Source organism: Coxiella endosymbiont of Amblyomma americanum (assembly GCF_000815025.1).
Classification (GTDB): Bacteria; Pseudomonadota; Gammaproteobacteria; order Coxiellales; family Coxiellaceae; genus Coxiella.
This window is the reverse complement of the sequence record NZ_CP007541.1, coordinates 230686-656901: the sequence shown is the minus strand read 5'-3', so window position 1 is coordinate 656901 and position 426216 is coordinate 230686. Positions and strand designations below refer to the sequence as shown.

Below are 426216 nucleotides of genomic sequence, written 5' to 3'. Positions count from 1 at the left end.
ATGATTTTCTATAAAAATGCCAAATGCTAGTCCAATTAGTTCATATAAAATTCCCGCAAGTATTGTAATTTTCTAGGATATTTAATAAACAATGCTGGGAATTCCTGAATACCCGATCCTATAAAGAAACATGTCTACTCAATACTTTCCACTAATTTCATTTTAAAAAACGTTTTATTGATCATATTCTTTATAAAGTAACTACTATATCTTTATAAATATTAAAAATTATTTAATGAAATTCGTTTACTCAAAGACAAAAACCCCACTGATCAATCATCAATGAAACATTTATAATCATTCATTAAATCCGTAATCAGGAAATGGGCAGTTGAATATGACTAGAAAAGGTAAATTCTTTTTTTAATAGAATTGTTCAGTGTACCTTAAAATTTCTACTAAAAGCATAATCTATTCTGTAAAAATTTACTAGCATAGTAGAATTCTAAGATCGCCATGCGAACCGCTACTCCATTTTTTACTTGTTGTAAAATAACTGACTGCTGACTATTTGCAACTTCTGAGGTGATTTCAACACCTCGATTAATAGGACTCGGGTGCATAACAATTGCATTTGTTTTAGCTAATGCTAATCTTTCGGATGTTAAACTATACAACCGATAAAAAGTATGCAATTCCATAGGTTTATTATGTCTTTCTTTTTGAAAACGTAGAGTAACAATAACGTCACTATTAATTAAACTTTCTTCTATCATCGAAAATTTTTTGATTTGTGGACTTGTGATTTTCTTTGGCAATAACTGGAGAGGACCAGCAAGTCTTATTTCAGAAACTCCCATTATTAGTAATCCATCTATCAAAGAATTTGCTACTCTGGAATGATAAATATCACCAATAATAGTAACGCATAATTTCTTCCAGTCCGATTTGTATTGCTGAATAGTCATTAAATCAATTATCCCTTGCGTAGGATGTTGATGGGTTCCGTCTCCAGCATTGATAACTACACTATGATCTAGTTGTTCTGCTAATACTCTTAATAATTTTTTTGCAGTATGACGAATAATGAAAAAGCGCACCCCCATAGCTTGTAAATTTTTAACCATATCTAATACTGATTCTCCTTTGTTTAAGGACGAAACTGTAAGGTCAGGAGTTAGAACGATAGCGCCTAATCGTTTTGCTGCAATTTCAAAAGAATTACGTGTACGCGTACTAAATTCAAAAAATAAATGGGCAACCACTTGCCCATTTAATGTATTAAAAATTTTGTTATTTTTAATATCAATAAGTAAATCATTCGCCCGTTGTAGAATTTGGTCAATGTGACTGCGAGTCAGTGACTGCATATATAATAAATGATGAAAATCTTTTTTATTCATTATATTCAATACGCGTTTTCTTGTAACCATTGTTCTAAAATAATCTTCGCGGCATAGCTGTCCAATTGTTGAGAACGTTTTCTTTTTTTTTTGAACTTCTGGTCGAACCATAATAATTTTTTAGCTTCAACAGTCGTAAAACATTCATCTACTGTGTGAACGGGAAGTCCTGAGTTCAATTGCAATTCATCTGCAAATTTACGCGCAGCACAAGTAATGTATTGCTTGGTATCATCCATATTATAAGGAATGCCAACAACAAGAATATTAACTGCCCACATCTTAATAATTTTTTTTACCTGTTTCCAATCAGGAACTCCATTTTTAGATTTTAAAACAGTGTTAGGATTCGCTGATCGAGTGAATGTCTGCCCTACAGCTACTCCAATGCGTTTTAAACCAAAATCAAATCCTAATGCTAAACAATGAGAAAATTTAACCATGATTTTTGCGCAAAACCATATGTAACACCATGTTAGGCATGACCTACTTGATTAGAGAGTTGATTGATGTTAATTCCAATTAACGATGCTGCTTTTTGCCATCTCTGTTTTAAAGGGGTTTTAAATAAAATTATTTGATTATAAGGAACAATTAACCAATCATTCTGTGAAATTTCTTGTTCTAATTGACCAGATTCCCATTCAGAATAACCCAATGCAACCAAAAAATTACTAGGGCCCTTATTATTCGCAATAGCTTCTAGTGTTTCTTTAGAAGTAGAGACAGAAAGCTGAGCTTTTCTATTTTCAACTTGTTTTTCATAAATAATAAAGCCATTTTCTTGACTGATCGGACCACCCATTAAAACAGGACTCCTTCCAATATCAGGAGCATTAAGTTTAATGTTTAAATGTTCTAATACGTTATCCAAAGTTACTTGCAGAGGTTTATTGACAATTATCCCTAGTGCTCCTTTATCATCATGTTCAGAGATATACACAACGGATTGGGTAAAATTAAAATCATTCAATTGTGGCATGGCCACTAAAAAATAATTTGATAAAAAATTCGCTTTTAACATACTAATACTGATGTAAAGTATGCAGGGATATTTCTTAAGTCGCAACTTCTCTATTCAATATATCAATAATTTGCCATAATAAACTATCTTAGCACATATAGAGGAGATAATATAATGAGCCAACTTACTTCCCAAACTACTTATGTGAATCTTTCTATTAATAAACTTATTGAGCTCGCTATTAAAAATGGCGAGGGTAAACTAAGTTCGACTGGGGCTTTAGCTGTTATGACAGGTAAGCGAACAGGGCGATCTCCTAAGGATCGCTTTATTGTTAAAGATATAGAAACTGCTGACAAGATTCAGTGGGGAGACGTTAATCAACCTGTTGAACAATCTGTATTTGATCGGTTATGGGATCGCGCGAATATTTATCTTTCTAAGCGCCCCAAATATGTTTCTTACTTACAAGTAGGCGCAAATCAACAGTACGCCCTCCAGATACAAGTGGTTACTGAATTGGCTTGGCATAATTTATTTGCTTGTAATCTTTTTATTCGATCTAATAACACTGACAAAAAACAACCGAAATGGATTATGTTAAATGTACCTGGTCTAAAAACGAATCCAAAGAGGGATAAGGTGAACAGTGATGGTACTATTATAATTAATCTTTCACAACGTCGTGTTCTTTTAATAGGCTTGCTCTACGCAGGTGAAATGAAGAAAGCGATGTTTACAGTTCTAAATTATCTTTTACCACCTTATGACGTTTTACCTATGCATTGTGCTGCAAACTCTAATAAATTTGGAGATGTCGCTCTATTTTTTGGACTATCTGGAACCGGAAAAACAACTTTATCTGCAGATGTAAATCGGCTGTTAATTGGAGATGATGAACATGGATGGAGTCGTACAGGCATTTTTAATTTTGAAGGTGGTTGTTATGCCAAATGTATTGATCTAACAGAAAAGCAAGAACCAATGATTTGGAAAGCCATTCGCCATGGTGCTATTATGGAAAATGTTATACTGCGAGCTGGCAATCATGCCGATTATAGTGATGCAAGTTTAACTCAAAATACACGGGTTGCTTATCCTTTAGAATATATTTCCTTACGAGTTAGGGATAATGTTGTGCACTCACCCAATTCAGTAATTTTTTTGACTTGTGACTTATATGGCGTTTTACCCCCTGTTGCTTTGCTTACAAGTGAACAATCCGTATATTATTTCTTAAGTGGTTATACAGCTTTAATAGGTAGTACAGAGATTGGAAATGGAAAAAAAATTACACCTACCTTCAGTACTTGCTTCGGAGAACCGTTTTTTCCTCGTCCTCCTATGGTATATGCTGAATTACTTGCAAAGCGTATTAAAGAAACAAAATGTCAAGTTTATCTTGTTAATACAGGTTGGATGGGAGGTGCTTATGCAGAAGGTGGTATTCGGTTTTCGATTTCTATAACCCGTACCATTGTTAATGCTATACTTTCTGGAAAATTAATAAATCATCCTACAGAAAATTTACCAGGATTTAATTTGGCAATTCCTACATCAGTCTTTGGAGTAGAAGATAGGATTTTAAATCCCAGACAGGCATGGATGGATGTTAAAGCGTACGACACCAAAGCTGTTATACTAATGAAAAAATTTCAAGAAAATTTTGCTAGATTTCAAGTGGCAGATGTTATTCGTCAATCAGGACCAATGATCAGTAATAGAAAACTCTAGCTATGTAAGAAAATTCTCTAATCATGAATATTAAAAATATCAAGAAAAGAATTCGTGCAGCGGAAAAAAAATATGGGAGAAAACCTAATTCTGTGATTTTATTGGCCGTTAGCAAATCACAACATATTGATAAATTAAAGACAGCAATTTCCGAAGGACAAACTTGTTTTGGTGAAAATTATGTACAAGAAGCGCTCATTAAAATGAGTGCTTTACGGAATTACGCATTAGAATGGCATTTTATCGGTTCAATTCAAACAAATAAGATTCCAGTTATCGCGGCCCATTTTGGGTGGGTGCATAGTGTTTCCAAGTTAAAAACAGCAGAAAAACTAAATAAATACCGAATTCCAGAGTTACCTCCTTTGAACATTTGTATTCAAGTCAACGTTAGTATGGAAGAGAGCAAAAATGGCATTAGTCTCGTTGATTTGTCAAAATTTGCAACTGAAATAAGTAATTTTAAGCGATTACGATTACGTGGTGTAATGGCTATTCCAGCCTATAATTTGGATTTCTGTGCGCAAAAATTCAACTTTGAAAAAATAAAGAACGCTCAGCAGAAATTAATAAAGCAAGGTCTATCATTAGACACCTTGTCAATGGGTATGACACATGATTTTCAAGCAGCTATCGCGGCAGGAAGTACAATGGTACGTATTGGTACGGGTATTTTTGGTTCTCGGGATAATTTACAACAAAAATTTTTTTATTTTTAAAGTATAAGAAAATAGGTATATGAAGATTAAACAGATGAAAAGAGTTAATATTACTTTCATTTAGTTGTATTTGTCGAGCTAGGATTTAAACAACCTATTGTTTTTTCAAGAAAAATACAAAGTTTGCACAACAACAAACAATTGCGATGGAACAAAAAAAGCTGATGTTTATTTTAATTATAAAATCTAGTCCAATTAAAGGAATATGTGAAGAATTAAAAGATATAATCTTCGTTCGTCGTCCTCTTGTTATCTCTATAGCTGTTGGTGTTTCTATTAGATTGATCCAGAAATAGGTACAAAGGTTCTAGTGTAAGAGCAATACCCAAATACATCAGCCTCTACAGGAGCGAGTGCACAACAGATTTATTTTCTAATAAACGAATAACTGAAGCAGAGAAATTTGGCAAAATCTATTCTTTATGCCATTTGGCTAGTAGTTGGCTGTCTATAGAAAGTCAAATTGACGAAAGTAGCTGCTCTTTCTGGTTCTGGACCTGCGTATATCTTTTTTATCATGGAAGCCTTACAAAAGAAGCCACAAAAGTTTTAAAGCTACCAAAAACAGTACAGTTACTAACTGCCCAATATTAGGCCGTGAAAATATCATTGAAAGCTGAACAAGATGTGATGCAATTACGCCGATTAGTCACTATTCCAGGTAGTGTAACTGAACAAACGATGTAAATATTAGAGTCAGAAAATTTGACGATGTTATTTGCCAATGCACTAAAGCAGCTGTTCAGCGTGCTAAAGAATTACCCAAGGTATCAGAAAATTAATTTAATCTTAAGAATTAGTCACTACTTACAATTAATAACAAGACTGTAGCTTTGCTTTATCCTTTATTCATGATATAAGTTGGCTATCTTTTTATTTAGTGTATCCTCAGTAAAATGACCTTTAAATTATTACTGAGATTTTTATTTTTTAGAAAGTTTTACCTGACAGTAGGTTAATTTTTTATTTCTGTGTTAATTTTATTACAATTAAATTTTTTTTACTTATAATGTAATAGCCGATTTCTATAATAAGGCTTTTGCAGCATGCTGTAGAAATAGTTTTGTCGAAAGGAATCATATCTTTTACAGCAGTGTAGATTACAAGATGTTATGTCAAGAGGAACAATACATGAGCGAGAAATATATATTTTCTACTTCTGACGAAAATTTCGAAAAAGACGTTCTTGAAGCAGACGTGCCGATACTCGTCGATTTCTGGGCAGAATGGTGTCAACCATGTAAAATGCTTAGCCCGATTTTAAAGGAGATAGCTAAAGAATATATTAACCATATTAAGGTATTTAAAATGAATGTAGAAGATAATACTAAAATTCCAAATAAATACGGAGTAAGGGGCGTACCTAGTCTTTTTATCTTTTACAAAAAAGAAGTAATAGCTAAAAGAGTAGGCGCATTAAGTAAATCTCAGTTATCTGACTTTTTAGACGAGAACTTGCATTATTCATAATAAACTACTAGAATTTCTTATGTATCATGATGACCTGCCACAACACAGTAGATCTTGTTATCTCCAGTAGAGGTTCCTAGCCTTAGTGTCACAATCGGAGCGGCTTTATTTAGAAAAGTTATTTACTCCCCAGAAATAGCAGACTACTCCTACCTTGGTCCATCTGAACTTAAAATGAAGAGGTTTGATCACAAGTTATGAACTTGACTGAGCTTAAACAAAAATCAGTTGCGGAATTAATGGAAATTGCCCATGTGATGGATTTAGAACACGTATCTCGTTCTCGAAAACAAGATATTATTTTTGCAGTCTTAAAATCACACGCTAAAAAGGGAGAAGATATTTTTGGTGATGGTGTATTAGAAATTCTCCAAGATGGTTTTGGATTTTTACGTTCCTCTGATAGTTCTTATTTAGCTGGTCCTGATGATATTTATGTTTCTCCTAGTCAAATTCGAAGGTTTAATTTACGCACTGGAGATACTATTTCTGGAAAAATTCGACCTCCTAAAGAAGGAGAACGTTATTTTGCTTTATTGCAAGTTAACCAGATCAATTTAGAAAAACCAGAAGCTTCTAAAGGAAAAATCCTGTTTGAAAATCTTACACCACTTTTTCCAAATGAAAAGATTCAAATGGAGATAGGAAATGGTAGCACAGAAGATATTACGGCTCGAATTATCGACTTAGTAGCACCCATTGGGAAAGGTCAACGTGGTTTAATTGTATCACCACCTAAAGCAGGCAAAACCATGATGTTGCAAAATATTGCTCATTCTATTACTGGGAATCACTCTGAATGTATACTAATCGTATTATTAATTGATGAGCGACCTGAAGAGGTAACGGAAATGGATCGTTCTGTAAAAGGAGAAGTGGTAGCCAGTACTTTTGACGAGCCTGCTGCTCGTCATGTACAAGTGGCAGAAATGGTTATTGAAAAAGCAAAACGTCTTGTAGAGCATAAAAAAGATGTCGTCATTTTACTCGATTCCATAACTCGACTAGCACGTGCTTATAACACCGTAATCCCAACTTCAGGGAAAGTTTTAACAGGTGGTGTGGATGCAAATGCATTACAGCGTCCAAAACGCTTCTTTGGAGCCGCACGTAATATCGAAGAATGCGGTAGCTTAACGATCATTGCAACTACCTTGATTGAAACTGGGTCCAAAATGGATGATGTAATTTACGAGGAATTTAAGGGCACAGGAAATATGGAAATCCATTTAGATCGTCGTATTGCCGAGAAACGAATATTTCCTGCTATTAATATTAATCGTTCCGGAACACGACGAGAAGAATTAATGATGAAACAAGATATTCTACAGAAAGTATGGATCTTACGAAAAATTCTACATCCTATGGATGAAGTAGCAGCAAGCGAATTTTTAATCGAGCGATTAAAACTAACAAAAACAAATAACGACTTCTTTGATTCGATGAAAAGTTGACGCATCTCTCAAAATTTAAGAAGTTATTTTTCTGAGAAAACATAAATTTAATCAGTGATTACGTTTTATAATACAGAGTGTCTATTTTCCACGCTGCATAAGATGGAGTTTCATAAGGATGAACGCGTATTAGTTCTTCTATTACATCTTTAAAGTGTTTGTCTTCGCAAATCATCTCTACCAAATATTCTTTTATAGTTTCGAGTCGACCTCGCAGGCCTATATAAGGTTGACTGCCATTTAAAGGACGATACTGACCAACTCCCAATGTTTGCCATGCACAACAATCGTAATTACCTAATTGGCCAGCTCCTACTGTAAACAAAGCGTTTTTGACTTGTTCAACATAATTTTCAGGGACATAAAAGGCTAGTTTATACATACGAACCCCCTAATAAAACCGATCTTAGAAAGTATCATAATAATATAGAAAATTATAGATTTAGGTAACTACAAGGCTTTAATAGTATAAAATTTCCTGAAAATTATTATAAAATTTTTCCATTATTTGATAAGGAATCTGCCCTGGTGCTGCATGTGCCTCTTTAAAAGTGGAAAGAGAAGAAAAAGTCAAATATCCTCCAAAAAATGGAGTCAGTAACCTGACGATTTTACCTTTTTTGCCCATTCCTAATACAATCATATTCTCATTTTCTCTCTTATTAAGTAAGAATCGAAACAAAGTTTTAATGTCGTCTCGGCTGTTTATCATAACTGAAAATTTTAAAATATCCGGCTCATAGTTTCGCATACGCATTGCAATCTTCTTAAGTTCCCCAAAATTTGGGGTCTCTACAAAGTTATGATAAGAAATAATAAATTTAGCTTTTTTGTTTCGAATAACAATGTTTTTAGCAATCAGCAGATCGATATCGAGATAATTAAACCCAAGTGTATTTCCCATTTGCAAAATTTCATTTTGCTCTTTCACAGTACCTTCAAAATTTCCTCCATCTTTTTTAGAACGACAACACAAAATGGATTTTTTTTTAGTATGTTCTGAAATGACGCAAAGCATTTCTAAATTTATATTCTTAATACAGTCTACACGCAATTCTATAATGTCAACCAAGTGTTGAGATTGTTTAAGTTGTAACAAAAACGTCTCAAGGGTTTTTCCTGTTACTGAAATACATATGTTTACATTACTCATCTTCTTTATACTTTTTCAATTTTTATCGAAATTACGGAAATACGTATAATAAATCCAGACCACATTCTTGTGTAACTTTTCTGATTTATTTTCTATTTTTCCTGTTGTATTCACAGTGCGATAATCTTAATTCTTTATTTTAACTATTTAGTTTATTGAATATGCTTTAAACTATTTTACAGTAGAATGCCTTTCGGCATATTTCATATAACACAAGGATTGTTAATTTCTACATAATTACTATTACTTTTTATTGTCTTCTTTCGCTGATTGCAATTGTTGTGCAGATAACTTTATACACAATGTATTTTATCTATTAACAAATCCTTACGTTTCCAAACTGCATTTAACCATCTTTGAAAGTAAAGGCGAAAGTTACGATCTTTATGGTAATCACCAATAAGATTGACAGTAATGGGCAACAATTCATAATGCACAGTAATAGTAGAAAGATCACCACAAAAATATTTCCACAATGTAACAGACTTAGAATAATGAATAGTTACATTTAATATACCGTTTAACTCTCGTCTTAATTCTTTTATAACAACAGCAACCCCAGCTGATTTCGGTTTTAATAAATGTAAATAAGGAACAGACGCATGTTGTTTTTTAATTGCTGTAAAACGAGTACCTTCCACAAAATTCACTATTGTTGTTGGCAACACTTTTAATTTTTCACATGCTTTTTTTATAATTTTTATATTTTTCTCTCTTAATTCCGAACAATTACGTATCTCATGTCGAGAATAACGATAAAGAAAAGGATAATCTAAAAACCAACAACTCAAACCAAGTATGGGTAACTCCCATAATAATTTTCTTTTCATAAAGAATTTAATTACAGGAATTTTTCGACTAAAAACATGACCAAGCACTAATATATCGAGCCAAGTTTGATGATTACTAATCAAAAGATACCAATGATGAGAAGAAAGATGACTCTCTCCTACAATATTCCAATGATAATTACGTAAAGTCAAAAATTTTCCAGAAATTATGAACCATAAAACAGGAAAAAGTAGAGCAATCTTCATGAATTTTCGGTGCCAAGATTTAATAAAAATGGCATGAGCTAATAAACCAAAGATAAGCGCAAGCACTCCTAAAGTAAAAGAAGTGATTGTGTAAAGGAGCATAAGAACAGCTCCTAACAGAAAATTAAAAAGATACCTTATTTTCTTCAATTTTCTTCTTATAAATTTCTATATTTAATACAATAAAACACAACACAATTACTTTTGTATTTGCATTGTGTAAAGCAGAATCCATATTATACTTTATAAAATTTTTACTTACTCCTCTTAGATGCAATATTTTGTTTTTTCATAATTACTAACTGACAATTCGGTCAAGTTCCCCTGTGTTTAAGATTAACATGAAAAGCAATAGAAATAGGCCGAGATATTCCTTGCGCGAATCGAGTTGAGTCGGTCAATTGCAAGGGAATTTCACTTAAAAACCTTGAAGGTTGATTAAATTTTTCTAATCCATACATATACCGAGATTCGGTACAAGTTAAGATTAATTTTTCCTTAGCACGAGTAATCCCTACATAACACAATCGTCGCTCTTCTTCTAATTCATTATCGCTACTTACAGACATATGATGAGGAAATATATTTTCTTCTAATCCGGTGATAATAACTAATGGAAATTCTAATCCCTTAGCAGCATGCAGAGTCATTAAATTTACACAATCACCGTACAAGCTTGCTTTTTGCTCTTCACATTTTCCCAGAGCAACATGAGAAAGAAAAGCATTCAATGGTGATAAAAACACTTTTTCACTTTCTACTATTTCCGTAGTAAATTGTACAGTAAAATTAATCAACGTTTCTAAGTTCGCGACACGTAAAGTTCCTTTTTCACTTCTGTCTTTTTTATAAAAAGCGAATAAACCACTTTGATGTATCGTTTTTTTCGTTTGTTCTGCTAATGACAGGCTTTTCGTTTCTGTTGCAATTAATTCGATTAAATCTAAAAACTGTTGTAAAGAATTAAGGAGGCGGGTATTTAGACTTTTGCTATTAATTAAGTGCATCGCAGCTTTCCACAAAGAAATACCTTGATTGTAAGCCACAGTGCGTAGTGCCATCAAGGTAATGTCACCAATACCACGTGTAGGAACATTAATAATACGCTCAAAAGCCATATCGGCATGGCGATTATCTAATAAACACAAGTAAGATAGAGCATCCTTAATTTCTATTCTTTCAAAGAAAGCTAGATTACCATAAATTTGGTAAGGAATTTTACAGTTAAAAAGCAGTTCTTCTAATAAACGAGATTGGACATTTGAACGATAAAGTACTGCGATATCACCATATTTTCCTCCCTTGTGTATCCAAGCTTCAATGCAAGAAACGACATAAACAGCCTCTTCACGCTCATTAAAAGCTGTATGTATAGTAACTCGTTCGCCAATATCACCTAATGTCCATAATTTCTTTCCAAATCGATGTACATTATTTTTAATAACAGCATTAGCAGCATCAAGAATAGTTTTTGTTGATCGGTAGTTTTGTTCTAGACGTATCATTTGTACATCAGAAAAATCTTTAGAGAAACGGTGTATATTTTCTATTTTAGCCCCGCGCCAACTATAAATGGATTGATCGTCATCTCCCATTATCATTACTCTCGTGTTATTGCCTATAAAAGCTCGTAACCAAGTATACTGGATAACACTTGTGTCTTGAAATTCATCCACCAGAATATGAAGGAAACGTTGTTGATAATGGTACTTTATCCAAGACACATTCTGAAGCAATGCAAGTGAACGTAGTAATAATTCCGGGAAATCAATCAAACCACTTCGATAGCAAATGTCTTCGTAAGCTCGACTGATTTTCGATAATACTCTCTTGAGTCTGTTATTGCTTTTATCCGCCATAAGATCAATAGGTATATTTTCTTCTCTCTTTTTGTTAATAAACCATTGAGTCTTTTTAACAGGCCACTGTGTTTCTTCTAAATAGAAATTTTTTTGAATTCGGTGAATTAAACGATATTGGTCTTCAGAATCAAGAATCTGAAAAGATTGAGGTAAATTTGCCTCCTTCCAATGTATACGAAGTAAATAATGAGATAAACTATGAAACGTACCTATCCACATCATCGCAGTGGGAATACCCATAGATTCAATACGTCTACGCATCTCGTTCGCTGCTTTATTAGTAAAAGTTACTGCTAAGATACTATAAGGAGATACGTTTTTTCTCTGAATAAGCCACGCTATACGATGAATTAATACACGAGTCTTCCCACTACCTGCACCGGCTAATACACAGATGTAAGGAAACGCTGAAGTAACTGCTTCTTTTTGTCTAGAATTTAATGATTCCAAAGCTTGAACCCTTTTCCGTTTTCATTATATCATTGACCGCATAATGTTGACAGAAACCTTTAAACTAGCGATGATTAGAATTGGTATGTCTATTATTTCTGAGTTTATACAAAAGAAGCCTCGACTTCTTAGTGGAGATATGCCTACAGGGCGTTTACATCTAGGACACTGGGTAGGTTCTGTAGAAAATAGAATTTCGCTACAGGATAAGTATGAATGTTATTTTTTGCTTGCTAACACTCACGCGTTTACTACACAAAATGTTAAAAAACCTAAATCGATTCACCAAAGTACATTGGATATTGCTCTCGATTATTTGTCAGTTGGGATAAATCCAGAAAAGAGCACAATTTTTATTGAGTCAGAAGTTCCAGCTATTTTTGAATTAATGGCATATTTTAGTATGCTAGTCCCATTTTCTCGATTAATACGAAATCCGACCATTAAAGATGAAATTCGGGAAAAAGAATTAGGAGATAACTATTCAATGGGTTTTTTGCTATATCCAATTATGCAAGTAGCTGATATTCTGTCAGTTCGCGCCGAAGTTGTTCCTGTAGGTGAAGATCAAGTACCTCATATTGAGTTAACTAGAAAAGTAGCTAGGCATTTTAATCAATTATATTGTGGAGTTAATACGCATATTGATGATAGAGATCATCTGCAAGCTAGTGGCTTATTTCCAATACCAGAAGCTAAAATTGGACGGATACGGAGATTAGTAGGCACTGGAGGGCCTGGAAAAAAAGGTCAATTACTGAAAATGAGTAAATCATTAAATAATGCGATTTTTTTAAGTGACTCTATAGATATAGTGCGAAAAAAAGTTATGGGTATGTACACCGATCCAAATCGTTTACATACAACGGATTGTGGCACTATCGAAAATAATCCTTTGTGGGTTTTACATGACGCCTTTAATCCAGATAAAATATGGGTAACAGAAGCAAAGCAACTCTATTGTGAAGGAAAGATTGGAGATGTGGAATGTAAAAATCGTTTAGTAGAGGTGCTATTAGAGTTTTTATCTCCCCTACAGCAACGTCGTGCTGAATATGAGACAGATTACACCTACGTGCGTAAAATTTTGCAGAATGGTACAGAGCGAGTTAACGCTATCGCAGAAGAAACACTATGTCTTGTAAAGAGGGCAACTTATCAAAATTATTTTTGAACATTGTAATCATTAGTGAATAATACAATACTTATTATTCACTGTGCTTTTGGCTAAACTAAGAAATATAATTACGACTCTTTTTATCAAGGTTGGTTTGATACAATAGAGATATCGGGAGATGTGCTAAATAATAAGTGTATTCCGTCATTTATGATTTATATTGTTGTGTGATGTTCAACCTTTTTCTCGTGAATAATTTATAAAAAAATTTCTCAATTGAAAACGTCAGATTAAGTGTTTCTTGGCAACAGCTGTTTACACGATTAGTAGTAAATCACTCTTATCTATAAGAGGCAAACACTAAGTGTTTACTTATTATAATTAATAACGATAGCAGTCAAACTTAAACGGTCCATTGCGGCAATCTACATTAATATAAGAAGCTTGTTTTTTCGTTAATTTTGTCAACTTAGCTCCTACGTGCGATAAATGGAGATACGCAACTTTCTCATCTAGATGTTTAGGCAATACAGATAAACCAATGGGATATTTTTCGGAATGTTTCCATAACTCTATTTGTGCTAACACTTGGTTAGTAAAAGAAATCGACATAATAAAGCTGGAGTGTCCTGCGGCACACCCTAAATTAACCAAGCGTCCTTCTGCTAAAATTGTCAATCGTTTTTCATTAGGAAGAATAACTTGATCAACTTGTGGTTTAATAGCGATCCATTGATATTTTTTTAAAGAATTGACGTCAATTTCCTTATTAAAATGTCCAATATTACATACAATAGCCTGATTTTTCATTTGAACCATATGTTCATGTGTTATAACATCAATATTACCAGTCGCAGTGACGAAAATGTCAGCAATTGGTGCCATCGCTTCCATAGTTGTAACTTGATATCCTTCCATAGAAGCTTGTAGAGCACAAATAGGATCGACTTCAGTAATGTAAACGATAGCGCCATACGAGCGTAGAGATTGTGCACAACCTTTACCTACATTTCCGTATCCACACACAACAACTCGTTTTCCTGCGATCATAATATTAGTTGCCCGTTTAATAGAATCAACAAGAGATTCACGACAACCATAAAGATTATCAAATTTTGATTTAGTCACAGAGTCATTTACGTTAATCGCAGGAAATTTTAGATTTTTTTGCTTGAACATTCTATAAAGTCGATGCACTCCTGTAGTCGTTTCTTCAGATACACCTCGAATCTCTTGGCACAATTTGGGGTGATTGTTTAGAACACACATAGTCAAATCTCCACCATCATCCAAAAGCATATTAGGTTTCCATCCACTAGGTCCCTCTAGAGTGGCATTGATACATTCCCAATACTCTTTCTCAGTTTCTCCTTTTCGGGCAAAAACAGGAATACCTTTTTTTGCAATAGCTGCAGCTGCGTGATCTTGAGTAGAAAAAATATTACATGATGACCATCGCACTTCAGCGCCGAGATCAATCAAAGTTTCAATTAAAACAGCTGTTTGAATAGTCATATGTATACAACCTGCAATACGAGCTCCTTTTAATGGTTTTTTTTCTTTATACTTTCGACGTAGAGCCATCAATCCAGGCATTTCTACTTCAGCGATTTCAATTTCTTGTCGACCCCAATTTGCTAAATTACTGTCGGTAATCCAAAAATTTTGATTCATTGTTATTTCCATGTTTAGAAATGTTAAGTAGTAACTAAAAATAAGCCAGCAGCTTCTCGCAGTACTTCAGCTTTATCTGTCTTTTCCCAAGTAAATTCTGGTTCTTCTCGTCCAAAATGACCATACGTAGCAGTGGTTTTGTAGATTGGTTGTAATAACCGCAGTTCTTCTACAATACGCCCAGGTCGAAGATCAAAGAATTCAATAATTAATTTCTGAATACGATCCTCATCAATCTTTGCAGTCCCAAAAGTTTCAATGCTAATTGAAGTAGGTTCAGCAATACCTATTGCGTAAGAAATTTGAACTTCACAACGATCTGCTAAGCCAGCAGCTACAATGTTCTTGGCAACATAACGAGCTGCATAAGTAGCTGAACGATCTACTTTTGAAGGGTCTTTTCCTGAAAAACAACCACCCCCATGACGAGCTACTCCCCCATAGGTATCAACAATAATCTTACGTCCTGTCAATCCACAATCACCAACGGGGCCACCAATAACGAAACGTCCCATAGAATTTATTAGAAATCGAGTTTCCTTACAAATCCAAGTCTGTGGAACAACTGGTTTAATGATTTCTTCAATTACAGCCTCTCGCAAATCTTTTTGATGAATATCTGGATGATGTTGTGTAGAAAAGACAATACAATCTATTGCCACAGGAACATCATTTTTATAACGAAGCGTAACTTGTGATTTAGCATCTGGGCGCAACCAAGAAAGAATACCTTCCTTTCGCAGCTTGGCTTGTCGACGAACTAATCGATGAGCATAAGTAATTGGGGCAGGCATAAGTACATCGGTTTCTGTAGAAGCATACCCAAACATCAAACCTTGATCTCCCGCGCCTAATAATGCTAAATTGCTAAATCTATTCATCCCTGCTGCAATATCTGGAGATTGTCTTCCAATAGCTGAAAGTACAGCACAAGTTCTTCCGTCAAAACCAATGTGAGGATCGTCATAACCAATCTGCAAAACTGTATTGCGAGTAATATGCTCTATGTCAGCCCAAGCACTAGTGGAGATTTCTCCAGCGACAAAAACCATGTCTGATTTTACGATAACTTCACAAGCGACTTTAGAATAAGGATCTTGACTGATAAGGGCATCTAAAATGGCATCAGAAATTTGATCAGCCACTTTGTCAGGATGGCCTTCCGAAACGGATTCTGAAGTAAACGAAGTCACACGCATTATACGCTCATAACCTGCTTAGTTAAATCTCATGTAAAGTTCGCAATAATATATTTTCAAAATAAAGGATTCATATTAATTTTTAATTAAATTCTAAATGAATTAGAACGATTAAGCATTGAATTTATAAAGAAAACCACATACGATATTATCACACTTAGTATTAACTAAATTTTCTTTAAACACTTCTAATAAAATAACTTTTAGCAATTTGTAAATCGCTGAAATTTTATATTAACATCTAAAAAATTTATCACTATCTGATAATCCTGTACAAAACGATGGATGGGAATTTTTGTAGTTATTTTTCTTTACTCTCAAAAGCCGTACTATTCGTACATGTTTTCTCGTTTTTTTCAAGGCAATTTCTATTAATATCAATTTTCTTCAAATATTCTTTGGAATAATCGGGTTTAATATTTATATAAGGTGTAAGATTTGAAGGGGAAGGGGAAGTGGAAGAAGATGGTTTAGGTAATTGCTTGATATCAACTACCATACTGCTACTTACTAATGTAGCGGCAACTGCACCATCCGATTTCTGAACACGATGTCTTGAAGAGTAATCTACTTTGACACCACCTCGATAACAATTTCGATAGCCTCCATTTCGAGACGCTCTACGATATAAACGCCTTCCTTCACTGCTCACATCGCTTTCGTTGTTTTTACTACTACCTTGAATATGATAACGTTTATTAGTCTCTTGCTGATTTACAGATGATGGAGATTTGATAGTATGTGATTCTCTTACACGATGATGTCTCCTTTCATTTTTTCTGCAAGATGATTGAATTAATCGATGAGGATTAGATGATGATACCCTAGAAAAGGGCGATTTTATGATTTCTTCGGTTCCAAACATTTTTGCCATCAATCGCTTGAATAAACCGCCACTAAAAGTCTTACGAGGAAAGCTCGATGCTGTCAATGGAGTTCCTGTGGACAAGAATTGCTGAATCACGGGTTCTGATGATGGTCTAATTTCTTGTTTTTTTGATGTTTCAGCTTTAAAAATTTTGGAAAGTTTATAACTAGGTATACCTTTACCATGTTCTAAGTTTTTTAGATCTATTCTAATTTGCTTCATCTGATAAAGTGGTGTTTCCATGTATTGATTAGGAATAATAGTTATTTTTACAGGATAATGTTTTTCAATAACACTTAAAGTTTCTCGTTTTTCATTAACGAGATAAATTGCCAAATCCACAGGTGCTTGTACCTGAAAATGAATATTTTTAACTTTAGAAGCTTGTTCCTGAATTAAATGAATAATAGAAAGTCCAAGAGATTCTATACTACGAATAGCACCCTCCCCTTCACAACGAGGACAAGTTATTTGAGTTGATCTATTTAGAGAAGAACGCAACCTCTGACGAGACATCTCTAGTAAACCAAATTTTGAAATCCGACCAATCTGAATACGAGCACGATCTTGTTTTAAAGCGTTACGTAAATAATGTTCAACTTCACGTTGATTACGAATAGGAGTCATATCAATAAAATCTATGACAATAAGTCCTCCGATATCTCGAATACGTAGTTGACGAGTAATTTCTTCAGCGGCTTCCAAATTTGTCAAAAGTGCTGTTTCTTCTATGCTTGCTCCTCTAGTAGATCGTGCTGAGTTAATATCAATGGCTACTAGGGCTTCACTATGATCAATAATTAAAGATCCTCCAGAAGGGAGACGAACTTCACGATGATGGGCATTTTCAATTTGTTGTTCAATTTGAAATCTACTAAAAAGAGGTAATTGATCACAGTAAAACTTTAAACGCCCAATAAATTGAGGACGAACCTGGCTAATATAGTGACAGGCATTTTGATAAGACCGCTCATTATCAATAAGAATTTCTTCAATATCTTGACGTAGATAATCCCGAATTGCACGAATGATAACATCACTTTCTTGATGAATAAGATAAGGTCCTGGTTTAGCAATTGCCGCTCGTTTAATAGCTTCCCAATAGCGCAATAAGATCTTTAAATCCCATGCAAGTTCTTCCTTTGCACGCCCGAGACCAGCGGTGCGCACAATCAAACCCATCCCCTCAGGAAGATTGAGTTGATTAATGGCTTCACGCAGTTGGTCGCGCTCTTCTCCTTCAATGCGACGTGAAATGCCACTTGCTTGTGGATTATTAGGCATTAAAACTAAAAAAGAACCTGCTAAACTGATAAAGGTGGTTAATGCAGCTCCTTTTGTTCCACGTTCTTCTTTCCCAACTTGCACAACAAGTTCTTGGCCTACTTTAAGCACTCGATTAATATCAATAGACTCAAACTCTTGAGACGAATCTTGGAGAAAATATTCGTGAGAAATTTCTTTTAATGGTAAAAATCCGTGTCTTTCACTACCATAATTAACAAATACTGCTCCTAAACTTGGTTCAATTCTAGTAATAACGCTTTTATAAATATTGGATTTTTTTTGCTCTTGACCGGGAATTTCGATATCAAGATCAATCAATTTAGAATCTGCAGTAATCGCTACACGCACCTCATCAAGTTGAGTTGCGTTAATCAGCATTCTTTTCATTTTTACAATCTATCCGATGGACAATTAACCTGCATTGCCTCAAAGTCCAAAATTACATAAACAATCTACTCATTATGCATTGGCACTTATCAAAGTTCGTATATCTTTTAGACCTTTTTAAAAAGATAATTTGAATAAATCTAATAAATTCATTGAAATTTTCATTAAACATTGAACATCGTATATTTTCTAATTTAAAGAGATTTGATAAGGGTATTATAAAACCTCTTCTGCACCAACACATGCCCTTATGCTCTATATAACATAGTAAAATCCACACTTAACTATATCAGGCTTTACTGCATAAAACCATATTATACAGTTTCAATTGAAACGATTTTTTACATAAAATATTATCTAGTAACGACGAATTAATACCCTCTGTTAAGGCTATAAAAGTGTTTCTTTTTCGAAAATAAATTAGCGAAGTAAAATAATTACAAGAGTCTTTTAAGTTAAATCTGTCATAACAGTTCTATAGCATTCTACATGCTACGAATAATACAGTTTCAATTAAAAACAGCGGCATTAGAATGATTGCTTAGTTATATGTTAAACAGCAATCTATTATCCCATATTGTAAGTAACGAGGATGTAATTGTAAGAGCAGTGTGTTATCACGCATTAAATCCGAAACTATTTTTCAAGCATTTAAATATAAACTACGATCTTTGATCGATAAAAACACGAAGTTTATTCACTGCATGATTTGAAAAGCAGACAACATTAATAAGCTAAGAAAAATATAAGCACAAAGTCATTGTTTATAACATTATTTTCTACTACTCTATCGAAAACTTTCAAGATATATCGCATAACATTAGGAGTATTAACTGCAACGTGAACGATACTTTATTATCTATTAGAGTCAGAAGAATTGAGCCCTCCGCTACAGTAAAAGTTACTGGTACAGCTATTAAACTAAAAAATCAAGGTCGTGATATAATTAATCTTGGAGCCGGTGAACCAGATTTTGATACGCCGTATCCGATCAAGCAATCAGCAATAGCAGCGATCCGTCAAGGGTTTACTAAATACACTCAGGTTGGAGGCACTGATGTTTTAAAAGAAGTCATTATCCAAAAATTAAAACGTGATAATCACTTAGATTACGAACCCAATGAAATCATTGTAAGTAATGGAGCAAAACAATCTATATACAACGCTGTTATGGCTGTATTAAATGCACGCGACGAAGTGATTATTCCAGCACCTTATTGGGTAAGTTATCCATCTATAGTAAAAATGGCTGAAGCAGTTCCAGTTATTGTAAAAACTACTTTTTTACAGAATTTCAAATTGACTCCTCAGAAACTAAAAAAAGCTATTACTGAAAAAACTCGTTTAATAATTTTAAATAGTCCAAGTAATCCTTCTGGAGCGGCTTACAGTCGGTTAGAATTAGAAACTCTGGCAAAAATACTGTTGCAGCATCCAAAGGTGTTTATTCTATCTGACGATATTTACGAATACATTTTATGGGGACAAGATTATTTTACAAACATTATCAATGTATGCCCTAAACTGCGTGATCGAACTGTTGTCATTAATGGTGTTTCTAAAGCGTTTGCTATGACAGGGTGGAGAATTGGTTATGCTGCTGGTCCTAAAATCATTATACAAGCAATGGAAAAAATACAATCTCAAAGTACTTCTTGTCCTAACACAATTGCTCAAGCAGCTGCAATTACAGCTCTAAAATACAACCGTAATGACTTTAATTATATGTACAAGGCTTATAAAATGCGCCACGATTTAATATTAAACAAACTAAACGAAATGAAAAATGTAAGATGTTTGTCTGCAAGCGGCGCTTTCTATCTTTTCCCAGACATGACAGAGGTAATTAAGCGACTAGGCTTTCTATCTGATATTGAATTCTCTACTTATTTACTCGATAAGGCTAATATAGCCGTAGTTCCTGGAAGTGCTTTTGGTTTTCCAGGCTATATTCGACTTTCTTGTACTGCCAGCAATGCCATACTAAGAAAAGCGATGAATCGATTAACAACTGTTCTGCAATAAATAAGTTGATTGATTATCATATTATTGACTAGTAATATACGAGACGATTTTATCCTAATAGCACTCCTCGGTAGCTCAGCTGGTAGAGCGGGTGGCTGTTAACCACTTGGTCGGGGGTTCGAGTCCCTCCCGAGGAGCCAGTGTTTTAGAATATAACGTTACTAATAACATATAGAAAAGATTGTTTAAAACCTGACTTTATAAAAAATTAAACTAAATTTTTATACAATTTCTCTGTCAAAGAAATTTTCTTATCTTAATTTAAAAAACTACCGTATTTTCCCATTCTTTTCTATTCCCAATACATCAGTCATAATTCGAGAAAATATAATCTTTTGTATAATTCATGGTTAACATTTAACAAGTACACCAAAAATTGGGATCTGAATCTCGTACTTATTTAAACAAGTAGAGTGTTTTACACGTTATATCTAGAAATTATCTTTATCTCTAGAAATCTAAAAATTCAATTAAATGTTATAGACAGATACATTTTTCTCAATGGTTAAGCAACTGAATATGATCTATTAAAAGTTGTAGTTTCTTACGTCCTCGGAATTCATTTATATCTAATCGATAGACTAACATTACGTACTGAAAGTAAAAATTCGGCCATTTTTGTAAATTAGCATGAAAAATAATTCCATCTATATAATATTTGCTTTTAGGCATTTGTAAAATTAATCTTAAATGTTGTTGACCTATAATGCGTTGATTAACTATTTTAAAACATCCATCAAACATAGGTTCAGGAAATCCATGCCCCCAAGGTGCAGCTTGCTCTATTAGTTCAGCAAGCTCAACGGTTAATTCTTCTGTAGTTAACGCTCCATCGGTTATTAACTTCGGCTGTAAATCTTCTTTTTTGGAATTTTTTCTCACTTCTTCAGAAAAAGCCCGTTGAAACTCTTTGTATCGACTTAAAGGTAAGCTAAGACCAGCTGCCATAGCGTGACCTCCAAATTTTTCTATCAGATTTGGATATTTAATTGAAATAATCTCTAACACATTACGTATATGTAGTCCATCAACAGATCGCGCAGATCCTTGTAAAATTCCTTTGCTTGTTTTTGAAAAAGCGATAATAGGTCGATTGATTTGCTCTTTTACTTGAGAAGCCACTAATCCTATCACACCTGGATGCCATGCTTTATTATATAAGCAGATACCGGGTGGTAATGGTAAACGATTTAGATAAAATTGATTGATAGAATCAAATGCTTCTTCTCGCATTCGAGAAGCAAGAACACGTCGTTCTTTATTTAAATCATCTAATTGACGAGCAATATATAAAGCTGTTTTTTTATTATCTGCTAAAAGACAATTAACACCTAGACTCATATCATCCAAACGTCCTGCTGCATTTAATCGTGGACCAACGGCAAAACTAAGATCAGTAGTACGTATTTTTTCTCGTTTACATCCAGCAATCTGCAATAACGCCAATATCCCTTCATGAGTTTGTCCTAATCGAATACGTTGTAGTCCGTGATATACCAATATACGATTATTTCTATCTAAAGGCACAACATCAGTTATAGTACCAAGAGCAACGAAATCAAGAAATTGCGCCATATTAGGATAATTGATATTGTGTTGTTTAAACCAATCATTTTTTTTTAGTTTTGCTCGAAGCGCTAGCATAAGATAAAAAGCTACTCCCACGCCAGATAAGCATTTGCTAGGAAATTTATCTTCTTTGCAATTAGGATCTATAATCGCGTAAGCGGGAGGTAATTGTTCGCTTGGTAGGTGATGATCAGTAATCAATACATCGATTCCTAATTGATTGGCTCTTACCACACCTGTATAACTTGAAATCCCGTTGTCAACCGTAATTATTAAGCTAGGTCTATTTTTTGAAGCTTTCTCTACAATGTCTGTCGTTAGTCCGTACCCATGAATAAATCGATTAGGAATTAAATAAGAAACGTTTTTCATTCCAAATGCACGCAAAGCTCTCACTACTAGAGCAGTACTTGTCGCACCGTCTACATCAAAATCTCCGACAACTGTAACATATTGTTGTGCTTTTATAGCCTGTATTAATCTTTCTGTTGCTTTATCGACACCAGATAATAAAGAATAGGATAATAAATTTTTCAATTCTCTAGACAATTCGTCTAGTGAACCGATATCTCTTGCTAAATAAATACGCTGTAAGACTGGATGCAAGTACTCAAGATCCTTATTTAATTTTGATACCTTACGTCGTATAATCTTTTTATTCACAATATTTCCTTTTTAAGGCTGGACTTTCATTTATCTAATTACAAAAATAATTATTGATATTTATAAAACTGTCTAAAATTATCACTATCATAAGTAGAAAATAAGGTATCCTTCACCGGTCTTTTTTCTCTTTTAAGAAAGATTAAGACGGAAACTCTCTTAAATCATTAGATAAAAATAGATCATAGTAATTCTTAGTGGTTTTCTTAGCGGTTTTGCTTAAGGAAATATTTTTTAGCTCCGCAACACGCTCAGCCGTGTAACGCACATATTTTGGTTCATTTTTTCTACCCCTAAATGGCACAGGGGTCAAATATGGAGCATCTGTTTCAATAAGCATTTTTTCTAGAGGAACATACTTGGCAACCTCAACAATATTTTTAGCATTTTTAAAAGTCACAATGCCAGAAAAAGAAATATAAAAACCCAGATTCATTGCCTGCCTTGCTGTTTCTATATCTTCCGTAAAACAATGCATTACTCCATTCACTGTTTCTGCTTTTTCTTCTTTCATAATTTGAATAGTATCTACTGAAGCATTGCGAGAATGAATAATCAATGGCTTAGAAAGTTTTATAGCGGCTTGAATATGGCAACGAAATCGATTTTTCATGATATCTACATTAACTTTACTATTATAATAATCCAAACCTGTTTCACCAATGGCAACTATCTTTGAATGGCTCGCTAATCTGATTAATTCTATTACAGTAGGTTCATGATCCACTATTTCACTAGGATGCAATCCTAAACTAGCGGAAATATTATCAAATTTTTCTGAAATTTCTATAATTTTGAATGCATTGATTAAATTACAACCAACACAGAGTATATGTTCAACACCTACGTTTTTTGCTTCTTCAACTAAAAGTTCTAATTTTCCTCCATAGGGAGTTAAATCAAGCATATCTAGATGACAATGGGAGTCAACTAACATTTTGTGTTTCTAACATTAAAAACAGTTCTTCTAAAAGCAATTGTGAATTCACGCTATTTAAACTTACGGTCACTTGCCATATTTCTTGTAACTTCTGTAATATGGTAAGTAACTTATCTCGAGATAAGACCAAGGAAAACTTCTGCAAAATTGAAAAGCAATCTGTGTTAAGCACAAAATCTGGACAATAAATTTGGAGACGAAGAACATCCATAAAGATAGTTGTTATAATATATAAAATTAATTTAGTATCTTCTTTTAATAAGAATTTTACAACATCTACAACCGATGTGCGTTGTGTAATTGTATTCATTAGTAATATTAATAGGCAGTCTCGTAACGGAAAATAATTTAACATTTCTAGTTTTATCGCCTCTAATGGAGCATGATATGCTAAAGCTAAAAGTTGAGATGCTTTACTTTTTTCTCTAATGCGTGCTTTTACCCATCGTAACATATTTTGATCAGAAGACGCTGTAAATACAATGCGTTGACATCGACTACGAACAGTTTGAGGAAGAACCGCAACTCGGTGAGTCACTAACATTAAAAGTACTGGTCCTAGGGGTTCTTCTAGCGTCTTTAAAAAAGCATTCGTTGCCGATATATTCATTGCTTCAACAGATGTTAAAATTACCACTTGACAACGACCTCGCTGTGAAGTCTTATTAAGTGCGGCAGTTATTTCACGAATTTGTGCAACTTCAATAGAACTATTTTTTTCTTTTATATCAATTATAAATAAATCTGGATGATGACCCAGACGAAATAATTGACAATCTCGACATACCTTACAAGCTTGTGTAGTATTTCTCTCACAAAGTATTAACTCTGCCACGGATTGGGCGAATATTAATTTGCCTAATCCACGGTTACCTGTTAAAAGTAAAGCATGTGGCATACATTCTTTCTGGTAATAAGACACAATGATATCCCACTGTTTCTGTTGCCATGGATAAATCATTTTCGGTTTTTAATTCTTGTACATGTTCTTTTTAAAGTTTTTTAATAATCGATTGATTGCTTTTCGTAGTCTCTTTTTAATTTTCAACAGATTTTGATTCGCGCAAATTACTTGAAAACGTTTTGGATCACATGCTACCTGAGCAAAATAACCTTCTCTCACTCGTTTAAAGAAAGCTAAACTGTCCACTTCAATACGGTCTTTTATCGCACGGCTCTTTATACGATTTAAACCAACTAAAACAGGAGCGTCTAGTAGAAAAGTAATATCAGGCTTTAAATTACCTTGAATCCATTGTGTTAATTCTTTAATGTATTTAATTGGAATACCACGGCCACTGCCTTGATAAGCAAAACTTGAATCAGTAAATCGATCAGACAGTACCCATTTTCCCTGAAGCAAAGCTGGCAGAATCACCTGTATAATATTTTGTGCACGACTAGCAAACATTAGCAACAATTCAGTATTTTGACACATCATCTCATTATAACATTTGAGCAATATGTCACGAATAGCCTCAGCAATAGGAGTGCCACCTGGTTCTCTAGTAACAACATAAGAAATATGGGCAACATCTAAATATTCACAAACATACTCAAGTGCAGTAGTTTTTCCCATGCCTTCAATTCCTTCGAAGGAAATAAAACGTCCTCTTTCACCGCTCATACTATTTTTATCTGTCATGAATTTCAATATTTACATATATAAAACAACGTGTTATAAAGAGAGAATTGTTAGTGACCCTCTTATGCATTTCGTTGATATTTTCTTACTGCTGTAAGATGAGACTGATAGGTAACCGAAAATTCGTGACCTCCATCTCCTCGAGCTACATAATATAAATCAGCGCTTCTTAAATCAGGATTTAAAGCAGCCCAAATGGATCTGTATGATGGCATATCGATTGGAGTTGGAGGTAATCCATGATTGCGATAAGTATTATATGGAGTATAAAAAGTGAGATCTTTTTTAGTAATTGGATTATTGTACGGCAAGCCCAATCCATACAGCACTGTAGGATCTATTTGTAACAACATACTTTTCTTTAGACGCCGTAAGATCACTCCAGAAATTTTGGCGTGCTCCTTTGGCAATGTGGCTTCTTTTTCTATTAAGGAAGCAACAATAAGTGCTTGATAAGAATTTTTATAAGGTAAACCCTTTTCTCGATTTTTCCAGATTTTCTTTAAAATCATTTGCATCCTATCATAAGCTCTATGCAATATCTGAAGGTCAGTGTCTCTCCAAGTAAAAAAATAAGTATCGGGAAAAAATAATCCCTCAGGATATCGGTTGTCTCCTAATTTTTCCATAATTTTTTGATCACTTAATTTATTAATTGTATGCCGAATATAGGAGTTTTCTTTTAACGTTTTTCTAACTTGATGAAAAGTCCATCCTTCAATAAAAGTAATACTTCGTTGTTTCGTATTTCCTGTGACAATATCGTTTAATAATTTTCGTAAGGTCGTGGTTTTTGTAATTTGATATTCTCCTGTCTTTAACAAAGGTGTATTTTCCATAAATCGAGTGCATAGAATAAAAATTCCTTTGTTTTTTATTAAACTGTGCTTCAACAAAAGATGTGCTAAATAACGAATACCTGTTCCGGACGGCACTTTAATAGTAATCGTTGATTGTTTGGTTTTTGCTGCTTCGCTCATGGGTATACGAGTAAAACGATACCATAAAATGGCAATCCACAACGCTAAAATTAGAACAGAAGTAATAACGATAGAGAAAAGAATTTTTCTAAGTAATGACATGAAATTAAGATTCAGGTTTTTTTAATACCAATGTACTATTGGTTCCCCCAAAACCAAAAGAATTTGACATCACTGTAGTAATTTTCATTTTACGTGCTATCTCAGGAACAAAATCCAAGTCACAATCTTTATCTAAATTCTCTAAATTAATTGTTGGCGGTACCACATTATCGCGAATTGCTAAAACCGAAATCACCGCTTCAACTGCACCCGCAGCTCCTAACATATGACCCATCATCGATTTCGTAGAGCTCACAGCTAATTTATAAGCATGACGTCCAAAAGTTTTTTTAATAGCTAATACCTCAAGATGATCTGCTGCTTGAGTAGAAGTACCGTGAGCGTTAATATAATCTATTACTTCAGGAGAAATCCTAGCATCGAATAAGGCATTCTTCATACAAGCATAAAAACCCTTTACATTTGGGTCTGGTGTCGTTATATGAAATGCATCACTACTCATACCAAAACCAATTACTTCTGCACAAATAGGAGCACCACGCTTTTTTGCATATTCTAACTCCTCCAACACTACCGATGCCGCTCCCTCACCTAATACAAACCCATCCCTATCTTTATCCCATGGACGACTAGCTTTTTCAGGCTCGTCGTTTCGTGTAGAAAGCGCTCGAATAGCTGAAAATCCACCAATCCCTAAGGCAGTTGTAGCCATTTCACTTCCTCCTGCTATCATTACATCTGCGTCATTATACGCAATAATTCTGGCGGCATGTCCAATATTATGAAGACCTGTAGCACAAGCAGTAACGAGAGAAATATTAGGACCTTGTAAATTATGATTTATAGATATTATCCCTGGTGCCATATTAATAATAGCACCAGGGATAAAAAAAGGAGAAACTTTACGCGGCCCATCGCGCAACAACACCTGATGATACTTTTCAATCCAAGGCATACCGCCAATCCCAGAGCCAATAGCGACACCTATTCGAGAAGCATTACTTTCATTGATAATAAGACCAGAGTCTTCAATAGCTTGTCGAGAAGCTTCTACGGCAAACTGAACAAAGACATCAGTATGACGTACTTTTTTGGAATCTAAAGACAAATTCGGATTAAAATTTTTCACTTCCGCTGCAATTCGTGTAGGGAATGCAGAGGCATCAAAACGAGTAATACGAGCCACTCCGCTCTTTCCTCTTAAAAGTGCGGTCCACATTTCAGGCACACTGTTCCCTATTGGGGTTACAGCTCCTAATCCTGTGATTACAACACGCCTCTCCCCTATCAACCTTAGTTTTCCTCGAAAGCATTAAAAAACATACTAAAACAATTAACTAATATTCTTACTTGTGGAATGCAACTTAACATAATCAATTGCTTGTTGAACGGTCGTTAGCTTTTCTGCCGCTTCGTCTGAAATTTCAATATCGAATTGTTCTTCTAACGCCATTACTAACTCAACCGTATCTAAGGAATCGGCACCAAGATCATCTACAAAGGAGGCATCGTTAGTAACCTCTTCTTCCTTTACTCCTAATTGCTCGACGATAATCTTTTTAATACGCTCTTCAACTGTTGCCATATCTCGGGCTCCCTTTTCAAATACTAAAAAACTGTAAATAATACATGCTAATAAAAATGTTCATTACACTACTTTCAAGCGTTATACCATACACATTCCACCGTTAATATGCAATGTCTCTCCTGTTATATATCCTGCTTCTTCAGAGGATAAATAAACTACAGCTCCAGCAATTTCTTTTGGAAGTCCCATACGCTTCATTGGAACTCTAGATAAAATAGATTTTTGTTGCTCTATTGATAAAGCTTCCGTCATTTCTGTTTTAATGAATCCTGGAGCAACACAATTTGCCGTAATGCCATAGATAGCATGTTCCATAGCAACAACTTTTGTGAGTCCAATAAGACCAGATTTAGCAGCTACATAATTTGCTTGTCCAAGATTTCCTGTTATCGCCACAACAGAAGTAATATTGATGATTCGACCCCATCGATTTTTAATCATCGGCTTCAAGCAAGCTTTTATTAAATGAAAAACACCGTACAAATTGGTCTCAAGAACAGATTTCCATTCTTCATATTTCATGCGAAGTATAATATTATCTTTAGTAATTCCAGCGTTGTTAATCAAGATGTTTGGAAAGTCAAAACTGTTTCGAATCTGTGTCAAGACAGTTCTGATAATTTCCTTCTGATTACAAACGTTTAGAATATACCCCCTTCCTTTAAAACTTCCTTTAGACAGAAATTGGGTAATTTTATAGGCGCCTTCTTGAGAAGTAGCAGTTCCAAGAACAACAGCACCTCGAAGACCAAAAGCTTTGGCAATTTCTAATCCGATACCACGAGATGCACCTGTAATTAATACCACTTTTCCCTTTAAAGACATATCATTTCTAGTTTCCTCATTTGCTGTTAAAAAGCTTTCTTTACTTGATCAATAGCAGATAAAATTAGTTTTGTAGCGGTGAGTGGAAACGTTTTACTGTGGCGCTCTATACAACTGTTTAATCCTGCTAATTTATTATTCGGACCGCATTCTCCAAATAGTTTTATCCCACGTCCCGTCATTTTCTGTATAGTTTCTACCCATCGTACAGGATCCACGAGTTGTTTTACTAGAGCACTACGAATTGATTCAGTGCCTTGATGCTCTAATACATCCACATTATGAATTACAGGAATTCTCGGTGAAATCACTTTTACTTTAGCTAAGTCATACGCAAGACGTTCAGCTGCTGGTTGCATTAAAGAAGAGTGAGATGGAACACTAACAGAAATATGTTTAGCAATTTTAGCACCTTTAACTCGAGCCAAAGCAAGAGCACGATCCACCGCCAACGTATCTCCTGATATTACAGTCTGAATAAGAGAGTTTAAATTAGCAGGTCTAACTATCAAATTTTTCGACGATTCTTCACATATGTCTTCGATCTGTGATTTACTCAATCCAATAATAACTCCCATTGATCCTTTTCCAATAGGCGCTGCTTCTTGCATATAAATTCCCCGATTTTTTACTAATGCAACAGCATCTGTAAATGTTATTGCCTTTGCACAAACCAAAGCCGTATATTCTCCTAAACTATGACCGGCCATCATTTGAGGTTGAGGTCCGCCTAGAACTTTCCAGCATCGAAAGACAGAGACACCAGCTACTAAAAGAGCTGGTTGTGTGAATTGAGTTTGGTCTAGTTTCTCTTTTGGTCCCTTTTGTGTTAATAACCACAAATCATACCCCAAAACAGAAGACGCTTCGTAAAACGTTTCTTCAACGATAGACTGCTCTTTCGCTAATTCTTTGAGCATGCCCAAATACTGCGACCCCTGACCAGGAAATATCAAAGCAAACGGCTGAGACACTCTAACTATTTTCCTCTAATACCTCAATAGGGCAGCTCCCCATACCAATCCTGCCCCTAAAGCTTCTAACAATAAAGTTTCACCACGTTTTATCTTCCCGGACCGCACAGCAACATCTAAAGCCAAAGGAATAGAGGCAGCGGAAGTATTTCCATGTTCTTGAATAGTTAAAATTACTCTTTCTAGAGGTAAACTAAGACGTTTAGCCATTGCTTTTATAATCCGCATATTTGCTTGGTGTGGTATTAACCAATCAATATCTGATTTTCTAAGGCCACTCTTTTTTACAGTTTCATCAATAATCTCGCCCAATTTAGTTACAGCTACTTTAAAAACTTCACTACCTTGCATTCGTAATAAAAATTTGTTCAGTTGATGATCCCATATAGGATTTTTAGAAGTAATTAAATCTGAATAGTTTCCATTGGCGTGCAGAATAGTCTTAATAAATCCTGGTTCTCTATCAGCTTTTAAGATTACAGCTCCTGCCCCATCTCCAAATAAGATACACGTGCTGCGATCTTTCCAATCTACTATTTTTGTTAACGCATCTACTCCAATAATTAAAACGGTCTTAGCGTCTCCTGTGCGAATGTATTGATCTGCAACGCTTATTCCATATACAAACCCTGCACATGCAGCATTCAAATCAAATGCAGAAATATCATTTCTTAGGTTTAAATATCTTTGCACTAGACAAGCTGTGCTTGGAAAGTAATATTCTGTGGTAGTAGTTCCTACAATAACCATGTCAATGGTGGCAGGGTTAATTCCAGACATTTCTATAGCACGCTTAGAAGCATCGACCGCCATTGTTGTGGTACTGTCAGCACTGGTGCCAATAATATGACGTTCTTTTACTCCAACTCGTCTCATTATCCATTCGTCTGAAGTGTTTACCATACGCTCTAAATCTGTATTACTGAGAACTTTCTCTGGAATGTAACTGCCAACTCCTTGAATGCGCGAATACATCATGAGATCTTAGATTCCTCTAAGAAACTACCAACTCTTTCTTTTATAAGTTTGGGGATATTTTTATCAATCTCAAAAATAGCTTCTTCTACCGCTGAAAAGAAACCATAAATATTGGCGCTTCCATGACTCTTTATCACGATCGCATTTAATCCTAAAAAAGTTGCTCCATTATAACGTTCCGGATCTATTTTTTGTATTAAACGTTTAAAAATAGGAATGGCAGGAAACATCATTAACTTAGTCCACCAAGCTTCTTTAAAAGCAGAACGAGCGTATTGAGTTAACAACTGTATTACTCCTTCCATAGCTTTTAATACAACATTTCCCACAAAACCATCACAAACTACTACATTAGCAATGTTATTGAAGATAGAGTCACCTTCTATATATCCAATGTAATTAATTACCTTGCTTTTCTCAAAAAGTCCGTTAGCCTTTTTTACTAATTCATTTCCCTTAATCTCCTCTTCACCTATATTTAACAACCCTACTTTTGGACGCTGAAGATCATCAGAAGCTGTCACTAAAATTGATCCCATTACAGCGAATTGGTATAAATTTTCCGGACTGGAATCGACGTTAGCACCTAAATCTAAAACTCGGACTTCCTGTGCATTCTTGGTAGGAAACGAAGCAACGATAGCTGGCCGATCAATACCAGGCAACGTTTTTAAAACATGTCGAGCAGTTACCATCAAAGCGCCTGTATTTCCAGCGCTAACACAAGCTTGTGCTCGACCTTCTTTGACTAAATTTATAGCCACTCGCATAGAAGAATGTTTCTTTGTTCGAAGAACTTGAGAAGGAATTTCATCCATGGAAACTTCCTCGTCAGCATGTATAATTCTCCATCGGTCTCCTACTGTATCACTCTCATCGTTCACTAATAAAGGGCGCAACTGCTCCTCTTTGCCTACTAAAAGAATCTTTACATCTGGATATTTTTTAAGAATCAACAATGCTGCAGGAACAACAACTTTAGGACCGTGATCACCACCCATAGCGTCCAATGCAATCGTCTTCATTGTACAATATTACTCTTCACCCTTACGAGACTTTTCCAAAATAACAACTCTACGACCCCTATAATACCCTGTTGGACTAATATGATGTCGCAAATGCATTTCACCAGTCAAAGGATCTTGAGATATTAAAAATCTTTGTAAAGTATCGTGTGAACGACGCATATCGCGCCTTGAGCGAGTTTTACGTCTTTTCTGTACTGCCATACCTAATATACAATCTCCAAATTTTACAGATATTGATTGTTGTATTGATCCCGCTTATACAATTACTTTTCTGTATATTGAGGTTTTACCTAATTCTTTATTTACATATCCCTTTCCTATTATACGTAGAGTTCTACGTTATACCATGCCCGATTGCTTTACTACAATGTTTTTCTAGATATGCCTAGAGATAGTTTGAAATTAATAAATAAAATCTAGAATCACTTTTAAATAAACTATTATTTTAACAAACTGTTTGTAGAGAACGTCGCGATTCTTATTTAGAACTCGTACTTTCTAAAAATTATCTAACAAGCGTTAGAGTTCAAGAAAACATTAGTTCTTCACATGACGTTGTGTATTGAGGTTTTATTATACATAGTAATATTTTATCCTAAAATTGGGAACGCATATTCTACATACATATACGCTAACTATATATTTTAATAATACCTAATGCGTTTTCAAATACAAGATTATGTACTTAATTTATGGAAAGATAATAGCGTTAAACACTGGGAAAAAGAAGTAAAGAATATTTCCCTTATCTTTAAAATAAGATATGATGTGACGTTAATGATTCATTTTTAAGAAAAATAGAGTCGTATCGTATGATAGAACTTGCACGCGAGATTATTCCAACTGCCATCGAAGATGAGCTACAACAATCTTATCTAGATTACGCAATGAGTGTAATTGTCGGTAGGGCGTTGCCTGATATACGAGATGGATTAAAGCCGGTACATCGTCGTATCCTCTATGCAATGAATGAATTAGGAAATGATTGGAACAAACCGTATAAAAAATCAGCTCGTATTGTAGGAGATGTGATTGGTAAATATCATCCTCACGGTGACGTTGCTGTTTATGATGCAATTGTAAGAATGGCACAAGTTTTTAGTCTTCGTTATTTGCTTATTGATGGTCAAGGTAATTTTGGTTCAGTTGATGGTGATGCACCCGCAGCCATGCGTTATACAGAAATTCGTTTATCTCGATTTGCCCATGCTTTAATGGCAGATATTGAAAAGGAAACTGTAGATTATACGCCTAATTACGACGAGACAGAAATGATACCATCAGTACTTCCTGCACGTATTCCAAATTTACTGGTTAATGGCTCTTCAGGTATTGCAGTAGGAATGGCAACTAATATTCCACCTCATAATTTAAACGAAGTTATCAATGCTACTTTAGCATTGATTAATGATGCAGATTTAACTGTAGAAGAACTTATGTACCATGTGCCAGGACCAGATTTTCCAACCTCAGGAATTATTAATGGTCACAGTGGTATTGTCCAAGCTTATAAAACTGGACGAGGGCGAATCTGTGTACGCGCAAAAGCTGACATAGAAACAATAAAAGGCGGTCGTTCGCAAATCATTATCTCTGAGCTTCCTTATCAAGTAAATAAGGCCCGTTTGTTAGAAAAGATAAAAAGACTAGTACAAGAAAAAAAAATTGAAGGAATCTCTGTATTGCGCGACGAATCTGATAAGTGCGGTATGCGTATAATGATTGAAGTAATTCGAGGTGATCACGCTGAAGTTGTTCTCAATAATTTATATTCTCAGACTCAATTACAAACTGTATTTGGAATTAATATGGTAGCTTTGGATGAAGATGGTCAACCACGCGTTTTAAATTTAAAGCAACTACTCAGTGCTTTTTTACAACACCGTCGAGATGTCGTGATGCGTCGTACTCTGTTCGAATTACGGAAGGCTCGTAAAAGAGCGCACGTTCTAGAAGGACTCTGGATTGCACTAACAAACATTAATGAAATCATTAATTTAATCAAAGAAACAAAAACTCCAAAGATTTCTAAAGAAAGATTATCAACAAAAGTTTGGCAACCTGGAAAGGTATTAAATTTATTAAAAAAGTTTGGAAACAATCGTACTCGTCCAGAAAATCTGGATGCAAAATACGGATTACAAACTGATGGTTATCGTATATCACTAGTGCAAGCACAAGCTATCCTGGATTTGCGTTTGCATCGTTTAACTAGACTTGAAAGTAATCAAATTTCTGAGGAGTACATTACTTTAATAGATCATATTAGCACATTAACCTCTATTATTTCCGACTCTGATAAATTGCATCAAGTCATTCGAGATGAGTTAATTGAAATAAAAGCTCGATTTGGTGATGAGCGTCGAACTAAAATCTTCGATGTGCAATTGGATTTAACAAACGAAGATCTAATTCCTGAAGAATCTTTAGTCGTAACGTTATCCTACAGTGGTTATATTAAATCTCAATCATTAAGTAGCTATCAGGCTCAACATCGAGGAGGAAGAGGTAAGATGGCTACAGCAGTAAAAGATCAGGATTTTGTTAAAAGTATCTTAGTAGCAAATTCGCACGATACAATTCTGTGTTTCTCAACTTATGGCAAGGTGTATTGGCTCAAAGTTTATCAGGTACCACAGAGTAGCCGGGTTTCATATGGACGACCGGTCGTTAATTTACTCCCTTTATCTGATGACGAATATATTTCTGCTATATTACCTATACGCTATTGTAATAAATCTCATTTTATTTTTATGACTACTGCTAAGGGTTCTGTAAAAAAAGTCGTATCGTCTGAATTTTTTCAATCTAGAATGAATGGAAAAATTGCATTGACATTAAAAACAGAAGATCGATTAGTAGGAGTTGATATCACAGATGGCAATAAGGAAGTAATGTTAATAACTGATGCCGGTAAAGCCATCCGTTTTCATGAGAGCGAAGTGCGTGCAATGGGGCGTACAGCACATGGAGTATGTGGAATTAAATTAAAAGAAAATCAGAGCGTTATCTCTTTGATTATTGTAAAACCAGGTGGATATATTTTAACAGCGACTTCACACGGTTATGGACAACGTACCGCTATAGAGAGTTATCGCTCAACAAGTCGAGGTGGCCAGGGTGTTATCGCTATTCGAATTAATCGTCGTAACGGAAATGTAGTCTCTGCTACTCAAGTATTTAATAATTATGAAGTGTTACTGATTAGTAATAAAGGTACTTTAGTTCGAATTCGTGTCAATGAAGTTTCACAAATGGGAAGAAACACTCAAGGAGTTCGACTGATACAGTTAGCACAAGAGGAAATACTGGTTGGAATGGAAGCTATTTCAGTAGAGGAATTAATCAAACAATAATAAAGTAGTAATAAAATCGTATTTTACACTATTTTTATGTCACGAATTTATAATTTTTCAGCCGGCCCAGCTATGTTACCAGAAACGGTTCTTTCTACAGCAAGTGATGCGTTGTTAGATTGGCATGGTATTGGCATGTCGATAGCAGAAGTTCCACATCGTGGTATAGAATTTAAAGAAATCATGGAAGAATCGAAGCAAAATCTTAGGGAACTATTAACTATTCCAAAAAATTATCGGATTTTATTTATGCAAGGTGGAGCGCGATTACAATTTTCTATGGTACCAATAAATTTAACCGATAAATGTGAAACGGCAGTTTATGTTGACTCGGGAATTTGGTCTCAAAAAGCCATAGAAGAAGCAAAACGACATTGTAATCTCCATATCGCAGCAAGTGCTAAGGAATCTAATTATACAACTATTCCTAATCAAAACGATTGGGATGTCTACAAAAAAGCAGCGTATTTATATTACGTAAGCAATGAAACAGCAAATGGGTTGGAATTTTCTTTTATTCCAAAAACAAACTTAACTCTAGTATGTGATATGTCATCAAATTTATTATCTCGTCCTTTTGATATATCACGATACGGATTAGTCTTTGCTTGTGCTCAAAAAAATATGGGCATTTCTGGGTTAACGATTATTATTATTCGTAAAGATTTATTAAATCGAAATTCTATTTTAGAAACCCCTAGTTTTTTGCACTATTCTTTGCATGATAAAGAAAATTCATTGTGGAATACACCGCCAACTTTTACTTGGTATATTACTGGTTTAGTTTTTAAATGGATAAAAAAACAAGGTGGTGTTTTAGCTCTTTCTAAACGTAATAGTCGAAAAGCGAAGAAATTATACGATGCTATTGATAGCAGCGGATTTTACCATAACATTATTGACCCTGATTATCGTTCGCGGATGAACGTTATTTTTACATTAATAGATAAGAACCTTAATTTGCTCTTTTCTAAAGAAGCTTTAAAAAATGGATTAGCTAACTTAAAAGGTCATCGTTTAATTGGAGGTATGCGAGCTAGTATTTACAATGCAATGCCAGAATCTGGAATCGATAACTTAATTGATTTTATGCAATATTTTGAAAAAAAACACGGATAAAGTAAGTAAATACATTAAGATGAACTGTTGCATTATCCCATCAAATAATTTAAGAGGAATAATCGATGTTCCTGGTGATAAATCAATTTCCCATCGGGCTGTGATTCTAGCCGCTATTGCTAAAGGAAAAACACGAATAAAAGGTTTTTTAATGGGCGAAGATAATCTTGCCACAGTACGAGCTTTTCAGCACATGGGTGTCGTCATTAAAGTGATTAAAAATAAAAATGTATTATTGGTAAATGGAGTAGGAAAAGACGGATTAAACGCCCCGCGTTACAATATAGACTGTGGAAACTCAGGAACTTCTATTCGTTTGTTAGCTGGATTATTATCAGGCCAACCTTTCGTTACTAACCTAACAGGTGATCGTTCTTTAAGGAATCGCCCTATGAAGCGTATTATTGACCCGTTAGTGAAAATGGGTGTGCGTATTGATTCAAATAGAAATTTTCCTCCTCTTAAAATCACTGGAAATCCTAATTTAAAGGGAATACATTACCGTCTACCTATAGCAAGTGCTCAAGTAAAATCTTGCTTATTATTAGCAGGATTGTATGCGAAAGGAGAAACTTGTATTATAGAATTAACTACTTCTAGGGACCATACTGAACGATTATTAAAGCAAGTTTTTAAATATCCTATACGAATTAAAAATTTGCAAACCTGTCTCTCTGGTAATGGACCAACGCTTAAAACAAGAAAAGATATTATTGTACCTGGGGATATTTCGTCAGCTGCTTTTTTTATCGTAGCAGCTACTATTGTTCCTGGTTCTTCTATCTGTTTGCGCCAAGTGGGCATTAACCCTACTAGGATTGGTGTTATAAATTTGTTAAGGATGATGGGTGCACAAATTAAAATTGTACAACGTCATATAAAAAACAAAGAACCTACAGGAAACATTCTTGTACATTATGCTCCTCTTAAGGGTATTGATATTCCTAAAGAACAAATACCGCTTGCCATTGACGAATTTCCTATTTTGTTAGTTGCAGCTGCTGTTGCACAAGGTAAAACTATATTAAGAGGTGCAAAAGAACTGAGAGTAAAGGAAACCGATCGTATTGCCGTTATGGCAGAAGGGCTGAAGAAATTAGGAATTAATGTGCAATTACTTCCTGATGGTTTAATAGTACAAGGAGGAAAATTTCAAGGAGGGACAATTTCTAGTTACCATGATCACCGTATTGCTATGGCGTTTTCTATCGCGGGTATTCTAGCAAAATCTGCTGTTTGTATTCAAAACTGTGAAAATATCAACACCTCCTTTCCTAATTTTATCACACTAGCAAGAAGAATAGGAATAAAATTAAAAGTGTTTTAATGTTGTTGTATTGATATGTAATTAATTATTAGATTATAAATTACAAAATTATTATGTATGACTTAGTAATACAACCTCCAGTTATTACAATTGATGGTCTTTCTGGTTCTGGAAAGGGAACTATTGCTCTTCGAATCGCAAAAGCTTTGCGCTGGAATATTTTAGATAGCGGAGTCATTTATCGTGCAGTAGCTTGGGCATTATCTCGTTATAAAATTCCTATAGAAGATAAAGAAAAGGTAGTACAATTAATAAAAAAACTCCGAATAGTTATAAAGAGTCAACTTGTGGTTAACAATCTTAAATTGAAAATAATTTGTAATAATCACGATATTACAAAAGTTATTCGGAACGAAAAATGTGGTAATTTAGCTTCTAAAGTTGCAGTGCTTTCAGTAGTGCGTAAAGCCTTTCTTCAATACCAACGTAATTTTCGTCGATGGCCTGGATTGGTATCTGATGGTCGAGATATGGGAACAGTTGTTTTTCCGTGCGCCACATTGAAATTTTATTTCAGTGCCGATATAAGAGAACGTGTTTATCGACGTTATAGGCAGTTGCAAAAAAGTGGAATTAATGCTAGTATTCATAGTCTTCGAGGAGACTTAGAAGAGCGTGATCTTCGCGATGTTAACAGGACTCTCTCTTCTGCTAGACCTGCGGTGGATGCTTTGGTTATTGATACCACTGCACTAAGTATAGAAGAGGTTTTCATAACAGTCATGCAATATATCAGAAAATGTGCCAAATTTTCTTTATCAGCATTTTAGAATGAATTTTTCTGATGACTATTATTAGTATCGGGTATTTAGTGTTATAACACGGTGAATGTTTTATGGGCGAAAGTTTCGCTGATTTGTTTGAAAAAAGTTTGGAAAAGACTAATCTTCGATCTGGTGCTTTGGTTAAAGCCACTGTTGTGGAGGTAAAACCAAACTGGGTTGTTGTTGATGCTGGTCTTAAATCAGAGGGCGTAATACCTACTGCCGAATTTCACTGTGAAGAAATACAGGTGGGTAATAAAGTGGACGTAGTGATTGATACTCCTGATAATGGTTTCGGAGAAACTCGTTTATCACGAGAAAAAGCACGTCGCATAAAGATGTGGGAAAAATTGGAAAAAGCTTATGCGACTGAAGAATTGGTTAGAGGAAAGATTGTAGAACGGGTTAAAGGGGGATTCACCGTAGAAATCCAAACGATACGTGCTTTTTTACCAGGTTCTTTAGTAGATACAAGACCTGTTCGCAATCCTGATTCCCTTAGAGGCACTGAATGCGATTTCAAGATCATTAAAATGGACCGACATCGGAATAATGTAGTTGTTTCACGACGGGCCGTCGTAGAAGCCGTATCCAATGCCGGACGGCAAGCTCGATTAGAAAATCTTCAAGAAGGTCAAGAAATTAATGGAGTCGTTAAAAATATTACAGATTATGGTGCTTTCATTGATTTAGGAGGTATCGATGGTTTGTTACATATTACGGATATAGCTTGGAAACGTATTAAACATCCTAGTGAATTGCTTAATATTGGTGATGAAGTGCGTGTTAAGATACTCAAATTTGATCGAGACAGAGACAGAGTATCGTTAGGAATGAAACAATTATCCGATGATCCGTGGTTAAATATTGCGCAACGTTATCCTATAAACACCAAAGTATTTGGCAGGGTAACTAACGTCACTGATTATGGATGTTTCGTGCAACTAGAAGATGGTGCGGAAGGATTAGTCCATGCTTCTGAGTTGGATTGGACTAATAAAAATATTCATCCTAGCAAAGTCGTACAGTCTGGTACGGACGTTGAGGTTATGATTCTTAGTATCGATGAAGAGCGTCGCCGTATTTCGTTAGGAATCAAGCAATGTAAGCCTAACCCATGGAAAGAATTTGCAAAAAAACACCAAAAGGATGAAGAAATTATCGGCAAAGTGCGTTCCATTACTGACTTTGGTATTTTTATTGGATTGGAGGGTGATATTGATGGTCTTGTGCATATATCTGATCTTTCTTGGTCAGAAAATACTGAAGAAGTCATTCGTCGTTATAAAAAAGGTGATGATGTGAAAGCTGTTATCTTGGCAATCGATCCTGAGCGTGAGAGAATTGCTCTTGGTATTAAACAACTTGAAGAAAATCCTACAGAAGAATTTCTTAAAAAATACGGTAAGGATACAATTATACAAGCTAGAATAAAAGAAGTAGAAAGTAAACAAGCTATCTTAGAGTTGGATCATCAAGTGTTTGGTAGAATGCATGTATCGGATTATGCGTACGATCATGTGCAAGATTTGACAGAAAAGCTTAACGTTGGTGACAAGATTGCGGTAAAAATCATCAAGTTGGATTACAAAGATCATCTCATTCAAGTATCTCATAAAACTGCAGTAAAACTTTCAGATGAGGAAAGTCAAGGAGCAGCGATGACAATAATATCTCCTGATATATCGAAAGGGACTACTACTTTAGGTACTTTGGGCGATCTTCTTAAAGAGCAGATGCGAAATAAGGAATTGGATAAGTGATATCACCGGTTTGTAAAAACATCTAAAACTTTACGATATTATTCGGATTCTTTCATTCTCCAATCTTTTTTTTGAAGCAGGGCCTTTTATTTTATTCTTTCTCATCGTGCGTTATTGCTGATTACTATTCGAAAAGACGAAATCAATTTTCATCTGTATAATTATTTAAAGGGCAGTAAGAGTTTATTCAAAAAACAAATTTTTAAATGACAAAAAAAAAAGAACCTAAAATTATTGTAGCTATTGATAGTAATACTCGCGAGGAGGTCGATGTACAAATACAACAATTAGATCCTACGTTATGTCATCTTAAAATTGGAAATATTTTATTTACACGGTATGGTCCTCCTTTTATAGAGGAGTTAATCCAAAAAAATTACAGAATTTTTTTGGACTTAAAATTTCATGACATCCCAAAGGTAGCCGCGAGTGCTTGTCGTGCTGCTGCTCTTTTGGGTGTTTGGATGGTTGATGTGCATATTTTAGGAGGGCGTATTATGTTAGAAACAGTAATGGATACATTAAAAAATACAATAGGAGGAGGGAAGACAAGACCAATAGTTGTTGGAGTTACTGCTCTAACTAGTCTAGACGCTTCTGATTTTAAAACTCTAGGGATTCATAGCAATATTACCTCTTTGGTGGCTCGCATGGCGATACTTGCTAAAGAATCTGGCCTTGACGGAGTAGTATGTTCAGCTAAAGAAGCAGCTTTTTTACGGAAACAACAAGGTAAAGATTTCTTATTGGTAACACCTGGTATTCGATTATCTCACGAAGAAAAACAGGATCAAAAACGGACTATGACTCCTAGGGCTGCTATTAAGGCAGGCAGCGATTATTTAGTCATAGGTCGATCTATCATGCAACTTCCGAATCCGCGAGAGATTTTACAAAATATTACTTATGCAATTTTCACTGATCTCACTAACTCTTAAAAAGATTGTCTTTATAAAAATCGTTTTGTTTTTCCAATCAGAGTGTTTCAGGTTTTTTGACAAAAAAGTTCGCGCTTACACACTATATTGTATAGTTTTTACATTTTTCTATTTTGTTGGATTTTTAGAAGAATCTGTATATAGTGACAAACCGGTGATCAATTTCACGAGGAGTATGCGTGTCCATTAAATCTTTGACTGCTCAACCCAAGTCTTTTTATCTTATTTTCTTTATTGAAATTTGGGAGCGATTTGGATTCTATGGTGTACAGGTATTGTTGGTTCTTTATATGGTACAACAATTAGGTTATCAAGATAGTCGTGCCGATTTTTTGTTTTCGGCTTTTAGCGCTTTAGTTTTTCTACTTCCCTGTTTGGGTGGGTATATTGGCGATAAAGTATTAGGAACTAAACGAACTATTCTATTAGGCGCAGTAGTTTTAGCATTTGGATATCTAATATTATCTTTACCAAAGGTCTCTAGTCAGCATTTTTCACTCCCACTAGCCTTCATTGCTGTGGGTGTAGGACTATTTAAAGCTAATCCTTCGAGTTTACTTTCAAAAGTTTATGAGGAAACACCCCATAATTTAGACAGTGGTTTTACTTTATATTATATGGCTATTAATATAGGTGCGGCGGTTTCTATGAATCTTACTCCTATCTTAAATAATTTTTTTGGTTGGCATATAGCTTTTTCTGTTTGTTGTATTGGGATGATGCTTGCTATTTTGAATTTTCTTATTATGAGAAAGACTATATTTAGTATTGGCTCTAAACCAGATCAAATTCCTCTTCGATGGGATTATTTTGGTTATGTGTTATTGGGCATCATAGTACTAATTTTTGTAAGCAATTTCTTACTTAACTACTACCAAGCTATTTCCTGGCTCCTGTTTGGTAGTACTATTGTTTTATTCTTTACTTACTTGATATTAATTTATAAAGCAACTGCAGAAGAACGAAAAGGAATGTTGTTATTCATAATTTTATTTTTTCAAGCTGTTATCTTCTTCGTGTTGTATTTTCAAATGCCGACATCATTATCATTGTTCGCTTTGCGTAATGTTCACCATGCAATACTTGGTATTCCCATTCAACCAGCTCAATTTCAAATGCTAAATTCGTTTTGGGTAATGATAATGAGTCCAGTAATGGCATGGTTTTACCGGCGGTGGCATAAAAATAATCGAGATTTATCATTGCCAGCTAAGTTTTCATTGGGGACGCTGTTAGCCGGATTGAGTTTTTTATTTCTACCATTAGGTGCTTTCTATAATCATCATGGAGTAATTTCAGGCGTATGGCTAGTCTTTTCTTACTGGTTACAAAGTACAGGAGAGCTTTTAGTGAGCGCTCTTGGTTTATCTTTAGCCGCTCGATACGTACCACAACGGTTCATGGGATTTACTATGGGTCTTTGGTTCCTTTGTGCCTCAATTGCAAGTATTATTGCAGGCAAAGTAGCCAGTATCGCCAGTATTCCAGCCAATATCTCCACAGATCCAAGTTTGTCGTTACCTATTTATAATCACTTATTCACGAAAATAGGTCTAATCACAATTTTCATTTCTCTCGCTATGTTTACTTTAATTTCTCCTCTAAAGAGGCTAACAGAAAGCGACCGACAAGTATAAAGTATAAAGTGCAACCTAAAAAGCACAGAAAGGGAAAAGAACCCTAAAATAATGAAAGATAAATATGGTTAACTTGTATTTTGTATTATTATACTGTTTATAACGTCCTTAACTCTTCTACAGTTTTATTAACTCGTGCAATCACAAAAAAGATAAGACAAGGGAAATCGTAATCGGTTTCTTTGTTGTTTCCTCTATATTATTAATTTTGATGAGGATGAGAGTGTGTGTCGATTTACAACGTTTATTTTTCTATGATAAAGAATCATAGAAAACAGAGATTATCATAATTTTTATAAAAAACGTTTTCATGATCATAAAATTAGGTAATTAATTGCACCTTTCTTCTGTTTAATATTATCCGTCACTTTTTCACTTTTAATTTCGTATTGTTGCAATCATTGTTTTAATAATGTCAAAAAGACCTTTTCATTGATAATAGAAATATCTAATTTTTTTGCCTTATCGTATTTTTTATCACCCGGATTTTCTCCAACAACTAAATAATCAATATTTTTAGATACATTATTATTGGTTTTTCCTCCGAAAAGTTTAATTTTTTCTTTTGCTGTGTCTCGCGTCAAACTTTCTAATTTACCAGTAAGAACAAAAACCTTTCCAGAAATTTCTGACTGTAAATTTGTTCTCTCTTTTACAAAAGAAATGCCGAGGTGAATTAATGCGCTAATCAGTGCAATATTACGGTCCTGTTGAAAAAAGTTTCTAACATTCTTTGCAGTAATTGGACCAATATTTTTAACAGCTAAAAGTTGTCTATCAGAAGCTTCCATTAAAGGCCTAAGTTCTTGAAAATGCTGAGATAAAGCCCTTGCACTCGTTTCACCAACTCCAACAATCCCTAATGCATACAAAAACCGTGTTAAAGTAGTCTTTTTGCTTTTCTCAATAGCCGCTAGTAAATTTTCAGCCAATTTTTTTCCTATTCTAGGAAGCGCTATGAGAGAATTTATATTAAGTTTATAAATATCCACTATGTCTTTAATTACTTTTTCTTTAATAAAAGTCGCTATCCATTTATCACCCAATCCTTTGATATTCATTGCTCGACGTGAAACAAAATGTTTAATTGTTTCTCGTAATTGAGCTGTACAAGACAAACCTCCTATACATCGAACTACAACTTCGTTTTCTAATTTTATCACTTTCGTTTGACATATAGGACAAAACTTAGGAACATTTACCTGCTTAGTATTCCGTGGTCGTCGTCCTAATAAAGGTGCGATAATTTCTGGAATTACGTCACCAGAACGGCGTACAATAACTGTATCACCTACACGAATATCTTTTCGATGCAATTCATTAAAATTATGTAAAGTAGCGTTCTTAATTGTTACTCCTCCAATGGAAATAGGTGCCAATCGGGCTATAGGTGTTACAGCACCAGTACGCCCTACATAAAATTCAATACTCTTTACAGTTGTTATTTTTTCTTGAGCTAAAAATTTATAAGCAACCGCCCATCTAGGAGCACGTGCAATGTATCCCAATGCCTCTTGTAAAGCAAGCACATTAACTTTTATTACCATACCATCAATATCAAAAGAAAAGGTGTCACGTATCTTCTGAAAATATTCACAATAATGAAAACAGTTTTTTATACTTTTTACCACTACTGTTTTAGGAACAATGGGAATCCCCCATTTTCTGAATTTTATTAGGACGTCGCTGTGTTTCTGTGGCAAAATACCGCCTCTAACAGCACCTAAAGCATAACCGTAGAACGACAACTGCCGTTGTGCTGTGATTTGTGGATCTAATTGACGTAAGCTTCCTGAAGCAGCGTTTCTAGGACTTACAAATGCCTTTGTTCCTAATTTTTTCGATTCTTCATTAAGTTTTTTAAACTCTTTGCGGGACATCAACACTTCTCCTCGTATTTCAATCAGTTGAGGAAAGTCCTGACCCCTTAACTGTAAGGGAATTGTTGTAATCGTTTTAGCATTCTGAGTAACATCTTCTCCTATAACACCATCGCCTCGCGTAGCAGCACGAACCAACTTGCCATGTTCATAAAGTAAATTCAATGCTACTCCATCCATTTTAGGTTCACAAGCGTACTCAATAGGTTGATCTAACTTTAATCGCTGTTGAACTCGTTTCTCAAATGCCAGCAATGCCGATGTATTAAACACATGATCCAGGGATAACATAGGCATCTTATGAAAGACAGTTTTAAATTTTTTAAGAGGCAATGCTCCTACTCGCTGAGTGGGAGAAGTGGGTACCACCAACTTAAAATATTGTGTTTCTAATTGTCGTAATTTAGAAAAAAGTTCATCATAGGTTTCATCAGATATAATAGGTTCTGATAAAACATAGTATTGATAGTTATGTTGATTAATTTCTCTACGTAATTGTTCAATCTGTCTACGAATCTTTTCAAGAATTATCATATTCTTGGCATCTCTATCTTTTAAAAAGAAATAACTTTATGTTACTGATTATATGACTCTGAGCAGTAGAAACAATATTAGAACGTAACAATATAAAATTTAAGTGCACATCGATAAATCAAAATTATTTGATATAAAGTAACACTGTTTTGTAAATAGCATGCTGTTTCTATTTAGTATTTTTTGCTCATAGTAAGGGATTTACACGTGTATTTGCTGTATATATTTTTTAGAAGTGATAAATTTGCGAATTGACTAAGCTCTAAGTTATAATGTCAAAGTAAAATATATTTAAAAAGGGGAAAGACCATGAAGTTCTTTATTGTTATCCTTATTTTGCTAGTGTTACTGGGTGTCTATGCTATAGCGGCTTACAATAGTCTGATTGTTCTAATAGAGTCTATCCGCAACAACAATAAACAAATTGATATCCAATTAGATCGACGGTTCAAAGTATTTGAATCTTTGATTGATGTTGTGAAAAAATATATGGATTATGAAAGATCCACTTTGAAAGATGTAGTAGCGCTACGTAATCAAGCGCAAACAGCGAAACAAGAAGGAGATAATAGCGCTCGTATGAAGGCAGAGAATAAAATATCTATGATTTTTAGTGGACTGCGTGTTGTATTTGAACAATATCCTAATCTAAAGGCAAATCAAAATGCAATGCAATTACAAGAAGCGATAGTTAATACAGAAAATAAATTAGCCTATGCAAAACAAGCTTATAATGATAGTGTAGAACGTTACAATGCTAAAAAAAACATGGTTTTTCCTTCAATTGTTGTCCGAGCTTTTCCTAAAAAGTTAGATATTCATTTTCCTTATTGGGAATTATCTTCCGATAAAATTCAGAATCAAGAGAACTACACGATAACATTATAGATCTTTGATAATTTTATAAAACTATGAATTGTATTGAAGATTTTAAATCAACTACAATCGATTGGCGGGCTTCTATAAAAAGAAATCAGCAAAAAACTTTGTTGGTTATTTTTACCTTCGTGTTGATCTATTTGCTAGTAGGGCTTCTTATAGATTTGTACATTTATGCAAACCATTTCCCTATAGCTACAGTCTGGCAGCTTTTCGTAGCATTGATCAGTTTAAAGATATTCCCAATTGCTACTTTTGTTACAGGATTATTTGCATTATTTTCTCTATTTATAACATTTACTTTTAATCACAAACTAGCGCTCCTTGGAACTCATTATAGAGAAATTACTTCGGAAACCGCTATAACTTTTCGAGAAAAAATGCTCTACAATATCGTAGAAGAATTAAAAGTTGCTGCAGTGCTTCAATTTAGACCAAGAATTTATATAATAGACGCTCGCTATATGAATGCGTTTGCCAGTGGTTTTGATGAAAAATCTTCGATGATTGCTATAACTAGTGGGCTTTTAATAAAACTGGATCGTAGCGAATTAGAAGCTGTTATAGCGCACGAAGTTAGTCATATTCGTCATGCAGACATACGATTAACCCTAATCGCTTCTGTGCTTGTTAATTCTCTTTTAATGCTAGTTGATATTCTTTTCTTCAGCACTCTTTTTAGAGAGCGCTCGCGAGACAACGAAACTCGCAATCAATTATTCTTTTTTATACTAGTATTACGTTATTGCTTGCCTTTGATTACAATACTATTAATGTTATACCTTAGCCGGACTCGAGAGTATATGGCTGATGCGGGTTCTGTGAGATTGATACGTGATAATGAACCTTTGGCTAGAGCGTTATTAAAGATTCAAGACGACCATATGCAAAACAAGGAGGAATACTCTTTCACATATAAACACACCCCTCATGAAAGCGTTCGTCAAGCGGCTTATATCTACGATCCTATAAAAGCAGGTATTGAAATAAGAAGCTCATTAAATGAGCTCTTTTCTACACACCCTTCACTTACAAAACGTTTATCGGCTATTGGGTGGAATAGAAAACCCCCCGAAAGGAAAATGTGAACAATTCTCTCCAAACACAATTCAAATTTGTAAAAGAAAGAGTATAATCAGAGCTTTTTGACTTTCTACAAAACAGCCTATCTTTTTTAGTTCGTTAGCTTATTGTATTGTTCACGAATCGCTTGGCTTAATTGATAAACAGCCATAGCGTACATCACGTGCGGATTATACCGCATAATCACGTAAAAATTTGGAAAAAGAAACCAAAAATATTTATGATTACTTTTTATTTGACATGGAATCGATGACTTTATCTCAATGATCGAAGAGATGTCTGTATTTCTTAAATAAAAATAAGCTTTAAGTTGCTTTTTTTTAATAGAAAGCAATGCTTTTTTATCCGCTATTAAAATGTGTGGGTGATTGACAATGTAAGCAACAGGTTGATTTTTTTTCCATCCATGGATGTGTAAAAAGTTGGCGACACTGACAATAGCATCGTTGTTATGTCTCATAAGATTGAGATAGTGGTTCCTTGGGTATTTTGTAGCATAATGTCGATAAGTGCTAGGCATAAATTGAGAAATACCAATAGCTCCTGCATAAGAACTTCTAATTAAGTAAATTGGTAAATCTTGTTCTTTAGCAAGTAAAAAAAGTTGAACAAGCTCAGATAAAAAAAACTTAGTACGAAATTGATGATAAAAAGCTAACGTAGTAAGAACATCTAAAGCGGAGTAATTCCCTATGCATTGGCCGTAGTTAGTTTCAATCCCAATGATAGCTACGATAATTTCAGAAGGAACACCGTATATACGGTATGCATATTTTAAAGCTTGTTGATGAGTTTTCCAGTAATGAATTCCTTTTTGTACGCGAATGTCTGTAATAAAATAATCTCGATAAATTTTCCAAGGTTTCTCTTCGTACGGATGCGTGATTTTATAAATGATTTCCTGATTACACTTAGCATGGGCAAGAATATTAATAAGTATTTTTTGTTTAAATCGACAGTGTTTTACCATATAATGAACGAAAGAATAAGCTTTTTGTGGTAACGATGGCACCCCAGCCGCCTCCATAGAGGAGGCTGTTGTACTAAAAAAAATCAAAGTGAATAATAATATTTTCCGATACCTGTTTAAGGATAACATAATATTATAGTTCCATTATATCTTTAGATAATAGACCACAATTTTTTATGTGTGTATATCGACATGATAATGCCAAATTCAGCCATAGTTGTAATAATAGAACTACCTCCGTAGCTTATAAGCGGCAAAGGCACACCAACAACAGGTAAAATACCAATGACCATTCCTATATTAACCAATGCTGACAAAATAAACGTTAAACTTAAGCTTCCGCTTAACAAGCGATCATAAGTATTTTGCGCTTTATTACTCATATACAAAAAACATCTAGCAAAAACAATTAAAAAGAGGCCAATTAAAACAAGACAACCAAGAAAACCAAATTCCTCTCCGATTACCGCAAAAATAAAATCAGTCACATGGACAGGCAAGAATTGAAGGTGTGACTGCGTTCCATGTAACCATCCTTTTCCAAATAAACCACCAGAACCAAAAGCAATTTTTGACTGAATAATATGATAACCTTTTCCTAAAGGATCTCTCTCTGGATTTAAAAAAATTAATACTCTATCCTTTTGGTAAGTATGCATAAAATGCCAAAGAGGTATGCTCAATCCAATAATTAAAAAAAGTAAAGTAAAAATTAATTGCCAACTTATTCCTGCCAATAACAGTACACATAATCCTGAAATCTCCATAACCATAGCTGTTCCTAAATCAGGTTGTTTCGCAGTTAACACTGCAGGTAGTGTTAAAAGTATCAAAGAACAAAATAAAGATTTTATTCGAAGGGGAAATTTTTTATTACTACAGTAGTAAGCGAGCATCATGGGTGTAGCAAGTTTCATAATTTCCGCGGGCTGAAAATGAAAAAATCCCAAATTAAACCAACGACGCGCGCCCCTTCCGATATCTCCAAAGACTAATACAATAACTAATAAAAATAACCCAAAGACAAATATCAAAGGCGTCCATTGATAATAAAATTGTGGGGGAATGTTAGCAAGGATAAACATTACTAAAAAACCGATCAGCAACCAAAACAATTGCTTGGTTACAACGTTTATATTTTGATTGCTAGCACTAAACAAAATAAAAAGACCAAACAAGACGAGAATAGAAATCAAAACTGTTAGTAAAAGATCAACGCGTAATAGCCACCAATTCAGTGGGACTGGAGCACGTTGTTTAATCCACATTTCATTACTTAATTGACTAGATATGAAAAAACATTTCCTCATTTATGATTTATATTTTTGGCATGTTCAAAATAATATTGCATGATTTTCCCCGTTATTTTATCAGCTAAAGCACTATGTTCAACAACTACTGCAATAGCAATTTTTGGACACTCTGTTACAGGAGCAAAAGCAACAAAAAGATGATTATTGCGTAGTCGTTTAGGAAGCACATTGTATCGTGTTTTATCTTCACGCTGATGTTTATAGATCTGAGCTGTCCCAGTTTTCGCTGCAACGGAAAATCCTGGATGTCTTCCAAAGAATTGGGCACTTCCCCAAGATTTATCAACTACATCTTGCATAGCATGGATTATAATATCCCAATTGTGGGGATTTTTTAATATCACTGGTGATCGCAAAATCGATGGTGACACTTGTATTCTTCCTGTTGGTGTAACGACTTTTAGTAATAATGATGGACGATATCCCCTACCCCGTTCGGCTAAAATACTGACAGCTTGGGCCAATTGTAAAGGCGTTACAAGAAAAAATCCTTGTCCTATACCTGTCTCTATAGTATCTCCTGTGTACCATGGATAACCTCTATTTTTCATTTTCCAATTCGGGGAAGGCAAAAGTCCAGAAACTTCTTCTGGTAAATCAATGCCTGTTATACTTCCAAAACCAAAACGATGTAATATATCATCTATTCGGTAAATACCTAGCATTACTGCTAGATTGTAAAAATAAACGTCACATGAAACTATGATAGCTTTTTTTACATTAATCCATCCGTGACCTTTTGATTTCCAATCATGATAAATATGATGGGTGTTCGGTAATTTAAACCAGCCAGGATCATAAATTTGGTAGCGTGAAGTGATAATTTCCTTATCTAGACCTATTAGGGCTAAAAAAGGTTTTATAGTAGAACCAGGAGAAAATTCTCCTTGAATAGCTCGATTATAAAAAAGATGCTTAGGTGAACAAAGAAATTTCTGATATTGTTTCTGGCTTAAGCCTAATATAAGAAGGTTGGTATTAAAGCTCGGATTTGTGACTAGCGCTAAAACCTGTCCTGTGCCTGGTTGTATGATAACAACAGCACCGTTTTCGTTTCCTAAGATCTTTTTTACTTCGGTTTGTAATGCGCTATCAATCGTTAAATAAATATTATTTCCGGACATTGGAAGAGTCGTTTTCAAAACACGCACAATCCGATTGTTTGCATTGATTTCAACTGTTTTAAAACCAATTTTTCCATGTAATTGTTTTTCATAGTATTTTTCAATACCCGCTTTTCCGGTTATGTCATTAGATGTATAATTACTTGAGTCGACTTTCTGTAATTCACTAGGACTGATTTGTCCTACGTAACCTAAAACATTGCTAACAGTATCAGAAAATGGATAACAACGCACCATATGTGCTGCAAGACGTACATTAGGAAAACGATAGCTATTAACATAAAAATGCGCGATCTCTTCGTCAGTTAATTTATATTTTATGGGGATTGATGGGTAAGGATGATATCGATACAATTTAGAGTGAACTTTTTTTATTTCTCTAGGAATGGAGATAATTTTCGATAATTGTTTTACCGTTTCATTAAAGTTTTTATAATTACTAGGTATAATCATCAATGTATAAATTGGAATATTACTTGCCAAAGGAATGCCATATCGATCAAAAATTAAACCCCGATCGGGATGTACAGGAATGATACTTAATAAATTACGTTTAGCTAATGTAGAATAAAAATGGTGATTTTTTATTTGTAAAAAACTTAATTGTCCTATTAGGACAAAGATAAAAAGAATTATCAAAAGAAATACACTAAAACTACGATTTTTAAACAATTGTGCTTCGAGTCTGGTATTATTAGGAGGCATATGCAATACAGCGGCCTTTTGCGTATTTTACGTTGCTTCACTTTTTGATGATAAAAGACTCTTTTCCTGTATTTGATTGTATAGGCAATAAAAATGCTATTTAGAGTGCACTCTAAAAAAAGACGCAAACCGCCGCATTTATTTTTTTATAAACTAAAAAAATCTATAGGATTTTAATTTATCATTACAAGCAAGCATGAAAACAATAAATTTTCTTTTATTACATGCTCCACAATTCCTCTAGATTATAAAAATTGCGAACATCGGGAAGCATGATATGAACGATAATATCAAGAAAATCGATGAGGATCCATCCTGATTTAGCATTTCCTTCCACTGAAAAACATAATGTTCCACACTGTTTCATTTGCCAAACAATCTTATTAGCTAATGTACTAGCATGACGTTCCGACACAGCACTACAGATTATTATATAATCAGCTAAGGTGGACAAGATTGTGGTATTGAAATTATTAATCCGTAGCCCATCGTGCTTTCGCATAGTATTAATAATTATTTTAACAAGTGCATTACTCATTATTAGATGAGTTGTTTGCTCCTTTCATAATGTAAGAGTTAAATTATATAGCTAGATTCATATCTTATACAAGTAAGAAATACCTCCCTCTTTTATAGTCATACTGTATCTAAAAATAACTATAAACACTTTTGTATAATTATTGATAAAGATTATGTCTCTTAATATACTCAACTACTGTTTTAGGCAACATGGATTGTATGGCCGTATAATTACCTTGTACTAAATAATCTCTAATCTTAGTAGCACTAATCGGGCAAGCAGACAGTTGTTGAAAAAATATTTTGCCCGAGATAAATCGTTTAAGATCATTAGGATCTATAGTCTGATTTTGCAGTAACGTTTCTAACCATGTATCCATAGACAAACAATAGGTTGTTCGGTTAGTGACAATCAAATGACAATAATTCAAAATTTCTGCATAACGGTACCAGAGATTAAATCTAGCAAAAGCATCGGTAGAAAGAATAAAACAAAGAGAATAATTTGGTAACAGATTCCGCAAAAACTGTAGTGTATAAATAGTATAGGAGACACCTTGCCTCTCAATTTCAATGTCATTAACAGTAAGCATTGAGTAATCAACGATGGCTAACCGAATCATTTCTAATCGATCTAGCGAATTCGCCATTAGTCTTTTTTGATGAGAAGATTGATAACAAGGAATTAATTGGATAATTTCAAAAGGAAGCTTTTCTATTAACTGACTAAGAACAGATAAGTGTCCGTTATGAATTGGATCAAATCTTCCACCAAATAATCCCAATAATGGAAAACTCATCGTAGCATTTTTCCCGCAAGAGCTAAACCTAGCACCTCTAGTTCTTGCCAAGCATTTCCCGGTATTACTCCTTTTATCACCCAATCTACTTGTTTTGAATATTGTAATAGTCTAGAAACAACTTTCGGGTTAAGGCGTGAGCGTGCTATTTGTATAGGTTTTTTATAAAGTAGCCATTGTGATGAAAATAATTGTGTAGAATATTTACTGTTTTTAGATTGCTGAAAAAAAAATGTATAAATGTTTCGTAATTCTCGGGTTAAAGCCCATAGTACTAAAGGAGCAGATTCCTTATCCACAAATTTTAAGTTTGACAAAATTCGTGTTACTCGTAATTGATTTCCTAGTAATGCAGCCTCTACTAAATCGAAAACTGTAAAGTATGCATTGTCGTGAATAACGATACTAACGTCTGCAAATTTCAGCGGTTTTTCTTGAAAAATTAAATACAATTTTTCTATTGTTTGTTGAGCCGCTAACAAATTTCCTTCGGTAAAGGCGGAAATAAGATTTATACTTTCTATATCGGCGACCATATTGAATTTTTTTAAACGTTGTTCAATCCATTTTTGTAGCTCTTTTTTGGATAAAGGCCAAAACAAAACTACAACTCCCGATTTAGAAATCTCCTTATACCATATTGCCTTTTTTTGTACAGTCGTCAATTTGTCAGTGATAATTAATAATTTTTTGTTAGGTGGTGGATTCTGCACATATTGCGATAGTAACTGAATTCCTCTTTCGCTAAATTTTGCTTGGGGATTTCGAATTTCAATGAAAGTTTTTTCACTAAAAATATCAAAATTATTAACAGCAATATCCAATGCTGTCCAACCATATTCGCTGTCAATAAAAAACAATTCTCTTTGCAAAAAGCCTTTCTGATAAGCGGCTTTTCGAATACTGTCTCGAGCTTCTTGTGCTAAAAGTGGAACATCTGAACATATAAGATAAATTGGCAGAAGAGGTTGGTTTATTAAATGCATGTCAAGCTTCTTATATGATATTTGCATTTATTTTATTTTACCTCCGTAAACAATTAATACTCTGTAAATCAAAGACACCATGGCTTCAACCATTTCTTTTTTCATTAGTTGATTGGCATTAGGAGTGTATACTTGACTGATATTCTGTATTAAATGACGTTGTAAGGTTATATTTTTAGGACCTATTAGTATTTTCCCGTTACGAGTTTCTAAATCAAAATCAACACTCAGTAAGTAAATATAAGATGTAGTTCCATTACTGTACAAGATATTTGGTATAAGTGGCTTCCAATGAATGTCAATAATGCGAAGAATAACAAGAGCAGTCTCTTTTTGTTTAGTTATATGAACTGTTAATGCTTGAAGAGTTTTACGCAATTGAATGATCAATGGATCACAAAATTGAGAAGAATCTATGTAAATAGAACGCAGACAAGATGGAACATCTCCAGATAATCGTGGTTGAAATCCACAACCCACTAGGGCATTACAGATAAGAACACTAATCAGTATTAAGAATATCACCCTTATTTTATCTAACACTTTTCTTATATTACTATATTAACTAATCTTTGATGAACGATAATAACTTTTTTAACTCTTGTACCAGAGATATAACGTTGAATATTGTATTGACTCAATGCAAGATTTTTAATTACTTTATTCGAAGTGTCCGCGGAAACTCGCATACGAGCCCTCAATTTTCCATTAATTTGGACAATTATATCTATCTGTAAAGTTTTTAAGACCCTAAAATCTACTTTAGGCCAAGGAGTATCTAAAATATTTTCCCCAAATCCTAATAATCGCCAAAGAAAATGGGTAATATGAGGAGTAATAGGTGATAAAAGACATAACAATATTCCTAATCCTTCATGAATTAAGAGAAATTTTATTTCATCGTTCATAGTAAGTGTTGTTAATAATAGATTCAAAATTTTCATCGACGCAGAAATGACTGTGTTGAATTGATGACGTTCCATATCATTATTAGCTTGAAGCAAGTATTTATGCATCATTTGTCGTGTATATGTGTATTTAGAAGTTTTGGATTGATGATATCGTCTTTTTTTTTGATTAATACCTAACAAAATATCTTTAACTTGATGAGAAAAATCCCATAATCTTCTTAGAAAACGATGAGCTCCTTCAATTCCAATATCTGACCATTCTAAATCTTGTTCTGGAGGAGCTGTAAAAATTATAAAAAGCCGTATGGCATCGGATCCATATTTTTTTATTAATGGTTGTGGTGTAACGACATTTCCTTTAGATTTTGACATTTTCATACCATCTTTTAATACCATTCCCTGAGTAAGTAATCGTAAAAAAGGTTCATTAGAATCCAGAAAACCTAAATCTCTAAGTACTTTATGAAAGAAACGAGTATAAAGTAGATGCATAATAGCATGCTCAATGCCTCCAACGTATTGATCTACAGGTGTCCAATATTTAGCACGATCATCTAACATAGCATTTTCTTGATCAGGACAAGTATAGCGAGCGTAATACCAAGAGGACTCGACAAAGGTATCCATTGTATCTGTTTCTCTTACAGAAGTCTTACCGCAGTTAGGGCATTTTGTTTTATAAAATGCTTCATCCTCTTTTAAAGAGATACTATATCCAGTAGGAACGATGTATTCTGGTAACAGAACAGGAAGCTGATTTTCAGGAACTGGAACAACACCACAATTTTTGCAATAAACAACAGGAATCGGTGTTCCCCAACAACGCTGACGGGAAATACCCCAATCACGTAGGCGATAATTTATCTGATGGTTAGTGCAACGTCCATGAGAGCTTAAATAATCGATAATAATATCAAACGCTTTTTTTACATCTAACTCATTAAACATTCCCGAATTAAAAAGTTTTCCAGATCTGCTGGTATAAGCAATTTTCTCATAATTCCATTGGCCATTGGCCGGTCTAACAACCGGCTTGATAGGCAAGTTATATTTTATAGCAAAGGCATGATCTTGTTGATTATGCGCAGGAACTGCTGCTACAGCCCCTTTCCCACTAATTATATCCTCCTGACAGAGAGTATAATCTGTTAGGAAAAAATTTACGATCCAAATTGGTAATTCTTTTTTCGTGATCGGATGAATAGCACAAAGGTCTGTTAAAATACCCTCTTTTTCTTGAGTGGCTATATCAACTTCTGCTACACGCGTTTTTTCACATTTTTTTACAAAATCAATAGTTTTTTTGCTTTGCTTAGCATACGCTTTTGCAAGAGGATGCTCTGGAGCTATCGCAATGTAAGCAACTCCCATAATAGTATCAGGACGTGCGGTGAAAATTCGTAATTCATCTACTCTATCTTTTAAAGAAAAAATCACCGTGGTGCCGTGAGATTGACCAATCCAATTTTTTTGCATTGTAATTACTCGTGCAGGCCATTTACCCTTTAGCGCATTCAAACTTTTAAGAAGTTCTTCGCTATAATCGGTAATTTTCAGAAACCATTGTGAAATTTTACGTCTTTCTATGCAAGCACCTGAACGCCATCCTCGTCCATTAATGACTTGCTCATTAGCTAATACTGTTTGATCAATAGGATCCCAATTTACAACAGCATTCTTTTTATAAGCAAGACCTTTTTTATACAATTGGAGAAAAAACCATTGTTCCCAACGATAATATAGAGGATCACATGTAGTGATTTCCCGAGACCAATCGTAAGCGAATCCTAATTGTTTAAGTTGTGTTCGTATTTTTTTAATATTTTTATTAGTCCATTCTGCCGGAGATACTTTATGTTGAATAGCAGCATTTTCAGCAGGTAATCCAAAAGCATCCCACCCCATAGGTTGTAAAACGTTTCGGCCTTTATGCATTTGATAACGCGTTATTAAATCTCCGATAGTATAATTTCGAATGTGCCCTATATGTAAATCTCCGCTTGGATAAGGCAGCATCACTAAGCAATAAAATTTTTCTCTGTTCAAATCTTCTTTAACTGAAAAGCATCCTTTTTTCTCCCAATAAGTTTGTACAGCTTTTTCAATACTAGATGGATTGTATGGTATATTACTCATAACAATTAAGAATACCTTAAGAACTAAATTGATGGAAGCACACTAGCATTCAGCAAGGGAAAATAGGGAAAATATTGAACTTAACTAGAATTAATCAACAGTACTCCGTTTGTAAACGTTTAAGTTACAAATGCTATTTTAAAACGACTGTTCAGAAAAGTAGCAACGTATATATTAAAGATTTTAAATAGATTTTTTGTATTAAAAGACTAGTAAAAAATAAGAATTATATTGCTTTATAAAAAAATAATAAAAAGCATAAACTTTCAACTACAAAAGTTACAACTAATGATATTCCATAGATTCTAGTAATAAAGCACTTAATTTTTCTTTAAAAGAACAATCAAGGTTATAAGGTTTATTTTTAGAAATTAAAAGGCAGAGGAAAATCTTGTGTATTACAAAGAAATAAAAAATTAGTATTTTCTAACTCAGAGGTTCCAATTTTAAAAATACTCAACCACATTATTGGCTTTCTATATAGAACTTTGAATAAGAGTACAGTGCTTTCAAATGTAAAATTTGAAAACAATAACGATGAAAAATCAGTCTGTTGTACCGAAACTAAGACAACAAAATACCCTGAGAATACTTTAAAAAATCTCTACATTAAGTGTAAAAATTCATGCTAGAAATAAGTGTACAATTTATTTTAAAGTTTTCTAGTGATAATTAGATAAAACAATATATCAGTCTTTATACGGATTTTTATATCCAAATTGAGAAAGAACTGCTATTTCTAATGTTTCCATTTCTAAAGCTTCTTGCATTTTAACATGATTGTATCCTAGCAAATGTAGAACCCCATGAACGACAAGATGAGCAAAATGAGCTTGTAAAAATTTTTTTTGTGTTTTCGCTTCTTGAAAAACTAAAGGAGAACAAATGGCTAAATCTCCAATTAAATCTTCGGGAAATCCAGGAATAGTCCCATAGAAAAAAGATAGAATATTTGTAGGACCTCTTTGGTTTCTATAAATTTTATTTAGAGTAGCACTCTCATTTTGATCAATAAAACGAATTGTTAATTCGGATAAACCATTATCTATGGTAACGGGAATACATTGGAAAGTAATACCTACCCATCTTCTCAATTCTAGAAGAGAAGGCACAGAAAATTTCGTAGCATTTTGAACGCTAATGCTTAGTTTCATATTTAACAACAATAAGCAACATCCATTGTGTTTGCTGAAAGTATGTTCAAGTAAATTCGCAATCAATGTTCCATTACTATAAAAAAGTTTTTCCAATATTATCGTCCTTATTAATATATTTCCTATTATTTCAAATTAAATACTTTTGCTGCAAATACTGCCTCGAAAAGAATTTAACTGTATCTCTTCAACATTGATAAAAACTATTTTCCCAATTAAAGACATTGCTCCTGCAAAATTTACGATTCGGTTATTTTCAGTACAACCACTAAGTTGCTTAGGATATTTTTTTGAAGGCCCCATCACTAAAACACGTTGTCGAGTTCCTAACATTGATTGACTGATTTTTAATGCTGTCATTCGTAGGCAATTTTGTAAAATTGACAAACGTTTTTTTTTAACTTTTATGGAGATGTTATCAGATAATTGAGCAGCAGGAGTTCCCGGACGAGGACTATAAATAAAACTAAAAGAATAATCAAAGCCAATTTCATGAATAAGGTCTATAGTGTCCTGAAAATCTCTTTCAGTTTCTCCTGGAAAACCAACGATAAAATCCGAAGAAACGCTAATATCAGGTCTGATCTTACGCAACCTATGAATTTTATATTTAAATTCTGATACAGTGTAATTACGTTTCATTATTTGAAGAATTCGATCGGAACCACTTTGAATGGGTAGATGAAGGTGGTTTGCAATTTTAGGTTCTTGAGCATAAGAATTAATCAAGATTTCGGAAAAAGCAGAAGGATGGGAAGTAATAAACCGAATTCTTTTTACTTTTTTAATAGCAGTTAAATAATGAATAAGTAAAGCTAAATTAGCTAATTTTCCATTGTACATAACACCTTGATAATCATTAACATTTTGACCAAGTAAAATAATTTCTCGAACGCCCTGTTGAGATAATTTAACAACTTCAGCTATGACGTCGTCAAATGGTCGACTAATTTCTTCACCTCGAGTATAAGGCACTATGCAGAAAGTACAATATTTGCTACATCCTTCCATAATGGAAACAAAGGCCGAGAGTCCACTTGCGCGAGGCTCCGGAAGATAATCAAATTTTTCAAATTCTGAAAAGGCAACATCAATAACTGATTTTTTAAATTGGATAACTGTATCTAATAATTTTGGTAATCGATGCAAGGTTTGTGGTCCAAAAACAATATCCACAAAAGGAGCGCGTTTCAAAATACTCTCTCTTTCTTGACTTGCTACACAGCCTCCAACACCAATAATTATATGAGGCCTTTTTGATTTGTAAGCTTTCCATCGACCTAATTCAGAAAATACCTTTTCTTGAGCTTTCTTTCGTATAGAACATGTATTCAGCAAAAGAACGTCTGCGTCTTCCGGTTTATTAGTAGTCTCTAATTGATGAGACATATACAAAACGTCTATTATTTTCGTGGAATCGTATTCATTCATTTGACAACCATGTGTTTTTATGTAAAGTTTTTTCATAAGACGTCGAATTTTAAGAGAATGTTAATTAAACAGTTTGCTATTTTTCTGTTTTTACTGTGATTCTTCACTTTTAGTCAGGGACAGTAGATGGAATACCAGTCATGACTTCTTCTTCAAAACTATTAAGTGTAACCCTTACATGTTTATCACTAGCCCGAAATACAACCGCTAAATAAAGAGCGACAATAGACAAAATACCAAGATATAAAAAATCCCATCCAAAAGAAATTTTATCATGACCTCCACCATAAGATCCTAAATAAGAAATAACGCTTAGTCCAAGTAAATATGGCCACATCCAAAGAGATGCACGCCAATTCATATGAATACCTCTAGGACGTGTGGACAATAATCGATAAAAAATAAAAAGCATAAAAGAAACCACTAAGCTAATTCCTAATTTTGAAACTACACGCCAACCTGTCCAATAAACAATGAGAGTACAAATATAAAATCCAATAAAACTCCATATTGTAATCAAGGGTAAACGAAAAACTCGCTTTTGCCATGGTAGCTGATAACGCAACGATAAACAACAAATCGGCCCTGTAATATAAGAAAGGGCGATAATTGATGACATAAATTCAGCCATCTCGTACCAACCTTGAAATGGCAAGAAAAATGTCATACTTACTATAAAATTAACAATGACAGCCTTAGCAGGAATTCCTCTCTCATTTACTTCGTGTAAAAATTTAGGTAACTGGCGATTGGCACTTAATCCATACAAAGTTCTAGCTGCGCTAGTGCTATAAACTAATCCTGCAGCACCAGTGGCAATTAAAGCATCAATATAAAGTAAAACAGCCATCCAAGTAATACCCAATGTCATCAAGAGACCAGCTAGAGGCCCCGCATCACCTATGAAATGTATGTATAGCCAACCCTTCGACAAACTGTCAGCACTTAAAGCCCCAATAAAACCAATTTGTAGTAATAAATAGATAATTAATACGATTATTAAACTACCTAGAATAGCAATCATTATAGTTCGGCCTGGATTATCTGCCTCTCCCGCAAGCTCTACTGCCTGTTTAAATCCGTTAAAAGCAAACAAAATTCCTCCTGTTGCTAATGCAGCGAAGACACCCTTCCAATTATTAGGCATAAATCCACCATATTGTAGATTAGAAAAATTACAAGGATGAAAAGCAACTATTATGAGCACAAAAGCAGTTAAAATTGGTACAATTAATTTCCAGAATGAAAAAACATTATTAAGACTGGTAGTAAATCGAATGGAATAAATGTTAATTAAACTAAAACCTATCATTAACAACGTGGCGATAAGATAACCCTCTAAACTTAATCCATGTTGTACACTGTTTCCATTTTGTCGAATCAAATCAGGCCAGTAATTAGCGGCATATTGAATCATCGCTTGAACTTCTGTAGCTGGAGCTGTCATTAAATTAAACCACGTAATCCACCCAAAAAATAAACTAACAAAAGTGCCATGAGTTAACTGCGGAAAACGGGTACTACCTCCAGTAATAGGTAACATAGTTGTAATCTCTGCATAGGTAAGAGCTACAATGACTACTAATATTCCACCAAACATCCAAGCAACAACAGAAGCAGGTCCCGCTAGACGACCGACATACAATGAACTAAATAGCCATCCAGAACCAATCATAGCGCTTACAGAAGACATCATTAGACCAATAGGCCCAATACGTCTCTTATAAGCATTAGTAGTCATAATATCTCCATTTAATACAATAAAATCAGAAACACATCCTGCTTAAATTCTCGGCATTTAGTTGCTAAATTGTAACTGTTTTTCTTGATAGACTCAATCAATCTACACATCCCATCTAATATTGATCTGGAAAAAATTGAAGCAACAGAAAAATTTATTCAGATTAAAACGTATTAATGACTAACACGACAAATAAATTTTTTGACAAGAAGTTGTTCGAGAAGAAAATACTTCATTTACCATTTTTTTTTGGCCATTCACGTTCTAAATATTGCAATTTATTTTGTATATTTATCCAATCGTCAGCACCTTCTAAAGCTTTTTTTCCGGAAGCAATGACAGGCCATTTTTTTGAAAGCTCTGCGTTGAGTCTTAAAAAAGTTTGCTTCTCTTTAGGTAAATCATCTTCAGAAAATATAGCGTCAACTGGACATTCTGGTACACAAAGATTACAATCAATGCATTCATCTGGATCTATAACTAACATGTTAGGTCCTTCGCGAAAACAATCCACCGGACAAACTTTTACGCAGTCTGTGTATTTACATTGTATGCAGCTATCGGTTACAACAAAAGTCATGTCACGTTATTCTCGTAGCGATAAATATATATCAATATAATAAAAAGCGCAATTAAAGCCGCTGATTAAGGTAAAAAGGTAATTACACACATGTAATATGTCATCTTACTAAGCAAATCAAAGTTTTACAGGATTGCGAGCGTCGCAAAGTTTCTGTAAGATTGGGATTGTTACGTCTTGCACACGAGGTTTCTTTTTACAAAATGACATCTTGTAAAAACAACAGCGCTCATATTCTAACACACTTGTATCTTAGAGATAATTGAATATTTAAGGAAACTTTAAAAATGAACATTCATCAGGTAATTCAAAAACAAATAGAAGATAATCCCGTGGTACTATATATAAAAGGAACCGAAGATTTTCCTCAATGTGGATTTTCGGAATATGTAGTTCGTATTTTACGCCAATGCGAAATTAATTTTAAAAGCTTTAATGTTTTAGAATCAGATGAGCTGCGTCAAGGAATTAAAAATTTTTCTAAATGGCCGACTATCCCGCAACTTTATATTAAAGGAAAATTTATTGGTGGAAAAGATATTGTCAGTGAATTGTTTAAAAATGGAAAGTTAAAGCAATTGCTCAAATAAGATATAGATATATTATAATATTATTAGAAAGCTTATAGAGAAGATTTATTATCTGAAAAATTCCACAAGGATTTTTTTTTTATAACAGAGCAAGAGTTATCTCGAAAGCAGAAGATCTGTTTGTGTTTTTTAATTTCAGAAAGTTGGTCGGATAGAAGGACATGACTCCGATCAAAATCAGACAGGCTCCTGTCGATTTCACTGGTGTATGCTCCGGAAATCTTTTTATAAGGTTTTCTTTTATTGCTAAACACGGTTAAAACAAAAAACATTCTCTGTATGGACAATCTATCAATAAATCAAACGGAATTCAACTTTTCAGAACTATTGACAACAAATGGACTTAAAAAGCTGGATACTACGTTCCTAACTTTTTTGAAAGAAAAAGACGAGATGGTATACGAACAACTTCTTTGTTATCGAAAGAAGGAGCCAAAATTTTTAAAACTTAAATCAACTAGCGAATTGATTATCGCTTGTGGAATCATATTAGAGTCCTTTATTGCTGATCTTTTCTTGATTAAAACGCAAGTTGATCGTTTGCGCCTCACGACTTTAAGAGAAAATATTATTTTTGATTTCAAAAAATTCTATATTTTACGTCAAGCAAAACGATTGCTAAAAAAATCGGATTTAATAGAAGACTTTTCATTATTAGATCAATGGGTAAATACTCAATTAGAAAAAAGTAGATTAGATATGTCTGATCGAGAATGGGCTATTGCTTGTTGGGGACAGGATTTATTGAAAGCACCTAAAGACAATGCAAATTTTATTGAAAAACTGATCTTGTGGTGTGTTGCGGCCTTGACTCAATCAGAAGGTAAAAAAGCAGTAAAAGGGTGGGAAAGTTTTTATTTACCTAAATACTTAGACTACGACAATCTAGTAAAAACGATTGCGATTGCTAAAGATAACATAAAACGCTTAGAAGGACCTACCGAATTACATCGTTATAGGGACGGATTTACTTTAACGGATTCTCGAATGAATCGACGCCAAGTAATGCATCATATTAACTATTGTATTTATTGTCACAAAACTAATAGTGATTTTTGTTCTAAAGGGTTTCCTGTAAAGAAAAGTGATTCTCATCAAAAAATGAAAATTAATCCTTTAGGTGAAATACTAACAGGATGCCCTTTGGATGAAAAAATTTCTGAAATGCATTTCTTGAAAAAAAAAGGTTATGCAATCGCTGCTCTAGCTACTATTATGATTGATAATCCGATGTGTCCTGCCACTGGACACCGCATTTGTAATGATTGTATGAAAGCTTGCATTTACCAAAAACAAGAACCTGTCGATATTCCTCAGACCGAAACACGAGTTTTAACGGACGTACTTGAATTACCGTGGGGAGTAGAGATATACGATTTACTGACGCGCTGGAACCCTCTAAGACAGAAGCAATATCTCCCTAAAACTTATAATGGAAAAAAAGTTTTAATTGTTGGCATGGGACCTGCTGGCTTTACATTAGCACATTTTCTCCTAATGGAAGGATTTGCTGTCGTAGGAGTAGATGGTTTGAAAATCGAGCCTTTGCCTTCTAAACTTGTTACAGAACCTATTCTGCATTATATTGATTTACAAGAGCAGTTAGATATTCGAACCATAACTGGCTTCGGAGGAGTCGCTGAATACGGCATTACTTCACGTTGGGATAAAAATTTTTTAAAACTGATTTATATTAGCTTATTAAGACGTCCTTATTTTCAAGTATTTGGTGGTATTCGTTTTGGCGGTACCTTATTAATTGAAGACGCATGGCATTTAGGCTTAGATCACTTAGCAATAGCTGTAGGCGCTGGATTATCTAGAGAACTAAACATTCCACATAGTTTAGCTCCTGGAATGCGTCAAGCCAATGATTTTCTCATGGCATTGCAATTGACAGGCACCGCTAAATCTTCGAGTTTAGCGAATTTACAAATTCGTTTACCTGCGGTAGTCATTGGAGGCGGATTAACGGCTATTGATACGGCTACAGAAGTTCAAGCGTACTATATTGCTCAAGTAGAAAAAGTAATACAACGATATAAAAAGCTTATTGCACACTTTGGCGAAGAAATATTAAGATCTCGCTTTGATACAGTATCTCTAGAAATTTTAGATGAATTTCTTAATCATGGAAAAGTAGTTGGTGAAGAACGTCAAAAAGCAAAAGAGGAAAATCGTCCAGTTAATTTTATGAAACTTATTCGAAAATGGGGTGGAGTAACTGTAGTTTATAGACGGACTATGAAAGAATCTTCTGCTTATAAACGAAACTACAATGAAATAATAAAAGCTTTAGAAGAAGGTATCTATTATGTTGAAAATTTAGAACCAAAATCTGTACAAACAGATAATAATGGCTTAGCAATGGATTTAGTATGTAAACGGTGCATAGCAAGCGATGAAATTTCTGATATGACAGATAAAGAACAAGTCTTACCTGCTCGTTCTATCTTTGTGGCAACAGGTGCTAGACCTAATATAGCTTATGCTTATGAACATAATAATGCTTTATCTCGTGAGGGATTTAATTATAAAAGATTCGAGTTAAAAGCTCATCAATTAAAAGAAGTTACTGAAAGCAGTCATTGTAAAATTACAAATTTTGGACCTTTTACGGATTATAATATGAACGGTTATTTCGTGAGTTTTTTAGGTGATACACATCCTATTTTCCATGGTAGTGTTGTAAAAGCCATTGCTTCTGCTAAGAAAACCTATCCTAAGATAGTCAAAGCTTTACAATGCGATAATCAAGGAGATGAAATTGAATATAAAAAGTTCCGTAATAGAATAGCTACGCTTTTTGAAGCTAAGATAGTGACAGTGCAAAGGCATTCACCTACACTAGTAGAATGTCAAATTCGAGCCCCAATGGCAGCTCGTAATTTTAAGGCGGGTCAATTTTATCGATTACAGAATTTCGAATACTTATCACCACTTGTTAATGGTACGCGCTTACAAACTGAAGCTCTAGCCGTTATTAGTGCAAATCGGTGTATTAGCGATCCGGATGTGATGGGTTTTATGATTTTAGAACGAGGAGCTAGTTCCCGGTTGATAGCCACTTTACAACCGGGCCAACCAATCTCTATTATGGGGCCAACGGGTTGCTATAGTAAAATTCTTAAAGATGGAAGTAAAAAGAATATAATGGTTGTTGGAGGATTTTTAGCCGCTGTGTATTTACGTTCTTTAGGACCGGTATTACGACGATCAGGACATCGTGTATTTTACATAGCTCTAGTAGAAGAAGTTAAGGAATTTAATTACTGCCAAGAAGAATTAGAATCAATAAGCAATGTAATTTTTTGGATATTGAAAACAACCAATGGAGAAACCATTAAATTAAAACGTTTACAAGATAGAGTAATACGCGGGGGGGTCTCTTCCTTTTTACGTTTCTGCATGACAGAGATACTACCCATTTCGTTATATGATATAGACCTTGTCTATATTATCGATTCAACCGATTTGCTAAAGCAAATTCAAAAAGGTCTGCAAGGTAGTTGGAGAAAATATTTTAAACCAGAAGCAGAGTTCTTTGCTGCAGTTTATGGCCCAATGCAATGTATGATGAAGGGAGTATGTGCTCAATGTTTACAGTGGCAAATTGATCCTCGTACCGGTTGGAGAACAAAAGCTGTTTATTCTTGTTCTTGGCAGCATCAACCAATAGAATTAGTCGATATTAAGAATATTGAGGAACGTTTATTTCAGAATCGAACTCAGGAAATTTTATCCAACTTATGGTTGGATTATCTGTTTTCTACAGAAAAAATTGAACGAGTGTAACGGACTCGCTATAATTCTCTATTTATTTGTATTGTAGCGAAACAGTATAAAAAGAAGGCTTGAAAAGTTATGAGGATTTTTTAGATCTTTTCTCAAGTGGCGAAACATAATTTTTATTATTATTGCTCGTGTCTTTTCAGCCAAGAGGAATGGTTTTGAAAAACCAATATGATGAAGGTATTAATTCAATTGCAAATTGGATTATAGTCGATTGAAATGAACATATGCTTATCCTATTTGGCGGATTTAAGATAAGGAAATATAGTCCTTATTGTAAAATGAACAAATTTTATGTTTTCGTTAACTCCTAAACTTAATCAAAATATCATGCGTATTACCAATCTGCTTATGAAAAAAAAAGCTGCAGTAATCGCTCATTATTATACGCCTCCTGAAATCCAATTTTTAGCAGATAGCACAGGAGGTTTCGTTGGAGATTCTCTGGCTATGGCCCAGTTTGGTATGAAGCAACCCGCAACGACATTAATAGTAGCAGGTGTTCGGTTTATGGGTGAAAATGCAAAAATACTAAGTCCGAAAAAACGAGTATTAATGCCTACACAAAAGGCTACTTGTTCACTCGATCTTTCTTGTCCTATTGAGGAATTTTCTAAATTTTGCGATAAACATAATGATCGGACTGTAGTAGTCTATTGTAATACTTCAGCAAAGGTGAAAGCACGAGCAGATTGGATAGTTACTTCTTCAAACGCATTAGCTATTGTCAATTTTCTTGACCAAGACAATAAAAAGATTCTATGGGCTCCTGATCGTTACCTTGGAAATTATATAAAGAAGAGAACGGATGCCGATTTAATTTCGTGGAATGGAGCTTGTATTGTACATGAAGAATTTAAAGGAGCGTCTTTAATGGCTTTACGAAAAGAATATCCAAAAGCAGCGGTTCTTGTGCATCCAGAATCACCTGCTTCTGTTATAGAACAAGCTGATATAATTGGTTCCACTGCTCAGTTATTAAAGGCATCACAAGAGTTGCCAAATTCCATTTTTATAGTAGCAACCGATTATGGAATTTTTTATAAAATGCAACAGCAATCGCCATGCAAAACTTTTATTAAAGCACCTACTGCTGGAGAAGGAGCAACCTGCCGAAGTTGTGGTTATTGTCCCTGGATGGCTATGAATACGTTGTTAGATTTAGAAAAGTCTTTGCTTACTGGTGACAACGAAATTCTAATCGACGCTGACATTATAGATAAAGCTAGAATCCCACTTCAAAGAATGTTGGATTTTCAATTGTAATTATTTAAAGAGTTGTTCTTTAAATTTTTACTATTTAGAATTTTTTGTAGAAGGAGATACGATATTTAATAATGATTATTCATAAAAACGAAAAATTACAGTGTAAATTAAATACTTTAAAGTTAGAAAAAATTCGTCATCATATTTTTTTATGTTGTAATCAAACCAACCCTCGGTGTTGTTCAAAGAATACAGGAATGGCATCGTGGGAATATCTCAGAACACGGCTAAATGAATTAAATTTAACAGGTGTGGGTGGTATTTACCAAACGAAAGTGGATTGTTTAAGGATTTGCTATCAAGGGCCAATCGCAATAGTGTATCCGCGTGGTATTTGGTATCATTCGTGTAACTTAGATGTTATTGAGAAAATTATTCAAAATCATTTTATCGGTGGAAAGCCAGTGGAAGAAAATATTCTGTTTAAAAAAAATGAGAATCAATATCCGTTTGAGAAAATTAACAAGTATTCTTAAGATTCCTATTGAATATTATTTCATACATCCAAAATATGGAAATATTTTATTAAATAACTGGTTAGGTAAATCCGTTACGCTCCATTATACGGGGCTAATTTATTGTATACAATGCGGACGAGAAACTAACAGAAGCTTTCAACAAGGATTTTGCTTTCCTTGCCTAAGACGATTAAAAGAGTGCAATTTTTGTATTATCCATCCAGAACGTTGTCGGATAGAAACAGGAGGGTGTACTGTTGACGATTGGGCACACGCTCATTGTCATAGCAGTCATGTAGTTTATTTAGCTAATTCTTCAGGTCTAAAAATTGGAGTTACTCAGAAAACACAATTACCAACTCGTTGGATTGATCAAGGTGCTGTGCAAGCAATACCTGTTTTTCAAACGAACAATCGATACCAAGCAGGAATGATAGAAGTTAGTTTAAAAACTTTTATTACCGACCGTACTAATTGGCGACGGATGTTAAGAAATGATGTTAAAAAAGTAGATCTAATATCTGAAAGAAGTTCTTTATTAAAAGAAACTGATTATGTTCTCTCTAAAGTAATTCGCCAATTTAAAACGAGCGATATTCATAAACTTAAAAAAACTATAGTCACTTGGTTGGATTATCCTGTGCTGCAATATCCTAATAAGATACGAATGCTTTCGTTTGAGAAAACGCCTGTCATTACAGGGTCTCTTTTAGGGATAAAAGGGCAATATTTTATTTTGGATACAGGAGTTGTGAATATACGAAAATATTGTGGCTATAATGTTGAATGTACGATTCTATAATACAGTTCTAATGTAATGCTAATTATTAGGATGTAATATTATCGGAATTAGTGGATCTGTTCTGATTTTATTAACTTGTCGATGATTACACATAGATAAGATGCATAAGATGAAGTGTTATTTTTTCTCTTTTGAATTTTGTGTAAGTTCAGGATTTATTTTATTTTCTTTGTATTTTTTGCACGTAATATATTTTGTCTCTGTAATAAAAAAGGAGGATTTTACTGCGCACTTTTCGTTTCTATTCTCTCTGGATGAAAATCCATTATCTTTGTTTGTATCAATCAATAAATTAGAAATCGAATATATCGATTGTGTGTAACCTAAATTCCTTAATAAAATATCAAAATGTTAATGAGACATTCGAAAAAAGCACTAATTTGCAACAAAGACAAAAAGCTGTTTACAATTGTATAGCTTTATTTTAAAAGCCTAAGAATTTGCTAAACTAACGGCGTAATGTTCTATGTTTTTATAGATTTTTTAAGGATAAAAAATAAACCGTTGAGGAAGATAGGTGTAGTGGTTGAGATACATGCATGTTAAGACGGTGATGCATAAGCTAAATTACAATATTTACACACTGCTTTATTTTATTGAATAAAGCGTCTATTTTTTCTTAGCATAAAAAATAATATGCTAGAAAAACGAGATTATTGAACATGAATAAAAAACCAGTTATTCTCGATAAGGCCGTTATTGCCAAGAGCAAGTTATTTGAAATAGAAGAATTGCATTTACGTTTTTCCAATGGGAAAGAATGTCGTTTTGAGCGTATTTGTGGGCGTGGACATGGCGCTGTAATGATTATTCCTTTGTTAGACAATAAAACGATTTTGCTAGTACGAGAATACAGTACAGGTTTAAATGAGTATGTATTAGGTTTCCCTAAGGGAAGTATTAAAAGAGGAGAAAAGGTTTTATTGACGGCTAATCGTGAATTAAAAGAAGAAGTGGGATATGGTTCACACAACATGTCAATTCTTACTTGTTTTAGTACTTCCCCTAGTTACTTAGATTCTGTAATGTATGTTGTCCTAGCAACGGATCTGTACTCGGAATCTATCCGTGGTGACGAACCGGAACCTTTAGAAGTTGTTCCTTGGAAACTCTCACAAAAAAATGAATTGCTTTCCCATCCTGAATTTCATGAAGCACGCAGCATAGCTGCTCTGTTTTTTCTAGAACGTCATCAATATTCATCGTAATTAATCTAAATGCATTTGAAAAATCAGGCTATTTGGCAAATATTATTTCATAATTACCTATATTATTGATATTTTCACAGAACGTACGTACACTAATGAAATCTTCTATATAAATCTGTGTTTAAAAAATAGAACAATATTTGTATTAAATCTTATGATAATTTATTATTCTTTTTTGAAAATAGCGTCCTTTACGTAAAAAAGGAGGGTTAATGAAACAGCATATCAGAGTCGCAATAACTGGTGCTGCCGGACAAATCAGCTATGCTTTATTATTTCGTTTAGCTTCAGGGCAAGTTTTCGGTCTAGATACTACTCTTGATCTACGTTTACTTGAAATTGCACCAGCATTTTTTGTTCTTAAAGGAATCGTCATGGAATTGGAAGACTGTGCTTTTCCTTTATTACGTAATATCGTAATAACTTTAGACCCAAAAATCGCTTTTAACAATGTTAATTGGGCGTTTTTAATAGGTTCATCGCCCAGAAGAAAAAACATGGAGCGTAAAGATTTACTAGAAAAAAACGGTGAAATTTTCGCTATACACGGAAAAGCTCTTAACGAGAATGCAGCAAATGATATCCGCACTCTTGTTGTAGGAAACCCTTGTAACACTAATTGTTTAGTTGCTATGCATCATGCCCCTGATGTTCCTAACGATCGTTTTTATGCCATGACTAGGCTTGATCAAAATCGCGCCGTGTATCAATTAGCGCTTAAAGCTCAAACCGAGATAACGGCAATAAAGAACATGATTATCTGGGGTAATCATTCTTCTACTCAATTTCCAGATTTTTATCATTCCCTAATTAATGATAAATGCGCTATGGATGTAATTAATGATGAAAAATGGTTTATTGAAGAATTCATTCCTATAGTTCAAAAACGTGGTTTCGCTGTTATTGAAACTCGAGGTTCTTCTTCATCTGCCTCAGCAGCCAATGCCATAATTGATAGTGTATGGAATTTAACGCACCCTACTTCTATTAATGACAGTAACTATTCTATTGCTTTATGCTCGAAAGGAGAATATGCAGTAGACGCAGGATTGATTTTTTCGTTTCCTTGTTATACGGAAAACAGCAGAGTTATTAAAATTGTTAAAGACATTAAGCATAATGCATTCGGTCAAAAAAAATTAAAAGAAACCGTAAACGAACTTCGAAGAGAACGTGATGCTGTGAAAGCGTTAAAATTGATTTAGTATATTATGCTTAAAATATTTTTTAAAACTAAAATACATATTTTCTTTTTCTTATAGATTTTTCGGTTTTATATGGTTAAAACGATACGTCAAATTTTTTCTTAACAAATATTTAATAAAATTTTTATAGTCGACGGATTTGCTAAACGGTTTTTAAAAAAAGTGTTAGAGCAATAATTAAAAAAGATATGTTTTTACTATGAAACGTACGGCGATTCGATACGTTCTCGGTATAGAGACGTCATGCGATGAATCAGCAGTAGCTCTTTTTGATGGAAATAAAGGACTTCTTGCAAATCATCTCTGTAGTCAGGTACCATTACATGCTCCATACGGAGGAGTAGTGCCGGAACTCGCATCTCGTAATCATATTAGAAATACTTTACCTCTAATTAAAAAAACATTAAAGGACACTAAGTTGGTAGCGAGTGATCTTCATGGTATTGCTTATACTAGGGGTCCTGGTTTAGTTGGCGCGTTAATGGTAGGGGCTTCTATTGCAAAAAGCCTGGCTTATTCTTTAAGATTACCAGTTATTGGTGTTCATCATATGGAAGCGCATTTAATGGCGGTGCAATTGGAAAAGAAAACTCCCAAATATCCTTTTACTGCACTATTAGTTTCAGGAGGACATACAATGTTGGTTTGGGCCAAGTGTCCTGGTCGATATAAAATTTTAGGTGAAAGTATTGATGATGCAGTGGGTGAAGCGTTTGATAAAACTGCGAGATTACTAAGCTTGCCTTACCCAGGAGGGCCTGCTATAGCACAATTAGCTAAAGAAGGTGACCAAAACCGATTTTATTTTCCAAGACCAATGATTAATCAATCGCATCTTAATTTTAGCTTTAGTGGTTTAAAGACTTATGCACTTAACTGTTTTAAAAAATATGGGCACGATAAACAAACGTGTGCTGACATTGCTTATGCTTTTGAAGAAGCAGTTGTTGATATTTTAGCGTGTAAATGCCTACGTGCTATCAAAAAAACTTACTCTAATGCTCTCGTTTTAGTGGGAGGTGTTGCAGCCAACAAAAAATTACGTGAACGTCTAGATAGTTCTATAAATAAATTAGGTAGGAGAGTTTATTATCCTCGTCAAGAATTTTGTACTGATAATGGCGCTATGGTAGCTTATACTGGATGGCTAAGACTCAATGCTGGGATGCATGACGATACAACAAGTATTCAAGTTAAATCTCGCTGGCCAATAAACGAACTTAGTGAAATTTTTTTTACTTAAAATTGTATCTTTTTTTCAACACCCTTTTGTAAATTCTTAATATTTTCTAGATGTTTCCAAATTATAAGTATCGAAATTAGAAAAACCGGAAAAAAATAATCAGAATGAGAGCCAATAGTGACCATGTATATAGGTGCTGCAACAGCAGTAATCAATGCAGCTACAGAAGAGAAGCGGCAAAAAACCGCCACAATGAGCCAAGTTATTATAAGGCATAAACTGACTGAAAAAGATAAACCTAAAAAAGCACCGAACATTGTGGCAATACCTTTTCCTCCTTTAAATTCAAAATATAAGGGAAAAATATGTCCAATAACAGCCGCTAGTGCTATAAAAGATAGATATATACCGCATACACCTAAAAAAAAATGAGAAATGACAACGGCAAATAGCCCTTTTAAGCTATCACCTAATAACACAAGAAATGCTAATTTCTTCCCAGATGTACGTAACGCATTAGTAGTACCAGGATTTCCTGATCCAACTGTTCTTGGATCAGGAAGATGCGCTAGTTTTGAAAAAATGACCGCACAGGAAAATGAACCAACACAATAAGCCATTATAAAACTGACAAAAAATCCCTTTATCATTATACTATTTACTAAATATTACTTTTAGAGTCATAATCTATGTATTCAAAATGTTCATAAAATCTTGTATAAGTCTTGTATAAACCTTACGGAAAAATATAATTTATATTCTCAAAAGATGCTTTCGATAGTAACGTAGTTCTGCAATAGAATCTCGTACATCTTGAGAAGCCGTGTGCTTTGATGATTTGTTTTCAGCATTTACTGTTATCTGAGAAAACCAACGCTGAACAAAAATTCTTATAGTTGTTACATCTAAATGTCGATAATGAAAGAATTCGCTCAGACTAGGCATATAACGATATAAAAATCTTCTATCTTGACAAACAGAATTACCACATAATGGTGATTTTTTAGGAGGAACATATTTTTTAAGAAAATTCAATGTTTCTATTTCAGCTTGACTATCGGTAACTTTACTTTTTTTAACTCGTTCAATCAAACCAGAAGCGGTATGATGAGAGATATTCCAATGATCCATTTTTTCTAGCCACTCATTAGACTGATGAATAGCAAAAACAGGTCCTTCTGCAATATAGTCAAGGTCATTATTGGTTACTATGGTTGCAATTTCAAGAATTCGATTTTCGTCTGGGTTTAATCCTGTCATTTCTAGATCAAGCCAAACAAAATTGTTTTCATGAAACATCATAAGAATAATTTAGTTATAATCTAATACCAAAGTATGAGCTTATTTGATGCTGTCCCTTCATATCCTTGAGCTCTCATTTTGAAGAGGTATAGTACACGCCAGTTATATATAATATAATGTTTAACAAAAATAAAACATCTACAAGTAGTACAATTACATTCTTATTTAAACGTTCTGAAGTACTTTTTAATCCTACAACAGAAAACGACAAAATAAAAGTTTATCAAGAAAAAATTATCAGTAGTTCCGACATACAATCATTTAAAATTTAAGTACTATACTACCATGGAATTTCAGTCAGTATTGGTTATCGGATTTTCTACTGTTATTGTAATAGGAATCGGTATGCTAATTTATCAAGCAATAAAAAAGCAATCTCGTATTCAGAAAGCAATTGATCAACAATTAATCGTTATTCAAGACCGATTAAAACAAGTAGATGAACAGAGAAGTTTTGTCCAATTTCTTGTTAGTAAGCAAAAAAAAGAACAAGATGAACAACGACAACGATTTGATGAATATCAAATAAAGAGTTTAAAATTGATACAAGATAGTTTAATACAAAATATACACAGTGTGCGTGAACAAGTGGGCGCTTCACTTTCTGTGCACATAGAAAACTTAGGGAATCGTGTGGATAAACTTACTTGTAAGACTCAAGAACGTTTAGAAGAAATTAGTGGACATGTAGACTGTAAATTAACAGAAGGATTTGAAAAAACTACCGAGACATTTACGGATGTTATAAAACGGCTCACAATAATAGATGAAGCACAGAAAAAAATTAAAGAATTGTCCAGTGATATTGTGAGTTTACAGGAAATATTATCTAATAAGCATGCTCGAGGCACTTTCGGAGAAATACAATTAACTCAATTAATTCATAACGTGTTACCAGAATCCAATTATGCATTACAGCATACTTTAACAAATGGTAAACGTTGTGATTGCATATTATTTTTGCCAGAACCAACAGGAAATATCGTAGTTGATGCAAAATTTCCTCTTGAAAATTACCAAAAAATTTATAACACTCAGCTATCGGAATACGACCGCGCCAATGCCGAAAGACAATTCCGTTCTGATATAAAAAAGCATATTCGAGACATAGCTGAAAAATATATTATTCCTGGAGAAACAGCTGATGGAGCTGTTATGTTTATTCCAGCGGAGGCAGTATTTGCTGAAATACATTCAGCTAATTATCCAGATCTAGTAGCAACCGCTTACCAATCCCGTGTATGGTTAGTATCTCCCACAACTATGATGGCCATACTTACTACCGCTCGTGCAGTTCTTAAAGATGTGGCCACTCGTAAACAAGTTCACATTATGCAAAAACATTTAATTGCTCTTAGCAAAGACTTTAATCGTTTTCAAAAAAGAATGGATAATTTATCAAAACATATCAAGATAGTGCATGAAGGTATTTTAGAAATACATAGGTCTTCTAAAAAAATTACTAGTCGATTTCATAAAATTGAAAAAGTAGAAATACCTTTAGATGTAGAGGTTCTTACTCTTGAAAACGAAAAAAATTTAAATGTATAAGAAAATGAACTAGAGTCATGTTAATTACTATACGATATTTACTAATATGTTTTTCATTCTTCTTTAAGATTTTACGCTACTTATCAAGATACTTCTTGCGCAAAAATTATAGAACTAAGTTTTTGAATTGACGCTGAACAATAAACTTTAAGCAAGTAATTTTTTAGTCATGATATAACAAGAAAACAGAAAAGTAATAAAATTAATATTTTTTCTATAAATTACAAAAATCAATTTTATACTGATTTATCTTATAATAAGAAGTATGAAAATCGTAAAAAAGTAAAGAATATATGTCAATAGCCTACTTTTTGGCATTTGCCGCCAAATGAAAAAGCTCGCGAATAGCTACGAATAGAATAGCAAAGTCTTTCTCATCCGTGTTGTGCATAGCTGCTAAAATTGCTTGCCACCGTTGAGTTATATCATCGTGCCTTGCAAGCCATTCTTTGATCTTTCCCGGAATACTGCGCGAGTTTGTATCTAGTAAAACACGAACTGTAAGTTCTTGTTGAATCCAGTCTAAATCACCTTTATATCCAGATCTTGCTAAAGCTGACCATCGATTATCAACCGGATAAGAATTTATCCTATTGCGGAACCAACATAAATCTAAACGGTCTACTAGCATAAAGTAAATTTTTGCTACACGAAAAATTTCCTCATGGTAAGTAGTTGCTGCTTCTACAATATTTAACGCATGAAAGAGCGGAGTTATACCTGCTATGCGTAGCGCTAATGCTGGTGGTACATTTTGACTGATTAAAACGTTTTTTTGTTCATCCATTGTTAGCTTATCAGCTCCTAGTAATAATTTAGGCAAACGCATGTATATTGCTGTAATATGATCTTGAAAATGCAAAATAGTAGAAGAAACATTAAAAGCGTCCCTACGATGACGCAATAACCAACGTGTTGCACGACGAATTAGACGGATAACATCTACGTTAATTTGATATTGAACGGTAGAATTCACTTTGTAATCTAAAGCATCAATTTCTTTTAATAAACCTTCTATCTTAAATATTTTTAAAGCCGTTACAAAAGCACGTGTAATCAAAGAAACGGAAACACTCATTTCATCTTGCATTTGATAAATGAAGGTAATTCCCATTATTGAAACAAGTTGATTACTAAGTTGTGTAGCAATAATTTCTTTAGAAAGATAATGGTTTTGCATTTGATTAGAGAATTGACACCGTATTGGTCTAGGGAACGCATAACTTACATACTGTGATAAATAAGGATCTTTTACTAATTCAGTTTTCTTAATTTTTGCTTTTAGAATATTCTTACTATATGCGAAAAGAATACTTAATTCTGGCCGAGTTAGTCCCATACCTGATACCCGACGTTCAAGTAATTCATGATCATCTGGAAGAAATTCTAATGCTCGATTAATTTTTCCTTCCTGTTCAAGAGTATTAAGAAAACGTATGTTTAAATTTAAATCTTGTATTGTTAAATAAGACGCTAAACTAATAGCTTTATTTTGAAAATAATTGTTTTGTAAAACTAATTGCGCTACTTCATCTGTCATACTAGCTAATAACTGATTGCGTTGCCTTTCTGTCATACTTTTACTAGCTACTATCTGATTCAATAAGATTTTAATATTTACCTCATGATCGGAACAATCTACACCAGCGGAATTATCGATGAAATCAGTATTAATTTTTCCTCCTATTGATTCAAATTCGATACGACCCAATTGAGTCACTCCTAAATTTCCACCTTCACATATAACTTGTGCACGCACACTCCTCGCATTTACACGCAAATTGTCATTACTTCGATCACCAACGTCACTATTTTTTTCACAACTTGATTTGATATAGGTACCAATACCCCCATTCCAGATCATATCTACTGGAGCTTGTAAAATAAAACGAATTAACTCATTAGGCACTACTATTTCTTTTTCTATATTTAAGAGAATGCGTATTTCTTTTGATAATTTAATTGCTTTAGCTGCTCTAGAATACACTCCTCCACCTGTTTTTACTAATAAATCTCGATCGTAGTCGTCCCAACTAGAGCGCGGTAAATGGAAAAGTCGTAATCTTTCTTGATAACTAGACCTCATATGAGGATTTGGATCTAAAAAAATATTTCGATGATCAAAAGCTGCAACTAATTTAATGTATTTTGATAATAACATTCCATTACCAAAAACATCTCCACTCATATCTCCAATTCCTACTACAGTTACTTCGGATTCATCTAAATTTATCCCTAGATCCTGGAAATGCCGTTTTGCCGCAACCCAAGCACCTTTTGCGGTAATACCCATTTTTTTATGGTCATAACCAGTTGATCCTCCCGATGCGAAAGCGTCTCCCATCCAATATCCTTTTTCAATTGCTATGCTATTAGCAATATCTGAAAATGTTGCCGTACCTTTATCAGCAGCAACTACAAGATAAGGATCTGGGCCGTCATAAGAAACTACTTTGTTGGGCGGAATGATTACTCCGTCCTTTAAGTTATCTGTTAAATCTAAAAGACCGCGAATAAAATTTCGATAACAGAAAATTGCTTCTTGTATAATTTCTTCTCTACCTTCTTCCGGTAAGCATTTTGGATAAAATCCTCCCTTCGCTCCTGCTGGCACAATAATAGAATTTTTAACTTGCTGAGCCTTCATTAAACCTAGTATTTCTGTTCTATAGTCTTCTCTTCGATCTGACCATCGAATTCCTCCCCTCGTCACTTTAGCAGCACGCAGATGTACGCCTTCAAACCGAGGTGAGTATACAAATATCTCGTATTTTGGCAGTGGTAAAGGTATATCTGAAATCTTAGAAGAACTTAATTTAAAAGAAAGATAAGGTTTTGGATTACCATTTTTTTCCATTTGAAAATAATTAGTACGTAAAGTAGCGTGAATTAAATCAAGGTATCGCCTTAAAATTCTATCTTCATCAAGCACAGCTACAGAATCTAATTCTTTCTGAATATTTTTTTCAATATTTTCTATATTTTCTTGCCTTTCCTTAAGCTTACATGTTTGTTCAGGATTAAAATAACATTTAAATAGTTCAATAAGAAGTCGAACAACTCGCGAGTTTTCAACCAAAGTATCTGCTATGTATCCTTCACTAAAAGTGAAAGCTATTTGTCGAAAATATTTCATGTAAGCACGAAAAACCGAAATTTCCCTCCAGGTTAATTGAGCTGCCAACACCAATCGATTGAGACTGTCATTCTCAGCTATTCCTGACCAAATTTTTTCGTAGGCTTCTTGAAAAATAATTTTAACAGTTGCAATATCAAATTTGGGCTCTTTAGCATAAGTCATAAGAAAATCATTAATCCACACTTTACGTTCATTCGAAAAAGTTAGTTCATACGGTTGTTCTCCTACAACACGTAATCCCATATTTTCCAACATAGGTAGAGCATCTGATAAAGGCACAGTAAAATCTAAGTGAAACAACTTAAATCGAATGACGTCTTTAGTTGCTCCACATGGCTGATAAAAACTCATTTCTAACTGATGCAATTTTGATAGTTTTTCAATACACAATACATCAAATACCGCTTGTTGAGCTTTAAATTGTTCTCGATAACTAAATGGAAAAGCATGACGATATCGGAAAAAAATATTGTTTCCGCGTTCTTCGCCAAAATACTCTAAAGCATATTTATAAAACTCATCTTCCCAAGAAACACCAATAGCAACTAATTTTTCTTCTAGTGTCTTAATGTCATATTTGAGCGAACGTCGTGGATTAATTCGAATTACAAAATGGACGCGAGCCAATATTGATTCGGAAAAATAGGTAGTAAACGTAACGTCTAGACCGTGAAATGCTTTTACTAAAATATTCTGCATTCGCATCACTAAATCCGTAGTAAAATTATCACGTGGTACGTAAACTAAACAAGACATAAAACGACCATAAGAATCCTTTCGTATAAACAGACGAACGCGACGACGTTCTTGCAGATGTAATATCCCTATTGCCCACGAAAACAATTCGTCAACAGTTGCATGAAATAAATCATCACGTGGTAAAGTAGCTAATATATGTAATAAATCTTTTCCGCTATAGCTTTTAATAGGTAATCGAGAGCGTTTTAAAACAGCATCTACTTTAAGGCGAATCACTGGTATCGCTCTCGGATCTGACTTATAAACATTTGAGGTATAAAGACCAATGAATCGGCGTTCGCCAATTAATTCCCCGGCTGTATTAAAGCGTTTTATTCCGATATAATCCGTATAAATAGGTCGATGAACAGTTGACATAGTATTTGTTTTTGACAGTATTAATATACGATTCGTGGATAAAGCCATATTACGAGCCGCTTTTGGTAAGTTAGAATATTGTCGCAGCATTTTACTATGAGCATAATCACGTAATACACCCAATCCAGAGCCGGAAACTAATTGTAAAGCTCGTTCTTTCCCTTCACCAACCATTTCATAATCACGAAAACCCAAGAAAATAAAATGATTATTAATCAACCAAGTTAAGAATTCTTTAGTTTCCATAATTTCCTCTGGTTGTTGCATCATTACCATTGGATCTAAAGTTAAAACAGACTCTCTTACTCGCTGTTGCATCAGTTCCCAATCTTCAACAGCCATTCGCACATCTCTTAAGACTCGACGAATATTTCGTTGAATATCCATTAGTACTTTAAGGTCTGTTTGTCGATCTATTTCCATATAGATTGGTGCTTCTAAGGTATTTTCTTTATAAGATTCAATATGATAAGCAAAAATATTATTAACCTGATACTTTTTATTTCTGGAAATTTTAACGCCTCCCATATGGACCATTAAATGGGTAGTAAGACCTAATCGATTAATTTCCATACGAATAGAATCAACTATAAAAGGCATATCGTTAGTTACAACTTGAATAATTGTATGAGTAGATTGCCAACCGTCATTCTCATAATTAGGATTAAATACACGAATCTTTGTTTCTTTCGGTCGACGGTGAAACATTAATTCCCATTGAGAATAAATCATTCCGTATACATCTTCTATAGCACGTTCCTGCATGTCTTCTATTGACAAATTATTACAAAAAAGCTGAATAAATAAAGTAAGTAGGTTATCCGTATTTTTTGTTATATGCTCTTTGGCGTAGGATATTACGTTTTCTATTATCTCCTCAGAGGAAGATGTATAATCATATACCACGGATTGGACCCCTACTTTTAATAGAAAATAAAAACAGACCAGAACGATATTTGTATTCAAAAAACCGATTAACGCATTTTATCATGTAAGATGCAGGAACGTAATTAGCAAAGTGTAATTTAGAGCAATCAGTAAAGCGAAGCGTAGACTATTTTTTATGAGAATAAAAAATACAGTTAAGAAAAAACTCAATACACAAACCACTTTACATGAATTTACGAAGCAATATCCATATGAATAACTTTAGATAAAATTATTAGTAAATAAATGATTGTTAGTAAAAAAATAAGCATATACGCTGTGTATAAAGTGGTTAATAATTTGACGTTTATAACATAAAAATGTAATTAAAAAAGTTTATTCAAGGCCTAATCATCTGCTTTTATTGAATATTGCGATTAATACAACAATCTGTCATGATAATTAGCAAAAATTACTGATGATTTTTGGAAATGTAATGTTCGGCGGAAGTTTAGTTGCTATTGTAACTCCTATGACAACAGGTGGAGAAATTGATTATAAAAGTTTTGAAAAACTCATTGATTGGCAACTAGTAAATAATACCGATGGATTAGTCGTTTTAGGATCGACAGGTGAGGCTTCTACAATTACTTTTTCAGAACGAACTAAAATTATTCAACGAACAGTCGATCAAGTTAACAAAAGAATACCGGTACTTGTAGGTACTGGCTCTAATTCAACTTCTTATACCATCGAGCTTACTCGACATGCAATGGAAATTGGTGCTAACGCCGCATTAATAGTCACTCCTTACTACAACAAACCTACTCAAGAAGGGCTGTTTCGACATTTTGAAGCGGTAGCAAAAGCCGTACCTATTGCTCAAGTATTGTATAATGTGCCTTCTCGCACTGCCTGTGATTTATTATCTGAAACAATATTGCGTTTGGTGAAGCTATTTCCCAATATAGTAGGTATTAAAGATGCAACTGGGGATATTAAACGAGTTAAGAGATTGCTGAAAATACAAGGAAATAACCAGTTAGATTTGATTAGTGGAGATGACAATACTGCGATGGATTTTATGTTATCAGGTGGCAAAGGCACAATTTCTGTAATTGCAAATATTCTTCCGAAACAATGTCACGATTTGTGTACAGCAATAGCTTCTGGAAAAATTGAATTTGCGAGAAAATGTAATGAAAAGTTATTTCCTTTACGCAGATTACTGTTTATTGAAACTAATCCCATACCCATTAAATGGGTATTATCTCAAGTAGGAATGATTAAGGAGGGTATTCGTCTGCCTTTAACTTTTTTTGATAAGAAATATCACGATGCAATGCGAGAAGCTATGCATCAACTTGGTATCGAAAAATCGTCTGTGTTTTAAACTGATTTACATCCACTATAACTTTTAAATATAAGAAGTCTTTACGATGTGCAAGATTTCATTAAAAATACATTATGTTATAATCCGCTTCTGCTAAGAAGCAAGGCGCAACTGCTCTAAAGAGATAGTTATAATCGTTTACAAAAAAAGATAAAGAGAAGCAATACAGAGTAATGCAATTGATTAAACGTAAATTATTTTACAATGGTAAAGCCAAATCCCTTTATGAAACGAATGATCCACAATTTTTAATTGTAAAATTTCGAGATGATATCACAGCGTTTGATGGGGAAAAACATGAAAAATTACTTAGAAAAGGGGTAATAAACAACAAAATTAATGCATATTTTATGCGAATATTAAAAGACTTTGGTATTCTCACTCATTTTAAAAATATGGTATCATCCAATGAATCCGTTGTTTATAGACTTACAATGATTCCTTTAGAATGCGTCGTGCGTAATATGTCTGCCGGTAGTTTATGTCGGCGTTTAGGTATTTCGAACAAATTACAATTAAATCCACCTTTATATGAATTATTTTTGAAGAATGACGTTCTACATGATCCGATGATTACTGAAGATCACGCTCTATGTTTTTTGTGGGCAACGAAACTGCAGCTTGATTATATGAAAGCCTTATCTTTAAAAATTAACACAGTGCTTTCCACTTTGCTATCAGATGTTAATTTAACTTTAGTAGATTCTAAATACGAATTCGGTATTAGAAATAATGAAATTTATCTAGGCGATGAAATCAGTCCTGATTCTTGTCGTATTTGGGATACACATACGGAAAAATCCTTAGATAAAGATAGATTTCGTAATAATTTAGGTCAGATTGTTGAGTCTTACGAAGAAATTGCCTATCGTTTAAAAATCTCTTTAGATTAGTTTTTATTTTTTTCTTTATATTTTTAGAAAAGTTTATAGAAAAGATATTTGTAGTGAAATGGTTCAGGAAGTTGCAAATAACTTCTTTTCATTTATAGAATGACGTTTCTCTTAGGAGAGGTACCGAAGTGGATATACCGGCACCGACTCGAAATCGGTTGAGACTTTTATTAGTCTACGCGGGTTCGAATCCCGCCCTCTCCGCTGGAAAACAAGTATAATCAAAATAAAACATGACGGTTATTTCACTGTTATGAAGTATGCTCTCTACTAGAAGAAAGGAGATATTGTGAAAGTGTATCAATACCAATACATTCATGTTCCCAAAAAAGGTGAAAAGATTACCCTTAACAATGACGGAAGTTTATATGTACCGAGCAAACCTATTATTCCTTATATAGAAGGAGATGGTGTGGGTGTGGATATCACACCGGTTATGAGAAGGGTTGTAGATATAGCGATAGAAAAAGCTTATAAGGGAAAACGTAAACTTATGTGGATGGAAATTTATGCAGGCAAAAAAGCTAGAAAGTTGTATGGAAAAAAAGTTTGGTTACCTGATGAAACTTTAGAAGCAATTAAGACATACCGAGTAGCTATTAAGGGTCCTCTCACTACACCTGTTGGCGAAGGAATACGTTCATTAAATGTAGAACTGCGCCAAAAGTTGGATCTCTATGTCTGTCTTCGCCCCGTTCATTACTTTAAAGGCACACCGAGTCCAATAACAAATCCAGAAAAAGTAAATATGGTTATTTTTAGAGAAAATTTAGAAGATGTGTATTCTGGTATTGAATATAAAGCAGGGAGTTTGGAAGCTATTAAACTTATCGATTTTTTACAAACAGAGATAGGCATCAAAAGCATTTGTTCTCTCAATGTAGGTATCGGTATTAAGCTTGTTTCTAAAGAAGGAACAGATCGACTCGTTCGTCGTGCCATTCAATACGCTATTGATAATAATCGCGATTCAGTAACACTTGTTCACAAAGGTAATATTATGAAATTCACGGAAGGAGCGTTTAAAAATTGGGGATATGAAATAGCCATTAAGGAGTTCGGTGCACAACCATTGGACGGTAGTTCTTGGTTTGCCTTTAAAAATCCAAAATTCGGGAACACCGTGATTATTAAAGACTTAATCGCTGATGCTTTTTTACAGCAAATTCTTCTGCGGCCAGAAGAGTATAGTGTAATTGCAACTCTTAATTTAAATGGTGACTATATTTCGGATATCTTAGCGGCAGAAGTCGGCGGTATTGGTATATCTCCTGGTGCGAATTTAAGTGACAGTCTTGCTGTGTTTGAAGCAACCCATGGAACAGCACCTAAATATACAGGAAAAGATAAAGTTAATCCAAGTTCTTTGATCCTATCAGCAGAAATGATGTTACGTTACCTTAATTGGAAAGAGGCAGCGGATTTAATCATTAAAGGAATTACAAACGCTATTAAAAATAAAATAGTAACCTATGATTTTGCTCGTTTGATGAACAATGCGGTAGAAGTAAGTACTTCACAATTTGGAAAGGCTGTTATTGACCATATGTAATGAAAATTTTTCGTTCTAGTAAAAAATTTAAAAGAATTCTATAAATAAATTAATAGAAAGAATAATGCGTTAAAATTTGTAAATTAGAAATAAAAAGTTATGACAGTATAAGTGTATCTCCAAAAAACTGTGTGTTTAGAAATACACAACAAAGTCAGGGTTTTTAAAAGAATAAAGAGCATAAAACATCAGATTTTCACTGACTTATAGAGAGTAATAGTCTCTCCAATTCAATTGTAATAAGAGCCATCCAAATAAAGTAACCTAGGTAAAAATAAGAAAAATGCATTAAACTAGAAAAAGTCAATTAATAATAAAAACAAATTGTCATTCTCTATAATGAAGAGTGAGCTTCACGGTAAACGATTCGTCCTCTAGTTAAGTCGTAAGGCGTTAGTTCCACGATTACCGTGTCACCTGTTAAGATACGAATGTAATGTTTACGCATCCGTCCAGAAATGTGTGCCGTCACGACGTGACCATTTTCCAACTTAACTCGGAAAGTTGTATTAGGAAGTGAGTCAACCACCACCCCTTTTATCTCCAGGGGTTCTTCTTTTGACATAATATTTTCACTTTATTAACAGTCAGATTCTCATAATGCCCGAAATTGTGCCTTTAATCAATAAATTCTCGGTAATAATCAATCCATATGAATCACTTTTTATTAACTATATAAAACTGTGGCATTTGAAAATTGCATCTTTAGAGCCGAAAAACTCTACTTCACGGCTATGGCTGGATTTTTCAATTAAATTCTTTAATTAATACTGTAAATGATAAAAGCAAAATTTAAAAGATTGTTTTATATTGTTACAAACTATCTAAGTAGCGCTCAGCATCTAGAGCAGCCATACAACCCATACCTGCTGCAGTAATAGCTTGCCGATATACACGATCGCTTACATCACCAGCAGCAAATACTCCAGGAATGCTGGTTATAGTCGTTCTCCCTGCTGTTAATTTTGATTGGGTGCGTATATATCCAATTTCATCCATATCCAATTGTCCTTTAAATATTTCTGTGTTTGGATAATGACCAATTGCTACAAATAAACCGTCGATAGAAAGTTTATGAGTTTTTTGATTTATGGTATCTTTCAGTAAGATTCCAGTGACACCTTGATCATTCCCAAGAATCTCATCGACTATACAATTCCATTTAATGGAGATATTTTGCTTTTTCACTTTCTTCATTAGTTGCGCAGTAAGAATTTTTTCAGCACGTAACTTTTCACGTCGATGAATAAGTATCACATGAGAAGCAATATGAGACAGATAAAGAGTTTCTTCCACGGCAGTGTTCCCTCCACCAACAACAGCTACTGTTCTTCCTCTGTAAAAAAATCCATCGCAAGTAGCACACGTTGACACCCCTTTGCCTAGATATAGTTTCTCTGAAGGTAATCCTAAATATTTAGCGGAAGCTCCTGTAGCTATGATCAACGCATCGCATGTATACACGTTATCTCGACTGCCAATGAGGACAAAAGGATATTTTTTTAAATCAACTTTATGAACGTAGTCGAATACCATGATAGTACCGACGCGCTTTGCATGACTTTTCATTCTTTCCATAAGCGCTGGACCTTGTAATCCTGATATTTCACCAGGCCAATTATCTATATCTGTTGTAGTCATTAACTGACCTCCTTGTATAATTCCGGTAATTATAACTGGTTTCAGATTAGCACGAGCTGCATATATAGCAGCAGTATAACCTGCCGGACCTGAACCTAAGATAACAAGAGCATGATGTTTTTGATTAGTCATATTAGTATTAGCATTTTCTTTGCTATCAAATTATTGGTCTGTAATACTAACTATAATTGCTTGGCAATACCAGTATTGTTAATAAGTAATAAGTTTATAAAATAATATGAAAACCAAAATTTAATTATTAATACTGTAATTCAAATTTTAAGAAGTTCTAAATTATAAAAAGAATAGTGTGTAAGAAATCTAATAAAGAAAAAGAAATCAACCAACGTGTGCATCTACGCTATCGTTTACTTGAAGGTTTTTTTGTTATGACGCTCAGCTTTTCTGTTTTCCTTTTTCTTTCTCTCGTAAGTTATCACATGAAAGATTCTTCTAATTATTTACACCATATGACAATCAAAAAAGTAGATAATATTACAGGAAGAATAGGGGCAAAACTTTCTAATTTTTTTTTATATATAATTGGATATACAGCTTATTTCTTTCCTTTAATGCTCGTCTTTTCCGCATGGACTTTCTTCAAAAATCAGTACGCTCAACAGTTCAGATTTCTTATAACATGGTCTTCACTTTTTCTATATTCTTCGGGTTTTTTATTAATATTACTGGCAAGCTCTGCACTGACTGTTGTGCTCTTTCCTCATCTACCTTCTCACTTTCCTTTTAATTCAGGAGGAATACTTGGCTCTATTATAGCAAAAATACTGTTGTCTATTTGCAACAAAGTAGGAACGGTATTAGTTTTAATCTCTTCTTTAATGACTGGGACTACGTTACTCACTGGCTTATCGTGGTTTAGATTTTTAGAAATTTTTTGGTATATATTTAAATCAGAAAAAGAAAAATCACAAATGATTTCATGGAGAAATTTATTTCCTGAATTATTACCTAGAAATACAAAAGAAGTAATTATTGTTCCTAAAAATAAACTTACTCAACCTATTATTATTTCAGACCTTCAACCGAATAATAGAAAAAAAATTACTGTGTGTCGTAAAAAATCAGAGAATGTAAATACAAACTATTATAAAGATTCATTTATTGTTCCAGATCTTACTTTGTTGGACAAGCCTATTAAGAAAAATTATCAAGCTTCTTCTTTTAAAGAAGAGTTACAACAAAGATCAATGGAACTAGAATTGCATCTACTAGATTTTGGCATTCGATCTCGGGTGCTGGCTGTACATCTTGGTCCTGTAATTACTCGTTTTGAATTAGCATTAGCTTCTGGGACAAAAGTTAATCGAGTAACCAATTTAGTGAAAGACTTAGCTCGTTCTTTATCGGTAGCTAATGTGCGAATAGTAGAAGTTATCCCAGGAAAAGCAACTATTGGTATTGAAATTCCAAATAAAGTTCGAAAAATAGTCACCTTATATGAGGTCTTATCTACTAATCAGTATAAAAATGCAAAATCCAACTTAACATTAGCATTGGGAAAAGATATTAACGATCAACCAATTATTGTCGATCTAGCCAAAATGCCGCATTTGCTAGTAGCAGGTACAACCGGCTCTGGAAAATCGGTTAGCCTAAATGTTATGGTTTTAAGCTTACTTTATAAATCTACTCCAAAAAAAATAAAATTAATCCTCATTGATACAAAGATGCTAGAACTTTCTACTTATGATGGTATTCCGCATTTACTTAATCCTGTGATAACTAACGTAGAAGATGCTGACTTAGCATTACAATGGTGCGTAGCCGAAATGGAGAGACGTTATCGTCTTATGGCTGCGTGTGGAGTAAGAAATATTCTTGGATATAACACCAAGGTGCAAGAGGCAGGTAGATTGGAAAAACTGTCTCGCTTCAATTCTTTACCAAAATTAGAAAAAATGACGAGGAGATTGCAAGAATTACCACAGATTGTAGTCATTGCAGACGAATTTGCCGATATAATGTTAGCAATTAATAAAAAAATTGAAACGCTTATCACTTGTTTAGCACAAAAAGCTCGAGCAGCAGGTATTCACTTAATTTTTGCAACTCAACGACCTTCAGTAGATATTATTACTGGATCAATTAAAGCTAACATTCCTACAAGAATTGCTTTTCAAGTTGCTTCAAAAATAGATTCTCGTACTATACTAGATCAACAAGGTGCAGAGCAATTATTAGGTCATGGAGATTTGCTTTATCTAGCACCAGGTTCAGGCATTCCAATTCGTGTGCATGGTTCTTATGTTAGAGACGAAGAAGTACATCGTGTAGTAGAATATTTAAAACACGCTAGCACTAAAAAAATACCGTGTAAAAAGATTTTTCATCGATAAAAAAATTACAACGAATATTATAAAAATATGCGATTAGGTATAGAAAAATTGTTATATTTTAAATACAAATTTCCTATAAATCATCGGCTACGTTGTTCTACACGTGTTGCTTTTAGATAGCATGGCATGGTCTATAAATCTCTATAAAAACTTTTTATGGAAATCATCTATTATTATGCTACAAAACACAAGCGAAAACTGTTGTGCGTACTACACAAAAACTGTAAAGACCTACATCTTTACATAATTAATTTGCATACAATTAAGTAATCTTCTAAGAAAAAAAGTTTTACATTCTATATAACTTCATAAAACTAAAAGAGTTTAACTATAAAAAGTAATATGTATAATGTGTTTTATTCAAGTATTTTCCACGCATTATAAGAAAAATTGTAGTTTTCTTAGAAAGACACATAACTGTTTGACGAAATTAAATAAAACAAATAAATAAAGACGAATAAAATGTTGATAATAAAAGAATTCGCTAAATTAAGCCGTATTAATTAATAATGATAAAAATCTTCTATCTTGACAAACAGAACCACCGTGTTCTTTATAGTGAATTGATAGAATATTGTAATTTTTTTGACCAATGTAAATTTTACTTTTCAGATGGCAAGTAAAAGTTTTCGTACATTTTGTAAAACATTTTAGGCAAGACTGCTATAATTTTTTAAATGCAGATTTATCATTTTCTTATTTTACATTAAAACCAATAGTATCATTATGATCCCTAATGATTGATATTAATGTCATTGTATATATTCTAAATTGGATGACTAAGGAGCAGCTATGTTGGATCCTAAGTTATTACGTAAAAACTTAGATGAAGTAGTACAAAAACTGTGTCTCCGTGGTTTTGTACTTGATAAAAAAACTTTTCTGAATCTTGAAAAGAAGAGAAAAACTTATCAAATAGTAACTCAATCATTACAAACTCAAAGTAATCAATTATCCAAATTAATTGGAATAACTAAACTAAAAAATGAAGATATTACATTGTTAGTGTCCAACGTTTCTTATTTAAGAAAGCAATTAACTCAGTATAAAGCTTTACTTGAAGTTGTTCAGAAAGAATTATTAAACTTCCAATTATCAATTCCTAATTTACCTCATGATTCTGTTCCGAAGGGAAAGAATAGACATGATAATCAAGAGATTCGCAGGTGGGGTGAATTTACTCCTTTCGACTTCTCCCCTAAAGACCATACTTCTTTAGGAAACAATCAATTAGACTTCGAATCTGCAGCTAAGTTATCAGGTACGCGATTCGTTGTTTTACGTGGAGGATTGGCTCGTATGCAAAGAGCTATAGAACAATTTATGCTGGATTTACATACCAGATATCATGGATACCAAGAAATATACGTCCCTTATTTAGTTCATGAAAAGTGCCTGTATGGCACAGGACAACTTCCTAAGTTTCGAGAAGAGCAATTTAAAATATCAAGTGGAAAATCAGAATTTTTTTTGATCCCAACGGCAGAAGTACCATTAGTTAATTTAGCAAGAGATAAAGTTTTTGACAATAATCAATTGCCTGAAAAATGGGTGGCTCAAACCCCATGTTTTCGCAGCGAAGCCGGATCTTATGGAAAAGATGTCCATGGAATGATTCGTCAACATCAATTCCAAAAAGTAGAGCTTATTCAATTAGTAAAACCAGAAAACTCTTATCAAGCCTTAGAGGAATTAACTAAACAAGCTGAAAAGGTATTACAATTTTTAAACCTTCCTTATCGAGTAGTAGAACTATGTACTGGTGATTTAGGCTTTTCTGCTGCTAAAACTTATGATCTTGAAGTTTGGTTGCCAGCGCAACGACGTTATTGTGAAATTTCTTCATGTAGTAATTGCGAGTCTTTTCAAGCCCGTCGAATACAAGCACGATGGAGAAACACCAAAACAAAAAAACTTACTTTTCTGCATACAATTAATGGCTCAGGTCTTGCTGTAGGACGTACTTTAATTGCTGTGATGGAAAACTATCAGCAAGCTGATGGCAGTATTCGTGTACCAAAAGCACTAAAACCTTACATGGATAATATGGATTTTCTGTCGGTATCTTCATAGTCTACCAATAAACTTAACTATTCAGACATGTATTCTATACTTTTATTTTAAATTAAAAGATAGCCATACTTTTAGTTATTAATTTAATATTACACTAGAAAGTGTTCATGCTGTAAGATACTACAAAATGAAAAAGTTAAAGATTTTCTTAGTATTTACCCCAAATTATATCGGCCTAATCCTATTTATAGGATGGAGAGAAATAGTTTTACGCATTGGAGAGATGGCAGAGTGGTTAAATGCGACGGTCTTGAAAACCGTTAAGGAGAAAATCTCCTTCCAGGGTTCGAATCCCTGTCTCTCCGTTTTAACGCTAGCCATCACCAATCACCATATCATTATTTGTAAAATTTCTTTATCTTCGAAGAATTACAACACACTATAGTGCATGTTCAACAAAATATTTTATAAGACAATCCGTTTTATATTGTGTGACTATACACCGAAAGAAAAATCATTAACTTGACACTTTTTAGAAAAATTTTTTAATACTCTTTCTCGAGATATTATCACTTTTATATACTCTTGTTGTTTGTTATTGTGTATAATCACTTGGTGATATTCATGTTAAGATTTTATAGGTGGAGTTTTTACTTTTAAAAAAGAACACCAATCCTTTTTCTAAACGGTTTTAGCAAAGCTACGTGAAATAAGTCCTAAAAAATACAGAAATGTAAAAATAGGCAGGTTTTTTGGTGTAAGTGGTAAACGTCCTGTTGTCTATGATCCTTCTATTTAAACTATTAAAGCGTTTTACAAAACTGTTAAGAAACTACCGTAAAAGGAAATATTAAAGTGCTGAATGCTAAATTAGCCAAGACAATCTCCAATTTCCAATAAACTCTTCTGACTAACTAAACTTTATAAGTGATTACCCTGTGGAGTTATTATGAATATTGCGATTTTTCTTACCTTAATTCGACTATCTTCTATTCCTATTTTCGGTCTTTTTTATTACTTACCTTCCCAATGGGCACACCCCATCGCTGCCATCATTTTCGTATTTGCAGGAATAACAGACTGGTTAGATGGTTATATAGCTCGTAGTCTTTCACAAACAACAGACTTTGGTGCATTTTTAGATCCTGTAGCTGATAAATTATTAGTAGGAGCAGCATTGGTAATGGTAGTTGGTGAATGTTATGTAGATTATTTGGCAATTCCTGGAGCTATTATAATTTGTCGAGAAATAATTATCTCCGCTTTACGAGAATGGATGGCAGAACTAGGGAAACGAACTAGTGTAGCTGTAACTCTTCTATCAAAAACTAAAACTACTCTCCAGATAATGGCCTTAATTTTGCTAATCTGGTATGCACCTAAAGCATCATTATGGATATTAGTAAGTGGAGTAACATTACTATGGATTACAGCTCTTCTTACAATTTGGACAATGATAATTTACTTAAAGATAACATGGCAAGACTTGACAACTTCTCATGAAAAGTAATAATAATTACACACGATGTAGAGTTATTTATCATGACGTTTATCCATCTTTATAATGAGAACTGGATTTAAAAAAAGCGGGGATAGCTCAGTTGGTAGAGCGCAACCTTGCCAAGGTTGAGGTCGCGAGTTCGAATCTCGTTTCCCGCTCTAGTATTCTACTAATGAACATTGTGTGTATCATTCAATTTGCATCTTTTTACCACTTTAGGTTAAGAGCGTTGTCAAAAACAGTGATGAATCTTTTATTTAATCTCAAGAGAATCTTAACTTGCAATAATTCTAAATTTGGAATAGATTTTTATACGAATAATTACACTCTCAACTAGATATTGAAGACTTGAGTAAAATCAATTTTTATAATTGAATTAAATTTAGATTTTCAAATTTTAAACTATTCTACCTTTTATGAAGAATATTGATTTATTCATGTAAGTATTTAGAATATTTTCCTGACAAAGATTGGAGAAGCAATGCGATAGGAAATACAACGGTTAATATAAGAGAATATGCACTATCAAGGATTTATAAATCTAAAATTTTAGAGAGAAAAATGGCTGGATGGCAGAAAGTGGTTATGTAACGGCCTGCAAAGCCGTCTATGCCGGTTCGAGTCCGGCTCCAGCCTTTTTCAAATAAATAAGTAAAACTTTGGAAGCTAAAAAGCCCAGGTGGCGAAATTGGTAGACGCAAGGGACTTAAAATCCCTCGGAGGGAAACCTCCATGCCGGTTCGAGTCCGGCCCAGGGCATTGGGCTCTATTTTCTTTTTTACTGAAAAACGTAAAAACTCTTAAAATACTTCCTGTTTTCATAATTTTTGAAATCACAATAAACGGTTACAAACGTTTTTTATCGCATCAATAGTAATATCTCTTAATTCCTCTATCAACGGAAGTTCAATATTAAGCGGTGGTAACCAATAAATTGTGTTTCCTAAAGGGCGTAGCAGAGCGCCTAATTTTATAGCTTCTTGACAGATTTCGTATCCTAATCGTGGATAAAAACGGTGACGCAAGTCTGCTGCTACTATAGCACCAATATTTCGAACGTTTATTAATTGATCTGTACTTTTAGCAACGACTTTCATATTTTCATATAAGATTTTTTCAAGCACAGAAACTCTTTTACAAAGATTTTCTTTGTAAAGAATTTTTAATGTCGCAAGAGCAACACTCGCACCTAATGCGTTTCCTGAATAAGTATGGGAATGAAGAAAAGCTTTGTCAGTTTCATAGTCATCATAAAAATAGTTATATATTTCTTCACTGGTTAAAATTGCACTGAATGGTAACCAGCCTGAAGTGAGCCCTTTAGAAAGACAAACAAAATTTGGAATAATGTTAGCATATTCACATGCTAACATTTTCCCCGTTCTTCCTATACCTGTCATTACTTCATCTGCAATTAAATGAATGTTATGTTTCTTTGTCCATTGTGATAATCGAAATAAAAAATTTTTACTATAAATTCTCATACCGACCGCTCCCTGCACGATAGGTTCTACAATAACGGCTGTAGTGTTTTCCGTATATGGTTCAAGTGAATGTTCAATCGTTTTCCATTGGGAAGCACAATCGTACCATTGGGCGCTATTGGTATTGGCAACATAAGGAATGTCAATAATAAAAAAAGGCTTAAACAACATGGTAGCATATGGAGATCGATACAATCCGAGGTCGCTTACACTAAGCGCACCTATAGTCTCTCCATGATAACTATTTTTTAATGCGATAAATTTTGTTCTTTTTTTATCACCAGTAATAATTCTTGAATGTAAACTCATCTTCATTGCAATCTCTACAGCACAAGAACCATCACCCGCGTAGAATATCTTAGTTAGAGAAGGCATTAATTCAGCTAATTTGCAAGAAAGCTCAACAATAACTTCATGAGTTGTATTTACCGGAATAACGTGCTCAAACCTTTCTAATTGTTTTCTTAAGGCTGTCTTTAATAAAGGGTGATTATGCCCTAATGATTTACACCACCAGCTAGAGATAGCATCAATTAGTTTTTTTCCATTTTGGAGCTCAATATAACTTCCTAAAGCGCTTTTTATTATTAATGGTTTAAATTTCTCATAATCTTTCATTTGTGAACAAGGATGCCAAATATGTTTTAGATCTAATAATTCAATTTCCATCTGTGTTGACCATTATAATTTTAGTTGACTGATCAAAGAGACTATTATAGACTCTTTACCCTTAATCTACAAAGGGGGTTTTTAATGGAAGATACCACTTGGACTCAGTCGTCTATTGCTTGTTTATTCGAGATACCATTTTTCGAGTTACTGTTTAAGGCGTACAGTGTGCATCGCACATATTTCGATATTACAGAGATGGAACTTTGTACTTTATCGAGTATAAAAACGGGGACTTGTCCAGAAGATTGTGCTTATTGTACCCAAAGTGGACATTACAAAACTAACCTTAAACGAGAAAAGTTGATCGATGTTGATGCAATTATTCAACAGGCCAAGATTGCTAAAAAAAGTGGTGCTAAACGTTTCTGTATGGGCGCTGCTTGGAGAACTCCACCAAAAAAAGATCTACCGAAAGTTCTTGAAATGATTAAAGCGGTGAAATCCTTAGGATTGGAAACTTGTGTAACGCTAGGAATGCTTGATTCGGAGCAAGCTAATGATCTAAAACAAGCAGGATTAGATTTCTATAACCACAATTTGGACACTTCCCCTGATTTTTATCAGAAGATTATTACTACTCGTACTTATCAAGACCGCATTAATACATTAGAAAATGTTAGAAATGCTGGCATTAATGTTTGTTGCGGTGGTATTTTGGGAATGGGAGAATCTCGAAAAGATCGAATCGCACTGTTATTACAACTTAATCAATTATCGGAACCACCGACAAGTATTCCAATCAATCAGCTTGTTCCTATAGAAGGTACACCTTTAGAAGGTGTAGAATCTTTGGATCCTTTCGAATTTGTAAGGACTGTTGCGATAACTCGACTGATATTTCCAAAGTCAATCATTCGTCTGTCTGCAGGACGTGAAAAAATGACCGATGAGTTACAAGCATGGTGCTTCATGGCTGGTGCAAATTCCATCTTTTATGGGGATAAATTACTAACAGCAAAAAATCCTGAGAAAAATCGAGATTTTCATCTGTTAAATCGTTTAGGAATGAAGACTCCTCTCTCTATACACGTTTAGAGTTACAACGCTGTGATTGAGAAAATCCAGGACCGGTTAGGTCGATATGCACAGAATTTCCTGTTAAGAAAGCGAGTTGTCGTTACGAAATGTAAGGACAGTTATATAAAAGTAGATGGTCAACCTTGTATCAATTTTTGCAGTAACGACTATTTAGGTTTATCCAATCATCCCTTAGTAAAAGAGGCTTTTATCAAAGGAATTCAGTCTTATGGGGTAGGCAGTGGGTCTTCGGCCTTAGTCTCTGGATATTTTGAATCACAAAAATGCTTAGAGGAAAGATTTTCCGAATTTTTACTTAGAGATCGATCAATTTTTTTTAATTCTGGATATACGGCAAACTTGGGAGTTGTTACTTCATTAAGCAATCGCCAAAGTATCGTTCTTTCAGATAAATACTGTCATTCTTCATTGCTTGAAGCTGTCCGCTTATCTAGAGCCCGGCATTATCGTTTTAAGCATAACGATTTAGAACATTTTGATTATCTATTGTATTCAAAAAAACCTGATATAGTAATTACAGAAGGCATCTTTAGTATGGATGGTGATTTTTCTCCATTATTATCTATTAGTCATCGTATTTTTAAGAAAAATATTTTATTGATAGTAGATGATGCTCATGGTGTTGGGGTTTTAGGAAAAAACGGTGGTGGCAGTTGTGCACAATGGGGATTAACCCAATCGGAAGTGCCATGTTTGATTGCCCCTTTAGGAAAGGCCTTCGGTTGTACTGGTGCTGTTGTATCAGGTAGGAAAAATATTATAGAAGCTATTATTCAATTTTCTAAAAGCTATCGTACTACCACAGCTTTACCACCTGCTATTTGCATGGCTATTTTAAAATCAATGGATATTATACAAATGGAAAGTTGGCGTCGAGAACGACTTAATGAAATTATTAATTTTTTTATTGAACAAGCAAAAAGTAAAGGATTAGAGCTAGTATCTTACGATAAAACACCTATTAGGTGTTTTATCGTAGCGGATAATGAAAAAGTACAATGGATTCAAGAAAAAATGCTCGAGAGAGGTTTTTTTATTGCTTCTATTCGCCCACCAAGTGTTCCTAATGAGAAATTGACTAGGATTCGTATTTCTTTAAATTGTTTACACACTAAGAAGCAAATTATTCAACTTCTTTGTCATCTTTCTGGTTTTTTATGCTAACTAAATCTTCAATAGCTTGCATACCAGGATGGGGATTTAAGCCTTCTCTTTTGAAAGATGGTTTGTGTTTAAAAGAATCTATACTAATTAATTTGCCAGATATTAAAGAATTAACATTAAATAGAGTTGCACAGAATGTGTCTTATTTAATACCTAACAACACGACAATAATAGGGTGGTCTCTTGGAGGATTAATTGGAATCATGTTAGCTGTCTATTTTCCAAAGAAAGTAAAAAAATTAGTTTTACTGTCATGTTCCCCTAGATTTACACAGAAAGCGAGATGGATAGGAATGTCTTCAGTAGAAGTTAATAAATTTATAGAATTAGCAGAAAATAATATAGTTAATCTATTTGATTATTTTCTTACACTAGTCAATTATCCTAATAGGGCAACCTGTTATAGACATTTACTACTCAGTCATTCTTTAAATTGCTTAGAGCATCGTAAAGTGTTACTTAGATACTTGAGAATCTTGTTTAAATCCGATGTTAGAAAGATTTATAAAAGCATTACGGTACCTCTTTTTCTTGTTTTCGGAAAACAAGATCCTGTCGTACGATTAAATTTGGAAAAACTTTATGATTTAAATCCGAAAGCTATAATGCACGCTATTTCAGGATCCGGACATCTGGCTTTTTTAACTCACAAAGAAAGTTATTATAGTCAATTAATAGAGTTTATTAATTATGCTGAGTGAGAAGAAAATACGCATACAGCGATCTTTTAATAAAGCGTTTAAAACCTATGATAATTATAGTGACATACCAAAAAAAATTTGTAACACACTACTCAATCAACTGAAAAAAATTGATTCTCATTATGAAATTATCGCTGATTTTGCTTGTGGAACTGGGATTAGTACCCAAGCAATCAGTCTAGCATATCTATATAAAAATTTATATGCAATTGACTTTTGTAATAATCTTTTAAATACAGCTAGAAGAAAAATCGAGAATTCTAACGTTATGTTTATTTTAGCAGATTTTGATGATTTTTTATTTTTTGAAAATTCAATTCATCTTATTTTTTGTAATATGGGATTACAATGGTCTTTAAATTTAAAAAATACTTTTAAAGTTTTTTCTTATCAATTAATACGATCAGGGATAATGGCTTTTTCCATTCCCTTAAAAGGAACATTTGACGAATTGGATGAAAAATCTCGTAATCAATTTTATCAACCTAATGTTATTACTAACTTGCTAGTATCAAGTGGTTTCTCAATGCTTTCTTGTCAAGAAATAAATTTCACTGATACATTTAATACTGTACAATCCGCAATTCGCTCTATAAAATGCATCGGGGCAAATTGCCTGATTCAAAAGCAAAAATCTAGTTTATCGATTAAACCGATATTAAAACCACAGTCTATCAATAAACAACCAGTTAAGTTAACTTACCGAATCGGTTTCTTTATTTGTAAAAAAATTTGAAAATGAATAATCTTACCACGTAAATATGACTATAAAAATTTTTGTAACTGGAACAGATACTGGTGTTGGGAAAACCTACATAAGTGCTGCTTTATTGCGCAAGTTCAATAATATTGGATATTCTACTTTTGGTATAAAGCCTGTCGCCTCTGGTTGTTATTATAGTACTAATAGCAATGAACTGCATAACGAAGATGCTCTTACTCTACAAAAAATTTCTTCAATTAAAACAAGTTATGCATTTGTTAACCCAATATCTTTAAAAGCACCAATTGCACCAAATATTGCTGCTCAATTAGAAGGTTTACATTTATCAACCACTGTTTTGATAGAAAAAATAAACAAATCCCTTGCGGTTTCCAGTGATGTTTTTATTATTGAAGGAATAGGCGGTTGGGCGGTGCCGTTAAATGCAACAGAATCAATGGCTGATTTTGTTGCATTGTTAAGAATTCCAGTCATTTTAATAGCAGGGATTAAGTTGGGTTGTTTAAATCACACGATTTTAACAGCGCAAGCAATAAAACAGAAAGGTGTACCATTTTTAGGATGGGTAGCAAATTGTATAGAACCTTACACAGAAAAAGTTAATGAAAATATTGAGACTTTAATAAAATGGGTAAAAGCGCCGTGTATAGGAGTTGTACATTACAAAAAAGACCCGATAGAGCAGTTTAGTCTTCAATCGATACTTAATTTTTCAAAAATTAATATGTAATTCTTTCTAGTATGAATCACAACGAACAAATAAAGAAACACATTGTTTGTGTGATGGGTCCTACGGCTATTGGTAAAACCCGGTTAGCTATTGAGTTAACGAAATTGTGGCCTTTTGAAATTATCAGCGTAGATTCAGCGATGGTATACCGCGATTTTGATATTGGAACCTCAAAACCAACTATCCAGGAATTGGAGATTACACCTCATCACCTGATTAATATTCGTAATCCCAATCACCCTTATTCTGTTGGTCAATTTTATAAAGACGCTTTAAAACAGATTAAATTAGTTCATAAAGTGAAGAATCGAATTCCTTTGTTAGTAGGTGGAACTATGTTGTATTTCTACGTTTTACAATATGGGTTGTCTGATTTACCTGTTGCTCATCCAATGATTAGAAAAAAAATTCTTAAAGAAGCAGAACAAAGTGGTTGGACCACTTTATATAAGAAATTGAAAAAAATCGATCCAAAATCCGCATTGCAAATTAATCAACACGATACTCAGCGTATCCAACGAGCGTTAGAAGTATTTGAGATAACAGGACAACCTTTATCAAATTACCAAAATTTAAATCGATTAAAAGCTATTTCTCATTGCCAATTTATTAATATTGTTTTAACTCCTATTGACCGTAAAATTTTACATGAAAACATAGAAAAACGTTTTGATCGAATGCTAAAAGATGGCCTTTTAAAGGAAACAAAGCAGCTATATAAACGATATTTAAATCCTAATCTACCAGCATTTCGCACAGTGGGTTATCGGCAAGCGTTACAGTATTTAAATGGTTATTGCAATTACGTAACGATGCGCTATAGAGCCGTTGTCGCTACCCGTCAATTGGCTAAACGGCAATTAACTTGGCTTAAAAGATGGTCTCAAGCAAAATGGTTTAGTAATAGTTTTGACGACAATAATATGGAGGACTTAATTAAAAGTGTAATGATCTACTTAAAAACTAGGCTTAAATAAGAATTAAAATTCAATTCCCTCTTGTAATTTCACTTTTTTGAATTTTTAAATGTAAAATACGAAGACACAAGCAATAATACTCCCTTGTTAGATTAATAATATTCTAATTTTAATCGGAAGATTTCTTATTTTGAACGTCGTGGCGTAAATTAATGATAGAGATCTAAATCACCTAAGAAGGTTTTTAAATTTATATTCCATCGTTATAATAATCAATTACTTAATACTTTTTTGCAGAGATATTTTACTTTTGAACAATGCAATTTCAAATAAGTATCTTATGACTAATTAAAATTTTATCTAAATAAACCATAAAAACGCAACTGTTTTGAGGTAATAATGGAAGAAAGACAGAGAATCTATAGAGTCATTTTTAATCAAGATGAAAAAGTTTATGAAATGTATGCTAAATATATTTCTGAGGAAAGTTTGATGGGATTTATTGAAATGGAGAAATTGATTTTTAATGACGCTGCTTCAGTGGTTGTTGATCCTTCCGAAGAAAAATTAAAGACTGAATTTCAAGGAGTAAAAAGAACTTACATTCCAATGCACATGATTTTAAGAATTGACGAGATGGAAAAACAAGGGTTTGCCAAGATTAAAGGGGCTGTAGAAAGAGGAAACGTACATCATTTTCCAGGAATATTGAATAGGCCAATAAAAGAATAACAATGAATTAAGAAAAATTCTCTATAGTATAAAATGTCGTTGAAAACTAAACACAATATAGTTTTCCTTATGATAACGGGCCGATAAAAAAAGTAAATAAACTAGTTTTTAAAGTCAATGGACGAGTCACATCATAAAAACAGTAATTGTTAAACGTTAGAAACACAAACAGATTTCACTATGCAAAAGAATAAAATTAAATACTAAAAACCTTTAATTAATAAATACAACGATCACTGAAATTTGCCAGTAATCAGCAAATCTGTTATTTTCAGAAATACTTAATAAAAAATAAATTAGATAAACGGCCATGATTTTAATGGAACGGTAAAAGTTTGATTTAATGTATCACAAATGTCCGTCTTATATTTAACGTTGTTCATTTTAAATAATCTATAATTTTTCTACATAAATGATATAAAAATCGGCAGTATAATGATTGAAAAGAAAAATGCAATTTTTTTACTTTTTAAAAAAACGTTAAAGCTCTTGTTGTGTGGAATGATTATTTCTAGTACGTTCTTTTTAACCGGTTGTCATACAGCAATAAAGGGTATTCTTAATCCTACAGGCAGTATAACCTATAAAGAAAAACATTTATTTTTCGATGCTCTTTTTCTGATGCTGATTATAGTGATACCAGTTTTCATTATGAGTGTTTACTTTCTTATTCGTTATCGTGCAGCTGGTAACTATACAAGCAGTGGTGACCGTAAAATTTCAGATTACTGGCCAAACTGGAGCCATAGTGCTTTTCTAGAAGTAGTTTTATGGGGCGTTTCAATAATCATAGTCTCTATTCTCGGAGTAATGGCATGGACAACGAGTCATAAATTAGATCCTTATCTTCCCATACAACAGGATAGAAAACCAATGATAATAAAAACTATAGCCTTACCTTGGAAATGGCTCTTTATTTATCCAGAACAAAATATTGCTACAATCAATTATCTAGAAATAGCTCAAGGACAGCAGGTAGAATTCATTTTTACTAATGACAATGTTCCAATGAGTGCTTTCTTTATTCCACAATTAGGAAGTCAGATGTATACTATGGCAGGTATGCGAACTCGACTGTATTTAATTGCTGAAAAATTAGGTACTTATGTGGGGTTCGATAGCCAATATAATGGGAAAGGTTTCTCTGATATGCGTTTTAATGTAAAAGTAGTAAAACCAGACGAATTACGACATTGGTTTTATAAAGTTAAACAGTCCGGTGAAAAGTTAATTCCATCGGTATATCAGAAGCTTATTCAACCTTCCATTAAAGTGCCTGCGCGCTGTTATGTTGTAGTAATGCCGAATTTATTTTCAAAGACACTTATGCAGTATAAAAAGACAACTATCAATAATTTTCAATAGTGTAAAGGTTGAGAAATGTTAAGAGAACTTTTTCTAGGTACATTAACGCTCGATGCAGTGCCAATTCATACTCCCATTATTGTGGGAGCTATTATTTTTATGGCCATATTCTTTTTTGGAATTGTCGCATTTATTACTTTTACCAAAAAATGGGCGTATATTTGGCGCCAATGGATAGTCTCTGTAGATCATAAAAAGATTGGAGTCATGTATGCTCTCTTAGCAGGAGTTATGTTATTACGAGGGTTTTCGGATGTTATATTAATGCGCTCACAACAAGCCATTGCAGCGGGTACAAATGTTGGTTTTCTGTCTCCTGAACATTACGACCAAATTTTTACAGCTCATGGTGTGATTATGATTTTCTTTGTGGCTATGCCATTGGTATTTAGCTTGGCAAATATTGTTTTACCATTACAAATTGGTGCTCGAGATGTTGCTTTCCCTTATCTTAATTCTCTTAGTTTTTGGATGACTTTTGTAGGAGCGATGTTATGTAACTTTTCTCTTGTGATAGGTGATTTTGCAGCAACAGGTTGGTTAGCCTATCCACCTCTTTCTGAATTATATTACAGTCCTACAGTAGGAGTAGACTACTTTATCTGGTCATTACAAATTTCTGGGATAGGAAGTCTTTTAGGAAGCATCAATTTTATTGTTACTGTATTCAAGATGCGAGCTCCAGGTATGAATTTCATGAAAATGCCTATCTTTGTTTGGACGACATTTAGTTCAATGATTTTAGCTGCTCTTGCTTTTCCTATTTTAACCGTTAGTCTGGCTTTATTGACACTCGATCGCCTATTAGGGATGCATTTTTTTAGTCAGTATGCTGGTGGTAACATGATGATGTATATCAATTTAATTTGGGCTTGGGGGCACCCAGAAGTGTACATATTAATTTTACCTGCTTTCGGTGTATTTTCAGAAGTTGTAGCGACATTTAGTCGAAAGAAATTATTTGGTTATACAACTATGGTATACGCAACGCTTGTGATTACTTTTTTGTCTTTTATTGTTTGGGCGCATCATTTCTTCACTATGGGCAGTGGGGGAGATGTAAATGCTATTTTTGGAATTACAACGATGATTATTGCCATACCCACTGGGGTAAAGATTTTTAATTGGCTCTTTACCATGTATAAAGGTAGAATAACCACACGCACTCCTCTGCTATGGGTTTTTGCCTTTTTTTTCACTTTTTCTATAGGAGGAATTGCAGGTGTATTAATGGCTATTCCACCTATAGATTTTCAGGTTCATAACAGTTTATTTTTAGTAGCACATTTTCATACCGTAATTATTGGTGGTGTGCTTTTTGGACTTTTTTCTGGATTTATTTATTGGTTCCCGAAGGCTTTTGGTTTTCGACTTGATGAACAATTAGGTAAGTGGTCTTTCATTTTTTGGGTGATAGGTTTTTACATTGCATTTATGCCTCTTTACTTTTTAGGATTGATGGGAGTCATGCGACGTCTTTATCATTATACAGACATTACCTTACAACCCTATTTCGTTGTTGCAGCTATTGGTGCCGCATTGATTATGATCGGTATTCTACTACAAATTTCTCAGATTATTGTTAGTATAAAAAATCGTCATCAATTACGCGACAATACTGGAGATCCTTGGGATGGACGAACCTTAGAATGGTCTATAGCTTCACCAGCGCCTTCTTATAATTTTGCTTTTATTCCAACAGTAAAAGAAAGAGACCAGTTTTGGGCTGATAAACAAAAAGCTAAAGAGCAAAATTGCTCATGGCGGGTTAATCCAGAAGATGTTCAATATGAAAATATTCATATGCCAAAGAATACTGCTGCAGGTTTTTTGATCGCTGTATTTTCCGGTATTTTTGGATTTTCTATTATCTGGCATATGTGGATTCCAGCCGTTCTTGGGTTGTTTAGTATAATTACAACAATCATTGTTCGGACTTTTAATAGAGAAGTTAACTATTATATTGAAGCTTCAATAGTGAAAAAAACCGAATTACATCACTATAAGGAAGCATCATCGTGAACGCAAAGACAACAGCTGACGATTTCAGTGACACAGACAAGATAGACATTTTCGGTTTTTGGCTTTATATAATGACTGATTGTATTTTGTTCGCTGCATTGTTTTCCACTTTTTTAGTATTACATTATCGAGGAGCAACAGGCCCTGTATTAAAACCATTAATTGATTTACCTTATGTTCTCATTGAGACTCTCTTTCTATTACTGAGTAATTTTACTTATTTTCTAGCTATATGCGCAATTAACAAAAATAAGTTATCTACAGTTATATTTTGGTTAATATCAACTTTCATATTAGGTGCTGGATTTCTTATTATGGAATTAAGAGAGTTTATTCATCTGTATTCTAAAGGTTATTCTTGGAATATAAGTGGATCTGCTTCTGCTTTTTTTACTCTTGTAGGAACACATGGTGTTCATGTAGCTGTAGGTCTGTTGTGGATATTAATCATAATTGTTCAGTTGCCAATTTTTAAAATTAATCAAAATGTAAAGAGAAGAATGGTGTATCTAAATCTTTTTTGGAATTTTTTGGATATTATTTGGATTTTTCTTTTTACGATTGTTTATTTAATGGAAGTAATTTGTGAATAATATTTCTTTCGAAAAGATAAGTAGTACCGGTGAAAAGAAATTAGGTGTTTATGTTCTTGGAATAATTCTGTGTATTGCTCTTACTTTTGTTTCTTTTTTGATAGTAATAATGAATACATCATTTTCTAAGATCGCAATGTTAAATGTTGTTTTCATCTCTGCTTTTGTTCAATTTATAGTTCAAATTGTATTTTTTCTGCAATTAAATACGAAAAATGAACATAGTAAAGTGAATTTAATATCTTTTGTATTTACTATGGTAATATTAATTGTACTCATAGGAGGTTCTTTATGGATTTTATGGAGCTTACATTATCGAATGATTCGTTAATCGTTGTTTGTGCTAAGATTAGAAGTTAATACCGCTTAATTATTCGCTAATGACAACGGAAATAGGCGCTATCTTTCTTCTTATGTTTCGATTATGCGTCATTGATTAGAAAAGTGTTTTCTTATTTTTTTTTAAAGAGTTAATACTGCTACTTTTCAGCAGATTGCGCCCGTAGCTCAGTTTGGATAGAGTACCTGGCTACGAACCAGGAGGTCGGCGGTTCAAATCCGCCCGGGTGCGTTAAAATACTAACATCGTGTCGCAGTGGCATCTTCCCTTTAGCATTTATTGCTTCACGAAATGTAGCGGTTATATCATTGTTTTTTTTCGGAATTATATCGTATAATAATCTTAAAGCCGAGCATAGATTCGTTTGGGCTTCTCTCCATGTGACGTTCCTAACATTCTTGCAAAAGCATTTTATTTCTATAACTGAAGGGAAATGACGATGAGTCAAAGTAAAGTCTATGTGGGGAGTTTGTCATATGATGTGACAACTGATGATCTTCAATCTTTTTTTGGACAATATGGTGATATCGAGGAAACCAGATTGATTACAGACCGAGAAACAGGGCGTTCTAAAGGTTTCGCTTTTATTACTTATACAAACCAAAGTGGAGCGCAAGCTGCTTTAGTTGCTAATGGTGTTGAATTGCAAGGACGTAAAATTCGAGTCAATATTGCACGAGATGGTATCAGCTCTAATAGCAACAATAGTGGCAATCGTCGACGAGATGGTGGCAATCATCCAGGAGGAGGGGGCAGTAGTCGACGAGTTCGATTTTAGTTGCCCATTCCTTTTGTCTCTATATATGATTAAACAAAAGCGAGGTTTCCTCGCTTTTGTCCGGTGCTTATTTGTTTTTTAGTTAAAATTAGCTAATAGGTTGGTACTATAACTCATAACACATAAAGCAGGCAGTCTGATTCAGTTTCTTATTCTTGTAGAGAATAAGGTCTAGTCTTTAGGTTATTTTTCTGAGTTAAAAATAAAATTAGGCCTACCGTACTGAATAAAACGGCAGACAATGCTAGAGGTAAAGCAGAAGAAATATTTTTAGTTATAACCAGTGTACTAGTAAAAGCCGAAAAAAAACATCGAAAAGAACCGCTTAAAGCAGCTGCCATGCCAGCCATATTTCCAAAAGGTTCCATAGCACCACCAGTGCCAGCTCCTAAACTAAACGTCCCTCCAACACCAATTAAAAGCATTGGATAAATAAAACCACTAATAGTAAGATTAGCAATTAAATACCAAGCTATCATAACAATTCCACCAAAGCATGAAATTAAAAACCCTACAGTGACTGTTTTATAGACACCAATTTTTCCAATATAAAAGCTTGACAATAGGCTTCCTATAAAAAAAGAGAAACCCATGCAAGCAAAATAATATCCATAATGCGATTCAGGAATATGCAGTAATCGCATGATAATATAAGGTGAAATTGAGCAGAAAATGAAAAGATAACTAAGACCTATTGCAGCAGCAAATGTATAATTAAAAAAAATTTGATTAATAAAAATATTTTTATATTCGCGAAATATCTTAGAATTAAGCGGAATGCGTTTATTTTTTGGCAATGATTCCGGTATAACTAATAAAACGTTTAAAATAGCCCATAAAGAAGTAATTAATAAAAAAAGAAAAGTAGATTGCCATCCGAAATGAATGTCTAAATAGCTTCCAAGAAACGGGGCAATCATAGGAGAAAATGCAATAATACCGTTTAAATAACTATAGGTTTTGCTACTTTTTTCTCCATGATAGAGATCTCGAGTAATAGCAAAACTTACTACAAGCATTCCTACTGATCCGATAGCTTGAATGATGCGATATATGATTAATTGTAATGTTGAGGTAGCGTTCGCACAGAGAAACGAACCCAGCGTAAAAATTACAATAGAAAGAATACCAATCGGTCGACGTCCGTATTGATCAGACAGAGGACCAATGATTAATTGAGTTATGCTGCAAGTAAGCATAAAAAGACTCAGCGTAAGTTGCATTTCTCTAGAAGACACATGAAATAAAATTGACATGCTGGGGACAGCTGGTACATAAATATCCATAGATAGTGCTAAAGCTATTACCATGGGTGTTAAAATCCACACGGTTTTGTAAATAGAAAGGGATGTCATGTGCAACCTTATATAATATCAAATAACAATACATTCTATCTGTTAAGATAAAGGAATAACAGATGTTTCAATGTTTAAATGGAAGTAAATATATGCATAATATTAAAAGTAATGATAACGCTAATAACGTATACCTCGATTCACCTTGTATGCTGTGATAGGATACTGTTTCTTTGTTTAAGTGCGCCCGTAGCTCAGTTGGATAGAGTACCTGGCTTCGAACCAGTGGGTCGGGGGTTCGAGTCCCTCCGGGCGCGTAGGAGTAGTGTTCAGGATAAGAGTCAATTTGAACGCTGCTTGCCATTGAGTCAAACGAGTGCATTTTTTATAAAAATTGCACAATAAAATATTTACCGAGTTTAACTATTTAATTGTTTTTTAATTGCTTTTCAATAATGCCTCCGCCTAAACATTCATTTCCTAAATAAAAGACCACGGACTGACCAGGTGTTATTGCCCATTGTGGATGTCTAAATTTCACTCGATAAAGGTCCTTAGTAAGCAATGCGATGCTACATAATTGGTCTACTTGTCGATAGCGTGTTTTAGCTTTACAAAAAAAAGGTAGTAAACGTGGAGGTGTGCCTTGAATCCAATGCACGTTGGAACAAACAAGTTCTGTGGTATAAAGTAAAGGATGATCATGTCCTTGACCAACGATTAATGCGTTGCGTTTAACGTCTTTATCGACAACATACCAGGGTTGAAAGTTACTATCGGAGCGACCACCAATGTAAAGACCTCTACGTTGTCCTATAGTATAGAACATGATACCATCGTGTTTACCAACAATTTTTCCTTCTGTAGTTTCCATATTTCCAGATTTTGCTAGTAAAAATTCACTCAGTAATGTTTTGAATCTGCGCTCTCCAATAAAGCAAATACCAGTACTATTCTTTTTTGCGTGAACAGTTAAGCCAGCTTGTTTTGCTATTTTTCGAACATCGGACTTTTTGTAGTTACTTAGTGGAAAGAAACTGTGAGATAGTTGATATTGATTGAGAAGATATAAAAAATAACTTTGATCTTTGTGTTCATCATGTGCTTTTAGCAATTTGAAATATCCATTTTTTTTTTGTAGATTTGCATAATGGCCCGTAGCAAGAAAATCCGCTCCCATTTTTTTGGCATATTTAAGTAAAAACTTAAATTTGATCTCCTTATTGCATAAAACATCAGGATTTGGTGTTCTTCCTTTAGAGAATTCATCTAAGCAGATCTGGAAAACATTGTCCCAGTATTCTCTACTAAAATTAATTGTGTATAAAGGCATTCCAATATAACCTGCAACAGCTTTAGCATCACTTAGATCTTTCTCCACTGTGCAAACAGGATCTGCTATATCGAATTCCCAATTTTTCATAAAAAGACCAAAGACCTTACATCCCAGTTTTTTCATGGTAAACGCAGCCACAGAAGAATCTACGCCTCCGGAAAGACCAATTGCAACTACATGATTTTTCTTAACATTTAACACAATTAACGTATAAAGAGACGAATAAACAAAATTAAAAAAATATTACTTACATAGTAAATTTGCGTCTTTAATTTGAAACATGTACATTAAAGCATTTTTCTATTGTGTCAATCCTAAACAAAGGAGTCATTATGAGTCTTATTAATAGTCTATTAGGTATCGGTACAGTCTACGCTGCACCTTCAATTGCCGCGCTACAATCTTCTCATCTTAAGGGTTTTTGGTCGATGTTATGGTTACCTTTCTTATTAATTCTTATTTTCTATTTTCTGTTAATTCGACCACAAACCAAACGGGTAAAAGAACATAAGCAATTATTAGAACGGATTTCTCTCAGAGACGAAGTTATAACGACCGGTGGTATTTTAGGGAAAGTGACGCAACTGAAAGATGATTTTGTAGTACTTGAAATAGCTAAAAGTACAGCAATTACTATACAAAAGGGATCCATTGCTTCGGTATTGCCTAAAAATACTATAGACTCACTTTAAAATTTTAAGATGAGTATAAACAACCGATACTCTCTACGGCATTATATTTTACTTGTCCTGCTTGTTCTGGGAAGTGTAGTGTATGCTATGCCTAACATGTACGGTGAAGATCCAGCTATTCAAATTTCTTCAAAAGAGGGAGAACCTATCGGCGTTGATTTGGAAAAACAAATTATGTCAAATTTAGTAACTCAAGGTATCCCTTATAAATCTTGTCAGAGGACTAAAAATACAATTTTAATGCGCTTTCATAACATGGAAATCCAATTAAAAGCGAAAGACGTTATTCAGAAAATTGCAGATGAAACACGCTACTCGGTTGCATTGAATTTAGCACCTTGTACTCCAAAATGGCTTCGAGTGATTGGTGCTAAACCTATGCGATTGGGATTAGATCTGCGAGGTGGCATTCATTTTTTGTTAAAAATAAATACTAGTACTATAGTTGCTCTTAAAGAAAAGAGAGATTTTTGTAATATGCTCACTACACTTTGCAAAGCAATGCGTCTGTATGATACGAAAAATATAATATTACAGAAGAAGAGCAGCATCATTTGTTTTTGTAATGTAAAAGCCCGTGAATACGGTATGAGTTTATTACAAAAACACTTTAAAGATTACCAGTTTATTAAGATTCATCAACTAGGCATTCAGGGAATTCTTTCAAAAGAAGTTGCATATCAAACCCGAAAAAATACTGTTAATCAAGTAATTGCAATTCTTCGAACGCGAATCAACGAACTTGGTGTTTCTGAATCAGAAATTCAACAACAGGGAGAGAATTATATCAGTGTCGATCTGCCAGGTATTCAAGACACTGCTTTAGCAAAAGATATTATTGGTAAAGTAGCTACTATTGCTTTGCAACTAGTTGATACAGCACACAATGCGCAAGCAATTGCAAGAACAGGCACAGTACCTCCTGGTTTAATGTTATACAAATACAAAGGTAAACCTGTTTTATTAAAGCAAGAAGTGATTTTAAGAGGTACTTCAATTGCTAGCGCTGTAAGTACTATCGGAGAAAACGGTCAGCCGGCTGTACAAGTTCGTGTTAATGGCAACGAAATACCCTCTTTTAATCGCATCACCAAGAAAAATATAGGTAAACCACTAGCAGTGGTATATGTAGAAAATCAAACCAGTCATTATCATTTAGACAGCAGAAAAACAACTCACCGTCAAATAGAAAAAATAATCAATATAGCGACTATACAGACAACTTTAGGAAATAATTTTCAGATTACTAATATTGCCAACATGGAATACGCTAACAATTTAGCGTTACTATTGCGTTCTGGTTCTTATCCAGTTCCAGTAGATTTTGTTCAGGAAAAAGTTATTGGTCCTAGCCTTAGTCAAGAAAACATTCATATTGGAATTACTTCTATAAAAGTCAGTGTATTATCAATGATTTTTTTTATGGCGTTTTATTATCGTTTATTCGGCGTTATTGCAGATATTGCATTAATGTTAAATATCGTTGTTATTATTGCTATTTTGTCAATTTTAGGCGCAACGCTAACATTACCTGGCATAGCTGGAATTGTTTTAACTATGAGCATAGCTTTAGATGCTAATGTGTTAATTAATGAACGTATTCGAGAAGAACTTCGTAATAGCATGTCACCTCTAATAAGTATTAGAACAGGCTATGATCGTGCATTTACCACTATTGTGGACTCTAATGTAATTACATTAATTGTGATGGCCATTGTATTTGCATTAAGTTCAGGATCTGTTCAAGGATTTGCAGTTACTACTATGATTGGTTTACTATCCTCTATGTTAACAGCAATTTTTTTTACTCGTGCAATTGTCAATTTAATTTATGAAAGACGAAGTGTTTCTCAGTTATCCATTGGAATTAGAGTTAAAAAATCACATTGAAGCGAATAAAATGAAGTGAATAATATATGGAATTTTTTAAAACTAACATCAACATTCCATTTATGCGTCAACGCAAATGGGCGAGTATTTTTTCTATTACTATTTTTCTGCTTTCTATTATTTCGCTCTTTATTAATGGATTAAACTTAGGAATAGATTTTTCAGGAGGTACTCAAATTGAGGTTAGTTTTATGCATTCAATAAACACAATCGAAATTCGTAAAAATTTATCAGAACAAGGTTTTCCAAAAGCTATAATTCGGTCTTACGATAGTCATCATATTCTAATTCGTATTGCTTTACAAAAAGAATTGTCAAGAGAACGACTGAAAAAAAAATTAATTACAGCAACAGCAGGAGGTACTGTTAATTCGATAGACTATATTGGACCTCAGGTAGATCAACAACTTATAGGACGTGGAACCTCTTCTGTTATTGTAGCCTTAATCGCTATAATAATTTACATTACTTTACGTTTTGAATTTCGTTTTGCTATAAGCGCTGCTATTGCTTTAATTCATGATCCAATATTGATCTTAGGCATCTTTTCTTTTTTCCATTTAGAATTCAATTTAATTACATTAGCAGCAATTCTAACGGTCATGGGTTATTCTCTCAATGACACTATTGTAGTTTACGATCGTATACGTGAAAATTTTCGTAAGTGTCGTCATAACACTTCCATAAAAATTATAAATTTGTCTATAAATCAGATTTTATCCAGAACTATAATAACTTCAAGTTTGATTTTGACTGCCGTTACAGTGCTATTTATTTTTGGTGGAAATACTTTACGATTGTTTTCTCTAGCCTTAATTATTGGAATTATCGTTGGTACTTATTCGTCTATCTATATAGCTGGTTCCTTAACCGTTGCTTTTGGTCTTAAACATCAACATCTTGCTTGTCCAAAAAGAAAAATTGAAAACAATTCTATTTTTCTATAAATGTATTTGCACATTTTAGTAACGCTATGCTCTTAGCTAAGTCATGTTTTATTATAACTTCACCTTTGGAAATATATTAATCACCCCTTAAGCTCTAATAAAAATTTATTCCGTTGTTGTTTATAAGGAGCACGGAGAGGGTTAACAACAATGCTATTTTGAATCATTTTCTGTTTTTAAAAGCAATCCTAATAGAAATTTGTGGATTTTAGCATTACCGGTGATTATATTTCCTTTCATGTAATCACTTCCCCCTTGAAAATCACATACAAAACCACCCGATTCTATAATGAGCAAAATACCCGCAGCTATGTCCCACGGTTTTAAACCTATTTCCCAACAACCATCTAACCTTCCAGAAGCAACGTAAGCTAAATCCAAAGCTGCGACTCCAGAATGACGAATACCAATAGTTTGAGAAACAACGGTTTCTAAAAAATTATTATAAGTTTGAGACAATGCTGTTCTTTTGAGAGGAAAGTTAGTACCAATAAGTGCTTTGTCTATATTCATACAAGAACTGACTCTAATTCTACGGTTATTTAACTGAGCACCATTACCACGAACAGCTGTAAATAATTCTTGATACAGAGGATCGTATATGACCGCTATAACTAACTCATTACGATATTTTAGAGCAATAGATATTGCCATTTGTGGGACACCGTGAATAAAATTAGTGGTCCCATCTAATGGATCAATGATCCAAACAAAATCGTCTCTGAATTTATGTAAACCTGATTCTTCGGCTAATATGGTATGGTCTGGGTAAGCTTTGCGAATAGTGTGTATAATTTCTTTCTCAGAAAGTTGATCTACTTGCGTAACGAAATCGTTTCTATTTTTTTCTCTAATTTCGACAACATCTAACCTATCTATAAAATGAACAATGATACGAGCTGCATTACGCGCAGCCTGAATAGCAATGTTAAGCATTGGATGTATCGTCATTGTTTATTAAATACCTTTATAGGATGCTAGATGATACTAACACGGTGTTTTATAGTAAAATAGTCGACGACGATTATTAGGAATTCTATAACACTTGTGCGTAGAAGATAAACATCTTTCCTAACTATAATAAAAATTGATAGAATACCTAAGAGTTTTTTGAAATACTAAATACCGTTTATAAAGAGACGATTACTGAAAAAATTACATCAGGAAACAGTGATGGTTCCAAATAGAGAAAATATGCCTTTGATTCCAGCTTCTACTCAACTGCCAGAATTTACTTTTAAGGCGGTTGTATTGTCTATTTTACTTGCTGTGGTTCTATCGGCAGCCAATGCTTATCTTGCCTTAAAAATTGGAACTACCATTTCTGCTTCAATACCCGCATCAGTTTTTGCATTGGGAATTTTAAGATTATTCAAAACACATAATGTTTTAGAAAGTAATTTAATTCAAACAGCGGCTTCCGCAGGAGAAGGTATCGCTGCCGCTATAGCTTTTGTGCTACCAGCTATGATTTTTTTTCATATTTGGAAAAATTTCCCTTATTGGGAGACTACTATTATTACATTGATAGGGGGACTCTTAGGAGTACTGTTTGCTGTTCCTTTGCGTCGGGTTATATTGAATCTTCCAACATTGCATTTTCCAGAAGGAACCGCTATAGGCAATGTTCTTAAAATGAGTGTTCAAGGAAAGTCCGGGGTGAAGCTGTTAGCTCAAGGCAGTTTGGTTGGCGGACTTGTGACTTTTGCACAAATGGGTTTAAAGATTATTGCTGACAGTGTAAAAATGTGGATATTTATAGGTAAAACTATTTTTGGTTTTTCTGTAGGTTACACTCCAGCCATTTTAGCTGCAGGATTCATTGTTGGTTTTGAGGTGTCGTCAAGTTTATTTATCGGAGCCATTATAGGTTGGTTAGTTCTGTTACCTCTTATCGGATTATACTATGGACTTCCCATTCATGCAACTTCTGCTTATGACGCGGCTACTAAATTATGGGATTCACATTTGCGTTTTGTTGGTGTAGGCACAATGCTTATTGGTGGTGTATGGACATTGTTGTTGTTATTGAAGATGATTATAAAAAGAATGCAATTCTCTTTTACTGATTTTCGAAAAAGTTTAAAAAGTATACAAAAAGAACGCTTACGAACTGAAACGGATATATCTCCCTTTTGGATTACTATTGGTGTTGCAATTCTAGCGATTTCGTTATTTTTCTACACTTTTTACTATTTATATCAATTCCATATTGTAGCAACTACGCATTATCTATGGATTATATCCTTCGCTTCAGTTGTTTATGTAATAATCATCGGGTTTCTTTTAGCCACTACATCCAGCTACTTTTGTGGATTAGTTGGATCAAGCAATAATCCTCTATCAGGTCTTTTAATTACTGCTATTTTATTACTTTCATTTTTGTTTTCAACGATATTTCGATTTTTCAAGACAACGCAAATACATTATATTGCCTCTTCCGTTATTATAATTGCTACTGTTCTTGCTGGTATTGGCTCAATTACAGGAGAAAATATTCAAGATTTAAAAGCGGGGAAAATGATAGGTTCTACACCCTGGAGGCAACAATTAATGATGGCTGTTGGTGTTAGTGCTTCGGCTTTTATTATTGGTCCAGTACTCCAACTGTTGTTTAATGCTTATGGTATTGGGGGCATTTATCCACATGAAGGAATGGATCCAACGCAAATGCTGAGTGCACCTCAAGCAAGCCTCATGGCTGCGGTTTCTCAAGGAGTATTAGATCGTCATCTTAATTGGGAGATGATCGTTGTAGGTGGAATAATAGCTGTAATTATCATTGTAATCGATATTTTTTTAAAACGACGAAATTTTCGATTACCTGCTTTAGCGGTTGGTTTGGGTATTTATTTGCCACCGGAAGTCATTACCCCAGTAATTATCGGAGGTTTTATAAGTTTTTTGATTAAAAAAACTCGGACAATACAAAATTACTCAGTAAAAGAAATGAGAGTTACCAAAGCCTATCAAAATGGGATATTGGTGGCTTGCGGTATGGTAGCCGGTAGTGCCTTAATGGGGGTAATTTTAGCGATTCCTTTTGTTATTATAGGAAGTGCTGATGCGCTATCATTAATTGGACAAGGATTTTCTTCCATGTCAAGTATATTAGGCATTATTATATTCTTGTTATTATGCGTTTGGTTTTATTGTATCGGTATCAAGAAACGATAATGGAATTACCTATTTATTTAGACTATATGGCCACAACACCTATAGATCCTATTGTAAAAAAAGAAATGATAAATATCTTAATTCAGAAAGGGACTTTTGGTAATTCTGCTTCAGAAAGTCACGCTTACGGGTGGAATGCTCAGGCATTAATTAGAAAAGCAAGAAAATCTATTGCAGAATTAATCAATGCAGACACTAAGGAAATCATTTGGACTTCTGGAGCTACAGAATCGGATAATTTAGCTATTAAAGGAGCTGCTTATTTCTATCAACGCAAAGGTAAGCATATCATTACAATGAGCACAGAACACAAGGCCGTACTGGATACGTGCTCCTATTTGTCTTCAAAAGGCTTTGAGATTACGTATTTAAATCCTCAACATAATGGTCTAATAAATTTATGCGAATTTAAAGAAGCCATTCGACCCGATACGATCTTAGTCTCATGTATGCATGTTAATAATGAAACCGGTGTCATACAAGATATAACCACTATTGGTGAAATTACACGTAAACACAATATTCTTTTTCATGTAGATGCAGCACAAAGTGCAGGGAAAATTCCTATTGATTTACTGCGTATGAAAATTGATTTAATGTCTTTTTCAGCGCATAAGCTTTATGGTCCAAAAGGTATTGGAGCTTTGTATATACGTCGTACTCCATTTCGTGTTCATTTAGAACCTTTAATTCACGGCGGTGGTCATGAAGGTGGATTACGTTCAGGAACACTAGCTACACATCAAATTGTAGGCATGGGTAGTGCTTTTGCACTGGCTAAAGAATGTATGGTTGAGGACGAAAAAAAAATTATTAAATTGCGCGATTGTTTATGGTCAAAATTATCTCAGTTAGGTGGCGTGTATTTAAATGCAAAAACGGCTCCACGTATTCCTGGGTGTTTAAATATTAGGTTCGATGGAATCGAAGGTGAATCTTTAATGGTAAGATTACAACAAATAGCAATTTCAGGTGGTTCGGCATGCAATTCCTCAAATCCTAGTCCTTCTTCCGTGTTATTATCAATGGGATTAAGTCACGAGGAAGCCTATAATTCTATCCGCATTAGTCTTGGACGATTCACTACAGAAAAAGAGATTAATAATGCCATTATCCATATTATCGAACAAGTAAACCACTTGCGTCAAATATCTCCACTGTGGGGAAATATTAAGAGAAAATTAATTGATGAAAATAAGTAGTTGAATGTGAATTATTCTAAGGAAGTTTTAGATTGTTTTTTTAGTGTCAGACATTCTGGTGTATTAATGAGAGAACATTCTCAGATTAAAAGAGGAGAAATTGGAACTCGCGACCAAGGATATGTATGCAAATTACATGTTCGTTATGAACTTGATGAAATAAAAGAAGCTAAATTTCAAGCCTACGGGTCTGTTTTGGCTATTTCGGCATGTGAATACGTTTGTCGTTGGCTTGAAAATAAAACTTTTAAAGACGCTAAAAAATTAACAGCAATTCACATATGTGAAAAGCTAAATTTATCCGCATGTGAAACTTATGTAGCGCTAATTATCGAACGTTTATGCAAAAAAACATTAAAGGATTGACCCGTTTTCTAAATTTAGATTTAGCTCTTACTAAATATATAAAAATTTTCCTCAAAATTTTTTCTCGTAAATTTTATGATTGTATGGTACCCTAAATTGTAACTTCATACAGGAGGTTCGTTTTTTGTATACTCAAAAAGTTGATTATCAAGACGATAGTACTGTTTTACAAGCTTATGTAGCTTACGAAGAGAAGGATTTAATCAAACCTCGTCACAACAGTCCGGTAGTTCTCATTGCGCATGCGTGGTGTGGTCGAGATAGTTTTGTTGAAGAAAAGGCACGTAGCTTGGCTAAACTTGGTTATATTGGTTGTGCAATAGATGTTTACGGTAAGGGAGTATTAGGCGATTGCCCAGAAACTAATCGAACATTAATGCAGCCTCTTATGGAAGACCGTAAAATGCTCCTTCGAAGATTGATAGCTGGGCTAGAAGTAGCTAAAAAAATAGAGATGGCAAATAATAATAAAATTGCTGCTATAGGATATTGCTTTGGAGGACTTTGCGTTCTTGATCTAGCAAGAAGTGGCGCAGATTTAAGAGGAGTAGTAAGTTTTCATGGTTTGCTACAAGCATCAAGGGCTATTTTGGCAAAAAATATGAGGGCAAAAGTTTTAGCTTTGCATGGTTATGAAGATCCTATGGTTCCCCCCGATGTTATGCTTGAATTTGCAAAAGAGATGACAGACGCGAAAGCAGAATGGCAGTTGCATATTTTTGGAAAAACTATGCATGCTTTTACTGATCCAAAAGCTAATAATTCTAACATGGGTACCGTGTATAGTCTCCGAGCAGATAAATATTCTTGGACTGAAGCCGTACAATTTTTAGAAGAAGTTTTTAAATAATTTTACTGTAGTCGCTTATTTATTTTACGGGTTAATATTTTTTCAAATCTTGTTTTGACCTTCATTAAAGAAGCGAGCGCTTCTTCAGAGTTAATTTGATTATTTTTTGCTTATTGCATCTAGAGAAGTTATGTAGGACAGGAAAATTCCACCATTTTTTTAGGGTCAATGGCTTTATCAAATTCTTCATTGGTTAAGTAGTTTAACTGTAACGCAGCTTCCTTAAGAGTAAGGTTATCCGCGTAAGCTTTCTTTGCAATCTCAGACGCTTTATCATAACCGATTATTTGGTTTAAAGCAGTTACTAGCATTAAGGAATGTTTAAGGTAGAAATCAATTTTTTCCCTATTTGGCTCAATACCAACAACGCAGTGGTTGTTAAAAGAACGACAACCGTCTGTCAATAAATAAATAGATTGAATTAAATTATATGCTATTACTGGTTTACAAACATTTAATTCAAAATTACCTTGAGATCCTGCAATTGCAATCGTTATATCGTTCCCCATCACTTGTACACATACCATTATGAGAGCTTCAGATTGAGTGGGATTTACTTTTCCAGGCATGATAGAGGAGCCAGGTTCATTTTCTGGAATAAAAATTTCTCCAATACCACAGCGAGGTCCTGAGGCTAACCATCTGATATCATTAGCAATTTTTACTAAAGAACAAGCGAGAGTCTTTAACACACCACTCATGAGTACTATTTCATCATGCGCTGCTAATACAGAAAATTTATTAGGAGCAGGATAGAAAGGCAACTTCGTAAATTTTGCGATATGTCCTATTGCTTTCTCGGCAAATTGGGAGGACGCATTTATACCGGTTCCAACAGCGGTGCCGCCTAATGCTAAGCGATAGAGAACAGGCAAAGCACTAGTAATTGCCTCTAAATTATGTTCCAACTGTGCTACATATCCAGAAAATTCCTGCCCTAAAGTTATAGGAACGGCATCTTGTAAATGCGTACGCCCTATCTTAATAATTTGAGAAAAAGCATTGGATTTTTTTTGCAAAGTATCACGTAATACTTTGATAGACGGTATTAGTTGATGAAAAATCATATCTGCGCAAGCAATATGCATAGCTGTTGAAAATGCGTCATTTGACGATTGAGATTTATTTACATCATCATTTGGATGAATTGGGTACTTACTTCCAAGTTCTCCTCCCATTAATTCAATAGCTCGGTTACTAATAACTTCGTTGACGTTCATATTAGTTTGAGTACCACTGCCAGTTTGCCATATTTTTAAAGGGAAATGACTATTAAGTTTGCCATCAATAACCTCATTGGCCGCTTGAATAATATACTTTGACTTTTTTGAGGAAAGTGTTCCTAAATTCTCGTTAGTAAAAGCAGCTGCTTTTTTTAGAATTCCAAAAGCTTTTATAAGTTCTAATGGCATAGTTTCTCGTCCAATGACGAAGTGTATTAATGAACGTTGGGATTGTGCTCCATAATATTTACTAGCAGGGACTTTGATTACACCCATACTGTCTTGTTCAACTCGCATTTTCATTTTTTAACCTATTTTTATAGTGCCCCGGACAGGATTTGAACCTGCGACCTGTCCCTTAGGAGGGGACTGCGCTATCCAACTGTGCCACCGGGGCTTGTTGTTGATTATATTAGTATTCACGTGATATTACTATTTTATATAACTAGAGAGCTCTTAAATAAGAACCGTGATTGTAACGCACGAAATTACTAATGAGAAAATGCTTTAGTTAAAGAGTATTCTCTATTTACTTATGTTAAATCTTTTTAATGAGATTTTAGTATTGCATAATACCACATAAATAAAATAAACAGGCAAACCAATTGCATAATAAATACCTAATTAAAGAAGGGTATAACTATTTAGATTATTCTTTATATAATTAAACTCTCTCTTGAATAAAGAAAATATTTCCATATACAAATTTTAAAAATCTACGAGCGTTTAAGTTTTAATTGACAAGTGGAGGAGACTTAATATTATGATGAAAAAAGATCGATTAAAACATTGAATATACGTTAAATATATAATAGATCTAATTTTTAGCGTAAATGAATTTTGATAATTGTAATCAGTTATTATTCGAATGTTTTTATGATAAAGCTTTATAACAGTCGTCAAATTCACGCATTAGAAAAATTAGCAATTTTATCAGGTATAAATAAGTATGATCTTATGCTTATGGCTGGTAAATCTGCTTTCGAAACCTTAACAAAACGCTGGCCAACCATTAAAGAAATCATAGTTTGTTGCGGAAAAGGAAATAACGGCGGGGATGGATTAGTTGTTGCTTGTCTGGCACATCAAAAAGGTTTGAACGTTACTATTTATTCTCTGATTCGAAGTACTGATTATTGTGGTCCTGCAGCACAAGCAGCTGAAGATTGTACAAAGGAAGGTCTTACGATTCAGCATTTCCCAGTTCCACTTTACTTTAACAAAGGATTGATTGTAGATGCCCTCTTAGGAAGAGGCTTACGAGGCGAAATTAAATCACCTTACAGTGAAATTATTACAGCAATTAATGCAGCTAAACAACCAGTATTGTCCCTTGATGTTCCCTCAGGTGTTAATATCGATACTGGAGCAGTGCATTCAAAAGCTGTAAAAGCTGATGTAACAATTACTTTTATTGGATTAAAACAAGGATTATATACTGCTCAAGCTCCAACTTATTGTGGAGAACTTGAATGGAATTCGTCGGGACTTTCTAATTATTTATTTTCTAAAATAAAAACACATAATTACTTATTAAATTGGTCTCAAGTACATTGTCTATTTCCTCCAAGACGAGAACGTGATTCTCATAAAGGTAACTATGGACACGTGTTGGTAATTGGTGGTGACTATGGTATGGGAGGAGCCGTACGTATGTCAGCTGAAGCGGCCGCTCGGGTAGGAGCAGGTCTTGTAACTGTCGCAACTCGCCCTGAGCACATTCCTATTGTTAGTGGATCTCGTCCAGAATTAATGTGTTATCAGGTAGATAAAGCTGATGATTTAGATAACCTTCTTAAATCATCAGTTACAGTTATAGTAATTGGCCCAGGATTAGGAAAATCAGTTTGGGCAAAATCGTTATTAAATAAAATATTATGTACTAAAATTCCTAAAGTGCTTGATGCCGATAGTTTAAATTTATTAGCGGAAAATCCTACTCAACGAGAAGATTGGATATTGACACCTCATCCTGGTGAGGCGTCTCGGTTATTACATGTACCTTGTCAAAAAATTCAGAGTAATCGATTTAAAGCTATTCGACAATTGACCAAAAATTATTCAGGAGTAGTAGTGTTAAAAGGCGCTGGAACCTTAATTAAAGGAAAAAAGAAGAGAATCTCAATTTGTCCATCTGGAAATCCAGGTATGTCTACCGGAGGTATGGGCGATATTTTAAGTGGCGTTATTGGTGGTTTATTGGCACAAAAGTTAAATTTAACAGCCGCTGCACAGGTAGGGGTATTTATTCATTCATTAGCTGCGGATCGCGCCGCTAAAGAGGGAGGGGAAAGAGGGCTGTTAGCCACTGATTTATTTCCACATTTACGGTCTTTAATGAATTCTATTGCACAGTAAATGTTTTAATTATGCATTATTCTTCTATAATTATTCGAACCGGCAAATCCACGCGTCTATTAGGTATGCAGGTGGCTAAAATACTATCGTTCTTCAAAAGGCGCTGTTATTTATTTATCAGGGGCAATTGGCTCTGGAAAAACAACTGGGTTACGTGGGTTCTTACGGGGTTTAGGGTACACGGAATTTGCTAAAAGTTCTAGCTATACTTTAAGAGATTTATGAATTACTAGATATAAAGGTTATTCATATGAATCTGTATCAATTGAAAAAATCAGAAGATTGTTGGGACTTAGGTTTAAGTGATTACCTAAAAAGTAATTCTATTTTATTAATAGAATAGCCAAAAGATCATCGTTATTTTTTATTCCTGATGATATATGAATCACAATTGACATAAAAGGTAAGCACCGCATTGTTAACTTGATTGCTTGAATAATTCTAGTTTAGAAGATGCAACCTCTGTTGCAAAGAAACTTTGGATGCGCGCATGAAATAATCGTTAAGATGAAATACATCACACGTCAGGTTTTGGTGCATTATTGCATTATGCTTTTCGTGTTTCCTTTTCCGTGTTTCTTTTACAGAGATAAGGACAGTTTTAATATTTTAATTTATTTTATCATTTATTTATTAGATTAATATTTCCAGAAGAAAAGGTTTTTTTAGATCCATCAGATAACTTTAGTATTAAATTTCCTTGGTCATTAATTCCTGCTCCGACACCAAAAAAATTTCTTTTTCTTGATTGCATAAGGTGTAGTTGTTTGTTGAAGAGATAATCTTTTGTTTTCCAAAGATTCTGAAAGAAAGGACCGAAGTGATGCTGTTTAAAATCTTCTAAGTAATGTATTAGATTATCAATTAATATGGAACAAAGCTTATTTCTATTTTGATAACATGCAGTAAGATTTATTAATGATGTCCAATTCTGACTAATTTTTCTCTTAACATCGTCTGTCATATTTGTATTGAGACCGATACCAATGATAGCAGAGTGTAATCCCGTAATTCTAGGTTTTATTTCAATTAAAATGCCAGCTAGTTTTTTATGCTCACATATAATGTCGTTAGGCCATTTAATAAAAATTGGAGAAGGTAAATGACAAATCATTTCAATAGTGCGACACACAGCAAGCCCACACACCAAGCTTAATCCCTCTAATTTTCTCATATTTTTTTTAAAAAGATACCGTAGAGATAAATAGATATTTTGCCCAAACGGTGAATGCCAAGTTCTAAAAAATTGGCCTCGTCCCTTTTTTTGCATCTCTGCAATACAAATTACCGGTCTATCTGTATAGGGTAGTATTTTTAAGTAAGTATTTGTAGAATCTGTATATTCCAATAGTTCCAGTTGAATAGACTCTGTTGTTAGAGTACTAATAATTTTTTTTTATTTAGCAAAACCAACGGCCGATTAAATAAGAACGCCGAGTTTTTATAGACGTTTGACATTTTTCTTTTTACTTTTGAAGTCTAATCAATCATACAAGCGGCTTTGAACTTTCGTATAAATCTTCAGGTATTCTACCCTTTAGATTAAATGTTGGCAAGAAATTATATAATTTCCTAATACATTAATAATAATCGAATAGATGTTGCTATTTTTTGAACATTAGAGAAGTTCTTACTGTGGTTTTTATTGTTTATGAAGTATAGTAAGCTTCTACCTACTGGATATATTTTTAATTCATAAAACTGCGCTAGAAGCAATAAACATTGCTCTATTTATAAGCCGGAAAAAGCATTAGAACCAGGAAATCGAGAGGAAATCAATTTTTTTGATAAGTAAATCGACGATCGGTCCTTCAATTATTTTCATCTGTAGTAATTTACTCTTGCATGTGGTGTTGAAATGTTTGTAGAAATTATCCTGTCTTTTGATAAAAATTTAAACACAGCTGTCGATAATCAGTCACTTTATAATGACTGCAGAGATTAGTTGATGAACATAGTTATTTTAGGAACTCAATGGGGGGATGAAGGAAAAGGTAAGATTGTTGACATGCTTACAGAAAAAGTTTCAGCAGTTATTCGTTTTCAGGGAGGTCATAATGCCGGTCACACTTTAACTATTGACGGTAAAAAAACAGTTCTGCGCTTAATTCCTTCAGGAATTTTAAGAAAAAATGTACTGTGTTTAATTGGTAACGGAGTTGTGTTGTCTTTACCAGCGCTAGTAGAAGAAATTAAGGAGTTAGAAGATAGAGGAATTTCAGTAAAAAATCAACTTAAAATAAGCACATACTGTCACTTGTTGTTACCCTATCATGTTACGCTTGACAAGGCACGTGAACATGCATTAGGAAATAAAGCCATCGGGACAACTTGTCGAGGAATTGGACCCGCGTATGAGGACAAAATAGCGCGTCGAGGTATTCGAGCGATAGATTTACTATATCCCGATTCTCTTCTAGAAAAGATAAAAAAAACCACTGATTATTACAATTTTCAATTGCAATATTATGAAAAAAAACCCTTAAACTATATCATGATCTATAAACAGCTTATTAAAATAAGAAAAAAGATAAAATATCTAATTGGAAATGTCACCGCATTATTATTTAAATTACACCAAGAAAAAAAACACATTATCTTTGAAGGAGCACAAGGGACGCTTTTAGATGTCGATTTTGGCACTTATCCGTATGTAACTTCTTCAAACACCACAGCTGGTGCTGCTGCTACGGGCAGTGGTTTTGGTCCACTTTATTTTGATTTAATATTAGGAATTACTAAGTCTTACGTGACTCGAGTTGGCTCTGGACCTTTTCCAACAGAACTAAAAAATGCAGATGGAATAAAAATGGCAAAACGAGGAAACGAATTTGGTGCGGTAACTGGTCGCCCAAGACGTTGTGGCTGGTTTGATGTGATCATTGTACGACAATCTATTCAAGTAAACAGTCTAACATGTATCGTATTGACAAAATTGGATGTTTTAGACGAATTTGAAACTATTCGATTATGCATAGGTTATCGTTTCCACGGAGAAATACTGTATGAAGCAATACTCGATCAGTCTCTTTTAGAAAAATGTGAACCTATTTACGAAGAAATGTCTGGATGGAAAACATCTACTTATGGACTTACTGATTATGCAAAAATGCCTAAAGAAGCGCGTAATTATGTTACACGCATTGAATCATTACTCGGAATTCCTGTTGTTATGATTTCTACGGGGCCTGAACGTAAACATACTATTGTGCGAAAAAAAATCTTATAGAAGAAGCAGTGAAAAAGCAAAAAGGTTTCTTTTACGGTTCATTTATAATAAAAGATGATGAAATAATGATCAATAAACAGTACTAAAAATAAAAGCGTAAGATACAAAATACTGTAGCGAAAAACTCGAATAGGCACCTTAGGGTTATTACTTACGTATAAACGAATTGCCCAGTAAATAAAAACGATATTTAAAAGAAAAGCACTAAGAAAATATATCCATCCAGACATCCCAACAACAAAAGGTAATAAACTGATTATAGAAAGCAAAAATGTGTAAATTAAGATATTCAATTTAGTATAAAAAATACCATGAACGTTGGGTAACATAGGAATATTTACTTTGTCATAGTCATTAATGCAATGAATAGCAAGTGCCCAAAAGTGTGGAGGAGTCCAAATAAAAATAATTAGCGAAAGAATTACGCTAAAAAAATTGATATGCCCTGTGGCAACCACTCCTCCTAATAAAGGAGGAGCAGCGCCTGCTAAACCTCCAATTACTATATTTTGTGAGGTGATGTGTTTTAAAAAGAGAGTATAAATGCCTGCGTAACTAATAAGAATAATTAGAGTTAAAAGGGTCGCAAATACATTAGTATAACTCATTAAAATTACTACGGATAGAATACATAAAATACTAGAAAAAATTATTGCATTCCGCAGACTAATTTCTTCTCTTACAATAGGACGAAGGTTTGTGCGATGCATGACGCTATCAATACGATGTTCTAAAATCTGATTCAGTGCAGCTGCAGAAGAAGCGGCGAGTGCAATACCCAAATTACCAAACAATAGCAAACGCCAAGATATAATACCAGGGCTCACGAGACACATACCAACTGCTGTAGTAAGTATTATTAACAACACGATACGCGGCTTACATAATCTCAGATAGGCTTTCCAATGATTTTCTTTAAACAATCGTGATGATTTTTCTGTATAATAATTTCCCATCTCGTAAGATTACAATTTCAGATGATTCTTGATTTTGATAAAAGATTATTTGCGATTAATCGTTTATTGATTCGATTACGTTGACGTAACGACAGATAATCCAGGAAGATTATACCATTTAAATGATCCAATTCATGTTGAATACATCTTGCCATAAATCCATCTGCTTTAAATTCTAATAGCTTGCCATAACGATCTTGCGCGCGTATTTTAACCTTGGCGGAACGAGTAATTTTTTCATAAATATTTCCACCTACAGACATACAACCTTCTTCTTCTGTACACTTTCCCGAACTCTCAATAATTTTTGCATTAACAAGACATAAGGGTTGATTTTTCTCGGGAGAGAAATCAATAACAGTGATGTGGTTAGGTCTTTCTAAATCTAGTTGTGTAGCAGCTAGAGCCGCACAGTTCTTGGTGTTGTAATGTGTTAAGAACATTGCATCGATGATCTTTTGCACTGTATTGTCAAAAACTTCAACCTGTCTCGCTATTACTTTTAATCGAGGATCTGGGTATTGTAAAATTTCAAGCATATAAAACCTTTTTATAAAAAAATGCCAAGGAGAGGATTTGAACCTCCACAGGGCTTATTTTTCCCTACAAGTATCTGAAACTTGCGTGTCTACCAATTTCCACCACCTCGGCTTGCAAAACGTAAGACTCTATATTTCAAATTAGAAAAAGTCAAATCAGACACAATATAAGATCTTTACGTACACAAAACAGATAATCTTTCTGATAAAAATTTCCAATTTCCTTCTTTTTTATTATAGCGCCCAGTTAATTTCTAATTGTTTCACTGTACGCAAGTATGTATTAGTTTTAGAAAAATGTCGACACCCAAAAAAACCTCGATTCGCCGATAATGGAGAAGGATGCGAGGCTTTCAGAATTTTATGATGAATGTTAGTAATTAAATTAGCTTTTTGTTGTGCATAAGTTCCCCATAATATAAAAACTATCCTTTTAGGATGACTATTTAAACTAGCAATAATACGATCAGTAAAGCGCTGCCATCCAATGTTAGCATGAGATTGAGGTTTTCCCGCTTCAACAGTAAGAATTGTATTTAACAGCAATACCCCTTGCATGGCCCATTTTTCTAGATTTCCTTGAGTAGAAATAGGCACTTTTACGTCTAAATATAATTCTTTAAAAATGTTTTGAAGAGATGGCGGGGGAATCACTCCATGACGAACGGAAAAAGCCAGTCCATGCGCTTGATGTGGTTTATAATAAGGATCCTGTCCCAAAATAACCACTTTTACTGCTTCGTAAGGTGTTAATTTTAAAGCATTAAAAATATCTCTTTGGGAAGGATAAATAATTTTTCCAATTTTACGTTCCTTTTTAACAAAATCCAGGATCAATTGAAAATAAGACTTTTTTTTCTCATTACTCAGAACAGTTTTCCAAGTAATTTTTTCGTTCATATGTGTTATTAAAATCTGTATTATTATCCAATTAGCTTATCGATAATGTTAAACACTATATCTTACTGTTGGTTATAATTTCCAAAACTAAATCAGTCCTCTTCAAACACGATTAACGAGTATAATACGAGTATAATGAATTTTCTTAGCTTCAAATAAGTACAGTTCTTTTATTCAACATTAACCTAACTTTTAGTAGATTGTGTGAGGTAAAAACTGCAATCATCATTTTATAACAATAAAAAAATAAACAAACACTAGACTGTCTAACTATTGCTGGCATAATCATAGAATTCGTGTATTGTAGAAAATTGTCCGTGAAGTTTAATGCTGTGAGTATACCACAATTTTTGTACCTATAAATTGATTGTAAAATGCGCTAACATTAAAAACCAATTAACATGTAATATAAATAGAAATTTTCTATGGAGTTCATATCGTGTACATTTTTTTAAAAGAATTGGTTTGTACCATTTTATTTTGTATATACAAAAAACCAAGCGGTCGCAAATCTTGATCAAGGAAGTAAAAAAATCAAATGTGGATATTGAATACTCGCGTCGGACATTGAATACTTTATCTGTGAAACATCAGAAATCAGTAATTACTAAGTGTAAAAAAAATTTAAAAAGTTTTGATGAACATACGTTGCAGAACATAATAAAAAATCGCGAAAATCCAATATTGTTATTAATTCTTGACGAAGTAAAAGATCCTCACAACTTGGGCGCTTGTTTTCGAAGCGCGGAAGCACTAGGCGCGCAAGCTATTATCGTACCTAAAGATCGAGCGGTTGGAATAACTCCCACTGTTCGAAAAGTGGCGTGTGGTGCAGTTGAAACATTGCCGTTTATTCGGCTAACAAATTTATCGCGCGCTATTCGTTGGCTACAAGCAGAAGGAGTATGGATCGTCGGCACTACGACTGACGCAAATTCTTGTATTCAAGATATTGATTTAACAGGAGACATAGCTATTATCATAGGTAGCGAGGACAAAGGGATACGTTGTCTAACCAAAAAACTCTGTGATTTTATAGCACAAATACCCCTTCGGGGTAATATGGAAAGTTTAAATGTTTCTGTAGCGTGCGGCATCTGTCTATACGAAGTTGAACGACAACGAATGTTATCATCTTCTTAAGGTTTCACCTTCTTCTTTTGTAAGTAAATTAAAATCTCGTATCTTTTACAGTAAAATTAAAAGTTTACCCATATTTTAAGTCTTAGTGCCCTTTCTTTTTTCATTCTGTCTACGTCGAACAGTAACAGCTTTAGCTAATTTGCTAAGCGCTGTCTCTGTAGTATCCCAAGAAATACAGGCATCAGTGACGCTTTGCCCATATTTTAGAAGTTTACCAAATTTTAGAGTTTGTTTACCCTCGACTAAATTACTTTCAATCATAGTCCCAAAAATTGAAAAACTTCCTTGATGAATTTGATCACAAACTGAATCTATAACTTGCATCTGTTTTCTATGATCCTTTCTACTATTACCATGACTACAATCGATCATTAGTAAAGGAGGTAAATTTACTGATTGCAATTTTTTTATAGTTGTCCTAATTGTCAAAGCGTCGTAATTAGTACCTCGCATAGAACCACGTAAAATAACGTGACTATCTTGATTACCCATAGTGCTAATTATAGAAACAATGCCTCGCTCAGATATACTTAAAAAATGATGAGGATGGTGAGCAGCGAGAACAGCATCAATAGCGATTTGGATATTTCCTGTTGTCCCATTTTTAAAACCAATAGGCATAGAAAGTCCTGAAGCAAGTTCTCTGTGAATTTGGCTTTCAGTAGTTCTAGCTCCTATAGCCGACCATGTGATTAAATCAGCTATATATTGTGGAATGATGGCATCTAAAAATTCACTACCAGTAGGTACTCCCAATTGATTTATATCTAATAGCAAATGTCTAGCAATTCGAAGCCCTTGATTAATTTGAAAACTGCTATCTAGATAAGGATCGTTTATTAATCCTTTCCATCCAATAATAGTTCGAGGTTTTTCAAAATAGGCTCGCATGATTATAAATAATTCAATTGAGTATCGAGAAATACAGTCTTTAAGTCGAAAAGCATATTCCATAGCAGCTCGAGGATCGTTTATAGAACAAGGGCCAACTACAACTAACAATCGATCGTCTTCTCCATGAATAATTCTTTTTGTGGTTATTCGCGCGTGATGTATTTTAGAAGCAATTGTGTCTGTTAAAGGTAATTCTTTAATAAGAAGCGCTGGAATTATCACAGGTCGTATGGTCTTTATTCTTAAGTTGTCTATTTTTTGCATAGTAGTATTAATTTTAAACGTCTTTAGACTTCTACGATAGTTTTAAGGGAGAAAAGAGATCAGTGCTTTTTAAATATCTAAGAAAAAATAAAGAAAGTAAAAGATCATTAATGCTCATTTATCATCTCTTGTCGTTAAATTGTCAAGCACTCTTTCTAAAATTTTCTTAGAAAATGTATTGTTACCACAATATTCGTAAAGGCTTATGAAGACTCATAAAAAGATGTATGATTTTGATGTATGATTTTTCTGTATAAAATAATCTTTACGGAAGAAAAGTTTTCGGATTTTTTGCATCGGCACAGCTTGTGTGAAAACAATATTACAAACAGTTCACTTTCTAGTGATTTAGATTACTACATATTGTTGTTGTACGAAAAAATTTAGAGCAGCATATTATATGCTTTACCTTATTAATATAAATTAATATCGCAGACTGGGCGCGGTAAGAACATTTCGTGCTTTTTATTGTAAACGCATATTTAATATGTTTCTCACACACTTTATTATATTAAACTAAAATGAGGTTTTTTGAATAGACACATTAAGGCTCACAGAAATACAAAGACCTAAAATACGACGAGTTTCACAAGGATCGATTATACCGTCGTCCCATAGTCGCATACTAGAATAGAAAGCACTAAGCTGGTCTTTGTATTTTTTTTGAATATCGGACCTAAATTGAGATTTTTCATTTTTAACTTTTATATATGACGCATTAGGCCACATAAATAAAAACCGTGGATTGTAAGCACGACCACACATGACATAATTTCCTACGCCATAACTGCTTCCAATAATAATGGTAAATTTTGGAACCTCTGTGCACGAAACGGCATGCATCATCTTGGCATTATGTTTAAAGGTCTCTAAATTTTTATGTTCTTCGTCCACTATATCAATGATATTTTGTAAAAAAATTAGAGGAATTTTACGTCTATTGCACAGTTCAACGAAATACGCGCCTTTAAGTGCGGATTGAGAAAAAACAATACCATTATTTGCAATAATTCCTATTGGATAACCGTGGATATGCGCAAAACCACAAACCAATGTATTCCCGTACCACGCTTTAAATTCTTCAAAAGAGGATCCATCGACTAATCGAGCGATAATTTCGCGAACGTCGTAAGATTTGCCAGTAGGATTTGTATTAATTAGACCTAATAGTTCTTTTACAGGATAAATAGGCTCTTCAGGAGTACGAATTTTAAGAGAAATACTTTTTTTACGATTTAGATTATTTACAATATCTCGCACTAACGACAGTGCTTGCTCATTATCTTGGGCTAAATAGTCACCTATTTTAAGACAATCATCAACGTTTTCCCATTCTCCAAATTTTGAATTCTTTACCATAATTACTTCATCTGCCATTGCAGAAATATAAGTGTTTACAGAGATGCTAGTTTTTCCCATGAGGACAACTATTTGTGGAATATTTTGAACAGATAAACGCGCCTGGTTATAAAAAATACGACCAAAATCTCCATCGGGAAACATTGTATCTCGTTGAAATAGATAAAACCCACCAGCATCCATAAGATATACACACGGAAGATTATTTTCCTTTGCAATAGTTTGAGCTCGTAAATACTTTTTCACACCAATAAGATTACAAACACCATTATTTACAGTAGCATCATTAGCTAAAATCATACATTCTTGTCCAGAAATCAACCCAACTCCACTAACAACACCACTTCCTGCAGATACATTATTGTTATGAAGTGTATAACCAGCAAGAACAGACAGTTCTAGAAAAGGTGAACCTGAATCTAATAAGCAATCTATATGTTTGTATACTAATAATGATTCACTTTCCTTTTTACAATTTCCGGTTTTTTCTAAATGTCCTTGTCTAATTTCATATAAGATCTTTTGCAATTTTTGAATGCGTATTCCCATGGCATCGCTGTTATTTTTAAATACCTTACTGTTAGTTTTTATTTTTGAAATGATTGTTGGCATTATTACTACCTTTTAACTACCCTCTGGCTGCACATATTTTAGATACAAAATATATTTTTGCAATGTTATTTGTATACTAAATGCAAGCGTAATTAAATGTATGCACAAAACAACATTTTATACTAAATTAAACGTATCTTTTTATTAATTCTAACTTTACAATTTAGCGTTATATGAATTAGTAAACCAACGTGTTAATTTTTAAAAAGTATCTGTTCTTTATTGATTCTTGATAAGAAAGAATATTGCATACACAACACATATAATTAGAGCTATTTTGAAACTTGAACCAAGTTGTAATGCTATGATATCCTTCTTTCTATAACAAGGGATTTTTACGCTTCTTACGCAATCACTACCTGCAACTGGTGGCGCGATTGTTTATAGTAGGAGAAGAATGGTTAATTTATCAAAATCCTTATAGAGTCTCTAACGCATTAAAAAGTTTTAAGCGATTATGAAAGCGTAAGTATTGGCAAGATCCTCTGATTTTCTTCTATTTCGTGCTTTTTACTAAAACCGAAATAGACTCAGTCGTTCTTACTAAAAACGTACTTGTTAGGATAATATAAAATTGTTACGTATTAAATATACGTTAAATTAAAAGAATTAGAAGAGATTAAAGATTCAAAAGTTAGTTTTAAAGTATACTAAATAGTGTAAAACAAGTATGATTTATAAATTTTTCCGCCTTTTATCTTCTCCATTTGATCCAGAGAAAATACATTGTTTGTTTTTGAATACTTTAAAGGCGTTTTATCGCCCTTTAATAATTAAAAAATATCTAGAGTATTTTCCAAAGAAACCTGTATCAATACTTGGATTACGTTTTACAAATCCAATAGGGCTTGCAGCAGGTTTAGATAAAAATGGTAATTATATCGATGTATTACTTGGGCTTGGATTTGGTTTTGTGGAAATAGGCTCTATTACTCCTAAACCTCAGCCTGGTAACCAAAAACCGCGTTTATTTTACTTATGTAAAGATCAAGCATTAATTAATCACTTGGGATTCAATAATTTGGGTGTAGACTATTGCGTAGAGCAACTTAAAAAGAGGAAAATGCATCACGGTATTGTGGGAGTTAATATCGGAAAAAATGTAACTACTTCGTTAAAAAACGCCTACAAAGATTATCAATATTGTTTTGAAAAAGTCTATCGCTATTCTGATTATATCACGATAAATATATCTTCTCCCAATACCCCTAACTTGCGAGAACTACAATCCGGTCAATATTTTTCAAAATTAGTCAACCAACTGAAAGAGAAACAATATCAATTAGAAAATCAATATCAGCGACATGTTCCTTTACTTTTTAAAATATCTCCAGATTTAACTCAAAAACAGTTGCAAGTCGTTGCATCGTTATCTTTGGAATATCACATAGAAGGTTTAATTGCTACAAATACAACCAACAGATTCCAAGGAATAACGGAGAAATTTAAAAAAGATGGCGGTGGTATTAGTGGAAAACCACTTTTTTCTAAAGCACTATTTGCCGTTCAACAACTTCGTATGTTAGTAAAAGATACTGTTCCCATTATCGGCGTTGGGGGAATCTCTTCTCCTAAAGACGCCATCGCTTTTTTGAAAGCAGGAGCCTGTTTAATACAAATTTATACAGGTCTAGTTTACAAAGGTCCTAGTTTGATTAAGTCAATAGTTCATTCGTTAGAAGAATGAACTATTGACTTAATAATTCTCAATCGCGGTTTGCTTTATTAACTTGTTATATGTTGTGCTACACGGTGATCATTATCAGCTTGGCCAGAGACAGAATCGAACTGCCGACACAAGGATTTTCAGTCCTCTGCTCTACCGACTGAGCTATCTGGCCAGAAGTTACGTTCTTTTAAAAAAGTATACTCACAATCCCGATACCGAAAAGCCTCTTTTCTAATCGTAAAAATTAAATAGCTTGATTAATCCACATAAATGTTATCAATCACGCTCAGGTGATTTTTTACTTATTCCAAAGAGAAATTTTTTCATTTCTTTTTCAAGAAAACAACGAGCATCTGGATCAATAAGATTCAAACGATACTCATTGATTAGCATAGTTTGATATTGGAGCCATAATTGCCAAGCTTGCTCAGAAATCTGATTATAAATACGCTCTCCTAGTTCTCCAGGATAAGGTCGATAATTTAGAGCATAAGCTTCCTTATCCAATTTTATACAGAAAATACGGCGACGGTCCACTTTTTCTCCTAATTTTATTATTTTTTTAATTTTTCAAGCAATCGAAATATTGGTGCAGAAACACCACCAGGCAAAGGTGAATTCTTTCTATACCAAATTTGAAATTTATTATCCGTAATCATACACGAATTTCGCACGTAAACTTGTAATAAAACTGGGTTAATTAATAGATTGAGATGACTAAATGCGTGAAGAAATGGATCCCATCGTTCAATTTTCACGATATTAATAAAATTAAATTTCAACTGACACCAATGTTCTATATTTTTTATTATATCACCGGAACATTCAGGAAAACTCCATAATCCACCCCATACCCCTGTCAAAGGTCGTTTTTCAAGCAATATATAACCTTTAGAATTTTGGATGATAATCAGGCAAATGCTTTTACACGGACGATTTCTTTTTAGCTTTTTAACAGGAAATTTTGCTTGACTGGAATTTTTATAAGCAGAACAAGAGAGCTGTAGAGGACAGATTACACATTTAGGTGTACGAATACAAATCATAGCTCCTATGTCCATGATAGCCTGATTATAATCCCAGCAACGTACCTTCGGCGTGTATGTTTTTGCTAAATTCCATAACGCGCCAATCCCATCTGCTTGATCAATTGGAATATTTAAAGCATGATAACGCGCTAGCACTCTTTTCACATTACCGTCTAAAAGTATAGCGTATTTATGCATACTGAAGGATAGAATAGCACCTGCCGTTGATTGACCAATTCCAGGCAATTTTACTAAATTGTCTATTGTGGTAGGAAATTCTCCTTGATATTTCGAGTAAAGAATTTGAGCAGTTCGATGAAGATTACGAGCACGAGAATAATATCCCAGACCTGACCAATAAAAAAGAATTTTATCAACATTTGTTAAAGCTAAGGTTTTAAGAGTTGGAAATCTTTTTATAAAACGTTCAAAGTAAGGAATTACTGTTGTAACTTGCGTTTGCTGTAACATAATTTCAGAAATCCAGACTCGATAAGGAGTTGTATCCTTTTTCCAAGGGAGATTATGACGACCATAATATTGAAACCAATGCAGTACTAATTGAGTGAAAGTTTGGGCGCTTTTATCCACTAGTACATACTGTCTTTTTATTTTCATACGTACACTCTTGTACACAAAGTGCTATAAAATAATAATGAAAAAACTGTTTAGCTACAAAGATCACCTTACAATTTTAATTTTAAGTCGCAGAAAAACCAATGCCTCAACCAAACATACGAGAAAAACCAACTAAGAAGGAAACTCTTTATAAAAACCTTTTTTCCATAGTCTTTAGACTTGTTTGTAAAAGAAGAAGCAGAAAGTCTTAAGATTGATGTTATTCACAAAAATTCCTTAGAAATAAAGATCAAATCGCGCAGTGATAACATTATCATTCTTATTCGCACCGATAATAATGCTAGCGGGAATAGAATTTTTAATCCCACCGTTAACGCTGCTAGTGATTTTCGTCGAATAGTTAGTATCGTGACGGTATTCTAAAGCAAAATTAGTATCTTTCCAAATGCCAATATTACAGAAAATACTATAACGATCTTGAGGAAAACCAAGCATCATAGCCTGAGCAGTATGATCATAGCTAATACCAATACTAGATCTGGAACCTACAGATCGAAGTGCATAATTTGCTTCAGTATGAAAGGCAGAAGGACAAGCACCTCGTCCCTTAAAGCTAATATCAGAAATATCAAAACTACTCAAAGCCCCAACGTACTCAGCAGTGAAGGTCATAGGATTAATGGTAAAGTTACCGTATAAATCAATCGCTTGTACAGCATGATGCAAAATCTTACCTGGCAATAAAGAAGAAGAAAATGCAGCAGCCTGCATCCCTTGAGAATCTGCAAGATTGGAGACTAAGCTCGCCCCTATCTCACTATTGACTCGACTTCCAGTGCTAAACTTATAACCAAAATCTATACCCCATTGGTTGCGTTTGTTACCATGCAACAAATTGTTAGTTAATCCCTTGTAAACAAGCAATTCAGCATGCAAAGCATTATCATCTGTTTTTTGATATCCTATAGTAATAGCTTGAGATCTGATTCGTCCAAGTTCTAACGTAACCGGTGTAGTAATCATTAAGCTACTATAATGACCAAAAGGTATATACACCTGTCCTATACTGATGTAGACAGGTAATTGATTCAAATCCCCTATAGCAATAAACGCGCGATCTAAAAACACCGGTGATCTACCATTGCTCAATGAGTCGTTATTGGAGTCGTAATTTAAAGCCATATAACCAGATACCCATGGATTGCCGCGAACGTAAGTATTCAATTCCACGCTGCTGAAATCAATATTTGAAGTTTTAAATCCAGAATAGCTTCCATAAACCAGTTGACCTTCTAACTTTCCACTAAAAGTCACTTGGGGAAAAGAAGGCACGGAAATACCTAATTCTTGACATTCTCGTTCTAGCTGATATTGGCGAACAAGTATACTGGCATCTTCTCGGATTGCGGGAATATTGACAATCAATTCTGATGGATCATTTAACGTTCTTCGAACATTAAAATAAGAATCAATTGGACCGATTTTTAAATTAGGACAAGCGTACTCACGAAAAGCACAGATACATGATTTTCTTTGGCTTTTCTTCTGTTGCGTTGTTTGAACTGAAAAATGGGAAGCCACCTGACTCTTAGTGGCCGCCAACAAGGGAGTAAAAAAACTAATGATATATAAAATTATTGTTGATATTAGGATTAAGAATCTAGACGACATCGAAATTAGTTCCTTATTCTATATAAACACAGCTAGGGAAATGCATTTTGTTGTAACTACTTATCATACGATACTCTTACTTCTTAATTACACATACTCCAAAACCATAAAAATTCTAACATACTTTACTGCCTTTATGCAAGACATACTACTATAGATTTAAATGGTATTCGATACGTGTTTACGTCATAATACGTTGTATCTGAAAGCTTTTTCTGTGCGCTAGTATGTTACAAAGTCAACTCTTGACTTTTAAGTATGATTATGTAACCTTTCTTGCAATTTTGAGTTGTGGTTTTATGCCGATTTCTATAACAGAATAGTGTATGAGTAGTATTAGTTTTAGTGTATTGCTAATAACAATACACTAAATCCAGCGCGGTGACAGCACACAGCAGAACGTTTTTATAATGTGAGTATCTTTTACAGTTTATAAAACTGCTTTAAAAAACTGCAACTGAACTCACGGATTTTTCTTTACGCGGAGCGCGGCTGGTTTGTCTGTTCTATGCTTTGGAGAGTAGGTGTCCTTTTAGCCTAACTGAAATAAGTAATCTAAAAATTGCCTTACCGAACAATATCGTCAAACTTTTCTTGTTGTAATGAGATGCATAACAAGTAAAAAAGCATTCTTTATAGAATTGTCAACTGGTTGAACAGTGTTCTTATATACGTGAAAGCACTTATTATCGAAAATTTAAAAAAGATATACACAAATCGCCTACAAGCACTGAAAGGTATCAATTTTTCAGTAAACACAGGCAATTTTTTTGCACTTCTTGGCCCCAATGGCGCTGGGAAATCAACAACAATAGGCATTATTACTTCTTTGGTGAGTAAAACCAGTGGTAAAGTGATCGTATATGGTCATGACATCGACAAAGACTTTGCAGCAGCTAAGTCTTACATCGGAGTTGTTCCTCAAGAGTTTAATTTCAATGTTTTCCAATCAGTACTAGATATTGTGCTTCAACAAGCAGGATATTATGGTATTTCTCGTAAAGAAGCGATGCCACAAGCAGAACAATATTTAAAACAATTAGGATTGTGGGAAAAACGTAATAGTATAGCCCGTCAACTTTCTGGAGGTTTTAAGCGTCGATTAATGATTGCAAGAGCTCTTGTGTCTAAACCACGTATACTAATTTTAGACGAGCCAACAGCAGGTGTAGATATTGAAATTCGGCGTTCTATGTGGCAATTTTTTCAAAAACTGAATCAACAGGGTACCACGATTATTTTAACCACTCATTATTTTGAGGAAGTCGAGTGTTTGTGTCGAAATGTTGCTATTATCGATCATGGTAAAATCATAGAAAACACAACTATGTCAGATATTTTAACAAAACTTGATACAGAACGATTCATCTTTTACCTCAATCAACCACTGAAACACATACCGAAAGTCAATGGCTACCAGTTCTGGATAAAAGATCCTGTAACTTTAGAAGTCGAAGTTCCTAAAGAACGGAACTTGAACACTTTATTTGAGAAACTAAAAAAGCAAAAAGTTGAAGTAACCAGCATGAGAAACAAAGCTAATCGACTGGAAGAATTATTTCTTAAATTGACAGCAGAAAAGTGATGAATTTAAAAAAAGAACGAATAGCTTATCAAACGATTATTGTGACAGAGTTGAAACGCATAACGCGTATTTGGTCTCAAACACTACTACCACCTGCAATAACAAGCTGTCTCTATTTTATTATTTTCGGCCGAGTCATTGGAACTCAAATAGGATTTATAGAAGGATACAAATACATTCAATTTATTGCACCTGGCCTTATTATGATGCATATAATCACCAGCGCTTATTCTAGCGCAGCATCTGCTTTTTTCGGAGCTAAGTTTCAACGACATATTGAAGAAATTCTAGTTTCTCCAATTTCTAGTATAACTATTCTTTTAGGCTTTATGAGCAACGGTCTTTTACGAGGAATTTTTGTGGGAATGATTGTATTCATTATCGCTCTTTTTTTTGCACACTTGCATATTCATTCATTCATTACTGTTTTACTAACGACTTTCTTAGCATCTAGCATTTTTTCACTGGCTGGACTAATTAACGCTATTTACGCGAAAAGTTTTGATGATATTGCAATAATCCCCACCTTTGCTTTAACTCCTCTAACCTATTTGGGTGGCGTCTTTTATTCTATTGGTTTACTACCAACTGTATGGCAATACATTTCTTATATTAATCCTATTAGCTATATTGTGGATAACTTTCGATATGGATTTTTAGGAATCACGGATAACCGACTTGCGGTATCTTATCTTTTAATGTTAATCTTCACTGTTTTTTTATTTGCTATTACCTATTTTTTTGTAAAAAAAGGAGTGGGTCTGCGAGATTAGTAATTATTTACTAATTAAGCGATAACGTAGTTTTTCAAATTTTTATACTGATTCTAACTAATGAGATAAATACTTTTTGTATTATAGAGACTTAGCGTCACCGGTAAAACAGGTTCTTAGTAGAAGTGATCGTTGCGATTTTAGAGGAAGTTTTCAAGAGGAAGTTTTCAATATGTGTCAATTGCATTTCTTAGACGATCCTTTAGAACAGTTTAAATTGTGGTATCAAGAAGCCGTACAAAAAGAGCATCATCCGGCGGCAATGACTCTGGCTACTGCTAATCTAAAAGGAAAACCTACTGCGCGTACTGTTCTATATAAAGGCGTCACCAAAAGTGGGTTTCTCTTCTTTACAAATCATCGCAGTCGAAAGATTAGGGATTTATCTGAGAATCCTTATGTAGCTTGGGTGTTTTATTGGCCAAGAATTTATAGACAAATATGCGGAGAAGGCTGTATTAACAGCCTAACACGTGAGGAAACGGAATCTTATTTCAAAACTCGTTCATACGAAAGTCAAATTAGTGCGTGGATTTCAGAACAAAGTCAAGAAATTCCTGATAGGAAATATTTATTAGATCGCCAGAAGCAGTATCGGAAAGCATTTCCAAAAGAAGTACGTTGTCCAAATTTTTGGGGAGGTTTTCGTTTAATGCCAACTCGAATGGAATTTTGGATTGGACGGAAACATCGTCTGCACGATCGTTTTTGTTATACAAAAAAAAATAACGGGCAAGGATGGAAGGTAACCCGTCTAGCGCCTTAATAAAAATGGGATATAACCTTTTTATCCTAGGAAACACTTATTTTAAAAATTTTCAGAATAAACCACGTCACAGTTTATTTAACTGTTAACATTGTCTCTCACTTGTTAAAAAATATTCTCCCTGGCTCTTTTCTCTTTCTCGTATGACAATTTAAACAACGGAGAGAGAGGGATTCGAACCCCCGATAGAGGTTTCACTCTATTCTCCCTTAGCAGAGGAGCGCCTTCAACCAACTCGGCCATCTCTCCCACGATATCTCTTCCTACTTTAAAAAAAGCAAGTACGCATCTGCCTATACTGCGTCTGAAAAAGACCAGAATCTCTTTTACACTGAGTGATTAAATTATCTTAAAAGCCTTGATAAATATCAAGTATTAGCACGATCAAGATTGAAAGCTGAATGCAGTGTTCTAATACCCACTTCTAAATATTTCTCATCAATTAAAGCAGAGATTTTAATTTCAGTAGCGATGATTAAATATATATGAATTCCTTCTCGTCCTAAAGAACTGAACATTCGAGAAGCTACTTCCACATGAGAGCGCATGCCGACACCCACCAAAGAGATTTTAGAAACATTATCATTAACTAATACTGCTCTAGCACCTAGTTCTTCTGCTATCACTTGTACGATCGGACATACTTTAGGATAATCGTCTCGCTGTAAAGTAAAGCTAAAATCGATTTTGGTATCTAAGGCAGAAACATTCTGAATAATCATGTCTACTTCGATATCAGTTTTACTAATAGATCTAAGGATATAACTAGCTAATTCTGGTTTTTTAGGAATTCCCTGGAAGGTTAGTTTCGCTTGACATCTTTCAAAAGTAACACCAAACACGAGCGGATGCTCAACATTATCTTGTCCATAAGTGATTATAGTTCCAGGTCCTTTACGAAGACTGGATAATACTCGAATAGGCACTTTATACTTTCCAGCAAACTCAAGACAGCGGTTTTGCAAAATTTTAGCTCCTAAGCTAGACATTTCCATGATTACGTCAAAAGTAATCTTCGAAATACGTCTGGCAGTGGGAATATCTTTGGGATCACTAGTATACACTCCATCGATATCAGTAAATATTTGACATTCATCTGCTTGTAAAACAGCAGCTAAAGCGACTGCAGTAAGATCAGATCCTCCGCGTCCTAAAGTAGTAATTTCGCCATTTTCGGTAATGCCTTGAAATCCAGCTACTACAGGGGTATAACCTTTTTCTAAATCAGTTAATAGCATCTGAGGATTAATATCAACAATTCGTGCTTTTGAGTGTTCATTAGTGGTCTGCAGGTGAATCTGAGCGGCATTATAAGAATGAGCAGGACAGTCTCTAGCCTCTAGCGCCATACTTAACAAAGCAGCAGACATTTGTTCACCCGTTGATATTAAAGCGTTATACTCTCGAAGGTTGATATTAGAACAAAGATTATTATTAGAGATGGTACGTGCTAGTTTAATAAGACGATCTGTTTCACTATGCATTGCTGACACCACAGCGACTACTACATTTCCTTGTTGAAGAGATTCCGAAACGATACGAGCAGCGTTTTTTATTCCATCCACGTCCGCAACAGAACTACCACCAAATTTTTGCACAACTAATGCCATATTGAAGACCTCAATTTTAACCCCCATTCATATCTTCACTAATTATGTGGTTATTTCTTATCATATGCATATCTACTTCAATTAAGTATTACTGTAATTTCTCTTTTATCCATTGATATACTGATTGTAAAGCTTCGTTTAGTTGTCCCAAAGATTTTCCTCCTCCCTGAGCCATGTCAGGACGACCACCACTATGTCCTCCAATTTTAATAGTGACAGACTGTAATAATTCTATAGCATTAAAATAATCTAGACAGTTTCTTGTTACTCCAGAAATCAGACGAATTCCACTCTCCTCTACTACCGCAAGAACAATGGCTGATTTTTGGAGTCTACGCTTCAGCTCATCGACTATGTCACGTAGAGTGTCATAATCTATTTTCTCTACCTGAGATATTAAAACCTTTACTCCTCGAATATCAATTGCCTTATGTACTAAGTAAGAAATATTCTGTAAAGCTATTTGTTTTTTTAACTCTATTAACTTTTTTTCCAAACTACGATTATTTTTTAATAGATTATTCACTTTTAAAGTCAATCCATTATAATTTATTTTCAATAAATTACTTAATTTCTCTAATTGCTGTTCTTGTAATTCAATATAAGATAATGCTTCTTGTCCAGTAACTGCTTCAATGCGGCGAACACCCGAAGCACAAGATGATTCAGATACTATTTTAAATAAACCAATTTCTCCAGTGCGTTTAACGTGTGTGCCTCCACAAGCTTCTACAGAAAAATCTCCTATATTTAATATTCGTACTACATCTTCATATTTTTTACTGGTATCAGAAATAAATAAAGCCCCTAATTTCATTGCCTCATTAGCATTCATAGTACTAGAAACAGTTTTTAAATTATCCCGAATTTTCTCATTAACCAATCTTTCTACAGAATACAATGTTTGAGCAGGAACAGGTCTTAAATATGAAAAATCAAAACGCAAACGTTTTTCTTCAACTAAAGATCCTTTCTGTATAATATGTTGTCCCAATACACGACGTAACGCTTCGTGTAACAAATGTGTAGCTGAATGGTTTCTCGTGATATCATGGCGAGAATGCTTGTTAACTTTTGCTTCCACTTTATCTTTAACATGCAATTTTCCTTTAATCACCTCGCCGAGATGAAGATACACAGTACTACTCCTTTTAGTATCTTTAACAAGAAACTTCCCAGATGGAAAAAACAAGTAACCTCGGTCTCCGATTTGTCCTCCAGATTCTGCATAAAATGGAGTATGATCAAGAACCACTGCCCCACTTTTTCCTTCATTTAAAATAGTTGTTGGCCTATCGTTTTCTAATAGAGTAGTAACAACAGCTTCTGTTTCTAAGGTTTCATAACCAACAAAATTAGTCACATTACTAATTTTATATGCTCTTATGTGGTTAACCGCAATTTGTCTCGATTTTTTAGATTGCTCACGCTGATGTTTCATTGCTTTATTGAAACCTATATAATCTATCGTGAAATTGCGTTCTTTAGCAATATCTAACGTTAAATCTGGAGGAAAACCGTAGGTATCATACAATTGAAATACTATATTTCCTGGGATCTCATAATGAGATAGATTTCTAATTGCTTGGTCTAGAATTTTTAGACCTCTGGATAGCGTCTGAGAAAATTGTATTTCTTCTTGGCGAATAACTTGTTCAATGTTAAATTTTGCTCTGTGCAATTCGGGATAGGCATCCCCCATTACTTTGATTAGGGGGGTTATTAATTGATAAAAAAATAACTCGTATCTCCCTAATTTATAACCATGACGCACGGCACGACGAATAATACGACGTAAAACATAACCTCTTCCTTCATTAGAGGGAAGAACACCATCAGCAATAAGAAAAGCCGATGAACGAATATGATCTACAATTACTTGCATAGAAGAAGTATCGCAAGATTTCTTAATACCAAGTAACGATCTCAAGGACTTTAAAAGATATTGAAACAATTCAATATCATAATTATTTGAAACACCTTGCATTACTGCAGTAATGCGTTCAAGTCCCATGCCAGTATCTACAGATGGTTCATCTAAAGAATGAAGTTTTCCAAGCAAATCTTTGTTGTACTGTATAAATACTAAATTACAAATTTCTATACGATGATCATCTGCCGTGGATTCATGATTATAAAATATTTCCGTACAAGGACCACAGGGTCCATTGTCTCCCATTTGCCAAAAATTCTCTTTTTTTCCACAACGAGAAAGGTGTTGTGGATTAATTTTCATTTCCTTAAGCCAAACAGCTTCGCTTTCGGAGTCATCGCAAAATACGGTAATCCACAGACGTTTTTCTGGTATCTCTAAAACTTCTGTTAAAAAACGCCAGGTATAGCTAATGGCTTCACGTTTAAAATAATCTTTAAAACTGAAATTTCCCATCATTTCAAAAAAAGTATGATGACGAGATGTATAACCTACATTTTCTAAGTCATTATGTTTTCCACTCGCTCGCATACATTTCTGTATAGATACAGCTTTTCGATAAGGACGTGTATCGATTCCTAAAAATACATTTTTGAATTGCACCATACCTGAATTTGTAAATAAAAGAGTTGGATCATTTTCAGGAATTAACGAACTACTTGAAATAATTTCATGGTCTAATTTTTTAAAGTATTCCACGAAAATCATCCGCAATTGATTACTATTCATGTAATTCAACTTTTATATTTACCAGTAAGATATGCACTTTAAATGAATTTTTTGTATAAAAACCAGAAAATATTTTCTCAACCAATCACACGATTCATTTTATTATTCTGTTTATTGTGTAAAACCATACAATACGTTTCTTTAGAATCTTAACATTTTACAACCCAAGACGAAACTCACTTTCTTGTTGGAAAACGACGATTTGTCACAACACAAAAATCACAAAAACAGCGAAATATAAGAAAAATAACAAAGGCATATTTGTGTTTACTGAGCTTAAGGCTACATTATACAATTTTTTGGTCATTTTTTTCTACGTGCTTACGCGTTGACAACAATTTTTCTCGCAAACGCATTGCAATTTCTTCTGCAATCTCTTGTTTTTCTAATAAGAATTGGCGAACATTTTCTTTTCCTTGTCCAATATTTTTTCCATTATAACTATACCAAGTGCCTGATTTTTCAATAAGCTTATTTTTGACACCAAGATTAATCAATTCACTTTCACGCGAAATACCAAGCCCATATAAAATATCAAACTCCGCTTGACGAAAAGGTGGCGCCACTTTATTTTTCACTACCTTAACTCGTGTTTCACTACCCATAATTTCTTCACCATTTTTAATCGATCCAATGCGACGAATGTCTAATCGCACAGAAGAATAAAATTTAAGCGCATTACCACCAGTAGTAGTTTCAGGATTACCAAATACAACACCAATTTTCATTCGAATTTGATTAATGAATATCACCAATGTATTAGATTTCTTAATATTAGCAGTAAGTTTACGCAGTGCTTGCGACATTAATCGTGCCTGAAGTCCTATATGCGCGTCACCCATATCCCCTTCAATTTCAACCTTAGGTGTCAAAGCAGCCACTGAGTCAATTACTATTGCATCAACAGCACCTGAACGTACCAACATATCAGTAATTTCTAGGGCTTGCTCTCCAGTATCTGGTTGTGATATCAATAAATCGTCAACTTTAACTCCAAGTTTTTCAGCGTAAATTGCATCTAAAGCATGCTCAGCATCGATAAAAGCTGCTATGCCTCCCACACGTTGGCAAGAAGCAATAGTTTGAAGCGTTAAAGTTGTTTTTCCAGAGGCTTCTGGTCCATAGATTTCTATCACTCGCCCTCTGGGCAAACCACCGATACCCAATGCAATATCTAAACCTAATGAACCAGTTGAAATCACATCGATATCTTTAATAATTTCAGCGTCACCGAGTCGCATAACCGAACCTTTGCCAAATTGGTGTTCAATTTGTGATAGAGTAGCATTTAATACTTTCTCACGATCATCCATTTTAAATTCCTCATCACTACGATGTAAAATGAAAAAATTCACACAGATAGAGTGTTTTTAAAAAAATCAGTCAAGTACGTTGTTATTAGTTACGGTATACATATTTATTAGATTGCAAGAATGTAATTAAACACCTTAATCCATAAACAATTGCTGAATCCTGAACGTGTTTTCGCCCGCTATTAAAGCAAGCATTGTAGCATTGTATTATACCTGTTTTTTTTGCGATTCCACACCAAATAGTTCCTATAGATTGATCATGAGATTTTCCATTTGGTCCTGCAATACCTGTAATGCTTATCGCAATGTCCGCATGACTCTTTTTTAGAGCTCCTACAGCCATCTCACGCGCTATAACTTTACTTGTAGTACTTTCTTTTTTTATCAATTGTGGATCTATATCTAAAAGTATCTCTTTTGCTCTGTCGCTGTACGCTATAAAACCACATTCAAACCAAGTAGAACTGCCTGGAATACGAGTAATAGCTAGACACAATCCTCCACCAGTACAAGATTCTACTACTGCTAATTTCATATTTTTCTTTTTTAATATTAATCCAAGTCGACGACTTAAGGGATAACTATTAACGTCCATAATAGCCTTATTATAAGACGAATGAACAAAAGAATAACATGCAATGATTCAGTTGCATATGTTACCACTCCTTATTAAGAGCACAAAAATCGAGTGCAAATTTACTGTCGAAATAAAAAAAAGACACTCTAAAATCTCTGATTAAAATTGCACGTTGTTATAAAAATAAACCTTAATCTTAAGTAACCAAGGACACCTTTCTTAAAAAGAGTTTTGAGAAAATAAAAATAAAAATCAAAGTATATTTTATGCGAAGCTACTCTCATAACAATTTAAAGAATTGTCATCTTCTTGATTGTAATGATTTTACGGATTTAAGCAAACGCAAAGACTTTATTCTTTATTTAATTCTTTATTTAATAAAGAAAGCCATATCTCTTTTCTGTTGTACACTGCTTTAAAAGTCAAAAGCGTACGTGCTGCTTCGCGCTCTGCTATTTTAGTATCTTTATTTGCAACAAAACATCTTAAATTATACAATAGCCAATTGAGCCATACTCCCATTGCAGCCTCAAAAGCTAACGATATGTGATTTAAAATACCTCCAGAATTTACATATGCTTGTACTAGTCTTTGATAACGAAGTATATCAATTTGTGTTGGATGTACAATACTCCAATCGAAAGCTGCACCAATTACTTCAGCAGTAGGGTGAATGAGTCCCGCTAGCTCCCAATCTATAATAATTGGTTTATCTTTTTGTTTCCAAATAACATTGTTAGGACTAATGTCTCTATGACTAATAACACAAGTTGACGATAACTGAGCCGCAGAAACACTACTCCTTTCAGCTATTTTCACCAGAAGAGGCGATAGAGATTTTAATTGATTGTATTCATTTACTTTAAGAGAAACAGCTTTGTGTAAGACACTTACCCATAAGTCCATGTCATAAGACATAGTGTAATTATGAAAGGAGTTATTCAATATAGTTACATCTAACTGCGTGGACTGTAAAGAAAGGGAATGAAAACGCGCCAATAAATTACCGACAATTTCTACTTGTTTTTCCGTGATTTTATCAGGTGTCAACTTTTTTCCTTTTATCCAGTCAAATAGTTGAAAACAATACATACCATAAAGATACAATCCTTTAGGATGCATAGTAATGACAGGTAATCCTACGTTCTTGAAATTATTAGCAATCTTGTCAGTTTCTTCATAAGCGCTTTTAGAAAATACGCATTTTAAAGCATATAAACCGGTTTGAGTGCTTAATTTCCATACTTTATTTAATCTTCCAGTGGATACAAGAATAGGGTCCATAAGTAAATACCCTAAGGAAAAGTGTGAACAAAGTGCACTAGCAAACGTATTAGTTAGAATGAATAAGGTATTCGACATTGAAATTAGATTTTAGCTGTACTGCGAAAATGTCCTGTAACTTTTTGGAAAGTTAAATGCCAATTAGTGCATCGTTAACGATTTAAGATATCACATGCACAGCGACAGCACAAACACTTGTCTTCTTTGAAAGAGTTATACTCTATACTAATTTTGAGAAATATTCTAAACGAGTAAAATACAGACTATCTTTTATTTATCAGGAATTTCATAATATTCAAGATAAAGAAGTTGCGCAATTATAAAAATTCAGAGACAATGGTGCGTAAAGATTATGGCAATTGCGTTTTTAGTTTTATAAGCGATCAATATGACTTTAACAAGTTTTCTGATTTTGAATTTATTGTAGAGAACTGTCTGTACAAAATGCTATCTTTTCAAAAAAATCGAGTGATGCAAATTCGAAAACGACTAACTGAGGTCTTTCATCCGGAAAAGTTGATAGTGCTTGATGAAAGCAGTCATCACATCAATCACGTTAATGAAAAAAAAGGGCATTTTTCTATATCTATTACAGCGGAAGTATTTAAAAACAAAGATCTTGTTGACTGTCATCGAATGGTCTATGATGCATTGCACGATTTAATAAAAACAGATATTCATGCTTTGAGTATTCGAGTGAAAGCATCGTAGAATATTTAATTCTGACGCTTATACTTATACAATAAAGAAATTTATAGATAAGCAATTATAGGTTATTCATTACAGTGCTTTTCTTCTTAATCTTTTCTTTTTTGAAGTTATCATAAAACTGCTCTAGAGTTATAAAGTATTTTAGGCTATAATATAAAGTGTCTATGGCTATACAAAAAAGGGAGTGTTTGTTGTGAAAAAAGAGATTCATCCATTCTATCAAAACATTAAGGTAGTATGTGGTTGTGGGAATGTTTTTTCTGTAGGATCTACTTTAAATCATGATTTGCACTTAGAAATTTGTTCCGAGTGTCATCCATTCTATACTGGACAACAGAAAATCGTTGATACAGAAGGTCGTGTCGAAAGATTTCGAAAGAAGTATTCTAAACCGGTCAGATTGTGATAATAACACTGGTTAAGCGTGATACAAAAGGAGGTTAGAAGCTTTCTCTTTAAACACCTAACCCCACCGATCGACAAGTGTAAGCACAGAGTTTTTAAATGAATACCTGACTGAATCCCTCTTCTTGCTTATTAATTAGATTTTCGTCGTTTTTCTGTCTTCGTAGTATCATTACGTAAATTTGCTAACTCATTTAAATATGTTTTGGTAATTCTTCCAGAAATATAATCTCCAGTAAACATAGAATCTTCAAATCGTGTAATTTTTAGCTTTCCTGGAATGATTGCATTGTTCACCGCTCGATACAAACTATTAAGATCTTGATATATTAACCAATCTGCTTTAATAGATTCGCAAATATCATTAATTGATTTTTTGTAAGCAATTAACTCTTCTGCTATAGGCATATCAATTCCATACACATTAGGATAACGAACTACAGGAGCCGCTGAAGCAAAATATACTTTTTTTGCTCCTGAATCGCGAGCCATTTGAATGATTTCTTTCGCAGTAGTTCCTCTAATCACTGAATCATCTACCAACAAAACTGTCTTGTTAGTAAATTCAGTTTTTATTGCATTCAATTTTAAACGAACAGAATTTTGACGTAACGCTTGTCCTGGCATGATAAACGTACGTCCAATATAACGATTTTTTACAAATCCTTCTAAATAAGGAATTTGTAAAACTTGAGCTAAAGCATGAGCGGCATTACGACTGGTATCAGGAATGGGAATGACCACATCAATGTCGTGAGTAGGTTTGTCTCGTAAAATCTTTTCAGCTAAACTTTTACCCATGCCAACACGCGCTTGATATATAGATATATTATCCATAATAGAATCAGGACGTGACAAATAAATATATTCAAAAATACAGGGAGAAAGGCTAATCTTTTTAGCGCATTGCTTTCTGTGAATTTTTCCATATTGATCAAAATAAACTACTTCTCCAGGATTAACATCACTTAAACGTTCAAATCCTAATACGTCTAAAACAATACTCTCAGAGGCTAATATAAATTCTGACATAGTTCCATTATCTCGTTTACCGTAAATCAATGGTCGAATAGCATTTGGATCTCGAAATCCCACTATACCGTGACCATTAATAATCATTACTGCTGCAAACGCTCCTTCAATTCGATTATATACTTTTGCCATGGCCTTAAATAATTGTTCAGGAGAAAAACGCATATTTCCAAAGCATTGGAGTTCATGAGCTACCACATTAAGTAAAATTTCTGAATCCGAAGCAGTATTTAAATGGCGTAAATCTGTACGAATTAAGTTATGAGTTAATTCTTTAACATTTACTAAATTACCATTATGCACTAAACCCAAACCGTAAGGAGAATTAACGTAAAAAGGCTGTGATTCGGCGGGACTTTCTGTACCAGCTGTGGGATAACGGACGTGTCCAATTCCTATATTTCCTATAAGGCGGAGCATATGAGACTTACGAATTACATCACGTACTAATCCATTGGATTTTCTCAAAAAAATTCGTTGACCGTCACTAGTCATAATGCCAGCTGCATCTTGTCCTCGATGTTGCAAAACAGTCAAAGCATCATAAATATCTTGATTTACAGGGTTACAGGCAATAATACCCACAATGCCACACACTAATATTATTCTCTCCTATCTTCTCTGAAATTTAATTTGAAGCGGCTTCTTCTAACCATTGAAAAACATTTTTAAGTTGGGACGGGAGCAATTGATGTAACCATATTACTATTGGCTGAAATTTAGGCGCTAACCTTGATTGAGTAATTATATTCCTATTTCCACCAATTCCTATCATATTACCAGAATCAAACAGTGCCAAAAAAATAGCAATGATAAACAAACCTCTACCCATTCCAAAAAAAATACCTAGCGTATGGTTAACAACAGTAAGGCCCATTTTTTTTACTATCGTATGAACAACCGAATTAATAAAAATTCCAAAAATAAAAACAGTTAAAAACAAGCCTCCAAAGGTAATTGCATACCGAAGAGATTGTAAATTAATCCATGGGTATAAATAAAGTTGAATAGATTTTGAAAATTTGAAAGCAACTGTAACTGCAGCAATCCATATCATCAACGAAATAGTTTCTCTTACAAATCCGCGAAAAAGGCCAATAACAACTGAGAAAGTAATGACACTAACAATAGTACAATCAATCCAATTCAAATAAGGAACAATACCAAAATTCATTCTTTCGCCTCTAAAATAATTGTTGTAGTTTCTTATACAGTCAAACAATACAGTTACATTTCTTGTTCTATAAATTGTTTTTTAATTTTAATTCTTTAAACCATCTCTCATCTAATCGAGAAAAAGAGATTTTTTAGCCATAGCTACCGTATAGAAAGAACCAAATACTACAACGCGATCGTTTTCCTCACATTGTGCAATCGCTTGCTTAAAAGCTTGATCAATCGATGTAAAATTATAACAATTTTTTACACCTTCTCTTCTTAGGAGATCTGTTATTTTTTCACCTGCAGCACCTCTCATCTCTGGCAAGCTGCCTACATACCAACGATCAACACAAGTAAGCATAGGTTCGATAGTACCTTGAATATCTTTATCCTTTAACATCCCTATCACTGCAAAAGTTCGCCCCGAATGAGGTGAACAACAAAGCTGCTCTGCTAAATAGCGAGCAGCTTGTGGATTATGTGCCACATCAAAAATAAGAGAAACGGGTTGATTCACTTTTTCAAAGCAATTAGGTAAAAAAGCTTTTCGAATACCAGTTACAATAGATAATTCTCTTACAGGCAGCCAATCTTGTAACTGATTGATTACCATTAAACTAGTAGCTACATTTTGAATTTTTAACTGTGGTAAAGGTAAATTGCCATAATTGACATTACGAGGACCTAGCCATTTCCATGTTTTTTTACTTTCGATTACTGAGAAATCCCTCATAAACTGAAAAATAGGAGACTGTAACGGTTGAGCTACTTCAAAAATACTCCTTGGTGGATTAGGGTCACCACAAATTACTGGATGGTGTGCTCGAAAAATTCCTGCTTTTTCTCGTCCAATAGATTCTCTATCATTTCCTAACCAATCTGTATGATCAATATCAACGGTAGTAATAACAGAAATGTCAGGATCAATAACATTAACAGCATCTAAACGTCCTCCTAGTCCTACTTCTAACAACAAAACATCTAATGCTAATTTTTTGCAAATATAAAGACATGCTAAAGTAGTAAATTCAAAAAAACTAAGTGATTGTCGGTCACGGTTCTTTTCAATAAGAGCAAAAGCTTCAATAAAATTTCTATCTAACATCGGCTTACTGTTAAAACGGAGCCTTTCATTAAAAATAAAGAGGTGGGGTGACGTATACGCTGCTACTTGATAGCCAGAAGCAAGGTAAATACTTTCAAGTAATTTGATTACAGATCCTTTTCCATTAGTCCCTGCTACTGTAACAACAGGACACGAAAAGGTAGATACTCCTAATTTCCTTGATAAGTCTATAATTCTAGACAAACCTAAGTCAATTTCACGATAGTAGAGAGAATTAATATAATTTAGCCAAGCGTGCATATTTCTCTGCATTACTATTTTTTCCTGTATTTTAACGAATACTTACTAATCGACATACTAATCGGACGTGTATTCTGGCATTTTATTTTTTACATTTGCAACAGTTAGAACATTATTTCTTTTTCATATGTTTCTTTAAATTCTCTTTTAGGTCGTTTAGTTAATTTATCGATAAGAGATGCTATTGTCTTTCTCAACTTACGACGATCTACTACCATGTCAATAGCTCCATGCGCTAACAAAAACTCACTACGTTGAAAATCTTTTGGTAATGTTTCTCGAATGGTTTGTTCAATCACTCTTGGTCCTGAGAATCCAATTAACGCATTAGGTTCTGCAATAATGATATCACCTAACATAGCTATACTAGCAGAAACTCCCCCCATAGTAGGATCTGCTAATACCGAAAAAAATGGGATACCTTTTCTTACCAATTGTGTTAAGACGACACTTGTTTTAGCCATTTGAAATAAAGAAAAAAGACCTTCTTGCATACGAGCACCTCCACTTGTTGAAAAGCAGACCAAAATTCTTTTTTCATCTATTGCTGTTTCTACACCTTTTACAAACCGTTCACCAACCGCAACTCCCATAGAACCACCAATAAAAGAAAAATCAAACGCAATGGCAACAATAGGAATATTATAAAGATCGCCCTTATATACAATAAGCGCTTCTTTTTCACCTACTTCCTTTTGAACGCTATGTAGTCGATCCCTGTATTTCTTTGAATCTCGAAATTTGAGACGATCTATCGAGATTATATCTTTTCCTATTTCCTGTTGTTTCCCTCCTGGATCCAAAAACTGCATTAAACGCTTTCTGGCACTAATACGAATATGATAATTACACTTAGGACAGACTTCTAAATTCCGTTCTAATTCAGCACGATAGAGAATTGACATACAAAAAGGACATTTATCCCAAATACCTTGCGGTACCCCTTTTTTCTTGGTAGAAGCTGAAATTTTCGGTAATAACTTTATAAACCAATTCATTGTTTTTGTTGTAAGCTCTTAATACATTTAAGGTAAAAATGGTTTTAGTTGAGTTTGAGGTAATTTAAATTTTCGAGGATATATTACATCTGTTAAATATAATCCGTTGGGTGATACTGCCATGGTTATCTTTCCATGACAATAATCTCTAGATTTTAAGACAAAATCTGCCCATTCTGGTTCTTTCCGCCCACTTCCAACAGCAATCAAAACACCTACTATATTTCGAATCATATGCAGTAAAAAAGCATTGCCCTGTACTTCAATGACTATCATGCGTTGAACTCGAAAAATTTTAATCTGAGAGATAATGCGTACTGAAGTTTTTGATTGGCATCCCTTGCTTTGAAAAGACCGAAAATCATGTTCTCCCAAAAAATATCGTGCTGCAATTTTCATTCGATTTTCATCTAAAGGTTTAAAATACCAGCCAACTGCATTGTGCAAAATTCCAGGTCGAGTTGCATGGTTATAAATTACATATCGGTATCGTCTAGCCCGCGCAGAAAATCGAGCGTGAAAACATTGCTCTACTTCCTTAGCCCATAACACACTGATATTTGGGGAAAGCCTGCTATTAACACCAAAAACCCATGAACGCACACTACGACAAGACGTTGTGTCAAAATGCACCACTTGTTCGCTTGCGTGTACTCCAGCGTCAGTCCGCCCAGCACAAACCACAGAAACAGCATGATTAGCCACCGAAAACAAAGCTGCTTCTAATTCTCCTTGAATTGTCTTCAGGCCTTTTTGTGCTTGCCATCCACGGTAATCGGTTCCATCATAACTTATACCAAAAGCAATACGAAACATAACAATTATGATTATAGAACAGACTTCTCTAAAACCAATCTTTCTATTGCTCTCTCTGTAAAGCTTCTTATTACAAGCATATTATCTAAATAGTGAGATACAAAATTAACCAATATTCTCTTTTTATTCAACGTTCATTACATTTATAATGCGTATTAAAATTTACTTTTTATACTGCAAATGAAAGTTCTCAGCAATTAATCTCATCAAATTAATTGCCAAGTGCGATTTCCTTTTTAAAGAAAAATTTTTTATTTCTCCTAATCTGTTAATCACAGTGACGGCATTTTTGTCACCCTCACACGCTTTTTCCGAATTAAGCACGATCATATCCATATTTTTTTGCTTCAATTTTATTTGTGCATTTTTTAAATGATTTGCCGTTTCCAAAGCAAAACCTACAATAAAAGGTTTGTTAGGTAGACACGATACTCTTGATATAATATCAGGATTTCTTATTAAATTAAGAGTTAAATTAGTTTTATTCCTTTTTATTTTTGTAGTTTCTATTAACGTAGGACGATAATCGCTTACAGCTGCAGCACTAATAAAGATGTTACATTGTGCAATTTCGTGCATAACTGCTGTAAACATTTCTTGTGCAGTTATGACATTAATACGATTAATTTTTTTAGAAGAAAGAAGATTGGTGGGCCCACTAATTAAAGTAACTGTAGCTCCCATTACAGTAGCCGCTTCTGCTAAAGCATAACCCATTTTCCCAGAACTTCGATTGGTAAGATAACGTACAGGATCAATAATTTCACGCGTTGGACCTGCTGTAATAACCACTTGTTTTGTAGTAAGAATTTTCCTGATAGTTTTCTCTAAACAATTTATTAATTTTTTGGGTTCTAATAATCGTCCAGGGCCAAAATCTCCACACGCTTGTATACCTGTTTCTGGCCCAAATATTTCGATTCCATATTTCTTTAATCGATGAATATTCGCTTGAGTTATTTTATTGCGCCACATTTTTTGATTCATAGAAGGAGCTATTGCAATAGGCATCTCTGTTGCTAAACAGAGCGTTGTCAGTAGATCATTCGCCTGGCCATAAGCTAAACGCGAGATGAAATCAGCACTAGCAGGAGCGACTAAAATTTGTTCACCCCAACGGGCTAAATCAATGTGCTTTATTCCCGAGATGTCTTTTACAGAAAATAATTCGCTTGACACAGAAAATCCTGATACTATTTGAAAAGTCAATGGGGTAACAAAAGCTTTTGCTGCTGATGTCATTATTACTCGAACCCATGCTCCTCTCTTTCTTAATTTACGTACTAGTTCAATACTTTTATAAGCAGAAATGGCACCTGTGATACCAAGAAGGATTTTCTTATTACGTAGCATAGTATAAATATAACACGACACTCTTGATTCCTGATGCTAACTTAAAAACATTTTTACTAAAAAAATATTATAATTTAGTGAATAATTATTGCATTAATGCTCCTTTATATTTTTAAACGAAGGTACAAGATTTTGATTAATTAATGTCTCTGCTATTTGAATAGAGTTAAGCGCAGCACCTTTTCTAATATTATTAGCCACTATCCACAAATTCAATCCGTTTGTGCGAAACAGATCCTTTCGAATTCTTCCAATAAAAACTGAATTAGTATTAGAAGTATGAGTAACGGCGGTTGGATAGGAATTATTGTCATCTATTACAACAACACCTTGGGCTTTACTAAGACATTCTTTTACTTCTTTAAGATTAATAGGGTGAACAGTTTCAATATACACAGCTTCGGAATGACCAAAAAATGACGGAACTCGCACAGCCGTCGGATTAATGTGTAAATTAGGGTTACTCATTATTTTTTGTGTTTCCCAAACCATTTTCATTTCTTCTCTTGTATAGCCATTTTCATAAAAAATATCAATATGAGGAAGAACATTAAAGGCAATTTGTGCAGGAAAAACAATCGGCTTTTCTATAGGTTCATTGTTTAATACATGAGTGGTTTGCTCTGCTAGTTCTCGAACAGCTTTCCTTCCTGCTCCAGAAACAGATTGATAAGTAGCAATATCTACACGTATAATCCCTACTGCATCGTATATGGGTTTTAAAGCTATTACTAATTGAATAGTAGAACAATTCGGATTAGAAATAATATTGCGATTACAGTAATTGTCTAAATCAGAGGCATTTACTTCTGGTACTATTAGTGGGATGTTGTTGTCATAACGAAAGCAGGAAGTATTATCGATTACAACGCATCCTTTTTTTGCAGCATGTGGTGCATATTTAGCTGAATATTCTGTTCCAGCAGAAAAAAAAGCAAACTGCACTTTGGAGAAATCAAATTTCTCTAAATCATATATCTTTTTTTTCTGCGTACCAAAAAGTATATTTTTTCCTTCTGAACGCTTACTTGCTACTGGATAAATTTCCCTTACAGGAAATGTTCTTTCATAAAGAAGTTGAATGATCGTTTCGCCAATTATTCCTGTTGCTCCTACTACAGCGATGTCATACATGAGGTTTTCTCTTTTTTATCTATATATCTTATAAATTTTGAGCTTTGTGACGTAAATAATGATCCATTAACACCAGCGCTAGCATAGCTTCAGCGATAGGAGTAGCGCGCAGTCCTACGCAAGGATCGTGACGGCCTGTAGTAATTACAGCTGTTTCCTTTCCATTAACATCAACAGTTTTTCCTGGAATGCGAATACTTGAGGTAGGTTTGAAAGTAAGCCTTACCAAGATATCTTGACCAGAGGAAATCCCAGCCAATATTCCCCCAGAATGGTTAGATAAAAATCCTCTTTTTTGAATTTCATCGCGATGTAATGATCCTCTTTGTTCAACTACTGAAAATCCATCGCCAATCTCAACTCCTTTAACCGCATTAATTCCCATCATAGCAGAAGCGATTTCAGCATCTAATTTATCAAAAACAGGTTCTCCTAATCCTACAGGCACTCCTTTTGCAACTACATTAATTTGAGCACCAATCGAATCTCCTTGGCGTTGTAATTTCATAATACACTGCTCCAGTTCCGAAATCTTATTTTTATCAGGAAAAAAAAAGGGATTATGTTCCACGAAAGATAAATCAATTTTTTCTGCTCGAACAGAGCCTATAGCAAAAGTATAACCTTGAATACTGATTTGTAATTTTTCTCGCAAATACTTTTTTGCAATAGCGCCAGCAGCCACTCGCATAATAGTTTCTCTAGCAGACGCTCGACCTCCACCTCGATAATCTCGCAATCCATATTTTTTGAAATAAGTGTAATCCCCATGGCCTGGGCGAAATAGTGTTTTTATTTTTGCATAATCTCTTGGATGTCGATCATTGTTTTGCACTAATAATGCAATAGGAGTCCCTGTGGTTTTCCCTTTAAAAATTCCTGAGAGTATTCGTATTTTATCAGACTCTTGACGCTGTGAAGTAAAACGAGATTGTCCAGTTTTACGTCGATTAATATCTGATTGAATATCTTTTTCACTTAGTAAAAGTCCAGGTGGACAACCATCAACAATAGCAACTAGCACTAAACCATGGCTTTCACCAGCAGTAGTTACAGTAAAAATTTTCCCAAATGTATTTCCAGACATTGTATATTTTAATCCAGATAACTCAACAAGCAGTCAGAGCTTTCTAACTAGAAAAGAAAACCGATCTACAAAACTCTAGGAGTAAATAATTCGAAAACAAAAAAACAACTAAAATACATAACAAACAAACAGCCAATCAGCCAATCTTCCGCAAAGTAATATCTCTATAAGATTTCTGCCAAAAAACACCACAAACCATTTTAAATTATATTCAATTTATGAAAGTTTCCTATATTGCTACTTTTATCTATTGTCCATTTCTTCAATAATATCTATTCTTCACAAATTATTTTTTCTTTCTTGCGTATCTTGTTGGAATAAACACTACAGTCTTTATAGTGAATATGATATTTTTCTAATCAAGTCTTGTAACTGAAAGTCTTTAGCGATTTTGTTGCCAAGCAGCCAATCATAGAGCAAAACATCCGATTGATCGAGGAGATAAGTAAATAGTTTTTTTTCCTTAGCAGTCAAGGTATGAAATTGACTGTCATAAAATCGCTCTAAGAGAATATCTAATTCTAGAATACCTCGACGACACTTCCACTTGATTTTTCTTTTCAAAAAGTTATCTATTTCTCTTTTTCTCTAAACTCAATGCGTTGATTTATTTTACATAATAATTCATATCCGATAGTACCAATCCGCTTAGCTATTTTTTCAACAGGCAAACCATTTCCCCATAAAATTACTTCATTGCCAATTCTGGCGTTCGGTGCAAGACTTAAGTCAATAGCTATCATATCCATAGAAACTCGACCAATTAGTGGACATAACTTTCCGTTTAACAACGTTGGCGTTCCGATAGGTGTATGACGTAAATATCCATCGCCATAACCAATACTAACGATACCAATAGGCGTATTATCTGAAGCACACCATGTACATCCATAACCTACTGTATCTCCAGGACGACAATTTCTAATCGATATTATTTTAGCAGACAAAGTCATTACAGGTTTTAAATCTCGTGTAATTCCAGTCTCCCAAGAAAATGGAGATACACCATATAACATAATACCGGGACGAACCCAATCAAAAAAAGCTGTTGGATAAGCTAATAAACCTGCTGAATTCACTACACTTTTAGGAACGTATTTATCTGTAGTAATTTTAGCAAATTGACGAATCTGCCATTCAGTGAATGATCGATCTTTACTGTCAGCATTAGCCAAATGTGTCATTAATCTAATTGGTTTTCGCACAGAAAGACAAGCAAACAAACGATTATAAGCACGTTCTACATCTTTTAAAGAAAAACCTAACCGATGCATTCCAGTATCAATTTTTAACCAAATTTGTACAGCCGAGAAATTTTTATTTTTTTCTAAAAGATTTATTTGATGAAAATGGTGAATCACTACTAGTAAATCATGACGAATACATTCACTTAATTCCGTCTTGTCATTAAATCCACGCATAACTACAATTGGCACTTTAATTCCATTATTCCGTAAAACCAATGCTTCATCAATACACGATACCCCAAATGCGTTAGCAAGTGTAAGTGTTTTGGCGACTCGAACCAACCCATGACCATAACCGTTACTTTTAACCATAGCTAAAACGGAAGACTGAGGAGCGATCGCTTTAACTCGAAAAAAATTATACTTAAGCCCTTGTAAATCAATAGTGGCTAATACTCGATTCATATACGTATTCCAAAAGGTGATCGTTGTAGTGGAACGTCTTCATAAGAGAAATTATCAAAGCGAGTATATTGTCCACGAAATGTGAGCACTATTTTTCCGATTGGACCATGCCGGTGTTTTGCAATGATGATTTCTGCTTTACCTTTATCTGGAGAATCTTCATGATAGACTTCATCACGATAGATAAAAGCAATTAGATCGGCATCTTGTTCAATTGCACCCGACTCTCGTAAATCAGGCATCATAGGACGTTTATCAGTTCTCGCTTCTAAGCCACGGTTGAGTTGAGATAAAGCAATAATAGGGATATTTAATTCTTTGGCTAGTGCTTTTAAAGAACGAGAAATTTCAGATATTTCTATACTACGGTTTTCTCGATTACTTGGAATGTGCATTAATTGAAGGTAATCTACAGCAACTAAACCTAAGTTTCCATATTCACGCATTAAACGCCTTACCCTTGAGCGAATTTCCCCGGGAGTTAACGCTGGAGTGTCGTCAATAAAAAATTTAGTTTCTGAAAGTATTTTCACTGCGTGTGTAATTCTAGGCCAATCACCATCTTTAAGTTGACCAGTACGCACTCTGCTTTGATCAACACCGCCCAGAGATGAAATCATACGCATAACTAGTGCTTCAGCAGGCATTTCCATACTAAAAATGAGTACTGGAACGTTATTTTTTATCGCTACATGCTCAGCGATATTAATCGCTAATATGGTTTTTCCCATGGAAGGACGACCCGCAATTACGATTAAATCGGAAGCTTGCAAGCCAGAAGTTAATCTATCTAAATCGGTAAAACCAGAAGATAGTCCAGTAATAGTTTTCTCGGAATGATACAACATGTCAATACGATCAGTTGCTTTAGCTAATAAGATATCGATAGGCAGAGGACCAGATCCTCGAGAGCGACTTTTAGAAATGTTAAATACCCTCTGTTCTGCCTTATCAAGCAATTCTCTAATATCACGACCATCGGGATAAAAACCATCTCGTACAATATCTGTTCCAGTTTCAATTAGTTGTCGCAAGATAGCTAGTTCCCGTACAATATCTGCGTAGGCTACAATATTTGCAGCGCTGGGTGTATTTTTGGCTAATTCATAGAGATAAGCCGTCCCAGATACATTTAATTGATCTCTTGCTTTAAGAGCTTCTGATACAGTTAATACATCCAGAGGTTTGCGTTGATCAATTAAAAAAGACATTGTTTCAAAAATTACTTGATGATCAGATTGATAAAAGTCTTTTGTACTTATACGATCCACAATATGATCCCATGCACGATCATCCAACATTAATGCTCCAAGCACAGAGCGTTCTGCTTCCTGCGAATGAGGTAGGATTTTAGGAAGTAAGGGTTGCTTTTTCTTGTGTGGTGACATGAAAACCAGTGTAATGTCTCTACATTATCAGCAAAATAAACACATAAAAGGAAAGCACATCATAAATTAGGTGGAGGAAGATACCACAATTTTTGATTTAATGGAAACTTTAGCGTGAAACTGAATTATAACTTCGTATTCTCCAATTTGTCGAATGGATCTTGTTGGTAATTTTATTAAATATTTTTTAATATTAATGCCACTATCAGAGCAGATTGCCTTGGAAATTTCGCGCAATCCAATAGAACCAAATAGCTTTCCTTTATTACTTGCTTTTGCTGTGATGTAGAAGACCTTTCCCTCCAATCTTCTTGCGTACATCTTAGCCTCTTTCAATTGTTCTGTTTCTAAAGTCTGCAAAGCTTTTCGATGTCTTTCTAGTGTTGCGATCTTTTCTGCTGTAGCGAATGTAGCTTTTCCATACGGTAATAAAAAATTCCGTGCATAACCTGGCTTTACTAGCACTTGATCACTAACATCGCCCAGATTATCTATTTTCTTTAGTAAAATAACTTTTACCATGCTTTTGTAAATACTACCGACTTTGAAATAATATGCAATGCTTTCGAAAATTATAAAAACTGTCAACAAGTCCTATAATAGCCAAAATGATTGTTGTAAAAAACGTTAGTAAAAATAAAGCAATATAGACTATTGCTATCAGTAATACCATTTCTCGTTTATTCATGACTAACAGATGCAGAAGACTTAATCCTCCTATCATAAACGGAAATAATAATACAGGATAGATATCCGTTAGCCAATTTGATTGCCATATAAGACCAACACTAGCAATTATTAACAAACTGGCACTTGCTTTGCTAATACGAATCCTAGTAAATTCCAGTTGTAATGTTCCAGGAGAAAAAAGAGTTGTTTGCCACCATCGAGCGAGAATTAATAAAATAATTATATCAAAAAAAACAAAAAAAATAAATCCACCAGTAGCAATAGTAGCTAAATGTTGTACAAATTCTGTAGAATAAGTACTTAAATGAAAAGTTGATGTCCAGGTATTGGTGAGAAAATAGTCGTTAATAAGTCCTACCCATGTTCTTCGAATATCGGGAAATATGATATGTATCATACCAATTAATAAAACCCCGACTGCGGCTGCAACTTCTAAAACTAATTGCCAGGAAGCAGTGTAACGTAGGATAAGAGCGAAAGTAAAAACTATGCTGCACTGAATGAGTAATAAATTAAATCTATAAAAAAAACTAAAATGTTGAGTGACTACTAAAGCAATGGCGGGCAGAAGAACAAAGGCTAAAATAACCAAACTTGCCTTATAACCCTTCTGGAGGGTAACTAATCCTAAAATTAAAGTAACAATAAACCCAATCGGGAAAAAAAAAGCCAGAAGTGCGCAACCCAACGCAAACATAGCCGCACGAACATTATCAGCTAGTAAATACCTTCCTGTACTTTGAATTAATTTGCTCAACTTTTAACTCCAAAATTGCCTTAGCCTTCTTTTGTTTGTATTTAGCAATGTGTATCACAGTATGGTAACAAAGCTAAATAACGAGCTATTTTAATAGCATGAGACAATTGACGTTGATACTTAGCACTTGTCCCTGTGATTCGACTGGGTACCATACGACCAGACTCCATAATATAACCTTTTAATAGGTCAATATCTTTATAATCAATTTCTTTTATATTTTTCGCTTTAAAAGCACAGAACTTTTTTCGGTGAAACACCATAAACAATATTCTTCTAGTTTTCTTCCAATGATTCAGTGGTTACTATAGCATGATTGCCTAATTTCTCTTTGCGAATTTTTTCTTTTTCAAGACCCTGCATAACAGGAGAAGGTATAGTAATAGCATGACTACGTTTTAAAATTAGGCTGCGCATTATAGCATCATTATAATGAAAAGCAGTCACCAGATCACTCAAAACGATACCACTACACTCAATATTTATTAAAATATAATGAGCCTTATGTACTTTTTTGATAGGATAAGCCAGCTGCCGTCGTCCCCAGTCTTCCAAACGGTGGATTCTAGATCCACTTTCCCTAATCATAGACTGGTATCGTTCAATCATCTGCAATACCTGAGAGCTTTGATTAGGGTGAATCAGGATGACGATTTCATAATGTCGCATATTATTTTCGCAGTTTAAAAACAAAAGACCCCTTGTGGAATTGCACCAGTGCAATAAAAAATGTTATTCTAACCAATTCTACAAAAAATATCAAATACAGTTTATTCAAACTAAGATTTTAGTGAAAAAATTGTAGTTTCTTAAATGCTGTGGTTGTAGAAGTTGGTTGTAGAAGTTGGTTGTTGATATATGTTACTTACCGAAGATTTTAGCGTTGGGAATTATCATATTATAGCTTATGACGCTGGGTCAGTTACGATTAATAAGAAATTGTATACTGAAAATGTGATTGTCTCCCCTTTTGGTCTTATTGAAAACTGGGAACCAAAATCTTTAGAAGACATACAGCCTGAACATTTTTGCGATGTATTATCTTTGAATCCTGAAGTAGTAATTCTTGGCACTGGAAAAAAATGTGTTTTCTTAAGTCAAGAAAAGTCTAAATTATTTCTTCACCAGAGAATTGGAATTGAATGTATGGATACAGGAGCTGCTTGCCGCACTTATGTAGCACTAGTGTCTGAGGGAAGAAAAACAGTAGCAGCTCTGATCTTATGATAGTGTAATTAATGAAAAATCTGGTTCTCGTAGCTGCTCAAGTTAATTTGTTCGTTGGAGATATCGAAGGTAATACTCAGCTCATCATCGATATATCCAATCGAGCTTACTATGAGAACCAGGCAGATATTGTATTATTCCCAGAATTAGCTATTACAAGCTATCCACCAGAGGACTTACTTTTTCGACCATCACTTTATCAGCGTGTACATCAAGCTCTTAAACGAATTATTAAAGAAATTAAATACCCTATTGTTATTGTAGTAGGATATCCAGATTACCAAGGAGGTTGTTATTACAATAAAGCAGCAGTTATTTCTAAACATAAAGTAATTGCAACCTACAACAAACGCGCACTGCCTAATTATCAGGTTTTTGATGAGAAACGTTATTTCTCTTCTGGCAATCAACTTTGTGTCATTGAGATTAGAAAGATAAAAATTGGGCTATTAATTTGTGAAGATCTATGGATAGAAAGTCCTTTGGAAGATACTGTCAAAGCAGGAGCACAATTGATTGCTTGTATTAACGCTTCTCCTTTTACTAAAAATAAATCGCGTCATCGCTACGATTTACTAGAAAAACGCACTAAAAAGTATCATGTTCCTATTATTTATTTAAATTTAATTGGAGGACAAGATGAACTCATTTTTGATGGTGGTTCCATGATATTTAATCAAAATGGATACTGTATTCAACAAGGAGCCTATTTTAAAGAAGAATTAATGACTGTTGAAATTAATCTCAAACATTGGTTAGATGTTCAGCCTGTTGTATCATCAGAACTATTGGATGAAGAAAAAATTTATAATGCTTTAGTGTTAGGCGTTCGCGATTATATCAATAAAAATAATTTTCCTAGTGCTATTATTGGTCTTTCTGGTGGGGTTGATTCTGCTTTAACACTAGCCATTGCTGTTGATGCTATTGGATCATCACGCGTGAGTGGAGTACTTATGCCATCTTTATTCACTTCTAGCACAAGTATCGAAGACGCTCAATTAGAAGCCGAGGCATTAAAAATCTCAACATCTACGATTGATATTAATCCTATTTTCGAAACTTTTCTTCGAAGTTTATCTTCAGAATTTTCTGGTTTTCCTCGAGATCTTACTGAAGAAAATCTACAAGCCCGCATTCGAGGCACTTTATTAATGGCCTTATCTAATAAAAAGGGGGCGATTGTGTTATCCACTGGAAATAAAAGTGAACTATCTGTTGGATATACTACGTTATATGGCGATACAATTGGAGGCATTAGCGTATTAAAAGATATTTATAAAACAATGGTATATCGTTTATGCAAATACCGTAATACTCTTTCCCCTATCATTCCGAAACACGTATTAATGCGGGCACCTTCTGCAGAGCTGGCTCTTAACCAAAAGGATCAGGACACGTTACCACCTTATTCAGTATTAGACGAAATCTTGGAACGCTATATTGAACAAAACGAGGATACAAATACTATAGCGACTACTATCGGTGTTAATATTAAAACAATTAATCAGGTGATTCAAATGGTTAATCGTAATGAGTACAAAAGACGACAAACACCTATTGGTATTCGTATTACAGAATGTGCTTTCGGCAAAGATCGTCGATATCCCATTACTTCTAGATTTTCGAAAAATTTTTAAAATATTTTTCGAGTTTCTGACAAAAATCTCGTAAAAACTTCTTAGGAACATCTAAAGTGACAGACAAACAAAACAGCCGTTCATCATTAAAATCTTTACATTTAACTGCATCCTTCTCTGTCATAAGTATAATCTTATCATCTGAAAATTGGAAATCCTTTCTCTGATAAAAATAATGATCTGGAAACGCATGCTGTATTACTTTTGCTCCTAACAACTCGAGCTGACAAAAAAAACTTTCTGGATTTCCTAATCCAGCAATTGCATGAATGATCTTGCCCTTTATTTTTTTAAAATGTATTTTTTTTTCTGGATTTTTTAATTGATAAATTTCAACAGGGCGAAATTTCTTAGTAACAAGAAAATCTACTAAATGTATTCGTGATTTCGGTTCCCTCAAAGGCCCTGCTGGAATACATAATCCATTTCCAAATTTACGATCAGGATCTATTACAACGATTTCAATGTCTCGTGGTAATGAATAATTCTGTAATCCATCGTCACTGATAACAATATTGCAAATAAAGTGTCTTAATAAATATGCTATAGCAGATAAACGGTCCGTTCCTATTACTACAGGGCAATTGGTTTTTGCCAGTAAAATGGCCTCATCTCCAACAAATCGAGGATTACTGTTCGATGTAACTACTTGAAATCCATTCCTAGTCCTTCCACCATAACCGCGACTAATTAATCCAGGTTGAAAACCTTTCTTTTTTAATTGATTTGCAAGCCAAATAGTTAAAGGAGTTTTTCCATTACCGCCAACAGTAACATTTCCAATCACAACAATTGGAACTGAAAATGGTTTATTGTTCTTAAATTTAAAAGTATAGAAAGTTTTTAGAAGAATTGTAATCAATCGATATAATAAAGCAAAAGGAATAAAAAACCAACTAATCAAAGATTGTGAGCTATACCAAAACTGTGGAGCTTTTACTTTCACTAATTTCTCTGACAACCGAAACGGTATTTTTCGAAGATTGCTTCTGGTGCAATTTAGCGTACATCCCCTGTAGGGTTAGAAGCTGTTGATGAGTTCCTGTTTCTACAATTTTTCCTTTATCCATTACAACAATCCAATCTACTTTTTCTAAAGTAGATAATCGGTGAGCAATTATTAATGTGGTTCTCTGGCGCATTAAATTTTCTAACGATGCTTGAATATGTCTTTCTGTATATGTGTCTATAGCAGACATTGCTTCATCAAGAATAAAAATTGGAGCATTTTTAAATAAAGCACGAGCGACAACGATTCGTTGTTTTTGCCCTCCAGAAAGAAGCACACCATTTTCTCCGACGATGGTATTTAAACCTTCTGGTAATTGTTCAATAAATTCCATTGCATACGCAGCTCGAGCTGCTTCTATAATTTTTTTCTTATTAATGCGTCCTACTTGACCATAAGCAATATTATTCAAAATAGTATCGTTAAATAAGACAGCATTTTGAGATACTAAAGCAAATTGATTACGTAACTCTTTCAGATGGAATTCTTTAATATTAATACCGTCAATTTTAATAACGCCCCGTGAAACTTCATAGAACCTTGGTAATAAATTAATTAACGTAGATTTCCCAGCACCAGATCGCCCTACTAGCGCAACCATTTGCCCTTTTTCTATAGTCAGATTAATATTTGAAAGAGTGAACTGTTGATTCTCATCATAAGAAAAAGAAACATCAGAATATTCTATAGTACCTTTTGTTTTCAACAGGCGACGATTTCCTTTGTTTTTTTCAACACTTTCATCTAGCAATTTGACGATACTGCCAACACCAGAAATACCCTTTTGAATATGACTATTCACCGTGGTGAGTCGACGCATAGGTCGTAACATCATAGTCATTGCAGAGATCACAGAAGCAAAACTTCCAGCAGTCATATGTAAAGAAGACTGAGTAGAAAAAAATAAAATAGTTGCAATCGGAATAGCTATCAATAATTGCACTAGCGAGTTATTAATACTATTAGTTACTGCTACCTTTAATTCATGTTGTTGATTTTCTTTAGTGGCGCGATGGAATTTCTCATTTTCATAAGTTTGTCCACCAAAAAGACGAACTACTTTATAAGATTCTATAGTTTCTCTCGCAATATGTGCGACTTCAGCTACCGATTGCTGTACATTAGTACTTAATCGACGTAAGCGCATACTGCAAATTTTCATTACCAAAATAATAATTGGAATACTTATTAAAAAAAACGACGTTAATTCCCAATTAACTAAAAACATTACCATTAATAAGCCGATTATTAACGAGGATTCTTGAAATATAATTACCAAAGCATCAGAGCTGGCTTGAGCAATTTGTTCTACACTGTAGATTACTGTAGATAACAGATAGCCAGAACTATTTTGATCGTAAAATTTAGCTGGTAAACATAATAAATGATTAAAAATCGTTCTTCTAAAATCCATTACAACACTACGGGCTACTCGACTGATAAAATAGGTCGACAAAAAACCTGCCATTCCACGAAATAAAAAGATAGTCAATATTGCAAATGGCAAAAAACGGACAAATTTAGTGTTGCGAATAATAAATCCACGATTAATAATCGGTTTTACCAGCCAAGCAAATCCAGCATCGGTTAACGAGATTACTATTGTACAAACAGTTCCAAAAACAAAAATCATCCAATGCTTTTTAGTAGCCTGTAAAAGATGCTCATAGGTTTTAATACTATCCTGTTTGATTTTTTTCAATCCGAGATCTCTTTACAAACATAATAAGATTATTTTTCTTTTGCTCTCTCATTGCACTAAGTATTTTATAACCCAACGTTGCCTTTACATATCCATAATCATACGTACTTTTAAAAATACACATGTAATCAACTACTTAACTATACTAATGCTTTATAATTTTGGCGCGTAAATTCTTTGAAATAACGAAAAGTAAAACGTTACATTCACCAACCTCTTATTTGTCTTTTAAATTGGTCTCATACAAGTAACGAGGACTTAGCGACATTTCAAAACATCAAACCAGTTTGGAATATTTATTAAAAACTACAAACAACCACAGAAAACCCCCACAGAAAACCTTTACCTGCAAAAACTAAATCAATTATACCAACATTTTACTCACTCGCTAAGCTTGGGAAACACTCCTTCCTTTTTTTACTATATCTTTAATCTTATTCTCATTCTAGACAATTATATAATAAAAGTCATACGTATGAGTATAATTGTAATTTCTCTTCTTATTTATCAGCTTGCTTCATACTAAGGCGTACTCGACCTTGTCTATCGATTTCAATAACTTTAACACGAACTATTTGCCCTTTCTGAAGATAATCTCGCACGTTTTCTACACATTCAGAAGTAATTTGCGATATGTGAACAAGTCCCTGATAATTAGGCAGAATTTTAACTACTGCTCCAAAATCTAAAATCTTAACAACCGGGCCTTCATACATTTTACCCAGCTCCACTTCGGCCGTTAATGCTTCAATTCGTTTTTTTGCGGCTTCTCCCGCTTCCGCAGAAAAGGCGGCAATTTTAATACTCCCATCATCAGAAATATCTATAGCACAATTTGTCTCCTCAGTAATCCCTCGGATCATTACCCCACCTTTTCCTATAACGTCTCGGATTCTTTCTGGATTGATTTTCATAGTAAAATAACGTGGTGCTAATTGAGAAACCTGTGAACGAGGCCGTGAAATGACTGCATTCATCATTTCGAGAATATAAAGACGACCTTCTTTTGCTTGGTCAAGGGCGCATTTCATAATGCTTTCGGTAATACCGCTAATTTTGACATCCATTTGTAATGCTGTCACGCCTTTTTCTGTACCAGCTACTTTAAAATCCATATCACCTAAAAAGTCTTCTTCTCCAAGAATATCTGATAGAATCTCATATCTCTCTCCTTCTTTAATTAATCCCATAGCAATACCTGCAACGGCTGTCTTAATAGGCACTCCAGCATCCATCAGTGCTAAACTGCTTCCACAAACACTTGCCATAGAACTGGAACCGTTCGATTCAAGAATCTCAGAAACCACGCGAATCACATAAGGAAATTCTGATAAAGCAATGGGAAATACAGGAATAATCGCCCGCTTAGCTAAGCGACCATGACCGATTTCTCTTCTTTTAGGGCTACTTATAAAGCCAACTTTACCAACACAAAAAGGTAGAAAATTATAATGAAATATAAAATCCTCACGACGATCTCCATCTAAGTCATCTACCATTTGACCATCTCTTTCAGTTCCTAAAGTAACGGCTACTAGAGCTTGAGTTTCTCCCCTAGTAAATAGGGCTGAACCATGAGAACGCGGTAGCACACCTGTCTGAATGGTAATGGGGCGTATAGTTTTAGTATTTCGCCCATCAATGCGTGATTTTCCAGATAGAATCCTGTTACGCACAATGTCTCGCTCTAAATTGTGAAAAATAGACATTAATTCACAAGAATTAATTGAATTTCCTTCTTCAGTCACTAAATTCAACTCAGCTAAGAGATTATCACGAATAATTTGAATGCGATCTTTTCGAACACTTTTTTCTGTAATACAATAAGCCTCTTGAAGAAAAGATTTTGCTTTTTTAGTCACCAAAGATTCTAATTCCTTATTAGACTGCGGTGGACACCATTCCCATCCGCTACGAACAGAGTTACTAGACGCTTTAACAAATTCATCAATGGCATGCAAAACAGCTTGCATAGCATTATGTCCATAAAGTACGGCATCTAGTATAATAAATTCCGGCAATTCCTTAGCTTCCAGTTCAACCATTAAAACCGATTCTCTTGTACCAGAAACAATCAAGTCAAGTTGAGATTTCTTTAATTCTTCTAAAGAAGGATTTAATAGGTACTCACCTTCTTGATAACCGACCCTCGCTGCTCCTAAGATGGAATGATATGGAATACCAGATATACCTAAGGCTACCGAAGCTCCTAAAATGGATGGAATATCTGTTGGCACTTCTGGATCCATGGAAAGTACGGTAGCAATGATTTGTACTTCATCGGAAAATCCTTTCAAAAACAGAGGTCGTAGCGAGCGATCAATTAAACGAGAAGTTAGTGTTTCTTTTTCTGTAGGACGACCTTCGCGTTTAAAATAGCCACCAGGTATTTTCCCTGCAGCATACGTTCTTTCTTGATAATGCACAGATAATGGTAAAAAATCATATCCTTTTTCAGATGTTTTTTGAGCAATTATCGTTACTAAGATAACCGTATCTCCCATTTGAATCATCGTTGCTCCCATTGCTTGACGTGCTATATTCCCTGTTTCAAGTACAACACGATGTTTTCCATAATGGAAAGTTTTACTAATCTTTGTCATGATTTTTCCTACAATTTATGATCTTAGTTTTAATTGTTCAACCAGTCTATAATATCGTTCTACATCATTATTTTTTAGATAATTAAGCATCTTTCTCCGCTGATTAATTGCTCGTAGTAGACCTTGTCGTGAATGATGGTCCTTTTTATGACTTTTAAAATGCTCAGTAAGTTGAGCAATCTTAGCGCTTAAAATAGCCACCTGAACTTCAGAAGACCCAGTGTCTCTCTTATCTCGTTGATATTTCTCTAAAATTATTGCTGTTTCTTTAGAAGTCAATGACATATTTACCTCATCAGCAGAATACTTACTAAATCATCTACGAAACACCGCAGATCCAAAAGCGAGAAATTGTATTTGGAGAAGTATGTGGACACAAATAGTACATTCCAAAAGATATTCAAAAGACCACATCTGCACCTATTGAGACACACAGAATCGCTTAAAAACAGATAAAGCAGACGTCTATAATCCTGAATATTCAAATTATTTGTTTTAAAGCACCACACAATCATATCTCACTAGCCTCTATCGACAAAAGACCAATAAAATAGCTCAAACGAACAATTATAACAAAAGTCATTCCTACTGTCACCTAAGATGTTCAAAATTAAAATCACAACGATCAACTTGTTTAATAATCTTAAATTAAAACATAATCTCACAATTTTTGTATCTCAACCTTTAATTACTTAATTGTAGATTTTAATCGACAAATTTGTTCTTAATAGATTTTTATCCTTAACTATCTAGCATAACGATAGTTTAAATAAAAAATTAAGTGCAAATACTGTTTAAACAACATGCATCATTCTGTGAAAATTTTTTAAAAAACTTAAAATATTTATAGTTAAATTAAGATTGTCCTTAATAGCTCTTTACAAATATAATCAACTTGTTCTTTAGTTAAATAGGGATGAAATGGAAGACTTAATACCTGCTTACTTGCAAATTCTGCCTCAGGATAATTTCGTTTCTCTTGTAAATAATTCCAAACAGCTGGTTGTTTGTTTAACGGATAAGGATAATAAACGGCCGTTGGAATACCTATATTCATCAGAGACCTTCTAATCTCTTCTCTGCGTTCTACTCGAATAGTATATTGAGCAAAAACACTAACATTGCCATTTTCGATATAAGGCGTAACTAAATAATCACTCAATTTTTGAGAATACCATTTTGCTACTCGTTGGCGACATTCTAATTCATTTTGAAAAATTTCTAGCTTTGCTAACAAGATAGCTGCTTTTAAACTATCAAACCGCATATTCAAACCTATTTTCACATGAAAACAACGCGTTTTTTGTCCATGATCACGGATTAAACGCATTTTTTCAGCTAAAATATCGTCATTTGTAAAACAAGCACCACCGTCACCATAGCAACCTAATGGCTTAGACGGGAAAAAACTTGTACATCCTATAGTAGTCATGCCACAGGATTGACGCCCCCAATGTGTAGCACCTAAGCTTTGCGCACCATCTTCAATAACTGGTATCTCGTAACGATGAGCAATAGCGTTAATTTTTGTAATATTAGAACATTGTCCATACAAACTAACAGGAACAATTGCTTTTGTCTGTTTAGTAATCATAGGTTCAATTTGGGATGGTTCTATGTTATATGCATGAGGATTAATATCGATAAAAACTGGTTTAGCTCCTAAGAAAATAATGGCTTCTGCAGTAGCAAAAAAACTAAATGATGAAGTAATTACTTCATCCCCAGAACCGATTCCTAATGCCAACAAAGCAACTAATAAGGCCATTGTTCCATTAGAAAGAGTAATACAATGACGAACACCTACCCACGCGGATAAACGTTGTTCTAGCTCTTCCACTTCTGGACCCATAATGTATTGTCCATGATTTAAGACGTTCTGAATTTTTTTATTGACAGTATTTTTTATCTGATGATATTGTCGACTTAAATCAATAAACTTCATGCTTCTATTTCTTAATAATGTTTATGAATGAAAGGTTACGAGACGAGATGTATATTATATCTACTATCTCTTTTTCACAACATCCTGTCAGACTAAAGTTATATTTTTAAAAACGTAATATGATATGTTCTCAATTTATTTATTTAAGGACAAAATATGAAATTAAAGCCTCTAACAGCTTTATCGCCTCTCGATGGCCGATATCAAAAAAAATTGAGTGATTTGCGACCAATATTCAGTGAATATGGGCTTGTAAAATGCCGCGTTTTCATTGAAATACAATGGCTACTTTTTTTATCTTGTGAAAATTCTTTTTCAGAAATTCCAAAATTAACTGCATTAGATCGTAAAAGATTGGAAGAAATTTCGAAAAGTTTTGACATAAAATCTGCAGAAATTATTAAGAAGATAGAAAAAACTACCAATCATGATGTCAAAGCAGTGGAATATTATTTACAACATCAGCTAAAAAAAGAAAAAATATTTTCAGATTTAATTTATTTTGTTCATTTTGGTTGCACCTCAGAAGATATAAACAATCTCTCCTATGCTCTTTTGATAGATGAAGCACGAAAAAAAGTACTAAGTCCTATTATCAGAAAAATTGGATTATATTTACAAAATATGGCAATAAATTACGCAGACCTTTCTTTACTAAGTCACACACATGGTCAACCAGCTTCTCCTACCACATTGGGCAAAGAATTTGCTAATACAGTAAAACGAATACATACTCAATATCAATATTTTATAAATATGAAATTATCAGCTAAAATAAATGGTGCTGTTGGAAATTTTAACGCCCATCGAGCAGCTTATCCAGATTTTGATTGGCTAAACTTTGCTAAGCAGTTCGTAGAATCTCTTGGGCTGGAATTCAATGAATATACTACTCAAATTGAACCTCATGACCGACTGAGCGAACTCTTACAATCGCTCATTCGCCTCAACAATGTTTTAATCGATTTTTGTCAAGACATGTGGGGATATATAAGTATTGGTTATTTTTTTCAAAACACTATAAAAAATGAAGTTGGTTCTTCAACAATGCCTCATAAAGTAAATCCCATCGATTTTGAAAACGCCGAGGGTAATTTGGGACTTGCTAACGCGTTAGCTGACCATATGGCAAATAAACTGCCAATATCACGTTGGCAAAGAGATTTAACAGATTCTACAGTTATGCGCAATTTAGGCAGTGTGTTTGGTTATTCGCTTGTTGCTTATAAAGCTTTATTTAAAGGATTAACAAAAATAATCGCTAACGAGAATCGTATAAAGGAAGATCTTAATGCTCATTGGGAAGTACTAACAGAAGCAATACAAACCGTTATGCGCCGATATGGCATACCGGGTGCTTACGAACAATTGAAAACGCTGACTCAAGATAAATTTATTAATAAAAATCAATTAAAAAAATTTATCGATGAATTACCCATTCCTCAAGAAACAAAAGAATATTTGAAATCCTTAACCCCTAATTGTTATACCGGTTTTGCTTCTTCGCTAGCGACTAAAGTACGCCATTTACAATGGAATTAATTTGAAAATAAATTTCGAATAATGAATGAGTCAAGCGAAAGAACAGCCTTGTTTTGTTGGCTGTTTGCAAAACAACACCAGGGAGTTTTTATTTTACGCATTGAAGATACCGATGTGAAGCGTTCAACTCAGAATTCTACCGATGCCACATTAGAAATTAGGAAAGTTTTAATTAATTTTAAGTAAGTCTTTCTCTTCATAAACTCTTAATTTTCTGGTAATTCCTCTTCTGTTCATTTATCACAGTTTTATCTACATACTTCTTAATCTCTTTTTGGTAAAGTATATCTTGCCAATAACATCTTGATCTGTGAAGTCTCTATCGTCGTAGATAGCACTGTAAAACAATATAAACGACAGTGAACAATATAGTAGGCATCAATATTATTAATATTGGAGACAATTGATAAACTACCGAAAAGAACTCTAAAAACCGGTTTAATATATAAAAAGTGAAACCAATAGCGATGCCTGTTAATACTCGAGAACCCATACCGTATTGACGAAATGAACCGAAAACAAATGGTATTCCTAAGAAAATCATTATCATAGTAGTCAATGGTTGAGTAATTCTTTGCCAAAAATAAAAAGCAAACGTATTGGTTTGCAGTCCTGAACAGCATCGCATTGTATAATAAAGGCTAATAATTGACCGATCTCCAATTGTGCTCCGATTTTTTCTCAGTTGTTGAAGATTAAATGTAATTTTAAATGGCATTTGACTCATCGTAATTCTTCTTATTTGAGTAGGAGTAAAGAAAGATTGATTAGCATGACAAAGTGTCCAATGTCCTTTTTTGTAATAACCCTCAGGAGAAAAGGTAGCTGATATTAATCGGTTTTGATTGAATTGAAAACAACTTACATTTCTAATTTTATATTTTGAATCAATAACGCCGATATGTATAAATGCATTTTTATCTCGCAACCAAACTGCATTATTCCTCAGAATCTGATCACCTGTTTGCGAAAGTGCAAGAGATTTCATTACTTTTCCCTTTAATTCTATTTGAGGAGCAATAAACTCTCCAATAAACGTTATTACTACAATCATGGGTGTAATAGCTTTTGCAACAAAACCTATCAAACGAACAATAGAAACTCCTACCGCTTGCATTACAATTAATTGATTACTAGAAGCTAAACTTTCTAAACCAATAAAACAACCTAAAAATCCAGCTGTTGGAAATAATTGATACAAGTCAGCAGGTAATTGGGTTAATACATAAAGAAAAGCTTTTTCTAAACCATAATTAGCGGAATTTACTACAGATAATTGACCTATACTTTCCATAAAAATCTCGATACCTAATAGAACCAACACAACACATCCTATCGTGCTAGTAACGGTTTTATTAATATAATTACTCAGTAAATGCATGATGCATTTTTCTCTAAATCAAACGCAGTAATCGTAACCACCACCGCGATTGAAAAAAACACAAAGCACACGCCAACAACAAAAGAGACCCATTTATCCAGGTTAATCCGATTAGTGGGTTAATCGTTCCTTTTTCAATCCAAACCCTACCTAAGAACATCAAATTGGCATAGATAATATAAATTAAAATAGCTAATAATATTTGAACGAACTTCCCCCTTCTTGGGTCAATTGCACTTAGTGGTACGAGCAATAAAGCAAAAATATAGACAGAGATAGGTATCATCAATCGCCACTGTAATTCAGCAGCCGCTTTTAGACTTATCTTTCTCAATTTCCATAATGTAGTCGTGGGTACAGTTTGTATTTTTTTAGAGATGTTCACTATATGAAATCCATCTAACCGAATGCCGTACTGATTAAATTTAATAATGTCAAATTTTAAGTCTCCCGGCACTCCTATATAACGAAACCCGTTTTTAAATACAATAAAATTAGCATTATTTAATTTCTTGTACTTGTCGGCTTCATCGGCTACAATGAAGTCCCATCGTTCTTTTTTTTTAACAGTTTTCTTACTTCCCACAAAAAAAACACTTTTCATACGCTCATAACACATATTACTAACAACACTATCTGCATAAAAAACTTTGCTACCATCATCACCTAACGATTGAAATTGATGTGGGATAATCCTTATTAAAGACATGTTTTCCATTACCCTATTAAGAGTTTTAATGCGATACAATTCTACACGTGGCTTAACTAATAACATTAACCAACCTACTAACAACATAATGAAAGTAGCTAGTATCATAATTATGGATACAATTCGAGCACGGCTTACTCCACAAGCAGTCAAAACAATCATTTCATGATCTATACTCATCCTCCTTAAAACCAATAAGCCGCTAAAAAATAAACTTAATGGTAGCAAATAACTCAACAACACAGGTACTTGTAATAACATAATTTTCATTACTATATTAATGCTTAGCTTACCAATAACGGTGTCATTGAGATAATGTACAAACTGGTTAGAAGTAAAAATAATTAATAAAACTGATGTTGTCATTAATACAGCATGGAGAATTTCTCTACTTAAGTAACGAAAAATAATCATTCACTGACAAACCAATTTTTTTATGATTGAATACGAGAAATTTTTAGTCACTAAAATCAACTTTAATTGTTAGTATGTATGAAAAAAACTTACGATCCAAAAATTATTGAAAAAAAATGGGCAGACTACTGGGAAAAACATCAATTAAATCGCCCTTCTGGTTCAGGAAATCCTTATTGCATTATATTACCCCCACCTAATGTAACAGGCATTCTTCACATGGGACATAGTTTTCAGCAAACTCTTATGGATGTTTTAGCTCGCTATCACAGAATGCAAGGTAATCAAGTACTTTGGCAAGGAGGAACAGATCACGCAGGTATTGCTACTCAAATAGTAGTGGAACAACAACTCGCCAAAAAGGGATATACCCGACATGATTTAGGAAGAAAATCTTTCATCGATAAAGTATGGAAATGGCGTAATTTTTCTAGAAAAAAAATTACTTGTCAAATGCGTCGACTAGGTACCTCTATAGATTGGACACGAGAACGTTTTAGTATGGACGAAGGCTTGTCTAGATCCACTATCGAAGCCTTTGTTCGTCTTTATCATGAAGGACTGATATACCGAGGAAAACGACTGGTTAATTGGGACCCTGTCTTAAAGACAGCTGTATCCGACCTCGAAGTAATCTCCGAAGCAGTTAATAGTTCTCTATGGTATATTCGATATCCTTTAGCAGAAAACGCTAGAGAACATCTTATAGTCGCTACTACTCGACCTGAAACGCTGCTTGGTGATGTGGCAATTGCTGTTCATCCGGATAATTTGATCTATCAAAAATACATTGGCAAAGCAGTACATCTACCGTTAACTAATCGTATTATCCCCATAATTTCAGACATTTCTGTAAATAATAAATTTGGAACAGGTAGTGTAAAAATTACACCCGCACACGATTTTAACGATTATGAAATAGGTCAGCGGCACCAATTACCTTTAATTAACATTTTTACCACTGAAGGGCGATTGAACGAAAATGTACCCCAACCTTATCGGGGACTTGATCGTTTTGACGCTCGAAAAAAGATAGTAACTGCTCTTAGAGAAAACCATTTACTCGAAAAAATTGAACCGTATCGCGTTTTTGTTCCTAAAGGCGAACGCTCTGGAGTTATTATTGAACCATTATTGACAGATCAATGGTTTTTAAGAATGCAATCACTTTCAGAACCGGCTATGACTGTTATTAAATCGAGAAAATTAAAATTCATTCCAAATATTTGGGAAAAAACTTACTTACAATGGTTAACTAATATTAAAGATTGGTGTATTAGCCGACAATTATGGTGGGGACATCGCCTGCCTGTTTGGTATGATGAGAGGAAAAATTGCTATATCGGATTATCAAAAAAAGAGATTCGAAAAAAATATCATTTAGAAACAATGATACAATTAGAACAAGAAACAGACGTACTTGACACTTGGTTTTCTGCTAGCTTGTGGCCATTTGCTACGCTAGGTTGGCCGAAAAAAACAGAGGTTTATAAAAATTTTTATCCCACTCAAATCTTGGTTACCGGATTTGATATTCTTTTTTTTTGGGTGGCTCGTATGATAATGATGGGATTAAAATTCACTGGGGAAGTCCCCTTTCAAGAAGTTTATGTACACGGGTTAATTTGTGATAATCAAGGAAAAAAAATGTCAAAATCTAAAGGCAATATTATTGATCCACTTGATATTATTGATGGCATTTCTTTAGAAAATCTTATTCAAAAAAGAACACACGCCTTGTTGCAACCGAATAAATCCAAAGAAATTGAAAAATTAACACGTAAAGAGTTTCCACAAGGTATCACCAGTTATGGAACAGATGCTCTACGATTCACTTTTTGCACACTGGCGACAAATACTGGACGTAATATTACTTTTGATATGTATCGAATTAAAGGTTATCGCAATTTTTGTAATAAAATTTGGAATTCAGCTCGTTTCGTTATTATGCATACAAAAGGGCAAGATCTTGATTCTAAAAAGCCTTTGATGTACAACATTTTTGATCGCTGGATTATGAGTTTTCTACAACAAATTATAAAAGAGGTTAGAAAGGCTCTAAATCGCTATCGCTTTGATTTACTTGCGAAAATTTTATACGAGTTTGTTTGGAATGAGTATTGTGACTGGTATATAGAATTTGCTAAGTGTATTCTCCACAACGAAAAAATTACTATCCCACAGAAACGCGGTACTAGAATCACGCTTCTTAGAGTGTTAAAAACTTTGTTACGACTTTTACATCCCCTGATACCATTTATCACAGAGGAAATTTGGCATACGATAAACTGCTTTGAAGAAAAAAAGATCAACAGCATTATGATTGTATCTTATCCTAAATTTAATGAAGCTTACTTTGACAATAAGGTAAACGAAAAAGTTCATTGGTTTAAAAACATTATAACCGTTATTCGAGTTTTGCGGGCTGAAATAAATATTTCTCCTTCTAAAGCTACCACAGTCATTTTTAGCAAAGGAAAAGAGGACGATAGAAAAAATTTACAAGAAATGGAGCAGTATATAAAATTATTAGGAAAAGTTAGAAACTGGCAATGGATTGATACTGATACATTGATACCTGTTAGTGTTGCCGACGTTGTGGATAATCTTGAAATCCATATTCCTTTATCAGGATTAATTCATAAAGGGTCTGAACTTACCAGACTAAGAAAGGAAATTACAAAGCTTACAAAAGAAGAAAAAAAATCCATGGAAAAATTGAGCAACTCAGATTATGTAAAAAAAGCTCCTGAAGAAGTTGTGAAAAATGAACGCATTTTACTAGATAAAACACAAAAGCGATTAAAGAAATTAACATCACGATATATAAATATCGAGAATTTATAATCTCCAAATTTAGAATTAGTTTTTAATGTATTCAGAATGCTACTAACGATTATATTTTTAGAAATTCATTAATCGTATAGCTGTTTTCAAGTCGTTCCACGTTTGAATCTTCAACGTTGTATCTTGCAACAATTCTACTGGAGCATAACTCTTAACTATCTTCACTTGCCCGAGATAATTCAATAAATGAGTAACTTGGGTACCCAAAAAAATAATACATTTCCCAAATTCATCAGATTGTAAACGTCCAGATTGAAACCCGCCTTTAATACGTTTTCTTGTGGCTTCTGCAATTTTTTTTACTAACTGGGCCTCCGCTTCATTTTTCAATATCGCGTCGGCTAATAAAATTCCCACTTGGCAGTCTTGATGATCCAGTAAGTCATAACGATAATATCCGTAGCTATGACGCCGTGTACGAAAACGCCATACATCAATACCCATCATTTGCAAATACTTCATTTCTTAATGTCGTTTAGTTCATAATTTATTAATTTGTTGTCTGTGGTTTCACTTTTAACTAAAAAACTTCTCACTTATCACAATCATCCTCTTGTGTTAAAATATTCAAAAATTAAAGTTTTATGAACAGAATTATTAAAATTATCTTGGCTCTTTTAGTTATTACCACGTTAACTGTTGTTGGTTATCTTTACTGGAAACACGAAAAACGCTATCCTAACACAGATGATGCATATATACAGACAAACGTAATTAATATTTCTCCTCAAGTTAATGGCGCAATTACTAAGGTGTATGTTCACAATTATCAACATGTCAAAAAAGGACAACCCCTTTTTGATATTGATTCCACTCCATTTACTATTGATTTTATTAAAGCAAGCGCACAACTTAAAGATGTTATGCAGAAAATTAAAATTATGGATACAAAGATAAAGCTAGCAAAAATCGTAGTATTAGAAAAAAAATCTGAACTTGTTCACGCTTACGCCGTTTTTCAACGCATGTTAATTTTGTCAAAAAGACAATTTATTCCCTGTGTAGATAGTGATCTTGTTATGAAAAAACTAGATATTGCTAGAAGTGCACTGGCTGCGGCAAAAAATCAATTACAAGCACTAGTTGAGAAACGCAATCAAATTGGTAATGAAAGTCCTCAACTACAATTAGCCAAAGCTCTTTTAAAAAAATCACAACTCAATTTATCCTATACTCATGTAATAGCGCCATCCGATGGATTTATAGTCAATTTTAACATACACCGAGGTAGTAACGTCAATGCTTATCAGTCCCTATTTTCCCTAATTGAAGATAATATCTGGTGGACTATAGCTAATTTTAAAGAAACACAAATCGAAAAAATTCGCCCAGGACAATCAGCCACCATTAGAATCGACATGTATCCAAACCATATTTTTCTCGGTTATGTTGAAAGCATTAGTGCGGGCAGTGAAACGAGCTTTTCACTACTACCGCCTGAAAACACTAGTGGCAACTGGGTCAAAGTGACTCAAAGATTTCCAGTAAAAGTTATTATTACAGGGCGACATCTAAATTTTCCTTTTCGCCTAGGCGCAAGTAGTACAGTTACTATTGATACGCAATCATCTCCAAAATCATGAAGGCTACTAATAATCTACTAAATAAAAATGATGCCTATGCAAAAAGGTGGATTACTGTTGTTACCATTATGATGGTTGCGATATTAGAGGTTTTAGACTCTACTATTGTTAATGTTGCCTTGCCACATATGATGCCTTCACTTGGAGCAAATCAAAATCAGATTACTTGGATATTAACTTCATATATAATTTCTTCAGCTATTATGTTGCCTTTAACGGGATTTTTTAGTAGTCGTATTGGACAAAAACAATTACTTTTAATAAATATCACAGGTTTTATGATCACATCTATTTTATGCGGAACTTCTCGATCCCTTTTAGAGATCGTGATTTTTCGAGTTTTTCAAGGATTATTTGGAGCATCTCTTATTCCACTATCTCAATCAATTTTGCGAGCGACTTTTCCTTTAGAAGAACAAGGTAAAGCGATGGCTATTTGGGGTATTGGAGTTATGGCCGCACCTATATTTGGCCCTACTGTAGGAGGTTTTATTACAGAACACGCGAATTGGAGATGGATTTTCTATATTAACCTTCCAGTGTGCCTATTGGGATTAATATTAACACTGTTTGTAATTCCAGAAACAGAACGTTGCTATTATCAACGTATTGATTGGCTAGGACTAGGATTGATGGTTATTGGAAGTTCTACTTTACAAATTTTTCTTGATAAAGGCAACGAAAATGACTGGTTAAATTCCGGTATAATGTTATTTTTCTGCTCAGTAGCTTTTTTTTGCATAATTTGTTTTATCATACGCAGTCTTACTTATTCTACTCCTGTGATTAAGTTAAAGATCTTTAAAGATTATAATTTTAGGATTTCATGTCTTGTTTTATCTCTATTTTCTGGCGCATTATTTAGTTTTATTACTTTAGAACCTATTTTATTAGAACGTTTATTCTATTATTCGGCTTTAACTGCAGGATGGATCATGGCACCGTTAGGAATTGCCAGCGTAATCGCTATAATATTTGTACCACAGCTAATGAAAAATATTAATATTAAACTCATCCTGATGGCGGGTATGTTATTTTGTGCTTACGGTGTACTTCGATTTACACATATTAATTTAAACTCGCCAATACAAGAGTTTTTATCAAGTAACGCTATTCTTGGTTTTGGTATGGGATTATTAATGATACCATTGACTACTTATTCTTTAGCTACATTGTCTAAAGGGGATATTACAGAAGGTGCTGGTTTATACAGTTATTCACGAATGCTAGGAACCTCTATAGGTATCTCTCTTATAAGTACTCTTGTTACTCGGGTCACGCAAATTAATTGGAATACCTTGTCAAGTTATATTACTATCTATAATCCTAGTTTTTATCAATGGATGAATTCGCATCAATTACCTTTCTTAAGTCCTTTAGGCATAAAACGTCTCGGTTTAATTATACAACAACAAGCAAGTCTACTTGGTTTTTTAGACGGTTTTAGAATTATTTTCATTGTCTTTATCCTATTAATACCGCTATTACTCGTTTTAAAGACCGTTGAATTGCGAAGCAGTGCTGCCCCTTCTGCTATGTTTTCACATAGAAAAGTAAACGGAATATGAAGTGTATTTTCTGTAGAATTTCTAAGGGAAAACTCGGTAAATTAATTTATGAAGACGATCAAGTAGTAGCGTTTCATGATATCACACCACAATCCCCTGTACATATTCTTATCATTCCTCGTCGACACATAGCTACAATTAATGATATATCTTATACAGATAGACAACTTTTGGGACAAATGATAATGACAGCATCTCAATTAGCTAAGGATAACGACATTGCGAACTTTGGTTATCGACTCGTTCTTAATTGCAATCGGGGAGGGGGGCAAGCGATATACCATATCCATCTTCATTTACTTGGAGGTCGACGTATGAAATGGCCTCCGGGTTGATATTTTCAAATAACAGCAGATCTCCATTTATTAATTTTAACATAAAACACCGGAAATTAGAGAAATGAGCAGTGCCATTGAGAAACATATTGAAGCGATCCTGGTGCATCTAGGAGAAAATATTTTGCGAGAGGGATTAAAAGAAACTCCGCGTCGTTTTCAGAAAACTTTAGAATATCTTACATCCGGTTATCAAGATAAATTGTGCAAAATTGTCAAAAATGCTATTTTCCAGTCCGATATAAACGAGATAATTATTGTTAGAAGTATTGAACTTTATTCGCTATGCGAGCATCACCTTCTGCCATTTATCGGCAAGTGCCATGTGGCTTACTTACCAAATGGAAAGATTATCGGAATATCAAAAATTTCTCGTATTGTAGATATGTACTCCAGACGTTTTCAAGTTCAAGAAAATCTCACAAAACAAATCGCAGAATCTATCGCTGAGGTTACCGATGCAAAAGGAGTTGGAGTTATCATTGAAGCAAAACACCTTTGTATGATGATGCGAGGAGTAAAAAAACAAAACCCTGAAATGATAACTTTCTTAATGCTTGGTGCGTTTTGTAAAGATGATCGTGCTCGCACAGAACTCTTAAATTTAATCAAGAGCTAAAAAATTAGGTTATTATCTTATCAGCAAGAAGATTTGCCTTTTGAACTAAGGCCGAGGTGGCGAAATTGGTAGACGCACCGGACTCAAAATCCGGTAGTGATAAAACACTGTGAGGGTTCGAGTCCCTCCCTCGGTATAGTGGGATTGCCTCATTTTGGACTCTTTCTTAACTCAAATTCTCTCTAGAATCAAGCTTACGGAGCCATTTCTCTAGCCTATATAATACTGCAACTAAATGTTCTAAACAAAATTCAAAAGCATAAATATGCACAATTTGACAAGCCTTTTCTGTAGATTGAAAGAGAAATCGTATTACTTTATTAATTACATTATAAATTTCTTGCCTTGGCGGAAAGGAGTGAATAGATGTTTGTTGTGATGATAGAGAATGCAAGAGATCAAATAAATATAATATTCTATGATTCAGCAGTTCGACAAGTTCCTTTTTTTTTACGAAATCTTGAGTTTGTATAGAATCAGACAGAATAGTCTGTCGAAGCATATAAATACTTCTAAGTAATTTTCTTTCAAGTAAAAAAATAGATTGATAAATGAGGCGTTTCTTTTTTACTCTCGGATCTTCGTTTATGGCTTCCTGTAATAAAGTACTTTGTTTTAAAATATCATTAATCATGTGGTTTTCAATTTTTTCTTGCTCTTTTACAGCATCTGGAGTTAATTCCTTACTAATAAAGAACTCAAAAAGTACACGAAATTTCTGTAAGGCGTGCGTAATACTGGCACGAAGAAGTTTTTTAGCATGTTGAGGAAAAACAAAACGACTGACAATGATAGCAATTAAAACCCCTAAAAAAATCTCCGAGGTTCGATCAACAGCCGTTTTTAATGTGGGTGCCTGTACATCCAGTATCATTACCATAGTTGTGGCACCCAGCAAACCAAATTGAGCGATATCCGTTGGACTGGAAGCTAAATAAGCAAAAACTCCTATCAGAAAAATCAATAGAAGATGAATTACATCGGCATGATTTCCTATGAAAAAAAGAGCTAGAGCCGCTAAAAGTGCACCTATAATTGTGCCTAATAATCTAAAGTATGATTTGATGATTGTGCCACCAATTCTAATACTCGTAGCCATAACCACTACAATAGTAATCAAAATCCACTGTGGTATGGCTATATGAAATATCTTCCCAACAAAGATTCCCATCAAACAAGCTAGTGCAGTTTTAAAACTTGTAATGAGTCGCTCTCTTGATAATCTCCTAATCAAAATGGTTAATCTACTACAAAAAGCTTTCATTATAAAATGATAAATTCTACCAACTAAGTTTTAAAAATGAGACGTTTCGATTTTTCAAGAAGATGCCAAGTCGTGTGAAATAAGCTTAAGTCTTATAAGAAATCTTTTTATGTAAAAAACGAGCTTCCTTTTGGAACTCATCGTGCATGTGTTAGAACTCAAATGTACAAAAGTAAGTGAATCATTCATGTTTTTTTGATAAAGATATGTATATTAAAAAACAAAAATTTAATCCAATCTGCTTTAGTATTCTAATTCAATTTTTCCTTTTCCATATAACTGATTAAGGTGATTGAGCAGCTCTGTGCTAGGTTTGACATGCCAAGTTCTTCCAAATAATGATTCAGTCGATACTGTTTTTCCTTGATAAATAAAAAGAATTAAGCACGAACCTTTCGGGTGTTTATCAATTGCAGTAGGAAAACTTATTAACAGCTGATTAATTTCTTCTTCTGTAGTGAGTCGAATCAATATTCGTTTAGCTCGTGTTCTCACTTCATCTAAAGTGCAAATGAAGTGCGCTATAATTTTCAATCTACCTGAGAAATTGTCCTTTTTTACTATTCCGCGTACCACTAGAATGGTATTTTTCTCTAAAACTTCATTTTTTATCTCTTTATAAAGATTACTAAATACAGTCACTTCTATCGTTCCAGTCTGATCTTCAAAAATAAGGATTGCCATCCGACCACCGCTACGCGTTATTAAATTACGTATTTCTAATACCATACCAACTATTACCGCAAAATTCTTTTTTAAAGAATAAGTAACTAACCGATTGACTGGGATAGCTCCTATCGTTTTTATCTCCTTTTCATAAGCTTGTAATGGATGTCCGCTTATATAGAATCCAAGAGTTTCCTTTTCCATTCGCAATCGCTCGTTGTCATTCCACTCTGGAACTTTTTCATAATTATCACAGGATTTTGTATCCAATTCATTGTCAAACAAATCGCTTTGTCCTAATAGGATATTATGATTTTTTTGCTCAGCCAACCGTAGTGCTTTGCTTAGAGATCTTACTAGGGACGCACGAGAAACTCCAAAAGTATCCATAGCACCTGATTTAATCAAAGGTTCTAATACACGTCGACCAATTTTTTTTAAATCCACTCGATAGCACAAGTCAAAAAGTCCCTTAAATTCTCCTGTCGTTTCCCGACAAGAGGCAATATGTGAAATAGCAGATTCACCAACTCCTTTAATTGCACCTAAACCATATTCAATTTGGCCATGAATATTGACTATAAAAAAATATTTTCCATGATTAATAGAAGGCGATAACAACGTTAAGTCCATATCTCGACACTCTTTAATTAAATTAATAATTTTATCCGTGTTATCCATATCTGAGGATAAAACTGCAGCCATAAACTCAGCAGGATAATGAGCCTTTAGCCAAGCCGTTTGATAAGTAATTAAAGCATAGGCTGCTGAATGCGATTTATTAAAACCATAGCCTGAAAATTTTTCCATTAAATTAAACAATTGATTTGCCAAATTAGCGTTGATTCCACGAGATATAGAGCCTTTTATAAAAATTTCTCGTTGTTTGGCCATTTCTTTTGGCTTTTTTTTCCCCATCGCATGACGTAAAACATCGGCGGCTCCTAATGAATAGCCTGATAATACTTGGGCAATTTGCATCACTTGCTCTTGATAGAGAATAACTCCGTAAGTTAATTGCAGAATTGGTTTTAAATCAGGATGGAGATATTGAACGTTCCGCTCGCCATGCTTACAAGAAATAAATGTGTCTACCATTCCAGATTGCAAAGGGCCTGGGCGAAATAAAGCAACTAGTGCCATGATATCAGAAAAATTATCCGGCTGTAGACGACGGATCAACTCCTTCATACCTCGTGACTCTAGTTGAAATATCGCAGTAGTTGCACAACTCTTTAAAAGATCATAAGTTGTTTTATCCTCTAACGAAATAGAACTAATGTCCAATGCAGGTTCTTTTTTACTTTTTCTTCTTATATTTATACTTTGCACTGCCCATTTAATAATTGTCAAAGTACGCAATCCTAAAAAATCAAATTTGACAAGTCCAACTACTTCTATATCGTCTTTATCAAATTGAGTAACTACATGATTACTATTAGGTTCTGCATAGAGTGGAACAAAATCTGTTAATTTGGTCGGTGAAATTACCACTCCACCCGCATGTTTTCCTGTATTACGGACAAGTCCTTCTAATTTCATTGCAAGATCAATGAGATTTTTAACTTCATCGTCTTCTGTATAGCGTTTTTCTAAAATCTTCTCTTGCCTTAAAGCTTTTTTCAATGTCATACCAAGTTCAAAAGGTACAAGCTTTGCAATTTTATCAATATACCCATAAGGCAATCCCAATACACGACCTACATCACGCAGCACTGCACGCGCAGCCATAGTTCCATAAGTAATAATTTGTGCTACAGCGTCATAACCATAGCGTTTCATTACGTAATCAATAACAAGATCTCGTTTCTCCATACAAAAATCAACATCGAAATCTGGCATTGAAACGCGTTCTAAATTCAAAAATCGTTCAAATAGTAATTCATGTTCTAAAGGATCCAGCTCTGTAATACCTAACGCATACGCTACTAAAGATCCTGCTCCCGAACCGCGCCCAGGTCCTACAGGTATTTTGTTTTTTTTCGCCCATGCAACAAAATCAGCAACGATTAAAAAATAACCAGCAAGTCCCATTTTTGTAATAACATCTATTTCTATTTCTAATCGTTCCATGTATTCTCTATTTATTCTGGATTGATCAATGCGTTGTGCCAATCCTTTTTTCGATTGTGCACAAAAAACACCTTCTTCAGTTTGAAAAACAGGAACAGGGAATTTGGGCACAAAAACTTTATTTAGAGAAATTTGTACATTACAGCGTTTAGCAATTTCCATAGTATTCTCCAGTGCCTCAGGAATATCAGAAAACAACTCCTGCATTTCTTCAGTACTCTTTAAATACTGTTGATCGCTATAATTACAAATTCTATTAGAATCATTTAATAAACACCTTTTTTGAATACACACTCGCGTGTCATATGCCTCAAAATCTTCTTGATATAAGAAACGCACATCATTAGTCGACACAACGGGAATGTTATAAGTTAGAGCTAATTTAATGGCTGAATAAGTATATTCCTCTTCTCGATCTCGATGAGTACGATGTAATTCTAGGTAAAATCGATCAGGGAAATGCTCTATCCACTGTAATAATCGTTTCTTTGCTAAAGAATTTCGATTCTGTAACAATGCCTGTCCAACATCACCTTGTTGTCCTCCTGATAAAATAATTAATCCTTCTTTTAATGCAATTAACCATTTCCATTGAACACAGGCTTGTTCATGTTGATATGTCTTATTAACATAAGCTCGAGATAACAGTTGTATTAAGTGATGAAAACCAACTTGGTTTTGACAGAGAACTGATAAATAAAATATCTCCTTCTTTTCTATTACTTTTAATTCGGCTCCAATAATGGGTTTTATTCCTTTGCTTATAGCTCCACGATAAAATTTAATAAGCGCGAAAAGATTAACTTCATCTGTTAAAGCTACAGCTGGCATTTTTAATTCGACAACGCGTCGTAAAAGCTGATCTACACGTATCACACTATTGCCGATTGAATATTCAGTATGAACTTTTAAATGAATAAAAGGATGCATATCATCAATACTTCCATCTCAAATAAACTCCAGAAGAACAGTTACATCGTCTGATACTATAACAATCTATATTTAGAAGCATATTTAATTACGTATCTTATTATTACTTTTGAAGTTATAATGATAAATCAATTTTTTCTGATCTTGATAACGCTCTATTGCCAATTCAATTAAACGATCTAAAAGCGCAGAATAAGATAAACCTGTTGCTTCCCACATTTTTGGATACATGCTCACACTAGTGAATCCTGGGATTGTATTTATTTCATTTACTATAATTTGTTCCTTAGACGTTAGAAAAAAATCCACTCTTGCCATTCCAAAACAGTGGACGACTTTAAAAGCATCTATAGCTACTCTCTGAATCTTACGAATTTTTTCTTGCGAAAGATCATCAACAATTTTTGTAGTAGCAGTTATTTTCTTATCATGGTTTATATATTTTTCTTCATAAGAATAAAAACTATTTCTTGTGGGTATTGCTTCACTTAGTAAAGCAGCTTTTGGATTTTTATTGTTACCTAGTACAGCACATGCAATTTCTCGTCCATATATTCGAGGCTCAACAATTAGTCGATTATCGTAATAAAAAATATTCTCAGCTCCTTTTTGAAATTCTTTCGCATTTCTAATGAAAGCAGTAGCCACAGAAGACCCTAAACTCACAGCTTTCATAAACAGTTCAGTAGTTTTCCACTGATAAACAAGATTTTTATATATCCCTTCTAATCGATTAAATGACCATATTGTATACCAATCGGCTACTGCTATTCCCGCTGCTCGTAATAGACTTTTCGCAATATCTTTTTTAATACAGATAGCGGAACTTTGAACATCAGCACCTACATAAGGTAGACGTAATAATTCTAAAAGACCTTGCAGAACACCATCCTCTCCTTGAGTACCATGAATCATAGGAAACACACAATCAACTCTATAGAGATTCCTCTCTTCATTAAGTGATTGCCATGGTTGCATGTGCATTCCTAATGCAACGGTAATAGGTGTAATTTTTTGAGTATAGATTAAATGCTGAGGCATTTGAGTTAAAAAACTTGCAGTATTATCAATAAGATACCATTTACCATTGCGATCAATAAATATTACAGAAACTTCATATCTATCAAGGTTCAAAGCTATTACTACGTTTCTAGCCGATTGGATGGAAATTTCGTGTTCAGCAGAACGACCACCACAAATTACTGAAATAGCCAATTTTTTTTTCATAATTCTTTATGAAGTTAAATACTTTATTTCATATTATTTATAGCCTTAATTTATTATTAACCATCGGACAGTATAATAAAGAACACGGATCAAGAATATTGTGCTTTCCATTATACTCTGTCTCGTTTAAAAATACTGATTTTATTTACGAATAGCAAAAATTACATTACAAATGCAATCTATATATTTTTTTACGAAACATAAGAAACTCGTTACTCTACAGCGAAAAATAAAAATAATTTCAGTTATTTCTGTCAAAGTAAAATAATAAATAAAATCTTTGTTATTTTATTTTGTTATTCCCATTCAATTGTTGCAGGGGGTTTATTAGTAATATCATAAAGCACGCGTGAGATTTCTTTGATTTCATTTACAATCCTTTGACTAACTTCTACTAAAAAAGCATAAGGCAATTCTACCCATTGTGCCGTCATAAAATCTGTAGTCTTTACAACTCGTAACGCTACTACGTAACCATAATGACGAGTATCCCCTTTAACACCAACCGATTTGATTGGCATAAAAACGACAAAAGCCTGATTTACTGAAAAATAATGACAGTGTTTTTTTAATTCTTCAATAAAAATCGCATCGGCACGCTGTAGTATATTAATATATTTATGTTTAATTTCTCCTAAAATACGAATAGCCAGACCAGGTCCAGGAAAAGGATGTCGATACACTATATTATGAGGTAAATTCAACTCTAACCCCAACTTACAAACTTCATCTTTAAATAATTCACGTAACGGTTCAATAAGCTGCAAATCCATTCGAAGTGGTAATCCTCCAACATTATGATGTGTTTTAATAGGATGATCCTTTTTCCCAGTGTTTGTCTTTGCGGATTCAATAACATCTGAGTAAATTGTTCCTTGACCTAACCACTTAACATTTAATCTTTTAGCTTCTGTTTCAAAAACCCGAATAAATTGTTCACCCAAAATTTTACGTTTGTCTTCTGGTTCCGAAACACCTTTTAGAGCATTTATAAAACGTTCTTTGGCATTAATGCAAATAACTTTTATACCTAATTGCTTGAAAACATATAAAACCTCGTCTAGTTCGTGCAAACGAAGTAGACCAGTGTCTATAAAAATACATATTAATCGATCACCAATGGCTTTATGTATAATAGCTGCTGTTACAGAAGAATCTACACCACCAGATAATCCTACAATAACTCTTTCTTTCTGATGAATTCTATTACGAATATTATAAATACTATCTGCAATAATATTCTTTGTTGTCCATATTACTGAACATTGACAAATATCTTTAACAAACTGCGTTAAGATATTGTCTCCTTGAGACGTATGAGTAACTTCAGGATGGAACTGCACACCGAAGAATTGTCGATTGCAATCAGCTATTGCTGCATAAGGAGAACGATCAGTGCTAGCAATTATTTCAAATCCTTTTGGCAATTCTGTAACAGAATCACTATGACTCATCCAAACGTCCAACAAAGGAATACCATCTGTAGAAGTACGATCACCGATGTTTTTAAACGGTAGTATAGACTTTAGTATCCGCAATTCCTTATGCCCAAACTCAGCCTTGGCAGGCGCAACTTTTCCACCCAATTGATAAACCATTGTTTGCATACCATAGCAAATCCCCAATATTGGACAACCAATTTTAAAAACAATAGAAGGAGCACGCAATGCATGATTTAAAGTAACTGTTTCAGGACCTCCAGAGAGAATAATACCGCAAGGAGTAAAATTACGAATAATATGCTCGTCAACTTTACAAGACATTAATTCGCAATACGCTCCAATCTCACGTATTCTTCTGGCAATCAACTGTGCATACTGTGAACCAAAATCAAGAATCAAAATTTGATTTTGATGTCGATAAATATCTTTGGAAATATTCTTTTTCATGCTTATAATTAAAGGTAAACAGAAATAAAAAGCATTTAAATCCTTACACTCTTCTCTAATGCTTCATTTACTTTTCCAGTGAATAGTTAGGTGATTCTCTCGTTATAGTCACATCATGAACATGACTCTCTTGAATTCCTGCACTTGTTATCCGGACAAATCGAGTTTTTGTTCGCATCTCCATAATTGTTTTACACCCAGTATAACCCATACCAGAACGTAGACCACCAATTAGTTGATGTACCACTCCTCGTAAAGGACCTTTGTAAGGAACACGCCCTTCAATACCTTCTGGTACATATTTTGCTTGACTCTTTTGTGATTCCTGAAAGTACCGATCAGATGAGCTATAAGTTCCAAACATAGCTCCAGTAGATCCCATACCACGATAAGACTTGTAGGAACGACCTTGATATAAAACTTCTTCACCGGGTGCCTCTTCCGTACCAGCAAACAATCCACCAATCATCACGGCATGTGCGCCAGCTGCAATAGCTTTACAAATATCTCCAGAGAATCGAACCCCACCATCTGCGATAATAGAAATGTCATCGTTTTTTAATTCAGAAGCTACCTGTGCAATTGCGGTAATCTGTGGCACCCCTATGCCTGCTATAATGCGGGTAATACAAATAGAACCGGGTCCAATACCTACTTTAATTGCATCAGCCCCAGAATTAGCCAATGCCCTTGCTGCTGCAGCGGTAGCTATATTCCCGGCAATTACAGGTACGTCTGGATAATGCTGTTTAATCCATTTTACTCGATCAATAACTTGTTTCGAATGACCATGTGCAGTATCTACTACTAGAATGTCTACACCCTCTGATACTAAAGCAGGTATTCGGTCAGGATCTTTATCTCCCGTATTAATAGCCGCACCAACTCGTAATTGTCCAGAAACAGTTTTACAAGAATTAGGATTCTTCTCCGAACGAAGAATATCTTTTACTGTAATTAACCCACACAATTCAAAACTTCCATTAACAACAAGTAGTTTTTCCACACTATGTCGTCGAAAGAGATTAATAATTTCTTCTCTTGTGGCATTTTCTTTAATGGTAATAAGGCGTTCTTTCGGGGTCATTAAACTAGCAACTTTCTGTTCCATGTCTAATTCGAAACGGATATCGCGATTGGTTATAATCCCAACGAGTTGTTTATCCTTTACAACAGGAAGTCCCGAAATATTGTACTCACTAGAAATTTCTTTAAGTTCTCTAATGGTACTATCCGGAGAAACAATAACGGGATCAAATACAACAACACTTTCAAATTTTTTTACTTTTCGCACTTCATTTGCTTGACGTTCTGGACTCATATTTTTATGCAAAATTCCCATACCCCCAGCTTCAGCTAACGCAATAGCTAATCGCGCCTCAGTCACAGTATCCATGGCAGCAGATAAAAGAGGAACATTAAGAGTTATGTTACGAGTTAGATTAGTGGTAAGTAAAACATCTCTAGGCAAGATTTCTGAATAGTCAGGTAATAATAAAACATCGTCAAAAGTTAGAGCTTCCTCGTTAATTCTCATGCAATAGCTTTCCTTTAAAAGTTTGGCAGTTTATCTACTTCTTAAAAATTTGTCGCGAGCAATAACAAAATTCCATCTTAACAGCAACTAATAGAGACAAAGAAGCACAGAACGCATGGGGTCCTGCTTTTATTATTGCAAAATAACAAAGCAGGATTTCTAAGAATACAAGATATGCATTTCATTCAATTTTATACAAAACGTTTTTTCTACTGTTATTGCTAATATATCAACAGTTTTTTTTATAATGTCTTTATCATATCCTTCTACCATTACTCGCATGACAGGTTCTGTTCCCGAAGGGCGCACCAATACTCGACCTCTGCCGCTTAGTCTTTTTTTTGCTTCTTCTATTATCGCCTTTCTAATAATTAAGTATTTTGTATTCGGTATATCATTGTTAATAGGAATATTAATTAACGCTTGTGGATATTTAGTCATTACTTTCTTAAGCTCTGATAGAGAACTGTTTGTCTGCTGCATAATTCTTAATATTTGTAAAGCAGTAATAATACCATCTCCCGTGGTAGTAAAATTAAGATCGACAATGTGACCAGAAGATTCACCGCCTAATAACCAACCCTTTTGTCGTATTAACTCTAAAACACAACGATCACCTACTGGCGATCGTTCAAAAGCAATACTGTGTCGCTTTAATGCTTGTTCTAATCCTAAATTACTCATTACAGTGCCAACTACTCCCAACGGACAATGCTCTTTCAAATAAAAACGATTAATGGCCATAATGCACAGTAATTCATCTCCGTCTACTCTAGAACCATAATTGTCTATCATGATTAAACGGTCTCCATCGCCATCGAAAGCTATACCAACATCGGCTTTATATGTAAGAACGCTCTTCTGGAGCTTTTGAGTATTAGTGGTGCCATATCCGTGATTAATATTAAATCCATTTGGTTCATTACCGATGGCAATCACATCGGAACCCAATTCATGAAAAATAATAGGGGCAACAGAATAGACAGCACCGTTAGCACAATCGATTACAATTTTTAATTGTTTTAAAGATAAATTAGAAGGAAAAGTGCTTTTACAAAATTCAATATATCGACCATAAGCCTCATGCATTCTCATTGTTTTCCCTAAACGATCAATTGATACGGTGCGCATTGGCTTATCAATATTCTCCTCAATAGCCAATTCTAATGCATTAGATAGTTTAAACCCTTCCCTATTAAAAAATTTCACTCCATTGTCAGGATAGCTATTGTGTGAAGCACTAATCACGATGCCTGCATCAGCACGAACTGAATGAGTTAAATACGCAATAGCAGGAGTAGGAATTGGACCGGTTAGTTTAACATTAACTCCAGCTGCAGACAATCCAGCTTGTAGAGCTGATTCAATCATATAACCTGAAATGCGTGTATCTTTTCCAATCAAAACAGTTGCTGTACGACAATTATTTGCTAATATTTTTCCTATTGCCCAACCAAGCTTTAACATAAATTCAGGATTAATCAGTGATTTTCCCACTTTTCCTCGAATTCCATCAGTCCCAAAATATTTTTTTTGCATGCTTTCTTCCTCCATATTCTTCCTAAATACAATCTACATTAATCTTCGAGCGTAATCAGCGACGTACACTGCTTCTCGACTAGCTTTAACGTCGTGCGTACGAATAATAGAAGCTCCTTGATAAACAGCTAATACATCAGCAGCGATGCTCCCAAACAACCGATCTTTAGGCGACTGAGTTAACAAAACGTCACCAATCATTGATTTACGAGACCACCCTGATAATATAGGTAATCCAAAAGACAAAAACTCGGATAGATGATTAAGTAAATAAAAGTTTTCTTTTAAACTTTTTCCGTAATGGCCTTGCCCAAAGCCAAGATCAATAATCATCTGGTTTCGTGAAATCCCATGATTTTCACAGCGCTCTACGATAGCTTGTAAATCCTTTTTTACAGTTGTCAAAAAAAAGGTACATGTACTCGAATCCAATCGTTTTGATTCGGAACCAAAATGCATTAGACAAACAGGACTGTTTAACTCTTTGACTGTTTCTAACGCACCCGCATTTTGTAAAGCGCGTTGGTCATTAATGATATCCGCTCCAACATTAATTGCTGCTTTCATAACTTGAGGACGACTAGTATCAACAGAAATTAAAATGTCAAATCGTTTCTTTATTCCTTCGATAGCCGGTATCAAGCGATCAAGCTCTACCTGTAAAGAAGGTGAATCGGTACTAATATTCACTAAAGGATTAGTAGCTTCTCCACCCACATCTAATATATCTACTCCATCATGCACCATCTTTTCCGCTGTATAAAAAGTAGAACTTAAATCAACATAAGGATTATAAAAAGAATTAGGAGAAACATTTATAATTCCCATAATGGCAGGCTTAGAGAAGACAATTTTTCTGTTTCCTCTCAAATATAGACAAAATTTTATATTTTTCATAGAAATCTCCTTTAAAAGAATACTTGTTATATCTTTTCTGTTTTTATAATAATTACACCTCTCTTTATAAAAAACGAGATTTTCTGAAAACACTACGATCTTATTTTAGGTAGATGAAGAATCTTTTCTTACTGACATTAAAGGAACAACCTCATTATCCTCTTTCCATTCTGGTGGTGGAGAAGGTTCTTTACCAATCAAAATTTCTTTAATTTGTGCTTCATTAATAGTTTCATACTTAATTAATGCTCTAGCCATAAGATGCAACTGATCTATATGTTGTTCCAAAGTTTTCTTTGCTGTATTATAAGCTGCATTAATGATACATCGTACCTCCAAGTCAATTTCCTTACTAGTCGCTTCAGAAATATCTTTGTGCTGAGTGACAGAACGTCCTAGAAACACTTCGCCTTCTTCCTCTCGGTAAGTTACAGGTCCTAACTTGAATGACAATCCCCACTTTGTTACCATGTTACGAGCAATATCAGTCGCTTTTTCAATATCATTAGATGCACCTATAGTCACTCTTTCTGCCCCAAAAATTAATTCTTCGGCAATTCGTCCACCGAATAGTCCAGCCAATTGGCATTCTAAAAAGTGTCTACTTACACTATAACGGTCTTTTTCCGGTAGGAACATTGTTATTCCTAAGGCACGACCTCTTGGAATAATTGTAACTTTATACACTGGATCATGTTCAGACATATGCAACCCTACAATAGCATGACCAGATTCGTGGTAAGCCGTTAATCTTTTCTCTTCATCACTCATCACCATTGATCGCCGTTCAGCCCCCATCATAATTTTATCTTTTGCACTTTCAAACTCTGAAATTCCAACATTTTTCTTATTTTCACGTGCTGCAAATAAGGCGGCTTCATTGACAACATTAGCTAAATCCGCTCCAGAAAATCCTGGGGTACCTCGAGCAATGACAGAAGCCTTAACATCAGATGCTAAAGGCAATTTACTCATGTGAACCTGAAGAATACGTTCACGACCTTTAATATCAGGCAATGGTACGACCACCTGTCTATCAAAACGACCAGGACGTAATAAAGCTGGATCAAGTACATCGGGTCGATTGGTCGCAGCCATTACGATAATACCTTCTTTTCCTTCAAAACCATCCATCTCTACCAAAAGCTGATTCAAAGTTTGTTCTCGTTCATCGTGTCCACCTCCCAAACCTGCGCCACGATGACGACCTACAGCGTCAATTTCATCAATGAAAATAATACAAGGCGCTTGCTTCTTTGCTTGATCGAACATATCTCGCACACGAGAGGCACCTACGCCTACAAACATTTCTACAAAATCAGAACCAGATATTGTAAAGAACGGAACCTTTGCTTCTCCGGCTACAGCTTTAGCCAAAAGGGTCTTACCTGTTCCTGGAGATCCAATGAGTAAGACACCACATGGCATTTTCCCACCTAAGCGCTGAAATTTATCCGGATCGCGCAGAAAATCGACTAACTCTTTAACTTCTTCTTTTGCTTCTTCTACACCAGCTACATCATCAAAAGTTATCTTTATTTGATCTTTAAGCAGGCGTGCTTTACTGCGTCCAAAAGACATAGGACCACCACGACTCCCCCCTTGCATCTGACGCATAAACAAAATCCATACAAAAATTAAAACAAGGAAAGGTAACCAACTAATAAGCACATGCAATAGCACGCTTTGTTGTTTTGGTGGTTCGCCTTTTACGTTCACACCTTTAACAATCAATTGATTAATCAGATCTTTATCTTCTATAGGCAAGTAGGTAGTAAAATACTTGTGATCTCTAGTTACACCCTTAATTTCATGATTCTGAATCACTACCCTACTGATTTTATCATTATTAACCGCTTGAACAAATTGTGAATAGCTATAAGGCTGTACATCAAGTTGTCGTACACCAAAATTGCTGAAGACTGTAATCAGAACTATCGCGATTACTAACCAAAGCAGTAAATTTTTAATGATACCATTCAAGATATTCCCTCTTTATTGTATACTTTCTGATTATAGCCTAGAAATTCAGTAGCAAGTATATAAATCTCACTCGATCTAGCATGTGAAGCATGTGGTTTGAGAATCCTAGAACGCCTAAAATAAGGACGCAAATTTATTAAGAAAATGCTAACATTAGGACTTTGGAAAAGTTTTACTAAGAATCCTCCACCTATTCTCAGAAAAATTCTAGCTCGATTCCACGCCAATTCAGCCAAACGTAATGCTTTTGATTGGTCACTATCTTTTATACCGGAAATATTTGGCGCCATGTCAGAAATAACAAAATTTACCAGACCACCTCTGACTTTTTTATATATTAAAGCACTCAACTGACGAAAAGTTGTTGTTTTATTCAAGTCTCCTTGAATAAATTCACCTTTTAGTATTGGATTAATAGGTGTAAGATCTACAGCAACAACAAACCCATGAGGTCCTACAAGATTCTCAACCACCTGAAACCACCCTCCCGGCGCCGCTCCCAAATCAACTACAGACATCCCGGGTTTAAAAAGCTTATACTTTTCGTTAATCTCTAGGAGCTTAAAAGCTGCGCGCGAAACATAACCTTTTTGCTTTGCATACCTAACATAGAAATCTTTATTGTATCCTTGTGGCCAACGATGCTTATTTCGTGTCATGTACTCACATTAACCCTCCACAGGATTTTAATTTTTAATAAAAAAGCCCCAATTCTAATTTAGCGGTATCAGACATCATTTCTCGATTCCAAGGTGGATCGAAGACAATTGATACTTTTGCGATATCTACTTTAGGTATAGCTAAAATTTTTTGTTTAACGTCTTCTATCAATACCGGACCCATGCCACATCCAGGCGCTGTTAAGGTCATTTCAATAATTACACAAAAATTGTTATTTTCTAGTTGTTCAATATTGCAAGTATATATTAATCCTAATTCCACAACATTAACTGGAATTTCCGGATCGAATACAGTGCTAAGCTGAGCCCACACTTTATCTTTTATAGCAGCATTAGACATCACATATTCCATGGAATTCTCCACAGACTTTCCTAAAGCATCTGCATCTTCCGCCTTAATGCGAGCTAAATTTCCAGAAAAAGCTATCGTAAATGTATTTCCTAAACTTTGCATGATAGTTACCTTAGTTCCCTGAGGGATTTTAGTAGATACACCGGATGGTATCAAAATTGACATTGCATCACGATTTAATACAACAACCTCTTTTTTATATTTATTTCTCATTATCATTGGTACCTTCATTTTTGTTCTTATTTTTCTTTAAATGAAAACTTTCTCCACAACCACAAGACCCAATTGCATTAGGATTAATAAAGCGTAATTGATATTGTCCAAAATCTTTTTTTATATAATCTATTACAGTACCTTTAACAAGAGGTATACATTGAGAATCAATGAGAACCATTAGACCATTTGTCTTCAAAAGAAGATCTCCTTGTTTAGGAGCTTGCACAATCTCGGGCTGATACATATATCCAGAACAACCTGTCTTTTTTACCGATAATCGAAATTGTGCATATCCTGCATGTATTTCTATCAATGACCGAAGATGCTTACAAGCTGCATCTGTTAAGTCTATAATTTTTACTTTATCATTCACCATTTATATAATAATTCTTGCACGAGTAAGGTGGTATAACTTAATCACGTAAGGCAGCAAACATAGTATGCCAACATAATGTGGCGCATTTCACCCGAGAAGGAAATGCAGAAATACCTGATAAGGCGGCTAATTTCCCTAATTTTTCCATACTTACACTTTTTCCTGTTGCTAAATCACAAAACTGAGCAAATAAAGTCTTGCTTTGTACAATAGTTTTTCCTTTTAAGGCCTCCATCATTAACGAAGCCGATGCAATAGATATTGCGCATCCTTTGCCTTCAAAAGCCGTTTCTTTTATTATTCCGTCTTCCTCTCGCAAATATACAGTTAGTTGATCTCCACATAATGGATTATAGCCATCATGCATGTACGTTGGATTTGTTAGTCGTCCAAAATTTCGAGGTTTCCGACTATAATCAATCACTATTTCTTGATATAAATCAGATAAATTACCCACTTTAATCTCTTAAAATACAGCATTTTTAAATATTTGGTTGACCTTTGTTAAACCATCAGTTAATCGATCAATATCATTGAACGTATTGTACAGGGCTAATGTAATACGAGCCGTTGCAGGTAATTTAAATCGCTCCATTAACGGCATAGCACAATGATGACCTGATCGAATAGCAATCCCTTCATTGTCCAAAATAGTAGCAATGTCATGAGGATGAATTTTTTCTATGACAAAAGAAATAATGCCAATTTTTTTTTGTGCGTCACCTATAATTTTCAATCCGTGAATTCTCCATAATTTTTTTGTTGCATAATCTAATAAAGCTTGTTCATAAGTGTCAATTCTTTCAAAACCAATTTCCGAAAGATAATCAATAGCTGCTCCGAGTCCAATAACACCAGCTATATTAGGCGTACCTGCTTCAAATTTATGAGGTAATGGACTATATTCGGTTTTTTCAAAAGTGACCTGGCGAATCATATTTCCACCTCCTTGATAAGGAGGCATTTTTTCTAACCATTTCCTCTTCCCATAAAGGACACCAATTCCTGTAGGGCCATATAACTTGTGTCCAGAAAAAACATAAAAATCACAATCTAAATCTTGCACGTCTATTACCATATGAGCAATTGCTTGTGCACCATCTAACAAAACCGGAATATTTTTTTGGTGCGCCAAGCAAATTATCTTTTTTACCGCGTTGATTGTTCCTAATACATTAGAAGCATGGATTATTCCCACAATTTTAGTGCGCTCTGTTAACAAGCCTTGGTATTCATATAAATTCAGGGTTCCATCGTCATTTACTGGAATTATTTTCAACTTTGCTCCCACTCTCTCGCATAATAATTGCCAAGGTACAATATTAGAGTGATGCTCCATTTCTGAAATTACAATTTCATCACCTTGTTGTATTTGCAATTTTCCAAAACTCGTGGCAATCAAATTAATTGATTCTGTAGTTCCGTGGGTAAAAATAATCTCGTGCAAATGAGCGGCATTTATAAACATCTTAACCTTCCTACGAGCGCTCTCATAAGCAACCGTCGCCCGTTCACTGATGGTATAAATTCCTCGATGTACATTAGCATTATCATGATGATAATAATGACTGATAGCACTAATTACTGCCTGCGGCTTTTGAGTTGTCGCTCCGGAGTCTAAATACACAAGTGGTTTCCCTAAAATCTTCTCCTTTAAAATAGGGAAATCGTCTCGCAAAGAGTTAAGTGTACTAATCATGATAACGCTCCAGACAACATAACGCCAAGTTTCTTCGTAAACCTTGCATAAAGGTGCTCTGTAATAATTCTATGAGGTAATTTTTCTACAATTTCACTAGAAAATGCGCAAGTCAGTAAATGTTTGGCTGCAATTCGATCGATACCACGACTACATAAATAAAATAGTGTGTCGTCATTTAAATGACCTATCGTGGCACCATGAGTACATACTACATCATCATTATAAATTTCAATCTCGGGTTTAACATTTACCTCAGCTTTATCTGAAAATATTAAATTTTTATTAGTTTGACGAGCTATCGTTTTGCTAGCTCCTTTATGCACAAAAATTTTTCCATTAAAAACAGCCTTAGAGTCATCACCAATAATTCCTTTATAAAGCTGTTGACTTTCGCATTCAGAAACTCTATGATCAACGCAGGTGTGGCTATCAATATGCTGTGTGTTTTGTGGATGATACAGTCCCAACAGTCGACATGAAGCTCCATGACCTTTCAATGCGCAGTGTAAATCTTCTCGCCCAAGTGCTCCCCCTAATAAAAAATGGCAAGCAGTCACTTGGCTGTTTTGTGCCTGATTAATTTGAGTATTCGCAATATGAAAAGAAAAGCTGTTTTCTTCTTGCAGTTTATAAAGTACCAAATTAGCGGAATCTCCAACTTTGATTTGAGTCACAATGTTGTTAAAATAAGTCATTGTGGAAGAAACTCCACGATACTCTTCTATAAAAGAAGCGTTAGCATTCTCATCTAAGAAAATTAAATGACGAGTTTGGGTCATTGATAAAGGAAAATTTGGTTTCATTAAGTAAAGAAGATGAATAGGTTCTTCAAGCTGAAAATTCTTTGGTACGTAGAGAAACATACCATCTCGGAAAAGACTACCATTCAGCAATGAAAAAGCAGTCTGAGAACTTAGATTATCTGTGATCCGTATTTTCCCTCTCTTTTCTTTTAATATTGCTTTCAATGATGCCAATTGAACTTTGGGTATTAACTTTGTCAAAGTCGATAGAGCTGGTACAAAATACCCATTAATAAACACCATGCGATGAGTACCCTCTATAATAAAATCCTCTATATTAAAACCGATATCATCAGCTATTCTGTCAAATGAAAAAGTCTGAGATGCAATTTGAGTAACATCTGTATATTTCCAATTTTCTATTTTTCGATCTGGAAAACCCATCAGTAAAAACTTTTTTAACTGCTTATGCCGCCATTCTTGTAAGAAACAATTATTCTTATCTTGTAATCCCCTTAATCTAGCTTCGGACCAACCCGCATCAAGCACTGTCATAGCCAACTATATCCTTTTTCTTCAAGTTTACAAGCTAATGACGAGTCTCCTGATACTACAATACGTCCATCAATCAAGACATGTATAAAATCAGGTTTTATATAATTCAAAAGACGCTGATAGTGAGTAATTAATAAAATAATTCTTTTAGAATTACGAAAACTATTAATTCCCATAGCCACTACTTGTAAGGCATCTATATCTAGACCAGAGTCAACTTCATCTAAAATAGCAAGAGAGGGCTCAAGCATTAACATTTGTAAAATTTCATTGCGTTTTTTTTCACCCCCAGAAAATCCTTCATTAACCGATCTTTTTAAGAACTTATCGTCCATACCAACTAAAATCAATTTTTCTTCGACTAATGTCATGATATCCATCGAATCTAATTCTTGTTCTCCACGTGTCTTACGAATGCTATTAACAGCCGTCTTCAAAAAATAAAGATTATTTACACCAGGAATCTCTATAGGATATTGAAATGCTAAAAACAGACCACATGCTGCTCGCTCCTCAGGAGATAGCTCTAGTAAATTTCGATTAAAATACGTTACTTCACCCGCAGTAACAGAACAATTTTCCCGACCCGCTAATACAGACGCCAGAGTGCTTTTACCAGAACCATTAGGACCCATAACAGCATGTACTTCGCCAGCATGGATAGATAAATTCACCCCTCGAAGAACTTCGTGACCATTTGCCATTACATACAAATTTTTTATTATCAACATTAGATACAGTCTTTTTATCGATTAGCTTTTTTACCCAATAGATCCATCTAAACTGACTTCCATTAGTTTTTGCGCCTCAACAGCGAATTCCATGGGCAACTTTTGAAAAACTTGTTTACAAAAACCATTGACTATCATTGAGATAGCATCTTCTTCGTTAATACCACGTTGTCGACAATAAAATAATTGATCTTCTCCAATTTTAGAGGTAGTGGCTTCATGTTCAACGCGTGCCGTAGAATTTTTTACTTCGATGTAAGGAAAAGTGTGAGCACCACATTGATTACCTAATAATAAAGAGTCGCATTGACTGTAATTAAAAGCGTTTGTAGCATTAGATCCAACACGAACTAAACCACGATAACTATTTTGCCCATAACCTGCAGAAATTCCCTTAGAAATAATCGTACTTTTAGTATTCTTACCTATGTGAATCATTTTCGTTCCAGTATCAGCCTGTTGAAAATTGTTTGTTAAAGCTACCGAATAAAATTCACCAACAGAATTATCACCCTTCAAAATAACACTCGGGTATTTCCAAGTAATTGAAGATCCTGTTTCAACTTGTGTCCAAGAAATTTTTGCATTATTTCCGTAACATATACCGCGTTTTGTTACAAAATTATAAATTCCACCATTTCCATGTGCGTCTCCAGGATACCAATTTTGTACAGTGGAATATCTTATCTCAGCATCAGCTAATGCCACTAATTCTACTACAGCAGCGTGCAGCTGATTTTCGTCTCTTTGTGGAGCCGTGCACCCCTCCAAGTAGCTTACATAGCTACCTTCGTTAACGATGATCAACGTTCTTTCGAATTGTCCAGTATTAGCAGCGTTAATGCGAAAATATGTGGATAATTCCATAGGACATCGTATCCCCTTTGGTACGTACACAAATGAACCATCGCTAAATACAGCTGAATTTAGCGCAGCAAAAAAGTTATCGCGATAAGAAACAACGCTACCTAAATAACTCTCAATTAAATCAGGATATTTTTTTATTGCTTCTGAGAATGAACAAAAGATAATTCCTACCGAAGCTAATTTTTCCTTAAAAGTCGTCGCCACTGAAATACTATCGAAAACAGCATCTACAGCAACGTTCGTAAAAGATTTCTGTTCATGCAGCGGAATGCCTAATCTATTGTAAGTTTCAAGTAGTTTAGGATCGATTTCTTGTAAGTTTGTAAGTCTTTTACTTTGCTTTTTTGGTGCTGCATAATAACTAATAGATTGATAATCAATTGGTGCTATACGTAAATGCGCCCATTGGGGAGGATTAATAGTTATCCAATGACGATAAGCTCGAAGTCGCCATTCTAACATAAAACTAGGTTCATTTTTTCTCTCTGAGATAAGTCTGATAACATCTTCGTTCAACCCTGGGATAATTACATCCATGGCAATATCCGTAACAAATCCGTATTTATAGGTTCTATCAACGACTTTCTGAAAATAACTTTTACTAGCCATTACACTAACTCCAAAATTTTAATCAACACTTCAAAGATACCATAATTAGAACTAACTAAACCTCGCTTTATTAAAATTTCACTAAGTAATCGATAAAAGTGGTGTTTGAAACGATTGTTGTTCTGCTAAAGCGCCCTTCTTTGACATTTAAATGTATCATCGTCGTAGCATAATTTTAGTTAAATGGGCTAGTTTTAAACATCTTCATCTTGACTTAAAACTTTTTTCTTTTACATAAAGTTTCTTAATATACTACAAAACCACTGGTATAATATCATAAATTGGACTATTTAAACAACAAACAACTACACAACCATTATAGTGGGTCTTTTTGAAAAATAAAAATCGTCGCCTTGCCTTACTTATAAGAATAGCGCTTGTAAGCGCTGTCACGAATACCGTACTTGCTTTATTGAAAATAAATATAGGAATTATTGGTTACTCTCACGCTTTAATTGTCGATGGAATTCATGCCATATCAGATCTTTTTATGGATGGACTAATAATCACAGCAAGTCTATTAGGAGCTCGTGCACCAGACAAAGAACATCCGTATGGGCACGGTCGTATAGAGACTATTGGGACCATTGCTATCTCTTTTATTTTAATTTTTGTCGTTGTAGGAATCACTTTTAGTACGATATTGCATTTTATGCATCACGTTCATCTTGCTATACCGACTTTTCCTGTCATCACAGTATCCGCCATCTCTATAATTGTAAATGAAATTTTATTTCGTTATACATTAGTAATTGGTAAAAAAATCAATTCTGATCTATTACGCACTAACGCTTGGCATAATCGCAGTGATGCTCTTATTTCATTAGTTGTTTTAATTAGTGCGATTGGGACTCGTTCCGGTATTACTTTTCTTGATTTTATCGGTACCTTAATTATCACACTTCTAATATTGTATGTGAGTGGGAAAATGCTATGGAAAAATATTCAGGAACTTATTGACACCGCTGTTGATGATAAAACTTTTGAAAACATCATTAATACCATCAAAGCTGTTCCAGGTGTTCTATCCATGCATCAATTGCGCTCTCGATTACACGGTAGTAATGTTTTTATAGATGTCCATATTCAAGTTGCTCCAGACATCAGTGTATCAGAAGGGCACTATATTAGTGAAAAAGTTCATCTTAGTCTTATAAACAGCTTTTCTTATATTGCTGATGTTATTGTACATATTGATCCGGAAAATGACACTGTATCAACGTTTTCAATAAATTTACCTAGTCGCGAAGACATTTATCGTATTACAAAAATTCATTGGAAAAAATTTCCAAGTTTTAAAGATATTCGACGGATAACACTTCACTATCTAGATAAAAAAGTTTATATTGAAATTTGCCTTCCATTATCAGCAGTTCAAAAAGAAAAAGAACAACTGGCATCACAGTATCAAAGCATCACTACAAAAGTAAAAAATATTGCTAAAGTATCTCTTTATTTTGAATAGTCTATAAGAAATTAACTATTCTCTCACGAATATAAGTAGGCTCCACTACTTCTTCTGGCGATAAAATATCACCTTTATTGAATTTCTGATGAGCAATTATTGCTACCGAAGCAGCATTAGGATAGATATCTTTTTTTATAGGCTGACAATGCATCGGTAGAATGGATTGATATATGGACCACGCGTTTCCAACATACGCCCATTTTCCTTTTGGAAATCGAATATCTATCGGATAATCTACATGGTCACTAATGATCGTCTGCATAATTTTTTCTGAGTCCACTTTATACACCCCCCAGTAAATAGAATTCATACGGGCATCCCATCCAGAAACTATGCTCTCATTATTTATTTGTTGATAAGCTGCTTGAGCTAACGCTTGTAATGTTGAAACCGGAATTATCGGGAGGTCCATTGCATAGGCGATTCCTTGTGCAATTCCAGTGGCAATACGTACACCTATAAAACTCCCTGGACCAGATCCAAAAGCAATGGCATCAAGATCCTGTAAGGTTATTTGAACATTATTCAGTAATGTATCAACTAAGTTTAAAAGAATATCTGAGTGTCTTTGTGGAGCGATTTCAAACCGCTGAGTAATATCTCCATCTATCCAAAGAGCAACCGAGCAAGCAACGGTTGCGGTTTCTAAAGCTAATAGTTTGGTCATTTTAATGTAGTTTTTCCTTATAGAATGAGTTTTATTAATCACCGTATTGTAAAACCGAAAATATATAATTCAATCTTCTGGAATACTGTAAATAAACTACGAGAGCTTTACCTTAGAAAGCAATTTTCAATTGATTGTTTAAATACAATTTAAGTATTATTCAAATACATTACTACCTCTTTGATTATGAGCTATATTATAAATATAATAATTCAGAAAGACGATTAAAATATGCGGCTGATCTAAGGCCATAAAGTTTTTAAATCAGTTGTCTTTGTATTGATCAATTAGTAGGTTATCCAAAATTAAATGTAGACGTACTTCTCGAGACAGCCGATTTTAATTTTATATGAATTGGCATTCCAATAAAATTAAATGTTTTTCGAAAAAAATTGGAAAGATAGCGAAAATACGGTTGAGAAAGAAATTTTATATTCTTACCATGGATGACAATAGTTAACGGATGTCGATTACCGAGATGTGCATACTGTAAACGTACTCGTCGGTTTCCTTTTACTAACGGTGGTGCGTGTTCCAAAACCGCTGTTTCTAAAGCTTTTGTTAATTGATTAGAGGTCAGTTTTTGCCAAACTGACTGATAGATTTTATCAATTGTTTGAAATAATTGTCTTATTCCTTTTCCTTTTAATGCAGAAATAAAATGAACACAAGCAAAATCTACGAAGGATATTTTTTGATTAATATCTTTTTGTACTGTTTCACGCTTATTATTCTCTAGACAATCCCATTTGTTAATAGCTATAACCATAGGTGTACCAATTTTAATGATCAAATTTAATAATCGTAAATCTTGTGTACATACACTGTTATTGGCATCTAACATAAAGATTACGACATCAGCAACATGCATTGTTTGTATTGATTTAATAACCGATAATTTCTCTACTAAATCGCAAATTTTTACCTTTCTTCGAATACCCGCTGTATCAATTAATGTGTAATTTTTGCTTTCGCGAATATAAGGAATGTAAATGCTATCTCTGGTTGTTCCTGGTTGATTGCAGGCAATAACACGTTCTTTACCTAGTAACTGATTAATAAGAGTAGATTTTCCCACATTTTGTTGACCTATTATTGCCATTTTAATTGTCGACTGTACTTTTTCTACACTGTTTTGTTTCAGTAACATCAATTCATTAGAAATTTTATTTATCAATGCATTAATTCCACTGCCTCGTTTCGCTGAAATCACGTAAAATTCATGAAAACCTAATCGATAAAATTCGTTTTTCACTGATTTTAGTCTATTTGCATCTATTTTATTAATTACAAGAAAAACTTTTCTATTTTTTTTATGCAATTGATTAGCGATCATCTCATCAGAAGTAGTCAGACCTGTTTTTGCATCCACTACGAACAAAATATGGCTTGATTCTTTAATTGCTTGTTTTGCCTGAATCTCTGAGAGAGATTCCACAGTAGATTTTTTTGAATATACTAAACCACCTGTGTCTATTACCAAAATGCGTTGAGATCCGATCATTACTGTTCCGAACTGACGATCTCTTGTAACTCCAGGAATATCAGTTACTATTGCTTTTCGGCTTTTTGTTAAATAATTAAACAATGTCGATTTACCAACGTTGGGTCTACCAATAATAGCAATAACTGGAAGCATTTTTATACCTTTTTCTTTAAAAATTTAAACAATTAAAACTTAATTACAAATCTCTCTTTTAAAAGGAACATTGTAGTTCCATCTTGGATATAAAAGTTTAGTATGTAGAGAGAAGCTTTTAAAAATATTTAATATCTTATACAAATTCGATTTTACAAACCTTAAATAAACACAAAATGAGCAGATAAACCATATTACTGTCTTGGGAAAAAGATATTGAAAACTATTTTAATAGGTTATTCTTCAGATAAGTAATTAATTCATTATCATCAAGCTGTTGTTGTGGTAAAACCTCGCGCAAAGTTTTAACGGTTATTTTGTTTTTTTTCATTTCTTCTTTACCGATAATCAGAGCCCATTTTGCACCACTCTTGTCTGCACGTTTAAATTTATTTTTAAAACTACCACCATTGAGGTGAATCTCTATAATTAAACAAGGTAAGACGTCGTGTAAATGCTCTGCAATTATTAAACCTCGACTCATTGCTCGCTCTCCATCTACTATAAAACAGATATCAGAACGAGACATGTATTCACGCACGTCCCGTAGTAACAAGATTATTCGTTCTAAACCCGCGGCAAATCCAATTGCTGGTGTTGGCTGCCCTCCTAAGTGTTTTACAAGATTATCATAACGCCCCCCTGCGCATAAAGTTATATCGCTTCGAGCATTTAACGGATTACCTGTTGTCCACTCAAAGACAGTATGAGTATAATAATCAAGACCTCGAACTAAATTAGGATTTACAACATAAAAAAGATTTGTCTGATTCAATAGATCTTGTAATTGGTTCCAATGACGATAAGATTCATCATCCAAATAATTCAACAGTTTTGGCGCCTCCATAATAATAGATTGCATATCGGGATTTTTGCTATCCAAAATTCTCAACGGATTAGTAATTAGTCGTCTTTGGCTATCTTTATCTAATTCTGTTTTTCGTGACTCTAAATAATGTATTAATCTTTTACGGTAATTTGATTGACAGCTTTGTGTGCCTAGTGTATTTAATTGTAAAACGATATGCTTCTCTAGACCTAGTAATTTCCAAAAGCGATTACCTATTAGCATTAACTCAGTATCAATAGCAGGATTTGCTATTCCATAAGTCTCTATACCCGCTTGATGAAATTGACGATACCGACCCTTTTGTGGTCTTTCATAACGAAACATAGGCCCTACGTACCATAATCTTTGAATTTGGTTATAGAATAGACCATTTTGAATACCTGCCCGTACACAACTAGCAGTTCCTTCTGGACGCAATGCAACATTTTCACTATCGCGATTTAAGAAAGTATACATTTCCTTTTCTACGATATCCGTAATTACACCAATAGTACGTTTAAATAAAGAAGCTCTTTCCACTATGGGAAAACGAATTTCATGATAACCGTAAGAAGTAACAAGCGTACGAAATGTTTTCTCAAGAAAAGACCAATAAAACACTTCATTAGGAAGAATATCTTTCATTCCTCGAATAGATTTAACCGTTTTCATCAATAGCATAACACCTGAAAAAGAAAAATCTTATTTTCATTGCTTATATTATACGAGGTGCTGATTCATGCGCAGTTTCTTATGCAGGTACATCTTGATTCAGTCTTGCTGTTGCTAGTATTTGCTGATGATTTTGTTCTTCGAAATGTTTTTTCCCATGCCACCAGATGTCAACCAATGCAACTAAAACGGCTAAAGCCAAAAAAGTAACCCAAAAAATCACCTTGCGATTTGTAATCATTCTAGTTGAACGCACAATCACCGGAATTGCTTTATACTCCATAGATTTTTTTTCAAGTGTTCTTGTTTGTTTAAATGTCTCATTTAATGCTAAATTATCAAACGCAGCTATTACTTCTTCAGGTGCAAGTCCAACACAACGAGCGTAAGATCTCAGATAACCTCGTATATAAATTATAGCAGGAGCTTGAGAATAATCGTCCTTCTCTAGATTTTTTATCCATTGAACACTTAAATGCATTTGTTTGGCTATTTCATCTTGCTGAAGATTTTTAGCTTGACGAGCCTCACGCAACAACGTTCCTGGTGTTCTCTTATCTTCGTTAATATTATGAGATACAACATTAATTTTTATATTTTCTTCCGTCATAACAATATTCCTATAGAAGAAAAACACTTAGAAACAGGATACATTATACCTAAATTATTAGCTGCCTAGAAGTGCGTTATGCGTTATTTATAAATTATTTCTGTATAGGATTAAGGATAATAAATATTATTAAAAATGTTTGTTTCATTAATACAGTTGGTAAAATCTTAAAAAATGCAATTAGCAGTATATTAGCAAGACATTAAGGCAACATAATCATCTTCGTGAATGTTTAAAAAACGATCACAATCTGGATTTCGACTTAAAAATCTTAAAAATCTAAAAATTTTTTAAAACTTCTTTAGAGAGCAGGAGTGTGCAAAAAATCGACTATCGAATTAATGAAAGCAATATTTCCATCTAATTTAGACGTTAGATATTTTGCTTTTTTGTATAGTAAATTAATGCGTTCATTAATGATATTATACGTTTTATCTCTAATATCAAATCGATCATTTAAATCATCACGTAATTGGTAAATCAACCCAATAATTGCACCTAATTTGCGCAATTTCCGCAACAAATTTTCATCCACACATTGAGCATAAAGCGCGCTTAGCTCAATAGTAGCACAAAATAAGGCACTGGTTTTTAGATGATAAATGTTTTCATTAATTACATTACTTTTATTTGATAAATCAAGTTGTTGTCCACCAGCCATTCCTAAAGAACCACAAGCATGTGCTAAAATAGCCACTAAATGAGAATTATTTTCTCTAGCCAATATTTCAAAAGCCAATGACTGTAAAGCATCACCAACTAATATAGCTGTCGCTTCATCGAAAGCTTTGTGACAACTAGGTTTACCCCGGCGATAATTATCATTATCCATCGCTGGTAAATCATCATGCACCAATGAATAACAATGAATAAGTTCGACAGCGCAAGCTATATTGTCCATCTGTATCGGATCAGTCCCAAAAAAAAATCCAGTCGCATACACCAATAATGGGCGTAACCGCTTTCCTTTAGACATAACAGAATAATGCATGGCCTGATGGAGAAGTATAGGAGATTGTGTTTGATCAGGTAACAAATTTTCCAGTCGATGATTAATATGACTTTGATATGTTAGAAAAAAATTAAGCATCTATCTACGAATTACTCGAAAAAATTTCTTCCGGCTTAAAGAAAAAAGCAATCTCTTCCCGTGCTGTTTTATGGCTATCAGAACCATGTATAACATTTTTGTTAATAGAATCTGCAAAGTCAGCCCGAATAGTTCCCGGCTCTGCTTCTTTAGGATCAGTAGCTCCCATAAGTTTACGGTTTTTAATAATAGCACTCTCGCCTTCAAGCACTTGAACTAATATTGGACCTTGAGTCATAAACCTAATTAACTCTTTGTAAAATGCTTTGCTTTTATGCACAATGTAGAACCTTTTAGCCTGTTCTTCATTTAGGTATTGCATTTTTACTGCAATGATTCTTAGATGCGCTTGTTCAAAACGCTTATAAATTTCCCCAACAATACCTTTGGCAACTGCATCCGGCTTGATAATTGATAGAGTTTGCTCAATAGACATACAAGCACCTTCATGCTATTTAAAAAAAGAAGCTAATTATACGACTTTAGTTAATCACATTCCATAATACTGTAAATTACGCTAGAATCAGCTAAAGGGTTCTTAAGTATAATGTTAGTGGGGAGAACTTTACAATTAATCCACAATATTCTTTGATTCAATGAGAAGTAGAGTACTTTAAAAAATCTAAAATGCGGTCTTCGTATCCATATGTAAAGTTTATTACTCTGTGTACAATTAGCTTACTTCTCTCTTCTTTTATCATTCCTAATTTAATGGCTAACGCAGATAATATCATCCGACGAGATATAGATGAAGGAATTTCTACTGCAGCTCAGATATTTAAAATACAATCATCTTTGATACCACCTCCTGATAATTTAAATGTAAGAAGTTATGTACTGATGGATGCTAAATCAGGAATTATTATCGCTGAAAAAAATATGAATCTTCGTTTACAACCCGCTAGTTTAACTAAATTAATGACGCTTTATATAACTTTTCAAACATTAAAAACAGGGAAAATTCGTTTATTGGATGATAAAGCAACAGTTAGTACAAATGCATGGCGTACAAGCGGATCTAGGATGTTCTTAAAAGAAGGTTCACATGTGCCAATTAATAGTCTTATTCAAGGTATTGTTGTTGCTTCTGGAAACGATGCTTGTGTAACGATGGCTCAATATATAGCTGGATCAGAAGAAACATTTGCCCAAATGATGAATCAGGTAGCACAACATCTTGGAATGAAAAACTCGCATTACGTAAATTCTACAGGATTACCTTACCCGAATCATTATTCTACTGCTTACGATATGGCTCTTTTAACTCGTGCTCTTATTAAAAACTTTCCTGAATACTACTATTTTTTTTCTAAAAAGTGGTTAACTTACAATAACATTAGACAACCTAATCACAATCGTTTGCTATGGCGTGATATTTCAGTAGACGGCTTAAAAACTGGGTATACTAAAAAAGCAGGTTATTGTTTAGTCGCATCCGCACAACGTAAAGGTATGCGATTAATTACTGTAGTATTTGGGGCACCTACTGATAACGATCGCGCGCTTGCTTCTGAAATTCTATTAAACTATGGATTTCATTTTTATAAAACTCAACGACTGTTTAACGCTCATACACCTATTATTCGAAAACGTATTTGGTTAGGTAAATGTAAATATATAAATTTTGGTACAGTAGATTCTTTGTACATCACTCTTCCTATAGAAAATAATAAAAATCTAAAAGCTACTATTCAATTTTTAGATCCGTATTTACACGCGCCAATAAAAAAAGGTCAATCCTATGGAATAATGAGTGTTACAGTTAGTGGAAATCTAGTTATCAAAGCACCGTTAATGGCATTACAAGAAGATCCGATATCAGGTCTATTATCCCGAGTTCTAGATCATATTGTACTTTTTTTAAAAAAATGTTTAGTAAAACTTTTATAAATATAATCCGGTTTTTAATATAATTTTATTGAGAAAAAATATAATCGCTTTTCGCGTTATCTATAATATTTACGATTAAATATGTTTTTTAGATTATTATGCTTTATGGGGTGATATATACGAAACAAATAATAAAAGGAGAAATTACTAATTTCTTTTTTGTCGTTGCTTATATTTTTACGTTTATAGATTAACGCGTTTTTTATTTTAAATACAACAGTAAAAAGAGTAGAATGTGAAAAGAGTAGTAGAGTTTTTAAAATTAGACTATTTAATAGGAGCTGTAATAATGAGTCTCGGTATTAACTACACAAAATAATTTAAAATAATTGTAGGTAAAATGAAAAGAAAATATTAAACATTTTCACTAATAGAATTAAAGTTTTTCTTACTGTTGCGATACTGTCGCTTATCACTCTTAGTCTTAGGTGTTAATTAAAAACCAAATTTGTTTTCTCTGGTTTTTATAATTCGTTTATGGGTAAAATGTTTTGGTATCTTATATGGATATTATCCTTCGACAATTTGATCAAATAGTATCTTATGAACTAGTGTGGAATGCCATGAGAACGTTTACTTCTCAACGAGATTCCAGTACCATAGACGAGATTTGGATGTTAGAACATTTGCCTGTTTTTACGCAAGGATTGTCTGGAAAACCAGAAAATATATTAGATATACATGGTTTTTCTCTTATTCAATGTGATCGAGGCGGACAGATCACTTATCATGGCCCAGGACAGATTGTTATATATCTTCTGCTTGACATTAATCGCCTTAATCTCAAAACTCGGTCTTTTGTGCGTGTTATTGAACATACTGTTATCGATTTTTTAAAACAATTTGGTATCAACAATGCCAGAGGCAATGAGGAGGCTCCTGGTGTTTACGTGGAAGGAGCAAAAATATGCTCTATTGGCTTGCGTGTGCGCAATGGACGAAGCTATCATGGGTTAGCTTGTAACGTAGCGATGGATTTAACCCCCTTTTCTTATATTAATCCTTGTGGAATGGCAGGATTGGTTGTAACGCAAATCAATGATTATATAAAAAATATTAATCTATCTACAATTCGTCAAACAATCACATCATCTCTCCTAAAAAATTTTAGGTATATACAACCTTTTATTAAAATAGAGCATACATTGGAGTTTTTTACTGATGTTAAAATATAATCCAACTCAAAAATCTCTCGGTAAAGAAAAGTTATCACGCATCCCAATTAAAATAGAACCCACAGGTATTCCACTACAAAAACCTTTTTGGATTCGAACTCGTTTGCCCATTGACAATAAAGTTGAAAAACTAAAGGTATTACTTAGAGACAATAAACTAGTAACAGTGTGTGAAGAAGCCGCTTGTCCTAATCTAAGTGAATGTTTTAGTCATGGTACCGCTGCGTTTATGATTATGGGTGACAAATGCACTCGACGTTGTAGTTTTTGTAATGTAGGCCACGGACGACCTGACCCTCTCAATCCTGAAGAGCCGAGTAATTTGGCTAATACTATACACCTCATGCATTTAAAATATGTAGTTATTACATCAGTAGATCGGGACGATCTACGAGATGGAGGAGCTTTGCATTATGTTCAATGTATTAATGCTGTCCGCATGAAAAACCCAGGTATTAAAATTGAAATTTTAGTGCCAGATTTTCGTGGACGAATGGAAAAAGCCCTGTATATCCTTTCCGAAGGATTACCAGATATTTTCAATCACAATATTGAAACAATTCCTCGGTTGTATAAGCAAGCTCGGCCTGGTTCGGATTACCAATGGTCATTAGCTTTATTACAGAAATTTAAAAAAATCTTTCCTGGCATTCCTACTAAATCCGGTATAATGCTAGGACTTGGAGAGACACGTATAGAGATAAAATCTGTAATGCAAGATTTACGAAAACATGGTGTTGATATGATAACGCTGGGTCAATATTTGCAACCCTCTCGTTATCATATGCAAGTCGATCGGTACATAACACCAAAAGAATTTTACGAATTGGGTAAACTTGCTAAAAATTTAGGATTTATCAGTATTTCTAGTGGTCCATTAGTACGTTCTTCGTATCATGCTGATCTGCAGGCACAACAACACGCAACATAAATTTTTCTTTTTATAATTTTCTTTTTTTAAATTAAAGTTTTATTTTAAATAAAATAAGAAACAGATGATTGAACACTATCTAACGAAAATTGATCATTATCTACAAGCTCATGTTTATATGGGAATATTATTTGCTTTTCTCATATCACTCTTTGAGTCTTTACCTGTGATTGGAACTATTGTTCCTGGTTCTATTACCATGTCGGTTATTGGCATATTAGTAGGTCGTGGAATCATTTCGGCAGACGTTACACTATTTTTTGCTTCAATAGGGGCATTAATAGGAGATACCGTTGGTTTTTCTGTAGGAAAGTATTATAATAAGGACGATCGTCTTTATCTCGTTTGGCCCTTTAAGCGGTATCCCCAATGGTTGACAATAGGAGAAACTTTCTTCAGAAAGCATGGTGGAAAAAGTATCTTAATTGGTCGTTTTTTTGGTCCTGTAAGAAGCTCTATACCTCTAATTGCAGGATTATTAAGAATGAGTTGGTCACGTTTTTTCCTTGCTGCTGTTCCATCGACAATATTTTGGGCAATTGCTTATTTATTACCAGGAACGATCATTGGTGCAATATCACTTCAACTGCCATATCGTACAATAACTATGTTTATATTAACAGGTATGGTTGTTATTATTTTTCTGTGGCTTATTCTTTGGGCTATCCAAAATTTTTTTGGTTTTTTAGTATGCATAATTGATGGTTACGCTAATCGTTTATGGAAATCGATATGTCGTCGCTATTCCTCTCACCCTTTAAGGAAATTGATTACTAATCGTAAAACTCCTAAAGATCATTATCAGTTAGTTATGATAATCCTAGCATGCTTCAGTCTTTGTTTTTTTTGTGCGCTAGTCGTTATTACCATGATTCTAGGATCTTTGACTAACTTTAACAAACCTGTTTTTTATTTTTTACAAAGTTTAAGATTTTCAAATATCGATAAGATTTTTACTATTATTACAATGCTAGGTGATTATCGGGTGATAATAAGTGTTATTTTATTACTGGTAACTGCTCTTTCTATCAAAAAACTCTTTCGCCCTGCTATGTACTTAGCAGGCACTACTCTAATAACAGGATGTCTTATTGTTATTTTAAAAAATTTAGTGCAAGCTCCACGACCTGCAGGATTTTCTGTTTGGCATTATCCTTTCTTTACTTTTCCTAGTGGACATATAGGATTTGGTCTCCCTACTTTTGGTTTTATTGCTTTTTTAGTAGCTCAGCAGATTTCTAAAAAGTGGCAGTGGATTCCTTATACTCTTTTAGTTATTACAATTATTTTGATAAGTTATTCACGTTTATATTTAGGGACACATTGGTTAGAAGATATTTTAGGTAGTTTTCTTTTCGGGCTTACTATTTTGTTGAGTACAATAGTTTTGTACCGACGTTATCCTCAACAGCCTTTTGGCAATTTAAAATGGTTAGCGTTTTTAATTCTTGCTGTTGTGCTTCCTTGGTCTGCTTTTAGTAAAGCTAAGTACCGAACTTTAATACATTGTTATACTCCTATTTGGCCTGTTCGAAAAATCCTAATTGAAACGTGGTGGAAAAATCCTTTACAATATGTTCCCATTTTTCGACCCGATCGTTTTGGTCATTTCATTCAGCCGTTCAATATTCAATGGGTAGATCGATTGGATACTATCGAACAGTTGTTAGAGCAGCAAGGATGGCAAATAGTCCACTCTAAGGCAGGTATTTGGACTATTTTAGAGTGGTTTACAAGTTATAAACCGGAACATCACTTTCCTTTATTTTCCTGGCTGTACCGAGGTAAGCCTCCTATCTTGTTCATGATTAAACACCTGCCTTGCACTACCTCTATTGTCGAACTCAGATTATGGAAATCTGGAGTAAAATTTGAAAATTATTATTTACCATTGTGGGTAGGATCAATAAATTTGCGTGTAGCATCATTGCCACCTAAACATTTGATTATGCTACAACACTGCCTGTATAAAACCATTTGGTTAAACGATAAGGATATCAGTCGCTTTATTGTTATTCCACCTGAACATCGGTGGAAAAAACTAAACATTCACTGCGTACAGAAACATAAAGACACTTGTTTTTATTCTGGTAGATGGCGTGGAACTTTAATACTAATTTTTTAGTAAGAAGCTAACAGAAAAAATGCGTACGGTACTCATTTTTTAAAATGAAAATACCACACATTAACATTACATTGTGTGTTACTGTTACATTACTTATTCTATATATTCTCTCGCGCTAAAAAGCGCTCGTCTTCTTCGCCGATCGTCAGCTTCGGTTCGTCGATGTTGACGGCGATGATCAGCTTCTTCATAACGTCGTTTTTCAACATCTGTTTCGGGTACTACGGATGGTACTTCGGTTGGATGTAGATTTTCATCTACTGCTACAAAAGTAAAATAAGCTGACAAAATATGACGTATTTCTCTTGTCCTTACATTCTCTGCTAGGACTTTTACTCCAATTTCCATAGAAGTTCTCCATGCGCGGTTGAGTGCAGCACGAATTAATAAAATATTTCCCCGAGTCGCTGGAGCTAAAAAGTGCAAAGCATCTACTGATGCTGTCACGCAGGTATGTCCACTATGCCGTTCAGCAACTACTAAAGCAGTTCGATCTAAAATAGCCATCACTAATCCACCAAATACCGTATCTGTAGCATTTAAATCGTTAGGGAAGATTTTATAAGTTTGATCATGAATAGCTGATTCTGATACCTTTTTTTTCTTTTTAAATTCCATCGACTAACACCTCACTCGATAAAATTATTGTTATAATGTCACATAATACGGAGATATTAATCGCTAATCGGTGTTTATTGCGCATGTTAAAACTTAGGGGAAATTTCCTACAATTTATTTAAAGTTGAAGACTGAATTTCTAAAAATAGCTTATTTTTAGCAGTAGCAGATTGTATCACCCTATTAGTTTGGACGTCATTCTTTTTTATAAAAAATTAATATGATAAGAGGATAACATTAAAATGTATCACAGTATTTTAATTTCTGATAATTATCTATACGATACTCATGCTTTGAAAATTAAATAATTTCATGCAATAACTTCTATTTTTACATCTAACAGCTTGAGAAAATATAAAATGATGGAAAGTAAAAAAAATGTATTTTATGCCCAATCTGGTGGGGCAACAGCGGTTATTAACGCTACAGCTTGCGGGGTTATTCAAACTGCAAAAAAATATCCTGCTAAAATCAATAAAGTATTAGCTGGACGAAATGGAATTATCGGTGCTTTGAAAGAAGAACTGATTGATACAAGTTTAGAATCTTCAGAAGACATTGCTTCCCTTCTCTATACGCCTGCTAGTGCTTTTGGTTCTTGTCGTTATAAACTTACCGATATCGAGCAAGATCATAGGCAATACACGCGTCTTATTACAGTTTTTAAAGCTCACAACATAGGCTATATACTTTATAACGGTGGAGGAGATTCACAAGATACCATCTATAAAATTTCGAAAATGAGCCAATTTATGAATTATCCTTTGGTTTGTATTGGTCTCCCTAAAACAATTGATAATGATTTATCATTTACGGATAGTTGTCCTGGATTTGGATCTGTAGCCAAATATATAGCTGTTTCTACACAAGAGGCTGCTTTAGATGTAAAATGTATGGCAGCCACTTCTACTAAAGTTTTTATTTTAGAAGTTATGGGACGACATACTGGTTGGATCGCAGCAACCTCTGCATTAGGTAAACAATATCCTAGTGATGCCCCGCACATAATCTTATTTCCAGAAATTCCTTTACGAATTAAGACATTTCTTAAGAGAGTCAAAGAAATGGTATATAGATATGGGTATTGTGTAATTGTAGCTTCAGAAGGAATTCGTCGTATAGATAATGGTCGATTCATCACAGAATCGGAATGCAAAGATGCTTTTGGTCATAAGCAATTAGGAGGAGTCGCTCCTGTTTTAGCTTGCCTGGTTAAAAAGTATCTTGGATTTAAATATCATTGGGCAGTAGCCGATTACTTGCAACGTGCTGCCCGACATCTTGCTTCGCAAACAGATCTAGATCAAGCTTATGCATTAGGGAAATCTGCTATTGAATATGCTCTTACTAAAACATCCAACATAATGCTTACCATTCAACGTAAAAACAATGAAAACTATCAGTGGCGAGTAGGCACTGCACCATTATCTCAAGTAGCTAATGCAGAACGTAAAATGCCGAAAGATTTTATCACCAAAGATGGATTTGGAATTACCAAATCTTGTCATTATTATTTAAAACCACTAATTCAGGGCGAAGCTTACCCACCGTATAAAAACGGTATGCCTATTTATGTAAAATTAAAAAATCAATTAATTGAAAAAAAACTAGAAGCTTTTACATTATAATTTTCTATTATAGTGTTTTATTTAATCGCTTTTGTGCAGTGCGTATGTATAATTCATCTTATTTAAATCAGTCGGTATATGTTATGGTAAAACAAATGAAAATGTGTCTTAGTGTATCTTTATATCCTTACGCGAGATAAAAGATATAAAACACGTATGAGAACCCCAAACTAATAAATTATTGTATAAATAATAAATACTGCCTTCTATTATTCTTCTTTATGTTATAATATACACGACACATTAGTCGCTTCTTTATGTTGCAATTAGTGAAAGACGGCACAAATATTATGAAGTTAATTGCCTAGGATACATGATAAAAATGAGGTTTTGTGTATGACTTTAACTAATTCTAGAATGATCCCCTTGGGAACGAAGGCTCCAATTTTTACATTACTTGATGTTGTCAGTGGTGAAAAAAAGTCATTAAACCAACTAAGATCTAATGTTGCAACAGTTATTATGTTTATTTGTAATCATTGTCCGTTCGTTCAGCATATTCAAAAAAAATTAATTGAAGTAACAAAAAAATACCAAGCCCAAGGCATTCAATTTGTTGCTATAAATTCTAATGATGTCAATAATTATCCAGAAGATTCTCCTGAAAATATGAAGATTATAGCGGAAAAATTTAAGTATACTTTTCCGTATCTTTTTGATGATTCTCAAGAAGTTGCACGAGCTTACCAAGCGGAATGTACTCCAGATTTTTACGCATTCGATGATAATCTTGTTTGTGTTTATCGAGGTCGGTTTGATGCATCAAGTCCTGGAAAAAATATTCCCGTTACAGGAAATGATCTTAGCAAAGCATTAGATAATATAATCTTGAAGCAACCGATGGATTGCAAGCAATACCCAAGTCAGGGATGTAGTATTAAATGGAAAACACAGTAAAAATAAATTAGAAAATTAAGATTACGTGTCCAGTAAAACTGGACGACTTTACTCTTTAAACAGGGTGATGAATCTTTTCTTTCATTAAAGATACGTGACACTTACGATTTCGTATTTTGTGATACCTTTCGGAGCTTTCACTTCTACGACGTCTTCTACGTATTTTCCAATTAAGGCTCTTGCTAAAGGTGATAATATCGAGATTTTATTCTCTTTTAAAATAGCTTCGTCTACTCCTACAATTTGGTAGATAACTGTATTTTTGGTATTTAAATTTAAAAGTGTAACCGTAGCTCCAAAAATCACTTTCCCATCGTTAGGAATATGAGTAATATCAATTATCTGACAATTGGACAACTTTGCTTCAATTTCTAAAATACGTCCTTCTATAAATGATTGATGTTCTTTTGCGGCGTGATATTCAGCATTCTCCCTCAAATCCCCATGAGAACGCGCTTCTGTAATAGCAGCGATAACCCTAGGTCGCTCAACCGTTTTTAAAAATTCTAGTTCAGAGCGCAATTTAGCCATACCATTTTTAGTTATAGGAACAATAATTCGCATCTCACTGTTTTCTACTATCTTGAAAATTTCAATAACGACTTCACTAATGTCAACATTAATTTTACTAGTTTTTAATAGTAAACTCGTATTTAACGTTTTATCCTGTCCTGATATAAGGAATTTTCCCTTTGCCTACAATTACCTTCATGACGTGGAAATAAGATTTTTTATATAACGTAATTTTCATTCTTCTTGTCGATGAAGTTCTTGCAGAGACTGAAGGTGATTTAAATCACCTTCAGTCCGTAAAGCTAAAACAGTAGCTTCTCCACCTGCTAATGTTGTTGTATAACATACTTTATGTTGAACCGCGCTAATTCGAATAACATTAGAATCTTCAATGGCTTGTTCACCTTCTGTAGTATTAATAATAAAATTAATTTGATCATTTTTAATCATGTCAACAATGTGTGGACGACCTTCAGTTACTTTATTAACAATTGTGCAAAAGATTCCCGCTTTTTGTAATGCCCTAGCAGTACCTCTAGTAGAAATAATTTCAAATCCTAAATCTACTAAAGTACTAGCTACTTTTATAATTTTTCCTTTGTCTGCATCGCGAACACTCAAAAACGCACGTCCTTCTCGAGGCATAGCATCACCACCAGCTAACTGACCTTTCGCAAAAGCTTGACCAAAATTCTCTCCTATTCCCATAGCTTCTCCTGTAGAACGCATCTCTGGTCCTAAAATAGGATCGACACCTGAAAATTTATTAAAAGGAAAAACAGGCTTTTTCACAAAAAAATAACGAGGAAAATGCTCTTGAACAGCTTGTTCTTTTAGAGAAATACTTATCATACAGAGAGCTGCAATTTTGATTAACGGTAATCCTGTAGCTTTCGCAAGAAAAGGAATAGTCCGAGAAGCACGTGGATTAACTTCAAGTACATAGATTTCATTTCCCTGAATTGCAAATTGAGTATTAATTAGACCTATCACATTGAGTTCCTTTGCTATCAAAAAAACCTGTTCTCGCAATTGATCTTGTATCTTCATGTTCAAACTATGCGGTGGAAAAGCACAAGAGGAGTCTCCAGAATGGACGCCAGCTTGTTCAATATGCTCTAAAATTCCACAAATTAAAATATTTTCACCGTCACATACCGCATCAACATCTACTTCTATGGCGTCTTCTAAAAATCTATCTAAAAGCAAAGGCTCGTCTTTTGAAAAAATGACATCTTTAGTCATATAACGAGTCAATTCTTTTTCGCTGTAAATAATTCTCATAGCTCTTCCGCCTAATACATAAGAAGGACGGGCGATCAATGGATAAGCGAATACTTTTGCCAAACGTAAACCTTCTTCTACACTACGTACCGTTCCGTTAGGAGGTTGTTGTAGTCTTAAATCTCGAATCAGCATTTGAAATCGCTCACGATCCTCAGCTCGGTCTATAGCATCAGGCTGTGTTCCTAAAATAGGAACTTTTGCTTTTTCTAATGCTCCAGCTAGCTTCAAAGGTGTTTGTCCTCCAAATTGGACGATAATACCTTTAGGTTTTTCTATTTTCACAATTTCTAAAACATCTTCTAGTGTAAGAGATTCAAAGTATAAACGATCGGAGATGTCAAAATCTGTTGAAACAGTTTCTGGATTACAATTAACCATAACACTTTCATAACCTACATCACGCATCGCTAAAGCCGCATGCACACAACAATAATCAAATTCGATCCCTTGTCCAATTCTATTTGGCCCGCTTCCTAATACTATTATTTTATTTCTCTTTGTTGGAAGGCATTCATTCTCTTCTTCGTAAGTTGAATAAAAGTAATCTGTATTCACCGAAAACTCAGCAGCACAAGTATCTACTCGTTTATAAACAGGTAAAATTTTTAGTTTATGCCTATAATTTCGCACATTTTCTTCAGTAGTATGTGATAAAAGCTGCGCCAAACGCCTATCCGAAAATCCTTTACGTTTTAAATAAAGCAATTTTTCATAGGATAATTCTTTGATTGGTGTATTTTTCACTTTTGACTCTAGCCATACCAATTCTTCTATTTGCGCTAAAAACCATCGATCAATCTGACTTCTTTTGTAGATTTCTTCTAAACTAAAACCTACTCGAAAAGCATCCGCAAGATACCACAAACGTTCAGGACTAGCAAAACGTAGCTCCTTGCTAATCTCTTCACGTAAGGTTTCATCTACTAACTGAAAATCTTCATTTATTTTAGACTCTAATCCGCAAATATTAATTTCCAATCCACGAATAGCTTTTTGTAAAGACTCTTGAAAAGTGCGACCAATAGCCATGACTTCACCTACTGATTGCATTTGTGTCGTTAGTCGAGGCTGTGTCTGAGGAAATTTCTCAAAATTAAAGCGAGGAATTTTAGTTACAATGTAATCAATAGAAGGTTCAAAAGAAACGGGAATCTTACCACCTGTGATTTCATTCCGCAGTTCATCTAAAGTACAGCCAATTGCTAATTTTGCTGCAACTTTTGCAATAGGAAAACCAGTAGCTTTTGAGGCAAGAACAGAGGATCGAGACACTCGTGGATTCATTTCAATTACAACCATGCGCCCATCTTCTGGGTTAATTGCAAATTGTACATTAGAACCACCAGTCTCGACTCCAATTTCTCGCAAGATTGCAATAGCAGCATTCCTCATACGTTGATATTCTTTATCTGTTAATGTCTGAGCTGGAGCAACGGTAATAGAATCCCCAGTGTGGATACCTACAGGATCTATATTTTCAATACTACACACAACAATACAATTATCTTTTATATCTCTTATTACTTCTAATTCAAACTCTTTCCACCCAACAATAGATTCATCAATTAACACTGTATTGGTAGGAGACAATTCAAAACCACGAGTACAGATTTCTAAAAATTCATCCCTATTGTATGCGATACCCCCTCCACTTCCCCCTAAAGTAAAGGATAATCGAATAACTACTGGAAATCCTACCTTATCAAGAATCTGCCAGGCTCCTTCCATAGATCCAGTTAATCCAGAACGAGTTGTCTCTAAGCCAATTTTAGCCATAGCCTTCTGAAATAAAGCTCGATCTTCAGCTTTATCAATTGCTTCTCGAGACGCTCCAATTAACTGCACTTTATATTTTTCTAAAATGCCTTCTCGAACCAAATCTAACGCACAATTTAAACCTGTTTGCCCCCCCATAGTAGGTAGAATGGCATCTGGCCTCTCCTTTTTGATAATTCGAGAAATCACTTCCCAACTAATAGGCTCAATATAAGTAGCATCTGCTACATTAGGATCAGTCATAATAGTAGCAGGATTGGAATTTACTAAAATGACATAACATCCTTCTTCTCTAAGGGCTCGACAAGCTTGAGTGCCAGAATAATCAAATTCACATGCTTGTCCAATCACAATAGGACCAGCTCCAATAATTAATACTCTTTTTATATCTTTTCTTTTTGGCATATTATTTTTCTAACTTATTTTTTCATAAGTTTTCTTTTAATTAATGTAATAAATTCCCTAAATATTCCCTGCATATCTTTAGGCCCTGGATTTGCTTCTGGATGCCCTTGAAAAGCAATTGCTGGCTTAGTAATGTGTGCCACTCCCTGTAATGTACCATCAAATAAAGAACGGTGAGTTACTTTCAATGTACTCGGCAGCCTTTTTTCGTCTACGGAAAAACCATGATTTTGACTAGTAATATAAATACGCCCAGTCAAAATATTTTGAACAGGATGATTAGCTCCATGATGTCCAAATTTCATTTTCTCGGTTTTTCCACCACAGGCTAAAACCAGAAGCTGAAAACCAAGACAGATACCTAATAGAGGAATGTCTCTCTCTAAAATTTTTTTAATTGCTGTAATCGCATAACGACAAGTCATTGGATCACCTGGTCCGTTGGATAAAACAATTCCATCCGGATTTAAATTAAAAACTGTCTGTGTAGATGTTCGAGCAGGAACAATAATTACTGAACAACCATAATTTACTAGCAAACGCACAATTTGCCGTTTCAAACCATAATCATAAACCACAACATTATAATTATTTAGTTGTGTTATTTTATGTTTACTGTCACTATGATTATTATTATTTTTAAGGATTACTGGTTTTTCAATCCAAGTGCTTACACTTGTCACAGAAGCAATTTTAGTTAAATCTTTTCTTATTAACCTACTATAAACACGAGCACGCTCAAGAGCTTTATCTAAATGCTCGTTTTCACCAGATATAATGCATCCATTTAATGTACCTGCTTCACGGATCAACCGCACTAATCGTCGGGTGTCCACTCCTGCAATAGCAATGGTTCCTTCAGATTTTAAAAAATCTTCAAGCGATCGCTCAGCTCGCCAATTACTAACAATACAAGACAGATCGCGGACAATTAACCCAGAAACCCAAATTCTGTGTGATTCTTGATCATCTGCATTAATCCCAACATTGCCCACATGTGGACATGTTAGAGCGACAATTTGTCCTATATAAGAAGGGTCTGTCAAAATTTCCTGGTAGCCTGTCAATGATGTATGGAAAACAACTTCCCCAGTCGTTTGACCATTTGCTCCAATAGCATATCCAGAAAAAACACTACCGTCAGCTAACGCCAAAATGGCTGGACTTCGCCCGCTAAGCGGATTTACATTACTCATCGAGCGAGACCTCTTTTCATGAGAGACTAAAAACTACCAAAAACAAGCAATTTTTAATTATTAGCGCAATAAAAAATTGATTTAACACAAAAGTATTACAAATTTCTAGGAATTTTAACTCATCTTTTTGTAAAGAACGCTTTCACGCTATCAAACCAACTACGTCTACGTAAACTATGATTTTTACCATCTTTTTCCAACAATGTAGAAAAACGTTTTAGCGACTCTTTCTGCTCAGTATTTAATTTTATCGGTGTCTCTACTGTAATATGACATATTAAATCCCCTATTCCTCCACTCCTTAATACCTTCACACCTTTTCCTCTTAAACGAAACTGCTTGCCACTTTGTGTTTCTGGAGGAATCGTCAAACGCACAGCACCATCTAATGTCGGAATTTCAACTTCTCCTCCTAAAGAAGCTGTAACAAAGTCAATAGGAACTTCCGAATGAAGGTCATTTCCTTCTCTATGAAAAACAGGATGAGGTTTTACTTGAATCTGGACATAGAGATCCCCAGATGGGGCTCCTAAAAAACCTGCTTCTCCTTCACCCGAAAGACGAATGCGGTCTCCAGTATCTATACCTGGAGGAATTTTGACGGACAATGTTTTAGTTTGTTGACGACGGCCCTGACCCTGACAGCTAAGGCAAGGATCTTTAATAACTTGTCCTATTCCATGACATACAGAGCATGTTTGCTGTACCTGTAAGAAGCTATGTTGTGTATGCAACTTGCCACTCCCACCACAACGATGACAAACGATTGGATTAGAGCCTTTTTTAGAGCCATTTCCATTGCATGCCACACAACTTACCCAAGTCGGCACTTTAATCGTTTGAGTAATACCATGCACTACTTCTTCTAATGATAAAAGAAGATTGTAATTTAGATCAGCTCCTTGTTGTTCTCGAAGTCTAGATCTTCCTCCTCCACTAAATATATCTCCGAAAATATCACCAAAAACGTCCCCAAGGTCCCCAAAACCAAAACCACCGCTAGTAGTAGAACTACCTCCAAAAGACGACTCTACGCCAGAATGCCCGAATTGATCATAAGCAGTTCGTTTACGTGCATCGGAAAGCACTCCGTATGCTTCTCGTGCTTCCTTAAATTTCACTTCCGCGTCTTTATCACCAGGGTTCCTATCTGGATGATATTTCATAGCCAAACGTCGGAAGGCTTTCTTAATCTCCCCATCAGTCGCTGTGCGACTGATGCCAAGGACTTCATAGTAATCGCGTTTTTCCATGAGATACAGCTTCTTTCGATCTTCTTTTACAATCCGCTTTTAAAAAACGATACTTCCCAGAAAGGATTAGAGAATCTAGCTAAAAAATCACGAGATCGAAGGAATGACCTTTTGACTAATTATTGCCCCTCCTCTTTACCTAGTTATTTTTATCCTTTTGTTTTTCATCTTTTACCTCCTCAAATTCGGCATCTACTACTTTACTATCCGAAGTTTTAGTTTCCTTGGAAAAACTCGTACTGTCTTTTGGAGTAGCGCCTGTTGTAGTGTTTTTTTTAGCATAGATACGTTCCGCTAACTTAGAAGAATGATCTGCCAATGCTTTAGTCTTCACTTCAATCGAATTCTTATCATTACCCTTTATTGCTGCCTTAAGCTCTTCTATCGCTTTTTCAATAGTAGCTTTTTCGTCAGATGCCATCTCACTTTCTAAGTCTTTCATAGATTTTTCAGTAGCATGAATGATTGCATCAGCTTGATTACGTACATTCACAAGCTCATGAAATTTGCGATCTGTTTCCCGATGTGCCTCTGCATCTTTAATCATCTTATTTACTTCTTCGTCCGATAATCCGCTAGAAGCTTTTATTACAATTGACTGCTCTTTTCCCGTCGCTTTATCTTTCGCTGAAACATGCAGAATGCCGTTAGCATCAATATCAAACGTAACTTCAATCTGTGACACACCACGTGGTGCCGGCGGAATATCCGTTAGATCAAAGCGACCTAACGATTTGTTTGCTGAAGCTACCTCTCTCTCACCTTGTAAAACATGAACAGTAACTGCAGTCTGATTATCCTCAGCAGTTGAAAATATTTGATTTGCTTTTGTCGGGATAGTGGTATTTTTATCAATCAACTTAGTCATGACCCCACCTAAAGTCTCTATTCCTAAAGAAAGTGGAGTAACATCAAGTAATAATACATCCTTTACCTCTCCAGACAACACTGCACCTTGAATAGCTGCACCAATAGCCACTGCTTCATCTGGATTTACATCCTTACGAGCTTCTTTACCAAAGAAGCTCCTAACAGCTTCCTGTACTTTAGGCATACGAGTCTGTCCACCAACCAAAATAACATCATCAATTTCGGAAACTTTAAGCCCAGTATCTTTTATTGCTATCTTGCATGGATCAATTGTTTTTTCAATTAAATCCTCTACCAATGACTCTAGCTTTGCTCTAGTGATATGAATATTCAGATGTTTAGGTCCGGAAGCATCTGCTGTGATATAAGGCAAATTAACATCAGTTTGTTGACTAGACGAAAGCTCAATCTTTGCTTTTTCAGCCGCTTCTTTTAAACGCTGTAATGCCAGAGGATCATTATGTAAATCAACACCAACATCACGCTTAAATTCACTAGCTAAATAATCAATCACCCGTAAGTCAAAGTCTTCACCGCCTAAGAAAGTATCACCGTTCGTAGCCAAAACTTCAAATTGATGTTCTCCGTCTACCTCAGCAATCTCAATGATAGAGATATCAAATGTACCTCCACCCAGATCATAAACAGCGATCTTACGATCACCCTTTTTCTTGTCCATCCCATAAGCTAACGCAGCAGCAGTAGGCTCGTTAATAATACGTTTTACGTTAAGACCTGCAATCCTTCCTGCATCTTTAGTCGCCTGACGTTGTGAATCATTAAAATAAGCAGGCACGGTTATTACAGCGTCCGATATAGAATGACCAAGATAATCTTCAGCTGTTTTCTTCATCTTTATGAGTATTTGAGCGGAAATTTGTGGTGGAGCCAAATTTTCCTGACGACCATCTTTTCCGACCACTCTAACCCAAGCATCCCCATTATCCGCCTTGGTAATTTTATACGGAACCATGTTCATATCTTTTTGAACGACCACATCGTCAAAACGACGTCCAATTAAACGCTTAATTGCAAAGAGGGTACGATCCGGATTCGTAACAGCTTGTCGCTTCGCAGACGCACCTACCAATACTTCCCCGTCCTTTGTATAAGCAACAGTCGACGGAGTAGTACGCGAGCCCTCAGCATTTTCGATCACCCGAACTTTCCCACCTTCCATTACCGCAACACAAGAGTTAGTAGTACCTAAATCAATACCAATAGTTTCAGCCATTCTTTTTCCTCTCAACTACTCAAAACAGAACCTATAAACACCCTATCCTGATAAGGTGGGGACAGGGTGTAAGATTTCAAGTGAAACTTAAATTGACGTCATCGTAAAATCGTCATCGCACTCTACATATAGTACTTACCACACTAAACGAGCACCTCACTTAATACAAACAATTCTATGTCACTCATGCTACTTGCTAAATATTAAATCGTTGTAGAGTGACATAATGAAAAATAAGAAAAATAGAAGAAGCATGTTCTATTTGTAACAATCCGTCTTACATGAAAATACTAAATAGAAGTTTCGTGGCCATCATTACAAAGGTCATTTATTGCCTCACAGATTACTAGTTCTTTCTCAAACTAAAACATTTCTTTTGAAAAAGAAAATGCATTTAGCTTTGCTTTTAACTAATTTAAACTAAGTCGATACAATAACTCTTGCCGCTCGTAACACTCGGCCATTAAGCTGATAGCCTTTTTGTATCATTTGAGCAATTGTATTAGATTCAGCATCCGAAATGTCTTGTACGGCTATAGCTTCATGAATATCTGGATTAAACAAATCCCCCAATTTTGGGTCAATAATCTCAACTCCATGGTGTTTGAGCATTTTATGCAACAAACTCAATGTTAATTTTGTTCCTTCTCGTAAACTTTTAGTATGTGGATCCGTTGATTTGTGATTTTCAAGACCGTGAACCAAACTGTCAACTACTGGTAAAAGGTCCACGATTAATTGCTCTACACCATATCTTATGGCATTTGCAACGTCTCGTTCCATGCGCTTCCGTAAATTTTCTATTTCTGCTTGTGAACGAATATATTTATTTTTGTATTCATCTAATTCTTTTTCTAAATTAACTAGTTGAATTTCTAATTTCCCACTAATAATATCCTCACATCTCTCTTTATACTGTTCTTTTTCTTGAACAGCTTTTTGAATAATGTCTTTTTCTCTTTCTTTTGTATCATTTTTTTCTTTTAACTTTTGAGTCATTGTATCATTAGGCGCACTTTCAGATTCAATTTGTTCTTTTGTTTTCATTCGGATCTCCTTAAGTTTATTGTGAGGCTGAAAACTCTATTCTCAACACCTCAATATTAAATAAAATATACGATTCTGTAAAATCCTCGTTATTAAGATATTTCACACAACAGACTTTTTTAATTGACCTCGAAACTCTCTCCTACTAAATGCAAGTAAAGGGGCATATTGTTTTTTACGCGAGTTAAAGAATACCTGATCTTGATAAACTTTATTATTATTTTACTCTATTATACAGATCTAAAAATCCAGTTGAAAGTTGTCACACTTTTCTAGGTTCTGTACAATGGGCAATGACATGACCTGTATAGCTCATTTATTAAAAAATTGTGTGCACAACAGCTAAAAAAATGAAGAATCCACCATTCCATCAAGTTGCCCTCATAGGGCGTAACAAAGTAAAGGGAGTACCTGAGACCCTAAAGGTTCTAAAAGAACAACTTCTGTCTTTAAACAGGAGTATTTTCACCGAAGAACAAACCGCTGGTATGATGGATAATCATAACCTAACTATACTTCCAGCGCATCGATTAAAAGAGAAAGCGGATTTGTTAATAGTAGTAGGAGGTGATGGGAGCTTACTTAGTGCCGCACACATTGCTGTTTCTCAAAAACTTCCTGTTTTGGGAATTAACAGAGGAAACTCTGGTTTCCTTACAGATATTTCTCCTAATGACCTCTTGAAAATCAATACTATTTTGGAAGGAGATTACAAAAGAGAAACACGTTTTCTTTTAGAAATGACTGCCAAATATAAAGGAGACATTATCACGCAAGGAATTGCGTTGAACGATATTGTATTATTCCAAGGAGATATTGCAAAAATGCTTGAGTTCGATATCTCAATCAACGACTATTTTGTATGTAGTCAACGTGCCGATGGACTTATTGTTACTACCCCAACAGGATCAACTGCTTATTCCTTATCAGGGGGTGGACCTATTCTACATCCAGAATTAGATGCTATTGCCTTAATAGCGATGTTTCCACACACATTAAGTAGTCGTCCTATAGTTGTACAAGCTCACAGTAGAATAAAAATAAATATTTCTCCCCGACAAAGAAATATTTCTCCATCCGTAAGCAACGATGGGCAATACCGGGTAACATTAACGACAGGAAGTATTATCTTTATTCGTAAATATAAGCATCTATTGCATCTTATTCATCCCAGTGACTACAATTACTACGATATGTTACGACATAAATTAGGGTGGCAAGAAAAACTTTAACAGTGCAAGTAAGTGTCATAACTCTTTCGTAATCTACTAAGTAGAGAACTATGCAACCAATCTTAAATTAGACAAGATAATATTTTTTAGACAAAATTATTTGATTTCTATATGCTTTGTATTTGTAAAAGAGCATCTTTTACAGGGCTGACAAATACCATAGATTGTTAAACTGTGGTTAGTCATTATAAAATTAGATCTTTTGGCAATCGATACTTGACGACTTTCAATAACATCATCGATAAATTCTTCTACTTTACCACAGATAACACAAACCAAATGATCGTGATGTCTCCCTTGATTTATTTCAAAAACACAATGACCGTCATCGAAGTTATTTCGTTTTACTAAGCCAGACGCTTCAAACTGAGAAAGTACGCGATATACTGTAGCCAATCCAATATCTTTCCCCATTTGGACTAGTGTGCGGTAAATGCCTTCAGCGCTCATATGATGAGGCTCACTATTTTCTAGCACCCCTAATATCATAAGGCGCGGAAACGTTATCTTAAGTCCAGCTCTACGAAGTTCTTGATTTTCCATCAAAATCCTCTTAATGTCTTTAAGCATAGGAAAAGAAAACGATCGTAACCGAACTTTTCAGTTAGCTCTTGTTTGTGTTTCTCATGTTATTTAAGTTTAATGCTTGTTGTATTTTATGGAAAATACACTGTACTCATGAAAAATAATAAAATACCAAACTTTTATGTCTTTCGTGCGAACTAGCTCTTGAGTGCTCTGTTGCGCAGGACAACACCCTAGCCTGCTCTTATCTGCCATACAAAAAAAGCGAAACGCACAAAACCGGGTTTAAAGAGTAGTAGGTGATCTTATATTTGTCAATTTCTTTTCTAAGGTAGAGCTTTTATTCAGATATTTTAAGCAAGACCATCTATTGAATGTAAAAAAATCTTTAATTGCCCTAAATACTTATACTGTTTTTTATAGTTATTGACGGTTTAATAAGCAATATTGTGTTTATCTAAATAAGCTCCACTTAATTCGACGAGCTCGTAATAATCTTGCCAGCTTTGGATCAGTGGGTAAAGAGCGATATATCTCAACACGATCGCCACTCTTAACTTTATCGTATAGTGTAACAAGCCTACCGTAAATTCCTACAGAGGTTTGAGACAAATTAATTTCTGGAAACTGTTGCAAAATACCCGACTGCTCTATTGCTACAGCTACTGTACAATCTTCTACAGTTTTTAGCGAAATTTCTACTTGCTTTGTAGGTGTAGCGTAACAAACGCTGATAATCACAATAAAAAGCACCTTTATATGAAGTAACAGACAATCTATTCATCGATAAAAAACAAATATACTCGTAAATTCAGATATTTTAGTATACTTTAAATCGTTAAAACTTTTGAGTTGCTATACATAACATCAATAATTTATTGACTACTGTTGAAAAAAAGAACAAACTACAAAACAACCTCAATGTCCTTGGCGATTAAAATCTATAACTTATTTTTCTGTGATTCTATTGAGACCCGAAACGTCGTTTTAGTTAAAGTAAAATAAACAAGCAGATGGTCAAATTATGAAACAATCCGCTCTTCGCATTATTGTTTTAAATAAAAAAACGTTTCACGATTATTATATTGAACAAAGATTAGAAGCAGGATTAGTATTAGAAAGCTGGGAAATCAAAAGCATTCGAGCTGGACATATCCAATTGCGAAACAGTTACGTCATATTTAAATCCAGAGAAGCTTGGTTAATTGGAGTACATTGTTCACCACCTTCTAATATAGCTTATCATGTAAAGCCCGATCCTAAAAGATCGCGTAAGTTACTTTTAAACAAGCATGAAATTGACAGACTGTTGAGCACAGTGCAAAAAAAGAGACTTACTGTCGTTCCATTGGATTTGCATTGGTATAAAAACCATGTTAAGACCGAAGTTGCTTTAGTTAGAGGTAAAAGAATGCATGATAAACGAGAAACAATTAAACGTCGAGAATGGGAACGCAAGAAACACGAAACTCTTATACTTGTCTCTTAAAGAAGCTACTAACTACGTCATCCCGATGAATTAATCAGAATATGTTAAAACCATTACTATTTTAGTCGCTCGAAGTCTTTCTTTTTAACAGAAACTGCCTTATAATTTCCAATAATGAATTCCGGGGGTGCATTAGGCTTCGACGTAGGTACTGCAATCGGAAACGCATGCCGAGCCGGCAACCTAGGCTCGTAAATCTGTTGGTTGCAAATTGTTATCTGCAAACGATACACAATACGCTTTAGCTGCTTAATAACGCAGCTTTCCATGGTCGTGGTCTGGCTTGTAGGGTCTCGTCGTATGGTTATAATTTACAAGCTCACCTTTCGAGGATGGTTCTGTCTCCCGAAACGGTGAAATTTTTGGCAGAACTTGTTGACTAACCGCTTTGCACGTCGAGTGGTTAGTACTAATAAAATTGTGACGATGCTAAGCATGTAGTTGTTGAAGATTAGTTGATTTACGGACGCGGGTTCGAATCCCGCCACCTCCAAAGGCAGAAATTTAAGTATTTTTAAGAGGTGAATAGCAGCTCATATACAAAAAGTACGAACTCTGCTCTCTCCTTGTGAAAATTTCCAGCTTTTCTGCGACGATCAGGTGTGTTTTCTTCTTTACGCACGCACAAAAAATTCCCGAATTTTTAAAGGGTATTTCCGGTTGTTCATTTTAAAATTTCCGTTAAAACTTCTAAGACATGTCCTTTCACTTTAACTTTACGCCAAATAGCGGTGATATCTCCTTTTTTATCAATGAGAAAAGTAGTGCGTTCAATACCCTTATATACCTGTCCAAAATATTTTTTATCGACCATAACTCCATACTGTTCACATATTCTTCCCTCCTTATCTGATAGGAGGGTGAAAGGTAAATTATATTTTCTCTTAAAAAACCGATGAACATCGGCGCTATCTTTTGAAACACCAAAAACTGTAGCTCCTGCCTGAGTTATTTCGGTCCACATATCGCGAAACTCACAGGCTTCTTTTGTACATCCAGGGGTATTATCCTTAGGATAAAAATACAGAACAACTTTTTTTCCTTTTAAACTATTGAGTAAAAAAAATTCTTTTTCACCGATTTTTAAAGCAAAATCGGGAGCTATCTGACCAACCCTAATAAGCATAAAATTACACCTCTTTTTACAATACTCCGATTTTATTATACTTCAGATCTTAAAGGTGATTTTTGGAGAAAGTGGTAACTTTAGCTTTAAAGAAAGGCATGACCGTAAATAACTTCTACTGTTACTGGAATAGTATGGTCTTTACTTCTCCACTTTTCATAGGATTGCAGCATACGTTGCCATTGATGTTTCCCCATTAGCCCTCGAGATCGATTCTGAGAAGCATTATGCGCACCTATAGATTTTAAATCTGTCATCAATTGATGAACGGAAAAATAGCGTATAGTTAAATATTCTAAATCCATAACAGGATCTATAAAACACAAACGAGTGAGCATATCACCGATATCATGCATATCATAAAAAAAATGAACATGACTTCCTTTGTCACCAGAAAAACTTGCTCGCAGTTCCTTTAATGTATCAATCCCCACAGTACTAAACAATAAAAGCCCTCCAGGTCGTAAAATACGCTTGCATTCCAAAAGGGTTCTTTGGAGATTTTCAGACCACTGAAACGCTAAGTTAGAAAAAATCAAATCTACTGACTGATCCAAAAATGGCAAAAGAGTATATGTTGACACCAACATTTTTGGAAAGTGGTACCCTTGGTACCATCCTAGAAGATTTTTTCTTGCTTTATTTAGTAAAAAATCAGAAGAATCAAGACTGATAATATCAGCTCGTTTATAATGCTCCAATAAAGCCTTTGTTGTATAACCTGTCCTAGTACCGAAATCCACTATCCGAAAAGGATGAAGACGAATAAAATCCAGCCGTTCCAAAAGTCGATCAGCAATTACATGTAAGACGTATGCTCCTTCTTCGTATGCTTCGGCAGTAGTTTTTTTAAGAGCCTTGATTACCGCTCGATTGTCAATAAAAAAATGAGCTTGTTTCATTTCCTTTCCAAAAAACCACACCTCAACAAATCAAGTAACGTGTTGAGAGAAGAAAAATGCTTACAATATCTCACCTTTGCGGTAAAAACAAATCCGTAGCAGTCCCTTCAAATACTTCACATGCCATCATTATGGTCTCTGATAAAGTTGGATGTGGATGAATCGTAAGCGCAATATCTTCTGCGCTACAGCCCATTTCAATCGCTAAAGCTATCTCAGAAATTAAATCGCCAGCGTTTATGCCAACAATACTACCACCAATAACTACACCATCTTCATCAAAAAGCAGTTTAGTTAATCCCTTGCTGTAATTTACAGACAAAGCACGTCCACTAGCAACCCAAGGAAAAACACTTTTATTGTACTTGATTTTTCTATTCGTAGCTTCGTTTTCCGTTAATCCAACCCACGCAATCTCTGGATTTGTATAAGATACAGATGGAATACAACGAGGATTATTATAGTGCTGTTTGTTAGATATCACTTCAGCTGCCAATCGTCCTTCATAAGTTGCCTTATGCGCTAGCATGGGATACCCAACAACATCACCAACAGCATAAATATGTGGAATGTTTGTTCGCATTTGACTGTCTACTGGAATAAATCCACTGTCATTAACCTGAACACCTGCTTTTTCCGCATTAATTAAACTACCATTAGGATGCCGACCTATAGCTATTAAGATACGATCATATTTTTTCGGTTTTTTGGTCACATTTTCGCCATCAAAAGTCACATATAATCCATCCTTTTTAGCCTCTACTTTTTTAATACTAGTTTTCAATAAAATTTCGTTATAACATTTTTGCATGCGTTGATAGAGAGGTTGTATCATATCTGCGTCTACTCCAGGAATAATACGATCTGTGCGTTCTACTACACTAATCTTTCCTCCTAAAGCATGATAAACTGTAGCCATCTCTAAACCAACAATTCCTCCTCCTACTATTAATAAATGCCCATGAACATCTTCTAATTTTAATGCACTGGTGGAATACATTATGCGAGGATCTTCTGGGACATCAGGAAATTTTACCGATCTTGATCCTACAGCAATAATCGCCTGCTCAAAACGAATAACACCTTTTTGTTCCTTATTAATGCAAGATAACTCATTGTAAGAATCGAATGTTCCATAACCTACAACAATTTCTACATTACGCTTTTTTGCCATAATTTTTAAACCATCTGTCAATTTTTTAATAACATTTAATTTCCATCTACAAATCTTATTTACATCTGGACTCAGTGTCCTAATATTCATACCAAAAAATTCTACATTATTGTGTATATCATCAATAACTTTAGCTACATGTAACAAAGCTTTCGAGGGAATACACCCAACATTCAAACAAACTCCACCAATTGTCTCATATCGCTCTACTAAAACGACTTTTTTTCCCAAATCAGCAGCTCGAAAAGCTGCCGAGTACCCACCAGGTCCGCTACCTAAAACTACAACCTCAGTTTTAATTTCTTTTTTCATCTTCTACTCTCGTCATAATAATCTTACGCATATCAATATTTATACATATCAACTATAATAATAATGTTCTAATGTCTGATAAACGTTCGGATAAATAAGCAATAAATCGTGCCCCTTCCACACCGTCAATAACGCGGTGATCATAGGATAAACTTAATGGTAGTATAAGCCTAGTTTTACAGATATTATCTTTAATAGAATACGAAAGCTTCCATTCCATTTTTGCAATTCCTAAGATAGCTACTTCCGGTGAATTAATAATTGGTGTAAAAAATGTACCACCAGCGCCCCCTAAATTAGAAACACTAAAACACCCTCCTTGCATATCATGCAAACTTAATCTATTAGCACGAGCTTTTTTACTTAAATCCTCTAATTCTTTCGCTAATTCTAATAATCTTTTTTTATCTGCATCTCGAATAACAGGCACTACTAATCCTGTAGGAGTATCAACCGCTATACCGATATGAAAATATTTCTTTAAAATTAAAGTCTCTCCTGCAGAATCTAAAGAGGCATTGAAATGAGGAAAATATTTAAGAGCGTTGACTACCGCTTTGATCACAAATGCTAAGAGAGTTAAACGCACCTTATTTTTTTCCGCATAAATCTTTTGTTTCTCACGAAATATTTCAAGCTCAGTAATATCTGTTTCCCAAAATTGGGTCACATGAGGTATAGTGGCCCAATTACGAGCAAGATTGGTACCAGCGATTTTTTTTGTTTTAGATAGCGTTTCTTTTTCAACGGGGCCAAATTTGGAAAAATCAATATTATGGGCGACAGAGATAGGAGATAGAATTTCTTCTTTTGTTTTAGAGATCTGTAATTGCTGTCTTATATATTTTTGAATGTCTTCTCGAAGAATACGACCCTTCTGACCGGCTCCTTTAACTTTTAATAAATCAACACCAAACTCCCAAGCCATTCTCCGAACACCTGGTCCTGCATGGATAACAGTAGTATTGAAATTTTCATCTTTAGGTATTACTGGTACTTGAAATTTACTCTCTGATTCTCTCTGTATTAACTTTTCTTTCTGTTTAAAGGTTTTTTTTCCAGTTTCTGTAATTTCCTTCTCGTCCTGTGCTTCAATGGTTAAAATTTCGTCTCCTTCTTTAACTATATCTCCCACTTTAACTTTCACATCTTTAATTATACCTGATAACGGTGAAGGAATATCCATGGCAGCTTTATCGCCTTCCACAGTGATTAAACTATCCTCTCTTTCTACTTGATCACCTGATGCTACTAACACTTCAATAACATTAATTTCGGATGTGCCATTAAGATCTGGTACAACAATTTTCTCTACCAAGTTTTTCACTACTTTGTACTTCTTATTTTGTCCACGGGTCAGGTCGTTTTAAATTAATACCTAATTTTTTTACAGCTCTTACCAGCTGATTTTCTGTAAACTTGTCTTGATCTGCTAGAGCTTTCAATGCTGTATACACAATCATTTTAGCATCCACTTCAAAAAAGTCTCGTAAAGCAGATCGCGTATCACTGCGACCAAATCCATCAGTTCCCAATACATAATATGGTCTTTTAATTGCTCGACCAATTTGATCTGCTAATAGCTTTATATAATCCGTAGCAGCAATTACTGGTCCTTCTCTGCCATTAAGACACTTTTCTACATAACTCTTTTTTGGGATCTCTCGAAAATGTAGACGATTGTATCGATCTACAGACTCAATATCATGACGCAACAAATTAAAGCCAGGAACACTCCAAATATCTGCAGCCACATTAAATTGGTCTTCTAAAATTTCAGAAGCTATGATCACTTCTCGAAAAATAGCTCCGGCTCCTAATAATTGCACACATCGAGATAATTTCCTATTACCTTCTTTAAACAAATACATTCCTTTAATAATTCCCTTTTCGGCCCCTGTAGGCATCTGAGGATGTGGATAATTTTCATTCATAAGTGTGATATAATAGAACGTATTCTCCTTATTTTGATACATACGTTGTAAACCATCTTGAATTATCACAGCTAATTCATAACTAAAAACTGGATCGTATGCTCGACAAGTGGGTATCATGCTAAACATTAATAAATTGTGAGAGTCTTGATGTTGCAGACCTTCACCAGGCAATGTCGTTTTTCCAGCTAATCCCCCTAAAATAAAACCGCGAGACTGCATATCCGCAGCAGCCCATACCAAATCACCCACGCGTTGATAACCAAACATCGCATAATATACATAAAATGGAATGAGTAGATAGCTATTATTGGCAAATGAAGTGGCAGCAGCAATCCAACTAGACATAGCTCCAGCTTCCGAAATACCTTGTTGTAATGTTTGTCCCGATTGACTTTCATGATAACACACTAGTTTTTTTATATCCTCTGGGACATATTGTTGTCCTTTTATCGAAAAGATACCAATTTGACGAAATAAGCCTTCTAATCCAAGAGTTCTAGCTTCATCGGCCACAATAGGAACAATTCGTTCTTTGATATTTTCGTCTTTCAATAATAATCCTATAATTCGAGAAAATGCCATTCCAGTTGAAATCGCACGATCATTAGTACTGCTTAAAAGCGAACTAAATAGACTTAAGCCTGGTACTTTCAAAGACGTGTAAAAACTATTTCGTACTGGCAATGGACCGCCTAATTTTTCACGCTGCCTTTGTAAATACTGTAACTCAGGAGTGTGTCTCATTGGTTTATAAAATTTTAAATCTTTTATTTCTTCATCTGATAATGGTAGTGCAAACCGATTACGAAAAAGCTTCAAACCTTCTTCACTGATTGCTTCTAAATTGTGGGTAATGTTTAATGATTCTCCTTCTCGACCATAACCGTAGCCTTTAACAGTTTTTATTAATAAGGCTGTCGGCTTTCCTTTTTCTTTTAATGCTTCTGTATAAGCTGAGTAAACCTTTTGAGGATCATGCCCACCTTCCATTAATTGTTCTAATTCATAATCGCTCACATTAGACATTAATTCTTTCAATTGATAATATTTGTTAAGTAGACAGGCACGCAAATACGCACCACCTTTTGCACGACATGCTTGATATTCCCCGTCTACCATTTCGCTTAAACATTTCAGTAACAAGCCGGATGTATCTTTTTGAAATAATTTTTCCCAATTATGCCCCCAAATGACTTTGATTACTCTCCAGCCTGCTCCTAAAAAAATACCTTCTAATTCTTGAATAATATTTCCATTGCTTGAAACAGGTCCGTCAAGACGCTGTAAATTACAGTTAATAATAAATATAAGATTATCAAGACGTTCGCGACTCGCCACTAATAAACTTCCTAAAGCTTCTGGTTCACCTGTCTCACCATCACCGCAAAAAACCCATACTTTTCGCTTATCTGTATTAACTAATCCTCGATAATTTAAATATTTCAACAATTGCGCTTGATAAATAGCCATTAAGGGACCAAGTCCCATAGAGACCGTTGGAAACTGCCAAAAATGAGGCATCAAATACGGGTGTGGATAGGAAGAAATCCCTTTAGAAAAAGTTTCTTGACGAAAACCTATCAATTCTTCTTCACTTAATCGTCCCTCAAGAAAAGCACGAGCATAAATACCTTCTGATGAATGACCTTGAAAAAAAACTAAGTCGTTTGCATGAAAAAAATAATTTAATCCTACTTCAACTAAAGTGGCCATTGAAGCATAACTAGAAAGATGCCCCCCTAATCCCATTTTTTTTTGATTTGCACGCATTACCATGACTAGAGCATTCCATCTCATGTAATTCGTCAAATTTTGTAAGATCTTTATCTCGTTCTTAGGCAACTTAGTTTCTAAACTAGTAGGAATTGTATTCACATATTGAGTTTGAATTCCATCAAAAATAGGTACACCGATTTTTCTAGCATGTAACCACAATTGTTGTAAAATAAATTGGGCACGCTCTTTGCCTTCGTATTTAATAATTGAATCAAGTGCTTCTCTCCATTCTTGAGATTCTATTGGATCGGTGTCTTGTAAATTTGTATTCTTAATCATAAATTCATAATAACTCCGCCATTTTTATCTCTTCAATTATGAAAAGAGCAGTACAACTCTTGATACATAATGCTAACTAATCCAACAGCTGATTTTGAAAAACGCCATCATCATAAATCCATATTCATAACAATTGATTGATTAATCCTTTAGCGTTATCAGTTCTTTCAACTTTTCTAATCTTTCAATTTTTCTAAAAACAGCACTGATTTTCGTTAATTCCTAACGCAATTAATCCATAACTCAACAACCTGTTTCTGCACAAAATAATTTCTGTACGCATACAAAAGCACCGTCGCTTAAAAGTTTCTGGAAAACGACCTACAAAAGGGAAAATGTAACAATCAGTTAACTGTAATAGAAAACCAATCAACACATTTTCTATTTTTCTGTAGCTAAACAAGTCATTGTCTTTTTCTGGTGCAGAATTTTTTAAAAAACGGTTTAATAAATACTTATTAAGGTATAAACCCACTACAACCGTTATCCAAGTATTAAAAGCCAAAAATCAACGCAAAGAAATTATCGATAAGCTTTAATTAAAATTGCATTAACTGTTGCGTAAACTCCGCCTTTTCTAAAATAAAAGGACAACTGTCCGTATGATACCACAAGACCGTTCCTGTCAGGAAGTAATAATAACGACTACCGTTAATAAATAATGAATAAAAAGAACTAATAGCGTAAGCGATTATTAGAAAGAGAACAACAATATTAACACTACTAATTTCATGCTAAAAAATATGCATATTGAAATTTTTGTTCTATCCACCGAAAATAGACGTTAAACCAACAACATTTTTTGTCATTATGACTATTAAAACAGACACCGTTGGATTAATTACCGTAATAAGGCAATAGCTAAAAAGTCATACCGTCCACTTATTATCTTTACTATAATAATGGCGCACAAATTTTAATTACATATTTCTGTTCATGCTAAAATTATAGCTATATCTATTTATATTACAGAGAATTTACGATTTTTAATCTCTTCGTAAACGATCAGATATTGCCAATGGTGTAGGATATTTAATCACTACCCAATACGAAGAAACAATAAAGGATAATATAGTGGTACTTTCAATTAGATAAGCAGCTCGATCAGAGATAATATGGCTGCTAAGAGCCATGTAAGCAATAATTAAAGAAAATTCACTAATTTGACCTAAACGTACTCCTATTTCCCAAGCTATCTGCTTAGATTCTCCTATACAACGTAGCAATATTTGATACGTAAAAGGTTTAATACCAATGAGTAAAGCAAGTAAAATTAAAGCTGGAACAATAACAACAGACAAAAAATTAAGGTCGAAAGTAGCACCTACGGAGAAAAAAAATAAAACTAAAAAGAAGTCTCGTATTGGTTTTAAACTTTCAGAGATATAAACAGATACAGGCTTTGGAGCTAGGCTAATTCCAGCAATAAAAGCGCCTACTTCTCCCGATAATCCTAACAGGGAAGCCAATTGAGCCATACTGAGACACCAGCCAATTGCCAATAAAAAAAGATATTCTTTAATCCTACTAAATTTAGAAAATAACAAAAATAAAACAAATCGACTAAATAAATAAGAAAAAACTAAAATAGCAGGGAACCCCAATGCCACTAATCCAATATCAATTAATACTTTCCCTGCTTGAGAAGCCCCATGTAATAAAAATAAAACTGCAATGGCGATTAAGTCCTGTAATAGAAGGACACTGATCATAACCTCTCCAATGTGCTGATGATGCAAAATTGTAGTAGGTAATAGTTTAATACCGATAATAGTACTGGAAAACATCATAGCACCACCAATTACCAAACATTCCATCGTCAAATAACCAAAATAATAAGTAACAAAATACCCAACAATTAAAAAGATAAGCGAACTGATTACAGCTATCCACGTGATTTTTTTAAAAGTAATTATCAATTTTTGTGGAGGCAAATTAAGACCTAAGAGAAATAACAAGAAAATGATGCCAACATCACTCACTGTACGAAGCATATCGATATTAGAAATTAGTTTTAATCCCCACGGCCCAAATAAAATTCCTAATAACATATAAGCTACCAGCATTGATTGATGAGTCATCAAAGCAAAAGTTGAAAGCACAGCTGCACCGGAAAAGATGAGAAAAATCGAAAAAATTATATCGTGCTCCATATTTATATACCTTCTGTGCATCTACTGCCTAATTTTCTGTTGAAAAGTTAAGATTATAAAGCAAGATACTACATTCTCACTAAAAGATCGTCACTTTATATGAAAGAATAAAAATTAAAAGCATTTCTACATAAGATCTCTTAAATACTCTTTTTTTCCAAAATAAAAAACGTAAAATTCCACCATTTTCATCTAATGTTTCTATGGACACTATTTAACTGACAGAAACATTATCAATCGACACGATAAACCTTTAAGATCAAGCTCTAATTTGATTTTATTACACATAAAATAATTACGAATATAAAATAAGAAAACTTCTCTTATTTTTCTTTCTTATCTATACTAGTCAAATTGCTTTTCTTAAAACACCTTTATAACCAAGGTAAATCTTAATTACAGTTATTTTGCATTTGAAAAGGTATTTTTATTTCTTTTATTAGTCTGAGTTTCCAGTATTTTTAAAATGCGCTCTTTTACTTCCGATGCAGTGCCAAGACCCGATACACAATAATAACTAGGTGCCAGACAGTCACCAGATTTTTCCCATTTAAGAAAGTATTGAATAAGAATGTCGATTTGTTTTTTATAAATAAGCAAACGTTTTCGAATTACCTCTTCACTATCATCTATTCGCCGTATCAATAATTCGCCTGTTAAGTTGTCTTTATGGAGAATTTCTGGAGGATTGTACTTCTGGTGGTAAATACGCCCTGAAGCAAGGTGCACTAATCGACCAGTCGTACGTTCAATCACTTCTTTTTCTGGTATGTTTATATTAATCACTAAATCAACGTATATCTTCTGTATACGTAACGCTTTTGCTTGTTTTACAGTACGTGGAAAACCGTCTAATATATAGCCTTTTTTATGGGTCAATGAGTGTATAAATTCTTTTATCAGCGTCATTATAATTTCATTTGCAACCAGTCTTCCTTCTTTCATTGCTTTTTTTATCGCAAATTCGAAAGGTGTTTTATTTCTAATAGCAACACGCAAGATATCCCCTATTGATATTCTTGGTATATTTAATTGACTAGAAATAAGGTTTGACTGTGTACCTTTACCTGCCCCCGGGGGGCCTAATAAGACAATCCGCATTATATACTCTCAAATTATTCTGACAGAGCATAGTATATAATATGACTTATACAAAATCACCGATCTCGTTATATACTAAAGAAAATCGACTATACTTTTTGAGCAACTAGACTTTTTAATAATGTATATACTATAGCTTATTATTTCGATAGTTGTTTGGCGCAAACAGTTATAAATTCGCAATTAGTCATATCTTGTAGACAAAAGTTTCTTTTTTCAAAAACATTAAATTATCTTTTACAAGCCAATTTCCCTGCATTGTAAAAACACTTATAAAAAACTCTATTTAAAGTTAGGAAATTTCCTGAAACAAATAGTTTATCTTAATAAAATCAAAACAAATGCAATTGACATTTAAAAAATTTTTATGAAATCGATGGCTTTTATAAATATAAAAACAATCGCTCATTTGGCTTTAGATTCTTGCATCTCATAATTGTTTTGCGTAGAATAACGCTTTCTGCGATAAAAAAGTGAAGGTTGTTCATCGTGATAATTATACGTCTTACCAGAAAGGGTAGAAAAAAGTGTCCATTCTATCAAATCGTAGTAGCTGATAGGCGAGCACCTCGCGATGGTCGTTTCATTGAACAGTTAGGTTACTATAACCCAGCAGTGGCACGACGAAAAAAGTGCAATTCACAATTACAAATCAAACAAGAACGCGCTAGTTATTGGATAACACAAGGCGCTACAGTGTCCGTACGGGTTAAATGCCTTCTCAAACAATTTAAGCGTTTGTCAGAAGATATAACGGAGACTAGTATAAAAAAACATTCTAACCAACTTACAATTGTCAAAGTTCCTTAATGATTCTCTAATGGTTTATAAGAATAATGACGCTTAGATCTTTTAAAGAGAGCCTCTCCAACGATTCTTGATATAAAAACGACACTTTGTAAGTAATGACAAATAAAAGAAACGAAAAAAGACTGAAATATTATTCAGATTTTATGATAAAAAGAACAGGATTGCTTTTTAAACAGAAATGACAGTGTGGTCTTTACTGGTAGAAAATAATTAGGAAAATGGCTTTTTACAAGAAATTATCTATTGGTGTTATTACCCTCTTTCCTAAGATGTTTGAAGCACTTAGGTATGGTGTGATTAGGCGTGCTCTTGATCGTAACCTTTTAACATTGTTTTTTTTGAATCCACGTGATTACACTACAAATATCCATCGTAATGTGGATGATAAACTTTATGGCGGTGGTCCTGGTATGATCATGAAATTTGAACCATTAGCTGCTGCTATACAGTCGGCAAAAGCGACGTTAGGTATGAATACTAAAGTTATTTACTTTTCTCCGCAAGGTAAACTATTGACTCAAGCGATTGTAGAGAAAAAGATACAAGAGTTCCAGTCTATTATTTTTTTACTAGGACGTTATGGAGGAGTGGATGAACGTTTAATTGAAGCTGAAGTAGATGAGGAATGGTCAATAGGAGATTACATTGTAAGTGGCGGAGAATTACCAGCTATGGTTTTAATTGATGCTTTAACTCGTCTTCTTCCAGGAGTTTTAGGAAATACAGATTCCGTTTCTCAAGATTCGTTTGCTTCTGGATTATTAGATTTTCCAAAATACACCCGTCCAGAAAAAATAGCTAATCGTCAGGTTCCAGAAATACTGCTTAGCGGTGATCAAGAAAAAATAGCTCGTTGGCGACTTAAAAAAGCACTTGGAAGAACTTGGAAAAGACGCCCAGATCTAATAAAAAAACGTTCTTTAATTGAACATGAGCGCCAATTGCTCAATGAATTTATCGAGGAGCACAGAGAAGAAAATGAACAAGATTATCCAAATTCTAGAACAAGAACAAATTCGAGATAAGGCTATCCCTGCTTTTCGCCCTGGAGATAGTGTAATCGTGCAAATTAGAGTTAAAGAAAGTGATCGAGAACGACTTCAAAATTTTGAAGGTGTAGTGATTGCTCGTCGTAATCGCGGCTTAAACTCGTCATTTACTGTCCGTAAAATATCATATAGTGAAGGTATTGAACGTGTTTTTTCACTGTATAGTCCATTAATTGTTTCTATCAGTGTAAAGCGCCGAGGTAGTGTTCGTCGCGCAAAACTTTATTATCTGCGTAATTTGCAGGGTCGTAAAGCAAGAATTAAAGAAAAAATGTAAGTTTTACGATTTAAAAAATGAAATGCATTTTAGACAAAAGTTAGAATCTTTCCACTTTCCTCTTTAAGTAAGAAAGACAATGATAGGAAAGCAAAAAATTAAACTTATTGATTAATAAAAAAGATACTTATGTACACCATTCCGTCACGTCTCTTTTCAATTTTAGTCGTTAGTGGCGCCGATTCTGGAACTTTTTTACAGAACCAGGTTACTTGTGATTTGTACAAGATTACAGAAACCTACGGGTCATTTAGCGCATGCTGTGATTATAAAGGACGAGTAATTTCGGATTTTTATGTTGTCTATCAAAAAGGATATTATTGTATCTTACTCCAAAAATCAACAGTTGTTCATACCATTGATCATCTGAAAAAGTATTCTATTTTTTCTAAGGTAGAATTAACGATTACTCACGATTGGTCAATTAAACTTCCACTTAATATTCAAATAATGGAAATGGGAGAAAACTCTTGGAAAGATTGGAATATTCGCATTGGCTTAGCATGGATTTACCCCCAGACTAAAGCTAAATTTATTCCACAAATGCTCAATTTACAAAAATGGGACGCTCTAAATTTTACCAAGGGATGTTATATTGGTCAGGAAGTTATTGCGCGTACTCACTATTTAGGAAAATTAAAGCGTCATCTTTATCGTGCTGAGATTATTAGTCAAATTTCCCCAAAACCTGGAGATGAATTAAAAAATCAGGACGAGCAAAACGTCGGTATTATTGTTGAAGCAGCTTTACAAGAAGAAGAGAGATACAGATTATTGGCTGTCATTCAAGATACCACTATTGAGTATCATGGTCATAGCATTCTTTTTGGTCGTACAGTATTAACAAATATTACATTATGCAAATAATTCAATTTCTGGACATACTTTTAGCCCGCAAAAGTGGAAATAAAATTACGTCTCGAATGGACAGTTTGTCTACAAAGAGCGTTACTAAACGATCAATACCAATACCTTCACCTCCAGTAGGAGGAAGACCATATTCCAATGCTGTAATGTAGTCTTCATCAAGATCCATTGCTTCTAAATCTCCCGCGCTTCGAGCCTGTAACTGTTCACGAAAACGAGTTGCTTGATCTTCTGGGTCGTTTAATTCAGAAAATCCGTTTGCAATTTCTCGACCTCCAACATAAAATTCAAAACGATCCGTAACAAAATTATCAATCTCATTACTTCGAGATAATGGAGATACTTCCTTAGGAAAATGGGTAATAAAAATCGGTTGTTGTAATTTTTCTTCCACGAGTTTCTTAAATAATTCTGTTTGGATCTTTCCTAAACCGTAGTATTTTGGAATAGAAATTTCGTACCGCTTAGCTAAATTGGTAGCTTTTCTAAAATCATCAATCTGATCACTCTTTATGTCAGGATTAAATTGTAAAATTGCTTCACGCAATGATAAACGCAGAAAAGGTTTTTTTAAATCAATCTCAATATTTTGGTAAATTATTTTTAGTCGACCGAAAATTTTATTGGCTAAATATCTTATCATTTCTTCGGTAAGAATCATCATATCTTTGTACGTCGCATAAGCTTGATAAAATTCTAACATGGTAAATTCTGGGTTATGCTGACTAGAAATACCTTCGTTTCGAAAGTTTCGATTAATCTCATAAACATTTTCAAAACCACCAATCACTAATCGTTTTAAATACAGCTCAGGAGCAATTCGTAAATACAAATCCATATTCATCGCATTGTGATGCGTTTTAAAAGGACGTGCAGCTGCTCCTCCTACCAAAGGATGCATCATAGGCGTTTCAACTTCTATAAATCCACGGTCGTCTAAGAAACGGCGAATTTGCGTTACAATGTACGAACGCACTTGAAATAGATGATAGGACGTTTTATTTACAATTAAATCCAGATAACGTTGACGAACGCGATGTTCCTGATTATTTAATCCACGAAATTTATCAGGCATAGGACGTAATGCCTTGGCTAATAATCGAATTTTTTTGGCTTTAACAGATAATTCTCCGGTTTTTGTTTTAAAGAGTGCTCCTTCAATTCCAAGAATATCCCCAAGATCCCAATCTTTAAATTCAGAATAGGTATCATCAAGCAATTTGTCTTGAGAAACATAAATCTGCATACGCCCTGTCATATCTTGGATATGAATAAAACTAGCTTTTCCTATAAGACGTCTAATCATCATACGTCCCGCCATTTTAACATCAATAGTTTTCCGTATCAGAGTTTCTTCTGTGTATTGACCATAAGTAGTATGCAAATGAAACGCTAAACTATCTCTCTTAAAATCATTAGGATAAGCCTGACCTATCGCCCGTAGCCTATTGAGCTTCGCTTTTCGCTTCAGAATTTGTTCATTTTCCTCTTTGACGCAATTTCTTAACTTCACCGTTTAATTCCTAATGCTGCAACAACTTAAATTCTTAGACAATCTAAGAAGTAAAATTTTATTGATAAACAAAATAATATCATAATATGATAATACTACTATTTTTTTCGTTTTAAATACGCTTCAATAAATTGGTCAATATTTCCGTCTAGCACTGCCTGGATATCGCTCGTTTCGATGCCAGTTCTTACATCTTTCACGCGAGATGTATCCAAAATATAAGAACGAATTTGATTTCCCCAACTAATTTCTGATTTAGAAGCTTCTAAGATAGCTTTTTTCTCACGTTGTTTCGTTGCTTCTAGCTCATAGAGCTTTGCTTGTAACTGTTGCATTGCTTGGGCTCTATTTTTATGTTGTGATCGCTCACTTTGACACTGAACCACAATACCAGTTGGTACATGAGTAATACGAACGGCGGAATCTGTGCGATTAACATGTTGTCCACCAGCACCACTGGCACGATAAGTGTCGACGCGCAAGGCATTAGGATTAATGGTGACATTAATATCTTCTGCTACTTCTGGAGAAACGAATACAGAAGCAAAAGAAGTATGTCGACGATTTCCAGAATTAAAAGGCGACTTGCGCACTAACCGATGCACGCCAGTTTCGGTGCGCAACCACCCATAAGAATATTTACCTTCAAACTTTGCTGTAGCTCTTTTAATTCCTGTGATTTCTCCTGAAGAAACTTCCATTACAGTAATAGTAAATCCGTGTTTATTTCCCCAACGCAAATACATGCGAAAAAGCATCTCTGCCCAATCCTGGGCTTCTACCCCACCAGAACCAGCCTGTATATCAAGATAGGCATTTCGTAAGTTTATTTTCTCAGGAAACATCTGTTGCAGTACTAACTCCTTCATTTGATCTTCAAGGTGTTTAATTTCATGGATCAATTCTTTATATAAATCCGCGTCCCCTCCCTCTTTAAAGAGGAGAGAAAATTCAATGACGTCATTAATTCCTTTTTCAATGTTATTGTACTTCTGGAAAAGTATTTCTAAATTAGATCGCTCACGATTTAAAGAAAGAGCCTTTTTAGGATTTTTCCACAAATCTGGATTTTCTAATATGTGTTGAATTTCTAACAATCGTATTTTTTTAGAATTAAGATCAAAGATACCTCCACAAGTCCAAACTGTGGGCTTTGAGATTATCAAGTTTTTCAATTAATACACTAATTTCTAGCATGTTAATTTCTTCTTATAATAAAATTTTACTGCATGAACATAACAAACAGTTTTACGAAAATCTTAGGATAACCGTACGGAACCTACAGAGAAAAATTAATTTTTCCATATAGCAACCTTTTTATCTTTTAATACATTAAAATATTCGGCAATATTTTTGTCTCTTGTATGAGAGACGAACAATCAATTCATGAGTTTATTTTAACCTTTCGTAAAGTATATCTGTAAACAATAACGGTTTCATTAAAATACATACCCTAATTAACGAAGAATAGAATAAATACAATAAACAAGAAGTAAGTTATGTTTTATTAAGAGCTGGCTGTCTCACTTAATTTACATTATGGAATATTCTAGTCAATAACGGTAAATCTAATTAAAAAATTGTTTTACTTTATCTATAAATTCGCAATCAGTCTCTTGCCTTTTTTTCCTTTTAAGTTTATCCTCTGTCTGTTTCTTGCGTTTGTGTATGGAAAATGAAATTTTTCATACGATTCAGACCGTGTGGTTTTGTCGTTTTTTGCCTTTTGTGGGTTCCCGGTTATTGTTATGAAAGTCTATGATTTTCAATCTATGAAGGAAAATGGAAAAAAAATTAGTATGATCACTTGCTATGATTACTGGTCTGCTTTTATTGTCTCAAAAAGTCAAATTGACTGCGTTTTGGTAGGTGATAGTCTTGCTATGGTTGTGTATGGTCATACAACTACTATTGCGGCAACTGTGGATATAATAGCGAAACATATTCAAGCAGTGGCAAAGGGAGTTTCTAATAAATTTATCGTTGGAGATATGCCTTTTTGTTCTTATCGAAAAAATTTAACTTCTAACATGATATCTGCTGAAAAACTTATGCGATCAGGAGCTGACGCTATTAAATTAGAAGGTGTCGATGGAAATTTAAAACTAATTCACCATATTGTAAAGTCAGGAATTCCTGTTATGGGACATCTGGGATTAACACCACAATCTATTCATACCATCGGTGGTTTTAAGGTTCAAGGTAAAGATCGAGAAACGGCTAATAAATTAAAACAGGATGCTAAAGCATTAGAAGACGCAGGATGTTTTGCTCTTGTATTAGAATGCATACCGTATCTTTTAGCTAAAGATGTAACAAACTCTGTTACCATTCCCACCGTAGGGATAGGAGCGGGTCCTTATACTTCTGGACAAATTCTCGTACTACAAGATCTTTTGGGTATGAATAATCAATTTACACCTAAATATCTAAAAAAATTTCTAAATGGTTTTGAACTCATCGAAAAAGCATTAAACGATTTTAATCAAGCAGTGAAATCATCAAATTTTCCTAGCATTGAAGAACACTCTTATTAAGAATATGACGGAGATAGTAAACACAGTTGACAATTGGTTGTTAGTGAGGAAGAATTTTAAAGGAAGCACTTCCTTGGGCTTTGTGCCCACTATGGGTAGCCTGCATGCCGGACATAAAAGCTTACTTCAACTTTCAAAAAAAGAAAATAAATTGACAGTTCTGAGTTTATTTGTTAATCCTACCCAGTTCAATGATTGTAACGATTTTAAAAACTATCCCCGTTCGATAGATGAAGATATAATCCTAGCCACAAATTGTGGTGTTGATTATATTTTTATTCCTTCTTATACAGAACTTTATCCTGATGATTTTACTTATAAAATTACTTATATTGCTACATCGAAACACCAAGAAACATTATTTCGCGTCGGACACTTTGATGGAGTCTTGACGGTTATAATAAAATTATTACTTTTAATAAAACCTACGCGTAGTTACTTCGGTGAAAAAGACTATCAACAACTACAACTTATAAAAGGTTTAGTCAAGGCATTTTTTTTAGAAACTAAAATCGTAGAATGTGCTGTTATTCGTAATGAATTTGGTTTACCTTTAAGTTCTAGAAACAAACGTTTAACAAGAGAACAATTACAATTAGCAAAATACTTTTCTAAAGTTTTTCACTCACCAATGTCTTGTGATCAAATTAAAAAAGCATTAACCCAAAAAGGGATAGATGTTAATTATATTGAAGACTATAAAGGACGTAGATTTATAGCAGTGCAAATCGGTAGCACTCGATTAATCGATAATATCCCACTTTCAACAGAGAAATAGCGTTGTTTATTACGATTATAATCTTTGAGAATCGTTTTTTGGCGTTATATGCTTTTAATATTAAATTTGTTGACCCCTAACAATTAACGATGCGGGATACGAGTGAGGTTTTTCTTCTCACAATCATTAATTTTATTATGACGATACGTTTCTCTTTTTACGTAATATCAAAAGTACACTTTGTGGTAAATTAAGAAATTACAAATCCTAGAAAATAACAAAAAACGTCCATACAGTATAGTTCCATTTTTTTATAACTCTATAAGAGAAAAAGTAAGAATCATCTTTGTTTTTTTCTAGAAATATTAATGCTTATTTGCTGCTTGTTATTTTTTTAAAAGTTATTATTATTTCTAATTTCAGATATTTCTGGGCCGTTAGCTCAGTTGGTAGAGCATCGGACTTTTAATCCGTTGGTCATAGGTTCAAATCCTATACGGCCCACACGGGAATACAATGTATTATCGGCAGAAATGGACCGAAAATAAAAAGAAAAAGTTAGTATATAACAAAACTCAGAGAGAAAAGAAGAAAACGCAATACCCTCTCCTTACATGCAGAGGGAGAGGAATGGAAAATGTTTAACAGTGTCCAACAAATTATGGCATTTTCTTGTCATCAATAATTTGTTAAGAAAAAATACATATAAAGATACGAGAGCGGATGCAACTATTGAATCTTGGAAATTATTCAAGAAAACCGTACGATGTCAGTAATGACACTATTAATAGAAATCCTCCTATACAAATAGTACAATCGGCGATATTAAAGACAGCATAGTGCCAATGTTTAATATGAAAATCAATAAAATCAATTACATACCCAAATCGAATACGATCAAGAAAATTACCAAATGTTCCTCCAATAACTAATGCAATCCAGAAATCTCTCCATTTATTGGAATATTTTATTTGTCCTAACCATATTGTTATAAACAATGCACTGACTATTAACAAAATCAGAAAGAAAAAATACGGATGCCTTTTGCCTACAGTAAAAAAAAATCCAAAAGCAGTCCCAGTATTATAGCGCAACGTTAAATTCAACCAAGGAAGAATTTTAACAGGAATACCATATGTTAAAAAGTACACAGCTAAATACTTTGTTAGTTGATCTGCTATGACAACATAGACACTGGCACGTAACCAAACCGATGTTACCTTTTTTTCTCTAGCTCTTTTCACTACTTTAATTTTTCTCTATATTTTTTCAGAAATACTGATTTTAAGCAAACCAGCGTTCCTCTCCTTCTCCAAAAGCATTACTTACACAACGATTACATAAAGCAGGATACTGCTTAATTTGACCAACGCTTACTTGATGTTGCCAGCAGCGAGAGCATTTTTTAAATGGTGAAACACGAATTTCTAAAGCTAATCCAGAGAGATTCGTTTTTATGGCTACCTTAGGCTGACTATTAATAGGAAACACTGTGGCTCCAGAGGTAATAAAAACAAAACGCAGTTCATTTCCTAACTTTTTTAAAATTGGGTATAAATTTTTATCGGCGTATAAAAAAATCTCAGTGGATAGTGCTGAACCAATTTTATTCTGATTGCGATAGTTTTCCATGGCTTTATTAATCTCGTCACGAATTTGTAATAACACTTTCCACTCCTTGTCTTCCCTTGAACATAATGCAACCTCTGGAAAACCCAAAAACCATTGAGATAAAAAAACAGACACTTCGCGTTCTCCCGGTATACACTTCCACATTTCATCCATAGTAAAACTAACAATAGGAGCCCCCCAACGGACAAAAGCCTCTGTGATATAATACAGTGCAGTTTGTGCTGAACGACGAGGTAGTCCTGTTTTTTTCCCAGTATATAATCTATCTTTTAAAATATCCAAATAAAAACTACACATTTCCCTTGTACAAAAACTATGAATTAACTGGTAAATAATAGAAAACTTATATTGATTATAAGCGGATATGATTTTTTTCTGAAAACGTTGAGTCGTAGTGATAGCCCATCGATCTAACGCAATTAATTTTTCCGTCGCCACTATGTCCTTTTTAGGATTAAAATCATATAAATTTGATAATAAGAATCGCGCAGTATTCCGAATCTTGCGATAAGTGTCTGAGATACGTTCCAAGACTTCAGTAGATACATTGACTTCAGTGGTATAATCCATAGCAGCAACCCATAGACGTAGCACATCGGCACCTAATATTTTCACTATATCAAAAGGCAAAACAACATTTCCTAAAGATTTAGACATTTTGCGTTTCTTTTTATCAACTATAAAACCGCACGTTAATACTGTGTTATACGGTACCCTACCTTGCATTGCCAGAGCAGTTAATAAAGATGATTGAAACCAACCTCTGTGTTGATCTGAACCCTCTAAATAAAGTTCCGCAGGTACACGCAATTCTGATCGTGCTGCTAAAACACTAAAATGAGTTATTCCAGAGTCATACCATACGTCTAGCACATCCATCACTTTCTCATAACGCTCACTTTCTTTTCCTAGTAATGTTCCTTTTTCCAATGTAAACCAAGCATCAGAGCCTTCTTTTTCAATTATTTTAGCTATTTTTTCTATCAAGTAAGTAGTATTAGGATGTAATGCTCCCGATTTTTTATTTATAAACAGTGGAATTGGAATACCCCATAACCGTTGTCGTGAAATACACCAATCTGGACGATCAGAAAGCATTTTTTTGATACGATTTTGTCCCCAAGTAGGTATCCACTTTACTTTTGAAATTTCCGATAGCGCTTGCTTGCGCAATCCGTTTCTGTCCATACTGATAAACCATTGTGGAGTTGATCGGAAAATTAATGGAGTTTTATGGCGCCAACAATGAGGATAATGATGTTGTATTATTTTAGAGTGAAGTAAATACCTATTATCTGACAGTAAAATCGTAATAAACTTATTAGACTTAAAGACGGATCGACCGACAAATGCACTTTCGATGAAATAACCACGTGCGTCCACAAGATTATTAATTGGTAAGTTGTACTTTTCTGCGACTAAGTAATCTTCTAATCCGTGTGCAGGGGCTATATGTACATTCCCAGTTCCCACTGTATTAGTAACATATTCACTTAAAATAATTGGAACATTTCGATTAAGAAAAGGATGCTGTAGTATCACACCTTCTAATTTATTTCCCTTCAAACTACTATATATTATATAATTATTAATGCGATAGCGCTGCATAACACTATCAATCAGATCTTTGACTAGTATCCAATACACAACAATATGTTGATCATGTAACTCGCTTTTTACTAAAACATATAATAAATCAGGATGAACACTAACAGCCTCATTTGCTGGCAACGTCCAAGGTGTGGTTGTCCAAATTGGCACTATTATGCGTGCCTTTTTATTAATTTCATTAATGAGGAATCGGCGACTTATGTCTTTATGATCAATCGCACAAAAAGCTATATCAAGAGACAATGAGCGCTTGTCATAGTATTCTACTTCTGCTTCGGCTAACGCAGAACCACAAGCGATACACCAATGTACAGGTTTTTTTTTACGAATTAAATGCCCATTTTCCACTATTGTAGACAGTGAACGAACAGTATTAGCTTCATAAAGAAAATCCATGGTTAAATAAGGATTGTTCCAGTCTCCTAATACTCCTAACCGCTTAAAATCTTTTCTCTGTAATTCTATCTGTGAAGTTGCATAATCTCGACAAGCTCGACGAAATTGATTTACAGATAAACTTATTTTTCCTAGTTGCTTTTCAACATTGAGTTCAATTGGTAATCCATGGCAATCCCAACCAGGCACAAAAGGTGCATCAAATCCACTTAATGTTTTTGATTTTACAACGATATCTTTAAGTATTTTATTAAAGGCAGTTCCTAAATGAGCGCGGCCATTTGCGTAAGGAGGTCCATCATGCAGAATAAATTTTTTTTTTCCATGACACACTTCTCGGATTTTTTGATATAGATCCAATTTCTCCCAAAGAATAAGCATCTCTTGTTCTCTCTTTGGCAAATTAGCGCGCATAGGAAAATTGGTTTGCGGAAGATTTAAAGTATTTTTATAATTACACGTCGTCATTGATCATACCACACTTCACCGTTTCCACTGTTGTACCGTTTAAAAGCTTAGAACTAACCAAAAGAAGAAATCACTAAATAAAAACCGGATACACACAAGTAACTTAATTTTACACACTAACTGCAATTAACATGAATAACATATATATTTTCTAAATAAATTCATTTTTTAAAAACACTGTATATATCTATATTGTAGCTAATTTATCTTCTTTAAAACACTGCTGCCCCATCATTTGAGTATTTTTAAAATAATCTGCAATAATAATCTTCAGCGCTCGGTCTCCATGCCCATCTTAGCAAATAAAAATCATACTAAATCATGTCACTTATCGTGCATTAAAATTATAAATCAATATGTGTATTTCTAGCGAATATTGTTAGCATCGGTATTTTTTACTTAAAAAATACTTTGCCTTTAGTACATCTTGATGCATCTGCTTTACTAAAGCGTCTACTGATGAAAAATATTCTTCGGATCGCAATTTATATAAAAATTCGACTCGCAAGTAGTGACCATAAATATCACAAGAAAAATTAAAGAGATATGCTTCCAATAAAATGCGAGTACCGCCAAAAGTCGGACGTACTCCTACACTAGCTACTCCTTGAAAAGTTCTATTTTCTAAATATGCTCGAATTACAAAAATACCTGTTAATGGTACCCTTTCTCTACGTAAATCAATATTAGCCGTTGGAAAACCTAATACACGACCTCGTTTTTCACCAACAATCACTTTACCAAAAAGCCAATAAGGATGACCTAGTAAGTTCTGCGCTAAACCCAAGTTCCCTATTTCTAGCGCATGACGTATCCAAGTACTGCTAATTCTTTGATTTTTATATAAAACAGATGCCATTTCTATAACTCTAAAACAATAAAATTTTCCAAGTTTTCTAAGCAACTGAAAATTTCCTGTACGTTTAGCTCCAAACCGATAATCATCCCCTATGACAATAGCTCGTACTCCCAATTGATTTACTAAAATTTCTTTAACAAAATTCTCAGGGGGTAAATTTGCTAATATTTGATTAAAATGAAGACATATAAGAAAGTCAATGTTCCACAATTGAAATGCCGACCATTTTTCGCGAAAACGCATCAATCTTGGGCTTACGTTTTTTGAAAAAAATTCTCTCGGTTGCGGTTCAAAAATAATTACTGCTATGGGTAAATTTAACGCTCGTCCTAAAGATCTTAATTTCCTAAGTAGTGATTGATGCCCTAGGTGCATACCATCAAAATTTCCTAAAGTAACAACGCTATTATTTATATTTTTTATAAGGTAAGGGTATTTACCGCGTATTAGTTTTATCATGCTTTATCTATCATTATCGATGGCTTAAGATCAGAAAATCTTAAGCCCATAATCCACAATGTTCCCAAATAAGTAAAACTACCTAGCAGAATAACACCTAATAAATGAAAAACACGTTCTTCTATGGACCAAGTGAACCACTGCATAATGTTCTCCGAAAATTGAAAAATAATAAGACCCATCATAAAATTAGCCGTTAATAGTTGAAGAAAAAATTTCGCCCACTTTGCAGTTAATTTATAAATTGAACGTCGCCATAAGGAATATAAAAGAAATCCTGCATTAAAAGCCGAAGACAGAGAAGTAGATAAAGCAAGTCCTGCATGAGCAAGAGGATGAATGAGCAATATATTTAAAAAAAGATTGATTCCCATTGCTATTATCGCAATTTTTGCCGGTGTTTTTACATTCTGACGTGCGTAAAAAGCAGAAGCCAACACTTTAACAAACATAAACCATGGCAAACCTACTGAAAACGCCAGTAAGCTTTTCTGAGTCATCAGGACATCTCGTGCCGTAAAAGCCCCATGATAAATTAACGTTGTTAATACAGGACCTGATAAAATAAACAAAGCCACAGCGGCAGGAATACCAATTAATGATACCGTTCTCAACGCCCAATCCAGTGTAGCTGAATAAGAATTTGCAGATTGTAAATTGTAGCACCATGATAAACTAGGTAATACCACAGTCGATAACGCAACTCCAATAATACCGAGAGGTAAATATGTTAATCGATCGGAATAATACAACCATGAAATACTGCCAACTTCTAAAAAGGAAGCAAAAAAATTATCAACTAACAAGCTGATTTGTGCAACAGAAACACCAAGTAGTGTAGGCACCATTAGTTTTAAAACCCGTATTACACCAGGATCATACCACCGCCATTTAGGAATTGGGATAAATCCCAAACGATGGTATAAAAAGAACGATTGAACTGCCAATTGCAAGATTCCACCAACTAACACACTCCAAGCTAAGGCATGAATAGAAGTTGGAGATGGCACATAAAACCATACTGTTATGATCATAACAACGTTTAATAGCATCGGAGTGAAAGCTGATACAGCAAATCGATTAAAAGTGTTTAATACAGCTCCTGTAAAAGTAGTTAAAGTAATTAATAATAAATAAGGAGACGTTATGCGCAACATATGAATGGAACAATCCAATCGTATAGAATCATGTGTAAATCCTGGTGCAAATACCATAGTGATCCAAGAAGCAGTAAGCTCAATGAGTAAGACAATTAGTAAAACAACTGTACTTAAACTGCCGGTAATTGCATGGATAAATTGGTGCATTTCTTTGCGAAAAGAAAATGCTTGATATTCCGATAATATAGGCACAAAAGCTTGAGTAAAAGCTCCTTCACCGAACAATCTACGCATGCAATTAGGAATTTTAAAAGCAACGATAAAGGCGTCAAAATCAGGGCTAGCACCAAAAACCATAGCAAACATCACGTCACGTATGAATCCCAGTAAACGAGAAATAAAAGTCATGCTAGAAACAGTTAGTGTAGATTTAAACAATTTATAACTCATAAAAAAGCTTTTACTGACTAAAATATATTAGAATTTAATGATAAAAGATAATATAGATTTTTTCTATTGACATATGTTATATAGAACAGTACAATTTTACTGAGGTTAGATAAGCACTTCGAGGGTGGTGTGTGTGGCTAATTCCCTGCAAGCAATGAAGCGAGTCCGGCAAAATAAAAGGCGACAGTTGCGTAACGCAAGCAAGCGCTCCTCTGTGCGTACCATTATAAAAAAAACGTTACAAAGTCTACAACAGTTACAAAGTAAAGGTGAAGGTTTGTCAACAAGTTCATCGGCTATGCAAAGTATTTCCCAAAAAGCCTTTCAACTGCTTGACAGGGCTGCAAGAAAGCGAATTGTCCATGCTAATAGAGTAAATCGTTTAAAAGTCCTGCTTTCTGCTAAATCACGAATTATAAAAGGATTAAAAACTGGAATACCCGAAAATCGTAACTAAAAATCCTGAATCAGAAATGTCGTTTTTTACGTTCCATCGTATTTTTCCCATACAAGAATTTGCTCAATTCGTTACAAAGCTGCTGTGTCCCTTCCTTTTTTATAGCTGAAATTGTATAAACCGGGCCACGCCAGCTAAGTCGTTTAACAATTCTCTTGCATTGTTCTTCAATTGCTTTGTTAGAAAGCAAATCTATTTTATTAAATACTAACCATCGCGATTTTTCTAACAGTTTACAATTAAACCCCTTGAGTTCCTCTGTAATTACTCGTATAGATTGGATTACTAGATCAATGTCAGTTACTATGGGAGAGATATCGACGACGTGTAACAAAATATGCGTTCTCTCAATGTGTTTTAAAAACTGAGTACCAAGTCCTACTCCCGTACTAGATCCTTTAATAATACCTGGTATATCTGCGACAGTAAAACTATGATATTTTTCAACATGCGCCATTCCAAGATTAGGGTAAAGAGTAGTAAATGGATAGTCAGCAATTTTTGGAGTAGCTTTTGAAATCGAACGCAAAAAAGTAGACTTTCCTGCGTTTGGTAGTCCTAATAATCCCACATCAGCTAACAACCTCAATTCTAATTTTAGTGTACGTTTCTCGCCTTTTTTTCCAAAAGTTCTTTTTCGAGGAGCACGATTTATACTGCTTTTAAAATGGATATTCCCTAAACCATGCTTTCCCCCTCTCGCTACACAAAGCTTCTGATTATCCTTAATTAAACTACTCATTAACTCCTCTTTTCCTGTTCCTTTATAATACACACCTGTTCCTATAGGAACAGAGACCACTAAATCTGCTCCTCGTTTTCCACTGCAAACACTATTCATACCTGATTGACCATCTTGTGCTTTCAATATTCTTTGATAACAAAATCGCACTAATGTATTTACAGATTTATTTGCGATTAAATAAACGCTTCCACCATCACCACCATTACCACCGTCAGGCCCTCCTCTAGAAATAAACTTTTCTCGACGAAAACTTAAACATCCATCCCCTCCGTTTCCACCTTCTACTTGTATTAACACCTCATCTATAAATTTCATAACTTTTTGGAATAATCGTGTTTTCTTAAAATGATTAAATAAAATTAAACAAAACTTTCTTAGGAAACTAAACCACCTTATTGATGGGTATAACGACAATATAATTGCGACGTCTAATTTTATTAAAAGTGAATCTAATTTCTCCATCAATTAAGGCATATAGGGTATGGTCTCGACCTATACCAACATTTTTTCCTGGATGGTAATGTGTACCCCGTTGTCGGACAATAATATTACCAGAAACCACTTTTTCACCCCCAAACCGCTTTACACCTAACATTTTGGGGTTAGAATCACGACCATTTCGTGTACTACCGCCTGCTTTTTTATGAGCCACTAAATACTAACCTCTTTTTTATTGTTATTTTCCTTTTTATTTTTTTCTTCTTTATCATCAAGGATGATACCGACAACTTTTACGGCCGTAAAATGTTGTCGGTGTCCCATACGCTTCATGTGATGCTTACGACGCTTGAATTTTATAATATTAATTTTAGTCGCTCGACTTTTGTTAACAATTTCTGCTACTACTTTGGCGCCTCGTACTTTAGGTGATCCAATATGCAATTTATTATCTTGTTCAAAGAGCAGTACCTCATTAAACTCCACTAAACTGCCAATGTCTTGAGTTAATTTGTCTATCTTCAGTATTTGACCCTCAGTAACTCGATATTGCTTACCACCAGTCTTCATGATTGCATACATTGCACTAATTCTCCTATAGAAAAATACATTTTACGAAATCTTGCATTACCTAGCAAATGATTCAGAATACAGTAGATCTTGTTAATCTGGAGAAAATTTTTAGTGGTAAGATCCAGAATAGAAATTAATTTTATTTGTATGATTATTAAAGCACTTCTAGTGGCGTATATTTTTTCATATAATTATATACTTGTAACTGTTAAGAATAATACCTTTTGTAAGTTACGGGGTGTAGCTCAGACTGGTTAGAGCACTGCCTTCGGGAGGCAGGGGTCAGAGGTTCAAATCCTTTCATCCCGATTTTAGTTAAAATAGTGTAGTTTATTTCAAAAAATTGAATTTATATGTCTAGGCACACAACGATTAAGTAAATAATTGAATAAAATGTTAGCCTCGTTTCGTTGAAGCAAATCAATGGGAAAAAAAAGAAGTTCATCGCATATTAATAATTGAATCTTATTTTCTTAAACGGATGTTACATAAAAATCGATATTTAGCTTACTCAATAATTTTTAGCGAATTGAAAAAACAAGTTGATTTTCGAAAGAACCAATACTTGCTGCTAAATTTGCAGAAGAGAGTAAGATTACAATGGAAGTTGGTGGTTTATAAATTACTAAACCCCATGTTACTTTGAACGTAATTACAGAAAGAAAGGTTATTGCGTGTGGAGAGTCTACTTTATTGTTGCATTAAGTATTAAACCATCATGACTTTACGATAAGTGATTATATAATTATCAAATAACTACGCACTAATTTGCGATTGAATAAAGTAATACATTGAGTAAAAACTATTACTTTAGAAACATAAAATATATTAATTTAACGATAAATTAAATGAACTTACAACGGACAATTTATTAATGAAACAGAAAGATGGAATTCTTGAAAGAAACCGTCAAGTACAGTCATTAGATCATAATTTAGCAAGGATTATCAACACTTCTTTTAATGTACAAAAAAAGTATTCTGTGTTTTCTTTGAAAGAAATTGTCATAAAATCGTCATTATTACCTGTTATGATCATTTAATTAACGTCAGTATGAGGAATAAATGAGTATTAATCAAGATGAGCGATGGGTACTTGAATTAGATGAACAGAAACTTAATCGACTACATTGGAAGATGGTTGGTACTGCAGGAATGGGTTTTTTTACAGATGCTTATGATTTATTTGTTGTTGGAGTGGTTACTACATTGTTAATGCCTTTATGGCATCTCACTAACAGTCAAATTGCTTTGCTTAATGGAGCTTCCTTGGCTTCAGCGGCCTTTGGTGCTGTGGTTTTTGGTTGGTGTTCCGATGCATTTGGTCGAAAAACAATGTACGGTGTCGAAGTGTGTATTTTATTTATCGGTGCATTGCTTTCCGCTTTCTCACCTTCTTACATTTGGCTTTTAATCTCGCGTATTCTGGTAGGCATTGGTATCGGAGGTGATTATCCTACTAGTGCTGTAGTAGCTAGTGAGTATGCCAATCGAAAGAACCGAGGATTTTTAGTACTCCTTGTTTTTGCCATGCAAGCTGTTGGATTAATTGTCGGCCCCCTTTTTACCTCTTTTCTGATGATCTTACATGTGCCTTACTTGTATATCTGGCGCATATTATTGGCTTTTGGGGCACTTCCAGCAGCTTCTGTATTCTATTTACGAAGGAAAATAGCGGAAACTCCACGATTTTTGCTTAGTAAGCGATATCCCCTTGAAGTAAGTCGAGTTGTAAGTGTTTTAACAGGACATGAAGATAAAATTACAATTGCCGTTGATATACCAGAAAAATTATTTTCTTTAAAATGGCTAAAGTGCTTACTTGGTACAGGTGGCGCATGGTTTCTATTGGATGTAGTACTTTATGGTAATGGAATATCTTCTGTTCTCATTATGAATACTATCAATCCACATACATCTTTATTAGAACACACTTTATTATCGGTTCTTATTTTTTTGTGTTTCGCTGTTCCGGGGTATTTTTTCTCGGCCACTTACGTAGACAAGATAGGTCGGAAATGTCTACAAATAATAGGATTTTCGGTTATGGCTTTGTGCTATTTACTAATTGCGAGTATTCCAAGTATTCGAAGAATCTTGCCTTTATTTGTTGGGTTATTTGGTGTTAGTTTCTTTTTTATTAATTTTGGACCCAATGCGACTACATTTTTAATTCCATCAGAAATATATCCTACCCAAATACGCGCTAGAGCTCATGGTTTTTCAGCTGCTATCGGCAAGGTTGGCGCTTTTATTGGGGCTTTTTTTTTACCAATAATGTTAAAAAACATGGGATTACCAATTATCATGGTTTTTATGGCTATTGCCTCCTTACTAGGTATTTTAGTTACATGTTTAGTGCCTGAAATGAAAGAAATTTCTCTTCAAACTTAATTAAAAAATCTTTATAAAAACAATGTAAAATGGTGCATCGTCCTGATCTTGTATGAATGGTGTGATGTTAAAAACACAAGCAACTTTACATGAGAAAATGACCAATATATAATGCGAAAATGGAATTTTTTATTAATTATGGTTTATTTCTGGCTAAATTAATTAGCACATTAGCGATTATTTTAATTGCTCTCTTTGCGTTGCTTAATATGTTCGCACACGCAAAAGGAAAAGTTAAAGGTCAATTAGAAATTCAAAAGCTCAATGAAAAATACGCAGAATACAACCGTACTCTTTCCCGTGTCGTTAAAAACAAGCATGAATTCAAGTTACAACTAAAATCTCAAAAAAAAGACTACAAACAAAAGAAAAAATTGAAAGAACAATCTGTGAAACGCATTTTTGTTCTTAACTTTCATGGCGATGTGCATGCCTCTTCTGTAGAAGCGTTACGTACAGAAGTAACTGCTTTGCTAACCCTAGCTAATAACCAAGATGAAGTGTTTTTGCGTCTTGAAAGTGGTGGGGGAACAGTTCATCATTATGGATTGGCGACTTCTCAATTGCAGAGAATTAAAGCAGCTAATATAAAACTATTGGTATCTGTTGATAAAATAGCAGCGAGTGGTGGTTATTTAATGGCGAGTGTGGCGGATTGTATTATTGCAGCTCCTTTCGCTATTATAGGTTCCATTGGAGTATTGGCGCAATTACCTAATTTTCATCGATTTTTACAAAAAAAATCCATTGACTTCGAACAAATTGCAGCTGGTGAATACAAACGAACACTCACGCTTTTTGGGGAAAATACTGAACAAGGACGAGCGAAAATACGTCAGGAAGTTGAAGAAACACATGAAATATTCAAAAATTTCATTAAAGAACATCGTAAGTCAGTAGATATTGAGAAAATATCTACTGGAGAACATTGGTATGCTTCTCAAGCCTTCCATTTAAAACTAATTGACAAGTTGATCACAAGCGATGACTATCTATTTAATGCTAGCCGAACGTGTGATCTCTACGAAATCAACTATAGAACAAAATATTCGCTAGGAAAGCGCCTCGCTTATAGTTTTAGACAAGCTTGCTATCAAATTTGTAGTGGGACATTTATTAAATAATGGGTTAAATAATGGGTGTATAGATGCACGCACTCTTTATATATCTGCGTTTTTTCGAATCATATTATGTCTCACACAGAGATATGGTTTTTACTCTTCTTATCTTGCGTACACAGTGTGTAAAAATAGACGTCGTCTGTGTAAAAAGCAGTAGAAAAATTTAGGGGCAAACGTTGTAAATGTATAAAACATGCCAAAATAAATCAAATTATTATTTTCATAATAACACAACAACACCATATTGGACTCTAATTTTAGTAACTTTTTTTATAATAGGATTTTCTATTATCGAAGTAGTGAGTGGCTACACTGCTCATTCTTTGACCCTTTTAGGAGAAGCGAGCCACACAATTTTTGATGCTGTTTCATTGGGCATTACAATTTTAGCTTCCTGGATTAATTTACGTCCTCCATCACCTCGTCACAGTTATGGTTTTGGCCGGTTAGAAGTAATTGCAGCTTGGATTTCCAGTCTACTGATGTTTATTATTTCTTTAATTATCATTGTTCAAGCTATTAAGCGCTTTCACTACCATTCTTTATCTTCTGTTCAAGGTTTTCCTGTAATGGTTATTTCTACAGTGAGCATTCTCCTCAATCTTTTAATTTTTCAGATTTTGCTATCAAGTAATATAAAGTCATTAAATATTCGTGCTACTTTGTTGCATGTAATAAGTGATCTTTCTGGTGCGGTTATCACGTTTATTTCAGGTATTACCATTTTCTTTACCCATTGGACACCAATTGACCCTTTGCTTTCTATTTGTGTTAGCACTTTAATCATGATTTCTAGCATTCGGTTGTTGCAAAAATCTATGACAATTCTTATGGAAAGTGTACCTTGTCATTTAAGCGTTTATAAAGTATCGCAAACTATCAGTCGTTTTAAAGGTGTGAGTTCCGTGCATGATATTCATATTTGGACATTGTCCTCAGTAACAACAGCACTTTCTGCTCATATAAATATTAAAAATTTAACAGCTTGGGATGATCTTTTAATAGGTTTAAAGGCTATTTTGCAAAAGAAATACCGCATTAATCATATCACTTTGCAACCAGAAATAGATACAGAAGATTGTAATTCTTGTTACAAACTTTGAACTGTTCCTGAATATTCAATCTCGTATTAGTTTTATCTACTTCAGAATATTAAGAAACGTACGACATTACCGATGGGTAAAAATGTATACAGTATAGATGTTAATCTTAAATTAAAAATACGAATCCGCATTACCTAAGCTTTTCATAATAATTTCATAAGCATTTGGTGATAATTTTTTTGCGGTTTTTACAATCCGATTAAGTTCCGCTTTCATCAATTCCTGACGATTTTTATCCATCATTTCCCAATGCAGAAGTGGCTGTAATACTCGCACAGCTACTTGAGGATTTATTAGGTCAATTTTAAGAACACAATCGGCAATTAAACGGTACCCTGCCCCACTTTTGTTATGAAAACTAACAATATTCGTTCCAAAAGTCACTAATAGCGCATATACACTATTGGGATTTTTAACGTTGAAAACAGAACACTGCATTAATCCCTTCACATTTTCTATAGTAGATGACAATCGAGACGATGCCTGTAGCGCCATCCACTTATTAATTACTAAAGGCTGACCTTTCCACCGTTGGTAAAATGCATCCAATGCAAGATAGCGTTCTTCACATTCATGATTGATTAAAGCAGATAGAGCTCCCATAGTATCAGTCATATTGTTACTGTCTTTAAACTGTTGGTATGCTAATACGTATTGTTTTTCCCGTTCATTTTCAGTTAAATAGTCTAAACAACAATCTCTTAATGCTCGCTTCCCTGCACTAATCCAACTGTACGATGCACAAGGTGATCGACAACTCTTGTAGATTTCGGTTAATTCCGCTATTAAGGTAATCGCTAATTTTCTTCTTATAAATTGACGAACATTATATATATCCTCGATATTTATATGTTTCATAAATTGCATTAAATACGTTTCTGAAGGTAATAGCATTAGCATAGCTGCGTATCCGTAGTCTTTATGCGATTCTTGAATAATTTTCCGAAAACTGTCCATGAATCGATTATCTAATTTTAACGATTTCTTTTGTCGATAATCTTCAACTAGATTCAATATCAAACGTCTCACAAATATCTGTCCTGCTTCCCATCGGGAGAAAGAATTGTTATCGAATTGAAAAAGCCATAAAAGCTCTTCATCGCTATAAGGATAATTCAGACGTACTGGCGCTGAAAAATCCCGTAAGAACGATAATATTGGCTTTTTTTTCACATGAAGAAATTTAAATACCTCTTTGCATTTTTTTATTTCCAAAATGCGTGTGCCACGAATAACATTACTTTCTATTCCAGCCAACTGAGTTGGCATATCTTGCTGTTCTTCTGGATCCAAAAGGCCAAATGCTAGCGGAATATGCAATGTTTCTGACGATAATTTTGGCGCAGAGAGAGTATATTGTCTTACCTCTACAGTCAGTATTTCCTTATCTTCATCATATTCACTTTTTATATCAAGTACCTGGGTACCAACATGGTCGTACCATCGCGTAAATTGATTAAAATTTTTACCGGATGCTTCTTCCATGGCGTGAATAAAATCTTCAATGGTAATCGCTTTTCCATCATAACGACAAAAATATAGATTCATCGCTTTGTAAAAAAGCTCAGAACCTAATAAAGTTTTCATCATCCGAATAACTTCTGCACCTTTGTTATAAACTGTACTTGTATAGAAATTATTCACTTCAACATACGCATGCGGGCGAATAGCATGGGCGGTTGGGCTTGCGTCTTCTAAAAATTGTACATTACGCAAATAGTCTACGCTTTTAATACGAGCAACGTCTTTTGATGTCATATCCTCAGTAAAACTTTGATCCCTAAAAACAGTTAACCCTTCTTTTAAAGTAATTTGAAACCAATCTCTACATGTTATGCGATTACCTGACCAATTATGGAAGTATTCGTGTCCAACAACGTTTTCTATACGAATATAATCTTCATCGGTAGTTGTTTTTAAACTAGCTAAGATGTTTTTAATATTAAAAATATTAATTCCTTTGTTCTCCATGGCCCCCACATTAAAATCGCTTACTGCGACAATCATATAAATGTCAAGGTCATATTCACGTCCGAATCTTTTTTCATCCCACGCCATTGCTTGCTTTAAAGCTTGTAAAGCAAACCCCCCTTGATTTTTAAAACCTCTTTCTAAGAAAAGTCTTAAAGTTATCACTCTACCCGATCGAGTAACAAAAACATCTTCCAATACATCGAAATCTCCAGCTACTAAAGCAAATAAATAAGAGGGCTTTTTAAAAGGATCTTTCCAATGCACCCACTGTCGATTATTATTTATTATCCTTTTTTCAATCAAATTTCCATTCGATAGTAAGAAAGGATATCTGTCTTTATCGGCTGTAATTGTTGTAGTATAAATTGCTAATACATCAGGACGATCTAAAAAATAGGTGATTCGACGAAATCCATGTGGTTCGCATTGAGAACAAAAATTATTCTTTGATTTATACAAACCACTTAATTTAAAATTTTTCTGTGGTTTAATCGTTACTTCGCTTTCTAAAACAAACACCTCTGGGACATTGGAAATTGTCAATAAAGAATCGGTCAACTGATATTGGGTAGATGACAATGCTTGTCCGTTAAGAGCTATTCTTTTTAATGAAATTTCTTCGCCGTTTAACGTTAATGGAGCTAATGTATTTACTTCTGAGTTGCGTCGCAAATTTAAAATAGTTTTTACACTAGTCTCTTCTTCATAAAGATCTACGTGTATGTTTACAGCATCAGCTAAGAATTCGGGAGGACGATAATCTTCAAGGTATATAGCCTTCACTTTATTTCTACAACCCTCACATCTCTGACTTGTACTCTGACAAAAGTTAATAATGTGATTAAAAAAATCAAACGACGCGTCAATAGAGCGCTCTCAACGACTTCTGTACAATCGAATCTATATTTCATCTTTTGATCTTATCAGAGTTTGACGCCATAACGGGGAGTTTATTCTTTACACAAACTTAATATATACTATTACAATAGAATGAGCAATCTTTAAAGATTTTTTAAGAAATATTAAGGATCATGCAATTACCTCAAAAAGAATTGCTTTTTTATTAACTTCCTGCTTCTTTTAAAGTCATGACTACTGTGAAAGCGTTTTATTGTATGGCGATTCTATGAAGTATAAGTAAGAATGAAGATTTTGGTTATTTAGTTAAAATATAGTAATCATACTCTAGCTGAGTATCACATTATTACTAACATTGATATTGTCTACAAAATTTTTGCATTAAGAATTAATAAAATAATGAAAAATGCTGTTAATCAACGATTCATTAAGCGCGCATTGATTAGTGTTACAGAAAAAGTTCATATTGTTGATTTTGCAAGACAACTTCGGGAGCGCCACGTTGAGATAATAGCAACTGATGGAACCGCAAAACTATTAAAAAAACATCAGATTGCAGTTACTGATGTTTCTGCTTACACAGGATTTCCAGAAATTTTAGACGGTCGTGTAAAAACCTTACATCCAAAAATTTACGGTGGCCTTTTGTCTAGATCGGGGGTTGATGAAGACGTTCTTAAACAATATGCAATGGAATCTATAGATTTGCTTGTTGTCAATTTATACCAATTTATAAAAAATGTTTCTTCTCATCGTGCATTTGAAAAATCAATAGAACAAATTGACATAGGTGGACATAGTCTACTTCGAGCAGGTGTAAAAAATTTTAAATCTGTCACGGTTGTAGTCGATCCTAACGATTACTCGTTAGTTTTACAAGAAATGGATACACATTTCAATACAACCTCGTTATCTACTCGTAGAACGTTAGCAAAAAAAACTCTTGAATATCTTCTGAATTATGATTCGAAAATTTTATCTTCTTTACAAGCAGTTATCGTTTCTTCTTCTTTTCCTTCAAAACTTCCTATAACTGTTAAGAAAAAAAAGGACCTTTGTTACGGTGAAAATCCACATCAAATTGCAGCACTATATAGCACTGTTCCTCCGTTACCCAATAGCCTTACTTCGGCTCAACAACTGCATGGAAAACCGCTTTCGTTTAATAATTTATTGGACGGTGATTGTGCTTATCGTACGGTATGGGAAGCACAACAAGCGATGATTCCCACGTGTGCTATAGTTAAACACGCCACTCCTTGTGGCGTGGCTCAAGGAAAAAATCAATTAATAGCTTATGAAAAAGCTTATTCCACTGATCCTCTTTCTGCTTTTGGAGGAGTGATTGCATTTAACTCTACTGTAGAAATTGAAACCGCAAAAATTCTAAGAAAAAAATTTATTGAGGTAATTATTGCCCCAAGTTTTACCATTGACGCCCTTGAGATTCTTAAAAAAAAACCTAATTTGCGTTTATTAAAAGTTCACCCCTTTGATAAAGGAATGCTTGATTTTTCTTTTTCTTTCCATTCAATTATTGGGGGTTTGCTTGTGCAGAAAGAAGATACAGCTGCAATTAATTTCAGAAAATTTACCGTGGTCAGCCAACGCTACCCATCAAAAAAAGAATTACAGGATTTATATTTTGCGTGGAAAATTGTGAAACATGTAAAATCTAATGCAATAGTTTGTACAAAAAATACCGCCACTTTAGGAATTGGCAGTGGTCAATCTAGCCGAATTTTTGCTGTTAAAATTGCTATAATGAAAGCGCAAGAAGCTGGATTGTCTTTAGAAAATTCTGTAATGGCTTCCGATGCGTTTTTCCCATTCATCGATAGCGTTGAAATAGCAGAAAAAAACGGAATTAGTGCTATTATTCAGCCTGGTGGATCGATTCGAGATAAAGAGATTATTCAAACTACTGATAAGGCTAAAATTGCCATGGTTTTTACACATCAACGTCATTTTAGACATTAAAGATTAAACAATTAAACAGATTTCTATCATCGAAAAAAATACACAAAAAATCATGGAACGTGTATTTTAAGTTGACATCTTTTCACGTATTTTGGTATGTAATCATTGCTTTTTCAACTTTACAACATGTGAACGCACAGAATTAATAAGTTGAAAAGCTTTAGAAAAATAAGATATTCGAAAATGAAAGTCAGAAACTATTTTTTTTGGTCTGTCATTCATAGTTACTGCAGAAATAACTGCTATGTTCGTTACTCCAGTGCTTAAAACAGCCTCTAATCGTTCTAAATTGATACCACCTATTGCTACAATAGGGTAGGGTGAAATTTTATGCCAATAACGCAGAGCGGATAATCCTTGAGGCAAAAAGCGCATGACTTTAGAGGTTGTTTTATATATAGGTCCAAACGCAATGTAAGAAGGTAGTGCAGCGTGAGCACACGCCAATTCGTAAAGTGAATGAGTGCTGATTCCTAAACGTAAGTTGGCAGAACGAATAGCAGAAATATCAGCAGTCTTTAGATCGTCTTGTCCTAAATGCACACCATAAGCACCTGATTCAATAGCCAGTTTCCAATAGTCATTAATAAAAAGTTTTGCTCGGTAATATCGACGAGCTAAATTTACACTTTCTGCTATGATTCGTTTGACAATGAATAGTTTTTGGTTTTTAATTCGCAGTTGTATCGTGCGAATACCCCAAGTTAATAATTTTTTCACCCATGCAATGCTATCAACGATAGGATAAAAGCCCAATTTACCACAACTTGGAAAAGCAGTAGAAAGTGTAGCGCTGTTAATTCGTTGTGTTACTGAAGGCAAACTAACTGAACGTCGAGGAAAGCCTTGTCTTCCTAAGAGTGCATTGCCTTCAATCTTAAAACTACTGCGAATGCCTTGATAGACATACATTTTCCCTAAAACTACTGCATCTTCCAGTGAATACCCTCGAGCTACAGCAGAACTAATTGCTGAACTTAAACTACACCCTGTTCCACGAACACTGACTCCCTTAATTCTAGGATTAACCAACCAAAATTCTTTTTTACCGTTAGTAAAAAAATCACAAGCTTCATTGGCATTTAGATGTCCACCCTTTAATAATATTGACTTTACTCCTAATTTTAAAAAAGCTCTAGCGATTGTCACCATATCTTCTTGAGAATGAATTTTTTCTTGAAAAAACATTTCGGATTCAGGAATATTAGGAGTTAGTAAATCCACATAGGGAAAAATAAAATTTTTTAAATCATGCGGTTCTATAAATAAAACACCCGATGTTGATCGTAAAATAGGATCGCAGACAACAAAACCTTTATACTTTTTCAAGTAAGAACTTACGACAAAAATTGCTTTTCTACCCAAAAGTCCTAATTTAATAACAGACGGCACAAATACCTTTTCTAGGCTTGCGATTTGCGTTTGAACGAGATGGGCATCGCAAAATTTTACCTCCAATACTTCTTGCGCATTTTGTGCTGTAATAGTAGTGATAACGGTAGCTGCATGAACATTAAAATCACAACAAGTAAGCACATCGGCTTGGCAACCTGAACCACTGGAACAATCGGAACCGCCCATTACCCAAATAATTTTTTTTTTCATTTAGATAAATGTACTAAAAATGGTTTATCTATTAAAGGTGTTGTAGCTTTAGCAACATTGCGTTTTTCAATCATTCCAGATTTATAGCCTAATCGCCCAGCTTTAATCGCGTAAGCAAACGCTTTAGCCATTGTAACAGGGTTATTAGATAATGCTACTGCCGAATTTAATAAAATTGCATCAAAACCCATCTCCATAGCTTGTACTGCATGCGACGGTTTTCCGATGCCTGCATCAATAATTAATGTGATATTAGGAAATCTTGTTCGCAAAAGACGTAATGCATAAGGATTCATTAACCCAATGCCACTTCCAAGTGGAGCAGCCCAAGGCATTAAAATATGACAACCAACATCAATTAAACGCTGACATAACACTATATCTTCTGTGCAATACGGTAATACCTCAAATCCTTTTTTAACTAACAATGCAGCAGCTTCTACGAGTACAAAAGGATTAGGTTGCAAAGTATATTCATCTCCAATAATTTCTAATTTAATCCAATGAGTGTTAAACAATTCTCTAGCTAATTGTGCTGTTATTAAAGCTTCTCTAGCAATAGAGCATCCTGCTGTGTTTGGCAAAATATGACAAGGCAACGATCGTAATAATTCCCAAAAGGAATTCTTTCTTTTCCCTGGCAACTGTCGACGTAAAGACACAGTGATAATCTCAGTATTAGATGCATGGATAGCTTTTCGAAGAATATTTGGGGATGGGTACTGCGCAGTGCCTAATAATAATCGTGAGTTAATTTTGGTATCAGAAATAAACCACATAATAATTAGCCGCCGTATATAGCAGTTATTATTTCAACGCGATCTCCAGAGTGGATAATAGTTTTTTCATAATTAGTCATATTAATTACAACCTCGTTAATCGCTACAGCGAATACCCCGGAAAAATTTTTTTCACTTAACAACTGTTTTAATGTAGTGTGTGGCTGTATTGTCACGAGTTCACCGTTTAAATATATATTCGGCATTTTTTGTATATATCTCCTTAAATCTTATCTTAATTTCTAATGCTCTTTCATCTTTTTTATAATTTTATCAATTAATGCTGGTGCTAGTAAAAACCCACAACGGTATAGCCCATTAATAGCAACCAAACCATTCTTCCAGCGAATACGAGGTAAATTATCAGACAATGCAGGTCGCAGAGCCGTTACTGTTTCTATAATTCTCGCCTCAGCAAATCCACGATGAATACTATAAGCCGATGATAACAATTCTAGACAAGAGCGCACAGAAATAGGGGACGTGTCCTCCGTCTCAATTTCACTTGCACCTACAAGATAAATGTGATTTGGTCTCGGAACAATATATACTCTATAACGAGGATGAAGCAATCGCACAGGGCGACTGATATGCACATCTGGTGCGTGTAGGTAAATTAATTCCCCTCGCACGGCTCGTAAATCATCGAATTGATCTCTTCCACCAATTCCACGGCAATCAAATACATAATCAAAAGAATACGGTGTTTTTTGGACAAAAATACAATGAGGCACTATTTTTTCTACTAATTGATTCTCATGCCAATCAACAGTTAGTTTATTTGCTAGCGCTCTTAATATTGCTCGTGAATCAATATGTGCTTCTTGAGGCAAGAAATATCCGTCTTGGAAATTTTTTAATTCCGGTTCTAATGCTCTAATTTCAGATAACGATAATTTGTGAATGTACAACTCCTGGATCTTATGCCTTATTTGTTTAATCCAACGCTCTTTTTCTACTGTATCTTCCAGATGAGAAATTACGAGCGTTCCTCTTTTCTGAAAGAAAATGGGTTCTGACAACTCATCTAGCCACAATGTCCATTGTTGCAGCGAATACATACCTAAATCGAAAATTACTCTACTAGACGTTTCGCATTCAGATATTGGTGACAACATTCCCGCTGCAGCATAAGCTGCACTTCTTCTGCCACACTTACTATCCTTATCAAACAAAGTCACTTGCCATCCCGCTAAAGAAAGTCGCCACGCTAATAAACGCCCTATTAAACCAGCACCAACAATTCCGACTCGCATCAAATTTTTTCTTTTTCTAAAGCATGTCGTACTTCGTGACTTATTTTATAAGCACAAAATTTAGGTCCACACAATGAACAAAAATGCGCATGCTTTGCCGACTCCTTTGGTAAACTTTCATCGTGCAACACACGGGCTGTTTCTGGATCTAGTGCTAAATTGAACTGGTCGTGCCAACGAAATTCAAAGCGAGCTTGAGATAGTAAATCGTCTCGGTGTCTTGCAGCTGGGTGTCCTTTAGCCAAGTCCGCAGCATGAGCTGCTATCTTATAAGCAATTAAACCCTCTTGGACATCCTGTTTGTTTGGTAATCCTAAATGTTCTTTCGGAGTTACATAACACAAAAGCGCACACCCTTGCCATGCAATCAAAGCTGCACCGATACTGCTGGTAATATGATCATAACCAGGAGCAATATCAGTGATTAGAGGACCAAGCGTATAAAAAGGCGCTTCTTGACAATACTTTAATTGCTTTATCATGTTTTCATGAATCAAATGAAGCGGTATATGACCTGGGCCTTCATTCATTACCTGAACATCGTATTTCCACGCAACATGATTTAATTCTCCTTGAATCTTTAATTCAGAAAATTGTGCTTTGTCATTAGCATCAGCGATAGAACCAGGTCGTAATCCGTCACCTAAAGAAAAACTAACATCATAAGTACGCATAATCTCACATATTTCTTCAAAATGTGTATAAAGAAAATTTTCTTTTTTATGTAGAATACACCATTTCGCCATAATAGAACCACCACGAGAGACAATGCCAGTTACGCGTTTATTCGTAAGAGCAATAAATTGTCGTAGTACACCAGCATGAATTGTAAAATAATCCACTCCTTGTTCTGCTTGGGATATTAATACATGACGAAAAACATTCCAATCAAGCGCCATAATATCCCCATTTACTCTTTCTAAAGCTTCATAAAGTGGCACCGTGCCAATAGGTACTGGAGAATGGCGTAAAATCATTTCCCGAGTTTCCTTAATTTTCTTTCCTGTCGATAAATCCATTACAGTATCAGCCCCTTTTTGTACAGCCCATATTAATTTTTCAATTTCTTTGTTCGTAGATGAAGAAATTGCTGAATTTCCAATATTTGCATTTACTTTGACTAGAAAATTCCGACCAATAATCATTGGTTCACATTCCGGATGATTAACATTTGCAGGCAGAATAGCACGTCCTTTAGCGATTTCGTCTCGCACAAACTCTGGAGTAATTTTCCGAGGTATTTGGGCTCCTAAAGAATTTCCGCGCAAACGTTGCTCACGTTCTGGATTAATTTTATATGGAATTTTTTGTTTTTGATTTTCCCGAATAGAAACATATTCCATCTCTGGCGTAATAATACCTTGTTTTGCAAATGCTAATTGAGTCATAGATCGACGACGTTTTGTAATCCATGGTTCACGTAATCTGGGCAATCCTTGAAAATTAGAAAAGATGGATCTGTCTGTATAAGAACCTGAGGTATCGTAAGCAATTAATACATCTCCATTCGTTAGTTGAATCTCTTTCATGCCTACACGAATGGTAGGAAAAAGTTTTCCCTGATAATAAATTTTTTTTGAAGTAAGGTAATAAGGTGTCAATTATATTCTCCTGTGTTCTTTACAAAATACAAGTGTTTATAGAAAAGGAAAAGATACAACAAATACATAGATTAAAAATTCTCTTATCTGTTTGTATAAGCAAATCCATGTGGATTCACCTAACCGCTTTTCTTAAGAAGGAAATGAAAGCATACTGGACTGATGGCTTAAATATCAAGTGAAATGATAAAAATGTTCTTTACTCAAATAAAAACAATCCCTTCCAAAGAGAACATTATTAGCAGTTTTCACAGTTGTCTATACAAAATAAAACAATTAATTTTAGACACGAAATAGTCTAGCTGAAAATACAACATATTAGTTTATCAATAAAAATTCATTAAGAAATTACTGACTATCTTAGAAAATACTGTCATACTCACTGTTGTGCATGTTCTTATTATTGGAAATGGGGGTCGAGAGCACGCTTTAGCGTGGAAAGTAGCGCAATCGGCTCGTATTAAAAAAATCTGGGTTGTCCCAGGTAACGCTGGAACTGCTATCGAAAATAAAGTGCAAAATGTTTCTATCGATACTGCTGATATTCATTCTCTAGTTAATTTCGCACAAAAAAATAAAATAGATTTCACTATTGTAGGTCCTGAAGTGCCGTTAGCGTATGGGATAGTCGATCAATTTCATAAAAAAAGACTAAGTATTTTTGGACCAACTCAAACAGCTGCACGATTGGAAACTTCGAAAAATTTTTGTAAAGAATTTTTGAATCGATATAATATTCCTACTGCAGATTCTATTTCTTTTACAGAAAAAAAAAATGCTTTATTGTATCTTTCCAATCAATCGTTTCCTATTGTTATTAAAGCTAATGGGCTTGCCGCGGGAAAAGGAGTTTTTATTGCGCAATCGTTTATAGAAGCTAAAAATATTGTTATTTCCATGTTAGAGGAAAAGAAATTAGGTGTAGCGGGACAAGAAATCGTAGTTGAGGACTTTTTATACGGAGAGGAATTAAGTTTTACCGTTATAATTAGTGGTAAACATTTTTTACCACTGGCTAGCTCACAAGATTATAAGCGATTATTATGTGGAAATAGAGGACCAAATACAGGAGGTATGGGTGCTTATTCACCTGTTTCTCGATTGTCGAATACTCTACAGGAAAAAATAATAACTGACATTATACGTCCTACCATTACAGGTTTAGAAACAGAAGGCATCGGGTATAAAGGATTTTTATATATAGGATTAATGATAACTCCAAACGGTGTACCAAAAGTGTTGGAATTTAATGTGCGCTTGGGCGATCCTGAAACGCAAGTGCTTATGATGCGACTGCAATCAGATTTAACAGAATTAATATTATCTGCTCTGTCTGATAATTTAAATCAAATCAACATTATTTGGGATCAGAGAGTTGCTTTAACTGTTGTCATGGCTTCTAAGGGATATCCCGGAAATTATAAAAAAGGAGATATTATTAAGGGATTACGCCATATTTTTCTGCCCACTGATATAAAAATTTTTCATGCAAACACGATGAAAAATAATAATCTCATTGTTACCAACGGTGGACGTGTCCTTTCTATAACCGCTTTGGGTTTTAGTGTACAAGAGGCACAAAAAAAAGTTTATCGAATCGTTAGTCAAATTAGTTGGCCAAATTGTTATTACCGAGATGATATTGGTTTATAGCATTACCATTTATAATTAGATTATCACAATTGATTATTGTAATTCATTATTGGTATAAGTGAGTGTGTACTGCACTTCCAATCATTGTCATTCGATTTTTGGCGTATATTTTTCGAAGAAAACAACTGTCGTATTGTCATAAAAGACATTGCGCTAGTATGAAAGAGATCAACCACATTGTCGTGTATTAAAATTAAACATATTTTAAAAATATTCGTACTAATTTTGGTTTAAAACTCACCAATGGGATTTCTACTTTTTTTTCTTAATAGTTTCAAGAAATCCTCATGCGCTAGTGTTTCTTTTTCATTTGCTTTTATAACACATAAAGGTTTACGGTCTTTATACAGTTTTTGCATTTGCATTTGAGAAAGCTGTGTAGTACTAGTTAAATCTTGATGTGCAAACAGCTGATTTTGTCCACTGGTCATTAATAAGTAAACTCTGGCGAGAAGTTCAGCATCTAGTAAGGCGCCATGTCGGTGACGATTAGAATTATCAACACAATATCGTCGACAAAGGGCGTCTAAACTGTTATGCTGTCCTGGATGCTTTTGCTGAGCAATAGTTAAAGTGTCTAAAATTTGACAATAATCAATAACCTTTTTAAAAGATCTTCCAGTAAGTTGAAATTCGTAATTTAAAAAAGCTACATCGAAAGAAGCATTGTGAATAATTAACTCTGATCCTTTTAACAGCATAATAATTTCGTCTACGATATCTTTAAAAGCAGGTTTGTTAGCTAAAAAATTTTCTGTAATACCGTGAACAGCAAAAGCTTCACGTTCAATAGAACGATTCGGATTAACATAAAAATGAAGAGACCGTCCTGTTAAACGTCTATTAATCATTTCTAAACAACCTATTTCAATAATTCGATGTCCTTTATCCAAATCAAGGCCGGTTGTTTCTACATCTAAAATAATTTGTCGCATAAAAACTTTTTTTAACACGGTTATAAATTTTATTGAACCATGCACAAAATATAAACAGTGTGTAATTTTTCAGAAATACAAAACTTTAGGTAATGTAAAAGCTGGATTATAAAACGTAAACCTAGAATTTGTAAATCAAATAATCACTAGTAAAAAATGACAAGATTATCTTGGACTTTTTTGCAAATTGTTAATTATTTGATTTTTTAGTGAAAAGAGAAACAGAAAATTTATGAGATATGTAAAATATTTCATAAATTGGATGGCATTGTCAAAAATAAAATTGGAGATTTCGAAATGAAATTTTTTCTGTAAGCCAAGCAATAGCAATTGACTAATTAATCCGTGTTCAATTACTTGCTAAAATCTTTTTACAATTCATTTTATTAAGCTATAATTAAACGCAATAGTAGTGCTTGATTGGATGCATTGACATAGTTTTGTGGAAGAATTTTATATGGGCAAGTAGTTTACTGTTGTATCACTTTAGCTATGTAATTTTTTAAAGGAGAACATGAATCGTGGTATTGCTTAAATGCACTTCTCTCTTCTTTTTTTCTTTTTCTATTCAACAAAATGAAGAACGACAATATTATATACTTATACTGTGACGGTGCTTGTCGTGGTAATCCAGGTCCTGGAGGATGGGGGGTGCTGTTACGTTACAATGATCACGAATATCAATTCTATAACGGAGTGTTTAATACAACTAATAATCAAATGGAACTAACGGCTGCCATTGAAGGACTAAGATCACTAAGACATTCTTCTCACATTATTGCCACTACGGATTCTCGCTATTTATATCTTGGAATAACTAAATGGTTATCTGCATGGAAAGAAAGAAAGTGGAAAACCTGTCAAGGTAAACCAATAAAAAATAGGACGTTATGGGAATCCCTCGAAAAAGAAACCAAACGTCACAAAGTTTATTGGAAATGGGTAAAGGGGCACAGCGGACATTTAGAAAATGAAATAGCGGATCGGTTAGCCAATCAGGGCATTAATGAGTTACGTTAAATTTTTTAAATTTAGATACTAAAAAATCATTTGTATACTTTTGTGTCTCACGTAGTTTTTTCTATTCCCGCTCTTTGCGATAACCACGTCTGGATTGTGGTATGTCTAAAAAAAAGAAACGCCATAGTAATCGATCCTGGAGAAGCAAAACCAGTTCTTGATACATTTGAGAAATCAAATCTAACATTAACAGCTATATTGCTTACTCATTACCATTGGGATCATATTAACGGAATTTCTGGTCTTTTAGAGAGATACCCTGTTCCTGTTTATGGACCTTCTGAAAACTTAATTCCTCTTTGCAGCCATCCCCTTCAAGATAGGGATTATCTTACTTTACCTTCACTGGGTATTACTTTTAATATCTTAACCATCCCAGGACACACTGTAGAGCATATCGCTTATTACTGCAAGCGCCAATGGGTTTTTACTGGAGATACTTTATTTACTGGAGGTTGTGGCCGAATTTTTACAGGTACACCATATCAACTGTATCAATCACTTTGTAGATTAGCAGCTCTCCCGTCCAACACTCAAGTATACTGTGGACATGAATACACTAAAAAAAATCTCGAATTTGCTCAGATAGTTGACCCTAACAATCTGAATCTTAAAAAAAGAGTTATGGAAATTAAAAAAAAAATTAACAACAATTCTTATATACTGCCTTCTACTCTCCAATTAGAAATTAATACCAATCCTTTTCTTAGATGTGATAAAAAAGATATTAAAAAGAGCTTAGGGAAATATTACGGCTGCTCCTTTCTCTTTTCTGATACAATTGCCGTCTTCTCAGCTTTACGTCAGTGGAAGAATGAATTTTAATCATTTAACACAGAGCGTGACGAAAATCTGAGATTTTATACATTTTCATTAATTTATCACACTTAACCACTATAATTTAACTAATTGTAGTGGTATTAAATCGTAATCATTATAATCTTCCATGAATAAAGATAATAACAAATAAAACAATACATAAAAGTTGATTACGAACGTGCTATTGTTATAGTCTAAGAGTCAAGTATCTATAATTAGAATACGATTTTTTTCTATAAAGAGTTAGTGATAAACCGGATGTATTCTTACTTTTCTTTAACACAATTTGACCGTAAGCAAGCGGACGTTGTTCTGTTGAAGCTGTTTTTTCAATTAATTTTTCAATAATAACATCATAAAAACTTTTAATGATGCCAGAAAAATAGTTTCAACAACTTAATAAAATATCTATACTGTTTGGAATCCAATTGCCACGCAAATTATTTAAAACAGCTATGGAATTAAAAAAAAGAGATCCTTTTTAACCATATGATCGCTCGAATTTTAGATGGACGCGCGTGTGCAAAAAAAGTCAGAATGCGTGTAAAAAAAGCCGTTTCTGCACTACAAGCACAAGGGATGCGGGTTCCCGGTTTGTCCATGATTTTAGTAGGAGACAATCCTGCTTCCAGTATTTATGTTCGCCAGAAAGAACTGGCTTGTCGCTCAGTTGGTATTCGATCAACAGTCTATAGAATGAACGATACCGTTTTGGAAACGGAATTAGCAACAAAAATTAATCAATGTAATATTGATCCAAGTATCCATGGCATTCTTCTACAACTTCCTTTACCTATACATATTAATGCTTTTCGTTTGCTAGAACAGATTAATCCATCCAAAGACGTAGATGGATTTCACCCGTATAATCTTGGTTGTCTTGTTCAGCGACATTCAACGCTGCGTCCTTGTACCTCCGCTGGGATTATCACTCTTTTGAGAGAAACTAATCAAGACCTTTCAGGAAAGCATGCTGTTATCATTGGAGCTTCTAGCATTGTGGGTCGTCCCATGGCTTTAGAACTATTATTAACCAAGTGTACTGTTACTATATGTCATCGCTTCACTCAAAACTTGGATAAACATGTTAATACAGCAGATCTATTAATTGCTGCCATTGGAAAACCTGGCATTATTCAAAGTAAATGGATTAAACCAGGGGCTATTGTGATTGATGTTGGATTTAATAGATTAGATCAACACACAATTACAGGCGATATCGATTTTAAAACTGCTAAAGAAAAAGTCTCCTGGATAACTCCAGTTCCAGGAGGCGTGGGGCCGATGACTGTTGCTACTTTGCTTGAAAACACATTAAAAGCTGCTAATAATAGCACTGAATCTAAATAAAATAAATACGCATTTAAGAAAAAAGGCCTCTCCTGTGTACAGACAGAGAGGCCTTTTTCGTCTAATCACAATATTCCTTTTTATATTACAAATTTATAACCTACATTCATTGTAAGCAAATGAACTACAGGTGTGACAAAGCGATTTGAAGATGCGCTTCGATAACCTGGGACAAAAACGTACTGTGTACTTACAGACCAATTTGGCGTCAGATAGTACTGCATACCTGCAGCAAATAATGGATTCCAATAATTGGAACAACTGCTAACGTTATTAGTACTGTTTAAATCTGAGCTCGCTAAAGCAATGCTAGACCAATTGTAGGTATAGGAAACACCTAATTTACCAAACGCATAGGTATTCCCATAAATAGAGGCCATGCCTTTTAATGCTGTATAAGCAACACCACCCTTTATTGCAAAGGAACCTGGGTCAACTGTGTTAAACGTAGCTTTAGGTAAATAGAACCAACCGCCTTCAAGAGCAATATTTTTATTGAACTGATAACCTAAGTCACCCCCGAAGGTAGAACCACCATCTCCTCGGGATGAGCTCGAAATAAGCGAAAAATTCTTTAATATACCTGGAACAGTTGTCACATCGCTACCCCATGGATGATAGACATAACCCGCATTACCTTCAATATATATCCCTGAATACTCCCCACCTGCTGGGGTAGAAACGTAATCAGGACCTCCAGCTACTGCAGCAGAAGTAACACCGACACTAGCAATACTAGCAGTAACAAATGTTATTAATTTTTTTACCAACATTAAATTTCCCCTATTAATTAAGTTATTTTTCTGATAAAGAGCAAACTATTCTAATAGCAATTTCTCTCTTAATGCAACCCTTATTAGTATTATTTTTTAAAGTAAAATAGTTTTCAAGTTTTAATTGAAATTTTCAATCATAAACTACACAAAAGCGCATTTGTTTACCCTCGTCAACAGCGAGATTTACTATCAGCTTACCAAAGCATAGAAATCAAAAAACAGAAACAATTTTTATGCACTCTTACTTAATTGTTTTTAGTGATTTTTCACGGAGAATTGTGACAAAAGACCTGCACTACTTATACAATAAGAACTTAATTCCCTAACACCAACGTTTTAGTAATTTAGTAACATATAGTGGATATTGTGTTAACATCTGTTTAGCAATTCGTTGCACTAAAGTTAATAAATATTGGTCTCGACGTAAATCTGCAACGCGCAGTCGAGATGGTCCAGATTGTCTTTCCCCTAACAACTCTCCTGGCCCACGCAATTTAAAGTCTTTTTTAGCGATAGAAAATCCGTTTTTTTCACTACGCAGTAAGACCAAACGCTTTTTTGCACATTGCGATAATGGTTTTTTATACAATAAAACACAATAACTCTTGTCTTTTCCGCGTCCCACTCGTCCTCGTAATTGGTGAATTTGGGCTGTACCTAATCGCTCCGCGTTTTCTATTACTATTAAACTCACATTGGGGATATCTATCCCTACCTCAATTACCATTGTTGCAATCAACAGATCGATTTTTCCTGATTTAACATCTGCTATTACAATGCTTTTTTCTTGTTTACTTAGTCGTCCATGAATTAGGCCTACGGTTAAATGAATCAGTTGCTTTTTTAGTTTTTGGTAAGTAGTTTCTGCAGATTGACATTGCGGTATCGCTGCGCTATCTTTTATTAGTGTGCAAACCCAGTAAGCTTGTCTGCCTTGTTTGCAATGCTGTTTAATGCGCGCAATTACTTCATCACGCCGTTCGTTAGACACTAAAATAGTAGTGACAGATTGTCTTTCAGAAGGCAGCTCATTCATAATAGAAACATCAAGATGCGTACAGATTGTTAGCGCTAAAGTTCTTGGAATAGGCGTAGCTGTCATGATTAGCTGATGTGAATAAGCAGAAATACTATCGTTGCTTTTCTCTTGAAAAGTCAATTGTTGATGTACACCAAAGCGATGCTGCTCATCAATAACAATTAGACCTAATTTATGAAAAATCACTTTCTTTTGAAACAGTGTGTGAGTTCCAACAATCACTTGGTCCTCGCCATAACGTATTTTGTGTAATACCCGCCTTCGAGTTAAATTGTTCAAACTACCAGTTAGATACCCTACTCTTATTCCTAAAGGACTTAACCATCGTTGCAGGGAACGATAATGTTGTTCGACTAGTACTTCTGTCGGTGCCATTAAAGCACATTGATAGCCATTTTCAACTATTTTTATAATTGTCATTGCCGCTATAATAGTTTTACCTGTGCCGACGTCTCCCTGAATTACTCTTTTCATAGGACACAATTGTTTTAAATCTTTGTTAATTTCCGAAACAACACGTTCTTGAGATGCTGTCAAATTAAATGGCAACAACTGACGCAATTTTTTTTGCCCATCTGTTTCTAAAGTTATAAGTGGCGCTACATACTTTTTCGTTTGAATACGTAATTTTAAAAGACTAATTTGTTGTGCGGTTAGCTCTTCAATAACGAGACGTTGTTGCGCAGGATGCCTACCGATTTCTAACAATCTAAGAGGAGCATTTAAAGGAGGGCAATGAATATATGTTAAAGAATCTGCTAAAGTCAATAAATGAAAGTTTTTACGTAAAGATCCTGAAAATAATTCTTCCAAAGCGTCTCGATTTTTTAAGTAATTGAGTGCTTGAGACAATAAATCGCGTAACTTAACTTGTGACAGTCCTTTTGTTGTTGAATATACAGGAGTAAAATACTCTGTAATTGGCGAAGAAGCAGTTGTGTCATTAATAGCTTGATATTCTGGATGCACCATTTCTAATTGATTCTGAAAATTTTTATAAACTGTACCAAAGCATCTTATTCGTGATCCACTTCTAATCAATTTTTGATATTGCCGAGAATTAACATAGTAGAACCTCAAAGTAAGACATCCTGTCTCATCTTCGATAAGACAACTGAAATTACGTTTTTTCCCATGGTTTGTACTCGTAAACTTAACAAATCCTTCAACAGCTGTTTTCTTACCATTCTGCAATGCCCCTAATGCGGTTAATTGTGCTCGATTTTCATATCGCAATGGCAAATGCAACAACAAGTCTTGAAGAGACCGGATATTTAAATTGTCTAACAATCCGTTTGTTATTGGACCTACACCCCTAAGAGAAGAAACTGGAATATTATCTAGCATTTGTAAATCCTCTAGCACCAATTTACTGCTTTCATGAAGCGCTCAAATAGTAGCTTACTCGCGTAATAATAACCAAAAACTGAGATTACAATTTCTGCTACTATATTCTCTCATCAATCGCAACAAAACAAATTTTGATATTTATTAGAGGACACGCAATCTTTATACAACAAAGCATTTTTTCTGTTAGGTACGTTTCTTTAGATTCTAATTCTGACATTTTTGGAATAAGAACTTTTCATAACTTTAAAGACTGTAGTTAATTCTTTTTACACTACACAAGTCAGAAAATGTAAAGCGAACTTTTCATATATTTAGGAAGTAGCCACAGTTTTCTTATTATTAGGAACATGAGAAAAAACAATGTTAGTACTTTTCATGTCTTCTTCTACGGTATAAATATCAATATTTTTTGTCACGTCATACCCAGCAGCAATTTCCCGAAGCGCAATAACAGTGGACTTATCATTGTCTGGAGGAACCATAGGATCAGCCCCTCCTAACTCTAACACATGAGCCCTCTTTGCTGCTTTTAATATCAAATCAAAACGGTTTTTAACGTGCCGCAGGCAATCTTCAACAGTAACACGCGCCATTAATGAGATCCTCTTTCAAATAAATTACTCAAATTTTTTTTCTCTAATTTTCTTTTTAAGGAAAATATCCTACTAGTTTTTTAAAAGCTCCGCCAGTAGCTTTGTAAATTTCATTCTCTGAACCTCTTTTTGTAATCGAACGGCGCTAATAATATAAATCAAGTCCTGTACTGCTGACTTAAAATTGTCGTTGATCACAAGATAATCATACTCTATATAATGAGCTATTTCTTCATGAGCAGTTGACAATCTTTGTATAACACCAGTACTGTTGTTACTTTCATGTCTCTTCATCAGACGTTCTCGCAAAGCGTGCATTGATGGAGGCAGTATGAAAATAGTAACTGCAAATGGAAACAACTTGCGTATTTGACGAGCACCTTGCCAATCGATTTCTAATAGAACATCTTTTTTGGCTCTTAATTGCTTTAGAACCCATGTCTTAGAAGTTCCATAATGATGGTTATGCACTCTGGCATGTTCTAGTAAAGCACCTTGTCTTATCATCTGCTGAAATTGATTTTCGTTAATAAAAATATAATCCACACCACTACAATCTCCAAATCGTAGTGGTCGAGTAGTGTAAGAAATAGAAATTTTTATTTCATCCAATTCACCAACCAACGCGCGAACCAAACTAGTTTTTCCAGCTCCGGAAGGAGCTGATACGACAAAGAGATGTGACCTTTGTCTTTTATCCAAACCATTACAACCTGTATTAGAGAGGTAATACTTAATTACAATCTATTTGTATTGAAAACTATAAGCGTTAAGCATTGCGCTTTCATTTATACACAAATAAAACATATTGAATGACATTCTACTATTATACGTTACTTCAATCATAAAAGATATTTTTCAGCTGCTACGAAATTTTATTTCCAAGCTGTCTAGACCGGTGTTGACTTTCTTGGAAATATCTGCAAGATTGTACTTACAGTTCGTATATAATTTTTCTGTGTTGTCAGAACGATTTGTATAGTCGCTTTTTAGTGCAAGTTGATTGTTAAGCATAAAGTCATCGTGAAGATTATACGTCGATGGATTGTAAAATAAACGTTTTAGTTTATCTATAATACAAGATTATGGAAAGCAAGTTTAGTTGGTTTGCCCCATTAAGTTAGGCAAAAAGGGGATTGTGCGTACAAACAAAAGAGCGACTGATGAGTTGCGACATCTTACTTTTATTACTCAATTTACTTCTTACGCTGAAGGCTCTGTGTTAGTGGAAATGGGACAGACAAAAGTAATTTGTAATGCTAGTGTCATTGCAGGTGTCCCGCGTTTTCTTAAGAACAGTGGCCACGGATGGTTAACTGCCGAGTATAGTATGTTGCCACGTGCTACCTGTAATCGCACAGATCGCGAAGCTGTAAAAGGTAAACAAGAAGGAAGAACAATAGAAATTCAGAGATTAATTGGTCGTTCCTTACGAGCAGCCCTCGATCTAAAGTTACTCGGTCCTTACACAATTACTCTTGACTGTGACGTTATTCAAGCAGATGGCGGTACTCGAACAGCAGCTATCAATGGTGGTTGTGTTGCTTTGATACAAGCGTTGCAATTCTTGCGAAGAATAGGTACTTTACAACAAGATCCACTGAAATATTTAGTTGCGGCCGTCTCTGTCGGAATCTATAACAATATTCCCATCTTAGACCTTGATTATACTGAAGATTCTAATGCTCACACAGATATGAACGTTGTGATGACTGATAGGGATACTTTTATTGAGATTCAAGGTACTGCAGAGAGATATTCTTTTTATGCTAAAGAACTGGGCGAGTTAATTAATCTTGCGCGTCTGGGTATTAAGCACATCATCGCAAAACAAAAGGAAGTCCTAAAAAAGAGAGGAGGTTAGTGGAAAATTATACACGGAGTCAGCTACCCATTGGGGTATTTGATTCAGGAGTAGGTGGACTTACGGTGTTGCAGGAGCTCATTAATCATTTGCCTAGTGAGTCCTACACTTATCTGGGTGATACCGCTAGGGTATCTTATGGAACAAAAAGTTGTAGTACGATCGTGAACTACGCTATACGTATGGCATCCCTGCTTGTAAAACAGGGTATTAAATTATTAGTGGTGGCTTGTAATACCGTTTCTGCGGTGGCATTGTCTTTTCTTAAAACACAGTTTCCAGATATTCCTATTGTAGGTGTTATAGAACCGGGGGCTCGAGAAGCAGTTAATACTACTAAAAATAACCGAGTAGTCTTACTTGCTACTGAAACTACCATTCGATCTGGAATTTATCCAAAAATCATATTTACACTAAATCCCAACATTAGCATCAATAGTTATGTCTGTGGATTGTTTGTGGCACTAGCGGAAGAAGGATGTATTAATAATGAAATTGCAATGCTTGTGACAAGAAAATACTTAGAACCCGTTGTTAATAATCGTTGTCAATATGATTCTGTTATTTTAGGGTGTACGCATTTTCCAATTTTTACTGATTCGTTGGTAAAAATTCTTGGAAAGAAAATCAACATCATCAATACAGCAATGGCAACTGCGGTAACAACAAAATCGATTATTCGAAAAAAACGCTTAGAAAACACAACTCTGCATTCTAGACTAAAATTTTTAGTTACTGATTCTCCAGAGCGATTTGCTCGAATTGGAGAAATCTTTCTCGGTCGTTACATTAATCCTAATACCGTTTACTTGATTGATAACAAAAACCAATAAAATTAGACAATAATATGTCTTAGAAAATCTACGTTCTAGCTATATATCTAGTAATCATCTAAAATAAAAAGTGCCGATTTAAAGGTGCCCAGTTTGTTGGGACTAGAATAAGAAGCGCTTTTTGAAAAGAACGTTTTGCGCATTGTTTTTTAAAATTATCTACGGAATAAGGATAGTTTCTTGATCGAAAAGAGCTTTCTTCTAAATACAGTGCATGTGAGGTTTTACTAGTTTCTTGTACAATAAGAAAAATAAAAATATGGAAGAAGAAATAGCAAAAATTTTACTTGATATTAACGCGGTTACTTTCAATTTTAAAAAACCTTATCGCTTTTCTTCAGGATTATTATCTCCTATCTACTGTGACAATCGCCTTATTATTTCCTACCCAGAGAAACGTAAAATAGTTATCGATTCTTTATTACATTTAATTAAAAAAAACGACTTGCAATTTGATGTCATATCAGGCATTGCAACTGCAAGTATTCCGCATGCTGCTTGGATAGCGGATCGGTTAGATTCACCAATGATATACGTGAGAAATAAAAGAAAAACCCATGGAAAAAAAACTCAGATTGAAGGAAACCTAAGACTAGGACAGAAGGTACTAATAGTTGAAGATCTGATCAGTGTTGGAAGAAGCACTGTCGCTTCTGCGCGCATACTACGTCAATTCGCAACCGTCGAGGATTGTGTCACTATTTTTTCCTATCAATTGCTTAAAGCACAACAAAACTGTACCAAAGTTAATCTTAACTATTATGCTCTTTCTAATTTCAAAATTTTAATTAACGTTGCGCTTTTCGAAGGTTATATTACTAAAAGAGAAAAAAAGAAAGCCATAATTTGGAATGAGAATCCCGAAAACTGGAAACCCTAATTAGCGTAACTTGTTTCTTGTGTCAACATAGTGCGCATTTAAAATTTGAAGTGAATTTATTTTATAATACGCCGGCTCCCTTAAGATTTCTGAAATTCATAAATTTTACGTCAATAAATAATATGGCATTCAATACTGACCAGAGCTTCCAAAACTTCCCGTGCTTCTGTTGCTTTTTTTAAATTTTTTAACTATTTCAAACCCTATTTTTAGAATAGGTACTACTACTAGTTGCGCAATTCTTTCTCCCGGTTGAACAATGTAAAGGCATTGACTGCGATTCCAACAGGAAATCACTATTGGACCTTGGTAATCAGAATCAATCAAACCAATGAGATTGCCTAAAACAATTCCATGGTGATGCCCTAGCCCTGATCTAGGTAATATAATAGCTGCGACATTGGGATCACAGAGGTGGATTGCAAACCCAGTATCGATTATATAAGTTTTTCCAGAATAAACACTTAGCGGCTTATCGATACACGCTCGCAAATCAATCCCAGCCGAACCATCTGTCGCATAAGTGGGCAGTGGTATTTGCTTTCCAAGACGTTTATCTAAAATTTTTAATTGGATACAATATGGCATAAAATCTCCATGAAAGTATAAAATATACGCTTCTAATCAATAACAGTTTTTATTTTTAATCAAAGTTCAGATGTGTAACCTTATTGGTACTAGTAAAATAACATATTGTATACCGCACATCTTTTAGGTACTCTTACGTCTTAATGTATTTGACACATAAATAAAAAACTCTTTAACTCGTCTTTATTGCTAACAATGTTGCATCTCATAAATATACATAATTCTTTTAAAATAAAAAATATTACCAATAAAAAATACCTTAGTTTATAGGTTAATTTATGCATTTTTCATTATGCATGACTTTATAAAAAATATATCTTCGTATACGATAGATAAATTTTGGAGATTAGGTTTATGGCAAGAATATGTCAAGTAACTGGAAAGCGACCTCAAGTTGGGAATAAAGTATCTCATGCAAACAACAAAACAAAACGCCGTTTCCTACCAAATTTAAAGAAACGTCGACTGTGGTTTTCGGAGGAAGGGCGCTTTTTGACTTTGAAAGTATCTATTCACGGTATGCGCATTATTGACAAGTTAGGTGTTAAAGCAGTACTCCTTAAAAGGAATATTTAGAAAATAAAAGGATCAGCAAAATAAAAAATGTAAATAAGTAAACTAAATAATTTTATACAGGCAAGGTAATTTTTATGGCTATTAAAATTCGTGAAAAGATTATGCTACAATCCACCGGAAAAACTAAATATGGTAGATTAACTTGCACCTGTTACACGACTACAAAGAATAAAAGAAATACCGAAGGAAAATTAGCTGTCAGAAAATTTGACCGGCGTGCTTGGAATCCAAAAACGGGGAAGCTTGGAATGCATGTGCTTTTTAAAGAAGGAAAAATACCGAAATAACGATGGAAAACTTTTTTAGAAAATCGCTGAAATCGCTTAGGCGATTTTGGTGGTTCTTCTAATTTTTCAAGCTTTCCTTATTAATTGTATGTCGCGGAGCAATTGTAAACGATGGTACTTTTCCATTAAGGCGTCATTGGATTCTGGAAATCCTAAAGGTATGCAGTCTACTGGACATACTTGTCGGCATTGTGGTTCGTCAAAGTGCCCTATGCATTCGGTGCATTGGTCGGGATTTATCTCGTAGATTAGTTCACCCATAGAAATAGCTTCATTTGGACACTCTGGCTCACAGACATCACAATTAATACACTCTTCCGTAATTCTCAATGCCATTTATTTTTTCCTTTTTTTTAGCCATTCAGAGATAGGTACAGGTACAAAAGAAGATATATCGCCACCTAACTCCATGATTTCCCTTACCAAGGTTCCAGAAATGTAATTATATCCTTCTCTGGCGGACAGGAAAACAGTTTCAATCTCTGGCGATAAACGGTAATTCATATATGCTAATTGTAGTTCATAATCAAAATCAGCAACACTACGCAGACCGCGTAGTATGATTGGAGTATTATTCTGTTTTACGAAATCAACTAATAATCCTTTAAAAGACACGACTTTTATATTGGGACTATCAGAAAACACCTCTTTAATCAAACGAACGCGTTCGGATAGAGATAAATAAGACGTTCTGTCGCCAATAATCGGAGAAGCATAACAAGCTATAGTGATGTTCTCAAAAAGAAATAAAGCGCGTCTAACAATGTCAATGTGACCTTGCGTTAAGGGGTCAAAGGTACCAGGATAAACAACCATAGCTGACTTCTTTCTTGTTAAACTAGTAAGCATCTTCCTGTTCATTTTTCATACAATGTAAACAATATACGTAAGAATAAATAACAATCAATGAACACTCACAACATTGATAAGTTAAATATAAATTCATTTCTAAAAAATTTTTCAATGTTCATACAATAAATAACTACAGTTTTTCACATTCTACATTTTGTAGATAAGTAAAATTAATCAACCGCTTTATACCATTTGCGGGACAAAGTTTTTTCAATGTTAAAATAGATTCGCCTGTTGTTGGTAAAACTAGATCGGGTGCAACCTCGGATAAAGGATAAAGTACAAACTCTCTCAGCTGAAGTTGTGGGTGAGGAACAGAAAGCACCTTGCTTCGTATTATACTCTTACCGTATAGCAAAATGTCAAGATCTATGGCACGCGCTCCCCATCGTATTTTAGAACACTTACGCCCTTGTGTTTTTTCTAAATTTTTTAGCGCTTTTAAAAGCGCTGTAGGCAATAATGTTGTTTCTAAGACTGCAACAGCATTTATATAATTTGGCTGATCTTGAGGACCTGTGGGACGGCTTTTATAAAAACTAGAGTAATGTAAAATTACTGTTTTTGGTAACATCGCCAAATTAGCAATTGCAGTTTTTACTTGTTTAATAGGAAAATTAAGGTTAGAACCAACGCCAATATAAACTATCATTATTTTTATCAACCTTTCAATTTATTTATTAATTGTTCGCGTTGTTTAGTGTTACCATTAAGAAAAATACGCCACCAATAAACGATCGTAGTTAAAGGTTCACCCGTACGTTCTCGTAGTTCTAAAAAATTCAATGCTGCTGGAAAAAAACGTTCTTGAGAAACCTTATAAACATGATTGTAACTCTGCTGCTCCAAATGATATTGCAATAACCAAATGGAGCGTATCATTTTCATCAAACGACGTGGAATAGCTAACGTTTTTTTTTGCAGATAAAGGGTGTGATTTATTCCATAGTAAAATGAGGAAAATAATTTCTTGTCTTTCTGAAAATGTTTCTCTACTGTTTCTTGCACTACAGGCCATAAGAAAATAGCGAGTAAAAATCCTGGGTTTAATGTTTGCTTGTTGTAATAACGTTCGTCTATTGATTTTAAAGAATATTCAATCAAATTTTGATAATTTGCATTCTGATTTCTTTCCAGAAAAGCGATCATTTCTGGAAATAACATTCCCATGTAGTTAGTGTACTTCAATAGTTGGTAAGAACGTTGTGCGTGTCCCACACAAAACATTTTTAATAATTCCGCGAATAAGCGAGTTCTAGGCACATGACGCAAGAGATTGTGTAATCGTAGAAGAGGTTTTTTTGTATCCATGTGAATCTTAAAATTGAGCTTTGCTGCTAATCGCACGGCTCTTAATAATCGAATAGGATCTTCATGATATCGCTGAGTGGGATTACCAATCATGCGAATCAAACCTCTCTCTAGATCTTTCATTCCATTAGTAAAGTCTATGATTGAAAAATTATTTATATCGTAATACAGCGCGTTTACTGTAAAATCTCGACAACTGGCGTCTTCTTCAAGTGTTCCATAAGCGTTATTATTTGTTAACTGCTTTGTCTTTTTTTTTTCTCGAGACGTTTTCTTAAAAAATATTGACGTGTTAGAACGAAAAGTAGATACCTCGACAATTTCGTTAGAAAAAAAAACGTGCACCAAAAGAAACCGTTTTCCGATAAGACGGCTATTTTTGAAGAGCTTCTGAATCTCTAGTGGGTGAGCGTTGGTTGCAATATCAAAATCCTTAGGTCGAATCCCCAACAGGATATCTCTTACGCTACCCCCAACCAGAAAAGCCCTGTAGCCGGACTTGTTTAATCGGCGAAGCACCTTGAGAGCATTTGGACTAATTGCACCGTGAGAGATAGCAAGACCTCTTCCCTCTACAATCATGGGATTGAAAATTTTTCTCTCTTCTATAAAAAAACGTTGAATACCCTTCTAAATATGTCGATTTAAAACGCTCTCCTTTTCAACTTAATTACAGAACCTGTTATACTCTTCTTTATTATTCTGTGTCAACCATGTTTCATTTGTTCCACACAGATAAAAGAAGATCACTGATTAAAGATTTCTACAGAAATCAGAAAAAAGCAGAGATGTTGCATGCCTAAGAAAATAACCACCGTTGTGTTTTACCTGGACTGATTTAAATATAACAGTGAAAATATTGTATAATACCGGATAAAAACATCTGTACAGAAATAGTTGTTAATATTATCCCCATTAATCGTTCAATTGCCATTAATCCTCGTTTTCCAAAAATTAGCATTAAAAACGGCGCAAGTAACATTACTGAAATAAAAATTGCAGAGGCAATGAGTATGCCAAAAAAAATTAACCAAAGATGATGCGGTTCTTTAGTAACAAACAACAGTACTACGGCTATAGCGGACGGACCGGCTGTTAATGGCACAGCAAGAGGAACAATGAGTGGTTCCTCGGAATTTTCGCTAGCTGTCTTTTGTTCTAATGGCAAAATCATTCTTAACGAAATAATAAAAAGCACAACCCCGCCAGCTGTACTCAAGGCGGAAGTAGTCATATGTAGACCATGTAAAATGTAGCGCCCAAAGAAAACAAACAATACTAAAATGAAAAATGCAATAACAGATTCACGTAAGATAATGCGTGCTTGTGAACGTGTGTCGTAATTTTGCAAGATGGCCAAAAACACCGGAATATTTCCCAGTGGATCCATAACCAAAGTTAACGTCATGGCAATTGTGTAAAGTGACATATATTTTCTATACTTAATTACTTAATTTAAAATCTGCGTTTTTTATAAATTACTATGTTTTTTATAAATTACTATTTAGTAAGCAGCAGGCATTTCTCAGTCGTAAAATCTGCAATAGATCAATCAAGTTGTTCATTATAGAATGAATGGTTTTTATTTCCAAATAGCCAAAAAATTATTCTATACTGAAGTAGTTTTTAATATTCTAAATTACGTTAGAAAAATTTAGCAGAAATAATAGATTTAATCTATATTAATCGAATTATTTTGTTTCAAAAGCAAAGCACCATAAAAAGTACTATAAAATAAATATACAATAATTGTTGCAAAACACACAACAATACCTTGTGTCTACTTATACTTTCCTGTGTGAACGGTTCCCAAAAATTTCTCAATTATATACTTCTGTTTGTAAAGATTAACTGTGCTAAATGTAACCATTAAGAAATCTGGATCTTATAAACTTAATCGTGACTTCTATCTTTTTATAAAATTAAATATTGCAAAAAATACACAGTATTTTTAGATTTTTCTTTTATGTTGGTTTATTATATGGCTCTATAATATTTTACGGTTATTCCTCGATTACCAAATGTATAAAAAAGAAAGCGTTGCTATAGTTTCACTCGCTGCTGTGATGGCTTTTCGTATGCTGGGATTGTTTATGTTACTTCCCGTACTTCCTCTCTATACCAATCAAATACTTTTTGCAACACCAGCTCGTATCGGACTAGCTTTTGGCGTTTATGGACTCTTACAATTTTGTTTTCAAATTCCTTTTGGTGTACTCTCTGACCGTGTAGGTCGAAAACCAGTCATTTTAACAGGATTAATATTTTTAGGCACAGGAAGTATTCTTTCAGCTCTGTCGCATTCTATATACGGTATTATTGCTGGACGAGCTCTTCAAGGTGCGGGAGCAATTGGAAGCACTGTTCTTGCTATGATCGCTGATCTAACCAGCGATGAAGAACGAAGTAAAGCTATGGCATTAGTTGGTATAGTCATTTGTTGTGCATTCGTCGCTGCTTTTATCGCTGGTCCAATGATTAATATGTGGTTTCATCTTAATGGTATATTTTATACAACAGCAATTTTTTCGGCGTTAGGAATTATTGTGTTACTTTTGTTAGTCCCCACTGTTTCTAATAATCACCACCATCGTTACATGCTTTCTCGCGCAGTAGAATCCAGAAATTCAAATTCCTTTTTTTGTAAAAAAGGAATTTTCAGCAATGTTTTATTACGATTAGATTTTGGTATTTTTTCCCTGCACTGTATTTTAACAGCAATGTTTATCGGTGTTCCTGTTATTTTAAGTCGAGTAATTAATCTTACCGAACATGTACAAATGTTGCTTTATTTGGTTATACTGTTATTTTCCTTTGTAATGGCAGTACCAGCTATTGTGATTTTTGAAAAGAAATGTCATCCTAAATATGTCGTTAGTGGCGCTGTCACTCTTTTGGCGATTAGTCAGGTGCTATTGATGGCGTTCTATCACTCAACTATTGCAATTGGTCTTACATTATTTCTCTTTTTTATTGCTTTTATACTTTTAGAAGCAATTCTTCCTTCGTTAGTTTCTAAAAATGCACCAGTTTTTTATAAAGGAACAGCTCTTGGGGTTTATTCCTCCGCTCAATTTTTTGGTATTTTTTTTGGTAGCAGCGTGGGAGGATGGATCTTTGGTTACTATCAGTGGATAGGAATACTTATTTTTTGCACAATTATTGCATTGTTATGGCTACTGCTATCTATCACTATGTAGTAAGTTATGTGTGTGAGTACTAAAACGTTTTTAAAACTAGGAGGTTGTGCATATGACTAGAGGTGTAAATAAGGTTATTTTAATTGGAAATTTAGGACAAGATCCTGAGGTACGTTATACTCCTAATGGAAACGCTGTTGCGAATGTGACATTAGCTACAAGTATAACCTGGCGTGATAAACAGACAGGTGAATTGCAAGAAAGAACAGAATGGCATCGAGTGGCATTCTTTAATCGTCTGGCCGAAATTGCAGGCGAATATTTGCATAAAGGATCAAGGGTATATGTTGAAGGAAGTTTACGAACACGTAAATGGCAGGATAAAAATAATTTCGATCGTTTTACCACAGAAATTATCGCAAGTGAGATGCACATATTAGATCGTAGTGGAAACAACAACAACCATGGAAACCATCGTCAGGAAAAAGAAGATTTTTCTTATCGACAAACTAAAATCTTAGAGAATCAAAAAGAAATTGTCCCCACTGTTGTCACCACCGATAATACACTGCCTCAACAACATGACGATCCAGAACTCGAAGATGATATCCCTTTTTAAAACGAAAGAAAAAACCAATGCTTATATTCTGCAATAATAGCAAACTGAGATAGCAAACTGAGAGTGAGAGATTTGCACTTGCTTTCACAAATTTGCACTGCTAATTGAGGGAATAGTAATTTCTGTATCCACATCTCGCTGATAATCGATGTTATTTAAACCAAAACCAAATAATTTGTAAAAATCTTCACGATAACCGGTAATATCAGCAATTTGGTTAACATTGTTACTGTTAACAGATTGCCATAACGCCGTCACTTCCTCTTGCACATCCCTGCGCATTTCCAAATCGTCAATACGAACACGACCTTCTAGATCTATGGAGATATTTTTCTGTTTACCGTACAAATACCTGCTAAACAATCTCAACATTTGTTCAATACAACCTTCATGCAAACTTTTTCTCTTCATAACCTTATAAAGTAAGGAGACATAAAGAGGCACAGCAGGTATAACTACACTAGCCTGTGTTACCAATGCTTTATTTACAGAAATAACAGCTCTCCCCTCTCGCTTTTCCTTTAATAGAGCATCTAACTTTTTGGCTGTTGCTTCCAATGATTGCTTTGCTTTTCCAATAGTACCATTACGATAAATCGCGTAAGTTAATTCAGGCCCAATATATGTAAAAGCAACTGTGATAATCCCTCTTGATAAGCAATTGCTTTCCAATAAAGCAGTTATCCACAAAGCCCAATCATCACCACCCATAACTAATTTTGTATCTTGAATCTCTTTCTCAGTTGCAGGCCCGACAATTATTTCACTGACTTTTCCTGTCATAATATCCACAGTCTTACTGCGATAAAACTGTCTAATAGGTTTTAACACAGAATTAAAAACTTCCCCAGTTTTGGGATGTACACGACGTGGAGCGGCAATACTATAAACCACCAAGTCGACTCCATTTTTCCAATCTTTCCGAATTAATTCAATAGTTTTTCTCTTTACTTCATTTGAAAACGCATCACCATTAATGCTTTTAACGTATAACCCCAATGCACATGCAGCTTTTTCAAAAGCTGCAACATTATACCATCCTGGAGAAGCAGTACGTTTTTTAACAGGTGACTTTTCAAGAAAAACCCCTATTGTCTTAGCTCCACCGCCAAAGGCGGCCACTATGCGACTCGCAAGACCAAAACCAGTAGAAGCCCCGATAATTAACGCTCTTTTTGGTCCAAAAGAAAAGGCAGTCTGTTTTTTTTTTACATATTCAATCCATTCCATTACATTCCTCTCACACCCTTCCGGGTGTGCCGTCACACAAACAAAACCACGAATTTTTGGCACAACAACCATAACTACATTAATCTTCTCAATTAATCAAAATTAATCTTAATCTTTCTCTCATTTTTTGTAAAATTAAGGAGTTCATGAATCTGTACTCCCTTTCTCTTTTTTTACTCGATCAACCAACTCAACAATTGCCATAGGTGCATTATCTCCAGTGCGAAAACCACATTTTAATACACGACAATACCCTCCAAGACGTTTCTTGTTTCGAGGTGCAATTTCTTTAAAAAGCACTGCTACGGTTACGTCATCACGCAGACGACTGAAGGCTAAGCGACGATTAGCTACACTGTCTTTCTTTGCTAACGTAATTAAAGGCTCAATTACTCTTCGTAATTCTTTCGCTTTTTGTAGAGTAGTTTTTATTACCTCGCATTTTAGCAACGATATAGTCATGTTCTTCATCATCGCTTTGCGATGCGCACCCGAACGGTTTAAACGTTTACCACTTTTACGATGATACATATAAAAGTTTACCCTTTTTCCTTCTCATGGCACTGTCTCTCTACGATATTTTCCGGAGGCCATCCGCCCTCAATGCGCATACCTAAACTTAGTCCCCTCTGTGCAAGTACACTCTTAATCTCCAACAAAGATTTTCTACCTAAATTCGGAGTCTTTAGCAGATCATTTTCGGAGCGTTGTACTAAATCACCAATATAATAAATACTTTCCGCTTTTAAGCAATTAGCTGCCCGTACAGTCAATTCCAAGTCGTCCACAGAATTAGACAATACAGGATCGAGTGTATTCTCCTTGCTATCAATAGACTGACCTTCCTCTTTTTTTATATCAACAAAAGCTGATAATTGGTGTTGCAAGATAGTCGCCGAAAATCGAATAGCTTCTTCAGGATTAAGCGTACCATTAGTTTCTAGTTCAATAATTAACTTATCTAAATCTGTACGTTTTTCTACCCGAGTATTTTCTACAAAATAAGCAACACGTCGCACTGGACTATAAGAAGCATCTAACAATAACACCCCTAAAGAACGACTGTCTCGCTTTTCTGCGCGAACACTAGCAGGTTCATAACCACGACCCATCATAACTTTCAATTTCATGTTAATTTCACCTTCCTGAGTAAGGTTTGCAATTACATGATCAGGATTAACAATTGTAGTTCCTTGGTCTATCTGTAAATCTCCTGCTATAACCGCACCAGGACCTTTCTTCTTTAGAATTAAAACAGATTCATTACAACTTTCTAATTTAATAGCAATACCTTTTAGGTTTAACATTATACTCACTACATCTTCTCGAACGCCCTCAAGAGAGCTATATTCATGTAAAACACCTTCTATCTGCGTTTCTACAATAGCAGCCCCAGGCATAGAAGATAATAGGACTCGCCTCAAAGCATTACCTAAAGTATGCCCAAATCCACGTTCTAACGGCTCTAAGACGATACGAAAATGATTAGGCGGCGACACCGGATAGACTTGAATGTTTTTTGGCGTTAAAAATAATTCAAGAGGATCTTGCATATCTAAAATGCTCCTTAGCTCCTTTATTTTGAATAGAGCTCAACAACAAGATTAACTTTAAATTCAGCAGGCAACTCTGTCACATCAGGTTGATCTTTCAATGTACCTGCCATTTTCTTAGCATCTACTTCAATCCAGGAAACTAACGTACGTTGTCTTGCTAGTTCTAGTGCTTCTCTGATACGCAACTGTCTCTTGGCTCGATCACGTACTTCAATGCGGTCTCCAGGTTTTACTTGATAAGAAGGAATATTTACCAAGCGTTCATTAATAAGAATTGCTTTATGATTTACGATCTGTCTTGCCTCCGCTCTGGTAGCTGCAAATCCCATTCGGTAAATTGTGTTATCCAGACGCTTTTCCAATAAACTTAACAGATTGTTCCCAGTAGATCCTTTAAGTCTATCAGCTTTTAGATAATAATTGCGAAACTGTTTTTCTAGAACACCATAATAACGCTTAATTAATTGCTTCATTCGCAATTGGACACCGTAGTCTGTACTTCTTCCACGACGTTGCCAATGTGCACCAGGAACCCGTTCAATGTCACATTTCGCAGCTATTTCCCGAATACCGCTCTTTAATTGTAAATCAGTCTTTTCACGTCGTGACAATCGACATTTTGGACCAAGATACCTCGCCATTTTTAATTAATCCTCTAAAAAATTCTAAATTATCATTACTCTAAATCACACTTTCTCTACACTCGACGTTTCTTACGAGGACGACAACCATTGTGTGGTAATGCCGTACGATCTTCCAAACTAATAATCTTTAAACCTGAGGAACGTAATCCACGAATAGCAGAATCGCGTCCTGCACCTGGACCTTTAATGCATACGGAAACAGCCTCCATGCCAAAATCTTGAATAGCTCTCTCACCTATTCCCTCAGCAGCCAATTGCGCTCCATAAGGAGTGCCTTTTCGAGATCCTTTAAACCCTGACCCACCTGCCGAACGAGAACACAACACATTCCCGTGTACGTCAGAAATACATATTTTAGTATTATTGAATGCCGCATTAATATGGGCAATACCCTCAACAACCTTTCTAAAACGTTTTTTCACCATTTAAAGACTCTTCCTAGTCACCGTTTTTAAGCTCTTATAGGCTTACGTCTACCCTTCCGGGTACGAGCATTGGTACGAGTGCGCTGACCGTGGACTGGAAGTCCACGGCGATGACGAATACCTTGATAGGTACTTAAATCCATTTTCCGCTTAATATCCATAGAACGTTTTCGTTTTAAATCCCCTTCTACCATAAACTTACCAATTTCATTTCGTAAAGTATCGAGTTCTTTTTCGGATAAATCTTTAATGTTAACAGTTGGATCAACACTGGCTAACTTGCAGATTTTTACCGCTCGAGCATTGCCTATACCGTATATAACTTGTAGTGCTACCCGCACGTGTTTATGCGTCGGGATATTGACACCAGAAATGCGAACCACCACTTTTATACTGTTCCTACTTTATTGATCAATAAATTCCTTGATGACGCAGCAGTGAAGAATGTAGCATAATCTTCCTTCTACAATAAATCAAGTCGTAAAAATTATAAACCGAACACCTTTTACAAGACTATATTTTAACGTTCTCTCACTCGTATACAAAAATCTCTATGTGCCTAATGTTTCTGCCGTTGTTTGTGTCGAGCATTATTGCTGCAGACTACTCGTAAAACACCTCTTCTTCGAACCATTTTACAACTCCTACATATTCTTTTTACAGACGTCTTTACTTTCATTTTAAACTTTTCTACTTTTATTTATCGAATAAGCCCAAAGCCTGCACCTCTCACGCCTGACTTTTTCATTAAAGATTCATATTGGTAGCTCATCACATGAGCTTGCACTTGTGCTATAAAATCCATAACTACTACTACTACGATTAATAAAGAAGTACCTCCAAAATAAAAAGGAATATTCCATGTTAAAATCAGAAACTGAGGTAATAAAGCTACTAGAGCAAGGTAAACAGAACCTACTAAAGTTAGCCGCGTCATTACTTTACTAATGTAGTTTGCCGTTTGTATTCCTGGACGAATACCGGAAATAAATGCTCCAGTTTTCTTCAAGTTTTCAGCTGTTTCTTTAGGATTAAAAACTAAAATCGTGTAAAAAAAACTGAAAAAGATCACCGCCATAGAAAAAATTATAATATAAGCGGGCTGTCCATTCGAAAGAGCTAAAGAAATATTATCCAACCACCACAATTCTTTAATAGAAGCCATGAACTTGGCTACAGCTCCAGGAAACAAAATAATGCTTTGAGCAAAAATCACTGGAATAATACCAGACATGTTAATTTTCAATGGAAGATGACTGCATTGAGCTGCATACAGCTTTCTTCCTTGTTGACGTTTAGCGTAATTAATGGTAATTCGACGCTGAGCTCTTTCAAAAAAAACAACTATTAAAGTAACTACAATGACTATCGTCAACAAAAAAAATGAAGTTAGCATAGGTATCTGACCTTGACGAACTTGCATAAAAACTTGACTGACCGCTACCGGAAACCGCGAAGCAATGCTAGAAAAAATAATTAAAGAAGTTCCATTGCCAATCCCTCGCTCCGTCATTTGCTCGCCTAACCACATCAAAAACATGGTACCTGTAACAAGAGTAATAACAGTCGTAAGATAAAAACTACAATCTGGATGCATGACAACATGACTGCTACTAACTAACCATTTAGTCATAAAAATTGATTGCAATAAAGATAGTATAACAGTTCCATATCTTATATATTGATTAACTCTGCGACGACCTGATTCTCCTTCCTTACGAAGAGATTGCATTTTAGGAGAAATTTGACTGTACATTTGAATAATAATAGAAGCAGAAATATACGGCATTATGCCTAATGCAAAAATCGTCATTCTACTTAAAGCACCACCAGAAAACATATTAAACATTCCTAAAAAACCTAACTCGTGTTGATGGAAAAGCATCGATAGGCGTATAGGATTAAGACCTGGTACGGGTATATAAGTTCCTAAACGATATACAAAAACGCCAAATAGAACGAACAATAAACGACGCTTTAATTCACTCAACCCACCTTGTGACAAAGAAGAAGATGTATTATTAAACTTTTTATTAGCCATTGCGATCAACCACCTTACCGCCTGCTTTCTCTATAGCGATTTTAACACTCTGCGTTGCTCTCAATCCTGTCACTACTATGGATTTTTGCAATTTTCCAGAAGCAAATATTTTTACTTGCTTAACACGTTGATTGATAATACCATTCTCCTTTAAAGTATTAATGTTAATCGCGTCGCCAAATACCTTATTTAATTCATCTAAACGGACTTCTGCAGAAAATAATTTCTTTTTTGAAACAAAACCAAATTTTGGCACCCGACGTTGTATAGGCATTTGCCCACCTTCAAAACCAACTTTATGATACCCACCAGATCGAGAATGCTGTCCTTTATGTCCACGACCACAAGTTTTACCTTTTCCACTACCAATCCCACGACCTACCCGCATTTTTTTCTTTCGTTTCCCTGCACCGGGTCTTAGGGTATTTAAATGCATTTTTAAACTTCCTGTTGTTCAATTTCTAATAAATAAAAAACTTTGCCAATCATACCTCGATTGGCAGGCGTATCAATTACATCTACTGTCTGATGCAAACGTCTTAAACCAAGACCCTCTACGCATTTACGATGATTTGGTTTTCTTCCGTATTTACTTTTTATTAAAGTTACACGAATCTTTTTCAATTTTTTCATTAAAAACCCTTAAACCTTGTAGAATTGCTATAATTAATCATCTGCGTTTCACAGCTACTAACTCAGATGTCTCTAAATTTCTTATTGCTTTAAAAGTGGCTCGAATTACATTTATTGGATTGGAAGAGCCAATACACTTTGCTAGAATATTTCGAACACCCATAACTTCAAAAACTGCTCTCATCACATTTCCAGCAATTACCCCCGTTCCCTCAGAAGCAGGTAATATTAAGACAGTTGAAGACGCATAGACAGCCTTTATTGGATGACTTAATGTATCGCCATCATGCAAAGGAATGCTTACCATATCACGTCTGGCGTTTTCGGTAGCTTTCTGAATAGCGACTGGAACTTCGCGAGCTTTCCCTAAGCCAAAACCTGCTTTTCCTTCGCCATTTCCAGCAACAACTAACGCAGAAAAACTAAATATTCGTCCTCCTTTTACGACTTTTGCTGTACGACGTACATACACTAATTTATCTTGGTTACCATCTGTCATTTTATTCGTTACTCACTGTAATCACCACATACGATTATAGACTGTGGAATGGCATAAAGATCTGTTAAAATTCAATCCCACTGTTACGCACCGATTCTGCTAATGCGCGAACGCGTCCGTGATATTTATAACCACTTCGATCAAAAGCTACTTTCGCAATACCAAACTTTTTAACACGTTCGGCGATAAGCTTACCGATCATCGTAGCCGCTGTAACATTTCCTCCGTATTTCAGCTGATGTCTTACGTTTTTTTCCACAGTCGACGCAGCAGCTAGCACAATCGCATCAGGAGAAATAAACTGAACATAAATATGATTTAACGACCGGTAAACACACAAACGTGCCACACCTAATTCCTTAATTTTTTCCCGCGTTCGGCGAGCACGTCTAAGTCTTTTTTTGTGTTTCATAATACTATTTTTTCTTGGCCTCCTTACAAGATACGTGTTCACCATCGTAACGAATACCCTTTCCTTTATACGGTTCCGGTGGACGGATTGAACGTATATTCGCTGCTACCTGACACACTATCTGCCGATCAATGCCACTCACAACGATCTCGGTCGCACTAGGAGTTTTCACAACAATTCCATTCGGTATTTCGATATCTACTGGATGTGAAAATCCAACCATCAAACTTAACAGTTGTCCTCTAGCTTGCGCGCGATAACCAATGCCTATCATCACTAACTTTCTCTGAAATCCATCACACACACCACGAACCATATTTTGAATCAACGCACGTGTAGTTCCTACCAGTGCGTTTAATTTCTTCGGAAGATCATTGTCAATAGCGCTTATTGGCGTTACCCGAAGCTCATTGTCATACCGCACAACCTTAATGGCATTATGAAGCGTTTGAGTAAGTTTTCCAATTCGTCCTTTTACGGTTATACATTGCCCATCCTTTATAACAATATCCACACCATCTGGAATTTTAATCGGTTGCCTGGCTACACGACTTACTGTCACAGTTTCTTTCCCTATCTAGTTTCTTAACTCACGTAACAAATAACTTCTCCACCTTCACCTAAATATCGTGCTTGGTGGTCAGATATCACACCTTTTGAAGTCGAAATAATAGCGATACCTAAACCGTTATGTACTTTAGGCAATTCGTTTTTACCTTTATATACGCGCAAAGAAGGCTTACTTACTCGTTTCAACATAGAAATGACTGGTTTTCCTTCGTAATATTTCAGGATAATAACTAATTGACGCTTAGGAAAATCGTCTTTCTCATGATAATCGATAATATAACCTTCTCGCTTTAATACTGTTACAATACTTAACTTTAGCTTCGACGAAGGCATGCTAACTTCTCTTCTTTTTAACACCTGAGCGTTACGAATACGTGTCAGTGCGTCAGATATAGGATCTTGTGTCATATTTTTATGGGACTACCAACTCGCTTTTCTTAAACCGGGAACATCTCCCCTCATAACAGCTTCTCTCAAATGAATTCGACATAATCCAAATTTTTTAAGTGTACCACAAGGCCGACCACATTTATGGCATCGATGCCTTATCCTAACTCTAGATTCATCACGGGAATTTTTTTGTAACTTCAATTGAGCAGCTTCCTGGTCTTCAGGAGTTCCTTTTTTAAACATCTTTTTGAGTTTTAAACGACTCTCTTGTGCCTTGTAAGACTTTTGTATACGCTTTCTATTACGTTCAATGACACTCAGTTTTGACACAACAATTATACTCTTAAAATCAAAAATTAATCTTTAATCTTTTAACGGAAAACCAAAATTTTTTAATAACAAAAAAGCCTGTGCTTTCGCATTCTCACAAAACCGAGCTGTCGTAGTGATATTAATATCCATACCCCGAACCGCATCAATCTTGTCATACTGAATTTCTGGAAAAACAATCTGTTCCCGAATACCAAGACTAAAATTGCCCCATTTATCAAAAGATGCAGCACTAAAACCTCGAAAATCTCGAATACGCGGTATTACAATAGAAATAAGCCGCTTTAAAAATTCATACATACGTTTTCGACGTAACGTTACTTTGCAACCAATAGGCCATCCAGTGCGAATTTTAAAACTGGCCTCTGATTTACGTACATAAGTAATCACAGGTTTCTGACCAGAAATCCTCATCATATCGTCCATGGCGCGTTCAATTACTTTTTTATCAGCAACAGCCTCACCGATTCCCATATTTAAGGTAATCTTTTCAATGCACGGCACAGCCATTGTGGATCTAAAACCAAACTCTTTTTGTAAATTCGGCACCACTACTCTCTTATACAGTTCTTGTAATTCTGTCATATTTTATACTTTAAGTATCAATTTTTATTGCGTTTGAAGCAAATACCCGAACTTTAGATCCATTATCTAAAATTTTAATTTTTACGCAATCTGACTTCTTCGTACTAGGATTATAAATGGCAACATTAGAAATATGAACCCCAGACTCTCGTTCCAACACACCACCACCTTCATTTTTATTAGGATTTGGTTTCACATGCTTCTTGATTAGATGTACACCATCAATCAACACTCGACCACGAGGAAGAATTTTAACTACTTTGCCTTTACAACTTTTACTTCTTCCTGCTATTACCACAACAGTATCATTTTTTTTAATTTTTTTCATCACTATAAGACTACCACTTATACAACTTCCAAAGCCATTGAAATAATCTTCATAAAATTATGCTTACGTAACTCTCTAGTTACTGGACCAAAAATTCTTGTACCCACTGGTTGCAATTGACTGTTTAACAATACCGCAGCGTTATTATCAAACCGAATGATTGATCCGTCGCTTCGTCTCACTCCTTTCCGTGTCCGCACTACTACCGCATTCATTATGTCTCCTTTTTCCACTTTTCCTCTCGGCATTGCTTCTTTAACACTTACCTTAATGATATCACCAATGTTTGCATACCGACGCCTAGACCCACCTAAAACTTTAATACACATCACACGTCTGGCTCCACTATTATCTGCTACATTAATAACTGATTGCACTTGAATCATGAAAAATTACTCTCAAACATCTTTTACTAACATTTTCTCAACTTTTACCAAAACCCAACTTTTTGTTTTTGAGATAGGACGAGTTTCACGGACAATAGCAACATCACCTTTTTGGCATTTGTTTCCTTGACAATGCACGTGTAATTTTTTAAAACGCCTAATAAATTTTCCATATTTAGAATGCTTTACTTTTCGTTCTATCAATACAACAATTGTATCATTCATTTTTCTGCTAGTCACAATACCAGAAAAAATACGGACTACTTTTTTATTTTTCATGTTTATGTAATAGTTCCTTTTCTCTTAAAAAGGTTTTAAGGCGAGCTATACCACGGCGTACTCGCTTATAAAGATGCGATTTGACAATTTCCTTTACTCTCTTTTGCATCTGTAAACTATATCTTTCTTTTAACAAAATAAGCAATTGTTTTCTAAGTTCAGATTCTGTTTTAGCACAAAGTTTATCAACTTTCATCTACATCACCGTTCGTCTGGAAAAAATGCATCTCACAGGCAATTTGGCCGCTGCTCGCGCAAAAGCTTCACGGGCAAGATTTTCTTCTATTCCTTCAATTTCAAAAATCATTCGTCCAGGCTGTACGGGTGCTACCCAGTATTCGACATTTCCTTTCCCCTTGCCTTGACGCACTTCTAAAGGTTTTTTTGTAATTGGTTTATCAGGAAAAATACGAATAATAATCTTACCACTTCGCTTTACGTGTCTTGAAAGAGCACGCCTAGCAGCTTCTAATTGACGCGCAGTAATGCGCGCATAATCTATTGATTTAAGCCCAAACTCCCCAAAACTAATTCGATTGCCGCGACAAGCTACTCCTCGATTTCGACTTTTAAAATTTTTGCGATATTTTCGGTTACTTGGTTGCAACACACTAATTTTCTCCTTTTGCTTTTTCAATTACTTGTTTTGTAATGGATTTTTCAGTCAAGAATCGATGAGCTTTCGGTGAATGAATTTCCCCTTTAAAAATCCATATTTTTACCCCAATCGTTCCATAAGTAGTTTTTGCTGTAGCTGTTGCATAATCGATATCAGCACGAAACGTATGCAAAGGAACTCGTCCTTCTCGATACCACTCGGTACGAGCGATTTCAGATCCGCTTAAACGTCCGCTTACACTTATTTTAACGCCTAACGCACCTTGACGCATGGTGTTTTGTATAGCGCGTTTCATAACTCTCCGAAACATAATGCGACGTTCTAATTGTTGCGCAACGTGTTCTGCAACCAATTTAGCATCTAATTCAGGTTTTCGTATTTCTTCAATAGTAATATGAACAGGAACTTTCATCACTTTTGCTATTTCCAAACGCAGCGCTTCAATTTCTTCACCTTTTTTACCTATAATCACACCAGGTCGTGAAGAATAAATTAAAATTTTAGCGTTACGGGCTGGCCGTTCAATCTGAATACGACTAACAGATGCACTTTTTAAACGATCTTCTAATAACTGACGCACTTGTAAATCATCATTCAAACGACTGGAGAAATCTTTTTTTCCCGCATACCAGTTAGATGTCCAATTTTTTACAATACCAAGCCGCATACCTATGGGATTAACTTTTTGACCCACTACGAATTTTCCTCTCTGTGTTAGAACGTGATACTTTTACAGTAATATGACAAGTGCGTTTTAAAATTTGATTAGTGCGCCCACGAGCTCTGGCACGAAATCGCCGTGCCACAGGCCCTTCGTCAATTAACAGTGTTGACACTGTTAATTCATTTATATTAATTCCATGATTATGTGCAGCATTAGCAATGGCTGAACACAAAACTTTTCTTATAATAGAAGCGGCCTTTTTACTGCTAAAATACAGCAAACGCACCGCCCGTTCAGCGGATAAACCTCGAATCTGATTAGCTAAAAGCCTCGTCTTTTGCGCCGAAGTACGCGCGTATTTTAATCTCGCACTAACTTCCACGTTAATTTTCCTTTTTCGCTTTACGGTCACCTGAATGTACCTTAAAGGTACGGGTTATAGCAAATTCTCCCAATTTATGTCCCACCATATTTTCTGAAATATAAATCGGTACGTGCTGACGACCATTGTGTACCGAAATGGTTAATCCTATCATTTCCGGAATTACCATGGAACAACGCGACCAAGTCTTAAGGGATCGTTTGTTACCCCCCTTTTGTTGCACTTCCTTCACTTTTTTTAAAAGATGATATCTTACAAATGGACCCTTAGCTGTTGATCTTGGCACAAACTGACTCCTTCTCCTTTATTTCTTTTTTCGTCGATCACAAACAATCATATTAGATGAGTATTTATTACGGCGTGTCTTGTATCCCTTCGTCGATTTTCCAGTAGGAGAGACTGGATGACGACCTCCAGAAGTCTTACCCTCACCCCCACCATGAGGATGATCTACTGGGTTCATAGCTACACCGCGCACAGTGGGACGTCGACCGCGCCAACGTTTAGCACCTGCTTTACCTAACGAACATAAATTATGCTCTGAGTTAGATACTTCTCCAATACAAGCACGACAGCTGGATAGAACTTTTCTTACCTCGCCGGAACGCATGCGAACAATAGCATACATTCCTTCTTTTGCCATCAGTTGAGCAGAAGTTCCTGCACTGCGAATAAGTTGAGCTCCCTTTCCCGGTTTTACTTCGAGATTATAAATTGTAGCTCCTAAGGGAATGTGTTGCAATGGTAAGCAATTTCCTATACTAATCGGTGCATTTTCTCCTATGTTTATCTGTGAACCTTTATACAGACCCTTCGGGGCTACAAAATATCGACGTTCTCCGTCTGAGAACAAAACTAGGGCAATATGGGCAGTACGGTTTGGATCATATTCTAATCGCTCTACAATACCTTTACCCTCTTTATCATATTTAAAATCGATGATTCTATAACGGCGCTTATGCCCACCACCGCGATGACGCACAGTAATACGCCCTTTGTTATTACGACAGCTAATACGTTTCTTTCCCTGCAACAACGGTTTATACGGTTCACCCTTATGCAAATTAGGGTGAACCACTTTAACAACAAAACGTCGCCCAGGAGATGTAGGTTTTTTTCTTACTAAAGTCATTTCATACCCTTGTCACCAGATGTAATATCAACTTCATCACCCGATACGAGTGTAACATAAGCTTTTTTCCAATTTCTATGCCGACCTCGTATTTGTCGAAACCGTGTAACCTTCCCTTTAACGTTGCAAATGCGTACTGCTTTAACTGTGACATTAAATTGTCTTTCTACCGCCGCTCTAATTTCAGATTTTATTGCGTCAGGAGATACTTCAAACACATATTGACCCATCACTAAAGCACTTTTTTCCGATACACGAGGAGTAATAAGAACTTCCAGTAACCTTGCCTGATTCATAGTATTTGCAACCTTGACTCAATATTTTTAACAGCTCCTACTGTGATTAACACTTCTTCTGCAGCAATAAGACTAATAGGATCCATTCGCATAACATTCAAAGTTGTAATACCACGAACATTTCGTGCAGCCAATTCTACATTGCGATTGTACTCATCAAGAACGATTAAAACTTTTTTTACATCGGACTTTTTCAACAGAACCTTCTGTAATAACTCACGAGTCTTTGGTTCCTGTAATTGTAAAGTTTCTATTACAACAAAACGATTTTGTCGAATTAATTCGGAAAAAATAGAAACCATCGATCGCCGATACATTTTTCGATTTACCTTTTGCGAAAAATCACGAGGCGCTGCCGCAAAAGTTACACCTCCTCCTCGCCACAACGGACTTCGAATACTGCCTACTCGCGCTCGACCAGTCCCTTTTTGCCTCCAAGGTTTAGTTCCTCCACCACGAACCTTACCGCGTGTCTTTTGTGCCTTAGTGCCTGCTCTTGCACCGGCTAAATAAGCAGTAACTACCTGATGCACCAAACTTTCCTTAAATTCCGCTCCAAATATAGCGTCAGATACGCATATTCTATTTACTTCCTTTCTTTCGGATGAATACACGGAGAGATCCATTAATCCTACCTCTTTTTTCCCTTCTTAATTGATTGTGTGACAATTACTTCTTTACCAGGAGCACCCGGTACGGCTCCTTTAATTAAAAGAAGTTGCCTTTTAACATCCACTTTGACAATTTCTTGATTTTGTATAGTACAGTAAACATTTCCCATATGACCGGACATCTTTTTTCCTTTCCATACACGCCCAGGAGTTTGACATTGACCCATAGAACCTGGCACACGATGAGATAACGAATTCCCATGGGTGGCATCTTGAGTTCTAAAATTATGACGCTTTACCGTGCCGGCAAAACCTTTACCGCGAGTTAAACCACGTACGTCAACAATTTGTCCTTCCTTAAATATACTAACCTCGATCTCATCACCTAGCTTAGCTTTAACCAATTCATCAGAAGTTACACGAAATTCATGCATTGTCTTTCCGGCTTCTACTCCGCTTTTTGCATAATGTCCTACTATTGCTTTGCTAAGACGAACAAAAGGTTTCTTTCCACAGGCTGCTATTTGTATAGCACAATAACCATCAACACTTACTGTCTTTATTTGAGTAATGCGATTAGAAAATGTCTCTATTACAGTGACAGGGATCACAACTCCCACATCCATAAAAAGACGAGTCATTCCGCATTTACGGCCAATTAAACCAATAGACATAAACAATCACCACTCTAAAAAATCACATACCCAATAACATCATTTTATTATCAAAATCAACAAACAAAAAAATACTGTTATCTTTTGCTAGATGAATTACGATCAACACTTATTTGAACATCTACTCCGGAAGCTAAATCTAACTTCATCAAAGCATCAACTGTTTTATCAGTCGGTTGCACAATGTCCACCAACCGCTTGTGCGTCCGGATTTCATACTGATCTCGAGCATCTTTATCCACATGAGGAGAAATCAGTACTGTGTAGCGTTCAACCTTTGTAGGCAACGGAATGGGCCCTTTAATTATTGCGCCTGTGCGTCTTGCCGTTTCTACAATCGCTCGAGTGGACCGATCAATCAGTCGATGATCGAATGCTTTCAATCGAATACGAATGCGTTGATTATTATTAATTGCCATATGACTACCGATTTCTTAGACTCTTTATCTATCTTTAAAATTATTTACTCGAGTTATTCAACAATCTTTGTTACGACACCAGCTCCAACAGTACGCCCACCTTCGCGGACCGCAAATCGCAACCCTTCGTCCATTGCTACTGGCGCTATCAATTGCACCGTCACTGTCACATTGTCTCCTGGCATTACCACTTCCACCCCTTTCGGAAGACGCAGGACCTCTCCCGTAACGTCTGTTGTGCGAAAATAAAATTGTGGGCGGTAACCTTTTACAAAAGGTGTATGCCGGCCCCCTTCCTCTTTTGACAAGACGTAAACTTCGGCTTCAAATGTTGTATGTGGAGTAATTGTTTTCGGTTGGGCCAGCACTTGCCCGCGCTCAACTTCTTCTCGCTTTGTTCCTCTCAATAACACCCCAACATTATCTCCCGCTTGGCCTTCGTCCAATAATTTCCTGAACATCTCTACGCCCGTGCACGTTGTCTTAACCGTTGTCTTAATTCCCACAATCTCGACTTCATCTCCTGCCTTAACGATCCCTCTTTCAATACGTCCCGTTACTACTGTCCCTCGTCCCGATATTGAAAACACGTCCTCGATGGGCATAAGAAATGGTTTGTCTTTTTCGCGTTTTGGGTCTTTAAAATACGCATCCATTACCTGTACTAATTTCAATACCGATGGAATACCTAATGCTCCACCGTCCCCTTCTAACGCTTTCAACGCTGAACCTGTAACAACTGGTGTCTCGTCTCCTGGAAAATCGTAACTGGTCAATAAATCTCTTACCTCCATTTCTACCAATGCCAGCAATTCCTCATCGTCTACTATATCTCCTTTGTTTAAAAACACCACTATCGCAGGCACTCCCACTTGTTTTGCTAACACAATGTGTTCTCGTGTTTGCGGCATTGGACCATCCGCTGCACTTACTACCAGTATCGCTCCATCCATCTGAGCCGCTCCTGTAATCATGTTCTTTACATAATCCGCGTGACCTGGACAATCAACGTGTGCATAATGGCGACTGTCACTCTGGTATTCCACGTGCGAGGTTGCTATTGTGATACCTCGTGCTCGTTCTTCCGGAGCATTGTCTATCTGATCAAACGCCCGGGCCTCCCCTCCAAATCTTTCCGATAACACCTTAGTCAATGCCGCTGTTAACGTTGTTTTACCGTGGTCCACGTGACCAATTGTCCCCACATTTAAATGCGGTTTCTCTCTTATAAATCTTACTTTAGACATATATAAAAACTCCTAAAAACACCATTACGCCTTCTTCCTTGAAATTCTGTCGCAGCCCACAACCGGATTTGAACCGGTGACCTTAATTTGGTTGTTTAATAATTGCTGCAGCAACATTTGCAGGAACTTCGGCATATTTCAAAAACTCCATTGTATAAATTGCACGTCCTTGACTGAGTGAACGCAGTGCAGTCGCATAACCAAACATTTCTGCTAAAGGTACTTCAGCATTAACGCCCTTACCAGATGCATTATCACCTATACCTTGAATTACACCTCGACGCCGATTAAGATCACCAACAATATCGCCCATATACTCCTCTGGAGTAACAACCTCTATTTTCATAATTGGTTCAAGTAATGTAGGGTCTGCCTTAGCGGCTCCATTTCTAAAACACAACGAACTAGCGATTTTAAATGCCATTTCGCTAGAGTCAACGTCGTGATAGGAACCATCAAAAATAGCCACTTTAACATCTACTATAGGATACCCAGCAATTACTCCGTTTTCCATCTGCTCTTTTACACCTTTTTCCACAGCCGGTATATACTCTTTAGGTACTGCACCTCCTATAATTTCATTTACAAATTCAAAACCAGAACCCGGTTCTTTTGGTTCGATACGAAGCCATACATGCCCGTATTGTCCTCGACCACCAGTTTGACGTATATATTTTCCCTCTTGTTCCACCGTTCTTCGAATGGCTTCTCGATAAGCTACACAAGGTTTTCCAACATTCGCAGTAACATTAAATTCTCGACGCATTCGGTCTACGATAATTTCTAGATGCAACTCACCCATACCTTCAATAATGGTCTGTCCAGATTCTTTGTCAGTATGCACTCGAAATGAAGGATCTTCCTGAGCTAACTTTCCTAAAGCTACCCCCATTTTTTCTTGATCAGCCTTAGTTTTTGGTTCAATAGACACAGAAATCACAGGCTCTGGAAATTCTATCTTTTCAAGAGTGATAATTTGACGTTGATCGCAGAGCGTATCCCCAGTGGTAACGTTTTTCAAACCCACTGCAGCAGCAATATCACCTGCATATACTGTTCCAATCTCTTCTCGAGCGTTAGAATGCATACGCAAAAGACGACCAACACGTTCTTTTTTACGCTTGACAGGATTATAAACTGAATCACCTGATCTAAGTACACCAGAATATACGCGAAAAAAAGTTAGTGTTCCAACAAAAGGATCAGAGGCAATTTTAAAAGCCAACGCCGAAAAAGAAGATTCGTCAGAAGCTGCACGAGAACCTTCTGAACCGTCTGCTTCTTCACCTCGAATATCAGGTATATCAGTAGGTGCAGGTAAATAGTCAACCACAGCATCTAATAAGGCTTGCACTCCTTTATTCTTAAAAGCACTTCCACATAGCATTGGTACGATTTCGTTAGCAAGAGTTCGCCGACGCAGTCCTTCTAACACTTCTTTCTCAGAAAGATCACCAATTTCTAAGTACTTTTCCATTAATTTTTCAGAAGATTCAGCTGCAGCTTCTACCATTCTTTCACGCCATTCTTGGGCTGTTGACTTCATGTTTTTGGGTAAATCCGATAAAGTATAAGTACGCCCTCTATCCAATTCATTCCAATAGATAGCTTTCATTTGCACTAAATCAATAATGCCTTGGAAATTTTCTTCTGAACCAACAGGAAGCTGAATGGGTACTGGATTGGACTGTAGACGATCTCTCACTTGTTGTACCACGCGTAGAAAATCAGCTCCTGTTCGATCCATCTTGTTCACAAATCCTAAACGCGGAACACCGTAACGATTAGCTTGTCGCCAAACAGTTTCACTTTGCGGTTCAACTCCTCCTACTGAACAAAAAATAGCGATGGCTCCATCAAGTACTCGCAAAGAACGCTCAACTTCAATTGTGAAATCAACATGCCCGGGTGTATCAATAATATTAATTCGGTGCTTTGCATATTGTTGATCCATACCCATCCAAAAACACGTAGTAGCGGCTGAAGTAATAGTGATACCACGTTCCTGTTCTTGTTCCATCCAATCCATTACGGCATTTCCTTCGTGCACCTCCCCCATTTTGTGAGATACACCTGTATAGTAAAGGATACGTTCAGTAGTTGTAGTCTTGCCCGCATCAATATGCGCCATAATACCTATGTTACGTGTATGTTCTAATGGGATTGCTCTAGTCGTCATTCACGATCTTCCTTCTTCCTTTACCACCGATAGTGTGCAAATGCTTGATTTGCTTTAGCCATGCGATGCATATCTTCCTTTTTTTTTATTGACCCACCACGTTGCTCCACAGCATCTAAAATTTCATTCGCTAAACGTAGAGTCATTGTTTTTTCATTTCTTGCTTTTGCACATTTACTTAACCAACGCATCGCTAGAGCTTGGCGTCGTACCGCCCGTATTTCCACAGGAATTTGATACGTAGATCCACCCACTCGACGTGATTTTACTTCCACGCTTGGCATCACATTGTCCAAAGCTTTCTTAAATACACCAAGAGCTGCAAAGCGTATTTCTTCATTAAGCCAACCACTTTTTTCACTGTTTTCGTGTTCTCTACTAGAGTCATTGTTCTTTTCTTTTACAGAGTACCCTTTACTACTGCTAGTATGCTCTTGTTTTCTTATTACTACACCAAGAGCCCCATAGACAATACCCTCCGCTACTGACTTCTTCCCATGTCGCATGACAGCATTTATGAACTTAGCCAAAAGCTCACTACAGAAGAGCGGATCCGGCAAAACTTCCCGTCTAGACGCCGATTTTCTTCGTGCCACCTAATTTTTCCCCATTTTACTTACTCTTTCGGTTTTTTTGCACCATACTTAGAACGACCGCGCCGCCTTCCTAAAACGCTTGCTGTATCTAAACTGCCACGAATAATGTGATAACGCACACCAGGCAAGTCTTTTACACGACCACCTCGAATTAAAACTACCGAGTGTTCTTGTAAATTGTGACCTTCTCCTCCTATATAAGCAGTAACCTCTGCGCCATTGGTAACGCGCACACGGGCTACTTTTCTTAAAGCCGAATTAGGCTTTTTAGGAGTGATGGTATACACTCGTATGCATACACCTCGTTTTTGAGGACAACCCACTAATGCAGGAACATCACTTTTCTTTACTCGTGCACGACGTGGTTTCCTTACTAACTGATTAATCCTAGACATTTAAATTCTCTTCTCAATCCTCAGATTTAAGCAACACAAACCCCCTCTCCTTAACAAGGCAGAGGACAGGGATTCTAAATAAAGACAACACCCCTTGTCAAGTACATTGACTATCAAAATCAACGCTCTTTATAGATGGATGTATCCGTAAATTTGTATAATATAAGCACAAGTCCTTTTATATTTTAGAAAATCACAAATTCTAAACCATAGAAATCCTTAAAGCCGTACCATACTTTTAGTTTTTTAATTTGAAAGCTGCGCTTAAAGCCTCTTCTGCTTCACTGACTGTTATCCCTCGTTCGTCTTTATGCGAAACAGAGGGCCGTGACTTCTCAGTTAGTATCCCTTCTGATGAGCTTTCATTTTTTTCTCTACAATACCGACGTTCCTGATGATAACTAAATCCTGTTCCAGCAGGAATGAGTCTCCCGACAATTACGTTCTCTTTTAGACCCCGTAAATCATCACGCTTTCCGCTCACAGAAGCAGCTGTTAATACACGCGTTGTTTCTTGAAAAGACGCGGCCGAAATAAAGGACTCAGTAGCTAAAGAAGCTTTCGTGATTCCTAATAACACTGGTTCTAGTTTTGCTATCTGTCCATGTTTTTTCATAATTTTTTTATTTTCTTCTCGAGCGAGGGGCTGCTCTACCTGCTCATTTTGCAGAAATGCTGTTTCACCTGGGTCAACAATCTTTACTTTTCGTAACATTTGGCGGACGATTACTTCGATATGTTTATCATTAATTTTTACTCCTTGCAATCGATAAACTTCTTGTACTTCATTAACAATATAATTCGCCATTGCATTTACTCCCAGTAAACGTAGAATATCGTGAGCATCTGGAGGGCCCTCAGCAATTACTTCACCCTTTTCTACTGTTTCACCTTCAAAAACATTCACATGGCGCCATTTAGGAATAAGCTCTTCGTGAGTGGTACTTCCGTCCAGAGTAGTAATAATTAAACGATCTTTATCTTTAGTGTCTTTACCAAAACTTACTATTCCAGAAATTTCTGCTAAAACAGCGGCATCTTTCGGTCGACGAGCTTCAAAAAGATCAGCTACACGCGGCAGTCCTCCGGTAATGTCCCTGGTCTTTGAAGTTTCTTGAGGGATACGTGCCAACACGTCACCAATTTGGACTACAGAACCGTCCTCTTTAGTAAGAATGGTACCTTCCGGTAAGAAATAGTGCGCCGGAATTTTACCACTTGATAAAAATATACTATTGTCATTTTCATCCACAAGCTTAACCATAGGTCGAAGTTCTTTACCACTAACGGTGCGTTGTCTAGTAGAAGTTACTACAATACTACTCAGACCTGTCAGTTCATCAGTTTGTCGATTCATAGTTATACCATCCACTAAATCAACAAAATGTAAGTTTCCTGCTACCTCTGTAATAATAGGATGAGTATGAGGATCCCATTGAGCTACCATCTGTCCAGCCTTTACAAAGTCACCATTGCGTACATTAATAGTTGCGCCATAAGGAACTTTATAGTGCTCACGCTCCCCTCCTCCTTTAGGATCTTGCACTACTAATTCTCCTGAGCGAGAAATTGCTACTAAACTACCGCTAATTTGTTCTACAATCTTTAAATTACGCAACTTAATTTTCCCAGAAGATTTTACTTCAATGCTGTTAATAGCGGTTGCTCGAGAAGCAGCTCCTCCCATATGAAATGTACGCATAGTTAATTGAGTGCCTGGCTCACCAATTGATTGAGCGGCCACTACACCAACGGCTTCTCCTACATTCACCATATGTCCACGGGCTAGATCACGTCCATAACACATCGAGCAAATACCGTATGCTGTCTCACAAGTAATTGCTGAGCGGACTATAACACGATCTACACCATGTTCTTCTAGTAAATTAACCAATTTCTCATCTAAAAGAGTATCCCTAGTTATCAATTCTTTTCCAGATTTAGAATCTATAATCGATTTTGCCAAGACTCGCCCTAAGACTCGTTCTCGCAGAGGTTCCACCACATCACCTCCTTCAATATGCGGCATTATTTCAATACCATGGTTAGTATCACAGTTGTATTCAGTAACAACTAAATCTTGAGCAACATCCACAAGCCGTCTAGTTAAATATCCTGAATTCGCTGTTTTTAAAGCAGTATCAGCTAAACCTTTACGAGCACCATGAGTGGAAATAAAATATTGCAAAACGTTTAATCCCTCGCGAAAATTGGCAGTAATAGGTGTTTCAATAATAGTACCATCTGGTTTTGCCATTAGACCTCTCATTCCAGCCAGTTGACGGATTTGTGCTGCAGAACCTCTAGCGCCAGAATCAGACATCATATAAATGGAATTAAAAGAGCTTTGGGTTATTTCTTCGCCTTGAGTGCCTGTTACTTTTTCTACAGCAATCTTTTCCATCATTGCTTTAGCGACCTGGTCATTAGTGCGAGACCAGATATCAATTACTTTATTACGATGCTCACCGTATGTTACTAATCCAGAAGCATATTGTTTTTGCATTTCTTGAATCTCTTCTTCAGCTTGAGAAATAATTTTTGCTTTTTCATCAGGTACTAAAAGGTCGTTTATACCTATAGAAATACCAGAAGAAGTTGCATAGCGGAAACCCATATACATTAAGTTATCCGAAAAAGTGACAGTAGTCTCTAACCCTAAATTCCGATAACAGATATCCAATAATTGCGTTACCGCTTTTTTAGTCATTGGCTGATTAACCAATGTAAAAGATAATCCTTTAGGAACAATCTTCCATAACAAAACACGTCCTATAACAGTGGCAACCAAACGTTCACTTTCCTCCATACCCTCTCCTGTTCTATTTAAAAGACTCTCTTTTATCCGAACAATAATACGTGCGTGTAAATCCGTATACCCATTCTCATAAGCACGCACCGCCTCATCTACATCTGAAAACCGCATACCTTCACCTTTTGCATTCACACGATCTCGTGTGATATAATAAAGCCCCAGTATTACGTCATGAGTGGGTACAATAATTGGCTCACCGTTCGCTGGATGTAAAACATTGTTAGTAGACATCATCAAAGACCGCGCTTCCAATTGCGATTCCAAAGTCAGCGGGACATGTACAGCCATTTGATCTCCATCGAAATCCGCGTTATAAGCTGTACATACAAGTGGATGTAACTGTATTGCTTTCCCTTCCACCAATACTGGATCAAATGCTTGAATACCTAAACGATGTAAAGTCGGGGCTCTGTTTAATAAAATAGGGTGTTCTCGAATAACTTCTTCAAGAATATCCCACACCTCCGGTACTTCGCTTTCCACCATCTTTTTAGCTGCTTTAATAGTAGTTGCCAACCCTCCTCGTTGTAATTTGCTAAAGATAAAAGGTTTAAATAACTCTAATGCCATTTTCTTTGGTAGACCCGCTTGATGAAGTTTTAAAGTTGGCCCTACTACAATAACGGAACGACCAGAATAATCCACTCGTTTACCAAGCAAATTTTGACGAAAACGTCCAGATTTTCCTTTAATCATATCTGCTAAAGACTTTAATGGTCGACGATTAGAGCCTAAAATAGCTCGCCCACGACGACCATTATCTAATAAAGCATCTACTGCTTCTTGCAACATCCGTTTTTCGTTACGAACGATAATATCCGGTGCATTAAGATCTAAAAGACGTTTTAGTCTGTTATTTCGATTAATTACCCGACGATACAAGTCATTTAAATCTGAAGTAGCAAAACGCCCGCCATCCAATGGCACCAAAGGTCGCAAATCCGGGGGCAAAACAGGTAACACAGTCAATATCATCCACTCCGGTTTATTTCCAGATTCCAAGAATGCACTTAAGACTTTGAGTCGCTTAATGAATTTTTTTATTTTCGTTTCCGAGGTAGCGACTGATATTTTTGAACGCAGTGTTTTTACTTCTTCAGAAACATCTATATCTCGTAACAGTTTCTGAATAGCTTCCGCGCCCATCAGTGCTGTAAATTCATTACCATGTTCCTCCAATGCATCAAGATATGCTTCTTCTGAGAGTAATTGATTTTGATCCAGTGCAGTCATTCCAGGATTTATTACTACATATGTTTCAAAGTAAAGAATACGCTCAATGTCACGCAAAGTCATATCAAGCAATAAACCAATACGTGACGGTAACGATTTAAGGTACCAAATGTGAGCTACTGGGGAAGCCAATTCAATATGACCCATTCTATCTCGCCGAACTTTAGCTAGGGTAACTTCTACGCCGCATTTCTCACAGATTACACCACGATGTTTAAGACGTTTATATTTTCCACACAAACATTCGTAATCTTTAATGGGACCAAAAATTTTAGCACAGAACAAACCATCACGTTCAGGTTTAAAAGTTCTATAATTAATAGTCTCTGGTTTTTTTACTTCCCCGTACGACCAAGAGCGGATTTCTTCTGGAGACGCTAGCCTGATACGAAGTGCGTCGAATTCGGTTATATGTTTTTCACTTTTTAATCTTTTTAATAGATCTCTCAATATAGTTCTCCTGGACCGGTATTAATCGTTTTCTAAATTAATATCAATAGCTAATGAACGAATTTCTTTTATTAGTACGTTAAAAGATTCCGGCATACCAGCGCTCATTCGATGGTCACCATCAACAATATTTTTATACATACGAGTGCGCCCAGTCACATCATCGGATTTCACAGTTAACATCTCTTGAAGAGTATAAGCTGCACCATAAGCTTCTAATGCCCACACTTCCATTTCTCCAAATCGTTGTCCTCCAAATTGGGCCTTACCTCCTAGAGGTTGCTGAGTAACAAGACTATAAGAACCTGTAGAACGAGCATGTATCTTATCATCAACTAAATGGTTAAGCTTTAGCATATACATATAACCTACAGTGATTGCTCGATCAAATTTTTGCCCAGTGCGTCCATCATATAAATCAGTTTGCCCAGAAACAGGGAGATTCGTCATTTTTAGCAAACATTTTATTTCTTCTTCTGTAGCGCCATCAAATACAGGCGATGACATGGGAACGCCTCTTCTTAAATTTTTTGCTAGAGTCATAACTTCTTTATCATTTAAAATCTCCATATTAAATTTCTGAGCTTTACTGAAATCATAAATAGACTTAAGAGTTTTACGTAATTGTTTTACATCACGACCTTGGTCAATCAATTCACCTATTTTAACACCCAAGCTTTTCGCAGCCCATCCTAAATGGGTTTCTAATACCTGACCAATGTTCATCCGAGAAGGAACCCCTAAAGGATTAAGCACAATATCTACTGGCGTTCCATCTTCTAGATAAGGCATATCTTCAACCGGAATAATAGTGGAAATCACCCCTTTATTTCCATGACGCCCCGCCATTTTGTCGCCTGGTTGAATACGGCGCTTCACCGCCAAGTAAACTTTTACTATTTTAATAACACCTGGCGCTAAATCTCCACCTTGGGTCAATTTTTGATGAAAATCTTTAAGTTTTTGATCTCGTACTTTGTGCAATTCCTTGTAGTGTTCGTACACAACCTGAAGCTGTTGCATTACGTTGTTGTCGTGTAATCGGATGTCAAACCATTGCTGTCTTGGTAATTTTTTCAAATAAGCTCTATTAATCCTGGTATCTTGCTTTAATTTAAGTGCTTCCACAGATAACAATGTTTGATTAATAAGCAGCCTTTCTAAATTTTCAAACAAAGCATCTTCTCGGATACGAAATCGATCGTTTAAATCTTTTTCTATTTTTGAGAGCTCTGACTTTTCAATCTCCAATGCACGCTTATCTTTTTTTACACCTTCACGAGTAAAAATACGAACATCAATAACAGTTCCAGTGACTCCAGGAGTAACGCGCAAAGACGTATCTTTTACATCCGAAGCTTTTTCACCAAAAATTGCTCTCAGCAATTTTTCCTCTGGCGTAAGTTGAGTTTCGCTTTTAGGGGTTACTTTACCTATTAAAATATCACCCGGATTGACTTCAGCTCCAATATACACAATGCCAGATTCATCCAGTTTTGCTAGCGCATTTTCTCCAATATTTGGAATATCTGCTGTAACTTCTTCTGGGCCTAATTTAGTATCGCGAGCGACACAAGTAAATTCCTGAATATGAATTGTAGTAAATCGATCTTCTTCTACTAATCGTTCAGAAATCAAAATGGAATCTTCAAAATTGTAACCATTCCAAGGCATAAAAGCCACTAGTAAATTCTGCCCCAGCGCTAATTCACCAATATCAGTAGACGGTCCATCAGCCAATACATCCCCTTTTCGTATAAAATCCCCTACTTCCACAATAGGATGTTGATTAATACAAGTGTTTTGATTAGATCGAGCAAATTTAGTTAAATTATAAATATCAACTCCAATATCATTTACATCCACCTCCCCTGCATTTGTTCGAATTACAATGCGTGAAGCGTCAACGAAATCCACGATCCCACTGCGCTTAGCAACCACCGTTACCCCAGAATCTATAGCTACAGTTCGTTCCATTCCAGTTCCCACCAAAGGTGCCTCTGGTCTAATTGTAGGCACCGCCTGTCGTTGCATATTAGAACCCATTAACGCCCTATTGGCATCATCATGTTCTAAAAAAGGAATTAAGGCAGCGGCAACAGAAACGATTTGTCTCGGCGAAACATCTATATAGTGTACTTTCTCTGGTACAGTAAGAGTAAATTCACCTTTATAGCGACACGAAATTAATTCATCTGTCATACGACCATCTTGATCAACGTTAGTATTTGCCTGTGCAATATAGTAATCGCCTTCCTCGATAGCTGACAAATATTTAATTTTATTAGTGACTATTCCGCCAGTCACTTTGCGATAAGGTGTTTCTAAAAAACCGTATTCGTTTGCCCGAGCAAATATTGCTAATGAGTTAATTAAACCAATATTTGGCCCTTCTGGAGTTTCTATAGGACAAACACGCCCATAGTGGGTAGGATGCACATCCCGCACTTCGAAACCCGCTCTTTCTCTGGTTAGCCCTCCTGGACCTAAAGCAGATATCCGACGTTTATGTGTTATCTCAGACAATGGGTTATTTTGGTCCATAAATTGCGATAATTGACTCGAACCAAAGAATTCCTTAATCGCCGCCGATACAGGTTTTGCATTGACTAAATCTTGAGGAACTAACGTTTCAATATCTGCTAAACTTAATCTATCTTTTACTGCTCTTTCAACACGTACTAAACCAATTCGAAATTGATTCTCAGCCATCTCACCCACACTACGAATACGACGATTTCCCAAATGGTCAATATCATCTACATCGCCTTTCCCATCTCGAATCTCAACAAGGACCCGCAATACATCCATAATATCTTTTTTAGATAAAGTCCATGGTCCTGTCAATTCTCTTCGTCCGACTCGTCGGTTGAATTTCATTCTTCCTACCGCGGATAAATCATAACGTTCTGGCGAAAAGAATAAACTCTCAAATAAACTTTCAGCAGCTTCTTTTGTCGGTGGTTCGCCGGGACGCATAATATGATAAATTTCGACTAAGGCTTCTAGTTGATTTGTTGTATTATCCAATCGTAAAGTATCAGAAATATAAGGTCCGCATTCAATTTCATTGATGTACAATGTATGTAGTAAGTCAACATTTTGAGTCCGTAATTTTTTTAATAAATCTTCTGTAATAACTTCATTTGCTCTGGCAATCATCAATCCAGTTTCTTTATTACAAATAGCTTTACTAATAACTTTTCCATACAAATACTCATCAAGCAATTCTAATTTATTGATCCCAGACTGTTCAATCAATCGAACATGTCGAGCTGAAATTCGCCTACCGGGCTTAACAATTATTTCCCCTTTTTTATCTTTTATCACCATTGTTGCCAATTCGCCTCGTAACCGCTTAGGTATTAATTCTAAAACGACATTTGTCTTATTCAAATGGAAAACGTTAGCTTTATAGAACATATCAAGAATCTCTTCATCACTGTAATCTAACGCTTTTAAAATCACTGTTGCTGGCAACTTTCGACGTCGATCTATTCTCATAAATAAGCAGTCTTTGTAGTCAAATTCAAAATCCAACCACGAACCGCGATAGGGAATAATACGCGCTGAGTATAACAATTTTCCAGAAGAATGAGTTTTACCTTTATCGTGTTCAAAAAACACCCCTGGAGAACGATGCAATTGAGATACAACCACACGCTCAGTACCATTTATTATGAGACTTCCTGTCTCCGTCATTAATGGAATCTCACCCATATACACTTCTTGTTCTTTGATATCCCTAATGACTTTTTTTCCCGTGAATGTATTTTTGTCATAGATCAGTAATCGCATATTCACTTTTAAAGGTGCTGCATAGGTTAAACCTCGTAATTTACACTCTTCTACATCAAAAATAGGTCCTTCGCCTAGACTATAACTAACATAAACTAATTCCGCATAACCAGAATAACTAGAGATAGGAAAAACAGATTTAAATGCAGCATGAAGGCCAGTATTTTTTCGATATTCAGGAGCAACATCTTTTTGTAAGAAGGCACGATAAAATTCTATTTGTGTTGCTAATAGATAAGGAGTTTTTAATACTTCAACTTCGCGTTTGCCTAAGTTGATTCGTGCACGCAGTTTTTCAGCATAAGAAACTACGGTTGTATTTTCATCTTCAACATTTTCAACATTTGATTGCGTCATGCGCCACATACCTCAAACCTAAATATCACCACCCTACCGTTTGCATCGTTTTTTTCCATATAAAATTTCCGCCATTTTTTAGTTCATGTTTAGTAGCTACTAAGAAAAATGCGTTTCAGTAAAAAAGTATACATATTGTCAACTATGGATTTTCAGTTGTCATTGAAGCGCAACTGTAGCTCCAACTTCTTCGAGCTCCTTTTTAATTTTATCAGCTTCTTCTCTACTAATTCCACCTTTAATAAGGCTTGGAACGGATTCTACAAGGTCTTTAGCTTCTTTCAAACCAAGTCCGGTAATACTACGTACTACTTTAATAACCCCAATCTTATTTTCGCCAAAATTGATTATTTTCACATCAAATTCAGTTTTCTCCTCTATCGCAGCTGTTACAGTCTCGCATGGAATGGACTTTGGAACAGCTACCATTTCTTGAGCAGAAATTCCAAATTTCTCTTCCATCATTTTAACTAAATCAACAACATCCATTACACTCATATTCGATATTGCTTCTAAAATATCTGTTTTCTTCATTTGACTCATTAATTAGTTACCCCCATTTAGAATTTTTTTAAATTATACTACTATCCCTTTTTTCTCCGCTCGCTTTTTTCTCCTGTATCGTTGTAACCACATGCATAACCCGTATTATCGGCTCTTTAAGCATACAAATAAATTTAATCACTATAGCTAAAGAAACAACCGATAATTGGATCAAAGCCTCCTTACGTGAGGGCATTCGAGCAAAAATATTAAAATCCGTTGGTAACAATAACTCCTTTCCTAATGTCAACGCTTTTACTTGAAGATGTTCATGTTCTTTGATGAATGTTTCAATTAAACGTGCAGCGTCACCCGGTTCTTTTTGTGAGAAAAACAGCGCGGTAGGACCAGTTAATATTGTATCAAGACAAGAATACGGTGTCCCTTTGAACGCACGATACGCAAGAGTATTACGGCATACTTTCATAACCACTCCAGAATTACGAATTATTTTACGTAATTCGGATATTTCTGGTACTGTCAATCCACGGTAATTAACAGCTATCACTGAAACTGATTGACGAATAATTTTTGATAGATCCGCAACAACTCTTCTTTTTTGTGTAATATTTAAAGCCATTCTCTCTTTTCTCTAAGTTTTATTAAGATTGTGCTATATAGAAACCCGCAGAACTTCCAACTATTTACTTAAAATTAGGTGTGCGTAATGCTCTCTCTGATTTATACCGCCACATGCCTTCACATGCCTTTTTACTTTTCGCTCTGATCTTTTCATTTACTTTCATTAAAAAAATTTTAATGTAGTTAACTCTATCGCAATACCGGGACCCATTGTAGTTGACAAAGTTAATTTCTTTAAATAAAACGCTTTATTAGATCGTTGAATGCATTTTGCCTTAATGTCAGATAGTAAAACTGACAAATTTTCTTCCAACGCATTCTCTGTAAAGTCAACTTTTCCAATAGAACAGTGAATAATACCGTTCTTGTCAGAACGGTAACGTACTTGTCCTTGTTTAGCTCTCTTCACTGCCGTCGTTATATCGGTAGTCACCGTACCATCTTTAGGATTAGGCATTAATCCACGAGGCCCCAAAATCCTACCTAATTTTCCAACCATCTGCATTGTCTCTGGAGTAGCAATCATCAAATCAAAATCAATATTTCCAGATAAAATTTGTTCAGTTAATGCTTCCGTTCCTACAATATCAGCCCCAGCTCTTCTCGCTTTGTTTTCATCGTCTTGACAAGCAAAGACAGCTACTCGAATATTTCGACCAATTCCGTGAGGCAGAACAGTTGATCCGAGCACTATTTGTCCTGATTGTCGAAAATCGGGACAAAGATTAACAGCAACGTCAAGACTTTCTCTAAATTTAACGGTTGAACAAACTTTAGCTAGTGTAATAGCCTCTAATACAGGATACGCTCTTTTAAATTGCACACTTCTTATTACCAATTTTCGTCTTTTTGTGAGTTTTGACATTATTTTATCCGCGTTTCTTCTACATCAATACCCATACTGCGCGCAGTTCCAGCAATTGTACGCGTAGCAGACTGTATATTAGCCGCAGTAAGATCAGGCATTTTTATTTTAGCGATTTCTGTCAGCTGTGCATATGTTATTTTCCCCACTTTCTCTATATTAGGACGAGCACTACCATTCTTTCCTTGCAAAACTATTTTTTTTAGTAAAACTGCAGTAGGGGGTGTTTTTATAACAAAGGAAAAACTACGATCAGCGTATACCGCAACAATCACAGGAACAAGCAAGCCCTTCTCAAGGTTTTGTGTCTCTGCGTTAAATGTTTTACAGAACTCAACGATATTAACCCCATGTTGTCCTAAAGCAGGACCAACTGGCGGACTTGGATTTGCTTCTCCTGCTTTTATCTGTAGACGAACGTACCCTTTTATTTTTTTCACACGATAAACTCCCTCTAAAAAATCTTAACCTTTCGCTACCTGCCCGAATTCTAATTCTACTGGAGTAGAACGTCCAAAAATACTTACTGAAACTCGAAGACGACTTTTCTCGTAATTAACATCCTCTACAACTCCATTAAAGTCGGCAAAAGGTCCTGCGATAATTCTTATTACTTCACCCGATTCAAAAAGAATTTTGGGTCTTGGTTTAGTTTCACCTTCTTCGACGCGTTTTAAAATCTTTTCTACTTCTTCATCACTGATAAGTGCTGGCCGCTCAGTACCAATGAAACGCAATACCTTTGGAACGTTTCGTACTAAAAGCAGCGTCTTATCGTTCATTATCATTCGTACCAAAATGTAACCTGGAAAAAACTTGCGTTGACTTTTCCGCTTACGCCCCGCTCGCATCTCTATTACTTCTTCGGTTGGTATAACAATTTCACCGAAATAATTTTCCAATCCCTCTCTTTGAATACGTTCGTTCAATACCTTAACAACATAGTGTTCGTGATTTGAATATGTGTGAAGAATGTACCAACGTTTCTTCCATTCGGTCATCAATTATCCTCTATATCTTATTTAATTTAAGTTTTTACTTCCTTTCATGCAGTTATCCAGGCGATAACCCACATAAAAAAACTATCGAGACTCCATAAAACAAGTGCTGTTACTACAACCATAGCGACGACTACCATAGTAACTCGAATAGTTTCCTGGCGAGTTGGCCAAATCACTTTACGTAATTCCATGCGAGCATCTTTCACAAAACCCCAAACCTCTCGGCCTTTTCGAGTTTGCACAGCAATTAACAATACTAAAACAAAAAGAATTCCTTCAACAGCAGCACGAATCAACAAAACCGTATGGTAACGGTAAAAATTAACTATTATCCACACCGCAATTAAAATCGCAACTAGAATCCATTTTAGAGTATCAAAACACGATTTAGTTATTTTATAGCACATTTTTTTATTAACCTAAAGTTTATAGGACAGGCCAGGAGGGAATCGAACCCACAATCTGCGGTTTTGGAGACCGCTGCTCTACCGACTTGAGCTACTGGCCTTTATTTTTTATATACAACTGTTTTATCAGTCGGTTGCACAATGTCCACCAACCGCTTGTGCGTCCGGATTTCATACTGATCTCGAGCATCTTTATCCACATGAGGAGAAATCAGTACTGTGTAGCGTTCAACCTTTGTAGGCAACGGAATGGGCCCTTTAATTATTGCGCCTGTGCGTCTTGCCGTTTCTACAATCGCTCGAGTGGACCGATCAATCAGTCGATGATCGAATGCTTTCAATCGAATACGAATGCGTTGATTATTATTAATTGCCATATGACTACCGATTTCTTAGACTCTTTATCTATCTTTAAAATTATTTACTCGAGTTATTCAACAATCTTTGTTACGACACCAGCTCCAACAGTACGCCCACCTTCGCGGACCGCAAATCGCAACCCTTCGTCCATTGCTACTGGCGCTATCAATTGCACCGTCACTGTCACATTGTCTCCTGGCATTACCACTTCCACCCCTTTCGGAAGACGCAGGACCTCTCCCGTAACGTCTGTTGTGCGAAAATAAAATTGTGGGCGGTAACCTTTTACAAAAGGTGTATGCCGGCCCCCTTCCTCTTTTGACAAGACGTAAACTTCGGCTTCAAATGTTGTATGTGGAGTAATTGTTTTCGGTTGGGCCAGCACTTGCCCGCGCTCAACTTCTTCTCGCTTTGTTCCTCTCAATAACACCCCAACATTATCTCCCGCTTGGCCTTCGTCCAATAATTTCCTGAACATCTCTACGCCCGTGCACGTTGTCTTAACCGTTGTCTTAATTCCCACAATCTCGACTTCATCTCCTGCCTTAACGATCCCTCTTTCAATACGTCCCGTTACTACTGTCCCTCGTCCCGATATTGAAAACACGTCCTCGATGGGCATAAGAAATGGTTTGTCTTTTTCGCGTTTTGGGTCTTTAAAATACGCATCCATTACCTGTACTAATTTCAATACCGATGGAATACCTAATGCTCCACCGTCCCCTTCTAACGCTTTCAACGCTGAACCTGTAACAACTGGTGTCTCGTCTCCTGGAAAATCGTAACTGGTCAATAAATCTCTTACCTCCATTTCTACCAATGCCAGCAATTCCTCATCGTCTACTATATCTCCTTTGTTTAAAAACACCACTATCGCAGGCACTCCCACTTGTTTTGCTAACACAATGTGTTCTCGTGTTTGCGGCATTGGACCATCCGCTGCACTTACTACCAGTATCGCTCCATCCATCTGAGCCGCTCCTGTAATCATGTTCTTTACATAATCCGCGTGACCTGGACAATCAACGTGTGCATAATGGCGACTGTCACTCTGGTATTCCACGTGCGAGGTTGCTATTGTGATACCTCGTGCTCGTTCTTCCGGAGCATTGTCTATCTGATCAAACGCCCGGGCCTCCCCTCCAAATCTTTCCGATAACACCTTAGTCAATGCCGCTGTTAACGTTGTTTTACCGTGGTCCACGTGACCAATTGTCCCCACATTTAAATGCGGTTTCTCTCTTATAAATCTTACTTTAGACATATATAAAAACTCCTAAAAACACCATTACGCCTTCTTCCTTGAAATTCTGTCGCAGCCCACAACCGGATTTGAACCGGTGACCTTTTCCTTACCAAGGAAGTGCTCTACCAACTAAGCTATGTGGGCATACAAAGCGGGTGATGGGAATCGAACCCACACTATCAGCTTGGAAGGCTGAGGTTCTACCATTGAACTACACCCGCTTGCAAGAAGAAAGGCACAATTACGTTCCTATCAACAATATCCATCAATGTAACCTTCAAATGCAACCTCTACCCCTTCCTTGTCTTGTTCTGGAGGGGGTAGGATTCGAACCCACGAAGGCATAGCCGTCAGATTTACAGTCTGATCCCTTTGTCCGCTCGGGAACCCCTCCTTAATGTTTTTGAATATTTTATCGATTAACTTTTTCCTTGCACTTTTTTAACTCTTTAAAATTAAACCACCTGCAGGCGTACAAAACGACTAGTGCATCGAAACAATATTTGGTTTTACTTTATTTTTTGGAGGTTGGCAATAAATTAGTATTTGAAGCTAATTTCACCAAACAAGCGCATCGCATTATGCGCAACACGGCAGCGAATGTCAACACTCCAGTCAAAGTAAAGAAAAACCACGATTGAGGTTTTTCTTTACTTTGAAAAAACAGGGGACCAAGCAAAATAACGAATTTTTTTAACAGGATTTTCAGTCGCTAAAGCAGCTATATAACCTAATTTACTTGTTGGCACCGAACATACCATCCATCGTTTTTTAGATATACACAAATTTCCACTGTCGAAATCAATAAAAAATTTACTCTCTGCATCTATATTGATGTTTTTTGTAAAAAGTTTTAAGAACCACAAGCTCTGCCCTGTTAACTTAGCGTAAGCTTCTTTAAAAGTCCATATGTGGTAAAAATTTTTTAAACATTTATTATCCCACTTCGAGAATCTATGACTACAAGCACAGTCCTTAGTTACATTTGGGAAAAAGCGTCTTTTGACGTTCACAATGTAAGCCCTATTTCTTATTAACTCAACATCTATACCAACCTCTCGATTTACTGCGATTATATAAAGGGCGACTGTATGGGAATGCGAAAGGTTAAAATACAAAGAAGAATTTTCTAATAAATAAGGCTTCCCGCAATTATTACGTCGAAATCGTAAAGGTCTCGGTGTTAATGGCAAATATAAAGCTAGGATAGCGTGTAAAGCTATATGAGATGCGATATAATAACATCGATGTTGTTGATTCACTAATCGCCGTGCACGTGTTTTTTCCTCTTCAGTTAAACCGACCACACCTTTCTCGATTTCTTCGATAGGCCAATCTAAAAATACTTTCCAAACATGTATTTCTCCCTCTGTTAAAGAGGGCTGTGACATAATAGTTTCCCAAATTTTCCCTTTATCCATTATCTTTTTATCTATCATCGTACTATGTGTTAAGCATTTGTATGTATAAAAGCTGGCGATAGGATTTGAACCTACGACCGACTGATTACAAATCAGTTGCTCTACCAAACTGAGCTACGCCAGCAGACTTCTAAAATTTCTTATTATTATAAAATAACCTTGATGCAACTATAACCTTGCTACAGGAAATAAATGCACTGAACTATTCACAATCCAATATTTGTATAAAAAAATTTATTGTGCCTTATAAACAGCAGATCTAAGAAAATTAATAACGCAATCCAATCTGTAAAGTACCAAATCTCGACCGATTAAGTGCAAAATAGCATCAACTGGCGGGGATACCACGTTTCCAGTTATAGCTATACGAATAGGTTGAAAAAGTTGATTTATCCGCAATTGATAAACCTTTGCAACATCAATAATTATCTGGTAAATCAACTCTTTCTCCCAAGTGTGCAAAATAGCTAATCGATCTCGTACTGATTGTAAAGGCTGGATCATCTCTAGATACAAATATTTTTTAATTGTTTGCGATTCGTATTCGATCGTTACTGTTTCTTTAAAGAAGTATTGACTACACTCAGCCATCTCTTTTAAAGTTTTAGTACGTCCTGATTGCAGCCCGATCACTTGTTCTAACAAAGGACCTTTTCGACAATTAATGCCGAATTTTTTTAGCTCCGTAGCGAACATGTCCACCATTAACATAGGATTCTGAGTCTTCAAGTAGCATTGATTAAGCCACAGTAGCTTTTCTGGATTAAATACAGATGGAGAACGTTTGACAGCATTAATATCAAACAGATTAATCATCTCCTCACGTGAAAATATTTCTTGATCATTATGTGACCAGCCTAAGCGTACTAGATAATTAACTAACGCATCCGACAAATAACCGTCATCTCGGTACTGCAAAACGCTTAAAGCCCCATGTCGTTTTGATAAGCGTTTTTTATCTAAACCTAAGATAATAGGAACATGAGCATACTTGGGTATATCAGCAGTTAATGCTTTAAACACATTAATTTGACGAGGTGTATTATTGATGTGATCATCACCTCGGATTACATGAGAAATTCTCATATCCCAATCATCTACTACTACAGTAAAATTGTAAGTTGGTACACCATTAGCGCGCACAATAATAAGGTCATCTAATTCACTATTTGAAACGGTAATAGTTCCACGAATCATGTCACTAAAAACCACTGATCCTTCAATAGGATTTCGAAAGCGAATCACAAAAGGATTACTTGTAGTATTGTAACTTTTATTTCGACAAAAATTATCATAACGTGGTTTTTTCTTATTTTTTAATTGCATACTTCGTAGCTGAATGAGTCTTTCTTCAGAGCAATAACATAGATAGGCTTGCCCCGTGTCTACTAAATGCCATGCAACTTCCCGATAACGTTCTATTCGTTGGGACTGAAAATACGGTCCTTCCTTCCAACCAATGTTTAACCATTGTAAGCTGTCTAATATGGCATCGGTAGAATTCTGAGTTGAACGCTTCACATCGGTATCTTCAATGCGTAAAATAAAAACTCCCTGGTGTTGTTTTGCAAACAGCCAACAAAACAAGGCTGTTCTTGCACCACCGATGTGAAGATAACCAGTAGGGCTCGGTGCAAATCGAGTGCGTATAATTTGCTTTGAATTTTTCATATACAAAATAAAACATACATAGAAATGCAATTACAAGTATAATTTATAAATTTTAATCTAAACTAGCTTTTTAAGGAAGAATATAACAACTTCACGCGTTTTATCTAAAGTTAACAAAATCGTGGATCTCAAAGTTTAAACAGTCTGTTGCTGTATTCTAATATTAACAGCGGCTTTTTTTAAATAAATTTTTTGCACAGAATGATCATCTGTCTTTTCTAAAATTAACTGAGCACAGTATCTAAACGGTAATATATTCTTAAGAAAATTTACTTCGTTGGTCTCTTTCCATTTTTTCTTGGCAAACATTACTACGTCTTTTTTAGAATAAGAAGTTAAATAATGAAAATAGGCATCGGGTGATCTGAAAATCCCATACCAGAAACTCAAAATCCGATCAATATACCAGTTTTTAATAATTGCAACTTTAGCATCTATAATTACGAAAAAATCAAAAAAATTAGAAACAGACGCCCTACTATTGTTAGTATCATCACGGTACAATTTTCTTGTAAAAGTCTTTAAAAGATTCAATCCTTCAAAAATAACAATGTCAGGTTGATTAACGATTTCATATTTATCAGGGATAACATCATAATAATGATGAGAATAGATAGGAATCGGTACATTACGCTCCCCGGATTTAATAGCATGAAAAACTTGCAATAAATATTTCATATTGTAACTCTCTGGAAAACCTTTTTTATTCATAAGCCCTTGACGTGCAAGTCTAGCATTGGAATATAAAAAACCATCGGTTGTAACAATTTTTACATTAGGATGATTTGGACAGCGAGACAATAATATCTTTAACACTTGAGATGTTGTACTTTTCCCTGCGACTACGCTTCCAGAAATCCCTATGATGTAAGGAATTTTAGGCTTTAACTTCATAGAATTATCATAAATCCGAGATACTTGCTGTGCAGTCACATAGATGCTCAACAATTGAGAAAGCGGTAAATAAATTTCTTTAATTTCTTTTAAAGAAATCACCGATTCTTTTGCTTGTTGATAAAAACATGTATCTCTAAAATTATTGTCTGCATTACAAGCAAACGCAGTACTCTTAAGAAAAGAGCGCCACTCTTCACGTGTAAATCGTAAATATTGATTAAAATTATTCATTATATTGTGAGTTTGAAGATTATACAGAGTAAAACAAATCAAAAACCGTATTGTGAAATTCCGTTGAAAGCTCTTTCTCTTCCTTTCTCTCCTCAAAAGAAAAGCAATCCCGGTGGTGACTTACTTTCGCATGAAAACAATCATACTATCATCAGCGCTAAGCGTTTTCACTTCTGAGTTCGAAATGGAATCAGGTGGGTCCCACTTGCTAAACCACCGGGAAATTAAAAAATAACAAGTTATATTGTTTAGCAACATAAAGTAAAGGCTTATAAAACAAAAAATCATTTAGGTATGCATAGTCAAGCCACACGATTAATTAGTACAGGTTAGCTCCACTCATTACTGAGTTTCCACATCCTGCCTATCAACGTCGTAGTCTTCAACGAATCTTTAGGGATCTTCTCGAGACCCGGGAGATCTCATCTTAAGGAGGGCTTCCCGCTTATATGCTTTCAGCGGTTATCCCATCCGTACGTAGCTACCCGGCAATGCCACTGGCGTGACAACCGGAACACCAGAGGTACGTCCACTCCGGTCCTCTCGTACTAGGAGCAGCTCCTTTCAAATCTCCAACGCCCACGGTAGATAGGGACCGAACTGTCTCACGACGTTCTAAACCCAGCTCACGTACCACTTTAAATGGCGAACAGCCATACCCTTGGGACCTGCTACAGCCCCAGGATGTGATGAGCCGACATCGAGGTGCCAAACACCACCGTCGATATGAACTCTTGGGTGGTATCAGCCTGTTATCCCCGGAGTACCTTTTATTCGTTGAGCGATGGCCCGTCCATAAGGAACCACCGGATCACTAAGACCTACTTTCGTACCTGCTCGACTTGTCAGTCTCACAGTCAAGCACCCTTATGCCTTTGCACACAATGCACGATTTCCGACCGTGCTGAGGGTACCTTTGTACTCCTCCGTTACTCTTTTGGAGGAGACCGCCCCAGTCAAACTACCTACCATACACTGTCCCTGATCCGGATAACGGATCGAGGTTAGACCTCCGAATAAACCAGGGTGGTATTTCAAGGGCAACTCCACCAGAGCTAGCGCTTTGGTTTCAAAGTCTCCCACCTATCCTACACAGGGATATTCAAAGTTCAATATAAAGCTATAGTAAAGGTTCACGGGGTCTTTCCGTCTAGCCGCGGGTACGCTGCATCTTCACAGCGATTTCAATTTCACTGAGCCTTAGGTGGAGACAGTGTGGCCATCGTTACGCCATTCGTGCAGGTCGGAACTTACCCGACAAGGAATTTCGCTACCTTAGGACCGTTATAGTTACGGCCGCCGTTTACCGGGGCTTTGATCCAAAGCTTCATCCAAAAGGATTAACTTCATCACTTAACCTTCCGGCACCGGGCAGGCGTCACACCCTATACTTCCTCTTACAAGTTCGCAGAGTGCTGTGTTTTTAATAAACAGTCGCAGCCACCTAGTATTTGCAACCTTTTTTAGCTCTAATCGCAAAGATCTTCACTAACTTAAAGGCACACCTTCTCCCGAAGTTACGGTGCTATTTTGCCTAGTTCCTTCACCTAAGTTCTCTCAGACACCTTAGTATTCTCTACCTGTCTACCTGTGTCGGTTTGTGGTACGGTTTTATAATACCTGAAGCTTAGAGACTTTTCCTGGAAGCATGGCATCAATCACTTCACATAAAAAATTATGCTTCGTTATTGTGTCTCAGAATTTAGATTCTCGGATTTTCCAAAGAATCCTTCCTACGCACTTAAACTCATCACAACCATCGGATGGCTGATCTAGCCTTCTCCGTCCTCCCATCGCAGTATTATAAAGTACAGGAATATTAACCTGTTGCCCATCGATTACGCATTTCTGCCTCACCTTAGGTATCGACTCACCCTGCGTCGATTAGCGTTGCGCAGGAAACCTTAGACTTTCGGTGTGTAGGTTTTTCACCTACATTATCGTTACTTATGTCAGCATTCGCACTTCTGATACCTCCAGCAAATCTTCCAATCTACCTTCACAGGCTTACAGAACGCTCCTTTACCAACTCTTAAAAGAGTTCCACAGCTTCGGTATACAATTTGAGCCCCGTTAAATCTTCCGCGCAGGACGACTCGACCAGTGAGCTATTACGCTTTCTTTAAAGGATGGCTGCTTCTAAGCCAACCTCCTGGCTGTCTAAGACTTCCCACATCGTTTTCCACTTAACTGTAATTTTGGGACCTTAGCTAGTGGTCTGGGTTGTTTCCCTCTCCACCACGGACCTTATCACCCGTAGTGTGTTTCCTGTGCTAAAACTTCTTGGTATTCGGAGTTTGCCTCGGTTTAGCAAACCGTGAGGTCCCTCAGCCGAAACAGTAACTCTACCCCCAAGAGTCATACACAAGACGCTACCTAAATAGCTTTCAAGGAGAACCAGCTATCTCCGAGCTTGATTAGCCTTTCACTCCTATCCACAACTCATCCCCTACTTTTTCAACAGTAGTGGGTTCGGGCCTTCAGTCAGTGTTACCTAACTTTCACCCTGGTCATGGATAGATCGCCCGGTTTCGGGTCTACTTACTACAACTAAATGCCCATTTCAGACTCGGTTTCCCTGCGCCTCCCTCAATATCGAGTTAAGCTTGCTATAGTAAGTAAGTCGCTGACCCATTATACAAAAGGTACGCCATCACCCCCGCCTAAGCCCCTCTTTAATAAAGAAGGGCTTAGGCGGGGGCTCTGACTGCTTGTACGCATACGGTTTCAGGTTCTATTTCACTCCCCTCACCGGGGTTCTTTTCACCTTTCCCTCACGGTACTAGTTCACTATCGGTCAGTAAGTAGTATTTAGCCTTAGAGGATGGTCCCCCTATATTCAGTCAAGATAACACGTGTCTCGACTTACTCTTCGTCACCCACACTGCTAACCTTTTCGCATACAGGGCTATCACCTACTATGGCTAAATTTTCCAAAATATTCTGCTAAAGTTAACATTGATTTAGTGACCGGGCTACTCCGCTTTCGCTCGCCACTACTAACGGAATCTCAAAATTGATTTCTTTTCCTCTGGATACTTAGATGTTTCAGTTCTCCAGGTTTGCCTTATATGTCTATGAATTCAACATACAATACTCCGTACCTAATTAAAGACACGGAGTGAGTTCCCCCATTCGGAAACCTCCGGATCATTGCTTATTTACCAGCTCCCCGAAGCTTATCGCAGGTTACCACGTCCTTCATCGCCTCTTACTGCCAAAGGCATCCACCATATGCGCTTATTCACTTGACTATGCAACCCTAAATGATTATTACTCGGTTGTCATATATCAACGACGATACAATTATAGAATACCTAAATATTGGCGCCTTTACTTAAATTACCAAATTTTTAAAGAACAAGTCACCTCAAATTTTAAGCTCGTAAAACCACATCACCATATACTCGAAACTTTAAATGAAAATTTCGAACATATAAAGCTATGGGTACAACGAACAAAAAATTGGTCCTGCCTAGCAGATTATGGAGCCAGGCGGAGTCGAACCGCCGACCCTCTGCTTGCAAGGCAGATGCTCTCCCAACTGAGCTATGGCCCCGAAATTGGTGGGTCTGGGAAGACTTGAACTTCCGAACCTCACCCTTATCAGGGGTGTGCTCTACCAACTGAGCTACAGACCCAAGCGAATTATAACTAACCAGTATTGCAAAACTTAATTTAGAATCACAATATTAACACTCGGACCTTTATAAATCTCAAAATAAAAACACTTATAGCGAGAAAGCAGTTTATGTGAGTACAGGTAATACGCCTCACACCTTATTTTATTTAAGGAGGTGATCCAGCCGCAGGTTCCCCTACGGCTACCTTGTTACGACTTCACCCCAGTCATGAACCATACCGTGGTGAGCGGCCTCCTATAAGGTTAGCCTACCCGCTTCTGGTACAGCCCACTCCCATGGTGTGACGGGCGGTGTGTACAAGGCCCGAGAACGTATTCACCGCGACATTCTGATTCGCGATTACTAGCGATTCCAGCTTCATAGAGTCGAGTTGCAGACTCCAATCCGGACTACGAGCAGCTTTCTGGGATTAGCTCCACCTCACGATTTGGCAACCCTCTGTACTGCCCATTGTAGCACGTGTGTAGCCCTACCCATAAGGGCCATGATGACTTGACATCATCCTCACCTTCCTCCGGTTTATCACCGGCAGTCTCCTTAGAGTTCCCGGCCGAACCGCTGGCAACTAAGGACAAGGGTTGCGCTCGTTACGGGACTTAACCCAACATCTCACGACACGAGCTGACGACAGCCATGCAGCACCTGTCACTCGGTTCCCGAAGGCACCAAGTCATCTCTGACAAGTTCCGAGGATGTCAAGGGTAGGTAAGGTTTTTCGTGTTGCATCGAATTAAACCACATGCTCCACCGCTTGTGCGGGCCCCCGTCAATTTCTTTGAGTTTTAACCTTGCGGTCGTACTCCCCAGGCGGAGAACTTAACGCGTTAGCTTCGCTACCAGAAAACAAGTTTTCTAACAGCTAGTTCTCATCGTTGACAGCGTGGACTACCAGGGTCTCTAATCCTGTTTGCTCCCTACGCTTTCGCACCTCAGTGTCAGTATTAGTCCAGGAAGCCGCCTTCGCCACTGGTGTTCCTTCCGATATCTACGCATTTCACCGCTACACCGGAAATTCCACTTCCCTCTACTATACTCTAGATACTCAGTATCGAACGCAATTCCCGAGTTAAGCTCGGGGCTTTCACACCCGACTTTAATATCCACCTACGCGCGCTTTACGCCCAGTAATTCCGATTAACGCTTGCACTCTCTGTATTACCGCGGCTGCTGGCACAGAGTTAGCCAGTGCTTCTTCTGCAGGTAACGTCAACTCATTAAAGGTATTAACTTTAAGACTTTCTTTCCTGCTGAAAGTGCTTTACAACCCGAAGGCCTTCTTCACACACGCGGCATTGCTGGATCAGGGTTTCCCCCATTGTCCAATATTCCCCACTGCTGCCTCCCATAGGAGTCTGGGCCGTGTCTCAGTCCCAGTGTGGCTGATCATCCTCTCAGACCAGCTACGGATCATCGTCTTGGTGGGCTATTACCCCACCAACTAACTAATCCGACGCAGGCTCATCTTTTAGCGCGAGGTCCTTAAAAAAACTCAAGGATCCCCCGCTTTCTTCAACTTTTCTATGAAAAGAGATACTACGCGGTATTAGCCCGAGTTTCCTCGGGTTATCCCCCTCTAAAAGGTAGATTCCTACGCATTACTCACCCGTTCGCCACTCAACTCGCTAGAGAAAAACAAGTTCTCTCCGCGCTGTCCCGTTCGACTTGCATGTGTTAGGCATGCCGCTAGCGTTCAATCTGAGCCAGAATCAAACTCTTCAATTTAAAGAAATACGCCTTTTTCTAAAGGCAAAAAGCTCGACACAAAACGCCACAGTTAAGCGGGTTCGTGTCAATTATTTTTTGGTGTTCAACCATTACACAGTACCCACATAAACTGCTTTCACTTACTATCAATTGTTAAAGAGCAACCCCATCAACCGATGGGCACTATCTATCGTATTCACCTTCATTAACATTGTCAATACATATTTTACAATATCAAAAAATGAACGAAGATTGCAATAATTATGATTTAATTTTTAATATATAGAATAAATCTGTTAAGAAGTATATGGAAACAAATAATTTTTAAATTAAATAATTTTCACTCTGGCAAAACGACGTTTTCCTACTTGATACAAATGACTTTCTCCAGCAGATATAATTAATTTTTCATCTTCAATGCGTTTGCCATCTATACGCACAGCCTTTTGCATTATCATACGATAAGCTTCAGAAATTGTATTAACTAAGCCAACTTGCTGTAGAATATAGCTAATACCTATATAACCCTTTTCGGCTAGTATTGTAATCTCCCTAAGTTTTTTAGGTAATTTACAATGCTTAAAACGATTAATAAAATTCCATCGTTCTGCTTTGGCTACTTTTTCTCCATGAAATCTTGCCACTAATTCTTCACTCAATAAAATTTTTATATCTCGAAGATTTTTCCCTTTGTCTATTTCTTTATACCAACGATTAATTTCTTGTGTCGGCCGAAAACTTAGTAGTTCGTAGTATTGCCACATTAAATCATCAGATATCGACATAATTTTTCCGAACATTTCTGCAGGTGATTCTGTTATTCCAATATAATTGTTTAACGATTTCGACATCTTGTGAATACCATCTAATCCTTGTAATAAAGGCATAGTTATAATACATTGAGGTTGTTGACCAAAATGCTTCTGTAATTCACGACCGACTAACAAATTAAATTTTTGGTCAGTTCCACCTAATTCCACATCAGTATGGAGCATTACAGAATCATAACCTTGCAACAAAGGATATAAGAATTCATGGATAGAAATGGGTTGTTGCGCAATATAACGTTTATTAAAATCATCTCTTTCTAACATCCGCGCAACTGTATAAGTTGAAGCTAAACGAATAAGATCATTAGCTTTTAGAGCATTCATCCAAGTCGAATTAAAAATAATTTGGGTTTTTTTAGGATCTAAAATACGCAAAGCTTGTTCCTTATACGTTTTAGTATTTTTCATTATTTCTTCATATATCAATTGATTACGTGTTCTATTTTTTCCAGAAGGATCTCCAATCATCCCGGTAAAATCACCAATTAAAAAAATTATTTCGTGACCTAAAACTTGAAATTGACGTAACTTATTTAATAAGATGGTATGACCGAGATGAATATCAGGTGCTGTAGGATCGAATCCTAATTTTATTCGAAGCGGCCTTTTCTTGTGTAAACGCATCAGTAGCTCCTGTTCAGGAATAATTTCAGCAGCACCACGTTTAATTTCTTGCAATACTTCTTGTTTTGATAAAGTCATCTCATTTTCTCTCATAACACCGGACCTTTGCATTGCGTGGTATGATACGCAATTGTAATCGGTCTTTACCTAAAAGGAAATTAATAATGCGACTAGAGAAGAAAGAATGGGCATCATCGATTTTGTTTACTAAAAGTCTACCAATACTATTGACTATACTAATAAATCTTCTTCAGACTCACACACATATCTCGTCAATATCAATGAAACAATTAATTTTTTCCACTTCTTCTACCTTTTTTAATAAAGAAATGATAAAAAAAATAGACACATTAAATTTTCTAAAATGGCAAACTATTATTGCTGTGGTGCGTAATAATGCTTTTCTCAACTACTTAAAAAGCAATAATCAGTCAACTACAATCCAAGATTTAAAAAAATCAAATCTTTTTATTCAAACAGTATATAAATTACAAAAAATTTTTAATGGAGACAATAATATAATATTTGATCTCTATCGAGATTGTTATTTCAATTTTTTGCATCAAAAAAACTTCATTAAAAATGACAAATATCACTATGACAATATTATTTCTACTAAATTCGTTTTTTTTAACAAAAATAGTAACGAAAAAAAAACTATACATCATCATATATTGCCTGCTAATCATACTCATTTTTATCGTAAATATAACAACTTAAAGATCTATCATGCGGTACATTTTTTAAATGCTCCGTTACAACACTATAAACGTATTAGTAGTTATTTTAGTTATCACCGTTACGATCCTATACTACGTAGAATAAAACCTCATTTAGGCATCGATTTTGCTGCTTCAACAGGCACTCCTATTCAATCTATTGGTGAAGGAAAAGTTATTTTTATAGGATATAAAGGTGGTTACGGTAAAACAATTCAGATATGCTATGACCGTCGTTATCTTGCATTATATGGTCATATGTTAAAATTCGCAAAGCTTCACCTTTTTTCGTGGGTTCATAAAGGACAAGTAATTGGTTATGTAGGAGAATCTGGATGGGCTACAGGTCCACATCTTCACTTCGGTTTCTATGTTCATGGAATACCTAAAAATTGGTTAACTATACATCACAATTTATAAGAAAATTGTGTTTAAAAATTTTATGACAATCCAGAATCGATTTTAGGATACGGTACACTTAAAAAAGATAAGAACAAAAATCAAGCCTTTTATTTATTTAGCAGCTGATCAGAAAACTGTAAACCATAGAAATGGTTTTTCTACGAATTGTCTCTTTAATTGTTTTATTGTTTATAATACATAGATTTGCTTAGTCTAGCATCAAAAAGTTTTTATATAAGTGCCGGTACGCAGATTCGAACTGCAATCTACTGATTACGAATCAGTTGCTCTACCAATTAAGCTATACCGGCAAGTTAAAAACATGTATCTCTAAAAAGAGATAATAATCGCTTGAACATAGGAAGCCAAATAACTAAAATATTGCGTTGAAAAGTTATCCACTGTTATTAAAATGCCAGAATTACATTATTTCGTAATTTTCTATGGATTATTTTAATTAATTATTAATATACTGTTGCATTATAGATTTTTTAAATTTTTTATAAAACAGAAAGATATTAAGAAATCTTAATGTTATAGTAAAAGGTTTCATATCGTCTTTCTACAATTGTCAAAAAATTATATATAAACAATGTTACGCATTGGTTTAACTGGGGGCATTGGGAGTGGGAAAAGTACTGTCGCGTATTATTTCACTATGTTAGGTGTTCCAATTGCAGATGCTGATGAAATTGCCCGTGAAATTACAATCTCAAATAAAATAGTATTTAGAAAGATTAAAACACATTTTGGAAAGGAGATTCTTAATGAAGAAAACTCCATAGATCGTCCTAAATTACGCAGATTAATTTTTAAATATTCAAAGAAGCGACGGTGGTTAGAACACTTATTGCATCCTATTATTATCTCCGTATTAAAAACAAAAATTAGAAAAATAAACGCACCTTATTGTGTTTTAGTAATGCCTTTATTAACAGAGACTTTTCATTCAATAAATTTTCTTGATCGTATTTTAGTAGTTGACGCTCCTCTATCTTTACAAATTCAGCGTATAAAAATGCGTAACCGATTTTCTGATAATCAAATTAGATTGATTCTTAAATCGCAAAGCAACAGTACAGAACGATTGTCTATAGCGGACGATATAATTGTTAATGATAAAACATTCTCAATATTATGGAAGATGGTATTTCGACTACATTGTTTATATCTAAAATTGGCTAAAAAACATTTTCCTTCTCTCAACAATTCAATTTAATTTGCCATGACAATACTTATATTTCTGTCCACTACCACAAGGACAAACTCTATTACGTCTGATTTTAGGTTGCGGATGTGTTAAAGATTGCATAACAGAAAACTTAGCAACTTGCTTGTCGGCAACGACAGCAGAAACAGTTGTGTTGTTTTGTAAAGTAACCACTTTTTCTGGGTGTTTATATCGTAGTTCTGTATAGTATGATTGGTGAGATAATAACCATCGCTGATTTTTGAATACTTGTTTTTCTGTCACGGCTTCTAATTTTAATAAAGTGGCAACGATATCATATTTAATGCGCATTAACATTTGCGTAAATAATACGAAAGATTCACGTTTATATTCCTGTGTAGGATTTTTTTGAGCATAACCACGTAAATGAATACCTTGCCGTAAATGATCCATCGCTGCTAAATGTTCTTTCCAATGATGATCCAACAGTTGTAATGTAACTGTTTTTTCTATATTTCGTATAATATCTAAACCTATTTGTTTTTCTTTTTCTTTATAAACATCTTCAATTCTATCGATTATTCGTCGACATAGTGTTTCTTTATAAAGAAACGTATCTTCTTTAAGCCATTTATCAATAGGAAATACCATGCCAAAATCTTCTTTGATTCGCTTTTCTAATTCATGAATATTCCACTCTTCTTTAAAATCTCGAGGAACAAAAAGATCAATTATGTTATGCACCACTTCTTCTCGAATCGATTTAATCGCATTAGCAATATTATCAGCTTTTAATAACTCAAATCGTTGCTGATAAACCACTTTTCGTTGATCATTAGCTACATCATCAAACTCTAATAACTGCTTACGTACATCGAAATTCATTGCTTCTACACGTTGTTGCGCTTTTTCAATGGCTCGACTTAGCCATTTATGCTCAATAACATCGTTTTCTTTAACTCCTAAACGGCGCATCACAGTAGATACTCTATCAGAAGCAAAAATACGCAATAAACTATCTTCCATTGAAAGATAAAATTGAGAAGACCCTGGATCACCTTGTCGTCCGGAACGACCACGAAGTTGGTTATCGATACGGCGAGATTCATGACGTTCAGTTCCTAAAACATGTAATCCACCGGATACAATAACGGTATCGTGACGTTTTTTCCACTCAATTTTACATTTTTCGATTTCCAATTCAGAAGGATTATCTAGTTCTGCTAATTCAGACTCTAAATTTCCACCTAAAACAATATCAGTTCCTCGTCCAGCCATATTAGTGGCAATTGTTACTGCTTTCGGACGACCTGCTTCCGCAATAATTTTTGCTTCGCGCTCATGATTTTTAGCATTTAAAATCTCATGTTTAATAGCAGATTTTTTCAAAAACTGTGACAAGACTTCAGATGCTGTGATAGAAGCAGTACCAATTAATAACGGTTGTCCTTTTATATAGCGTTTTTTTACTTCTTTAATAATGGCTTGAAGCTTGGCCTTTTCAGTTAAATAAACCTGATCTGGCTCATCTCGACGTAGCATCGGTTTGTTAGTAGGTACAACAATAACTTCTAAACCATATATTTTCTGTAGTTCGAATGCTTCAGTATCTGCTGTACCAGTCATGCCAGATAGTTTCTCATAAAGACGAAAATAATTTTGAAGAGTAATCATTGCCAAGGTTTGATTTTCTAACTGAATAGGCTTACCCTCTTTGGATTCAACTGCTTGATGTAAACCGTCAGACCAACGTCGTCCTGGTATTAATCGGCCTGTATGTTCATCAACGATAATTACTTCATTGTTCTTTACAACATAATGGACATCACGACGTAATAATACATGAGCACGTAAAGCAGCATGCACATAATACATTAATGATATATTCATCACATCATATAGGCTTGCTCCGCATTTTATAAGTCCCTCTTTTACTAATAAATCTTCTATAGTTTGGTATCCTTGTTCTGTCAAATAAACTTGTCTATTCTTTTCATCTATAATGTAATCACCACCTTTCTCTTTAAGGATTTCTTCTTGTCGTCTTTTTTCTGTTGTTTGTAGAGTTAATAACGGAATAAGTTTATTGATTTTAACATAAAGGTCTGAAGATTCTTCTGATTGTCCTGAGATAATTAAAGGTGTTCTCGCCTCATCGATTAAAATCGAATCGACTTCATCGATAATTGCATAATGTAATGATCTCTGAACGCGTTGATTTAAATCAAACACCATGTTATCTCGAAGATAATCAAAACCAAATTCATTGTTAGTACCGTAAGTAACATCTGCTAAATACGCAACTTGTTTGTTTTTCAGTGTCATTCCAGGCACATTAATCCCTACAGTTAAACCCAAAAATTCGTAAATAGGTTTCATCCATGTCATATCGCGTTTTGCTAAATAATCATTGACGGTGACAATATGGACACCCTTGCCAGTAAGGGCATTGAGATAAGCAGGCATTGTAGCTACTAGTGTCTTTCCTTCTCCAGTGCGCATTTCTGCAACTTTTCCATTATAAAGAGCGATACCTCCTATTAATTGCACATCAAGATGACGGAGTCCTAGAGTGCGCATGCTTACTTCACGTACTACAGCAAATGTTTCTGGTAATAGTATATCTAAACTTTCACCTTGTTGAAATCGCTCTTGAAATTCGCTTGTTTTAGCACTTAGAGTCTGATTAGATAAAATTTTCATCTTAGATTCTAAGGCATTGATCTTGACTACCGTTTTAAAATAGCTTTTAAGTAGTCGATCATTGCGAGTGCCAATTACTTTTCTAATAAGGTTGCCAAGCATGGACGATATTGTATATCATCAGCAAACAAAGGGAAATTTTCATAATACGAAGTACAAATGCAAACGCATGACCCAAAATCAATTAAACAATGTTTTCAGAGCAGGTCGCTTAGGTTAATTGTACAACAGGTACGAAAAATTCTCGCTATAGAAAAATGCCTAAATCAAATTTTACCTACAGAAATAATTTCGCATTATCGCATTGTGAATATTTCTCAGAAAACGCTGATTCTCCAGTTAGAAAATTCGGCTTTAGCTACACGAGTTTATTATTTAATACCTCATTTACTAGAACAGTTTACTAAACAGAAACTTATTGGAATTCAAAAGGTTCAATGTAAAGTATGCCCAGATTTCCATCGTGTTAAAATTTAGAAATTGAAAAACAAGTATCTAACATTAAAAGAAGAATAAATTGGCTAGCAAATCAAAAAATGGAAAAAATATAAAGATATATAACCATAAGATCATAAATCATTAAGTAGTAATTTCCCAATGCTCTCTTTGAGTCCATAATTTTCTTAACAGAAAACTATTAAGATTATGACCGGATTTAACCCCGTAAAATGCCCCAATCATACCACGCCCTAGTAAATAGAGATCTCCAATTACATCAAGAATTTTATGTTTTATAAATTCGTCAGGGTAACGCAATCCACCTTGGTTTAAAATTTTATATTCATCTAATATAATCGCATTATCTAAGCTGACACCTAAAGCTAAATTATTTTTTCTGATAAATTCGTAATCTGATAAAAAACCAAAGGTGCGCGCACGGGATATTTCTTTTACATACGAAGTACTTGCAAAGTCGAGACTGATGTTCTGGTTTTGTTTCTTAAAAAGAGGATGGTTAAAATCGATATCAAAACTAATTTTATATCCGTTGTAAGGTTCTAGCATTACACTCTTATTACCGTCTATTACTATTACTCTTTTTTTAATTCGAATAAGTTCTTTAGTAGCATTTTGTTCTTCTATACCGACTGATTGGATAGGCAACACAAAAGGTTCCGCGCTACCATCCATAATAGGAAGTTCTGATGCAGTGAGATCAACATACAAATTATCAATACCTACACCAGCTAAAGCCGATAATAAATGTTCGACAGTAATCACTCGAACGCCATTCTTTGACAAACTAGTTGATAAATTCGTATCACAAATATAATTAACTGTAGCAGGAATTTCAACTACAGGATTTAAGTCTGTTCGGTAAAAAATAATGCCGGTATTAACAGGAGCAGGACGTAAAGTCAAACAAACCCTCTCACCAGTATGAATACCAATGCCAGTTACTCTGACAATTTTTTTTAGCGTTTTTTGTTTTATCACTTGTTTATTTTCTTAAAAACACATATCCTCTGCATAATGTATATCTTCATCAGCTCGACTCTGTGCGAATGTGTTTCTAAAATAAAAACCTAAAAGTCAATTTTCCTTCTGACAACGTAAAAAAGTAGGAACATCTAAATATTCAAAATCATAAGTTGATTCTCCTGCTCTTACCGTTCGTTTAGCAAGTTCTTCCTTCCCCTTTAAGGGCACTGCACGATTCAATTGACGATAGTTATCCAATAGCCTATCTTTTTTATTATTATCTATAGACTGAAAAGGTACCTCAACGTTATTGTGTGTATTCTGTTGCAGCATACTTAGCCCTGTGACTACAATAGTTACTCGCAATTCATCGCTCATTTCCGGATCAATTACAGTACCAACAACTACTGTTGCATTTTCCGACGAAAATAATTTAATAGATTCCCCTACTTGTTCAAATTCTCCAATAGAAAGATCCATTCCAGCAGTAATATTCACTAGCACTCCACGGGCACCTGTAAAATCTGTTTCTTCTAGTAGTGGGCTAGAAATAGCTGCTTCGGCTGCCTCCCGTGCACGATTTTCACCACTACTAATTCCTGTTCCCATCATAGCCATACCCATTTCAGACATCACTGTTCGTACATCCGCAAAATCCACGTTAATCAATCCTGGGCGAGTAATCAAATCTGCAATACCATGTACTGCACCTAACAATACATTATTTGCAGCTTTAAATGCGTTCAATAGAGTGATATTTTTACCAAGTACATTTAACAATTTATTATTAGGAATAGTAATTAAAGAATCTACATACTTAGCTAGTGTTTGAATTCCTTCTTCCGCTATCTCCATGCGCTTTTTGCCCTCAAAAATAAATGGTTTTGTAACAACAGCGACTGTTAATATTCCTAATTCTTTAGCTACTTCTGCAAATATAGGTGTTGAACCTGTCCCAGTACCGCCTCCCATACCAGCCGTTAAAAAAGCCATATCAGTTCCTTCTAGCGCTTCTCGAATTTGTTCTCGTGCTTCTTCAGCTGCTTGACGACCAATGTCAGGATCTGCTCCTGCTCCTAATCCCTTTGTTATTTCTTCACCTAGCTGTAATATAACACGAGCACTAGAACGACTTAATGCCTGAGCGTCGGTGTTCGCACAGATAAACTCAACACCATTAATGCTCTCAGTAATCATATGTTCGATTGCATTTCCACCACCCCCACCGATACCAATCACTTTTATTTTGGCATTCTGAGGCACAGTATCGGTAAGCTCAAACATATTTTTTCTCTCCTAAAAATTTCCTTGAAACCAATTTTTCATTCGTTTCCATAAACTCAAACCACGATCTAGATTAAATGTTGATCGATTATTAATTTGATTATGATAGCCATGAAGTAATAAACCAACTGCCGTTGCATAAATAGGATTATCTCGAATGTCTACTAATCCGTTAACATATTGCGGTAGTCCAAGTCGTACCGGCATTTGGAAAATTCTTTCACCTAATTCAATACATCCTAAAATTCGCGAAGCACCACCTGTCAAAACAATGCCAGCAGCAATTAAATGTTCAAACCCGCTACGTTGCAACTCAGCTAATACTAATGCAAATAATTCTTCATAACGCGCGGCAACTACCTGATCCAGCGTTCTTTTTTTAACTTGTTTTAATGGTTGTCTAGTAATACTGGGAATTTGTACAATTGCTTTGGGATCAACATTTTCAGGTAATACAGATGCATATTTTATTTTAATTTGTTCAGCATATTGTATAGGGGTGCGTAAAGCTACAGCAACGTCGTTAGTTACATGATCGCCCGCAACCGGAATGACGTGAGTGTGACGAATTGCATCTCCTGTAAATATAGCAATATCAGTAGTACCTCCACCAATATCAACCATGCAAACACCCAATTCTTTTTCATCATCAGTTAGTACGGAATGACTTGAAGCTAATTGTTCTAAAACCATATCACCCACCTGCAGTCCACAACGGCGTACGCATTTGGTTATATTCTGAGCAGCACTTACGGCTCCAGTGACAATATGTACTTTTGCTTCCAAACGAATTCCTGACATCCCCACAGGCTCCCGCACACCCTCTTGGTTATCGATAATAAATTCTTGAGGTAAAATATGGAGTATTTTTTGATCGGAAGGAATAGCCACCGCTCTCGCTGCATCAATTACTCGATCTATATCCGATTGATTAATTTCATGATCATGAATTGCTACAATTCCATGAGAATTTAAACTACGAATATGACTTCCAGCAATACCTGTACAAGTAGCACGCATTTCACAACCAGCCATTAACTCTGCTTCTTCAACTGCACGTTGTATAGATTGCACTGTCGACTCAATGTTAACCACTACCCCGCGTTTTAACCCATGCGATGGATGCATTCCAAATCCAATAATTCTAATCTGATTATCTTGACTTACTTCTCCGACGAGCGCAACAATTTTGCTAGTTCCAATATCTAATGCAAAAAGAAGATTCTTTTCCGGATGTTTCGACATAATAGTCGTCGCCAAATTTTCTCTGTGTGTATATAATCTAAATGACCGTTAAATATCGGAGCGTAAACGATATATCTATTTGCAAATACTTAAAAACACTATCAAAACCAATATCGTGATTCTAAAGTTTCCTTAAAATTCTATCACTTTCAAAGATTTTTTTAAATTATTGAAATACTATAATCCCTATTCTTTAAATTATATGAAGAGTAGAAGTTTACGATAAGATTTATTTCATATTATTAAAGGTGGACATTTCCTTTTTCTTCAAATATGCCCCGATGGGTGAAAATTAAACTTAATTAACTTTTTTACATGTTATGCTTTATATGAAAATTTTTAATTTTGAAAAAATAATAACGCCATTATGTATATCATAGCCTTCTTGTACTATATACCATATTTTATCTCTATTGTATTCTAGAATTATACTAAGGTGAGGTTGCACTGTTATTCAGCACCCAAATCCTTTTTCTATTAGTTCTTTCGTAAATAGTGTTTTTGTCAACCACTCTAAGGTTGCTGCATTGATGGCAACTGTAAACATTTGTTATATTTATAAGTATTAAGAAAATCTCTGATTGTAAAGGTATTCGCGGAGGATTTCATTGCTTATAATATGAAATACAATCTAAAAAAGTCGAAATATACATAATCCTCTTTTATTTGCATGGGATATGGATAAAATTAGATTTCCAATGCACAGCTAATCCATTAGAATAGCGAAGATCGATACGGTCAATTTGATACTCATTTTTATGATTGATGAGTTGTCGATAAAAAAAAATTAATTTTCTAAAACGTTGATCAATATCTTTATATTCCAAATAAATTTTGGTATCATTATTTAATGTAAGAAGCAACAAGTCGCGATTACATACTTGAAAAACGGTTATCTTTATACGTAATGGTTTTAGTAGCCTCGTAAATTTTTCAAATCGAGAAAAAATAGCTTTTTCGCTGCTGTCTGGTCCTTGAAGTTGGGGTAAATTTTTTGAAATAATTGAAGACGGTGCGGTAAATAGCGTACCCAATTTTGATATTAATTTGGAATTTTTCCATCGCGCTGCTTGTTGTTGTTCTACAGCGATGATTTCTAATTTATCCGGCCATATTCGCTGTACAGTAACTTTAGATATCCATGGTAACTTCATTACGATTAGTTTCAATAAACCTGTGCTAAGAGAGAAAAATCCTTTATTAAAAATATAAGGCACTATAATTTTCTTTAATTCTGCTGTCGCAGTGCAAGATCCTATTACATCTATTTTCACTTGACGTAAAGGAAAAAATCTTGGATTATTTAATATTAATTTTTCTACTAAAACAGTAAAAAAAGTAATGAAAATAATTAACCATAGAAAAGAGAAAATCAATTTTCGCAACCAGTATTTATCCATAAATATTTTTCTTTTATTTTATAATGAATTGTTATAATTACCGAGAATGTGTATTTCTTTAATTAATTGAATACCGTGAATTTTATAAACTTGTTGTGCGATGTACTGTATTAATTTTTCAATATCAGAAGCGTTTGCTTTCCCTGTATTTACGATAAAGTTAGCGTGCTTTTTTGAAACTTCTGCATTTCCAAACCTCACACCTTTCAATCCTGAAGATTCAATAAGTTGAGCTGCATAATTTTTTGGAGGATTGCGAAAAACAGAGCCACAATTAAAAGTTCCTATAGGTTGGGTATTAGTACGTTTTTTTAACAAAATATTTACAGCTCTTTTAGCATTAATAATATCTTTTTGATCAAAAGAAAAATACCCAGCAACAAAAAATTGATTATCGAGACCGAAAATTTCACGATAACTAATTTTAAATTCATCCGATTGTCTATTACGTAAAACACCCATACGATCTATCGTTTCTACTCGAGTGACATAAAACCACGTTTCTTTTCCAAAAGCACCAGCATTCATAGTTAAGGCTCCACCTATAGTCCCCGGAATTCCCGCAAAAAAAGCTCCATCTTCTAATCCTAAATTTGCGCAAAGTTTTGCTAATTTATGACACGTTATCCCTGACTCAACACGAAGTATTAATCGATTACTCTTCTTAAAAAAAGAAATTTTTTTTAGCCGATTTAAAGTTAAGATTACCGTTCCTTTAACTCCACCATCACGAATCAAAACATTACTTCCTAAACCCAACCAAGTTAAAGGTTCATTATAGGGTAATTGTACAAGAAAATTTTGTAAATCAGCCAAATTAGCAGGTCGGTAAAACCGTTCAGCATTACCACCTACTCGCCAAGAAGTATAACGTGCTAAATTATGATTATGAATTAAACCAACAAATGAACGATTAATCTTTTTTTTCATTAATAATTACGCGATAATTGAATATATTATGAACTTCTAATTAAATCTACTGCAATAGATCCTATATTACCTGCACCTTGTAAAATAATTACATCGTTTGGTCGTACTAATTTTCGCAACATACTCGGTAAATCCCGTAATTCTGAAACAAAAAAAATTTTTTTATCAGTTTTACTTCTAATAACTTTTAATAACGTTTTTCCATCGGCTTTGGGAAGAAAAGCTTCACCTGCACTATAGACTTCAAGTAATATCAATAAATCAGACTCTATCAAAACTGAAGCGAAATCATTCAATAATACTTGTGTTCGACTGTAACGGTGGGGTTGAAAAACAAGAACAACTCTTCGTCCATCAGGCCATACAGCTCTTGCTGCTGATAAAGTTGCCCTAATTTCATTAGGATGATGTCCATAATCTTCCACTATAATTGCTTGGCCGTTCGATAATAGCATATTGCCTTTGACATCAAATCGACGCTCTACTCCAGAAAACTGCATCAAAGATTGTAACAGTTTTTTTTCATCTATCCCTATCCATTCACTAACAGCTATAACCGCCAGCGTATTAAGAACATTATGATAGCCTACTAAATTAATTTCAACAGATAAAGGCAACGCTCTGTCTTTCGACGAACGATAAACACGAAAATAGCTGCGTAAACCCCGTTGTAAATAATAATCCGCTCGATAATCAGCTTTTAAAGAAAATCCATAAGTAATTACTCTTTTGGATAGAGTCGGGATCAATTCATTTAATATAGGATCGTCTATACATAAAATAACCACCCCTTCTTTAGAAATTTGATGAATAAATTCTACATAAGTTTTCTTTAAGAGATTAAAATCTCCTTCGTAAGTACTCAGATGATCAGAATCAATATTTGTTATTATCCCAATATTAGGTCGCATATATAGAAGAGATGCATCACTTTCGTCAACTTCAGCAATAAAATAAGGTCCACTTCCTAATCGAGCGGACACTTGGATATCTTTTAAAAAACCCCCAATGACGCATGTCGGATCTAAACCAGCTGTAATAAAAACTTTAGATAACAGGGCGCTAGTAGTAGTTTTACCATGAGAACCAGATACTGCTATCGACTGATAGGATTTTGTCATTTTAGATAACATTTGACCTCTCTTTAAAAGAGGAATGTTTATTTGTTGAGCAGCAACGCATTCTGGATTATTTAGTGAAATCGCGCTTGAATAGACAGCACAGTCAGCTTTTATAATAGCATTACTATTATGATGAAAAGTAATGTCAGCTCCTAAGCGACATAGCCTCTCAGTATTCTTATTGGGAGCAATATCGGATCCACTAATACGATATCCCTTTTTTAATAAAATCTCTGCAAGAGCACTGATGCCAATTCCACCAATTCCTACACAATGAATAGATTTAACTATTTTACCACCTAATATCATAACATTCTCTTACATTCATCGACAACGCGTTGTATAGCTCCTGATTTTGCTAAACTGCGAGCACGTTCCGCCATTATCAATAAACGACTTCTATCCTTAATGAATTGCTTAAGATAATTAACTAAACACTTTACCGTTAATAATTTTTCCGGAATAACAATAGCGGCTCCTTTCTTCTCTAAGAATCGACCATTATAAAATTGATGATTATCTGTAGAATAAGGATAAGGAATAACAATACTAGCTATACCGACCGCTGTAATTTCACTTACTGTTAAGGCACCTGCACGACAAATAATTAAATCAGCCCATGTGTAAGCTTTAGTTATCTCATCAATAAACACATCAACTCGTACCTCAAAAGAAAAAATTTCATAAAACCCTTTAACCCACTTGAAATCAGATAGTCCGGTTTGGTGCCAAATCGCAAGTTTCTCTGGATGAGGATAATTTCTTAAGGCTATCATTATTTTTTGATTAATTGAATGGGCGCCTTGGCTACCTCCTAAAATTAACACTCGTAAGGGTCCTGTTCGATCCATTAAACGTTCCCGCGGTAAAGGCGTATGAATTAATTCAGCTCGAATAGGATTTCCAGTAGTGCTTACATTTTTTCTACAAGAAAAAGTGCCGGGAAAAGCTTGCAAGATGGATTTAGCTATTTTCGCTAATAACCGATTAGTTAATCCTGCTACTACATTTTGTTCATGAATAACTATGGGTATGCGATGCAGCCACGCAGCAAATCCCACAGGTCCTGATACACATCCTCCCATGCCTAAAACCATTTTTGGTTTCATTTTTCGTATCATTAAATAAGATTGAAATATTACTTTTATCAAAGGAAAAAGCATAAGAATTTTTTTCATTAATCCCTCTTTTCGACATGATTTGATTTTAATCAAATTTAGTGGAAACTCGTGAGCAACCAGCTTCTTTTCTAAACCATTTGTAGTCCCTAACCAATAGATTTCTATACCTTGATATTGTAGTGCACGCGCCACCTCGAGAGCAGGGAAAATATGTCCTCCTGTACCTCCAGATATAATTAATATTCGCTTCATTATTTTATAATATCTAAAAAGAATTTATTTCGTTCTTACAACAAACTGCAATGTTAAAATACTAATAATTGGTTAGGCGGAATCGTTTTTTCTTTTCATTGTGTTCTTGTTGTGTTTCACGAGAAATTCTTAATAAAATTCCAACAACCAAACAACTAATTAGCATACTACTTCCTCCGTAACTGATAAGAGGTAAAGTCAAACCTTTGATAGGTAACACTCCTACATTAACTCCAATATTAATTAATATCTGCAACCAGAACCATAAAGCAAATCCATAAGAAACATAAGCTGAAAACAACTGATTATTTATTTCAGAAAGGCGTCCAATTATAAAAATTCGAACAATTAAAATAATAAATAAAATAAATAATAACAGCTCCCCAATTAAACCTAATTCCTCAGCAAGTACTGCAAATAAAAAATCTGTATACGCTTCTGGTAAATAAAATAATTTCTGTATACCATTGCCTAATCCCACTCCAAATAGACCTCCACGTCCAAATGCAATTAAAGATTGTGTTAATTGATAGCCTGAACCAAACGCATTATTCCAAGGATGTAGAAAAGCCGTTAATCGTCGTAATCGATAGTGAGATAAAACCACTAAAGCAATTAAAGAAATTATTACTAAAAATAATAATATAAAAAAAGGCCATAAACGCATACCACTGAGAAATAAAAGAGCCATGTATATCATGGTAATAACAACAACAGATCCAAAATCTGGTTCCAATAACAATAAAATAGTTAAAAATGTTAAAAGTATTATTGGCTTTAAAAATCCTTTAAGCTCTTGACTACATACTATGTTTTGATAACGATTTAGATAATTTGCTAAATATAAAATTGCTGCTAATTTTACGACTTCTGAAACTTGTAAAGAAAAAAATCCTAACTGGATCCAACGTCTGCTCCCGTTGACTGTTCTACCAATTCTTGGAAATAAGACCATTATCAACAACAGAAAACTCAATAAAAGTAAATTACTACTGTATTTCTGTAAAACTTTAATGGGTACATAAGAAACTATAATAATTATTAATAAACCTATAATTAGATAGGTTAGCTGATGAATAAAGTAATGGAAAGGATGACTAAATCGCCAATCTGAAATAACCATAGAGGCCGAAGCCACCATAAGTAAACCTAATGCCAGTAAAAACAAAGTAGAAATAATAATCCAACGATCATAAATCCATAAAACTTTTAATTTTTGTCGCATTAAAGTTCTTTCACAATTTTAGAAAATACGTTACCTCGGTGCGCATAGTTTTTAAACATATCGTAACTAGCACAAGCAGGAGATAACAAAACACCTTCACCTGGTTGCGCAACATCTGAGGACCGCTTTACAGCTTCTTCCATAGAAAAAGCACGCAAAATTTTTGTGCAGCCATGTAGGGCGCTTTCTAATCTTGGCGTGTCTTCTCCAATTAAAACAACTTGCTTCACATAACGTTTAACTACACTTTTTAAAGCAAAAAAATCTGCTCCTTTCCCCTTTCCTCCCGCAATTAAAATCAATTTTCCTTTCATAGCATTTCCTAAACTTACAATTGCAGCTTGAGTTGCGCTAACATTAGTTCCTTTTGAATCATTATAATAATCTACACCTTTATACTTTCGCACCCATTGACAACAATGCTGGATACCTGTGAAGTTACGTAAAACTTTACACATAATGTCTATAGGTATATCTACTGCTGTTCCTAATGCTAAAGCGGCTAATGCGTTTTGGATATTATGATTAGCATGCAGCTTTAATTCTTTGACAGACAAAACCTTATGGCCACGATATGCAATGAAAATACTCCCCTTATACGATACTAATGAAAAATCCGCACGATTCCAAAACCCAAAGGATAACAGTCTTTTTTTAAATGAAAAATTTTTATAAATATTTGATGCGTCTGCATTAATAACAGGTATTGCACAAGAATTATAAATACGCTGTTTAGCTCGAATATATTCTGCCAAACTAACATATCGATCCATGTGATCTTCGCTAATGTTTAATATTGTTGCAACATAAGGTTTTAGAGAAAAAGTTGTCTCTAATTGAAAACTGGATAACTCTAAAACATAATATTCAGGATCAAGGTAAATTTGTTGCAATACTGGACGTCCAATATTCCCGCAAGTAATAGCATTGATCCCCGAAAGTTTCATCATTAACTCAATAATTGTTGTTACTGTAGTTTTCCCATTAGAACCAGTGATAGCGACGATAGGTTTTTTAGTTACTTGAGCAAACAGCTCAATGTCACTAATGACAGGCTTACCCATCGCTATTTGTTTAGCGATAATTGGCTCGCTGAGAGGTACACCAGGACTTAATATAATTTGTTTTGCTTTGCATAATAAATTTTCCGACAATTTGCCCAACGCTAATTCTGTACGAGGATAAAATCGTACAAGTTTCTCTAACTGCGGAGGTTCTTTTCGATGATCGGTGATTGCAAAGGATTGATTTCTCTCTGCCAAAAATTTAGCGCATGAAAATCCTGTTTTACCTAAACCTACAATAACAGTTAATTTTTTATCTAATGACATATTATCTCAATTTTAAAGTGGTCAATCCAAATATCACTAAAATAAAAGTAATAATCCAAAATCGAATAATGATTTTAGGTTCGGACAAACCCTTTAATTCGAAATGATGATGCAATGGTGCCATCCGAAAAGCTCGATTACCGCCTGATAGTTTAAAATAACCAACTTGGATGATAACAGACAAAGTTTCAAAAACAAAAACTCCTGACATGAAAAAATATACTATCTCTTGAAGAAGCAAGACCGCAATCACTCCTAAAGCAGCACCCAATCCTAATGAACCTACATCCCCCATAAAAACCTGAGCAGGATAAGCATTGTACCATAAAAATCCCAAACCCCCGCCTACTAAGGCGCTGCAAAAAACAACGATTTCATCAATTCCAGGAATGTAGGGAATCGATACATACTCCGCAAAAACACGGTTTCCACTGGAGTAAGCGAAAACTCCCAATGCACCACTAATCATTATAACAGGCATGAGAGCTAAACCATCTAATCCATCGGTTAAATTTACGGCATTACTGCTCCCTATGACCACAAAATAGACGAGAAAAATATAAAGAAATCCTAAATGGAACGATACATTTTTTAAGAACGGAACGATTAATTGAGTATCACTAGGACTTGTAGATGTTAAGTAGAAATAAATCGCCGCTACAAAACTAGCCAAAGATTGTAGAAGATATTTTAGGCGTATAGATAATCCATTACTACTATTCTTTTTAATCACTTTATAATAATCATCAACACATCCTATAGATCCAAAGATTATTGCAATCAATAAAATAATCCATATAAACCTATTAGTAAGATTTCCCCATAATACAGTGCTGATCATAATAGCCAATATAATAAGAATACCACCCATAGTAGGAGTTCCAGATTTTTTTGAGTGTGTCTGAGGCCCGCTATCTCTTATCGTTTGATTAATTTGCAATTTTTTAAATTTTTCTATTAAATACGGACATGAAATAAAAGTAATAACCAGTGCGGTTAAACCGCTTACAATAGAACGAAATATGACACAATTAAAAACACAACAATCATTAAAATGATAGTGTAAAAATCTGATAAGCCAAAGAAACATTCTTATTTTCCAATAAGTTCATCCACAATTTTTCCCATATTCATAGAAAAAGAACCTTTTACTAATACAACTGTGTTTTTGTCCAAATGATCTTTTAATACAGTTAACAATGCTTTTTGATCATTAAAATAATACGCATGATCACCAAAAGTTTTAGCAGCATATCGGGTGAGTAATCCATAACAAAATAATTCATGAACACCAGATTGAAACGCTTTTTTGCCTACATAACAATGTAATCGATTTTTCTCATCTCCTAATTCCTGCATATCTCCTAAAACTAAAATTAAACGACACTTATGAAAAGTGGATAACACATCAATAGCAGAAGATACTGATAACGGATTTGCATTATAACTATCATCGATAATAGTAGCTCCTCGATATCCTTTCAAAGAAACTAATCGTCTATTAACTGCGATAGTGTTTTCTAAACCGAATTTTATTGTAGTAATCGAAAAATTTTCGACACAAGCAACGGCTGCTGCTGCTAATGCATTTGTTATATTATGTCTCCCTAAAAGGGAAAGTTGAATAATATCAGTTTCTCCATTTGGTAATATCAAGCGAAAATTTGGATAACCTTTAAAATTTACTGAAATATTTTTTGCAGTAACATCAGCTTTATCATTACAAGAAAAAGTAATGATTCTCCGTGTACTTATTATTTTTTTCCAGAAATTTGCAAAAGGATCATCGTTATTAACAATAGCAATTTGATTAAGCGATAATTCTTGATAAATTTCCCCCTTAGCTTTTGCTACTCCTTCAATATTATTAAATCCTTCTAGGTGTGCTAAACCAGCATTAGTAACAATAGCAATATTAGGTTTTGTTATCCGCGCCAACCGAGAAATTTCCTCAGGACGACTTGCCCCTAGCTCTACCACAGCATACTTATGTTTGGTATGTAAATTCAACAATGTTATGGATAACCCAATACTATTATTAAAGTTACCGTCGCTGGTTAATACATTGCCTTTTTGGGAAAGAATATTAGAGATCAGCACCTTAGTAGTTGTTTTACCACAACTACCAGTTACCGCAACAATTGTCGTTTTTTTTACTTTATTACGTTGATAATTCGCTAATTGCATGAGAGCAGTATGAGTATTATTGACAAAAATTTGCGACAAAGGAACCGTTACCCAACGACTAACAATGGCTCCAACGGCTCCTCGCTCTAACGCTAACTGTATGAAATCATGGGCATCAAAACGCGGGCCTTTTAAAGCAATAAAAAGGCTTCCCGGTTTCATGGTACGAGTGTCAATACTAATATATTTAAAATCCCTATCTTTCCCTCTAAATTTTGCGTCAAGTTTTTGAACGACTTGTGAAAGTTTCATAAACTAACGCTTCCTTTACCTTTTGCAAATCGTTAAAAGGAAAAACCTTCTTATCAATAATCTGAGTAGTTTCATGTCCTTTACCTGCGATTAAAACAATATCATTAACTGTAGCTTTTTGCACAGCAGAACGAATTGCGAGAGTGCGATCGGTTTCAATCATTATCGATTGAGGATTTTTAAATCCCAATTGTATATCTTGAATAATTGTCAAGGGCAATTCGTTACGTGGATTGTCATTAGTAATAATAATCTGATCCGCGTAGCGTTCCGCAATAGCTCCCATTTGTGATCGTTTACCGCGATCACGATTTCCACCACAACCAAAAACACAAATTAATTGACCATTACAACATTCTCTCAACGATACTAATATATTTTTTAAAGCATGAGGTGTATGTGCATAGTCTATTACTATTCGCGGACTTCCAGTGCGTCTCACTATTTGCATTCTGCCAGAAATATTTTTCAATTTCGATAATCCTACAAGTACCTTTTTTAGAGGTATATTAAATAATCCAAGCACTCCAATGACTGCTAAGAAATTAATAATATTAAATCGCCCATAGAGAGAAGTAGTTAATATACCGCTTCCCCAAGGAGTCTGCACAGTCACCGAAAAATTACCTTGTGTTAACATTTTTACAGTTGTGGCTATTACAAGAGAAATACGATCGTCTTTTGCATCTTTTTTTATAGAATATCCAATTATCGTTAGTTTTTTATAGTATTTCGTAATAAGGTATTTTCCGAATACATCATCGTAGTTAATTACTCCAAAACTTAAATTGGTTTGCTGAAACAACAATTCTTTTGCTCGAGCATAATTTTTCATACTCTTATGATAGTCTAAATGATCACGAGACAATTGAGTAAAGACAGCGATACTAAAACGTATACCGCTTACTCTCCATTGATCTAACGCATGAGACGAAACTTCTATAATAACAACTTTAATCTTTGATTTATGAAAATGCGCCAAAATTTTTTGTAATTTCAAAGGATCTGGAGTAGTACAATTTATCTTTTTTAAACTATTGATAGAACCATAACCGAGAGTGCTAAGTACAGCACACGATACATTTTGAAATTGTAATAATTGAGCAATAAAATGCGCGCATGAGGTCTTCCCATTAGTGCCTGTTATACCAATAATTTTCAAGTATTTCGCTGGATATCCGTAAAAACGAGCTGCAATTTCACCAATTCGACTGCGTAATCCTACAATAGAAATTAGAGGAACGGAACTATTGATTGAAAGTTTGTAATTACTAGTATCATCATAAAGCACAGCAGCTGCTCCTCTATTAAGCGCTTCCTTAATATAAAGCCGCCCATCCGTGTGAAATCCAGGATAAGCCATGAAAAGATCGCCTACTTGCACTTGTCGACTGTCAGTTTTAAGTTCTCGAATTAAGACGTCAGGTAATAACAGTCCATTATCGATAAATCCTTTTAATAGTTTACTAAAGGAAACGTTACTTGCTTTGAAATCTGAGGAAAATTTAATAGTCATCAAAAAAATATAGAACTTTACTCATAATTTTAGAAAATAATGGGGCCGCTATCAATCCCCCAAAATGTTCACCCTTAGGATCACGAATAACAACAGCCACTACTAGTTTAGGATTATCAGCTGGTGCGATTCCGACAAAAGAAGCTATATAATGCTGTCTATCGTAACCATGTAATCCAGAAATATAAGCAGTTCCGGTTTTACCTGCTACACAATACCCATGGACAGCAGCTCGAGTTCCTGTACCACCTTTTTTTATTACTGCTTTTAGCATTTCTATAACCGCTTTTGCTATTCTTTCTGACAAAACACGCACACCAATTACAGGCGTGTGCTGTATTTTTATAAAAGTTATTGGTCTGCTGATTCCTCCGGATCCTAGAATTGCATAAGCTTGTGCCAACTGAATAGCAGTAACTGCCATACCATAACCATACCCTAATGTTGCCACCATAGTAGGTGTCCACACATTATGTGAAATGAGTTTTCCAGAAGATTCTCCAGGAAAACCGCTACTGGTACGTTGACCAAATCCTAATTTGCGTAACAAAGAATAATAGTTTGATGGTTTAAGTGACAACAAAACCTTTGCTGCAGCAATATTACTTGAATACTGTAATAATTGTGTCAGTGAAATAACACCAAAATTTGAACCATTATCACTAATTCGATAATTACCAATTTTCATCCATCCGGGATTAGTATCTATTTTAGTATTTGGTGTGTATTTTCCATTTTCTAATGCCGATATAACGGTAAAAGCTTTAATTACGGATCCAGGTTCAAACATATCGGTTACTGCGCGATTTCTATAATGGCTATTGTAATGCAACGGTCGATTGTTTGGATTGTAACTTGGTTGATTAACCATCGCTAAAATTTCTCCGTTCTTTACATTTAATACTATCACAGAACCAGATTTTGCGTGATAAGCAGAAACCGTTTCTTTTAAAGCTTGATAAGCTACGTATTGAATTCGATGATCCAAACTCAAAATTAGATTATGTCCCAGTATAGGTTGTTTCATTAAAGAGCAATCTTCTGTCACTATATAACCTAAGCGATCTTTAACCACTTCTGCTCTTCCTGATTTTCCTGACAACCATTGATTATAAGCTAATTCTAGACCTTCTTGTCCTTGATCATCAATATTAGTAAATCCAACTACATGAGCTGTTATCTCCCCTTCAGGATAATAGCGTTTATTTTCACGTTGAACAAAAACACCCGAAATATTTAATTGTCGAATTTTTCTTGAAATATAAGAGGAATTATCCCTTTTTAAATAAATAAATTGACGACGTAACTCTTTTTGAATACGTGTTTTAATAAGAAACGCAGGCATGTGTAAAAAATATGAAAGCGCAGACAATTGAGAAGATGTTGCTTGAAATAATCGCGGATTAACCCAAACAGAATTGACTGGAACGCTAATAGCCAGAGGAGTTCCTAGTCGATCAGTAATCATACCTCGGTAAACCGGAATTTTAATCACTCGAAAGGTCCGTGCCTTACTTTGCTTCAATAAAAAAGATCGATAAAAGATATTTAAATCAATTAAACGCCATAACAATCCAATTACTGTAATACACAGTAAAAACCACAATCCAAAAAACCGACAAGCTTTCTGCACATGCATTACTCAAAAACACTTTAATTTTAGTATTTATCAACTAATAAAAATTATCTCTTTTTCAGTAGGTATTTTCATCCCGAGTCGTTGTGTGGCTATTTTTTGGATTCGAAATTGCGTGGACAAAGTACTTTGCTCTAATAATAATTTTCTCCATTGAACCTGTGCTTCCAATGTTCTATTCTGTAAAATTTGATACTGTATAAATAGTTCTCGATGAAGATCCTTGATATAAATAACACAAAAAGCTGAACATAATAAAGCAATTACTAAAGAGATTATCAATGCTTCTTTCTGTACTACTCTGGACAAATAATTCAGCTTTCTTAAATGCTTATTAAGAAAAACACGAGTTATAGTATTCATCACACTAACTTTTCCACAACACGCAATCGGGCACTTCGTGCTCTCGGATTTTTACTAATCTCTATCTTGGTAGGTTTTATTAGCTTACCTACTATTCTTATGCGCTGTTTTATTTCGTGTCCCAAAATAGGTAGTTCTCTCGGCAAAGAATCAGATGATTCTTGCTGGATAAAATATTTAACAATTCGATCCTCCAATGAATGGAAACTAATTACACACAATCTTCCATGAATTGCTAATACTTGTAAGCACTGAGGAAGACACTTACTTAATTCATCTAACTCACGATTAATAAAAATTCTAATTGCTTGAAATGTACGTGTTGCCGGATGTTTTTTTATTTCATAGCAAGGAACAGCTTTTACTATAATGTCACTCAATTGTAATGTACGAGTAATATATTTTTTTTTCCTCGCTTCAATGATCGCTTCCGCAATGCGTCTGGCATAGCGTTCTTCTCCGTAATGCCAGAGTACATATCGAATATCTTTCTTTTTAGCTTGATTAAGCCAAGTAGTTGCACTCATTTTTTGCTTTTCATTCATTCGCATATCTAAAGGTCCATCTTTCATAAAACCAAAACCTCGCCTAGGATCATCTAATTGTGGTGACGAAACACCAAGATCAAGAATAATCCCGTCTACTTTCCCATGCCATCCATAGTTCCGTATAACCTTTTCTAGATTCGAAAAGCTTTCATGAACAATAGTAAATCTTTCGTCACGAAAAAAAAAATTAGTATTAATTGCAGAAACAATGGCTGTAGGATCTTTGTCCATTGCTAATAAGTGGCCTTTAAGTCCTAATCTTTTTAGCACATTAAAACTATGTCCTCCTCTGCCAAAAGTTGCATCAACATATAAACCATTTCGGTGAATAAATAGTGCCGCTGTCACTTCATTAAGTAAAACCGGTCTATGATGATATATTTTCATATCATATAAAAACACTTAACAACTTTATAAAACAAATAGTTTTTATCAACGCAAAACAGATGAAACTTTCTAAAAAGCAACACAAAAATTTTTACATTGCCAGATATTCCGTTTATTAACCAAACCTTTCATCTAAACAAAAAATTAGTAGTTTTTTAAACCTAATCTATTTTTCTCTTTGTCAGTTCATAAACACAATGCTCGAAGAAATAACTACTTGTTCTCTACTATATCGCAAATAAAACTAAGATCCATTTCGATTATGCAACAACAGACATATTATCTTAATCTATAAAGACTATGATTCAATAATATAGACAAACCACAAAATAACTGATTCTCAGACAAAAGTCAGCCGATAAGCCGGGTTCTGTCGTGAACAGTCATCTATCTAGGGTGCGTGTCACCACACACCTCAAGCAGCTTACCCAAACCAGCGTGCGGACCACACAAGGTTTCTATTTAGCTTTGCTCCGAGTGGGGTTTACCATCGCCGTTTCTGTCACCAGATACGCGGTGTGCCCTTACCACACCATTTCACCCTTACTGCTTTCTTACTATACTGAAATAAGCAGCGGTATACTTTCTATTGCACTCTCCGTAGGTTTGCACCTCCCAGGAGTTACCTGGCACTCTGTCCTATGGAGCCCGGACTTTCCTCTCAGATTTACTCACTGAGCGACTGTTTGGCTGACTTTAGTAAACATTATCAAACCGTAAAGCAAAACCATAATAATATATCAAGTTTTGATATAACAATACAATTTTGTTTAAAAAATAAGGAAAGCTTTCTCTCTTGAATAAAGACTATTACATTTTACTTATAATAATAGACATATTGTTAAGTATTAAAGTAGCAAAACACTAAATACAGTTGTCCTAAATGGAAAATGATTAATAACTCAATTTATTATAGAATAAGTTACAGATAATCTACTCACTTGTAGAAATGCAATATGCACTTCTTATATAGTGCAATCAGCACTTTTGAAACTAAAGTAAAGGATCTTGTGCTAGTCATCTACTTTCTTCTATCATGTAGTACAGTTTTTACCTAGGAATTTATATGAGAAGTAATAACTTTGAATCTTATATTCATGAAATTTATCAAACAATTTCTAATACTTGGGATAACGATATCATTCCACAATTGATGAAATATATTAAAATACCTAACAAATCAGTTTCCTATGACGCTAATTGGAAAATACATGGTTATATGGATGAAGCTATGAATCTTTTAATGCACTGGTGTCAACGACAATCCATCCGAGGAATGCAATTAGAAATAATACAGTTACCGAAACGTACTCCTTTGTTATTTATCGAAATTTCAGGAACCATTGATGAAACCGTATTGCTCTATGGTCACATGGATAAACAACCCGAGATGGCTGGATGGAATAAAGGGTTAGGACCCTGGAAACCTGTTTTAAAAGGAAATAAATTATATGGTCGTGGAGGAGCCGATGACGGATATGCTGTATTTGCCTCACTTACTACGATTGCTGCTTTACAACAATACAGAATTCCACACGCACGATGCATTATAATTATTGAAGGATCAGAAGAAAGTGGCAGTATAGATTTGCCTGACTACCTTAAGCACTTAAATAATCGCATTGGTAATCCTAGCCTCGTTATTTGTTTAGATAGTGGATGTATTAATTACGATCAATTATGGTGTACTACTTCCCTACGAGGACTCATTGGAGGAGAACTAAAAATTAAAGTACTGAAAAACGGTATTCATTCAGGAACTGGAAGTGGTATTGTTCCTTCACCATTCTCTATTTTACGTCAGCTTTTAGATCGGATTGAAGAGAGTACTACAGGAGTTGTGATTCTAAAAGAACTTAAAGTGTCTATACCTACTTACCATAAAGAACAGGCGGAAAAAGTGGCTAGAACTTTAAGAAATAGCTCTATACAAAGCATCTTACCATTGTTACCCAACGTCGAACCGATAACCCACAATGTCACGGAATTATTATTAAATAGAACCTGGCGTCCACAACTTAGTATAATCGGAATTGATGGTTTGCCAACAGCAAAAAACGCTGGAAACGTTTCTATACCTTTTTTAAAAGTAATTTTATCTATGCGTCTTCCTCCAACGATTGATGCCCAAAAAGCATCAATCGTATTAAAAAATACCTTAGAAAAAGACCCCGCCTACCACGCAAAGATATCTTTTTCTCCAAAATTTTCTTCTAATGGTTGGGTATCTCCTTCATTAAGTCATTGGCTTTCTGTTGCTAGCAAAACTGCTTCTCAGCAATTCTTTGGAAAACCATCCGCTTATTTTGGTGAAGGTGGCACTATTCCTTTTATGAAAATGTTAGGCGAAATGTTTCCAAACACTCAATTTATGATTACTGGCCTTTTAGGACCTAAATCTAATGCCCACGGACCTAATGAATGCTTAGACATTTCTACAGGAAAAAAATTAACAGCTTGCGTAGCTTGGGTTATAGCAGCTCACTATAAGCACTACAATCTAAGATAGACATAAGGGATTATCTAATTCTCTAAAGTTACAACTCCAATATTCTCTTGATGCACAACAAAGTATATGGAAGATAATAAAATAAAGATTTATGAACATAATAAAAGTTATAAAAATGCGTTATTAAATAAAATCCTTTTTCCAGAGAAATACATTTATTCCGTTAATTTTAAAGCACAGTTATGGTATATACTTTGTTCTCTAAAATTATTAAAAATATATTTTAACTATGCCTATATATGATGTACTAATCATTGGCAGTGGGATTGCAGGTCTGGGGCTTGCAGTAAACCTTGCTAATAAGGCCCGAATAGCTATTCTTAGTAAAGAAGAAATAATAGCAGAAGGCTCTTCTTCTGCTCAAGCCCAAGGTGGCATAGCTGCAGTTATGGGGACTATTAGTAACGATAGCGTAGAATTGCATATGCAAGATACACTAAATGCAGGGTGTGGCTTGTGTGATCCTATCACTGTTCGCACTACTGTATCTCAAGCCAAATTGATAATTGAATGGCTAATTCAAAAAGGTGTTCAATTTACAGGTGACTCTAAAGAAAAATATCACTTAACCCAAGAAGGCGGTCATAGTCAACGTCGGATTCTACACGTTGCAGATAAAACTGGAGAAGTAGTTGTAAACACTCTAGTTGAACAAGCGATTATACACCCCAACATTGATTTTTTTACTAATCATATAGCTGTCGATTTGTTGATTAAAAATAAAATATGCAGAGGAGCTTTAGTTTATGATATTAAAAAACATTCATATCTAGCTTTTACTGCTTACTGTACAGTACTTGCTACTGGAGGAGCTAGTTCTATCTATCTACATACTAGCAATTCTAGTTGTATTAGTGGTGATGGAATAGCAATGGCCTGGAGAGCGGGGTGTCGAATAGCGAATTTAGAATTCAATCAATTTCATCCAACGTGTCTTTATTATCCTTCTTCTAATCACTATTTAATTTCTGAAGTTGTCCGTGGAGAAGGTGGTTATTTGTTACTCCCTAACGGGAAACGTTTCATGTTAAATTATGATAAGAGAGCAGAAATGGCTCCTAGAGATATTGTGTCTCGAGCTATACATGCAGAATTACAAAAAAATAAGTTAAATTTTATCTACTTAGATATCAGCCACCGCCATGCCAGTTTTATTAAAAGAACTTTTCCAACTATTTATACTACATGTCTTAAGTTTGGTTTAGATATGACAAAAGAACCTTTACCAGTAGTACCAGCTGCCCATTACACTTGCGGTGGAATTATCACAGATTTATCAGGAAAAACAGATATTCCTAATCTTTATGCTATCGGTGAAGTTGCTTTTACGGGACTACACGGTGCTAATCGCATAGCTAGCAATTCATTGCTAGAATGTCTTGTATTCGCGTCTAATAGTGCAAAATCTATTTTAGAAGCTCTTCGTGTTGCTAGTGATGCTTCGCAAAACAATATACAAACAAGTTTTCTAACTATCAATCACACTGCTACTGTACCCATAATTACTCAATCTTCTTGTTCAGATTTCCTCATCCGCATACAAAAAATTATGTGGGATTACGTAGGAATAGTTCGTACTAACAAAGGACTTAATTATGCAAAGCAGCAATTACAAGAAATGACACAACAAATAAATACTCTTTTTTTAAAACCTACTAAATCATCTATTGAATTGCGGAATATTATAGCCATTGCTGGTATGGTAATACAGAGCGCTCTTCTACGTAAAGAAAGTCGTGGATTACACTATAATAAAGACTATCCACAAACAGATTTGTATGCCACTAAAAATACCATATTGATTCCTCCTAATGTAGAGTCTAATTTTAAAGCACATAAAATCGAAAAAATTTCGTAGATTAAGAAACTTACTAAATCAACCAAAAAATAGATTAACAATGATTATAAAAACAATATGACTTTCTCAAACAAAAAAGTTAGAAAAAACTGATTAACTAAGACAAAAGCGCCTCTTCCACTCTCTTATTAAGAGAAAACACTTAAAACCCATGTATAAAATTGTATATTAAACTTTTAAGAAGAAGCGCATTATTTCTCTTAATTTGGTATTAAATCTGGGTGCATTATCCAATTCAGTATCCATTGGTGGTTTTCTATTCTTTCTAAACAGATCACCGTTCCAGGTAAAATGCGCAGGATATCACAACTATCATTACCTAATATAAGTGCACTTACCAAGTGAGATAAAAAAGGCATGTGCCCTACTAACATAGTGTCATCGTGCCATCCTTGAACAAGATCAATAAAAGGCTTCGTGGAACATTGTGGTCCTAATAGTGCGCTTTCTTCTGTAGATACAGTTATAATTCCTGTAGACAAAATTTTCGCGCTTTGTCGTGCGCGTAGTTTCTCACTATACATAAGATACGCAACTTGTATTTCTTGGCGCCTCAAATAGGTAGCCACTTTACCGATTTCAAATATCCCTTCTTTAGTCAGCGGTCGTTCACCCATATAATTTGGCAACTGTTCGGCATGACCATGCCGAACACAAAATAATTTCATCAATAATCTCCTCCTTCTAACAAGACTAACAATTTAGATTGATAGTAAGAGCTCGACGATGCTTTTACAATAAGAGATTACAAACCATTATTACGGCTATATTTTAGTATGTACTGTCAAAAACAACATTTATTTTATTTCTCTCTTAAAATTCTATTTAGACTGCAGAATAACATCGATTTTTTACTTAAAATTGAATGAAATACAAGTTTTTTACTAAACAAATATTGACAAAACTACATAAAGATTTCTAGAATGCCACGCGGGTGATTTTAGTTTCTTAAAGAATGAAAATGAAACAAATACCTCCTGAAAAAAGAGTATGCTAAATACAGAAAATATATTAGTACGTTTTTTAGTGCTTCTTCTAATAGCCACAACATTGAAAGTCCCCATCGTCTAGAGGCCTAGGACATCACCCTTTCACGGTGATAACAGGGGTTCGAATCCCCTTGGGGACGCTCTCTTAATGAAAAGTTTTACAAGAAAAATGAGTACAATACCTCATTAAAGATAGCAACTTTTTCAATTCAGATTCTTAAGATAAAACACGCATTGAAAAATCAACAGAATTAACATGTTTAGTTATAGCACCTACAGAAATAAAGTCTATACCCGTTTTTCGAATTTCTTGGATATTTTGTAAGTTTATATTTCCAGAAACTTCAAGTCTCGATTGTCCATTATTAATAGCAATCGCCTTTTTTATGCTGTCAACATCAAAATTATCTAACATAATAACATCTGCTTTTGCAGATAACGCTTCTTGTAGCTCTTCTATACTTTCTACTTCTACTTCTATCAATTTCTTAGGACTATAATTTTGAGCTTTTTGAATAGCTGCTGTTATCGAACCACAGACTACAATATGATTCTCCTTAATAAGAAAGGCATCATATAATCCCATGCGGTGATTTTTACCTCCGCCACATCGAACAGCGTATTTCTGCGCATAACGTATACATGGTATCGTCTTACGAGTATCAAATAGTTGTATCTTGGTATTTTTTAATTTTTCTGTATAAAAACGCACGAGAGTTGCAGTACCTGATAGCGTTTGTAGCCAATTCAGCGCTGTCCGTTCACCAGTTAAAATCGAGCGAGCTTTTCCAGTTAATTTTACAAATAGTTGTCCTTTTACAATACGGAAGCCCTCATTTACATTCCAGTCTATTTTTACTCCTGGATCTATCTGATGATAAACCATCTCAAACCAAGGTATACCACAAAGAATAGCACTTTCCTCTTGAGAAACAACAACGGCATTCACAACTTTACGAGCTGCAATCAATTGAGTAGTAGTAATATCTTCTGTCCCTATATCTTCTTCAAGACTCATTCGTACAGCTGTTTCAATAACTTTTTTATTCATTTAATTGATTTAAGAATGACTTTGAGAATCTTGTTTTCTTATCTGTTGCAGACGTTTTTTATGTAAAGACCATATGGTCTCAACAGGACCAGAAACCACGTATAAAAAGGATAAAATAAGTAAAATATCTGAAGGATCGAAAGCAATAAAAGTCAAGACCAATACTATGCTGAGTATCACTACAAAAGAAACACGATTATGTAAATTAACATCCTTAAAACTGCGATAACGAATCATGCTTACCATTAGTAATCCTAAAAAAATAACAACAAAAGCCATTAGAAATGCAATACTATCACCTGTAATGCCATACATATCACACATTAGTATAATACTGGCTATTAACACGGCTGCAGGAGGTGCTGGTAATCCTTGAAAATAATTCTTGTTAACTTTCCTTATTTGAACATTAAACCGCGCTAAACGTAAAGCTGTGCAAACCGCATAAATAAACGCAACTAACCAGCCCGTTTTTCCCATAACGTCAAGAGACCAGCTATACATCACCAAAGCGGGCGAGATACCAAAACTAATCATATCAGACAAACTGTCAAGCTGCACTCCAAATTCACTCTGAGCATTTAATAGTCGAGCAACGCGACCGTCTAAACCATCCATGATAAAGGCAGTAAAAATAGCTATAGCAGCTCCTTCATAACGATATTTCATAGCGGACACGATAGCATAAAATCCCGCAAATATAGCACCTACAGTAAAAAGATTAGGCAAAAGATAAATACCATTAACTCGGAATTGCTTGAATTCAGTCACAAATTTCTCTAGAAAATTTTCTCAAAAAGAATATCGTAGTTACAACCAAACGAGAATTGTATCACGAATTACAGTACATTGCGCAACATTGTTACAATCCATAGATTAAGAACAACAAGCATCCTTGCTTAAATTCAGAATCATTTGCTTATTTATCTATTGCTTTCTATTTTCTTATAGAAAAAACACTGGTATCATTATTAGTAATTCTCATCCTAAACAATCTAATTCTGAACTTTTATAGATATATAACAAAATTTTCAAAAATAACAAGTCATACGTATTTATAAGGAAGTACAACCATTTTGTGATCAAATAGAGATAACTGCTCATGCCGCTGTCTCCAACTAAAAGCCCAAAAGAAACTGTTTTTACAGATGGCCAAAAACACTTTGATGTTCTATTATCCGATATTAAAAGCGCAAAGCATTCAATTGATTTAGAAACTTATCTATTTCATAATGACATTCTAGGGAAAAGAGTAGCGCTTGAGCTATCAAAAGCCGCGAAACGTGGGGTTAATGTTCGGGTAATGGTTGATGGCATTGGCAGCCCGTTATGGAGTGCAAATTTTGCTCGTTTTTTAGAGGAAGCCGGGGTAAAAACTAAAGTTTTCCACCCTTTTCCCTGGCAATTGTGGGATTGGAGTCGTTCTATTGTTAAATTACCTTCTCTCATAAAATGGATTTATTTAGTTCTAAAAATCAATTTTCGCAATCATCGAAAAGTCTGTATTATTGATAAAGAGATTGCTTATATTGGCAGTCTTAACATCAGCAAATACCATTTATCTCCAAAAGAAGGAGGAGAAGGATGGAGAGACACTTCGGTACGTCTTACTGGAATTAATTTAAAAGAATTAACTAAAGCATTTAATGCAGCCTGGTATCACCGCACTATTAAAGAGCGCTTACGAGAAATTTTTTACCAAATTCGAAAAGATCCTCTCATTCGCCTTAATTACACTAGACAACGTCGACGTGTTCTCTATAAAAACTTGCTTCAGAAAATGGCAAATTGTACCTACCGTATTTGGATTACTAATGCTTACTTTATTCCAGATACTTTTTTATTGGGAAAGCTAAAAGAAGCTGCATACTCTGGCATTGACGTTCGCATTTTGTTACCCAGAAAATCTGATATAGCTATAATGCCTTGGGCTTCTTCTACTTTTTATTATAATCTGCTTAAGTCAGGAGTAAGAATTTTTGAATACTTACCTTCAATGCTACACGCAAAGTCTTTAATTATTGATGATTGGATGGTCATTGGTTCAAGCAATCTTAATCATCGCAGTCTAATACATGATTTAGAAGTAGATATTCATATTAACTCCAAAGAATCTAAGAGGGCACTGGAGAAACAATTCTTAGAAGATCTAAAAAATTCTCGTGAAGTCTCATTAAATAGCTGGCAAATACTACGTCCAAGAATCCAACGATTAATGGGCCGGTTAGTCTTGTATATTAAATACTGGATATAAATAAAAATCAGAGAAATTCTCCAATTATTATGAGAATCAAAAAATTACTGCAGAATAAACAACAAAAATATGTTCCGTTTTCTTGCTATTTATCTTCTTTAAAAAGTACATTAGATAATTCATTCACATAAAACTTATAATCAAACACACAACGTCCAGACGTCGTAGAACAATGAAAATTATCTACTAACAGCTTGGAACATACGATTTGTCGAAGAGAGAGTATCGTTTCTATTCAATTTTACCTTTGTGTTGTGAATATTAATTGGTCATCTCCTTTTATGACCTCAATAATCGAATCCGAAACAAATGTCCCTTCTAATATCGCTTGAGATAGTGGATTTTCTAAGTATTGCTGTAAAACTCTTTTTAAAGGTCTTGCACCATAAATAGGATCATAACCAAGCTTAGCTAAATAATTAATAACTTCATCACTTACTTTTAATTGATACCCTCGTTCCTTCAAACGATTTTTGATTTGTTCAATTTGAATCACTGTAATATTACAAATTTGATTCTCTTTTAAGGAATGAAAAACAACAACTTCATCAATTCGATTAGTAAACTCTGGCCTGAAATGCTGAGAAACTATTCCCATTACAATCGTTTTCATTTTAGCATAATGTTCTCCGGCAAGCTCTTGAATTAACTGAGAACCAAGATTTGAAGTCATCACCACGACAGTATTACGAAAATCGACTGTCCTTCCGTGACCATCGGTTAATCGCCCATCATCAAGAACTTGTAATAAAACATTAAACACATCACTATGTGCTTTTTCTATTTCATCTAATAAAACAACAGAATAAGGACGTCTTCGAACAGTCTCAGTAAGATACCCTCCTGCTTCGTAACCAATATAACCGGGAGGGGCTCCAATCAATCGAGCAACAGAATGTTTCTCCATAAACTCAGACATATCAAGACGAACCATAGCCTCCGAAGTGTCAAAGAGAAAAACAGCTAATGCCTTACACAATTCAGTTTTACCTACACCAGTAGGACCTAAAAAGAGAAGAGACCCAATGGGTCGATTTGGATCTGACAATCCAGCGCGAGAACGACGAATAGCATTTGACACAGCTTTTACCGCTTCGTCTTGACCAACGACTCTCCTATGCAGTTCTGTCTCCATGTTGAGTAACTTCGTACGTTCTCCCTCAAGAATTTTTGATACAGGAATATTTGTCCATTTAGAAACCACTTCAGCCACTTCTTCTTCTGATACTCGATTTCTTAATAATTTACTCTCGCGTAATTGATCTTCCTGTTTTGCAGCAGAGTCCAATTTTTTTTCCAATTCAGGAATAATACCGTACTGTAACTTAGACATTCGCGCTAAATCTCCTAAACGGCCTGCTACTTCTAAATCAATACGAGCTTGCTCTAATTCTTCCTTAATTTTTTGAGTTCCATACACGGTTGCTTTTTCATTCTTCCATATTTTTTCTAAATTCCAATATTCTTTCTCAACATTTTTAATTTCTTTTTCTAAGTCTATCAATCGCTTTCTAGATGCCACATCTATTTCTTTTTTTAATGCCTCTCGCTCAATTTTTAATTGAATAAGCCGACGTTCTAAACGATCAAGTTCAACTGGCTTAGAATCTATTTCTATACGAATTTGACTCGCTGCTTCATCGATTAAATCAATAGCTTTATCAGGTAAATTTCGATCGGTAATGTAACGTTGAGACAAAGTTGCCGCGGCGATTATAGCAGGGTCCGTAATCTCAACACCGTGATGTATTTCATAGCGTTCTTTCAATCCGCGTAGAATAGCAATAGTATCTTCTATGGACGGTTCATTCACCAACACTTTTTGGAAACGACGTTCTAAAGCAGCATCTTTTTCAATATATTTTCTATATTCGTCTAATGTAGTAGCTCCTACACAATGAAGCTCACCTCGAGCTAATGTTGGTTTTAACATATTACCAGCATCCATAGCTCCTTCTGCCTTGCCTGCACCAACCATTGTATGTAACTCATCAATAAACAAAACAACACGCCCTTCTTGTCTAGATAAATCCTTCAATACTGATTTTAAACGCTCCTCAAATTCCCCTCGAAATTTTGCTCCTGCAACAAGTGCTCCTATATCCAATGACAATAGCCGTTTGTCTTTTAATCCTTCTGGCACTTCTCCGTTAACAATACGTTGCGCTAATCCTTCCACAATAGCCGTTTTGCCTACTCCTGGCTCACCAATTAACACTGGATTGTTTTTGGTTCGTCTTTGTAAGACTTGAACAGTTCTACGAATTTCGTCGTCACGACCAATAACAGGGTCTAATTTTCCAGATTCAGCTTTTTCAGTAAGGTCAATAGTATACTTCTCTAACGCTTGTCTTTGTGCTTCAACATTTTGCGTGATAATACGCTCTCCTCCACGTAAACTTCCGATATTATTTTCAATAACTTTTCTATCAGCACCTGATGCTATTAGAAGATCACACAATCGACCTTTTATTTCCAACGCAGCTGAAATAAATAATTCTGAAGAAATATATTGATCTTTATTTTTTTGAGCTAACTTATCCATTAAAGTCAAAATTTGTATTAATTCACGTGATAAATGCACTTCCCCTCCGATGCCTTGAACTTGAGGATAAGAATCAATTGTCTTGTTCAAATCGCCAACCAGTTTGGGAAGATCAACACCTGATTTTTTTAATAACGTTGCAATAGGTCCATTTTCTTGTTCTAACAATAATTTCATTACATGAACTGGCTCTATAAATTGTTGATCTCGACCGATAACCAAAGATTGAGCATCAGACAACGCTGTTTGAAATAATGTGGTAAACTTATCCATTCGCATAAGAACATTCTCCGGATTTGATTTAAATAATCACACAAAAGCCTACAAAAGTTAACCCTACTAACACCTAAAGATAAGCAACTGCTTTTTTCAAGATAAAGATAATTGTAATCATATTTCTAAAAAATACATGCCATCAGAGTCTCAGTAATCGTAAAATCGCTATTTTATACCCACTTCTAGCCAACCAATATTTATAATGAAAACGATTTACTTATTTTCTTTTTGAGAAACTCTATTATATATTCAATAGGCAAATACTCTCTAACAGAGCTCCTACGAAATTTATATTCTAGGGTATTTTTATGCAAACTATTCTCACTCACAACCAATCGATGCGGAATACCTATTAAATCTATATCTGCAAAAATAACACCTGGACGTTCTTCACGATCATCCCAGAATACTTCGAAACCTGCTTCAGTCAATTCGTGGTAAATGCGTTCACAAGTCGTCTGCACTCGATAGGATGTTTTCTTATTTAAACCAATTAATCCTATTGAAAAAGGAGCAATTTCTTCAGGCCAAATAATCCCTGCGTTATCATGATTCTGTTCTATTATTGCTGCTATTGTTCTTGAAACACCTATACCATAACAACCCATTTGTACATAACGATTTTTCCCCATTGCATCAATAACAGTGGCATTCATTTTACGACTATATTTTTCCCCAAGTTGAAACACCTGTCCAATTTCTATACTTCGGGTAAATTGCAATTTTCCCTTACCATCAGGGCTTCGGTCACCTACAACTACCTTTCTAAGATCAGCAACGTTTTCTAAACGAATATCGCGATCCCAATTAACATTTATAAAATAAAAATTACTTTCATTGGCCCCACAACAGAAATCTGACAAATGCGCAGCATCTCTATCGACAATATGAGGAATCGTCAAATTCACGGGTCCTAAAAATACAGAACCGGAACCTACGATTTCTAAGATTTCTTTTTTAGTAGCAAAAACCAATGGAGAAGCAACTCCAGATATATTTTGAGCTTTTAAAAAATTAAGTTCATGATCACCCCGTAAAATTAACGCTATAAAGGGAACATTCTTTCCTTTTACAATAAGAGTTTTTACTACTTTTTTAATGGAAACATTTATTGACTTAGCCAATTCTTTAATTGTACGAACACCTATGACAGTTATTTTAATCATATCAGCCGTAGGCTCGTCTCGATTACCTTCTGGAGCTTGTGCACTTGCTTTTTCGATATTAGCTGCATAATTGCTTTTATTGCTATAAACTATGACATCTTCACCCACATTAGCTAATGCTTGAAATTCGTGAGAATAATTACCTCCTATGGCGCCAGTATCTGCTAATACTGCACGGAAATTTAATCCTAAACGCGTAAAAATTCGTATATACGTATCATACATTTTATTATAAGTTGCTCTCATACTGCTTTTATTGAGATCAAAAGAATAAGCATCTTGCATCAAAAATTCGCGAGAACGTATTACACCAAAACGTGGACGAATTTCATCACGAAATTTTGTTTGTATCTGATAAAAGACAACGGGTAATTGTTTATAACTACGTAATTCTTTTCGGATGATATTTGTAATTACTTCTTCATGCGTAGGACCGAAACAAAATGCATTGTTATGCCGATCAACTGTTTTTAACAATTCAGAACCATAAGTGTCCCAACGATTCGATTTCCTCCATAAACTCGCAGGCTGTACAATAGGCATTAATAATTCTAGCACTCCGCTTCGACTCATTTCTTCTCGTATAATATGCTCTACTTTTCGCAATACTCTCAATCCTAAAGGAAGCCAAGTATATAAACCACTTACCAATTTACGTAACATACCAGAACGAATCATTAAATGATAACTTATTAATTCTGTGTCTGAGGGAATCTCTTTAATAGTGGAAAAGAAAAATTTAGTACTCTTCATTAAAATATAGGATATAAGCACAATCGCCCTGCTTCACATAGAAGGAAAACGATAGTAAACAACATCATATTAGACTTTATTCAAAAATGAGTAAAGCAAGCTAAATAATCTACAATAATTATTCTTCAAAATATCTAAACAGTGTCGTATTTTTGTACGAAATCCATATCCGCAATAATTTCAATCAAAGATAAACGTTACTATAGTGAAAAATGAACTGCTATTTAGGTTTTATTTTATCAAAGAAAATAAAAAATAAGTAGTTTAATGTATTTATTATAAAAATTTACAATATTTATAGTCAGCACGAGAAACTGTAAGCATCCTAATATTTTCTAAAAAACAGAAAAATATTAGAAAATAAGCTAGACATTTCCTAGATTTTCAATTCATAATGGTCTTGCCAATATCGTTAAATTTTTATAAAACCCATATTCCCATATTGTATAAACTAAATTGTCTAACAATGTAAAGCAATAGTAATCGTATTAAAAGAAACATAAAATCAGATATTAATGTTTTCTTAAATTAAGGAGTGCTTGTTATTGATTAAAAGTTATATTAACAATCGATTATTCGAATTGCGAAAATTAATGAAAACAATTGGTACTGATTATTACTATATTCCATCCACCGATCCGCATAAAAATGAAAACACCCCTTCTTGTTGGCAACGCAGAACTTGGATTAGTGGATTTACGGGATCCTCAGGAGATGTAATTGTAGGGTTAAATAACGCCTTTCTTTGGACCGACTCCAGATATTTTTTGCAAGCAGAACAACAAATTAATAGCGAATTTTTTACACTGATAAAAACAACACAACATCAAACACTTACTATTGATCATTGGTTATATGCACAAAAACGCAAAATTCTTTTTGCTGTAGATCCACAGACTATTAGTATTCAACAAGCAAAAGAAATTAAAAAATCCTTAGCCCCACAAGGAGGTAAACTCCTATTTTTAGAAAACAATCTCGTAGATCAACTATGGAAAGATCGACCAGAATTGCCAAATTATACTATTCGATTGCATCCTAAAAAATATGCTGGTGTACATTCTAAAGAAAAACTTACTGCCCTTCGAAAAACGATGAAAGTAAACGGAGCAAACGCTCTTGTAATTAATATCCTTGATGCTATTGCATGGCTCTTTAATATTCGAGGGAGCGATATTAATCACAATCCATTAACTATAAGCTATGCTATCATTACCAATAATGAAGCATGCATATTTATAAACTCACACAAACTGACTGAGAAGCATAAGGCTTATTTTAAAAAGATTCATGTACAAATTCGTCCTTATTCAGCCTTAGAAAAAGCGCTTACCATCATATCGCACTCTGTTTGGATCGACCCTGATACAAGTAATTGGTGGATCCAGAAACAATTGAAAAATGTCAAGGATTTTGTTTATAAACCCTCTCCTATTACGTTAGCAAAAGCTATCAAAAACCCTATAGAGCAAAAAAATACACGTGATGAGGCACATATCGCCGATGCTATCGCAATGATACGGTTTTTATACTGGCTAGAAAATTATTGGAAAAATGGTGTGAATGAAATAACAGCTGCAAAAAAACTAGAAGCCCTGCGTAGAAAGGATGCACGCTGTTTAGATTTAAGCTTTCCTAGTATTAGTGGTTTTGGTGTGCACAGTGCTATCGTACATTATGCAGCTACAACAGAGACTAACTTAACTATAGACGATTCTACACTTTACTTGATCGATTCTGGGGGGCAATATCTCTCCGGAACAACAGATATTACTCGTACTATTCATCTAGGAAATCCTACAGAAGAACAAAAACACCTTTATACCTTAGTCTTGAAAGGACACCTTGCAATTCGCAACACTATCTTTCCTAAAGGAACCTGTGGAGAACACCTCAATGCACTTGCTCATCAATTTTTATGGAAAGAAGCCCTAGACTATAGTCATGGAACCGGACATGGTGTTGGGAGTTACTTATGTGTACATGAGGGCCCCCAAGCCATCACAACTTTCTGCACAAAAATACCGTTACAACCAGGTATGATTATAAGTAATGAACCTGGTGTTTATATAACCAATCGATACGGGATACGCATTGAAAATCTTTGTCTAATCGTCGAAAAATTTACAGTACAAGATAGTATAACAGGTCATGGCCCATTTTATGGATTTGACGATCTTACATTAGTTCCTTATTGTCAGAAACTTATTAACACGCAAGATCTCACAAAAGAAGAAATAAATGAGATTAATCATTACCACCAGAAAATTTATCTTACATTAAAAGACGTATTGATGAATAATGAATTAAACTGGTTGTCTCAAGCAACAAAACCGTTGAAAAGCCCATAGAACTTCTACCAGCTAAAAATAGATAAAGACAAGATATGATAAAATAATATAAAACACTACTTTGTTTAAAAAAGAAAAGATATCATAACTTCTTTCATGCTACGGTCTTTATATTATTGCTGTTTGATATATATGTATTTCTTCTTTCCGTACAAGAAAAAATTACGAGTTCTTCTTAGTCAATACCGTAATTCTCTCTCTCTTCGAGAGAGATGCTGTGTGGCTCAAAAAATTTATAAAAAAATAATCGCTCTTCGCTGCTTTATGAAAAGCCGAAATCTTTCATTCTACAGAGCAAGTAACGGTGAAGTGAACATCGATAACGTAGTTGCAACAGCGAAAGCAATGGGAAAGAATTGCTATTTACCTGTTCTATATGCTAATGAACGACGCTTAAAGTTTTATTCTTATTTAAAAAATTCTTTAATTAAAAATCGTTTTAACATTGAGGAGCCCGATATATCTCAAGAAAAATGCATTTCTCTAAGCAATCTTGATCTAATTTTTCTGCCTTTACTTGCTTTTGATATGAAAGGCAATAGATTAGGTCGTGGTGGTGGATATTATGATCAGACTTTAGAATCCTTAAAAAATAGAAACTTAAAAAAACCAGTATTAGTAGGTATAGCTTATGAATTTCAAAAAATTGATACGATCCCGATCGAAAAATGGGATATTCCGTTAGATTTAGTCATAACAGAACAAAAAATCTATCAGTTTTAAGAATTACTAAATTTTTGTAACAAAAAAATAGATTATGGTCGTTGATTTCATTGATTTCATTTATTTAAACTCACTAATATCTACTATTTTTAAACTAGTGAGTATGATTTAAAATGGGTTGTGCCACGATTATACGTTACTTATATATTTTGTTGAGTTATATACTTTCTCCCTTTATCTTTTTCCGAACGTTATGCCAATTGTATAAAAAAGAAAACTACCGACATCGCTTTTTAGAACGTTTTGGATATATCAATACTATTGATATCAAAAAAAAATCCCTCTGGATACATGCTGTTTCTTTAGGAGAAGCTATTACTGCCGTTCCACTCATCAGTGCTTTATTAAAAAGCTATCCTCAGCACACTTTAATCATTACTACAACTACAGTTACTGGTTCCGAACAAATTCGTAAAAATTTTGGAGATCAAATTTATCACGTGTATTGTCCTTATGATTTTCCAGGATCGGCTAATCGGTTCTTGCAACGGATACATCCACAGTTAGCAATCATTATGGAGACCGAGCTTTGGCCTAACATATTATATTATTTGTATCGACAGAATATCCCTATTCTCCTGGCAAACGCTCGCTTGTCAAAGCGTTCTATGCACAATTATCTACGTGTTAGGCCAATTACTCAAAAAATGTTATCACAAATCACGTGCGTTGCGGCTCAAAGTGATATAGACGGAAAACGTTTTCTTCAACTTGGTTTACCAAATAATCGTCTATTTATTGCAGGCAATATGAAATTTGATTTACAAATATCTAAGTATTTGATTGAAAAAGGAAAAAACTTGCGAAAAAATTGGGGATTATTACACCCTACTCTAATTGCTGCTAGTACTCATGAAGGCGAAGAAATTATTATACTTAAAGTATTTCAAGAGTTGCGTCGTCAGTTTCAACATGCCCATTTAATTTTAGTGCCTCGCCACCCTAATCGGTTTAATAAAGTGGCTTATCTTTGTAAATCTATTGGTTTTTCAGTTGCAAAACGAAGTTTACATAAAATGCCTTCTTTAAAAAATGATATTTTACTAGGTGATGTAGTAGGAGAGCTTCGTTGGCTCTATGCAGCAAGCGATGTGGCTTTTATAGGAGGCAGCTTAGTTCCTGCAGGTGGACATAATTTAATAGAACCTGCTGCAATGCATCTTCCAATTATTAGCGGACCAAATTTACAAAATTTTTTACTGGTTAGCAAGTTATTGAAAACTGCTCATGCATTAATCATCATTTCTGACAGTACAAGTCTTTTGAAGAATGTAGTGCAATTATTTAATAATCCAAAAAAAAGAAAACAACTCGGAGAGTTGGCGTACCAAGTGAGTATAACTAATAAAGGTGCTCTTAATAGACATTTGCAATGGATTCATAAACAAATTACTGGAAACATGTACAAACAAAGGAAGTTAATTTAGAAAATCTACATTAAACAATATGAGTATTTTACCATTTAATTAATACAACCTATTTTTATATAGGATAAAGCTTGCTTTTTAAAATAACTAATAAGTTTCGAAGAGCCTGACCACGATGATTAATTACATTTTTTTCTTTAAAGTTTAATTCAGCAGCGGTACAGCGATAAGTTGGAACATAAAAAATAGGATCATAACCAAATCCGTTTTCTCCTTTTGGTTCATTGGCAATCTCCCCTTCCCATATCCCATGACAAATAAAAGGAGCTGGATCCTTTGCACTCGTCATTAAGGCTAAAACACAGTGGAAATTGGCAGTACGATCAGGATTTTTTGCTTTCTCTAATTCTCGTAAAATTTTTTGCATTCGGTCAATATCGGTTGCATAATCACCAGCATACCGAGAAGAAAAAACCCCTGGAGCTGAATTTAAAGCAAGAACGGTTAAACCAGAATCATCGGCCAACACGGGAAGATTCAAATACTTCATTGCGTGCCGCGCTTTAATAATAGCATTTTCTACAAAAGTCATTCCTGTTTCTTCAACTGAAGGGATACTAAATTTTTCTTGTGGAATAAATCGTACTTTAAAACTTTTAAAAAAACTTTGTATTTCTACTAATTTTCCCTTATTTTGGCTTGCCAAGACAATTTCTAGCATATTTTACTCTAAAATATTTTACTATAGATATAAATTTCATCGTTTTAGACTATTTTGCCAACAATCATCCTTGGTAATCCTGATAAATCGGGATAATCCCTAATATTTTGATATCCAATATTTTGCATAAAAGCAACAAGTTTTTTAGTTTGATCAAATCCATGTTCTAATAGCAACCATCCACCAACACTAAGATAGTTCTTTGCTTTTTCAATAATTATTTTAATATCTGACAGCCCATCTGGGCCACTAAACAAAGCCTCCTTTGGTTCATATTTCAACTTTTGGAAATAATTATACTTATTTGAAATATAAGGAGGATTTCCCACAATAGCATGATAATTATGTCGAGGTAAAATTTTACACCACTTCCCTAAGTAAAAATTAACATTTTTTATTTTATAATGTTCAACATTAGTTTTCGCTATTTTTAGTGCTTTCGGCGAAATATCAACAGCATCAATATGCCAATTTGGACATTCTGTAGCAAGAGCTAAAGCAATCGCACCTGACCCCGTTCCTAAATCAGCGAGTTGAATCTTTTTATCTTTTGGAAGCAACTTTAACACATGTTCCACGAGTATTTCTGTCTCTGGACGAGGTATAAATACATCAGACGTCACAACTAAACTTAAGGACCAAAATTCTTTTTTACCTAGAATATAAGCGATAGGCTCACCAAATAAACGACGTTCCACATGTCGCATTATTTGTCTCTGTTGTTTAGTAGTCAAGACAACTTCTGGATGAGCTAATAAATCAGCACGTGATTTTTCTAACACTGCCCCTACAAGTATTTCAGCATCCAATCTAGCGGTTTCTGAGCACTGACTCAACTTTTGTATTATATTATCTAGCAATTTTTTAATGGTAATCTGAAACACTAGTGTTCTTTTATTCCGTATTTAATTTAGTTAGTTGCTGCGCCTGTAATTCGCGGATTAAAGGATCAATGATACTATCTAGATTTCCTTCCATAATTTCATTAAGCTGATATAATGTTAAATTAATTTGATGATCAGTAACTCGGCCTTTCGGAAAATTATAGGTACGAATTCTTGCAGAACGGTCACCGCTACCAATAAGTGACTTTCTTTTCATGGATTGCTCTTGTGCTTGCTTCGATCGTTCCGCAATTAGTAATTTTGATTGTAATAAAGACATTGCTCGAGCTCTATTTTTATGTTGTGACCGTTCATCTTGACATTCAACCACTACTCCAGTAGGAATATGCGTAATGCGAATCGCTGAATCCGTTCGGTTGACATGCTGCCCACCAGCACCAGAAGCTCGAAAAGTATCAATACGCAATTCGGTAGGATTAATTTTAATTGCATCGATCATTTCTACTTCAGGCATTACTGCCACTGTACATGCAGAAGTATGTATTCTTCCCTGTGATTCTGTTATGGGCACCCGTTGAACTCGATGAACCCCAGATTCGAATTTCAATTGAGAGTACACCCTTTCACCAACAACACGAGCAATTATCTCTTTAAATCCACCACATTCTCCTTCATGAGCAGATATTATAGTCATATGCCATCCTTTTTTTTCTGCGTAGCGTGCATACATTCGAAATAATTCACCTGCAAAAATTGCTGCTTCACTACCGCCAGTACCTACACGAACTTCAAGAAAAATATTTTTTTCATCGTTGGGATCTTTTGGAATTAAAAGCATTCTCAATTGATTTTTTAATGCGTCTTTTTTAATAATTAGTTGTTTTAATTCTTCTTCGGCTAAATTTTTTAATTCTAAATCTTTTGTTACAACTATTTCTTGAATTGATTTAATAGCCTCACCGTTTTTTTCATAAGCTCGAAAACATTTTACAATCGGTTCTAGTTGCGCATATTCTTTTCCCAAGGCTCGATATCGATCCTGATTACTTATTATATCAGGATCACTTAACAACCTACTGACTTTATTATAGTAATAACTTAGATTTTTTAATTTTTTAATAAGAGAAACTTTCATTAGTAAAAGAAGTATCGATCATTTCATCAACGATATAATGTTACGCGACCCAGTTACAGATCCTTGTGTATCCTTCCTTCTAAAAACGTTGTTAACGTATCGTTAAAGTTAATTTATTTTGTTCTAATTCGTTCAATAACTATTCCAACACCATCAGCATCATCAAACACCGATAGTTTTGTAATACGCAATTGTACCCAATGTACCAATGAAAACTCAGAAAAAAGAAAAGCAGCGCATCGATTTGCCAGCGTTTCAACCAAATTAAACCGTCGATTACTAAAAAATTCAATTAAACCGCTTCGTACTACTGCATAATCAACAGTAACACTAAGATCATCTGAAATACCAGATAATTTACTGTCTATGCCCAAAAAAACATCGAGGTTAATAATCTGTGATGATGCCCTCTCGTGTGGTAAAATACCCAGCTGAGCCAATACCTTAAGATTTCTAATAAAAAGCTTATCCACCAGACTGCTTTTCCCGAATCTCCTCAAAAGTTTTACAATCAATACATTTGCTTGCAGTAGGACGCGCCTCTAACCGGCGAATACCAATTTCTGCACCACAATCTTCACAGTATCCATATACTCCCTCTTCAATTAAGTCTAAAGATTGTTCAATTTTTTTAATAAGTCTGCGTTCACGATCACGTGTTCGTAACTCTAAATTAAATTCCTCTTCTTGACTAGCACAATCTAATGGATCCGCATAGAGATTAGCTCCTTCCTGCAAATAATTAACTGTAGAATCAACCTCTTCCATAAGCTGTTTTTTCCATTGAAGCAGAATCTTATGGAAATGATCTTTCTGTTTTTCATTCATATATCTTTCATTTGTTCGCATTTTATAAGGCAAAAAATCTACAATTGACATCTTGTTTATAATCATCACTTTAGCTATCGCTACTTATGTTATGACGTCTTAAGCAAATAATTTCAGTAATCACACACATATTCTATAACAAACCGTAAAACACACAAGAATTTTATTTGAAGTAACGTTAAACAGTAAATCTATAATATTAGTTTAATGTGAATATTTCACATTTATTTTTATAAGCATCAAAGATTATCATCCCAACCATTCACCGTGAAAGACGATAGTTGCTGGTCCAGTCATAATAATCTGATATGAAGGACCTTGCCAGTTAATAACAAGACTTCCACCGGGTTGATTGACAATAACACGTTCTTTCAATAAACCTAAGCACCTACCTATCGCTACTGCTGCACAGGCGCCGCTACCACAAGCTGGGGTTCTTCCTACCCCCCGTTCATAAACGTACAGACGAATGTTTCGTGTACTGACAATTTGCATAAAACCTACATTTATACCTTCTGGAAAACATCTGTGACTACTTAATCGAGAACCGAGTTTGTTCACCAGTCGTATATTGATAGTATCTACTAAGATGATTGCATGAAGATTTCCAATGCTTACTATATTAAACCTTACCTTTTTATTATCAATTTCTAGATTATAAAAATTATTAGTCCTATATGTAATAAAAGGAATATTAGCCGAATTAAACCTTGGCACTCCCATGCTAACAGAAATTTTATTATTAGATTGCATTTCAAGTTCCAAAATATCTTTTAACGTGGAGATACGCAATGATGCATTACGTTTTATAAGCTTATGAGAATAAATATAATACGCAATGCAACGAGCACCATTTCCACAGTGATTTGCTTCTTTACCGTTAGCATTGAAAATACGCATATGGAAGTCCGCGGTACAATTTTGATGAGGTTCAATAACCAACAGTTGATCAAATCCAACGCCTAAACGACGATCTGCCATTTGTTGGACCTGAGAAGTCGTCATTTTAAATGGTTGTTTCGTGGCATCAATCACTACAAAATCATTACCCAATCCATGCATTTTTGTGAAACGTATCTTCATTAATATAGGTTACTTTTTTAGAAACTGTAGATCTATTGTAATAATTTAGATAATTAATTATAAAAAAACAAACTTTAAAAACACACGAAATAGCACTTGGAATAGAAAAATTGTTTAATTCTAAAATTGACACTGACTTTCTATTAATATATCGTTGGTTTAATTACTTTTTTGGTAATAAAATAAAGGACCTCTAGATCCACAACCAGCGAAAATCAAAGAAGTAAAAATAAGAAAATTTGTCTTCGCCAATCAATATAAAATCATCGCTATGATAATGTGAAAAATTCTATTATAAGAGTAATAAGCACATGATATCTCCAAAGGAGAAAATTATAGGCAGCGTGATTTGGTTGCATGGATTAGGAGCTGACAGGCATAGTTTTTATGATCTAATATCTCAATTAGTCTTACCAAAAGATTTACACCTTCGCTTTATATTTCCTAATGCACCAATTAGGTCAGTCACGATAAATAATGGAATGCGGGCGCGTGCTTGGTATGATATTTACAGCCTCACTGATTTCACAAAAGAAGATAAAAACGGTATAATGCAATCTCAAAAATCCATTAACCAATTGATTAAAGCAGAAATTATTCAAGGTATATTAAGTTATCGCGTTGTACTTGCAGGATTTTCTCAGGGAGGGGCAATGGCTCTTTATACTGGATTGCGTTATTCAGAATCACTTGCGGGAATTATTGCCTTATCAACCTATCTTCCTCTCGTAAATCAAATAACTACTAACGAGAAAGAAGGTATGATATACCATCGGAAAATTCCTATTTTTATGGCTCATGGTAACTTTGATCCTATTCTTCCTATAACACTAGGAAGGAAAACTTACCAAATTCTAAGTCAACTAGGCTATCCTGTAGAATGGCATGACTACATTATGGGACATCAAATATGTCGTAAGGAAATTCAAGACATTGAAAAATGGTTAATTAACCTTTTTATTGATGTTACTTAATTCAATATTGCTTTTTTACAACCTATATTATCGATTCGAATCAATTACACATTATTTTTTCCTCTCAGTAAAGAGAGAAAGAGCGTAAGTGAGCAAAGAAAATTCCTTCATATCCAATTATTGTTGTATCTACTGCCTTATTTACACTATTAACTTATCTGTAGTAAAACAATATTCAAAAGACTATTATTGTTAGGATAATCTGACAATTTTATAAAAGAATTCTCGCAATGAGTCTAAGAAATTTATTTATTTTTGCTTTTTTCGTTATAATGTCGTTTTCTTTTCAGACAAGTGGTGTTGCTATGGTAAATGAAAGAAAAATTATTAAAACTTCTTCTTTATCAAAAGAACATCATCTTACCAAATCTTTACTAAAAAAATGGTCTCGGTATTTGTTTTATAAATACACTGCTAATATTCTTGGGTGGATCTCTGTTAAAAACAATCATCACTTTTTCTGTCATGGTTATTTTAAAGATCCTTTAATCGCAAACATGTCTATTCATTCTTCTTCAGACGGCAAACGGTCAATTATAATTACCACTAAAGGCTCTGCTATCTTCAAAAATAAAGGAATATCTGTTTTAAAAAAAAATATAGTTGTCACACAGCTTGGCCGTGTACTCAATGCTGATAAAGCTTGTGTATGTCGAGATGAAAAAACAGGAAAAATTAACAAGATTCTTCTTTTTCAAAATATTTTTTTACGTGAACCCGACAAGTTGATTATAGCGGATAAAGGGGAATTAACACTTTGTTCTAAAATAGTGACTTTAAAAAATGCAGCGTATTGTTTACACAATAACGATAAACGACTTCATGCCCTTACTAATGCTTGGGGAACAGCAAAGTGTATAATACAAGATACTTCCTCCCTGATTACTACTTTGCGATACGCCACCTATAGCACCTGCAGCCCTACTAATTCTGTATGGTGGTTTAGTGCCACAACATTAGTTTTAAATAAAAAAATACACCAGGGAAAAGCTTATAACGTACTATTGTGGTTCTATAATTTTCCTATTTTCTATTTTCCCTATTACAGCTTTCCTATTGATCATTGTCGAAAAACAGGGTTCTTAATTCCACACATTGGCCTTAATAATAATTCAGGACGATTTTTTTCCATACCTTTTTATTGGAAAGTCGCTTATAATTACGATCTTACATTAATTCCTGAGTTTATGACTAGACGCGGTCCTGCCATAAACATATTCTTTCAATTTTTAAATAAAATGAGTAAGGGTAGTATACGCGTAAACTACCTTTTTAACGACATATTCTTTCAGAAATTTCGTAAAAGTAGCGCAAACACAGTCTCTAATCCTATGTACACTAACAATCCCTTGTATGTTTTTTACATTAATCAATTAAAAAACATGAAAAACCAGCGAAAATTTTTCTCAATAAGAATGTACACTATTTTCAATTCTAGATGGTCATCTAAAATCATTATGAACTACGTTACAGACCCCTATTATTTTCAAGACTTAGACGAGAAAATAATAACAAATCCTCTTTCTAATCAACTTTTAAACCGCATTAGTTTACAATACAATGGGTTGCATTGGCAATTCAATGGAATGCTACAAGCTTATCAAACACTTCACCCGATTTCACAAATCTTCGATTCTGCACTCGATCAGTATACTAGATTACCAGATATAGATTTCAATGGCTATTATCCAAATATTATCCCATATATAGACTTTAATTTTAATGCAGAAGCAACAAATTTTAATTACCGTAACAGTAATAAAGATTATATTTCTAAACCCATTGGACAGCGTTTTCATATGAGAACCGGATTAGATTTCCCATTTTACTTTTCATTAGGTCATGTTACTTCACAGATATTAGTAGACACAACCATTTATCATATCCAATACTCTCATCTGCGCAAGATGCAAACTATTAGTCGGTTTTTACCAATTTTTGATATCAATTTGTTGCTTTACTTGTATCGTGATTTCAATTTTTGGAAGTATAATCTTGTTCAAACATTTGAGCCGCACGTCTTTTATCTATATATTCCATACCAAAATCAGGACAAGATACCAAATTTTGATACTACTTTATTACCTTTTTCTTTCGAACAATTATTTGCGTTAAATCGGTATACCGGTGATGACCGGCTCCAAAATGCTAATCAGATAAGCTTTGGTGTCACTTCCCACATTTTTATTGCTGAAACTCCTCTACTGATCATCAATCTCGGTTTTACCTATTTAATTGAAAAAAAAAACGTTTTGTTTTCTATAAGGGATTTACTATCCCGTTGTAATTTCCATTTTTCACCTATTGTCGGTGAGCTTACTTTTTGTCCTTCTTCTTCTTGGTCTTTAACCAGTAGAGTTGCGTGGAATCCTAATATTCAGCAAACTAATAATTCTTCTTCTGAAATAACTTATTCTAACAAGGGACATAAAATCACCGCAGGTTATACTTTTGTATGCAAAAACGACCAATCTGTCACGCACACTAATAGCACCATAAGTGTATCGCAAGATAATGCTCATAATCATAACAGCAATACTAGAGCGAGTATCGCTTATCTTTCCATGACATGGCCTCTTTCTGTTCGATGGTCTATTACAAGTCATCTAGATTACAATATTTCCTATCACCATACTGATATCGCTTTCGTTGGTGTACAATATAATACATGTTGCTGGGTATTAAGCTTCCTTACAAAAAGAACCTATAGATCCTCAGTTAATATTTATTCTAAAAACAATTATAGCACAACCTATCTTATTCAATTGGAGTTAAAAGGATTAAGTAGTTTTAAGAATGAGACTCTATTCTAAGACAATCTTAATCTGATGGAATACTTAAATTTTAATAGTGTAGAAAAAGTAACATGATATCAAAAATAATCAATTGTTTAATTATAATATCCTATTTTGCGATTAGCATCGCTAATACAGCGCAAGCTGCTACCTCTAACAATGAAAAATGTCTCGATAGAATTGTCGCAGTAGTAAATAATGAAATTATCACTCAAAATGAGCTCTGTCATGCTATGATGATTGCAAGAAAACAACTCGCTAAATACTATATCCCTATACCCAATGAGGAGATATTTCAAAAACAAATAATGAAACAACTAATTTATCAAAAACTGCAATTACAATTAGTTAAACATAATAAACTTAAAATTAGCAATGAAGAGGTAAATACAGCTATCAATGGAATATTATCTCAAAACAAATTATCTCAATCAGCATTCAAAGCAAAACTTGCTCAACAAGGTATTTCTTATCAGATATTTTTTCATCGAGTGCGAAAACAATTGTTAATTTCTCAACTAGAGCAGCAAGCAATAGCAAATAATATCATTATCAGTAAATCAGATATAATTTCTTTTCAGAAACAATACCAAACTCGAATTTCCCCTACTTGCTATCATGTGGCTACAATATTAATTCCAGTACCAGAAAACGCTACTCAAATTCAAATTAATCATGCAGATAAAGAAGCATGTTTATTATTAAAACAACTGAAAGAAGGATTAAGTTTTAAATTTGCAATTTCTGTTCATCCCGGTAGTAACGATCTCGGATGGCGATTGCTGAATGATTTTCCTCAAGTTTTTGTTAACTTCATTGAAAAAATGAAACCAGGCGATATCATAGGTCCGATAAAGACTTCTAATGGATTTCATCTCATTAAATTGCTCGGTAAAGAAACTCAAAATATGATTACTGATAGCCAAAAGATCCAACAAATTATCTACAAAAAAAAGTTTGAAAAAGCATTGAAACAATGGCTGAGACAGTTATACTGTGCATCTTACATTCGTGTTTACATTTGAGCATGACAACATTACCTATAGCTATCACACCGGGAGAGCCTGCTGGAATCGGTCCGGACATTGTAATAAAATTGCTGCAACATAAATTACCAACATCTCTTGTCATTGTTGCTGATCGCACTTTATTAACAGAAAGAGCAAAAGTACTCGGCCTAAAAATTCCCAATAATGTAACAATACACCACATTCCACTAAAAGTACGTTCTATCATAGGAAAACCTACTTATGATAATGCAGAATATGTTATAGAAACTCTTTTAACTGCTGCCAATGGCTGTTTAAATGGGAATTTTAGAGCCTTAGTAACAGGGCCTATAAGCAAAGTAGTTATAAACAATGCTGGTATTCCGTTTACCGGCCATACTGAATGGTTGGCCGCGCATGCGCATATAAAACAAACTGTAATGCTCTTTGTAGCAAATGCTTTAAAAGTAGCTTTATATACAACACATATTCCCTTATCTCACGTTTCTACTTTAATAAAAAAATCATCCTTAGAAAGATGTATCCGCCTTTTACATTCAGGATTAAAAAAATATTTTTCAATTAAGACTCCAATTATTGCGCTATGTGGATTAAATCCCCATGCCGGTGAAAAAGGACTTTTAGGAAAAGAAGAGTTATCAACGATAATTCCCGTTATTCAATCCCTTAATAATCAGGAAGATTTTTCTCTTATAGGTCCATTTCCGGCTGACACTGCATTTACACCGCAGGCAATTAAGAATTGTGACGCTATTTTAGCAATGTATCATGATCAAGGATTAACGCCAATTAAAGCTTTAAAATTCAATTGTATAGTAAATATGACGCTGGGACTACCGTATATACGCATCTCAGTGGACCATGGAACAGCGTTTGATCTTGCAGGAACTGGATTGGCTGATGAAAACAGTCTAATCGAAGCAATTACATTAGCAATAAAAATTACATGAACAGTTTTCATCTCGCGCGTAAGCGTTTTGGTCAACATTTTCTTAAAGACTCTATTATTTTGCAAAAAATCATTAAAGCCATTAACCCTCGAAAGACAGATATAATAGTGGAAATTGGCCCAGGTCAAGGTGAGTTAACTGGATATTTAATACATCAATGTGCCAAATTAATTCTAGTAGAGATCGATAAAAATCTTGTTTCTATTTTACAAAAAAAATATCGTTCTCTAAAAAACTTGGTAATTTACCAGTCAGATGCATTACAACTAGATTTTTTATCTTTAAAAAAGACATATAACTCACTACGCATTGTGGGTAATTTACCATATAACATTTCAATTCCTTTGCTTTTTCGTTTGTTTACTCAAATTGAGAGTATTAAAGACATGCATTTTATGTTACAAAAAGAAGTTGCATTACGATTAATTGCTCCAGTGGGTAACACAAACTATGGTCGCTTAAGTGTCATGACTCAGTTTTTCTGTGATAATATTTTGTTATTTAACGCTCCTCCTAAGGCTTTTATCCCATCTCCAAAAGTAGAATCGGCTTTTGTGCGTTTAATCCCAAGAAAAAATAAAAATGAAACCTTAAAAAATTTAGATTTCTTCAGCACTCTTGTTAAAGAAGCATTTACTTACCGTAGAAAAACAATTGTCAATGCCTTAAAAAAACTAGTACCAATTGGGCAATGGAACATGATTAATGATATTAATTTCAAAGCACGCCCCCAAGAATTAAGAATAGAGGACTTCATAAAAATTAGTGTCATTATGTCAAAGCTTGTTAATTTGTAAATATTTCTAACATTAGTTTGTTACTAACTTCACTTGAATACAGCACTATAGAATTAAGAAACATTCCTTTACTAAATGCTTATTGTACAATGAAAATTTCAAAATTTTTATTAACGTGAGTTATTACGGAAGAAGAGTTTGAGAATATAAAAAAGATGAGTACATATGTCATTGGTGACGTTCATGGGTGCTTTCGTGAGTTAATAGAATTATTAGATCTAGTGCATTTTGATTCTGTAAAAGATCGATTATATTTCGTAGGAGATATTGTTAATCGCGGTCCCAATTCTCTCGAAGTATTGCGTTTTATTAAATCTCTGCATACACCAATAGTAGTTCTTGGAAATCACGATTTATTACTGTTGATTCTAGGTTATGATCTTGCGCCAGAAAATGCCTATAAACACACTTTGCATGATATTCTTAAAACTGTAGATAAAATGGAACTCTTAGAATGGTTAAGATATTGTCCTCTAGTGCATTATGAAAAAAATAATAATGCTTTTCTAGTCCACGCTGGACTCCCTCCACAATGGTCTATTATAGAAAGCCTTCAGCGTGCTAATGAGATATCAGTTGCTCTACAAGGAAAATATTTTAAAGATTTCCTCGGAAATTTATTTAAAGATGAACCTTCTGAATGGAATAATAGCCTTAAAGGACAAGATCGTCTACGATACATTACTAATGCCTTTACGCGTATGCGTTTTTGTAATGAACAAGGAAAGCTTAGTTTAAATCTAAAAATAAACAAAAAAACAAGCACACACGAAGAACAGCATTTCAAGCCTTGGTTTACTTGGTGGTATTGCAAACAATCTAATGTGAAGAAAACAGATATCTTTTTTGGCCATTGGGCAGCGCTCGATGGAGCTTGTAACACTTCAAACTGCTATGCATTAGATACAGGTTGTTCATGGGGTCGCCGACTCACTGCTCTAAAACTTGAAAATAGACAACGCTTCTCTGTTCCCTGTCGTACTTTTACCTATAAAAACCACAAAGACTTCAACAAAGACTTCAACTCGTCTATATAGTATTTTGATTGCGCGCATACCTCTTCAGTTCTAAAAAACTAAAAGAATAAAAATTATTTTCATTTTTTTTATAGTCTTCTTTAGAAAGGATATACCACTCTTTATCCTTCCAAAAAGGAAAATAGACATCTCCGCGAAAAGAATACTCAATGATGGTTAATATCATTTTATTTGCTTTTGGTAAAGCTTCTTTAAAAAGTTGTCCACCCCCAATAACCATGATCTCAGACTCACTTTTTAGAGCGTCTATGGCTTCATTAAAAGAATGAAAAATTTCACAATTTTTAATAAACATATTTTTTTGTTGGGTGATTACGATATTACGACGTAAAGACATCGGTTTACCAATACTCTCAAAAGTTTTACGTCCCATAACAACTGGACGCTGTAGAGTAACTGATTTAAAACGAACTAAATCGGCAGGCAAGTGCCATGGTAAACGGTTTTTATAGCCAATAACACGATTTTTATCCATAGCAGCAACGAGTGTAATAATAAGTCATCTCCCCCATATTATCTGTAGAAGATCTGAATGAAAGCACTAAGTAACCGCTCCTATTTTTTAATACAAAATGCTTCATAAAATCACTACAAATCTTTAATTAGTTTATACTAAATTTCTAAATATAATCAGAAGTCTTTCTTAAAATCATCTGTATCTATAACTCTCTAATGCTCAATACTGTAATTTTACAGACAATCCCGCATTACGAAGAAACGATACACACATCTAACAACCAAAAACTACAGAAAACATCTAACAATAACCCGCAGAACAAGCTTAAAATTAGTTGCCAATAGCCATTCTGAATCTTAAAGATTCAGATAAAACTCTATTTTAATATTCTCAATTTTTATTAATGCATTGCACTCTCAATATTTTCTCGTAACATTTTTTCTTGTATCCTAAAGAAAACACCCGCGAATTGCCGATTATTCGATGCCTGATATAGTTCTTATAATATAATAATTTTATCATGTCTCACAATAAATTGTTTTATTTATTGCACACTGTTAGCCAAAAATAGTTTCTCCTGGATTTAATACCTTTCTATAAGCGTTGATAAAATTTTGAGCTATCTGTATACGTTTTCCTGGTAATTGTAACCGTTGAAGACGTAAGACACCAAAACCTGTAGCTATATCCAATCCGTTGTTTCCTAATCGAATCATACTACCTGGTTTTAATTGAGTTTTTTCTACAAGCACTTCTACTTTCCAGATTCGGAGAGTTTGATTTTTAAAGTAAGTAAATGCAACAGGAGTTGGATGGAATGCACGAACTTTTCTTGCTAAATTAATGGCAGAATCATTCCAATTAATCTTAGCATCTTTTTTTTGGATTTTAGGAGCATACGTGATATAGCTTTCGTTTTGTTTTACTGCCTGAACCGTACCTAACTCGATATTATCTAAAATATTTATTAACAGATTAGAAGCAAGCGATGAAAGTCGTTTATAAAGAGTATCGGATGTATCTTCTACTTTAATATAACAAGATTTTTGAATTAAGATATCTCCAGCATCTAACTGCTCATTTATTTGAATGATAGTTATACCGGTCTTTTGATCCCCAGATAAAATAGCATATTGAACAGGAGATGCTCCTCGCCATCTAGGTAAAAGAGAAGCGTGTACATTAATACATCCAAATCGATATGCAGTTAAAATATTTTTAGGTAAAAATAACCCGTAAGATACAACCACCATGATGTCGGCTTGTAAATTCCGTATTTTTTTTTCTTCCTCCTTTCGAAACGATACTGGCTGAAAAACAGTAATTTCTTTATGTTCGGTTGTTAAAAAAGATTTAACAGGATTTTCTGTCATTTTTTTTCCACGCCCCGCTGGTCGATCAGGTTGTGTACAAACCACAACTACCCGATGTTTCTTAGATTTAATTAACGCCCGAAGCACCGGCACTGCAAACAATGATGTTCCAGCGAAAACAATATTAAGAGACATACAAATCCTATATTTTATAGATAACGATTATCTTCTAAATTTTCTTTTTTTAATACTTTCATTTTGAAAATACCAATTAAAAATACCAAATAACATAGTCTCTCGTGCGTAATTTAGCTACTGAAAAATATTTTCTATAATTTTAACCTCAGCTTAATAACTTATGAATACGCGCCTAAAATACACTGGGACTCTATTACTATAATTAAAAACAAGTAATCTTCTATAAGAGAAGGTGCAATTTACAGTAAAAAGAAAACTTATTTAGATCCGTATTTCCCATTAACAAAAGATATAACCATCTTTTTAATAGAATAATATCAATAGCAAAACCTACAAATTCTTCAATATCTTTCTTGCTTTACGCTTTAGCTATAAATATTTTCTTTTTTATATGCGATTATTTCCAATTAAGGCTAAATAAAATAATAAAAACTTGAAATCAGAACAGTATATTTACTTTAAAAAACTAATGAAGTCTTATCAATCATACCCGCATAAATACAGTATGTTAAGTAAGGAATAACGTCTAAAAAATAGTTGTAAATTAATTCTGAATAATTTTATTACCTGTCTAATAAACTGTTTTATCAAAGGATGCTTTAGAATATCATAGTTGTTCTTATATTTTTACAGTAAAGCGATAGTACATTATGATAAAATCCTTAATGGTAGTCGAGTCACCCACTAAAGCAAAAGTTATAGCAAAATACTTAAATAAAGATTTTAAAGTAATGGCTTCCTATGGGCATATTCGAGATCTGATTGCCACAGCAGGTGCTGTAGATCCGAGCAATAACTTTAAAATGAATTATCAAATACTAAAACGAAACCATCATCATATAACCGCTATTGTCAAAGTCTTACAACATTGTGAAAACTTATTTTTAGCTACAGATCCTGATCGTGAAGGTGAAGCAATTGCCTGGCATATAAAACAAGTATTAGACGTTGATAATCTTCTAAAAAATAAATATTTTTTCCGTGTTACGTTTCACCAAATTACTAAAAAAGCCATAGAAAATGCTATTAAAAATCCACGTGGTATTTCTATGGATTTAGTAAATGCGCAACAAGCTAGACGTGCATTGGATTACTTAGTTGGTTTTAATTTATCTCCATTATTGTGGTTAAAAATTGGTCCAGGTCTCTCCGCAGGACGCGTACAAAGCCCTGCTTTACGCATGATTGTAGACAGAGAAGTCGAAATTGAAAATTTTAAAAGCCAACAATATTGGACTGTTTACATAAATTGTCAGTTTCAAAAACACAATTTTAACGCAAGATTAACTGAATTTAAAAATACCAAGATTGGGAAATTTTCTATAACTACAAAAAAAAAAGCACACGATATTTGCAATGCTATCAAAAAGTCCACTGACAAAAACCTTACAATCGCTACTATCCTTAAACAGAAATACACACGACATCCTTTTTCACCTTTTATTACTTCAACGATGCAAAGAGCAGCTGCACAAAAATTAGGATTTTCTGTTTCAAAGACTATGCAAATTGCTCAACAATTATATGAAGGTATTGAGATTAGAAAGCAAGGTACAACAGGACTTATTACTTATATGCGAACAGACTCTGTCGAATTATCTCTAGAGGCTATAGAAGAAATTCGAGAGTTAATTCGTAAAAGGTATGGAAAAGAAAACGTATCAAAAGAAGCGCGCATCTATAAGAACAAATCTAAAAATACTCAAGAAGCACACGAAGCTATTCGTCCTACTTCTATTTTTCGATTTCCTGAAAATTTAAAGGAATATTTAACAAGAGATCAATTGCAATTGTATACCTTAATCTGGAAACGCGCTGTTTCTTGTCAAATGATCGATGCTATTTTGTGCAAAATTACCATTAATCTAAAAGCACCTTCTAATAGTTTCTTTCGTTACAGTAGTGCTATCATAATTAATCCAGGTTTTACCATTGTTTGTCAAACAATCGATGATAAAAGATCGGATGATAGAAAAAATAAAGTATTATCATATTTACAGAAAGGGCAAATTATGGCTTTTAATGATATTACAGGTAAACAAAGTTTTACCGAATCCTTGCCTCGGTATACCGAGGCAAGTTTAATTAAAGATTTAGTAAAGTATGATATTGGACGCCCTTCTACTTATGAAAATATTATTTCTACACTAAAAAATCGTAAATATATCGAGATAGATGACAGAAAACGCTTCGTTGTTACAGACACAGGTCGGACTGTTAATCGGTTTCTAACCAATTACTTTGCTAAATATGTAGATTACAAGTTCACAGCAGAATTAGAAAATGAATTAGATAATATTTCTCGAGGGGAAAAAGTTTGGCTTTCAGTATTAGAGGCTTTTTGGTTCCCTTTTCAAGATCTCGTTAAAGTCACTAAAAAAATTGTTAAACGCAGTGATGTAGTACAAGAAAAAATCGATAAAAAATGTCCTGAATGCAACAATCAATTATCTGTCCGATTAGGAAAACGAGGGAGTTTTATTGGATGTACTGCTTATCCAAATTGTAACTATACCGCCAATATAATAAATCTAACTATAAATTCCTTAAAGGAAGACATAGAAAAAAGGCGCCCTTGTCCACGATGTCAATCTGATCTTGTTATCAAAAAGGGACGCTACGGAAAATTCATTGGCTGTTATAACTATCCAAATTGCTGTTATATAGAACCATTAAAAAAACCAAAAGATACGCAAATTATTTGTCCTAAATGCAATAAAGGAACTATTGTGAAACGTAGATTACATCAACGAAAAATCTTCTTCTATTCATGCGTCAGGTATCCTAATTGCGATTATACTATCCGGAATATACCTATCGCTCAGAAATGTCCTATGTGTCATTGGCCTATCCTATTAATAAAAAGAAAAACAATCCAAGTAACAGAAAAATTTTGTCCTCAAAAGAACTGTAATTTTTCAAAATACTTCAATGATAAATGAAAAGGAGAGATCTGAAATGAATAAATATTTCGTCGCTATTTTAATAGGTTCCACCAGTAATATACCAATTATAGAAACAGCTTTTATTGAATTAAAGTCATTGAATATTCCTTTTGAAGCACATATTCTTTCTGCCCATCGATCCCCAGAAGCAACGAGAGATTTCGTTGAAAAAGCCGAGAAAAGAGGATGTGCTGTTTTCATTGCTGTTGCTGGACTTTCTGCTCATTTAGCAGGTACCGTAGCTTCATACACTATAAAACCGGTTATTGGAATTCCTATAGATACCAATAGTTTAGGTGGATTAGATGCTCTCCTTTCAACTGTACAAATGCCTGGAGATATTCCTGTAGCTTGTACTACCATTGGAAGACCTGGTGCTAAAAATGCTGCTCTTTTGGCCGCACAAATCATTGCAATTGGGGACTCAGTAATTGCAGAAAAATTAAGAAAAAAAAGGACTGCAACCCAAACTCTTCTAAGAAGAGAAGATGAAAAACTGCAAATTGCTATACATCGATACAAATAAAAAATTAAATGATTGTACAATCTATTAAAAAAACTGTTGAATCCTTATGTAAAGGGAAAGTGATTGCTTATCCCACTGAAGCTGTTTATAGTTTTGGATGTGATCCGTTTAATTTTTATTCTGTTTCTCAACTGCTTGCTCTCAAGAATCGCTCAGTTGAGAAAGGTTTTATTCTCATTGCCTCGGAATGGAAGCAAATCTCAATGCTCACAAGCCCTATAGATTCTAAAAGACTAGACAGAATATTTAATACATGGCCTGGACCTATCACTTGGCTTTTTCCTGCAAAGTCCGAAGTACCCTTCTGGATACGTGGAAATCATGCCACTATTGCTGTTCGTATTACCGATCATCCTTTAGCTCAATTACTCTGTCGTCATTTTGGAAAGCCTATTATTTCCACTAGCGCTAATCTCAAGGGACATCCACCAATACAAAATATAAAAACGCTGCAATTAATGTTTGACAATAGCATTGATACTATACTAGAAGGTCCTCTTGGGTCTTCTAAAAGACCTACTACAATCCGCGATGCTATTACTGGAAAAGTCTTGAGGATCGGATAAGCTTTTGTTATTCCTCTGACGAGGCTATTAAAATCCAACTATTAATATAAATATTGTAAATTTTTTTAATCGTTGCTCTACAAGCGCATAGCAAAATCACACAACTTAAGAAAATCTTATGTATTTTAACTAATCACAACCAATATAACATGGAATTTGTATATTCAACAAGATATAATACACAATGTTAACTAAAATATTTGTGTAAATAGTGTATCATTTATATAATTAAGTTCTCTATTATTCAGAATAAATTATGAATATTATTTCACCTTTGGAAAGGTAGTGGGAGAGAAATAATAGAAACCATCACGCTTTAATAAGAAAGAATTTAGAGTTTTATGGCATCCCACTCAAAATACACAGTCTAAAAATAATAGCGTGGACTTGTAATGAAAAATTCTTAGAACAGTCAATGCGCCTTTGTTATATGAAGATTTTGACAATTTGACTGTACAATAAAAGAAAGGAGTCATTTGCTTTTTTGGTGGCTTGAAGTATTTCGGCAGCATATTTTCATCTCTGAATTACTGCGAGAGTGGCGGAATTCGGTAGACGCGCTGGATTTAGGTTTCAGTAGGGTAATTCCTGTGAGAGTTCAAATCTCTCCTCTCGCATCCTGTTTTAAGAAAATCTTAAAACAGGATGCGAGATAAAACATAATGAGCCTAAAATCTTATGGGGTATTCATAGTTGAAATAACTAAAACATTGTCATTAAGAATGACCAACCATTGTTTAGGTTTCTAGTGAACTCTTATTAGAATAACTTAATTAAGAATAAAAACTGATTTTCACAACTATAAATGTAATGCTTATCTTACTTGTTAGATCTTGAATTTTTAGCGTAAAAATCTAGGAGTATAAACTTCAACAAATGTTGCGCAACACGTTGTATTCGTACTAATCAATATAATAACGAATAACTAAAAAAGATTCTATTAGTATTATAACTACATTACAGTTATTCTTAGTCAAAATTACTAAGGTTTCTAGTAAAATCAGACTTATAAAATCTAAAAGTTTTTAAAGTCATTAAAAATTTTCATTAAATGCGTGTGGCATTAAGTGTTGTTAAATTTTTGGAGAAATATATAAAAATCTACATATAGATAATATGTGGCTTTTAAGCCACGTAATATTAAGTGTTTATAGTCCATTGACAAAAAACGAAAATGGCGTACCAACTGTGTTTCAAAAAATGAACAATTGACAGAGGATTTTAAAATGAATGTTTTAATCCCAATGGTCGTAGAACAAACTACAAGGGGTGAGCGTGCATACGACATCTATTCACGTCTTTTAAAAGACCGCATTATTTTTCTAATCGGTAAGATTGAAGATCACATGGCTAATCTAATTATTGCACAAATGCTTTTTTTAGAATCAGAAAATCCTTTGAAAGAAATTAATCTTTATATAAATTCTCCAGGAGGATTGGTAAGTTCAGCAATGGCAATTTATGACACTATACAGTTTATAAAACCCAATGTGCGGACTTTATGCTTTGGTCAAGCCGCCAGTGCTGGTGCTTTACTCCTTGCAGCAGGATCTCATGGTAAAAGACAATGTTTACCGCACGCTACAATAATGATTCATCAGATCTTCGGGGAATATCAAGGACAAGGCACTGATATTCAAATTCATGCCAAACAAACAAAAAAGGTGAGTGACCAGTTGACAGAAATTTTAGCAAAACACACAGGAAAAACTCTCGAACAAATTACAAAAGACACTAATCGCGATTATTTTTTAACTCCACGGGAGGCTTTAGAGTACGGTTTGATTGATTCAATAATTATGGGAGAGCGGCTTTAGTATTGAAATAGTGAATTTTGATCCCCATCTCAGAAAAGGATAGCGAGGCATGTGTAAATGAATGAAGAGAAATCACAGGTTTTGTATTGCTCCTTCTGTGGAAAGAGTCAGCATCAAGTTCGAAAATTGATTGCAGGTCCGAGTGTTTTCGTGTGTAATGAGTGCGTAGACTTATGTAATGACATTATGCGTGAGGAAGAGATCGCTCAATCTTTTGACATACGGAAAAAACCTCCAACTCCTGAAGCGATTGATCGATTGCTAGGTGAATACGTAATTGGTCAAGAATTTGCAAAAAAAGTATTATCTGTCGCTGTATATAATCATTACAAACGATTGGGATTGTGCACTAATAAATATAGCGATGTCGAGATCAGTAAAAGTAATATTCTCTTAATTGGGCCAACAGGTTCAGGCAAGACTCTTTTAGCTCAGACGTTGGCCAAAATATTGAATGTTCCTTTTGCTATCACAGATGCTACTACATTAACTGAAGCAGGGTATGTTGGTGAAGATGTCGAAAATATTATTCAAAAATTATTACAGAAATGTAATTATGATATTGAAAAAGTGAAAACTGGAATCATTTATATTGATGAAATTGATAAAATTGCCAGAAAGACAGATAGTCCATCGTTGACTCGTGATGTTTCTGGTGAAGGAGTGCAACAGGCTCTATTAAAGTTAATCGAAGGTACTGTTGCCTCGGTTCCTCCTCAGGGCGGAAGAAAACATCCACAGCAAGAATATCTTCAGGTGGATACGTCTGATATCTTATTCATTTGTGGAGGAGCATTCGCTGATTTGCACAAAATTATTCAATATCGTATAGGTAAAAGTGGTATTGGTTTTACAGCAGAGATCCGTGCAAACAATGATTTCACAGATATTTCGGCATTAATTAAACAGACAGAACCAGAAGATTTAATCAAATTTGGTTTGATTCCGGAGTTTGTCGGCCGATTGCCCGTTATTGCTACTTTAGAAGAATTAGATGAAGATACTCTGGTGCGTATTTTAACAGAACCAAAGAACGCATTAGCCAAGCAATATCGCAGATTGTTTGAGCTAGAAGGTGTGGAGATTGATTTTCAAAAGGATGCTTTAAGAAGAATTGCTGAGCGAGCAATCCAAAGAAAAATAGGAGCTCGTGGACTGCGTTCCATTATGGAGCATTCTTTGTTAGATTTAATGTATGAACTTCCAACTGTTGATGACGTAAAAAAAGTAGTAATTAACGCAGCTGTTGTCGATCAAATAGCGCCACCATCATTTATTTATAATAATAAAAAGAGCACTTCTCATAAGATAGCTCAAGAACGGTAGATATAAGGTTTGAAATACAGCAATGACAGAAGTAAAAGCTCACGAAGAAAAATTAGCGCTACCGTTATTGCCATTACGGGATGTAGTGGTATTTCCACATATGGTAATTCCTTTATTTGTAGGACGCTCTGAATCGGTTGGAGCATTAGAAGTAGCTATGCCGTCGACAAATAAACAAGTTTTCCTTGTCGCACAAAAAGATGCTAATAATGATTCTCCTGAACAAAAAGATCTTTACGAAATCGGGACTATTGCTACTGTTTTGCAACTATTACGATTACCGGATGGCACTGTTAAGGTGCTAGTGGAAGGATTAGCAAGAGCTGAGCTAATTCATCTAGACAAAAAAGAAACGCATCTGCAAGCAGAAGTTAAAATTTTAGAGGAAACGGAGGTAGAAAAAGGAGACAAAATAGAGATGCAAGTACTGATTCGTTCTGTCCTCAACCAGTTTGAGCAATTAATCAAAATGAACAAAAAAATTCCTCAGGAATTGTTGCCTTCTCTGTTAAATATTGATGATCCAGGGCGGTTGGCTGATAGTATTGCAGCTCATATAACTATTAAATTAGACTCTCGTCAAAAGATTCTTGTAACGCTTCCTATTAAAGAACGACTAGAAGTGCTGCAGAAAGTGTTGGCCCAAGAAGTGGATTTAGTTGAAGTCGAAAAAAGAGTTCAAGGTCGAGTGCATCAACAGGTAGAAAAAAGTCAGCGTCAATATTATTTGAGCGAAAAAATAAAGGCTATTCAACAAGAATTAGGTGAATTAGAAGAAGGTGGTCCTATCAGTGAACAACATCAATTACTTGAAAAAATTAAAAAAGCTGGTATGTCTTTAGAAGCTAAAGAAAAAGCATTAGCTGAACTGAATAAATTAAAAATGATGCCACCGATGTCGGCAGAAGCAACGGTTAGCCGCAATTATTTAGATTGGTTAATACAGGTTCCGTGGAAGAAGCGCGCCAGAATCAGTAAAAATTTAAAGCTTGCCAAAGAAATCCTAGAAATGGATCATTATGGATTGGAAGAAGTAAAAGAACGAATTTTGGAATATTTAGCTGTGCAACAACGTGTAAGAAAATTAAAGGGACCGATTTTGTGCTTAGTAGGACCTTCTGGAGTAGGAAAAACTTCATTAGGTCAATCGATTGCAAATGCGACAGGTCGCAAGTTTATTCGTGTTTCTTTAGGGGGTATTCGAGACGAAGCTGAAATTAGAGGTCATCGGCGAACGTACATTGGCGCACTTCCTGGAAAAATTATTCAAAAGATAGCGAAATCCGGTGTGCATAATCCTCTTTTTATGTTAGATGAAGTAGATAAAATGGCAGCAGATTTTAGGGGTGATCCCGCTTCAGCCCTTTTAGAAGTACTAGACCCAGAACAAAATCATGCTTTTAGTGACCATTATCTAGAAGTGGATTATGATCTTTCTGATGTAATGTTTATTGCTACGGCAAATTCTCTTAACATTCCATTACCATTGCTAGACAGAATGGAGGTTATTCGATTAGCAGGTTATACGGAAAAAGAAAAATTAAATATTGCGAAACGTTATTTAATACCACGTCAGATTAAGTTGGCAGGTTTAAAGGAAAGAGAAATGCTTATTTCTGATGACGCAACGTATGAAATTATTCGTTATTATACACGGGAGGCTGGAGTAAGGGCTTTAGAAAGAGAAATTGCTAAATTGTGTCGCAAAGTTGTTAAAGAAATTTTAATAGCACAAGAAAAAGTAGCGCTTAGTATTAAGCAAAGAAAAATAGGTAAAAAAGAAACATTGAGTAAACAACGTCGAATCAGTGTCCGAAATTTAGAGGGATATTTAGGTATAAAACGTTATCGTTTTGGATTAGCTGAAGAAGCAGATCAAATTGGACAGGTAACCGGTTTAGCCTGGACGGAATTTGGAGGTGAGCTTTTAACAATTGAAGCTCAAGTCATGCCTGGAAAAGGTAAATTCTTACATACTGGACGTTTAGGCAGTATTATGCAGGAGTCTATTCATGCCGCTACCACAGTAGTACGAAGCCGATCAATAAAATTGGGTATTCCAAATGATTACTTTCAATCTCATGATTTTCATATTCATGTACCACAAGGCGCAACGCCAAAAGATGGTCCAAGTGCTGGTATTGGAATGTGTATAGCTTTAATTTCAGCAGTCACCAAAATTCCTGTACGGGCCGATGTGGCCATGACTGGTGAAATTACTTTACGTGGTGAAGTGCTTCCAATTGGAGGGCTTAAGGAAAAATTATTAGCTGCGTTGCGAGGCAATATAAAGCGTGTAATTCTTCCTGAAGATAATAAACGAGATTTAAAAGAGATTTCAACAATCGTTACTCACGGTCTAAAAATCCTTCCTGTAAAATGGATTGATCAAGTATTTGAATTGGCATTGATGCGTATACCAGAAGAACATCCTTTTCATTCTACTTTAAAAACATCAAATAAAACCAGTAAAGAAGAGGATCGCCGAACTTGCACACATTGATTACATGTGTGCATGCTTATGAATAAAAAGATTCAAAAACTACAAATTCTAATATGCTACGTCTTTATAAATTGTGTGAAAAGAGTGCATCATCGGATCGGCATTGATTCTGATACAGAAACTGGTTTCTCAATGAGAATAGAGAATGAAAGAAATTGCTGAACATAACCAAAAAGCTCTTTAGTTATTACAATTTTTCATCAACAGTGCGCTGAAAGTTACGCCACACTTTTCTAACTTATCTTTTGAAGCAACGTTTTGCTTTTTAATGAAGCGTCGCGCACTCATTGCTCAGCTTACTCAAAAAAGAGATCCTGGTTTGTCGGGTTAGCAAGTTTCGAAGAAATAGCTATTAATTATCCCAACTAAATTGTTCTATTCGTGGGTAATTACTCCTAAAAAATCAACTAAACTGGCTACGGAGTGTGAAACATTAGCGCAAATGTTGAATTACGACTCCATCAAAATTTGATAGATAGTGTTGCGATAAGTTCGCATAAATTCTAAAAAAATTTATGCGAATTCTCATAGATTTTTTAAGTTACTGCCCTTCTACTATAACCATAGTAGAAGTTATAATTTAGTCGCCGAGCAGCATGGATAGATACAACGTAGTATAGTGCCAATCCTGATAAATTATTGCCAATTAAACTCCTTGCTCCTCAACCGTGTAGTAAAAAAAATAATTTATCAATTAAGAGCTAAAATAACCACACGTTAATCCAATTATTTTTATGTAAATTAAGAAATATTTTCTGAATAATAACACTGTGTATCAAAAACCACATCTCTTGGGAAAGATTGATAGTATGCCTTTTAACAAAAAGCATGGTGTTAAAACTTAAAAGGGATAGATTATGCGAAATGGAATATTAATTCGCTACATTATATTATAATTTGTCAACAGAGAATTATTTTCCCGATATAGAGCAATGATAATCGTTTCGGGTAGAGAAAAATGAAGAAATAAGTTTTACTCTTCTTCACTAAATCTATTACTAATTAATTTTCTAATTGCTGTTGTGGCTTCTTTCTCATCATCACCTGTGACAACTAACTCAATTTCAGAGCCGCAATTGATAGCAAGAACCATAAGACACATAAGACTTTTAGCATTAACTAGACGATTATTATAGTGTACAAGAATAGTGCTTTGATAACGAGACGCAACATTAGTAAGCTTTATGGCAGCTCTAGCGTGTAAACCAAGTTTATTGATAATTTTTAGCTTTTTTCGAATCATAAAATTTTTCTCGTGTTTTAACAATTAAATTTTTTCAAACCCTGATTATGTATAAGTGTTTCAATTAGAAGGGGTACGTTTCTTCTAGAATGAATAGGAAATATAATTTTAGGAATTGTAATTCCTAAAATTTTTTCTTTGAGTGAAATCGGATTTAGTGGATCTGTAATTGTGTATTTCTCCTTGCATCCAGTGAGTGTAATTATTAAATTAATCTTGTGTTGAGAGACGACAGCGCTTAATCCAAAAAGGCTTGGTATATCGATTATACCGATACCTGCAATCAATACATGCCCGTAGGTAACAGAGGGACAACTACCTATTAATTGGTTATTTTGACGGCTAATATCTACCGCATCATCGCAAACCATTTGATGTCCACGATCTAATAAAGACAAAGTTAATTCGCTTTTTCCAATAGCGTGATCGCCCATAATAAGCACGCCCAATTTTTTAATGACGAGAAAATTGGCGTGCAAAGTAATATGATCTATATGCCCTGCAATATCTTTTTTCATGGTTTCTTACTAAATAAATACCGCAAGTGCAACGCTATTTTATACACTATTACTTTCTTATAATTATAATGGCAGTACTCTGCAAATCTCGTTTATCTAAACGTTAATTGATGTCCACTGCTAATTCAATGAATTTTAATAAATAGTGAAAAATATGCGTTAACTAATCTTTAGAAGACATTAAGAAGCCTAATTTTTCAGAAAACATATTAAAAATGAAAATTTAATACCCAAAATACAAATCGTTAATTTAATTTCTATACTTCTTTTTTAAATCATTATACAAAATTCCCTACTTACAAATTAAATTCATTTCCTAAATAAATCTCACGTACGCTTCGGTTGTTTAATATTTCTTTTGGCTCTCCTGTAGCAATGATACATCCTGCATTAACTACATAAGCACGATCACAAATATCTAAAGTTTCTCGAACATTATGATCCGTAATTAGAATTCCAATTCCTTTTTTTCGTAAGTGAATTATAATCTTTTTAATATCAATTATGGACATTGGATCAATACCAGAAAAAGGTTCATCAAGTAAAATAAATTTAGGATTCATAGTCAAAGCCCTAGCGATCTCTACACGACGCCTTTCCCCACCTGATAATTTATATCCTGGGATATCTCGTAAGTGTCTAATATGAAATTCTTTCAATAAAGCCTCGCATTGATTTTTACATTGTTTTTTAGATAAATCCTTACGAAGTTCCAGTATAGCCATGATATTATTAGTCACTGACAATTTTCTAAATATAGAAGTTTCTTGAGGTAAATAACCAACACCCAGCCGAGCTCTTTTATGCATAGGATAAAAACTAATATTTCTTTTATCTAAAAACACTTCCCCGCTGTCTGGAACAACAAGACCTAGTATGATGTAAAAACTAGTCGTTTTGCCCGCTCCATTTGGTCCTAGTAATCCTACAATTTCATTACCAATAGATAGAGAAACATTTTTCACAATCCAACGAGATTTATACTTTTTTTGTAGCCGTTTAGCACTTAAGATAGACATATAATTATTGCTATTGACTCAGATTCTGCAAAAGTATTACAATTGCTCATTAGAAATTCCAAATTCCACAAGTATTTGAGAGTAAATTAATTACTCCATTCTTGAGATTAATAATCATACCTGTAGCTTTTATTATTAAGTTTGGACGAACGATAGTAACAAGTTGATCCGTGCGGGCAAAAAGGCAACTAGGAAATATCATAATATTCTGCGTGGTAATTGTTGTATTCTGGCTGTTACTATGAGTGGTTTTTGTCTTTGTCGTCTGAGATAATTCATAAATCTTTACGTGTTTCCATAAATAAACCCCCGAAGTTTCATTTTGACTTTTACCATAAATAGCGTTAATAACCCAAATGTGCTTATTAGTATAAAAAAGATAATGAGGTGCAATAAAAAAAGAGGAATTTTTATGAGGAAAATGCAGAATAAAAAAAGAAATCAAATGACTGCGTAGTCTACCAAAATCATCGTATTGGCAATAGTTGATTTTGCGCATAAACACATCTGGTTGGTAATTTAATTGTTTTACAGAAGGTTTTTTTTTATGAAAAGAAAAATTATATAATGTCAGTGTTGTGGTAAAAAAGACGAGGATAATTAAAATTATTAACATAATATATTTATTCATGACAATAAACAATTGAATCACAAACTTCCCGCACGGCTCCTCTTCCACCAATTTTTTTCGTACTCCAATGTGCTAATGCATGAATTTCTGGTACAGCGTTTGCAACCGCTATTGCCAAACCTACTCTTTGCATGACTGGCAAATCAGACAGATCGTCTCCTACATAAGCAACCATTTTTTCTTCTAAATGTAATTGTAAAAGTAATTGTTCATACGGGATACTCTTATCATGTTCACCTTGAAAAATATGTAAAATTCCTAATTCTCTTGCCCGTAGAAAGACAGCTCGATTTTCTCGACTGCTTATAATTGCCACTTCAATACCTGCTTCCAATAAACGCTTAATTCCTAATCCATCTTGAACATAAAATACCTGCAATACCTCTCCATCAGCACTGTACCAAACTCTACCGTCTGTAAGCACTCCGTCTACATCTAGTATTAGCAGTTTAATTTGGTGAAATTTATTAGATAATACGATGTTTTTCATACACATTTAAATAATCCCAGCTTGTAAAAGATCGTACATGTTCACAACCCCAACAGGACGATACTTGTTATCTACCACAACAAGAGAATTGATTTTATGTTTACGCATTATTCCGAGCGCTTCAGTCGCTAAAAGTTTTGGATGAATAGTAATCCCATTTGACATTACTTGTTTAATCGGAGTGTGACGAATATCGTAGCCTCTATCTATTGTCTTACGCAAATCATTATCTGTAAAAACTCCCACTAAATCACCATTTTCATCAATAACTGCAGTCATACCTAAACTCTTTTTAGTAATCTCGACTAAAGCTTCATCTAACATACAATCCGATTTTACCAAAGGTATTCGGTCATTAGTATGCATAATATTATTAATATTAAGGAAAAGACGTTTTCCTAATGAACCTCCAGGATGGACGCGAGCAAAATCATTCGTCGTAAAACCGCAGATTCTAAAGAGTGTAATTGCTAAAGCATCTCCCATAATCAACGTTGCTGTAGTACTTGAAGTAGGCGCTAATCCTAAAGGACAAGCTTCTTTATTAACACTCACATCAATAACAATATCGGCGATACAAGCTAAATTAGATTTCAGCTTTCCGGTAAAAGCAATAATGGGAATTTCCAGCTTTTGAATGAAAGGTAGAATATGAATAATTTCAGGAGTTTCACCTGAATAAGAAATTACAAGAGCAATATCTTCCGTAGTAATCATACCAATATCACCGTGACTAGCTTCTCCAGGATGAACGTAAAATGAAGGAGTACCCGTACTGGAAAGAGTAGCTGAAATTTTTCTAGCAATACATCCAGACTTACCTATTCCTAAAACAGCTACTCTCCCCTCACAAGCTAAAATAGCTTTACATGCTGTAGAAAAAGCTTCATTAATACGTTCTTGCAGAGAACGAATAGCTCGTAATTCTGTAATAATTACGGACTTTCCAAACGTACAAAATTTCTCATTGTCATTCATGATAAATACTAATTATAACTTCTCTATACAAATTTTCGCGTTATATAAATAATGAGTTTCTTTAGTCTTCACGAAATTTTACCACAATGAAAATTATAATGCGTGCATTACACAAGTAGCTTATCAATAATAGAATTGCTATGATGATAAAAAACTAATTAAACAATTAAAAGTGAAGTGTGAGATTGAGATTCTTACATTTAAAAGCAATGTGAAGACGAAAATAGCAACTTTAAAACTATTGTGCTTTTTAGATTATTAGGTAGTTTTAATGTGTGGACTTGAACTTTATAAAGATACTATTAATTAATGCCATTGCATGGGACAGTAATGAGAAATAATCACTTTAATATGTATACTTTAGATTCATACAGAATTATTCTACTGCCAATATATCTTATTAGTTCTTTATGATTTTTAAATTTTAGGAGATAAAATATACTTTTCTGTAGTTTTGTCTCAGCAAATGGTGTGTGGTGTACATAGATTAAATGTTATTTCTACTGCTATTAGCATATAAACGATTCCTAATAGCAGATTATTTGTTAGCGATATTAATTCGTTGCATTCTAATTTCTGATATTGATGACGAAATAAAGAATTCTAGAGATAAACCATTGTGGATAAATTAGTGGTTGTAGGTGGTATACCTTTAAACGGAGTGATTCGGATATCAGGAGCTAAAAATGCCGTACTACCAATTCTAGCAGCCACATTGTTAACAGAAAAACCAGTTATTTTAAGCAACATCCCGCACCTTAACGACGTATCCGCTATGATTAAATTATTAAATCATATGGGAGCTCATATTGCTGCTTTCGATCGACAAATGAGCATAAAAATAGATTGTTCATCTATTCAGCATGTTGACACTTCTTATGAACTGGTGAAAACAATGCGTGCATCTATATTAATTTTAGGACCATTATTAACCCGATTTAGAGAGGTTGAAATCTCTTTACCTGGAGGATGTGCCATTGGCTCTCGACCTGTGGATATTCATATTAATGGTATGCAGGTGTTAGGTGCTAATGTAACATTAGTAGATGGGTCTATTCGCGCTAGTGTGGACGGACGTTTAAAAGGTAAAAAACTTAATTTAGAAAAAATTACAGTAACGGGAACGGAAAATCTTATTATGGCAGCTAGCCTAGCAGAAGGTCAAACTATTATTCATAATGCAGCTTGTGAACCTGAAGTTCAAGATTTAGCTAATTTTTTAAATGGGATGGGCGCACGTATTTCAGGAGCTGGAACAAATACCATTACTATTGATGGTGTTGATCGATTATTTGGTGGCCGTTATCATATTTTACCAGATCGAATTGAAGCAGGAACGTATTTGGTCGCTGCCGCAATGACTAGAGGACATATTAGAATTAAAGACGTCTTACCAAAGACCTTATGGATTATCTTAAAGAAACTACACGATGTAGGTGCAAAAATTAAAATCGGTAAAAATTGGATAGATCTTGATATGAAAGGAAGACGGCCAAAAGCCGTTAATATTACTACAGCACCCTATCCTAAAATGCCAACTGATATGCAGGCTCAATTTATGGCGCTAAATGTGATTGCAGAGGGAAATTCTATTATAAAAGAAACTGTGTTTGAAAATCGATTTATGCACGCATATGAGTTACAACGCATGGGCGCTGACGTTGAATTACGAGGAAGGAAAGCTTTTATTCGTGGAAAAGAAAAATTGACTGGTGTTTCTGTAATAGCTACAGATCTACGTGCTTCAGCCGGTTTAGTTTTAGCAGGTTTGATGGCACAAGGAAACACTATAATTAACCGAATTTTTCACATCGACAGAGGTTATGAGTGCATAGAAGAAAAGCTAGCACAATTAGGAGCAGAAATTCGTCGCGTACCCTCCTCTCCTCCCATGCATACATATGGAAACAATAACGGCCCTGAAGAAGAATAAATGACCCACCCGTATGCTTTATTTTGGCTAACATAAAACATTTTTCATTTGACGTGAACTTCTCTTTATTAAAAATACCTTTATTAAGAACATAAAACTTCGATCAAAGTAATAAAAACACATGAAAATTAAATAAAATAATCTTGATTAAAACAATTTTTTAATTGGAACAATTTCTCTTAAATTTGGGCATTTCTTCGTATGAGAGAGACTGTGTGTGGTATATAGTTTTAAGTTTTGAATGGGTATAAGTTTTATGGCACTGACAATTAAAATTAATTAAACCTAATGCATGATACGCTGTATCTATAATTTTCAACCCTTTAGCTACGTTTTCTGGTGAATCTTGAAAATTTTGTACTACGCAAGCGGCGCGATTAGCAGCAGCCACATAAGCGTGTCGTTTTAAATAAAATTGAGCAATTATGATTTCGTGTTGCGCCATTAAACTTCTTATATGCTTCATACATGTCAGTGCATCAGCCGTGTAAGCACTTTTTGGAAACGCATCTACGAGGACAGAAAAGGTTTCATAAGATTGTTGTAAAATGCTTATGTCGCGAGTGACTACATTAACTCCCATCAAATTCTGTATCCGAGATAACGTCACTTTATGGTATTCAGAAATTCCTCGTATATAGTACGCTAAATCTACATGACAGTCTTTCGGGTAGAATCGAATATAACGATTAGCTGCAGAGATCGTTGAGCTAATATCTTTATTCTTATAGTAGGCACAGATTACGTTAAGCCGAGCTTTTCGAAGAATGTGTGAGCTAGATGGATATATAACGTTTAGCGCTTCAAAATTTTTAATAGCTTCTGAATAGTTTCTTTTCTCTAACGCTCTTTTACCAGCTGCAAATAAAGCAATTTCGGATCTTTTGCGGTACCCTTGATAGGGATCAAAATCTTCTGCCGTACAGCCATTCAAAACGCAAAGACAAAGAAAAATAGTAATAATAAGTAATTTTTTCATGAAAATCCTTACAATAAAAACCTTGATAAAAAGATCAGTGTATAATAAGAAATATGCATTTTCAAAAAAAATATTTTAAGAATATCGTTCCAGAAACATTAGCAAGAATACGCCTAGATAAAGCTTTAGCTCAGTTATTTCCAAATTTTTCTCGATCACAATTGCAAAATTATATCCGATCTGGATATGTTTGTGTTAATGGTATTAAAAAAATACGCACACGAGAAATAGTAAAACCTAATCAATTTATTGAAATGACTATAAATCAACCTATTAATTTAAATAAACAATGGATTGCTCAAGCATTGCCTTTAAATATTCTATATGAAGATGAAGCATTGCTTATTGTAAATAAGCCAGCAGGTTTGACTATGCATCCAGGAGCTGGTATTCCTGATTGCACGTTAATTAATGCCCTTTTGCATCATAATCCAAAATTAGCTATTTTGCCCCGTGCAGGTATCATTCATCGTCTAGATAAAGATACTTCAGGACTACTGGTGGTCGCCTGCAGTTTAATATCCTACCACACATTAATTACAGCCATGAAAAAACGAAAAATTACAAGAGAATACGAAGCTATTGTACAAGGTATTCTTATTTCGGGTCAGACAATTAATGCTCCTATTGGGCGTCACTCGGTACATCGTACTCGTATGACTGTTGTTAGCAATGAGAGGGGTGGCCGAGAAGCAATCACGCATTTTTATATTATTCGCCATTATAAAAAACATACACACCTTCGTATTCGACTAGAAACTGGTCGAACGCATCAAATTCGTGTTCATATGGCCCATATTCGTCATCCTCTCGTTGGAGATCCAGTTTATAATAGTAGCAGAGGGAAAGGAGATACTTTGCCTTGTACAGGTTTTCGTCGTCAAGCGCTTCATGCAGCTACTATCAAACTATCTCATCCTCTAACTCAGAAAACCATGGAATGGCATTCTGCTTTACCTAAAGATATATTGAATTTATTAAAATTTTTGTAAGAAAATAGCACTAGGCAACATATCAATATTTTATTTATCATTCTCAAAATTATGTAGAATCTTTTAAGTTTTCTATATAATTAACGCGAATTATTCAACTAACTAGTGACACGACAAAAAACACTGCTAAACTATTGCTTAGTTTCATTATTTGAAAGTTTTAGTATTAAAATAAGACGCTAGATAAATTGTTAAAATTATATAGATTTTTCTTCTTCAGGAGGAGTGTAGACTGCAAATCGCCGAGATTTTTTACCTCGATAATAAATATATGAGAAAGTTATTACGAGTAGTGTCTTATAGCATTATTACCATGGCAATAATGCTATTTCTTCCATTCAGTATTCAGGCACATTTAACTCCTAATATTGATAAAAGAGCAGTGTATAATAGTCTCTCTCCTATGTTAAGTAAAACTACTGCAAGCGTTGTTAATATTTCCGTAGAGAGATTTATTTTACAACCAGTGCGTTCATTTAAACCAGACACGCAACAAAGTGTAATTCCTGAAAAAGTCATTGGGATTGGCTCAGGAGTCATTATAAATGCTCAAAAGGGTTATATTGTTACTAATACTCACGTAATTAAAGATCAGAAAATAATATTAGTAACTCTTAAAGATGGCCGTCGCTATCGAGCTCAAATAATCGGAAAAGACAAAGGATGTGATCTCTCTGTGATTCAAATTAGAGCTAAACATTTAACTGAAATACCTTTTAGTAACTCTGATCGGCTAAAAGCAGGGGATTTTGTAGTGGCAATCGGTAGCCCTTTCGGATTAAATCAAACAGTAACTTATGGTATTATTAGTGCTCTAAATCGACAAGATCCTCGTATTGATAATTTTCAAAATTTCATTCAAACAGATGCTCCGATTAATCCTGGAAATTCAGGAGGAGCATTAATTGATTTGCAAGGTCGATTAATTGGTATTAATACAGCTATCGTTACATCTTCTTTTGGAAATATTGGTATTGGATTCGCCATTCCAAGCAATATGGTCAAAAACATATCCGAGCAATTGATTAAATATGGAACAGTAAAACACAGTATACTGGGAGTCACTGCGCAAAATATCACTCCTGAACTGGCTAATGCTTTAAATCTAAAACACACTATCGGTGCTCTAGTAACTAAGATCTTTTGTGGTAGCCCGGCTGAAAGAGCTGGGCTACAAGTACAAGACGTTATTCAGTCTATCAATCAATTTGCTGTACACACCTCTGAACAATTGCATAATATATTAGGATTAATGCGTCCTGGAACCACAGTTCACTTAGTCATTGTTCGTGATAATCACAAGATCAAAAAAATAACGACTAAGACAGTTGATCCTAAAGATATATTCCATAAACACAATATTCCCTTTTTAGGAGGTATGCGTTTACAACAATTTAGTGATTTAGAACCCGATGGTACGTTTTTAAATGGGGTATTAATTACTAACATAAATGATGACAGCAATGGTGCATTAGCTGGATTACAGACTGGAGATATCATTTTAAATGCTAATGGCAAAATGATTTCTACAGTAAAAGAGTTAATTAGAATCACAACACAGGAACCTAGACAATTGCTTTTAAAAGTATACAGAGGTTCTAGACAATGGTTTTTGGTAATATCTAATGATAATAATCAATGAATGTAAAATTATAGTAAAATCACTTAATTAATTTGTGATCTTAAGATTTGGTGTCCTTTTATAAAGAAGAAATCTTATTATTATAAAACAGGCACGTAGCTCAGTGGCAGAGCGCCACCTTGACATGGTGGAGGTCGTTGGTTCGATACCAATCGTGCCTACTATAAAACGAGAACGATCACAAGCCACCTCACACTTTTATAAAAACTTAAGAGAGAGAAAGTTTATAAGAGAATACGATTAAAATTTCGAAATTCTATGTATATTATTATTGTACCAACGGATCCCGGCTAGGCATTATAAATACACAACTTTTTTGAAGAAATAAAATATTAAAAATATTAATTAAGCAGACACTTCGTTTGAATGAACGCTCATGTACTCTTTTTTATAAATACAATATTGATTGCAAAATTGGTTGGTTACAATCGCTTTATTTTTTGATAAAAGAAGATGTTCATTAATTTTAGAAAAAGACTGAATTTCAACAAGGCTATTAGTTTGAAATATTTCACTAGCCTTTAAAAGATCATCTGGATATAACTGCTTCTCTATTATAGGTGTTTTTATTCGAGCAGCGATTTTGATAATGACGGATCGCGTAATTCCCGGTAAGATACCGTCCTCTGTGCGAGGCGTGAATATTTGTTTATCAATTACCACGAATAAGTTTCCAGTGCTTGTTTCAGTAATTGCGCCTTTTGTGTTAAGGATTAAACCTTCTTGGTATCCTGCTTTAATAGCTTTTTGTCTAGCTAACACAAGTTCCAAACGACTTAACGTTTTTAATTGGGTTATAAAAGAAGATTCGTTGCGCTTAATATTTGTAATATATAAGGTAGAAACTGGAGGTATAAAACAATAAGGTGTAATTGTAATCACTAGGGTTGGGGAAAGAGTAAGAGGTAACTGCATTCCTATTGTCTTAGAAATTCCACGAGTCAGGGTAATTCGTAAAGCAGCTATTTTTGGTGATGAATTAATTTTTAGCAATTTTTGACATTGATTTCTCAGCTCAATTAATGAACATCTAAAAGGAATATCTAATTGCGAGGCAGACATCGCAAGACGATAATAATGCTCTTGAAAAAAAAGAAAATTTCCATCTTCAACTTTAATAGTCTCAAATATACCATCTCCCAGTAAAAATCCGCGATCATTACTGTGAATAGCAGGTGCATCTGCTGAAATAATATTTTTATTTACAAGTATTTGCATGATCTATTTCGACGAAATTACTCAGCAGTTGCAAACCTTGCTCTGTCATAATAGATTCTGGGTGAAATTGTACACCGAATATTGGATAAACACGATGACAAATTGCCATAATTTCACCTTCTTTATTTTCTGCTATAATGGTAAGACAATCAGGAAACTGATTTTTGCTGATAATAAGTGAATGATAGCGACCTGCAGAAAAAGGATTTGGAATTTTTATAAAAAGAGCATGTTGATTGTGGTAAATCTTACTAGCTTTTCCATGCATAGGATGGTCGGCATGACACACTTTTGCACCAAAAGTATATCCAATAGTTTGATGTCCTAAACATACTCCTAAAATTGGGATACGAGAAGAAAAATATTTAATTATATTAATAGAAATACCCGTCTGCTTTGGTGTTCCAGGACCAGGGGAAATTACAATATGGGAAGGTTTAAGTTTTTCTATCTCAGGGAGAGTAATTTTGTCATGACGATATATCAACGTTTTACAACCCAGTACCTCAAAGTACCGTCCAAGATTGTACACAAAGGAATCGTAGTGGTCAATTAGTAAGATCATGTTGAAAAAATTCTACACAACACAAAAAGAAAAATAAACTATCTATTTTAAGTTTAAGATGTTAAACATAGATTAAAATTTATGATAGAAAATTAAAGGAAAATAGAAATGTTAACTATTGAGGAAAAACCATATTGGATCTCTATCCCTTACCGAGATCCAATAGACTACGCAGCAATTTTTAATAAATTGAATTATTTTGTTTTTTTGGACAGTATGAAATTTGATCAAAAATTAGGCAGGTATAGTTACATTGCCGTTGATCCATTTTCTACTCTCATTTACCGTGACAATAAAATTTATTTTAACGGTAAAATAATAAAAGAAAAAAAGAACATTTTTACTTTTTTATACAATAAACTTAAACTATTTACATTCTCTTTACATCCTGATCTCCCACCTTTTCAAGGTGGGATAGCAGGTTTTTTTAGCTATGATTTAATTAGAGATCTAGAAAATTTATCCAATTGTTCTCAAGACGATATGCAATATCCCCGCATGGCAATAGGATTTTATGATTTAATTATCGCTTTTGATCACATGAAAAAAAAGGCATGGATCTTTTCTTCAGGATTACCAAAACAAAATACAGTAGAAAGACAAAACCATGCAAAAATACGTCTCTTTCAGTGTTTTAAAAAAATAAAAAACGTTGAAAAAACGCTTCCTTCAATAAAGAAACCACTAATTAACGAAAACAGTATCAGTAGTTATTTCACTAAACAAACCTATGTAGAAGCAATAGAAAAGTGTCGTCAACGCATTTTAAATGGTGATATATTTGAAGTTAATCTGTCACAGAGATTTCAGAGTAATATCCCAGAAAATTCCGAATTTGTATTGTATCAACGTATTCGATCAATAAATCCCTCACCGTTTGGTGCTTATGCGCGTTTTGGTAATACAATTATTGTTTCAAGTTCTCCAGAACGGTTTTTAAAAGTATATAATCGGAAAGTGGAGTCACGACCTATAAAAGGTACGATGAGACGTTCCGCGGATACTGTAGAAGATATGGCATTAGCAAAGAAATTAGAAAAAAGTATCAAAGAACGTGCAGAAAATACGATGATTGTCGATCTTATGCGAAATGATTTATCAAAGGTTTGTTTTTCTGATTCAGTTAAAGTAACCACATATTGTAAAGTAGAAAGTTATGAAACAGTGCATCATTTAGTGTCCGTTATTGAGGGAAAACTAAAAGATGATCTTCATGTCGTAGATCTTTTGTGCGCTGCTTTTCCAGGGGGTTCAGTAACGGGTGCGCCAAAAATAAAAGCTATGGAAATAATTGAGGAATTGGAACCAACACAGAGAGGCCCTTATTGCGGTAGCTTAGGTTATATAGGTTTTGACGGGGGGATGGATACTTCAATTCTTATTCGAACGTATGTTATTAAAAATAACATTGTCACGTTTCAGACAGGAGGAGCAATTACACTAGATTCTAATTCTATTATGGAATACGAAGAAACGCTTTTTAAAGCTGACGCTTTAAAAAGGGCTCTAAGCACAGAGGTATAAAATCATATACAAAATACAAGGCTCTAGTTACAACCCAACATGAAATTTATGGCTATTCTATATAGAAACGGTTACCCTTTTTATTTTAACCATATAAAATAATACATATGTTTTATTTTATCTAAAATTAAACTTAAAGAATATAGTATCAATCATATACGCCTTGCATCCCGTTTTACGATATAAAAGAACAAATAGAGCAATTAAGCACGTAATAGAAATTCGAAAAACACATGAAAAATTATTAATACTTTCTAAAATTATAAGATCATCATCTTTTTATGCGAAAACAAAGAGACTAAAAGCTTTATATGTTAATTTTAAAATTCTTATTGGTTTTTTGTATTGAAATTGCTTATGATGTTGAGGTTGAATGTATTGATTTTTTTATAAAGAGTATCTTAGAACGTGCAATTTAAAATTTTAATACAGCTATATTAACAGGGCGTGTATATAACGTATGGTTTTTTCTTTGTTAATAGATAATCTTTTGTAAAGCAGTAGGTGTAGGAATTCTCTTTAAAAGGGCCTTATGCCAATAATTACACTTCCATGTGGAAATATAAAAGCCTTTCCTGAACCTGTGACAGTTAACGAGATTATTGCATCTCTTGAAAAAGAGATTTTTAACACTGCTTTAGCGATTACAGTCGATGGTCATTGGGTAGACGTTTCTTCTGTAATTACAAAAGATTCGACTTTTAAAATTATTACTGCAAAAGATCCTGAAGGATTAAAAATTATTCGACACTCTACTATACATCTTCTAGCTCATGCTGTTAAAGAATTATTCCCAGAAACAAAAATTGCTATTGGATCTGTGATTGACGACAGATTTTATTACGATTTTGATCTAAAACATTTTTTTACTACAGAAGACCTTAAAAAGATCGAGAAAAAAATGCGTGCAATTGTGAAATCAGATTTGCATATTGAAAGAAAAATATTAAGTCGCGAAGAAGCGTTAATCATTTTTAATAAAATTGGTGAAAAATACAAAGGTGAGATTGTCAATGAAATTCCGAAGGATGAAATATTAATTGTGTACAAACAAGGTAATTTCATTGATCTTTGTCGAAATCTTCATGTACTTCGTACTGGATTATTATCAGGAGCTTTTAAATTAACAAAATTATCTGGTGTGTATTGGAAAGGAAATAGAAAAAATGCAGTATTACAAAGAATATACGGAACAGCATGGATCGATATTAAAGATTTGAAAGATTATTTACACCGTATGGAAGAATCAAAAGACCGAGATCATCGAATAATTAAAAAGAAAATGGATTTATTCCATTTTCAAATAGAATCTCCAGGTAATGTGTTTTGGCACTCTAAAGGATGGGGTATTATTCTGCGATTACAAGATTATATCCGTAATTTAAATCGTAAATACGGCTACCAAGAGGTTAATACTCCTCAATTGATTGAGGCGAAATTATGGGATAAATCTGGTCATTTAGAAAAATTTGGAGAGGGTGTTTTTAGCTTAACCATGGAAAACCAACGATATGTCATTAAACCAATGAGTTGTCCAGCTCATATTCAAATATTTAATCATAGTATCAAAAGTTACCGTGATTTACCGATCCACTATTCCGAATTTGGTATTTGTCACCGCAATGAGTCATCAGGCGCTCTACATGCTCTTATGCGACTGAAAAGTTTTATTCAAGATGACGGACATATTTTTTGTACAGAAGAGCAAATACACTTAGAAGTATCAACATTTATCGATCAGTTACGTAAAGTCTACACTGATTTTGGTTTTAAAAATATCATTTATAAATTGTCTACTCGACCCGAAAAACGAGTTGGAAATGATGAGATATGGACTAAGGCAGAACAATCTTTATCAGAGGCATTAGATGAAAAATGCGTTCATTGGGAAATATCACCTGGAAAAGGTGCTTTCTATGGACCAAAAATTGAATTTTCCTTACAAGATTGCTTAGGAAGAATATGGCAATGTGGAACTGTACAAATCGATTTTTCAATGCCAAAAAGGCTGGGAGCGTATTATATCGACGAAAAAGGATGTAAAAAAACTCCTGTGATGATTCATCGCGCTATTCTGGGTTCATTTGAACGTTTTTTAGGAATCTTGTTAGAAGAATATTCCGGAAAATTACCTCTGTGGTTAACACCTATTCAAGTGGTTGTTATGAACATTACAAATAGACAAAACGATTATGTAGAGAAAATCGTAGAAAATCTTCAAAATCTGGATATTAGAGCTATCTCAGACTTGAGAAATGAGAAGATCGGCTTTAAAATTCGTGAACATACTATCGCTCGTGTGCCTTATCAGGTTATTGTTGGTGATCGCGAAGTAATTGATAAGACAGTAACGGTACGTGTATTACAAGGTGATGTAAAATTAACTAGTCTCACATTGGAGGAGTTTTCCCACCAATTAAAAGAGCAAATTAGCCGGTGCAGTTAAGTTAAGCTGTTAATATAAATATTTTAGCTTCATATTTAAAGGGGTAACTATCAAGATTGAAACGAACGCGTATAAATAAACAAATTCGTGTCTCAGAAGTACGATTAATAAACAAGGAAGGCGGGCAAATGGGAATTGTAAAAATTGATCAAGCATTAGCACTTGCAGAAGAGTCAGAGTTGGATTTGGTTGAGGTTTCTCCAATGGCTATCCCACCTGTTTGTCGTATTATGGATTTTGGTAAATACCAATTTGAAAAAAGCAAACAAAAAGCGGCTCAAAGAAAAAAGCAACGATCTATTCATCTTAAAGAAGTAAAATTTCGCCCCGGTACTGGCGAAGGAGACTATCAGGTAAAATTACGAAAAATCATAGTATTTTTGAAACGTGGAGATAGAGTAAAGACAAGTTTGCGCTTCAAGGGAAGAGAAATGCAACATCAAGCACTGGGGTTAGAATTACTGAATCGCATTAAACGTGATCTAGGAGATGTTGCTATTGAACAAGAACCAAAGATGGAAGGCAGACAAATGACAATGGTTGTTATGAAAGGTAAAAATGAGAGCAATAAACATAAAAGTGAGAATTATGCCGAAATTAAAAACAAATCGTGGAGCTGCAAAGCGATTTAAAATAACTGGACAAGGCGGTATTAAGCGAGCCGTAGCCAACCACAACCATATTTTGACTAAAAAATCGCAAAAACGAAAGCGCCGATTACGTAAATTACGCCCAGTTATTAAAAACAATATTTTAGCAATTGAGAGAATGCTGAAAATATGAGACTTGATGAGTCTCTTATTCTAAAATTAGAAAAAAAGAGGTAATGATGCCAAGAGTAAAAAGAGGTGTTACCGCTAAGATTCGTCATAAGAAGACTTTGAATAAAGCAAAAGGTTATTATGGTGCTCGTAGTCGAGTCTATCGTGTGGCAAAGCAAGCTGTAATAAAAGCAGCACAATATGCTTATCGTGATCGCAAACAACGGAAGCGAAAATTTCGTTCTTTATGGATTGTACGTATTAATGCTGCTGCACGAGAACATGGTATATCTTATAACCAGTTGATTAACGGCTTGCATAAGACATCGGTTTTTATTGATCGAAAAATGCTAGCATACTTAGCCGTCAACGAAAAATTTACTTTTGCAAAATTAACTGAAAAATCTAAAAAATCACTGTTAAATAATAAACGATGACGCAACTTATCGCACAGAAGAATCCCGATCTATTATTAAAATCTCTTCTGAAAACTGCAAAAAAAGCTATTAAAGAAGCATCAGATGCATCAGCATTGGACAAAGTGCGTGTTAATTATCTTGGTAAAAAAGGAAAAGTGAAAGAGTTATTACAGTTATTAGGAGAGCTGTCTTTTGAAGAGCGACCAAAATTTGGAAAAGCGGTTAATGACGTTAAGCATAAAGTACAAACTTTGCTTACCAAAAAAATTATACAATTACAAAAAAAAAATTTGAAAAAAAAATTAACACAGGAAAAAATTGATGTTACTCTCCGCGGTCGGTACGATAATCTTGGCACTGTTCATCCTATTACTTATGCTTCTGAACGGATAATTCAACTTTTTTTTTCTCTAGGTTTCCAAATTGCCGAAGGCCCAGAAATCGAAGATGAGTATCATAATTTTGAAGCCTTAAACATTCCTTTGTATCATCCCGCGCGAAGGATGATGGACACTTTTTATTTTTCAGATAACCAATTATTACGAACACATACCTCTAATGTTCAAATAAGGATAATGGAAGAAAAAAGTGTGCCAATTCAGTCAATTACATTAGGACGAGCGTATCGTCGCGACTTTGATCATTCTCACACCCCTATGTTTCATCAGGTGGAAGGGCTTGTAGTAAGTAAACAGTGTACATTTTCAGATTTAAAAGGTTTATTAGAGCAATTTTTTAATTTCTTTTTCGAAGATAAAGTTCGTTTACGCTTTCGTCCATCTTATTTTCCTTTTACCGAACCTTCAGCTGAAGTTGATATTCACCAATCAATTGAAAAAGGTTGGTTGGAAGTTGCAGGTTGTGGAATGGTTCATCCCAATGTTTTACGAAATGTAAACATTGATCCTGATGAATACAATGGTTGTTCTTTTGGCATTGGTATAGATCGATTAGCTATGCTACGTTATGGGATACCAGATTTACGTCTCTTTTTTGAAAACGACCTACATTTTTTAAGGCAATTTTAGCTTATGAAATTAAGCGAAAATTGGATTCGCGAGTGGGTAAATCCTGCAATTAATGCTAAACATTTAGCAGAAAGACTTACTTCGTTTGGCTTAGAAGTCGATTCTATAAGTCCTGTAGTTCACTCTTTTGCAGGAGTAGTAATAGGAGTAGTGTCTTCTGTAGAAACACATCCAACGGCAAACTATTTATCCTTTTGTCATGTAGATGTAGGAAAGAAAACTGGAATGCTAAAAATTATCTGCAAAGCGACTAATCTTCGCATTGGTTTAAAAGTTCCTGTTGTTTTAATTGGTGGAAGAATAGGTGATAAGAAAATTAAAAAAATACAGTTAAGGGGATTGTCTTCATACGGAATGATATGCTCAGAGCAGGAATTGGGTCTTTCGTTAGAAAATCGAAACGGATTAATTATGGAATTACCTTCTAATGCTCCTGTTGGAAAAAACTTATATGATTATTTGCAATTAAATGATTTTATTTTCGATATCAATCTAACACCTAATCGAGGTGATTGTGCAAGCGTTCGAGGTGTTGCTAATGAAATAGGTGCCATTGAGAAAATTTCCGTAAAGATACCTAGAATAGAGTCAAATATTGCGTTATCACCAATTATTGGTGATATGGTGTTTCCTGTTTTTATAGAAGCAAAAGAAGCTTGTCCACATTATGTTGGACGAGTAATTCGTAATATTAATGACAATACCCGAACATCACTCTGGATGCGAGAACGTTTGCGTCGCAGTGGATTGCGTTCTATTCATCCTGTCGTGGATGTTACGAATTACATAATGTTAGAATTAGGGCAACCTATGCACGCATTTGATTTGGATAAACTATCTGGCAAACTTTATGTGCGCTATGCAAATTCTAATGAAAACATTACTTTAATCGACGGAACAAACATTACTTTAAATCATCATAATACTCTAGTTATTGCAGACGCAAATCAAGTGCATGCTATTGCTGGTGTTATGGGAGGTGTCAGTGCTGCGATTAATAAAGAAACAAAAAATGTTTTTCTAGAAAGTGCGTATTTCACACCGAATAATATCATTGTCACGACACGCCACTATAATCTGAATACAGATTCTTCATATAGATTTGAAAGAGGTGTCGATTTTTCGTTACAAAGATTTGCTATAGAGAGAGCGACAGATTTACTACTGGCGATAACCGGTGGAAGACCAGGTCCTATCGAAGAGCAAGTTATTAAAGAGACGTATCCTACTACTAAAATAATTAATCTACGTCGTGATCGTATTAAATGCCTATTAGGCGTAGAAATTTCTGACGAAGAGATCTATCAAATCTTGCATTCTTTAGGAATGATTGTGAAATCAAAAACAGACGGTTGGGAAGTAAAAATACCTAGTTACCGTTTTGATATTACACAAGAAACAAATTTAATTGGAGAAATAGCAAGATTGTACAATTATGAACGCATCCCCCAAACTATTTTAAGTAATAAAACAACTATGTTAACTCTTCCAGAAACAAAAATAACTACATCTCGTATTCGTCATTTAATGGTTGATCGAGGATATAATGAAATTGTTAGCTATAGTTTTATTAACAATAAATTACAAAATCAATTCAATCCTAACTTAGAATATCTTACTCTCTTCAATCCAATGACAATCGATATGAATGTTATGAGAAACAGTTTGTGGCCTGGGCTTATTACTGCAATAAAACATAATCAGTCTTATCAGATTACGCGCATAAAACTTTTCGAAATTGGTAACTGTTTTATCAGAAGTAAAGAAACGTGGCAACAAGTAGCGAAGATAGCTGGATTGATTACAAAGAAAGCTCATAATCTTCAATGGGGCACAGAAGAACGTACAGTTGATTTTTATGATTTAAAAGGAGATATTAGTTCTCTGTTATCCCTTAGTCGATCTGAAAAAGATTTTCGTTTTATATGTGCAGAACATCCAGCATTGCATCCAGGACAATCTGCTGCTCTATACTTTAAGGAAGCTTGTATTGGTTATATGGGTGCTTTACATCCCAAATTAGTACAAGATCTGTGTCTTACTTCTCATCTTTATATTTTTGAAATAGAGTTAACAGCCATTACAAAAACGCAAATACCTCACTATCGATGCTATTCTAAGTTTCCTATCGTTTATCGTGCTATTGCTGTCGTAGTAGATCAAGATATTGAAGTGTCTCAAATTGAAGAAGAAATTGCTCGAAGCACTGGAGATTTATTGATTATAAGTGAAGTATTTGATATCTATAAAAAAAGAGAACATATTAAATCTGGGAAAAAAAGCGTGGCTTTAAGGTTAACTCTGCAAGATCCATTTCGAACTTTGACAGATAAAAAAATAAAACAGGCTATTGAACGCGTAGTTACCGCCCTTGGGCGTAAGTTTAATGCCAAGTTGAGAGAAATTAACAAATGACACTACAAAACGCTCTGGTAAATTATTCGATTAAGTTTATACAAATTGAAAGCAAAGGAAGCAATAGAGTCGTTCTTTAGGCGTGTTCGTTTTTTCTTTAGAAAGAAGAGAATCAGTAAAGCTCTGGTTTTAGATTTTAATTCACGCAATAAAAACGACGTCAGGAAGTAGTCTTAGAGCCGGAAAGAAAGTTCTTATTAAAAGGACACCCGCGTCGTGATGTTTCGTGCTGAATACAAACTCCAATCCAAGAATAGCAAAACGTTGACTAAAAAACTTTGCTGTTTGTTGCTAACGCTATTGAAAAGTTTTGAAAACAAATGTTTTCTTTTGTTTTCTTTATCTTCTTTTCTTTTTTCAATATAATCTATATTTGATCGGGGCGTAGCGCAGTCTGGTAGCGCACTTGCATGGGGTGCAAGAAGTCACAGGTTCGAATCCTGTCGTCCCGAGAATACAATCCGAGAATACAACTAACAATGTCGCACTCTTCTGTTGTCTCTGTACATTATAAAGAAGGATCGTGAGTAAAATAGTCTATTGATTCTCACTATAAAAATGATACAGTGTGTTTGCGTCTTTTGAGATTTTCAGAGATTTATTTTATGGATAAAAAATTATTAGAGATATTAGTTTGTCCGCTGTGTAGAGGTAAGCTTGTGTACAACCAGGAAACGGAAGAGCTGCATTGTCAAGTAGATCAAGTAGCTTATCCTATTAAAGAAGGAATCCCAATAATGTTGACTGATAAAACCCGTGCAATTATTAATGAAGAATAAGAGAAATCAATAAGAATGGAATTTCGAGTGATTATACCAGCTCGTTATAATTCAGATCGACTGCCGGGAAAAGTACTAGCAGATATTTCTGGTAAGCCAATGATTCAACATGTTCACGACAGTGCTTTAAAAAGTGGTGCAAAGAGTGTAATCATCGCAACTGATGATAATCGAATAAGCAAAGTAGCAAAGAACTTTGGGGCTGTAGTTTATATGACTGCTGCTAATCATCGATCTGGAACTGAACGCGTTACAGAAGTTGCTGTTTCTTTAGGTTTAAAGGATGACGCAATCGTGGTTTGTCTGCAGGGAGATGAACCATTGATTACCCCTAAATCTATTAGAGCGCTAGTAGAAGATCTCAATCAGCACAATGAAGAAAAAGTAGCTTCTCTTTGTACAGCAATCGTAGATATTAAAGAATTGCTTAACCCTAATGTTACCAAAGTAGTTCTAGATCACAATAATTTTGCTCTTTATTTCAGTCGCGCTCCTATACCAGGGAGCAAAAGATCTCTTCCTAATAAAAAGGAAGATGGTGTTAAATTAAATGGCTCATATTTTCGTCATGTCGGTGTTTATGCTTATCGATTAAGATTTTTGAAGAAATACTTTCTTTGGAAAAAAGAAGGTTGTTTTATAGAAAAAATTGAGGATTTAGAACAACTACGTCTCCTATGGCACGGTGTCCATATCCACATGGTAATAATTAAAAAAGCAGCGCATTTAGTTAACGTTGACACGAGGGAAGATCTTCAACGAGTTCGTAAAATATTTACGCAAAAATAATTATACTACAAATTTTTAGAAACGATACACATAAAACTGACTTAAGAAAATAATAAATCATAAAATGTAACGACTTAAATTTTCATCTTCCGACAGTTTTTCTAGTTGCCTATTAACATAGGAAATATCAATAGCAATCGACTCACCTTTTCTCTCTGTTGCCGAAAAAGAAATATCTTCCAATAATCGTTCCATAATAGTATGCAATCGACGAGCTCCAATATTTTCAGAACGATTATTTACTTGATATGCTATCTCAGCAAGACGTCTAATTCCATCTTTGGCAAAGGACAATGTACAATTTTCCGTTTTCATTAATGCAACATATTGTTCAGTCAGCGAAGCTTTGGGTTCTGTTAATATACGAACGAAATCATTAGCTGTCAACGCTCTAAGCTCTACTCGAATGGGGAAACGACCTTGTAGTTCAGGAATTAAATCAGAAGGCTTTGCGATATGAAAAGCACCGGAGGCAATGAATAAAATATGATCAGTTTTCACTGTACCATATTTAGTAAAAACAGTACTTCCTTCTACTAATGGCAGTAAATCGCGCTGTACGCCTTCGCGCGAAATGTCGGCACCTGCCATGACGCCTTCTCGTTTCACAATTTTATCAATCTCATCTAAAAAGACAATACCATGCTGTTCTACGCTTGCAATAGCACTAGATTTAATCTCATCTTCATTAATTAGTTTTGTTGCTTCCTCTTCGACTAAAATACGTTTGGCATCTTTTACCTTTAACCGCCGTAATCTAGTTCGCCGACTGGACATATTGGACATAATTCCCTTTAATTGACTAATCATTTCCTCCATGCCAGGAGGC

364 protein-coding genes, 27 tRNA genes, 3 rRNA genes, 2 other RNA genes and 5 pseudogenes (1 of these 401 only partly in view) are annotated in these 426216 nt (G+C 34.7%); 151 read left to right on the top strand and 250 right to left on the bottom strand.

What is annotated here, in order from left to right; all coding sequences use genetic code 11:
* Window positions 1-398: 398 nt before the first annotated feature.
* Genes Z664_RS03030 through Z664_RS03020 form a run of 3 tightly spaced genes read right to left on the bottom strand, consistent with a single transcriptional unit; the run spans window position 399 to window position 2412 of the window.
* A complete protein-coding gene (locus tag Z664_RS03030; protein WP_039670155.1) occupies window positions 399-1343 on the bottom strand; it encodes an aspartate carbamoyltransferase catalytic subunit in 945 nt (314 codons plus the stop codon).
* 5 nt (window positions 1344-1348) lie between these two features.
* A complete protein-coding gene (gene ruvX, locus Z664_RS03025; RefSeq protein WP_039670154.1) occupies window positions 1349-1786 on the bottom strand; it encodes a Holliday junction resolvase RuvX in 438 nt (145 codons plus the stop codon).
* Between the two features lie 32 nt (window positions 1787-1818).
* Window positions 1819-2412: a YqgE/AlgH family protein gene (locus tag Z664_RS03020; protein ID WP_326844780.1), complete on the bottom strand. Its 594-nt coding sequence runs from the start codon at window positions 2410-2412 to the stop codon at window positions 1819-1821.
* A 69-nt stretch (window positions 2413-2481) separates the two neighbouring features.
* On the opposite strand from Z664_RS03020, the gene pckA reads away from it, so the two are divergent.
* The 6 genes from pckA to rho all read left to right on the top strand — a co-directional run bounded on the left by pckA (window position 2482) and on the right by rho (window position 7684).
* A complete protein-coding gene (gene pckA / locus Z664_RS03015) occupies window positions 2482-4041 on the top strand; it encodes a phosphoenolpyruvate carboxykinase (ATP) (protein ID WP_039670152.1) in 1560 nt (519 codons plus the stop codon).
* Window positions 4042-4064: 23 nt separating this feature from the next.
* Window positions 4065-4760 carry a YggS family pyridoxal phosphate-dependent enzyme gene (locus Z664_RS03010; protein ID WP_039670151.1) on the top strand — a complete coding sequence of 232 codons (696 nt, stop codon included), beginning with the start codon at window positions 4065-4067 and terminating at the stop codon, window positions 4758-4760.
* Between the two features lie 146 nt (window positions 4761-4906).
* Window positions 4907-5056, top strand: coding sequence for a hypothetical protein (locus Z664_RS03105; RefSeq protein WP_156962726.1), 150 nt, complete (start codon window positions 4907-4909; stop codon window positions 5054-5056).
* 167 nt (window positions 5057-5223) lie between these two features.
* Entirely contained in the window at window positions 5224-5313 is a 90-nt protein-coding gene (locus tag Z664_RS03150; protein ID WP_148115161.1) for a pyrroline-5-carboxylate reductase dimerization domain-containing protein, read from the top strand.
* 578 nt (window positions 5314-5891) lie between these two features.
* Window positions 5892-6230, top strand: coding sequence for a thioredoxin (trxA, locus tag Z664_RS03000; RefSeq protein WP_039670150.1), 339 nt, complete (start codon window positions 5892-5894; stop codon window positions 6228-6230).
* Between the two features lie 197 nt (window positions 6231-6427).
* Complete coding sequence (gene rho, locus Z664_RS02995; protein ID WP_039670149.1) at window positions 6428-7684, top strand: transcription termination factor Rho; 1257 nt, start codon at window positions 6428-6430, stop codon at window positions 7682-7684.
* 58 nt (window positions 7685-7742) lie between these two features.
* On the opposite strand, the gene Z664_RS02990 is transcribed toward rho, so the two are convergent.
* The 4 genes from Z664_RS02990 to Z664_RS02975 all read right to left on the bottom strand — a co-directional run bounded on the left by Z664_RS02990 (window position 7743) and on the right by Z664_RS02975 (window position 12186).
* Window positions 7743-8066 carry a YqfO family protein gene (locus tag Z664_RS02990; RefSeq protein WP_039670148.1) on the bottom strand — a complete coding sequence of 108 codons (324 nt, stop codon included), beginning with the start codon at window positions 8064-8066 and terminating at the stop codon, window positions 7743-7745.
* A 78-nt stretch (window positions 8067-8144) separates the two neighbouring features.
* Window positions 8145-8837, bottom strand: a complete 693-nt coding sequence (aroD, locus tag Z664_RS02985; RefSeq protein ID WP_039670147.1) for a type I 3-dehydroquinate dehydratase — start codon at window positions 8835-8837, stop codon at window positions 8145-8147.
* Window positions 8838-9130: 293 nt separating this feature from the next.
* Window positions 9131-10015: a 1-acylglycerol-3-phosphate O-acyltransferase, YihG family gene (gene yihG / locus Z664_RS02980; protein WP_039670287.1), complete on the bottom strand. Its 885-nt coding sequence runs from the start codon at window positions 10013-10015 to the stop codon at window positions 9131-9133.
* Window positions 10016-10188: 173 nt separating this feature from the next.
* Window positions 10189-12186 (bottom strand): 3'-5' exonuclease, encoded by a 1998-nt coding sequence (locus Z664_RS02975; protein WP_052246366.1) that lies wholly within the window; start codon window positions 12184-12186, stop codon window positions 10189-10191.
* A 43-nt stretch (window positions 12187-12229) separates the two neighbouring features.
* Between Z664_RS02975 and trpS the strand changes: the two genes are divergently transcribed.
* Complete coding sequence (gene trpS, locus Z664_RS02970; protein WP_230206104.1) at window positions 12230-13360, top strand: tryptophan--tRNA ligase; 1131 nt, start codon at window positions 12230-12232, stop codon at window positions 13358-13360.
* A gap of 324 nt (window positions 13361-13684) precedes the next feature.
* Here the strand turns inward: trpS and ahcY are convergent, their stop codons facing one another.
* From ahcY to Z664_RS02955, 3 genes and pseudogenes are all read right to left on the bottom strand, one after another.
* Entirely contained in the window at window positions 13685-14989 is a 1305-nt protein-coding gene (gene ahcY, locus Z664_RS02965) for an adenosylhomocysteinase (RefSeq protein WP_039670146.1), read from the bottom strand.
* An 11-nt stretch (window positions 14990-15000) separates the two neighbouring features.
* Window positions 15001-16176 (bottom strand): methionine adenosyltransferase, encoded by a 1176-nt coding sequence (gene metK, locus Z664_RS02960; protein ID WP_039670145.1) that lies wholly within the window; start codon window positions 16174-16176, stop codon window positions 15001-15003.
* Window positions 16177-17023: 847 nt separating this feature from the next.
* A pseudogene (locus tag Z664_RS02955) lies at window positions 17024-18718 on the bottom strand (Rne/Rng family ribonuclease); the annotation flags it as partial.
* Window positions 18719-19558: 840 nt separating this feature from the next.
* Here Z664_RS02955 and Z664_RS02950 point away from each other — a divergent pair.
* Both Z664_RS02950 and Z664_RS02945 read left to right on the top strand, forming a co-directional pair.
* Window positions 19559-20743, top strand: a complete 1185-nt coding sequence (locus Z664_RS02950) for a pyridoxal phosphate-dependent aminotransferase (protein WP_039670144.1) — start codon at window positions 19559-19561, stop codon at window positions 20741-20743.
* Window positions 20744-20807: 64 nt separating this feature from the next.
* A tRNA-Asn gene (locus Z664_RS02945) sits at window positions 20808-20883 on the top strand.
* Between the two features lie 358 nt (window positions 20884-21241).
* On the opposite strand, the gene recJ is transcribed toward Z664_RS02945, so the two are convergent.
* The 12 genes from recJ to rpmF form a co-directional block, all read right to left on the bottom strand.
* Window positions 21242-22975, bottom strand: coding sequence for a single-stranded-DNA-specific exonuclease RecJ (gene recJ, locus Z664_RS02940; protein ID WP_039670143.1), 1734 nt, complete (start codon window positions 22973-22975; stop codon window positions 21242-21244).
* 142 nt (window positions 22976-23117) lie between these two features.
* On the bottom strand, window positions 23118-23912 hold the full coding sequence (locus Z664_RS02935) for a TatD family hydrolase (RefSeq protein WP_039670142.1): 795 nt from the start codon (window positions 23910-23912) through the stop codon (window positions 23118-23120).
* The gene (locus Z664_RS02930; RefSeq protein ID WP_039670141.1) at window positions 23902-24876 is read right to left on the bottom strand and encodes a DNA polymerase III subunit delta'; all 975 of its coding nucleotides are present in this window, start codon (window positions 24874-24876) and stop codon (window positions 23902-23904) included. The genes Z664_RS02935 and Z664_RS02930 overlap by 11 nt, the downstream gene beginning before the upstream one ends.
* A 9-nt stretch (window positions 24877-24885) precedes the next feature.
* Window positions 24886-25560, bottom strand: coding sequence for a dTMP kinase (tmk, locus tag Z664_RS02925; RefSeq protein ID WP_230206103.1), 675 nt, complete (start codon window positions 25558-25560; stop codon window positions 24886-24888).
* 62 nt (window positions 25561-25622) lie between these two features.
* Window positions 25623-26642, bottom strand: a complete 1020-nt coding sequence (mltG, locus tag Z664_RS02920) for an endolytic transglycosylase MltG (protein WP_039670140.1) — start codon at window positions 26640-26642, stop codon at window positions 25623-25625.
* Window positions 26643-26646: 4 nt separating this feature from the next.
* Complete coding sequence (fabF, locus tag Z664_RS02915) at window positions 26647-27891, bottom strand: beta-ketoacyl-ACP synthase II (RefSeq protein ID WP_039670282.1); 1245 nt, start codon at window positions 27889-27891, stop codon at window positions 26647-26649.
* 45 nt (window positions 27892-27936) lie between these two features.
* On the bottom strand, window positions 27937-28188 hold the full coding sequence (acpP, locus tag Z664_RS02910; RefSeq protein ID WP_039670139.1) for an acyl carrier protein: 252 nt from the start codon (window positions 28186-28188) through the stop codon (window positions 27937-27939).
* Window positions 28189-28269: 81 nt separating this feature from the next.
* Complete coding sequence (locus Z664_RS02905; protein WP_039670138.1) at window positions 28270-29016, bottom strand: beta-ketoacyl-ACP reductase; 747 nt, start codon at window positions 29014-29016, stop codon at window positions 28270-28272.
* Window positions 29017-29042: 26 nt separating this feature from the next.
* The gene (fabD, locus tag Z664_RS02900) at window positions 29043-29990 is read right to left on the bottom strand and encodes an ACP S-malonyltransferase (protein ID WP_039670137.1); all 948 of its coding nucleotides are present in this window, start codon (window positions 29988-29990) and stop codon (window positions 29043-29045) included.
* A gap of 15 nt (window positions 29991-30005) precedes the next feature.
* Window positions 30006-30968, bottom strand: coding sequence for a beta-ketoacyl-ACP synthase III (locus Z664_RS02895; RefSeq protein WP_039670136.1), 963 nt, complete (start codon window positions 30966-30968; stop codon window positions 30006-30008).
* Complete coding sequence (gene plsX / locus Z664_RS02890; RefSeq protein ID WP_039670135.1) at window positions 30965-31993, bottom strand: phosphate acyltransferase PlsX; 1029 nt, start codon at window positions 31991-31993, stop codon at window positions 30965-30967. Before plsX ends, Z664_RS02895 begins: the two co-directional genes overlap by 4 nt.
* A gap of 9 nt (window positions 31994-32002) precedes the next feature.
* The gene (gene rpmF / locus Z664_RS02885; protein ID WP_039670134.1) at window positions 32003-32197 is read right to left on the bottom strand and encodes a 50S ribosomal protein L32; all 195 of its coding nucleotides are present in this window, start codon (window positions 32195-32197) and stop codon (window positions 32003-32005) included.
* Window positions 32198-32808: 611 nt separating this feature from the next.
* Here rpmF and gyrA point away from each other — a divergent pair.
* The 7 genes from gyrA to Z664_RS02850 all read left to right on the top strand — a co-directional run bounded on the left by gyrA (window position 32809) and on the right by Z664_RS02850 (window position 42900).
* Window positions 32809-35352, top strand: a complete 2544-nt coding sequence (gene gyrA, locus Z664_RS02880; RefSeq protein ID WP_039670133.1) for a DNA gyrase subunit A — start codon at window positions 32809-32811, stop codon at window positions 35350-35352.
* Between the two features lie 36 nt (window positions 35353-35388).
* Entirely contained in the window at window positions 35389-36471 is a 1083-nt protein-coding gene (gene serC / locus Z664_RS02875; protein WP_039670132.1) for a 3-phosphoserine/phosphohydroxythreonine transaminase, read from the top strand.
* Between the two features lie 19 nt (window positions 36472-36490).
* Window positions 36491-37798, top strand: coding sequence for a 3-phosphoshikimate 1-carboxyvinyltransferase (gene aroA / locus Z664_RS02870; protein ID WP_039670281.1), 1308 nt, complete (start codon window positions 36491-36493; stop codon window positions 37796-37798).
* A gap of 53 nt (window positions 37799-37851) precedes the next feature.
* The gene (gene cmk, locus Z664_RS02865) at window positions 37852-38568 is read left to right on the top strand and encodes a (d)CMP kinase (RefSeq protein WP_039670131.1); all 717 of its coding nucleotides are present in this window, start codon (window positions 37852-37854) and stop codon (window positions 38566-38568) included.
* A 65-nt stretch (window positions 38569-38633) separates the two neighbouring features.
* Window positions 38634-40325, top strand: a complete 1692-nt coding sequence (rpsA, locus tag Z664_RS02860; protein ID WP_039670130.1) for a 30S ribosomal protein S1 — start codon at window positions 38634-38636, stop codon at window positions 40323-40325.
* Window positions 40326-40531: 206 nt separating this feature from the next.
* Window positions 40532-41263 carry an orotidine-5'-phosphate decarboxylase gene (pyrF, locus tag Z664_RS02855; protein WP_039670129.1) on the top strand — a complete coding sequence of 244 codons (732 nt, stop codon included), beginning with the start codon at window positions 40532-40534 and terminating at the stop codon, window positions 41261-41263.
* A gap of 179 nt (window positions 41264-41442) precedes the next feature.
* A complete protein-coding gene (locus tag Z664_RS02850) occupies window positions 41443-42900 on the top strand; it encodes an oligopeptide:H+ symporter (protein WP_039670128.1) in 1458 nt (485 codons plus the stop codon).
* A gap of 398 nt (window positions 42901-43298) precedes the next feature.
* On the opposite strand, the gene ligA is transcribed toward Z664_RS02850, so the two are convergent.
* Window positions 43299-45314 (bottom strand): NAD-dependent DNA ligase LigA, encoded by a 2016-nt coding sequence (gene ligA, locus Z664_RS02845; protein WP_039670127.1) that lies wholly within the window; start codon window positions 45312-45314, stop codon window positions 43299-43301.
* A gap of 309 nt (window positions 45315-45623) precedes the next feature.
* Between ligA and Z664_RS02840 the strand changes: the two genes are divergently transcribed.
* Together Z664_RS02840 and htpX are read left to right on the top strand one after the other, a co-directional pair.
* The gene (locus Z664_RS02840) at window positions 45624-46202 is read left to right on the top strand and encodes a LemA family protein (RefSeq protein WP_039670126.1); all 579 of its coding nucleotides are present in this window, start codon (window positions 45624-45626) and stop codon (window positions 46200-46202) included.
* 23 nt (window positions 46203-46225) lie between these two features.
* Window positions 46226-47281, top strand: coding sequence for a zinc metalloprotease HtpX (htpX, locus tag Z664_RS02835; RefSeq protein ID WP_039670125.1), 1056 nt, complete (start codon window positions 46226-46228; stop codon window positions 47279-47281).
* An 86-nt stretch (window positions 47282-47367) separates the two neighbouring features.
* Here htpX and mltB read toward each other — a convergent pair whose 3' ends face one another.
* The 12 genes from mltB to fdxA form a co-directional block, all read right to left on the bottom strand.
* On the bottom strand, window positions 47368-48303 hold the full coding sequence (gene mltB / locus Z664_RS02830) for a lytic murein transglycosylase B (RefSeq protein WP_167885014.1): 936 nt from the start codon (window positions 48301-48303) through the stop codon (window positions 47368-47370).
* Between the two features lie 95 nt (window positions 48304-48398).
* Complete coding sequence (rodA, locus tag Z664_RS02825; protein ID WP_052246378.1) at window positions 48399-49514, bottom strand: rod shape-determining protein RodA; 1116 nt, start codon at window positions 49512-49514, stop codon at window positions 48399-48401.
* 38 nt (window positions 49515-49552) lie between these two features.
* On the bottom strand, window positions 49553-51388 hold the full coding sequence (gene mrdA / locus Z664_RS02820; protein WP_039670123.1) for a penicillin-binding protein 2: 1836 nt from the start codon (window positions 51386-51388) through the stop codon (window positions 49553-49555).
* A 220-nt stretch (window positions 51389-51608) separates the two neighbouring features.
* Window positions 51609-51926 carry a ribosome silencing factor gene (gene rsfS / locus Z664_RS02815; RefSeq protein ID WP_039670122.1) on the bottom strand — a complete coding sequence of 106 codons (318 nt, stop codon included), beginning with the start codon at window positions 51924-51926 and terminating at the stop codon, window positions 51609-51611.
* 139 nt (window positions 51927-52065) lie between these two features.
* Entirely contained in the window at window positions 52066-52707 is a 642-nt protein-coding gene (gene nadD, locus Z664_RS02810; RefSeq protein ID WP_039670121.1) for a nicotinate (nicotinamide) nucleotide adenylyltransferase, read from the bottom strand.
* A complete protein-coding gene (gene holA / locus Z664_RS02805) occupies window positions 52704-53693 on the bottom strand; it encodes a DNA polymerase III subunit delta (RefSeq protein ID WP_230206102.1) in 990 nt (329 codons plus the stop codon). Before holA ends, nadD begins: the two co-directional genes overlap by 4 nt.
* 27 nt (window positions 53694-53720) lie before the next feature.
* Window positions 53721-54218 carry an LPS-assembly lipoprotein LptE gene (locus tag Z664_RS02800; protein WP_230206101.1) on the bottom strand — a complete coding sequence of 166 codons (498 nt, stop codon included), beginning with the start codon at window positions 54216-54218 and terminating at the stop codon, window positions 53721-53723.
* A 23-nt stretch (window positions 54219-54241) separates the two neighbouring features.
* Complete coding sequence (gene leuS / locus Z664_RS02795) at window positions 54242-56740, bottom strand: leucine--tRNA ligase (RefSeq protein ID WP_039670118.1); 2499 nt, start codon at window positions 56738-56740, stop codon at window positions 54242-54244.
* Window positions 56741-57429: 689 nt separating this feature from the next.
* Entirely contained in the window at window positions 57430-57894 is a 465-nt protein-coding gene (gene ybeY, locus Z664_RS02790; protein ID WP_039670279.1) for an rRNA maturation RNase YbeY, read from the bottom strand.
* Window positions 57895-58029: 135 nt separating this feature from the next.
* Entirely contained in the window at window positions 58030-59361 is a 1332-nt protein-coding gene (gene miaB / locus Z664_RS02785; RefSeq protein ID WP_039670117.1) for a tRNA (N6-isopentenyl adenosine(37)-C2)-methylthiotransferase MiaB, read from the bottom strand.
* 73 nt (window positions 59362-59434) lie between these two features.
* Window positions 59435-61066, bottom strand: a complete 1632-nt coding sequence (locus Z664_RS02780; RefSeq protein ID WP_039670116.1) for an APC family permease — start codon at window positions 61064-61066, stop codon at window positions 59435-59437.
* A 232-nt stretch (window positions 61067-61298) separates the two neighbouring features.
* Window positions 61299-61646, bottom strand: a complete 348-nt coding sequence (gene fdxA / locus Z664_RS02775) for a ferredoxin FdxA (protein WP_039670115.1) — start codon at window positions 61644-61646, stop codon at window positions 61299-61301.
* Between the two features lie 287 nt (window positions 61647-61933).
* Between fdxA and grxD the strand changes: the two genes are divergently transcribed.
* Window positions 61934-62236: a Grx4 family monothiol glutaredoxin gene (gene grxD, locus Z664_RS02770; RefSeq protein WP_039670114.1), complete on the top strand. Its 303-nt coding sequence runs from the start codon at window positions 61934-61936 to the stop codon at window positions 62234-62236.
* A 32-nt stretch (window positions 62237-62268) separates the two neighbouring features.
* On the opposite strand, the gene Z664_RS03145 is transcribed toward grxD, so the two are convergent.
* Entirely contained in the window at window positions 62269-62508 is a 240-nt protein-coding gene (locus Z664_RS03145; protein ID WP_369677289.1) for a CBU_0585 family protein, read from the bottom strand.
* Window positions 62509-62515: 7 nt separating this feature from the next.
* Here Z664_RS03145 and Z664_RS02765 point away from each other — a divergent pair, with 7 nt between their 5' ends.
* From Z664_RS02765 to tsaD, 7 genes are all read left to right on the top strand, one after another.
* On the top strand, window positions 62516-66031 hold the full coding sequence (locus tag Z664_RS02765) for an FAD-dependent oxidoreductase (RefSeq protein ID WP_039670113.1): 3516 nt from the start codon (window positions 62516-62518) through the stop codon (window positions 66029-66031).
* A gap of 291 nt (window positions 66032-66322) precedes the next feature.
* Window positions 66323-67294, top strand: coding sequence for a quinolinate synthase NadA (nadA, locus tag Z664_RS02760; RefSeq protein WP_039670112.1), 972 nt, complete (start codon window positions 66323-66325; stop codon window positions 67292-67294).
* Window positions 67295-67365: 71 nt separating this feature from the next.
* Window positions 67366-67770 carry a (2Fe-2S) ferredoxin domain-containing protein gene (locus tag Z664_RS02755; RefSeq protein ID WP_039670111.1) on the top strand — a complete coding sequence of 135 codons (405 nt, stop codon included), beginning with the start codon at window positions 67366-67368 and terminating at the stop codon, window positions 67768-67770.
* Window positions 67745-68554, top strand: a complete 810-nt coding sequence (locus Z664_RS02750; protein WP_230206099.1) for a DUF2797 domain-containing protein — start codon at window positions 67745-67747, stop codon at window positions 68552-68554. Before Z664_RS02755 ends, Z664_RS02750 begins: the two co-directional genes overlap by 26 nt.
* A gap of 662 nt (window positions 68555-69216) precedes the next feature.
* Window positions 69217-69762, top strand: a complete 546-nt coding sequence (nudE, locus tag Z664_RS02745; RefSeq protein ID WP_039670109.1) for an ADP compounds hydrolase NudE — start codon at window positions 69217-69219, stop codon at window positions 69760-69762.
* 212 nt (window positions 69763-69974) lie between these two features.
* Window positions 69975-70967, top strand: a complete 993-nt coding sequence (locus Z664_RS02740) for a malate dehydrogenase (protein ID WP_039670108.1) — start codon at window positions 69975-69977, stop codon at window positions 70965-70967.
* A gap of 199 nt (window positions 70968-71166) precedes the next feature.
* The gene (gene tsaD, locus Z664_RS02735) at window positions 71167-72210 is read left to right on the top strand and encodes a tRNA (adenosine(37)-N6)-threonylcarbamoyltransferase complex transferase subunit TsaD (RefSeq protein ID WP_039670107.1); all 1044 of its coding nucleotides are present in this window, start codon (window positions 71167-71169) and stop codon (window positions 72208-72210) included.
* On the opposite strand, the gene plsY is transcribed toward tsaD, so the two are convergent.
* Entirely contained in the window at window positions 72207-72800 is a 594-nt protein-coding gene (plsY, locus tag Z664_RS02730) for a glycerol-3-phosphate 1-O-acyltransferase PlsY (RefSeq protein ID WP_039670106.1), read from the bottom strand. The two genes, tsaD and plsY, sit on opposite strands and share 4 nt — an antisense overlap.
* Before the next feature lie 103 nt (window positions 72801-72903).
* The gene (gene orn, locus Z664_RS02725; protein ID WP_039670105.1) at window positions 72904-73452 is read right to left on the bottom strand and encodes an oligoribonuclease; all 549 of its coding nucleotides are present in this window, start codon (window positions 73450-73452) and stop codon (window positions 72904-72906) included.
* A gap of 285 nt (window positions 73453-73737) precedes the next feature.
* Here orn and Z664_RS02720 point away from each other — a divergent pair, with 285 nt between their 5' ends.
* The gene (locus tag Z664_RS02720) at window positions 73738-75003 is read left to right on the top strand and encodes a DNA recombination protein RmuC (RefSeq protein WP_039670104.1); all 1266 of its coding nucleotides are present in this window, start codon (window positions 73738-73740) and stop codon (window positions 75001-75003) included.
* Window positions 75004-75307: 304 nt separating this feature from the next.
* Here Z664_RS02720 and Z664_RS02715 read toward each other — a convergent pair whose 3' ends face one another.
* A complete protein-coding gene (locus Z664_RS02715) occupies window positions 75308-80164 on the bottom strand; it encodes an NAD-glutamate dehydrogenase (RefSeq protein WP_039670103.1) in 4857 nt (1618 codons plus the stop codon).
* 439 nt (window positions 80165-80603) lie between these two features.
* Between Z664_RS02715 and dapA the strand changes: the two genes are divergently transcribed.
* The 4 genes from dapA to icd all read left to right on the top strand — a co-directional run bounded on the left by dapA (window position 80604) and on the right by icd (window position 83963).
* A complete protein-coding gene (gene dapA / locus Z664_RS02710) occupies window positions 80604-81518 on the top strand; it encodes a 4-hydroxy-tetrahydrodipicolinate synthase (protein WP_230206098.1) in 915 nt (304 codons plus the stop codon).
* A 173-nt stretch (window positions 81519-81691) separates the two neighbouring features.
* Window positions 81692-82411, top strand: coding sequence for a phosphoribosylaminoimidazolesuccinocarboxamide synthase (gene purC, locus Z664_RS02705; protein WP_084588740.1), 720 nt, complete (start codon window positions 81692-81694; stop codon window positions 82409-82411).
* A 114-nt stretch (window positions 82412-82525) separates the two neighbouring features.
* Window positions 82526-82615, top strand: a tRNA-Ser gene (locus Z664_RS02700).
* An 85-nt stretch (window positions 82616-82700) separates the two neighbouring features.
* The gene (gene icd, locus Z664_RS02695) at window positions 82701-83963 is read left to right on the top strand and encodes an NADP-dependent isocitrate dehydrogenase (RefSeq protein ID WP_230206097.1); all 1263 of its coding nucleotides are present in this window, start codon (window positions 82701-82703) and stop codon (window positions 83961-83963) included.
* 334 nt (window positions 83964-84297) lie between these two features.
* Here icd and infA read toward each other — a convergent pair whose 3' ends face one another.
* Both infA and trxB read right to left on the bottom strand, forming a co-directional pair.
* Window positions 84298-84528, bottom strand: a complete 231-nt coding sequence (gene infA, locus Z664_RS02690) for a translation initiation factor IF-1 (RefSeq protein ID WP_039670102.1) — start codon at window positions 84526-84528, stop codon at window positions 84298-84300.
* 248 nt (window positions 84529-84776) lie between these two features.
* Window positions 84777-85736 (bottom strand): thioredoxin-disulfide reductase, encoded by a 960-nt coding sequence (gene trxB, locus Z664_RS02685; protein WP_039670101.1) that lies wholly within the window; start codon window positions 85734-85736, stop codon window positions 84777-84779.
* A 176-nt stretch (window positions 85737-85912) separates the two neighbouring features.
* Here trxB and Z664_RS02680 point away from each other — a divergent pair, with 176 nt between their 5' ends.
* The 7 genes from Z664_RS02680 (at window position 85913) to Z664_RS02650 (ending at window position 92234) form a co-directional block, all read left to right on the top strand.
* A complete protein-coding gene (locus tag Z664_RS02680; RefSeq protein WP_052246363.1) occupies window positions 85913-87961 on the top strand; it encodes a DNA translocase FtsK in 2049 nt (682 codons plus the stop codon).
* Between the two features lie 792 nt (window positions 87962-88753).
* Window positions 88754-90034 carry a serine--tRNA ligase gene (gene serS / locus Z664_RS02675; RefSeq protein ID WP_039670100.1) on the top strand — a complete coding sequence of 427 codons (1281 nt, stop codon included), beginning with the start codon at window positions 88754-88756 and terminating at the stop codon, window positions 90032-90034.
* Window positions 90035-90251: 217 nt separating this feature from the next.
* Window positions 90252-90339, top strand: a tRNA-Ser gene (locus tag Z664_RS02670).
* Between the two features lie 584 nt (window positions 90340-90923).
* Window positions 90924-91484, top strand: coding sequence for a CDP-diacylglycerol--glycerol-3-phosphate 3-phosphatidyltransferase (gene pgsA, locus Z664_RS02665; RefSeq protein ID WP_039670099.1), 561 nt, complete (start codon window positions 90924-90926; stop codon window positions 91482-91484).
* Window positions 91485-91560: 76 nt separating this feature from the next.
* A tRNA-Gly gene (locus Z664_RS02660) sits at window positions 91561-91633 on the top strand.
* Between the two features lie 405 nt (window positions 91634-92038).
* Window positions 92039-92111: transfer RNA gene (locus tag Z664_RS02655), tRNA-Cys, on the top strand.
* Window positions 92112-92148: 37 nt separating this feature from the next.
* Window positions 92149-92234, top strand: a tRNA-Leu gene (locus Z664_RS02650).
* Window positions 92235-92308: 74 nt separating this feature from the next.
* Here the strand turns inward: Z664_RS02650 and bioA are convergent.
* A pseudogene (gene bioA, locus Z664_RS02645) lies at window positions 92309-93641 on the bottom strand (adenosylmethionine--8-amino-7-oxononanoate transaminase).
* Between the two features lie 71 nt (window positions 93642-93712).
* Here bioA and bioB point away from each other — a divergent pair.
* The 13 genes from bioB to Z664_RS02575 all read left to right on the top strand — a co-directional run bounded on the left by bioB (window position 93713) and on the right by Z664_RS02575 (window position 104735).
* Window positions 93713-94666 (top strand): biotin synthase BioB, encoded by a 954-nt coding sequence (gene bioB / locus Z664_RS02640; protein ID WP_039670097.1) that lies wholly within the window; start codon window positions 93713-93715, stop codon window positions 94664-94666.
* A gap of 12 nt (window positions 94667-94678) precedes the next feature.
* Window positions 94679-95833: an aminotransferase class I/II-fold pyridoxal phosphate-dependent enzyme gene (locus Z664_RS02635; RefSeq protein WP_039670096.1), complete on the top strand. Its 1155-nt coding sequence runs from the start codon at window positions 94679-94681 to the stop codon at window positions 95831-95833.
* Entirely contained in the window at window positions 95827-96534 is a 708-nt protein-coding gene (locus Z664_RS02630; RefSeq protein WP_039670095.1) for an alpha/beta fold hydrolase, read from the top strand. The genes Z664_RS02635 and Z664_RS02630 overlap by 7 nt, the downstream gene beginning before the upstream one ends.
* Window positions 96524-97270: a methyltransferase domain-containing protein gene (locus tag Z664_RS02625; protein ID WP_039670094.1), complete on the top strand. Its 747-nt coding sequence runs from the start codon at window positions 96524-96526 to the stop codon at window positions 97268-97270. Before Z664_RS02630 ends, Z664_RS02625 begins: the two co-directional genes overlap by 11 nt.
* A 25-nt stretch (window positions 97271-97295) precedes the next feature.
* Window positions 97296-97988: a dethiobiotin synthase gene (bioD, locus tag Z664_RS02620; RefSeq protein ID WP_039670093.1), complete on the top strand. Its 693-nt coding sequence runs from the start codon at window positions 97296-97298 to the stop codon at window positions 97986-97988.
* A 53-nt stretch (window positions 97989-98041) separates the two neighbouring features.
* Window positions 98042-98965 carry a tRNA (adenosine(37)-N6)-dimethylallyltransferase MiaA gene (gene miaA, locus Z664_RS02615; RefSeq protein ID WP_223147406.1) on the top strand — a complete coding sequence of 308 codons (924 nt, stop codon included), beginning with the start codon at window positions 98042-98044 and terminating at the stop codon, window positions 98963-98965.
* A 339-nt stretch (window positions 98966-99304) separates the two neighbouring features.
* Entirely contained in the window at window positions 99305-99637 is a 333-nt protein-coding gene (locus tag Z664_RS02610) for a DUF1820 family protein (protein ID WP_039670092.1), read from the top strand.
* A 435-nt stretch (window positions 99638-100072) separates the two neighbouring features.
* Entirely contained in the window at window positions 100073-101002 is a 930-nt protein-coding gene (locus tag Z664_RS02605) for a COX aromatic rich motif-containing protein (protein WP_052246361.1), read from the top strand.
* Between the two features lie 15 nt (window positions 101003-101017).
* Window positions 101018-103024 carry a cytochrome o ubiquinol oxidase subunit I gene (cyoB, locus tag Z664_RS02600; RefSeq protein WP_039670091.1) on the top strand — a complete coding sequence of 669 codons (2007 nt, stop codon included), beginning with the start codon at window positions 101018-101020 and terminating at the stop codon, window positions 103022-103024.
* Window positions 103021-103617 (top strand): cytochrome o ubiquinol oxidase subunit III, encoded by a 597-nt coding sequence (gene cyoC, locus Z664_RS02595; RefSeq protein ID WP_039670090.1) that lies wholly within the window; start codon window positions 103021-103023, stop codon window positions 103615-103617. The genes cyoB and cyoC overlap by 4 nt, the downstream gene beginning before the upstream one ends.
* Window positions 103610-103948: a cytochrome o ubiquinol oxidase subunit IV gene (cyoD, locus tag Z664_RS02590; protein WP_052246360.1), complete on the top strand. Its 339-nt coding sequence runs from the start codon at window positions 103610-103612 to the stop codon at window positions 103946-103948. Before cyoC ends, cyoD begins: the two co-directional genes overlap by 8 nt.
* Window positions 103949-104113: 165 nt before the next feature.
* A tRNA-Arg gene (locus Z664_RS02585) sits at window positions 104114-104188 on the top strand.
* A 208-nt stretch (window positions 104189-104396) separates the two neighbouring features.
* Entirely contained in the window at window positions 104397-104735 is a 339-nt protein-coding gene (locus Z664_RS02575) for an RNA recognition motif domain-containing protein (protein WP_039670088.1), read from the top strand.
* Between the two features lie 149 nt (window positions 104736-104884).
* Here Z664_RS02575 and Z664_RS02570 read toward each other — a convergent pair whose 3' ends face one another.
* Window positions 104885-106063 (bottom strand): multidrug effflux MFS transporter, encoded by a 1179-nt coding sequence (locus Z664_RS02570; RefSeq protein WP_245591073.1) that lies wholly within the window; start codon window positions 106061-106063, stop codon window positions 104885-104887.
* A 210-nt stretch (window positions 106064-106273) separates the two neighbouring features.
* Here Z664_RS02570 and Z664_RS02565 point away from each other — a divergent pair.
* Window positions 106274-106347: transfer RNA gene (locus Z664_RS02565), tRNA-Arg, on the top strand.
* 110 nt (window positions 106348-106457) lie between these two features.
* On the opposite strand, the gene mnmA is transcribed toward Z664_RS02565, so the two are convergent.
* A complete protein-coding gene (gene mnmA / locus Z664_RS02560) occupies window positions 106458-107567 on the bottom strand; it encodes a tRNA 2-thiouridine(34) synthase MnmA (RefSeq protein WP_039670087.1) in 1110 nt (369 codons plus the stop codon).
* Window positions 107568-107698: 131 nt separating this feature from the next.
* Between mnmA and yajC the strand changes: the two genes are divergently transcribed.
* From yajC to secF, 3 genes are read left to right on the top strand one after another with little or no spacing between them, the layout of a single operon-like run.
* A complete protein-coding gene (yajC, locus tag Z664_RS02555) occupies window positions 107699-108058 on the top strand; it encodes a preprotein translocase subunit YajC (protein ID WP_039670086.1) in 360 nt (119 codons plus the stop codon).
* Between the two features lie 9 nt (window positions 108059-108067).
* The gene (gene secD, locus Z664_RS02550) at window positions 108068-109948 is read left to right on the top strand and encodes a protein translocase subunit SecD (RefSeq protein ID WP_039670085.1); all 1881 of its coding nucleotides are present in this window, start codon (window positions 108068-108070) and stop codon (window positions 109946-109948) included.
* A 26-nt stretch (window positions 109949-109974) separates the two neighbouring features.
* A complete protein-coding gene (gene secF, locus Z664_RS02545) occupies window positions 109975-110895 on the top strand; it encodes a protein translocase subunit SecF (RefSeq protein WP_039670084.1) in 921 nt (306 codons plus the stop codon).
* Window positions 110896-111048: 153 nt separating this feature from the next.
* On the opposite strand, the gene Z664_RS02540 is transcribed toward secF, so the two are convergent.
* The gene (locus Z664_RS02540) at window positions 111049-111840 is read right to left on the bottom strand and encodes an inositol monophosphatase family protein (RefSeq protein ID WP_039670270.1); all 792 of its coding nucleotides are present in this window, start codon (window positions 111838-111840) and stop codon (window positions 111049-111051) included.
* 228 nt (window positions 111841-112068) lie between these two features.
* On the opposite strand from Z664_RS02540, the gene Z664_RS02535 reads away from it, so the two are divergent.
* The 4 genes from Z664_RS02535 to Z664_RS02520 all read left to right on the top strand — a co-directional run bounded on the left by Z664_RS02535 (window position 112069) and on the right by Z664_RS02520 (window position 116490).
* Window positions 112069-114072 (top strand): OPT family oligopeptide transporter, encoded by a 2004-nt coding sequence (locus tag Z664_RS02535; RefSeq protein WP_052246358.1) that lies wholly within the window; start codon window positions 112069-112071, stop codon window positions 114070-114072.
* Window positions 114072-115274 (top strand): IscS subfamily cysteine desulfurase, encoded by a 1203-nt coding sequence (locus Z664_RS02530; protein WP_039670083.1) that lies wholly within the window; start codon window positions 114072-114074, stop codon window positions 115272-115274. Before Z664_RS02535 ends, Z664_RS02530 begins: the two co-directional genes overlap by 1 nt.
* Before the next feature lie 6 nt (window positions 115275-115280).
* Complete coding sequence (locus Z664_RS02525) at window positions 115281-115640, top strand: iron-sulfur cluster assembly scaffold protein (RefSeq protein ID WP_039670268.1); 360 nt, start codon at window positions 115281-115283, stop codon at window positions 115638-115640.
* Window positions 115641-115764: 124 nt separating this feature from the next.
* Window positions 115765-116490, top strand: a complete 726-nt coding sequence (locus Z664_RS02520) for a dienelactone hydrolase family protein (RefSeq protein ID WP_039670082.1) — start codon at window positions 115765-115767, stop codon at window positions 116488-116490.
* Window positions 116491-116618: 128 nt separating this feature from the next.
* Here Z664_RS02520 and fumC read toward each other — a convergent pair whose 3' ends face one another.
* Window positions 116619-118010: a class II fumarate hydratase gene (fumC, locus tag Z664_RS02515; protein WP_039670267.1), complete on the bottom strand. Its 1392-nt coding sequence runs from the start codon at window positions 118008-118010 to the stop codon at window positions 116619-116621.
* A 26-nt stretch (window positions 118011-118036) separates the two neighbouring features.
* Window positions 118037-118110 (bottom strand) — tRNA-Arg (locus Z664_RS02510).
* 479 nt (window positions 118111-118589) lie between these two features.
* Between Z664_RS02510 and Z664_RS02505 the strand changes: the two genes are divergently transcribed.
* Both Z664_RS02505 and Z664_RS03140 read left to right on the top strand, forming a co-directional pair.
* The gene (locus tag Z664_RS02505; RefSeq protein ID WP_039670081.1) at window positions 118590-120071 is read left to right on the top strand and encodes a bifunctional ADP-dependent NAD(P)H-hydrate dehydratase/NAD(P)H-hydrate epimerase; all 1482 of its coding nucleotides are present in this window, start codon (window positions 118590-118592) and stop codon (window positions 120069-120071) included.
* A 105-nt stretch (window positions 120072-120176) separates the two neighbouring features.
* Window positions 120177-120296, top strand: a pseudogene (locus tag Z664_RS03140) (tRNA (adenosine(37)-N6)-threonylcarbamoyltransferase complex ATPase subunit type 1 TsaE); the annotation flags it as partial.
* 397 nt (window positions 120297-120693) lie between these two features.
* Here the strand turns inward: Z664_RS03140 and Z664_RS02500 are convergent.
* Window positions 120694-121419, bottom strand: a complete 726-nt coding sequence (locus Z664_RS02500) for a biotin--[acetyl-CoA-carboxylase] ligase (protein WP_167885013.1) — start codon at window positions 121417-121419, stop codon at window positions 120694-120696.
* A 600-nt stretch (window positions 121420-122019) separates the two neighbouring features.
* Between Z664_RS02500 and Z664_RS02495 the strand changes: the two genes are divergently transcribed.
* Window positions 122020-123300 (top strand): adenylosuccinate synthase, encoded by a 1281-nt coding sequence (locus Z664_RS02495; protein ID WP_039670080.1) that lies wholly within the window; start codon window positions 122020-122022, stop codon window positions 123298-123300.
* A gap of 38 nt (window positions 123301-123338) precedes the next feature.
* Here the strand turns inward: Z664_RS02495 and Z664_RS02490 are convergent, their stop codons facing one another.
* The 4 genes from Z664_RS02490 to ung all read right to left on the bottom strand — a co-directional run bounded on the left by Z664_RS02490 (window position 123339) and on the right by ung (window position 125704).
* Window positions 123339-124256 carry a heme o synthase gene (locus Z664_RS02490; RefSeq protein ID WP_052246356.1) on the bottom strand — a complete coding sequence of 306 codons (918 nt, stop codon included), beginning with the start codon at window positions 124254-124256 and terminating at the stop codon, window positions 123339-123341.
* Between the two features lie 17 nt (window positions 124257-124273).
* Entirely contained in the window at window positions 124274-124795 is a 522-nt protein-coding gene (def, locus tag Z664_RS02485; RefSeq protein ID WP_052246355.1) for a peptide deformylase, read from the bottom strand.
* A 22-nt stretch (window positions 124796-124817) separates the two neighbouring features.
* Window positions 124818-124907, bottom strand: a tRNA-Leu gene (locus tag Z664_RS02480).
* A gap of 122 nt (window positions 124908-125029) precedes the next feature.
* Complete coding sequence (gene ung / locus Z664_RS02475) at window positions 125030-125704, bottom strand: uracil-DNA glycosylase (RefSeq protein WP_039670079.1); 675 nt, start codon at window positions 125702-125704, stop codon at window positions 125030-125032.
* Between the two features lie 354 nt (window positions 125705-126058).
* Here ung and rlmB point away from each other — a divergent pair, with 354 nt between their 5' ends.
* Window positions 126059-126838, top strand: coding sequence for a 23S rRNA (guanosine(2251)-2'-O)-methyltransferase RlmB (gene rlmB, locus Z664_RS02470; protein WP_084588738.1), 780 nt, complete (start codon window positions 126059-126061; stop codon window positions 126836-126838).
* A gap of 75 nt (window positions 126839-126913) precedes the next feature.
* On the opposite strand, the gene Z664_RS02465 is transcribed toward rlmB, so the two are convergent.
* Both Z664_RS02465 and Z664_RS02460 read right to left on the bottom strand, forming a co-directional pair.
* Window positions 126914-127996, bottom strand: coding sequence for a 3-deoxy-7-phosphoheptulonate synthase (locus Z664_RS02465; protein ID WP_039670078.1), 1083 nt, complete (start codon window positions 127994-127996; stop codon window positions 126914-126916).
* 516 nt (window positions 127997-128512) lie between these two features.
* A complete protein-coding gene (locus Z664_RS02460) occupies window positions 128513-129967 on the bottom strand; it encodes a carboxyl transferase domain-containing protein (protein WP_039670077.1) in 1455 nt (484 codons plus the stop codon).
* Window positions 129968-130637: 670 nt separating this feature from the next.
* On the opposite strand from Z664_RS02460, the gene pyrD reads away from it, so the two are divergent.
* Window positions 130638-131654: a dihydroorotate dehydrogenase (quinone) gene (gene pyrD, locus Z664_RS02455; RefSeq protein WP_039670076.1), complete on the top strand. Its 1017-nt coding sequence runs from the start codon at window positions 130638-130640 to the stop codon at window positions 131652-131654.
* A gap of 81 nt (window positions 131655-131735) precedes the next feature.
* Here the strand turns inward: pyrD and Z664_RS02450 are convergent.
* The 4 genes from Z664_RS02450 to Z664_RS02435 all read right to left on the bottom strand — a co-directional run bounded on the left by Z664_RS02450 (window position 131736) and on the right by Z664_RS02435 (window position 134914).
* Window positions 131736-131808 (bottom strand) — tRNA-Phe (locus tag Z664_RS02450).
* Between the two features lie 104 nt (window positions 131809-131912).
* Complete coding sequence (locus Z664_RS02445) at window positions 131913-132173, bottom strand: oxidative damage protection protein (RefSeq protein WP_039670075.1); 261 nt, start codon at window positions 132171-132173, stop codon at window positions 131913-131915.
* Window positions 132174-132190: 17 nt separating this feature from the next.
* Window positions 132191-133282: an A/G-specific adenine glycosylase gene (mutY, locus tag Z664_RS02440; RefSeq protein ID WP_052246353.1), complete on the bottom strand. Its 1092-nt coding sequence runs from the start codon at window positions 133280-133282 to the stop codon at window positions 132191-132193.
* Window positions 133283-133519: 237 nt separating this feature from the next.
* Complete coding sequence (locus tag Z664_RS02435; RefSeq protein WP_156962725.1) at window positions 133520-134914, bottom strand: LbtU family siderophore porin; 1395 nt, start codon at window positions 134912-134914, stop codon at window positions 133520-133522.
* A 673-nt stretch (window positions 134915-135587) separates the two neighbouring features.
* Here Z664_RS02435 and Z664_RS02425 point away from each other — a divergent pair.
* The 3 genes from Z664_RS02425 to pdxH all read left to right on the top strand — a co-directional run bounded on the left by Z664_RS02425 (window position 135588) and on the right by pdxH (window position 138038).
* Window positions 135588-136499 (top strand): ABC transporter ATP-binding protein, encoded by a 912-nt coding sequence (locus Z664_RS02425; RefSeq protein WP_039670073.1) that lies wholly within the window; start codon window positions 135588-135590, stop codon window positions 136497-136499.
* Window positions 136499-137272, top strand: coding sequence for an ABC transporter permease (locus Z664_RS02420; protein WP_039670072.1), 774 nt, complete (start codon window positions 136499-136501; stop codon window positions 137270-137272). The genes Z664_RS02425 and Z664_RS02420 overlap by 1 nt, the downstream gene beginning before the upstream one ends.
* Window positions 137273-137444: 172 nt before the next feature.
* Entirely contained in the window at window positions 137445-138038 is a 594-nt protein-coding gene (gene pdxH, locus Z664_RS02415) for a pyridoxamine 5'-phosphate oxidase (RefSeq protein ID WP_039670071.1), read from the top strand.
* 159 nt (window positions 138039-138197) lie between these two features.
* Here the strand turns inward: pdxH and Z664_RS02410 are convergent.
* The 6 genes from Z664_RS02410 to Z664_RS02385 form a co-directional block, all read right to left on the bottom strand.
* Window positions 138198-138287 (bottom strand) — tRNA-Ser (locus Z664_RS02410).
* A 119-nt stretch (window positions 138288-138406) separates the two neighbouring features.
* Window positions 138407-139648 carry an aspartate kinase gene (locus Z664_RS02405; RefSeq protein WP_039670261.1) on the bottom strand — a complete coding sequence of 414 codons (1242 nt, stop codon included), beginning with the start codon at window positions 139646-139648 and terminating at the stop codon, window positions 138407-138409.
* A gap of 88 nt (window positions 139649-139736) precedes the next feature.
* Window positions 139737-142310: an alanine--tRNA ligase gene (gene alaS / locus Z664_RS02400; protein ID WP_039670070.1), complete on the bottom strand. Its 2574-nt coding sequence runs from the start codon at window positions 142308-142310 to the stop codon at window positions 139737-139739.
* 287 nt (window positions 142311-142597) lie between these two features.
* Complete coding sequence (gene recA / locus Z664_RS02395) at window positions 142598-143623, bottom strand: recombinase RecA (protein ID WP_039670260.1); 1026 nt, start codon at window positions 143621-143623, stop codon at window positions 142598-142600.
* An 85-nt stretch (window positions 143624-143708) separates the two neighbouring features.
* Window positions 143709-144218 (bottom strand): CinA family protein, encoded by a 510-nt coding sequence (locus Z664_RS02390; RefSeq protein ID WP_039670069.1) that lies wholly within the window; start codon window positions 144216-144218, stop codon window positions 143709-143711.
* Between the two features lie 333 nt (window positions 144219-144551).
* Window positions 144552-145484, bottom strand: coding sequence for an aminoglycoside phosphotransferase family protein (locus Z664_RS02385; RefSeq protein WP_052246351.1), 933 nt, complete (start codon window positions 145482-145484; stop codon window positions 144552-144554).
* Between the two features lie 336 nt (window positions 145485-145820).
* Between Z664_RS02385 and Z664_RS02380 the strand changes: the two genes are divergently transcribed.
* Window positions 145821-146195, top strand: coding sequence for a BolA family protein (locus tag Z664_RS02380; protein WP_052246350.1), 375 nt, complete (start codon window positions 145821-145823; stop codon window positions 146193-146195).
* Window positions 146196-146388: 193 nt separating this feature from the next.
* Window positions 146389-146601, top strand: a complete 213-nt coding sequence (gene rpmE / locus Z664_RS02375) for a 50S ribosomal protein L31 (RefSeq protein ID WP_039670257.1) — start codon at window positions 146389-146391, stop codon at window positions 146599-146601.
* Window positions 146602-146732: 131 nt separating this feature from the next.
* On the opposite strand, the gene purF is transcribed toward rpmE, so the two are convergent.
* From purF to rpsF, 15 genes are all read right to left on the bottom strand, one after another.
* Window positions 146733-148229, bottom strand: a complete 1497-nt coding sequence (gene purF / locus Z664_RS02370) for an amidophosphoribosyltransferase (RefSeq protein WP_039670068.1) — start codon at window positions 148227-148229, stop codon at window positions 146733-146735.
* A gap of 31 nt (window positions 148230-148260) precedes the next feature.
* Window positions 148261-148806, bottom strand: coding sequence for a CvpA family protein (locus Z664_RS02365; RefSeq protein WP_039670067.1), 546 nt, complete (start codon window positions 148804-148806; stop codon window positions 148261-148263).
* Between the two features lie 111 nt (window positions 148807-148917).
* Entirely contained in the window at window positions 148918-150159 is a 1242-nt protein-coding gene (folC, locus tag Z664_RS02360; protein WP_039670066.1) for a bifunctional tetrahydrofolate synthase/dihydrofolate synthase, read from the bottom strand.
* Window positions 150160-150263: 104 nt separating this feature from the next.
* Window positions 150264-151157, bottom strand: coding sequence for an acetyl-CoA carboxylase, carboxyltransferase subunit beta (accD, locus tag Z664_RS02355; RefSeq protein WP_052246349.1), 894 nt, complete (start codon window positions 151155-151157; stop codon window positions 150264-150266).
* A 27-nt stretch (window positions 151158-151184) separates the two neighbouring features.
* Window positions 151185-151973, bottom strand: a complete 789-nt coding sequence (gene truA / locus Z664_RS02350) for a tRNA pseudouridine(38-40) synthase TruA (RefSeq protein WP_039670065.1) — start codon at window positions 151971-151973, stop codon at window positions 151185-151187.
* Between the two features lie 162 nt (window positions 151974-152135).
* Entirely contained in the window at window positions 152136-153326 is a 1191-nt protein-coding gene (gene coaBC / locus Z664_RS02345) for a bifunctional phosphopantothenoylcysteine decarboxylase/phosphopantothenate--cysteine ligase CoaBC (protein WP_039670064.1), read from the bottom strand.
* A 93-nt stretch (window positions 153327-153419) separates the two neighbouring features.
* On the bottom strand, window positions 153420-154460 hold the full coding sequence (locus tag Z664_RS02340; protein ID WP_039670063.1) for an aspartate-semialdehyde dehydrogenase: 1041 nt from the start codon (window positions 154458-154460) through the stop codon (window positions 153420-153422).
* Window positions 154461-154488: 28 nt separating this feature from the next.
* Window positions 154489-155547: a chorismate synthase gene (gene aroC, locus Z664_RS02335; RefSeq protein ID WP_039670062.1), complete on the bottom strand. Its 1059-nt coding sequence runs from the start codon at window positions 155545-155547 to the stop codon at window positions 154489-154491.
* Window positions 155548-155880: 333 nt separating this feature from the next.
* Window positions 155881-156111 carry an FAD assembly factor SdhE gene (locus Z664_RS02330; RefSeq protein WP_230206090.1) on the bottom strand — a complete coding sequence of 77 codons (231 nt, stop codon included), beginning with the start codon at window positions 156109-156111 and terminating at the stop codon, window positions 155881-155883.
* Between the two features lie 8 nt (window positions 156112-156119).
* On the bottom strand, window positions 156120-157199 hold the full coding sequence (gene alr, locus Z664_RS02325) for an alanine racemase (protein WP_039670060.1): 1080 nt from the start codon (window positions 157197-157199) through the stop codon (window positions 156120-156122).
* On the bottom strand, window positions 157196-158587 hold the full coding sequence (gene dnaB / locus Z664_RS02320) for a replicative DNA helicase (protein WP_039670059.1): 1392 nt from the start codon (window positions 158585-158587) through the stop codon (window positions 157196-157198). The genes alr and dnaB overlap by 4 nt, the downstream gene beginning before the upstream one ends.
* Before the next feature lie 66 nt (window positions 158588-158653).
* Window positions 158654-159109, bottom strand: a complete 456-nt coding sequence (gene rplI / locus Z664_RS02315) for a 50S ribosomal protein L9 (RefSeq protein WP_039670058.1) — start codon at window positions 159107-159109, stop codon at window positions 158654-158656.
* Window positions 159110-159122: 13 nt separating this feature from the next.
* Window positions 159123-160034: a hypothetical protein gene (locus Z664_RS02310; protein WP_245591071.1), complete on the bottom strand. Its 912-nt coding sequence runs from the start codon at window positions 160032-160034 to the stop codon at window positions 159123-159125.
* 41 nt (window positions 160035-160075) lie between these two features.
* Window positions 160076-160297 (bottom strand): 30S ribosomal protein S18, encoded by a 222-nt coding sequence (gene rpsR / locus Z664_RS02305; RefSeq protein WP_039670057.1) that lies wholly within the window; start codon window positions 160295-160297, stop codon window positions 160076-160078.
* A gap of 13 nt (window positions 160298-160310) precedes the next feature.
* Window positions 160311-160703, bottom strand: a complete 393-nt coding sequence (rpsF, locus tag Z664_RS02300; protein ID WP_039670056.1) for a 30S ribosomal protein S6 — start codon at window positions 160701-160703, stop codon at window positions 160311-160313.
* A 189-nt stretch (window positions 160704-160892) separates the two neighbouring features.
* On the opposite strand from rpsF, the gene Z664_RS02295 reads away from it, so the two are divergent.
* Window positions 160893-161261 carry an Mth938-like domain-containing protein gene (locus Z664_RS02295; protein ID WP_039670055.1) on the top strand — a complete coding sequence of 123 codons (369 nt, stop codon included), beginning with the start codon at window positions 160893-160895 and terminating at the stop codon, window positions 161259-161261.
* Between the two features lie 11 nt (window positions 161262-161272).
* Window positions 161273-162901, top strand: coding sequence for an NAD+ synthase (locus Z664_RS02290; RefSeq protein WP_039670054.1), 1629 nt, complete (start codon window positions 161273-161275; stop codon window positions 162899-162901).
* On the opposite strand, the gene lpxK is transcribed toward Z664_RS02290, so the two are convergent.
* The 5 genes from lpxK to Z664_RS02265 form a co-directional block, all read right to left on the bottom strand.
* Window positions 162879-163847, bottom strand: coding sequence for a tetraacyldisaccharide 4'-kinase (gene lpxK, locus Z664_RS02285; RefSeq protein WP_039670053.1), 969 nt, complete (start codon window positions 163845-163847; stop codon window positions 162879-162881). The genes Z664_RS02290 and lpxK overlap by 23 nt on opposite strands.
* Entirely contained in the window at window positions 163816-165612 is a 1797-nt protein-coding gene (msbA, locus tag Z664_RS02280; RefSeq protein WP_052246348.1) for a lipid A export permease/ATP-binding protein MsbA, read from the bottom strand. The genes lpxK and msbA overlap by 32 nt, the downstream gene beginning before the upstream one ends.
* Before the next feature lie 500 nt (window positions 165613-166112).
* On the bottom strand, window positions 166113-168215 hold the full coding sequence (gene pnp / locus Z664_RS02275; protein ID WP_039670052.1) for a polyribonucleotide nucleotidyltransferase: 2103 nt from the start codon (window positions 168213-168215) through the stop codon (window positions 166113-166115).
* A 15-nt stretch (window positions 168216-168230) separates the two neighbouring features.
* On the bottom strand, window positions 168231-168500 hold the full coding sequence (rpsO, locus tag Z664_RS02270) for a 30S ribosomal protein S15 (RefSeq protein ID WP_039670051.1): 270 nt from the start codon (window positions 168498-168500) through the stop codon (window positions 168231-168233).
* Between the two features lie 565 nt (window positions 168501-169065).
* Window positions 169066-170160, bottom strand: a complete 1095-nt coding sequence (locus Z664_RS02265) for a DegT/DnrJ/EryC1/StrS family aminotransferase (RefSeq protein ID WP_039670050.1) — start codon at window positions 170158-170160, stop codon at window positions 169066-169068.
* 156 nt (window positions 170161-170316) lie between these two features.
* Between Z664_RS02265 and purB the strand changes: the two genes are divergently transcribed.
* Together purB and Z664_RS03075 are read left to right on the top strand one after the other, a co-directional pair.
* Complete coding sequence (gene purB / locus Z664_RS02260; RefSeq protein WP_039670049.1) at window positions 170317-171702, top strand: adenylosuccinate lyase; 1386 nt, start codon at window positions 170317-170319, stop codon at window positions 171700-171702.
* 21 nt (window positions 171703-171723) lie between these two features.
* Window positions 171724-171858, top strand: a pseudogene (locus tag Z664_RS03075) (glutamate--tRNA ligase family protein); the annotation flags it as partial.
* A gap of 163 nt (window positions 171859-172021) precedes the next feature.
* On the opposite strand, the gene lptG reads toward Z664_RS03075, so the two are convergent.
* Together lptG and lptF are read right to left on the bottom strand one after the other, a co-directional pair.
* Window positions 172022-173083, bottom strand: coding sequence for an LPS export ABC transporter permease LptG (lptG, locus tag Z664_RS02255; protein ID WP_039670048.1), 1062 nt, complete (start codon window positions 173081-173083; stop codon window positions 172022-172024).
* Between the two features lie 13 nt (window positions 173084-173096).
* Window positions 173097-174206 carry an LPS export ABC transporter permease LptF gene (lptF, locus tag Z664_RS02250; protein WP_039670047.1) on the bottom strand — a complete coding sequence of 370 codons (1110 nt, stop codon included), beginning with the start codon at window positions 174204-174206 and terminating at the stop codon, window positions 173097-173099.
* Between the two features lie 78 nt (window positions 174207-174284).
* On the opposite strand from lptF, the gene Z664_RS02245 reads away from it, so the two are divergent.
* Window positions 174285-177053 (top strand): valine--tRNA ligase, encoded by a 2769-nt coding sequence (locus Z664_RS02245; protein WP_039670046.1) that lies wholly within the window; start codon window positions 174285-174287, stop codon window positions 177051-177053.
* Window positions 177054-177110: 57 nt separating this feature from the next.
* Here the strand turns inward: Z664_RS02245 and Z664_RS02240 are convergent, their stop codons facing one another.
* Window positions 177111-177515 carry a hypothetical protein gene (locus tag Z664_RS02240; protein WP_039670045.1) on the bottom strand — a complete coding sequence of 135 codons (405 nt, stop codon included), beginning with the start codon at window positions 177513-177515 and terminating at the stop codon, window positions 177111-177113.
* Between the two features lie 122 nt (window positions 177516-177637).
* Between Z664_RS02240 and Z664_RS02235 the strand changes: the two genes are divergently transcribed.
* The 5 genes from Z664_RS02235 to Z664_RS02215 all read left to right on the top strand — a co-directional run bounded on the left by Z664_RS02235 (window position 177638) and on the right by Z664_RS02215 (window position 181294).
* Complete coding sequence (locus Z664_RS02235) at window positions 177638-178636, top strand: HlyD family secretion protein (protein ID WP_039670044.1); 999 nt, start codon at window positions 177638-177640, stop codon at window positions 178634-178636.
* Entirely contained in the window at window positions 178633-180204 is a 1572-nt protein-coding gene (locus tag Z664_RS02230; protein WP_052246347.1) for a DHA2 family efflux MFS transporter permease subunit, read from the top strand. The genes Z664_RS02235 and Z664_RS02230 overlap by 4 nt, the downstream gene beginning before the upstream one ends.
* Complete coding sequence (locus Z664_RS02225) at window positions 180201-180539, top strand: histidine triad nucleotide-binding protein (RefSeq protein WP_039670043.1); 339 nt, start codon at window positions 180201-180203, stop codon at window positions 180537-180539. Before Z664_RS02230 ends, Z664_RS02225 begins: the two co-directional genes overlap by 4 nt.
* 64 nt (window positions 180540-180603) lie before the next feature.
* Window positions 180604-181158 (top strand): GTP cyclohydrolase I FolE, encoded by a 555-nt coding sequence (folE, locus tag Z664_RS02220; protein ID WP_039670042.1) that lies wholly within the window; start codon window positions 180604-180606, stop codon window positions 181156-181158.
* 50 nt (window positions 181159-181208) lie between these two features.
* Window positions 181209-181294, top strand: a tRNA-Leu gene (locus Z664_RS02215).
* Between the two features lie 30 nt (window positions 181295-181324).
* Here the strand turns inward: Z664_RS02215 and Z664_RS02210 are convergent.
* From Z664_RS02210 to sufB, 16 genes are all read right to left on the bottom strand, one after another.
* The gene (locus Z664_RS02210) at window positions 181325-182392 is read right to left on the bottom strand and encodes an FUSC family protein (RefSeq protein ID WP_245591070.1); all 1068 of its coding nucleotides are present in this window, start codon (window positions 182390-182392) and stop codon (window positions 181325-181327) included.
* A 273-nt stretch (window positions 182393-182665) separates the two neighbouring features.
* Complete coding sequence (gene dnaE / locus Z664_RS02205) at window positions 182666-186091, bottom strand: DNA polymerase III subunit alpha (RefSeq protein WP_039670041.1); 3426 nt, start codon at window positions 186089-186091, stop codon at window positions 182666-182668.
* 84 nt (window positions 186092-186175) lie between these two features.
* On the bottom strand, window positions 186176-187318 hold the full coding sequence (locus Z664_RS02200; protein ID WP_039670040.1) for a D-alanine--D-alanine ligase family protein: 1143 nt from the start codon (window positions 187316-187318) through the stop codon (window positions 186176-186178).
* A 296-nt stretch (window positions 187319-187614) separates the two neighbouring features.
* Window positions 187615-189195: a glutamine-hydrolyzing GMP synthase gene (gene guaA, locus Z664_RS02195; protein ID WP_148115171.1), complete on the bottom strand. Its 1581-nt coding sequence runs from the start codon at window positions 189193-189195 to the stop codon at window positions 187615-187617.
* 79 nt (window positions 189196-189274) lie between these two features.
* On the bottom strand, window positions 189275-190744 hold the full coding sequence (guaB, locus tag Z664_RS02190; RefSeq protein ID WP_039670038.1) for an IMP dehydrogenase: 1470 nt from the start codon (window positions 190742-190744) through the stop codon (window positions 189275-189277).
* 159 nt (window positions 190745-190903) lie between these two features.
* On the bottom strand, window positions 190904-192283 hold the full coding sequence (gene glmM, locus Z664_RS02185) for a phosphoglucosamine mutase (protein ID WP_039670251.1): 1380 nt from the start codon (window positions 192281-192283) through the stop codon (window positions 190904-190906).
* Between the two features lie 33 nt (window positions 192284-192316).
* A complete protein-coding gene (gene folP / locus Z664_RS02180; RefSeq protein WP_039670037.1) occupies window positions 192317-193180 on the bottom strand; it encodes a dihydropteroate synthase in 864 nt (287 codons plus the stop codon).
* Between the two features lie 105 nt (window positions 193181-193285).
* On the bottom strand, window positions 193286-195163 hold the full coding sequence (gene ftsH / locus Z664_RS02175) for an ATP-dependent zinc metalloprotease FtsH (protein WP_052246345.1): 1878 nt from the start codon (window positions 195161-195163) through the stop codon (window positions 193286-193288).
* Entirely contained in the window at window positions 195160-195822 is a 663-nt protein-coding gene (locus Z664_RS02170) for an RlmE family RNA methyltransferase (RefSeq protein ID WP_039670036.1), read from the bottom strand. The genes ftsH and Z664_RS02170 overlap by 4 nt, the downstream gene beginning before the upstream one ends.
* A 34-nt stretch (window positions 195823-195856) precedes the next feature.
* Window positions 195857-196408, bottom strand: a complete 552-nt coding sequence (gene sufT / locus Z664_RS02165) for a putative Fe-S cluster assembly protein SufT (protein WP_039670249.1) — start codon at window positions 196406-196408, stop codon at window positions 195857-195859.
* The gene (locus tag Z664_RS02160; protein WP_052246344.1) at window positions 196398-196787 is read right to left on the bottom strand and encodes an iron-sulfur cluster assembly accessory protein; all 390 of its coding nucleotides are present in this window, start codon (window positions 196785-196787) and stop codon (window positions 196398-196400) included. The genes sufT and Z664_RS02160 overlap by 11 nt, the downstream gene beginning before the upstream one ends.
* Before the next feature lie 37 nt (window positions 196788-196824).
* Window positions 196825-197244: a Fe-S cluster assembly sulfur transfer protein SufU gene (gene sufU / locus Z664_RS02155; protein WP_039670035.1), complete on the bottom strand. Its 420-nt coding sequence runs from the start codon at window positions 197242-197244 to the stop codon at window positions 196825-196827.
* A 9-nt stretch (window positions 197245-197253) separates the two neighbouring features.
* Window positions 197254-198486: a cysteine desulfurase gene (locus Z664_RS02150; protein ID WP_039670034.1), complete on the bottom strand. Its 1233-nt coding sequence runs from the start codon at window positions 198484-198486 to the stop codon at window positions 197254-197256.
* The gene (gene sufD / locus Z664_RS02145) at window positions 198483-199787 is read right to left on the bottom strand and encodes a Fe-S cluster assembly protein SufD (RefSeq protein ID WP_039670033.1); all 1305 of its coding nucleotides are present in this window, start codon (window positions 199785-199787) and stop codon (window positions 198483-198485) included. The genes Z664_RS02150 and sufD overlap by 4 nt, the downstream gene beginning before the upstream one ends.
* A complete protein-coding gene (gene sufC / locus Z664_RS02140; RefSeq protein ID WP_039670032.1) occupies window positions 199784-200518 on the bottom strand; it encodes a Fe-S cluster assembly ATPase SufC in 735 nt (244 codons plus the stop codon). Before sufC ends, sufD begins: the two co-directional genes overlap by 4 nt.
* Before the next feature lie 30 nt (window positions 200519-200548).
* A complete protein-coding gene (sufB, locus tag Z664_RS02135; protein WP_039670031.1) occupies window positions 200549-201994 on the bottom strand; it encodes a Fe-S cluster assembly protein SufB in 1446 nt (481 codons plus the stop codon).
* Between the two features lie 331 nt (window positions 201995-202325).
* Between sufB and Z664_RS02130 the strand changes: the two genes are divergently transcribed.
* Window positions 202326-203459, top strand: a complete 1134-nt coding sequence (locus tag Z664_RS02130; protein ID WP_039670030.1) for a cation diffusion facilitator family transporter — start codon at window positions 202326-202328, stop codon at window positions 203457-203459.
* A gap of 1 nt (window position 203460) precedes the next feature.
* Here Z664_RS02130 and tsaB read toward each other — a convergent pair whose 3' ends face one another.
* From tsaB to ndk, 6 genes are all read right to left on the bottom strand, one after another.
* The gene (gene tsaB / locus Z664_RS02125) at window positions 203461-204129 is read right to left on the bottom strand and encodes a tRNA (adenosine(37)-N6)-threonylcarbamoyltransferase complex dimerization subunit type 1 TsaB (RefSeq protein WP_039670029.1); all 669 of its coding nucleotides are present in this window, start codon (window positions 204127-204129) and stop codon (window positions 203461-203463) included.
* Between the two features lie 295 nt (window positions 204130-204424).
* Complete coding sequence (der, locus tag Z664_RS02120; protein WP_039670028.1) at window positions 204425-205768, bottom strand: ribosome biogenesis GTPase Der; 1344 nt, start codon at window positions 205766-205768, stop codon at window positions 204425-204427.
* A gap of 223 nt (window positions 205769-205991) precedes the next feature.
* The gene (hisS, locus tag Z664_RS02115) at window positions 205992-207272 is read right to left on the bottom strand and encodes a histidine--tRNA ligase (RefSeq protein ID WP_039670247.1); all 1281 of its coding nucleotides are present in this window, start codon (window positions 207270-207272) and stop codon (window positions 205992-205994) included.
* A 76-nt stretch (window positions 207273-207348) separates the two neighbouring features.
* Window positions 207349-207879 (bottom strand): helix-turn-helix domain-containing protein, encoded by a 531-nt coding sequence (locus tag Z664_RS02110; protein WP_052246342.1) that lies wholly within the window; start codon window positions 207877-207879, stop codon window positions 207349-207351.
* Window positions 207880-208180: 301 nt separating this feature from the next.
* Window positions 208181-208969 carry a polyprenyl synthetase family protein gene (locus Z664_RS02105; protein ID WP_039670027.1) on the bottom strand — a complete coding sequence of 263 codons (789 nt, stop codon included), beginning with the start codon at window positions 208967-208969 and terminating at the stop codon, window positions 208181-208183.
* A 4-nt stretch (window positions 208970-208973) separates the two neighbouring features.
* Window positions 208974-209405, bottom strand: a complete 432-nt coding sequence (gene ndk, locus Z664_RS02100) for a nucleoside-diphosphate kinase (RefSeq protein WP_039670026.1) — start codon at window positions 209403-209405, stop codon at window positions 208974-208976.
* 275 nt (window positions 209406-209680) lie between these two features.
* Between ndk and Z664_RS02095 the strand changes: the two genes are divergently transcribed.
* The 4 genes from Z664_RS02095 to Z664_RS02080 all read left to right on the top strand — a co-directional run bounded on the left by Z664_RS02095 (window position 209681) and on the right by Z664_RS02080 (window position 215090).
* Window positions 209681-210859 carry a D-alanyl-D-alanine carboxypeptidase family protein gene (locus Z664_RS02095; protein ID WP_148115131.1) on the top strand — a complete coding sequence of 393 codons (1179 nt, stop codon included), beginning with the start codon at window positions 209681-209683 and terminating at the stop codon, window positions 210857-210859.
* Window positions 210860-211362: 503 nt separating this feature from the next.
* Window positions 211363-212034 (top strand): lipoyl(octanoyl) transferase LipB, encoded by a 672-nt coding sequence (gene lipB, locus Z664_RS02090; RefSeq protein WP_052246341.1) that lies wholly within the window; start codon window positions 211363-211365, stop codon window positions 212032-212034.
* Window positions 212021-212965 (top strand): lipoyl synthase, encoded by a 945-nt coding sequence (lipA, locus tag Z664_RS02085; protein WP_039670024.1) that lies wholly within the window; start codon window positions 212021-212023, stop codon window positions 212963-212965. Before lipB ends, lipA begins: the two co-directional genes overlap by 14 nt.
* A 64-nt stretch (window positions 212966-213029) precedes the next feature.
* The gene (locus tag Z664_RS02080) at window positions 213030-215090 is read left to right on the top strand and encodes a bifunctional DedA family/phosphatase PAP2 family protein (protein WP_052246340.1); all 2061 of its coding nucleotides are present in this window, start codon (window positions 213030-213032) and stop codon (window positions 215088-215090) included.
* A 93-nt stretch (window positions 215091-215183) separates the two neighbouring features.
* Here Z664_RS02080 and Z664_RS02075 read toward each other — a convergent pair whose 3' ends face one another.
* On the bottom strand, window positions 215184-215708 hold the full coding sequence (locus Z664_RS02075; RefSeq protein WP_039670023.1) for an acyl-CoA thioesterase: 525 nt from the start codon (window positions 215706-215708) through the stop codon (window positions 215184-215186).
* Between the two features lie 362 nt (window positions 215709-216070).
* On the opposite strand from Z664_RS02075, the gene Z664_RS02070 reads away from it, so the two are divergent.
* Both Z664_RS02070 and Z664_RS02065 read left to right on the top strand, forming a co-directional pair.
* A complete protein-coding gene (locus Z664_RS02070) occupies window positions 216071-217336 on the top strand; it encodes a 6-phosphofructokinase (protein WP_039670243.1) in 1266 nt (421 codons plus the stop codon).
* Window positions 217337-217672: 336 nt separating this feature from the next.
* The gene (locus Z664_RS02065; RefSeq protein ID WP_039670022.1) at window positions 217673-218233 is read left to right on the top strand and encodes a thioredoxin family protein; all 561 of its coding nucleotides are present in this window, start codon (window positions 217673-217675) and stop codon (window positions 218231-218233) included.
* Window positions 218234-218317: 84 nt separating this feature from the next.
* Here the strand turns inward: Z664_RS02065 and greA are convergent, their stop codons facing one another.
* The 6 genes from greA to grpE form a co-directional block, all read right to left on the bottom strand.
* Window positions 218318-218797, bottom strand: a complete 480-nt coding sequence (gene greA, locus Z664_RS02060; protein ID WP_039670021.1) for a transcription elongation factor GreA — start codon at window positions 218795-218797, stop codon at window positions 218318-218320.
* Between the two features lie 183 nt (window positions 218798-218980).
* On the bottom strand, window positions 218981-222214 hold the full coding sequence (gene carB / locus Z664_RS02055) for a carbamoyl-phosphate synthase large subunit (RefSeq protein WP_039670020.1): 3234 nt from the start codon (window positions 222212-222214) through the stop codon (window positions 218981-218983).
* A gap of 14 nt (window positions 222215-222228) precedes the next feature.
* On the bottom strand, window positions 222229-223410 hold the full coding sequence (gene carA / locus Z664_RS02050) for a glutamine-hydrolyzing carbamoyl-phosphate synthase small subunit (protein ID WP_039670019.1): 1182 nt from the start codon (window positions 223408-223410) through the stop codon (window positions 222229-222231).
* Window positions 223411-223529: 119 nt separating this feature from the next.
* Entirely contained in the window at window positions 223530-224663 is a 1134-nt protein-coding gene (gene dnaJ, locus Z664_RS02045; protein ID WP_039670018.1) for a molecular chaperone DnaJ, read from the bottom strand.
* A gap of 139 nt (window positions 224664-224802) precedes the next feature.
* Window positions 224803-226767, bottom strand: a complete 1965-nt coding sequence (dnaK, locus tag Z664_RS02040) for a molecular chaperone DnaK (RefSeq protein ID WP_039670017.1) — start codon at window positions 226765-226767, stop codon at window positions 224803-224805.
* Window positions 226768-227187: 420 nt separating this feature from the next.
* Complete coding sequence (gene grpE, locus Z664_RS02035) at window positions 227188-227814, bottom strand: nucleotide exchange factor GrpE (protein WP_039670016.1); 627 nt, start codon at window positions 227812-227814, stop codon at window positions 227188-227190.
* Window positions 227815-228164: 350 nt separating this feature from the next.
* Here grpE and Z664_RS02030 point away from each other — a divergent pair, with 350 nt between their 5' ends.
* The gene (locus tag Z664_RS02030; RefSeq protein WP_039670015.1) at window positions 228165-229046 is read left to right on the top strand and encodes an NAD(+) kinase; all 882 of its coding nucleotides are present in this window, start codon (window positions 228165-228167) and stop codon (window positions 229044-229046) included.
* Between the two features lie 96 nt (window positions 229047-229142).
* Here Z664_RS02030 and fur read toward each other — a convergent pair whose 3' ends face one another.
* Complete coding sequence (gene fur, locus Z664_RS02025) at window positions 229143-229592, bottom strand: ferric iron uptake transcriptional regulator (RefSeq protein WP_052246376.1); 450 nt, start codon at window positions 229590-229592, stop codon at window positions 229143-229145.
* Window positions 229593-230024: 432 nt separating this feature from the next.
* Window positions 230025-230315: an RnfH family protein gene (locus Z664_RS02020; protein ID WP_039670242.1), complete on the bottom strand. Its 291-nt coding sequence runs from the start codon at window positions 230313-230315 to the stop codon at window positions 230025-230027.
* Between the two features lie 280 nt (window positions 230316-230595).
* Between Z664_RS02020 and smpB the strand changes: the two genes are divergently transcribed.
* Entirely contained in the window at window positions 230596-231060 is a 465-nt protein-coding gene (smpB, locus tag Z664_RS02015) for an SsrA-binding protein SmpB (protein WP_039670013.1), read from the top strand.
* 123 nt (window positions 231061-231183) lie between these two features.
* Window positions 231184-231554: a transfer-messenger RNA gene (gene ssrA, locus Z664_RS03070) on the top strand.
* A 170-nt stretch (window positions 231555-231724) separates the two neighbouring features.
* Here the strand turns inward: ssrA and bcp are convergent.
* The 8 genes from bcp to Z664_RS01970 form a co-directional block, all read right to left on the bottom strand.
* Window positions 231725-232186 (bottom strand): thioredoxin-dependent thiol peroxidase, encoded by a 462-nt coding sequence (gene bcp / locus Z664_RS02005; protein WP_039670011.1) that lies wholly within the window; start codon window positions 232184-232186, stop codon window positions 231725-231727.
* 86 nt (window positions 232187-232272) lie between these two features.
* Window positions 232273-233088, bottom strand: coding sequence for a methyltransferase domain-containing protein (locus Z664_RS02000; RefSeq protein ID WP_084588734.1), 816 nt, complete (start codon window positions 233086-233088; stop codon window positions 232273-232275).
* A 70-nt stretch (window positions 233089-233158) separates the two neighbouring features.
* Window positions 233159-234574 carry a dihydrolipoyl dehydrogenase gene (gene lpdA / locus Z664_RS01995; RefSeq protein ID WP_039670010.1) on the bottom strand — a complete coding sequence of 472 codons (1416 nt, stop codon included), beginning with the start codon at window positions 234572-234574 and terminating at the stop codon, window positions 233159-233161.
* 52 nt (window positions 234575-234626) lie between these two features.
* Window positions 234627-235901, bottom strand: a complete 1275-nt coding sequence (locus tag Z664_RS01990) for a 2-oxo acid dehydrogenase subunit E2 (protein ID WP_039670009.1) — start codon at window positions 235899-235901, stop codon at window positions 234627-234629.
* A 13-nt stretch (window positions 235902-235914) separates the two neighbouring features.
* Window positions 235915-238566, bottom strand: a complete 2652-nt coding sequence (aceE, locus tag Z664_RS01985; protein ID WP_039670008.1) for a pyruvate dehydrogenase (acetyl-transferring), homodimeric type — start codon at window positions 238564-238566, stop codon at window positions 235915-235917.
* Window positions 238567-238759: 193 nt separating this feature from the next.
* Entirely contained in the window at window positions 238760-239071 is a 312-nt protein-coding gene (locus Z664_RS01980; RefSeq protein WP_156962724.1) for a hypothetical protein, read from the bottom strand.
* A gap of 481 nt (window positions 239072-239552) precedes the next feature.
* Complete coding sequence (locus Z664_RS01975) at window positions 239553-240719, bottom strand: cation:proton antiporter domain-containing protein (RefSeq protein ID WP_174401639.1); 1167 nt, start codon at window positions 240717-240719, stop codon at window positions 239553-239555.
* A gap of 402 nt (window positions 240720-241121) precedes the next feature.
* A complete protein-coding gene (locus Z664_RS01970; protein ID WP_052246339.1) occupies window positions 241122-241820 on the bottom strand; it encodes a nucleoside monophosphate kinase in 699 nt (232 codons plus the stop codon).
* 489 nt (window positions 241821-242309) lie between these two features.
* On the opposite strand from Z664_RS01970, the gene rpsP reads away from it, so the two are divergent.
* The 4 genes from rpsP to ygfZ all read left to right on the top strand — a co-directional run bounded on the left by rpsP (window position 242310) and on the right by ygfZ (window position 244823).
* Window positions 242310-242630 (top strand): 30S ribosomal protein S16, encoded by a 321-nt coding sequence (gene rpsP / locus Z664_RS01965; protein ID WP_084588733.1) that lies wholly within the window; start codon window positions 242310-242312, stop codon window positions 242628-242630.
* A gap of 218 nt (window positions 242631-242848) precedes the next feature.
* On the top strand, window positions 242849-243655 hold the full coding sequence (gene trmD, locus Z664_RS01960) for a tRNA (guanosine(37)-N1)-methyltransferase TrmD (RefSeq protein ID WP_052246338.1): 807 nt from the start codon (window positions 242849-242851) through the stop codon (window positions 243653-243655).
* Window positions 243609-243956 (top strand): 50S ribosomal protein L19, encoded by a 348-nt coding sequence (gene rplS / locus Z664_RS01955; protein ID WP_039670005.1) that lies wholly within the window; start codon window positions 243609-243611, stop codon window positions 243954-243956. The genes trmD and rplS overlap by 47 nt, the downstream gene beginning before the upstream one ends.
* A 129-nt stretch (window positions 243957-244085) precedes the next feature.
* Window positions 244086-244823, top strand: a complete 738-nt coding sequence (gene ygfZ / locus Z664_RS01950) for a CAF17-like 4Fe-4S cluster assembly/insertion protein YgfZ (RefSeq protein WP_052246337.1) — start codon at window positions 244086-244088, stop codon at window positions 244821-244823.
* A gap of 1 nt (window position 244824) precedes the next feature.
* On the opposite strand, the gene lysS is transcribed toward ygfZ, so the two are convergent.
* Together lysS and prfB are read right to left on the bottom strand one after the other, a co-directional pair.
* A complete protein-coding gene (gene lysS, locus Z664_RS01945; RefSeq protein WP_039670004.1) occupies window positions 244825-246336 on the bottom strand; it encodes a lysine--tRNA ligase in 1512 nt (503 codons plus the stop codon).
* 98 nt (window positions 246337-246434) lie between these two features.
* Window positions 246435-247533 (bottom strand): peptide chain release factor 2 gene (gene prfB / locus Z664_RS01940; RefSeq protein WP_174401638.1). Its coding sequence is split into 2 segments (ribosomal slippage): window positions 246435-247457 and window positions 247459-247533, totalling 1098 coding nucleotides; the frame shifts between segments, so codons are not numbered across the junction.
* 551 nt (window positions 247534-248084) lie between these two features.
* Here prfB and panB point away from each other — a divergent pair.
* From panB to Z664_RS01925, 3 genes are all read left to right on the top strand, one after another.
* Window positions 248085-248873 carry a 3-methyl-2-oxobutanoate hydroxymethyltransferase gene (gene panB / locus Z664_RS01935; RefSeq protein WP_039670235.1) on the top strand — a complete coding sequence of 263 codons (789 nt, stop codon included), beginning with the start codon at window positions 248085-248087 and terminating at the stop codon, window positions 248871-248873.
* A gap of 4 nt (window positions 248874-248877) precedes the next feature.
* Complete coding sequence (gene panC / locus Z664_RS01930) at window positions 248878-249651, top strand: pantoate--beta-alanine ligase (protein WP_039670003.1); 774 nt, start codon at window positions 248878-248880, stop codon at window positions 249649-249651.
* A 371-nt stretch (window positions 249652-250022) separates the two neighbouring features.
* Window positions 250023-250095, top strand: a tRNA-Lys gene (locus tag Z664_RS01925).
* A 242-nt stretch (window positions 250096-250337) separates the two neighbouring features.
* Here Z664_RS01925 and lspA read toward each other — a convergent pair.
* The 4 genes from lspA to murJ form a co-directional block, all read right to left on the bottom strand.
* A complete protein-coding gene (gene lspA, locus Z664_RS01920; protein WP_039670002.1) occupies window positions 250338-250835 on the bottom strand; it encodes a signal peptidase II in 498 nt (165 codons plus the stop codon).
* A gap of 40 nt (window positions 250836-250875) precedes the next feature.
* Window positions 250876-253698 (bottom strand): isoleucine--tRNA ligase, encoded by a 2823-nt coding sequence (gene ileS / locus Z664_RS01915; RefSeq protein ID WP_039670001.1) that lies wholly within the window; start codon window positions 253696-253698, stop codon window positions 250876-250878.
* Between the two features lie 379 nt (window positions 253699-254077).
* On the bottom strand, window positions 254078-255016 hold the full coding sequence (gene ribF / locus Z664_RS01910) for a bifunctional riboflavin kinase/FAD synthetase (protein WP_039670000.1): 939 nt from the start codon (window positions 255014-255016) through the stop codon (window positions 254078-254080).
* The gene (gene murJ / locus Z664_RS01905) at window positions 255013-256566 is read right to left on the bottom strand and encodes a murein biosynthesis integral membrane protein MurJ (protein ID WP_039669999.1); all 1554 of its coding nucleotides are present in this window, start codon (window positions 256564-256566) and stop codon (window positions 255013-255015) included. The genes ribF and murJ overlap by 4 nt, the downstream gene beginning before the upstream one ends.
* Before the next feature lie 133 nt (window positions 256567-256699).
* Between murJ and rpsT the strand changes: the two genes are divergently transcribed.
* The gene (rpsT, locus tag Z664_RS01900; protein ID WP_039669998.1) at window positions 256700-257023 is read left to right on the top strand and encodes a 30S ribosomal protein S20; all 324 of its coding nucleotides are present in this window, start codon (window positions 256700-256702) and stop codon (window positions 257021-257023) included.
* Window positions 257024-257033: 10 nt separating this feature from the next.
* Here the strand turns inward: rpsT and cgtA are convergent, their stop codons facing one another.
* The 3 genes from cgtA to rplU all read right to left on the bottom strand — a co-directional run bounded on the left by cgtA (window position 257034) and on the right by rplU (window position 258788).
* Window positions 257034-258083, bottom strand: coding sequence for an Obg family GTPase CgtA (cgtA, locus tag Z664_RS01895; protein ID WP_039669997.1), 1050 nt, complete (start codon window positions 258081-258083; stop codon window positions 257034-257036).
* A 67-nt stretch (window positions 258084-258150) separates the two neighbouring features.
* Window positions 258151-258420 (bottom strand): 50S ribosomal protein L27, encoded by a 270-nt coding sequence (rpmA, locus tag Z664_RS01890; protein ID WP_039669996.1) that lies wholly within the window; start codon window positions 258418-258420, stop codon window positions 258151-258153.
* Entirely contained in the window at window positions 258420-258788 is a 369-nt protein-coding gene (gene rplU / locus Z664_RS01885; RefSeq protein WP_039669995.1) for a 50S ribosomal protein L21, read from the bottom strand. Before rplU ends, rpmA begins: the two co-directional genes overlap by 1 nt.
* Before the next feature lie 225 nt (window positions 258789-259013).
* Between rplU and Z664_RS01880 the strand changes: the two genes are divergently transcribed.
* The 5 genes from Z664_RS01880 (at window position 259014) to Z664_RS01865 (ending at window position 263396) form a co-directional block, all read left to right on the top strand.
* A tRNA-Pro gene (locus tag Z664_RS01880) sits at window positions 259014-259088 on the top strand.
* Between the two features lie 565 nt (window positions 259089-259653).
* Window positions 259654-259821, top strand: a complete 168-nt coding sequence (locus tag Z664_RS03095) for a hypothetical protein (protein ID WP_156962723.1) — start codon at window positions 259654-259656, stop codon at window positions 259819-259821.
* 22 nt (window positions 259822-259843) lie between these two features.
* On the top strand, window positions 259844-261172 hold the full coding sequence (locus Z664_RS01875) for an MFS transporter (protein WP_039669994.1): 1329 nt from the start codon (window positions 259844-259846) through the stop codon (window positions 261170-261172).
* Between the two features lie 119 nt (window positions 261173-261291).
* Window positions 261292-262296 (top strand): protease SohB, encoded by a 1005-nt coding sequence (gene sohB / locus Z664_RS01870; RefSeq protein WP_039669993.1) that lies wholly within the window; start codon window positions 261292-261294, stop codon window positions 262294-262296.
* Between the two features lie 179 nt (window positions 262297-262475).
* Window positions 262476-263396 (top strand): cation diffusion facilitator family transporter, encoded by a 921-nt coding sequence (locus Z664_RS01865; protein WP_039669992.1) that lies wholly within the window; start codon window positions 262476-262478, stop codon window positions 263394-263396.
* Between the two features lie 111 nt (window positions 263397-263507).
* Here Z664_RS01865 and pepN read toward each other — a convergent pair whose 3' ends face one another.
* On the bottom strand, window positions 263508-266153 hold the full coding sequence (gene pepN, locus Z664_RS01860) for an aminopeptidase N (protein WP_039669991.1): 2646 nt from the start codon (window positions 266151-266153) through the stop codon (window positions 263508-263510).
* Between the two features lie 474 nt (window positions 266154-266627).
* On the opposite strand from pepN, the gene purH reads away from it, so the two are divergent.
* Entirely contained in the window at window positions 266628-268208 is a 1581-nt protein-coding gene (gene purH / locus Z664_RS01855; RefSeq protein WP_039669990.1) for a bifunctional phosphoribosylaminoimidazolecarboxamide formyltransferase/IMP cyclohydrolase, read from the top strand.
* Between the two features lie 102 nt (window positions 268209-268310).
* On the opposite strand, the gene thiE is transcribed toward purH, so the two are convergent.
* Genes thiE through thiC form a run of 5 tightly spaced genes read right to left on the bottom strand, consistent with a single transcriptional unit; the run spans window position 268311 to window position 273449 of the window.
* Complete coding sequence (gene thiE, locus Z664_RS01850; protein WP_084588732.1) at window positions 268311-269813, bottom strand: thiamine phosphate synthase; 1503 nt, start codon at window positions 269811-269813, stop codon at window positions 268311-268313.
* Window positions 269810-270592 carry a thiazole synthase gene (locus Z664_RS01845; RefSeq protein WP_039669989.1) on the bottom strand — a complete coding sequence of 261 codons (783 nt, stop codon included), beginning with the start codon at window positions 270590-270592 and terminating at the stop codon, window positions 269810-269812. Before Z664_RS01845 ends, thiE begins: the two co-directional genes overlap by 4 nt.
* Window positions 270593-270597: 5 nt before the next feature.
* A complete protein-coding gene (gene thiS, locus Z664_RS01840) occupies window positions 270598-270798 on the bottom strand; it encodes a sulfur carrier protein ThiS (protein ID WP_039669988.1) in 201 nt (66 codons plus the stop codon).
* Window positions 270799-270834: 36 nt separating this feature from the next.
* Window positions 270835-271848, bottom strand: coding sequence for a glycine oxidase ThiO (gene thiO, locus Z664_RS01835; RefSeq protein ID WP_039669987.1), 1014 nt, complete (start codon window positions 271846-271848; stop codon window positions 270835-270837).
* Window positions 271848-273449, bottom strand: coding sequence for a phosphomethylpyrimidine synthase ThiC (thiC, locus tag Z664_RS01830; RefSeq protein WP_052246335.1), 1602 nt, complete (start codon window positions 273447-273449; stop codon window positions 271848-271850). Before thiC ends, thiO begins: the two co-directional genes overlap by 1 nt.
* A gap of 387 nt (window positions 273450-273836) precedes the next feature.
* Here thiC and purD point away from each other — a divergent pair, with 387 nt between their 5' ends.
* Window positions 273837-275102 carry a phosphoribosylamine--glycine ligase gene (purD, locus tag Z664_RS01825; protein WP_039669986.1) on the top strand — a complete coding sequence of 422 codons (1266 nt, stop codon included), beginning with the start codon at window positions 273837-273839 and terminating at the stop codon, window positions 275100-275102.
* Window positions 275103-275332: 230 nt separating this feature from the next.
* On the opposite strand, the gene dnaQ is transcribed toward purD, so the two are convergent.
* Window positions 275333-276037: a DNA polymerase III subunit epsilon gene (gene dnaQ / locus Z664_RS01820; RefSeq protein ID WP_039670232.1), complete on the bottom strand. Its 705-nt coding sequence runs from the start codon at window positions 276035-276037 to the stop codon at window positions 275333-275335.
* Window positions 276038-276613: 576 nt separating this feature from the next.
* On the opposite strand from dnaQ, the gene rnhA reads away from it, so the two are divergent.
* From rnhA to folD, 3 genes are all read left to right on the top strand, one after another.
* The gene (gene rnhA, locus Z664_RS01815) at window positions 276614-277057 is read left to right on the top strand and encodes a ribonuclease HI (RefSeq protein WP_039669985.1); all 444 of its coding nucleotides are present in this window, start codon (window positions 276614-276616) and stop codon (window positions 277055-277057) included.
* Window positions 277058-277099: 42 nt separating this feature from the next.
* Window positions 277100-277882 carry a hydroxyacylglutathione hydrolase gene (gene gloB / locus Z664_RS01810; RefSeq protein ID WP_039669984.1) on the top strand — a complete coding sequence of 261 codons (783 nt, stop codon included), beginning with the start codon at window positions 277100-277102 and terminating at the stop codon, window positions 277880-277882.
* Window positions 277883-278365: 483 nt separating this feature from the next.
* Window positions 278366-279226, top strand: a complete 861-nt coding sequence (folD, locus tag Z664_RS01805) for a bifunctional methylenetetrahydrofolate dehydrogenase/methenyltetrahydrofolate cyclohydrolase FolD (RefSeq protein WP_039669983.1) — start codon at window positions 278366-278368, stop codon at window positions 279224-279226.
* A gap of 80 nt (window positions 279227-279306) precedes the next feature.
* On the opposite strand, the gene Z664_RS01800 is transcribed toward folD, so the two are convergent.
* From Z664_RS01800 to gmk, 4 genes are all read right to left on the bottom strand, one after another.
* A complete protein-coding gene (locus tag Z664_RS01800; RefSeq protein ID WP_039669982.1) occupies window positions 279307-279999 on the bottom strand; it encodes an outer membrane beta-barrel protein in 693 nt (230 codons plus the stop codon).
* A 325-nt stretch (window positions 280000-280324) separates the two neighbouring features.
* Entirely contained in the window at window positions 280325-282388 is a 2064-nt protein-coding gene (gene recG, locus Z664_RS01795; protein WP_052246334.1) for an ATP-dependent DNA helicase RecG, read from the bottom strand.
* A 314-nt stretch (window positions 282389-282702) separates the two neighbouring features.
* Entirely contained in the window at window positions 282703-282984 is a 282-nt protein-coding gene (gene rpoZ / locus Z664_RS03135; RefSeq protein WP_084588731.1) for a DNA-directed RNA polymerase subunit omega, read from the bottom strand.
* 72 nt (window positions 282985-283056) lie between these two features.
* The gene (gene gmk, locus Z664_RS01785) at window positions 283057-283686 is read right to left on the bottom strand and encodes a guanylate kinase (RefSeq protein WP_039669980.1); all 630 of its coding nucleotides are present in this window, start codon (window positions 283684-283686) and stop codon (window positions 283057-283059) included.
* A gap of 436 nt (window positions 283687-284122) precedes the next feature.
* Here gmk and rph point away from each other — a divergent pair, with 436 nt between their 5' ends.
* The 3 genes from rph (at window position 284123) to pyrE (ending at window position 286561) form a co-directional block, all read left to right on the top strand.
* A complete protein-coding gene (gene rph / locus Z664_RS01780) occupies window positions 284123-284848 on the top strand; it encodes a ribonuclease PH (RefSeq protein ID WP_039670230.1) in 726 nt (241 codons plus the stop codon).
* Window positions 284848-285681, top strand: coding sequence for a glutamate racemase (gene murI / locus Z664_RS01775; protein WP_039669979.1), 834 nt, complete (start codon window positions 284848-284850; stop codon window positions 285679-285681). Before rph ends, murI begins: the two co-directional genes overlap by 1 nt.
* A 259-nt stretch (window positions 285682-285940) precedes the next feature.
* A complete protein-coding gene (gene pyrE / locus Z664_RS01770) occupies window positions 285941-286561 on the top strand; it encodes an orotate phosphoribosyltransferase (protein ID WP_039669978.1) in 621 nt (206 codons plus the stop codon).
* 129 nt (window positions 286562-286690) lie between these two features.
* Here pyrE and dut read toward each other — a convergent pair whose 3' ends face one another.
* Entirely contained in the window at window positions 286691-287149 is a 459-nt protein-coding gene (gene dut / locus Z664_RS01765; RefSeq protein WP_039669977.1) for a dUTP diphosphatase, read from the bottom strand.
* Window positions 287150-287503: 354 nt separating this feature from the next.
* On the opposite strand from dut, the gene rpmB reads away from it, so the two are divergent.
* Together rpmB and rpmG are read left to right on the top strand one after the other, a co-directional pair.
* Complete coding sequence (gene rpmB, locus Z664_RS01760) at window positions 287504-287725, top strand: 50S ribosomal protein L28 (protein ID WP_039669976.1); 222 nt, start codon at window positions 287504-287506, stop codon at window positions 287723-287725.
* 74 nt (window positions 287726-287799) lie between these two features.
* On the top strand, window positions 287800-288012 hold the full coding sequence (gene rpmG / locus Z664_RS01755) for a 50S ribosomal protein L33 (protein WP_039669975.1): 213 nt from the start codon (window positions 287800-287802) through the stop codon (window positions 288010-288012).
* A 66-nt stretch (window positions 288013-288078) separates the two neighbouring features.
* Here the strand turns inward: rpmG and Z664_RS01750 are convergent, their stop codons facing one another.
* From Z664_RS01750 to Z664_RS01730, 5 genes are all read right to left on the bottom strand, one after another.
* On the bottom strand, window positions 288079-288348 hold the full coding sequence (locus tag Z664_RS01750; RefSeq protein WP_052246333.1) for a YfhL family 4Fe-4S dicluster ferredoxin: 270 nt from the start codon (window positions 288346-288348) through the stop codon (window positions 288079-288081).
* Window positions 288349-288873 carry a pantetheine-phosphate adenylyltransferase gene (coaD, locus tag Z664_RS01745; RefSeq protein WP_230206084.1) on the bottom strand — a complete coding sequence of 175 codons (525 nt, stop codon included), beginning with the start codon at window positions 288871-288873 and terminating at the stop codon, window positions 288349-288351.
* A 121-nt stretch (window positions 288874-288994) separates the two neighbouring features.
* Window positions 288995-289516: a 2-amino-4-hydroxy-6-hydroxymethyldihydropteridine diphosphokinase gene (gene folK / locus Z664_RS01740; protein WP_230206083.1), complete on the bottom strand. Its 522-nt coding sequence runs from the start codon at window positions 289514-289516 to the stop codon at window positions 288995-288997.
* An 8-nt stretch (window positions 289517-289524) separates the two neighbouring features.
* Window positions 289525-290757: a polynucleotide adenylyltransferase PcnB gene (gene pcnB / locus Z664_RS01735; protein ID WP_052246332.1), complete on the bottom strand. Its 1233-nt coding sequence runs from the start codon at window positions 290755-290757 to the stop codon at window positions 289525-289527.
* A 256-nt stretch (window positions 290758-291013) separates the two neighbouring features.
* The gene (locus Z664_RS01730; protein WP_039669973.1) at window positions 291014-291604 is read right to left on the bottom strand and encodes a MarC family protein; all 591 of its coding nucleotides are present in this window, start codon (window positions 291602-291604) and stop codon (window positions 291014-291016) included.
* Window positions 291605-292196: 592 nt separating this feature from the next.
* Between Z664_RS01730 and Z664_RS01725 the strand changes: the two genes are divergently transcribed.
* Together Z664_RS01725 and ssb are read left to right on the top strand one after the other, a co-directional pair.
* Window positions 292197-293375 carry an MFS transporter gene (locus tag Z664_RS01725; protein ID WP_039670226.1) on the top strand — a complete coding sequence of 393 codons (1179 nt, stop codon included), beginning with the start codon at window positions 292197-292199 and terminating at the stop codon, window positions 293373-293375.
* Between the two features lie 52 nt (window positions 293376-293427).
* A complete protein-coding gene (gene ssb, locus Z664_RS01720; protein ID WP_039669972.1) occupies window positions 293428-293934 on the top strand; it encodes a single-stranded DNA-binding protein in 507 nt (168 codons plus the stop codon).
* A gap of 84 nt (window positions 293935-294018) precedes the next feature.
* On the opposite strand, the gene fabV is transcribed toward ssb, so the two are convergent.
* The 57 genes from fabV to tyrS form a co-directional block, all read right to left on the bottom strand.
* Window positions 294019-295236: an enoyl-ACP reductase FabV gene (fabV, locus tag Z664_RS01715; protein WP_039669971.1), complete on the bottom strand. Its 1218-nt coding sequence runs from the start codon at window positions 295234-295236 to the stop codon at window positions 294019-294021.
* A gap of 72 nt (window positions 295237-295308) precedes the next feature.
* On the bottom strand, window positions 295309-295695 hold the full coding sequence (gene rplQ, locus Z664_RS01710) for a 50S ribosomal protein L17 (protein ID WP_039669970.1): 387 nt from the start codon (window positions 295693-295695) through the stop codon (window positions 295309-295311).
* Between the two features lie 8 nt (window positions 295696-295703).
* Entirely contained in the window at window positions 295704-296717 is a 1014-nt protein-coding gene (locus tag Z664_RS01705) for a DNA-directed RNA polymerase subunit alpha (protein WP_039669969.1), read from the bottom strand.
* A 23-nt stretch (window positions 296718-296740) separates the two neighbouring features.
* On the bottom strand, window positions 296741-297361 hold the full coding sequence (gene rpsD, locus Z664_RS01700) for a 30S ribosomal protein S4 (protein WP_039669968.1): 621 nt from the start codon (window positions 297359-297361) through the stop codon (window positions 296741-296743).
* Window positions 297362-297417: 56 nt separating this feature from the next.
* Window positions 297418-297789 (bottom strand): 30S ribosomal protein S11, encoded by a 372-nt coding sequence (gene rpsK / locus Z664_RS01695; RefSeq protein ID WP_039669967.1) that lies wholly within the window; start codon window positions 297787-297789, stop codon window positions 297418-297420.
* A gap of 26 nt (window positions 297790-297815) precedes the next feature.
* Window positions 297816-298175: a 30S ribosomal protein S13 gene (rpsM, locus tag Z664_RS01690; RefSeq protein ID WP_148115122.1), complete on the bottom strand. Its 360-nt coding sequence runs from the start codon at window positions 298173-298175 to the stop codon at window positions 297816-297818.
* A 173-nt stretch (window positions 298176-298348) separates the two neighbouring features.
* Window positions 298349-298468, bottom strand: a complete 120-nt coding sequence (gene rpmJ, locus Z664_RS03065; protein WP_084588730.1) for a 50S ribosomal protein L36 — start codon at window positions 298466-298468, stop codon at window positions 298349-298351.
* Between the two features lie 21 nt (window positions 298469-298489).
* Entirely contained in the window at window positions 298490-299830 is a 1341-nt protein-coding gene (gene secY / locus Z664_RS01685) for a preprotein translocase subunit SecY (protein ID WP_039669966.1), read from the bottom strand.
* Window positions 299823-300266: a 50S ribosomal protein L15 gene (rplO, locus tag Z664_RS01680; protein WP_039669965.1), complete on the bottom strand. Its 444-nt coding sequence runs from the start codon at window positions 300264-300266 to the stop codon at window positions 299823-299825. Before rplO ends, secY begins: the two co-directional genes overlap by 8 nt.
* Window positions 300267-300268: 2 nt before the next feature.
* Window positions 300269-300463 (bottom strand): 50S ribosomal protein L30, encoded by a 195-nt coding sequence (rpmD, locus tag Z664_RS01675; RefSeq protein ID WP_039669964.1) that lies wholly within the window; start codon window positions 300461-300463, stop codon window positions 300269-300271.
* Between the two features lie 37 nt (window positions 300464-300500).
* Window positions 300501-300962, bottom strand: a complete 462-nt coding sequence (gene rpsE / locus Z664_RS01670) for a 30S ribosomal protein S5 (protein WP_039669963.1) — start codon at window positions 300960-300962, stop codon at window positions 300501-300503.
* A 64-nt stretch (window positions 300963-301026) separates the two neighbouring features.
* A complete protein-coding gene (gene rplR / locus Z664_RS01665) occupies window positions 301027-301377 on the bottom strand; it encodes a 50S ribosomal protein L18 (RefSeq protein ID WP_148115170.1) in 351 nt (116 codons plus the stop codon).
* Window position 301378: 1 nt separating this feature from the next.
* Window positions 301379-301936, bottom strand: coding sequence for a 50S ribosomal protein L6 (gene rplF / locus Z664_RS01660; RefSeq protein ID WP_039669961.1), 558 nt, complete (start codon window positions 301934-301936; stop codon window positions 301379-301381).
* Window positions 301937-301959: 23 nt separating this feature from the next.
* Window positions 301960-302352 (bottom strand): 30S ribosomal protein S8, encoded by a 393-nt coding sequence (gene rpsH, locus Z664_RS01655; protein ID WP_039669960.1) that lies wholly within the window; start codon window positions 302350-302352, stop codon window positions 301960-301962.
* Window positions 302353-302364: 12 nt separating this feature from the next.
* Window positions 302365-302664: a 30S ribosomal protein S14 gene (gene rpsN / locus Z664_RS01650; RefSeq protein ID WP_039669959.1), complete on the bottom strand. Its 300-nt coding sequence runs from the start codon at window positions 302662-302664 to the stop codon at window positions 302365-302367.
* A 33-nt stretch (window positions 302665-302697) separates the two neighbouring features.
* Window positions 302698-303249 carry a 50S ribosomal protein L5 gene (rplE, locus tag Z664_RS01645; protein WP_039669958.1) on the bottom strand — a complete coding sequence of 184 codons (552 nt, stop codon included), beginning with the start codon at window positions 303247-303249 and terminating at the stop codon, window positions 302698-302700.
* Between the two features lie 10 nt (window positions 303250-303259).
* Window positions 303260-303583, bottom strand: a complete 324-nt coding sequence (gene rplX, locus Z664_RS01640; protein ID WP_148115121.1) for a 50S ribosomal protein L24 — start codon at window positions 303581-303583, stop codon at window positions 303260-303262.
* An 11-nt stretch (window positions 303584-303594) separates the two neighbouring features.
* The gene (gene rplN, locus Z664_RS01635; protein ID WP_039669956.1) at window positions 303595-303963 is read right to left on the bottom strand and encodes a 50S ribosomal protein L14; all 369 of its coding nucleotides are present in this window, start codon (window positions 303961-303963) and stop codon (window positions 303595-303597) included.
* Window positions 303964-303975: 12 nt separating this feature from the next.
* Complete coding sequence (gene rpsQ, locus Z664_RS01630; protein WP_439895522.1) at window positions 303976-304248, bottom strand: 30S ribosomal protein S17; 273 nt, start codon at window positions 304246-304248, stop codon at window positions 303976-303978.
* Window positions 304232-304438: a 50S ribosomal protein L29 gene (rpmC, locus tag Z664_RS01625; protein WP_039669954.1), complete on the bottom strand. Its 207-nt coding sequence runs from the start codon at window positions 304436-304438 to the stop codon at window positions 304232-304234. The genes rpsQ and rpmC overlap by 17 nt, the downstream gene beginning before the upstream one ends.
* Window positions 304439-304852, bottom strand: coding sequence for a 50S ribosomal protein L16 (gene rplP / locus Z664_RS01620; protein ID WP_039669953.1), 414 nt, complete (start codon window positions 304850-304852; stop codon window positions 304439-304441).
* Window position 304853: 1 nt separating this feature from the next.
* Entirely contained in the window at window positions 304854-305555 is a 702-nt protein-coding gene (gene rpsC / locus Z664_RS01615; protein ID WP_039669952.1) for a 30S ribosomal protein S3, read from the bottom strand.
* Entirely contained in the window at window positions 305539-305907 is a 369-nt protein-coding gene (gene rplV, locus Z664_RS01610) for a 50S ribosomal protein L22 (protein ID WP_039669951.1), read from the bottom strand. The genes rpsC and rplV overlap by 17 nt, the downstream gene beginning before the upstream one ends.
* Window position 305908: 1 nt before the next feature.
* Complete coding sequence (gene rpsS, locus Z664_RS01605) at window positions 305909-306193, bottom strand: 30S ribosomal protein S19 (protein WP_039669950.1); 285 nt, start codon at window positions 306191-306193, stop codon at window positions 305909-305911.
* Between the two features lie 18 nt (window positions 306194-306211).
* Window positions 306212-307039: a 50S ribosomal protein L2 gene (gene rplB, locus Z664_RS01600; protein WP_039669949.1), complete on the bottom strand. Its 828-nt coding sequence runs from the start codon at window positions 307037-307039 to the stop codon at window positions 306212-306214.
* On the bottom strand, window positions 307036-307335 hold the full coding sequence (gene rplW, locus Z664_RS01595; RefSeq protein ID WP_039669948.1) for a 50S ribosomal protein L23: 300 nt from the start codon (window positions 307333-307335) through the stop codon (window positions 307036-307038). The genes rplB and rplW overlap by 4 nt, the downstream gene beginning before the upstream one ends.
* Window positions 307332-307961, bottom strand: coding sequence for a 50S ribosomal protein L4 (gene rplD, locus Z664_RS01590; RefSeq protein ID WP_039669947.1), 630 nt, complete (start codon window positions 307959-307961; stop codon window positions 307332-307334). The genes rplW and rplD overlap by 4 nt, the downstream gene beginning before the upstream one ends.
* 5 nt (window positions 307962-307966) lie before the next feature.
* Window positions 307967-308620, bottom strand: a complete 654-nt coding sequence (gene rplC / locus Z664_RS01585) for a 50S ribosomal protein L3 (protein ID WP_039669946.1) — start codon at window positions 308618-308620, stop codon at window positions 307967-307969.
* Window positions 308621-308697: 77 nt separating this feature from the next.
* Window positions 308698-309033 carry a 30S ribosomal protein S10 gene (rpsJ, locus tag Z664_RS01580; protein ID WP_439895521.1) on the bottom strand — a complete coding sequence of 112 codons (336 nt, stop codon included), beginning with the start codon at window positions 309031-309033 and terminating at the stop codon, window positions 308698-308700.
* A 59-nt stretch (window positions 309034-309092) separates the two neighbouring features.
* On the bottom strand, window positions 309093-310286 hold the full coding sequence (tuf, locus tag Z664_RS01575) for an elongation factor Tu (RefSeq protein WP_039669934.1): 1194 nt from the start codon (window positions 310284-310286) through the stop codon (window positions 309093-309095).
* 82 nt (window positions 310287-310368) lie between these two features.
* Window positions 310369-312465, bottom strand: a complete 2097-nt coding sequence (gene fusA, locus Z664_RS01570; protein ID WP_039669944.1) for an elongation factor G — start codon at window positions 312463-312465, stop codon at window positions 310369-310371.
* A 20-nt stretch (window positions 312466-312485) separates the two neighbouring features.
* Complete coding sequence (rpsG, locus tag Z664_RS01565) at window positions 312486-313061, bottom strand: 30S ribosomal protein S7 (RefSeq protein ID WP_039669943.1); 576 nt, start codon at window positions 313059-313061, stop codon at window positions 312486-312488.
* A 20-nt stretch (window positions 313062-313081) separates the two neighbouring features.
* A complete protein-coding gene (gene rpsL / locus Z664_RS01560) occupies window positions 313082-313456 on the bottom strand; it encodes a 30S ribosomal protein S12 (protein WP_039669942.1) in 375 nt (124 codons plus the stop codon).
* 238 nt (window positions 313457-313694) lie between these two features.
* Window positions 313695-317954, bottom strand: coding sequence for a DNA-directed RNA polymerase subunit beta' (rpoC, locus tag Z664_RS01555; protein ID WP_039669941.1), 4260 nt, complete (start codon window positions 317952-317954; stop codon window positions 313695-313697).
* Between the two features lie 21 nt (window positions 317955-317975).
* On the bottom strand, window positions 317976-322109 hold the full coding sequence (gene rpoB, locus Z664_RS01550) for a DNA-directed RNA polymerase subunit beta (RefSeq protein WP_052246373.1): 4134 nt from the start codon (window positions 322107-322109) through the stop codon (window positions 317976-317978).
* A 159-nt stretch (window positions 322110-322268) separates the two neighbouring features.
* On the bottom strand, window positions 322269-322652 hold the full coding sequence (rplL, locus tag Z664_RS01545) for a 50S ribosomal protein L7/L12 (protein WP_039669940.1): 384 nt from the start codon (window positions 322650-322652) through the stop codon (window positions 322269-322271).
* 28 nt (window positions 322653-322680) lie between these two features.
* Window positions 322681-323232 carry a 50S ribosomal protein L10 gene (gene rplJ, locus Z664_RS01540; protein ID WP_039669939.1) on the bottom strand — a complete coding sequence of 184 codons (552 nt, stop codon included), beginning with the start codon at window positions 323230-323232 and terminating at the stop codon, window positions 322681-322683.
* Window positions 323233-323397: 165 nt separating this feature from the next.
* Window positions 323398-324099, bottom strand: coding sequence for a 50S ribosomal protein L1 (gene rplA / locus Z664_RS01535; RefSeq protein WP_039669938.1), 702 nt, complete (start codon window positions 324097-324099; stop codon window positions 323398-323400).
* Window positions 324099-324539: a 50S ribosomal protein L11 gene (rplK, locus tag Z664_RS01530; RefSeq protein WP_039669937.1), complete on the bottom strand. Its 441-nt coding sequence runs from the start codon at window positions 324537-324539 to the stop codon at window positions 324099-324101. Before rplK ends, rplA begins: the two co-directional genes overlap by 1 nt.
* 24 nt (window positions 324540-324563) lie before the next feature.
* A complete protein-coding gene (gene nusG, locus Z664_RS01525) occupies window positions 324564-325100 on the bottom strand; it encodes a transcription termination/antitermination protein NusG (protein ID WP_039669936.1) in 537 nt (178 codons plus the stop codon).
* Window positions 325101-325144: 44 nt separating this feature from the next.
* Window positions 325145-325507 (bottom strand): preprotein translocase subunit SecE, encoded by a 363-nt coding sequence (secE, locus tag Z664_RS01520; protein WP_039669935.1) that lies wholly within the window; start codon window positions 325505-325507, stop codon window positions 325145-325147.
* Window positions 325508-325534: 27 nt separating this feature from the next.
* Window positions 325535-325608 (bottom strand) — tRNA-Trp (locus Z664_RS01515).
* A complete protein-coding gene (gene rpsJ / locus Z664_RS01510; RefSeq protein WP_439895520.1) occupies window positions 325609-325878 on the bottom strand; it encodes a 30S ribosomal protein S10 in 270 nt (89 codons plus the stop codon).
* Window positions 325879-325937: 59 nt separating this feature from the next.
* Entirely contained in the window at window positions 325938-327131 is a 1194-nt protein-coding gene (gene tuf, locus Z664_RS01505) for an elongation factor Tu (protein ID WP_039669934.1), read from the bottom strand.
* Between the two features lie 53 nt (window positions 327132-327184).
* A tRNA-Thr gene (locus tag Z664_RS01500) sits at window positions 327185-327257 on the bottom strand.
* A 6-nt stretch (window positions 327258-327263) separates the two neighbouring features.
* A tRNA-Gly gene (locus tag Z664_RS01495) sits at window positions 327264-327334 on the bottom strand.
* A gap of 91 nt (window positions 327335-327425) precedes the next feature.
* Window positions 327426-327507 (bottom strand) — tRNA-Tyr (locus tag Z664_RS01490).
* A gap of 256 nt (window positions 327508-327763) precedes the next feature.
* Window positions 327764-328552: a 4'-phosphopantetheinyl transferase family protein gene (locus tag Z664_RS01485; protein ID WP_039669933.1), complete on the bottom strand. Its 789-nt coding sequence runs from the start codon at window positions 328550-328552 to the stop codon at window positions 327764-327766.
* 32 nt (window positions 328553-328584) lie between these two features.
* A tRNA-Thr gene (locus tag Z664_RS01480) sits at window positions 328585-328658 on the bottom strand.
* 110 nt (window positions 328659-328768) lie between these two features.
* Complete coding sequence (gltX, locus tag Z664_RS01475) at window positions 328769-330205, bottom strand: glutamate--tRNA ligase (protein ID WP_039669932.1); 1437 nt, start codon at window positions 330203-330205, stop codon at window positions 328769-328771.
* A 135-nt stretch (window positions 330206-330340) separates the two neighbouring features.
* A complete protein-coding gene (coaA, locus tag Z664_RS01470) occupies window positions 330341-331333 on the bottom strand; it encodes a type I pantothenate kinase (RefSeq protein ID WP_052246330.1) in 993 nt (330 codons plus the stop codon).
* A 107-nt stretch (window positions 331334-331440) separates the two neighbouring features.
* Window positions 331441-331554 (bottom strand): 5S ribosomal RNA (gene rrf, locus Z664_RS01465).
* A gap of 77 nt (window positions 331555-331631) precedes the next feature.
* Window positions 331632-334587 (bottom strand): 23S ribosomal RNA (locus Z664_RS01460).
* A 232-nt stretch (window positions 334588-334819) separates the two neighbouring features.
* Window positions 334820-334892, bottom strand: a tRNA-Ala gene (locus Z664_RS01455).
* A gap of 5 nt (window positions 334893-334897) precedes the next feature.
* A tRNA-Ile gene (locus Z664_RS01450) sits at window positions 334898-334974 on the bottom strand.
* 149 nt (window positions 334975-335123) lie between these two features.
* A 16S ribosomal RNA gene (locus Z664_RS01445) occupies window positions 335124-336699 on the bottom strand.
* The 16S, 23S and 5S rRNA genes sit together here with 2 tRNA genes alongside, the layout of an rRNA operon.
* Window positions 336700-337010: 311 nt before the next feature.
* Complete coding sequence (gene tyrS, locus Z664_RS01440) at window positions 337011-338228, bottom strand: tyrosine--tRNA ligase (protein WP_245591086.1); 1218 nt, start codon at window positions 338226-338228, stop codon at window positions 337011-337013.
* Window positions 338229-338299: 71 nt separating this feature from the next.
* Between tyrS and Z664_RS01435 the strand changes: the two genes are divergently transcribed.
* A complete protein-coding gene (locus Z664_RS01435; protein WP_167885011.1) occupies window positions 338300-339274 on the top strand; it encodes a M23 family metallopeptidase in 975 nt (324 codons plus the stop codon).
* A gap of 221 nt (window positions 339275-339495) precedes the next feature.
* On the opposite strand, the gene Z664_RS01430 is transcribed toward Z664_RS01435, so the two are convergent.
* Window positions 339496-339567 (bottom strand) — tRNA-Thr (locus tag Z664_RS01430).
* A gap of 281 nt (window positions 339568-339848) precedes the next feature.
* Between Z664_RS01430 and coaE the strand changes: the two genes are divergently transcribed.
* Window positions 339849-340475 (top strand): dephospho-CoA kinase, encoded by a 627-nt coding sequence (gene coaE, locus Z664_RS01425; RefSeq protein ID WP_039669930.1) that lies wholly within the window; start codon window positions 339849-339851, stop codon window positions 340473-340475.
* Here the strand turns inward: coaE and secA are convergent.
* Window positions 340467-343232, bottom strand: coding sequence for a preprotein translocase subunit SecA (gene secA / locus Z664_RS01420; protein WP_039669929.1), 2766 nt, complete (start codon window positions 343230-343232; stop codon window positions 340467-340469). The two genes, coaE and secA, sit on opposite strands and share 9 nt — an antisense overlap.
* A 57-nt stretch (window positions 343233-343289) precedes the next feature.
* On the opposite strand from secA, the gene Z664_RS01415 reads away from it, so the two are divergent.
* A complete protein-coding gene (locus tag Z664_RS01415; RefSeq protein ID WP_039669928.1) occupies window positions 343290-343607 on the top strand; it encodes a DciA family protein in 318 nt (105 codons plus the stop codon).
* A gap of 102 nt (window positions 343608-343709) precedes the next feature.
* Here the strand turns inward: Z664_RS01415 and lpxC are convergent, their stop codons facing one another.
* From lpxC to rnpB, 16 genes are all read right to left on the bottom strand, one after another.
* Window positions 343710-344567 (bottom strand): UDP-3-O-acyl-N-acetylglucosamine deacetylase, encoded by an 858-nt coding sequence (lpxC, locus tag Z664_RS01410; protein ID WP_039670220.1) that lies wholly within the window; start codon window positions 344565-344567, stop codon window positions 343710-343712.
* 96 nt (window positions 344568-344663) lie between these two features.
* Entirely contained in the window at window positions 344664-345836 is a 1173-nt protein-coding gene (gene ftsZ, locus Z664_RS01405) for a cell division protein FtsZ (protein ID WP_039669927.1), read from the bottom strand.
* Window positions 345837-345848: 12 nt separating this feature from the next.
* A complete protein-coding gene (gene ftsA, locus Z664_RS01400; protein WP_039669926.1) occupies window positions 345849-347081 on the bottom strand; it encodes a cell division protein FtsA in 1233 nt (410 codons plus the stop codon).
* 662 nt (window positions 347082-347743) lie between these two features.
* Complete coding sequence (locus Z664_RS01395; RefSeq protein ID WP_039669925.1) at window positions 347744-348481, bottom strand: cell division protein FtsQ/DivIB; 738 nt, start codon at window positions 348479-348481, stop codon at window positions 347744-347746.
* An 18-nt stretch (window positions 348482-348499) separates the two neighbouring features.
* The gene (murB, locus tag Z664_RS01390; protein WP_039669924.1) at window positions 348500-349411 is read right to left on the bottom strand and encodes a UDP-N-acetylmuramate dehydrogenase; all 912 of its coding nucleotides are present in this window, start codon (window positions 349409-349411) and stop codon (window positions 348500-348502) included.
* Window positions 349412-349437: 26 nt separating this feature from the next.
* Window positions 349438-350841, bottom strand: a complete 1404-nt coding sequence (gene murC, locus Z664_RS01385) for a UDP-N-acetylmuramate--L-alanine ligase (protein ID WP_039669923.1) — start codon at window positions 350839-350841, stop codon at window positions 349438-349440.
* Window positions 350838-351905 (bottom strand): undecaprenyldiphospho-muramoylpentapeptide beta-N-acetylglucosaminyltransferase, encoded by a 1068-nt coding sequence (murG, locus tag Z664_RS01380; protein WP_039669922.1) that lies wholly within the window; start codon window positions 351903-351905, stop codon window positions 350838-350840. Before murG ends, murC begins: the two co-directional genes overlap by 4 nt.
* A gap of 61 nt (window positions 351906-351966) precedes the next feature.
* Window positions 351967-353130, bottom strand: coding sequence for a putative lipid II flippase FtsW (ftsW, locus tag Z664_RS01375; protein ID WP_052246329.1), 1164 nt, complete (start codon window positions 353128-353130; stop codon window positions 351967-351969).
* Complete coding sequence (murD, locus tag Z664_RS01370) at window positions 353130-354461, bottom strand: UDP-N-acetylmuramoyl-L-alanine--D-glutamate ligase (protein WP_039669921.1); 1332 nt, start codon at window positions 354459-354461, stop codon at window positions 353130-353132. Before murD ends, ftsW begins: the two co-directional genes overlap by 1 nt.
* Before the next feature lies 1 nt (window position 354462).
* The gene (mraY, locus tag Z664_RS01365) at window positions 354463-355551 is read right to left on the bottom strand and encodes a phospho-N-acetylmuramoyl-pentapeptide-transferase (RefSeq protein ID WP_039669920.1); all 1089 of its coding nucleotides are present in this window, start codon (window positions 355549-355551) and stop codon (window positions 354463-354465) included.
* A gap of 2 nt (window positions 355552-355553) precedes the next feature.
* The gene (locus tag Z664_RS01360) at window positions 355554-356900 is read right to left on the bottom strand and encodes a UDP-N-acetylmuramoyl-tripeptide--D-alanyl-D-alanine ligase (RefSeq protein WP_039669919.1); all 1347 of its coding nucleotides are present in this window, start codon (window positions 356898-356900) and stop codon (window positions 355554-355556) included.
* Complete coding sequence (locus Z664_RS01355; RefSeq protein WP_084588727.1) at window positions 356869-358416, bottom strand: UDP-N-acetylmuramoyl-L-alanyl-D-glutamate--2,6-diaminopimelate ligase; 1548 nt, start codon at window positions 358414-358416, stop codon at window positions 356869-356871. The genes Z664_RS01360 and Z664_RS01355 overlap by 32 nt, the downstream gene beginning before the upstream one ends.
* Window positions 358406-360055 (bottom strand): peptidoglycan D,D-transpeptidase FtsI family protein, encoded by a 1650-nt coding sequence (locus Z664_RS01350; RefSeq protein WP_052246328.1) that lies wholly within the window; start codon window positions 360053-360055, stop codon window positions 358406-358408. Before Z664_RS01350 ends, Z664_RS01355 begins: the two co-directional genes overlap by 11 nt.
* A gap of 30 nt (window positions 360056-360085) precedes the next feature.
* On the bottom strand, window positions 360086-360415 hold the full coding sequence (gene ftsL / locus Z664_RS01345) for a cell division protein FtsL (protein ID WP_039669918.1): 330 nt from the start codon (window positions 360413-360415) through the stop codon (window positions 360086-360088).
* A complete protein-coding gene (gene rsmH, locus Z664_RS01340) occupies window positions 360415-361350 on the bottom strand; it encodes a 16S rRNA (cytosine(1402)-N(4))-methyltransferase RsmH (RefSeq protein ID WP_039670216.1) in 936 nt (311 codons plus the stop codon). Before rsmH ends, ftsL begins: the two co-directional genes overlap by 1 nt.
* Window positions 361351-361693: 343 nt before the next feature.
* Window positions 361694-362048, bottom strand: an RNA gene (gene rnpB, locus Z664_RS03040) — RNase P RNA component class A.
* A gap of 368 nt (window positions 362049-362416) precedes the next feature.
* On the opposite strand from rnpB, the gene Z664_RS01335 reads away from it, so the two are divergent.
* Together Z664_RS01335 and nadB are read left to right on the top strand one after the other, a co-directional pair.
* A complete protein-coding gene (locus Z664_RS01335; RefSeq protein ID WP_052246327.1) occupies window positions 362417-363859 on the top strand; it encodes a M20/M25/M40 family metallo-hydrolase in 1443 nt (480 codons plus the stop codon).
* Between the two features lie 229 nt (window positions 363860-364088).
* Window positions 364089-365717 (top strand): L-aspartate oxidase, encoded by a 1629-nt coding sequence (nadB, locus tag Z664_RS01330; RefSeq protein WP_039669917.1) that lies wholly within the window; start codon window positions 364089-364091, stop codon window positions 365715-365717.
* A 200-nt stretch (window positions 365718-365917) separates the two neighbouring features.
* Here the strand turns inward: nadB and sixA are convergent, their stop codons facing one another.
* Window positions 365918-366385, bottom strand: coding sequence for a phosphohistidine phosphatase SixA (gene sixA / locus Z664_RS01325; RefSeq protein WP_039669916.1), 468 nt, complete (start codon window positions 366383-366385; stop codon window positions 365918-365920).
* A gap of 388 nt (window positions 366386-366773) precedes the next feature.
* Here sixA and Z664_RS01320 point away from each other — a divergent pair.
* Window positions 366774-366846: transfer RNA gene (locus Z664_RS01320), tRNA-Glu, on the top strand.
* Between the two features lie 77 nt (window positions 366847-366923).
* Here the strand turns inward: Z664_RS01320 and nadC are convergent.
* Complete coding sequence (gene nadC, locus Z664_RS01315; RefSeq protein WP_039669915.1) at window positions 366924-367757, bottom strand: carboxylating nicotinate-nucleotide diphosphorylase; 834 nt, start codon at window positions 367755-367757, stop codon at window positions 366924-366926.
* A 9-nt stretch (window positions 367758-367766) separates the two neighbouring features.
* Window positions 367767-368528, bottom strand: coding sequence for a CDP-diacylglycerol--serine O-phosphatidyltransferase (gene pssA / locus Z664_RS01310; RefSeq protein WP_039669914.1), 762 nt, complete (start codon window positions 368526-368528; stop codon window positions 367767-367769).
* Between the two features lie 331 nt (window positions 368529-368859).
* Here pssA and Z664_RS01305 point away from each other — a divergent pair, with 331 nt between their 5' ends.
* Window positions 368860-370011: a phospholipase D-like domain-containing protein gene (locus Z664_RS01305; protein ID WP_039669913.1), complete on the top strand. Its 1152-nt coding sequence runs from the start codon at window positions 368860-368862 to the stop codon at window positions 370009-370011.
* Window positions 370012-370252: 241 nt separating this feature from the next.
* Here Z664_RS01305 and clpB read toward each other — a convergent pair whose 3' ends face one another.
* On the bottom strand, window positions 370253-372835 hold the full coding sequence (gene clpB, locus Z664_RS01300) for an ATP-dependent chaperone ClpB (protein WP_039669912.1): 2583 nt from the start codon (window positions 372833-372835) through the stop codon (window positions 370253-370255).
* Window positions 372836-373029: 194 nt separating this feature from the next.
* Window positions 373030-374751 (bottom strand): proline--tRNA ligase, encoded by a 1722-nt coding sequence (locus Z664_RS01295; RefSeq protein ID WP_039669911.1) that lies wholly within the window; start codon window positions 374749-374751, stop codon window positions 373030-373032.
* A gap of 545 nt (window positions 374752-375296) precedes the next feature.
* Here Z664_RS01295 and Z664_RS01290 point away from each other — a divergent pair.
* The 3 genes from Z664_RS01290 to waaA all read left to right on the top strand — a co-directional run bounded on the left by Z664_RS01290 (window position 375297) and on the right by waaA (window position 379252).
* The gene (locus Z664_RS01290) at window positions 375297-377102 is read left to right on the top strand and encodes an aminopeptidase P family protein (protein ID WP_230206123.1); all 1806 of its coding nucleotides are present in this window, start codon (window positions 375297-375299) and stop codon (window positions 377100-377102) included.
* A 96-nt stretch (window positions 377103-377198) separates the two neighbouring features.
* Window positions 377199-377825 carry a 5-formyltetrahydrofolate cyclo-ligase gene (locus Z664_RS01285; RefSeq protein WP_326844782.1) on the top strand — a complete coding sequence of 209 codons (627 nt, stop codon included), beginning with the start codon at window positions 377199-377201 and terminating at the stop codon, window positions 377823-377825.
* 113 nt (window positions 377826-377938) lie between these two features.
* Window positions 377939-379252, top strand: a complete 1314-nt coding sequence (waaA, locus tag Z664_RS01280; protein ID WP_039669909.1) for a lipid IV(A) 3-deoxy-D-manno-octulosonic acid transferase — start codon at window positions 377939-377941, stop codon at window positions 379250-379252.
* Window positions 379253-379307: 55 nt separating this feature from the next.
* Here the strand turns inward: waaA and rdgB are convergent, their stop codons facing one another.
* The 6 genes from rdgB to dapF form a co-directional block, all read right to left on the bottom strand.
* A complete protein-coding gene (rdgB, locus tag Z664_RS01275; RefSeq protein ID WP_039669908.1) occupies window positions 379308-379913 on the bottom strand; it encodes an RdgB/HAM1 family non-canonical purine NTP pyrophosphatase in 606 nt (201 codons plus the stop codon).
* A gap of 44 nt (window positions 379914-379957) precedes the next feature.
* Window positions 379958-380797, bottom strand: a complete 840-nt coding sequence (gene prmC, locus Z664_RS01270) for a peptide chain release factor N(5)-glutamine methyltransferase (RefSeq protein WP_230206122.1) — start codon at window positions 380795-380797, stop codon at window positions 379958-379960.
* Window positions 380798-380807: 10 nt separating this feature from the next.
* On the bottom strand, window positions 380808-381893 hold the full coding sequence (gene prfA / locus Z664_RS01265) for a peptide chain release factor 1 (protein ID WP_039669907.1): 1086 nt from the start codon (window positions 381891-381893) through the stop codon (window positions 380808-380810).
* A 113-nt stretch (window positions 381894-382006) separates the two neighbouring features.
* Window positions 382007-382366 (bottom strand): dihydroneopterin aldolase, encoded by a 360-nt coding sequence (gene folB, locus Z664_RS01260; RefSeq protein ID WP_039669906.1) that lies wholly within the window; start codon window positions 382364-382366, stop codon window positions 382007-382009.
* Window positions 382359-382787 (bottom strand): RNA polymerase-binding protein DksA, encoded by a 429-nt coding sequence (dksA, locus tag Z664_RS01255; RefSeq protein WP_039669905.1) that lies wholly within the window; start codon window positions 382785-382787, stop codon window positions 382359-382361. The genes folB and dksA overlap by 8 nt, the downstream gene beginning before the upstream one ends.
* A 183-nt stretch (window positions 382788-382970) precedes the next feature.
* Window positions 382971-383804, bottom strand: a complete 834-nt coding sequence (gene dapF, locus Z664_RS01250; protein WP_039669904.1) for a diaminopimelate epimerase — start codon at window positions 383802-383804, stop codon at window positions 382971-382973.
* A gap of 311 nt (window positions 383805-384115) precedes the next feature.
* Here dapF and Z664_RS01245 point away from each other — a divergent pair, with 311 nt between their 5' ends.
* The 6 genes from Z664_RS01245 (at window position 384116) to Z664_RS01220 (ending at window position 391367) form a co-directional block, all read left to right on the top strand.
* Entirely contained in the window at window positions 384116-384778 is a 663-nt protein-coding gene (locus tag Z664_RS01245; RefSeq protein ID WP_039669903.1) for an alpha/beta hydrolase, read from the top strand.
* Between the two features lie 230 nt (window positions 384779-385008).
* A complete protein-coding gene (locus Z664_RS01240) occupies window positions 385009-387591 on the top strand; it encodes an LPS-assembly protein LptD (RefSeq protein WP_052246326.1) in 2583 nt (860 codons plus the stop codon).
* 53 nt (window positions 387592-387644) lie between these two features.
* Window positions 387645-388598 (top strand): SurA N-terminal domain-containing protein, encoded by a 954-nt coding sequence (locus Z664_RS01235; protein ID WP_039669902.1) that lies wholly within the window; start codon window positions 387645-387647, stop codon window positions 388596-388598.
* A gap of 2 nt (window positions 388599-388600) precedes the next feature.
* Window positions 388601-389533 carry a 4-hydroxythreonine-4-phosphate dehydrogenase PdxA gene (pdxA, locus tag Z664_RS01230; RefSeq protein ID WP_039669901.1) on the top strand — a complete coding sequence of 311 codons (933 nt, stop codon included), beginning with the start codon at window positions 388601-388603 and terminating at the stop codon, window positions 389531-389533.
* On the top strand, window positions 389530-390330 hold the full coding sequence (gene rsmA, locus Z664_RS01225; protein WP_039669900.1) for a 16S rRNA (adenine(1518)-N(6)/adenine(1519)-N(6))-dimethyltransferase RsmA: 801 nt from the start codon (window positions 389530-389532) through the stop codon (window positions 390328-390330). The genes pdxA and rsmA overlap by 4 nt, the downstream gene beginning before the upstream one ends.
* A gap of 155 nt (window positions 390331-390485) precedes the next feature.
* The gene (locus tag Z664_RS01220) at window positions 390486-391367 is read left to right on the top strand and encodes a symmetrical bis(5'-nucleosyl)-tetraphosphatase (protein WP_052246325.1); all 882 of its coding nucleotides are present in this window, start codon (window positions 390486-390488) and stop codon (window positions 391365-391367) included.
* Here the strand turns inward: Z664_RS01220 and Z664_RS01215 are convergent.
* Both Z664_RS01215 and fmt read right to left on the bottom strand, forming a co-directional pair.
* Entirely contained in the window at window positions 391360-391860 is a 501-nt protein-coding gene (locus Z664_RS01215; RefSeq protein ID WP_256380074.1) for a dihydrofolate reductase, read from the bottom strand. The two genes, Z664_RS01220 and Z664_RS01215, sit on opposite strands and share 8 nt — an antisense overlap.
* Before the next feature lie 521 nt (window positions 391861-392381).
* Window positions 392382-393332: a methionyl-tRNA formyltransferase gene (gene fmt / locus Z664_RS01210; RefSeq protein WP_039669898.1), complete on the bottom strand. Its 951-nt coding sequence runs from the start codon at window positions 393330-393332 to the stop codon at window positions 392382-392384.
* A 653-nt stretch (window positions 393333-393985) separates the two neighbouring features.
* Between fmt and topA the strand changes: the two genes are divergently transcribed.
* The 7 genes from topA to lon all read left to right on the top strand — a co-directional run bounded on the left by topA (window position 393986) and on the right by lon (window position 403018).
* Window positions 393986-396277 (top strand): type I DNA topoisomerase, encoded by a 2292-nt coding sequence (gene topA, locus Z664_RS01205; protein ID WP_039669897.1) that lies wholly within the window; start codon window positions 393986-393988, stop codon window positions 396275-396277.
* A 16-nt stretch (window positions 396278-396293) separates the two neighbouring features.
* Window positions 396294-396806 carry a 5-(carboxyamino)imidazole ribonucleotide mutase gene (gene purE / locus Z664_RS01200; RefSeq protein WP_039670210.1) on the top strand — a complete coding sequence of 171 codons (513 nt, stop codon included), beginning with the start codon at window positions 396294-396296 and terminating at the stop codon, window positions 396804-396806.
* A gap of 8 nt (window positions 396807-396814) precedes the next feature.
* Window positions 396815-397372, top strand: coding sequence for an L-threonylcarbamoyladenylate synthase type 1 TsaC (gene tsaC / locus Z664_RS01195; RefSeq protein ID WP_039669896.1), 558 nt, complete (start codon window positions 396815-396817; stop codon window positions 397370-397372).
* Between the two features lie 532 nt (window positions 397373-397904).
* Window positions 397905-397989, top strand: a tRNA-Leu gene (locus Z664_RS01190).
* Between the two features lie 609 nt (window positions 397990-398598).
* Window positions 398599-399189, top strand: a complete 591-nt coding sequence (locus Z664_RS01185) for an ATP-dependent Clp protease proteolytic subunit (RefSeq protein WP_052246323.1) — start codon at window positions 398599-398601, stop codon at window positions 399187-399189.
* 57 nt (window positions 399190-399246) lie between these two features.
* Complete coding sequence (gene clpX, locus Z664_RS01180) at window positions 399247-400515, top strand: ATP-dependent Clp protease ATP-binding subunit ClpX (protein ID WP_039669894.1); 1269 nt, start codon at window positions 399247-399249, stop codon at window positions 400513-400515.
* A 22-nt stretch (window positions 400516-400537) separates the two neighbouring features.
* Window positions 400538-403018, top strand: a complete 2481-nt coding sequence (gene lon / locus Z664_RS01175) for an endopeptidase La (protein ID WP_039669893.1) — start codon at window positions 400538-400540, stop codon at window positions 403016-403018.
* 973 nt (window positions 403019-403991) lie between these two features.
* On the opposite strand, the gene Z664_RS01170 is transcribed toward lon, so the two are convergent.
* The 6 genes from Z664_RS01170 to Z664_RS01145 form a co-directional block, all read right to left on the bottom strand.
* Entirely contained in the window at window positions 403992-404261 is a 270-nt protein-coding gene (locus Z664_RS01170) for an HPr family phosphocarrier protein (RefSeq protein ID WP_039670209.1), read from the bottom strand.
* A gap of 17 nt (window positions 404262-404278) precedes the next feature.
* Window positions 404279-404779, bottom strand: coding sequence for a hypothetical protein (locus Z664_RS01165; RefSeq protein WP_052246322.1), 501 nt, complete (start codon window positions 404777-404779; stop codon window positions 404279-404281).
* Window positions 404780-405075: 296 nt separating this feature from the next.
* Window positions 405076-405798 carry an LPS export ABC transporter ATP-binding protein gene (gene lptB / locus Z664_RS01160; RefSeq protein WP_039669892.1) on the bottom strand — a complete coding sequence of 241 codons (723 nt, stop codon included), beginning with the start codon at window positions 405796-405798 and terminating at the stop codon, window positions 405076-405078.
* Window positions 405799-405847: 49 nt separating this feature from the next.
* Window positions 405848-406429: an LPS export ABC transporter periplasmic protein LptC gene (gene lptC, locus Z664_RS01155; RefSeq protein ID WP_039670207.1), complete on the bottom strand. Its 582-nt coding sequence runs from the start codon at window positions 406427-406429 to the stop codon at window positions 405848-405850.
* Window positions 406422-406919, bottom strand: a complete 498-nt coding sequence (locus Z664_RS01150; RefSeq protein ID WP_039670206.1) for a KdsC family phosphatase — start codon at window positions 406917-406919, stop codon at window positions 406422-406424. Before Z664_RS01150 ends, lptC begins: the two co-directional genes overlap by 8 nt.
* Window positions 406920-406925: 6 nt before the next feature.
* The gene (locus tag Z664_RS01145) at window positions 406926-407897 is read right to left on the bottom strand and encodes a KpsF/GutQ family sugar-phosphate isomerase (protein WP_039669891.1); all 972 of its coding nucleotides are present in this window, start codon (window positions 407895-407897) and stop codon (window positions 406926-406928) included.
* Between the two features lie 619 nt (window positions 407898-408516).
* Here Z664_RS01145 and murA point away from each other — a divergent pair.
* Window positions 408517-409830 carry a UDP-N-acetylglucosamine 1-carboxyvinyltransferase gene (gene murA / locus Z664_RS01140; RefSeq protein ID WP_052246320.1) on the top strand — a complete coding sequence of 438 codons (1314 nt, stop codon included), beginning with the start codon at window positions 408517-408519 and terminating at the stop codon, window positions 409828-409830.
* A 160-nt stretch (window positions 409831-409990) separates the two neighbouring features.
* On the opposite strand, the gene bamD is transcribed toward murA, so the two are convergent.
* On the bottom strand, window positions 409991-410809 hold the full coding sequence (bamD, locus tag Z664_RS01135) for an outer membrane protein assembly factor BamD (RefSeq protein ID WP_052246319.1): 819 nt from the start codon (window positions 410807-410809) through the stop codon (window positions 409991-409993).
* 53 nt (window positions 410810-410862) lie between these two features.
* Between bamD and rluD the strand changes: the two genes are divergently transcribed.
* The 3 genes from rluD to Z664_RS01120 all read left to right on the top strand — a co-directional run bounded on the left by rluD (window position 410863) and on the right by Z664_RS01120 (window position 413604).
* Window positions 410863-411801 carry a 23S rRNA pseudouridine(1911/1915/1917) synthase RluD gene (gene rluD / locus Z664_RS01130; protein WP_039669890.1) on the top strand — a complete coding sequence of 313 codons (939 nt, stop codon included), beginning with the start codon at window positions 410863-410865 and terminating at the stop codon, window positions 411799-411801.
* Between the two features lie 271 nt (window positions 411802-412072).
* Window positions 412073-413443 (top strand): Do family serine endopeptidase, encoded by a 1371-nt coding sequence (locus Z664_RS01125; protein WP_039669889.1) that lies wholly within the window; start codon window positions 412073-412075, stop codon window positions 413441-413443.
* A gap of 89 nt (window positions 413444-413532) precedes the next feature.
* Window positions 413533-413604: transfer RNA gene (locus tag Z664_RS01120), tRNA-Val, on the top strand.
* A 184-nt stretch (window positions 413605-413788) separates the two neighbouring features.
* Here Z664_RS01120 and Z664_RS01115 read toward each other — a convergent pair.
* Together Z664_RS01115 and Z664_RS01110 are read right to left on the bottom strand one after the other, a co-directional pair.
* Window positions 413789-414661, bottom strand: coding sequence for an aminotransferase class IV (locus tag Z664_RS01115; RefSeq protein ID WP_084588726.1), 873 nt, complete (start codon window positions 414659-414661; stop codon window positions 413789-413791).
* On the bottom strand, window positions 414642-415226 hold the full coding sequence (locus Z664_RS01110) for an anthranilate synthase component II (RefSeq protein ID WP_039669888.1): 585 nt from the start codon (window positions 415224-415226) through the stop codon (window positions 414642-414644). Before Z664_RS01110 ends, Z664_RS01115 begins: the two co-directional genes overlap by 20 nt.
* Before the next feature lie 108 nt (window positions 415227-415334).
* On the opposite strand from Z664_RS01110, the gene Z664_RS01105 reads away from it, so the two are divergent.
* The 10 genes and pseudogenes from Z664_RS01105 to kdsB all read left to right on the top strand — a co-directional run bounded on the left by Z664_RS01105 (window position 415335) and on the right by kdsB (window position 425387).
* Window positions 415335-416750 (top strand): anthranilate synthase component I family protein, encoded by a 1416-nt coding sequence (locus Z664_RS01105; RefSeq protein WP_039669887.1) that lies wholly within the window; start codon window positions 415335-415337, stop codon window positions 416748-416750.
* Window positions 416751-417282: 532 nt separating this feature from the next.
* Window positions 417283-419196 (top strand): threonine--tRNA ligase, encoded by a 1914-nt coding sequence (gene thrS / locus Z664_RS01100; RefSeq protein WP_039669886.1) that lies wholly within the window; start codon window positions 417283-417285, stop codon window positions 419194-419196.
* 56 nt (window positions 419197-419252) lie between these two features.
* Window positions 419253-419759, top strand: a pseudogene (gene infC / locus Z664_RS01095) (translation initiation factor IF-3); the annotation flags it as partial.
* A gap of 25 nt (window positions 419760-419784) precedes the next feature.
* Window positions 419785-419979 carry a 50S ribosomal protein L35 gene (rpmI, locus tag Z664_RS01090; protein ID WP_039669884.1) on the top strand — a complete coding sequence of 65 codons (195 nt, stop codon included), beginning with the start codon at window positions 419785-419787 and terminating at the stop codon, window positions 419977-419979.
* Between the two features lie 46 nt (window positions 419980-420025).
* Complete coding sequence (gene rplT / locus Z664_RS01085) at window positions 420026-420394, top strand: 50S ribosomal protein L20 (RefSeq protein ID WP_039670202.1); 369 nt, start codon at window positions 420026-420028, stop codon at window positions 420392-420394.
* A complete protein-coding gene (pheS, locus tag Z664_RS01080; protein ID WP_052246318.1) occupies window positions 420391-421404 on the top strand; it encodes a phenylalanine--tRNA ligase subunit alpha in 1014 nt (337 codons plus the stop codon). The genes rplT and pheS overlap by 4 nt, the downstream gene beginning before the upstream one ends.
* A 3-nt stretch (window positions 421405-421407) precedes the next feature.
* Complete coding sequence (gene pheT / locus Z664_RS01075; RefSeq protein WP_039669883.1) at window positions 421408-423819, top strand: phenylalanine--tRNA ligase subunit beta; 2412 nt, start codon at window positions 421408-421410, stop codon at window positions 423817-423819.
* Window positions 423820-424197: 378 nt separating this feature from the next.
* A tRNA-Pro gene (locus Z664_RS01070) sits at window positions 424198-424271 on the top strand.
* A 153-nt stretch (window positions 424272-424424) separates the two neighbouring features.
* Window positions 424425-424598: a Trm112 family protein gene (locus Z664_RS01065; protein WP_084588747.1), complete on the top strand. Its 174-nt coding sequence runs from the start codon at window positions 424425-424427 to the stop codon at window positions 424596-424598.
* A 15-nt stretch (window positions 424599-424613) separates the two neighbouring features.
* Complete coding sequence (gene kdsB / locus Z664_RS01060) at window positions 424614-425387, top strand: 3-deoxy-manno-octulosonate cytidylyltransferase (RefSeq protein ID WP_039669881.1); 774 nt, start codon at window positions 424614-424616, stop codon at window positions 425385-425387.
* Window positions 425388-425444: 57 nt separating this feature from the next.
* Here the strand turns inward: kdsB and hslU are convergent, their stop codons facing one another.
* Window positions 425445-426216 carry the 3' portion of an ATP-dependent protease ATPase subunit HslU gene (hslU, locus tag Z664_RS01055; RefSeq protein ID WP_052246369.1) on the bottom strand. It continues 590 nt past the right edge of the window, so the window shows 772 of its 1362 coding nt (coding positions 591-1362); its start codon lies off the right edge, out of view — the gene reads right to left on this strand; the stop codon is at window positions 425445-425447.

Excerpts from the sequence above, each read along its gene's own strand:
- aroD (WP_039670147.1), bottom strand. The coding sequence starts at position 8,837 with ATGAGTAATGTAAACATATGTATTTCAGTAACAGGAAAAACCCTTGAG.
- leuS (WP_039670118.1), bottom strand. The coding sequence starts at position 56,740 with ATGAGTAATATACCATACAATCCATCTAGTATTGAAAAAGCTGTACAA.
- Z664_RS02840 (WP_039670126.1), top strand. The coding sequence starts at position 45,624 with ATGAAGTTCTTTATTGTTATCCTTATTTTGCTAGTGTTACTGGGTGTC.
- sufD (WP_039670033.1), bottom strand. The coding sequence starts at position 199,787 with ATGACAGTGCTTGATGCGGGTTGGTCCGAAGCTAGATTAAGGGGATTA.
- Z664_RS02630 (WP_039670095.1), top strand. The coding sequence starts at position 95,827 with ATGCTAACTAAATCTTCAATAGCTTGCATACCAGGATGGGGATTTAAG.
- Z664_RS01240 (WP_052246326.1), top strand. The coding sequence starts at position 385,009 with ATGAGTCTAAGAAATTTATTTATTTTTGCTTTTTTCGTTATAATGTCG.
- acpP (WP_039670139.1), bottom strand. The coding sequence starts at position 28,188 with ATGGCAACAGTTGAAGAGCGTATTAAAAAGATTATCGTCGAGCAATTA.
- Z664_RS01185 (WP_052246323.1), top strand. The coding sequence starts at position 398,599 with ATGAATGTTTTAATCCCAATGGTCGTAGAACAAACTACAAGGGGTGAG.
- Z664_RS02435 (WP_156962725.1), bottom strand. The coding sequence starts at position 134,914 with ATGTCGTCTAGATTCTTAATCCTAATATCAACAATAATTTTATATATC.
- Z664_RS01800 (WP_039669982.1), bottom strand. The coding sequence starts at position 279,999 with ATGTTGGTAAAAAAATTAATAACATTTGTTACTGCTAGTATTGCTAGT.
- rplA (WP_039669938.1), bottom strand. The coding sequence starts at position 324,099 with ATGTCAAAACTCACAAAAAGACGAAAATTGGTAATAAGAAGTGTGCAA.
- cgtA (WP_039669997.1), bottom strand. The coding sequence starts at position 258,083 with ATGAAATTTATAGATGAGGTGTTAATACAAGTAGAAGGTGGAAACGGA.
- def (WP_052246355.1), bottom strand. The coding sequence starts at position 124,795 with ATGCTTGAAATTTTACAATACCCAGATCCTCGATTAAAAGTAATAGCG.
- dut (WP_039669977.1), bottom strand. The coding sequence starts at position 287,149 with ATGCCATATTGTATCCAATTAAAAATTTTAGATAAACGTCTTGGAAAG.
- mltB (WP_167885014.1), bottom strand. The coding sequence starts at position 48,303 with ATGGAGGCGGCTGGGGTGCCATCGTTACCACAAAAAGCTTATTCTTTC.
- miaA (WP_223147406.1), top strand. The coding sequence starts at position 98,042 with ATGGGTCCTACGGCTATTGGTAAAACCCGGTTAGCTATTGAGTTAACG.
- rpsK (WP_039669967.1), bottom strand. The coding sequence starts at position 297,789 with ATGGTGAAAAAACGTTTTAGAAAGGTTGTTGAGGGTATTGCCCATATT.
- Z664_RS02465 (WP_039670078.1), bottom strand. The coding sequence starts at position 127,996 with ATGCAAAAAATAGACAACTTAAGAATAAAGACCATACGACCTGTGATA.
- Z664_RS01145 (WP_039669891.1), bottom strand. The coding sequence starts at position 407,897 with ATGAATGACAATGAGAAATTTTGTACGTTTGGAAAGTCCGTAATTATT.
- fabV (WP_039669971.1), bottom strand. The coding sequence starts at position 295,236 with ATGGTTGTTGTGCCAAAAATTCGTGGTTTTGTTTGTGTGACGGCACAC.
- Z664_RS01170 (WP_039670209.1), bottom strand. The coding sequence starts at position 404,261 with ATGATTCGAAAAAAGCTAAAAATTATCAATAAACTTGGTTTACACGCT.
- sufC (WP_039670032.1), bottom strand. The coding sequence starts at position 200,518 with ATGTTGATAATAAAAAATTTGTATGTAATGGCAAATGGTCACGAAGTT.
- coaD (WP_230206084.1), bottom strand. The coding sequence starts at position 288,873 with ATGAACAGGAAGATGCTTACTAGTTTAACAAGAAAGAAGTCAGCTATG.
- Z664_RS02095 (WP_148115131.1), top strand. The coding sequence starts at position 209,681 with ATGGCTAACGCAGATAATATCATCCGACGAGATATAGATGAAGGAATT.
- Z664_RS02755 (WP_039670111.1), top strand. The coding sequence starts at position 67,366 with ATGATTATTCATAAAAACGAAAAATTACAGTGTAAATTAAATACTTTA.
- thrS (WP_039669886.1), top strand. The coding sequence starts at position 417,283 with ATGCCAATAATTACACTTCCATGTGGAAATATAAAAGCCTTTCCTGAA.
- Z664_RS01845 (WP_039669989.1), bottom strand. The coding sequence starts at position 270,592 with ATGTGGTTTATTTCTGATACCAAAATTAACTCACGATTATTATTAGGC.
- trxA (WP_039670150.1), top strand. The coding sequence starts at position 5,892 with ATGAGCGAGAAATATATATTTTCTACTTCTGACGAAAATTTCGAAAAA.
- Z664_RS01125 (WP_039669889.1), top strand. The coding sequence starts at position 412,073 with ATGAGAAAGTTATTACGAGTAGTGTCTTATAGCATTATTACCATGGCA.
- Z664_RS01705 (WP_039669969.1), bottom strand. The coding sequence starts at position 296,717 with ATGCAAGATCCTCTTGAATTATTTTTAACGCCAAAAAACATTCAAGTC.
- rplL (WP_039669940.1), bottom strand. The coding sequence starts at position 322,652 with ATGAGTCAAATGAAGAAAACAGATATTTTAGAAGCAATATCGAATATG.
- Z664_RS02765 (WP_039670113.1), top strand. The coding sequence starts at position 62,516 with ATGGACAATCTATCAATAAATCAAACGGAATTCAACTTTTCAGAACTA.
- rplU (WP_039669995.1), bottom strand. The coding sequence starts at position 258,788 with ATGTATGCAATCATGAAGACTGGTGGTAAGCAATATCGAGTTACTGAG.
- murG (WP_039669922.1), bottom strand. The coding sequence starts at position 351,905 with ATGAAGCGAATATTAATTATATCTGGAGGTACAGGAGGACATATTTTC.
- pyrF (WP_039670129.1), top strand. The coding sequence starts at position 40,532 with ATGACAAAAAAAAAAGAACCTAAAATTATTGTAGCTATTGATAGTAAT.
- purE (WP_039670210.1), top strand. The coding sequence starts at position 396,294 with ATGAATAAATATTTCGTCGCTATTTTAATAGGTTCCACCAGTAATATA.
- ribF (WP_039670000.1), bottom strand. The coding sequence starts at position 255,016 with ATGATAAAACTAATACGCGGTAAATACCCTTACCTTATAAAAAATATA.
- Z664_RS02295 (WP_039670055.1), top strand. The coding sequence starts at position 160,893 with ATGTTACTTACCGAAGATTTTAGCGTTGGGAATTATCATATTATAGCT.
- Z664_RS02290 (WP_039670054.1), top strand. The coding sequence starts at position 161,273 with ATGAAAAATCTGGTTCTCGTAGCTGCTCAAGTTAATTTGTTCGTTGGA.
- Z664_RS01285 (WP_326844782.1), top strand. The coding sequence starts at position 377,199 with ATGCTACGGTCTTTATATTATTGCTGTTTGATATATATGTATTTCTTC.
- rpsE (WP_039669963.1), bottom strand. The coding sequence starts at position 300,962 with ATGACAGATGGTAACCAAGATAAATTAGTGTATGTACGTCGTACAGCA.
- plsX (WP_039670135.1), bottom strand. The coding sequence starts at position 31,993 with ATGAAGACGATTGCATTGGACGCTATGGGTGGTGATCACGGTCCTAAA.
- aceE (WP_039670008.1), bottom strand. The coding sequence starts at position 238,566 with ATGATTAAGAATACAAATTTACAAGACACCGATCCAATAGAATCTCAA.
- nadA (WP_039670112.1), top strand. The coding sequence starts at position 66,323 with ATGTTTTCGTTAACTCCTAAACTTAATCAAAATATCATGCGTATTACC.
- Z664_RS02075 (WP_039670023.1), bottom strand. The coding sequence starts at position 215,708 with ATGGAATTTAAAAAGAAAAAAAAGGTATCAGAATCAGCTATTCATGAT.
- pdxA (WP_039669901.1), top strand. The coding sequence starts at position 388,601 with ATGACAACATTACCTATAGCTATCACACCGGGAGAGCCTGCTGGAATC.
- rplW (WP_039669948.1), bottom strand. The coding sequence starts at position 307,335 with ATGAATCAGGCAAGGTTACTGGAAGTTCTTATTACTCCTCGTGTATCG.
- Z664_RS03105 (WP_156962726.1), top strand. The coding sequence starts at position 4,907 with ATGGAACAAAAAAAGCTGATGTTTATTTTAATTATAAAATCTAGTCCA.
- rodA (WP_052246378.1), bottom strand. The coding sequence starts at position 49,514 with ATGTGGATTAAACAACGTGCTCCAGTCCCACTGAATTGGTGGCTATTA.
- rplN (WP_039669956.1), bottom strand. The coding sequence starts at position 303,963 with ATGATTCAAGTGCAATCAGTTATTAATGTAGCAGATAATAGTGGAGCC.
- pcnB (WP_052246332.1), bottom strand. The coding sequence starts at position 290,757 with ATGATTGTAGAGGGAAGAGGTCTTGCTATCTCTCACGGTGCAATTAGT.
- yajC (WP_039670086.1), top strand. The coding sequence starts at position 107,699 with ATGAGTCTTATTAATAGTCTATTAGGTATCGGTACAGTCTACGCTGCA.
- Z664_RS02605 (WP_052246361.1), top strand. The coding sequence starts at position 100,073 with ATGATTGAAAAGAAAAATGCAATTTTTTTACTTTTTAAAAAAACGTTA.
- lipA (WP_039670024.1), top strand. The coding sequence starts at position 212,021 with ATGTTAAAATATAATCCAACTCAAAAATCTCTCGGTAAAGAAAAGTTA.
- carB (WP_039670020.1), bottom strand. The coding sequence starts at position 222,214 with ATGCCAAAAAGAAAAGATATAAAAAGAGTATTAATTATTGGAGCTGGT.
- lptG (WP_039670048.1), bottom strand. The coding sequence starts at position 173,083 with ATGCATTTACTGAGTAATTATATTAATAAAACCGTTACTAGCACGATA.
- rsmA (WP_039669900.1), top strand. The coding sequence starts at position 389,530 with ATGAACAGTTTTCATCTCGCGCGTAAGCGTTTTGGTCAACATTTTCTT.
- Z664_RS01245 (WP_039669903.1), top strand. The coding sequence starts at position 384,116 with ATGATATCTCCAAAGGAGAAAATTATAGGCAGCGTGATTTGGTTGCAT.
- Z664_RS02610 (WP_039670092.1), top strand. The coding sequence starts at position 99,305 with ATGGAAGAAAGACAGAGAATCTATAGAGTCATTTTTAATCAAGATGAA.
- gyrA (WP_039670133.1), top strand. The coding sequence starts at position 32,809 with ATGATAGAACTTGCACGCGAGATTATTCCAACTGCCATCGAAGATGAG.
- Z664_RS02380 (WP_052246350.1), top strand. The coding sequence starts at position 145,821 with ATGGTGCGTAAAGATTATGGCAATTGCGTTTTTAGTTTTATAAGCGAT.
- kdsB (WP_039669881.1), top strand. The coding sequence starts at position 424,614 with ATGGAATTTCGAGTGATTATACCAGCTCGTTATAATTCAGATCGACTG.
- recG (WP_052246334.1), bottom strand. The coding sequence starts at position 282,388 with ATGCTAGATAATATTCCAGTTTCTTCTCTTAGGGGTGTAGGTCCAATA.
- waaA (WP_039669909.1), top strand. The coding sequence starts at position 377,939 with ATGGGTTGTGCCACGATTATACGTTACTTATATATTTTGTTGAGTTAT.
- lipB (WP_052246341.1), top strand. The coding sequence starts at position 211,363 with ATGGATATTATCCTTCGACAATTTGATCAAATAGTATCTTATGAACTA.
- rpmD (WP_039669964.1), bottom strand. The coding sequence starts at position 300,463 with ATGAAAAAATTGAAAAAGATTCGTGTAACTTTAATAAAAAGTAAATAC.
- tsaC (WP_039669896.1), top strand. The coding sequence starts at position 396,815 with ATGATTGTACAATCTATTAAAAAAACTGTTGAATCCTTATGTAAAGGG.
- bioD (WP_039670093.1), top strand. The coding sequence starts at position 97,296 with ATGACTATAAAAATTTTTGTAACTGGAACAGATACTGGTGTTGGGAAA.
- holA (WP_230206102.1), bottom strand. The coding sequence starts at position 53,693 with ATGCATTTAATAAACCAACCTCTTCTGCCAATTTATCTTATATGTTCA.
- nusG (WP_039669936.1), bottom strand. The coding sequence starts at position 325,100 with ATGACCGAATGGAAGAAACGTTGGTACATTCTTCACACATATTCAAAT.
- sohB (WP_039669993.1), top strand. The coding sequence starts at position 261,292 with ATGGAATTTTTTATTAATTATGGTTTATTTCTGGCTAAATTAATTAGC.
- greA (WP_039670021.1), bottom strand. The coding sequence starts at position 218,797 with ATGCGAATTATTGTTCCTATAACTAAAAATGGTATGGCTAAATTGCGC.
- rpmB (WP_039669976.1), top strand. The coding sequence starts at position 287,504 with ATGGCAAGAATATGTCAAGTAACTGGAAAGCGACCTCAAGTTGGGAAT.
- secY (WP_039669966.1), bottom strand. The coding sequence starts at position 299,830 with ATGGCTAATAAAAAGTTTAATAATACATCTTCTTCTTTGTCACAAGGT.
- secA (WP_039669929.1), bottom strand. The coding sequence starts at position 343,232 with ATGCTTGGCAACCTTATTAGAAAAGTAATTGGCACTCGCAATGATCGA.
- Z664_RS01150 (WP_039670206.1), bottom strand. The coding sequence starts at position 406,919 with ATGAAAAACATCGTATTATCTAATAAATTTCACCAAATTAAACTGCTA.
- Z664_RS02105 (WP_039670027.1), bottom strand. The coding sequence starts at position 208,969 with ATGCTTAATTTTTTTCTAACATATCAAAGTCATATTAATCATCGACTG.
- Z664_RS02625 (WP_039670094.1), top strand. The coding sequence starts at position 96,524 with ATGCTGAGTGAGAAGAAAATACGCATACAGCGATCTTTTAATAAAGCG.
- Z664_RS01295 (WP_039669911.1), bottom strand. The coding sequence starts at position 374,751 with ATGAAGAGTACTAAATTTTTCTTTTCCACTATTAAAGAGATTCCCTCA.
- accD (WP_052246349.1), bottom strand. The coding sequence starts at position 151,157 with ATGAATTGGTTTATAAAGTTATTACCGAAAATTTCAGCTTCTACCAAG.
- nadB (WP_039669917.1), top strand. The coding sequence starts at position 364,089 with ATGCCTATATATGATGTACTAATCATTGGCAGTGGGATTGCAGGTCTG.
- Z664_RS02160 (WP_052246344.1), bottom strand. The coding sequence starts at position 196,787 with ATGGTGAATGATAAAGTAAAAATTATAGACTTAACAGATGCAGCTTGT.
- folE (WP_039670042.1), top strand. The coding sequence starts at position 180,604 with ATGAGCAGTGCCATTGAGAAACATATTGAAGCGATCCTGGTGCATCTA.
- trmD (WP_052246338.1), top strand. The coding sequence starts at position 242,849 with ATGGCTTTTTACAAGAAATTATCTATTGGTGTTATTACCCTCTTTCCT.
- Z664_RS02170 (WP_039670036.1), bottom strand. The coding sequence starts at position 195,822 with ATGACACGAAATAAGCATCGTTGGCCACAAGGATACAATAAAGATTTC.
- tuf (WP_039669934.1), bottom strand. The coding sequence starts at position 327,131 with ATGTCTAAAGTAAGATTTATAAGAGAGAAACCGCATTTAAATGTGGGG.
- tuf (WP_039669934.1), bottom strand. The coding sequence starts at position 310,286 with ATGTCTAAAGTAAGATTTATAAGAGAGAAACCGCATTTAAATGTGGGG.
- Z664_RS03030 (WP_039670155.1), bottom strand. The coding sequence starts at position 1,343 with ATGAATAAAAAAGATTTTCATCATTTATTATATATGCAGTCACTGACT.
- grxD (WP_039670114.1), top strand. The coding sequence starts at position 61,934 with ATGAACATTCATCAGGTAATTCAAAAACAAATAGAAGATAATCCCGTG.
- Z664_RS02405 (WP_039670261.1), bottom strand. The coding sequence starts at position 139,648 with ATGGCATTAGTTGTGCAAAAATTTGGTGGTAGTTCTGTTGCGGACGTG.
- Z664_RS03095 (WP_156962723.1), top strand. The coding sequence starts at position 259,654 with ATGAAACAGAAAGATGGAATTCTTGAAAGAAACCGTCAAGTACAGTCA.
- mutY (WP_052246353.1), bottom strand. The coding sequence starts at position 133,282 with ATGAAAATAAAAAGACAGTATGTACTAGTGGATAAAAGCGCCCAAACT.
- rplE (WP_039669958.1), bottom strand. The coding sequence starts at position 303,249 with ATGACAGAATTACAAGAACTGTATAAGAGAGTAGTGGTGCCGAATTTA.
- rpsL (WP_039669942.1), bottom strand. The coding sequence starts at position 313,456 with ATGTCTAGGATTAATCAGTTAGTAAGGAAACCACGTCGTGCACGAGTA.
- Z664_RS02935 (WP_039670142.1), bottom strand. The coding sequence starts at position 23,912 with ATGTTAGTTGACTCCCATTGTCATCTAGATATGCTTGATTTAACTCCC.
- ygfZ (WP_052246337.1), top strand. The coding sequence starts at position 244,086 with ATGTACACCATTCCGTCACGTCTCTTTTCAATTTTAGTCGTTAGTGGC.
- Z664_RS03010 (WP_039670151.1), top strand. The coding sequence starts at position 4,065 with ATGAATATTAAAAATATCAAGAAAAGAATTCGTGCAGCGGAAAAAAAA.
- rsfS (WP_039670122.1), bottom strand. The coding sequence starts at position 51,926 with ATGAGTAATGCACTTGTTAAAATAATTATTAATACTATGCGAAAGCAC.
- Z664_RS01975 (WP_174401639.1), bottom strand. The coding sequence starts at position 240,719 with ATGGAGCACGATATAATTTTTTCGATTTTTCTCATCTTTTCCGGTGCA.
- recA (WP_039670260.1), bottom strand. The coding sequence starts at position 143,623 with ATGGATGATCGTGAGAAAGTATTAAATGCTACTCTATCACAAATTGAA.
- Z664_RS01350 (WP_052246328.1), bottom strand. The coding sequence starts at position 360,055 with ATGCATGTGCAGAAAGCTTGTCGGTTTTTTGGATTGTGGTTTTTACTG.
- nadD (WP_039670121.1), bottom strand. The coding sequence starts at position 52,707 with ATGAGTTTTCCATTATTGGGATTATTTGGTGGAAGATTTGATCCAATT.
- aroC (WP_039670062.1), bottom strand. The coding sequence starts at position 155,547 with ATGTCTGGAAATACATTTGGGAAAATTTTTACTGTAACTACTGCTGGT.
- Z664_RS01750 (WP_052246333.1), bottom strand. The coding sequence starts at position 288,348 with ATGGCATTGAGAATTACGGAAGAGTGTATTAATTGTGATGTCTGTGAG.
- Z664_RS02110 (WP_052246342.1), bottom strand. The coding sequence starts at position 207,879 with ATGACGGAAGAAAATATAAAAATTAATGTTGTATCTCATAATATTAAC.
- Z664_RS02385 (WP_052246351.1), bottom strand. The coding sequence starts at position 145,484 with ATGGACCCTATTCTTGTATCCACTGGAAGATTAAATAAAGTATGGAAA.
- ndk (WP_039670026.1), bottom strand. The coding sequence starts at position 209,405 with ATGTCTATTGAGCAAACTCTATCAATTATCAAGCCGGATGCAGTTGCC.
- Z664_RS02990 (WP_039670148.1), bottom strand. The coding sequence starts at position 8,066 with ATGTATAAACTAGCCTTTTATGTCCCTGAAAATTATGTTGAACAAGTC.
- serS (WP_039670100.1), top strand. The coding sequence starts at position 88,754 with ATGTTGGATCCTAAGTTATTACGTAAAAACTTAGATGAAGTAGTACAA.
- folD (WP_039669983.1), top strand. The coding sequence starts at position 278,366 with ATGATCGCTCGAATTTTAGATGGACGCGCGTGTGCAAAAAAAGTCAGA.
- lptC (WP_039670207.1), bottom strand. The coding sequence starts at position 406,429 with ATGAATAAATATATTATGTTAATAATTTTAATTATCCTCGTCTTTTTT.
- rluD (WP_039669890.1), top strand. The coding sequence starts at position 410,863 with ATGCATTTTCAAAAAAAATATTTTAAGAATATCGTTCCAGAAACATTA.
- rpmG (WP_039669975.1), top strand. The coding sequence starts at position 287,800 with ATGGCTATTAAAATTCGTGAAAAGATTATGCTACAATCCACCGGAAAA.
- rdgB (WP_039669908.1), bottom strand. The coding sequence starts at position 379,913 with ATGCTAGAAATTGTCTTGGCAAGCCAAAATAAGGGAAAATTAGTAGAA.
- pheT (WP_039669883.1), top strand. The coding sequence starts at position 421,408 with ATGAAATTAAGCGAAAATTGGATTCGCGAGTGGGTAAATCCTGCAATT.
- dnaK (WP_039670017.1), bottom strand. The coding sequence starts at position 226,767 with ATGGCTGAAACTATTGGTATTGATTTAGGTACTACTAACTCTTGTGTT.
- ftsZ (WP_039669927.1), bottom strand. The coding sequence starts at position 345,836 with ATGTTTGAGCTTACCGATACTGTGCCTCAGAATGCCAAAATAAAAGTG.
- Z664_RS02905 (WP_039670138.1), bottom strand. The coding sequence starts at position 29,016 with ATGTCTTTAAAGGGAAAAGTGGTATTAATTACAGGTGCATCTCGTGGT.
- Z664_RS02780 (WP_039670116.1), bottom strand. The coding sequence starts at position 61,066 with ATGACTACTAATGCTTATAAGAGACGTATTGGGCCTATTGGTCTAATG.
- Z664_RS02000 (WP_084588734.1), bottom strand. The coding sequence starts at position 233,088 with ATGAAACAAGCTCATTTTTTTATTGACAATCGAGCGGTAATCAAGGCT.
- pyrD (WP_039670076.1), top strand. The coding sequence starts at position 130,638 with ATGATTTATAAATTTTTCCGCCTTTTATCTTCTCCATTTGATCCAGAG.
- plsY (WP_039670106.1), bottom strand. The coding sequence starts at position 72,800 with ATGATAAAGGGATTTTTTGTCAGTTTTATAATGGCTTATTGTGTTGGT.
- Z664_RS02720 (WP_039670104.1), top strand. The coding sequence starts at position 73,738 with ATGGAATTTCAGTCAGTATTGGTTATCGGATTTTCTACTGTTATTGTA.
- rpmC (WP_039669954.1), bottom strand. The coding sequence starts at position 304,438 with ATGAAAGTTGATAAACTTTGTGCTAAAACAGAATCTGAACTTAGAAAA.
- rplO (WP_039669965.1), bottom strand. The coding sequence starts at position 300,266 with ATGCATTTAAATACCCTAAGACCCGGTGCAGGGAAACGAAAGAAAAAA.
- bcp (WP_039670011.1), bottom strand. The coding sequence starts at position 232,186 with ATGCTTATTAGGGTTGGTCAGATAGCTCCCGATTTTGCTTTAAAAATC.
- Z664_RS02030 (WP_039670015.1), top strand. The coding sequence starts at position 228,165 with ATGAAGAATCCACCATTCCATCAAGTTGCCCTCATAGGGCGTAACAAA.
- Z664_RS02490 (WP_052246356.1), bottom strand. The coding sequence starts at position 124,256 with ATGGGAAATTATTATACAGAAAAATCATCACGATTGTTTAAAGAAAAT.
- prfA (WP_039669907.1), bottom strand. The coding sequence starts at position 381,893 with ATGAAAGTTTCTCTTATTAAAAAATTAAAAAATCTAAGTTATTACTAT.
- Z664_RS02390 (WP_039670069.1), bottom strand. The coding sequence starts at position 144,218 with ATGGACGTTAATAGTTATCCCTTAAGTCGTCGACTTGGATTAATATTA.
- fmt (WP_039669898.1), bottom strand. The coding sequence starts at position 393,332 with ATGTCTCTTAATATTGTTTTCGCTGGAACATCATTGTTTGCAGTGCCG.
- tsaD (WP_039670107.1), top strand. The coding sequence starts at position 71,167 with ATGAAACGTACGGCGATTCGATACGTTCTCGGTATAGAGACGTCATGC.
- Z664_RS01335 (WP_052246327.1), top strand. The coding sequence starts at position 362,417 with ATGAGAAGTAATAACTTTGAATCTTATATTCATGAAATTTATCAAACA.
- pgsA (WP_039670099.1), top strand. The coding sequence starts at position 90,924 with ATGAATATTGCGATTTTTCTTACCTTAATTCGACTATCTTCTATTCCT.
- nudE (WP_039670109.1), top strand. The coding sequence starts at position 69,217 with ATGAATAAAAAACCAGTTATTCTCGATAAGGCCGTTATTGCCAAGAGC.
- Z664_RS01395 (WP_039669925.1), bottom strand. The coding sequence starts at position 348,481 with ATGGATAAATACTGGTTGCGAAAATTGATTTTCTCTTTTCTATGGTTA.
- grpE (WP_039670016.1), bottom strand. The coding sequence starts at position 227,814 with ATGAAAACAAAAGAACAAATTGAATCTGAAAGTGCGCCTAATGATACA.
- Z664_RS02240 (WP_039670045.1), bottom strand. The coding sequence starts at position 177,515 with ATGAAGTATTTGCAAATGATGGGTATTGATGTATGGCGTTTTCGTACA.
- fumC (WP_039670267.1), bottom strand. The coding sequence starts at position 118,010 with ATGCGAGTTGAACAAGACAGTATGGGTGTAATCAAAGTCCCTGCTAGT.
- folP (WP_039670037.1), bottom strand. The coding sequence starts at position 193,180 with ATGAAAAATATAAAATTTTGTCTATATTTGAGAGGAAACAGAAAAATT.
- alr (WP_039670060.1), bottom strand. The coding sequence starts at position 157,199 with ATGAATCGAGTATTAGCCACTATTGATTTACAAGGGCTTAAGTATAAT.
- glmM (WP_039670251.1), bottom strand. The coding sequence starts at position 192,283 with ATGCAAAAAAAATATTTTGGGACTGATGGAATTCGAGGAAAAGTGGGA.
- pckA (WP_039670152.1), top strand. The coding sequence starts at position 2,482 with ATGAGCCAACTTACTTCCCAAACTACTTATGTGAATCTTTCTATTAAT.
- folC (WP_039670066.1), bottom strand. The coding sequence starts at position 150,159 with ATGCACGCTTGGCTAAATTATATTAATTCTCTCTACTATCGTGAAATT.
- secD (WP_039670085.1), top strand. The coding sequence starts at position 108,068 with ATGAGTATAAACAACCGATACTCTCTACGGCATTATATTTTACTTGTC.
- cyoB (WP_039670091.1), top strand. The coding sequence starts at position 101,018 with ATGTTAAGAGAACTTTTTCTAGGTACATTAACGCTCGATGCAGTGCCA.
- secE (WP_039669935.1), bottom strand. The coding sequence starts at position 325,507 with ATGTGCTATAAAATAACTAAATCGTGTTTTGATACTCTAAAATGGATT.
- Z664_RS01110 (WP_039669888.1), bottom strand. The coding sequence starts at position 415,226 with ATGATCTTACTAATTGACCACTACGATTCCTTTGTGTACAATCTTGGA.
- guaB (WP_039670038.1), bottom strand. The coding sequence starts at position 190,744 with ATGAGAATTAACGAGGAAGCTCTAACTTTTGACGATGTTTTATTATTA.
- Z664_RS02265 (WP_039670050.1), bottom strand. The coding sequence starts at position 170,160 with ATGAAGTTTATTGATTTAAGTCGACAATATCATCAGATAAAAAATACT.
- thiS (WP_039669988.1), bottom strand. The coding sequence starts at position 270,798 with ATGCCGAATATATATTTAAACGGTGAACTCGTGACAATACAGCCACAC.
- coaA (WP_052246330.1), bottom strand. The coding sequence starts at position 331,333 with ATGAATAATTTTAATCAATATTTACGATTTACACGTGAAGAGTGGCGC.
- rplC (WP_039669946.1), bottom strand. The coding sequence starts at position 308,620 with ATGTCTATTGGTTTAATTGGCCGTAAATGCGGAATGACTCGTCTTTTT.
- rnhA (WP_039669985.1), top strand. The coding sequence starts at position 276,614 with ATGAAGAACGACAATATTATATACTTATACTGTGACGGTGCTTGTCGT.
- rpsD (WP_039669968.1), bottom strand. The coding sequence starts at position 297,361 with ATGGCGAGGTATCTTGGTCCAAAATGTCGATTGTCACGACGTGAAAAG.
- ybeY (WP_039670279.1), bottom strand. The coding sequence starts at position 57,894 with ATGAAACTAAGCATTAGCGTTCAAAATGCTACGAAATTTTCTGTGCCT.
- sixA (WP_039669916.1), bottom strand. The coding sequence starts at position 366,385 with ATGAAATTATTTTGTGTTCGGCATGGTCATGCCGAACAGTTGCCAAAT.
- sufT (WP_039670249.1), bottom strand. The coding sequence starts at position 196,408 with ATGAGAAATAAATATAAAAAAGAGGTTGTTGTATTAAATCGTGATGCA.
- Z664_RS01435 (WP_167885011.1), top strand. The coding sequence starts at position 338,300 with ATGCGACTAGAGAAGAAAGAATGGGCATCATCGATTTTGTTTACTAAA.
- Z664_RS02230 (WP_052246347.1), top strand. The coding sequence starts at position 178,633 with ATGAAGGCTACTAATAATCTACTAAATAAAAATGATGCCTATGCAAAA.
- ligA (WP_039670127.1), bottom strand. The coding sequence starts at position 45,314 with ATGATAATTCTTGAAAAGATTCGTAGACAGATTGAACAATTACGTAGA.
- Z664_RS01235 (WP_039669902.1), top strand. The coding sequence starts at position 387,645 with ATGATATCAAAAATAATCAATTGTTTAATTATAATATCCTATTTTGCG.
- lptB (WP_039669892.1), bottom strand. The coding sequence starts at position 405,798 with ATGTCTATCTTAAGTGCTAAACGGCTACAAAAAAAGTATAAATCTCGT.
- mraY (WP_039669920.1), bottom strand. The coding sequence starts at position 355,551 with ATGTTTCTTTGGCTTATCAGATTTTTACACTATCATTTTAATGATTGT.
- thiE (WP_084588732.1), bottom strand. The coding sequence starts at position 269,813 with ATGAAAAAAAAAATTATTTGGGTAATGGGCGGTTCCGATTGTTCCAGT.
- Z664_RS02495 (WP_039670080.1), top strand. The coding sequence starts at position 122,020 with ATGAACATAGTTATTTTAGGAACTCAATGGGGGGATGAAGGAAAAGGT.
- Z664_RS02740 (WP_039670108.1), top strand. The coding sequence starts at position 69,975 with ATGAAACAGCATATCAGAGTCGCAATAACTGGTGCTGCCGGACAAATC.
- lptF (WP_039670047.1), bottom strand. The coding sequence starts at position 174,206 with ATGATTATTTTTCGTTACTTAAGTAGAGAAATTCTCCATGCTGTATTA.
- Z664_RS01165 (WP_052246322.1), bottom strand. The coding sequence starts at position 404,779 with ATGAAAAAAGATATTGCAGGGCATATAGATCATATTACTTTGCACGCC.
- rplJ (WP_039669939.1), bottom strand. The coding sequence starts at position 323,232 with ATGGCTTTAAATATTACACAAAAAAGAAGAGTTGTTGCGGATCTATCA.
- purB (WP_039670049.1), top strand. The coding sequence starts at position 170,317 with ATGAAATTAAAGCCTCTAACAGCTTTATCGCCTCTCGATGGCCGATAT.
- der (WP_039670028.1), bottom strand. The coding sequence starts at position 205,768 with ATGCTTCCAGTTATTGCTATTATTGGTAGACCCAACGTTGGTAAATCG.
- murD (WP_039669921.1), bottom strand. The coding sequence starts at position 354,461 with ATGTCATTAGATAAAAAATTAACTGTTATTGTAGGTTTAGGTAAAACA.
- dnaE (WP_039670041.1), bottom strand. The coding sequence starts at position 186,091 with ATGCATCCTTTTATTCATTTAAAAGTTCATACTGAATATTCAATCGGC.
- Z664_RS01875 (WP_039669994.1), top strand. The coding sequence starts at position 259,844 with ATGAGTATTAATCAAGATGAGCGATGGGTACTTGAATTAGATGAACAG.
- clpB (WP_039669912.1), bottom strand. The coding sequence starts at position 372,835 with ATGCGAATGGATAAGTTTACCACATTATTTCAAACAGCGTTGTCTGAT.
- mrdA (WP_039670123.1), bottom strand. The coding sequence starts at position 51,388 with ATGCCTCCTAATAATACCAGACTCGAAGCACAATTGTTTAAAAATCGT.
- Z664_RS02460 (WP_039670077.1), bottom strand. The coding sequence starts at position 129,967 with ATGCCAACAATCATTTCAAAAATAAAAACTAACAGTAAGGTATTTAAA.
- fusA (WP_039669944.1), bottom strand. The coding sequence starts at position 312,465 with ATGACGACTAGAGCAATCCCATTAGAACATACACGTAACATAGGTATT.
- panC (WP_039670003.1), top strand. The coding sequence starts at position 248,878 with ATGACGGAGATAGTAAACACAGTTGACAATTGGTTGTTAGTGAGGAAG.
- Z664_RS02245 (WP_039670046.1), top strand. The coding sequence starts at position 174,285 with ATGAAAAAAACTTACGATCCAAAAATTATTGAAAAAAAATGGGCAGAC.
- Z664_RS01115 (WP_084588726.1), bottom strand. The coding sequence starts at position 414,661 with ATGCAAATACTTGTAAATAAAAATATTATTTCAGCAGATGCACCTGCT.
- truA (WP_039670065.1), bottom strand. The coding sequence starts at position 151,973 with ATGTTTCGTATTGCTTTTGGTATAAGTTATGATGGAACCGATTACCGT.
- Z664_RS01730 (WP_039669973.1), bottom strand. The coding sequence starts at position 291,604 with ATGTCACTTTACACAATTGCCATGACGTTAACTTTGGTTATGGATCCA.
- Z664_RS02575 (WP_039670088.1), top strand. The coding sequence starts at position 104,397 with ATGAGTCAAAGTAAAGTCTATGTGGGGAGTTTGTCATATGATGTGACA.
- purC (WP_084588740.1), top strand. The coding sequence starts at position 81,692 with ATGCAATTGATTAAACGTAAATTATTTTACAATGGTAAAGCCAAATCC.
- rpsA (WP_039670130.1), top strand. The coding sequence starts at position 38,634 with ATGGGCGAAAGTTTCGCTGATTTGTTTGAAAAAAGTTTGGAAAAGACT.
- Z664_RS02340 (WP_039670063.1), bottom strand. The coding sequence starts at position 154,460 with ATGTATGACATCGCTGTAGTAGGAGCAACAGGAATAATTGGCGAAACG.
- purH (WP_039669990.1), top strand. The coding sequence starts at position 266,628 with ATGAAAAATGCTGTTAATCAACGATTCATTAAGCGCGCATTGATTAGT.
- rplB (WP_039669949.1), bottom strand. The coding sequence starts at position 307,039 with ATGACTTTAGTAAGAAAAAAACCTACATCTCCTGGGCGACGTTTTGTT.
- coaBC (WP_039670064.1), bottom strand. The coding sequence starts at position 153,326 with ATGCTACGTAATAAGAAAATCCTTCTTGGTATCACAGGTGCCATTTCT.
- rpmJ (WP_084588730.1), bottom strand. The coding sequence starts at position 298,468 with ATGAAAGTAAAGACGTCTGTAAAAAGAATATGTAGGAGTTGTAAAATG.
- nadC (WP_039669915.1), bottom strand. The coding sequence starts at position 367,757 with ATGAATAAAAAAGTTATTGAAACAGCTGTACGAATGAGTCTTGAAGAA.
- dnaQ (WP_039670232.1), bottom strand. The coding sequence starts at position 276,037 with ATGCGACAAATTATTTTAGATGTAGAAACAACCGGCCTTGATTTGGAT.
- Z664_RS02420 (WP_039670072.1), top strand. The coding sequence starts at position 136,499 with ATGAATTTAAAAAAAGAACGAATAGCTTATCAAACGATTATTGTGACA.
- topA (WP_039669897.1), top strand. The coding sequence starts at position 393,986 with ATGATAAAATCCTTAATGGTAGTCGAGTCACCCACTAAAGCAAAAGTT.
- Z664_RS01970 (WP_052246339.1), bottom strand. The coding sequence starts at position 241,820 with ATGCGGATTGTCTTATTAGGCCCCCCGGGGGCAGGTAAAGGTACACAG.
- bioB (WP_039670097.1), top strand. The coding sequence starts at position 93,713 with ATGGAAGATACCACTTGGACTCAGTCGTCTATTGCTTGTTTATTCGAG.
- rpmF (WP_039670134.1), bottom strand. The coding sequence starts at position 32,197 with ATGGCAGTACAGAAAAGACGTAAAACTCGCTCAAGGCGCGATATGCGT.
- Z664_RS03145 (WP_369677289.1), bottom strand. The coding sequence starts at position 62,508 with ATGTTTTTTGTTTTAACCGTGTTTAGCAATAAAAGAAAACCTTATAAA.
- rpsH (WP_039669960.1), bottom strand. The coding sequence starts at position 302,352 with ATGACACAAGATCCTATATCTGACGCACTGACACGTATTCGTAACGCT.
- ahcY (WP_039670146.1), bottom strand. The coding sequence starts at position 14,989 with ATGGAAATAACAATGAATCAAAATTTTTGGATTACCGACAGTAATTTA.
- rpmI (WP_039669884.1), top strand. The coding sequence starts at position 419,785 with ATGCCGAAATTAAAAACAAATCGTGGAGCTGCAAAGCGATTTAAAATA.
- rpoZ (WP_084588731.1), bottom strand. The coding sequence starts at position 282,984 with ATGGCGCGTGTTACTGTTGAAGATTGCCTGCGGCACGTTAAAAACCGT.
- tyrS (WP_245591086.1), bottom strand. The coding sequence starts at position 338,228 with ATGAGAGAAAATGAGATGACTTTATCAAAACAAGAAGTATTGCAAGAA.
- clpX (WP_039669894.1), top strand. The coding sequence starts at position 399,247 with ATGAATGAAGAGAAATCACAGGTTTTGTATTGCTCCTTCTGTGGAAAG.
- htpX (WP_039670125.1), top strand. The coding sequence starts at position 46,226 with ATGAATTGTATTGAAGATTTTAAATCAACTACAATCGATTGGCGGGCT.
- Z664_RS02530 (WP_039670083.1), top strand. The coding sequence starts at position 114,072 with ATGGAATTACCTATTTATTTAGACTATATGGCCACAACACCTATAGAT.
- lpdA (WP_039670010.1), bottom strand. The coding sequence starts at position 234,574 with ATGAAAAAAGAAATTAAAACTGAGGTTGTAGTTTTAGGTAGCGGACCT.
- carA (WP_039670019.1), bottom strand. The coding sequence starts at position 223,410 with ATGAGTAATGTAAATCCGCTTAGCGGGCGAAGTCCAGCCATTTTGGCG.
- Z664_RS02080 (WP_052246340.1), top strand. The coding sequence starts at position 213,030 with ATGATTGAACACTATCTAACGAAAATTGATCATTATCTACAAGCTCAT.
- pyrE (WP_039669978.1), top strand. The coding sequence starts at position 285,941 with ATGGAAGAAGAAATAGCAAAAATTTTACTTGATATTAACGCGGTTACT.
- rplI (WP_039670058.1), bottom strand. The coding sequence starts at position 159,109 with ATGGTAAAAGTTATTTTACTAAAGAAAATAGATAATCTGGGCGATGTT.
- pdxH (WP_039670071.1), top strand. The coding sequence starts at position 137,445 with ATGTGTCAATTGCATTTCTTAGACGATCCTTTAGAACAGTTTAAATTG.
- Z664_RS02895 (WP_039670136.1), bottom strand. The coding sequence starts at position 30,968 with ATGATGTATTCGCGCATTCAAGGAGTTGGCAGTTACATTCCAGAGAAA.
- ssb (WP_039669972.1), top strand. The coding sequence starts at position 293,428 with ATGACTAGAGGTGTAAATAAGGTTATTTTAATTGGAAATTTAGGACAA.
- Z664_RS01305 (WP_039669913.1), top strand. The coding sequence starts at position 368,860 with ATGCCGCTGTCTCCAACTAAAAGCCCAAAAGAAACTGTTTTTACAGAT.
- dnaJ (WP_039670018.1), bottom strand. The coding sequence starts at position 224,663 with ATGGAAAAACGCGATTACTATGAAGTCCTTGGCATCAGTCGCACAGCG.
- Z664_RS01355 (WP_084588727.1), bottom strand. The coding sequence starts at position 358,416 with ATGACTATTAAATTTTCCTCAGATTTCAAAGCAAGTAACGTTTCCTTT.
- Z664_RS02535 (WP_052246358.1), top strand. The coding sequence starts at position 112,069 with ATGGTTCCAAATAGAGAAAATATGCCTTTGATTCCAGCTTCTACTCAA.
- murJ (WP_039669999.1), bottom strand. The coding sequence starts at position 256,566 with ATGAGTTATAAATTGTTTAAATCTACACTAACTGTTTCTAGCATGACT.
- rpsF (WP_039670056.1), bottom strand. The coding sequence starts at position 160,703 with ATGCGACATTATGAAATCGTCATCCTGATTCACCCTAATCAAAGCTCT.
- rplT (WP_039670202.1), top strand. The coding sequence starts at position 420,026 with ATGCCAAGAGTAAAAAGAGGTGTTACCGCTAAGATTCGTCATAAGAAG.
- alaS (WP_039670070.1), bottom strand. The coding sequence starts at position 142,310 with ATGAATAGTAATCAATTGCGGATGATTTTCGTGGAATACTTTAAAAAA.
- Z664_RS01105 (WP_039669887.1), top strand. The coding sequence starts at position 415,335 with ATGTTAACTATTGAGGAAAAACCATATTGGATCTCTATCCCTTACCGA.
- rplQ (WP_039669970.1), bottom strand. The coding sequence starts at position 295,695 with ATGTATCATCGTAAAAGTGGTAAACGTTTAAACCGTTCGGGTGCGCAT.
- Z664_RS01725 (WP_039670226.1), top strand. The coding sequence starts at position 292,197 with ATGTATAAAAAAGAAAGCGTTGCTATAGTTTCACTCGCTGCTGTGATG.
- smpB (WP_039670013.1), top strand. The coding sequence starts at position 230,596 with ATGAAACAATCCGCTCTTCGCATTATTGTTTTAAATAAAAAAACGTTT.
- dnaB (WP_039670059.1), bottom strand. The coding sequence starts at position 158,587 with ATGTCACCACACAAGAAAAAGCAACCCTTACTTCCTAAAATCCTACCT.
- murB (WP_039669924.1), bottom strand. The coding sequence starts at position 349,411 with ATGAAAAAAAAGATTAATCGTTCATTTGTTGGTTTAATTCATAATCAT.
- thiO (WP_039669987.1), bottom strand. The coding sequence starts at position 271,848 with ATGCGAGTCGGAATTGTTGGTGCTGGTTTAATAGGGCGTTTATTAGCG.
- bamD (WP_052246319.1), bottom strand. The coding sequence starts at position 410,809 with ATGAAAAAATTACTTATTATTACTATTTTTCTTTGTCTTTGCGTTTTG.
- pnp (WP_039670052.1), bottom strand. The coding sequence starts at position 168,215 with ATGACAAAGATTAGTAAAACTTTCCATTATGGAAAACATCGTGTTGTA.
- Z664_RS01865 (WP_039669992.1), top strand. The coding sequence starts at position 262,476 with ATGTATAAAACATGCCAAAATAAATCAAATTATTATTTTCATAATAAC.
- dapF (WP_039669904.1), bottom strand. The coding sequence starts at position 383,804 with ATGAAGATACGTTTCACAAAAATGCATGGATTGGGTAATGATTTTGTA.
- Z664_RS01220 (WP_052246325.1), top strand. The coding sequence starts at position 390,486 with ATGAGTACATATGTCATTGGTGACGTTCATGGGTGCTTTCGTGAGTTA.
- rpoB (WP_052246373.1), bottom strand. The coding sequence starts at position 322,109 with ATGACGCAATCAAATGTTGAAAATGTTGAAGATGAAAATACAACCGTA.
- dapA (WP_230206098.1), top strand. The coding sequence starts at position 80,604 with ATGATTTTTGGAAATGTAATGTTCGGCGGAAGTTTAGTTGCTATTGTA.
- rpsR (WP_039670057.1), bottom strand. The coding sequence starts at position 160,297 with ATGGTGTTTCACCGAAAAAAGTTCTGTGCTTTTAAAGCGAAAAATATA.
- Z664_RS02365 (WP_039670067.1), bottom strand. The coding sequence starts at position 148,806 with ATGAATTTTGGTATTGTTCCTTATTTGAATTGGATTGATTGTACTATT.
- aroA (WP_039670281.1), top strand. The coding sequence starts at position 36,491 with ATGAACTGTTGCATTATCCCATCAAATAATTTAAGAGGAATAATCGAT.
- infA (WP_039670102.1), bottom strand. The coding sequence starts at position 84,528 with ATGTCAAAAGAAGAACCCCTGGAGATAAAAGGGGTGGTGGTTGACTCA.
- Z664_RS01065 (WP_084588747.1), top strand. The coding sequence starts at position 424,425 with ATGGATAAAAAATTATTAGAGATATTAGTTTGTCCGCTGTGTAGAGGT.
- mltG (WP_039670140.1), bottom strand. The coding sequence starts at position 26,642 with ATGTCATTACTTAGAAAAATTCTTTTCTCTATCGTTATTACTTCTGTT.
- Z664_RS02150 (WP_039670034.1), bottom strand. The coding sequence starts at position 198,486 with ATGATTAGTACACTTAACTCTTTGCGAGACGATTTCCCTATTTTAAAG.
- ileS (WP_039670001.1), bottom strand. The coding sequence starts at position 253,698 with ATGACGACGTGTAATTATAAAAATACTTTAAATCTTCCGCAAACCAAT.
- ftsW (WP_052246329.1), bottom strand. The coding sequence starts at position 353,130 with ATGCGACAAAAATTAAAAGTTTTATGGATTTATGATCGTTGGATTATT.
- ftsA (WP_039669926.1), bottom strand. The coding sequence starts at position 347,081 with ATGTCGAAACATCCGGAAAAGAATCTTCTTTTTGCATTAGATATTGGA.
- secF (WP_039670084.1), top strand. The coding sequence starts at position 109,975 with ATGGAATTTTTTAAAACTAACATCAACATTCCATTTATGCGTCAACGC.
- rho (WP_039670149.1), top strand. The coding sequence starts at position 6,428 with ATGAACTTGACTGAGCTTAAACAAAAATCAGTTGCGGAATTAATGGAA.
- rplD (WP_039669947.1), bottom strand. The coding sequence starts at position 307,961 with ATGGATCTCTCCGTGTATTCATCCGAAAGAAAGGAAGTAAATAGAATA.
- serC (WP_039670132.1), top strand. The coding sequence starts at position 35,389 with ATGTCACGAATTTATAATTTTTCAGCCGGCCCAGCTATGTTACCAGAA.
- pheS (WP_052246318.1), top strand. The coding sequence starts at position 420,391 with ATGACGCAACTTATCGCACAGAAGAATCCCGATCTATTATTAAAATCT.
- trxB (WP_039670101.1), bottom strand. The coding sequence starts at position 85,736 with ATGACTAATCAAAAACATCATGCTCTTGTTATCTTAGGTTCAGGTCCG.
- Z664_RS01485 (WP_039669933.1), bottom strand. The coding sequence starts at position 328,552 with ATGATAGATAAAAAGATAATGGATAAAGGGAAAATTTGGGAAACTATT.
- Z664_RS02930 (WP_039670141.1), bottom strand. The coding sequence starts at position 24,876 with ATGATTTATCCATGGCAACAGAAACAGTGGGATATCATTGTGTCTTAT.
- Z664_RS01360 (WP_039669919.1), bottom strand. The coding sequence starts at position 356,900 with ATGAAACTTTCACAAGTCGTTCAAAAACTTGACGCAAAATTTAGAGGG.
- ruvX (WP_039670154.1), bottom strand. The coding sequence starts at position 1,786 with ATGGTTAAATTTTCTCATTGTTTAGCATTAGGATTTGATTTTGGTTTA.
- Z664_RS02065 (WP_039670022.1), top strand. The coding sequence starts at position 217,673 with ATGACTTTAACTAATTCTAGAATGATCCCCTTGGGAACGAAGGCTCCA.
- Z664_RS02225 (WP_039670043.1), top strand. The coding sequence starts at position 180,201 with ATGAAGTGTATTTTCTGTAGAATTTCTAAGGGAAAACTCGGTAAATTA.
- rsmH (WP_039670216.1), bottom strand. The coding sequence starts at position 361,350 with ATGAAAATATATCATCATAGACCGGTTTTACTTAATGAAGTGACAGCG.
- orn (WP_039670105.1), bottom strand. The coding sequence starts at position 73,452 with ATGATGTTTCATGAAAACAATTTTGTTTGGCTTGATCTAGAAATGACA.
- Z664_RS02070 (WP_039670243.1), top strand. The coding sequence starts at position 216,071 with ATGGAAAGTAAAAAAAATGTATTTTATGCCCAATCTGGTGGGGCAACA.
- gltX (WP_039669932.1), bottom strand. The coding sequence starts at position 330,205 with ATGAAAAATTCAAAGCAAATTATACGCACTCGATTTGCACCGAGCCCT.
- rpsO (WP_039670051.1), bottom strand. The coding sequence starts at position 168,500 with ATGTCATTGACTTCTAAAGAAACAGCAATAATTTTAGAGAAATATCAA.
- fdxA (WP_039670115.1), bottom strand. The coding sequence starts at position 61,646 with ATGACTTTTGTTGTAACCGATAGCTGCATACAATGTAAATACACAGAC.
- Z664_RS02235 (WP_039670044.1), top strand. The coding sequence starts at position 177,638 with ATGAACAGAATTATTAAAATTATCTTGGCTCTTTTAGTTATTACCACG.
- sufB (WP_039670031.1), bottom strand. The coding sequence starts at position 201,994 with ATGGCTAGTAAAAGTTATTTTCAGAAAGTCGTTGATAGAACCTATAAA.
- folK (WP_230206083.1), bottom strand. The coding sequence starts at position 289,516 with ATGATAGTTTATATTGGCGTTGGTTCTAACCTTAATTTTCCTATTAAA.
- ftsL (WP_039669918.1), bottom strand. The coding sequence starts at position 360,415 with ATGAATACTATAACTCGTGTTTTTCTTAATAAGCATTTAAGAAAGCTG.
- trpS (WP_230206104.1), top strand. The coding sequence starts at position 12,230 with ATGTTGACAGAAACCTTTAAACTAGCGATGATTAGAATTGGTATGTCT.
- metK (WP_039670145.1), bottom strand. The coding sequence starts at position 16,176 with ATGCGTGTGACTTCGTTTACTTCAGAATCCGTTTCGGAAGGCCATCCT.
- lon (WP_039669893.1), top strand. The coding sequence starts at position 400,538 with ATGACAGAAGTAAAAGCTCACGAAGAAAAATTAGCGCTACCGTTATTG.
- Z664_RS02200 (WP_039670040.1), bottom strand. The coding sequence starts at position 187,318 with ATGAAAAAAAAATTGGCTATTTCAGTAATTTGTGGTGGTCGTTCTGCT.
- tsaB (WP_039670029.1), bottom strand. The coding sequence starts at position 204,129 with ATGACCAAACTATTAGCTTTAGAAACCGCAACCGTTGCTTGCTCGGTT.
- panB (WP_039670235.1), top strand. The coding sequence starts at position 248,085 with ATGAAAGTCTATGATTTTCAATCTATGAAGGAAAATGGAAAAAAAATT.
- coaE (WP_039669930.1), top strand. The coding sequence starts at position 339,849 with ATGTTACGCATTGGTTTAACTGGGGGCATTGGGAGTGGGAAAAGTACT.
- cmk (WP_039670131.1), top strand. The coding sequence starts at position 37,852 with ATGTATGACTTAGTAATACAACCTCCAGTTATTACAATTGATGGTCTT.
- miaB (WP_039670117.1), bottom strand. The coding sequence starts at position 59,361 with ATGAAAAAACTTTACATAAAAACACATGGTTGTCAAATGAATGAATAC.
- Z664_RS01415 (WP_039669928.1), top strand. The coding sequence starts at position 343,290 with ATGCAAACGCATGACCCAAAATCAATTAAACAATGTTTTCAGAGCAGG.
- Z664_RS02505 (WP_039670081.1), top strand. The coding sequence starts at position 118,590 with ATGATAAAGCTTTATAACAGTCGTCAAATTCACGCATTAGAAAAATTA.
- tmk (WP_230206103.1), bottom strand. The coding sequence starts at position 25,560 with ATGACAGATAAAAATAGTATGAGCGGTGAAAGAGGACGTTTTATTTCC.
- dksA (WP_039669905.1), bottom strand. The coding sequence starts at position 382,787 with ATGATTATAAACAAGATGTCAATTGTAGATTTTTTGCCTTATAAAATG.
- rplS (WP_039670005.1), top strand. The coding sequence starts at position 243,609 with ATGAACAAGATTATCCAAATTCTAGAACAAGAACAAATTCGAGATAAG.
- murC (WP_039669923.1), bottom strand. The coding sequence starts at position 350,841 with ATGATATTAGGTGGTAAAATAGTTAAATCTATTCATTGTGTAGGAATT.